Annotated in this window: 409 protein-coding genes, 8 tRNA genes and 12 pseudogenes (2 of these 429 running past the window's edge); 248 read left to right on the top strand and 181 right to left on the bottom strand. The window is 67.4% G+C overall.

The genetic code is table 11. The features are described 5' to 3' along the window. Nucleotides 1–420, bottom strand: partial view of a heme-binding protein gene (locus CSW60_RS04325; RefSeq protein ID WP_099536084.1) — the 5' portion only. It extends 75 nt beyond the left edge of the window; 420 of the gene's 495 nt are visible here — the first part of the coding sequence; its start codon is at nucleotides 418–420; its stop codon lies beyond the left edge, outside the window. After that, nucleotides 417–4327, bottom strand: a pseudogene (locus CSW60_RS04320) (LamG-like jellyroll fold domain-containing protein). The gene CSW60_RS04325 and the pseudogene CSW60_RS04320 overlap by 4 nt, the downstream one beginning before the upstream one ends. A gap of 23 nt (nucleotides 4328–4350) precedes the next feature. On the opposite strand from CSW60_RS04320, the gene CSW60_RS04315 reads away from it, so the two are divergent. The 3 genes from CSW60_RS04315 to CSW60_RS04305 are packed head-to-tail and all read left to right on the top strand — an operon-like array spanning nucleotide 4351 to nucleotide 7358. After that, nucleotides 4351–6345, top strand: a complete 1995-nt coding sequence (locus tag CSW60_RS04315) for an acetyl/propionyl/methylcrotonyl-CoA carboxylase subunit alpha (RefSeq protein ID WP_099536082.1) — start codon at nucleotides 4351–4353, stop codon at nucleotides 6343–6345. A gap of 45 nt (nucleotides 6346–6390) precedes the next feature. Further along, nucleotides 6391–6912, top strand: coding sequence for a DUF805 domain-containing protein (locus CSW60_RS04310; protein ID WP_099536081.1), 522 nt, complete (start codon nucleotides 6391–6393; stop codon nucleotides 6910–6912). Nucleotides 6913–6953: 41 nt separating this feature from the next. Continuing rightward, nucleotides 6954–7358 (top strand): DUF805 domain-containing protein, encoded by a 405-nt coding sequence (locus CSW60_RS04305; protein ID WP_099536080.1) that lies wholly within the window; start codon nucleotides 6954–6956, stop codon nucleotides 7356–7358. A 135-nt stretch (nucleotides 7359–7493) separates the two neighbouring features. Here the strand turns inward: CSW60_RS04305 and lipB are convergent, their stop codons facing one another. Then, nucleotides 7494–8219 (bottom strand): lipoyl(octanoyl) transferase LipB, encoded by a 726-nt coding sequence (lipB, locus tag CSW60_RS04300; RefSeq protein ID WP_099536079.1) that lies wholly within the window; start codon nucleotides 8217–8219, stop codon nucleotides 7494–7496. Between the two features lie 12 nt (nucleotides 8220–8231). Between lipB and CSW60_RS04295 the strand changes: the two genes are divergently transcribed. The 5 genes from CSW60_RS04295 to CSW60_RS04275 all read left to right on the top strand — a co-directional run bounded on the left by CSW60_RS04295 (nucleotide 8232) and on the right by CSW60_RS04275 (nucleotide 12881). Beyond that, nucleotides 8232–8543, top strand: a complete 312-nt coding sequence (locus CSW60_RS04295) for a FliM/FliN family flagellar motor switch protein (protein ID WP_099536078.1) — start codon at nucleotides 8232–8234, stop codon at nucleotides 8541–8543. 86 nt (nucleotides 8544–8629) lie between these two features. Next, nucleotides 8630–8714: transfer RNA gene (locus CSW60_RS04290), tRNA-Leu, on the top strand. Nucleotides 8715–8861: 147 nt separating this feature from the next. Then, nucleotides 8862–10304: a magnesium transporter gene (gene mgtE / locus CSW60_RS04285; RefSeq protein WP_099536077.1), complete on the top strand. Its 1443-nt coding sequence runs from the start codon at nucleotides 8862–8864 to the stop codon at nucleotides 10302–10304. Between the two features lie 95 nt (nucleotides 10305–10399). Continuing rightward, nucleotides 10400–11638 carry a lysozyme-family localization factor SpmX gene (gene spmX, locus CSW60_RS04280; RefSeq protein WP_099536076.1) on the top strand — a complete coding sequence of 413 codons (1239 nt, stop codon included), beginning with the start codon at nucleotides 10400–10402 and terminating at the stop codon, nucleotides 11636–11638. 82 nt (nucleotides 11639–11720) lie between these two features. Beyond that, nucleotides 11721–12881, top strand: a complete 1161-nt coding sequence (locus CSW60_RS04275) for an isovaleryl-CoA dehydrogenase (protein ID WP_201723035.1) — start codon at nucleotides 11721–11723, stop codon at nucleotides 12879–12881. 94 nt (nucleotides 12882–12975) lie between these two features. Here CSW60_RS04275 and CSW60_RS23010 read toward each other — a convergent pair whose 3' ends face one another. Together CSW60_RS23010 and CSW60_RS23410 are read right to left on the bottom strand one after the other, a co-directional pair. Beyond that, a complete protein-coding gene (locus tag CSW60_RS23010; protein WP_143324168.1) occupies nucleotides 12976–13062 on the bottom strand; it encodes a hypothetical protein in 87 nt (28 codons plus the stop codon). Between the two features lie 77 nt (nucleotides 13063–13139). Next, the gene (locus tag CSW60_RS23410; RefSeq protein WP_161495621.1) at nucleotides 13140–13289 is read right to left on the bottom strand and encodes a hypothetical protein; all 150 of its coding nucleotides are present in this window, start codon (nucleotides 13287–13289) and stop codon (nucleotides 13140–13142) included. Between the two features lie 138 nt (nucleotides 13290–13427). Between CSW60_RS23410 and CSW60_RS04265 the strand changes: the two genes are divergently transcribed. After that, on the top strand, nucleotides 13428–14207 hold the full coding sequence (locus CSW60_RS04265; RefSeq protein ID WP_099536073.1) for a methyltransferase domain-containing protein: 780 nt from the start codon (nucleotides 13428–13430) through the stop codon (nucleotides 14205–14207). Here CSW60_RS04265 and CSW60_RS04260 read toward each other — a convergent pair. Continuing rightward, nucleotides 14196–15959, bottom strand: coding sequence for a patatin-like phospholipase family protein (locus tag CSW60_RS04260; protein WP_099536072.1), 1764 nt, complete (start codon nucleotides 15957–15959; stop codon nucleotides 14196–14198). The genes CSW60_RS04265 and CSW60_RS04260 overlap by 12 nt on opposite strands. A 200-nt stretch (nucleotides 15960–16159) precedes the next feature. Here CSW60_RS04260 and CSW60_RS04255 point away from each other — a divergent pair, with 200 nt between their 5' ends. The 4 genes from CSW60_RS04255 to CSW60_RS04240 are packed head-to-tail and all read left to right on the top strand — an operon-like array spanning nucleotide 16160 to nucleotide 21915. Further along, nucleotides 16160–17752 carry a carboxyl transferase domain-containing protein gene (locus CSW60_RS04255; protein ID WP_099536071.1) on the top strand — a complete coding sequence of 531 codons (1593 nt, stop codon included), beginning with the start codon at nucleotides 16160–16162 and terminating at the stop codon, nucleotides 17750–17752. A 20-nt stretch (nucleotides 17753–17772) separates the two neighbouring features. Then, the gene (locus CSW60_RS04250; protein WP_099536070.1) at nucleotides 17773–18612 is read left to right on the top strand and encodes an enoyl-CoA hydratase-related protein; all 840 of its coding nucleotides are present in this window, start codon (nucleotides 17773–17775) and stop codon (nucleotides 18610–18612) included. A gap of 23 nt (nucleotides 18613–18635) precedes the next feature. Next, nucleotides 18636–19949 (top strand): DUF3667 domain-containing protein, encoded by a 1314-nt coding sequence (locus tag CSW60_RS04245; RefSeq protein WP_099536069.1) that lies wholly within the window; start codon nucleotides 18636–18638, stop codon nucleotides 19947–19949. 7 nt (nucleotides 19950–19956) lie between these two features. Continuing rightward, entirely contained in the window at nucleotides 19957–21915 is a 1959-nt protein-coding gene (locus CSW60_RS04240) for an acetyl/propionyl/methylcrotonyl-CoA carboxylase subunit alpha (RefSeq protein WP_099536068.1), read from the top strand. Nucleotides 21916–21960: 45 nt separating this feature from the next. Here the strand turns inward: CSW60_RS04240 and CSW60_RS04235 are convergent, their stop codons facing one another. After that, entirely contained in the window at nucleotides 21961–22638 is a 678-nt protein-coding gene (locus tag CSW60_RS04235; protein ID WP_099536067.1) for a type 1 glutamine amidotransferase domain-containing protein, read from the bottom strand. 339 nt (nucleotides 22639–22977) lie between these two features. Between CSW60_RS04235 and CSW60_RS04230 the strand changes: the two genes are divergently transcribed. Then, complete coding sequence (locus CSW60_RS04230; protein WP_099536066.1) at nucleotides 22978–23376, top strand: DUF1489 family protein; 399 nt, start codon at nucleotides 22978–22980, stop codon at nucleotides 23374–23376. Between the two features lie 174 nt (nucleotides 23377–23550). On the opposite strand, the gene panC is transcribed toward CSW60_RS04230, so the two are convergent. Further along, nucleotides 23551–24414: a pantoate--beta-alanine ligase gene (gene panC / locus CSW60_RS04225; protein WP_099536065.1), complete on the bottom strand. Its 864-nt coding sequence runs from the start codon at nucleotides 24412–24414 to the stop codon at nucleotides 23551–23553. A gap of 201 nt (nucleotides 24415–24615) precedes the next feature. On the opposite strand from panC, the gene CSW60_RS04220 reads away from it, so the two are divergent. The 4 genes from CSW60_RS04220 to CSW60_RS04210 all read left to right on the top strand — a co-directional run bounded on the left by CSW60_RS04220 (nucleotide 24616) and on the right by CSW60_RS04210 (nucleotide 27330). Further along, entirely contained in the window at nucleotides 24616–25452 is an 837-nt protein-coding gene (locus tag CSW60_RS04220) for a division plane positioning ATPase MipZ (RefSeq protein WP_099536064.1), read from the top strand. Between the two features lie 71 nt (nucleotides 25453–25523). Further along, the gene (locus CSW60_RS04215; RefSeq protein WP_099536063.1) at nucleotides 25524–25955 is read left to right on the top strand and encodes a DnaJ domain-containing protein; all 432 of its coding nucleotides are present in this window, start codon (nucleotides 25524–25526) and stop codon (nucleotides 25953–25955) included. Between the two features lie 14 nt (nucleotides 25956–25969). Further along, entirely contained in the window at nucleotides 25970–26029 is a 60-nt protein-coding gene (locus tag CSW60_RS23005; protein WP_106907314.1) for a hypothetical protein, read from the top strand. Nucleotides 26030–26109: 80 nt separating this feature from the next. Then, nucleotides 26110–27330, top strand: coding sequence for a PLP-dependent aminotransferase family protein (locus CSW60_RS04210; RefSeq protein ID WP_099536062.1), 1221 nt, complete (start codon nucleotides 26110–26112; stop codon nucleotides 27328–27330). A 58-nt stretch (nucleotides 27331–27388) separates the two neighbouring features. Here CSW60_RS04210 and CSW60_RS04205 read toward each other — a convergent pair whose 3' ends face one another. Further along, nucleotides 27389–28693: a D-alanyl-D-alanine carboxypeptidase gene (locus tag CSW60_RS04205; protein ID WP_099536061.1), complete on the bottom strand. Its 1305-nt coding sequence runs from the start codon at nucleotides 28691–28693 to the stop codon at nucleotides 27389–27391. A 312-nt stretch (nucleotides 28694–29005) separates the two neighbouring features. Here CSW60_RS04205 and CSW60_RS04200 point away from each other — a divergent pair, with 312 nt between their 5' ends. The 4 genes from CSW60_RS04200 to CSW60_RS04185 all read left to right on the top strand — a co-directional run bounded on the left by CSW60_RS04200 (nucleotide 29006) and on the right by CSW60_RS04185 (nucleotide 31971). Then, nucleotides 29006–29440, top strand: coding sequence for a phasin family protein (locus CSW60_RS04200; RefSeq protein ID WP_099536060.1), 435 nt, complete (start codon nucleotides 29006–29008; stop codon nucleotides 29438–29440). Nucleotides 29441–29561: 121 nt separating this feature from the next. After that, complete coding sequence (locus tag CSW60_RS04195; protein WP_201722963.1) at nucleotides 29562–30029, top strand: RidA family protein; 468 nt, start codon at nucleotides 29562–29564, stop codon at nucleotides 30027–30029. Then, nucleotides 30029–30802, top strand: a complete 774-nt coding sequence (locus CSW60_RS04190) for a glycerophosphodiester phosphodiesterase (RefSeq protein WP_099536058.1) — start codon at nucleotides 30029–30031, stop codon at nucleotides 30800–30802. The genes CSW60_RS04195 and CSW60_RS04190 overlap by 1 nt, the downstream gene beginning before the upstream one ends. Further along, nucleotides 30799–31971 (top strand): GNAT family N-acetyltransferase, encoded by a 1173-nt coding sequence (locus CSW60_RS04185; protein ID WP_099536057.1) that lies wholly within the window; start codon nucleotides 30799–30801, stop codon nucleotides 31969–31971. The genes CSW60_RS04190 and CSW60_RS04185 overlap by 4 nt, the downstream gene beginning before the upstream one ends. Nucleotides 31972–31992: 21 nt before the next feature. Here CSW60_RS04185 and CSW60_RS04180 read toward each other — a convergent pair whose 3' ends face one another. Then, nucleotides 31993–32481 (bottom strand): pyridoxamine 5'-phosphate oxidase family protein, encoded by a 489-nt coding sequence (locus tag CSW60_RS04180; protein WP_099536056.1) that lies wholly within the window; start codon nucleotides 32479–32481, stop codon nucleotides 31993–31995. A gap of 132 nt (nucleotides 32482–32613) precedes the next feature. On the opposite strand from CSW60_RS04180, the gene CSW60_RS04175 reads away from it, so the two are divergent. Both CSW60_RS04175 and CSW60_RS04170 read left to right on the top strand, forming a co-directional pair. Continuing rightward, the gene (locus CSW60_RS04175) at nucleotides 32614–33144 is read left to right on the top strand and encodes an RNA polymerase sigma factor (RefSeq protein WP_236634210.1); all 531 of its coding nucleotides are present in this window, start codon (nucleotides 32614–32616) and stop codon (nucleotides 33142–33144) included. Further along, on the top strand, nucleotides 33137–33724 hold the full coding sequence (locus tag CSW60_RS04170) for a hypothetical protein (protein WP_099536055.1): 588 nt from the start codon (nucleotides 33137–33139) through the stop codon (nucleotides 33722–33724). Before CSW60_RS04175 ends, CSW60_RS04170 begins: the two co-directional genes overlap by 8 nt. Here the strand turns inward: CSW60_RS04170 and CSW60_RS04165 are convergent. Beyond that, a complete protein-coding gene (locus CSW60_RS04165) occupies nucleotides 33687–34268 on the bottom strand; it encodes a DUF4287 domain-containing protein (protein WP_099536054.1) in 582 nt (193 codons plus the stop codon). The genes CSW60_RS04170 and CSW60_RS04165 overlap by 38 nt on opposite strands. Nucleotides 34269–34320: 52 nt before the next feature. Between CSW60_RS04165 and CSW60_RS04160 the strand changes: the two genes are divergently transcribed. Then, nucleotides 34321–34755, top strand: coding sequence for an HIT family protein (locus CSW60_RS04160; RefSeq protein ID WP_099536053.1), 435 nt, complete (start codon nucleotides 34321–34323; stop codon nucleotides 34753–34755). Nucleotides 34756–34771: 16 nt separating this feature from the next. On the opposite strand, the gene CSW60_RS04155 is transcribed toward CSW60_RS04160, so the two are convergent. From CSW60_RS04155 to CSW60_RS04130, 7 genes and pseudogenes are all read right to left on the bottom strand, one after another. After that, entirely contained in the window at nucleotides 34772–35095 is a 324-nt protein-coding gene (locus CSW60_RS04155; protein WP_099536052.1) for a hypothetical protein, read from the bottom strand. Between the two features lie 112 nt (nucleotides 35096–35207). Further along, on the bottom strand, nucleotides 35208–37538 hold the full coding sequence (gene clpA, locus CSW60_RS04150; protein WP_099536051.1) for an ATP-dependent Clp protease ATP-binding subunit ClpA: 2331 nt from the start codon (nucleotides 37536–37538) through the stop codon (nucleotides 35208–35210). A 12-nt stretch (nucleotides 37539–37550) separates the two neighbouring features. Further along, nucleotides 37551–37880: an ATP-dependent Clp protease adapter ClpS gene (gene clpS, locus CSW60_RS04145; RefSeq protein ID WP_013079900.1), complete on the bottom strand. Its 330-nt coding sequence runs from the start codon at nucleotides 37878–37880 to the stop codon at nucleotides 37551–37553. Between the two features lie 33 nt (nucleotides 37881–37913). Next, a pseudogene (locus CSW60_RS23855) lies at nucleotides 37914–38084 on the bottom strand (hypothetical protein); the annotation flags it as partial. Nucleotides 38085–38107: 23 nt separating this feature from the next. Continuing rightward, on the bottom strand, nucleotides 38108–39364 hold the full coding sequence (locus tag CSW60_RS04140) for a DNA polymerase IV (RefSeq protein ID WP_099536050.1): 1257 nt from the start codon (nucleotides 39362–39364) through the stop codon (nucleotides 38108–38110). A 10-nt stretch (nucleotides 39365–39374) separates the two neighbouring features. Beyond that, nucleotides 39375–40265 (bottom strand): ROK family protein, encoded by an 891-nt coding sequence (locus CSW60_RS04135; RefSeq protein ID WP_099536049.1) that lies wholly within the window; start codon nucleotides 40263–40265, stop codon nucleotides 39375–39377. After that, nucleotides 40262–40909, bottom strand: coding sequence for a hypothetical protein (locus tag CSW60_RS04130; protein ID WP_099536048.1), 648 nt, complete (start codon nucleotides 40907–40909; stop codon nucleotides 40262–40264). The genes CSW60_RS04135 and CSW60_RS04130 overlap by 4 nt, the downstream gene beginning before the upstream one ends. 121 nt (nucleotides 40910–41030) lie before the next feature. Here CSW60_RS04130 and divK point away from each other — a divergent pair, with 121 nt between their 5' ends. From divK to CSW60_RS04110, 4 genes are all read left to right on the top strand, one after another. Further along, entirely contained in the window at nucleotides 41031–41408 is a 378-nt protein-coding gene (gene divK, locus CSW60_RS04125; protein WP_013079896.1) for a cell-cycle response regulator DivK, read from the top strand. Beyond that, entirely contained in the window at nucleotides 41405–42769 is a 1365-nt protein-coding gene (locus CSW60_RS04120; RefSeq protein ID WP_099536047.1) for a PleD family two-component system response regulator, read from the top strand. Before divK ends, CSW60_RS04120 begins: the two co-directional genes overlap by 4 nt. Before the next feature lie 105 nt (nucleotides 42770–42874). Next, nucleotides 42875–44539 (top strand): alkaline phosphatase family protein, encoded by a 1665-nt coding sequence (locus CSW60_RS04115; RefSeq protein WP_201723034.1) that lies wholly within the window; start codon nucleotides 42875–42877, stop codon nucleotides 44537–44539. Between the two features lie 81 nt (nucleotides 44540–44620). Then, on the top strand, nucleotides 44621–44863 hold the full coding sequence (locus tag CSW60_RS04110) for a hypothetical protein (RefSeq protein WP_099536045.1): 243 nt from the start codon (nucleotides 44621–44623) through the stop codon (nucleotides 44861–44863). 92 nt (nucleotides 44864–44955) lie between these two features. Here the strand turns inward: CSW60_RS04110 and rpmG are convergent, their stop codons facing one another. The 3 genes from rpmG to CSW60_RS04095 form a co-directional block, all read right to left on the bottom strand. After that, on the bottom strand, nucleotides 44956–45123 hold the full coding sequence (gene rpmG / locus CSW60_RS04105; RefSeq protein WP_010920317.1) for a 50S ribosomal protein L33: 168 nt from the start codon (nucleotides 45121–45123) through the stop codon (nucleotides 44956–44958). Between the two features lie 81 nt (nucleotides 45124–45204). Beyond that, a complete protein-coding gene (locus CSW60_RS04100; RefSeq protein ID WP_099536044.1) occupies nucleotides 45205–45669 on the bottom strand; it encodes a DUF6265 family protein in 465 nt (154 codons plus the stop codon). Nucleotides 45670–45692: 23 nt separating this feature from the next. Further along, entirely contained in the window at nucleotides 45693–46421 is a 729-nt protein-coding gene (locus CSW60_RS04095; protein WP_099536043.1) for an NUDIX hydrolase, read from the bottom strand. A 301-nt stretch (nucleotides 46422–46722) separates the two neighbouring features. Here CSW60_RS04095 and CSW60_RS04090 point away from each other — a divergent pair, with 301 nt between their 5' ends. Both CSW60_RS04090 and CSW60_RS04085 read left to right on the top strand, forming a co-directional pair. Next, complete coding sequence (locus tag CSW60_RS04090) at nucleotides 46723–48021, top strand: amidohydrolase (protein ID WP_099536042.1); 1299 nt, start codon at nucleotides 46723–46725, stop codon at nucleotides 48019–48021. A gap of 100 nt (nucleotides 48022–48121) precedes the next feature. Continuing rightward, a complete protein-coding gene (locus tag CSW60_RS04085; RefSeq protein ID WP_099536041.1) occupies nucleotides 48122–48580 on the top strand; it encodes an ion channel in 459 nt (152 codons plus the stop codon). Here CSW60_RS04085 and CSW60_RS04080 read toward each other — a convergent pair. Beyond that, a complete protein-coding gene (locus CSW60_RS04080) occupies nucleotides 48513–49673 on the bottom strand; it encodes a pyridoxal phosphate-dependent aminotransferase (protein ID WP_099536040.1) in 1161 nt (386 codons plus the stop codon). The genes CSW60_RS04085 and CSW60_RS04080 overlap by 68 nt on opposite strands. 53 nt (nucleotides 49674–49726) lie before the next feature. Here CSW60_RS04080 and CSW60_RS04075 point away from each other — a divergent pair, with 53 nt between their 5' ends. Then, nucleotides 49727–50722: an SGNH/GDSL hydrolase family protein gene (locus CSW60_RS04075; protein WP_099536039.1), complete on the top strand. Its 996-nt coding sequence runs from the start codon at nucleotides 49727–49729 to the stop codon at nucleotides 50720–50722. A 129-nt stretch (nucleotides 50723–50851) separates the two neighbouring features. Here CSW60_RS04075 and rnr read toward each other — a convergent pair whose 3' ends face one another. From rnr to topA, 3 genes are all read right to left on the bottom strand, one after another. Then, nucleotides 50852–53134 (bottom strand): ribonuclease R, encoded by a 2283-nt coding sequence (gene rnr / locus CSW60_RS04065; protein WP_099536038.1) that lies wholly within the window; start codon nucleotides 53132–53134, stop codon nucleotides 50852–50854. A gap of 189 nt (nucleotides 53135–53323) precedes the next feature. Next, nucleotides 53324–53695 (bottom strand): hypothetical protein, encoded by a 372-nt coding sequence (locus CSW60_RS04060; protein ID WP_099536037.1) that lies wholly within the window; start codon nucleotides 53693–53695, stop codon nucleotides 53324–53326. A gap of 38 nt (nucleotides 53696–53733) precedes the next feature. Then, nucleotides 53734–56409: a type I DNA topoisomerase gene (gene topA / locus CSW60_RS04055; protein ID WP_099536036.1), complete on the bottom strand. Its 2676-nt coding sequence runs from the start codon at nucleotides 56407–56409 to the stop codon at nucleotides 53734–53736. 174 nt (nucleotides 56410–56583) lie between these two features. On the opposite strand from topA, the gene CSW60_RS23000 reads away from it, so the two are divergent. Then, entirely contained in the window at nucleotides 56584–56754 is a 171-nt protein-coding gene (locus CSW60_RS23000; RefSeq protein ID WP_062093605.1) for a hypothetical protein, read from the top strand. Here CSW60_RS23000 and CSW60_RS04050 read toward each other — a convergent pair. Then, nucleotides 56751–57341 carry a hypothetical protein gene (locus CSW60_RS04050; protein ID WP_143324116.1) on the bottom strand — a complete coding sequence of 197 codons (591 nt, stop codon included), beginning with the start codon at nucleotides 57339–57341 and terminating at the stop codon, nucleotides 56751–56753. The two genes, CSW60_RS23000 and CSW60_RS04050, sit on opposite strands and share 4 nt — an antisense overlap. A gap of 138 nt (nucleotides 57342–57479) precedes the next feature. On the opposite strand from CSW60_RS04050, the gene CSW60_RS04045 reads away from it, so the two are divergent. Beyond that, on the top strand, nucleotides 57480–58265 hold the full coding sequence (locus CSW60_RS04045; RefSeq protein WP_201723033.1) for a hypothetical protein: 786 nt from the start codon (nucleotides 57480–57482) through the stop codon (nucleotides 58263–58265). Here CSW60_RS04045 and CSW60_RS04040 read toward each other — a convergent pair. Genes CSW60_RS04040 through plsY form a run of 4 tightly spaced genes read right to left on the bottom strand, consistent with a single transcriptional unit; the run spans nucleotide 58262 to nucleotide 60660 of the window. Next, on the bottom strand, nucleotides 58262–58663 hold the full coding sequence (locus CSW60_RS04040; RefSeq protein WP_099536033.1) for a DUF2442 domain-containing protein: 402 nt from the start codon (nucleotides 58661–58663) through the stop codon (nucleotides 58262–58264). The genes CSW60_RS04045 and CSW60_RS04040 overlap by 4 nt on opposite strands. Continuing rightward, nucleotides 58656–58895, bottom strand: coding sequence for a DUF4160 domain-containing protein (locus CSW60_RS04035; protein ID WP_099536032.1), 240 nt, complete (start codon nucleotides 58893–58895; stop codon nucleotides 58656–58658). The genes CSW60_RS04040 and CSW60_RS04035 overlap by 8 nt, the downstream gene beginning before the upstream one ends. A gap of 26 nt (nucleotides 58896–58921) precedes the next feature. Continuing rightward, on the bottom strand, nucleotides 58922–60019 hold the full coding sequence (gene dprA / locus CSW60_RS04030; RefSeq protein ID WP_099536031.1) for a DNA-processing protein DprA: 1098 nt from the start codon (nucleotides 60017–60019) through the stop codon (nucleotides 58922–58924). Further along, entirely contained in the window at nucleotides 60016–60660 is a 645-nt protein-coding gene (plsY, locus tag CSW60_RS04025) for a glycerol-3-phosphate 1-O-acyltransferase PlsY (protein ID WP_099536030.1), read from the bottom strand. Before plsY ends, dprA begins: the two co-directional genes overlap by 4 nt. Nucleotides 60661–60772: 112 nt before the next feature. Here plsY and CSW60_RS04020 point away from each other — a divergent pair, with 112 nt between their 5' ends. Then, nucleotides 60773–61450 (top strand): hypothetical protein, encoded by a 678-nt coding sequence (locus tag CSW60_RS04020; protein WP_099536029.1) that lies wholly within the window; start codon nucleotides 60773–60775, stop codon nucleotides 61448–61450. Here the strand turns inward: CSW60_RS04020 and pyrC are convergent. Then, nucleotides 61447–62748 (bottom strand): dihydroorotase, encoded by a 1302-nt coding sequence (gene pyrC, locus CSW60_RS04015; RefSeq protein ID WP_099536028.1) that lies wholly within the window; start codon nucleotides 62746–62748, stop codon nucleotides 61447–61449. The genes CSW60_RS04020 and pyrC overlap by 4 nt on opposite strands. Beyond that, a complete protein-coding gene (locus CSW60_RS04010) occupies nucleotides 62745–63740 on the bottom strand; it encodes an aspartate carbamoyltransferase catalytic subunit (protein ID WP_099536027.1) in 996 nt (331 codons plus the stop codon). The genes pyrC and CSW60_RS04010 overlap by 4 nt, the downstream gene beginning before the upstream one ends. Before the next feature lie 497 nt (nucleotides 63741–64237). Between CSW60_RS04010 and CSW60_RS23845 the strand changes: the two are divergent. After that, nucleotides 64238–64318 (top strand): annotated as a pseudogene (locus CSW60_RS23845) (hypothetical protein); the annotation flags it as partial. Between the two features lie 279 nt (nucleotides 64319–64597). Here the strand turns inward: CSW60_RS23845 and ruvX are convergent. Then, nucleotides 64598–65068 carry a Holliday junction resolvase RuvX gene (gene ruvX, locus CSW60_RS03995; RefSeq protein ID WP_099536026.1) on the bottom strand — a complete coding sequence of 157 codons (471 nt, stop codon included), beginning with the start codon at nucleotides 65066–65068 and terminating at the stop codon, nucleotides 64598–64600. A gap of 82 nt (nucleotides 65069–65150) precedes the next feature. Between ruvX and gatC the strand changes: the two genes are divergently transcribed. Both gatC and gatA read left to right on the top strand, forming a co-directional pair. Continuing rightward, entirely contained in the window at nucleotides 65151–65438 is a 288-nt protein-coding gene (gatC, locus tag CSW60_RS03990; RefSeq protein ID WP_099536025.1) for an Asp-tRNA(Asn)/Glu-tRNA(Gln) amidotransferase subunit GatC, read from the top strand. Continuing rightward, nucleotides 65438–66910, top strand: coding sequence for an Asp-tRNA(Asn)/Glu-tRNA(Gln) amidotransferase subunit GatA (gatA, locus tag CSW60_RS03985; protein ID WP_099536024.1), 1473 nt, complete (start codon nucleotides 65438–65440; stop codon nucleotides 66908–66910). Before gatC ends, gatA begins: the two co-directional genes overlap by 1 nt. Before the next feature lie 60 nt (nucleotides 66911–66970). Here gatA and CSW60_RS03980 read toward each other — a convergent pair whose 3' ends face one another. Beyond that, nucleotides 66971–67579 (bottom strand): hypothetical protein, encoded by a 609-nt coding sequence (locus CSW60_RS03980; RefSeq protein ID WP_099536023.1) that lies wholly within the window; start codon nucleotides 67577–67579, stop codon nucleotides 66971–66973. Between the two features lie 240 nt (nucleotides 67580–67819). Here CSW60_RS03980 and gatB point away from each other — a divergent pair, with 240 nt between their 5' ends. After that, nucleotides 67820–69316, top strand: a complete 1497-nt coding sequence (gatB, locus tag CSW60_RS03975; RefSeq protein ID WP_099536022.1) for an Asp-tRNA(Asn)/Glu-tRNA(Gln) amidotransferase subunit GatB — start codon at nucleotides 67820–67822, stop codon at nucleotides 69314–69316. Nucleotides 69317–69394: 78 nt separating this feature from the next. Here the strand turns inward: gatB and CSW60_RS03970 are convergent, their stop codons facing one another. Both CSW60_RS03970 and CSW60_RS03965 read right to left on the bottom strand, forming a co-directional pair. Then, the gene (locus CSW60_RS03970; RefSeq protein WP_099536021.1) at nucleotides 69395–69769 is read right to left on the bottom strand and encodes a proteophosphoglycan 5; all 375 of its coding nucleotides are present in this window, start codon (nucleotides 69767–69769) and stop codon (nucleotides 69395–69397) included. A 191-nt stretch (nucleotides 69770–69960) separates the two neighbouring features. Further along, complete coding sequence (locus tag CSW60_RS03965; RefSeq protein WP_099536020.1) at nucleotides 69961–70428, bottom strand: RcnB family protein; 468 nt, start codon at nucleotides 70426–70428, stop codon at nucleotides 69961–69963. Between the two features lie 182 nt (nucleotides 70429–70610). On the opposite strand from CSW60_RS03965, the gene CSW60_RS03960 reads away from it, so the two are divergent. Beyond that, nucleotides 70611–71336: a glutathione S-transferase N-terminal domain-containing protein gene (locus tag CSW60_RS03960; RefSeq protein ID WP_099536019.1), complete on the top strand. Its 726-nt coding sequence runs from the start codon at nucleotides 70611–70613 to the stop codon at nucleotides 71334–71336. 172 nt (nucleotides 71337–71508) lie between these two features. Then, nucleotides 71509–71787: a sel1 repeat family protein gene (locus CSW60_RS03955; RefSeq protein ID WP_013079866.1), complete on the top strand. Its 279-nt coding sequence runs from the start codon at nucleotides 71509–71511 to the stop codon at nucleotides 71785–71787. Between the two features lie 173 nt (nucleotides 71788–71960). Here CSW60_RS03955 and CSW60_RS03950 read toward each other — a convergent pair whose 3' ends face one another. After that, nucleotides 71961–73316: an exopolysaccharide biosynthesis polyprenyl glycosylphosphotransferase gene (locus CSW60_RS03950; protein WP_304441752.1), complete on the bottom strand. Its 1356-nt coding sequence runs from the start codon at nucleotides 73314–73316 to the stop codon at nucleotides 71961–71963. Nucleotides 73317–73610: 294 nt separating this feature from the next. Between CSW60_RS03950 and CSW60_RS03945 the strand changes: the two genes are divergently transcribed. Together CSW60_RS03945 and CSW60_RS03940 are read left to right on the top strand one after the other, a co-directional pair. Continuing rightward, a tRNA-Ser gene (locus CSW60_RS03945) sits at nucleotides 73611–73701 on the top strand. A 588-nt stretch (nucleotides 73702–74289) separates the two neighbouring features. Continuing rightward, nucleotides 74290–77598, top strand: coding sequence for a TonB-dependent receptor domain-containing protein (locus tag CSW60_RS03940; RefSeq protein WP_236634208.1), 3309 nt, complete (start codon nucleotides 74290–74292; stop codon nucleotides 77596–77598). Nucleotides 77599–77679: 81 nt separating this feature from the next. Here the strand turns inward: CSW60_RS03940 and CSW60_RS03935 are convergent, their stop codons facing one another. From CSW60_RS03935 to CSW60_RS03910, 6 genes are all read right to left on the bottom strand, one after another. After that, nucleotides 77680–78150, bottom strand: a complete 471-nt coding sequence (locus CSW60_RS03935; RefSeq protein ID WP_143324114.1) for an Rrf2 family transcriptional regulator — start codon at nucleotides 78148–78150, stop codon at nucleotides 77680–77682. A 152-nt stretch (nucleotides 78151–78302) separates the two neighbouring features. Next, on the bottom strand, nucleotides 78303–80528 hold the full coding sequence (locus tag CSW60_RS03930) for a TonB-dependent receptor domain-containing protein (protein ID WP_099536015.1): 2226 nt from the start codon (nucleotides 80526–80528) through the stop codon (nucleotides 78303–78305). Between the two features lie 95 nt (nucleotides 80529–80623). Beyond that, a complete protein-coding gene (locus tag CSW60_RS03925) occupies nucleotides 80624–81142 on the bottom strand; it encodes a DUF6702 family protein (protein ID WP_099536014.1) in 519 nt (172 codons plus the stop codon). After that, nucleotides 81139–83565 carry a M1 family metallopeptidase gene (locus tag CSW60_RS03920; protein WP_099536013.1) on the bottom strand — a complete coding sequence of 809 codons (2427 nt, stop codon included), beginning with the start codon at nucleotides 83563–83565 and terminating at the stop codon, nucleotides 81139–81141. Before CSW60_RS03920 ends, CSW60_RS03925 begins: the two co-directional genes overlap by 4 nt. A gap of 85 nt (nucleotides 83566–83650) precedes the next feature. Next, a complete protein-coding gene (locus tag CSW60_RS03915; RefSeq protein WP_099536012.1) occupies nucleotides 83651–85648 on the bottom strand; it encodes a TonB-dependent receptor in 1998 nt (665 codons plus the stop codon). Between the two features lie 47 nt (nucleotides 85649–85695). Continuing rightward, entirely contained in the window at nucleotides 85696–86643 is a 948-nt protein-coding gene (locus CSW60_RS03910) for a UDP-glucuronic acid decarboxylase family protein (protein WP_099536011.1), read from the bottom strand. Nucleotides 86644–86833: 190 nt separating this feature from the next. On the opposite strand from CSW60_RS03910, the gene CSW60_RS03905 reads away from it, so the two are divergent. The 4 genes from CSW60_RS03905 to CSW60_RS03890 are packed head-to-tail and all read left to right on the top strand — an operon-like array spanning nucleotide 86834 to nucleotide 90270. Beyond that, nucleotides 86834–87763 carry an ABC transporter ATP-binding protein gene (locus tag CSW60_RS03905; protein WP_099536010.1) on the top strand — a complete coding sequence of 310 codons (930 nt, stop codon included), beginning with the start codon at nucleotides 86834–86836 and terminating at the stop codon, nucleotides 87761–87763. Between the two features lie 10 nt (nucleotides 87764–87773). After that, nucleotides 87774–88520: an ABC transporter permease gene (locus CSW60_RS03900; protein WP_099537542.1), complete on the top strand. Its 747-nt coding sequence runs from the start codon at nucleotides 87774–87776 to the stop codon at nucleotides 88518–88520. Nucleotides 88521–88552: 32 nt separating this feature from the next. Further along, nucleotides 88553–89668 (top strand): sensor histidine kinase, encoded by a 1116-nt coding sequence (locus CSW60_RS03895; protein ID WP_236634207.1) that lies wholly within the window; start codon nucleotides 88553–88555, stop codon nucleotides 89666–89668. Beyond that, the gene (locus CSW60_RS03890; protein WP_099536008.1) at nucleotides 89665–90270 is read left to right on the top strand and encodes a response regulator transcription factor; all 606 of its coding nucleotides are present in this window, start codon (nucleotides 89665–89667) and stop codon (nucleotides 90268–90270) included. Before CSW60_RS03895 ends, CSW60_RS03890 begins: the two co-directional genes overlap by 4 nt. Here CSW60_RS03890 and CSW60_RS03885 read toward each other — a convergent pair. The 8 genes from CSW60_RS03885 to rhmD form a co-directional block, all read right to left on the bottom strand. Further along, complete coding sequence (locus CSW60_RS03885; protein ID WP_099536007.1) at nucleotides 90267–91838, bottom strand: MFS transporter; 1572 nt, start codon at nucleotides 91836–91838, stop codon at nucleotides 90267–90269. The two genes, CSW60_RS03890 and CSW60_RS03885, sit on opposite strands and share 4 nt — an antisense overlap. 88 nt (nucleotides 91839–91926) lie before the next feature. Then, the gene (locus tag CSW60_RS03880) at nucleotides 91927–93036 is read right to left on the bottom strand and encodes a glycoside hydrolase family 105 protein (RefSeq protein WP_099536006.1); all 1110 of its coding nucleotides are present in this window, start codon (nucleotides 93034–93036) and stop codon (nucleotides 91927–91929) included. A 39-nt stretch (nucleotides 93037–93075) separates the two neighbouring features. Further along, nucleotides 93076–96840 (bottom strand): beta-galactosidase, encoded by a 3765-nt coding sequence (locus CSW60_RS03875; protein ID WP_099536005.1) that lies wholly within the window; start codon nucleotides 96838–96840, stop codon nucleotides 93076–93078. A gap of 3 nt (nucleotides 96841–96843) precedes the next feature. Further along, nucleotides 96844–97179 (bottom strand): L-rhamnose mutarotase, encoded by a 336-nt coding sequence (gene rhaM / locus CSW60_RS03870; RefSeq protein ID WP_099536004.1) that lies wholly within the window; start codon nucleotides 97177–97179, stop codon nucleotides 96844–96846. A 28-nt stretch (nucleotides 97180–97207) separates the two neighbouring features. Beyond that, nucleotides 97208–98116: an amidohydrolase gene (locus tag CSW60_RS03865; protein WP_099536003.1), complete on the bottom strand. Its 909-nt coding sequence runs from the start codon at nucleotides 98114–98116 to the stop codon at nucleotides 97208–97210. A 24-nt stretch (nucleotides 98117–98140) separates the two neighbouring features. Next, entirely contained in the window at nucleotides 98141–98893 is a 753-nt protein-coding gene (locus CSW60_RS03860) for an SDR family NAD(P)-dependent oxidoreductase (RefSeq protein ID WP_099536002.1), read from the bottom strand. Then, complete coding sequence (locus CSW60_RS03855; protein ID WP_099536001.1) at nucleotides 98890–99753, bottom strand: fumarylacetoacetate hydrolase family protein; 864 nt, start codon at nucleotides 99751–99753, stop codon at nucleotides 98890–98892. Before CSW60_RS03855 ends, CSW60_RS03860 begins: the two co-directional genes overlap by 4 nt. A gap of 24 nt (nucleotides 99754–99777) precedes the next feature. Beyond that, nucleotides 99778–100956 carry an L-rhamnonate dehydratase gene (rhmD, locus tag CSW60_RS03850; protein ID WP_099536000.1) on the bottom strand — a complete coding sequence of 393 codons (1179 nt, stop codon included), beginning with the start codon at nucleotides 100954–100956 and terminating at the stop codon, nucleotides 99778–99780. Between the two features lie 253 nt (nucleotides 100957–101209). Here rhmD and CSW60_RS03845 point away from each other — a divergent pair, with 253 nt between their 5' ends. Genes CSW60_RS03845 through CSW60_RS03825 form a run of 5 tightly spaced genes read left to right on the top strand, consistent with a single transcriptional unit; the run spans nucleotide 101210 to nucleotide 105978 of the window. Continuing rightward, nucleotides 101210–102010 carry an IclR family transcriptional regulator gene (locus CSW60_RS03845; protein WP_099535999.1) on the top strand — a complete coding sequence of 267 codons (801 nt, stop codon included), beginning with the start codon at nucleotides 101210–101212 and terminating at the stop codon, nucleotides 102008–102010. A 26-nt stretch (nucleotides 102011–102036) separates the two neighbouring features. After that, nucleotides 102037–102798: an SDR family NAD(P)-dependent oxidoreductase gene (locus CSW60_RS03840; protein ID WP_099535998.1), complete on the top strand. Its 762-nt coding sequence runs from the start codon at nucleotides 102037–102039 to the stop codon at nucleotides 102796–102798. 2 nt (nucleotides 102799–102800) lie between these two features. After that, nucleotides 102801–103943: an FMN-dependent L-lactate dehydrogenase LldD gene (gene lldD / locus CSW60_RS03835; protein WP_099535997.1), complete on the top strand. Its 1143-nt coding sequence runs from the start codon at nucleotides 102801–102803 to the stop codon at nucleotides 103941–103943. Beyond that, a complete protein-coding gene (locus tag CSW60_RS03830) occupies nucleotides 103940–104716 on the top strand; it encodes a rhamnogalacturonan acetylesterase (protein WP_099535996.1) in 777 nt (258 codons plus the stop codon). Before lldD ends, CSW60_RS03830 begins: the two co-directional genes overlap by 4 nt. Nucleotides 104717–104739: 23 nt before the next feature. After that, nucleotides 104740–105978: an SGNH/GDSL hydrolase family protein gene (locus CSW60_RS03825; protein ID WP_099535995.1), complete on the top strand. Its 1239-nt coding sequence runs from the start codon at nucleotides 104740–104742 to the stop codon at nucleotides 105976–105978. A gap of 22 nt (nucleotides 105979–106000) precedes the next feature. Here CSW60_RS03825 and CSW60_RS03820 read toward each other — a convergent pair whose 3' ends face one another. After that, nucleotides 106001–107329, bottom strand: coding sequence for an oligogalacturonate lyase family protein (locus CSW60_RS03820; protein WP_099535994.1), 1329 nt, complete (start codon nucleotides 107327–107329; stop codon nucleotides 106001–106003). After that, complete coding sequence (locus CSW60_RS03815; RefSeq protein WP_099535993.1) at nucleotides 107326–109287, bottom strand: rhamnogalacturonan lyase; 1962 nt, start codon at nucleotides 109285–109287, stop codon at nucleotides 107326–107328. Before CSW60_RS03815 ends, CSW60_RS03820 begins: the two co-directional genes overlap by 4 nt. 275 nt (nucleotides 109288–109562) lie before the next feature. Here CSW60_RS03815 and CSW60_RS03810 point away from each other — a divergent pair, with 275 nt between their 5' ends. Then, nucleotides 109563–112700: a TonB-dependent receptor gene (locus tag CSW60_RS03810; RefSeq protein WP_099535992.1), complete on the top strand. Its 3138-nt coding sequence runs from the start codon at nucleotides 109563–109565 to the stop codon at nucleotides 112698–112700. 117 nt (nucleotides 112701–112817) lie between these two features. On the opposite strand, the gene CSW60_RS03805 is transcribed toward CSW60_RS03810, so the two are convergent. The 6 genes from CSW60_RS03805 to CSW60_RS03780 all read right to left on the bottom strand — a co-directional run bounded on the left by CSW60_RS03805 (nucleotide 112818) and on the right by CSW60_RS03780 (nucleotide 119361). Beyond that, nucleotides 112818–113501, bottom strand: a complete 684-nt coding sequence (locus CSW60_RS03805) for a DUF6250 domain-containing protein (protein WP_099535991.1) — start codon at nucleotides 113499–113501, stop codon at nucleotides 112818–112820. Then, nucleotides 113501–114892: a glycoside hydrolase family 28 protein gene (locus CSW60_RS03800; RefSeq protein WP_099535990.1), complete on the bottom strand. Its 1392-nt coding sequence runs from the start codon at nucleotides 114890–114892 to the stop codon at nucleotides 113501–113503. Before CSW60_RS03800 ends, CSW60_RS03805 begins: the two co-directional genes overlap by 1 nt. Next, entirely contained in the window at nucleotides 114889–115809 is a 921-nt protein-coding gene (locus CSW60_RS03795) for an alpha/beta hydrolase (protein WP_099537541.1), read from the bottom strand. Before CSW60_RS03795 ends, CSW60_RS03800 begins: the two co-directional genes overlap by 4 nt. Nucleotides 115810–115840: 31 nt before the next feature. Continuing rightward, entirely contained in the window at nucleotides 115841–117064 is a 1224-nt protein-coding gene (locus CSW60_RS03790; protein WP_099535989.1) for a rhamnogalacturonan acetylesterase, read from the bottom strand. Between the two features lie 96 nt (nucleotides 117065–117160). Next, nucleotides 117161–118162, bottom strand: coding sequence for a flippase-like domain-containing protein (locus tag CSW60_RS03785; protein ID WP_099535988.1), 1002 nt, complete (start codon nucleotides 118160–118162; stop codon nucleotides 117161–117163). Further along, entirely contained in the window at nucleotides 118159–119361 is a 1203-nt protein-coding gene (locus tag CSW60_RS03780; RefSeq protein WP_099535987.1) for a glycosyltransferase family 1 protein, read from the bottom strand. The genes CSW60_RS03785 and CSW60_RS03780 overlap by 4 nt, the downstream gene beginning before the upstream one ends. 378 nt (nucleotides 119362–119739) lie before the next feature. Between CSW60_RS03780 and CSW60_RS03775 the strand changes: the two genes are divergently transcribed. Beyond that, nucleotides 119740–120501 (top strand): NTP transferase domain-containing protein, encoded by a 762-nt coding sequence (locus CSW60_RS03775; RefSeq protein WP_099535986.1) that lies wholly within the window; start codon nucleotides 119740–119742, stop codon nucleotides 120499–120501. Here CSW60_RS03775 and CSW60_RS03770 read toward each other — a convergent pair. The 5 genes from CSW60_RS03770 to CSW60_RS03750 are packed head-to-tail and all read right to left on the bottom strand — an operon-like array spanning nucleotide 120498 to nucleotide 125113. Beyond that, complete coding sequence (locus tag CSW60_RS03770; RefSeq protein WP_099535985.1) at nucleotides 120498–121346, bottom strand: nucleotidyltransferase family protein; 849 nt, start codon at nucleotides 121344–121346, stop codon at nucleotides 120498–120500. The two genes, CSW60_RS03775 and CSW60_RS03770, sit on opposite strands and share 4 nt — an antisense overlap. After that, entirely contained in the window at nucleotides 121250–122404 is a 1155-nt protein-coding gene (gene bcerS / locus CSW60_RS03765; protein ID WP_099535984.1) for a ceramide synthase, read from the bottom strand. The genes CSW60_RS03770 and bcerS overlap by 97 nt, the downstream gene beginning before the upstream one ends. After that, nucleotides 122404–123465, bottom strand: coding sequence for an LptF/LptG family permease (locus CSW60_RS03760; protein WP_099535983.1), 1062 nt, complete (start codon nucleotides 123463–123465; stop codon nucleotides 122404–122406). The genes bcerS and CSW60_RS03760 overlap by 1 nt, the downstream gene beginning before the upstream one ends. After that, complete coding sequence (locus CSW60_RS03755) at nucleotides 123462–124664, bottom strand: LptF/LptG family permease (protein WP_369801023.1); 1203 nt, start codon at nucleotides 124662–124664, stop codon at nucleotides 123462–123464. Before CSW60_RS03755 ends, CSW60_RS03760 begins: the two co-directional genes overlap by 4 nt. 11 nt (nucleotides 124665–124675) lie before the next feature. Continuing rightward, nucleotides 124676–125113 carry an HIT family protein gene (locus tag CSW60_RS03750; RefSeq protein WP_099535981.1) on the bottom strand — a complete coding sequence of 146 codons (438 nt, stop codon included), beginning with the start codon at nucleotides 125111–125113 and terminating at the stop codon, nucleotides 124676–124678. 63 nt (nucleotides 125114–125176) lie between these two features. Here CSW60_RS03750 and CSW60_RS03745 point away from each other — a divergent pair, with 63 nt between their 5' ends. Continuing rightward, a complete protein-coding gene (locus CSW60_RS03745; RefSeq protein WP_099535980.1) occupies nucleotides 125177–125668 on the top strand; it encodes a DUF2141 domain-containing protein in 492 nt (163 codons plus the stop codon). Here CSW60_RS03745 and CSW60_RS03740 read toward each other — a convergent pair. After that, on the bottom strand, nucleotides 125656–126564 hold the full coding sequence (locus CSW60_RS03740) for a metallophosphoesterase (RefSeq protein WP_099535979.1): 909 nt from the start codon (nucleotides 126562–126564) through the stop codon (nucleotides 125656–125658). The genes CSW60_RS03745 and CSW60_RS03740 overlap by 13 nt on opposite strands. 158 nt (nucleotides 126565–126722) lie before the next feature. Between CSW60_RS03740 and CSW60_RS03735 the strand changes: the two genes are divergently transcribed. Genes CSW60_RS03735 through CSW60_RS03725 form a run of 3 tightly spaced genes read left to right on the top strand, consistent with a single transcriptional unit; the run spans nucleotide 126723 to nucleotide 129573 of the window. Beyond that, nucleotides 126723–127781 (top strand): CDP-alcohol phosphatidyltransferase family protein, encoded by a 1059-nt coding sequence (locus CSW60_RS03735; RefSeq protein WP_369801022.1) that lies wholly within the window; start codon nucleotides 126723–126725, stop codon nucleotides 127779–127781. Beyond that, nucleotides 127778–128695: a diacylglycerol kinase family protein gene (locus CSW60_RS03730; protein ID WP_369801009.1), complete on the top strand. Its 918-nt coding sequence runs from the start codon at nucleotides 127778–127780 to the stop codon at nucleotides 128693–128695. The genes CSW60_RS03735 and CSW60_RS03730 overlap by 4 nt, the downstream gene beginning before the upstream one ends. Next, nucleotides 128692–129573 (top strand): hypothetical protein, encoded by an 882-nt coding sequence (locus CSW60_RS03725; RefSeq protein ID WP_099535976.1) that lies wholly within the window; start codon nucleotides 128692–128694, stop codon nucleotides 129571–129573. Before CSW60_RS03730 ends, CSW60_RS03725 begins: the two co-directional genes overlap by 4 nt. 63 nt (nucleotides 129574–129636) lie before the next feature. Here the strand turns inward: CSW60_RS03725 and spt are convergent, their stop codons facing one another. From spt to lptC, 7 genes are all read right to left on the bottom strand, one after another. Beyond that, entirely contained in the window at nucleotides 129637–130851 is a 1215-nt protein-coding gene (gene spt / locus CSW60_RS03720; protein ID WP_099535975.1) for a serine palmitoyltransferase, read from the bottom strand. Nucleotides 130852–130854: 3 nt separating this feature from the next. Next, nucleotides 130855–131106, bottom strand: a complete 252-nt coding sequence (locus CSW60_RS03715) for an acyl carrier protein (RefSeq protein ID WP_013079816.1) — start codon at nucleotides 131104–131106, stop codon at nucleotides 130855–130857. Nucleotides 131107–131197: 91 nt separating this feature from the next. Beyond that, complete coding sequence (gene cerR, locus CSW60_RS03710; RefSeq protein ID WP_099535974.1) at nucleotides 131198–132124, bottom strand: ceramide reductase; 927 nt, start codon at nucleotides 132122–132124, stop codon at nucleotides 131198–131200. Further along, the gene (locus CSW60_RS03705; RefSeq protein ID WP_201722962.1) at nucleotides 132124–133842 is read right to left on the bottom strand and encodes a fatty acyl-AMP ligase; all 1719 of its coding nucleotides are present in this window, start codon (nucleotides 133840–133842) and stop codon (nucleotides 132124–132126) included. Before CSW60_RS03705 ends, cerR begins: the two co-directional genes overlap by 1 nt. Continuing rightward, nucleotides 133805–135184 carry a lipopolysaccharide biosynthesis protein gene (locus CSW60_RS03700; RefSeq protein WP_099535972.1) on the bottom strand — a complete coding sequence of 460 codons (1380 nt, stop codon included), beginning with the start codon at nucleotides 135182–135184 and terminating at the stop codon, nucleotides 133805–133807. Before CSW60_RS03700 ends, CSW60_RS03705 begins: the two co-directional genes overlap by 38 nt. After that, nucleotides 135181–136305 (bottom strand): glycerophosphotransferase, encoded by a 1125-nt coding sequence (locus CSW60_RS03695; protein WP_099535971.1) that lies wholly within the window; start codon nucleotides 136303–136305, stop codon nucleotides 135181–135183. Before CSW60_RS03695 ends, CSW60_RS03700 begins: the two co-directional genes overlap by 4 nt. 1 nt (nucleotide 136306) lies before the next feature. Beyond that, the gene (gene lptC, locus CSW60_RS03690; protein ID WP_099535970.1) at nucleotides 136307–136939 is read right to left on the bottom strand and encodes an LPS export ABC transporter periplasmic protein LptC; all 633 of its coding nucleotides are present in this window, start codon (nucleotides 136937–136939) and stop codon (nucleotides 136307–136309) included. Between the two features lie 154 nt (nucleotides 136940–137093). On the opposite strand from lptC, the gene CSW60_RS03685 reads away from it, so the two are divergent. Both CSW60_RS03685 and CSW60_RS03680 read left to right on the top strand, forming a co-directional pair. Next, nucleotides 137094–138746 carry a sulfatase-like hydrolase/transferase gene (locus tag CSW60_RS03685; protein WP_099535969.1) on the top strand — a complete coding sequence of 551 codons (1653 nt, stop codon included), beginning with the start codon at nucleotides 137094–137096 and terminating at the stop codon, nucleotides 138744–138746. Beyond that, nucleotides 138734–139750: a formylglycine-generating enzyme family protein gene (locus CSW60_RS03680; protein ID WP_099535968.1), complete on the top strand. Its 1017-nt coding sequence runs from the start codon at nucleotides 138734–138736 to the stop codon at nucleotides 139748–139750. Before CSW60_RS03685 ends, CSW60_RS03680 begins: the two co-directional genes overlap by 13 nt. A 110-nt stretch (nucleotides 139751–139860) precedes the next feature. Here CSW60_RS03680 and CSW60_RS03675 read toward each other — a convergent pair whose 3' ends face one another. Next, nucleotides 139861–140277, bottom strand: coding sequence for a DUF1330 domain-containing protein (locus CSW60_RS03675; RefSeq protein ID WP_099535967.1), 417 nt, complete (start codon nucleotides 140275–140277; stop codon nucleotides 139861–139863). After that, complete coding sequence (locus tag CSW60_RS03670; RefSeq protein WP_099535966.1) at nucleotides 140274–141194, bottom strand: haloalkane dehalogenase; 921 nt, start codon at nucleotides 141192–141194, stop codon at nucleotides 140274–140276. The genes CSW60_RS03675 and CSW60_RS03670 overlap by 4 nt, the downstream gene beginning before the upstream one ends. 138 nt (nucleotides 141195–141332) lie before the next feature. Between CSW60_RS03670 and CSW60_RS03665 the strand changes: the two genes are divergently transcribed. Both CSW60_RS03665 and egtB read left to right on the top strand, forming a co-directional pair. Beyond that, entirely contained in the window at nucleotides 141333–141956 is a 624-nt protein-coding gene (locus CSW60_RS03665) for a TetR/AcrR family transcriptional regulator (RefSeq protein ID WP_099535965.1), read from the top strand. A 186-nt stretch (nucleotides 141957–142142) separates the two neighbouring features. Beyond that, nucleotides 142143–144320, top strand: a complete 2178-nt coding sequence (egtB, locus tag CSW60_RS03660) for an ergothioneine biosynthesis protein EgtB (protein ID WP_099535964.1) — start codon at nucleotides 142143–142145, stop codon at nucleotides 144318–144320. Between the two features lie 85 nt (nucleotides 144321–144405). On the opposite strand, the gene CSW60_RS03655 is transcribed toward egtB, so the two are convergent. Together CSW60_RS03655 and CSW60_RS22980 are read right to left on the bottom strand one after the other, a co-directional pair. Next, entirely contained in the window at nucleotides 144406–144612 is a 207-nt protein-coding gene (locus CSW60_RS03655) for a general stress protein (protein WP_099535963.1), read from the bottom strand. 9 nt (nucleotides 144613–144621) lie between these two features. Then, a complete protein-coding gene (locus CSW60_RS22980; protein WP_143324113.1) occupies nucleotides 144622–144789 on the bottom strand; it encodes a hypothetical protein in 168 nt (55 codons plus the stop codon). 118 nt (nucleotides 144790–144907) lie between these two features. On the opposite strand from CSW60_RS22980, the gene CSW60_RS03650 reads away from it, so the two are divergent. After that, nucleotides 144908–145573: a DUF1345 domain-containing protein gene (locus tag CSW60_RS03650; RefSeq protein ID WP_099535962.1), complete on the top strand. Its 666-nt coding sequence runs from the start codon at nucleotides 144908–144910 to the stop codon at nucleotides 145571–145573. 110 nt (nucleotides 145574–145683) lie between these two features. On the opposite strand, the gene CSW60_RS03645 is transcribed toward CSW60_RS03650, so the two are convergent. The 5 genes from CSW60_RS03645 to CSW60_RS03625 form a co-directional block, all read right to left on the bottom strand. Next, nucleotides 145684–146457 (bottom strand): hypothetical protein, encoded by a 774-nt coding sequence (locus CSW60_RS03645; RefSeq protein ID WP_099535961.1) that lies wholly within the window; start codon nucleotides 146455–146457, stop codon nucleotides 145684–145686. A 108-nt stretch (nucleotides 146458–146565) separates the two neighbouring features. Continuing rightward, entirely contained in the window at nucleotides 146566–147984 is a 1419-nt protein-coding gene (locus tag CSW60_RS03640) for an ATP-binding protein (RefSeq protein ID WP_099535960.1), read from the bottom strand. Next, nucleotides 147981–148745 (bottom strand): response regulator, encoded by a 765-nt coding sequence (locus CSW60_RS03635; RefSeq protein ID WP_099535959.1) that lies wholly within the window; start codon nucleotides 148743–148745, stop codon nucleotides 147981–147983. The genes CSW60_RS03640 and CSW60_RS03635 overlap by 4 nt, the downstream gene beginning before the upstream one ends. A gap of 169 nt (nucleotides 148746–148914) precedes the next feature. Next, on the bottom strand, nucleotides 148915–149631 hold the full coding sequence (locus CSW60_RS03630; RefSeq protein ID WP_099535958.1) for an MBL fold metallo-hydrolase: 717 nt from the start codon (nucleotides 149629–149631) through the stop codon (nucleotides 148915–148917). A gap of 101 nt (nucleotides 149632–149732) precedes the next feature. Further along, complete coding sequence (locus CSW60_RS03625; protein ID WP_099535957.1) at nucleotides 149733–151349, bottom strand: amino acid permease; 1617 nt, start codon at nucleotides 151347–151349, stop codon at nucleotides 149733–149735. Nucleotides 151350–151639: 290 nt separating this feature from the next. On the opposite strand from CSW60_RS03625, the gene hrpB reads away from it, so the two are divergent. After that, nucleotides 151640–154081, top strand: coding sequence for an ATP-dependent helicase HrpB (gene hrpB, locus CSW60_RS03620; RefSeq protein ID WP_099535956.1), 2442 nt, complete (start codon nucleotides 151640–151642; stop codon nucleotides 154079–154081). Between the two features lie 133 nt (nucleotides 154082–154214). On the opposite strand, the gene CSW60_RS03615 is transcribed toward hrpB, so the two are convergent. The 3 genes from CSW60_RS03615 to CSW60_RS03605 are packed head-to-tail and all read right to left on the bottom strand — an operon-like array spanning nucleotide 154215 to nucleotide 157396. Beyond that, nucleotides 154215–155006, bottom strand: a complete 792-nt coding sequence (locus CSW60_RS03615; protein ID WP_099535955.1) for an RNA methyltransferase — start codon at nucleotides 155004–155006, stop codon at nucleotides 154215–154217. A 3-nt stretch (nucleotides 155007–155009) separates the two neighbouring features. After that, nucleotides 155010–155921, bottom strand: coding sequence for a class I SAM-dependent methyltransferase (locus CSW60_RS03610; RefSeq protein ID WP_099535954.1), 912 nt, complete (start codon nucleotides 155919–155921; stop codon nucleotides 155010–155012). 17 nt (nucleotides 155922–155938) lie between these two features. Next, complete coding sequence (locus tag CSW60_RS03605) at nucleotides 155939–157396, bottom strand: glycosyltransferase (protein WP_099535953.1); 1458 nt, start codon at nucleotides 157394–157396, stop codon at nucleotides 155939–155941. Nucleotides 157397–157603: 207 nt separating this feature from the next. Between CSW60_RS03605 and CSW60_RS03600 the strand changes: the two genes are divergently transcribed. From CSW60_RS03600 to CSW60_RS03585, 4 genes are read left to right on the top strand one after another with little or no spacing between them, the layout of a single operon-like run. Then, nucleotides 157604–158239, top strand: a complete 636-nt coding sequence (locus tag CSW60_RS03600; RefSeq protein ID WP_099535952.1) for a TetR/AcrR family transcriptional regulator — start codon at nucleotides 157604–157606, stop codon at nucleotides 158237–158239. Between the two features lie 4 nt (nucleotides 158240–158243). Beyond that, nucleotides 158244–159050: an ABC transporter substrate-binding protein gene (locus tag CSW60_RS03595; protein WP_099535951.1), complete on the top strand. Its 807-nt coding sequence runs from the start codon at nucleotides 158244–158246 to the stop codon at nucleotides 159048–159050. Next, complete coding sequence (locus CSW60_RS03590) at nucleotides 159047–160033, top strand: FecCD family ABC transporter permease (RefSeq protein ID WP_369801008.1); 987 nt, start codon at nucleotides 159047–159049, stop codon at nucleotides 160031–160033. The genes CSW60_RS03595 and CSW60_RS03590 overlap by 4 nt, the downstream gene beginning before the upstream one ends. Further along, on the top strand, nucleotides 160030–160785 hold the full coding sequence (locus CSW60_RS03585; protein ID WP_099535949.1) for an ABC transporter ATP-binding protein: 756 nt from the start codon (nucleotides 160030–160032) through the stop codon (nucleotides 160783–160785). The genes CSW60_RS03590 and CSW60_RS03585 overlap by 4 nt, the downstream gene beginning before the upstream one ends. Here the strand turns inward: CSW60_RS03585 and CSW60_RS03580 are convergent. Beyond that, the gene (locus tag CSW60_RS03580) at nucleotides 160782–162833 is read right to left on the bottom strand and encodes a lytic transglycosylase domain-containing protein (RefSeq protein ID WP_369801021.1); all 2052 of its coding nucleotides are present in this window, start codon (nucleotides 162831–162833) and stop codon (nucleotides 160782–160784) included. The two genes, CSW60_RS03585 and CSW60_RS03580, sit on opposite strands and share 4 nt — an antisense overlap. Nucleotides 162834–163142: 309 nt before the next feature. On the opposite strand from CSW60_RS03580, the gene dapA reads away from it, so the two are divergent. Both dapA and smpB read left to right on the top strand, forming a co-directional pair. Next, a complete protein-coding gene (gene dapA / locus CSW60_RS03575; protein ID WP_099535948.1) occupies nucleotides 163143–164024 on the top strand; it encodes a 4-hydroxy-tetrahydrodipicolinate synthase in 882 nt (293 codons plus the stop codon). 2 nt (nucleotides 164025–164026) lie between these two features. Next, nucleotides 164027–164485: an SsrA-binding protein SmpB gene (smpB, locus tag CSW60_RS03570; protein WP_099535947.1), complete on the top strand. Its 459-nt coding sequence runs from the start codon at nucleotides 164027–164029 to the stop codon at nucleotides 164483–164485. A 386-nt stretch (nucleotides 164486–164871) separates the two neighbouring features. Here smpB and CSW60_RS03565 read toward each other — a convergent pair whose 3' ends face one another. The 3 genes from CSW60_RS03565 to CSW60_RS03555 are packed head-to-tail and all read right to left on the bottom strand — an operon-like array spanning nucleotide 164872 to nucleotide 167488. Beyond that, nucleotides 164872–165867: a DUF2891 domain-containing protein gene (locus CSW60_RS03565; RefSeq protein WP_099535946.1), complete on the bottom strand. Its 996-nt coding sequence runs from the start codon at nucleotides 165865–165867 to the stop codon at nucleotides 164872–164874. Continuing rightward, nucleotides 165864–166826: a DUF979 domain-containing protein gene (locus CSW60_RS03560; protein WP_099535945.1), complete on the bottom strand. Its 963-nt coding sequence runs from the start codon at nucleotides 166824–166826 to the stop codon at nucleotides 165864–165866. Before CSW60_RS03560 ends, CSW60_RS03565 begins: the two co-directional genes overlap by 4 nt. Then, nucleotides 166823–167488 (bottom strand): DUF969 domain-containing protein, encoded by a 666-nt coding sequence (locus tag CSW60_RS03555; RefSeq protein ID WP_099535944.1) that lies wholly within the window; start codon nucleotides 167486–167488, stop codon nucleotides 166823–166825. Before CSW60_RS03555 ends, CSW60_RS03560 begins: the two co-directional genes overlap by 4 nt. A gap of 149 nt (nucleotides 167489–167637) precedes the next feature. Between CSW60_RS03555 and CSW60_RS03550 the strand changes: the two genes are divergently transcribed. The 4 genes from CSW60_RS03550 (at nucleotide 167638) to CSW60_RS03535 (ending at nucleotide 173615) form a co-directional block, all read left to right on the top strand. Continuing rightward, nucleotides 167638–168411 carry a class II aldolase/adducin family protein gene (locus CSW60_RS03550; protein ID WP_099535943.1) on the top strand — a complete coding sequence of 258 codons (774 nt, stop codon included), beginning with the start codon at nucleotides 167638–167640 and terminating at the stop codon, nucleotides 168409–168411. A 50-nt stretch (nucleotides 168412–168461) separates the two neighbouring features. Further along, nucleotides 168462–169211, top strand: a complete 750-nt coding sequence (locus tag CSW60_RS03545) for a hypothetical protein (protein WP_099535942.1) — start codon at nucleotides 168462–168464, stop codon at nucleotides 169209–169211. A 115-nt stretch (nucleotides 169212–169326) separates the two neighbouring features. Next, on the top strand, nucleotides 169327–170472 hold the full coding sequence (locus CSW60_RS03540; RefSeq protein WP_143324112.1) for an efflux RND transporter periplasmic adaptor subunit: 1146 nt from the start codon (nucleotides 169327–169329) through the stop codon (nucleotides 170470–170472). Continuing rightward, a complete protein-coding gene (locus tag CSW60_RS03535) occupies nucleotides 170472–173615 on the top strand; it encodes an efflux RND transporter permease subunit (protein ID WP_099535941.1) in 3144 nt (1047 codons plus the stop codon). Before CSW60_RS03540 ends, CSW60_RS03535 begins: the two co-directional genes overlap by 1 nt. Before the next feature lie 42 nt (nucleotides 173616–173657). Here CSW60_RS03535 and CSW60_RS03530 read toward each other — a convergent pair whose 3' ends face one another. Next, nucleotides 173658–174035, bottom strand: a complete 378-nt coding sequence (locus CSW60_RS03530) for a nuclear transport factor 2 family protein (RefSeq protein ID WP_099535940.1) — start codon at nucleotides 174033–174035, stop codon at nucleotides 173658–173660. A gap of 1 nt (nucleotide 174036) precedes the next feature. Continuing rightward, nucleotides 174037–174555 carry a cytochrome c family protein gene (locus tag CSW60_RS03525; RefSeq protein ID WP_099535939.1) on the bottom strand — a complete coding sequence of 173 codons (519 nt, stop codon included), beginning with the start codon at nucleotides 174553–174555 and terminating at the stop codon, nucleotides 174037–174039. 270 nt (nucleotides 174556–174825) lie between these two features. Here CSW60_RS03525 and CSW60_RS03520 point away from each other — a divergent pair, with 270 nt between their 5' ends. The 3 genes from CSW60_RS03520 to CSW60_RS03510 all read left to right on the top strand — a co-directional run bounded on the left by CSW60_RS03520 (nucleotide 174826) and on the right by CSW60_RS03510 (nucleotide 176295). Beyond that, complete coding sequence (locus CSW60_RS03520) at nucleotides 174826–175332, top strand: GcrA family cell cycle regulator (RefSeq protein WP_099535938.1); 507 nt, start codon at nucleotides 174826–174828, stop codon at nucleotides 175330–175332. Nucleotides 175333–175389: 57 nt separating this feature from the next. Next, nucleotides 175390–175605, top strand: coding sequence for a hypothetical protein (locus CSW60_RS03515; RefSeq protein WP_099535937.1), 216 nt, complete (start codon nucleotides 175390–175392; stop codon nucleotides 175603–175605). Between the two features lie 162 nt (nucleotides 175606–175767). Then, nucleotides 175768–176295 (top strand): MarR family winged helix-turn-helix transcriptional regulator, encoded by a 528-nt coding sequence (locus tag CSW60_RS03510; protein ID WP_369801007.1) that lies wholly within the window; start codon nucleotides 175768–175770, stop codon nucleotides 176293–176295. 302 nt (nucleotides 176296–176597) lie between these two features. On the opposite strand, the gene arfB is transcribed toward CSW60_RS03510, so the two are convergent. The 3 genes from arfB to CSW60_RS03490 all read right to left on the bottom strand — a co-directional run bounded on the left by arfB (nucleotide 176598) and on the right by CSW60_RS03490 (nucleotide 177575). Continuing rightward, nucleotides 176598–177020, bottom strand: a complete 423-nt coding sequence (arfB, locus tag CSW60_RS03500) for an alternative ribosome rescue aminoacyl-tRNA hydrolase ArfB (RefSeq protein ID WP_099535934.1) — start codon at nucleotides 177018–177020, stop codon at nucleotides 176598–176600. After that, a complete protein-coding gene (locus CSW60_RS03495; protein ID WP_099535933.1) occupies nucleotides 177017–177478 on the bottom strand; it encodes a YaiI/YqxD family protein in 462 nt (153 codons plus the stop codon). The genes arfB and CSW60_RS03495 overlap by 4 nt, the downstream gene beginning before the upstream one ends. A gap of 22 nt (nucleotides 177479–177500) precedes the next feature. Then, a tRNA-Thr gene (locus CSW60_RS03490) sits at nucleotides 177501–177575 on the bottom strand. 498 nt (nucleotides 177576–178073) lie between these two features. On the opposite strand from CSW60_RS03490, the pseudogene CSW60_RS23835 reads away from it, so the two are divergent. Then, a pseudogene (locus tag CSW60_RS23835) lies at nucleotides 178074–178154 on the top strand (hypothetical protein); the annotation flags it as partial. Nucleotides 178155–178413: 259 nt separating this feature from the next. Here the strand turns inward: CSW60_RS23835 and CSW60_RS03480 are convergent. Continuing rightward, complete coding sequence (locus tag CSW60_RS03480) at nucleotides 178414–179937, bottom strand: aldehyde dehydrogenase family protein (RefSeq protein ID WP_099535932.1); 1524 nt, start codon at nucleotides 179935–179937, stop codon at nucleotides 178414–178416. A 102-nt stretch (nucleotides 179938–180039) separates the two neighbouring features. Here CSW60_RS03480 and folD point away from each other — a divergent pair, with 102 nt between their 5' ends. From folD to CSW60_RS03465, 3 genes are read left to right on the top strand one after another with little or no spacing between them, the layout of a single operon-like run. Further along, complete coding sequence (folD, locus tag CSW60_RS03475) at nucleotides 180040–180933, top strand: bifunctional methylenetetrahydrofolate dehydrogenase/methenyltetrahydrofolate cyclohydrolase FolD (RefSeq protein WP_099535931.1); 894 nt, start codon at nucleotides 180040–180042, stop codon at nucleotides 180931–180933. Further along, nucleotides 180933–181292 (top strand): cytochrome c5 family protein, encoded by a 360-nt coding sequence (locus tag CSW60_RS03470; RefSeq protein ID WP_099535930.1) that lies wholly within the window; start codon nucleotides 180933–180935, stop codon nucleotides 181290–181292. Before folD ends, CSW60_RS03470 begins: the two co-directional genes overlap by 1 nt. Before the next feature lie 22 nt (nucleotides 181293–181314). Further along, nucleotides 181315–182718, top strand: a complete 1404-nt coding sequence (locus tag CSW60_RS03465; RefSeq protein WP_099535929.1) for a D-arabinono-1,4-lactone oxidase — start codon at nucleotides 181315–181317, stop codon at nucleotides 182716–182718. Here the strand turns inward: CSW60_RS03465 and CSW60_RS03460 are convergent. The 3 genes from CSW60_RS03460 to CSW60_RS03450 all read right to left on the bottom strand — a co-directional run bounded on the left by CSW60_RS03460 (nucleotide 182715) and on the right by CSW60_RS03450 (nucleotide 185194). Beyond that, nucleotides 182715–183203, bottom strand: coding sequence for an Hpt domain-containing protein (locus CSW60_RS03460; protein WP_099535928.1), 489 nt, complete (start codon nucleotides 183201–183203; stop codon nucleotides 182715–182717). The genes CSW60_RS03465 and CSW60_RS03460 overlap by 4 nt on opposite strands. A gap of 91 nt (nucleotides 183204–183294) precedes the next feature. Beyond that, a complete protein-coding gene (locus tag CSW60_RS03455; protein ID WP_099535927.1) occupies nucleotides 183295–184077 on the bottom strand; it encodes an NAD kinase in 783 nt (260 codons plus the stop codon). Between the two features lie 31 nt (nucleotides 184078–184108). Next, nucleotides 184109–185194, bottom strand: a complete 1086-nt coding sequence (locus tag CSW60_RS03450) for a DUF2336 domain-containing protein (RefSeq protein WP_099535926.1) — start codon at nucleotides 185192–185194, stop codon at nucleotides 184109–184111. 157 nt (nucleotides 185195–185351) lie between these two features. Between CSW60_RS03450 and glpK the strand changes: the two genes are divergently transcribed. The 4 genes from glpK (at nucleotide 185352) to CSW60_RS03430 (ending at nucleotide 189897) form a co-directional block, all read left to right on the top strand. Next, entirely contained in the window at nucleotides 185352–186842 is a 1491-nt protein-coding gene (gene glpK, locus CSW60_RS03445) for a glycerol kinase GlpK (protein ID WP_099535925.1), read from the top strand. A 129-nt stretch (nucleotides 186843–186971) separates the two neighbouring features. After that, nucleotides 186972–187964 (top strand): SMP-30/gluconolactonase/LRE family protein, encoded by a 993-nt coding sequence (locus CSW60_RS03440; protein ID WP_236634206.1) that lies wholly within the window; start codon nucleotides 186972–186974, stop codon nucleotides 187962–187964. Then, nucleotides 187862–189061, top strand: a complete 1200-nt coding sequence (locus CSW60_RS03435) for a Gfo/Idh/MocA family protein (RefSeq protein ID WP_201723031.1) — start codon at nucleotides 187862–187864, stop codon at nucleotides 189059–189061. Before CSW60_RS03440 ends, CSW60_RS03435 begins: the two co-directional genes overlap by 103 nt. Further along, on the top strand, nucleotides 188947–189897 hold the full coding sequence (locus CSW60_RS03430) for an alpha/beta hydrolase (protein WP_201722960.1): 951 nt from the start codon (nucleotides 188947–188949) through the stop codon (nucleotides 189895–189897). The genes CSW60_RS03435 and CSW60_RS03430 overlap by 115 nt, the downstream gene beginning before the upstream one ends. Nucleotides 189898–189902: 5 nt before the next feature. On the opposite strand, the gene CSW60_RS03425 is transcribed toward CSW60_RS03430, so the two are convergent. Next, nucleotides 189903–190580 (bottom strand): uracil-DNA glycosylase, encoded by a 678-nt coding sequence (locus CSW60_RS03425; RefSeq protein WP_099535921.1) that lies wholly within the window; start codon nucleotides 190578–190580, stop codon nucleotides 189903–189905. A 1-nt stretch (nucleotide 190581) separates the two neighbouring features. Continuing rightward, entirely contained in the window at nucleotides 190582–191178 is a 597-nt protein-coding gene (locus CSW60_RS03420) for an NYN domain-containing protein (RefSeq protein ID WP_099535920.1), read from the bottom strand. Nucleotides 191179–191187: 9 nt separating this feature from the next. Between CSW60_RS03420 and folK the strand changes: the two genes are divergently transcribed. The 3 genes from folK to CSW60_RS03405 all read left to right on the top strand — a co-directional run bounded on the left by folK (nucleotide 191188) and on the right by CSW60_RS03405 (nucleotide 194532). After that, entirely contained in the window at nucleotides 191188–191739 is a 552-nt protein-coding gene (gene folK, locus CSW60_RS03415) for a 2-amino-4-hydroxy-6-hydroxymethyldihydropteridine diphosphokinase (RefSeq protein ID WP_099535919.1), read from the top strand. A 112-nt stretch (nucleotides 191740–191851) separates the two neighbouring features. Continuing rightward, nucleotides 191852–192211: a DNA-directed RNA polymerase subunit omega gene (gene rpoZ / locus CSW60_RS03410; RefSeq protein WP_004619634.1), complete on the top strand. Its 360-nt coding sequence runs from the start codon at nucleotides 191852–191854 to the stop codon at nucleotides 192209–192211. 242 nt (nucleotides 192212–192453) lie between these two features. Next, nucleotides 192454–194532, top strand: a complete 2079-nt coding sequence (locus CSW60_RS03405; RefSeq protein ID WP_236634205.1) for a bifunctional (p)ppGpp synthetase/guanosine-3',5'-bis(diphosphate) 3'-pyrophosphohydrolase — start codon at nucleotides 192454–192456, stop codon at nucleotides 194530–194532. Here CSW60_RS03405 and CSW60_RS03400 read toward each other — a convergent pair. Next, nucleotides 194529–194933 (bottom strand): NUDIX domain-containing protein, encoded by a 405-nt coding sequence (locus CSW60_RS03400; protein WP_099535917.1) that lies wholly within the window; start codon nucleotides 194931–194933, stop codon nucleotides 194529–194531. The genes CSW60_RS03405 and CSW60_RS03400 overlap by 4 nt on opposite strands. 80 nt (nucleotides 194934–195013) lie before the next feature. Here CSW60_RS03400 and pyrE point away from each other — a divergent pair, with 80 nt between their 5' ends. Continuing rightward, nucleotides 195014–195598: an orotate phosphoribosyltransferase gene (pyrE, locus tag CSW60_RS03395; RefSeq protein WP_099535916.1), complete on the top strand. Its 585-nt coding sequence runs from the start codon at nucleotides 195014–195016 to the stop codon at nucleotides 195596–195598. Between the two features lie 4 nt (nucleotides 195599–195602). Here the strand turns inward: pyrE and CSW60_RS03390 are convergent, their stop codons facing one another. Beyond that, nucleotides 195603–197228, bottom strand: a complete 1626-nt coding sequence (locus CSW60_RS03390) for a M20 family metallopeptidase (RefSeq protein WP_099535915.1) — start codon at nucleotides 197226–197228, stop codon at nucleotides 195603–195605. A 179-nt stretch (nucleotides 197229–197407) separates the two neighbouring features. On the opposite strand from CSW60_RS03390, the gene CSW60_RS03385 reads away from it, so the two are divergent. The 5 genes from CSW60_RS03385 (at nucleotide 197408) to rnc (ending at nucleotide 200538) form a co-directional block, all read left to right on the top strand. After that, entirely contained in the window at nucleotides 197408–198166 is a 759-nt protein-coding gene (locus CSW60_RS03385) for a pyridoxine 5'-phosphate synthase (protein WP_099535914.1), read from the top strand. After that, nucleotides 198163–198564: a holo-ACP synthase gene (gene acpS, locus CSW60_RS03380; RefSeq protein ID WP_099535913.1), complete on the top strand. Its 402-nt coding sequence runs from the start codon at nucleotides 198163–198165 to the stop codon at nucleotides 198562–198564. Before CSW60_RS03385 ends, acpS begins: the two co-directional genes overlap by 4 nt. An 11-nt stretch (nucleotides 198565–198575) precedes the next feature. Continuing rightward, nucleotides 198576–198869 (top strand): YciI family protein, encoded by a 294-nt coding sequence (locus tag CSW60_RS03375; RefSeq protein WP_099537538.1) that lies wholly within the window; start codon nucleotides 198576–198578, stop codon nucleotides 198867–198869. A 124-nt stretch (nucleotides 198870–198993) separates the two neighbouring features. Then, entirely contained in the window at nucleotides 198994–199833 is an 840-nt protein-coding gene (gene lepB / locus CSW60_RS03370) for a signal peptidase I (RefSeq protein WP_099535912.1), read from the top strand. 9 nt (nucleotides 199834–199842) lie between these two features. After that, nucleotides 199843–200538: a ribonuclease III gene (gene rnc, locus CSW60_RS03365; protein ID WP_099535911.1), complete on the top strand. Its 696-nt coding sequence runs from the start codon at nucleotides 199843–199845 to the stop codon at nucleotides 200536–200538. A 2-nt stretch (nucleotides 200539–200540) separates the two neighbouring features. Here rnc and CSW60_RS03360 read toward each other — a convergent pair whose 3' ends face one another. Continuing rightward, complete coding sequence (locus CSW60_RS03360; RefSeq protein ID WP_099535910.1) at nucleotides 200541–201806, bottom strand: Nramp family divalent metal transporter; 1266 nt, start codon at nucleotides 201804–201806, stop codon at nucleotides 200541–200543. Between the two features lie 116 nt (nucleotides 201807–201922). Between CSW60_RS03360 and era the strand changes: the two genes are divergently transcribed. The 6 genes from era (at nucleotide 201923) to CSW60_RS03330 (ending at nucleotide 209829) form a co-directional block, all read left to right on the top strand. Then, on the top strand, nucleotides 201923–202873 hold the full coding sequence (gene era / locus CSW60_RS03355; protein WP_099535909.1) for a GTPase Era: 951 nt from the start codon (nucleotides 201923–201925) through the stop codon (nucleotides 202871–202873). Continuing rightward, nucleotides 202866–203717, top strand: a complete 852-nt coding sequence (locus CSW60_RS03350; RefSeq protein ID WP_099535908.1) for an arylamine N-acetyltransferase — start codon at nucleotides 202866–202868, stop codon at nucleotides 203715–203717. Before era ends, CSW60_RS03350 begins: the two co-directional genes overlap by 8 nt. Then, on the top strand, nucleotides 203718–204449 hold the full coding sequence (gene recO, locus CSW60_RS03345; protein ID WP_066680959.1) for a DNA repair protein RecO: 732 nt from the start codon (nucleotides 203718–203720) through the stop codon (nucleotides 204447–204449). A 52-nt stretch (nucleotides 204450–204501) separates the two neighbouring features. After that, the gene (locus CSW60_RS03340) at nucleotides 204502–206088 is read left to right on the top strand and encodes an alkaline phosphatase (protein ID WP_099535907.1); all 1587 of its coding nucleotides are present in this window, start codon (nucleotides 204502–204504) and stop codon (nucleotides 206086–206088) included. A gap of 61 nt (nucleotides 206089–206149) precedes the next feature. Next, nucleotides 206150–208429, top strand: coding sequence for a DNA topoisomerase IV subunit A (parC, locus tag CSW60_RS03335; protein WP_099535906.1), 2280 nt, complete (start codon nucleotides 206150–206152; stop codon nucleotides 208427–208429). Further along, entirely contained in the window at nucleotides 208426–209829 is a 1404-nt protein-coding gene (locus tag CSW60_RS03330) for a serine hydrolase (RefSeq protein WP_099535905.1), read from the top strand. The genes parC and CSW60_RS03330 overlap by 4 nt, the downstream gene beginning before the upstream one ends. A 66-nt stretch (nucleotides 209830–209895) precedes the next feature. Here CSW60_RS03330 and CSW60_RS24205 read toward each other — a convergent pair whose 3' ends face one another. After that, a complete protein-coding gene (locus tag CSW60_RS24205) occupies nucleotides 209896–211335 on the bottom strand; it encodes a hypothetical protein (RefSeq protein WP_099535904.1) in 1440 nt (479 codons plus the stop codon). A 242-nt stretch (nucleotides 211336–211577) separates the two neighbouring features. Here CSW60_RS24205 and CSW60_RS03320 point away from each other — a divergent pair, with 242 nt between their 5' ends. The 4 genes from CSW60_RS03320 to CSW60_RS03305 are packed head-to-tail and all read left to right on the top strand — an operon-like array spanning nucleotide 211578 to nucleotide 215556. Further along, nucleotides 211578–212843, top strand: coding sequence for a serine hydrolase (locus CSW60_RS03320; RefSeq protein WP_236634255.1), 1266 nt, complete (start codon nucleotides 211578–211580; stop codon nucleotides 212841–212843). Between the two features lie 38 nt (nucleotides 212844–212881). Further along, nucleotides 212882–213844, top strand: coding sequence for a zinc-binding alcohol dehydrogenase family protein (locus CSW60_RS03315; RefSeq protein ID WP_099535902.1), 963 nt, complete (start codon nucleotides 212882–212884; stop codon nucleotides 213842–213844). Continuing rightward, a complete protein-coding gene (locus CSW60_RS03310; protein ID WP_099535901.1) occupies nucleotides 213841–214776 on the top strand; it encodes a nitronate monooxygenase family protein in 936 nt (311 codons plus the stop codon). Before CSW60_RS03315 ends, CSW60_RS03310 begins: the two co-directional genes overlap by 4 nt. Before the next feature lie 12 nt (nucleotides 214777–214788). Next, nucleotides 214789–215556, top strand: a complete 768-nt coding sequence (locus tag CSW60_RS03305) for an SDR family NAD(P)-dependent oxidoreductase (protein WP_099535900.1) — start codon at nucleotides 214789–214791, stop codon at nucleotides 215554–215556. Here the strand turns inward: CSW60_RS03305 and CSW60_RS03300 are convergent. Beyond that, entirely contained in the window at nucleotides 215553–216392 is an 840-nt protein-coding gene (locus CSW60_RS03300) for an arginyltransferase (protein WP_099535899.1), read from the bottom strand. The two genes, CSW60_RS03305 and CSW60_RS03300, sit on opposite strands and share 4 nt — an antisense overlap. Nucleotides 216393–216492: 100 nt before the next feature. After that, nucleotides 216493–217392, bottom strand: coding sequence for a flagellar motor protein MotB (locus tag CSW60_RS03295; protein WP_099535898.1), 900 nt, complete (start codon nucleotides 217390–217392; stop codon nucleotides 216493–216495). 113 nt (nucleotides 217393–217505) lie between these two features. Between CSW60_RS03295 and CSW60_RS03290 the strand changes: the two genes are divergently transcribed. Continuing rightward, nucleotides 217506–218360, top strand: a complete 855-nt coding sequence (locus CSW60_RS03290) for an NAD(P)-dependent oxidoreductase (RefSeq protein ID WP_099535897.1) — start codon at nucleotides 217506–217508, stop codon at nucleotides 218358–218360. A gap of 4 nt (nucleotides 218361–218364) precedes the next feature. Here CSW60_RS03290 and bioD read toward each other — a convergent pair whose 3' ends face one another. Together bioD and bioF are read right to left on the bottom strand one after the other, a co-directional pair. After that, nucleotides 218365–219021: a dethiobiotin synthase gene (bioD, locus tag CSW60_RS03285; RefSeq protein ID WP_099535896.1), complete on the bottom strand. Its 657-nt coding sequence runs from the start codon at nucleotides 219019–219021 to the stop codon at nucleotides 218365–218367. Further along, nucleotides 219018–220172, bottom strand: coding sequence for an 8-amino-7-oxononanoate synthase (bioF, locus tag CSW60_RS03280; protein WP_099535895.1), 1155 nt, complete (start codon nucleotides 220170–220172; stop codon nucleotides 219018–219020). The genes bioD and bioF overlap by 4 nt, the downstream gene beginning before the upstream one ends. A 72-nt stretch (nucleotides 220173–220244) precedes the next feature. Between bioF and CSW60_RS03275 the strand changes: the two genes are divergently transcribed. Then, nucleotides 220245–221507: an adenosylmethionine--8-amino-7-oxononanoate transaminase gene (locus CSW60_RS03275; protein ID WP_099535894.1), complete on the top strand. Its 1263-nt coding sequence runs from the start codon at nucleotides 220245–220247 to the stop codon at nucleotides 221505–221507. A 7-nt stretch (nucleotides 221508–221514) separates the two neighbouring features. Next, on the top strand, nucleotides 221515–222456 hold the full coding sequence (locus tag CSW60_RS03270) for a DMT family transporter (RefSeq protein WP_201722959.1): 942 nt from the start codon (nucleotides 221515–221517) through the stop codon (nucleotides 222454–222456). On the opposite strand, the gene CSW60_RS03265 is transcribed toward CSW60_RS03270, so the two are convergent. Next, entirely contained in the window at nucleotides 222453–222977 is a 525-nt protein-coding gene (locus CSW60_RS03265) for a hypothetical protein (RefSeq protein WP_099535892.1), read from the bottom strand. The two genes, CSW60_RS03270 and CSW60_RS03265, sit on opposite strands and share 4 nt — an antisense overlap. 43 nt (nucleotides 222978–223020) lie before the next feature. After that, complete coding sequence (locus tag CSW60_RS03260) at nucleotides 223021–223545, bottom strand: superoxide dismutase family protein (RefSeq protein WP_099535891.1); 525 nt, start codon at nucleotides 223543–223545, stop codon at nucleotides 223021–223023. Between the two features lie 125 nt (nucleotides 223546–223670). On the opposite strand from CSW60_RS03260, the gene gyrA reads away from it, so the two are divergent. From gyrA to CSW60_RS03235, 5 genes are all read left to right on the top strand, one after another. Continuing rightward, nucleotides 223671–226427, top strand: coding sequence for a DNA gyrase subunit A (gyrA, locus tag CSW60_RS03255; RefSeq protein ID WP_099535890.1), 2757 nt, complete (start codon nucleotides 223671–223673; stop codon nucleotides 226425–226427). Nucleotides 226428–226455: 28 nt separating this feature from the next. Continuing rightward, nucleotides 226456–226947: a pantetheine-phosphate adenylyltransferase gene (gene coaD, locus CSW60_RS03250; RefSeq protein WP_099535889.1), complete on the top strand. Its 492-nt coding sequence runs from the start codon at nucleotides 226456–226458 to the stop codon at nucleotides 226945–226947. A gap of 108 nt (nucleotides 226948–227055) precedes the next feature. Further along, a complete protein-coding gene (locus CSW60_RS03245) occupies nucleotides 227056–227889 on the top strand; it encodes a peptidylprolyl isomerase (RefSeq protein WP_099535888.1) in 834 nt (277 codons plus the stop codon). Nucleotide 227890: 1 nt separating this feature from the next. Next, complete coding sequence (locus CSW60_RS03240; protein WP_099535887.1) at nucleotides 227891–228733, top strand: peptidylprolyl isomerase; 843 nt, start codon at nucleotides 227891–227893, stop codon at nucleotides 228731–228733. Nucleotides 228734–228826: 93 nt separating this feature from the next. Next, nucleotides 228827–229294 carry a peptidylprolyl isomerase gene (locus CSW60_RS03235; RefSeq protein WP_099535886.1) on the top strand — a complete coding sequence of 156 codons (468 nt, stop codon included), beginning with the start codon at nucleotides 228827–228829 and terminating at the stop codon, nucleotides 229292–229294. A gap of 54 nt (nucleotides 229295–229348) precedes the next feature. Here CSW60_RS03235 and CSW60_RS03230 read toward each other — a convergent pair whose 3' ends face one another. Continuing rightward, nucleotides 229349–230320, bottom strand: a complete 972-nt coding sequence (locus tag CSW60_RS03230) for an endonuclease/exonuclease/phosphatase family protein (protein ID WP_099535885.1) — start codon at nucleotides 230318–230320, stop codon at nucleotides 229349–229351. Nucleotides 230321–230450: 130 nt separating this feature from the next. Between CSW60_RS03230 and queA the strand changes: the two genes are divergently transcribed. Next, nucleotides 230451–231557: a tRNA preQ1(34) S-adenosylmethionine ribosyltransferase-isomerase QueA gene (gene queA, locus CSW60_RS03225; protein ID WP_099535884.1), complete on the top strand. Its 1107-nt coding sequence runs from the start codon at nucleotides 230451–230453 to the stop codon at nucleotides 231555–231557. Next, nucleotides 231557–232672 (top strand): tRNA guanosine(34) transglycosylase Tgt, encoded by a 1116-nt coding sequence (tgt, locus tag CSW60_RS03220; protein ID WP_099535883.1) that lies wholly within the window; start codon nucleotides 231557–231559, stop codon nucleotides 232670–232672. The genes queA and tgt overlap by 1 nt, the downstream gene beginning before the upstream one ends. 7 nt (nucleotides 232673–232679) lie before the next feature. Here the strand turns inward: tgt and CSW60_RS03215 are convergent, their stop codons facing one another. Further along, entirely contained in the window at nucleotides 232680–233384 is a 705-nt protein-coding gene (locus CSW60_RS03215; protein ID WP_099535882.1) for a hypothetical protein, read from the bottom strand. 127 nt (nucleotides 233385–233511) lie between these two features. On the opposite strand from CSW60_RS03215, the gene CSW60_RS03210 reads away from it, so the two are divergent. The 5 genes from CSW60_RS03210 (at nucleotide 233512) to CSW60_RS03190 (ending at nucleotide 237086) form a co-directional block, all read left to right on the top strand. Further along, nucleotides 233512–233586 (top strand) — tRNA-Lys (locus tag CSW60_RS03210). Nucleotides 233587–233854: 268 nt separating this feature from the next. Then, complete coding sequence (gene cysT / locus CSW60_RS03205) at nucleotides 233855–234718, top strand: sulfate ABC transporter permease subunit CysT (RefSeq protein WP_099537537.1); 864 nt, start codon at nucleotides 233855–233857, stop codon at nucleotides 234716–234718. Next, complete coding sequence (gene cysW / locus CSW60_RS03200; RefSeq protein ID WP_099535881.1) at nucleotides 234718–235578, top strand: sulfate ABC transporter permease subunit CysW; 861 nt, start codon at nucleotides 234718–234720, stop codon at nucleotides 235576–235578. Before cysT ends, cysW begins: the two co-directional genes overlap by 1 nt. A gap of 16 nt (nucleotides 235579–235594) precedes the next feature. After that, nucleotides 235595–236614 carry a sulfate/molybdate ABC transporter ATP-binding protein gene (locus tag CSW60_RS03195; protein WP_099537536.1) on the top strand — a complete coding sequence of 340 codons (1020 nt, stop codon included), beginning with the start codon at nucleotides 235595–235597 and terminating at the stop codon, nucleotides 236612–236614. A gap of 133 nt (nucleotides 236615–236747) precedes the next feature. Then, on the top strand, nucleotides 236748–237086 hold the full coding sequence (locus tag CSW60_RS03190; RefSeq protein ID WP_099535880.1) for a PilZ domain-containing protein: 339 nt from the start codon (nucleotides 236748–236750) through the stop codon (nucleotides 237084–237086). Nucleotides 237087–237116: 30 nt separating this feature from the next. Here CSW60_RS03190 and CSW60_RS03185 read toward each other — a convergent pair whose 3' ends face one another. Genes CSW60_RS03185 through CSW60_RS03175 form a run of 3 tightly spaced genes read right to left on the bottom strand, consistent with a single transcriptional unit; the run spans nucleotide 237117 to nucleotide 240558 of the window. After that, a complete protein-coding gene (locus CSW60_RS03185) occupies nucleotides 237117–238091 on the bottom strand; it encodes a transglutaminase family protein (protein ID WP_099535879.1) in 975 nt (324 codons plus the stop codon). An 11-nt stretch (nucleotides 238092–238102) separates the two neighbouring features. Beyond that, the gene (locus tag CSW60_RS03180; RefSeq protein ID WP_099535878.1) at nucleotides 238103–239050 is read right to left on the bottom strand and encodes an alpha-E domain-containing protein; all 948 of its coding nucleotides are present in this window, start codon (nucleotides 239048–239050) and stop codon (nucleotides 238103–238105) included. Further along, nucleotides 239047–240558, bottom strand: coding sequence for a circularly permuted type 2 ATP-grasp protein (locus CSW60_RS03175; protein WP_099537535.1), 1512 nt, complete (start codon nucleotides 240556–240558; stop codon nucleotides 239047–239049). The genes CSW60_RS03180 and CSW60_RS03175 overlap by 4 nt, the downstream gene beginning before the upstream one ends. Before the next feature lie 274 nt (nucleotides 240559–240832). Here CSW60_RS03175 and CSW60_RS03170 point away from each other — a divergent pair, with 274 nt between their 5' ends. From CSW60_RS03170 to CSW60_RS03140, 7 genes are all read left to right on the top strand, one after another. Next, nucleotides 240833–242617 carry an autotransporter assembly complex family protein gene (locus CSW60_RS03170; protein WP_099537534.1) on the top strand — a complete coding sequence of 595 codons (1785 nt, stop codon included), beginning with the start codon at nucleotides 240833–240835 and terminating at the stop codon, nucleotides 242615–242617. A gap of 23 nt (nucleotides 242618–242640) precedes the next feature. Further along, the gene (locus CSW60_RS03165; protein ID WP_201723028.1) at nucleotides 242641–246810 is read left to right on the top strand and encodes a translocation/assembly module TamB domain-containing protein; all 4170 of its coding nucleotides are present in this window, start codon (nucleotides 242641–242643) and stop codon (nucleotides 246808–246810) included. A gap of 154 nt (nucleotides 246811–246964) precedes the next feature. Next, on the top strand, nucleotides 246965–248221 hold the full coding sequence (locus tag CSW60_RS03160; protein WP_099535876.1) for a hydrolase: 1257 nt from the start codon (nucleotides 246965–246967) through the stop codon (nucleotides 248219–248221). Next, the gene (locus CSW60_RS03155) at nucleotides 248222–249226 is read left to right on the top strand and encodes an arginine N-succinyltransferase (protein ID WP_099535875.1); all 1005 of its coding nucleotides are present in this window, start codon (nucleotides 248222–248224) and stop codon (nucleotides 249224–249226) included. It begins immediately after the preceding gene. Continuing rightward, nucleotides 249223–250674 (top strand): succinylglutamate-semialdehyde dehydrogenase, encoded by a 1452-nt coding sequence (gene astD, locus CSW60_RS03150; protein WP_099535874.1) that lies wholly within the window; start codon nucleotides 249223–249225, stop codon nucleotides 250672–250674. Before CSW60_RS03155 ends, astD begins: the two co-directional genes overlap by 4 nt. Beyond that, complete coding sequence (gene astB, locus CSW60_RS03145; protein WP_099535873.1) at nucleotides 250671–252011, top strand: N-succinylarginine dihydrolase; 1341 nt, start codon at nucleotides 250671–250673, stop codon at nucleotides 252009–252011. Before astD ends, astB begins: the two co-directional genes overlap by 4 nt. Beyond that, nucleotides 252008–252505, top strand: a complete 498-nt coding sequence (locus CSW60_RS03140; protein WP_099535872.1) for a GNAT family N-acetyltransferase — start codon at nucleotides 252008–252010, stop codon at nucleotides 252503–252505. Before astB ends, CSW60_RS03140 begins: the two co-directional genes overlap by 4 nt. A 129-nt stretch (nucleotides 252506–252634) precedes the next feature. Here the strand turns inward: CSW60_RS03140 and CSW60_RS23820 are convergent. Then, nucleotides 252635–252868 (bottom strand): annotated as a pseudogene (locus CSW60_RS23820) (LytTR family transcriptional regulator DNA-binding domain-containing protein); the annotation flags it as partial. Between the two features lie 566 nt (nucleotides 252869–253434). On the opposite strand from CSW60_RS23820, the gene CSW60_RS03130 reads away from it, so the two are divergent. Next, the gene (locus tag CSW60_RS03130; RefSeq protein ID WP_099535871.1) at nucleotides 253435–254646 is read left to right on the top strand and encodes an acyltransferase family protein; all 1212 of its coding nucleotides are present in this window, start codon (nucleotides 253435–253437) and stop codon (nucleotides 254644–254646) included. Here CSW60_RS03130 and phhA read toward each other — a convergent pair. Further along, on the bottom strand, nucleotides 254601–255485 hold the full coding sequence (phhA, locus tag CSW60_RS03125; protein WP_099535870.1) for a phenylalanine 4-monooxygenase: 885 nt from the start codon (nucleotides 255483–255485) through the stop codon (nucleotides 254601–254603). The genes CSW60_RS03130 and phhA overlap by 46 nt on opposite strands. Nucleotides 255486–255566: 81 nt before the next feature. After that, nucleotides 255567–255896: a heat shock protein HspQ gene (hspQ, locus tag CSW60_RS03120; protein WP_099535869.1), complete on the bottom strand. Its 330-nt coding sequence runs from the start codon at nucleotides 255894–255896 to the stop codon at nucleotides 255567–255569. Nucleotides 255897–256059: 163 nt separating this feature from the next. Here hspQ and CSW60_RS03115 point away from each other — a divergent pair, with 163 nt between their 5' ends. From CSW60_RS03115 to guaA, 8 genes are all read left to right on the top strand, one after another. Next, a complete protein-coding gene (locus tag CSW60_RS03115) occupies nucleotides 256060–257166 on the top strand; it encodes a Ppx/GppA phosphatase family protein (protein ID WP_099535868.1) in 1107 nt (368 codons plus the stop codon). Next, entirely contained in the window at nucleotides 257163–257870 is a 708-nt protein-coding gene (locus CSW60_RS03110; protein ID WP_201722958.1) for an RlmE family RNA methyltransferase, read from the top strand. Before CSW60_RS03115 ends, CSW60_RS03110 begins: the two co-directional genes overlap by 4 nt. Continuing rightward, the gene (locus CSW60_RS03105) at nucleotides 257867–258913 is read left to right on the top strand and encodes a TrkA family potassium uptake protein (protein WP_099535866.1); all 1047 of its coding nucleotides are present in this window, start codon (nucleotides 257867–257869) and stop codon (nucleotides 258911–258913) included. The genes CSW60_RS03110 and CSW60_RS03105 overlap by 4 nt, the downstream gene beginning before the upstream one ends. Nucleotides 258914–259049: 136 nt before the next feature. Beyond that, nucleotides 259050–259256 (top strand): hypothetical protein, encoded by a 207-nt coding sequence (locus CSW60_RS03100; RefSeq protein WP_099535865.1) that lies wholly within the window; start codon nucleotides 259050–259052, stop codon nucleotides 259254–259256. Between the two features lie 138 nt (nucleotides 259257–259394). Next, nucleotides 259395–260858 (top strand): IMP dehydrogenase, encoded by a 1464-nt coding sequence (gene guaB / locus CSW60_RS03095; RefSeq protein ID WP_099535864.1) that lies wholly within the window; start codon nucleotides 259395–259397, stop codon nucleotides 260856–260858. A 9-nt stretch (nucleotides 260859–260867) separates the two neighbouring features. Continuing rightward, nucleotides 260868–261257: an MAPEG family protein gene (locus tag CSW60_RS03090; RefSeq protein ID WP_369801004.1), complete on the top strand. Its 390-nt coding sequence runs from the start codon at nucleotides 260868–260870 to the stop codon at nucleotides 261255–261257. Next, a complete protein-coding gene (locus CSW60_RS03085; RefSeq protein ID WP_099535862.1) occupies nucleotides 261257–262537 on the top strand; it encodes an RsmB/NOP family class I SAM-dependent RNA methyltransferase in 1281 nt (426 codons plus the stop codon). The genes CSW60_RS03090 and CSW60_RS03085 overlap by 1 nt, the downstream gene beginning before the upstream one ends. 30 nt (nucleotides 262538–262567) lie before the next feature. Then, nucleotides 262568–264130 carry a glutamine-hydrolyzing GMP synthase gene (gene guaA, locus CSW60_RS03080; RefSeq protein WP_099535861.1) on the top strand — a complete coding sequence of 521 codons (1563 nt, stop codon included), beginning with the start codon at nucleotides 262568–262570 and terminating at the stop codon, nucleotides 264128–264130. Nucleotides 264131–264251: 121 nt separating this feature from the next. Here the strand turns inward: guaA and CSW60_RS03075 are convergent, their stop codons facing one another. Further along, nucleotides 264252–265031 (bottom strand): DUF4239 domain-containing protein, encoded by a 780-nt coding sequence (locus CSW60_RS03075; RefSeq protein ID WP_099535860.1) that lies wholly within the window; start codon nucleotides 265029–265031, stop codon nucleotides 264252–264254. Nucleotides 265032–265078: 47 nt separating this feature from the next. After that, nucleotides 265079–266110 carry an AraC family transcriptional regulator gene (locus tag CSW60_RS03070; RefSeq protein WP_099535859.1) on the bottom strand — a complete coding sequence of 344 codons (1032 nt, stop codon included), beginning with the start codon at nucleotides 266108–266110 and terminating at the stop codon, nucleotides 265079–265081. A 296-nt stretch (nucleotides 266111–266406) separates the two neighbouring features. Between CSW60_RS03070 and CSW60_RS03065 the strand changes: the two genes are divergently transcribed. From CSW60_RS03065 to CSW60_RS03055, 3 genes are all read left to right on the top strand, one after another. Beyond that, complete coding sequence (locus tag CSW60_RS03065) at nucleotides 266407–268182, top strand: amidohydrolase (RefSeq protein WP_201722957.1); 1776 nt, start codon at nucleotides 266407–266409, stop codon at nucleotides 268180–268182. After that, nucleotides 268179–268961 carry a hypothetical protein gene (locus CSW60_RS03060; protein WP_099535857.1) on the top strand — a complete coding sequence of 261 codons (783 nt, stop codon included), beginning with the start codon at nucleotides 268179–268181 and terminating at the stop codon, nucleotides 268959–268961. The genes CSW60_RS03065 and CSW60_RS03060 overlap by 4 nt, the downstream gene beginning before the upstream one ends. 181 nt (nucleotides 268962–269142) lie before the next feature. Beyond that, nucleotides 269143–270879 carry an amidohydrolase gene (locus CSW60_RS03055; protein WP_201722956.1) on the top strand — a complete coding sequence of 579 codons (1737 nt, stop codon included), beginning with the start codon at nucleotides 269143–269145 and terminating at the stop codon, nucleotides 270877–270879. A 51-nt stretch (nucleotides 270880–270930) separates the two neighbouring features. On the opposite strand, the gene CSW60_RS03050 is transcribed toward CSW60_RS03055, so the two are convergent. Then, a complete protein-coding gene (locus CSW60_RS03050) occupies nucleotides 270931–271800 on the bottom strand; it encodes a bile acid:sodium symporter family protein (RefSeq protein WP_161495620.1) in 870 nt (289 codons plus the stop codon). Nucleotides 271801–272158: 358 nt separating this feature from the next. Between CSW60_RS03050 and CSW60_RS03045 the strand changes: the two genes are divergently transcribed. Together CSW60_RS03045 and CSW60_RS03040 are read left to right on the top strand one after the other, a co-directional pair. After that, nucleotides 272159–272428, top strand: coding sequence for a hypothetical protein (locus tag CSW60_RS03045; RefSeq protein WP_201722955.1), 270 nt, complete (start codon nucleotides 272159–272161; stop codon nucleotides 272426–272428). Further along, nucleotides 272412–272720 carry a DUF4387 domain-containing protein gene (locus CSW60_RS03040; protein ID WP_099535854.1) on the top strand — a complete coding sequence of 103 codons (309 nt, stop codon included), beginning with the start codon at nucleotides 272412–272414 and terminating at the stop codon, nucleotides 272718–272720. Before CSW60_RS03045 ends, CSW60_RS03040 begins: the two co-directional genes overlap by 17 nt. Before the next feature lie 373 nt (nucleotides 272721–273093). Here the strand turns inward: CSW60_RS03040 and CSW60_RS03035 are convergent, their stop codons facing one another. The 4 genes from CSW60_RS03035 to CSW60_RS03020 form a co-directional block, all read right to left on the bottom strand. After that, on the bottom strand, nucleotides 273094–274986 hold the full coding sequence (locus CSW60_RS03035) for a PhoX family phosphatase (protein ID WP_099535853.1): 1893 nt from the start codon (nucleotides 274984–274986) through the stop codon (nucleotides 273094–273096). Continuing rightward, on the bottom strand, nucleotides 274986–278120 hold the full coding sequence (locus CSW60_RS03030) for a TonB-dependent receptor (RefSeq protein ID WP_099535852.1): 3135 nt from the start codon (nucleotides 278118–278120) through the stop codon (nucleotides 274986–274988). The genes CSW60_RS03035 and CSW60_RS03030 overlap by 1 nt, the downstream gene beginning before the upstream one ends. Before the next feature lie 93 nt (nucleotides 278121–278213). Next, on the bottom strand, nucleotides 278214–279173 hold the full coding sequence (locus tag CSW60_RS24285; protein WP_099535851.1) for a FecR family protein: 960 nt from the start codon (nucleotides 279171–279173) through the stop codon (nucleotides 278214–278216). Beyond that, the gene (locus CSW60_RS03020) at nucleotides 279137–279724 is read right to left on the bottom strand and encodes an RNA polymerase sigma factor (protein WP_161495619.1); all 588 of its coding nucleotides are present in this window, start codon (nucleotides 279722–279724) and stop codon (nucleotides 279137–279139) included. Before CSW60_RS03020 ends, CSW60_RS24285 begins: the two co-directional genes overlap by 37 nt. Before the next feature lie 614 nt (nucleotides 279725–280338). Here CSW60_RS03020 and CSW60_RS03015 point away from each other — a divergent pair. The 4 genes from CSW60_RS03015 to CSW60_RS03000 all read left to right on the top strand — a co-directional run bounded on the left by CSW60_RS03015 (nucleotide 280339) and on the right by CSW60_RS03000 (nucleotide 286037). Continuing rightward, complete coding sequence (locus CSW60_RS03015) at nucleotides 280339–280893, top strand: RNA polymerase sigma factor (RefSeq protein ID WP_099535849.1); 555 nt, start codon at nucleotides 280339–280341, stop codon at nucleotides 280891–280893. Further along, nucleotides 280893–281837, top strand: coding sequence for a FecR family protein (locus CSW60_RS03010; RefSeq protein WP_099535848.1), 945 nt, complete (start codon nucleotides 280893–280895; stop codon nucleotides 281835–281837). Before CSW60_RS03015 ends, CSW60_RS03010 begins: the two co-directional genes overlap by 1 nt. Before the next feature lie 124 nt (nucleotides 281838–281961). Then, nucleotides 281962–284460, top strand: coding sequence for a TonB-dependent receptor (locus CSW60_RS03005; protein ID WP_201722954.1), 2499 nt, complete (start codon nucleotides 281962–281964; stop codon nucleotides 284458–284460). A 65-nt stretch (nucleotides 284461–284525) separates the two neighbouring features. Continuing rightward, on the top strand, nucleotides 284526–286037 hold the full coding sequence (locus tag CSW60_RS03000; protein WP_099535847.1) for an alkaline phosphatase: 1512 nt from the start codon (nucleotides 284526–284528) through the stop codon (nucleotides 286035–286037). 123 nt (nucleotides 286038–286160) lie between these two features. Here the strand turns inward: CSW60_RS03000 and CSW60_RS22965 are convergent, their stop codons facing one another. Continuing rightward, nucleotides 286161–286463, bottom strand: coding sequence for a hypothetical protein (locus CSW60_RS22965; RefSeq protein WP_143324111.1), 303 nt, complete (start codon nucleotides 286461–286463; stop codon nucleotides 286161–286163). A gap of 174 nt (nucleotides 286464–286637) precedes the next feature. Between CSW60_RS22965 and CSW60_RS02995 the strand changes: the two genes are divergently transcribed. From CSW60_RS02995 to CSW60_RS02975, 5 genes and pseudogenes are all read left to right on the top strand, one after another. Further along, nucleotides 286638–287171 (top strand): RNA polymerase sigma factor, encoded by a 534-nt coding sequence (locus CSW60_RS02995; protein WP_099535846.1) that lies wholly within the window; start codon nucleotides 286638–286640, stop codon nucleotides 287169–287171. Beyond that, a complete protein-coding gene (locus CSW60_RS02990; protein WP_099535845.1) occupies nucleotides 287158–288204 on the top strand; it encodes a FecR domain-containing protein in 1047 nt (348 codons plus the stop codon). The genes CSW60_RS02995 and CSW60_RS02990 overlap by 14 nt, the downstream gene beginning before the upstream one ends. Before the next feature lie 69 nt (nucleotides 288205–288273). Then, nucleotides 288274–291087, top strand: a complete 2814-nt coding sequence (locus CSW60_RS02985; RefSeq protein WP_099535844.1) for a TonB-dependent receptor — start codon at nucleotides 288274–288276, stop codon at nucleotides 291085–291087. 9 nt (nucleotides 291088–291096) lie between these two features. After that, nucleotides 291097–293157 carry a phosphocholine-specific phospholipase C gene (locus CSW60_RS02980; protein WP_099535843.1) on the top strand — a complete coding sequence of 687 codons (2061 nt, stop codon included), beginning with the start codon at nucleotides 291097–291099 and terminating at the stop codon, nucleotides 293155–293157. 79 nt (nucleotides 293158–293236) lie between these two features. After that, nucleotides 293237–293323 (top strand): annotated as a pseudogene (locus CSW60_RS02975) (integrase); the annotation flags it as partial. A 237-nt stretch (nucleotides 293324–293560) separates the two neighbouring features. Here CSW60_RS02975 and CSW60_RS02970 read toward each other — a convergent pair. Continuing rightward, entirely contained in the window at nucleotides 293561–296605 is a 3045-nt protein-coding gene (locus CSW60_RS02970) for a TonB-dependent receptor domain-containing protein (RefSeq protein WP_099535842.1), read from the bottom strand. A 196-nt stretch (nucleotides 296606–296801) separates the two neighbouring features. Here CSW60_RS02970 and CSW60_RS02965 point away from each other — a divergent pair, with 196 nt between their 5' ends. Then, nucleotides 296802–297464 (top strand): TetR/AcrR family transcriptional regulator, encoded by a 663-nt coding sequence (locus tag CSW60_RS02965; RefSeq protein ID WP_013079642.1) that lies wholly within the window; start codon nucleotides 296802–296804, stop codon nucleotides 297462–297464. Nucleotides 297465–297468: 4 nt separating this feature from the next. Here CSW60_RS02965 and CSW60_RS02960 read toward each other — a convergent pair whose 3' ends face one another. Continuing rightward, nucleotides 297469–298788: an MFS transporter gene (locus tag CSW60_RS02960; protein ID WP_099535841.1), complete on the bottom strand. Its 1320-nt coding sequence runs from the start codon at nucleotides 298786–298788 to the stop codon at nucleotides 297469–297471. Between the two features lie 177 nt (nucleotides 298789–298965). Here CSW60_RS02960 and CSW60_RS02955 point away from each other — a divergent pair, with 177 nt between their 5' ends. From CSW60_RS02955 to CSW60_RS02935, 5 genes are all read left to right on the top strand, one after another. Beyond that, nucleotides 298966–301242 carry a TonB-dependent receptor gene (locus CSW60_RS02955; protein ID WP_099535840.1) on the top strand — a complete coding sequence of 759 codons (2277 nt, stop codon included), beginning with the start codon at nucleotides 298966–298968 and terminating at the stop codon, nucleotides 301240–301242. A 9-nt stretch (nucleotides 301243–301251) separates the two neighbouring features. Further along, nucleotides 301252–302898 carry a carboxylesterase/lipase family protein gene (locus tag CSW60_RS02950; protein WP_099535839.1) on the top strand — a complete coding sequence of 549 codons (1647 nt, stop codon included), beginning with the start codon at nucleotides 301252–301254 and terminating at the stop codon, nucleotides 302896–302898. Continuing rightward, on the top strand, nucleotides 302889–304451 hold the full coding sequence (locus CSW60_RS02945; protein WP_099535838.1) for an AMP-binding protein: 1563 nt from the start codon (nucleotides 302889–302891) through the stop codon (nucleotides 304449–304451). The genes CSW60_RS02950 and CSW60_RS02945 overlap by 10 nt, the downstream gene beginning before the upstream one ends. A 104-nt stretch (nucleotides 304452–304555) precedes the next feature. Further along, nucleotides 304556–305449, top strand: coding sequence for an SDR family NAD(P)-dependent oxidoreductase (locus CSW60_RS02940; RefSeq protein ID WP_099535837.1), 894 nt, complete (start codon nucleotides 304556–304558; stop codon nucleotides 305447–305449). Then, a complete protein-coding gene (locus tag CSW60_RS02935) occupies nucleotides 305449–306621 on the top strand; it encodes an acetyl-CoA C-acyltransferase (RefSeq protein WP_099535836.1) in 1173 nt (390 codons plus the stop codon). Before CSW60_RS02940 ends, CSW60_RS02935 begins: the two co-directional genes overlap by 1 nt. A 194-nt stretch (nucleotides 306622–306815) precedes the next feature. Here CSW60_RS02935 and CSW60_RS02930 read toward each other — a convergent pair whose 3' ends face one another. The 3 genes from CSW60_RS02930 to CSW60_RS02920 form a co-directional block, all read right to left on the bottom strand. After that, nucleotides 306816–309908 (bottom strand): efflux RND transporter permease subunit, encoded by a 3093-nt coding sequence (locus CSW60_RS02930; protein WP_099535835.1) that lies wholly within the window; start codon nucleotides 309906–309908, stop codon nucleotides 306816–306818. Then, nucleotides 309905–310993 carry an efflux RND transporter periplasmic adaptor subunit gene (locus tag CSW60_RS02925; RefSeq protein ID WP_099535834.1) on the bottom strand — a complete coding sequence of 363 codons (1089 nt, stop codon included), beginning with the start codon at nucleotides 310991–310993 and terminating at the stop codon, nucleotides 309905–309907. The genes CSW60_RS02930 and CSW60_RS02925 overlap by 4 nt, the downstream gene beginning before the upstream one ends. A gap of 102 nt (nucleotides 310994–311095) precedes the next feature. Further along, nucleotides 311096–311719, bottom strand: coding sequence for a TetR/AcrR family transcriptional regulator (locus CSW60_RS02920; RefSeq protein ID WP_099535833.1), 624 nt, complete (start codon nucleotides 311717–311719; stop codon nucleotides 311096–311098). A gap of 93 nt (nucleotides 311720–311812) precedes the next feature. Here CSW60_RS02920 and CSW60_RS02915 point away from each other — a divergent pair, with 93 nt between their 5' ends. After that, nucleotides 311813–313246: an efflux transporter outer membrane subunit gene (locus CSW60_RS02915; protein WP_099535832.1), complete on the top strand. Its 1434-nt coding sequence runs from the start codon at nucleotides 311813–311815 to the stop codon at nucleotides 313244–313246. A gap of 49 nt (nucleotides 313247–313295) precedes the next feature. Here the strand turns inward: CSW60_RS02915 and rutA are convergent, their stop codons facing one another. From rutA to rutB, 4 genes are read right to left on the bottom strand one after another with little or no spacing between them, the layout of a single operon-like run. Continuing rightward, on the bottom strand, nucleotides 313296–314360 hold the full coding sequence (gene rutA / locus CSW60_RS02910) for a pyrimidine utilization protein A (RefSeq protein ID WP_099535831.1): 1065 nt from the start codon (nucleotides 314358–314360) through the stop codon (nucleotides 313296–313298). A 44-nt stretch (nucleotides 314361–314404) separates the two neighbouring features. Further along, nucleotides 314405–315205 (bottom strand): pyrimidine utilization protein D, encoded by an 801-nt coding sequence (gene rutD, locus CSW60_RS02905; protein ID WP_099535830.1) that lies wholly within the window; start codon nucleotides 315203–315205, stop codon nucleotides 314405–314407. Next, on the bottom strand, nucleotides 315205–315594 hold the full coding sequence (gene rutC, locus CSW60_RS02900) for a pyrimidine utilization protein C (protein ID WP_099535829.1): 390 nt from the start codon (nucleotides 315592–315594) through the stop codon (nucleotides 315205–315207). Before rutC ends, rutD begins: the two co-directional genes overlap by 1 nt. A gap of 12 nt (nucleotides 315595–315606) precedes the next feature. Further along, the gene (gene rutB, locus CSW60_RS02895; protein WP_099535828.1) at nucleotides 315607–316326 is read right to left on the bottom strand and encodes a pyrimidine utilization protein B; all 720 of its coding nucleotides are present in this window, start codon (nucleotides 316324–316326) and stop codon (nucleotides 315607–315609) included. 109 nt (nucleotides 316327–316435) lie between these two features. On the opposite strand from rutB, the gene rutR reads away from it, so the two are divergent. The 7 genes from rutR (at nucleotide 316436) to CSW60_RS02860 (ending at nucleotide 326982) form a co-directional block, all read left to right on the top strand. Then, entirely contained in the window at nucleotides 316436–317191 is a 756-nt protein-coding gene (rutR, locus tag CSW60_RS02890) for an HTH-type transcriptional regulator RutR (protein WP_099535827.1), read from the top strand. A 165-nt stretch (nucleotides 317192–317356) separates the two neighbouring features. Continuing rightward, the gene (locus tag CSW60_RS02885; RefSeq protein WP_099535826.1) at nucleotides 317357–318403 is read left to right on the top strand and encodes a LacI family DNA-binding transcriptional regulator; all 1047 of its coding nucleotides are present in this window, start codon (nucleotides 317357–317359) and stop codon (nucleotides 318401–318403) included. Between the two features lie 355 nt (nucleotides 318404–318758). After that, the gene (locus CSW60_RS02880; protein WP_099535825.1) at nucleotides 318759–320948 is read left to right on the top strand and encodes a TonB-dependent receptor; all 2190 of its coding nucleotides are present in this window, start codon (nucleotides 318759–318761) and stop codon (nucleotides 320946–320948) included. Nucleotides 320949–321024: 76 nt separating this feature from the next. Then, complete coding sequence (locus tag CSW60_RS02875) at nucleotides 321025–322995, top strand: glycoside hydrolase family 3 protein (RefSeq protein WP_099537532.1); 1971 nt, start codon at nucleotides 321025–321027, stop codon at nucleotides 322993–322995. Nucleotides 322996–323006: 11 nt separating this feature from the next. Beyond that, entirely contained in the window at nucleotides 323007–325205 is a 2199-nt protein-coding gene (locus tag CSW60_RS02870; protein ID WP_099535824.1) for a beta-glucosidase, read from the top strand. A gap of 14 nt (nucleotides 325206–325219) precedes the next feature. Next, nucleotides 325220–326785 (top strand): carboxylesterase/lipase family protein, encoded by a 1566-nt coding sequence (locus CSW60_RS02865; protein WP_099535823.1) that lies wholly within the window; start codon nucleotides 325220–325222, stop codon nucleotides 326783–326785. Then, nucleotides 326782–326982, top strand: coding sequence for a hypothetical protein (locus CSW60_RS02860; RefSeq protein ID WP_099535822.1), 201 nt, complete (start codon nucleotides 326782–326784; stop codon nucleotides 326980–326982). Before CSW60_RS02865 ends, CSW60_RS02860 begins: the two co-directional genes overlap by 4 nt. A 209-nt stretch (nucleotides 326983–327191) precedes the next feature. On the opposite strand, the gene CSW60_RS02855 is transcribed toward CSW60_RS02860, so the two are convergent. Further along, nucleotides 327192–328514: a DUF1254 domain-containing protein gene (locus CSW60_RS02855; protein WP_236634204.1), complete on the bottom strand. Its 1323-nt coding sequence runs from the start codon at nucleotides 328512–328514 to the stop codon at nucleotides 327192–327194. Between the two features lie 130 nt (nucleotides 328515–328644). Between CSW60_RS02855 and CSW60_RS02850 the strand changes: the two genes are divergently transcribed. The 22 genes from CSW60_RS02850 (at nucleotide 328645) to der (ending at nucleotide 347557) form a co-directional block, all read left to right on the top strand. Next, complete coding sequence (locus CSW60_RS02850) at nucleotides 328645–329346, top strand: GntR family transcriptional regulator (RefSeq protein WP_099535821.1); 702 nt, start codon at nucleotides 328645–328647, stop codon at nucleotides 329344–329346. A 112-nt stretch (nucleotides 329347–329458) separates the two neighbouring features. Further along, nucleotides 329459–331873, top strand: a complete 2415-nt coding sequence (locus CSW60_RS02845) for a TonB-dependent receptor (RefSeq protein ID WP_161495618.1) — start codon at nucleotides 329459–329461, stop codon at nucleotides 331871–331873. Between the two features lie 2 nt (nucleotides 331874–331875). Further along, nucleotides 331876–332910 (top strand): hypothetical protein, encoded by a 1035-nt coding sequence (locus CSW60_RS02840; RefSeq protein ID WP_099535819.1) that lies wholly within the window; start codon nucleotides 331876–331878, stop codon nucleotides 332908–332910. Further along, complete coding sequence (locus tag CSW60_RS02835; protein WP_099535818.1) at nucleotides 332907–334382, top strand: sulfatase; 1476 nt, start codon at nucleotides 332907–332909, stop codon at nucleotides 334380–334382. The genes CSW60_RS02840 and CSW60_RS02835 overlap by 4 nt, the downstream gene beginning before the upstream one ends. Before the next feature lie 58 nt (nucleotides 334383–334440). Continuing rightward, nucleotides 334441–335718 (top strand): hypothetical protein, encoded by a 1278-nt coding sequence (locus tag CSW60_RS02830; protein ID WP_099535817.1) that lies wholly within the window; start codon nucleotides 334441–334443, stop codon nucleotides 335716–335718. A 133-nt stretch (nucleotides 335719–335851) separates the two neighbouring features. After that, nucleotides 335852–336340: a cytochrome c gene (locus CSW60_RS02825; RefSeq protein ID WP_099535816.1), complete on the top strand. Its 489-nt coding sequence runs from the start codon at nucleotides 335852–335854 to the stop codon at nucleotides 336338–336340. Nucleotides 336341–336344: 4 nt separating this feature from the next. After that, complete coding sequence (locus CSW60_RS02820; protein WP_099535815.1) at nucleotides 336345–337034, top strand: cytochrome b/b6 domain-containing protein; 690 nt, start codon at nucleotides 336345–336347, stop codon at nucleotides 337032–337034. A gap of 175 nt (nucleotides 337035–337209) precedes the next feature. Continuing rightward, a complete protein-coding gene (locus CSW60_RS02815) occupies nucleotides 337210–337656 on the top strand; it encodes a DUF2147 domain-containing protein (RefSeq protein WP_099535814.1) in 447 nt (148 codons plus the stop codon). Between the two features lie 6 nt (nucleotides 337657–337662). Beyond that, nucleotides 337663–338235, top strand: coding sequence for a 2'-5' RNA ligase family protein (locus CSW60_RS02810; protein ID WP_099535813.1), 573 nt, complete (start codon nucleotides 337663–337665; stop codon nucleotides 338233–338235). Between the two features lie 64 nt (nucleotides 338236–338299). Continuing rightward, nucleotides 338300–338647 carry an ArsC family reductase gene (locus CSW60_RS02805; protein WP_099535812.1) on the top strand — a complete coding sequence of 116 codons (348 nt, stop codon included), beginning with the start codon at nucleotides 338300–338302 and terminating at the stop codon, nucleotides 338645–338647. A gap of 55 nt (nucleotides 338648–338702) precedes the next feature. After that, nucleotides 338703–339434 carry an HAD family hydrolase gene (locus tag CSW60_RS02800; protein ID WP_099535811.1) on the top strand — a complete coding sequence of 244 codons (732 nt, stop codon included), beginning with the start codon at nucleotides 338703–338705 and terminating at the stop codon, nucleotides 339432–339434. A gap of 47 nt (nucleotides 339435–339481) precedes the next feature. Continuing rightward, the gene (locus tag CSW60_RS02795; protein ID WP_236634202.1) at nucleotides 339482–339664 is read left to right on the top strand and encodes a hypothetical protein; all 183 of its coding nucleotides are present in this window, start codon (nucleotides 339482–339484) and stop codon (nucleotides 339662–339664) included. Nucleotides 339665–339676: 12 nt separating this feature from the next. Then, nucleotides 339677–340102, top strand: coding sequence for a hypothetical protein (locus CSW60_RS02790; RefSeq protein ID WP_099535809.1), 426 nt, complete (start codon nucleotides 339677–339679; stop codon nucleotides 340100–340102). Then, nucleotides 340102–340617 carry an RNA polymerase sigma factor gene (locus CSW60_RS02785; protein ID WP_099535808.1) on the top strand — a complete coding sequence of 172 codons (516 nt, stop codon included), beginning with the start codon at nucleotides 340102–340104 and terminating at the stop codon, nucleotides 340615–340617. The genes CSW60_RS02790 and CSW60_RS02785 overlap by 1 nt, the downstream gene beginning before the upstream one ends. Further along, nucleotides 340614–340922 (top strand): hypothetical protein, encoded by a 309-nt coding sequence (locus CSW60_RS02780; protein ID WP_099535807.1) that lies wholly within the window; start codon nucleotides 340614–340616, stop codon nucleotides 340920–340922. Before CSW60_RS02785 ends, CSW60_RS02780 begins: the two co-directional genes overlap by 4 nt. A 115-nt stretch (nucleotides 340923–341037) precedes the next feature. Beyond that, entirely contained in the window at nucleotides 341038–341424 is a 387-nt protein-coding gene (locus CSW60_RS02775) for a DUF6249 domain-containing protein (RefSeq protein ID WP_099535806.1), read from the top strand. A 28-nt stretch (nucleotides 341425–341452) separates the two neighbouring features. Beyond that, a complete protein-coding gene (locus CSW60_RS02770; protein ID WP_099535805.1) occupies nucleotides 341453–342028 on the top strand; it encodes an RNA polymerase sigma factor in 576 nt (191 codons plus the stop codon). Continuing rightward, nucleotides 342021–342401 carry a hypothetical protein gene (locus CSW60_RS02765; RefSeq protein ID WP_099535804.1) on the top strand — a complete coding sequence of 127 codons (381 nt, stop codon included), beginning with the start codon at nucleotides 342021–342023 and terminating at the stop codon, nucleotides 342399–342401. Before CSW60_RS02770 ends, CSW60_RS02765 begins: the two co-directional genes overlap by 8 nt. 84 nt (nucleotides 342402–342485) lie before the next feature. Beyond that, nucleotides 342486–343313 carry a 3-methyl-2-oxobutanoate hydroxymethyltransferase gene (gene panB / locus CSW60_RS02760; protein WP_099537530.1) on the top strand — a complete coding sequence of 276 codons (828 nt, stop codon included), beginning with the start codon at nucleotides 342486–342488 and terminating at the stop codon, nucleotides 343311–343313. Between the two features lie 175 nt (nucleotides 343314–343488). Next, a complete protein-coding gene (locus CSW60_RS02755) occupies nucleotides 343489–344250 on the top strand; it encodes a tetratricopeptide repeat protein (protein ID WP_099535803.1) in 762 nt (253 codons plus the stop codon). Continuing rightward, on the top strand, nucleotides 344247–345677 hold the full coding sequence (locus tag CSW60_RS02750; protein ID WP_099535802.1) for a PQQ-like beta-propeller repeat protein: 1431 nt from the start codon (nucleotides 344247–344249) through the stop codon (nucleotides 345675–345677). Before CSW60_RS02755 ends, CSW60_RS02750 begins: the two co-directional genes overlap by 4 nt. A 119-nt stretch (nucleotides 345678–345796) precedes the next feature. Beyond that, nucleotides 345797–347557 carry a ribosome biogenesis GTPase Der gene (gene der / locus CSW60_RS02745; protein ID WP_099535801.1) on the top strand — a complete coding sequence of 587 codons (1761 nt, stop codon included), beginning with the start codon at nucleotides 345797–345799 and terminating at the stop codon, nucleotides 347555–347557. An 86-nt stretch (nucleotides 347558–347643) separates the two neighbouring features. On the opposite strand, the gene CSW60_RS02740 is transcribed toward der, so the two are convergent. The 12 genes from CSW60_RS02740 to rpsF all read right to left on the bottom strand — a co-directional run bounded on the left by CSW60_RS02740 (nucleotide 347644) and on the right by rpsF (nucleotide 360641). Then, nucleotides 347644–348399, bottom strand: coding sequence for an SDR family NAD(P)-dependent oxidoreductase (locus CSW60_RS02740; protein ID WP_099535800.1), 756 nt, complete (start codon nucleotides 348397–348399; stop codon nucleotides 347644–347646). Nucleotides 348400–348449: 50 nt separating this feature from the next. Next, on the bottom strand, nucleotides 348450–349427 hold the full coding sequence (locus CSW60_RS02735; protein WP_099535799.1) for a bile acid:sodium symporter family protein: 978 nt from the start codon (nucleotides 349425–349427) through the stop codon (nucleotides 348450–348452). A gap of 13 nt (nucleotides 349428–349440) precedes the next feature. Further along, nucleotides 349441–350943 (bottom strand): amidophosphoribosyltransferase, encoded by a 1503-nt coding sequence (gene purF, locus CSW60_RS02730; RefSeq protein WP_099535798.1) that lies wholly within the window; start codon nucleotides 350941–350943, stop codon nucleotides 349441–349443. Next, complete coding sequence (locus tag CSW60_RS02725) at nucleotides 350940–351572, bottom strand: CvpA family protein (protein WP_099535797.1); 633 nt, start codon at nucleotides 351570–351572, stop codon at nucleotides 350940–350942. The genes purF and CSW60_RS02725 overlap by 4 nt, the downstream gene beginning before the upstream one ends. Then, nucleotides 351569–352951 (bottom strand): DNA repair protein RadA, encoded by a 1383-nt coding sequence (gene radA, locus CSW60_RS02720; protein ID WP_099535796.1) that lies wholly within the window; start codon nucleotides 352949–352951, stop codon nucleotides 351569–351571. The genes CSW60_RS02725 and radA overlap by 4 nt, the downstream gene beginning before the upstream one ends. A 71-nt stretch (nucleotides 352952–353022) precedes the next feature. Then, nucleotides 353023–354105, bottom strand: a complete 1083-nt coding sequence (gene alr / locus CSW60_RS02715) for an alanine racemase (RefSeq protein WP_099535795.1) — start codon at nucleotides 354103–354105, stop codon at nucleotides 353023–353025. Between the two features lie 39 nt (nucleotides 354106–354144). Next, nucleotides 354145–354831 carry a MarC family protein gene (locus CSW60_RS02710; RefSeq protein WP_099535794.1) on the bottom strand — a complete coding sequence of 229 codons (687 nt, stop codon included), beginning with the start codon at nucleotides 354829–354831 and terminating at the stop codon, nucleotides 354145–354147. A gap of 211 nt (nucleotides 354832–355042) precedes the next feature. Beyond that, complete coding sequence (locus tag CSW60_RS02705) at nucleotides 355043–356563, bottom strand: replicative DNA helicase (protein WP_099535793.1); 1521 nt, start codon at nucleotides 356561–356563, stop codon at nucleotides 355043–355045. Nucleotides 356564–356772: 209 nt separating this feature from the next. Next, nucleotides 356773–359178, bottom strand: a complete 2406-nt coding sequence (locus CSW60_RS02700) for a TonB-dependent siderophore receptor (RefSeq protein WP_099535792.1) — start codon at nucleotides 359176–359178, stop codon at nucleotides 356773–356775. Between the two features lie 196 nt (nucleotides 359179–359374). Beyond that, nucleotides 359375–359959 (bottom strand): 50S ribosomal protein L9, encoded by a 585-nt coding sequence (gene rplI / locus CSW60_RS02695; RefSeq protein ID WP_099535791.1) that lies wholly within the window; start codon nucleotides 359957–359959, stop codon nucleotides 359375–359377. Nucleotides 359960–359972: 13 nt separating this feature from the next. Next, nucleotides 359973–360251, bottom strand: a complete 279-nt coding sequence (gene rpsR, locus CSW60_RS02690) for a 30S ribosomal protein S18 (RefSeq protein ID WP_004615089.1) — start codon at nucleotides 360249–360251, stop codon at nucleotides 359973–359975. Between the two features lie 15 nt (nucleotides 360252–360266). Then, entirely contained in the window at nucleotides 360267–360641 is a 375-nt protein-coding gene (rpsF, locus tag CSW60_RS02685) for a 30S ribosomal protein S6 (protein WP_099535790.1), read from the bottom strand. 268 nt (nucleotides 360642–360909) lie between these two features. Here rpsF and CSW60_RS02680 point away from each other — a divergent pair, with 268 nt between their 5' ends. Continuing rightward, entirely contained in the window at nucleotides 360910–361572 is a 663-nt protein-coding gene (locus CSW60_RS02680; RefSeq protein WP_099535789.1) for a hypothetical protein, read from the top strand. Here CSW60_RS02680 and CSW60_RS02675 read toward each other — a convergent pair. The 3 genes from CSW60_RS02675 to CSW60_RS02665 form a co-directional block, all read right to left on the bottom strand. Beyond that, complete coding sequence (locus CSW60_RS02675; RefSeq protein ID WP_099535788.1) at nucleotides 361547–362356, bottom strand: sterol desaturase family protein; 810 nt, start codon at nucleotides 362354–362356, stop codon at nucleotides 361547–361549. The genes CSW60_RS02680 and CSW60_RS02675 overlap by 26 nt on opposite strands. Nucleotides 362357–362427: 71 nt before the next feature. Next, entirely contained in the window at nucleotides 362428–363534 is a 1107-nt protein-coding gene (locus CSW60_RS02670) for an AraC family transcriptional regulator (RefSeq protein ID WP_099535787.1), read from the bottom strand. Nucleotides 363535–363602: 68 nt separating this feature from the next. After that, nucleotides 363603–364139, bottom strand: a complete 537-nt coding sequence (locus CSW60_RS02665) for a peroxiredoxin (protein ID WP_099535786.1) — start codon at nucleotides 364137–364139, stop codon at nucleotides 363603–363605. A gap of 163 nt (nucleotides 364140–364302) precedes the next feature. Here CSW60_RS02665 and fabD point away from each other — a divergent pair, with 163 nt between their 5' ends. From fabD to gmk, 7 genes are all read left to right on the top strand, one after another. Then, the gene (gene fabD, locus CSW60_RS02660; protein ID WP_099535785.1) at nucleotides 364303–365247 is read left to right on the top strand and encodes an ACP S-malonyltransferase; all 945 of its coding nucleotides are present in this window, start codon (nucleotides 364303–364305) and stop codon (nucleotides 365245–365247) included. A gap of 33 nt (nucleotides 365248–365280) precedes the next feature. Further along, complete coding sequence (gene fabG / locus CSW60_RS02655; protein WP_099535784.1) at nucleotides 365281–366021, top strand: 3-oxoacyl-[acyl-carrier-protein] reductase; 741 nt, start codon at nucleotides 365281–365283, stop codon at nucleotides 366019–366021. A 138-nt stretch (nucleotides 366022–366159) separates the two neighbouring features. Beyond that, a complete protein-coding gene (locus CSW60_RS02650; protein ID WP_004615098.1) occupies nucleotides 366160–366396 on the top strand; it encodes an acyl carrier protein in 237 nt (78 codons plus the stop codon). Nucleotides 366397–366560: 164 nt separating this feature from the next. Continuing rightward, nucleotides 366561–367841 (top strand): beta-ketoacyl-ACP synthase II, encoded by a 1281-nt coding sequence (gene fabF, locus CSW60_RS02645; protein WP_099535783.1) that lies wholly within the window; start codon nucleotides 366561–366563, stop codon nucleotides 367839–367841. After that, the gene (gene mltG / locus CSW60_RS02640; protein WP_099535782.1) at nucleotides 367838–368908 is read left to right on the top strand and encodes an endolytic transglycosylase MltG; all 1071 of its coding nucleotides are present in this window, start codon (nucleotides 367838–367840) and stop codon (nucleotides 368906–368908) included. Before fabF ends, mltG begins: the two co-directional genes overlap by 4 nt. Nucleotides 368909–368912: 4 nt before the next feature. Next, nucleotides 368913–369794, top strand: coding sequence for a YicC/YloC family endoribonuclease (locus CSW60_RS02635; RefSeq protein ID WP_099535781.1), 882 nt, complete (start codon nucleotides 368913–368915; stop codon nucleotides 369792–369794). Next, entirely contained in the window at nucleotides 369787–370428 is a 642-nt protein-coding gene (gmk, locus tag CSW60_RS02630; RefSeq protein WP_099535780.1) for a guanylate kinase, read from the top strand. The genes CSW60_RS02635 and gmk overlap by 8 nt, the downstream gene beginning before the upstream one ends. 47 nt (nucleotides 370429–370475) lie before the next feature. On the opposite strand, the gene CSW60_RS02625 is transcribed toward gmk, so the two are convergent. The 8 genes from CSW60_RS02625 to lptF all read right to left on the bottom strand — a co-directional run bounded on the left by CSW60_RS02625 (nucleotide 370476) and on the right by lptF (nucleotide 381005). Beyond that, nucleotides 370476–370733 carry a GlsB/YeaQ/YmgE family stress response membrane protein gene (locus tag CSW60_RS02625; protein WP_099535779.1) on the bottom strand — a complete coding sequence of 86 codons (258 nt, stop codon included), beginning with the start codon at nucleotides 370731–370733 and terminating at the stop codon, nucleotides 370476–370478. A gap of 390 nt (nucleotides 370734–371123) precedes the next feature. Beyond that, nucleotides 371124–372770 carry a sensor histidine kinase gene (locus CSW60_RS02620; RefSeq protein ID WP_201722953.1) on the bottom strand — a complete coding sequence of 549 codons (1647 nt, stop codon included), beginning with the start codon at nucleotides 372768–372770 and terminating at the stop codon, nucleotides 371124–371126. Between the two features lie 186 nt (nucleotides 372771–372956). Then, nucleotides 372957–373775, bottom strand: coding sequence for a 16S rRNA (adenine(1518)-N(6)/adenine(1519)-N(6))-dimethyltransferase RsmA (gene rsmA / locus CSW60_RS02615; protein WP_099535777.1), 819 nt, complete (start codon nucleotides 373773–373775; stop codon nucleotides 372957–372959). 11 nt (nucleotides 373776–373786) lie between these two features. Then, complete coding sequence (gene pdxA, locus CSW60_RS02610; protein WP_099535776.1) at nucleotides 373787–374785, bottom strand: 4-hydroxythreonine-4-phosphate dehydrogenase PdxA; 999 nt, start codon at nucleotides 374783–374785, stop codon at nucleotides 373787–373789. Between the two features lie 14 nt (nucleotides 374786–374799). Beyond that, nucleotides 374800–376170, bottom strand: a complete 1371-nt coding sequence (locus CSW60_RS02605; protein WP_099535775.1) for a peptidylprolyl isomerase — start codon at nucleotides 376168–376170, stop codon at nucleotides 374800–374802. A 164-nt stretch (nucleotides 376171–376334) separates the two neighbouring features. Then, nucleotides 376335–378770 (bottom strand): LPS-assembly protein LptD, encoded by a 2436-nt coding sequence (locus tag CSW60_RS02600; protein ID WP_099535774.1) that lies wholly within the window; start codon nucleotides 378768–378770, stop codon nucleotides 376335–376337. Then, a complete protein-coding gene (gene lptG / locus CSW60_RS02595) occupies nucleotides 378763–379866 on the bottom strand; it encodes an LPS export ABC transporter permease LptG (protein ID WP_099535773.1) in 1104 nt (367 codons plus the stop codon). The genes CSW60_RS02600 and lptG overlap by 8 nt, the downstream gene beginning before the upstream one ends. Continuing rightward, a complete protein-coding gene (lptF, locus tag CSW60_RS02590) occupies nucleotides 379863–381005 on the bottom strand; it encodes an LPS export ABC transporter permease LptF (protein WP_099535772.1) in 1143 nt (380 codons plus the stop codon). The genes lptG and lptF overlap by 4 nt, the downstream gene beginning before the upstream one ends. Nucleotides 381006–381228: 223 nt before the next feature. On the opposite strand from lptF, the gene CSW60_RS02585 reads away from it, so the two are divergent. The 4 genes from CSW60_RS02585 (at nucleotide 381229) to CSW60_RS02570 (ending at nucleotide 383991) form a co-directional block, all read left to right on the top strand. Continuing rightward, nucleotides 381229–382710: a leucyl aminopeptidase gene (locus CSW60_RS02585; protein ID WP_099535771.1), complete on the top strand. Its 1482-nt coding sequence runs from the start codon at nucleotides 381229–381231 to the stop codon at nucleotides 382708–382710. A gap of 2 nt (nucleotides 382711–382712) precedes the next feature. Continuing rightward, nucleotides 382713–383177 (top strand): DNA polymerase III subunit chi, encoded by a 465-nt coding sequence (locus CSW60_RS02580; protein WP_099535770.1) that lies wholly within the window; start codon nucleotides 382713–382715, stop codon nucleotides 383175–383177. Continuing rightward, nucleotides 383174–383530 (top strand): peptidase inhibitor I78, encoded by a 357-nt coding sequence (locus CSW60_RS02575; RefSeq protein ID WP_201722952.1) that lies wholly within the window; start codon nucleotides 383174–383176, stop codon nucleotides 383528–383530. Before CSW60_RS02580 ends, CSW60_RS02575 begins: the two co-directional genes overlap by 4 nt. An 86-nt stretch (nucleotides 383531–383616) precedes the next feature. Then, nucleotides 383617–383991, top strand: a complete 375-nt coding sequence (locus CSW60_RS02570) for a c-type cytochrome (protein WP_099535768.1) — start codon at nucleotides 383617–383619, stop codon at nucleotides 383989–383991. Nucleotides 383992–384013: 22 nt separating this feature from the next. Here CSW60_RS02570 and CSW60_RS02565 read toward each other — a convergent pair whose 3' ends face one another. The 3 genes from CSW60_RS02565 to CSW60_RS02555 form a co-directional block, all read right to left on the bottom strand. Next, nucleotides 384014–385405, bottom strand: a complete 1392-nt coding sequence (locus tag CSW60_RS02565) for an NAD-dependent succinate-semialdehyde dehydrogenase (protein ID WP_099535767.1) — start codon at nucleotides 385403–385405, stop codon at nucleotides 384014–384016. A gap of 229 nt (nucleotides 385406–385634) precedes the next feature. Beyond that, nucleotides 385635–386033 (bottom strand): hypothetical protein, encoded by a 399-nt coding sequence (locus CSW60_RS02560; protein ID WP_099537529.1) that lies wholly within the window; start codon nucleotides 386031–386033, stop codon nucleotides 385635–385637. A gap of 97 nt (nucleotides 386034–386130) precedes the next feature. Next, on the bottom strand, nucleotides 386131–388005 hold the full coding sequence (locus tag CSW60_RS02555) for an ABC-F family ATP-binding cassette domain-containing protein (RefSeq protein WP_099535766.1): 1875 nt from the start codon (nucleotides 388003–388005) through the stop codon (nucleotides 386131–386133). 96 nt (nucleotides 388006–388101) lie between these two features. Between CSW60_RS02555 and ndk the strand changes: the two genes are divergently transcribed. Then, complete coding sequence (ndk, locus tag CSW60_RS02550; protein ID WP_099535765.1) at nucleotides 388102–388521, top strand: nucleoside-diphosphate kinase; 420 nt, start codon at nucleotides 388102–388104, stop codon at nucleotides 388519–388521. Between the two features lie 9 nt (nucleotides 388522–388530). Here the strand turns inward: ndk and CSW60_RS23805 are convergent. Further along, nucleotides 388531–388761: pseudogene (locus CSW60_RS23805) on the bottom strand (hypothetical protein); the annotation flags it as partial. Here CSW60_RS23805 and CSW60_RS02545 point away from each other — a divergent pair. After that, entirely contained in the window at nucleotides 388654–389244 is a 591-nt protein-coding gene (locus tag CSW60_RS02545; protein WP_236634253.1) for a YoaK family protein, read from the top strand. The pseudogene CSW60_RS23805 and the gene CSW60_RS02545 sit on opposite strands and share 108 nt — an antisense overlap. 1 nt (nucleotide 389245) lies before the next feature. Here CSW60_RS02545 and CSW60_RS02540 read toward each other — a convergent pair whose 3' ends face one another. Continuing rightward, complete coding sequence (locus tag CSW60_RS02540) at nucleotides 389246–389866, bottom strand: DedA family protein (RefSeq protein WP_099535763.1); 621 nt, start codon at nucleotides 389864–389866, stop codon at nucleotides 389246–389248. 163 nt (nucleotides 389867–390029) lie between these two features. Between CSW60_RS02540 and CSW60_RS02535 the strand changes: the two genes are divergently transcribed. Further along, the gene (locus CSW60_RS02535; RefSeq protein ID WP_161495617.1) at nucleotides 390030–390371 is read left to right on the top strand and encodes a PRC-barrel domain-containing protein; all 342 of its coding nucleotides are present in this window, start codon (nucleotides 390030–390032) and stop codon (nucleotides 390369–390371) included. Here CSW60_RS02535 and purN read toward each other — a convergent pair. Together purN and purM are read right to left on the bottom strand one after the other, a co-directional pair. Further along, nucleotides 390368–390952 (bottom strand): phosphoribosylglycinamide formyltransferase, encoded by a 585-nt coding sequence (purN, locus tag CSW60_RS02530; RefSeq protein ID WP_099535761.1) that lies wholly within the window; start codon nucleotides 390950–390952, stop codon nucleotides 390368–390370. The genes CSW60_RS02535 and purN overlap by 4 nt on opposite strands. Beyond that, nucleotides 390952–391977, bottom strand: a complete 1026-nt coding sequence (gene purM, locus CSW60_RS02525; protein WP_099535760.1) for a phosphoribosylformylglycinamidine cyclo-ligase — start codon at nucleotides 391975–391977, stop codon at nucleotides 390952–390954. Before purM ends, purN begins: the two co-directional genes overlap by 1 nt. Nucleotides 391978–392114: 137 nt before the next feature. Here purM and rnd point away from each other — a divergent pair, with 137 nt between their 5' ends. Both rnd and CSW60_RS02515 read left to right on the top strand, forming a co-directional pair. Further along, nucleotides 392115–393284 carry a ribonuclease D gene (gene rnd, locus CSW60_RS02520; protein WP_099535759.1) on the top strand — a complete coding sequence of 390 codons (1170 nt, stop codon included), beginning with the start codon at nucleotides 392115–392117 and terminating at the stop codon, nucleotides 393282–393284. 150 nt (nucleotides 393285–393434) lie between these two features. Beyond that, nucleotides 393435–395162 carry a response regulator gene (locus CSW60_RS02515; RefSeq protein ID WP_099535758.1) on the top strand — a complete coding sequence of 576 codons (1728 nt, stop codon included), beginning with the start codon at nucleotides 393435–393437 and terminating at the stop codon, nucleotides 395160–395162. Nucleotides 395163–395191: 29 nt separating this feature from the next. Here CSW60_RS02515 and CSW60_RS02510 read toward each other — a convergent pair whose 3' ends face one another. After that, a complete protein-coding gene (locus CSW60_RS02510) occupies nucleotides 395192–395473 on the bottom strand; it encodes a hypothetical protein (protein ID WP_099535757.1) in 282 nt (93 codons plus the stop codon). Nucleotides 395474–395632: 159 nt separating this feature from the next. Further along, nucleotides 395633–397126 (bottom strand): Ppx/GppA phosphatase family protein, encoded by a 1494-nt coding sequence (locus CSW60_RS02505; protein WP_099535756.1) that lies wholly within the window; start codon nucleotides 397124–397126, stop codon nucleotides 395633–395635. A gap of 182 nt (nucleotides 397127–397308) precedes the next feature. Here CSW60_RS02505 and CSW60_RS02500 point away from each other — a divergent pair, with 182 nt between their 5' ends. Beyond that, complete coding sequence (locus CSW60_RS02500; RefSeq protein ID WP_099535755.1) at nucleotides 397309–398289, top strand: choline kinase family protein; 981 nt, start codon at nucleotides 397309–397311, stop codon at nucleotides 398287–398289. Here the strand turns inward: CSW60_RS02500 and CSW60_RS02495 are convergent. The 3 genes and pseudogenes from CSW60_RS02495 to CSW60_RS02485 form a co-directional block, all read right to left on the bottom strand. Next, a pseudogene (locus CSW60_RS02495) lies at nucleotides 398286–398679 on the bottom strand (hypothetical protein). The gene CSW60_RS02500 and the pseudogene CSW60_RS02495 overlap by 4 nt on opposite strands. Continuing rightward, nucleotides 398676–400886, bottom strand: coding sequence for an RNA degradosome polyphosphate kinase (locus tag CSW60_RS02490; RefSeq protein ID WP_369801020.1), 2211 nt, complete (start codon nucleotides 400884–400886; stop codon nucleotides 398676–398678). Before CSW60_RS02490 ends, CSW60_RS02495 begins: the two are co-directional and overlap by 4 nt. Before the next feature lie 117 nt (nucleotides 400887–401003). Beyond that, nucleotides 401004–401696: a chromosomal replication initiator DnaA gene (locus CSW60_RS02485; protein WP_099535753.1), complete on the bottom strand. Its 693-nt coding sequence runs from the start codon at nucleotides 401694–401696 to the stop codon at nucleotides 401004–401006. A 214-nt stretch (nucleotides 401697–401910) separates the two neighbouring features. On the opposite strand from CSW60_RS02485, the gene CSW60_RS22960 reads away from it, so the two are divergent. The 3 genes and pseudogenes from CSW60_RS22960 to CSW60_RS23800 form a co-directional block, all read left to right on the top strand. After that, a complete protein-coding gene (locus CSW60_RS22960) occupies nucleotides 401911–402297 on the top strand; it encodes a hypothetical protein (RefSeq protein WP_143324109.1) in 387 nt (128 codons plus the stop codon). Next, nucleotides 402294–403049: a hypothetical protein gene (locus CSW60_RS22955; RefSeq protein ID WP_143324108.1), complete on the top strand. Its 756-nt coding sequence runs from the start codon at nucleotides 402294–402296 to the stop codon at nucleotides 403047–403049. Before CSW60_RS22960 ends, CSW60_RS22955 begins: the two co-directional genes overlap by 4 nt. Before the next feature lie 289 nt (nucleotides 403050–403338). Beyond that, nucleotides 403339–403467 (top strand): annotated as a pseudogene (locus tag CSW60_RS23800) (hypothetical protein); the annotation flags it as partial. Between the two features lie 34 nt (nucleotides 403468–403501). Here CSW60_RS23800 and CSW60_RS02475 read toward each other — a convergent pair. After that, nucleotides 403502–403843 (bottom strand): hypothetical protein, encoded by a 342-nt coding sequence (locus CSW60_RS02475; protein ID WP_099535752.1) that lies wholly within the window; start codon nucleotides 403841–403843, stop codon nucleotides 403502–403504. Nucleotides 403844–404042: 199 nt separating this feature from the next. Here CSW60_RS02475 and CSW60_RS02470 point away from each other — a divergent pair, with 199 nt between their 5' ends. Together CSW60_RS02470 and CSW60_RS23790 are read left to right on the top strand one after the other, a co-directional pair. After that, nucleotides 404043–404750 carry an EcsC family protein gene (locus CSW60_RS02470; RefSeq protein ID WP_099535751.1) on the top strand — a complete coding sequence of 236 codons (708 nt, stop codon included), beginning with the start codon at nucleotides 404043–404045 and terminating at the stop codon, nucleotides 404748–404750. Nucleotides 404751–405168: 418 nt separating this feature from the next. Continuing rightward, nucleotides 405169–405249 (top strand): annotated as a pseudogene (locus CSW60_RS23790) (hypothetical protein); the annotation flags it as partial. A gap of 275 nt (nucleotides 405250–405524) precedes the next feature. Here the strand turns inward: CSW60_RS23790 and parE are convergent. The 3 genes from parE to CSW60_RS02440 form a co-directional block, all read right to left on the bottom strand. Then, a complete protein-coding gene (parE, locus tag CSW60_RS02450) occupies nucleotides 405525–407642 on the bottom strand; it encodes a DNA topoisomerase IV subunit B (RefSeq protein WP_099535750.1) in 2118 nt (705 codons plus the stop codon). Nucleotides 407643–407843: 201 nt separating this feature from the next. Then, a complete protein-coding gene (locus tag CSW60_RS02445; protein WP_099535749.1) occupies nucleotides 407844–409196 on the bottom strand; it encodes an amidohydrolase family protein in 1353 nt (450 codons plus the stop codon). Beyond that, a complete protein-coding gene (locus CSW60_RS02440; protein ID WP_099535748.1) occupies nucleotides 409196–410668 on the bottom strand; it encodes an amidohydrolase in 1473 nt (490 codons plus the stop codon). Before CSW60_RS02440 ends, CSW60_RS02445 begins: the two co-directional genes overlap by 1 nt. 200 nt (nucleotides 410669–410868) lie before the next feature. On the opposite strand from CSW60_RS02440, the gene CSW60_RS02435 reads away from it, so the two are divergent. After that, entirely contained in the window at nucleotides 410869–411258 is a 390-nt protein-coding gene (locus tag CSW60_RS02435; protein WP_099535747.1) for a putative quinol monooxygenase, read from the top strand. 59 nt (nucleotides 411259–411317) lie between these two features. On the opposite strand, the gene CSW60_RS02430 is transcribed toward CSW60_RS02435, so the two are convergent. The 3 genes from CSW60_RS02430 to CSW60_RS02420 all read right to left on the bottom strand — a co-directional run bounded on the left by CSW60_RS02430 (nucleotide 411318) and on the right by CSW60_RS02420 (nucleotide 415594). Continuing rightward, entirely contained in the window at nucleotides 411318–413498 is a 2181-nt protein-coding gene (locus CSW60_RS02430; protein WP_099535746.1) for a TonB-dependent receptor, read from the bottom strand. 302 nt (nucleotides 413499–413800) lie between these two features. Beyond that, complete coding sequence (gene glnA / locus CSW60_RS02425) at nucleotides 413801–415210, bottom strand: type I glutamate--ammonia ligase (RefSeq protein WP_099535745.1); 1410 nt, start codon at nucleotides 415208–415210, stop codon at nucleotides 413801–413803. A gap of 45 nt (nucleotides 415211–415255) precedes the next feature. Then, entirely contained in the window at nucleotides 415256–415594 is a 339-nt protein-coding gene (locus CSW60_RS02420; protein ID WP_099535744.1) for a P-II family nitrogen regulator, read from the bottom strand. Nucleotides 415595–415831: 237 nt separating this feature from the next. On the opposite strand from CSW60_RS02420, the gene CSW60_RS02415 reads away from it, so the two are divergent. From CSW60_RS02415 to CSW60_RS02390, 6 genes are all read left to right on the top strand, one after another. Further along, a complete protein-coding gene (locus CSW60_RS02415) occupies nucleotides 415832–417382 on the top strand; it encodes an acetyl-CoA acetyltransferase (RefSeq protein ID WP_099535743.1) in 1551 nt (516 codons plus the stop codon). Nucleotides 417383–417386: 4 nt separating this feature from the next. Then, a complete protein-coding gene (locus tag CSW60_RS02410; RefSeq protein WP_099535742.1) occupies nucleotides 417387–417956 on the top strand; it encodes a histidine phosphatase family protein in 570 nt (189 codons plus the stop codon). 10 nt (nucleotides 417957–417966) lie between these two features. Further along, a complete protein-coding gene (locus CSW60_RS02405; RefSeq protein WP_099535741.1) occupies nucleotides 417967–419418 on the top strand; it encodes an NAD(P)H-hydrate dehydratase in 1452 nt (483 codons plus the stop codon). A 44-nt stretch (nucleotides 419419–419462) separates the two neighbouring features. Beyond that, nucleotides 419463–419547 (top strand) — tRNA-Leu (locus CSW60_RS02400). Nucleotides 419548–419728: 181 nt separating this feature from the next. Further along, nucleotides 419729–421087: a trigger factor gene (gene tig, locus CSW60_RS02395; RefSeq protein ID WP_304441749.1), complete on the top strand. Its 1359-nt coding sequence runs from the start codon at nucleotides 419729–419731 to the stop codon at nucleotides 421085–421087. A gap of 179 nt (nucleotides 421088–421266) precedes the next feature. Then, on the top strand, nucleotides 421267–421899 hold the full coding sequence (locus tag CSW60_RS02390; protein WP_013079367.1) for an ATP-dependent Clp protease proteolytic subunit: 633 nt from the start codon (nucleotides 421267–421269) through the stop codon (nucleotides 421897–421899). A gap of 80 nt (nucleotides 421900–421979) precedes the next feature. Here CSW60_RS02390 and CSW60_RS02385 read toward each other — a convergent pair whose 3' ends face one another. Further along, nucleotides 421980–422654 carry an HAD-IB family hydrolase gene (locus CSW60_RS02385; RefSeq protein ID WP_099535739.1) on the bottom strand — a complete coding sequence of 225 codons (675 nt, stop codon included), beginning with the start codon at nucleotides 422652–422654 and terminating at the stop codon, nucleotides 421980–421982. Nucleotides 422655–422991: 337 nt separating this feature from the next. Between CSW60_RS02385 and clpX the strand changes: the two genes are divergently transcribed. From clpX to CSW60_RS02350, 6 genes are all read left to right on the top strand, one after another. Next, nucleotides 422992–424254 carry an ATP-dependent protease ATP-binding subunit ClpX gene (clpX, locus tag CSW60_RS02380; protein ID WP_004615159.1) on the top strand — a complete coding sequence of 421 codons (1263 nt, stop codon included), beginning with the start codon at nucleotides 422992–422994 and terminating at the stop codon, nucleotides 424252–424254. Between the two features lie 396 nt (nucleotides 424255–424650). Beyond that, nucleotides 424651–427050, top strand: coding sequence for an endopeptidase La (gene lon / locus CSW60_RS02375; RefSeq protein WP_099535738.1), 2400 nt, complete (start codon nucleotides 424651–424653; stop codon nucleotides 427048–427050). A gap of 143 nt (nucleotides 427051–427193) precedes the next feature. Beyond that, nucleotides 427194–427472 (top strand): HU family DNA-binding protein, encoded by a 279-nt coding sequence (locus CSW60_RS02370; protein WP_013079364.1) that lies wholly within the window; start codon nucleotides 427194–427196, stop codon nucleotides 427470–427472. Nucleotides 427473–427666: 194 nt separating this feature from the next. Next, nucleotides 427667–427741, top strand: a tRNA-Val gene (locus CSW60_RS02365). Nucleotides 427742–427846: 105 nt separating this feature from the next. Further along, nucleotides 427847–428740, top strand: a complete 894-nt coding sequence (locus tag CSW60_RS02360) for an SPFH domain-containing protein (RefSeq protein ID WP_099535737.1) — start codon at nucleotides 427847–427849, stop codon at nucleotides 428738–428740. A 268-nt stretch (nucleotides 428741–429008) separates the two neighbouring features. Next, nucleotides 429009–430217, top strand: coding sequence for a glycosyltransferase family 1 protein (locus tag CSW60_RS02350; RefSeq protein WP_099535735.1), 1209 nt, complete (start codon nucleotides 429009–429011; stop codon nucleotides 430215–430217). Here CSW60_RS02350 and CSW60_RS02345 read toward each other — a convergent pair. The 3 genes from CSW60_RS02345 to CSW60_RS02335 all read right to left on the bottom strand — a co-directional run bounded on the left by CSW60_RS02345 (nucleotide 430214) and on the right by CSW60_RS02335 (nucleotide 431506). Beyond that, nucleotides 430214–431206 carry an LLM class flavin-dependent oxidoreductase gene (locus tag CSW60_RS02345; protein WP_099535734.1) on the bottom strand — a complete coding sequence of 331 codons (993 nt, stop codon included), beginning with the start codon at nucleotides 431204–431206 and terminating at the stop codon, nucleotides 430214–430216. The two genes, CSW60_RS02350 and CSW60_RS02345, sit on opposite strands and share 4 nt — an antisense overlap. 79 nt (nucleotides 431207–431285) lie before the next feature. Continuing rightward, nucleotides 431286–431362 (bottom strand) — tRNA-Asp (locus CSW60_RS02340). Between the two features lie 67 nt (nucleotides 431363–431429). After that, nucleotides 431430–431506: transfer RNA gene (locus CSW60_RS02335), tRNA-Asp, on the bottom strand. A 314-nt stretch (nucleotides 431507–431820) separates the two neighbouring features. Between CSW60_RS02335 and CSW60_RS02330 the strand changes: the two genes are divergently transcribed. The 27 genes and pseudogenes from CSW60_RS02330 to proS all read left to right on the top strand — a co-directional run. Further along, nucleotides 431821–432198 carry an NADH-quinone oxidoreductase subunit A gene (locus CSW60_RS02330; protein ID WP_066683466.1) on the top strand — a complete coding sequence of 126 codons (378 nt, stop codon included), beginning with the start codon at nucleotides 431821–431823 and terminating at the stop codon, nucleotides 432196–432198. Beyond that, nucleotides 432168–432749, top strand: a complete 582-nt coding sequence (locus CSW60_RS02325) for an NADH-quinone oxidoreductase subunit B family protein (RefSeq protein ID WP_099535733.1) — start codon at nucleotides 432168–432170, stop codon at nucleotides 432747–432749. Before CSW60_RS02330 ends, CSW60_RS02325 begins: the two co-directional genes overlap by 31 nt. After that, entirely contained in the window at nucleotides 432746–433375 is a 630-nt protein-coding gene (locus CSW60_RS02320; RefSeq protein ID WP_099535732.1) for an NADH-quinone oxidoreductase subunit C, read from the top strand. Before CSW60_RS02325 ends, CSW60_RS02320 begins: the two co-directional genes overlap by 4 nt. Nucleotides 433376–433379: 4 nt before the next feature. Continuing rightward, nucleotides 433380–434630 carry an NADH-quinone oxidoreductase subunit D gene (locus CSW60_RS02315; protein WP_099535731.1) on the top strand — a complete coding sequence of 417 codons (1251 nt, stop codon included), beginning with the start codon at nucleotides 433380–433382 and terminating at the stop codon, nucleotides 434628–434630. Beyond that, nucleotides 434627–434959 carry a nuclear transport factor 2 family protein gene (locus CSW60_RS02310; protein ID WP_099535730.1) on the top strand — a complete coding sequence of 111 codons (333 nt, stop codon included), beginning with the start codon at nucleotides 434627–434629 and terminating at the stop codon, nucleotides 434957–434959. The genes CSW60_RS02315 and CSW60_RS02310 overlap by 4 nt, the downstream gene beginning before the upstream one ends. Beyond that, entirely contained in the window at nucleotides 434956–435645 is a 690-nt protein-coding gene (gene nuoE, locus CSW60_RS02305) for an NADH-quinone oxidoreductase subunit NuoE (protein ID WP_099535729.1), read from the top strand. The genes CSW60_RS02310 and nuoE overlap by 4 nt, the downstream gene beginning before the upstream one ends. A 1-nt stretch (nucleotide 435646) precedes the next feature. Further along, entirely contained in the window at nucleotides 435647–435871 is a 225-nt protein-coding gene (locus CSW60_RS02300) for a hypothetical protein (protein WP_099442831.1), read from the top strand. Beyond that, on the top strand, nucleotides 435868–436131 hold the full coding sequence (locus CSW60_RS02295) for a hypothetical protein (protein ID WP_099535728.1): 264 nt from the start codon (nucleotides 435868–435870) through the stop codon (nucleotides 436129–436131). Before CSW60_RS02300 ends, CSW60_RS02295 begins: the two co-directional genes overlap by 4 nt. Nucleotides 436132–436134: 3 nt before the next feature. Continuing rightward, nucleotides 436135–437454 carry an NADH-quinone oxidoreductase subunit NuoF gene (gene nuoF / locus CSW60_RS02290; RefSeq protein ID WP_099535727.1) on the top strand — a complete coding sequence of 440 codons (1320 nt, stop codon included), beginning with the start codon at nucleotides 436135–436137 and terminating at the stop codon, nucleotides 437452–437454. Between the two features lie 5 nt (nucleotides 437455–437459). Then, nucleotides 437460–439523, top strand: coding sequence for an NADH-quinone oxidoreductase subunit NuoG (gene nuoG / locus CSW60_RS02285; RefSeq protein ID WP_099535726.1), 2064 nt, complete (start codon nucleotides 437460–437462; stop codon nucleotides 439521–439523). A gap of 3 nt (nucleotides 439524–439526) precedes the next feature. Continuing rightward, nucleotides 439527–440591, top strand: coding sequence for an NADH-quinone oxidoreductase subunit NuoH (gene nuoH / locus CSW60_RS02280; RefSeq protein ID WP_099535725.1), 1065 nt, complete (start codon nucleotides 439527–439529; stop codon nucleotides 440589–440591). Continuing rightward, nucleotides 440591–440830 (top strand): hypothetical protein, encoded by a 240-nt coding sequence (locus CSW60_RS02275; RefSeq protein WP_099535724.1) that lies wholly within the window; start codon nucleotides 440591–440593, stop codon nucleotides 440828–440830. Before nuoH ends, CSW60_RS02275 begins: the two co-directional genes overlap by 1 nt. Beyond that, nucleotides 440827–441051, top strand: coding sequence for a hypothetical protein (locus tag CSW60_RS02270; RefSeq protein ID WP_099535723.1), 225 nt, complete (start codon nucleotides 440827–440829; stop codon nucleotides 441049–441051). The genes CSW60_RS02275 and CSW60_RS02270 overlap by 4 nt, the downstream gene beginning before the upstream one ends. A gap of 10 nt (nucleotides 441052–441061) precedes the next feature. Then, complete coding sequence (gene nuoI, locus CSW60_RS02265) at nucleotides 441062–441553, top strand: NADH-quinone oxidoreductase subunit NuoI (RefSeq protein WP_099535722.1); 492 nt, start codon at nucleotides 441062–441064, stop codon at nucleotides 441551–441553. 82 nt (nucleotides 441554–441635) lie between these two features. Beyond that, the gene (locus CSW60_RS02260) at nucleotides 441636–442253 is read left to right on the top strand and encodes an NADH-quinone oxidoreductase subunit J (RefSeq protein ID WP_099535721.1); all 618 of its coding nucleotides are present in this window, start codon (nucleotides 441636–441638) and stop codon (nucleotides 442251–442253) included. Beyond that, entirely contained in the window at nucleotides 442250–442555 is a 306-nt protein-coding gene (gene nuoK, locus CSW60_RS02255) for an NADH-quinone oxidoreductase subunit NuoK (protein ID WP_099535720.1), read from the top strand. The genes CSW60_RS02260 and nuoK overlap by 4 nt, the downstream gene beginning before the upstream one ends. An 8-nt stretch (nucleotides 442556–442563) precedes the next feature. Continuing rightward, nucleotides 442564–444627 (top strand): NADH-quinone oxidoreductase subunit L, encoded by a 2064-nt coding sequence (nuoL, locus tag CSW60_RS02250; RefSeq protein ID WP_099535719.1) that lies wholly within the window; start codon nucleotides 442564–442566, stop codon nucleotides 444625–444627. Further along, on the top strand, nucleotides 444624–446126 hold the full coding sequence (locus CSW60_RS02245; RefSeq protein ID WP_201722951.1) for an NADH-quinone oxidoreductase subunit M: 1503 nt from the start codon (nucleotides 444624–444626) through the stop codon (nucleotides 446124–446126). The genes nuoL and CSW60_RS02245 overlap by 4 nt, the downstream gene beginning before the upstream one ends. 7 nt (nucleotides 446127–446133) lie before the next feature. Next, on the top strand, nucleotides 446134–447579 hold the full coding sequence (gene nuoN, locus CSW60_RS02240) for an NADH-quinone oxidoreductase subunit NuoN (RefSeq protein WP_099535717.1): 1446 nt from the start codon (nucleotides 446134–446136) through the stop codon (nucleotides 447577–447579). Then, nucleotides 447566–448321, top strand: a complete 756-nt coding sequence (locus CSW60_RS02235) for a biotin--[acetyl-CoA-carboxylase] ligase (RefSeq protein ID WP_369801003.1) — start codon at nucleotides 447566–447568, stop codon at nucleotides 448319–448321. Before nuoN ends, CSW60_RS02235 begins: the two co-directional genes overlap by 14 nt. Further along, on the top strand, nucleotides 448318–449103 hold the full coding sequence (locus CSW60_RS02230) for a type III pantothenate kinase (RefSeq protein ID WP_099535716.1): 786 nt from the start codon (nucleotides 448318–448320) through the stop codon (nucleotides 449101–449103). Before CSW60_RS02235 ends, CSW60_RS02230 begins: the two co-directional genes overlap by 4 nt. Further along, nucleotides 449103–450782 (top strand): ribonuclease J, encoded by a 1680-nt coding sequence (locus CSW60_RS02225; RefSeq protein WP_099535715.1) that lies wholly within the window; start codon nucleotides 449103–449105, stop codon nucleotides 450780–450782. The genes CSW60_RS02230 and CSW60_RS02225 overlap by 1 nt, the downstream gene beginning before the upstream one ends. A 107-nt stretch (nucleotides 450783–450889) precedes the next feature. Beyond that, complete coding sequence (mce, locus tag CSW60_RS02220; RefSeq protein WP_099535714.1) at nucleotides 450890–451309, top strand: methylmalonyl-CoA epimerase; 420 nt, start codon at nucleotides 450890–450892, stop codon at nucleotides 451307–451309. Then, on the top strand, nucleotides 451309–451569 hold the full coding sequence (locus tag CSW60_RS02215) for a DUF1467 family protein (protein WP_099535713.1): 261 nt from the start codon (nucleotides 451309–451311) through the stop codon (nucleotides 451567–451569). The genes mce and CSW60_RS02215 overlap by 1 nt, the downstream gene beginning before the upstream one ends. A gap of 18 nt (nucleotides 451570–451587) precedes the next feature. After that, nucleotides 451588–451796: pseudogene (locus tag CSW60_RS02210) on the top strand (hypothetical protein); the annotation flags it as partial. A gap of 32 nt (nucleotides 451797–451828) precedes the next feature. Then, nucleotides 451829–451894, top strand: a pseudogene (locus CSW60_RS24340) (hypothetical protein); the annotation flags it as partial. After that, nucleotides 451894–452214, top strand: the 5' end (the start) of a protein-coding gene (gene proS, locus CSW60_RS02205) for a proline--tRNA ligase (protein WP_099535712.1). It continues 1011 nt past the right edge of the window; only the first 321 of its 1332 coding nucleotides appear in the window; its start codon is at nucleotides 451894–451896; its stop codon lies beyond the right edge, outside the window. The pseudogene CSW60_RS24340 and the gene proS, both read left to right, overlap by 1 nt.

The raw sequence follows: 452214 nt of genomic DNA, 5'->3' as shown, positions 1-452214 counted from the left end.
GCCGACGATCTTGCCGTCGACCAGCAGCAGCTCGCCGCCCTCGATCGCCATGGCGCCGGTGAAGATGGCGTTCAGCGTGCCGGCCTTCACCGCGTTCTGGAACTCGGAGGTCGGACGGCGGAAGTTGGCGGCGGTAAGGGCCTTCTTCAGCGCCACCTCGCCCGAGCCGTACTGAGCGCCGTCCATCTTTTCGGAGAGCACGACCGCGCCGTTGGACTCGACCACCGTGATGACCATGGACCAGCCTTTCTTGCGCGCCTCGGCCTCGGCGGCGGCGACCACCGACTTGGCCTCGGCCAGAGTGATCACCCGGCCGGAATAGGCTGGATGGGGCGCGGGCGGCGGCGCGGCCGTCTGGGCCAGGGCGGGCGCGCCGAACAGGCAGAGGCCGGCGGCGATCAGCGTCAGGGACTTTCTCATGGCAGCACGACCTCGTCGTTCAGGCGGGTGTTCTGGGCTTGGCTCGTGGCGATCCGGACCCGCAGCCCCTGGACCTTGGCGCCGGCGGGGATTTTCAGCTTCACCGAGGCGGTCTTGGGCAGCAGGTCCCGCGGCGCCTTCAGGGCGGGCGTCGGCGCGCTGGCCAGCACCTTGCCCGACGCATCGACCAGTTCGAGCTTGGCCGGCGCGGCGTCCTGGGCGCCCAGGCTGTGGACGACGGCGGTGATGGCCAAGCCCTTCACCGTCACGTCACCGCGACCGACGCCGAGATCGGCGCGCTTGGCCGGATCGTCCCCCGCCGAGGTCAGCTTCATGTCGATGACGGTCGCCTGGCGCGGCGCCAGCACGACCTGGGTTCCCAGGCTGCGTTCGAAGGCGACCGAGCGGGTCTGCGCCACGCCGTCGATGGCGTCGTCGCCGTTGGCGTCGAGGCCTTGCGACAGGCTCCACTGACCCGGCGCGACGTTCCAGCCGGTCATGGTCGCCGTCACCGGCTTGTCGGTCGTGTTGTAGGCCACGACCTTGAAGCTGGTCTTGGTCGCGTCCTTGACCAGCAGCGCCACGTCCGTGCCGTCGGCGTTGTCGAAGCGCCAGGAGACGACATGGCCGGGAGTCATCTGGGTGCGCTTGTTGGCGATGCCTCCCAGGCGGGTCCGCTGCAGGTAGTCGGACGGCAGCTCCACGCGGTCGGACCACCAGTGTCCTTCCGTGTGCATGTACATGTGCTGGGCGTTCCACTGGATCTCGTCGGCGTAGAGGTCCTCGAGGAACGCCTTGTCGCCGGTCAACGACCAGGCCGCGTAGCGCTCGAACGCCCCGCCCTTGGCCGCGGCCTTGATCAGCGCGTCCTTGTTGGCCTCGCCCAGCTTCATCTCCGTGAGGGCGTTCTCGTTGATCGACCCCAGCGACTTCAGGCCGCTCTTGCCGATCCGCCATTGGATCGGGACCAGGTACTTTGGATCGCCGGTCAGGCGGTAGGCGGACCAGAAGACCTGGAACGGGCCATCCGCGCCCGAGCCCTGCAGCACCGTGCCGCCGCGCTCGGCGTCGGTGCGCCAGTTGATCTCGTTGGGGTACGAGCCGTCCTTCTTGTTGACGTGCGCGAGGTAGCCGTCGGCCAGGCCGATGATCGTGTCGCGCGCGGTCGGGTCGCCGTTGAAGTCGCTGATCAGGATCGAGGGGTGGGTGACGCCGAACGAGTAGGGCTTCTGCCACTCCCAAGGCCCTTCGCGGTACGAGATCTTGCCGCTGTACCAGTTGGTGTTGAAGTGGACGTGGCCCGCCGGGTTCTTGTCAACGACGCGGGGCAGCGCCTTGACGGTCGTGAACAGCCGCTCGACCGCCAGCGGATCGCCGTAGTTGACGTACATGGCCTCGGAATTGCTGTTGATGCCTTCCTCGTAGGCGTGCAACTCGTCGGTCACGATGGTCGAGAGGCCATCGGTGAACATGCCGTTCTTGTAGACCGCGTCGGTCAGGCGGTTCAGCGAATGGGTGATCTTGTCCGGCTGGACGCCCATCAGGGCCAGTCCCGGCCATTGCTGCAGAAGGTCGGTGTCGTCCGACAGGCCGCCGCCGAAGTCGCCGAAATCAGCCTGGCGCTCGTCGATCCACCAGTTGACGTACTTGGAGACCAGCTTGAGGTCCTCGAGCTGCCGGAAGGCCCACAGGGGCGTGTTGTCCTTGGGCTTTGGCTGCTCGAACGCGGGCCAGCCCTGGCTGCCATAGGTGATGTCGCCCCAGTATTCGCGACCGATCTGGTTGTCGGGATCGACGCGCAGCAGGTCGGTGATGTCGGCGTAGAGGCGACGGTAGAGACCCTGGCGCTTGGAGGTCGTGTGCTCCTCGACCAGGAAGGCCCAGTTGTCCTTCACCTGGTTCAGGCGGTCGGCGATGTGCTCGACCTTGGCCTTGTCGCGGTCCTTCAGCACCAGGCGGATCTTGGCGCCGTCCAGCGCCTTCGGGCCAAAGTCGGCGCTGTCGGCGGCGAGGGTCAGGTACAGGCTGTCGGCGGTCAGGATGCGGTCGCGCAGGTCGAGCCAGACGGTGCGCGCTTCGCCGGCCTTCACCGAGACGCTGACGTCGATCATGTTTCGACCCGGCCAGATCGGGTCCTTCACCTGGATGTTCAGCGGGATGATCGTCCCGGCCACGCCGGGCAGGGCGGGGATGTCGATGGCGATCCCGTCCAGGCCGTCGCGAGCGTTCTCCCAGCCATAGGCCCAGTTGCGGGCCAGCGGCTTGGCGGCCGGGGCGTCGCCGAACCCCGACGGGATCAGGACGTGGACGATCGGCAGGCCCTTGGCCGTCAGGTCCGTCGCCGGGCGCGGACGGTTGGGCGCGCCCTCCGGGATCGCCACGACGGTGGCGCGCTCGCCAGCAGGATGGCGGCCGGCGATATAGGCGTTGAGGTCGGCCAGGTTCAGATAGTCCGGCGCCACGTCGGCGCGGACCGTGTAGTTCATCTTGAAGGCGTCCTTCGGCTCGGCGCCGGCCGAGACGTTATAGGCCCAGATCTCCTGGATCGGGGTTTCCTGCGCCACGTTGGTGAAGGTCAGGACGCCGCCTTTCAGCGGCTGGGCCAGGGTGTTGACGGTGCGTTCCTGGTCCTTGGCGCGGGTCCCGACATTGGTCGCCTTGTCCCCCGCCTTCGCCGCCCAGGTGAGGGCGCCATAGGCCGGGCCCTGGATCTCCAGGCGATTGATTGGCTCGTCAGGCAGGGTCAGGGTCAGGGCCTTGCCGCCGTCGACATAGACGTTCCAGTCCGGCAGTTGGAAATAGTCGTCGCGGCCGGGCAGGCGCGACCGGTTGTAGACGCCTGGCCAGGTGGTTTCGGCGATGCCGTCCGTGCCCTTCCACATCCATTCCTTGATGTCCTTCACGTCCGCGAACTCGACCTTGCGGATCGTGGTCTGGGCGTCGGTCAGCACTGGAGGGGAGGCGAGGTTCCAGCCGTAGCGTTGCTTCCAGGCGGCGTGGACGGCCGGGTCGTCGAGCGTCGCGACGGGGGCGGACACGGTCGGCGTCTCATTGCGGGCGAGGGCGGCGATGGCGGGTGCGTCCAGCGCCCGGTCATAGACCCTCAGCTCATCCAGATCGCCGCCGCGCGTGAAGTTGTAGCGGCTCTGCACCTGGTGCGGAGCGATCACGCGGCCGGCGACGCCGAACTGGTCGAGACCTGCGTCGTAGACCGCCTTGGCCTCCTTCTTGGCCGCCAGCTTGCCATCGACATAGAGCTGAACGCCGCTGGTCTCGTCCCAGGTGAAGGCCAGGTGCGTCCAGGCGTCGGGGGCAGGGTTCTTGTCGACCTTGAATGAGACGCGGGTTCGCGCCAGGCCGTTGTCGGTGACGAAGGCGTCGAAGCCGTGGCCGTTCCAGTCGATGCGCAGGAACGCCATGTCCCAGCTGGAGTGATCGGCATAGCCGACGCGGAAGATCACGAACGGCGCGACGCCGACCGGATAGCCCGAGCGCCAGAAGAAGGAGAGCGTGCCGCGCTGGGCCAGGATGTTGCTGGGCGCGTTCCACGAGACGACGCCGTCGTCGGCGGCGCGGAAGCCCTTGCCAGCCTTGCCGTCGATCGGCGCGACCTTGTCGGCGAAGTTGGGGACGGGGTCGCCGGCGGCGACGTCGGCGACGAGGCCCTTGTCACCCGAAAGCTTGAAAAGCAGCCGGGGCTCGGTCGGTGTCTGGGCGGCGGCGGCCGCGTTGGCCAAGATCAGCGCGCAGGCCGAACCCAGGAAAATCGCCTTCATGCAACCGTCTCCTCCGACTGGCGGACATCCCGTTTTTTGGTAACCGGTGTCATTCCGCCCCTTTTGTGTAGCGCCGTAAGGGCAGGCTTGCAAACCCGACGCGGCCTGATAGGCCATGCTGCAAAGCACAAAATACGACGGGCGGAAGTAGCCGATGTTCACCAAGATCCTGATCGCCAACCGCGGCGAGATCGCCGTTCGCGTCATCAAGACCTGCCGTCGCCTGGGGATCGCCACGGTCGTGGTCTATTCCGACGCCGACGCCGGCAGCCTGGCGGTCGAGATGGCGGACGAGACCGTGCACATCGGCCCGTCGCCCGCCGCCCAGTCCTATCTCGTCGCCGACAAGATCATCGCCGCCTGCAAGCAGACGGGCGCCCAGGCGATCCATCCGGGCTTCGGCTTCCTGTCGGAGAACGCGGGCTTCGCCCAGCGCTGCGCGGACGAGGGGATCGTGTTCATCGGCCCGAACCCCGGCGCCATCCAGGCGATGGGCGATAAGATCGAGAGCAAGAAGTTCGCGGCCCAGGCTGGCGTCTCCTGCGTGCCGGGCCACATCGGCGAGATCGCCGACACGGCCGAGGCGGTGAAGATCTCCGAGCAGATCGGCTATCCGGTGATGATCAAGGCCTCGGCCGGCGGCGGTGGCAAGGGCATCCGCGTCGCCTGGAACCGCCAGGACGTCGAGGAAGGCTTCCCGGCCGTGCGCGCCGAGGCCAAGGCCAGCTTCGGCGACGACCGGATCTTCATCGAGAAGTTCATCGAGAGCCCGCGCCACATCGAGATCCAGGTGCTGGGCGACAAGCACGGCAACGTCGTCCACCTGTTCGAGCGCGAGTGCTCGATCCAGCGCCGGAACCAGAAGGTCATCGAGGAGGCCCCCAGCCCGCTGCTGGACGAGGCGACCCGCGCGGCCATGGGCGCCCAGGCCGTCGCCCTGGCCAAGGCCGTGAACTACGACAGCGCCGGGACGGTCGAGTTCGTCGCCGGCCAGGACAAGAGCTTCTTCTTCCTGGAGATGAACACCCGCCTGCAGGTCGAGCACCCGGTCACCGAGCTGATCACGGGCCTGGACCTCGTCGAGCAGATGATCCGCTCGGCCTGGGGCGAAAAGCTGGCCTTCGAGCAGAAGGACCTGAAGATCAACGGCTGGGCCATCGAGAGCCGCATCTACGCCGAGGACCCGTACCGCAAGTTCCTGCCCAGCATCGGCCGCCTGGTCCGCTACGACCCGCCGGCGGAAGGCGAGCAGGACGGCTACAAGGTCCGCAACGACGCCGGCGTCCGCGAGGGCGACGAGATCTCGATGTATTACGACCCGATGATCTCCAAGCTGTGCGCCTGGGCGCCGACGCGGATCGCGGCGATCGACGGGATGGGCCGGGCGCTGGAGGATTTCCACATCGAGGGGCTGGGCCAGAACATCCCGTTCCTGGCCGCCGTGATGGACCAGGAGCGGTTCCGCTCGGGCAAGATCTCGACCAACTACATCAAGGACGAGTTCCCCGAAGGCTTCGCCGGCGCGGCCCCGACCCCGGCCCAGCTGGACATCCTGACCGCCGTCGGCGCGGCCATGCAGCGCGTCTACGCCGCCCGCGCGCGGTCCTACGCCACGGGCCTGATCTCGGCGGCTCGTGACGAGTGGGTCGTCTTCGTCGGCCATGAGAAGCGTCGCGTTAAGGTGGCCGGGGAGGGCGACATCACGGTCGAGCTGCTCGACGAAGGCCGCGTCCTGTCGTTGACCGGCATCGACTGGCGTCCGGGCAAGCCGGTGTTCAAGGCGGCGCTGGACGGCAAGGCCTTCACCGTGCAGGCCACGCCGGCGGCCGAGGGCTTCACGATCCGCCACCGCGCCGCCAAGGCTCGGGTGCTGGTTCTGACCCCGCGCTCGGCCGACTTGCATGGAAAGCTGCCCGAGAAGCAGGCGGCCGACACCTCCAAGCTGGTGCTGTCGCCGATGCCGGGCTTGGTCGTCTCGATGGACGTCACCGCCGGCCAGCAGGTCCGCGAGGGCGAGGTGGTCTGCGTGCTCGAGGCCATGAAGATGCAGAACATCATCCGGGCCGAGCGCGACGGCGTCGTGAAGGCCGTCAACGCCAAGGGCGGCGACCCGGTCGCGGCCGACGAGGTGCTGGTGGAGTTCGCCTGAACGACCACAGGTTGCGTTTCGAGCAAGCTTCCGCTTAGGTGAGGCATGGCGAAACGCGCGAACACGTTCCTCACGGGGCTGGTCAGCCTCTACATCAGCTTGGACGGCCGGATCAGGCGATCGGAATACTGGTTGGGCGGAATAGCGCTTAATTTCGTCCAGGTCGTTCTAGGTTTCCTTTTGATGGGTCTGGTCGGCTTCACATCGCCCGCCGCCCAAGGCGTGGCCCTCGCGTTGAAGTGGGTCTTCTTCTGGCCGGGCTTCGCGTTGATGGTGAAGCGGGGCCATGACCGAGGGCGCTCGGCGTGGGTCTCTGTCGCGTTCATAGGAGCGCTCTTCACGGGCGCATTGTTCGCCGCGCCGGCCAAGGTTCTCTACGGCCAGATCGTCGAATGGGTGCTCGGAATTCCCTTGCTCCTGATGGGGCTTTTTCTCTTCGTCGACTACGGCTTCCTGGACGGCGATCCGGGCCGCAATCGTTACGGCCCCTCGCCGAAGAATCCGGATGCGGGCCGACCACTGTCGTTTGACGACGACGCCCTTCCTGACGGCAGCGCTAGCGCCTAGATTGCCCGCGTCGGCGTAGCGCCGACTCGAAGAGGGCGAGCATGAGCGAACGTAGCGAGTGGGCGGAGCTGTTCCTGTCGTCGAACGGCCGGCTGGCGCGCACGCCGTTCCTGATCGCGGCGGCGGTCCTGCTGGGGGTGGCGGTCCTCTATGAGGCGATCGCCGGCTACACCCTTCACTGGCTGACGGGCTGGGTGGTCTATCCGGCCCTGCTGTTCTCGGGCGCCTGCGTGCTGTCGAAGCGCTTGCACGATCGCGGCCGGTCGGGCTGGTGGGCGCTGCTGATCCTGGTGGCCTTCATCGCCGTCTGGCCCCAGCCCGAGCACTTCCTCGACTTCATGTTCTGCCTGGTCATCGCCTGGGCGGTGGTCGAGCTGGGCGTGATGGGCGGCGAGCAGGGCGCGAACCGTTATGGGCCCAATCCCTTGAAGACGATTTCGATCTAGGAACCCCTCTCCCTTGGGAGAGGAGGGACCCGCCGCGAAGCGGCGGGAGGTGAGGGGGTTCGGCGGCTGACGGTGTACGCCCTCACCCTCCCATGCTTCGCATGGGCCCCGCCCTCTCCCCACGGGAGAGGGATTTTAAACTGGCGCTGCCGCGTCCTCGGTCGCTCCGAACACCTTCGTAAAGCTGTTCCTCAGCGCCGCATCGGCCTCGTCCATGGTGATGGGCAGGCCCAGATCCACCAGGCTGGTCACGCCGTGCTCGGTCTGGCCGCACGGCACGATGCCCGAGAAGTGCGAGAGATCCGGCTCCACGTTCAGGCTGATCCCGTGGAAGCTGACCCAGCGGCGCAACTTCACCCCGATGGCGGCGATCTTGTCCTCGCGGCTCCAGCCCGCGCCCTTGCGCTCGACCCAGACGCCGACGCGGCCATCGCGCAGTTCGCCCGTGACGTTGAAGGCGGCCAAGGCGTCGATGATCCAGGCCTCCAGCGCCGCGACGAAGGCGCGCACATCCCGACCGCGCTTGGTCAGGTCGAGCATCACATAGGCCACGCGCTGGCCGGGGCCGTGATAGGTGAATTGCCCGCCGCGCCCGCTCTCGAACACCGGAAAGCGGTCTGGCGCCAGCAGGTCGGTCGCCTTGGCCGAAACGCCGGCGGTGTAGAGGGGAGGGTGCTCCAGCAGCCAGACCAGCTCGCCCGCCGCGCCGTCGGCGATGGCGGCGGCGCGCGCCTCCATGGCGGCAACCGCTGCCGGGTAATCTACGTAGTCGGTCGAAACCGCCCACCCGACAGGAGCTGCGTCATCGCGCCTCATGGTCGGAAGTCCAGTGTTTTCAGCGTTTAACGGGAGCGCAAGCATACGGCCCTAATCTTGCAATCTTGGACGCGGCGACCCGGTCGGTCGCGTGTGTCAGTTCAGGGGCCTTACTTCGTGACCCAGGTCAACGCCGTCAATGTCGAGATCTCCGTCCTTTTGGGCCGCTCGATCCTGCCGATGCAGCAATTGCTGCGCATGGGTCGTGGCGCCGTGATCCCGCTGGACGCCAAGACCAATGACGAGGTCTGGATCCTGGCCAACAACCACCCGATCGCCCGCGGCGAAATCCAGATCAGCGACGACCGCATCGCCATCCAGGTGACCCGCGCGGCCGACGTCTACGACTACATGGCGGGCGGGGCGTAGCATCCGCCCCCATCGGTTTCGCTCGTCGCGAAACTTCCGACTTCCCAAAGCCGATTCAGTTTGCTACCTGCCGCCCCTCACCACGAGCGGTCGTGGCGGAATTGGTAGACGCGCAGCGTTGAGGTCGCTGTGGGGCAACCCGTGGAAGTTCGAGTCTTCTCGACCGCACCAGGTGAACCTGAATAGAGCGCTCCGGCGAAATCGGTTTCCGACTCGCAAGGGGCGCTCTAATCGTTTTGGGCCCTGATTTCGCCTCAGGGTCGCCGCATCGGACCAGCCAAACGAACCCAACGCGCTCTCAGAGCTCAGGAGGCCCCCATGACCCGGGACACCGCCGAACTGACCGACGACGTGCTGGACGACATCCCGCTGGCCAAGTCCGAGACCCCCGAGGAGCTGGAAGACCTGGCCCTTGGCGAGGACTACGCCCTCAATCCCGAATATGTCGAGATGGTGGTCGACGCCGCCGACAGCGGCGATGGCAAGCGCCTGCGCGAGCTGGTCGGCGCCCTGGACCCGGCCGACGTCGCCGACCTGATGGGCTTCCTGACCGCCGACTATCGCGAGCAGATCATCCCGCTGCTCGATCCCGAGGCGCTGGGCGAGATCATCTCCGAGCTCGAGGACAACATCCGCGAAGAGGTGCTGGAGGCCACCCCGTCGGTGACCCTGGCCCGCGCGCTGGAGGAGCTGGACACCGACGACGCCGCCGACGTCATCGACGACCTGGACGACACCAAGCGGTTCCAGGTGCTGGCCGCCATGGGCGAGACCGACCGCGCCGCGATCGAGACGACCCTGTCCTATGAGGACGAGACCGCCGGCCGCCTGATGCAGCGGGAATTTCTGGCCGCGCCGGAATTCTGGACCGTCGGCCAGACAATCGACCACGTCCGCGAGGCGGGCGAGTCGCTGCCCGAGCTCTTCTTCGACGTCTACGTCGTCGATCCGACCTACAAGCCCGTCGGCGCCATCCCGATCAGCATCCTGCTCCGCAGCCGCCGCGAGACGCCGCTGGCCGAGCTGATGGAGGCGGTCACCGAAATCCCAGTCGACATGGACCAGGAAGAGGTCGCCTATATCTTCGACAAGTACCACCTGATCAGCGCCCCGGTGATCGAGCCGGGCGGGCGCCTGGTCGGGCAGATCACCGTCGACGACATCGTCGAGGTCATTCGTGACGAAGCCCAGGAAGACATCCTGGCCCTGGCCGGTGTGTCCGACGCCGGCCGCGACGCCAGCGTCCAGGAGATCGTCCGCTCGCGCCTGCCGTGGCTGCTGCTGAACCTGGTCACCGAGACCATCGCGGTCAGCGCCATCGCCATCTTCCAGGATCAGATCGCCAAGCTGGTGGCGCTGGCGGTGCTGATGCCGATCGTCTCGTCGCTGGGCGGCAACGCCGGCACCCAGACCCTGGCCGTGGCCGTCCGCGCCCTGGCCAGCAAGGAGCTGACCGCGGCCAACGCCCGGCGCATCATCGTGCGCGAGGTCCTGGTCGGCCTGACCAACGGCATATGTCTTGCGTTGGTCATGGGCATGGCGACGTTCTTCTTCTACCACAACGCCAAGCTGGCCATCACGGTGGGCGCGGCGCTGATCGCCAACATCTTCACGGCCGCCCTGGGCGGCATCCTGGCGCCTCTGGCCCTGGAGAAGATGGGCCGCGACCCGGCGGTCTCGTCGTCGATCTTCGTCACCTTCCTGACCGACTTCATGGGCTTCTTCGCGGTGCTGCTGATCGCGGCGCTGCTGATGCAATGAGCCGTTGATCGCCTAGATAGGGAAAACTGGCGCGGTCCTTGCGCCGGGACAGGCGAGCGCACCCGCGTCTGTCTCAATTTGGGTCAAACTAGGCGATGAAACCGCGTCATCAGGTCTCCCGCGCCGCCGTCGATCTCATCAAGAGATTCGAAGGCTACCGTCAGACGTCCGCCCAGCTGCCCGATGGACGCTGGACGATCGGCTATGGCCACACGCTGACCGCGCGTCCGGGCGCGACTGTCTCGGAAAAGGACGCCGAGGCCCTGCTGCTGTACGACCTGATCTCGGTGGCCCACTCGGTCAACGAGCACACCTACACGCCCCTGACCCAGAACCAGTTCGACGCCCTGGTCTGCTTCGCCTTCAACATCGGCATCGAGAACTTCGTGCGCTCGGGCGTGCTGCGCCGGATCAACGAGGGCTCGTTGCTGCAAGCCGCCTGCGCCATGGAGATGTGGCGCAAGGCCGACTTCGAGGGCGAGCGCATTGTGATCGACGCCCTGGTCCGCCGCCGCTCGGCCGAGAAGACGCTGTTCCTGACCCCGGCCAACGGCCAGTGGGTGCCCGCGCCCAGCCCGATCCTGCGTCCCAAGATCGACTATGACGCAAGCAACGCGATCCCCAAGCAGACGCCCGCCACGGTCAGCACCCGCACGGACGGCGACCGGATCGTCGCCCACCGCGAGGGCGACCTGCCGTTCAGCATCGTTGTCCCGGAAGAGGACAGGCCCACCGCGACGGAGCAGTCGGCCGCCGCCGTCAGCGCGCGCCTGGAAGCGATCCTCGCCGAGGCGGAAGCGCCGCCCAGCAAGGCTCAGCCGGATCTTAGCCTGCCCGAGCCGCCCGCGCCGGAGAAGGCCGCCAGCGCCTCATCGGGGCCCGTCTTGTTCCAAGACGCGCCCGTTGAGCTGACGCCCTTCCGTCCCCCGCCTCAGTCTTCCGACAAGACGGCTTCGGTCGAAGCCTTTTCGCCCGGTCCGGTCGCTAACGAGCCTACGTTGTTTGGCGTGTCGACGGATGGCGGCTCGGCCTTCAATCTTGACGGCTTCTCGACCAGCGCGGCGGTTGAGCCTTCGCCCGTCGCCGGGGTCGCGGGCGGTCCGCGGAAGACGAAGCGCTCTTCCGGCAACGCCAGCCTATTGATCATCCTGGGCCTGCTCGGACTTTTTCTGTTCGGCGGCGGCGTCCTGTGGATCCTGACCGTGGCGGTCGGGGCGGCTGATCAGGTCAGGCTGTTCGGCTATGGCGCCAGTATGATTGGCGCCATCTGCTTCGTGGTTTCGGCTTATCTTCTGTTGCGCCGACTGGCCGGGCCGGATAAGGCGGGCGAATAAGAACTTCCCTTACTCTGGGGAAGTCGAGCAAGAACGCCCGCGGGTCTCGTTGATCCGCGGGCGTTCGTGCTATGGGAGGACTATCATGACGAATTTCGCACCCACGATGGACTTCGCGTTGGGCGAGACCGCCGACGCCATCCGCGAGACGACCGCCCGCTTCGCCGCCGACCGCATCGCGCCGCTGGCCGCCGAGATCGACGAAACCAACACCTTCCCCCGCTCGCTCTGGGTCCCGATGGGCGACCTTGGCCTGCACGGCGTCACGGTCGAGGAGGAGTTCGGCGGCCTGGGCCTCGGTTACCTCGAGCACGTGGTGGCGATGGAGGAGGTGTCCCGCGCCTCGGCCTCCGTGGGCCTGTCGTATGGCGCCCACTCGAACCTCTGCGTGAACCAAATCCGCCGCTGGGGCACGCCCGAACAGAAGCGGCGCTACCTGCCCAAGCTGATCAGCGGCGAGCATGTCGGCTCCCTGGCCATGAGCGAGGCGGGGGCGGGCTCGGACGTCGTGTCGATGAAGCTGCGCGCCGAGCAGCGCGGCGATCGCTATGTCCTGAACGGCACGAAGTTCTGGATCACCAACGCTCCGCACGCCGACACCTTGGTCGTCTACGCCAAGACGGGGGAGGGCAGCCGCGGCATCACCGCCTTCCTGGTCGAGAAGGGCATGAAGGGCTTCAGCGTCTCCAAGAAGCTGGACAAGATGGGCATGCGCGGGTCCGACACCGCCGAGTTGGTGTTCGAGGACTGCGAGATCCCGGAAGAGAACGTGATGGGCCCGGTCGGCGGCGGCGTCGGCGTGCTGATGAGCGGTCTCGACTACGAGCGCGCCGTGCTGGCGGCGGGGCCGCTGGGCATCATGCAGGCCTGCCTCGACATCGTCCTGCCCTATGTCCGCGACCGCAAGCAGTTCGGCCAGCCGATCGGCGGCTTCCAGCTGATGCAGGGCAAGATCGCCGACATGTACGTGGCTCTGAACTCGGCGCGGGCCTATGTCTACGCCGTGGCGCGGGCTTGCGACGCCGGCAAGACCACGCGCTTCGACGCGGCCGGCGCGATCCTGATGGCGTCCGAGAACGCCGTGAAGGTGTCGCTGGAGGCGATCCAGGCCCTGGGCGGCGCCGGCTACACCAAGGAATGGCCGGTCGAGCGCCTGCTGCGCGACGCCAAGCTCTACGACATCGGCGCCGGCACAAACGAAATTCGCCGCTTCCTGATCGGGCGCGAACTGATCGGCGCCTGAAGTCATGAAAAAGGGCCGTCCCGGCTGGAACGGCCCTTCCATCGTCGTAGCCGCTGTTCGCAGCGTGTGACTTGAAACCTAGGTGCTCAACACCCTAGGCGGAGACCTCGTTCTTCAGGCTCCAGGTCACGACTTGCGACCGCGGTTGGAGACAATGAGACACTGGATCACCTCCTTTCAGTAGTTGAACAACACAAGGAGGATATGGGCCTTTCCGCCGGGATGGGAAGAGGCGCCTAACGCGACCCGAGGTCGCGGTCAGAGCGTAAGCAGGCGAAGGCCGATCAGGATCAGAGCCCACATCGCCACGGCGGCGCCAACCGCCAGGGGGCGGCTAAGGTTCAGTCGACGGACGTTCGGGGCCGGGGCGGGCGCGCCGCCCGGAGCCAGATGAATCTGCGTGACCATTCCGCGTGAATTCCTTCCCTGTGGCCCCTCTGTCGGAGGTCTATTTCGAACAGTATGATGAATCTTCTTCGTTGAGAAGAATTCTTCACAGACGACGAAGTTGCACGGTGTCGGATTGTCGCACCGGGGAGGGATAGAATGGCGCGCTGGGATCCGGACATCTACGCCCTCTACCGCCGATACCGCGAGCGGCCGGCTCAAGACCTCATGGCGATGTTGCCCGCCGATATGGCGCCGCGCGAAATCTGGGACCTCGGCTGCGGCATGGGCGAGCAGGCGGCCTTGCTGGCCGAGCGCTTTCCGCTGGCGCGCGTGCGCGGCCTGGACTCCAGCCCGGAGATGCTGCGACGGGCCCGGGCGCTGTCCGATCAGGTGGAATGGATCGAGGGCGGCATCGAAGGCTTCGCCCCGGACGCGCCCGCCGATCTGATCTTCACCAACGCCGCTCTCCACTGGGTGAACGATCATAGGATGTTGATCCCGCGCCTCGCGGCCGCCTTGGCGCCGTCGGGCGTCCTGGCGGTTCAGGTCCCGGTGGTCGATAGCCTGGGCTGGCGCGGCAGCCTGGCCGAGGTCATCCAGGTGGGGACCTGGGCCGCCAAGCTGGCGAACATCGCCGGCGCTGGCCCGACAGCGTCGCCCGAGGACTATTATGGCTGGCTGGCGCCGCTGTGCGCCGAGATCGACATCTGGACCACCACCTATCTGCACGCGCTGCGCGGCGAGGATCCGATCGTCGAGTGGACGATGGGCGCCACCCTGCGCCCCTATCTCGACGCGCTGGATGATGGGGAGAAGTCGCTGTTCCTGGACGCTTGGCGCGCTCGACTGGCGCGACGGTTTCCGCGTCGGGAGGACGGCGTGACCCTGTTTCCCTTCAAGCGCCTATTTATTGTGGCTCGCCGGTCAGCGACCTGAGGCGGCTTGGCGTTCGCGCAGGCTCAGGCGGCGACGCAGCGTCGTCACGGGCTGGCGCAGGGTGTCCAGCGCGAAGCCGGCGGCGACGCGCCCGGCCTTCACGGAAGGCTCGAAAGCGCGCCAGTCGCGGATGTCGACCCCTTCCAGCTTCGGCGTGATCAGGACGTCGGTGGCCTCGCGCGCGGCGGTGATGTCGCGGCCGGAGGTGACCGTGGCCGCCCGCATCAGCAGGGCCACGATCGGCGGACCGCGTCGCCACTCGCCCGAGGTGATCCAGTTCCAGAGGGAAGGCGGGGTGACGATATCGTCCGGGGTGATGCTGCGGCCGCGCGTGACGTCGACGCCGACGATCGGACCAGGCTGGAGCGCGCGCATGACGTCGGCGGGGAAGTTCTTCATCACCGCCCCGTCGACCAGCACCGAGCCGTTGGCGGTGGCCGGCGGCATGACGCCGGGCAAAGCGATCGAGGCGCGCAGAGCCGCCTGCAGCTCGCCCGTGCGATGCAGTTGGTAGGCCCCCGAGGTTAGGTTCGACGAGACGCAGAAGAACGGCAGCCAGAGATCGCTGATCTCGACGCCGCTGAAATGCTCTTCCAGGCGCGCCCTGACCTTTTCGCCGCGTGTCATGGCGATCATGGGAAAGGCGATGTCGTCCAAGGGGCTGGAGTCGACAAAGGCCTTTTGGATGCGCGCCTCCATCTCACCGTCGTCCCAGCCCATGGCCAGGCCCGCGGCGATGATCGCGCCCATCGAGGCGCCGCCGACGAAGTCGATCGGAATGGCCCGCTCGCGCATCGCCTGGATCGCGCCGATGTGGGCGTACGCCCGCGCGCCGCCGCCGGAGAGGACTAGGCCGACGGACTGTCCGGTCATCACCCGCGCCAGCCGTTGAAGGTCGGCCACGCCGTTTTCGCGCAGATGGAAGAGGCGCGCGGGCTGGGTCGCGGCGACCCAGGCCTCCGAGCCGCTGGGGCGAACAAGGCTGGCCGACTGCAGCAGGATCAGGTCGACCAGGCGCTGGGCCTGCAGGGGTCCCGAAGCGTAGCTGGGGATCACGGTCGGCGGCGGGCGGTCGCCGCGCCCAACGCGGAACAGCCGGTCCACCTGCCGGCCGACCACGTGCTTCCAGGCGGTCTCGTCGGCCTCGGCGACATAGAGGACGAAGTCGTGAGCGTACTCGACATTGCCGAACCACTCGGTCGGGGCCAGCAGCGCCTCGCCGCCCTCGACCGTGACCGTGTAGCCCAGGTTCTCGATACAGCGGCCCAGGCGTTCGACGATCGGCCGGATGGGCGCGCCGGGCTCGACGGCGATGAAGCCGAACACCGACGGATCGCCCACGGCCGGCTGGCTTCGGGCCTGCCGCGCCCGATGGATCATCAGCCGCGAAAGCTCCAGCAGGACGCTGGGATCCTCCTCGGCCGCCTCGAAGAAGACATCGCGGGGCATGGCCAGCATCTCGCTGTCACGCAGAGCGACCATGCTGGCGGAGTGGGCGGTGTCGCCGATCATGGCCATCTCGCCGGCGGGTTCGCCTGGGCGGATCAGCCCCAGGAACTGCGGCTCCTGGCCGGGTTCGCGGCGGAAAGCGCCCAAGCGGCCGGTCTTCAGGAAATAGAGCTGGTCGGCCGCTTCGCCCGGCTCGAACAGCGTCGCGCCGCCTGGCAACGAGAACCACGCCGCCGTCCCGTTTCGCCGCTCGCGGGCGAACAGGCGCGCTAGGGCCGAGTCATCAGGCAGGGGCGTTTCCACGGCGCGGACCGTAGTGCCGCCAGGGCGAAGCTGTAAACGGCCTCGCGCGATCGGCAGGCTTGACCCCGAGCACGCGTTCAGGCGCAATCATTGCTCTGGAAGATAAAATGTCTAAGAACGGTTTTGGCTCTGAATCTTCGGCTTCGGGGTCCAAAAAACTCCGACTTCCGGGGATGGGTGGAAAAGGCTAAGCGTCGGTCATGCCGAAGTTGAACTCCGTTATCGACGCGTCCAACGACGCCTTCGCCCGCAACGCCGCGCACAATCGCGCCCTGGTCGCCGAACTTCGCGCCAAGGTGGCCGAGGCGGCCCTGGGCGGTCCGGAGAGCGCCCGCGAGCGCCACGCCTCGCGCGGCAAGCTGCTGCCCCGCGAGCGGGTCGAGCGCCTGCTGGATCCCGGTTCGCCCTTCCTGGAGATCGGCCAACTGGCCGCCTGCGACCTCTATGGCGGCGAGGCGCCGGGGGCGGGGATCATCTGCGGGGTCGGCCGGGTGTCGGGCCGCGAGGTGATGATCGTCGCCAACGACGCCACGGTGAAGGGCGGCGCCTACTTCCCGATGACGGTGAAGAAGCATCTGCGCGCTCAGGAGATCGCGGCTCAGAACCATCTGCCTTGCGTCTATCTGGTCGACAGCGGCGGCGCGAACCTGCCGCACCAGGCCGAGGTCTTCCCCGACCGCGACCACTTCGGCCGCATCTTCTTCAACCAGGCGCGGATGAGCGCGGCGGGCATTCCGCAGATCGCTTGCGTTATGGGCTCGTGCACCGCCGGCGGCGCCTATGTCCCGGCGATGAGCGACGAGACGGTGATCGTCCGCAACCAGGGCACCATCTTCCTGGCCGGCCCGCCGCTGGTGAAGGCCGCGACGGGCGAGGTGATCAGCGCCGAGGAACTGGGCGGGGCCGAGACCCATGGTCGCCGCTCGGGCGTGGTCGACCATGTCGCCGAGAACGACGAGCATGCGCTGGAGATTGTCCGCGCGATCGTCGCCAATCTGAACACGACCAAGCCGGAGCAGGTGGTCCTGGCCGACGCCGAACCGCCGCTTTACGACCCCCAGGAGCTCTACGGCATCGTCCCGACGGACGTCCGCGCGCCTTACGACGTGCGCGAGGTCATCGCCCGCATCGTCGACGGCTCAAGGTTCGACGAGTTCAAGGCCCTGTACGGAAAGACCCTGGTCTGCGGCTTCGCCCGCATCTGGGGACAGCCGGTGGCGATCCTGGCCAACAACGGCGTGCTGTTCAGCGAGAGCGCCGTGAAGGGCGCGCACTTCATCGAGCTGGCCTGCAAGCGCAAGGTCCCGCTGGTTTTCCTGCAGAACATCTCGGGCTTCATGGTCGGCGGCAAGTACGAGGCCGGCGGCATCGCCAAGGACGGCGCCAAGCTGGTCACCGCCGTCGCCTCGGCCGAGGTGCCGAAGTTCACCGTGCTGATCGGCGGCAGCTTCGGCGCGGGTAACTACGGGATGTGCGGCCGGGCCTACAGCCCGCGCTTCCTGTTCACCTGGCCGAACAGCCGCATCTCGGTGATGGGCGGCGAGCAGGCCGCCAGCGTGCTGGCCACCGTCCACCGCGACGCGGCCAAGTGGACGCCCGAGGAGGCCGAGGCCTTCAAGGCGCCGATCCGCCAGCGCTACGAAGATGAGGGCAACCCCTACCACGCCACGGCGCGGCTATGGGATGACGGGATCATTGACCCGGCTCAAACGCGGGACGTTCTGGGGCTTGCAATCTCGGCCAGTCTCAACGCCCCTATCCCGGAGACGACCTTCGGCGTTTTCCGGATGTAGCGTCCCAAAGGAGTAGCCCCATGACCAATCCCATCGCCGATCCCATCGTCGAGGTCCAAGACACCGACGCGATGAGCCCGCTGGTCCACATGGAGAGCACGCCCGAGGGCGCGGTCACCGTCTGGATCAACCGTCCCGACAAGAAGAACGCCTTCGACGCGGCGACCATCGCGGCCCTGCGCCAGACCTTCGAGACCCTGCACGGGGCCGAGGGCGTACGCGTGGTGTTCCTGCGCGGCGTGGCCGGAACGTTCAGCGCTGGCGCGGACCTTTCCTGGATGGCCGACGCTGTCGAGTGGGACGAGGACGACAACCGCGAGGATGCGCTCGAACTGGCCCATATGCTGAAGGCCCTGCACGACATCCCGGCCTTGACCGTGGCCCTGGTGGAAGGCGCGGCCTATGGCGGCGGCGCGGGCCTGGTGGCGGCCTGCGACCACGCCCTGGCGACGGCGGACGCCAAGTTCTCGTTCTCCGAGGTCAAGCTGGGCCTGACGCCCGCCACCATCAGCCCGTACGTCATCGCGGCCCTTGGGCCGCGTACGGCCAAGCTGCTGTTCGCGACCGCCCGCGTCTTCGACGCCGACGCGGCCTGGAGCTACGGCCTGGTCGACGAGGTGTTCGACGACGTCGCCGGCCTTGAGGCCGCCCGTGACGCTCTGATCGAGGAGATGGTTCCCTGCGCCCCCGGCGCGATCGGCGACGCCAAGGCCCTGGTCAACGACTTCGCTGGTCAGAAACTCGACAGAGGCCTGGTCGAAGAGACCGCGCGCCGCATCGCGCGTCGCCGTGTCTCCGAAGAAGGACAAGAAGGCGTGCGCGCCTTCCTCGCGCGTCGTAAACCCTCCTGGGCTGAATAGACTCAACCAGGGGGACGTGGGGCGTGGTCACAGGCGCGGAATTGGAAGCTGCGGCGGCGGACTCGGCGGGAGGTTTCGCCGGGGCCAAGAAAAAGCCGTTCACCCACAAGGGAGAGCCCTGCAAGAACTGCGGCACGCCGTTGGAGGGCTGGTACTGCTATAACTGCGGCCAGAACGCCGACACTCACCACCGGTCGATCCTGCATCTGATCTGGGAGGCCATCGAGGGGATGTTCCACCTCGATGGCCGCCTGGCCAACACCCTGCCGCTGCTGTTCTTCAAGCCTGGCAAGCTGGCCAAGGACTATATGGAAGGCCGCATCGCGCGGCACGTGCCGCCGTTCCGGACCTTCCTGGTCGCCCTGCTGTTGTTCATCTTCGCGGCCGAGCACGCGATTCATAAGATTCGCCACGAGGTCGAGCTGAAGGAGGAGCGGGAAGTCGCCGCCCTCGCCACGCCCGCCGGCCGGAAGGCCAAGGCGGACGAGATGCGTAAGGACGCGTCGGAAACGCGCGACAGCCGCCTGAAAGACGCGGCGGAAGAGCGCGATGAGGCGCTCAAGGAGCCCGGCGCTGACAAGGCCGCGATCATCGCCAAGCACGACGAGAAGGCCAAGAAGGCTCAAGACCGCTACGCCGCCAAGCTCGCCGAGGCGGACGCGCTGGAAAAGAACCCCAACGCCGCCGCGGAAGCCAAGGCGCAGATCGAGAAACGCGGCGAGGACGTCGCTCAAACCATCCGCGGGATCGACCTGCAAAGGTTGGACAAGATCGACGAAGACACTCAGAAGATCGGCGAGGCTGATATCGGCGGGCAACACTTCAACGTGGTGACGCCGGGCGCCGAGAACCACAAGGCGTTCAAGGCCGATGTCGATCTCGGCGGGCACTCCGGAAAGTCTGGCATGGGCCAGCGGTTCAAGGAGGGCCTGGCCAAGGCCGTGGCCAATCCTGAGTACTATATGGTCGTAATGTTCGGCTGGGCCCACCGCTTGGCGGTGCTGCTGCTGCCGATCATCGGGCTGAGCCTGGCCCTCGTCTATGTGAACCGCCGACAGTTCTACATCTACGACCACCTGCTGGTGGCGACCAACCTGCTGTCTTTCTCGTTCCTGACCAATGCGATCATGATGGTGTTGCCGATGCCCCTGGCGGGGATCTGGGGCGTCATCATCACCTTCTGGACGCCCATCAACCTGTTCCAGACCCTGCGTGGCGGCTACGGCTCGACCATCGTGGGCGCGATCTTCAAGACGCTGGTCGTCTGGTTCATGAGCGTCTTCTCGTTCGCGCTGCTGCTCTCGCTGCTGCTGATTTTCACCCTCACCCAGATGTAGGTCTCGCTTGATCGCTTCCGTCCTGATCGCCAATCGCGGCGAGATCGCTCGCCGCATCATCCGCACCGCCCGAGAGCTGGGCGTGCGGACGGTCGCCGTCTATTCGGAAGCCGACGCCGACGCGCCGTTCGTGATGGAGGCCGACGCGGCGATCCTGATCGGACCAGCGCCGGCCAAGGACAGCTATCTGGATCCGCGCAAGATCCTGGCGGCGGCCAAGCAGATGGGCGCGGACGCGATCCACCCCGGCTACGGCTTCCTGTCCGAGAACGCCGACTTCGCCCAGAGCGTGATCGACGCGGGCCTGACCTGGATTGGTCCGCCGCCCTCGGCGATCCGCGCCATGGGCCTGAAGGATGCGGCGAAGTCCGTGATGATCGAGGCCGGCGTGCCGACGACCCCCGGCTACCTCGGCGAAGACCAGTCCGTCGAGCGCCTCGCGGCCGAGGCGAGCAAGATCGGCTATCCCGTGCTGATCAAGGCCGTGGCCGGCGGCGGCGGCAAGGGCATGCGCAAGGTCGAGCGGGCGGAGGACTTCGAGGCCGCCCTGGGCTCGTGCCGCCGCGAGGCCGCGGCGGCGTTCGGCGACGACCGGGTGCTGCTTGAGAAGTACGTCACCCGCCCGCGCCATATCGAGGTGCAGGTGTTCGGCGACAGCCACGGCAATGTCGTCCACCTGTTCGAGCGGGACTGCTCGCTGCAGCGCCGCCACCAGAAGGTCATCGAGGAAGCGCCGGCCCCGGGCATGGACGAGGCCACGCGTGAAGCGGTCTGCGCCGCCGCCGTGAAGGCCGCCAAGGCCGTGGGCTATGTCGGCGCCGGCACGGTCGAGTTCATCGCCGACGCCAGCGAGGGCCTCCGCGCCGACCGCATCTGGTTCATGGAGATGAACACCCGCCTGCAGGTCGAGCACCCCGTCACCGAGATGGTCACGGGCCAGGACCTCGTCGAGTGGCAACTGCGCGTCGCCGCCGGCGAGCGCCTGCCGCTGGACCAGGACGAGATCACTCTGGACGGCTGGGCCATGGAGGCGCGCCTCTACGCCGAGAACCCGGCCACCGGCTTCCTGCCGTCGACGGGCAAGCTGAAGCATTTCCGCCTGCCCGAGGGCGACGTCCGCGTCGACAGCGCGGTGGAGGAGGGCGGCGAGGTCACCGCCTTCTACGACCCGATGATCGCCAAGTTGATCGCCCATGGCGCCGACCGCGAGGACGCCGCCCAGCGCCTGGCCGAGGCCTGCGCCCTGGTCGAGGTCTGGCCGGTCAAGACCAACGCCGCCTTCCTGGCCAAGTGCGCAAGCCATCCAGACTTCGTCGATGGCGCGGTCGATACCGGATTCATCGAAGCGCGCCTGGAGGAGCTGACCGAACGGACCTTCAGTGACGAGCCGGCCATGGCCGCGATCGGCTGGCGTCTCGACAGCTTCCTGGAGGCCGAGGCCCGCCGCGATCCGTGGGAGAGCGCGCCGTCCAAGCTGCTGGGTTTCCGCATGAACGCCGATCGCGCGGCCATGACCCTGCCCATGTCGGTGGACGGCAAGCCGACGCCGCTGCGAGTGGCCTTGCTGGGCGGAGGGACCGAGGACTGGTCCTGGGACATCCGCCACGCCGACGGCCGAACCTTCGACGAGGTCGCGCGCCTGCCCACGACCTATGGCAAGGGGCCGATCCACGTGTTCGAGGGGGGCGACGTCCAGACGTTCGACTTCGAGGCCCACGTGGGCGGCGCGGGGGAGGGGGCGGCCTCGGATGGCGCGATCCTTTCGCCAATGCCGGGCAAGATCGTCTCCGTCGCCGTCTCGGCCGGACAGAGCGTCAGCAAGGGTCAGACGCTGCTGACCCTGGAAGCCATGAAGATGGAGCACGCCCTGGTCGCGCCATTCGATGGCGTCGTGGCCGAGCTCTCGGCCTCGGCCGGCGGCCAGGTCAGCGAAGGCGTGGTGCTGGCGCGGCTGGAAGGCGCCTGACGCCAAAGAGAAAGGGCCAGGCCGCGACGGACCTGGCCCCTTTGCCTAGCGGATCTGGTCGAGCAGCGCCTTGGCGGCGTCCTCGGAGCTGGCGGGGTTCTGGCCGGTGACCAGCTTGCCGTCCACGACCACGAAGGAGCCCCAGTCGGCGCCCTTCTCATAGGTCGCGCCCAGCTTCTTGAACTCGTCCTCGACCAGGAAGGGCACGACGTCGGTCAGTTCGACGGCGGCTTCCTCGGAATTGGTGAAGCCGGTGACCTTGCGGCCCTGGACCAGCGGCGAGCCATCGGCCGCCTTGACGTGGCGCAGCACGCCCGGCGCGTGGCAGACGAAGCCGATGGGCTTGCCGGCGCGCTCGAAGCTTTCGATCAGCTGGATCGAGGTTTGCGATTCGGCGAGGTCCCAGAGAGGCCCGTGGCCGCCCGGATAGAAGACCGTATCGAAATCGACGGCGTTGACAGTCTCGAGCTTCACCGTGTTCGCCAGGGCCTTTTGGGCTTCGGGATCGGCCTTGAAGCGGTGGGTCAGCTGGGTCTGGAACTCGGGCAGGTCGCTCTTGGGGTCCAGCGGCGGCTGTCCGCCAGCCGGCGAGGCCAGCACGATCTCGGCGCCGGCGTCCTTGAACGCGTAGTAGGGGGCGGCGAACTCTTCCAGCCAGAAGCCGGTCTTCTTGCCGGTGTCGCCGAGTTGATCGTGCGAGGTGAGGACCATCAGGATCTTCACGGGCGTTCTCCTTTGGAGCATGGGCGGAGCGCCGCTCGGATCCGCCGAGCGGCTCGGGACGACGCCTCGGCGTCGTCGGGAGGCCTTATCTGGTGAGGGAACGCGCGCGAAACCAGAGCGGCTCGGGCCGAAAAGAGAACCGCCGCTTCGGACGCATGCGACAACGTCCTCAGCGGCGGCGCCAGGCGGACGAGTCCGCCGAGTCATCGCGCTCTGGTGAAGCGCGATGACCTCAGCATAACGACGTGCGGCGAGGGGGCGACGGCTTTCACCCTTGGGGCGAGCCTGGACGCGGACCAGGCGATTTGCCTTGCGCCTCTAGCGCGCTATCTACCCGCCATGGCGCTGCACATCATCAAACTGGTCGTTGGCTGCGATACGATCGACGATCTTCTGGCCTGGCACAAAGAAGGCCACCCTTGGGTCATGCACACGCGCATGACGCCCAAGCGGATCGACGAGGTGTTGGACGGCGGTTCGTTGTACCGCGTGTTCAAGGGCCAGATCCTGTGCCGCCAAAAGATCCTGGCGATCGACACGGTCGGTTCCGGCCCGGCGTCCCGCTGCGAGGTCACGGTCGATCCGACGATCGTCCGCGTGGCGCCCCAGCCGCGCCGGGCGTTCCAGGGCTGGCGGTATCTGACGCCCGAGGACGCGCCGCCGGACCTTACCGAAGGCGAGGCGGCGGACCTGCCGCCGGAGCTGGCCCGCCAGCTACGCGAACTGGGCGCCTGGTAACTTCGGCGATCGTTGTTAGCTTAATAGCAACTAGGGCGGGTGTTTCCTCTGCGCAGGGAAGCGGAGGAATAAAGATGAAAGCCGGTTACGCCGTCTTGGGGGCGGGCATGTTGTTCGTGGGCTTCGCCGTCGGCGTGTTCATCGCGCTGCAGCCGGCGATCTGACCGCCCGGCGTCAGACCCGCTTGACGGCCATATTGTCGATCAAGCGCGTGCCGCCCAGCCAGGCCGCCACGAGGATGCGGCCCTCCGCCTCGCCGATCGGGCCCGGACCCAACCGCGACAGATCGCTGGCCTCACGCACTTCCACATAGTCCACTTGGCGGAAACCGGCGGCCTTCAGCGCCTCGACCGCGATCGCCTCGGCCTCGTCGACCCGGCCGCCAGCCGCCACGGCTTGTGAAGCCGCTTTCATCGCGTCGGGCAGGGCCACGGCCGCCGCGCGTTCGTCCGCGGACAGGTAGGCGTTGCGCGAGGAGAGGGCCAGTCCGTCCTCGGCCCGGGCGGTGGGGGCGCCGATGATTTCGACCGGAATGTCGAGATCCCGCGCCATGCGCTTGACCACCTGCAGCTGCTGGTAGTCCTTTTCGCCGAACACGGCGACGTCGGCTTGCGACTGGATGAACAGCTTGGCGACCACGGTCGCGACGCCGCCGAAGAACTGCGGCCGCGCCGCGCCTTCCAAAGGCTCTGACACGCCGGACACGGTGATCAGGGTCGAGAAGCCGGGCGCGTACATCTCTGCGGCGTTCGGCGCGAACATCAGGTCGCAACCGACCGCGGCCAGCTTCTCGGCGTCGGCGGCTTCGCCGCGCGGATAGGCGTCAAAGTCCTCGTGCGGCGCGAACTGCTTGGGATTGACGAAGACGCTGGCGATCACGCGGTCGGCGTGCTGCTGCGCCAGACGGATCAGTGAGAGATGGCCTTCATGCAGAGCGCCCATGGTCGGGACCAGGGCCACGCGCTGGCCGACCGCCTTCCAGGCGCGGACATGCTCGCGCATTTCAGCGACGGTGCGGACGATGGTCGGTTGGGTCATGACGGCCTCCACGCGGACAGGTGGGGCTTATGGCCTTCGCGGGATCGAAGGTCCACCGCGACGCAGCGGAAACCCGCCGTGGAGCGCGCTGCGACAATTAGGTCTGTGGATGGAGGGCGTTGACCCCATGAGGCGCTGGTAACATCGTGTTAACCTCCGTCCAAGGTCGCGCGAGTCGCGACGCATGAAGGATCGAAACTCATGGCCGAAACGCGTGTCATCGTCGTCGGCAACGAGAAGGGCGGGGCGGGCAAGTCGACCATCGCCGTCCATCTCGTCACCGCGCTGCTGTACGGCGGCGCCAAGGTCGCGGTCATCGACCTGGACCTGCGCCAGAGCACCTCGGCGCGGTTCTTCGAGAACCGTCGCACCTGGCTGGAAAGCAAGAAGCTGGAACTGCCCGAGCCGCTGTCGCTGCGCCTGTCGGACAATGACATCGCCCTGGCCGAGAAGCCGGAAGAGGAGCAGATCGCCGGCTTCGAGGCCGCCTTCGCCAGGGGCCTCGCCGAATGCGACTTCGTGCTGATCGACACCCCCGGGGGCGACACCGCCGTCTCGCGCCTGGCCCACGGCCGCGCCGACCTGATCGTCACCCCGATGAACGACAGCTTCGTCGACTTCGACATGCTGGGCCACGTCGATCCGGTGAGCATGGAGCTGACCAAGCCCAGCCTCTATTCGCTGACGGTGTGGGAAGCCCGCAAGCAGAGGGCTCTGTCCGGCCAACGTCAGGCGCTTGATTGGGTCGTGCTGCGCAATCGTTTGGCGACGACGGAAGCCCGGAACCGCAAGCGTCTTGAAGACCGCCTGACGGCTCTGGCCAAGCGGGTCGGCTTCCGCATCGGGCCCGGTCTGCGCGACCGCGTCATCTATCGCGAGCTGTTCCCGTTCGGCCTGACCATCGCGGATCTGTCGCCGCAGGTTCGCCCGGTGCCGGTGTCGCTGCAGCACCTGGCCGCGCGCCAGGAGCTGCGCGCCTTGATGCACAGCCTGGGCCTGTCGGCCTATTCGGGCGAGACGCTGCTGGCGGCGCAGTAGTCCAAGGGCTACATGATCTGGAGCGGGCGGCTGGGGAGACCTCGCCGCCCGTCTTCGTATCCGGAGTGTCGATGCTTTACCTGCTGCTGGGCGTGGCCATCCTGGCCTTCCTGCTCTGGCCGCGCCGGGCCCTGCTGAAAGGCGACGGCTGGCGGGTGGGGGCGGGCGTGGCCGCCATTGTCGCCTTCGCCTTCGCCGGCTACGCCACGATCCGCGGCTCCTGGGGCACGGGGATCGTGCTGGGCGTCCTGGGCCTTTGGACCGTCACCGAGGCGCGTCGACGGCCGATCATCCGCCGCCAGGTCGTCCATCCGCCGCGTAGCGAACTCAGCCTGTCGGAGGCCCGCGCCATCCTGGGCGTCTCTCCCGACGCGACGCTGGAGGAGGTCAAGGCCGCCTATGCTCGCCTGATCCGCATGGCCCATCCCGACGTCGGCGGGACCGAGGGCCTCGCCGCCCAGCTGAACGCCGCGCGGGATCGTTTGATCAGGAAGCGCGGCTGAGCTAGGACAGGGGCATGATCAATCGCGAACGCTTCTGGCGCCGCCGCTCCTCGGGACCGACCTGCTCGGTATGACGCCCTGATCGCTTGTTCAGGCGAGACGCTTTCGCGCGTCTCTTCACCGTGTCTTTCCCGTTCGGACTTCTGATCATCCCATGACCGACCAATCCCACGACTGGGCTTCGCGCTTCAGCGATCGCATGGCCCGCGTCCGCGCCAGCGAGATCCGCGAGCTTCTCAAGCTGCTGGACCAGCCCGACATCCTGTCCTTCGCCGGCGGCATTCCCGATCCGGGTCTCTTCCCCGCCGAGGAGATCCAGAAGGGCTACCAGGCCGTGCTGGCCGACCCCGTGCTGTCGCGCCAGGCGCTGCAGTATTCGGTCAGCGAGGGCTACCTGCCGCTGCGCCAATGGATCGCCGAGCGGATGACCCGCGACGGCATGCCGTGCGAGCCGCACAACATCATGCTGACCGCCGGCTCGCAGCAGGCGCTGGATCTGATCGGCAAGCTATTCGTCAGTCCGGGCGATCCCGTCGTGGTGGCTCGGCCGACCTATCTGGGCGCCCTGCAAGCGTTCAACGGCTATGAGCCGGCCTATCGAGACCTGCCTGACGGCGCGCTGGCCGCGCCGGCGGACGTCGATCTGCCCCGCGGCGCGCTGGGCTATTTCGTGCCCGACTTCGCCAATCCGACGGGGGTCAGCCTGACCTTGGCCGAGCGCGAGGCGTTGCTGGCGCTCGCCGATCGCCTGGACTGGAGCCTGGTCGAGGACGCCGCCTATCGCGAGCTGCGTTTCGTCGGCGAGTCCACGCCCACCTTGCTGTCGCTGGATATCGCCCGCTCGGGCGGCATCGACAACGCCCGGACGATGTTCCTGGGCACACTGTCCAAGACCCTGTCGCCCGCGCTGCGCATCGGTTGGGTCTGCGGGCCCAAGGCGGTGATCGAGAAGCTTGTTCTGCTCAAGCAGGGCGCGGACCTGCATGTCTCGACGATCAACCAGATGGTCGCCCATCGCGCCGTCTCGGAAGGCTATGATCAGCACCTGCACCGCCTGCGCGGCGCCTATGGCCACAAGGCGCGGGTGATGCTGGCGGCGTTGGACAAGACCATGCCCCAGGGCGTGACCTGGTCGCATCCCGAAGGCGGCATGTTCGTCTGGATCGACCTGCCCGAGGGGTTCGACGGCGCCGCGCTGCTGGCGCGGGCGATCGAGGAGGAGCGCGTGGCCTTCGTGCCGGGCGCGCCGTTCTTCGCCGAGGTTCCGAGGGCGAACGCCATCCGCCTCAGCTATTCCCTGCCGACCGACGCCCAGATCGAGGAGGGCGTTCAGCGCCTGGCCCGGCTGATCGGACGGGTGATGGCGGAAGCCTAGACAGCAAAAACCCCGGAAGGTTTGCCTTCCGGGGTTTTTCTTTTGGGGGTGGCGGGCCTTAGCGCGGCGACAGCACCATGCAGGGCACGCGCTTGGCCTTCAGAGCCGAGCAGGCGTTGCGGGCGGCGTCGGCCGTCAGGCCCTGGAACTGGGCGCGGAACGTGCCGCCCGCGCCTTCGACGGCGGCCTCGGCGTCGGCGACGACCTTGGCGAAGCGACCACGCACCAGCTTCAGCTGGTCGTTGGCCAGCGACTTGGACTTGAAAGCGCCGACCTGCACGCTCCACTCGCCTTGCGGCTTCTTGGCCGGCTTGGCGGTGGCCTGGGCGGCGCGCAGGGTGGGGGACACCTTCATCGGGCCCGGATTATGCGGGTTCTCGGTCAACACGATTTTCAGGCCGGCCTGGTCGCCATCGCCCTGTTCGACCGACGGACGCTGGATCGGACCCGAGGGATCATCCTCGTAGATGTTGGCGGCGATGGTGGTCCGCTCGCCCTTGGCGCGGCGCTTCATCACGTCGAAGCCCGTCAGCAGAAGGTCTTCCATGTTGTTGTCGCGCCAGGCGGTCGACGGGCCGCCCAGGACCACGGCGATCAGGCGGCGGCCGTCGCGGACGGCCGAACCGGCCAGGTTGAAGCCCGAGGCGTTGGTGTAGCCGGTCTTCAGGCCGTCAAAGCCCTCCATGCTGTCCAGCAGGCGGTTGTGGCCCTTGATGTAGTTGCCGCGGAAGGTGAAGCCTCGGACCGAGAAGTAGCTGTAGTACTGGGGGAAGTCCCGCATGATGGCGCGCGACAGGATGGCCAGGTCGCGGGCGGTCGAGATCTGGCGGCTGTCGGGCAGGCCCGAGGCGTTCACGAAGCGGCTGTTGCGCATGCCCAGTTCCTGACCACGCAGGGTCATCAGGGCGGCGAATCGCGACTCGCTGCTAGCCAGACGTTCGGCCATGGCGACGGCGACGTCGTTGGCCGACTTCACGGTCATGGCCTTGATGGCTTCGTCGACACTCATGCTGTCGCCCGGACGAAGGCCGATCTTGGTCGGGGCCTGGGCGGCCGCGCGCGGGGACATGACCACCCGATCGGTCAGTTTCAGGCGGCCTTCGCTGAGGGCCTCGAAGGTGAGGTACAGCGTCATCAGCTTGGTCACCGACGCCGGGTAGCGGGGGCTGTCAGCCCTTTTGTCGTAAAGGACTTCGCCCGAATTGGCGTCGATCACGATCGCCGCGTACTTCGGTTCGGAAGCGTTCAGCTGCAGATAGGGTATGGCGGCCGAGGCGGTCGGCGCCAAGGCGCTGAACAGCGTCGCCAGCGCCAGGCCGGCGGCGGCCAAAACGGTACGAGCGGAGGTAAGCTTGGCGAACATGATGGACGTCCGTCATCTGAACTGAGCGGTTCCGCACCGCCACACGCGTGTCCTTAACATGATGGCCGGCCCCTTTCGCTAAAGTAAACAAGTGGTGAGCGAACATGCCGCAGGGGCGAAAAAAATGGGCGCGTGGTTCCAATGCTGCAGCTTGGATGGGCGGCGTGGCGGGTAACCTTAGGTTATGGTGCGCTGCACAAAATCCTTGACTGCTGCACTGCAACATGGCAAACCGACGTTGTCCCAAGCGCAGATGGGCGAGTTGCAGCTCGATCCGTCCGCCCCGCCGCCTTCCTCCCCAGGAGAGACCCCATGGCCGCCGCCGAAACCGTCAAGAACACCGTCGAACAGTTCACCGCCGCGTCCAATCAAGCCTTCAAGGACGGCGTCGAGAAGTCGCTCGCCGCTCTGGCCGAAGCCAACACGCACTCGAAGAAAAACCTCGAAGCCGTCGTCGCCTCGGTGACGGCCGCCACCAAGGGCGCCGAAGCCCTGGGCGCCGAGACCTTCGCCTACGGCAAGAAGCTGGCCGAAGACCAGGTCGCCGCCGCCAAGTCGCTGGCCGCCGCCAAGAGCGTGCAGGAAGCCGTCGAACTGCAGACCGCCTGGGCCAAGTCGGCTCTCGAAGCCTACATCGCCCAGGTCAGCAAGGCCTCGGAGATCGTCTCGGCCTCGATCAAGGACTCGGTCAAGCCGCTGAACGAACGCGTCAGCGCCGCGGTCGAGAAGTTCCAAGCCGCTCGCTAAGAGCCGGCTTTCGCGTCCCGCCGACGCGATCCAAGACGAGAAGCCCGGGCCGAAAGGTCCGGGCTTTTTTCTTTTGCGCCCGCGCCGCTCGCGTTAAGGATGCCGTGAAACTCGTGGGAGCGTGCGGATGTCGAAGGTGGAAGAGCGTCTGAAGGCGATGGGCGTGGAGTTGCCGCAGCCGGTGGCGCCGGTGGCCAACTACGTCCCCTTCGTCCGCTCGGGTAATCTCGTCCACATCTCCGGCCAGATCTCGTTGGACGCCGGTGGCGGCATCAAGGGCACGGTTGGCGTCGACGTCGACCTGGAGACCGCACAGAAGGCCGCCCGCATCTGCGGGATCAACCTGCTGGCCCAGATGAAGGCCGCCTGCGACGGCGACCTCGACCGCGTCGTGCGGGTGGTGAAGCTGGGCGGCTTCGTCCAGGCTGGCCCGGACTTCATCGACATCCCCAAGGTCGTCAACGGCTGCTCGGACCTGATGGTCGAGGCCCTGGGCGACGCCGGCCGGCACGCTCGCTCGGCGGTGGGCGTCTACAAGCTGCCCCTCGGCTTCGCGGTCGAGGTGGACGCGGTGGTGGAGATCGCCTGATGCGCTCGCGCGAACGCCCCTCGACCGAAACCTTCGGCGAGGCGTGGGAGCGCCTGTTCGATCCGCCGGCGGCCCATCGCGGCCTCTGGAGTCCCGAAGGCGCGCCGGAGAATTCCCTGGCCGCCTTCCAGGCCGCCTGCGCCCACGGCTACGCCATCGAGCTGGATGTCCAACTGACCGCGGACGGCGAGGCGGTGGTGTTCCACGACGACCGCCTGGAGCGGATGACGGGCCGGGAAGGGCGCCTGCGCGACCACACCGCCGCTGACCTCGCGACGATGACCCTGAAGGGCGCGGACGAGACCATCCCAACCCTGGCCGACGCCCTGACCCTGATCGGCCACCGCGCCATGGTGTTCATCGAGCTGAAGACGCCGTTTGGCGAGGTCGGTCCGCTGGAGAAGCGCGTCTCCGACGTGCTGCTCGATCACAACGGCCCGACCGCAGTGATCGGCTTCAACCCTTACTCCCACGCCTGGTTCGCCGATCATCATCCGCAGATCCTGCGCGGCCTGAACTCCTACAGCTGGAACGACGACAACGCCCGCAAGCTGGCGCCGGAGATGCGCAAGTCGCTGGCCGCGCTGGAGCAGGTCGAGCTGGCGCGACCCGACTTCCTGTCGCTAGGCCTCGACATGTTGCCCAGCCCGCGCGCCGACCTATATCGCGCCAAGGGCATGCCCGTGATCGCCTGGACGGTCCGCAGCCCCGACCAGTGGGAAGGCGTGCAGGACCATTGCGACAACCTGATCTTCGAGGGCTTCCACGCGTGAAGTCGGGTCCCACTGGGGTCCGTCCGCAGGTTCGCGTCCATCGCGCGATCGCCGAGATCGGCAAGGACGCCTGGGACGCTTGCGCCGGGCCGACGGGCGACCCGTTCGTCTCCTACGACTTCCTGTCGATCCTGGAGGAAAGCGGCTGTGTCTCGGCCCGCACCGGCTGGGCTCCGCAGCATCTGTCGATCGAGGACGAAGACGGCGCCGTCGCCGGCGTCATGCCCCTCTATCTGAAGTCCCACAGCCAGGGCGAATATGTCTTCGATCACGCCTGGGCCGACGCCTACGAGCGGGCTGGCGGGCGTTACTATCCCAAGCTCCAATGCTCCTCGCCGTTCTCGCCGGTGACGGGGGCGCGGCTGATCGTCCGGCCGGATGTCGATGCGGACGAGGGGCGTTCAGCGCTCTTGGGCGGCGCCTTGACGCTCTGCGAACGGATGGGGGCCTCTTCCGTCCACGTGACCTTCCCGGTCGAGGACGAGTGGCGCTGGATGGGCGAGCGCGGAATGCTCCTCCGCCAGGACCAGCAGTACCACTGGGAGAACCGCGACTACGCGACCTTCGACGACTTCCTGGCCGCCTTGTCGGCCAATCGCCGCAAGACGATCCGGCGCGAGCGGCGCGACGCCCAGGACGGCCTGGAGATTGTCGCCCTGACCGGCGGCGACCTGACCGAGGATCACTGGGACGCCTTCTTCGCCTTCTACATGGACACAGGCAGCCGCAAGTGGGGCCGGCCCTATCTGAACCGCCGGTTCTTCTCGTTGCTGAACGCACGGATGGCCGACAGGGTGCTGCTGATCATGGCCCGGCGTCCGGGCGGCCCGTTCATCGCCGGAGCTCTAAACCTGCTCGGCCGCGATTGCCTCTACGGCCGCCACTGGGGTTGTGTCGAGGATGTGCCGTTCCTGCACTTCGAGCTCTGCTACTACCAGGCCATCGAGCACGCGATCCGGCTTGGGCTGCCGCGCGTCGAGGCGGGGGCGCAGGGCCAGCACAAGATCGCCCGCGGCTATCTGCCGAGCCCGGTCTATTCGGCGCACTGGATCGCAGATCCGGCCTTGCGGGAGCCAGTCGCGCGTTATCTGGAGCGCGAACGCGAGGCGGTGGCGGCCGACATCGAGATGCTGACCGAGGAATTGTCGCCGTTCCGGGAGGAGCGCTAGGCTCCTCCTCACGGCGAACCCCTACTGCAGGCGGACTTCGCCGACCTTGTCCTTGTAGTCCTTCTTCGGGTCGGCCCCGAGCATCATCTTCACGCCAGCGAACAGGCTGTTCTCGTTCAGCCAGATCTGGGCGTCGCCCGGCTCGAAGCGCAGCAGGCGCAGCTTGGGATCGTCCTTGCCCTCGTACCAGGCGGCGATGAAGGGGTTCCACAGACGCTCGATCGTCTCGCGGTCGTTGTCGATCCGCATGCGGCCTTCAATCGTCGCGAAGAGGTCGTGACCCTTGGACACGAAGTGCATCAGCGCGTCGTGCTCGCCGTCCGCGACGGCCTGAACGAGATCCACGTCGACGGCGCTGAAGATCCACATCGGCCCGGAATGATCCCCCTCGAATACGGCGGTCATCGGCTGGGCGCGACCGTTCTCGTGATCGGCGAGGCCCAGCATCACGGTGCGGTCGGACTTCAGGGCCTTCCAGAACTTCTCGGCCAGATCGGCTTCCTTGGACATCGTCGTCTCCTTTGCTTGGGAGACGAACGACGGCGGGGCGGGCGCGTTCCGACGGCGAAGCTTCGGTATGTGAGCCGTCGAAGAAAGTGGTGAGAAACCCTGCGCCGAACGGACTACCTCTGTATCTGGGGGATGTCGGACCACATGGACGCCAAGCAGCAAGAGCAATACCGCCTAGCCGCCAAAGCTTTCGGTCCGGGACTGGATCGCCTGTCCAGGGCCTATGAGGCCGATCCCGATCTGCGTCGCGATCTCCTTCAGGACATCCATGTCGCCCTGTGGCGGAGCCTGGCGAAGTTCGATGATCGGTGCAGCCTGCGCACCTGGGTCTATCGCGTGGCGCATAATATCGGCGCGTCGCACATCGTCAGGCAGCGCGCGCAGCTGTCGAACTTGATCTCGCTGGACGATCTCGACTGGCCCAGCGAAGCCCCGACGCCGGAGGAGGCCGTCGGCGCATCCCAAGCGCACCGCCTTCTGATGGACATCTTGCAGCGTCTGAAGCCGCTCGATCGGCAGGTCATGCTGCTTTACCTCGAAGACTTCGACGCTAAGGCCATCGCCGAGGTCACCGGCCTTTCAACCGGGGCGGTGGCGACGCGCATCTATCGGGTGAAGGCGCTGCTGAGCGCCGCCTTCGTGAAAGGAGATCGCCGTGACTGACGATGTAAAGGCCCTGTGGCGGCGGCAGCCGCTGGACGCGACCGACATGAACCTCGCCGCGCTGCGGGCGCGCGCAGATGCTCAACTGGCCAGCATTCGCCGGGCGCGCCTCCTGCTTGTCGGATGCGTAGGGGTGGGTGTCGCGATGGCCATCAAGCTGGCGGTGTCGGCTCCCACGACATTGCTCCGTCTGGGGGAGGGACTTCTGGCCGTCGGCTTCGTGTTCGTCCTGATTTTGGGTTGGCGGCGGTTGTCGCTGTCCTCACCAGAAACGGGGGAGGCCTGCCTGAGCTTTCTGCGACAGATGTTGGAGCGGCGAAGACGGGCGGTGCAGGGCGGGTGGATCGCGCTGGTCGCCCCGCTGCTGCCGGGCATGGCCGTTATGCTCGTTGGTCTGGCGGTCGCCAGCGGAGGGGCGTGGTTGCGGCTGGCCCCGATCGCCGCGCTGCTGGCGCTGTGGTTGATCATCATGCTTGTGATCCAGGCCAGGGAGGCCGCCAAGGTGAGCGCCGAGCTTGCTTGGCTGGATCAGGTCGGCGCCCCTAAGACCGCTCCCATGCCGCCTGGAGCAGCGCCCTGACCTCATCGTCCACCTCGGCCGGGGAGGCGAGGAGCAGCTTGGCTTTGAGCCGCTCCGACCAGCCCTCGTTCTTCGGCTCGGCGAGGCGCGGTGAGGCGTCCGGGGTGACCGCCAGGCCGAGCACGGCTTGACCGCCTCTCGCCGGCTTCAGCGCCGCGAACTGGGCCTTGCGGGACCAGGCGGTGTAGCCCTTGCGCTGGCCGGTCACCAGGTCCGGGAGGTCGGCGATCGCCGCCTCGACCGCAGCCAGGATCGCGGTCGCGGCCGTGTCGGTCCACAGGCCCGCGCGCAGCCCCGCCGCGTCATCCCAGCCGCCGGCTTGGGGATAGGCGACGGCGAAGATGCTGGCGGCGCGATTTTGGCCAAGGCCATAGGTCGCCTTCAGCCATTCGGCGCGGGCCCTGGGCTTGGTCTCCGGGCACTCGCGGCGGACGATCTCGACCCACTGCTCCAGCGTCTTGCCGGTCTCGCGCTCGAGATTGGCCCGCAGCGAGGCGAACCACTTCTGCTGCTGCTCGGTCAGGCCCTGAGGTTTGGTGTCCATGGTTGCGCCCGTCCCCTGGTTTGCTACCACCGTCCCACACAGGGAGACGGTCATGAGCCTCGACGGACGCTACGACGCGGACAACATCTTCGCCAAGATCATCCGGGGCGAGATCCCCAGCGTGAAGGTGTTCGAGGACGACCGGGTCCTGGCCTTCATGGACGTCTTTCCCCAGTCACGCGGCCACGCCCTGGTCATCTCCAAGGTTAGCCAAGCCCGCAACCTGCTGGAGGCCGAGCCCGAGGTGCTGGCGGAGCTGGCCGCCGCGACCCAGAAGCTGACCAAGGCGGTGGTGTCGGCGCTGAAGCCCGACGGCGTCGTCGTCACCCAGTTCAACGGCGCCCCCGCCGGCCAGACGATCTTTCACCTGCACTTCCACGTGATCCCTCGCTACGAGGGCGAAGCCTTGGGCCGGCACGGGGAGGGCGGCATGGCCAATACCGACGAGCTCAAGGTCCTGGCGGCAAAAATCGCGGCGGCGCTCTAGGGCGACGCCTTCACTCTTAGGGGATCAGCTTCGGCAGCGCCGTGTAGAGCGCGAGCAGCACAGCCATGCCGCCGAGCAGGGACCAGCCCTGCATGCGAATTTTCTCGCTCAGCCGCGCTTCTAGCTGTGCAAGCTCCATGCGCAGCGTCAGCTTCGTCTCCATCAGGTCATCCTTCGTCGCGAAGGCCTTCAGGTCTTCCTTGGTCGCGAGGTGGCTGATGTCGGGCATGCCGGCGGTCTGTTGGAAGATCTCGACCACGGTGTCGGCCATGCGCTCGTCCATCCCGGCTTCACGAAGCCGTTTGGAGGCGCTGAGCGTGTCGAACCCAATCGAGGTCATGCCTACACGCTAGCCGTTTGTTCTTGTTTCGTCCACAATTTTGGGTGGGCTTGAAACGAAAAAAAGGCCCGGATCGCTCCGGGCCTTTCCGTTTTAAGTCTGACGCCTAAACCTACTCGGCCAGGGCCGGTTCGGCTTCGTCGGACTTGCTGGCCTTAGGATCGGCCGCGCTGTCGATCTCGAAGTCGATCTTGCTGTCCTTGAGCACGACCTTGACGTGGCCGCCGCGGACCAGGCGTCCGAACAGGATGTCGTCGGCCAGCGGCTTCTTGATGTGCTCCTGGATGACCCGGGCCAGGGGCCGCGCGCCATAGAGCTCGTCGAAGCCGTTCTTGGCCAGCCAGTCGGCCGCGTCGTCCGACAGTTCGATCGTGATGTTGCGGTCGGCCAGTTGGGCCTCCAGCTGCATGACGAACTTCTGCACGACCTGGCGGATGATCTCCGGCGTCAGCGGCTTGAAGGCCACGACGGCGTCCAGGCGGTTGCGGAACTCCGGCGTGAACAGGCGCTTCAGGGCCGCTTCCTCTTCGCCCTCGACCTTCGAGCGGCCGAAGCCGATCGAGTTGCGCTGGGCGTCCGAGGCTCCCGCGTTGGTGGTCATGATCAGGACCACGTTGCGGAAGTCGACCTTCTTGCCGTTGCTGTCGGTCAGGGTGCCGTTGTCCATCACCTGCAGCAGGATGTTGTAGACATCCCCGTGCGCCTTCTCGATCTCGTCGAGCAGGACGACGGCGTGCGGGTGCTGGTCGACCGCGTCGGTCAGCTGACCGCCCTGGTCGAAGCCGACATAGCCGGGAGGGGCGCCGATCAGGCGGCTCACGGTATGGCGCTCCATGTACTCCGACATGTCGAAGCGCAGCATCTCGATGCCCAGGGTCTGGGCCAGTTGCTTGGCGGCTTCGGTCTTGCCGACGCCGGTCGGACCGCTGAACAGATACGAGCCGATCGGCTTGTTCGGTTCGCGCAGGCCGGCGCGAGCCAGCTTCATGGCGGCCGCCAGCTGGGTCAGGGCCTCGTCCTGGCCGAACACGGCGCGCTTCAGGTCGGTCTCGAGTTCCTTGAGGGCCTCGGTGTCCGACTTGCTGACCGACTTCGGCGGGATGCGGGCGATCTTGGCGACGACGCTTTCGATCTCCTTCACGCCGATCGTCTTCTTGCGGCGGCTTTCCGGCAGCAGCATCTGCGACGCGCCGGCTTCGTCGATCACGTCGATCGCCTTGTCCGGCAACTTGCGGTCGGTGATGTACTTGGCCGACAGCTCGACGGCGACCTTAAGGGCGTCGTTCGTGTACTTCAGCTTGTGGAAATCCTCGTAGTAGGTCTTCAAGCCCTTGAGGATCTTGATGGTGTCTTCCACCGTCGGCTCGTTCACGTCGATCTTCTGGAAGCGACGGACCAGGGCCCGATCCTTCTCGAAGTGCTGGCGGAACTCCTTGTAGGTGGTCGAGCCCATGCAGCGCAGGCTGCCCGAGGCCAGGGCCGGCTTCAGCAGGTTCGAGGCGTCCATCGCCCCGCCGCTGGTCGCGCCGGCGCCGATCACGGTGTGGATCTCGTCGATGAACAGCACCGCGTTCGGGTGGCTTTCCAGCTCCTTGACCACCTGCTTGACGCGTTCCTCGAAGTCGCCGCGATAGCGGGTGCCGGCCAGCAGCGCGCCCATGTCGAGCGAGTAGATGGTGGCGCCCTCCAGGACCTCGGGGACCTGGTGCGTGACGATCTTGCGGGCCAGGCCCTCGGCGATGGCGGTCTTGCCGACGCCGGGGTCGCCGACGAGCAGCGGGTTGTTCTTGGTGCGACGGCACAGGATCTGGATCGCGCGCTCGACTTCGTTCGCGCGGCCGATCAGCGGGTCGACCTTGCCTTGGCGGGCCTTTTCGTTGAGGTCGACGCAGTAGGCTTCCAGAGCCTCGCCGCCCGTCTTGGCGTTGGGCTTTTCGCCGTCTTCCTCGGTCTGGTTCGAGCCGGCGCTGGCGCCCTTGACGCTCTTGGCTTCCGAGGCGCCGGCCTTCTTGGCGATGCCGTGGGCGATGAAATTCACCGCGTCGTACCGCGTCATGTCCTGCTCCTGCAGGAAATAGGCGGCGTGGCTCTCGCGTTCGGAGAAGATGGCGACCAGCACGTTGGCGCCGGTCACTTCCTCGCGACCCGACGACTGGACGTGGATCACCGCGCGTTGGATCACGCGCTGGAAGCCGGCGGTCGGCTTGGCGTCTTCCTCGTCATCGACGACCAGCGAGGCCAGTTCGACGTCGAGATAGTTCGACAGGCTCTTCTTCAGCGCGGCGAGATCGACGTCGCACGCGCGCATAACTCCGGCGGCGTCGTCGTCGTCGGTCAGGGAAAGCAGAAGATGCTCCAGCGTCGCGTACTCGTGCTTACGCTGGTTGGCGTAGGCCACGGCGCGATGCAGGGACTCTTCCAGGGGGCGCGAAAAAGAGGGCAACGGGTAAGCTCCTCAGTCCTTTTCCATCGTGCACTGCAGGGGGTGCTGATGGCGTCGCGCCGAGTCTATGACTTGGGCGACCTTGGTTTCTGCGACTTCGTATGTATAGACGCCACACACGCCCACGCCGTTTTGGTGGACATGCAACATGATGCGCGTCGCATCTTCGCGCGACTTGTTGAAGAACCGCTCGAGCACATAGACGACGAACTCCATGGGAGTGTAATCGTCGTTGAGAATCAGAACTCGATACAGCGAAGGCTTCTGTGTCTTCGGCTTCACTTCCGTGACGACCGACGACCCAGCGCCGTTGCTTTGTCCGCCTTGCTTCCGCTCGGCCATCGACTTGTTCTCTCCTGGCGGGCAAATCACCCGTCCATCTTGGATTAGATATTTAAACGCGGCGGCTTTGGAAGAGGCCGAAGCGCCGCTGCGCCGCTTTAGCACAGGGGCGCCGCGGAAATCGGCTTCACGATTGGGAGAGCGACGACCGCGGGCGAACGGTTCCGGTGGTGAGACGCCCAAATGGTGAACGAAATGTCGCATCGCAAGAGGGGCGATGCAGCGACTCAGCGGCTCTTCAGCGCGCGGCCCGTGACGACAGCGGCTGCGCCGAACTTTCCGCGTAGCGCGTCGATGGCGGTCTCACTTTTTAGCGAGCGGCGCTCTTCGTCGGCGAACATGTCCGAGCCGGCGGTCTCGGCGTCGACAAACTCGGTCAGGCCCGCGCCGATCAAACGGTAGGACAGGCCCTTGGGCTCGGCCGCCAGCAGCTCGCGCGCCACCTGGAACAGGGTGCGAGCGGTCTGGGTCGGAACAGCCAGGGTGCGGCGGCGGGTGTGGATCTTGAAGTCGGGCGTCCGCAGCTTCAGCGTCGCGACGCGCCCAGCCACACCTTCCTTGCGCGCCTGCTTGGCGACCTTTTCGCATAGGGGCCAGAGCTCGTCCTCAAGGTCCTCGCGCTTGTGCAGGTCGTCGTTGAAGGTGGTTTCGGCGCTGATCGTCTTGCGCGCCTGGTCGGGATCGACGAGGCGGCTGTCCTGACCGTGGGCCAGGCGGTGCAAGCGAAGGCCGCCCGAGCCCAGGCGGTTGGCGAGCAGCTTCAGATCCGCCGCGGCGATGTCGCCGACCGTGCGCAGGCCGAGCTCGGCCAGGGACGAAACCGTGGCGGGGCCCACGCCAGGCAGGATGCCGACAGGTTTGTCCGCCAAGAAGCTCTGGGCCTCCGCCGCGCCGATCGCCGAGAAGCCGCGTGGCTTGTCCAGTTCCGAGGCGATCTTGGCCAGGAACTTGTTGGGCGCCAGGCCGATCGAGACGGTCAGGCCGATGTCGCGCTCGATCTCGGCCTGGAGTCTGGCCAGCATCGCCGCCGGCGGCGCGCCGTGCAGCCGCTCGGTGCCGGTGAGGTCGATCCAGGCCTCGTCGAGCGACAGCGGCTGAATGAGGGGCGTCAGCTTGTCGAGCTTCTCGTGGATCCGCCGGCTCTCTTCCTTGTATTTGGCGAAGTTCGGCTTGATGACCACGGCGTCGGGGCACAGCTTCAGGGCCTTGAACATCGGCATGGCCGACTTCGCCCCGCTCATGCGCGCGATGTAGCAGGCGGTGGTCACCACGCCGCGCTTGCCCCCGCCGACGATCACCGGCTTGTCACGCAGGGACGGATCGTCCCGCTTCTCGACGGACGCATAGAAGGCGTCGCAATCGAGGTGCGCGATCGACAGCGTCCCCAGCTCCTCATGAAACACCGTGCGTGGCGAGCCGCAGGACGGACAGCGCGCGGCCTTGGCCTCGCCCGTCCACCCGCAGTCGCGGCACAGGGATTTCATGGGGCGTTCCTCAGGCCTCCCGAGGCCACAGCCAGGCCGCGCCGCGCACGCCCGAGCTGTCGCCATGGATGGCCTTGCGGACCGGCGTCTCGAATACATCGGAGAAGACGTGCGGCGCGATGGCCCCCTGAACACGTTCATAGAGGGCGTCGACATTCGACATGCCGCCGCCCAGGACGATGACGTCCGGATCGATCAGGTCGCAGACGACGGCCAGGGCTCGGCCCAGGCGGTCGACATAGCGATCCAACGCCGCGGCGGCCGAGGCGTCGCCGGCGGCGATCGCCTCCATCGTCGCCTGACCGTTCGGGAAGCCGGCGTCGCGGGCGAAGCTGGGACCGGCGATCCAGGTCTCAAGGCACCCCTTGCGGCCGCACCAGCAGTCGCGGCCCGGATACTCCTCGGGCTTTGGCCAGGGCAGGGGCGAGTGGCCCCACTCGCCGGCGAAGCCGTTGCGGCCGTCGATGATCTTGCCGTCGACGACCACGCCGCCGCCGCAGCCGGTGCCCAGGATCGCGGCGAAGACCACGCCTTCGCCGGCGCCCGCGCCGTCGGCGGCCTCGGACAGGGCCAGGCAGTTGGCGTCGTTGGTCAGGCGGACGGGACGAGCCAGGCGCTGTTCCAGGTCCTCGCCGAAGCGCTGGCCGTTCAGATAGACGCTGTTGGCGTTGCGGATCAGGCCGCTGCGCGGCGAGATCGAGCCGGGGATGCCGAGGCCAAGGCGCGCGCACGACGCGCCGGCCATGGCTTCGGCGTCGGCGACCAGTTCGGCCACGACCTCCAGGGCGGCTTTATACTCGCCGGGATTGGGCTTGCGCACGCGCGCGACAAAGGCCCCGGCCTCGTCGATGGCGGCGGCTTCGATCTTGGTGCCGCCGAAATCGATGCCAAAACGGATCATGCGAACAGACGCTCCTCGATGGCCTTCTTCAGAAGCGGCCATTCGTCGATACGGACATGGCGGTCGGGCGCGGACGGGGCGAGCGGGCGCAGGCGCTCGTCGCTGACCATCTGGAAGCGTCCAACCGTGGGCGCCCTTTCCGCCACCGATTCCAGCTGCGGTAAAAGATCGTCGATGAAGACTGCGGAGCCTGACGTTCGGGCCGCCAACTCGGCCGCGGCCGGACCCTTGGGGCCGCTGTTGATGATCAGCGGGTAGTCGAAGCCGTGAGTCTTCAGCCACTGGGCGCGGGCCAGGCGTCCGTGCTCAGGCGCGTTGGTCAGGATCACCACCTCGGCGCGGGTCGAAAGGTCGGCCAGGGCGTCGGCCGCGCCGGTCGCTGGCGGCAGATCCTCGGCCCCGTCGCGGAAGAAATCGTCGAACAGGGCCTTGCCCGCGATCAGATCGAGGTGTTCGGTCTCTCCGGGGCGATAGATGTTCTGGAACAGGGCGAACCGATCCACCCGCAGCTCGAAGCCGTATCGGGCGATGAAGGCGCCGAAGCCGAGCATGAACTGGGCCAGAACCTCGTCGACATCGACGATCACCAATGGCGCCGCGGAGCTCACGGAGCAGGCCTGAAGATCGGTAAGTCGAGGTTCCATGGGCTCTTGGCGGTCGTTCTGAAAGCGATTAGCGGGCGCTTAAGGATATTTGTGCGAACAACTTCTGGAAGGTGGCGCGAATCCGCAGGCGTCGCCACATGACCGTACGGTCGGGGTAAGGATGACGAAGAAGGTCCTCATCGTGGAGGATAACGAGCTGAACATGAAGCTCTTTCATGATCTGCTCGAGGCCCAGGGTTACGAGACCCTGCAGACCCGTGAGGGTCTGTCGGCGCTGTCCATCGCCCGCGACAACAAGCCAGACCTGATCCTGATGGACATCCAGCTGCCCGAGATTTCGGGCCTGGAGGTCACCAAGTGGCTGAAGGAAGACGAAGAACTGGCCCACATCCCGGTGGTCGCCGTGACCGCCTTCGCCATGAAGGGCGACGAGGAGCGCATCCGCGAAGGCGGTTGCGAAGCCTATATTTCCAAGCCAATCTCGGTCGTCCACTTCCTCGAAACCATCAAGCGCCTCCTCGAAAGGCAGCCTGCATGAGCGCTCGGATCCTCGTCGTCGATGACATCGAGGCCAATGTCCGCCTGCTGGAAGCCAAGCTGGCGGCCGAGTACTATGAAGTTTCCACCGCCATGGACGGCCAGACGGCCCTCGACATGGCGCGGCGCGATCCCCCCGACATCATCCTGCTGGATGTGATGATGCCCGGCCTCGACGGTTTCACCGTCTGCCGCAAGCTCAAGGAAGATCCCGCCACCCGCCATATCCCGGTGGTGATGATCACCGCCCTGGATGGTCGGGCCGACCGGATCCAAGGGCTGGAGGCGGGGGCCTCCGACTTTCTGACCAAGCCGATCGACGACGTCATGCTGTTCGCCCGCGTGCGCAGCCTGACGCGCTTCAAGCTGGTGATCGACGAACTGCGCCAGCGCGAGGCCTCGGGCCGCCGCATCGGCGTCATCGCCGGCGCCGCCGCCCGCCTGGACGGCCTGGGCGGCCGGGTGCTGGTCGTCGACGACAATGAGCGCCAGGCCGAGCGCCTGGCCGGTGAGCTGGCCGCCGATCACCGTCCGGTGGTCGAGACCGATCCCGAGACCGCCCGGGTCAGCGCCAGCGGCCCCGTGGATCTCGTCATCGTCAACGCCGCCGCCAAGGGCTTCGACGGCCTGCGCTTCACCGCCGCCCTTCGCTCCGACGAGCGCACGCGCCACCTGCCGGTGCTGGCCCTGGTCGATCCCGACGATCGCGCACGCATGGTCAAGGCGCTGGAGATCGGGGTGAACGACATCCTGACCCGCCCCGTCGACCCGCAGGAGCTGTCCGCGCGCGCCAAGACCCAGATCCAGCGCAAGCGCTACACCGACTATCTGCGCAACAACCTCGACCATTCGCTGGAGCTGGCGGTCACCGACCAGCTGACCGGCCTGCACAATCGTCGCTACATGGTCGGGCAGCTGGAGACGCTGGTGCGTCGCGCGGCGATGGGCGGGGACGAGGTCTCGGCCCTGCTGATCGACATCGACCACTTCAAGAAGATCAACGACACCTTCGGTCACGACATCGGCGACGAGGTGCTGCGCGAGTTCGCCCTGCGCCTGGCCTCGAACGTGCGGGCCATCGACCTGCCGTGCCGCTACGGCGGCGAGGAGTTCACGGTGATCATGCCCGAGACCCGCATGGCCGACGCCCTGCGCATCGCCGAGCGGATCCGCAAGCACGTCTCGGCCTCGCCGTTCAAGGTCGCCAACGGCGAGGAAATGCTGACCGTCACCGTCTCGGTCGGCGTTTCGGCCACGGGCGGTCCCGAAGACACGCCCGAAGCCCTGCTCAAGCGCGCCGACGAAGGCGTCTACGAGGCCAAGGCGTCGGGCCGCAACACGGTGGTCGGCAAGGCGGCTTGAGGCCCCCGGCGCCCGCGCTTCGGGCGGCTAGCGACATTTCAGCTCTGAAACCCTTCCGTCCTTGCACGGATGAACCATTCGGGCGAAATCGCTCGGATGAAGACGATGCTTACCCGCGGCGCGCTCGCCGCCGTGCTGGCGACCAGTTTCGCCGCGACCGCCGCCTTGGCCGCCGAGACCAAGCCCGATCCCAAGCTGGTGGTCGTGATCTCGGTCGACCAGTTCAGCGCCAATCTCTACGCCCAGCACCGGCCCGAGTTCGTCGGGGGGCTGGCGACGCTGAGCCAAGGGATCGTCTATCCGAACGGCTACCAGTCGCACGCCTTCACCGAGACCTGCCCCGGCCACTCGACCTTGCTGACGGGCAAGCATCCCAACAAGACCGGCATCAGCGCCAACGACTGGTACGACCGCGCCACGGGCAAGACGGTCTACTGCCTGGCCGACCCGACCGTGACCCTGGCCGACGATCCGAAGGGCAGGGCGGTCTCGCCGGCCAACATGATCGCCACCACCTATGGCGACTGGCTGAAGGCGGTGTCGCCGACCAGCCGGGTGTTCGGCGTCTCTGGCAAGGATCGCGGCGCCATCACCATGTCGGGCCACAAGGCCGACGGCCAGTTCTGGTACCAGCCGGGCTTTGGCTTCACGACCTGGGTCGCGCCCGGCCAGACCGCCCAGGACCGCCTGAAGCCGGTGGCGGCGTTCAACGCCAAGCTCTCGGCGGACCTCAAGGCTCACCCATTCACCTGGGACTACGCCAAGCCCTCGGCCAAGCGCTGCAAGGCGCTGGAGGCGGACTATCAGACCGGCGGCCGCCAGTGGCGCGCGGCCCTGCCGATCCCGGCGGCGACCAGCGACGCCGACAAGCAGCGCGACCTCTACGCCAGTCCCTATACCGACCAAGTCACGTTGGAGTTGGCTCAACGTCTGCGGGAGACCTACGGCCTTGGCGACGGTCCGCAGGTCGATCTGCTGACCATCAGCCTGTCGGCGACCGATTTCATCGGCCACCGCTACGGCACGCGCGGCCCGGAGATGTGCGACCAGATCGCGCGTCTGGACGAGCGTCTCGGCGTCTTCCTGAAGAGCCTGGACAAGGTGAAGGGCGGCGTTCTGGTCGTCCTGGCCGCCGACCACGGCGGCGCCGATTTCGCCGAGCGCCTGCACGGCGAGGGCTACGGTTTCGACCGCGTGATCGGCAAGCCGTGGATCGCCAAGCTGAACGCCCAGCTCCGTTCGGACCTTGCTCTGACCTGGGACCCGCTGATCGCCGACGGCGGCATCGACCAGATCTACGTCGTCGGTCCGGATCGCAAGACGCCCTCGCTGGCCGACCGCGCTCGTATCACGGCGGCGGCCCTGGCGCTCATCAACCGCGACCCTGTCGTGGCGCAAGCCTTTGACTCCAATGCCATCTTCACGATGGAGGCCGCGCCGGCCGACGCCTCGCCCGAGGAGCTTTCGGTCGCCGAGCGGGTGCGTCGCAGCGCCTATCCGGGGCGCGTGGGCGACATCCTGATCGCTTTCAAGCCGGATCGCGTCCCGTCCACGCCGGGCGCGACCTATGTCTCGACGCACGGCAGTCCCTGGGACTATGATCGTCGCGTGCCGATCCTGTTCTGGTGGAAGGGCGCGGCCCCGCACGAACGCGTCCTGCCGCTCGACACCGTCGACATCGCCCCCACCTTGGCGGCGGCGACGGGGCTCAAGCCGCCGGGCGATATCGACGGCGTCTGCCGTCCGCTGGTTTTCGGCCAGAGCTGCTAAGCATTGATTAGGGCGCTTTCTTAGCTTTTCGCACACCTTCGTCGTGCATCGTCCCCGATACATCCTATGGGGGAGATCGGGATGACCAAGTCGAAGATCAGTTTCAGAAAGCGTACGCCGACCGGCCGCTGGTTGCTGCTGGGTCTGGCGATCTGTCTAGCTCTCTTCTTGATCGGCGGGGCCAGTTTCGATCAGCCGACGAGTGGTTTGTCGAATCTGGCGATGATCGGCGCGTTCGTCGCCGTCTGCGTCGGCCCGGTGCTGTTGGCGCTGACGCTGCTGTGGGGCAGCTTCACGCTCCTGCGCTGGGTGTGGACGGGCTGAGGGGCCCACTACTCCAGTGAGATAACCGACCATAAAAAACGCCCGGCTAGCGATAGCCGGGCGTTTTCGTGTCTCAGCGCTGAAAGGCGATCTTACTTGATCTTGCCTTCGCGGAATTCCACGTGCTTGCGGATGACCGGATCGTACTTCTTCAGCACCATCTTCTCGGTCTTGGTGCGAGCGTTCTTCTTGGTGACGTAGAAGAAGCCGGTGTCCGCCGTCGAGTTCAGGCGGATCTTGATGGAAGCCGGTTTGGCCATGGTCGAATCCCTGCGGTGGTCGCGCAGGTTCCCGCGCGCTGGAAATAAGAGGCGCGGAACATACTCATCGGAGACTCAAAGTCAATTGCCGCGCGCGCAACGCTTGTAAGGAAAGTCCGCCGAACGGGCCTCTCCGCCGACGGAGCCCTCGATCCGGGCCACCAGGGTGTCCTTGTCGACCAGACGATAGAGGATCCGCTGGGGAAAGTCGTGCTGGGGGTTCTCGAAGGTGACGATGTTGTCGCCGATCTCCTTCACCGGAAAAGCGCTTTCAGCCTGGCCGGAGGGAATCGCCACGAACTGCAGCTTGCCGTCGGCGGCGGGCAGGATGCGCACGAACTCGTATTCGCGCAGCTTGCCGTCGCGCACGCTGCGGCTTACGCCCAGCATCGCCCCGCCGGCGGGCGCCAGCCATTGTTCCTCGATCTTGGTTCCGTTGGGTCTGGTCAATGTCCAGCAGCCGGCGATGAAGGCGAGCCGGTCTATCTCGGCGGCGGGAGGCGGCGGCGTCGCGGCCAGGGCCAGGGCGAGAGCCGTGGCGATCATGCGATCCTCCTTCGCGGAAGGCGCTATAGGTGGGTCAGATGGCGCTTGCCGTTCAGGAAACGCATGAACGGCGCGGGCCGTCCAGCCTCGGCCAGCCTTTGCCCCACCTCGTGGACGACGAAGCGGGTGATGTTGGGCAGGTCCAGCGCCATGGCCTCTTCGAAATCGACCCAGGCGATCTCGTCCAGTTCGCCGCAGTCGGGGCGGCGGTCCAGCGACAGCAACGCCTCGGCAGGCGCCATGAAGAATCGGGCGTCGAACCGGCGCGGCCGATAGGGCGGGGTGATGGCTCGGGCCACGAAGCTCAGCGACGCCAGGTCGGGCAGGGCGCCTTGGGCCAGGAACGGCCGCCAGGGGCCCGCGCCGGGCCGCTCGGGCGCTTCCTTGGCGATCAGAAGCCCGGTCTCCTCGAAAGTCTCCCGCACCGCCGCCAAGGCCAGGGCGCGGGCCAGGCGAGCGGGTTTAGGGTGGCGAGGGTCCTGCTCCAGTCGAATGGCGACCTCCGGAGCCAGTTCACTGGCGCTAGGGGCGTCGTAGTCGGTCCGGTCGACCCGGCCGCCGGGGAACACCCACTTGTCCGGCATGAAGGCGTGGCCGCCGTTGCGTCGGCCCATCAGCAGGCGCGGCTTGGGCCCGTCGGTTCGCACGATGATCAGGGTGGCCGCGTGCTTGGGCTTCAGCGCCGCGCCGGTCTCGCGCACGGCGCCGTCGTTGATCGTGTCGAATTTCGCGTCGATCGGCGGCAGGCTCATGGGTGAAGGTTAGACGGTTTGCGTCAGCGGGAAAGGCGGACGTTGGGGAATGTCCGAATCCTTCGCTTCGCCCCCAAGCGCCTTCCTGGGCCTTGCGCCCAGGACCCATGGTTCGGTCGCCTCCGCGCGATGAAGCGCGCATCCACGTCGGCGGCGCTCATGACTTCGCTGCGCCCGGTCCCTGCACGGCTCCTCGCCATAAGGCCGAGGAAGGCGGCGTTTGGGAGGGGGGAAGAGTTGGTGGCTTGACCCTTCGCGACCACCCGCCCCAAGTTCGCGTTGTAATCAGAGGGGCTATAGGATGATCGGACGGATTTCGACCCTGGCGCTAGCCGCCGGACTGGCTCTTGGCGCGCCGGCTATCGCCGCGCCCACGACCGCGCAGGTGGCCGCGGCGGCCAAGGCGGTCCAGCCCAAGGTCGTGGCCTGGCGTCGCGACATCCACGAGCATCCGGAACTGGGCAACCAGGAGGTCCGCACCTCGGCCCTGATCGCCAAGGAACTTAAGGCGCTGGGGCTGGAAGTCCGCGAGAACGTCGGCAAGACTGGCGTGGTCGGCGTCCTGCGGGGCGGCAAGCCGGGCAAGGTCGTGGCCCTCCGCGCCGACATGGACGCCCTGCCGGTGGCCGAGAAGACCGGCCTGCCGTTCGCCTCCAAGGCCACCGCGACGTGGGAAGGCAAGACCGTGCCGGTCATGCACGCCTGCGGCCACGACACCCACGTCGCCATGCTGCTGGGGACAGCCACGGTGCTGGCCGGCATGAAGAAGGACATCCAGGGCACGGTGGTCTTCATCTTCCAGCCGGCCGAGGAGGGCCCTCAGGCGGGCGAGGAAGGCGGCGCCAAGCTGATGATCCAGGATGGGGCGCTGGACAATCCCAAGGTCGACGCGATCTTCGGCGTCCACATCGGTCCCGGCGACGCCCACCAGCTGAACTACCGGCCGGAAGGCTTCTACGCCTCGTCGGACCGCATCACGATCACGGTTAAGGGTAAGCAGACCCACGGGGCGCGGCCCTGGGCCGGCGTCGACATGGCCAGCGTCGCCGCCGACATCATCCAGGCCACCAACCAGATCGCCGCGCGTCAGGTGGACGTGGGCGCCTCGCCCTCGGTGCTGACCATCGCGGTGATCAACATGGGCATGCGCCAGAACATCATCCCCGAGGACCTGAAGATGGAGGGGACCATGCGCACCTTCTCCAAGGCTCGTCGCGAGGATCTGATCGCTCGCATGCAGAAGTCGGTGGCCGCGATCGGCGATCGCTACGGCGCCAAGGCCGAGGCCGTGTTCACCCAGCCCTATCCGGTCACTTACAACGACCCGGCGCTGAGCAAGTGGGTCAAGGCCAGCCTGGATAAGGCCTCGCCCGGCAAGATCGACGACAACGCCGCCCTGGTCACCGGCGCGGAGGACTTCTCGATGTACGCCGAGAAGGTCCCGGCCGTGTTCGTCCAGCTGGGCGGCCGTAAGGCCGACGTCCCAGCCGCCACGGCGCCCGCCAACCACTCGCCCTATTTCGACGTGGACGAGGCGGTGTTCGAGACCGGCGTGAAGGCCGAGGTCTTCATGGCGCTGGATTATCTGGCGCGGAAATAGTCCGAAACACCTCGCCCAATGTCCGCCCAAGCGGGATCAAACTTGAGCCCATCGACGCGGCTACACGCGTCGCCGCCGCGGGGCCTTCGAGGGGAAGATCATGGCCGAACTCTACGCCTTCGCTCTGTCCCTCGCCCTGATCTTCGCGGCGGTGATGATCCACTACCAGTCCTTGCGGCTGCTATCCGCCGGTCAGGCCTCGCCCAAACTGTCGGATCAGCTGAAGATCTTGCTGGTGATCTTCGGCCTGATCATCGCGCACGTCCTCGAGGCGGCGTTGTTCGCGTTCGGCTATTGGGTCGGCGAGCGCGCCCTGGGCTTGGGCGCCTTCGTGGGCGTGGCGTCGATGAGCGCCAGCCAGCTCTTCTTCTTCTCGATCGAGACCTTCACCACCCAGGGCGTCGGCGACGTCTACCCGGTCGGCGCGCTGCGCCTGATCGCCAGCCTGGAGCCCCTGGCCGGTCTGATCCTGATCGGGTGGTCGGGCTCGTTCACCTTCCTGGCGATGGGCCTGGATTGGCGGCTCGGGCAGCGAACCACGGAGTCATCCGGCCGATAGCCTCCTCGACCTCGGCCGTCGACACCGCGAAGCTGAAGCGGATGAAGCGGTGTCCTTCGACCGGGTCGAAGTCGACGCCCGGCGCGGTGCAGACCCCGGTGTCGCGCAGCAGGTCCTTGCAGAAGTTCAGCGAGTCGTCGGTCAGGTGGCCGATGTCGGCCCAGATGTAGAACGCGCCGTCGGGCGGGGCGATCTTTCGCAGGCCGAGCGCCGGCAGGGCCTCCAGCATCAGCTCGCGATTGCGGCGATAGACGGCGATGTGGCCTTCCAGCTCGTCCAGGCAGTCCATGGCCGCCAAGCCCGCGTGCTGGGCCAGGGAGGGCGCGGTCAGGAACAGGTTGCCGACATAGGCGCGGGCCCGCTCAAGATCCTCGCCCGCCGGCGTCAGCAGCCAGCCCAGCCGCCAACCGGCCATGCTGAAGTACTTGCTGAAGCTGTTGACGATCAGGGCGTCGGGGGCGAACTCCAGCATCGACGGGGTGCGGCCGGCGTAGGTCAGGCCGTGATAAATCTCGTCGCTGATGACGCGGATGCCGCGTTCCCGGCAGACTTGGGCGATCGCGGCGAGCTCGTCAGGCGCGATGATCGTGCCGGTCGGGTTGGCGGGGCTGGCGACGATGACGCCGGCGGGAGCGGGCTCCAACGCGGCCAGGTGCTTGGCCGTCAGCTGGAAGCGGTCTTCCGGCCCGCAGGCGATCTCGACGGGCTCAAGGTGCAGCGCCTTGATGGTGTTGCGATAGGCGACGTAGCCGGGGCGGGCGATGGCGATGCGGTCGCCGGGCTGGAACACGCTGGACAGGGCCAGCACCAGGGCCGGAGACGCGCCGCAGGTCAGGACGATCCGCTCCGGCTCGACCGTGACGCCGTAGAGCGCCTGGTAGCGCTGGGCGATCTTCTCGCGCAGATGCGGGCTCTCCCAGTAGCCCATGGCCTCGGCGTCGAGGATTTCGTGGGCCTTGGCGATCGCCTTGCTCGGCGCGCCGGTCGACGGCTGGCCGAACTCCATGTGGATGATCGAGCGGCCCTCCATCTTCAGCTGGTGGGCCAGGCGGCTGATGGCGATGGCGTGGAAGGGTTCGATCTCGGCGCGCATGGTGGCGGTTTAGCGGGGTTTGACGCGGCGCGCATCCCACATGAGAAAGGGGCATGCTCTCCCTGCTTCTCGCCGCCGCCATCGCCCAGACGCCCTTGCCGCTGAACATCGGCGGCCGGGTCGCCCCCGCGCCTTCTGGGGCCTACGATTTCGGCTGGCCCGGCGTCTATTTCGAGGGGCGCTTCACAGGGCCGTCGGTCGAGGTGGCCGTGGACACCGGCGTCGAGCACCTGGCGGTCAGCGTCGACGGCGTCCGCAAGGCCGAACTGACCAAGTCCGGCGAAACGCGGCTGACGCTCGACCGTCTCGGTCCCGGCGAGCACGTCGTGCGGCTGGACAAGCTGACCGAGAGCCAGACGGGCTTGGCGCGGTTCGAGGGGTTCTTCGTCGAAAAGGGTAGGGCGTTGCCGGCGCCGGCGCGGCCGCGCCGGATCGAGTTCATCGGCGACTCCCACACCGTCGCCTATGGCGTCCGCTCGGCCAGCCGCGACTGCACCGAGCAACAGGTCCACGACCTGACCGACACCAGCCTGTCCTTCGCTCCGATCCTGGCCGCGCGGCTCGACGCCGACTACCGGATCGAGGCCTTCTCGGGCCGTGGCGTGGTGCGCAACTACAATGGCCTGGCGCCTGGCGAGCCTTTGCCGGCGCTGTTTCCGCGCTTGATCCCTGGTCAGGCCGAGCCCCGCATCGGGGCGAACGATCCTTGGAAGCCGGAGGTCGTAGTTATTGGCCTGGGCACCAACGACTTCTCGACCGCTCTGCATCCCGGCGAAGCCTGGGCCGACGAGGCGGCGCTGCGCAGGGACTATCGGGACAGCTACGCCGCCTTCGTCGAGGGCCTGAAGGCCAGCCGACCGGGCGCGCGTTTCTTCCTGATCCAGGGCGACACCTTCGTCGACGACGTCGCCGAGGTCGCCAGCCGCGTTGGCGCGACGGCGGTGCGGATCACCGGAATGGAGCGCACGGCATGCCACTCGCATCCTTCGGCGGGGGATCAGCGGATGATGGCCGACAAGCTCGAGGCGGCGATCCGGGCTGCGCCGTAGATCCTCCCCCGCGATGCGGGGGAGGTGGCCCAGAGGGCCGGAGGGGGCTAACGCGGTGTTCGCCCAGCTTGCCCCCTCAGTCGCTGCGCGACAGCTCCCCCGCATCGCGGGGGAGCATCTGATCAATCGCTACCGCCGCTTCCCGCGCCGCACGCCCTTGGGCAACCCGCCGCGCGGCTTCACCGCCGCCTGCCGCCGAGCCCCGAGCCGGGGACGCGGCGCCTTCGGATCGGGCGGCAGCGGGTCGCTGAGCATTTCGAACAGCAGGCCGCCGGTGACGGGCGTGGCCTCGACCAGCTTGACCTCGACGGAGAGGCCCAGCGGCCAACGCTTGCCGGTCCGTTCCCCGACCAGGGCGTGCATCTTGTCGTCGTGGACGAAGAACTCCTGGCCCAGGCTGGAGACTGGCACCAGGCCATCGGCGCCGGTGTCGGCCAGCTTGATGAACAGGCCAAAGCGGGTGACGCCGGTGATCCGGCCCTCGAACGTCGCGCCGACGCGATCGGCCAGGAAGGCGGCGATGTAGCGGTCGGTGGCGTCGCGCTCGGCGGCCATGGCCCGTCGCTCGGCGTGGGTGATGACTTCGGCCGTGTCCTTGATCTGGGCGATGTCCTGGTCCGTCAGACCATCGGTCCCCAGGCCTAGGGCGCGGATCAGGCCCCGGTGCACGATCAGGTCGGCGTAGCGGCGGATCGGGCTGGTGAAGTGGGCGTACTTGGCCAGGTTCAGGCCGAAGTGGCCAATGTTCTCGCTGCTATAGTGGGCCTGCATCTGGGTGCGCAGGACCACCTCGTTGATGATCGCCGCGTTCGGGCTCTCGCGCGTCTCGTCCAGCAGCTTGTTGAACCGCGAGGTCTGCGGCGCCTCGCCCTTGTTCCAGCGGATCTCCAGGGTCTGCAGGAAGTCGGCGAGGTTCTGCACCTTCTCCAGGCTGGGCGTGTCGTGCACCCGGTAGATCAGGGGCGAGCGCTTGGCTTCCAGGCTCTCGGCGGCGCAGACATTGGCCTGCACCATCATCTCCTCGATCAGCTTGTGGGCCTCAAGGCTCGCGCGTTTGGTGATCGAGGCGATCTCGCCCTCGCGGATGATGATCCGCCGCTCGTCGCTCTCGATGGCCAGGGGCGAGCGGGCCTCGCGGCCGATCTTCATCGTGTGATAAGCTGCCCACAGGGGCTTAAGGATCGGGTCCAGCAGCGGGCCGGTCTTGTCGTCGGGCTGGCCGTCGATCGCGGCCTGGGCCTGCTCGTAGGAGAGCTTGGCGGCCGAGCGCATCAGGCCGCGCACGAACTTGTGGCCCTTCTTGCGGCCGGACTTGTCGAACACCATCCGCACCGCCAGGGTGGCGCGGTTCTCGCCCTCGCGGAGCGAGCATAGGCCGTTGGACAGGGTCTCGGGCAGCATCGGCTCGACCCGGTCGGGGAAGTAGACGCTGTTGCCCTTCTCGCGGGCGTCGCGGTCCAGGGCCGAGCCCGGGCGGACATAGGCCGCGACGTCGGCGATGGCGACCCAGACCACCCAGCCGCCAACGTTCGTCGCGTCCGGATCGGGATGGGCGTAGACGGCGTCGTCGTGGTCGCGGGCGTCCACCGGGTCGATGGTCACGAACGGCAGGTCGCGCAGGTCGTCACGCCCCGACAGCGTCGGCTCGACGGCGGCCTTGGCTTCGCGCTCGGCCTCTTCGGAGAAGCCGGTCGGGATGCCGTGGCTGTGGATGGCGATCAGCGAGGCGGCGCGGGGATCGTTCTCGGTCCCGACCACCTCCAGCACCTTGCCAGGCTTGGGGCCGTAGCGGCCGCTATGCGTGCCGACCTGGGCGACGACGAGGTCGCCGTCCTTGTACTCGTGGGCGACGCTGGGATCGAGGACCAGGCTTTCCTTGGACTTGCGGTCGACCGGCTCGACGCGGACCTCGCGGCGGTGCTTGCGGATCACCCCCAGGATCTTGTGGGCGCTCTGGCCCAGCTTCTTGATCAGGCGAGCCTCGAACTCGCCGGTCTCCAGCCGCTCGAAGCGGACCAAGAGGCGATCACCCAGCCCCGGCGCGCCGCCGGCGGCCTCACCCTTGCCGGGCGCGAGGCGCACGTTGGGGACGTCGTCGTCGGACTTGGTCAGTTTGACGTAGAGCTCGCCGTCGCCGTCACGCTCGACCACGTCGGCCACGCCGACGGGGGGCAGGGAGCCGGCTTCCGCGAAGCCTTTACGGCCGCGCTTGGCCAGCGCGCCTTGCGCTTCCAGCTCGCGGATCATCTCGCGCAGGGCCCGGCGATCGGCGCCCTTCAGCCCGAAGTGCCGGGCGATGTCGGCCTTTCCGGTCTCGCCGGCGTCGCGCAGAAACGCCAGCAGCGTCTCACGATCGGGCAGGCCGGCGGCGGGCTTGGGCTTGAAAGTCTTGGGCGGGCGAAGTTTGGCCATGCCCTGCCTTAACGCGTTCGGCGGACTTAGGGAAACGCGAGGTTGGGGATGTTGCGCCCCCTCCGTCACTACGCGTAGCCGTATCGCGACACCTCTCCCGCTTCGCGAGGGAGGAGGGATGTCATCCTCACCCGTGTAACGGGGGAGGTGGATCGGCGCGCAGCGACGAGACGGAGGGGGCGCTCGCGCCTAGTACAGATCCTCGATCGACTTCGGCACCTGAGGCTCGGCCGGCTTGGTGGTCGCCGCGGTCGGCTGGGTCGGCGCCGGCGTCGCGGGCGGGGCCTCGATCACCGGCGCGGGGGCTTCCTGCTCGGTGGTTTCGACCTCGACGGCCTTGGGCTTGGGCGCCTCGACGGGCGGCGGCTCGTAGGCGAGGGCGGGCGCGGCGTCCTTGACCGGAACGCCCGAAACCTCGGCCAGAGGCTGGGTCGAGGTGGTCGCGCCGCCGCGATCGATCTTCATCGCGTTGGTCAGGCCGAAGGCGAAGCCGCCGACGCAGCACAGGACCAGCGCCGTCAGCACGACGTTCAGCGGCAGGGGACGTTCCAGCGTCGTCATGCGCGCAATCTACTCTCGTCCGACCCGGCTGAACAGGCTCAGGCCTCGTCGTCCCACGGCGCGGCGCCGTCGTCGGCGGCGGCCGCCGCCTTGGCCTTCGGCGCGGCCTTCTTGGCGGCGGGTTTCTTCGCGGCGGTCTTCTTCGCCGGCTTGTCGCCTTCCGCCTTGGTCGCCGCCTTCTTCGGCGCGGCGGCCTTCTTGGCCGGCTTTTTGCCGCCGCCCTTGGCCGCGCGTTCGGCGATCAAGGCCAGCGCCTCTTCCAGGGTGATCGCCGCCGGATCCTTGCCCTTGGGCACGTTGGCGTTGGTGTCGCCGTGCTTGATGTAGGGGCCAAAGCGGCCCGACAGCACGCGGATCGGTTTGCCATCCTCGGGGTGATTGCCGAGCTCGGCCAGAGCCGCCGCGGCCGCGCGCTGCGGACGTCCGCCGCCGGCGCGCTTGTCGGCCAGGATGGCGACGGCGCGGTTTAGGCCCACGTCGAACACCTCGTCGGCGTTCTCCAGATTGGCGTAGGTGCCGTCGTGCAACACGAACGGTCCAAAGCGTCCCAGGCCCGCGGTGATGACCTTGCCGTCATCAGGGTGCTTGCCGACTTCGCGCGGCAGGGACAGCAGGCGCAGGGCCTTCTCGAGATCCATGGCCGAGGCGATCCAGCCCTTGGGCAGGGACGAGCGCTTGGGCTTGTCGCCCTCGGCGGCCAGCTCCTCGACATAGGGACCGAAGCGGCCGTTCTTCAGCCACACAGCGCGGCCGGTGGCAGGATTGACGCCCAGCTCCTTGTCGGCGCTCTCGGCCTCGCCGTCGCCTTCGGAGACGCCCAGCTGGCGCGTGTAGCGGCATTCCGGATAGTTCGAGCAGCCGATGAAGGCGCCGAACTTGCCTGTCTTCAAAGAGAGCTGCCCCGTGCCGCAGGTCGGGCACAGGCGCGGGTTGGAGCCGTCGCCCTTGTCGGGGAAGATGTGCGGGCCCAGGGCCTCGTTCAGGGCGTCTAGGACATTGGTCGTGCGCAGCTCGGCGATTTCGCCGACGGCGGCGTGGAAGTCCTTCCAGAAGTCGCGGAGGAACTGCTTCCAATCGAGCTTGCCGTCCGAGACGAGGTCGAGCTGCTCTTCCAGAGCGGCCGTGAAGTCGTACTCGACATAGCGCTTGAAGAACTGCTCCAGGAACGCCGTGACCAGGCGGCCCTTGTCCTCGGGGATGAAGCGCTGCTTCTCCATGCGGACATATTCGCGGTCGCGCAGCACGCCCAGCACCGAGGCGTAGGTCGACGGGCGGCCGATGCCCAGCTCTTCCATCTTCTTGACGAGGCTGGCTTCCGAATAGCGCGGCGGCGGTTCGGTGAAGTGCTGGTCGGCGCGGGCTTCGCGCACCTGGGCGGCCGAGCCCTCGGTGATGGCGGGCAGGCGGGCGCTGTCCTCGTCGCCCTCGTCGTCGCGGCCTTCCTCGTAGACGGCGAGGTAGCCGGGGAACTGCACGACCTGGCCGGTGGCGCGCAGGCCGGTCTTGCCGTCGGCGCTCTCCAGGTCGACCGTCGTGCGCTCGATGCGGGCGCTCTCCATCTGCGAGGCGATGGTGCGCTTCCAGATCAGCTCGTACAGGCGGCCCAGTTCCGGCTCCAGGCGCAGGGAGCCGGGATTGCGGTTCAGGCTGGTCGGACGGATGGCCTCGTGGGCCTCCTGGGCGTTCTTGGCCTTGGACTTGTAGAGGCGCGGCGCGTCGGGGACGTAGTCGGCGCCATAGACCTTGCCGATCACGTCGCGGGCTTCGGTGATGGCTTCGGGCGCCATCGAGACGCCGTCGGTCCGCATGTAGGTGATGAGACCCACGGTCTCGCCGCCAATGTCGACGCCTTCGTACAGCTTCTGGGCGGCCTGCATGGTGCGCTGGGCGCTGAAGCCCAGCTTGCGGGCGGCTTCCTGCTGCAGGGTCGAGGTGGTGAACGGCGGGGCGGGCGAGCGCTTGCCGGGCTTCTTCTCGACGGCCTCGACCTTGAACGTGGCGGCCTGCACGGCGGCCTTGGCGGCCAGGGCCGAGGTCTCGTTGCCGAGGTCGAACTTGGTGAGCTTCTTGCCGTCGTGCTTGACCAGACGGGCCAGGAACGGGTCCGAGCCGGCCGAGACGTCGGCCTCGACGGTCCAGTATTCCTGGGTCTTGAAGCGCTCGATCTCGATCTCGCGGTCGACGACCAGGCGCAGGGCCACCGACTGTACGCGGCCGGCCGAGCGGCTGCCCGGCAGCTTGCGCCACAGCACCGGCGAAAGGGTGAAGCCGACGAGGTAGTCCAGGGCGCGGCGGGCGAGGTACGCCTCGACCAGCTCCATGTCGAGGTCGCGCGGGGCCTTCATGGCCTCCGTGACGGCGGTCTTGGTGATGGCGTTGAAGGTGACGCGCTGGACCGACTTGTCCTTCAGCGCCTTCTTCTTGTTCAGCACTTCCAGCACGTGCCAGCTGATCGCTTCGCCTTCGCGATCCGGGTCGGTGGCCAGAATCAGGCGGTCGGCCTTCTTCATGGCCTCGACGATGTCGCTGACGCGCTTGGAGGCCTTGGCGTCGACTTCCCAGCTCATGGCGAAGTCGTTGTCGGGCTCCACCGAACCGTCCTTGGACGGCAGGTCGCGGATGTGACCGTAGGAAGCGAGAACCGTGTAGTCGGACCCGAGGTACTTGTTGATGGTCTTGGCCTTGGCCGGGCTCTCGACGACGACGACGTTCATTATGACTCTGGGCTGTAAGGCGGATCGCCTGGGAGGCGAGCGCCGGGGAAAGTGGGGCCCGCTTAGGGGTCTGTCAACGCGGGCTCTGCCGAACGGCCCTGCTTTGGGGCGCTGGTAGCCGCTTGTTAAGACGCTTGTGCGAGTTTTATGGCCTGGTTTTGTGACTGCTCGCCGATGGACCTGACCGTCAACAGGATCGCCACCGAGGCCTATGTCTCGCCGATCCGCCCGATCAAGCCCGTGACCTCGAACGCCGAACGCGCGGAGATCGCCGATCGGCTGAAGGAAGCCGTGCGCGCCGCGCCGGCCGCCGGGACGGGGCTGCTGGTCGACCTCAGCGTCTAGAGCGTCATTCCGCGCAAGGCCTCGCAGTCTCGCGGGCCATAATATTCGTTCTTCGCCGCGATCACTTTCACCTGGCGATGCAGCGCGGGCGCGAGCGGCCATTCACGATGGATGTGCAGTTCGTAGCCGCCGCTGGGACCGTCGCCTTCGATCCGTATGCAGACGAGGTTGTTTGCCAGACGCGTTTCCTTAGACGGCGCCGCGTAAGCGCCGATGGCGAACATGATGCCCAACAGTCCCACCGTGCCCAGGAAATAGCCGAAGGCGATGGGCAGGACGCCGATGGTCACGGCGGTGTTCCTCAGCATGACGCCCAGGGGCAGGCGGCCTATCCCGAAGACAAGCAGGCAATAGGCGAAATAGGCCGCGCCTAGCGCCCAGAGATTGGCGGTCAGCGACACGAACCGGACGCCGGCGAAGCTCGCCAGGATCACGACGCCCAGGACGGCGCCGGCCGACAGGGAGAGCGGCTTGGCGAGGGCCCGCTCAAGCCGCGCTGGTCCCCAATCGATCGCCGCCTGCAGCGCCAAGGCCGCTGGGGGCGCCGCCAGCAGCAGCAGCCAGGCCAACTTTGTCGGAAAATCCACGATCGCGTCTCCACTCGGAACTCGATCTTCGGTTGTGCGCGGGCTTGTGACAAGCTGAACCATTCGCCCACTTCCTGACGCGTAGCCATGGTCCACAGACGCTCGGGCCGGCGCTTCGGCCCGTGGCGTGGCGAGCAGATGGCGCGGTGGAAAAGACGGGGCGGGAAGGGCGCGGCGCTGGTCGTGAGCCTGGCCGCGCACGCGGCGGCGGTGGCGGTGCTGCTGGCGGCCCATGTCACGCCCGCTCCGCCCGAGCCGCCGTCGGTGCTGGTCTCCCTGGTCGACCCGCCGCCGCCCCCGCCTCCGCCGCCTCCGCCGCCCGCGCCGCACGAGGCGCCCAAGTCGCCGGTAAAGGCGCCGAAGAAGCCGCCTTCGCCTGAGAAACCCAAAGACACCGCCCGGGCCGCGCCGCGCTCGCCCCTGCGCGCGACAAAGGCCCCGATCCCGAAGGACGTGACGCCCCTGCCTGCGAGCTCGAAACCCGCCCCCAGCCGGGTGATGGGTCTGGGAGAGGCCGAGCTGATGGGCGCGGCGACGGCCGGATCAGGCGCGGGCGGCGGTGGCGGCGGCGCCGGCTGCGACATGGTCCGGCTGCTGCAGGAAGGTCTGCGCAAGAACCCCCGCGCCCGGGCCTCCCTGATGCGCGCCCACGCCGCCACCGTGAGCGCGGGCCGCGCGCCGCTGGTCTGGAGCGGCGACTGGGTCCGCACCGACGGCGAGGAGGGCGACGGCCTCTCGGGACTGCGCGAGATGATCATGATGGAGGTCGCTTTCGCCCCCGCCGCCTGCCGCGCCGAGCCGATGCGCGGGCTGGTGCTCATCTCGCTGAACGACGGCCCCGGCGGGGCCCGTTTCGCCCTGGGCGGCGGCCATTGGCGGTGGTCGGACCTGCTGTTCGCCAAGGGCGCGCGGCGCGGGGGCTAGGCCGTTTTCCTTGGGCGACCGCCGCGGGCGCCATTGGCGCGAGCGGCCGCCGCTTTGGCGGGTGACGTGGAGCGACCAGCCGTCTGAGCGAGATGGGAACGGGTCGCGAAGATGTCGGCCAGAAGTCCGGGTACGGTCAGATCCAGATCAAGGGCTTCCCAATGCAGTCCGTAGCCCGAGCCCAAGACCGTGATCTCGCCGATTTGGGCGGGATCAGCGTTCGCGAGGCTTTCCACGAGAGCGGTGGGGAAGGTGAAGGCGGCGCCGCTCGTAAGCTCGACGGCTATGGTGCGGGTCGCGGGATCGTAGCGCGCGGCGCGGGCGCGCGGCTCCCTGTCCTGGGCTTGGCGGCCGCGTTCCAGAGCGGCGTCGATCGCGCTGTCCGTGAGTTCAGCCATGGATTTCCCTCCAGCGCGTGAGCAGAGTCTCGCGGTTGGCTTCGACAACGGCGACCGCTCGCCGGATGTCGGCGCGGCTTAGGCCCACGGCCCAGACTAAATCGACATGTTCGTCCGATCCCAACAGATTGATCTTGGCCTCGCCGTCGCCAAACACGTGGACGTGGGCAGGCTCATGGTCGTTGGCGAAGATCATGATCCGGAAGCCTTCCGCGCGGAGAACGGTCACCATCCAGGATAACCTATCACGATGGGTTTCTAAAGCCCCGCCACCAGCCCGCCGTCCAGGAACTCCGCCCGACCCGCCAGGCTGAGCTCGACGAGCGCCGCCATGACCGCCGAGGTGGGCGCGGCGACGGCGCGGATCAGGTCGTTGCGCGGGACCGGTGTCGGCGACAGCAGGGCGGCGACGCGCTCGCGCAGCGCGTCGGGATCGAGATCGGAGGGCGGCTCGGCCTCGTAGGGGCGGTCGCGCTCCCGCAGCCGGGCTTCGCCCGCCAGCGAGCGCAGAACATCCTCGGCGCCTTCGCACAGGATCGCGCCCTGGCGGATCAGGTCGTTGGTCCCCTTCGAGCGCGGGTCCAGCGGCGAGCCTGGCACGGCGAAGACGTCGCGGCCCTGCTCGGCGGCTAGGCGCGCGGTGATCAGCGAGCCCGACTTCAGTTCGGCCTCGACCACGACGACACCCAACGCCAGGCCGGCGATGATCCGGTTGCGGCGGGGGAAGTCCTTGGCCTGGGCGCGGCGGTCGGGCGCGCTTTCGGAGACCACGCAGCCTTCGGCGGCGAGGCGCGCGTGCAGCCGATCATGCTCCGGCGGATAGATGTCGCCCACGCCGCCGCCCAGGACGGCGACGGCTCCGGTGGTCAGCGAGCCCTCGTGCGCCGCGCCGTCGATGCCGCGCGCCATGCCGGAAACGACAACGTAGCCGGCCGTTCCGAGATCCGTCGCCAACTGGCGGGCGAAGCGCTGGCCAGCGGCCGAGGCGATGCGCGCGCCGACGATGGCGATGGAGGGCTCGGACAAGAGCTCGGCGCGACCCAGGGCCCAGAGTACGGGCGGCGGCGGATCGAGGGCCGCCAGGCGCGGCGGAAAATCAGGCTCGCACCCGCAGATCAGGCGGGCGCCGAGTCTCTCGCCGGCTTCGAGTTCGCGCTCGATCGCCTCGCGCGGCGGCAGGGTCAGGGGAACGGCGCGTCCGCCCTTGCGGGAGAGGTCGGGCAGGGCCGACAGGGCCCGCTCGGGCGTGCCATAGCGGGCCAGCAGATGGTCGAAGGCGACGGGGCCGACCGTCTCGGTGCGCGCCAGGCGAAGCCAGGCCAGACGCTGGATGTCCGAGAGCCGGCCGGGGATCACGGCGCCTCGGCGGCTTCGGCCGGCTTCTTCTTGCCGATCTTCGGCTCCTCGCCCTTGAGCAGGCGCGCGATGTTCTCGCGGTGGCGGATGAAGATCAGGATGGCCATGAAGATCGCCAGGCCGATCAGCGGACGCGGCTGGTCGGTGGCGATGGCGAAGGGGGCGGCCAGGACGGCGGCGGTCAGGGCGGCCAGCGAACTGATGCGGAAGAGGGCGGCCATGGCCAGCCAGGTGACGGCCGCCAGCACGCCGACCGGCCAGCAGGCGCTGAGCAGCACGCCGTAGAAGGTCGCCACGCCCTTGCCGCCCTTGAACTTCAGCCACACCGGGAACAGGTGGCCCAGGAAGGCCGCGCCGCCGGCCAGGGCGATCACGGTGGGGTTTCCGTGAGTCAGGTAGCGAGCCAGCAGCACCGCGACCACGCCCTTGCCGCCGTCGCCCAAGAGGGTGATCAGGGCCAGGTCCTTGCGCCCCGAGCGCAGCACGTTGGTCGCGCCGATATTGCCTGAGCCGATCTTGCGGATGTCGCCCGCGCCGCCGAGGCGGGTGGCGATCAGGCCGAACGGAATCGAACCCAGCAGGTAACCGCCGACCACGGCGATCGCGAGAGTCAGATAAACGGCAGAGGCGAGACTTTCCACGTTTTCTACCTTAGAGAGAGTTTTGTGCGAGCTCAAGCGCGCCGTGTCGAGTAAGGGTGTAAATCGCTTCGATCCGCTGGCAAAGTCGCGCGGAATTTCGTGGGGAAGCGTAATGGCGGGGACGATGGGCGCGGTTCATGGCGTTGAGGCGCGAGGCGCGGGGCGAGGCGGCTGGATCGCGTGGATACTGCTGACCGCTCTGGCCGAGCTGATCGGGATCCTGCTGGGCGCGTCCTGGTGGGTGTGGGCCGACGGCCTGCTGCCCGAGCCGGACGGGCTGTTCTGGCAGATCTCCATGCTTCTGATGAAGGCGCTGTCGGGTATTCCCGAGGGCATGGTGCTGGGCCTGGTCCAGGCCAACATGATGAGCCGCCGGTTGCCCGACATCTCGATCGTGCGCTGGACGATGGCGACCTGCGTCGTCGCCACGATCGGCTGGGCGGCGGGCTCGTCGTTCTCGATCTTCTCGCCCAATGCGGGCGGCGCCGACGGCTTCGACCCGACCATTTCACAAACGGTCGTGATGGCGGCGGGCTTTGGCCTGCTGGTGGGCGCCCTGTTCGGCGGCGTGCAGACGCTGGCGCTGGGCGGCCTGGGCGTGAAGCGCTGGCCCTGGATCGTCGGCAACGCGGTCGGCTGGGCGCTGGGCCTGCCGGCGATCTATCTGGCCGCCTCGGGCTTCGCGCTCGGACCGGTCTGGGCGTTGGGCGCGATCGGCGGCCTGGCGGCGGGCGCCCTGGTCGGGGCGGCGACCGCCATGGCCTTCGCCTTCATGACGCGGAGGGCCTAGCCCTCCGCGCGGTGGACGACGCGGCCGTCGACCACCGTCATCAGCACCTGGCCCTGCAGGCGGCGGCCGTCGAACGGCGAGTTCTTGGACTTCGACAGCAGGCGGGCGGCGTCGACGATGATCGGCGCGTCGATGTCGCACAACACCAGATCCGCCGGCGCGCCCGGCGCGATGCGGCCGCCGCGAAGGCCCAAGAGTTCGGCCGGGGCCAGGGTGACGGCGCGGATCAGATCGACGAGGGCGATGCGCTCCTCGTGATACAGCGACAGCAGGGCCGGCAGCAGGGTCTCAAGACCCACCGCGCCCGGCGCGGCTTCGTCGAACGGCAGGCGCTTGTCCTCGGCGGGGGCCGGGCTGTGCGAGGAAACGACGACGTCGATCAGGCCCGAAGCCAGCGCCTCGATCAGCGCCTGGCGGTCGTCCTCGCCGCGCAAGGGCGGGTTCAGCTTGGCGAAGGTGCGGTAGTCGCCGATGTCCAGCTCATTGAACGACAGGTGGTTGATCGACACCGAGGCGCTGATCCGCAGGCCCTTGGCCTTGGCGCGCGACAAGGTCTCGAGGGCCTGGGCCGAGCTGATCTGGTCGACCAGCAGCTTGCCGCCGGTGGCTTCCAGCAGGGCGACGTCGCGCTCAAGCATGATCCGCTCGGCCATCGGCGAGATCGAGGGCAAGCCCATGCGGCCGGCGAACTCGCCGCCGATCGCCGCGCCGCCCTTGCCCAGCCACGGATCCATCGGCCGGTGGGCCAGAAGGGCGTCGAAGCCCTTGGCGTAGGTCAGGACGCGCTGCATGACCTTGCTGTCGACGATCGGCTTGCCGGCGTCGGTGACATAGACGCAGCCGGCCTCGCGCATCAGGCCGATCTCGGCCATCTGCTCGCCCTTCAGGCCACGCGTCGCCGCGCCGGCCACCAGGATGCGGGCGCTGTCGATGTCGCGGGCGCGGCGCAGGATGAAGTCGACGACGCTGGGATCGTCGATCGCCGGCGCGGTGTCGGGCTGGACCACGAACGAGGTGACGCCGCCCGCCGCGGCGGCCTTGGCGGCCGAGGCCAGGGTTTCCTTGGTCTCGGCGCCGGGCTCGCCGGTGCGGACGCGCAGATCGATCAGGCCGGGCGCCAGCAGAGCGCCGCCGCAGTCGATGACCCGCACGGCCTTGCTGAGCTTGCCGAACTCGCGGCCCTTGGCGACGTCGGTGATGACGCCTTCCGAGACGATGACGCCGCCGGGACCGTCGTAGCCGCTTTCCGGATCGACCAGGCGGGCGTTGACGAAGGCGAGGGGCTGGGGGGCGTTCATGCTTGTGCCTCCAGACGGGCCGCGAGGCTGGTCAGCACCGCCATCCGGGCGGCGACGCCCATCTCGACCTGGTCCTGGATCAGGCTGATGGTCGGATCGTCGGCGACGTCGGAGTCGATCTCGACGCCCCGGTTCATCGGGCCCGGGTGCATGACCTTGGCGCCCGGCGCGGCGCGGGACAGCTTTTCGCGATCAAGGCCGTAGAAGCGGAAATACTCGCGGGTCGAGGGCACGAAGGCGCCCTGCATCCGCTCCAGCTGCAGCCGCAGCATCATGACGACGTCGGCGCCGGCCAGGCCCGACTTCATGTCGTGGTGCACGGTGACGCCCCAGCGCTCGGCCTGGGCGGGCATCAGGGTGGGCGGACCGACCAGGCGCACGCTGGCGCCGAGCGTATGGAGCAGGGCGACGTTCGAGCGGGCGACTCGGCTGTGCAGCACGTCGCCGCAGATCGCCACGGTCAGGCCCGAGACCCGGCCGAAGGCGCGGCGGATCGACAGGGCGTCCAGCAAGGCCTGGGTCGGGTGCTCGTGCTGGCCGTCGCCGGCGTTGACGACGTGGCCGCTGACCTTCTGGGACAGCAGAGAGGCGGCCCCAGACGAGGCGTGGCGCACGACCAGCAGGTCCGGCCGCATGGCGTTCAGGGTGACCGCCGTGTCGATCAGGGTCTCGCCCTTGGCCACCGACGAGGTCTTGGGGTTCATGTTGACGACGTCGGCGCCCAGGCGCTTGCCGGCCAGCTCGAACGAGCTCTGCGTCCGCGTGCTGTTCTCGAAGAACAGGTTCATCAGCGTCCGGCCCTTGAGGATGTCGAGGGTCTTGGACGTCTGGCGGTTCAGGGCCACGAACGCTTCGGCCAGATCCAGCAGTTCGATGGCCTGGAGCGCGTTCAGATCGCCGGCGGAGAGGAAATGGCGCTTGGGAAAGGCGAAGACGCGCGCGCGGATCGTCTCGATGGCCGCGTGGGCGGGGTCATGGGCTGAAGCCGTCATGAGCCCGCGTCATAGGCGGCTTTGGGCGGGAAGGGAAGGTTAGGGGCGCAAACGCTCTGTGGAGGATGGGAATAGAACACCGTCTCCCGGAGGGAGAGGGCGGGGCCCGCGCCGAAGGCGTAGGAGGGCGAGGGGATGGCGGAGCCGGTGGTGAGTCCGCGCAAGCTTATGTGTTACCTGCGTTTTTAACGGCGAGGGCTTAGCCCCTCACCCTCCCAAGCTTCGCTTGGGCCCCGCCCTCTCCCCAAGGGAGAGGGTGATGGAAGGAACGAGTGTTCGCGCGATCTTATCCTCCCCCTCGAAACCTGCCGTATTCTCTACCCACCTCGTCGCGAGGAAAGGGCGCATGGCCAGCGACCATTTGCGGCGGCGGGGGGCGATCGAGCGGGGACAGGTTCGAGGGGGATACTCGGACGGTCCGGGGCTGAGCTTGCTGGGCTCACCCGCCCGCCGTTGGCGTGGTTGAAGGCAAAAGGGCGTGTCTGGCTGGAAGCCCGTCCTCTTCGACCGCTGGGTCTTCTGGAAACGGAAGCGCCCAGGTCCCGGTAAGGCCTGAACAGGGCCACCCGACGGGACGCTGGCGAATAACGGTCGCGCGGAGCGTCGGGCTTCGTCGAAACGGTATTTATCAAAGTTCACCGGACGGATGTCCGGCGCTCCGCGTCCCTTTCCGAACCTTCAGCGGGAGACCGCGTGAAGCGGCGGGGGTGTGTCTGAAGCTTGCGGACCAAGATCCTCCCCCGCGACGCGGGGGAGGTGGCCCGGAGGGCCGGAGGGGGCCATCTCGGCCGACCTCCAGTTCGCCCCCTCCGTCGCTCCGCGACACCTCCCCCGTGTCACGGGGGAGGAACTAGCGCCTACAACCCCCGCAGCCGCTCCAGCGCGCCCTGCAGGATCCAGCCGGCCGCCATCTTGTCCACGACCTCGGCTCGTCTTTTCCGGTTCACGTCATGCTCGTCGATCAGCACCCGCGTCACCGCCGCCGTCGAGAGGCGCTCGTCCCAGAAGGTGATGGGCAGGTCCGGCTTGAGCCGCAACAGGTTGCGGCCCAGCGCCCGGTTGCTCTGGCAGCGGACGCCCTCTGTCCCATCCATGTTCATGGGCAGGCCGATGACGATGCCGATCGCGCCGCGGCTGTCCATCAGCTTGAACAGCGCCTCGGCGTCCTTGCTGAACTTGGTCTTCTCGATCAGGGCCAAGGGGCTGGCGACCGTGCGGGTGACGTCCGAGACGGCGACCCCAATGGTCCTTTCGCCAGGGTCCAGGCCCACCACCGGGGCGTACTGGGGCAGGGCGGCGGCGAAGTCTTCGATGTCGAGAACGGGCATGGCTCTCTTTATCAGGAGCCGCGCCGCTTGAAACCTTGTCTCCGGCCTAGTAACCGACGCGTTCGAATTTCAGGAGATCCCCATGGCCATTGACGCCGCCACGGTGCGGAAGGTCGCCCGGCTCGCCCGCATCGCCGAACCCGAAGAGCGCATCGAGGCTTTGGCTCAAGAGCTCAACGGCATCATGACCTGGATCGAGCAGCTGGCCGAGGTGGACACCGACGGCTGCGAGCCGCTGACCAGCGTCGTGGCCTCCGGCCTGCCGATGCGCGAGGACGTGGTGACCATGGGCGGCGATCCGGCCCTGGTGACCGCCAATGCGCCCAAGTCGGTCGGCAACTTCTTCGTTGTGCCGAAGGTGGTCGAATAATGAGCGCGCTCACCAATCTGACCCTGAAGGCCGCCGTCGACGGCCTGGCCAAGGGCGACTTCACCTCGGTCGAGCTGACCAAGGCCCACATCGAAGCGATCGAAGCCGCCCGTGGCCTCAACGCCTACATCCTGGAGACGCCGGAGAAGGCGCTGGACATGGCCGCCAAGTCCGACGCTCGCCGGGCTCAAGGCCAAGCCGGCCCGCTGGAAGGCGCGCCGCTGGGCGTGAAGGACCTCTTCTGCACCGAGGGCGTGCGCACCACGGCCTGCTCGAAGATCCTGGAAAACTTCGTCCCGACCTACGAGTCGACGGTGACCAGCCAGCTGTGGCGCGACGGCGCGGTCATGCTGGGCAAGCTGAACCTCGACCAGTTCGCCATGGGCTCGTCGAACGAGACCAGCTATTTCGGCCCGGTGACCAACCCCTGGCGCGCCCAGGGCTCGACCAAGGCCCTGACCCCGGGCGGCTCGTCCGGTGGTTCGGCCGCGGCCGTCGCGGCGGACCTGTGCCTGGGCGCCACGGCCACCGACACCGGCGGCTCGATCCGCCAGCCGGCCGCCTTCACCGGCACCGTTGGGATCAAGCCGACCTACGGCCGCTGCTCGCGCTGGGGCGTTGTCGCCTTCGCCAGCTCGCTGGACCAGGCCGGCCCGATCGCCAAGACCGTCGAGGACGCGGCCCTGCTGCTGACCTCGATGTCGGGCCACGACCCCAAGGACTCGACCAGCCTCGACATCCCGGTTCCGGACTTCACTCAGTTCGTGGGCAAGTCTGTGAAGGGCCTGAAGATCGGCATTCCGAAGGAATACCGGGTCGACAACATGCCGGCCGAGATCGAGAAGCTCTGGCAGGACGGCATCGCCTGGCTGAAAGAAGCCGGCTGCGAAATCGTCGACATCAGCCTGCCGCACACCAAGTACGCCCTGCCGGCCTACTACATCGTGGCCCCGGCCGAGGCCTCCTCGAACCTCGCCCGCTACGACGGCATGCGCTACGGCCTGCGGGAAGAGGGCGCGAACCTCACCGAGATCTACGAGAACACGCGGGCCTCGGGTTTCGGCGACGAGGTCAAGCGCCGCATCCTGATCGGCACCTATGTTCTGTCGGCCGGCTATTACGACGCCTATTACCTGAAGGCCCTGAAGGTGCGCCGCCGCATCGCCGAGGACTTCGACAACGCCTGGCAAAAGGTCGACGCGATCCTCACCCCGACCGCGCCCTCGGCGGCGTTCGGCCTGGGCGAGAACAGCAACGACCCGATCGCCATGTACCTGAATGACGTCTTCACGGTGACGACCAACCTGGCGGGCCTGCCGGGCCTGAGCTTGCCCGCCGGCCTCGACGCCAACGGCCTGCCGCTGGGCCTGCAGATCATCGGCAAGCCTCTGGACGAGGCGACGGTGTTCTCGGTCGCCGGGGCGGTCGAGAAGGCCGCTGGCTTCAAGGCCAAGGCCGAGAAGTGGTGGTGATGTAAAAAGGGCGGCTCCTCGCGGAGCCGCCCTTCTTCGTTCGGGGTGTGGGACCCGAGGTTACATCGGGTTGCTAGGCTCGGTCGTCGGAGTCGCCTGAGGAGCGGCCGGCGACGGAACGACCAGCGGGGCCGGTTCGGCGATCGCCGGGGCGGCGCTCACGGTCGGCGGCGCGGCCGGGACGGTGGCGCTGACGTTGGTCGAAGCGCTGGCGGCGTCCGGAGCGCTAGTCTCCACCGGCGCGGCGCGACGAGCGGCCGGGCGAGCCGGAGCGGCGGCGCGCGGCGTCGTGGCGCGGGCGACTGGAGCCGGGGCGGGGGTTTCGTTGGCCGCCACCTCGGTCGGCTGCGGGATCGGCGACGGGGTCGCTTCGGGGGGCAGCGGCGCGGTCAGTGGCGCGGGGCTTTGCGCGGCGGCGACCTGCAACGACTGCTGGTCGGTCGGCGCTTCGGCGCGATTGGCCGTCATGCCCCAGATCAGGGCCCCGGCGGCGACCGCCACGATGGGCGCGCCAATCAGAAGCGGCAGGTTGTTCGAAGCCTTTTTCCTCGGCGTGCGGGCATAGACGGGCTGCGAGGGGAAAAGAGCCGAAGCATTGGAGTCAGTCGTGATGGCCGGCTCCGGCGCATCGAAGTTCAAAGCGGGGCGGGTAGTGTAAGCGGCGGGCATTTCTACCTCCGTAAGTGAGCTGTTCGAGAAAATGAACGACGCGAAAACTCAGCGGTTCCCTTGCCCAGCAATGGCGCCGGATTTGACGGATTCTCGCCTTATTCTGGAAGCGCGAAAAACGAACGCCTCAGCTACCGACAAAGAACTTCAAGGCCTTGCTCGAGATCGCCTTGGCGAATACGCCCACGGGGGCGTCCCAGAGCTTTTCCGGCCTAGGGCGCTTGATGTAGAGAGACGGCCATGACGCAAGAATCCAAACAGATCCAAGGCCGCACCGGCCCCTGGGAAATGGTCCTCGGTCTCGAGGTGCACGCTCAGGTCGCCAGCAAGTCCAAGCTCTTCTCCGGCGCCGCCGTCGGCTTCGGCGCGGGTCCGAACGAGCAGGTCAGCCTCGTGGACGCCGCCATGCCGGGCATGCTGCCGGTGCTGAACAAGTTCTGCGTCGAGCAAGCCGTGAAGACCGGCCTGGGCCTGAAGGCCCAGATCAACCTGAAGAGCCGCTTCGACCGGAAAAACTACTTCTATCCGGACCTGCCGCAGGGCTATCAGATCAGCCAATTCGACCAGCCGATCGTCGGCGAGGGCGTGGTCACGGTCGAGCGCGACGATGGCACGACCTTCGACGTGCGCATCGAGCGCCTGCACCTGGAGCAGGACGCCGGCAAGTCGCTGCACGACCAGGATCCGAACGCGACCTATGTCGACCTGAACCGCGCGGGCACGGCGCTGATGGAGATCGTCTCCAAGCCCGACATGCGCACCTCGGAAGAGGCGGCCGCCTACGTCAAGAAGCTGCGGACGATCCTCGTCTATCTCGGCACCTGCGACGGCGACATGGAGAAGGGCAACCTGCGCGCCGACGTGAACGTCTCGGTCTGCCGTCCGGGCGACTACGAGAAGTTCCGCGCCACCGGCGACTTCAAGCACCTGGGCACGCGCTGCGAGATCAAGAACGTCAACTCGTATCGCTACATCCAGCAGGCCATCGAGTACGAGGCCCGTCGCCAGATCGAGATTCTGGAAGACGGCGGCAAGATCGACCAGGAGACCCGCCTGTTCGACCCGAACAAGGGCGAGACCCGCTCGATGCGCAGCAAGGAAGAGGCGCACGACTATCGCTACTTCCCCGATCCGGACCTGCTGCCGCTGGTGCTGGACCCGGCCTGGGTGAAGTCGATCGAGGAGACCCTGCCGGAGCTGCCGGACGCCAAGAAGGCGCGTCTGCAGAGCCAGTATGGCCTCTCGGCCTACGACGCCGGCGTGCTGATCATCGACGCCGACCGCGCCGACTACTTCGAGGCCGCCGCAAAGGGCCGCGACGCCAAGCTGGTGGCCAACTGGGTCACGAACGAACTGCTGGCCAAGCTGTCGGCGGCCGGGACCTCGTTCACGGACTCGCCGCTGCCGTCCTCGGACATCGCCCAGCTGGTCGAGCTGATCGAGAACGGCACGATCTCGTCGAAGATCGCCAAGGAGGTCTTCGAGCACATGTGGAACGGCGAGGGCCGTCCCGCCGAGATCGTCGAGAAGCGCGGCCTGGTGCAGATCAACGACACCGGCGCCATCGAAAAGGCTATCGACGACCTGATCGCCGGCAATCCGGACAAGGCCGAGGCCGTGAAGGACAAGCCGCAGGCCCTGGGCTGGTTCGTCGGCCAGGTCATGAAGGCCACCGGCGGCAAGGCCAATCCGGCCACGGTCAACGAGCTGCTGCGCAAGAAGCTCGGCGTCGAATAGGCGCTAAGCCGCTTCGAAAATGACGAGGGCCCGCGGCGAGAACCGCGGGCCCTTCTTCGTTGATGCGAACGGGTTTTCTTATTGGGGCGTCGTTGTTCCGGCCGACGAGGTCGGATCGCTCGAGGACGGTGTCGCCGCGCCATCGCCGTGGCCTTTGTGCTTCTTGGCCTTCTTGGCGGGCTTCTCGCCCGTCATCGAGGATCCGTCGGTGCTGGATGGCGCCGTGGCGGACGTCGGCGCGCCGGCGCTGTCGGCCGGGGTGGCGGTCTCGGGCGAGGTCTGGGTCATGGTTCCCGTCTGAGCGGCGGGGTCGTTGGTCGGCGCGGGCGTCGACGTCATCGGCGAAGGGTTGGCGGGCGAGGTCTGGGGCAGGGTGGCCTGCGCCATGGCCGAGCCGGCGAAGGCGGCGGCGGCCAGGGCGACGGCGGCGGTGGTGATGCGCGGGGTCTTCATGGTCTCGGACCTGTTTCAGCGGCGTCGGGTTGTGACGCACCGTTCACGCTGGGCCGCCAATGCGGTCGAAATGACTTCGCAATCGGGCCATTGCGCCGCATGCGCGGCAAGGTTGCGACGCGCGTGGCCGTAAAGCGGCGTCCCGAGGCATAGCTCAGGACGCCGCGTAGAGAGACCAAGACGCCGCAGGTCTAGCGATTGGCGATCACGTCGAAGATCAGGCCCGTGGCGATGGCGGCGAGCACGTAGTCATTGCCCGTGCGGTACCAGTAGTACCCGCGCGGCGGCGGGCGTAGGTGATAGCGATAGTAGTCGTTCACGACATAGCCTCCGCCGCGATAGTAGGATGGCAAGTAAGCGCCGCGTCGCCAGGCTTCGTAGCCCGGTCGATAGCCGGGACGGCCGTAGTAGGCGACCGGCGGCGGGCCATAGTGCCAGCGGCTGTTGTAGTAGTAGCCATTGTGGCGGCCGTGATCCCAACGGTCTCCGCGATCCCAGCCATTGTGGCGACCGTTGTCCCAGTGGCCGCGATCACGATCCCAATCGCGGTCGCGATGGTCCCAGCGACCGCGATCCTGGGCGCTGGCGTCCGTCGCCGACAGGGCCATCGGGCCGGCTGCCGAAGCGAGGGCGGCGATCGTGAGCAGCAGACGTTTCATGTCGTCTTCTCCTATGGACGGCGGCCGAAGCCGCCGAGAGGTTCCCTCGACCTTTGAACGCATGATCGCGGCCCGCGACTGAACCGGGCCTGAATGGCGGAGACAGAAAGGGCGCGAGGGGCCTTGGCGGAGGATCGCGTGACAGCCATGTTGCTGGGGCTGAAAAGAGGGAGAGAACGCCGATGACCCAACCGATCGCGCTCTACTATTGGCCGACGCCCAATGGCTGGAAGGTCTCGATCGCCCTGGAGGAGATGGGCCTGCCGTACGAGATGATCCCGGTAAACATCGGCGTGGGCGAGCAGTTCAAGCCCGATTTCCTGGCGATCAGCCCTAACAACCGCATGCCGGCCATTGTCGATCCTGAGGGTCCCGATGGGCAACCGATCTCGATCTTCGAATCCGGCGCGATCCTGCAGTACCTGGCGCGCAAGACCGGCAGCTTCTATGGCGCGACCGAGCGGGACCGGGTCGCGATCGACCAGTGGGTGATGTGGCAGATGGCGGGGCTTGGCCCCATGGCCGGCCAGACCCACCACTTCCGCCAGTACGCGCCGGCGATCATCGCCGACCAGCGCCAGATCGCTTACGGCGTCGTCCGCTACACCAATGAGACCCACCGTCTCTACGGCGTGTTGAACAAGCAGCTGGAGGGGCGCGATTTCATCTGCGGCGATCTGTCCATCGCCGACTTCATGATCTGGCCCTGGATCGTTCCCTGGAAGAACCAGGGCATTATTCTCGATGAGTTCCCCAATTTGGGGAGCTGGTTCGAGCGGGTTGGCGCGCGCGAAGCCGTCCAAAAGGGCTTCAAGCTGGGCGCGGAGCTACGGTCGCAAGGCCTTCAGGCGTCGGGAAAAGCGGCCGAAGAGGCGCGAAAGGTGCTGTTCGGGCAGAGGGCGCGTTAAGGTCGCATATACTAACGTTTACAGCCAGTAATCGGGATAAACGTCCAGTATACATTTGGTCGCATTCATCATGTCGGCGCGATTAACTATATGTTCAGTCGCGCTGGACTTTCCTCCATTCGTGCTCTGATCCGGCAGAACGCCGTGGTGAGCCTAAGAAAGGAGATGAGCCATGATGTTGATGAATGAACCGCCGGCCGTCGTCGCCACCCTGCCGCTGCCGACCGCCGAGTCCACCGGCGACGAGCTGTTCCGCATGGGCCTGCTGTATTCGACCGGTCAGGGCGGCGCGCCGCTGGACTATGTCTCGGCCCACATGCTGTTCAACCTGGCCGCCATGCGCGGTTCGGTCGAAGCCAAGCTCTATCGCAAGGAACTGGCGCAAGAGATGGCCAGCGAAGACGTCGCCGAGGCCCAGCGCCAGGCGCGCGAATGGCTCGCCCACGGCTGAGCCCGGTTCTCCGGGCTCACTATTCCTTGTCCCTCGTCGCCTGAGCCGGGCGCCGCGTTCCGCGGCCGCCTGCCGTGTAGGCTCTTGATCGCCCTTCGCAAGGCCGGCGCGCCCAAGCGCGGCCTGCGATCAGGGGCGTCTCTCGTCATCCTCGCGCGTCCGGGTCCGCCCGCCTAGCGCACCGCCGAGCGGTCGCCCAGCAGGCACGGCACGGTCATCAGGATGATGTAGAGATCCAGCCAGAACGACTGGCGCTCGATATATTCGACGTCCAACGCCACCCGGCGTCGCACGCATTCAGGCGTGTCGACCGGTCCGCGCGAGCCTTTGATCGCCGCCCAGCCAGTGAGGCCGGGCTTCATCCGATGGCGGTGCGCATATTCTGCGACAAGCTTGGACGACTCCACGCCGGCGGTCCTCATCCCGACCGCATGGGGGCGGGGGCCGACGATCGACATCTCGCCGCGCAGAACGTTGAAGAGCTGAGGCAGCTCATCCAGGCTGGTCTTGCGGATGAAACGACCCACGCGAGTCACCCGATCGTCGCCCGCGCGGATCTGGCGGGCGGCTTGCGCGTCCGCCGCATCGTGGCGCATCGAGCGGAACTTCCAGACCAGGAATTCCTCGTTGTTGAAGCCGTGGCGGCGCTGGCGGAAGAAGACCGGACCCGGACTGTCCAGCTTTACGGCGAGCGCGGTCGCCAGCATCACTGGGCCCGCCGCGATCAGGCCGAGTGTGGCCAGGGTCAGGTCCATGGCCCTTTTGGCGACGATGCGACGACGGCGAAGGTCGCGCCAGCCCGATAGCGAATGCTCCGCGCCGACCGCGATCCGCGCCAGGGTCGCGTCGTCCTCGTCGGGCGTTCCACCGTCCACGAACAGATTCAGAGGGTGGGGCAGGACGCCCAGCTTCTCGGACAGTTCGCGAACGCGCGTCTCGGCGCTGGCGGTGATGGCGATGACGACCCGGTCGATGTAGGGCGCGAGCCGATGATTGAGCAGGGCGTCGGTGTCGCCCAGCAGCGGCACGCCCAGGATGTTCACAGGGGCGCGGCGCAAGCGATCGTCGAACAGGCCCAGCACATTGACCTCGCCGGTTCGCATGGCCGCCTCAATGAAGCGCTGAGCGTTGGCCGTGGCGCCGACGATGAAGACGTTTGGCGTCAGCAGGCCTTGGCGCCGGGCGTGCTCGATGATCTTCCACCAGCTCGCGTGCAGCGTGACCAGAAAGCCGCTGGCGAACAGCAAGGGCAGAGCCGAGCGCGCGTCCATGGGATTGAAGATCAGAGAGGCGAGGACGGCGGAAATCGCCGCCGCCACAAGAGCCTTGCCCACGTGGCCCAGATGGCGCGCCAGGCTCTGCTTGCGCGGAAAGGCGTAGGCGCCGAACACGCGCATCGCGATCGGAATCGCGAGCGTCCAGGCGACGCCCGTCAGGAGATCTCGACCCAGGGTGACGGGCGCGGCCATGAGCATGGCGCCGATGACGTCCACGAGGCGAAACACCCGCACGAGCCAGCGGGCGTCCATCCGCGAGCGTGACGGCAGCAGTTTCCCCGGGCGCAAGGACGGCTGCCGCCGCCTTTCGCCGCGAGCGGCGTTCTCTTGGCCAACTCGCGCCAAAACGTCCCCCGAGGCGTTGAACGCCAAGGTCGAGGCGCGCGTGGAATTAGGCTCTGGAATAGGCTGCATGGCGACCGATGTTCGGAAAACGCCGTTCAATCTAAGCGAGGCTTCTAAGTGCGACGTTAACACGCATATTTTTGGCATTGACGCCGTTGTCATGTCGCACCGAACAGGCTATCGAACCGCTCCCTCTCAGGAGGAGACGTGGCCGAGAGGCTGAAGGCACCGCTTTGCTAAAGCGGCATACCTCAAAAGGGTATCGAGGGTTCGAATCCCTCCGTCTCCGCCATCACACTTTCATCCAGCTTGATCGATGCGCGTCATACGCGGTTGATTTGTTGCGGCTCTCCGTGAACCGCCGGGCGCGTTGGGCGCCCCAGGGGAAGGCGCTGCTCCCGACCCAAGCTCGCGAATTAGCCACATGCTCAAGCTTGGCGTTCCGAGTCTGGCCCACGCCTTCCAGGCGTCGAGGCGAGGGACTCAATTTGTGACGTGGGTCGATCTTTCGATTCACGTGTTGAAGGACCCAATCGACTCGCCCGGCGGTGACGTCGGGCGCCTTTTCGGAGGGTGTCGTCCGTCGGCGGCCGCCTCCGAATCTGAACCCGGACAACGCCAAGGCTTCGCGGGAAGTAAGGCGTTTCTTCATAGCGCCTAAAGGTCGAGCGCCTCGCTACGCGGGCCGATCAAATCCAGTGCAAGGTTCGGTCATTGGTCGCGGCGTTGCGGTCGATGGCCGATGTTGTCGTTCGGCTGTTGCAGAAACAGGGCAATTATTTCGACCGGGTTGCGCGGTGAAAGCTGCGACGAGGGGAAAAATCTTATGTCGATGAAGCGATTGGCGGCGGGGGCCGCTCTTGGCGTTATGGCTGTGGCTATGTCGGGCGCTGTGTACGCCCAGGAGACCACGGCCGCCCTGCACGGACAGGTGACCAACAACGGCGCGGCTGTCGCCAACGCCAGCGTCACCGTGGTGCACAAGCCTTCGGGGACGCGAAGCACGACCGTGACCGGCGCCAGCGGCGCTTTTGACGCGCGCGGCCTGCGGGTTGGCGGTCCGTACACGGTGACGGTCACGGCGCCAGGCGGCGGATCCAAGACCTTCAACGATCTCTTCCTCAGCCTGGGCAAGACCACCGACCTGGGCGTGGAGCTTGGGGACAGCGCCGAGGTCGAGTCCATCGTGGTGTCGGCGGCGAGCCGCCGCAACAACGACCAGGGGCCCAAGACCGTTCTGAACCGGGATGATCTGAACTCCGTGGTCGCCGTGACCCGCGACCCGCGCGACTTCGCGCGTCGCGACATCCTGGTCGCCCAGGACCTGTCCGGCGGTCGCGCCGGCACCAACGCCGGCGGCATCTCGATCGCCGGCTCGAACCCGCGCCTGAACCGCCTGACGGTCGACGGCGTGTCGGCTCAGGACAATTTCGGCCTGGCCCAAGGCGGGATGAGCACCGCGCGCGGTCCGGTCACCCTGGACGCCGTGGAGCAGTTCGCCGTCGCCGCCGTGCCGACCGATGTCGAGAACGGCGACTTCGTGGGCGGCGCCCTGAACCTGGTGCTGCGCTCGGGCGGCAACAGCTTCCACGGCGTGCTGTTCGACAACTATCTGAACGAGGGCATGGTCGGGCGGCACTACAGCGACACCCGCGTGCCCCAGACCGTCAGCCAGAAGAACTACGGCGGGTTCCTGTCGGGTCCGATCATCAAGGACAAGCTGTTCTTCGCCGTCAGCTACGAGAACTACAAGACGCTGGACACCACCCAGTTCGGCGCGCCGGGCTCGGGCGCGGTCAACATCTTCTCGAACAACCTGACGCAGGCGACGATCGACTCGATCGTCAACACCTACAACACCGGCTACGCCAGCAAGTACAGCCTGGGCGGCATCCCGCTGACCGCGCCGGTCACCGACAAGAAGTACTCGGCCAAGATCGACTGGAACATCAGCGACAAGCACCGCGCCAGCCTGACCTATCGCTACGCCGAAAGCAGCTCGCTACAGCGGACGGACTTGGCCGCCGGCGTCGCGGCGCTGTACTCGCACTGGTACAAGCAGGAAAACAGCGACGAAGCCACGACGCTGGAAATCCACTCCAACTGGACCGACAAGCTCGCCACCACCCTGAAGGCGACCTATCGCGACTACCGTAACGGCCAGAACCCGCCGGGCGGCCAGAACTTCTCGGATGTGCGCGTGTGCGCCGCGCCGAGCTCCGACGCCACCCTGACCAGCTGCGCCGCCGGCTTCTCGCAGGTCTATTTCGGTCCTGACCAGTTCCGTCACGCCAACGCCCTGGACGAGCAGGAGACCCGCTACCAGGCCGTCGCCGAATACAGCTGGCGCGAGAACCGCTTCAAGATCGGCGCCCAGGCCCGCAAGGCCGACGTGTTCGACGTCTTCGTTCCGAACTCGCGCGGCCAGTACTACTTCGACTCGATCGCCGACTATCAGGCTGGCAAGGCCAGCCAGCTGATCTACGCCAACTCCGTCACCGGCAAGGCGAATGACGCGGCGTTCAACAGCACCTACTGGACCTATTCCGGCTTCGCCCAGGACACCCTGGACGTCACCGACAACCTGCAGGTCACGGCCGGGGTCCGCTTCGACTGGTACGACCAGCCGGACCGCCCGATCCTGAACCCGAACTTCACGGCCCGTAACGGCTTCAACAACCAGAAGACCATCGACGGCCTGTACGTCTTCATGCCCCGCCTGTCGGTGGACTGGAAGGCGACCGACAGCCTGCGCTTCACGGGCGGGTTTGGCCTGTTCGCCGGCGGCTCGCCGGACGTCCTGACGGGGATTTCGTTCTACAATACGGGCTATGCGACCAGCCAGGTCACCATCCAGCGCACCGCCGCCGGGACCTACACCGAGACCGGCGGCACGCCCGGCTTCACCCAGGCGATCGGCGCTACCGCGCTGAACAACCTGAACACCGACTCCAACTTCGGCCTGGTCGTCCCGCAGGTGGTGCAGCAGCTGCAGCAGGGCACGCTGACGGGTTCGGTGACCATCCCGCCGCTCAGCGAAGCGATCGCCCTGTCGCCCAGCTTCGAGATGCCGGGCCAATGGAAGCTGTACCTGTCGGGCGAATGGCGCGGTTCGGGCAAGTGGACCGAGGGCGTGACCGCCACGGCCAACTTTATCGCCACCCAGTCCAAGAACGAGCTGACCTACTACGACAGCCGCGCCCAGCCGCTGGTCATCAACGGCGTGCAGCAGTTCCTGCCCGACGGCCGCATCCGCTATGACGGCCTGGCCGCCACGACCCCGGGCAAGGCTTCGACCAACCTGGGCTCCAACCGCGACGTGATCGTCTCGAACACGGACAAGGGCGAAAGCTGGACCGCCAGCTTCCAGGTCGGCAAGCGCTTCGACTGGGGCGGCGATTTCTCGCTGGGTTACGCCCGCCAGCACATGACCGACGTCAACGCCGGTCTCTTCTTCGGCACGACAGCCGGTTCGCTGTACGGCGGCGTCGCCGCCGGCATGGACCCGAACCGCGACTACCTCGGCCGCTCGGTCTACGAGATCAAGAACCGCTTCAAGGCCGAGTTCAGCTATCGCAAGAAGTTCTTCGGCGACAACGAGACCCGCGTGACGCTCTTCGCCGAGCGCCAGGACGGTCGTCCGTTCGGCTTCTACATGCAGGACCGCCAGTCGGGCCGCAGCCAGGTGTTCGGCGTCAACCGCACGGCTCAGATGCTCTACGTGCCTGACATGAGCGGCAACGGCGGCGCCACGGGCCTGGACTACGGCCTGGTCACCTTCGCCACCGCCAACGACGTGACCTTGTTCAAGAAGTACGTGAACCAGTTCAACCTGCCGACCGGCCTGGTGAAGAAGAACTCGAACACCAACGCGCCGGTGAACCGCCTGGACGCCCAGTTCAGCCAGGAGCTGCCGACCCTGATCAACGGCCACAAGCTGAAGGTCCAGGTCGATATCCGCAACCTGCTGAACCTGATCAACCGCGACTGGGGTCTGGTGTCGGAATATGGCGACATCAATACCCTGGCCCGGGTCGACTGCTTGACCTCGGCCGGCGCCCTGGCGGCCACCAATGACGCTAGCTGCGCCCGCTACCGTTACTCCAGCGTCCCGACCTCGGTGACCAAGACCCGCAACACGGGCCTGTCGCTTTGGTACATGCAGGTTTCGCTGCGGTATGAGTTCTAGGTCGCTAGCAAGCTGATCTGAGGCCAGCCCTGGCTTCGATCCCACGACGCCGCCGCGGTCTTGGCCGCGGCGGTTTTCGTTTCACGCTGAGCGCCGCTCGAAGGCCTGAAGCGTCTTCATCATGCGTTGGACCTTGGCGTGGGTGCGCCGCACGGCGTCCCGGCGTTCTGGCGCATTGTCGGCCGCTTGTGGGATGATGAAGCCGTTGCGGCCGCGCCGGACGATCTGTCCGGCGGTCTCCAAGGCGGCGAAGCGCCGGCGCACGGTCTCGTAAGGCTGGCCCAGCGATTGGGCGACCTGGCGGATCGTGAGGGGGCGACGCTCCCGGTCCGGCGGAGCCCTGTCCAGCGTCGCGAACTGCTCGGCCGGCAGATGGGCGCAGTTGCCCGAGCTTAGCGCGGCCAGCACCAGCACCGAAAGCAGGTCGCCGTCATGAGCCTTAAGTCCCGCGATCAGGTGATCGAGCAGGAAGTCCGTGGCCACCCGCGTCGCGGCGGCTCCTGGCAAATGGCCCTCGGCCGCTCGGGGGGCGGGAGAGGTCGCGTGGGTCACGGCTAAGCTTTTCATGCGCTAATGCAGAAAGCCGACCGCGTGACAAAGGCTATAGGGCAGGTTGCCGCAGCGTACGCACTTTCGGGAGCTGGCCCGCCGCCGCGGCGCGGGGGCTTGGCGGCCGGCGAGGTTCGCCAGCCGCCGCCTTGCGCCTACATCGGGCCGACGCCGCCCGGGGTGGTCTGGAAGTCGAAAGCCGGCTCGCGCGGACGACGGGGATTGGCCGCGCCCTGGCCGCCGAAGCCGTAGGTGATGCCGATAAAGACCGCTCGCAGGTCGAGGTCCATGGCCCGGCGCTCCTTCAGGGCGGCCGTCTGGATGACCAGCTTGTCGCCGAAGGTCTTTAGCGCGTCCTGCACCGTCACCACGCCCGACAGGCGGTCGTTGAACTTGTGGCGGTAGCCCAGCAGCAGCATCCCCGTCGGCTCCTTGTAGCCCTGGGGCGTCAAGCGCTTGCCGGTGGCGAAGCCGCTGATCTGCAGGAAGTCCTTGGGCGTGGCCTGAACGTTCAGGGCCGCATAGCCCGAGACGGTCCAGGTCGAGCGGCTGTTGGGGAAGCCCAGGTCCGTGGCGCCGATCTCGTTCCAGGCGGCGTTACCGCTGATCGTGTAAGAGATCTTGGGCGTCAGGCGCGCGTTGGCGACCAGTTCCAGGCCGCCGCTGCGGCTCTTGGCGAGGTTGGCCTTGGTGGTCAGCAGGGCGCCGCCCGGCAGCTCGCGCACCACGTCGGTGACGCCGTCGCGCGCCTCGCGCCAGTACAGTGTGCCCAGATAGTAGTTGAAGCCCTTGCGCAGCTGGTAGGCGACCTCGAACGAGTCCGTCACCTGCGGCTTCAGGCGCGGGTCACCTTGGCGGTAGTTATAGGGGTCCTGATAAATCCGGTACGGGTTCAGGTCCTGGGCGCTCGGACGCTGGATGCGACGGCTGTAGCTGGCGTTGATTTGGCGCGTGTCATCGACCTTGTACTGCGCGTGCAGCGACGGATAGGCGCGCAGGTAGTCGTTGGAGTCCTTCAGATTGGAGGTCACCTGGTTGGTGTCGATCTGGACCTCTTCCAGGCGCAGGCCCGGCATCACCGTCCAGTCGCCCATCGAGCGACTGTAGGTGGCGTAGAGGGCGTTGACCGCCTGCTTGTACTTGAACTGGTTGGTCAGCGCCGGATCGGTCGTCAGCGAGCCGCCTAGCGGGCCGCGGGCGCCGTAGTTGTCATAGTCGTTGTCGTCGACCTGCAGCTCGTAGCCGGCCACCAGCTTGGCGCCGCCGGGCAGGGGGCGCTTGTACTCGGCCTTCAGCCGGCCCTGGACCAGTTCGTCGCCGACGCGGACGCGCTCGGCGTAGCTTGAGACGATCGGCAGCTGGTTGAAACCGTCCGACACGGTGATCTGACGGTCGCGGGTGCGCTCCAGGCTGGCGTGGACGGTAAACTCGTGATCGTCGCCAGATAGCTTGCGGCGCAGGTCGCCGGAGAGGCCCGCCACCGAGCGCTTCATCTCGCCGTCGCCGCGCCGCTGGTAGCGGACGCTGGGCGCGCCGCTCGGGGTGCGGCCGTCGTAGTCCGAGCCGGACTTCGACTTGTAGCTCATGTCGTTGTAGCGGGCTTCGGCGCTGAGGCGGGTCTTTTTGTCGAGGTCGTAGTCGACCCCGGCGCGGGCGTTGTGCGATTGGCCGCGGCTGACGAAGCCGACCTCCTGGTGGCTGGGGGAGTACTTGCCCGTCGCCGTGTCGAGACGTTCGCGGTCGTCCACGATCTGGCCCTTGGCCTTGTCGCGGCGCCAACCGGCGTCGGCCGACAGCGTCAGCGCCTTGGTGTTGCGGGCCAGGCTGATGCTGGCGTTCTTGCGGCCTTCGGTGCCGACGTTGGCGCGCACCGAGCCCGTCGCGCCGACGCCGCGCTGCTGCTTTGTGATCAGGTTGATGATGCCGGCCGAGCCTTCGGGGCTGAAGGCGGCGGAGGGATTGGTCATCACCTCGACCCGCTCGAACTGGCTTGCGGGAATCTGCTGCAGGACCTGGCCGCGGTTGTCGCCCTTGAACATGCCGGACGGCTTGCCGTCGATCATGATGGTGACGTTGGAGTCGCCGCGCAGGCTGACATTGCCCTGAACGTCCACCTGCACCGACGGCACGTTGCGCAGCACGTCGGCGACCGAACCGGTGGTGGCCTGGATGTCCTTGCCCAGGCTGTAGCTGCGGCGGTCGATCGAGGTCTTGATGTCCTGGCTGGACGGGGCGGTGATGGTCACGCCCTGCACCTGGGTCGACGGCTCCTTTTTCGCGGGAGGCGGGGAGGCGGTCGTCGTCTGGGCGTAGGCGTTGGCGCTGAACGCGACCAGGCCCGTGGCGGCCAGAAGCGCGGCGCGGCGGGTCGTGAAGGTCATGGTGGGTCTCCTCTGTTGCGAGGAACCTGCCAGGACGACTCAAAGCGTTGCAGTGCCTGGGGTCACGCGCTCGAGGTGACGTTTGTCATGTCCGCCTAAGGGACGATCGCGTCCACCGTCTGAGGATCGGCCGCGTCTGACGCGTTGAAGATCAGCGTCCGGGTGACGCCCAGCCGGCGGATGTTCACCTGGTTGACCTGGTCGCCATAGATGTCCGCGAACAGAGGCGCTCGGACCGTGACCGCCCCGGCGATGTCGGCCGGTGACGTCATGCCAGCATATTCGAAGCGGACCTCGTCGGCGCCCAGGGTCATGTCCTTGAGCGTCAGCGCCACGGGCTGGCCGGAGATCGACACGCTGAAGCGGCTGGCCATGTAGCGTTTCAAGGCTTCGACCGCTTCGGGATCGTCCAGGCTGGTCTGGGCGTCCGGGGCGATGGCGGCCAGGGCCGGCTCTGCGTCGTGCGCCGGAACGCGGTGGCTGACCGTCACCGCGCCGGTCTTGGCGTCGAGCTCCACGACGCTCAGCGCGCCATGGCCGCGGTGCGCGGCCGCCGGAAGCGGGGCGAGGAGCAAGCCCGCCGCCGCCATCAGAACGACCGCGCGCCGGATCACTTGGAGCCTTCGTCCTTCTTGGGCTCGGCGCTGGGCTTGGTCGCCAGGCTGTCGGGACCGACTTCCAGGTTGGCGTCCTTCATGCGGTTGCCGCCGCCTTCCGGCGGCCTGGCGACCTTGAACGTCGTCGGGATGATCGCGCCTTCGTAGACGTTGTTGCCGCGATCGGCGTCGGCGGTCTCCCAAAGCGGATCGAGCTCGGCGCCCTTCAGCTGCTTGGCCGAGACGTATTGCCAGGTGACCTGCTTGGAATTCCGACGCCAGATTTCCGCCGGGATGCGGACCGTTTCGGTGGAGCCGTCGGTGAAGTCCATCTTCAGGATCACCGGCATCACCAGGCCGCCGACATTGCGGAAGGTGAAGCGGTAGAGGTTGTCCTTGAAGTCCTGAGCGGCCTTTTCCTCGGGGGTCAGTTCCTCACGCGACGACTTGGCCTTCTTGCGGGCGCTATCGAACACCGTGAACTCGTCGGTCTGGTCGTAGAAGTCGCGGACCTTGGGATCCAGCTCGACGACGGTCTTGCCGGTGTTGCGGCTGGCGGTCACCGACTCCGGCTCCTTGGCGCGCTCGGCCTTGCGGACGGCCGCTTCGGCGTCGGGATCGCCGCTGTCGATGCGGCCCTGCACGATCTTGTCCAGCGCGATGTCGACGTGGTCGGTCGAGTAGAACCAGCCGCGCCAGAACCAGTCGAGGTCGACGCCCGAAGACTCCTCCATCGTGCGGAAGAAGTCGTAAGGCGTCGGGTGCTTGAAGCGCCAGCGGTTCGCATATTCCTTGAAGGCGCGGTCGAACAGCTCGCGGCCCATGACCGTCTCGCGCAGGACAACCAGCGCGGTCGCCGGCTTGCCGTAGCCGTTGGGACCGAACTGGATCACCGAGTCCGACTGGGTCATCAGCGGCACCTGGTCCTGGCTGACCATGTACTCGACGATGTTCTTGGGCTCGCCGCGACGCGACGGGAACTTCTTGTCCCACTGCTTCTCGGCCTGGAACTGCAGGAAGCTGTTCAGGCCCTCGTCCATCCACGTCCACTGACGCTCGTCGGAGTTGACGATCATCGGGAAGTAGTTGTGGCCGACCTCGTGGATCACCACGCCGATCAGGCCGTACTTGGCGCGGTCGGTATAGGTCAGCTTGCCGGTCTTCTTGTCCTTCACCGGCCGGGGGCCGTTGAAGCTGATCATCGGATATTCCATGCCGCCGACCGGACCGTTGACCGACTGGGCCACCGGGTAGGGATAGGCGAAGGTGAAGTCCGAATAGACTTTCAGCGTATGGGCGATCGACTTGGTCGAATAGGCGTCCCACAGCGGCCGGGCTTCCTTGGGGAAGAACGACATCGCCATCACGACGGGATGCTCAGCCTTGGGGTCTTCCTGCTTCACGCCCAGGGCGTCCCAGACGAACTTGCGCGAGCTGGCCCAGCCGAAGTCGCGGACGTTGCTGGCTTGGAAGATCCAGGTCTTCTCGGTCTTGGCCTTGCCCTTCTCGGCGGCCGCGGCCTCCTCGGGGGTGACGACATAGACCGGCTCGGCGGCCGTGCGCGCCTTCGCCAGGCGGTCGCGTTGGGCGGGCGACAGCACGGCGGCGGGGTTCTGCAGGACGCCGGTGGCCGACACCACGTGGTCCGACGGCACGGTCAGGGCGACGCGGTAGTCGCCAAACTCCAGGGTGAACTCGCCCGAGCCGAGGAAGGCCTTGTTGTGCCAGCCCTCATAGTCCGAATAGACGGCCAGGCGCGGGAACCACTGGGCGGCCTCGTAGATGCAGTTGCCGTCCTCGTCCTTGCCGGTGAAGCATTCGTAGCCGCTGCGGCCGCCGACGATCTTGTTCTCGATCAGCGGCAGGGTCCATTCGATGACGATCTTGGTCTCGCCGCCATTGGCCTTCACAGCCTGGGGAAGATCGACGCGCAGCAGGGTGTCGACCACGGTGAACTTCAGCGGACGGCCCGAGACGTCCCTCACCGACTTGATCGTGAAGCCGCCTTCCCACTCCTTGAAGCGCTGGATGCGGCGGATCTCGTTCAGGCTGACGCTGTCGCCCGAGACCGTGTCGGTCATCTCGGCGATCGAGTTGCGTTTGGCGTCCTGATCCAGCAGCAGCCACAGATAGGGCAGGCTGTCGGGCGAATTGTTGCGGTAGTTGATCGTCTCGCGACCGGTCAGGGTCTTGGTGTCTTCGTTCAGACGCACCGAGACGTCGTAGTCGACCTTCTGCTGCCAGTAGCGATAGCCCGGCGCGCCCGAGGCGTTGCGGTAGTCGGTCGGGGTCGGCCAGTCCTCGCCCTCCAGCTGGCGGAACTTGTCCTCGAACGGCGCCTTGGTCTGCTTGATGGCGTCGGCGTGAGCGACAGAAGCGGCGAGCGCGGCCGCGATGACGCCGGCCACGGCGTAGCGAATGGAACGCTTGGACAAATTCAGCCCCTCAATTCAGAACCCTGATGAACCCCGCCGACACCTTGGTCATGAGTGAAGGGGAAATCATCCCTTTTTCCTTCCGGAGGCGTCAGAAATTCATCTTGATACCGGCGCGCACAGTGCGTGGCTCCACCGGATGGAAATGCACGTCCTCGACACCCTCGGCCGGCTCGCCAGGCAGCCTCGAGGCATAGACATAGGCGATGTCGTCGCGCTGGCTGTCGGTCAGGTTCAGCACCTCGATCATCAGGATGGCGCGGCCCAGCTCCTGGACGAACAGGGCGTTGACCAGGCTGGTCGGGCGCGAGCGCACCGAGTTGTCCTCGATCAGCGGCGCGCCGCCCAGGCGGCGATAGGTCAGCGAGAGGGTCGATCCCTTGACCGGCGTCCAGTTGGCGCCCGCGCTGAGCACCGAGCCGACCGCGTTAGGGATGCGATCGCCTTCCGGCGGATGGTCGGCGAAGCGCGCGTGGGTGGCGGCATACGAGCCCGTCAGGCTGAGTCGCGAGGTCGGTCGCCAGTCCGCCAGCAGCTCCAGACCCCGCCGTCGCGTGGCGCCGCTGGCCTCGGTGAATCCGGCGTCGCCGACATAGACGAGCTCTGAATCCACCCGCAGCGCCCAGGCGGCGGCGGTCAGGGTCAGGTCATCGCGCTTCCAGCGCAGGCCGAGCTCCGCCCCATCGGTGGGCGACAGAAGCGGGGCCCGCTCGGCGGCGCTGCCGGTCACCGGATCGACCGTGATCACAGCGCCGCGGGCGTCGTTGGAATGGAAGCCGCGTCCGGCGTCGGCATAGAGCTCGAAGGTCTTCGAGACCCGCCAGGCCAGGGCGAGCTTCGGGCTGACCTGCAGATCGCTGACGGTCCCAGCGTTGCGCCGATCGCCGGCGTCGACGTCCGCGCCCATGGCGTCGGCGCGCAGGCCGAAGGTGGCGTCCAGCTTGCCAAAGCGCCGAGAGGCCTCGCCCCACAGCGCCGTCGACCACTCGGTCAGAGCATCCTGCCGGACCGTCGCGCGCCGGGCGCGGGCGGTGGTGCGGTAGAGGCCGACCTTGCCGATGTCGTCGACGCGCGCCGAGGCGCCCGTGCGGGCGCTCCAGCCGTCGCCGAGGCTCCAGCGCTTGACCAGCGAGCCGCCATAGACCCAGCGGCGGTCGACCTGTTCGAACTGATCGCCATTGACCGGATCGTCCAGGAAGTAGGTGAAGTTCGAATAGAGATCGAGCGTGTAGCGCTGGACATAGACGACCGCGTCCAGGCCGCGCAGCAGGTCGCGGCGGCGGGCCGACAGCATGTAGCGCGAGGTGTTTCCGCCATCGGTCGCATCGACGGCGCCGAGACGATCCAGGGCGCCGGCCTCGACCGCGCGGCGCGGGATCTGGTCGGTGGCGTTCCACTTGGCGTCGTAGGCCAAAGCGGTGATCGACCACCCGCCCGCCAGCGCGCGTCCCAGCAGGTTGATCTTCCGCAGGTCCTCGGGGTTGGTCCAGGCTCCGCGCGCGGTCGAGAGGTCGGCGGCGACCAGCACGTTGTCTGTCAGCGCCTTGGAGCCGACCGCGCGGTAATAATCGTTCTCGCCCGCCCAAGCCTGCAAACCGTCGCCATGCAGGTGGTCGGCGGTCTCGAAGGCGACCGCGCCGGCGGTGGCGAAGTCGCCGTTCTCGGCGGAATAGGGGCCCTTCTTGAAGCCGATGTCGTGGACGAACTCGGGCGTGAGCAGGTTCAGGTCCAGATAGCCTTGGCCGTGGCCGTGGGACGGCAGGTTGAGCGGCACGCCATCCAGCGAGGCGGCCAGGTCCGTGCCATGATCAAGGTTGAAGCCGCGTAGGAAGTACTGATTGGCCTTGCCCGCGCCGGAGTGCTGGGTCGCGGCGAGGCCAGGGACCGCCTCGATCAACTCGCCCGGACGCAGCAACGGGCGCACGGCGAAGTCGGCATAGGAGACGCGCCCTTCGCTGGCCGAGGTCGCGCGGCCCAAGTCGTTGGCGCGCCGGCCCCAGACCGAGATCGCCTCGACCTCCTGGGCTTGAGCAAAGGCTGGAAGTGAAATGGCTAGCAGCAGGGCCAGCGAGGAAACAGAACGCGCCATAATTGGCTGTTACTGGCGCGCGCCGATCCCGGCAAGGCTTGGCCGTGTCAAGCCGCCTTCAGCAGGCCCTCGAAATACTCGATCGTCCTCATCAGTCCCACCTTGAGCGGCGCCGTGGGCGTCCAGTCCAGGTGTTGCTTGGCGAGCGTGATGTCCGGCTGCCGCTGGCGCGGATCGTCGGAGGGCAGGGGGCGGTGAACGATCTGCGAGGGGCTGCCCGTCAGTTCGAGAATCATCTCGGCCAGCTGCTTCATCGTGAACTCGACCGGATTGCCCAGGTTGATAGGGCCCGTCACGTCGTCGCCCGTGTTCATCAGCCGGATCAGGCCGTCGACCAGGTCGTCCACATAGCAGAACGACCGCGTCTGGGTTCCATCGCCGTACAGGGTGATGTCCTCGCCCTTCAGCGCCTGGACGATGAAGTTCGACACCACGCGCCCGTCGTTCGGATGCATCCGCGGGCCATAGGTGTTGAAGATCCGCGCCACCTTGATGCGCAGCTTGTGTTGGCGCCAGTAGTCGAAGAACAGGGTCTCGGCGCAGCGCTTGCCCTCGTCGTAGCAAGAGCGGATCCCGATCGGATTGACGTTGCCCCAATAGCTCTCGACCTGGGGGTGGATGGTCGGGTCGCCGTACACCTCGGACGTCGAGGCCTGCAGGATCTTGGCCTTCACCCGCTTGGCCAAGCCCAGCATGTTGATCGCGCCATGGACGCTGGTCTTGGTCGTCTGCACCGGGTCGAACTGGTAGTGCACCGGGCTGGCCGGGCAGGCCAGATTGTAGATCTGATCGACCTCGACATAGAGCGGCATGGTCACGTCGTGACGCAGCAGTTCGAAGCGCGGATTGGACAGGTTCTGCGCCACGTTGAGGCGCGAGCCGGTGTAGTAGTTGTCGACGCAGAGCACCTCGGCGCCGCTCTCCAGCAGCCGATCGCACAGATGCGATCCGACGAAGCCCGCGCCGCCCGTCACCAGAATTCTCTGCGTATGCATTTCGCGGTCGGCCTCCCCAAGGGACTCACGTCGACTCTGGTTGTAACGCGCCGAAAGTCGCGCCTCCAAGGGCGGGTTTCGCGCCGCGACGCGACAAGGTGACGTTTGTCATGTCGCCCCGGTGACGGGCGGCACTGATGCGTCGCGCCGGACACAAGCATGTTGGCCTCGACAACGAGGGAAACCAACCATGTCAGCGACCCCATCCCAAACGCCCGTCGGCCTCTTGAGCCAAGTCACCAAGCGGCGGGGCTCGACCCAGGCGCTGGACGGTCTGGACCTGATCATCCGTCCCGGCCAATGCGTGGCCTTGCTGGGTCCCAACGGCGCCGGCAAGAGCACCAGCGTGGCGCTGCTCACCGGCCGCCTGAGCCCCGACGCCGGCCAGGTCCGCCTGTTCGGCGGCGACCCGCGAGACCTCGCGACTCGGGGCCGCATGGGCGTGATGCTGCAGGAGACCGGCTTGCCGCGCACCCTGACTGTCCGCGAGCAGGTGGACCTGTTCAGCAGCTACTATCGCCAACCCCGTCCCCTGGAAGAGACCTTGCAGTTGGCCGGGCTCGACGGCCTGGAGCGCCGGCGGTGCGGCGCCCTGTCTGGCGGCCAGCAGCGTCGGGTCCAGTTCGCGCTGGCGATCTGCGGTCGTCCGGACTTCCTGGTCCTGGACGAGCCGACCACCGGCATGGATATCGACGCGCGCCGGGCGCTGTGGACCGCTGTCCGGGCCGAGATCGCTCGGGGCGCGTCGGTGCTGCTGACGACGCATCACCTGGACGAGGCCGAGGCGCTGGCCGATCGCATCGTGGTGATCGACCACGGCCGGGTCATCGCCGACGGCACGCCCGAGGCGATCAAGAGCCAGGTGTCCGCCGTCGCCATCCGCTGCCGCACGCGCCTCGCCGACGCGGACCTGGCCAGCTTGGCCCGCGTGACCGGCGTCAGCCGCGACGGCGGACGGGTCACCCTGCTGACCACCTCCGCCCCCGCCACCCTGCGCGAGCTGCTGGCCCGCGACGAAACCATCGATGACCTGACCGTCGCCGGCGCTTCGCTGGAGGACGCCGTCACCCGTCTCGTCCAAGCCGGCGCGCCGGCCCAACGCCAAACCGAGGTCGCCTAACATGTCCGCCCTGCACACCCTGGCCATCTACGGCCGTGAAGCGCGCGCCCAGATCCTGTCGACCGTGCGCACGCCTCAGTTCGTCATTCCCAGCGTCGTCTTGCCGCTACTGTTCTACGGCGTGATGGGGCTGGGCCTCAGCAAGGGCCGCGAGGAGGTCGCGCACTTCATGCTGGCCAACTATGTGATCTTCGCCGCCATCGCGCCGGCCATGTTCGGCTTCGGCGCGGCTGTCGCGGCCGAGCGGGAGGCCAAGCTGATCGAGCTCAAGCAGATCGCGCCGCTGCCCGCCGGCGGCTACCTGGCTGGACGGCTGGCCGCGGCTTTGGCGCTGATCGCGCTTTCCGTATTGCTGCTGGGCGGCTTGGCCTGGTTCGGCGGCGTGCGGATGGATGGCTGGCGCTGGGCCGCGACCCTGGGTCTTGGCCTGGCCTCGACCATTCCGTTCGCCATGATCGGCTTGAACATCGGCCTGCGCATGGGCTCGCAAGGCGCGACCGCCGTCGCCAACCTGGTCTTCCTGGCCTTCTCCCTGTTCGGCGGCCTGTGGATCCCGCTCAGCGCGATGCCGGGCTGGTTCGGCGATATCGCCAAGCTGACGCCGTCCTACTACCTGGGGCAGCTGTCCCAGATGCTGTCGGGGACGCAGCCTATGGCGAACGTCGAGCACCACGTGTCGATCCTGGTCGCGATCACGGTGGCCGCCATCATCGGCGCCTGGACCGCCTGGACCGCCTGGCGTCGTCGGGCCGCTTGACCATGGGCTCCTGGGCGCGCGACACCGGTCCGATGAGCAAGGATCAAACCCGTCCGTTGAAGGGCGCCGAAGAGCGCCCGGCCCGGAGCGCTCTCGAGCGACGCTGGCACCTGGTCTGGCTGATCTACGTCCCGTTCTATTTCATCAGCTGGCTCTACCGGAAGCCGGGCCAGATCGAGATCGCGGCGTCTCTCGCCGGAGCGGCCGCCTTCCTGGTCCTCTTCGTGATGATCTGGCGGCGGCGCGGGCAACCGGTGCTTTGGCAGGTCGCCGTCATGTTCTGCCTGGGCCTAGCCCTATCGCCGTTCAACACCGGCTGGAGCGTCTACACGATCTACGCGATGTCGTTCGCGGCGCGCATGACGTCTCGGCGAATGGCGATCCGCACCATGGTCGTCCTGGAGGCCCTCCTGATCGCCCTGGGGCCGCTGCTGCACAACCACGGCTGGTCGGCTTGGCTCTCTGGCGTGATCTTCGGCGCCATCGTCGGCTTCGCCGGGCTGATGCAGGCCGACATGGAGCGCAAGAACCAGGAGCTGGCCGTCGCCCACGAAGAGGTCCGGGCCTTGGCGACCACCGCCGAGCGCGAGCGGATTTCCCGTGACCTGCACGACCTGCTGGGCCACACCCTGACCCTGGTCGCGGTCAAGGCCGAGCTGGCCGCGCGCCTGGTCAGCCGCGACGCCGAAGCCGCCGAGCGCGAGATGCAGGCCGTCGCCGCCGCCGCACGCGAGGCGCTCGGCGAGGTTCGGACGGCCGTGGTCGGCATGCGCGGCGCGTCCCTCGCGTTCGAGTTGGACAAGGCGCGTCAGGCGTTGGCCGCCGCCAATGTTCAGGCCGACATCTCGGCCCTGACCACCGACGGTCATCCGGCGCAGGAGGCCGTGCTGGCCATGGCTCTGCGCGAGGCGGTGACCAATGTCATCCGGCATTCGAACGCCACCCGGTGCGAGATCCGCCTGGAGCCCAGCGAGACCTCCTTGGTGCTCACCGTCGCCGACGATGGCGTGGGCGGCAAGATCGCGGAGGGCTCCGGCCTGAAGGGCATGCGCGCGCGTCTGGCGGCCATTGGCGGCAGTCTCAAGATCAAATCCGACAAGCGGGGCGCCCGCCTTGTCGCCACAGCCCCCTTGGAGGCCGCGTCATGATCCGCGTCGTGATCGCCGAAGATCAGAAGATGGTTCTGGGCGCGCTGAGCGCCTTGCTGGAGATGGAGGGCGACATCCAGGTCGTCGGCCGCGCCGCCGATGGCGAACAGGCCGTCGCCCTCGTTCAGGCCGAGAAGCCCGACGTCCTGATCTCGGACATCGAGATGCCGGGCTTGACCGGGATCGATGTCGCGACCCGCCTCAAGGCCGAAGGCGCGGCCACTCGGGTGCTGATCGTCACGACCTTCGGCCGGCCGGGCTATCTGCGCCGGGCGCTGGACGCCGGGGTGAAGGGCTATCTGCTGAAGGATGGTCCCAGCAGCGTGCTGGCGGCCGCCGTCCGCACGGTCGCCGCCGGTGGCCGCGCCGTCGCGCCTGAGCTCTCCGAGGCCGTCTGGGACGCAGAGCCCGATCCGCTGACCGACCGCGAGCGCGAGATCCTACGCCTGGCGGAGGAGGGGCGCTCGAACAAGGACATCGCCGAGGTGCTGGACCTCTCGCCAGGCACCGTCCGCAACTACCTGTCGGAAGCGGCCCAGAAGCTGGGCGCGGCCAACCGGGTCGAGGCGGGGCGGATCGCCCGCTCGAACGGCTGGCTCTAGCCGCGGCCCCAGAGGCGCTCCCACTTCCAGCCGGTCAGGTCTTCGACGATCTGCTTCGACTCCGGCGTCTCGGCTTCGGTCGCGCCGGCGCGCAGGCGCTCGACCTCGTGGACCAGCACCTCGTGGGTGCGGGCGTTGAGGCGGAAGCGCCAGGAGATGATCATGCCGGCGATCATCACCAGCAGCGGGCCGCCGACCATGACCATGACCAGGGCCTGGATGGCCTGCGGCGTCTGCTGCGCCAGCGGCTGGCCTTTGGGCGCGGAGACGAAGCCGCCCAGGCCGATCAGGCTGGTGGTCAAGAGGATCGCGCCGGACTGGGCGACCTTTCGGGTCAGGGTCATGACGCCGGCGAAGATGCCCTCGCGCCGCTGGCCCGTGACCGCCTCGTCGACGTCGGGCAGGTAGTTGTAGACGCCCCAGGGCACGAAGTTCAGCGTCCCGCGGCCCAGGCCCGCCAGGATGATCGGGACGAACAGCCAGAACAGAACCGCCGGGCTCGAAGCCAGGTTGAAGATGTTTCCGTTCAGCGCCGCGACGCCCTCGGCGAAGCCCGCCGGACGGATCAGGTAGAAGGCCAGGAACAGCAAAAGCGCCGCGCCGACGCTGGCGATCGCCATGCGATAGGCGACCACGGGGCCGGTGCGGATGATGACGCGGATGGCGATCATCACCGAGATCAGCTGGGCGACGTACATGGTCGTCATCAGCTGCGAAATGATCAGGGTCGAGCCGACCATCACTGTCGCCACGAACAGCGGGAAGGCGGTGTTGAAGATGTCCTGGCTGATGTAGCCGCCCAGGTACAGCGACAGGTGCTGACGGAACGCCTTGATCTTCAGGGTCGAGAACAGGTCGCGGAACATGTTGACCGGGATCATCGCCGCCTTGCCCCAGTCCATCGGCTCGGGCTGGATCCGCTTCTCGTTCTCGGTGTAGGGGCGCTCCCACGAGAGCAGGATCACCAGGGTCACGACCAGGCTGAACAGCACGCCGAAGATGGCGGCCATGATCAGGAAGGTGTTGGGCGAGTCCTTGCCGCCGAAGTGGTTGATGATCAGGGTCGGCAGGTAAGAGGCCAGGATCGCCGAGCTTTGGGCGACCAGCATGCGCGCGCCGGCGAACTTGGCCTTCTCCTTGTAGTCCTTGGTCATCTCCGCCGCGAGGGTTTCCCACGGGATCAGGAACATCGTGTAGACGAACTCGAAGAAGATGAAGGTCGTCAGGTAGTAGGCGAAGGTCTGGCCCGTCACGAAGATCAGGGCGAAGGCCGGCAGCAGCGGGATGGTGACGATCAGGAAGATTTTCCGTCGCCCGATCTTCCGACCGATCCAGGTGTGGCGCAGATTGTCGGAGACGTAGCCGATCAGCGGGCAGGTGATGGCTTCCAGAAGCCGCGGCAGGCCCAGGATCAGGCCGGTCTCAACCGGCGAGAGCCCGCAGAAGGTGATGAAGAAATAGGCCAGCCAGCCGGTGATCACCGCCTGGGCGCCGGCCCCGAGCATGTCGCCCGATCCCCAGCCCCAGTAGTTGATCCAGGTAGGCTTGCGCGCGTCCGAGCTGGCCATGTGCGTTTCATTCCCGTTCAGGGGGTCTTGCCGCCCCATCGGTCCAGCCGCGGGGGCTGGACCGTAATCGATACAAAGGCTTGGGGGCCTAGATGAAGGCGCGCTGGAACTCGCCCAGCGCCAGCATGGCCAGCGACTGGCCGTAGGGCATCGAGGTCAGGGGGATGTCCTTGTAGCCCTGGATCGTGTCGAACACCGGCGTGCCGAACGAGACCTGCTGCAGTTCGCCCTTGTCGTCGATATTGGCCAGAACGCCCTTGATGGCGCGGATGGCGACGGCCTCGTATTCCTTGCCGATGTAGCGCTTACGCACGGCCTTCAGGATGCCGTAGGCGAAGCCGGCCGTGGCCGAGGCTTCCAGGTACGAGGTCTTGTCGTTGATGATCGTGTGCCAAAGACCGGTCTCCTGGTCCTGATACTCGGTCAGCGCCTTGATCTGGGCTTCCAGCGCGTCGATCAGGAAGGCGCGCAGGCCATCGCCGGGCTTGAGGTCCAGGAGCTCGATGAATTCCGGGATGGCGATCGTCACCCAGCAGTTCCCGCGCGCCCACAGGGCGTCGGCGAAGTTGTGACGACCCAGGAACGTCCAGCCGTGGAACCACAGGCCGGTCTTGCGATCGGCCAGGTACTTGATGTGGACCATGAACTGGCGCTTGGCCTCCTCGACGAAGTCGGGGCGGTCGAGCAGCAGGCCGATCTTGGCCAGCGGCAGCACGCTCATCATCAGCGTGTCGTCCCACAGCTGCTGCGGGTTCTCGCTGTTGAAGACGATGTGCTGGAAGCCGCCTTCCTCGGTGCGCGGGCCCTCGTACATGACGTAGTCGGCCCAGGTCTCGAGATAGGGGATGTAGGTGTGGTCGCCAGTGGCCTCGTAAAGATAGGCGAGGGTCAGGAAGGGCGAGACGGTGTTGATGTTCTTGGTCGGGGTGCCGGCCTCGAAGCGGTCGGCGAACCACTTGACCATGATGTCGAAGGCGCGCTCGTCGCCGTGCATCTCATACTGCTTCCACAGGCCGTAGAGACCGACGCCGTGGGTCCATTCCCAGTCGTTCCAGCCCTTGGTGTCGATCACTCGGCCGTCGTCCAGGCGCAGCAGGAACTCGCCGGTCTCGTCGGTGATGTCGACCAGGTTGCTGATCAGCGAGGCGATCTTGGCCTTGATGTCCTTGGCGTCCAGGCCATGGGCGAGATTGGGCACGGGTGTCTCCAGTAGCAGTCGGCGGGGGAGCGCCGGTCTTTAGGGTTTGAAATCGGGCGCGACGACGCGGGCGACGGGGAGGCCGCCGCGCACCGTACGCAGGTTGACGAGCTTGACGGGCTCCAGCGCGTCGCCGGGAGCGCCGTCGCTGGTCACGGCCAGGGCGATGGTGTTCTTGCCGCGCGGATCGACGATCCCTGTCGGCAGGACGAAGGTCCGCTGCGGACCGACATTGGCGATGAACTGGCCCATGTTCCAGCCGTTGACGAAGATCAGGACCCGATAGCGCTTGTTCGGCGACCGCGGCTTGTCCGGATCGCCGATCGTCAGGCCCAGGCTGACGTCGTGGTCCTTCGGGAGGGCGAGGTCAAAGCTGGTGCGGTACCAGGTGGTGCCGGCATAGGGCTTGGTCGCGGCCATGTCGGCCTTGGCCCAGGCGGCGTCCGGGAAGCCCGGCAGGTGCCAGCCCTCACGCTCGCCGTACTGGCCGCCGTTGTTCAGCGATCCGCGCACCGGATCGGCGATGTCCTCGCCGCCCTTGTTCCCCTGGATCTTCCAGGCGATCGGGACGGCGAAGCTGTAGGTCCCCGGACCCGACAGCGAGGCCGAGACCAGGCCGCGCGCCTCTTTGTGGAAATCGTCGGCGTCGAGGTCCCAGTTGTGGCCGTTGTTGCGGACCATGACCGACAGGACGTGCTCGCCGTTCCCGCGCAGCTCGGCGGGGATCTGGAAGGTCGCCACGCCGGTGGTGATCGGTCGCGGCAAGCCGCCGTCCAGCTCGTGCTGACCCAGGAACTTGCCGTCCAGCCAGACCTGCAGCATCCCAGCGCCGCCGGCGCCGTAGTGCAGGGTCAGGGTGTCGATGTCGGCGCGGCCTTGATAGCGGCCCCGGTACCAGACGTCTCCGTTGTGGAAGCCATAGGTGCTCATGTCGAGCGCCGGCTGGCCGGTCGGGCCGCGTACGGTCGAGGCGCTGCGACGGCCCTCGGTCTTCATCCAGGCGCTGTCGTCGAATTTGGGATCGGCCTCGGGCGAGCCGGGCGCGGTCTTCCAGTCCAGCTTGGCGAGATCGGGCAGGGGGATCGTCGCCGGGCCGGCCAGCGGCTTGGTCGCCAGCAGGCTGTCGGACGCGGTGGATTTCGCCGCGACCTTGGCGCCGTTCCAGCGGATAGCGGTCACCGCCTTGGGCGCGAAGACTTCCAGCGGGCTGTCGGTCTCGGTGTCGCCGGTCAGGCTGAGCACGCCGCCCTTGATCGCCGAGCTCCGGACCAGACCCGGGCCTCGAACCAGCAAGCCCTCACGACGCCAGAAGGTCTGGCCGGTCTCGGCGTCGGCCAGCAGCAGGGTCAGGGCAGGACGGCCACCGCCCGTAATGCGAACGCGCGCCAAGCCCTTGTGGGCGTAGGTCAGCTTCAGGTCGCCCTTGGCCGCGTCGAAGGTCGAGGCCACGTCGCCCTCGATCACCTCGACCTTCGGCGCGCTGGCGTAGCGCAGCACCGTTTCGCCCGTCTCGCCGGCGCGGCCGTAGAGCAGGGCCAAGTCGCCGTCGTTCCATTTCAGGTGGGTCTGGATCTCGGACGTCGAATAGACCAATCGCTGGCCGCCCAGGTCGTAGCTGGCCATCAGCATCTTGCTGTCCTGGCCCTTGATCCGGCTGGGGACGACATACTCGCCGTCGCGGGTCTTCACCTTGAAGGTGAAGGCCTCGTCGCCTGTGCCGCTGCTGGGGTTGTGGACCACCACATAGAGGTGGCTGCCGGTCTCGGCGTTGACGTTGTGATAGACACGGACCTTGTCGTTCGACGGGACGACGGCCTCGCCCTTGTCCATGCGGGTAAGGTCGGGGACCGCGCCGATGAACTCGCCCATCTGCTTCATGACCCGCGCCTTGTCGCGCAGGCCCCGGGCCTCGTCGATCGCCGAGCCGTAGTCGTAGGACGTGAACACGACCGGGGCCGGAAGCCAGCCCCAGCTGGTCCCGCCATAGGTCATGTAGAAGCTCTGCAGCGTCAGGCCGTTGGCGATGTTCGTGCCGTAGAACACCCGCTGGTAGCCAACGCCCCGATGGAGGGCGGTGCAGTCGTAGTCGCCGTTGCTGCCCCAATAGTCGAACCAGCCGCCGCCGAACTCGGCCAGGAAGCCGGGCGTGTTCGGGCTGGCCGAGGCGCCGCCCTTGGCGCCGCCTGTTCCGTAGATTCCCCAATCGGGCGCGACGCCGGGGCTGGAGGGGGTGGAGTCGACCTTGCAGTTGCCGCCCGGATAGCCGTCGAAGGCGTAGAGGTCGTTCGGCCCCTCGACCGTGCCCGGCACGTTGGAGCCTTTGGGCGTCCAGTAGCCGTTGCGGCCCTTGTCGTTATGGAAGATCGGCACGGTGATGCCGTCCGCCTTGGCCTTGTCGGCCAGCCACTTCATGTAGCGCTGCTGCGGCGCGCCGACGACGTCGAGCTCGTTCTCGATCTGGTGGGCGATGACCGTGCCCTGGCCCGTGGTCAGCTGGTGGCGAGCGATCACGGCGTTGATCTGGGTGAGCCATTCGTCGGCGGCCGTGACGTACTCCGGCGCGTCGGTGCGGGCGCGGGCCTGCTGGTTGACCAGCCAGCCCGGGAAGCCGCCGCGCGTCAGCTCGGCGTTCACGTAGGGACCCGCGCGGGTGATGACGTAGAGGCCTTCTTCCTTGGCCATGGTCAACACGCGGTCCATGTCGCGCACGCCGCTGAAGTCGTAGACCCCCTGTTTAGGCGAGTGGTAGCCCCAGTCGAAATAGATCGCGACCGTGTTGTAGCCGCTGGCCTTCATCTTCTGGAGGATGTCGCGCCAGAGGTCCGGACTAGGCACGCGGAAGGGATGGAACTCGCCGCCCCAAGAGAACATCCGCTGGCCGTCGACCATCAGCGAATACTTGTCCCAGGTGATCTTGTGGGCCTCAGCCGGCTTGGCCGCGACCGCCTGGTCGCCGCCTTCCTTCAGCACGGTGAAGTGACGGACCGCGCCCGAAAGCTCGGGCAGTTCCGCCTTCGGCGTCCAGGTCCGGAAGCCGTCCTTGCTGTCGGAGTACCAGTAGCGCTTGTCCTGATAGGCGTCGAAATAGATGCGCCAACCGCCGTCGGGCGTACGGGCGAGGGCGGGGCCTTCCAGGAAGCGGCCCCAACCGGCCCAGTCGCCGGTCCCTTTCGGCTGCCAAGGGCCGTCCAACGAGGGCGCGCTCCAAAGCTCGATGAACTTGCTGGTCTCGTTCTTGGCGAAGGCTTGATAGAGGCTGCCCTCTCGAACGACGAAAGTGTCGATGAAGTTCGGACCCAGGCCCGCTAGCGGTTTCGGGGCGCTCCAGGTCGCCAGCGAGGCGTCGTTCGCGGTGAGGCGATAGGGCTGGAACTGACCCTGCTGCCCCGTGGTCGAAACCGACAGGATCAGGCTGACGGAGCCATCCCCGTCGACGAACCATTCCGGCGCCCAGCTGTTCGTCGCGCCGGGGACCTCGATCTTGACGTCGCGCAGGAACGTCCAGTCTGAGAGGTCCTTGCTGCGGGCCAGGCCGATGGTGTCGCCGTTCCAGCCGGTCGTGTAGGCGATGTAGTACCAGCCGTCGATGTGCTTCATCACGCTGGGATCGCGAATGAGGCCCTTCGGCGGCGTGTAGGCCAGCGGCTTCTTGAGCGTGAAGCGGGTCCCGTCGGCCGAGTCGTAGACGCTCATGTTCGACTGGCTGGCGTTGGTGAACGCCGTCATCGTGTAGCGCACGGGCTCGGCCAGGGCGGTGGTCGCCAGCAACGCCGCCGTCAGACCCAGAAGGAGGGGCGAACGCATCCGTCAGCCCTCGAAGTAGAAGACAGGCTTCAGCGGCCACTCGACGGGCTTGTTGTCCGGATGCACGGCCATCAAGTCGGCCATGTAGTCCCACCAGCGCTTCATCACCGGCTGCAGCGGCAGGGCGTCCTTCTTGTTGTCGGGGCGCAGGCGCAGCACGGCGAAGAGGCTCATGGTCTCCTCGTCTAGGAAGATCGAGTAGTCGTATATCCCAGCCTCGCGCAGGGCTTGGGCCAGATCCGGCCAAAGCTCGTCATGGCGGCGCTCGTACTCCGCCGCGACGCCGGGCTTCAGCTGCATGCGGAAGGCGAGGGGGCGGCTTTCCGTGGTCGTGCTCATGTCGTCCTCCCGGTCGGTCTTTTTCTTGTCAGTTCGGCAGTCGGTAGACGCGTCGAGCATTACCGGCGAACAGCGCCTCTCGCTCGTCATCGCCGAAGGTGGCGGTGATCGCGTCATAGGCGGCGTAGAAGGCGCCGAAGCTTCCATGCACCTTCTCGACCGGAAAGTTGCTGGCGAACAGGCAGCGCTCGACGCCGAAGGTCTCGATGACCTGGAGCACGAAGGGCCTCAGGCTCTCGACCGTCCAGGCGCGGTCGATCATGGCGAGGCCTGAGATCTTGCAGCTCACGTTGGGGCGCTCGGCCAGCGCGGCCATGCCCCCTCGCCACGCGGCGAGGCCAGCGTCGTCTCGATCCGTGGGCATGCCCGCGTGATTGACGATGATCGGGATGTCCGGGTGCGCGCCGGCCAGTTCGGCCGCGACCTTCATCTGCGAAGGATAGAGCTGCAGGTCGAACGAGAGGCCGTACTTGGCCAGCAGGGCGAAGCCCTCCCGCCATCGCGCGTCCAGCAGCTTGTCCGTTGGGCCATAGGTCTTGGCCGGGTCCTGGTGCCAGTTCACGATCTGGCGGATGCCCCGGACGTTCCGCCGCGCGGCATGAGCCGCCAGCATCGCCTCGACGCCAGGATCGTCGAGATTGGCCCCGGCGACGATGCCGCCGATCACGCCGCGCTGGTCGGCGATCGACTGCAACCAGTCGGTTTCCGACAGTTGGTCCTTCGGCGGCAGGCCGCATTCGACATGAACGACCTCGACGACGTTCCAGCCCTTGGCGTCGGCCAGATAGTCGTCGAGGCCATAAGATCTGTAGGCGATCGGCGTCATGTCGCCGGCCGGGTTGTTCGGCAGCGGCGTGTCCTGAAGCCAGGCGTAGTAGTGCCGATCGAGGTCCCACAGGTGCATGTGGGGATCGACGATGGGGCCCGTGTACGCCATGGCGCCAGTCTTCCTCTAGAGCCTCTAGAACGTGGTCCGGCCGCCGGAGGTGTCGAACGTCGCGGCGGTGGTGAAGCTGCACTCCTCCGACGCCATGAAACAGACCATGGCGGCGCTCTCGTGGACCTCGCCCAGGCGACCCATCGGGATCTTGCCCTTCATGTACTCGACTTGGCTGGGCGGCAGCTGTTCCAGGATCGGGCTCTCGAAGGTGGCGGGGGTCAGGCTGTTGGCGATCACGCCCTTGGTGGCCAGCTCCTTGCCCAGCGACTTGGTCAGGCCGATCACCGCCGCCTTCGACGCCGAATAGGCGCCGGCGTTGGGATTGCCTTCCTTGCCAGCCACCGAGGCGACGTTGACGATCCGGCCATAGCCGCCCGCCAGCATGAACGGGACCACGGCCTTGCAGCAGTAGAAGACGCCGTTGACGTTGATGTCGAAGACGCGCTTCCAGCTGTCGGTCGGATACTCGTACACGGTGGCCGTCGCGCCGGTGATGCCGGCCGAGGCGACCAGGATATCGATCCGGCCGAGCGCCGCGTGCGCGGCCTTGGCGGCGGCGAGCACAGCGGCTTCATCGGAGACGTCCAGGGCCGCGGTGTGGCTCGCGCCGACCTCGGCCGCGGCGGCCTTCAGGCCTTCGGCGTCCAGGTCCCACAGCGAGACCTTGCCGCCCTCGGCGACGATGCGAGCGGCGGCCGCCTTGCCCAGGCCCGAGGCGCCGCCGGTGATGACGGCCGTGCGCCCGGAAAAACGATTGGCGTAGACGTTACTCACGCGACGCCTTCCTTGGTCCAGGAGACGACGATCTGGCGCTGTTCGCCCAGCTTCTCGATGCCCAGGCGCATTTCGTCGCCGGCCTTCAGATAGACCGGCTCGGGCTTCTGGCCCATGCCGACGCCCGGGGGGGTGCCGGTGGTGATCAGATCACCGGGCTCCAGCGTCATGAACTCGCTGATGTACGAGACCAGCTTGCTGATCGGGAAGATCATGGTCTTGGACGAGCCGTCCTGCTTGCGCTGGCCATTGACCTCCAGCCACATGCCCAGGTTCTGCGGATCGCCGACCTCGTCCGAGGTCACCAGCCAAGGGCCGATCGGGCCGAAGGTGTCGCAGCCCTTGCCCTTGTCCCAGGTGCCGCCGCGTTCGATCTGGAAGGCGCGTTCGGAGACGTCGTTGATCAGCACGTAGCCGGCGACATAGCCCAGGGCCTCGGCTTCCGAGACGTAGCGGGCGCGCGAACCGATCACGACGCCCAGTTCGACTTCCCAGTCGGTCTTCAGCGAACCCTTGGGCAGCATCACGGGATCGTTCGGACCCTGGATGCAGCTGACCGCCTTGGTGAAGATCACCGGCTCTTCCGGGATCGGCAGGTTCGACTCGGCGGCGTGGTCGGCGAAGTTCAGGCCGACGGCGATGAACTTGCTGACGCCCGCGACCGGGCAGCCGTAGCGGGGCGCGCCCTCGACGAGGGGCAGGGTGGTCGGGTCGATCGACGCCAACGCGTTCAGGCTGGCCGGCGAGAGCTGGGCGCCGGTGATGTCTGGCACGTGACCCGACAGGTCGCGGATCTTGCCGTCGGCGTCGAGCAGGCCGGGCTTCTCGGAGCCTTTGGGGCCGTAACGGAGCAGTTTCATTCGAGGTCTTGCCTTCAGAGAGGACTAGCGGGCGTAAGGCCGGTGGAGACCGACCTCGCGATTGAGTTCGACGCCGAAGCCGGGCGCGTCGGAGAGCTTGAGCTTGCCGTTCACCGGCACGGGCTCGCCGATCAGCTGCGGGTGGAACATCGGCACCACCTCGTCGGCCTTCGGGGCCATCATCAGGAACTCGGCGAACGGGCTGTTATGGCGGGTGATGACGAAGTGGTAGCTGTAGACGCTTGAGCCGTGCGGGATCATCAGCACGCCCTTGCTGTCGGCCAGGTTGGCGATCTTGATCAGCTCGGTGACGCCGCCGCACCAGCCCACGTCCGGCTGGATGATGTCACAGCACTCCATCTCCAGCAGCATGCGGAAGCCCCAGCGGGTGGCTTCGTGTTCGCCGGTGGTGACCAGCATGCCGGTGGGCGCGTTCTTCTTAAGGTCGCGATAGCCCCAATAGTCGTCAGGGCTCAGGGCCTCTTCGATCCACTTGAGGCCGTACTCATGGGCCTTGTGGGCCAGCTTGGTCGCGTAGTTGAGGTCCAGCGACATCCAGCAGTCGAACATCAGCCAGAAGTCCTCGCCCACGCGCTCGCGCATGGTCGCCAGTTCCTCGATGTTCTTGCGCAGGCCTTCCTCGCCCTCGGCGGGGCCATGATGCAGGGGCATCTTGCCGCCGATGAAGCCCATCTGCTTGGCCAGGTCCGGGCGCGCGCCCGTGGCGTAGAAGGTCAGCTCGTCGCGGACCTTGCCGCCCAGTAGGGCGTAGACCGGTTCCTGGCGCAGCTTGCCGAGCAGGTCATAGAGCGCCAGGTCGACGCCCGAGATGGCGTTCACCACCAGGCCCTTGCGGCCATAGTACTGGGTCGAGAAGTACATCTGGTCCCAGATCTTCTCGACCTCGGTCGGATCGCGGCCTTCCAGGAAGCGCGAGAGATGCTTTTCGACAATGTAGGCGGCGGGCTCGCCCCCGGTGGTCACCGCAAAGCCGATCGTGCCGTCGGCGGCCTCGATCTCGACGACCAGCGTGCCCAGCACGTTGATGCCGAAGCTCTGGCGGCTCTGGCGATATTCGGGATAGCGCGACATCGGCGTGGCGATGTGGTCGTCGATCCAGTGGCCGGCGCCTTGGTCATGATAGTCTGCGCCGCCCCCGCGGACGACAAAGGCGCGGACGTGTTTGATGACGGGGAACGCCATGGACGACGAGGCTCCAACCTGGCGGGCGATCGCCCTCGACGACGCCCAGGACAAGGAAGGCTCGCCCGCCGAAAGATTTCGGCAAGACTGGGCGCGGTTTGGCCGCGCCTACCTCCCCAACACAACCTATGACACGCTATCGGTTCACTTGGCTCTTCGGCGAGAAGAGTCGCCGTGCGCCCGCTTGCCTTGCGTTCCACAATATGAGAGGTAGTGCTATAAAATGAAACGAGCGTCAAGGGGAGCGGAGGCGATGACGGGGGACGACAAATCGGCGCCCAAGTCTCCGAGCGGCAGTCAGACCCTGTTCCGGGGTCTCGATCTGCTGGACGTGGTCGCCGAGTCCGGAACCATCGCCTTGCCGGCGCTGGCCAAGCAGCTGGGCCTGACCCGCAGCACGACGCATCGCTTGGCCACGGCCCTGGTCGAGCGTCGGTTACTCTCCCAGGCGCCGCGCGAAGGCTACAGCCTCGGCTCGAAGCTGTTGGAGCTGGGCTACCTGGCCAGCCAGCAGATGGACCTGCCGCGCATCGCCCGGCCGCATCTCGAAAAGCTCTGGGAAGACACCGAGGACACCGTCCACTTGGGCGTGCTTGAAGACGACCGGGCGCTCTATCTCGACAAGCTGACCGGCCGGCGCCGGATCAACATCAGTTCCCGCGTGGGGGATCGCCAGCCGATCCGCTCGACAGGCCTGGGAAAGGCGCTGGTGCTGGACGATGTCGAAGACCGCTGGCGCGCGCTCTATCGATCCGAAGGCCCGCCGGCGCCGGGCGCGCCCGACGAGGCGCAGTGGATCGACTGGATGCGCGACTACGCCCAGCGTGGCGTGGCCTTCGACTTGGAAGAAAACGAGGACCGCATTCGCTGTGTCGCCGCCCCGATTCGCGGAGCCTCGGGCCAGATCGTCGGGGCGATCAGCGTCTCGGGCGCGGCCCAATACATGGACGACGATCGCATGAAGGCGCTGGTGGACGATGTGCGCGACACCGCCAACGCCATCGGCCGCGATCTCGGCTGGAACGGCAAGAGGACGACCGTCGGCAAGCGCTAGCGGTGAGTAACGGAGTGGAAGAAACGATGCTTCTGAAGGACAAGGTGGTGCTGGTGACCGGCGCCTCGCAGGGGATCGGCAAGGCCGCCGCGATCGGCTGCGCCCAGCATGGCGCGGACGTGGCGATCAACTACCACTCCGACGAAGCCGGCGCGGCCGACGCGGTCGCCCAGATCGAGGCGCTGGGTCGCCGCGCCATCGCCGTGAAGGGCGACGTCGCCCAGGTCGAGACCGCCAGTTCTTTCGTCCAGGCGGCCGTCGACGCCTTCGGCAAGGTCGACGTCTTCGTCAACAACGCGGGCATCTGCCCGTTCCACGCCTTCCTCGACATGCCGCCCGAGGTCATGGAGCGGACGATGAAGGTCAACCTGTTCGGCGCCTACTACATGGTGCAGGCGGCCGCCAACCAGATGGTCAAGCAAGGCCACGGCGGGGCGATCATCGCGGTCAGCTCGATCAGCGCCCTGGTCGGCGGCGGCATGCAGACCCACTACACGCCGACCAAGGCCGGCGTGCACAGCCTGATGCAGTCGACGGCCATCGCGCTAGGCAAGTACGGAATCCGCTGCAATTCGGTGCTGCCGGGAACCATCGAGACGGCGATCAACAAGGACGACCTCGCCGACGTCGCCAAGCGTGAATACATGAGCGGCCGCATCCCCCTGGGCCGCCTGGGCGAGCCCGACGATCTGGCGGGGCCGATCGTGTTCCTGGCCTCGGATCTGGCCAAGTACGTCACCGGCGCGGCCCTGCTGGTCGACGGCGGCGCCTTCGTGAACCTGCAGTAGCCATGATCGTCTCGTCCACGACGGACTTCCGCGAGGCGGCGCGGCGCAAGCTGCCGCGCTTCCTGTTCGACTATATCGACGGCGGCGCCTACGCCGAGCGGACGCTCGGTCGGAACGTCTCGGATCTGGCCGACATCGCCCTGCGCCAGCGCGTGCTTAAGGACGTCTCGGCCGGCGATCCGTCGACCACGCTGTTCGGCGTCAAGCAGGCCCTGCCGGTCGCCCTGGCGCCGGTGGGACTGACGGGCATGTACGCGCGCCGCGGCGAGTGCCAGGCCGCCCGCGCCGCGGCCAAGAAGGGCGTGCCGTTCTGCCTGTCCACCGTCTCGGTCTGCGACGTCGACGAGGTCAGCAAGGCCTCGCCGTCGCCGATCTGGTTCCAGCTCTATGTGCTGCGCGACCGCGCGTTCATGCGCGACCTGCTGATCCGGGCCCGCGAGGCCGGGGCCACGGCCCTGGTCTTCACGGTCGACATGCCGGTGCCCGGAGCTCGCTATCGCGACGCCCACTCGGGAATGAGCGGTCCCAACGCGGCCGCCCGCCGGATCGCGCAGGCGATGTTCAAGCCGGCCTGGGCCTGGGACGTCGGCGTGATGGGACGACCGCACACCCTGGGCAATGTCGCGCCGGTGCTGGGCGAGAACTCGGGCCTCGAGGACTTCATGGGCTGGCTGGGCGCGAACTTCGACCCGTCCATCCAGTGGAAGGATCTGGAGTGGATCCGCGACCTCTGGAAGGGCCCGCTGATCATCAAGGGCGTGCTCGATCCCGAGGACGCCAAGGCCGCCGCCGACATCGGCGCGGACGGCGTCGTGGTTTCCAACCATGGCGGTCGACAGCTGGACGGCGTGCTGTCCAGCGCCCGCGCCTTGCCGGCGATCGCCGACGCGGTGGGCGACCGGCTGACGGTCCTGGCTGACAGCGGGGTCCGCTCGGGCCTCGACGTCGTGCGGATGCTGGCCCTCGGCGCCAAGGGCGTCCTGCTGGGCCGCGCCGCGGTCTATGCGCTGGCCGCGCGCGGCGAGGCGGGGGTCGCCCAGTTACTGGACCTGATCGAGAAGGAGATGCGCGTGGCGATGGCCCTGACCGGCGTGCGCGACGTCGCCAGCATCGATCGCTCGATCCTCGCGGAGCTGAAATCGTGATCGCCGCTCTCGCCATCGCGGCCGCCGTCGCGGCCACGCCACCGACCCCAGGGCCGCGCATCGTCATCGCCAGCGACTCCACCGCCGCCAACTACGGCGCGGACCGCTATCCGCAGATGGGCTGGGGCATGGTGCTGAAGTGCTCCCTGGACCCCAATGTCGAGGTCGTGAACCTGGCGCGCGGCGGCCGCTCGACCAAGACCTTCATCGAGGAAGGCCTCTGGGACCAGCTCGTGGCCCAGCTCCAGCCTGGCGATACGGTGCTGATCCAGTTTGGTCACAACGACGCCGACACCAAGAAGATGGAGCGCCACACCGATCCGGACGGCGCCTATGACGTCAATCTGCGCCGCTTCGTGAGCGACGTCCGCAAGGCCAAGGCGACGCCGGTGCTCGTGACGCCGATCGCGCGCTGGATGTGGGAGGACGGCCGGCCCAAGGACGCGCATGGTCCCTACGCGGCGACGATCCATCGTGTGGCTGCGGACCTGAAGGTCCCGCTGGTCGACCTGGATGGCGACATGATGGCGGCGCTGAAGGCGAGGGGGGAGCTCGCTTCGCAGAGGCTCTACCTGCAATACAAGCCCTACGACCACGTTGCGCGCTATCCCGACGGGATCGCTGACGACACCCACATCAACGAACAGGGCGCCCGCCTGGGCGCGGCGCTGGTCGCGACGCGACTGGCGCGCTTGAAGCTGCCGATCTCGCGACACGTGCATCCGGCCTCCGTCGCCGGCCAGCCAAGACTGGGCGGGCCAAGCTGCCCCTGACGATCATCCTGGGAGGGAACACCATGAAGCTCTTGCGCGCCGGCCTGCCGTTGGCGGCGATCGCCGCTGTCCTGACCGCGGGACCCGTGGTCGCGGCGCCCAAGCCGAAGCCGGCCGTCGCCGCCGCGCCTTTGTCGACGTGGTCGGCCGCCTGGGGGATCGCCCCGCTGCAGTCGGTGGCGGTCGCGAGGCCCAATGAGCTTCGCGCGTTCTCGGACGTCACCGTGCGCCAAGTCGTGCGCATCAATTTGGGCGGCGACGCCGTCCGGCTGCGCCTGACCAACGAACTCAGCGAGCGTTCGCTGAAGGTCGGCGCGATGACGGTGGCGCTGGCCAGCGCGGACGGGAAGATCCAGGGCGCGCCGATCGCTGTCACCTTCGGCGGCAAGCCGGAGGCCTCCATTCCGCCGGGCGCGCCGCTGCTCAGCGATCCGATCGCCCTGCCGGTCAAGGCGATGGACCACCTTTCGGTCTCGACCTTCTATGTCGAGCCGACCGTTCCGGCCGGCCACCGGGTGCGCCTGTTTGTTTCGCCGCAAGGCAACCACACGGGCAAGAGCGAGATCCCCGGCGAGCAGGCGCTGCGCGGTCCCGGCCTGGTCTCGGGCGTCGAGGTGCGCGGCGCCGTCCAGCGGCCGGTGATCGCCGCCATCGGCGACTCCATCACCGAGGGCGCGCGCTCAACGCCCGACGCCGACATGGGCTGGCCCGAGCAGCTGGCCGCTCGGATCGCCGCGCGGGGCGGGGACATCGGCGTGGTCAATGTGGGGATCAGCGGCGGCCGCCTGCTGCGCGAGGGATCCGGTCCCAGCGCCCTGACCCGCTTCGACCGCGACGTGCTCTCGATTCCGGGGATTTCCACCGTCGTGGTTCTGGAAGGCATCAACGACATCGGCCGCGCGGCTCAGCCGGGCTACGCCAACGAAGCCGTCACCGCCGACGAGCTGATCGCCGGCTATCGCCAGCTGATCGCCCGGGCGCACGCGCGCGGCGTCAAGGTCTATGGCGGCACGTTGCTGCCGTTCGAGGGCGCGATGTATTTCCACGCCGCCGGCGAGACCACGCGCCAAGCCGTCAACGCCTGGATCCGTACGGGCGGCGAGTTCGATGGCGTCATTGACTTCGAGGCGGCGATGAAGGATCCCGCCAAGCCGTCGCGGATGCTGGAAGGCCTGCACAGCGGCGACTTCCTGCACCCGGGCGACGCTGGCTATGCGCGCATGGCCGAGACGGCCGACAAGGCGCTGTTCGGCGCTCGATAGGGCGAGCGCCAGGACGCCGCCTTCATGGCTGCGTCTTGGCGATCTCCACCGCGTAGACCTGGTTGGCGCCGTGCATGTTCGAGCGGAACACCAGCCACTTGGCGTCTGGCGTGAAGTTGACGTTCGGCTCCAGCCGATAGTCGTGGCCGCGCATGTCGACCAGACGCTCGGCGTCCAGAACGCCGGGGCTGATCAGGTGCTCGGCCCCGGGGGCGTGGATTCCCGCGACATCCGGGATGGCGCGCGGCTTCAGCAGCACGATCCATTTGCCGTCGGGCGCATGGGCGACCATCTCGCTGTCGCCGCCGTCGCCGGCGAACAGCCTGCCGTCCGGCGATGAGTTGAAGTGCACCGACCACGAATTGCGCTCCAGGTGCAGCCAGGTGCGCTTGCCAGTGGCGATCTCGTAGCCGGCGACCCAGAAGTCCTCGCCGCGCGGGGTCTGCAGGTCGTACCAGACGGTCTTGCCGTCGGCGCTGAACCACTCGTGCCCGGCGATCTCCATGTTCATGGTCCGGGTGTGGATCTTGATCGGCGTGTCATTGGGCTTGTCGGTCCGCACCAGCCATAGCCGGTCGACCTTGTGCCAGGGACCCTCGTGGCAGAACATCAGCAGGCCCGGGTCGGTCGGCGAGAACTGCAGGTGGTTCAACCAGTCCGTCGCCTGGTGCACGACCTTGCGCTCGCCGGTGACGGTGTTGATCGTGAAGATCTCCATCGGGATGCGGCTGTCGAGGCGCGCGTTCAGCTGAACCTCGCGGCCCTCGGCATAGGAGAGCTCCTTGCCGTCGGCGCTTTTGACGTCGTCGGGGTTCTTGGGCAGGGCGTCGGCCAGGTTCGGCGGGATCGGGACGTCGGTGCGGATCGCGACGCCGGCTAGCAGCGTCTCGTCGGCGTTCAGGGTCTGGAAGCCGCCGCGATCCACCTTGGCGACCTCGCGGGTGGCCTTGGTGTAGGGATCGGTGGCCATCACGACCTTCGGACCCATCGGATCGGCGGTCAGGGCCTTCTCGTAATAGACCGAGCCGGTCTTGCGGCCGACGAACAGCAGCTTGACCTTGCCCTCGACGATCTTGGTCAAGGCCCTGGTCTTCAGGTCCATGGCCGTAATGCCGGTCGGCGTCGCGAAGACCAGCCGGTCGCCCTTGGGCGTGTAGGCGTTGTAGTTGAAGTAGAGGCTGGAGCTGCCAGGCTCGCGCGACAGGCGCACAATCCGGTGGCCAGTGGCCTTGTCGATCCATTCCACGGGAGGCTCTGGCGCGCCCGGCTTGGCGGTGGTCTGCAGGTCCTGGCCGTGGGCCAGGCCCGCCAGCAGGAAAGCGGCCGCGCCGCCGATCAGGAAGGACTTCATTGCGAGGCCTTGCGGGTCACGATGGCGGCGGGCTTGGGCGTCTTCATGCCCGCGCCGAGATGGAAGCTGGTGTGCGGCGGCTGGTTGTAGGCGGTGTTCTGCCAGGCGATCGAGACCCGATACTGCGGATCGTGCATCAGCGTCACCAGGCGTCGGTCGGTGGGGTAGGGCGTGGCGTAGATCCGCAGAGACTTGTTGTCCTCGGCCCGGAGGATCAGCTCTTCGCGCCAGTCGCCCAGGATGTCCGCCGACAGCGCCGGCGTGGCCTTGGTGCCGTTGTTCGAGGTCATGCCCTCGGCGGTCAGCAGGGGGACCGACTGGCCGGTCTTCCAGTCCCATTTGCTGATCTGGTTCTTGTCGAGCAGCTCGCGCAGCTCGTCGCCGTCCCACCAGATGGCGAAGTTGGTCTGGCGCGGATGCTTGACGCCCTCGATGACCTTGCCCTGGGCGGTGTAGAGCGCGTCCTGGTTCGAGCCCCAGGCCTCGTCGCCGGGGGAGCGCGGATCGATGTCGGCGGCCAGGCCGCGCCCGGTGTCGTGGTCGGTCGGCGTGCTCCACAGAACCTTGCCGGTCCTGGCGTCGAGCATGGCCGCTCCGATTCCGCCATTGGCCTTGGGGCTCTCATGAACGCCGAACTTCTCGAGGCCCGGATGGATCGGGTCGAGGTCGCCCACGTGCATGGCGTCGCCGTGGAACAGGCGAGCGCTCCACAGGCCCTTGCCAGTGTCGTCGATCGCCATCGAGCCGTAGAGGATCTCGTCGCGGCCATCGCCGTCCAGATCGGCGACGCTGAGCTGATGGTTGCCCTGGCCGCCATAGGCCTCGTTGCCGGGCGCCGAACTGTCGAATAGCCAGCGTTGGGTCAGCTTGCCGTCGCGATAATCCCAGGCGGCGATGGTCGAGCGCGCATAGTAGCCGCGTCCCATGATGATGCTGGGCCGCTGACCGTCGAGATAGGCCGTGCCCGCCAGGAAGCGGTCCGAGCGGTTGCCGTAGCCGTCGCCCCACGTCTCGGTCATCTGCTCGACGGAAGGCGCGTCCGTGCGCGGATCGCGCGGGGGCGAGTAGGGCGCGCTGGCCAGGGCCTTGCCGGTCGCGCCCTCGAAGATGGTCAGGAACTCGGGACCCTTGAGGATGCGGCCCTGGATCTTGGCGACCTTGGTCCCGTCCGGCTGGACGAAGGCGCCGGTGCGGTCGGCCTGGGGACGCTCGCCGCCGGTCTCGCGCCAGTCGGCGTTGGGATCGCCCAGCACCTTGCCGGCACCGTCAATCGTCCCGTCGCTTGTGCGCACCGCGATCTCGGCCTTGCCGTCGCCGTCGTAGTCATAGACCTGGAATTGGGTGTAGTGCGCGCCGGCCCGGATGTTGCGGCCAAGATCGATGCGCCACAGCCGCTTACCCTCCAGCGTGTAGGCGTCGAGATAGACGTCGCCGGTGTAGCCGCCGAAGGCGTTGTCTTTCGAGTTGCTCGGGTCCCACTTCAGGACGATCTCATAGCGGCCATCGCCGTCCAGATCGCCGACGCTGGCGTCGTTCGCCGTGTAGCCATAGGCCTCGCCGGTGGGCGTGACGCCCGCGGGCGGCGGTTCGATCGGGATCGAGAGAAAGCCCTCGGCCCAGACCTTGGCGGGCGCGCTGGCGGGGCCTTCCTTGCTCTTGTCGACCAGGCGCACCGTGTAGATCCCGGCGCCAGGCGTCTTGTCGACGAAGTTCGTGGCGCCGGTCAGCGGCTCGCTGTTCAGCTTGCGGCCGTCGCGATAGACGTTGAAGGTCGCGCCGCCTGGATCATCGCCCAACAGTCGCCAGCTGATCAGCACGCCGCCGTTCATGGCGGGGACGGCGACGACGCCCCTATCAAGCGCCTCCATCCAGCGCGGCGCGGCTTGCGCGGCGGCGGCCTGCAGCAAGGCCAGGGCGCAAGCGCCGGCGGCGAGTCGGGTTTGGAAGAGCTTGTGCATGGCGGCCTCCCTCAAGCCTACGCGATCCCGCTGGCGCTTGGAGGCAACTTCTGAAGGTCGCGGGCGCGCCTGACGGGAGCGAGGCGGTTACACCACGAAACCCTCGTTGTGTCTTCCCACAAATTGCATTGACATCTCAACATATGGCACTTAGGAATTTGTCCTAACAATGGCCGTTGTGCGTCGAGCGCCCCCCGAAGTTGGGGGCGCTCCCGCGCCGCAGGCGCCCGGTCGTCCTCAGTCGGACGGCAAGGTCAATGTAAGGGAGGGACAACATGAAGTTCTCGACGGCTCGTCGCCGGAAAATCGCCGCCACGGCTTCTGTTCTGGCGCTGAGCACCGGAATCGCCATCGCCGATCACGCCGCGGCCCAGACCGCCCCCGCAAGCAACTCGGAAGCGACCGTCGTCGAAGAGATCGTCGTCGGCACCCGCGCCAGCCTGCAATCGGCGATGAACCGCAAGAAGCGGGCGGGCACCATCTCCGACTCGATCGTCGCCGAGGACATCAGCCAATTCCCCGACAAGAACGTCGGCGAAGCCCTGGGCCGCATCACCGGCGTCCAGCTGGCGCGCGACTTCGGCGAGGGCAGCTCGGTGTCGATCCGCGGCGTCGAGCCCGACCTCAACCGGGTCGAGATCAACGGCATGAGCACGCTCTCGACGGCCGGCAACCTGCAGGTCTATGGCGGCGGCGGTCGTTCCAACGACTTCCGCGAACTGGCCTCGGAACTGGTCCAGTCGATCGACGTGTTCAAGGGCTTCACCGCCGACATGACCGAAGGCGGCGTGGGCGGCACGGTGTCGGTCAAGACCCGCAAGCCCCTGGACTTCAAGAAGCCGACCCTGTCGCTGACGGCCTCGGCCCAGAACCTCGACACCGCCGACAAATGGCGGCCGCGCGGCAACCTGTTCGCCGCGACCCGTCTGCTGGACGGCCGCCTGGGCCTGATGGCCAACGTCACCTACGACAACGTCGACACGCGCGGCGACTATGTGCGCAACACCTCTTGGGGCCGTTTCGCCGACTTCGACAACTCGGCCAACAAGACCGTCGACTACTACAGCACCGCCTACAACGCCCAGATCAACGCGCTGGCCAAGGGCGTGACCACGGCGGCGGGCTGCTCCACGCTGACCACGCCCGACGCGACCCAGATCTCGACCACCAACCTGCGCACCGCCTGTCTGTCGCAGTGGTACGACTACGCCCCGCGCACGGCGCGCTATGGCGTCTGGACCCGCAACGACGAGCGCATCTCGGCCGAGTTCACGGCCCAGTACCGCTTCACCGACAAGATCGACGCCTGGGTCAGCTATAACCGCAACGAGCGTAAGCAGCGCCTGAACGACATCAACTACGGCACCGACTTCACGTCGACCACGCGCCTGCGCAACGCGGCCTCGGCCACGGCCTGCTCGAGCACCGACACGACCGCTTCGTCGGTCAAGGTGGACGCCAACCACAACGTCACCGCCTACACGCTCGGCAACTGTCTGACGACGTCGGGCGCTGGCGGCTACGGCGGCTTCGGCATCAGCGCGCGCGACTTCTCGTACGACACCACCAGCAACTACTACAGCTTCGGCGCCAACTATCGCGGCGACCGACTGCAGGTGGAGTTCCAGGGCTCGAAGGCCGACACCAGCAACGTCGCCCAGACGAACAATGTCAGCGTCACCTTCGACACGCCTGGGATGACGGTGACTCTGGACCCGTCGACCGGCAACCCGTCGTTCGCCTTCGCCAGCGGCTACAGCCCGTCGGACGCCTCGGCCATCCGCCAGTGGCAGATCCAATACCGTCCGTCGAACTCGGCTTCGAAGGAAGAGCAGTACAAGCTCGACTTCGACTATGACACGCGCCTGCCGTTCATCCCGAAGATCGAATTCGGCGGCCGCGCCACCGACTTCTCGACCAAGGGCTACGGCTATGGCGGCTTCATCCTGAACGCCGGCTCGAACCCGTATTCGACCGCCGACGACACCGTCATCTACTCGAACGCGGTCAACTCGACGGCGACGATCCTGTCGTCGCAGACGCTGGATCAGACCAGTCCGGTCAACGCCTCCGCCGCCTCGACGACGGGCTACTGGTCGACGACCGAGACCTGGTCGCGCGCCTTCTCGAACTCGGTCTTCGCCCAGGCGATGACGGGCCTGCCCAGTGACTTCTATTTCGGCGGCGGCTCGATCCCGTCGACCTGGAACTATCCGAACTTCAGCTCGGTGGCGCAGTACCTCGACACCTCGCACTTCAACCTGAACAACCTCGAGCAGACGACGGGCAGCGACGGCAAGACCTACAGCCAGTTCCCGTACTACATCGCCGAGAAGACCGATGCTCAGTACCTGAAGTTCGACTACGAGTTCCCGCTGGGCAATTATGACGTCGAGGGCAACTTCGGCTGGCGCCGGGTGCACACCGAGACCACGGGGCAGGGCGTTTCGACGCGCCAACAGACCTACGCGGCCACCAACGGCGGGTCGTCGACGACCTACACGATCGGCAACTCGCTCGCGAGCATGAAGAAGAGCTACACGGTCTGGCTCCCCAGCTTCAACGCGGGTCTCTGGGTCATCCCGAACCAGTTGGCGGCTCGCGCGGGCTTCGCCCAGCTGATGGCCCGTCCGCGGATGGACTTCCTGATGCCGACGGTGACCTGCACCACCGACAACTCGCCGGACGCCAATGGCGAATTCGACGAGCCGAGCTGCACCGCAGGTAACCCGGAACTGAAGCCGTACCGCGCCAACCAGTACGATCTCTCGTTCGAATACTATCCGAACCAGGACACCCAGATTTCGGTGGGCCTGTTCAAGAAGGACATCAAGTCGTTCTACGTCTCGAGCCGCACCCTGATCGGCAAGCGCGACGTCTATGGCGACGGCACGTTGTACAACTACAACACCTACATCAACGGCGACGGCGCCAAGATCTCGGGCGTGGAAATCACGGCCAAGACCGCCTTCACGTTCCTGCCGGGCTTCCTGTCGGGTTTCGGCGTCGACGCCAACTACACCTACCAGAAGGCCAAGAACGTCAAGCTGTACTCGCAGCTGGACGGATCGCCCCTGCCGTTCCCGGGCCTGTCCTCGGACAGCGCCAACCTGACGCTGTGGTACGACAAGGGCCCGATCAACGCCCGCTTGGCCTATAACTACCGCACCAAGTACCTGGTCTCGGCCGCCGACAACTCGGGTCAGCCGGTCTATCGCGACGCGACCGGCTATCTGGACGGCAAGGTCACCTGGAAGCCCCAGCAGCTGTTCGGCGTGAAGAACATCTCGTTCTTCGTCGAAGGCAAGAACCTGACCAAGGAAGAAGAACGCTCGACCGCTGGCGACATCCGCCTGACCGAGCTTGGCTACTTCGGTCGCCGCTTCTTCGTCGGCATGGGTCTGAAGTTCTAGGGCGCGACTGGAGCGAGGCGCGGCGGGCGTCTCGCTCCATTGTTTTGCTTTTTCGCGACCGGAAAGAAGTCGGCCGAGGACCTTCCGCCTCGCGCCGGCTTTTTCTGTTTTGGAGTGTCAGCGCCCGAGGCGGAAAACGGCGAAGTTTCGCAGACGCAGATGGCTCTGCGTGGTCCTGAAACCGAACCAGCCGCGCCGATAGGGCGCGGCGTCATCCAGGTCGAACAGCCGTCGGCCATCGCTCCAGTATTCGATACGTGAACCGTCGGCGACCAAGCGCACAGTGGTCCAGCGGTTCGGCGTCAGCATCTCATCGGCCGCGGCGTGGTCGTGGCGAGGCAGCAGCGGGCGATCGCCCGGCCGCCCGACATAGCGTCGGAAGCGGGTGCTCGTGTTGCCGTTGCCGCCTTGTCCCACATAGTAGGTCTCCAGCGTGTCGTAGTCGGCGAACGCCCCGCTGCGCGGATGGTCCAGCGGCGAGCCGCCCCCGACCTCGCGCGCCATCCAGAAGGCGTTCAGGTCGCTGACCCGGTCGTAGGGACCGCCTTCGGACACCGCCATGGCCTGGTAGGCGATCGCGATCGGGCCGACCAGTTCGGGCTTGAACCAGGCCGTCAGGCCCGCCGGCGTGACGATGTCCAGCACCCCGTCGCGCGCCGTGACGACAGCCGGCTTCTCGGCCTCCACGACCCATTGATCGAGGCTTTGGCGGAAGTCGTCGGCGAACAGGCGCCTCGGCGCCGCCTCGGGCGCGAATGGGGTGGCGGCGAGGCTCGCCAGCAGGCTGCGACGGTCGAGCATCAGGCGGTCTCCGTCTCGCGGACATTCTCGAACAGGCGCTCCGGACGCGGGTCCGGCGCGACGGTATAGATGGCCAGGTCTTCGATCTTCAGGCCGTCCACGTACCGCGCCCACAGGCCGTGGACCGGAGAGGGGCCGAACATGCTGGGTTCGGGATAGGCCTGCGGCAGATCTTCCGGACGCCGCTCGGTCCATTCCGGCAATCCGCCGCCGCGATAGGACAGGCGGATATTCGACAGGGTCACATCCGTGATCGGCGAGTCCGGCAGCCCCGCGATCGTGGCGGCGTAGTCCGGCAGGATGTCGGTCGCCTCGATATCGCGCAGCACGATATTCCGCATCGCGCCGAGCGGCGTGCCCTCAGGGCCCCGGCGACGGTCGCCGACGCGCAGGAAGATCGGCGCGGTGGTGACTTCCCGCATGACTAGGCGCTCGGCCAGCACGTTCTCCATCATCCCGCCGTCGACCACCTCCAGCGCGAGGCCGCGCGATCGGATGAGGCGACAGTCGCGGACGACAATGTCGCGAAAGCCGCCATTCGACTCCGTGCCCAGCTTGATGCGGCCGGTCACCCGGTCCTGGTCGGGCGCGCGCTGCTGGTCCCGGCCGAAGGTTCCGTCCAGCATCGTGCCGAGGTCGAAGCCGCTGACCTCGCAGCGCTCGATCGTCACCCGCTCGGTGGCGATGGCCTCGCCCAGGGCCAGGGAGCTCTTCAGCACGATGGCGTCGTCGTTGGGCGTGTTGACCCTGCAACCGGAGACCAGGACGTCGCGGCAGGCGTCGATGTCGAGGCCATCGCGATTGGTGTCGATCACGAGGTCGCGCAGGCTCAGGTCCTCGCAGCCCGTAGCCAACACCGCGAAGTGACCGCCCCGGAAGATCGTCAGACCCTCGATCCGGACGCGTTTGGCTCGCTTGAGGGCGATGGCCTTGTTGCCCAGCCCCGCCATCGCCTCGATCGCCGGCGACAGCTCGGCCATCGCCTCGGCGGACAGGCCCAACATGCTCAGCGGGAACTCGCCGGCCTGGCGCGACCAGCGCGATCCTGGGCCTTCGCGCGTCAGGCCCGCGCCGTCGATGCGGCCGGGGCCCAGGATCGCCACGTCCTCGAGGTCCTCGCCCCAGATCAGGCTGTTGCGCCAGTGGCTATGTCCGAAGTCCTGCCAGAGATCATGCGGATTGGGCTCGGCCGGGTCATAGGTCCCGCCATGACGGGTCGGATCGGCGGCCTCCAGCACGCAGCCTTCTTCCAGGCGCAGCGTGACCCCGCTGAGCAGGCGGATCGAGAAGGACAGATGACGGCCCGCCGGCAGCACGACCTCGCCGCCGCCGCGCCCGTGGGCATGGGCGATCGCGGCGTTGATCGCGTCCGTCGCCAGGGCTGGGGTCACGCGTAGAGGCCGTGTCGCCGGAAGAAGGCGTCCAGCGCCAGCATCGGAGGCGCGATCTGGCCGTCGGGCCCTTTCAGGCCAAAGCCGTGACCGCCCACCTCCTGCAGGTGCATCTCGACCGGGATCCTCTTGGCGCGCAGGGCCTGCCACATCAGGACGCTGTTCTCGACCGGCACGACCCTGTCGTCAGCCGCGGCGGCGATGAAGGTCGGCGGGGCGTCGGCGGGCACGTGTTGCTCGGCCGACACCGCCAGGCGCTGGGCGTCGGTCGGGTTCGCGCCGACCAGTTGCTTCAGCGACTGTCCGTGGGCGTAGGGCGCCATGCCGGTGATGACAGGATAGAACAGGCCCGCCGCGAACGGCCGCGTCGGCAGCTTGTCGGCCTCGTCGACCGGCGCATAGGTCTCGCGGCCGTACTGGGTCGTCAGGCGCGCGGCGACATGGCCGCCGGCCGAGAAGCCGATCACCGCCACCTTGGCGGGATCGACGCCCAGCGACGGGGCGCGGGCCCGGATCAGGCGAATGGCGCGCTGGGCGTCCTGCAAAGCCACGTCCGGACCGGCGGCCCAGCCGTCGGCGGGCAGGCGGTAGTCCATGACGAAGGCGGTGATCCCGAGGCTCGCCAGCCAGGCGTCGATCGGTCCGCCGTTCCTGCCGACCGCCACCCGCACATAGCCGCCGCCCGGGATCATCAGCACGGCCGCGCCGTTCGGCTTGGCCGGGCGGCGCATGGTCAGCCAGGGCCTGGTCACGTTCAGGAAGGCGGTGTCGTTCGGATCGCCGCCCGGCGTGCGCAGGATCACCTGCTCGGTGACGGTGACCTTCTCGCCGCCCGGCGCGCCCTTGGGCCAGAGGTCGACGGTCTCGACGGGCGAGACGGGGGCCTGAGCGCGGGCGAGGGCGGGCAGGGCCGCCATGCCGCCGGCGAGGCCCAGCAGGGCGCGGCGATCAGTTTCCACGGAGCTGTTCCTGGCTGGCGGCCGCGCTGGGCGGCAAGGCGAAGATATCGGGCGAAGGCGGTCGCGCCGGATCGAACGGCGCCAGGTCGGCGGCCAGATGAGCGGCGAGCGCGGGAACGCTGGCGCGAAGACCTTCGACCACGCAGCGCGCCAGTTGATAGGCGCCGTAATTGTCGTGGTGCGTCAGGTCCTTGCCGCCGTCATTGAACGCCTTCCAGGCTTCCTTGGGCCCGAGGGCCTCGTAGAACACGGCGCTCATGGCGTGCAGGTCGATCAGAGGGACATTCAGCTCGCGCGCGGTCTCGCGCATGGCCGCGGGATAATCGCCCAGCGTGTCGACGACCTTGCCGGCCGCGTCGAAGCGGTGGCGATGCATGGAGGTGACGAACACTGGCGTCGCGCCGCGCCGCCGCGCCTCGCCGGCATAGGCGCGCAGATAGTCGCGATAGGTGGTCGCGGCCTCGGCGTAGGTCTGCGGCCATTGAGCCTTCTGGTCGTTGTGGCCGAACTGGATCAGCAGCCAGTCGCCAGGCTTGATGCGGCTGAGGATCTTGTCGAGGCGGCGCTCGATCAGGAACGACTTCAGCGTCTCGCCGGACTCGGCGTGGTTGGCGACCGAGATTTCGGGCTTGAAGAAGCGCGGCAGCATCTGGCCCCAGCCGGCGGCGGGCTCGAAGCGCTGGTCGGTGACGGTGGAGTCGCCGGCCAGGAACACGGTCGGAACGGCGACGGGCTCGATCCGTAGTCGGCGGACGGCGGCGGTCGGGCCGCAGAACTCCAGGGTCAGCTTGTCGTCCCAGTCGTAACTGCCTTCCTCGCGCGGATTGAGCAGCACCCGGGTCCCGCCCGGGGCGTTCGGCGGCGGCGGGGCGAGGTCGGGACGGCGCACATTGACGATGATCGTCCGCGTCTCGGTCTTGCCCGCCGCGACGCGGACGCCTTCCAGCATCAGCCGGCGAGCTTCGGCCTTGACCGTGGTGTCCGACGGTCCGGCGCCGCCCAGGTCCAAGGTGATCCGATAGTCGCCCTCTGGAACGCGAACCGAGAACAGGCGGCCAGGGCCTGACTCCCAGCCGTGGCCCGTGGCGGGGGCGTACGGCGTCTGGGGCGTTGTCTCGAAATCAAAAGCCCACACGGGCGCGACCTCCCTGGCGAGCGCGATGCTAGGCGCGAGCGCGAGGCCCGTCAGCAGGGTACGCCGATCCAGGATCATGCCGCCTCCCTCGCGCGCAGAGTCCGCCATCTTGGTAGCGGCGCGACGCAAGGGATTCAATGTCAAAATACAGGATAATATCCTGAAATGTGGGAGTTATGGGGTGGCTGGCTGCGGCGTTTCGTTTGCGGCCGCGGGGGCTTCCGGACGCGTTGCGCGCCAAAGGATCAGGCCCAGGGCGCCCAGCGTCAGCTCGCGCAGTCGGCGCAGCAGCGACAGGGCCATCGCCTGATCCGGCGTAAGGCCCAGCGCGCCGCCCAGCAGCAGATAGCCGCCTTCCTGGACGCCTAGGGCGCCGGGGATGGCGAAGCCGACGACCTTGGCCGTCTGGGCCAAACCTTCGACGATCAGAGCCTGGACCAGGGTGGGATGCAGGCCCAGCGCCCACATCGACACATAGGTCTCGAAGGCTCCAGCCAGCCAGGCCGCCATGTGCCAGGCCCAAGAGGCGCCGATCTCCTTCCGACGGGCGCCGATGTCGCGGAAGGCGTCGCCCAGCGCGCCGACGCGGCTCGCGATCGCGGTCCAGCGCTGCGAGAACTGACCGATGCGCCGGCCCACCCCGGCCTTGTGGGCGATGAACAGGCTGGCGGCGATCAGCGCCACGACGCCAACCAGGGTCAGGCCGGCCTGCGCCAGGCGTGGATCGCGCAGCGTAACCAGCGCCACGGCCAGGCTGGCCAGGACGAAGAGGACTAGGCCCACCGTGCCGGCCAGGACGTCGACGACGCAGCTGGCCGTGCTCTCGGCCAGGCTCAGGCCCTTGCGGACCGCGAGCTTGGCGCGGACCACCTCGCCGCCGACCTGGGCCACGGGCAGCAGGGCGTTGACCGCCTCCTTGATCAGCCGAAGGCGGAACAGGAAGGGTAGGGAGGGGCGGCGGTCCGGCGGCAGCAGGACTTGCCAACCGATGGTGGCGAAGAACGTCACCGGCAGGTGAGCCGCCACGACCAGGACCGCCTGCCAGCCCACCTGGGCCAGGATCTCGCGTACGGCGCCCGCGCCGTGCGTGGCCAAGAGGATCGCCAACAGCGCGACGCCGGCGGTCAGCAGCCAGCCTCGCGCCGAAGCCCCGCGCTTACTCGCTTTTTCGGTCATGCCGCCGAGCGCGCGCGAGCGGCCGGAGCGGCTCCGAGTTCACGATAGACGTCCAGAACGTCCGCGCAGATCGCATGCCAGTCATAGGCGGCGCTGGAGGCGCGCGCTGTTCTTCCGATTCTCAAGCGACGCAGCGGCTCGGCGATCAGGGTGCGGAGGGCGGCCGCGTAGCTCGCCGCGTCGGCGCTCGGCGCCAGGACGCCGTCGTGGCCGTCGGTGATCAGGGCGCTGGTGCTGGGCGCGCGGGGACACAGAACCGCCAGGCCCGCGGCCATGCCTTCCAGGCTGGCGTTGCCGAAAGCCTCGGTCAGGCTGGGATTGAACAGTATGTCGGCGCTGGAGACGGCGCGGCCCAGGGCGTCGCCGTCCAGGTGGCCGGTGAAGATGGCGCCCGGCGCGCGAGCCTCGAGGAAGGCGCGGGCGGGGCCGTCCCCGATGATCAGTGGCCGGATCGGCTGGTCGGCGAGGAGGGCGAGGGTCTCGGCCAGGACGTCCAGACCCTTTTCCATGACCAGACGCCCCAGGAACGCGACCACGATCTCGTTGTCGGCGATTCCCTGCGACCGCCGCCAGGCCATGTCCTTGCGCTCGGGCGAGAACCGGCCGCGATCGACGCCGCGGCCCCACACCCGCACCCGTTCGCCGAGGCCTTGTTGGCGCAGCAACTCCGCGATCGGCGCGTTCGGGGCCAGCACGCGGTCGCAGCCGCGATAGAAGCGGTCCAGATAGCGCTCGACGGTGGGCCGCAGCCAGTCGAGGCCGTAGTAGGACAGATAGGTCTCGAAGCGCGTGTGAAGGCTGGCGACGACCGGCAGTCCGGCGGCGCGCGCCCAACGGCCTGCTTGCGAACCCAGAAGATCCGGGGCCGAAAGATGGACCATGTTCGGCTGGAAGGCGGCCAGGTCGGCCTTCAGGCTGGGGGTCAGGCCCAGCGCCAGGCGATATTCGCTACGCCCCGGGATGGCGACGGACGGCGCCGAGACGAGATCGCCGGCGGGCTCGAAGGCCGGGGTGTCCGTGGTGGGCGAATAGACGCGGACCGTCGCGCCGGCCTCGATCAGATAGGCCGCCAGGCGGTTGAGGGCCTGGTTCGAACCGTCCCGCGTATAGTTGTAGTTGCCGGAAAACAGGGCGAGGCGAAGGCCCTCGGCGGGCTTTTCCTCAGCGGGCTGACGAATGTTTCTTTCCGCGCGCTGCACGACGCCTCCTGGTCTGACTCCGAGGCCCCCACCCGAATATGACAATGGGCATATGGTGGAATGGTTCAGGTTCCGGAAGGGGAAGGCCGTCGATCATCCCCACAATCTTTGGGGCAAGCTGAACCGAAGCTGAACCATGGGGTGTGGCGAGGAAAGTCGTCGATCGGGCGCGGTCGACCGTTGCCGATTGATCCTCCTCGCCAAAAAAGAATCCGCCGAGGCTTGCGCAACGGAAGGCGGGCGGCTTTTGAGAGGGCGCGCGGACTTGCCCCGAGGCCGGTTCGTGCTCAGTTATGCGCTCGCGGCCGCCTGGTTCGCGGTCCGACGATTCCTTGGGGGCTAAATCAAGCCCCGATCCAGCGAGATTTTTAGAACGACATGCAGCCGGTCAAGACCCTTATCCTCGCCGCCGGTCAGGGCAAGCGGCTGTCGCCGCTGACTGACGATCGGCCCAAGTGCCTGGTGGAGCTGGCCGGCAAGACGGTGCTGGAATGGCAGCTGCGCCACCTGCATCAGGCGGGCGTGCCGGAGGCGGTGGTGGTCACCGGCTTCCGCAGCGACTTGGTCGAGGCCGAGATCGCGCGCCTCTCCCTGCCGGGCATGACCGTCCGCACGCTCTACAACCCGTTCTACAGCGTGACCGACAACCTCGCGACCTGCTGGCTGGCGCGCGACGAGATGCGCGGCGGGCCGTTCATGATCCTGAACGGCGACACCCTGTTCGAGCCGGCCATCGCCGAGCGTCTGATCAGCGCGCCCGACGCGCCGATCACGGTGACGGTCGACCGCAAGGCGGGCGGCTATGACGCCGATGACATGAAGGTGCTGACGCAGGGCGACGCTCTGCGCGCCATCGGTAAGACCATCACCGAGTACGACGCCGAGTCGATCGGCTTCCTGCGCTTCAACGAAGAAGGCTCGGCCCTGTTCGTGAAGACGCTGGAGGCGATCATGCGCACGCCCGAGGGGCTCAAGCGCTGGTACCTCAGCGTGATCAACGAGATCGCCCAGAACCACGACGCCGTGCGCGTGCGCTCGATCGAGGGGCTCGAGTGGGCCGAGATGGACTTCCCGGAAGACCTGGTCCGCAACCGGGCCCTGACCGCGCAGTGGGCCGCCAAGGAGGCCGAGGCCGTTTAGGCCTCGCCTACCAGTTCTCGCACCAGGTCCAGGTCGGACGGCTTGTCGACATCGACGGCCGCCAGGCCGTCGTGCGCGCGAACGGCGGCGGCGTTGACGTCGGCCAGCCTCCCTAGCCGCGCCACGGCCTCGTCCAGCGTCAGCAGGCCCAGGGCGTAGCGGAGCAGGAAGCTTGGCCCCAGCATGGCGGCGATCTTCCAGGGCTGCTTGCGCAGCGCCTCGACCTTGCGCCAGACGGCGATGACGTTCAGCGCGGTCTCGTTGCGCAGCAGGAAGAGGTTGCAGCCCGAATAGCGGCCGTCGCGGAACTTCAGATAGGTCCGCTTGGTCTGCGGGGCCGCGGCCCGCACGCGCTCTTCCGAGGCCAGCAGCACGGCGACGTCGGCGTCGGTCGGCGTGTCCGCCACGAACTGGGTGATCCACTCGGGCTTGAGCAGAGCGTGATCCACCGTCGTGACCACGAGCGGAAAGCCCAAAGCCGTCGCGCCGTCGGCGACGCTCTGGCTGGGACCAGCGGAAGGGGGGAGCACCTTCACGTTCGCGCCGGCCAGGGCGGCGCGGATCGTCTCGTCATTGGCCGAGACGCCGATCGCCTGCGCGCCGGCTGCTTGAACGGCGCCCAGCACTCGATCCAGCAGCGTCCGACCCTGCAGAACGATCAGGCCCTTGTGGGCCACCCCCGCATAGGCGGCGGCTGGGTCGACCTCGCCGCCGCGCGATCCAGCCAGGATCAGCGCCTTGAAGCCGCTCACAGAGCCTTCTCGTAAATTCGATAGGTCTTGTAGTGCGTGCCGCCGACGTTCTCGGCGATGTGGTTCATGGCCTTGTTGGCCTCCAGAACCCACGAGATCTCGTAGCGATTATAGCCCAGGCTCATCGCCATATCGCGGCTGGCCTTCATCATCCAGAACGGCAACATGCGGCCGCGCTGGGTGGTCTGGAACTTCTTCTTCACGCCCATCAGCGGGATGCGGGCCGACTTCACGCCCTTGACCTTCAGCCGCCACAGCAGCTTGGCCCAGCCGAACGGCAGGAGCTTGCCGTTCAGGTCGGCGATGGCCTCGTTGACGTTGGGCAGGAACACCACCACGCCGGCCGCCTCGCCGTCGATCTCGGCGAACCAGAGCAGGCGCTTGTCGATCACCTGCTTCAGGGCCTTGCCCAGCTGGGCGGTCTCGGCCTCGGTGGTGGGGGTGAAGCCCCAGTTGTCCGACCACGCGTCGTTGAGGATGTCCGTCAGCGTCTGGACCTCCTGGTCGTAGCGCTTCATGTCCAGCTGGCGCAGCACGACGCCGGCGGGCAGGCCGCGCTTGACCCGGCGCTGGGCGATCTCGGGGATGTCGCCCGTCTCGTCGGCGCGATAGGCGAAGACGTCCTGGGCCTTGACGTAACCCTGCTCCTCGACGCGCTTGCCGGCATAGGCCGGATCGTGGCCCATCAGGATCATCGGCGGGGTGTCGAAGCCCCAGACCAGCAGGCCGACCTCTTCGTTGATCGACAGGTTGAACGGGCCGACGATGTGGGTGCGGCCGCGAGCCCTCAGCCAGTCCTCGGCCGTGCGGAACAGGATCTGGAAGACGGCCGCGTCGTCCTCGGCGGCGATCATGCCGAAGTGGCCGTCCAGGCGGCCCGGCGTCGGTTGCGGGGTCAGCTGGTCGATCTGGGCGCTGATCCGGCCGACGTCGCGGCCGCCGCGCGTGGCGAGGAACAGCTGGACCTCGGCGTGGGCGAAGAACGGGTTGGTCTTCGGCGTCAGGGCCTCGGTCCGCTCCATCATCAGGGGCGTGATCCAGTTCGGATCCTTGGCGTTCAGCCGCGCGGGCAGGGCGATGAAGCGCTTCAGCTCGGCGGGCGTCTTGACCGGGATGACCTGCAGGTCGGCGTTCGTGGAGTCGAAAGGCATCAACCCTCCAGGGCCAAGAAGGTGCGCGCCGCCAGCGCGCCGAAGATGGCGGGAGCCGCCCAGACGGCCAGGAATGGCGACAGGGCGCCGGATTCGCCAAGGGCGGTGAGCATGCCGTTGGCCACGAGGAACAGAAGGCCCGCGCCGAGACCCGCCGTCAGCAGGACCGCGCCCTGACCGCTGCGGAAGTTGGCCAGCGCCACCGGCGCGCTCAGCAGCAGCATGACCAGCGAGACGAAGGGGCTGGCGAACGCCGACTGGAAGTGGGTGGCGTAGAAGCTTTCGGGCCGGTCCGATCCGCCGTTCTCAAGCGCGCGCCGCGCCGAAGCCGCGGTGGGGGCGCTGTCATCGCCGAACAGGCCCTGGACATCCTGCGGACGCAGGGACGTCGGCCAGCGGGTCGAGGCGGCGGTCGAGGCTTGGGCCAGGTCTCCAACGAAGCGGGTGGTCTTGGGGCTTTCCAGGGTCCAGGCGCCGCCGGCATAGAGCGCCTTCGGCGCTTCGACCTTTTCGACCAGGATGCCCTTGGCGTTGCGGCGGAAGATGGTGACGTTGCTGATCTCACGGCCGTCCGCCGAGGCGTCCGCCCCGATGACCAGGTCGGCGCCGGCGCGGAAGGTGCGGGGCGTGGGCGCCTTGCGCTCGGCGACCGGAGTCGTGTTCCTCCACCAATCGGCCAGGGTCGGGTCGGCGCGCGGCGCCAGGACTTGGCCGCACAGGGCGTCCAGCAGCATGACGACGATGACGGCCGGCATGGCCATGGCGACGATGCGATAGCCGGAGATACCGCTGGCGCGCATGGCCACCACGGCGCTCTCGCGGGCCAGTTGCGAGAAGGCGAACAGCCCGCCGGCCAGCACGGCGATCGGCGCCACCTGCTCGAACAGGCGCGGCAGGCGCAGAGCGGCGTAATAGGCCACGCCCGCGACGCCCAGGCCGCGGTCGAGGATGTCGGTGGTGACGTCCAGCAGGTCCAGGATCTGCAGGATGGACATCAGGATCAGCGCCGCGCCGAGGATGCGGGTGGCGACGGTCCGCAGGACGTAGAGCTGCAGCTTCATGCGGGTTGTCGTTTCGGCAGGGGCAGGGCGTGGACCACGCGCTTGACCAGATTGTTGATGCGGCGGACCAGGCGCGAGACTGGCGTGTCGCCCGGCCGCGTCCGGCTGCCTAGGAACAGCCAGAGGGCGAAGCCGGAGAACAGAGCGAACGGGATCCAGATCGCCGGCGCCGCCGCGACCTTGTCCGCCTTGGCCAGGCTTTGACCCAGCAACAGGGCGTGCTGGAAGGCCAGCAGCAACACGCCGGCCATGATCAGGCCGGGCGCGCGGTTGCCGCGCTTGGAGGCCAGGCCCAGCGGGAAGGCCAGCAGCGGCAGGAAAGGCAGGAACGCCGCGCGGGCGAGGCGCCCGTACAGCTCGCTGAGCAATGTGCCCTTGGACACCACCGGATTCGGCGACTTGGCCTGCTTGGCCAGTTCGCCCAGGGTCAGCTCGCGCTCGTCGCCGCCGCGATCGCGCAGCAGGACGGCGGCCGCCGCCAGGGGCGTCTGGGTCGTCAGGCTGCTGAAGGCCAGATTGCGATAGTCGCCCCTGGCGTCTCGGCCAATGCGGCGGCCGTCGTGCAAATCCATGGTCACGGTCTTGCCGTCGGGATCCAGTTTCAGATCCGCCGCGGCGGCGGTGATGATCTCTTCCTGCCCTTTGCTGTCCTGGCGGCGGATGAACACCCGGGTCAGGCGTTGACCCGCGATGTCGGCGCTGTCGGCCGTCAACAGCGAGCCCTTGTCGTCGATGAAGGCGCCGCCCGCCAGGCGTCCGTTCCAGCCGGCGTTGACCGCCGCGTGCATCACCGCCCGATAGGCGTAGCGGCTGTAGGGCTGCATGTAGCCGAAGACGATCAGGCTGAAGACGCTGAGGAACAGGCCGACGGCCAGGAAGGGCGCGGCGATCCGCTCCAGCGACTGACCGCTGGCCAGCAGCGCGTCGACCTCGGAGCCGTCCGACAGCTTCACGATGACGATGAACAGCGCCACGAAGAAGGCCACCGGCAGGGCCAGGCCCAGATAGTGCGGCACCAGATTGGCGGCGAGTTGAGCGACATAGCCGAACCGCGCGCTGCTTTGCGACAGGGCGTCCAGCAGGCGCAGGATGCGCTCCAGCAGCAGGGCCACGACCGTGACGCCCAGGCAGCCGACCAGCGGCCAGAACAGCAGGCGCAGCAGGTAGCGGTCGATCAGGCGCACGGGACCGGCGGACATCGTCTTGGCGCTCACGCTTTGACCCAGGCCTTGGCGAAACGGGCGGCCAGGCGCTCGACCGCGTCGGATGACAGCTCCACGGCCGAGCCCAAGGCCGGCGCGGCCGGCCAGCCGGCGTCCGTGAAGGTCAGGCCCTCGTGCTCGCGAACGCCCGCATAGCGCGGCAACACGTGGAAATGGACGTCTTTGTCGACCATCATCAGCATCAGGTAATTGATCTTCTCATAGTCGACCTGCGCCTTCAGCAGACGCTCGATGCCGGCCACGGCGACCTGCAAGTCCGCGAAGGCGGCGGGACTCACCTCGGAGAACGCCTGGACAGCTTCCTTGCACACCAGCACCAAAGACCCAAATGTCGGCTGCTTCGGTCGGAGCAGAATCAGCCAGTGATCGGTCTCCGCGATCTTCGAACCGGGATAGCCGAACGCCAGGGCGGTGGGATTGGTCATGAGAAAGCCGGGAACTTCAGGCTGATGTCGCCTGGGCGTAACAATAGGGATGCGGCGTTTTAGATGAAAGCACGATCCGTTCTCATCGGCGCGATCTTCGCGACTTTGGCGGCGGGCTCGGCGAGCGCCGAGGGGCTGGCCGCGCCCCTGACCGACAAGGACTGCGTCGGTCGCAAGGGGGATGTGCGGCTGATCGTGCAGGTCGGCGCGCTGCGTTCGAACGCCGGCGAGGTGTCGATCACCGTCTATCCTGCCGATCCGGATCGTTTCCTGGTCCCGCGCGGCAAGCTGCTGCGCCAGAGGGTCAAGGCCTCGGCCCCCATGACCCAGGCTTGCTTCAACCTGCCCGTCGCCGACGCCTATGCGGTCGAGGCCTATCATGACGTCGACACCGATCGGGAGCTGGATCGCAATCCGCAGGGCCTGCCCACGGAAGGCTACGGCTTCTCGAACGACGCGCCGACCCGATACGCCAAGCCGTCCTACGACGCCGTCCGTTTCATGGTGAAGCCCGGCGACAACACGATCCGGATCAAGATCCGCTATCCGCGCTGAGCGGCGTCCGAAAGACTGAAGCGGCCCAGTTCGGCCAGGCCCTCGCGGCCCGCCTCGATCCCGCGCGCCACGATCCGGACGTCGAAGCCGCCGCTGGTCCGGGGCTCGATCTCGATGGCGTTCCAGCGGGCTGGGCCGTGTCGGTTGGGGCGGGCGGAGGCGGATGGGACGCCCAGCACCGGGATGGTGACGCCGTCCGGCCCGCGCAGGGCGCCCAGCAGCGCCTCGTGGGCGTGACCGTGCAGCACGAGATCCGCGCCGCGCCGCTGGAGGACGTCGCGCAGGGCGTGGCGATCGTCGAGCGACTTGCGCTTTGAGACCGCGCCCTCGTGCGGCGGGTGGTGCAGCACGACCAGGCGGAAGAGGCCCGCATAGGCGGGATCGGCCAGGGCGGCGTCCAGCTTCGCCAGCTGCTCCTGGCCGAGGCGGCCGGTGGCCAGGTGCGGGGCGGTGGGCGCGGCCGAGCAGAGATTGAAGATCGCCACGGGGCCGCGCACCCGGACCTGGGGAAAGCGACTCTCGCCCGTATCGCCCAGCCAGGGCGCCCATATCGCGAACCGCTCGTGGCCGCCCGCGCCGGCCAGCGCGTCATGGTTGCCGGGACTGACGGTGAAGTCCGCCGGTTCGCCCAAGGATTCCAGCCATTTGCGCGCCGCCGAAATCTCAGTGGGCGAAGCAAAGTTGGTGAGATCGCCGCTAATCACCACATGATCGGGCGCGGAGGCCTTCAGATCGGCCACCAGGGCTTCAAGCACTTCGGGGCGGTGAACCTTGCGCTTCTTGCGCCAGGCGATGCGGCTGAGGAGGCGCTTGGTGAAGACGTCCTTCCACCCGAACGCGCCGGGCGGCGGCGGCAGGTGGGGGTCGGACATGTGGGCGATGCGGTAAATGGACAGGATCTTTCGGGTCGTTCTGGTCGAAGCAGCCGAAGCTGCTTATCAATCGGCGCGGGTTTCAAGGGGTATATCGGTTCTTGAGCGTTGAAATTCAAAACACCGCGGGTGAAGCGCCCCGGGCTCTGACCGTCGGCGAGGCCGGCGGCCGCATTTGGGGCATGACCTCGCGCGAGCGCTTGTCGCGCATCTATCGGCGTCTTGGCCTGGTCGAGACGCCGGCCGTCGATCTGTCGCATGCGGCGGTCGTGGTCGACGCCGGCTGGGTGTTCGACGAGTCGCTGATCAAGGCCTTGGCGGGCCGCGAGGGCGCTGTGCTGGTCGACGAGACGGGCAGGGCTGTCGCGGCGCATGCCCCGGCCAACCTGGCCTACGCCGTCTCCGAGGCGCTGGCCGGGGGGCAGGATCCCTCGGGACTGGACCCGCGTCTGACGCGACTGACCGCGTTGGAGCTAGGTTCGGCCTACAACAGCGCCCTGCGCAAGCGCGAGCCGCCGGTGCTGGAGCGCCTGACGCCCGAGACGGTGCGAGCGGTCGAAAAGCGCCTGTTCCAGGGCTCGTACAAGGGCGTCACGGACCTCGTCACCAAGTACGTCTGGCCCGCGCCGGCGCGCGTCGTGACCCGCTGGTGCGCCCTGGCGAAGATGACGCCAAACCAGGTGACCTTCATCGGCTTCCTGCTGACCCTGGCCGCCACCTGGCTGTTCTGGCATGGGCAGTTCGGCTGGGGCCTGGTCTGCGCCTGGATCATGACCTTCCTCGACACCGTCGACGGCAAGCTGGCCCGCGTGACCCTGACCTCGTCGAAGTGGGGCAATGTCTTCGACCACGGCATCGACCTGTTGCACCCGCCGTTCTGGTGGTGGGCCTGGTTTGTCGGCGTCTACGCCGTCGGCCAGTCGATCCCCTATCCGGCGCTCAGCCTCGCCATCGTCATCGGCGGCTATGTCGCCCAGCGGGTGGAGGAGGGGATCTTCCTGGCCCTGTTCAAGCTGGAGATGCACGCTTGGCGGCCGTTCGACAGCTTTTTCCGCCTGATCACCGCGCGCCGGAACCCGAACCTGATCCTGATGACCGGCTGCGCGTTGATCGGTCGCCCGGATGTTGGCTTCACCCTGGTGGCGATCTGGACCGCCGTGTGTTTCCTCGTGCACGCCGTCCAGATCCTGCAAGGCTTGGCCGCCCCCAAGGGCTCGATCCAATCGTGGTTGGCGAAATGACGCGCGTCGCGGTCATCCGTAATCCAGAAAGCCACGGCAATCGGATGAACCCGCCCGGGCCGACGCCCGAAGGCGTGCGGCTGGCCGAGCCCTTCGGGCGCGACGCCCTGCGGACGGTGCTCGAGGACTTCGCGCGGGATGGTCTTGACCTGCTGGTCATCGACGGCGGCGACGGCACGGTGCGCGACGTCATCAGCTTGCTGCCGCACACCTTCGGCGAGGACCTGCCGCTGCTGGCGGTGCTGCCGTCGGGCAAGACCAACGTGCTGGCGATCGACCTTGGCGCCCAGCGTGGCTGGCGGCTGGAGGAGGCTCTGAACGCCGTCCGCCAGAGCGAGCCGCGGATCAAGGAGCGCCCGCCGTTGCGGATCAGTTGGGTCGACGGTCATCGCCCTTGCCTGCAGGGCTTCTTCTTCGGCGTCGGCGCCCTGGTGAAGGCCACGAACCTGTCCCAGAAGGTCCACAAGGTCGGCTTCTTCCATAATCTGGCGGTGGGCGTGACGATCGCCACGGCCACCTTCGGCGCGCTGTTCGGCGGCGCGCGGGACGAGTGGCGCGAGGGCGTGCCGGCCAAGCTCAGCCTCGACGGCGAGGCCCAGCCCGGCGACGAACGCTTCGCCGTGGTCGCCACCGCCTTGAAGCGCCTGCCGTTCGGTCTGAAGCCCTTCGGCGAGCCGCGCGAGGGGCTGAAGATCCTCGACGTCGACGCGCCGCCCCGGAAGCTCCTGAAGGCCCTGCCGATGGTGCTCAGCGGCAAGGCCGAGCCCAAGCTGGAGAGCATGGGCTATCGCCGCCGCGACGCGCAGGAGGTCGCCTTGGCCGGCTGCGCGCCGTTCGTGCTGGACGGCGAGGTGTTCGAGGGCGGCGAGTTGGTGATCGCCCTGGGGCCCGCCTTGAGGTTCCTGGTCGGATGAGTCGCCTTCGCGACCTGGTCGCGGCCGAGCTCGCCACGGCGCTTCCGGCGCAGATCACCGCCTTCGCCGAGCATTTGGCGAGCGTGTTTCCGGACGCGCGGGCGGTCCTGTTCTATGGCTCGATCCTGCGCACGGGCGATCTTTCCGGCGTGCTCGACTATTACGTCCTGACCGAGCGACCTCCGGCTGGCTGGCGAGGTTTCTTCACGCGCATCCTCTGGCCGGACGTCAGCTATCACGAGCTCAAGCTGGGCGGTGAGACGCTGCGGGCCAAGGTCGCTTCGATGACGCTGGCTCAGTTTCAGCGGGCCGTGAGCGGCGCGGGGCCTGACACCACGATCTGGGCGCGCTTCGTCCAGCCTTGCGCCCTGGTCTGGGCGGCCGAAGGCAGCCGTGAGGCCGTCGTGGACGCCGTAAGCGAAGCCTGCCGAACCGCCGCCCGCTTCGCCCAGGCGCTGGGGCCCGAGAGCGCCGCGCCGCGCGCCTTGTGGACCGCGCTGTTCCAGGAGACCTACAAGGCCGAGCTGCGGGTCGAGAAGGCCGGCCGCGAGGCCTCGATCCTGGCCTATGATCCCGAGCGCTACGACCACGTCATGACGGCCGTCCAGGACGATCAGGGCGGGCCGCTGGAGCCGACAGAGCGCGCGCGCCTGCGCAAGGCCTGGGTGCCCCGCAAGCTGCTGGGCAAGCCGCTGAACGTCGCCCGCCTGATGAAGGCGGCCTTCACCTTCCAGGGCGCGGCGCGCTACGCCGCCTGGAAGATCCAGCGTCATACCGGCGTCGAGATCGAGATCACGCCCTGGCGCGAGCGGCATCCGATCCTGGCGGCGCCCAGGGTGCTGCTGAAGGTCTGGAAGGGTCGGCGTCGGGCGGCCTGAGCTCAAAAACAAAAACGCCCGGGCCTGGACCCGGGCGTTCTCGTTTCAACGATGAGAGCGCTATCAGGCTCGGGCGCGCTTGAGAGGCTCGATCACGCCCAAAGCCGCGCCGATTTCGGCGAAGGTCTTGAGGACCGCGTCGATCTGCTCGTCGGTGTGAGCGGCGCTGACGCTGGCGCGCAGCAGCGGACGGCTGTCCGGCGTGGCGGGCGGCAGGGCCAGGTTCAGGTAGACGCCGGCCTGCAGCAGGCCGTTCCACATGGCGATGGCGCGTTCCTGGTCCGGCATGGTCGTGGCGACCACCGGGCTGGCCGTCGGGCCGGTGTGGAAGCCCAGGGCGGTCAGGCCGTCGTACAGGCGCTTGGCGTTATGGTTGAGGCGGTCGCGCAGCTGCGGCTGCTCGATCATGCGGCGCAGGGCGGTGATGGTCGAGGCGACCACGGCCGGCGGCAGCGAGGCGGTGAACATGTAGGGGCGGCAGACGACGCGCATGACGTCGAAGTCGTCCATGTTCGAGACGCAGAAGCCGCCGATGGCGCCCAGGCTCTTGGAGAAGGTGCCGACGATGAAGTCGACGTCGTCTTCAACGCCCGCGGCCTCGGCCAGGCCGCGGCCGGTGGCGCCGAGCACGCCCATCGAGTGCGCTTCGTCGACCAGCAGGTAGCCGCCCAGCTCGCGCTTCACGGCGGCGATTTCCTTCAGCGGCGCGACGTCGCCGATCATCGAATAGACGCCTTCGACCACGATCAGGCGCTCGCCCGGCGCGTCGCCCAGGCGACGCAGGCGCTTGGCCAGGTCTTCGGGGTCGTTGTGGCGGAAGCGGATGACCTCGGCCTGGCCCAGACGCGAGGCGTCATAGATCGAGGCGTGGCTGTCGGCGTCGAGGATCAGGTGGTCGCCGCGGCCGACCAGAGTCGACAGCACGCCCAGATTGGCCTGGTAGCCGGTCGTGAAGACCATGGCGTGCTTGCGGCCGTAGAACTTGGCCAGCGCCTGCTCGAGCTCGACGTGAGCTTCGAAGCTGCCGTTGGCGATGCGGGAACCCGTGGTGCCCGTGCCGCGTTCCTGTACGGCTTTGACCGAAGCGGCGATCGCTTCTTCGTCAAAGGTCAGGCCCAGGTAATTGTTGGTGCCGAGCAGGATGGTCGGACGACCTTCCACCACGCCCTCGGTCGGCGAATGCACCGCGTCGAAACGGACCTTGAACGGGTCGGCCCCGGCGTCTTGGATGGCCTTGTACGCATCGCGATAGGCCAGGTGCTTATCGAATAGCCCCATTAGTTAAGCCCTAGTCCGGAGATCGTTGATCAGTTTGGAAAGGTCGCCGGCGGTCTCGACTGAGGCCAGACGGTCAAGCGGAATGGAGATGTCGAAGGTGTCTTCGAGCTCCATGATGATGTTCATGAGGGCCAGGGAGTCCACGGCGAGGTCACGGCCAATATGCGACTCTGCGCGCACCTCGACCGGCCGCCCCAGAACCTTGCTCGCCGCTACCCCGATCTCGCGTAAGCTGAGATCCGTCACCGTTTCCATACTATATCAAACCTCCGGGAGCCCCACCCGTGACACTAATGTAACGGCGAGTCTGTCAGATTCCCGCCCCTTTTGCGTGGGGCGACTTAATTTAGGGCAGCCAGCCCTGTTTTCGATACCAATCGACCGTGTGAGCGAACCCGTCGAGAAGACCGAATACGCTGGGTACTCCCTCGGCCATCGGAGCGCTAGATGGTGTCCAATCGGCGTGAAGCAACTCCCTAGCCTTACCTAAACCGAACACCGTGGGGGTTCGACTGGCGAAAGACCAAGCATCCGCAAGGGCTCCGGCGGCCAGGACGCCCGCCCTTGGAAGCCTTACCAGGCTTGGTTTTCGGCCCATGACGCTGGCCGCGGTACTCATGATTTCCGCCCAGGTGTAACCGTCGCGCCGCACATCCGATAGCTCTACCAGGCCTGAAACTGGGTTTTTGCAATAGGCTGCAAGCTGTGACGCGGCGTCGTGAACGTGGATCATCGCCACCCGTGAGCCTGGCGACAGCACCGGCAGGACAGGGCTGGAGGCGGCCAACTTGAAGACTTCGAGGGTCTCGGTGTCGCCCGGTCCATAGATCGCCGGCGGCCGGACGATCATCGCGTTCGGGGAGTCCGTGAGCACGGCGTCTTCGCCCGCGCGCTTGCTGGCGGCGTAGTTCGACAGCGTCGGTTCGCGGGCCGCCAGGCTCGACACAAGCAGGAAGCGCGCCCCGGCCGCACGGGCGGCCTGGGCGGCGGCGAGGGCGCCGTCGCGGTTGACCGCGTTGAAGTCCTCCAGCGAGCGGGCCTTGATCAGGCCGGCCACGTGCACGACCACCTCGGCCCCTTGGCTCAGGCGGGCCAGGGCGCCGGGCGTGCGCAGGTCTCCGGCGACGACCTCGACATCGAAGTCGCGCCAAAGCGGGTGGATTGGGTCGCGCCGGACCAGGACGCGCGGCGTCCAGCCGTCTTCAGCCAGGGCGCGGACCAGATGGCGGCCCAGGAAGCCCGTGGCTCCGGTGACGGCGACGACGCCTGGCATCAGTCGCCGTAGGTCCCGGCCAGATAGGCGGCCTTGGCCTTGGAGCGGCTGAGCTTGCCCGACGAGGTCTGGGGCAGGGCGTGGGCGCCGACCAATTTCACCTTGGCCTCGACGCCGTGGCGAGTGCGCAGCAGGGTCGTGACCTGCTCGACCAGGGCCGCGCGGCTGTCGGCGTCGCCGCCGCGCGCCTGCACCAGCACCACGATCTGGTCTTCCGGCTCGGCGGGGATCGCGAAGGCGCAGACGTCGCCGCTGCGCAGGCCGTCGATCTCGTGGTCGGCGGTCCACTCCAGGTCCTGCGGCCAGATATTGCGGCCGTTCAGGATGATCAGGTCCTTGGCGCGACCGGTGATGACGATCTCGCCCTCGATCTTGAAGCCGAGGTCGCCGGTGTCCAGCCAGCCGTCGGCCGACAGCACGCGGGCGGTCTCTTCGGGATTGGCGAAATAGCCGCTCATCACCGAGGGGCCCTTGGCGAAGATGCGGCCGACGCCGCGCTCGGGCAGGACCTGGCCGTCCTCGCCGCGCACTTCCAGGAAGTGGTGGGGCAGGGCGGGGCCGCAGCGGGCGAAGTCGCGGGCGCGCTCGGAGCCTTCCGGCGCGTCGACGGCCAGGGCGTCGCGCTCAAGGCGCTCGACGTCCAGGGTCTCGGCGCGCAGGCCCTTGCCCAGCGGCGCCATCGACAGGGCCAGGGTCGCCTCGGCCATGCCGTAGCTGGCGACGAACGCCTTGTCCGAGAAGCCGGCGGGGCCGAACGCCTCGACGAAGGCCTTCAGCGGCGGCATGCGGATCATGTCGCCGCCGAGGCCCGCCTGGCGCCAGTGGCTGAGATCGTAGCTTTCGAGCGACTGGCCCTGGACGCGGCGCGCGCAGAGCTCGTAGCCGAAGGTGGGGCTGTAGGCGGTGGTGGCCTTGTTGCGCGAGATCAGGTCGATCCACAGCAGCGGACGACGGACGAAGGCGCCGGTGGGCAAGAGGTCGACCGACATCTGGCAGGACAACGGGGCCAGCAGGAAGCCGATCAGGCCCATGTCGTGATAGAGCGGCAACCACGAGATGGCGCGATCGCTGGGCACGACCTGCAGGCCGTCGCGGGTGATCGCCACGCAGTTGGCCATCAGGGCCTTGTGCAGCACGAGAACGCCCGTCGGCGTGCGGGTGCTGCCCGACGAGAACTGCAGGTAGCAGGGGTCTTCCGGCGTGATGGTCGGCAGGGCCGCGCCGCCGTCTTCCGGCAGGTCGGCCAGGACGCCGGCGAAGTCGAGGCCCGCGCGCCGCCCGATCTCGGCGACCCAGTCCTTGAGGCCGACCGGACCTAGCAGGATCTTGGCCTTGGCTGACCGGGCCAGGTTGGTGATCTGCTCGATATAGGCCTCGCGCCCGCCGAGCGGGGTCGGCAGGGCCATCGGCGCGGGCAGCAGGCCGGCGTACTGACAGGCGAAGAAGGCGCGCACGAAGTCGCCGTCGGTCTCGGCCAGCAGGGCGACGCTGTCGCCGACCTTGGCGCCGGTCGCCAGCAGGCGACGGGCCAGGACCTGGGCGTCCTCACGCAGCTTGGCGTAGGGCAGGGCCTCGACCAGCTCGCCGCGCAGCGAATAGAGGTTGATCCCGGTCTCGCCGGTCGCGGCGAAATCGAGGGCCTGGGTCAGGGTCGGGAAGTCGGCGAACCGGACGGTGCGGTCAGACGCCGTGGGCGTGATCATACTTGGGGCCTTCATCGTCTTTCGTCGTGCGCGCGGAGTCGTCCTCCGCCGCGAGTCGGGCGAGCCTGCGGCGCGCCATCAAATACATGCCGATGGCCATCGCCAAGGCGGATGCGACCAAAGCCGCGCCCGCGCCCGTCAGGCCGAAACGCTGGATAAGCGGAACAAGCGCCGCGAAATAGCAGATCACAACGATAAGCCGAACCATCAAGGCCGCGCCGGCGGCGCGCATCGAGACCAGCATGGGCTCGAGCGGCAGGGTCATGACCCCGATCGCGGCGGCGGCGACCTGCCAGTTCATGACGCCGGCGGCGGCGCCATAGGCCTCGCCCATGACCGTTTCGAGGATCCAGCGGCCCGCCAGCAGGCTCACCGCCAGCAAGACGCCGGCCGCCGCGCCGCCGATCAGGGCGATCTGGACCGCCAGCTTGGTCATGGCCTGTTGCCCGCCGGAGGCGCGCATCTTGGCCAGTTCCGGATAGAGCGCCGGCACCATCAGGCGCGCGGGCTTGGCCATGCCGTCGGCCACCTGCTTGCCGATCCTCCAGAACGCCGCCTGGGCGGGGCCCAGAAGCGCGCCGACGGCCATGGTCAGCACGTGGGTGAAGCCGACCTCCAGCGTGCCGGAGAAGTTGGTCGACAGGGCGAAGCGCCAGACGCCGGGCAGCCCCTGGCTGGTCGGGCCGAACAGCGAGAAGCCCTCCAGCAGGCCGCGCTTCTTGAGGTCCCAGATGGCGATGCCGGCGATGTAGAAGAACGAGGCGAAGGTGCCCGCCGCCCAGGCCAGCAGGAAGTACTGGATCGGCGCGTGGGTGACGGCGCAGATCGCGCAGCCGATCATTCGCACGAACGAGCTGACCGCCTGCTCGGCGGCCAGGAAGCGGAAACGGTCGAACAGCCGCAACAGGCCCACCCCCGTCGCCGAGGTCATCACCCCGATCGACAGGGCGTAGAGCGCGCCATAGCCGCTCATGCCGTCGGGCCAGCGCAGCTCTTTCCAGAACAGCCAAGCGCCCAGAACGCCCAGGCTGACGCCGATGATGCTGCTGATCAGATCCAGCATCAGCGACAGGCGCAGCACCTGCTGGAACTTGGTCCGCTCCTGCTTGAGCAGCGGATCGGTCCCATAGGTCAGGACCGTCTGCCAGGACTCGAAGTGCGCGACCTCGCCCAGGAACTGGGCGAAGGCGTTGATGATCACCAGGACGCCCATCGTCTCCTTGCCGAGACTGCGGGCGGTGAGGGCGATGTAGGCCAGGCCCACCACGGCGTTGACGACCCGACCGCTGAGCAGGTGGCCGGCGTTCGCCAGGACGCGCTTGATCGGCGAAGGCGCGTTTTCGGGAGCGGTGGTCACGCGCGCGACTCCAGCCGCCGCGCGATCGCCCGGGCGGCGCGCAGCGAGGACGGTTCGTCGGTGATGTCGAAGGTCTGGGCGATGCCTTCGGCCTGGACCGCGTGGAAGTCGGCATGATTGGCGAGGGCGAGATCGACGGCGTCGCCGAGGTCATCGACCCGATCGAGCACCGGTCCGAACAGCCAATGATGGAAGCTGGGGTCGCCCCGCCAATCGGCGCCGCTGGCGTTGAGGAACAGGCACGGCTTGGGCGTGCGCAGGAACTCGTAAATCTGGCTGGAGACGTCGCCCAGATAGAGGTCGGCCGCGCGGGTGTAGGTCATGTCCGCCGCCGCGGGGCCGCCGAGATCGACATGAATCCGAGGGTGCTCGGCGAACCGCTTGAACGCCGCGCGCTCTTCGCTGGAAGCGGTCTCGAACAGGCGGATATGCGGGGCGAAGATCAGGTTGTGCCGATCGCCGGTCGCAAACGCTTCCAGCACTTGCCAGCCCCATTTCGGCCAGGAGCTGAGTTCGGGATGGAAATGCGGGTTGTATAGCGCCACGGGGCCCGGCCGCTCGAAGCGCGGCGCCGGGCGCTGGGGCAGGGCGTCGACTAGATCGAATTTGGGATAGCCGACCATGGCGCAGTTCTCGGGCTTCACCCAGCCTTCGCCGATCATCCGGTCGCGTTGCTTGGGGCCGGCCGCCATGACCAGATCGAAGACCCTAAGGCGCGGTTCGAACGGGCCTTCGCGGTCGCCGGCGCCGTGCTGGGTGTAGACCAGGATCGGATGGCGCACGCCCAGTTTCCGCAGAAGGGCGGTGGTCCGCTCGGGCGTGATGACGGCGTCGTAGCGCCCCAGCCGCAAGGCGTTGGCGATCAGCATCGGCGCCTTGGGCGGCGCGCCGCCGCCGCTGAGCCGGCGCATCCAGGCGGGAGGCAGCAGAACGAACGCGATCGGCGCGCCGCCGAGCTCCTTCAGCAGGCCCGCGACATAGTCCAGCAGCTCCTGGGTCGTCGCGGCGATCTCGACCTTCAGGTTCGGCCAGCCGCGCGCCATGGCGACGGCCACCGACAGGCTGTGCCAGACCTGATGGTGCTGCGCGATATAGAGGAAGCAGACCCGCTTTTTGGCCACGTCAGCGACGCGGCTCCAGGCGCGTGCGAACTCGGCCGTTCAAGATCACCCGATCGCCCTTGTCCTTGACGTTGTAGGCGTTGGCTTGCGTGCTGCCCTCAGGACCGGAGCCGGCGATGCCCGCATCGCCGCTGACTTCGCCGGTCCGCATGTCGATCAGGGCCTGGGGCGCGTCGAACTCATAGCCTTCGCCGTTGGTGATTTTTACGTCCTGGGTCAGCAGCAAGGTGTGCGCCGCCTCGCGATAGACGCCGCTCTTGGCCGTCGCCTGGCTGGCGTCGGGCTGGCCATAGCCGCGAACAAGGGTCGGCGAGGTCAGCCGGACCAGATCTTCGTCCTCCGAGTCGCGCTGCGCGCGGTCGGCGGTGATCAGGAAGGCGCGGCCATCCTTCAGCACGCCCGTGAACCGCGGCTTGTCCAGCAGCAGCGGGGTTGAAGAGGCCTGGGTCTGCAGCTTGCTCGACGCCAGGCTGCGCCACGAAGCTTGGCCCACGACCGCCGCGCCGACGATGATGGCGAACACCGCCAGGCCCAGGCGCAGGCGACGGACCGGCGCCCGGCGTCGGTTGCGGGCCCGTTCTGCGGCGCTGAGCGTGGGTGTGGCGGCGGCGGCGCCGTCGGTCTGGGTGAGCATTTGCGGCCATGGATAGTCCTACGCCGCCATTCGCCCAAGACCTTTGTTTCTCGCCAGGCCGGTTGTTTCGGGCGAAAAGCGGCGCATCGCCATCTATCGACACTTGTTGTGTCAATATATATGCTGCCGCCTCGGCGAGCGAGGGAGGACGAGTATGCGGCTCTTGAAGGCGCTTGGCGCGGCGGCGCTGGTTCTAGGGGTCACTGGCGCGGTCCTTTGGCTGTTCCGGTTCGACCTGATCATCCTCTTCGCCCGCGCCAAGCAGCCGAAGATCGAGGCCTATCGCCCCATCGCCTGGAGCCCGGGGCCCATGGCGCCGGCGTCTGGCGAGCGTCCGCCCAACGTCGTGTTCATCCTGGCCGACGACCTTGGCTACAACGACATCACCCTGAACGGCGGCGGGGTCGCGGACGGTGCGGTCCCGACGCCCGCGATCGATTCCATCGCCCTCCAGGGCGTAACCTTCGCCAATGGCTATGCCGGCAACGCCACCTGCGCCCCGTCGCGCGCGGCGATCATGACCGGCCGCTACGCCACCCGGTTCGGCTTCGAGTTCACGCCGACGCCGGTCGCCTTCTCGCGCGTCGTGGGCGGTCACGCGGGCGATCCGCTACATCCCTCGCGATTCAACGCCGCCGAGGTGAAGAACGTCCCCAAGGACGACAACACCGAGGCCGTGCCCTCGACCGAGGTGACCATCGCCGAGGCGCTGAAGACGCGCGGCTATCACACCGTCCACCTGGGCAAGTGGCATCTGGGCGGAATCAAGGGGGCGCGGCCCGAGGACCAGGGCTTCGACGAGAGCCTGGGCTTCATGGCCGGCGCCTCGCTGTTCGCGCCGGTCGGCGATCCGTCGGTCGAGGAGTCGCGCCAGGACTTCGACCCGATCGACAAGTTCCTGTGGGGCGCGCTGCCCTATGCGGTGCAGTACAACGGCGGGCCGCTGTTCCATCCCAACCGCTACATGACCGACTACCTGACCGACCAGGCGGTCGCCGCGATCGACGCCAATCGCAACCGGCCGTTCTTCCTCTATCTGGCCTACAACGCCGTCCACACGCCGCTGCAGGCCCCCAAGGCCGACTACGACGCCCTATCCGGGATCAAGGATCACCGCCTGCGGGTCTACGGCGCCATGGTTCGCAACCTCGACCGCAACGTCGGCCGGGTGCTGCAGGCGTTGAAGGATCGCGGGCTGGATGACAACACTCTGGTGATCTTCACCTCCGACAACGGCGGGGCGAACTATATCGGCCTGCCCGACATCAACCGGCCCTATCGCGGCTGGAAGGCGACCTTCTTCGAGGGCGGGATCAAGGTTCCGTTCCTGCTGCGCTGGCCCGCCCAGCTGCCGGCCGGCGCCGTCTATCGCAGTCCGGTCGCCCACGTGGACATCTTCGCCACCGCCGCCGGGGCGGCCGGCGCCAATGCCCCGAAAGACCGGGTCATGGACGGCGTCGATCTTGTCCCGTTCGTGAAGGGACAGGCTTCGGGCGATCCGCACAAGGCGATCTACTGGCGCTCGGGCCGCTACAAGGTGGTCATGGCGGGCGGCTGGAAGCTGCAGGTCGCCCAGGAGCCGAACAAGGTCTGGTTGTTCGACCTGGCCAATGACCCGACTGAACGGCGCGACCTCGCCAAGGCCCGACCGGACAAGGTCCGCGAGTTGACGGCGATCCTGGCTCAATTGGACAACCAGATGGTCAAGCCCGCCTGGCCTTCTCTGCTGTCGGGCGCCATCTATATCGACCATCCCGGCGGCCGGCCGTCCAAAGCCAGTGACGAGTACATCTATTGGGACAACTGAGGTTTCTGATCCTGTCGGTCGCGGCGCTTTGCCTGGCGGCCTGCGGACCGAAGACGCCCAAGGCTTGCCTGGCCGACTTGCCCGTTCCGGATCCGGCGCATCGCACGGCGGGCATGGTCAGGCTCTCCGGGGGCGCTTTCCTGATGGGCGGCGCGCCGGTCCGGCCGGAGGAGGGGCCGCCGGAGAACGTCCGCGTCGCGCCCTTCTGGATTGATCGCACAGAGGTCACGAACGCCGCCTTCGCGCGGTTCGTCGCGGCCACGGGCTATCGCACCGTGGCCGAACGGCCGCTCGACCCCGCGCGCTACGCCCACCTGTCGGCGGCGCAGCGGCGTCCGGCCTCGCTCGTTTTCGTGGGGGAAAAGGGAGCGAGGTCGGACGATCCTTCGCAATGGTGGCGGGTGATCCCCGGCGCCGATTGGCGTCATCCCGAGGGGCCCGGCTCCAGCATCCGGGGCAGGGAGGCCTGGCCGGTCGTCCACATCGCCTGGGAGGACGCCATGGCCTACGCCCGCTGGCTGGGCCGCGACCTGCCGACCGAGGCCGAGTGGGAGTACGCCGCGCGGGGCGGCCTGATCGCCAAGAAGTACGCCTGGGGCGACCAGCCTCAGGATCCGAAGCGCCCCCGGGCCAACACCTGGCAGGGCGTCTTTCCCGCCCAGGACCTGGGCGATGACGGCTTCAAGGCGCGCGCCGCGCCGGTCGGCTGCTTTCCGCCCAACGGCTATGGCCTGGTCGATATGGCGGGCAATGTCTGGGAGTGGACCAAGGACTGGTTCAAGCCTGGCCTCGAGCCCGCCAGCGTGATCGAGACGGGCGGCCCGCCCGAGATCCGCGCCCTCGACCCCGAAGAGCCGAACATCGCCAAGCACGTGATCAAGGGTGGCTCGTTCCTATGCGCGGACGACTACTGCTTCCGCTATCGGCCGGCCGCGCGCACGCCCGGGCCGCCAGATAGCGGCGCCTCGCACATCGGCTTCCGGACCGTGCTCAGAGAGCGCTAGAGCCCTTTCCGATCTGATTGCTTCAATCAGATCGGATAAAAAGGGCTCTAATTCAAAAGTTTAGAGCATTTTTCGATCCGATAACCGTTTCACACTTATCGGAAAATGCTCTAGAAGCCCGGTCCCGGCCGCGTGCGGATATTCAACTGTCCGGCCAGGCCCGCCTTGCGATGGTGCTCGATGGCGTGCATCTCGGGCGACAAGGCCATGGCCTTGAAGGCGGCGAGGGACGGGTATTCGGCCAGGGCGACGGCGTCCCACAGCTCCTCGACCTCGCCGAGCAGCAGTCCGGTGACCGCGCCGTTGTAGCGTATCTTGCCGCCCAGCCCCTCGACCAGCTTGCGGACCGCCTCGCCATAGCGAGCATAGGCTTCCCGGCCTGAAAGGTGGCTGTCCGACCCGTCGGGATACTCCGCCTTGTCGCGGAACTTCAGCAGGTTGACCATCACGAACGGCCCATCTTCGGGCGCGCCGAAGAACTCGACCATTTGCGACGGTTCGGGGAAGACGGCGTTGACGACCTTCATGCGACCGCCTCCGGCTGGGGCAGGCTGGCGACGAGCTCGTCCAGCAGGGCGGCGATCTCGGCCGGGGCGTCCTCCTGGATGAAGTGTCCGCCCTTCAGCGTCACGTGCTTGGACTTTCCCGTCGCCGGCACGCGGGCCTTGAAGATGGCGTCGCCGCCGCGCGTGATCGGGTCGGCGTCCGAGAAGGCGGTCAGGAAAGGCTTGTCGAAGCGCTCCAGCACCTTCCACGCGGCCTCGTTCTCGGCGATCGAGGCGTGTTCCGGCGTGATAGGCACCAGGGCGGGGAACTGCCGCGCCCCCTCCTTGTAGCTTTCGTCCGGGAAGGGCGCGTCATAGGCGGCGCGCTCGGCGTCGGAGAGATCCCGCGCTGTCCCGCCGTTCAGGATGAAGCCGATCGGCAGTTCGGGCGCGTTCTGGCTGAAGTTCAGCCAGGCCTCGAAGCCCTCGGTCTTGCCCTGGCCGATCGGCAGGCCGGTGTTGGAGACGACCACCGCCGCGAAACGCTCCGGGAAGGCCGCGACCAGCCGCAGGCCGATCAGGCCGCCCCAGTCCTGGCAGAACAGGACGATGTCCTTGAGGTCGTTACGGACAAGCCAGTCGCTCATCCAGGCCACGTGCCGCTCGTAGGTGTAGTCGCCGCGCTTGGCCGGCTTGTCCGAGCGGCCGAAGCCGATCAGGTCCGGCGCCACGGCGCGGCGGCCCCTGGCGACCAGGTCGGCGATGACCTTGCGGTAGAGATAGGCCCAGGACGGCTCGCCGTGCATCAGCAGGACGGGGCGCTGATCCCGCGGGCCTTCATCGACATGATGGACGCGCAGGCGCGTTCCGTCGGCGTCGGCGATCTCGGTGTAGCGAGGGGCGTAGGGCCAGTCGGCCAAGCCCTCGAACCGTTCGTCTGGCGTCCGCAACACGTCCATGGTCGATCCCTCCGCACTCGCTGTTGTATTGACATAATGAGTGTCACTATATCGCCGGCTGTCAAGAACGACCTCGGCGCTTGGCGGGTAGCGGTCATGGCGCATGGGCGCTAAGCAAGGCGAAGGAGGACCTCGGACTTGGACCGCGCGCACTATCTTTTGCCTCAGTCGAACGACGATGGGCCGTCCGTCGATGGCCGACGCCGCCGAGGGCAGGACAGTCGCGCCCGCATCGTGCACGCGATGCTCGACCTGGTCCGAGAAGGCGATGTCTCGCCCTCGGCCGAACTGGTGGCTGGGCGGGCGGAGGTCGGCCTGCGAACCGTCTTCCGGCACTTCAAGGACCTCGAAAGCCTGTATGGCGAGATGTCGGCGGTGATCGAGGCCGAGCTGATGTCCTTGGCGGACACGCCGTTCAAGGCGACTGATTGGCGCGGCAGGGTCCTTGAATTGGTCGAACGCAGAGGCTGGGCCTACGAGCGGATCGCGCCCTTCAAGCGCGCCTTCGAGGTCCACCGCCATCAATCGACCGCGCTGGATGTGCATAACGCCAAGCTGGTCGCGGGGGCTCGGGAGATTCTGAGGCGGGTTCTTCCGGCCGACCTGGCCGCTGACCGCGATCTTTTCGAAGCGATCGACCTATTGCTGAGCTTCGACGCTTGGCGACGCCTGCGCCAGGACCAGGCTCTTGAGCTCGACGCGACGACGAAGATCATCCAGGCGATGATCTCGGCTTTGCTGGATCGCACCGCCGCGGCCTGACGGTTCCGCTCCTCGGGAAGAGGGCGCGGCCGGATCAATTTGTTCAAGCCTTGCCGTGAGCGTCCTGACACGCTGTGTCAGCAGGCGAACCTGCGTCTGCTTGCCAGCGGAGGTTGGAACGCCGAAGTTTCGCGGGCGTTGTCGTCGCCTGGGCCGGCGAGCGCCACTACGTCCCGAGGAGCCTTCATGACCCCCGACGATCTGCCCGCCATTGATCTTGCCTCCATGGATCTGGCGGACGTCGAGACTGGAGACGCGGCCGAGCGTTATCGGCGGGTCCGTCGGCGCACCGAGGCTCTGGCCGCGCCGCTGTCGCCGGAAGACCAGGCCGCCCAGTCCATGCCGGACGCCAGCCCGACCAAGTGGCACCGCGCGCACACGACCTGGTTCTTCGAGACCTTCCTGCTCACGCCGTTTCTGCCGGGCTACAGGGCCTACGATCCGGCGTTCGGCTACCTGTTCAACTCCTATTACGAGGCGGTCGGGCCGAGGCAGCCCAGGCCTCAGCGCGGCCTGCTGACAAGGCCGTCGGTCCAGGCGATCAGCGCCTATCGCGCCCATGTCGATGCAGCCATGGAGCGCTTGCTCGACGGTCCGCTGACGTCCGAAATCCGCGAACGCCTCGACCTGGGCCTCGCCCACGAAGAGCAGCATCAGGAGCTGATCCTGATGGACATCCTGCATCTGTTCGCCCAATCGCCGCTCAGCCCCGCCTACCAGCCCAGCGCGCCTTCCAGCCGTTCTGAGCCTGGACCCCAACGCTTCCATCGGTTCGCGGGCGGCCTTGTCGACATAGGCGCGGATGACGCGGGCTTTGCTTTCGACAACGAGCGGCCCCGGCACCGTGTCTATGTCGCGCCGTTCCGCCTGTCCGATCGCCTTGTGACCAACGGCGAGTGGATCGCCTTCATCGACGCCGGCGGCTATCAGCGGGTCGACCTGTGGCTTTCCGAAGGTTGGGCGACCGCGCAGCGGGAGGGGTGGATCGCGCCCGGTTATTGGCGGCTCGAAGCCGATGGGGTCTGGAGCACCATGACCCTGCGCGGTCGCCATCCGGTGGACCCGAACGCGCCGGTGGTCCACGTCAGCTATTACGAGGCCGCCGCCTACGCCGCCTGGCTTGGGCGCCGGCTGCCGACCGAAGCCGAATGGGAAGCCGCCGCCACCGCGTCGGGCAAGGCGGCCCTGCGCCAGCTGTTCGGGGCGACCTGGCAGTGGACCTCCAGCGCCTACGCCGCCTATCCGGGGTTCAAGCCGGGGGCGGGCGCGCTCGGCGAGTACAACGGCAAGTTCATGGTCAATCAGATGGTGTTGCGCGGCGGCTGCGAGGCGACGCCCCCCGGCCATTCGCGCGCGACCTATCGCAACTTCTTCCATCCCGACCGACGCTGGATGTTCGCCGGCGTAAGGCTGGCCGATGACGATCGTCTGGCCGAGGTGACGCCGGGAAATCCGTTCCTCGAGGAGGTGATCGCCGGCCTGTCGGCGACGCCGAAGACCCTTCCGGCCAAGTACTTCTATGACGCCGAGGGCTCGCGGCTGTTCGAGCAGATTTGCGGCCTGCCGGAATACTACCTGACCCGGACCGAGACCGCCTTGCTGCGCGAGATCGCGCCCGAGATCGCCGCGCGCATTCCCGATGGCGCGGCCTTGATCGAATTCGGCAGCGGGGCCAGCACCAAGACCCGCATCGTATTGGACGCCGCGCCGCATGTGGCGGTCTATGCGCCGATCGATATCAGCCCAGCCGCCCTTGAAGAGGCCGCCGCCAGTCTTCGGATCGACTATCCCAGCCTGATCGTCGCCCCCCTGGTCGAAGACTTCACCCGAGCGCTCACGCCACCTGACGGCGCGCGCGGACGCCCCATGGTGGGTTTCTTCCCGGGCTCGACGATTGGCAATTTCGCGCCGGACGAGGCCGAGGCGGTGCTGCGCGGGGCGCGGGAGCTGCTAGGCGAGGGGGCGCTTTTCGTGGTCGGCGCGGACGTCGCCAAGGACCCGGCGGTGCTGATCCCGGCCTATGACGACGCCCAGGGCGTCACGGCCGCGTTCAATCGCAACGTTCTGGTCCACATCAATCGCGAACTTGACGGGACGTTCGATCCCGCCGCCTTCGCCCATCGCGCGGTGTGGAACGCCGACGAAAGCCGGATCGAGATGCATCTGGAAAGCACCCGCGGCCAGATCGTCATGGTCGGCGATCACGGCTTCAGCTTCGTGGCGGGCGAAACCATCCACACCGAGAACTCCTACAAGTATCGGCCCGAGGCCTTCGACGCGATCGCCCGCCGCGCGGGCTGGACCGTGGCGCGGCGCTGGATCAGCGAAGAGCCGACCTTCGGCGTCTATCTGCTGACGGCCTGATCGACATCCAACCGACATACGGACGCGAAAAAGCGCCGGTTCCGAGGCTATCGGAACCGGCGCGTTCGAACTTCGGTTCGATCGCTTAGACGCCGCGTTCGCCGGGGCGAGCGCCGCGCGAGGAGGATCCGCCCTTACGACCGGCGTTGGCCGCCAGGTCTCGATCCTTGGCGAAGCTGCGCTTCTCGCTGGGCACGCTCGCGCCGCCCTTCCTGGCGATCTCGCGCCGGCGTTCCGGGTCCATGGCGGCGAAACCGCGACGACCGCGGGGACGTTCGCTATCGGTGTCCATCTGGGGCTCCTAGTCGGGACTGGTCACAGGCGGTACGAGCGAGGGCGCGACGCCATAGGGACGATCGTCCCCGGGATCGACCGGCGGCGAGGTGGGGGGCTCCTCGACGGGGATGACGCCAGGCTCGTACTCGGGCGGCTTGGGCTCGGTAGGAGGCGGGGCGTCGGGGTCGGTCATTGGTATCGTTTCCTGCGCGTTCCGGTGAAGTAACCAGCGAGGACGCTTTCGGTTCACCACGAAGCCGCACTAATTACACCGGACAGGGATTGTTCCGGTTCCAAGGAGTCGCCCAAGAATGCCGCGCAACACCAAGCAAATGCCGCGACGCGCCCTGTCGCATTGGCGTCTGGCGGCGGCTTTCGCGGTCGGGATAGTCGTCTGGATAACGGGGAATTATTTCAGCGCGCCGCGCGGGGCGCGCCTGTTGCTGGCTTGGGACAGCGCGGCCCTGGCGTATCTGGCGCTGATGTGGGCGCTATTCATTCGATCAGGAGAGGCGCAGATGCGCTCGCGCGCGGCCAGCTATGACGAAGGCGTGCCGGTGCTGATGTTGATCGTCCTGGCCGCCATCGCCGTCAGCCTCGGCGCGGTGGTCGACGCGATGATCGTGGCCAAGGACGCGCCGAGCAGCGCCCGGGCGTTGATCATCGGCTGCGCGGGGGCGACGCTGGCGCTGTCCTGGCTGGTGCTGCAGACGGTGTTCGTCCTGCACTACGCGCACCGCTATTTCGCCGCCGGAAAAGACAAAGGCGGCATCGAGTTCCCGGGCGAGCAGCCGACCAGCTATCTCGACTTCGCCTATCTGGCCTTCAGCGTCGGCGCGACCTTCCAGGTGTCGGACAACAACATCCTGACCTCGAAGCTGCGCCGCCTCGTCACCGCCCACGCGGCCGCCGCCTACTTCTACAACACAACGGTCCTGGCGCTGGGCATCAACATCATCGCCAGCCTGGTGGGCTAGAGCCCTTTCCGATCTGATTGCATCAAGCAGATCGGCTAAAAAGGGCTCTAATTCAAAAGTTTAGAGCATTTTTTGATCCGATAACCGTTTCACACTTATCGGAAAATGCTCTAGCGGCGGGGCGGACGGCCGGCCCGCTTGCCGCGGTCCTTGCCGCCTTCAGCCATTCGCTGGGCGGGAGTCTGGGGCAGCTCCTCCAGCTTCAGCACGCCGTCCTTGTCGCGATCCAGCAACGCGAAGCGGGTCTTGGCGGCCTTGGCCGCCTCGTCCTTCGTGATCCGGCGGTTGAAGTCCGCGTCCGCGCCCATGACCGGCTCAGGCTCGGCGATCAGGCCGTACAGCGAGGCCCCTTGCAGCATGTTGGCGCCCGCGCCGCGCCGGCTCCGGGGCGCGTCATCGCCGCCGCCGCCGGGAGGACCGCCGCCTCCGCCTGGGCCGCCGCCGCCGGGGCCCTGACCCATCGGGCCGCGCCGCATCGAGGGCGACGCCCCCCCGACGATCTCGGGCGCGATCCGGGTTTCGTAGGCCGAGACCTCGAAGCCATCGATCACGCCGTCATGATCGGCGTCGACCACGGCGAAGAACCGCAGCGAATCCGCCACGAACTCGTCTCGGCTCAGCGCGCCGTCGTGATTGGCGTCGGCGCCGGAGAACCAAGCGGCGACGGGATAGGCTTGGCCGGGAGGGGCGCGGAAGGGCTCGCCCGCCGGACTGATGAACACCTGCGGGCCGCCCATCATGCCGGGGCCGCCAGGACCGCCGCGTCCTGGCGGTCCGAAGTCCTCGCCGTCGGGACCGCCTGGGCCCTTGTCGGGCGGACCGCTGGCGCAGGCCGAAAGGGTGGCGGCAAGAAGCCCGGTCAGGGCGAGGGCGCGAAGCGTCATCGTGGGGTCTCCATCGCCAAGCTTTGAAGACCGCTGGGATTACCGGGCAATGTCAGGGGCGGCGGCGCGGTTTGCCGTCGCGCAACAATCAGTCGCCTTTCGCAAGCTTCAGGCCGGCAGACGCACGCTGGCGCGAAGGCCGCCGCCGGCGAGGTTGGCTAGGGAGACGTCGCCGCCGTGAGCGCGGGCCAGGGACCGGACGACCGCCAGGCCGAGGCCAATGCCCCCGGTCTCGCGATTGCGCGAGGGCTCGCCGCGATAGAAGGGCTCGAACACCCGCTCCAGTTCGGCCGGCGGCACGCCGGGGCCGTTGTCGTCGATCTCGATGATCGCCATGCCGTCCTCGGCATAGACCCGCCCGCGGGCCGCGCCGCCGTATTTCAGGGCGTTCTCGACCAGGTTCTGGACGAGGCGCTTCAGGGCCACGGGGTCGCCTTCGATCACGGTCTTCTCGGCGCGCTCGACGGTGGTGTCGCCGCCGGTCTCGGCGGCTTCGTCCATTACGCTCTCCAGCAAGGAGGCCAGCTCCAGCTTGGTGCGCTCGGCCGGACGGTTGGTGTCCCGCACGAAGCCCAGGGTCGCGGCGATCATCGTCTCCATCTGATCGATGTCGGCGGCCAGTTTCGGACGGATGTCGTCGGGCGCGGCCTCGATGCGGAATTTCAGGCGGGTGAGGGGCGTGCGCAGATCGTGGGCGATCGCGCCGACCATGGCGGTGCGGTCCTCGACGTAGCGCCGAAGGCGCTCCTGCATCATGTTGAAGGCCGAGGCGGCGGCGACCACCTCGGTCGAGCCGGAGAGGCTCAAGGGCGGCGTGCGCGGGTCCTTGCCCAGGCGTTCGGCGGCGTCGGCGAAGGCGGTGATCGGCTGCGCGAGGCGACGCGCGAACAGCCAGGCCAAGGGCGTTACGGCGATCACCGACAGCAGCAGGATCAGCAGGATCCGTTGCTGCCAACTGTCGAGGCGGAAGGTGGGCTTGGGCTCGACCACCAGCCAGCGACCATCGCTCTGGCGCACGCCGAACTTGAAGTCGCCGAAGATCAGCGGTTCGTCTCGGGGCTGGCCGCGGGCCCCGGGAGGGCCGCCGGGGCCGGGCTCCCGGGCGAAGGGCTCGCGGGCCTGCCGGCCATTGGGAGGGGGCGGCGCGTCCGAGGGTTTTGGCGGGTTGACCGGCGTGCGACGGACGAAGAACCGCGGGCCGTTGTCGATCTGCAGTTCGACGCGATTGACCGGAACGCCGATCGCGCGCGCGATCCCGGCCTTGAAGTCAGCGCGCCGGATGCTGTCCTGGCCATTGGAGCGCAGCGAGCCTTGCTCCTTGACCACCAGCAGTCGGCCGTCGCGAGGCTGCACGGACTGGCCCGTCTTGAGCGCGCGGACGATCTCGGCCGAGCGATAGAATTCCGGCGGCGGCGGCGGCAGGTTGAAAATGACCGCGATCGCGATCAGCTGGGCCGCCACCAGGGTGACGATCACCAGGCCCAGAGCCTGAGCGAACAGCGGCGCGCCGCGCCGAAACATCGTCATGGGGTGCGCACGACCTTGGCGGTGAACATATAGCCTTCGCTGCGGATCGTGCGGATCAGCTCGCCGCCGCCGCCGTCGTCCAGCTTGCGCCGCAGGCGGCTGATCTGCACGTCGATGGCGCGGTCATAGGCGTCGCTGTCGCGGCCGCGCGCCAGATCCAGCAGTTGGTCGCGGGTCAGCACGCGTTGGGGCCGCTCCACGAACGCGCGCAGCAGCGAGAACTCGCCGCTGGAGAGGTTGACGACCACGGACTGGGGCGAGCGCAGCTCACGGCGGACCAGGTCCAGCCGCCAGCCGGCGAACTCGCAGGCCGCGCCCATGGCGTCGTCGGCCACGCGGGGTTCCTGGCGCCGGCGCAGCACGGCCCGGACCCGGGCCAGCAATTCGCGCGGGTTGCAGGGCTTGGGCAGATAGTCGTCGGCGCCGAGCTCCAGGCCGACGATCCGGTCGGTCTCCTCGCCCATGGCCGAGAGCATGATGATGGCGGGGCCGTCGGCGGCGGACGACAGGCGGCGGCAGATCGCCAGGCCGTCCTCGCCCGGCAGCATGACGTCCAGGACGATCAGGTCGATCGGCCCGCGCGCGAGGACCTGCTCCATCGTGCGGGCGTCCTGCGCCGTCTCCACGGCGTAACCGTGGCGGCTGAGGAAGTCCGACACCACGTCGCGGATGCCGGGGTCGTCGTCGACGATCAGGATGCGCGGCGCCGCGCCCCGGGGAGCGTCTGGGTCGCCTTGGACAATATTCTGGGCGTTTTCCATGTGCGCTTTCCTGTCACGGCCCCGTCACGCTCAGATTTCATCTCTGAAACAGCCGCGCAACCCTCCGGTGGCATCGAAATCGGGTCAGGGGGCCGTCCCTCTATCACGTGGCCCTCTGGCGTACGGGCCCGGTCTGCTTCCCCCCTTAGCGGATCGGGTCCGGTTGACCTTAGCCTGGCGAGTGGTTTTCGGGCGCGTGATAGGCCGCGCCCTGCGCCTTCATCGCGGCCACCGCGCGATCGCTGACGAACGGATTGTTCCGGCGCTCGGCTCCGAAGCTGGACATCGGTCCGTGTCCGGGCACGAAGCGCACGTCGTCGCCCAGCGGCCAAAGCTTCTGGGTGATGGCGTCGATCAGGTCCTGGTGATTGCCCATCGGGAAGTCCGTGCGGCCGATCGAGCCTTGGAACAACACGTCGCCGACCTGGGCGAACTTGGTCTGCCGGTGGAAGAACACCACGTGACCCGGCGTGTGCCCAGGGCAATGCAGCACCTCGAACTCGGTCTCGCCCAGGGTGACCTTATCGCCGTCGTGCAGCCAGCGGTCGGTGACGAAGATGCGCGCCTCGGGCATGCCGTACATTTCGCCGCTCTGCTGGATGCGATCGATCCAGAACTGGTCGGCCTCGTGCGGCCCTTCGATCGGAACGCCGGTGCGCGCCTTCAGCTCGGCCGCGCCGCCGGCGTGGTCCATGTGCCCGTGGGTGATCCAGATCTTCTCCAGCGTCAGGCCCTTGTCGGCGAGAGCCTTGAGAAGGCGGTCGACCTCGCCGCCCGGATCGATGATCGCGGCCTTCATCGTCTTCGCGCACCAGACGATCGTGCAGTTCTGCTGCAGCGGCGTGACCGGGGCGATCACGGCGGCGATGGGCATGGCGTCACTCATCGGGCGACCTCCGCAGAAAGGGGCGGCAAAGAAAAAGGGCGGGAGCCGAAGCGCCCGCCCTTCTGACCTAAAGCCTAACGGCTGGAGATCAAGCTTGCCCTTTAGTCGCGCTCTTCCTTCGAGCCCGGCGCCGGGGCGCCCGGCATCGGCGGAACGGGGCCGGCCGGCGCATCGGCGGCCAGTTCCGGAACCTCGGTGAGGCCGCGGCCGACGTGGCTCTTGCGGTAGCCATAGGCGAAGTAGATCACCAGACCGACCGCGCCCCACACCGGCAGCACGGCCATCGCCTCGAGCGGCAGGTTGAAGTACAGCACCGCGCAGCCGACCAGCGCGATCGGGGCGACGACCCAGATCATCGGCGTCTTGAACGGACGCGGACGGTTCGGGTCCTTCACGCGCAGCACCATCACGGCGATCGACACCATGAAGAAGGCGAACAGCGTGCCCGAGTTCGAGATGTCAGCCAGCTGACCGACCGGGAAGAAGGCGGCGGCCAGCGCCACGAACAGGCCGGTCACGATCGTGACGATGTGCGGCGTCTTGAACTTGGGATGGATGCTGGCCAGCTTTTCCGGCAGCAGACCGTCGCGCGCCATCACGAAGAAGATGCGGGTCTGGCCGTAGATCATCATCAGGATGACCGAGGGCAGGGCGAGGTTCGCCGCCAGGCCCAGCAGGTTGCCGACGAGCGGGAAGTTGATCTGGCGCAGGACGTGGGCCAGGGCCTCGTTCGAGCAGACCAGAGCGTCCTTGTTGGCCGCCAGGTTGCAGGCGGCGGTGAAGGCGGCCGAACCCGGCTGGACGGGCGAACCGTCAAGGCCGAGCACCGGTTGGGCGCCCATCGCGCCGATCGCGCCAGCCGCGACCAGCAGGTAGAAGATGGTGCAGATGGCCAGCGAGCCAATCAGGCCGATCGGGACGTTGCGCTGCGGATTCTTGGTCTCCTCGGCGGCGGTCGACACCGCGTCGAAGCCGACATAGGCGAAGAAGATCGAGGCCGCGGCGCCGACGACGCCCATGCCGGTGGTCCCCGCGGGGCCGAACCAGCCATTGGGGGTGAAGGGCGAGAAGTTGCCGGTCTTCAGCACGGGCAGGGCCAGGGCGATGAACACCGTCAGGGCGGTCACCTTGATCGCCACCAGGGCGGCGTTGACCGTGGCGCTTTCGGTGGTCCCGATGACCAGCAGGGCGGTCACGGCCAGGGCCACGATGATCGCGGGGACATTCACGATGCCGGCGCTGAAGTCGGCGACCGGCATCCAGCCGTTCATCGACCAGGCGGGACCATGGCGGATGGCGTCAGGCCAATGGAAGCCTAGCGCGTTCTCGATCAGCCCCAGGAAGTAGCCGGACCAGCCGACCGACACGGCGCTGGCGGCGACGGCGTATTCCAGGATCAGCGCCCAGCCGACCATCCAGGCCAGCAGTTCGCCCATGACGGCGTAGGAATAGGTGTAGGCCGAGCCCGAGACGGGTACCATCGAGGCCAGTTCAGAGTAGCAGAGCGCGGCGAAGGCGCAGACGGCGCCGGCGATCACGAAGCTCCACATCATGCCGGGGCCGGCCTTCTGCGCCGCCGCGGCGGTCAGAACGAAAATGCCGGTGCCGATGATCGCGCCCACACCCAGCAGCGTCAGCTGCACGGGACCCAGCGAGCGGTGCAGCGATTTCTTCTCGGCCGTCGCTAGGATCGCATCAAGCGATTTTACGCGCCACATAGTTCCTCCTGGATAGGCAAGACTCCCCCTGGGGTCGCCTTTGGAAAATTTTGCGGACCGTGACCCTTTTATGAGCATGGGGTCAAGGTCGGGCGGTTAAAGCGCGTAAATGTTCTCCGCGCTCCTGACTAGGGCCTGTCGAGTTTGGATGGCCATCCAAACTCGAAAAAACAGGCCCGCTCTAAAAGCATGCAGAGCGTGATCGCCGCCGAAACCGCTAACACTTTCGGCTATCACGCTCTGTCCAGAGATGCTTGGCGTTAAGCGGCCAGGCCGTTAAAGCCGGCGCGATGTTGCCCATTTTCGAGGCCCTTCCAGCGCTGAAAGGCGCCCTTGGCGCGCGGGAGACCGCCGTTCTCGTCGCCCCGCCGGGCGCGGGCAAGACCACGGCCGTTCCCTTGGCGCTTTTGGAAGAGCCGTGGGTTCAGGGCCGCAAGCTGATCGTGCTGGAGCCCCGGCGCCTGGCCGCGCGCGCCGCCGCCGCGCGCATGGCCGCCAATCTGGGCGAGTCCGTCGGCGAGACGGTCGGTTTCCGCGTGCGCCTGCAGTCCAAGGTGTCGGCCAGGACGCGGATCGAAGTGGTCACCGAGGGCGTCTTTACACGGATGATTCTCGACGACCCGGGCCTGGACGGCGTCGCGGCCGTGCTGTTCGACGAGTTCCACGAGCGCAGCCTGGACGCCGATCTGGGCCTGGCTTTCGCCCGCGACGTCCAGAGCGTCCTGCGCGACGACCTGCGCCTGCTGGTCATGTCGGCCACCCTGGACGGCGCGCGCATCTCGGCGCTGCTGAACGATGCGCCGGTCGTCGAAAGCCAGGGACGGATGTTTCCGGTCGACACGCGCTACCTCGGCCGCGACGAGCGCCAGCGTTTGGAGGAACGCGTCGGTCGCGCGGTCGAGCGGGCGCTGGCCGAGGAGACGGGTTCGATCCTGGTCTTCCTGCCGGGGCAGGGCGAGATCCGGCGCGCCGAGAGCTGGCTGAACGAGCGGCTTCGGCGTCCCGACGTCGACGTGGCGCCGCTGTATGGCGCGCTGGAGCCGGCCGCCCAGGACCGTGCGATCTCGCCGGCGCCCGCCGGCCGTCGCAAGGTTGTGCTGGCGACCTCGATCGCCGAGACCAGCCTGACCATCGAGGGCGTACGGGTGGTCATCGACGCGGGTCTGGCCCGCGTGCCCCGCTACGATCCGGCCTCGGGCATCACGCGCCTGGAGACGGTGCGCGTCAGCCGCGCCGCCGCCGACCAGCGCCGGGGCCGCGCCGGGCGGACCGAGCCTGGCGTCTGCTACCGCCTCTGGGACGAGCCGGAAACGCGGTCGCTGCCAGCCTTTGCTCGGCCCGAGATCCTGGAGGCCGACCTGTCGCGCCTGGCGCTGGACCTCGCCCGCTGGGGCGCAAGGGACGCTGGCGGCCTGACCTTCCTCGATCCGCCACCCGCGGCCGCCTTCGCCGAGGCGCGAGGCCTGCTCACCCGCATCCAGGCGCTGGACGCGCAGGGCGACCTGACCGCCCACGGCAAGGCCCTGGCCGAGATGCCGCTGCCGCCGCGCCTGGCGCATATGGTCGTGCGCGGCGCGGCCTCCGGTCAGGGGCGCGAGGCGGCCGAGGTCGCCGCCGTGCTGACCGAGCAGGGCCTGGGCGGCAAGGATGTCGACCTGCGCCGGCGGCTGGAGAACCTGCACCGCGATCGCTCGCCCAGGGCGCGCGACGCCATGGCCCTGATCGAGCGCTGGGCGCGCGCGGCCGGCAAGCCGTCCGGCGCGAAGGAACTCGAGGTCGGCCTGATGCTCGCCGAGGCCTATCCCGAGCGCGTGGCCAAGGCGCGCGGCAAGCCGGGCGAGTTCCAGCTGGCCGGCGGGCGCGGCGTCTATCTGGAGCCGACCGATCCGTTGGCTCGCGAGAGCTGGTTGGCGGTGGGCGAACTGGGCGGCGGAGACAGCCGCGACCGCATCCTGCTGGCCGCCGCGGTCGAGGAGACGGAGCTGCGCGAGGCCTTCGCCGATCGTCTGGTCGCCGAGGACCGCCTGGAGACCGCCGGCGGCAAGGTGCGCGCCAAGCGGCTGCTGCGCCTGGGCAAGCTGGTGCTCGAAGAGCGACTGATCGAGAACCCGGACCCGGCGATGATCGCCGGGGCTTTGATGGACCAGGTCCGGGTCGAGGGGCTTTCGGCGCTGCGCCTGGGCGAGCGGGGCAGGGCGCTGCTGGACCGCGTGGCCTTCCTGCGGGAGGTCGATGGCGAGGACTGGCCGGACCTGTCCGAGTCTGCCCTGATCGAACGCCTCGACGAATGGCTGGAGCCGCTGCTGGCCGGTCGCTCGTCGCTGTCCAGCCTGGACGAGGGGTCGCTGCACGACGCGCTGAAGACCCTGGTGCCGTGGGACCTGCAGCGGAAGATGGACGCGCTGCTGCCGGCGCGCTTCGAGGCGCCGACCGGCAACACCTTCGCGATCGACTACGCCGCAGAGGGCGGGCCGCGCGTCGAGGTGCGGGTCGGGGAGCTCTATGGCCTAGCCGAGCATCCCAGCGTCGCGGGCGGCAAGGTCCCGCTGACCCTGGCGTTGCTGTCACCCGCCCACCGCCCGATCCAGATTACCAAGGACCTGCCAGGGTTTTGGAAGGGCTCCTGGCGCGAGGTGAAGGTCGAGATGAAGGGGCGTTATCCCCGGCACGTGTGGCCGGACGATCCGGCCAGCGCCGCGCCGGTGACGCGGGCGAAGCCGAGAGGGACGTGAGGTCGGTAGAGCAAATCCTCCCCCTAGCGGGGGAGGTGGCGCGAAGCGCCGGAGGGGGAAGTCCGCAGGCCTTGCCTCTTCCCCCTCCGTCGTCGCTACGCGCCGACACCTCCCCCGCTGGGGGGAGGATTTCTCAGCCCGTCACCGTATAAATCATGATCCCGGTCGCCACCGACAGGTTCAGGCTGTCCGCCCGGCCGCGCATCGGGATCTTGACGTTGACGTCGCACGCCGCGGCCAGTTCCGGCGGCAGGCCCTGCTGCTCGTTGCCCATCAGGATCAGGGTGGGATTCACGTAGTTGGCGGACTTGTGGTCGACTGTGGCGGTCAGCAGGGTGCCCACCACGCTGCCGGGCCAGGTCTCGCGCCAGGCCAGGAACTCGGGGATCGTGGCCTTGGCGATCTTCACCGCGAAGATCGAGCCCATGGTCGCCCGCACGCCCTCGACCGAATAGGGATCGACGCAGTCGCCGACCAGGATCACCCCGCCGCAGCCGGCCGCGTCGGCGGTGCGGATGACGGTGCCCAGGTTGCCGGGATCCCGGACCGCCTGCATGGCCACCCAGCAGGGGGCGCTCTCGGGAACGATGGCCGCCAACGGCGTGAAGACCTGCCTGAACACCGCCACGACCGCCTGCGGGTTGTCGCGGCGCGAGACCTTCTCGAGGATTTCGCGATTGACCTCAATGACTTCGCCGCCGGCCTTCAGGCACGCGGCGACGGCCTTCTTGAGCATCGGATGGTCGGCGGCGTCGGGGCCGTACATGACGATCTTGGGCGCGTGGCCGCAGTCGATCGCCTCGATGACGATCTTCAGGCCCTCGGCCAGGAACAGGCCGCTCTCCTCGCGCTCCTTGCGCATGTGCAGGGCGCGGACGGCCTTGACGGTGTTGTTGGTCAGGGAGGTGACGGTCTTGGTGCTCATGACTTACGCCTCAGAAGACCAGCGGGCGAAGAACGACAGGCCGATCTGGCGGTCGCCCTTGTCCTCGACCAAAGAGAGCTCGCCCCAGTCGATGACGCCGCTGCGGCCTTCCAGCTCCTGGGCCAGCAGGCCCGACAGCGCCGCGCCCGAGACGCGGGCGGCGTAGGCGTTCATCAGCAGGAACGAGGCGTCGTCGCTGAGCAAGGCGGCGACGTCCCGTGTCAGGGCCGCCAGGTCCTCGAACAGCCGCCAGACCTCGCCGTCGGCGCCGCGGCCGAACTTCGGCGGGTCCAGGATGATGCCGTCATAGACATTGCCGCGTCGGACCTCGCGGGCCACGAACTTGCGGGCGTCCTCGACGATCCAGCGGATCGGCTTTTCCGCCAAGCCCGCGAGGGCGGCGTTCTCGCGCGCGAAGCCGACCGACTTCTTGGACGCGTCGACATGGGTGACGGCCGCGCCGGCGGCCGCGCAGACCAGCGAGGCCACGCCCGTATAGCCGAACAGATTCAGGACCTTGGGCTGGCGATCTGAGGTCTTGGAAAAGGCCCGCACGCGCTCGTCCTGCCAGGCCCAGTTGGCGGCCTGCTCGGGGAAGAAGGCCAGGTGGCGGAACGGCGTGAACTGGCCGTGGAACTTGGCGCCGCCCCAGGCCAGCGGGAACTTCTCGATCGGCTTGCCCTTGAAGCGCCAGCGGCCGGCCTCGTCCTCGTCGGTGGGATCGAAGACGGCGTCAGCGTTGTCCCAGACCTTCTGGTCCAGGCGCGGGGCCCAGAAGCACTGCGGCTCGGGGCGCACGACCGTGTAGCGGCCATAGCGTTCCAGCTTCTTGCCGTTTCCGCTGTCCAGCAGGGCGTAGTCCGCCCAGCCGGTGGTGCGCATGACGATGGGGGCGGGAGCGATCTTCGGGGCCATCGCCCGCCCATACCTTCTTACAGCCGGACCCGTCCAGAGCGCGGGGCGTGCAGCGTCTTGTCCCAACGGTGCGGATCGGTGACGAACTGGGCCAGAGCCTTGGCCGCCGCCACGCTCTGCGCCAGCCAGTAAAGCGGCATGCCCAGCAGGTGCAGGGCCTTGGGCTGGCCGCCGGCGCGCATGACGCCGCGCGCCCCCGCGAGCGCCGCCGAGCTCCAGCCCAGCGCGTAGAGCACGAGGTCGGCGGCCGGGATGTCGAACCGCGAGTCCGGCCAGTAGTCGATCGCCGCCGCGAGGATCGCGACGCTCATCACCGGACCATGCAGGTGCGAGGACGCCACCGACTGGGCCAGGGTCAGGACCAGCGCCGCCGCGTTGCGGGCCTGGCGGACGATGCGGCCGCGCGAGTGGACGGCCAGGGTCTGCATGTGCCCCTTGATCCACCGCGCTCGTTGCGGAAGCCATTGGCCCCAGGTGGTCGGCGCGGTCTCCCAGGTCGGCCTGGAGATCACGCCCAGCCGGTAGCCGGCGGCGGCGAGGCGGAAGCCGACGTCCGCGTCCTCGGTGACGTTATAGGCGTCCCAGGCTCCGATCTGGCGCAAGGGGCCGACCTTGAAGTGATTGCTGGTGCCGCCCAGCGGAAAGGTCAGGCCCCACCTCGCCAGGGCCGGCAGGAGCACCTCGAAGTGGGCGGCGTATTCCAGGCGAAACTGCGAGGGCAGGAACAGCGAGAAGCCTGGGTCTTCGATGCGCAGGGGCGCCTGCAGGCACGCCAGGCGCTCATCGGAGGCCGCGAAACGGGCGGCGGCTTCGCGCAGCTGGCCGGGGTCGGGCATGTCCTCGGCGTCGTAGATCACCACCAAGTCGCCGCGGGCGCGTTCAAGCGCGTGGTTGCAGGCGCGGGGCTTGGTCTTGGGCGTTCCCGGCGGGACGATCAGCACCTGCGCGAAGGCCGGCAGGTCCAAAGCGCGGACGGCCGCCAGGGTCTGGGCGTCGTCGGCCTCCAGCACGATCAGCGCCTGCAGCCGATCCCGAGGATAGTCGATCGCCGCCAGGTTCTCGATCAGCTCGCCGATCACCTCGGCCTCGCGATAGAGCGGGGCGATGATCGTGTAGGCGGGCAGGTCCTCATCGGCCAAGGGCGGCGACGACCTGGTCGCCAGCGGCGTGCAGGCGGCCGCCAGCCGAGTCAGTCCGCCCAGCAGAAACACCGCGAAGAACAGGTGGTGCACGCCGACCAATCCGGCCGTCGGCGCCAGCGCCATGGCGACCGCGATCGCAAAACCCGCCGCGCCTATGGTCGCGGCCTGGGCTCGGGACAACGACAGATGGGCGCCGTCCCTTGCAAGGGATGCGCGCGGATCGGCGGTCGTCGAGACCTTCGCCGCCGCCTCCAGTTCAAAGCCCTGAACTCCGGGCGCAAGTCCGCCCGCCGGCGCGAGCGCCGGTTCCAACCGTCTATCTTCACGCGCCATCGTCGCCCCAAGACGCCAGATCGCCCCAACGGCGTGGATAACGATGTCTCAACCAAAAGGTGTCAAATGGAAAAACACTCGTTTTAAGACGCTTTCTCGCGCGCGCGAGATCTACCGGCCGCCAAATTGGCTACAACGCACGTTCTTGCGACGGCTGGGTGATTCCCGTTTAGTGTGAGGTGGGGAAATGCAGGGGAAGCCAGTTCCGTGACGGTCGTTCTGAAAAAGCCTCAAAAGTCCGCGCGTAAGCCCAAGGGGGATGGGCACCTGCGACGTGGCGAAATCCTGGAGGCCGCCGAGAGGATTTTCATCGCCGAAGGCTATTCGGGCGCGACGATCCGCAAGATCGCCGACGCGGTCGGCGTGTCGTCGACGGCGCTCTACATGCACTTCCGCGACAAGGACCAGATCCTGATGGAGATCAGCAACGACGCCATCGAGCGTCTGCTGAACCTCAATACCGAGATCGCGTCCCAGCCCATCGATCCCGTGGCGCGCGTGCGGCTGATGCTCGAGGCGTACATGAAGTTCGCCCTCGAGAACCCTAACAGCTACCAGCTGGTGTTCTGCAGCACCGGCGAGCACATCTCGCAGGACAAGATCTCCGACCTCTTGGCGCTGGGCGACCGCTGCTTCGAGAAGTTCAGCGAGCCGGTCCACCATATCGCCGCGCAAGGGCGCCTGCGCTCGGGCTCGGCGGTCGAGGCCGCCGAGGTGCTGTGGGCCGGCTGCCACGGCCTGGTGTCGCTGCTGATCACCAAGCCCTCGCGCGGCTGGTCCTCGTCCGAGGGTCTGATGAAGGTGATGCTGGACGGTCTGCTGCACGGCCTGGTCACGGACTGATTTCATGAGCGCCGCCAAGGCCCTGTGCGCCCTTGTGGCGGCGCTGGCGCTCGCGCCCGGTTTCGCGTGCGCGGCTCCGCGCGTGATGTCGCTGGACTCCTGCGCCGACCAGTACGTGCTGGCCCTGGCGCCGCGCGACAGCATCGTCGGCCTCTCGCACCGCGCCGTGTCCCGCGACAGCTACATGCGGGACGCCGCCATGGGTCTTCCTTTGCGCCGAGCGACGTTCGAGAGCCTCGTCGCCGCGCGGCCCCAGGTCGTGGTGCGGCTGTGGGGCGGCGACGCGCGGCTCTCCAAGGCGCTGGAGAAGAAGGGCATGACCACCGTGACCCTGGACGACGCCGCCGACTTCGAAGGCGTCCGCGTCAATGTCCGCAAGGTCGCCGCCGCCTTGGACCGTCGCGCCGAGGGGGAGGCGATCGTCTCCCGCATGGACGCTCAACTGGCCCGCGCGGCTGGAGCGGGGAAGGGCAGGTCCGCCCTCTATCTGACGCCCGGCGGCTTCACGGCGGGGGCGGGCACGCTGATCGACGCCATGTTGAAGGCGGCCGGCTACGCCAACGCCTCCAAGGCGCCGTACTTCGCGCCCGTCTCGCTGGAGGGCTTGGTGATGTCGCCGCCGGCGGCGGTAGTGCTGGGTCTGTTCGACATGGCGCGGGCCGGAGCCGACCGTTGGGGACCTGGACGCCATGCCGCCCTCCAGCGCGTGGTCGCCACCCGCACGGCCGCCTCCTTGCCGGCCTCGGTGGTGGGGTGCCCCGGCTGGTTCGCGGCCGACGGCGCGCGGATGCTGGCCGAGGCGGCGCGATGAGACTCCTCCGGCTTTGCCTGCTGATGCTGCTGGTCCTGGCCCTGGCCGCCGTCGCCGCCGTGGCGCTGGGCGAGACGCCTCTGACCTGGAGCCAGTACGTCCAGGCCCTGGCTCACCCCGGCTCGCCGCCGGGCGAGGTGCTGTGGACGATCCGGGCGCCGCGCGTCGCGGTCGCCGCCCTGGTCGGCGCGGCCCTCGGCCTGGCGGGCGCGACCATGCAAGGCCTGCTGCGCAATCCGCTGGCCGACCCCGGCGTGCTGGGCGTTTCGGCGGTCTCGGGTCTGGGCGCGGCGGTCGCCATCTCGGCGGGCCTGGCCGTCATCCCGGGCGCGATCGAACTCTCGGCCCTGGTCGGCGCCCTCGCGGCGGGCGCGATGGTCGTGGCGCTGGCCGCGCGGTTCCGCGAGCCCGAGGCGCTGATCCTGTTCGGGGTGGCGCTGTCTGCGTTCGGCGGCGCTCTGACGGCCCTGGTCTTCAACCTTTCACCCTCGCCGGTGGCGATGGCCGAGATCCTGGCCTGGCTGATGGGCTCGGTGCAGAACCGCGACGCCATGGACGCCCTGCGCGCCCTGGTCCCGATGGCCATCGGCGGGGCCCTGTGCCTGAAGGCCGGCGAGGGCCTGCGCATGCTGACCCTGGGCGAGGAGGCCGCGCGGATGTCGGCCCTGCCGATGGCGCGGCTGCGGGTCTACGCCGTGGCCGGCGCGGCCCTGCTGACCGGCGCGGCCGTGGCGGCGGCGGGGGTGATCGGCTTCGTGGGCCTGGCCGCGCCGCACATGGTGCGGGCGCTGGTGCGCGATGACCCCAAGCGGATCCTGTGGCCCTCGGCATTGGCCGGCGCGTTGCTGCTCGTGCTGGCGGATCTGGCCGCGCGACTGATCCCCACCGAGCAGGAGCTGAAGCTGGGCGTCGTCACAGCCTTGTTCGGCGCGCCCGCCTTCGCTCTCCTGGCCTGGCGCGCCGCCCGGAGCTGGCGCTCATGAGCGCGCTCTGGACGCTGGAGGCGCTCTCCGCCCGCCAAGGCCGCAAGACGGTTTTGGAGGCGGCGAGCCTGGTCGTCACGGCGGGCGAGGTCGTCGGGATTGTCGGTCCCAACGGCGCGGGCAAGACCAGCCTGCTGCGCGCGGGGCTTGGCCTGCTGCCCGTGGCGGCCGGCCAGGCGCGATTGTCGGGCCGGTTGGTCGGCGCCCTCAAACCTGACGAGCGCGCGCGCCTTGTCGGCTACCTCCCGCAGGAGCGCCGCGCCGCCTGGAACCTGCCGGCGCGGATGGTCGCCGCGCTGGGCGCCAGCGATCTTTCGGAAACCGAGGCCGACGCCTTGGCGCGCGCCTGCCTGACCCGTGTCGGCGCGGGCGATCTGGCGGACCGAGGCGTGCTGGACATGTCGGGCGGCGAGCGGGCGAGGGTGCTGCTGGCGCGCTTGCTGGCGACCCGCGCGCCGCTGTTGGTGGCCGATGAGCCGGTGGCGGGCCTCGATCCCGACGCCCAACTGCTGACGCTTGACCTGCTGCGGGCCGAGGCCGCGGGCGGCGCGGCCGTGGTGGTTACGCTGCACGACCTGGGGCTGGCGGCGCGGACCTGCGATCGGGTGGTCGTGATCTCGCGCGGCCGCCTCGTCGCCGACGGCGCGCCCCGCCAAGCGCTGTCGAGCGAGGTCTTGGCGGAAGTCTTTGGCCTGGATGGCGAGCTCGTCGAAACACCCGCCGGCTTGGTGCTGGCGGCGCGGCGACTCTAGGGCTGCGTCGCCACGGTCTCGGCCGAGGCGACCGAGGCGCTGTAGCTGTAGCCGCCGCGCTTGAGGTCGCTGGACAGGGTCAGGGGCGCGACGCCCCCGTTGAGCCGGGCGCGGTAGACCATCGTCGTCTCCAGGGTCCGCATCACGTAGTTGCGGGTTTCGGAGAAGGGGATGCACTCGATGAAGTCGAGCGGGTCGGTGGTCGCGCCGCGCGGGTCGCCGCACTGGCTGACCCAGCGGGCCGGACGGCCGGGGCCGGCGTTGTAGGCGGCGGCCGCCATGATGTATGAGCCGCTGAAGTTGTTGACCATCTGGCCCAGGTAAACCGAGCCCAGGCGCATGTTGTAGGACGCGTCGGACAGGCGATCGACCGAGTGATCCTCACCCAGCTTGCGGGCCACCAGAGAGGCCGTGGCCGGCATCAGCTGCATCATGCCGCGCGCGCCGACGCCCGAGCGGGCGCCAGGGTCGAAATTGCTCTCTTGCCGCGAGATCGAATAGACGAAAGCCGTCTCGGCCGCGCCCGGCACGGGCGTGAAGTGGTGGTCCAGCAGCGGATAGCCGCGCTCGGGCAGGATGATGCCGCGCTGGGCGGCGGCGCGGACGGCGCGCATCGCCAGGTCCTGGTCGCCATAGCCCCGCGCCATGTCGACCAGCAGGGCCGTCTCCTGGGCGTTGGGCAGGACGTCGTCGATGTAGAGCACCAGGCTGCGGAACTGGTCGCGGGCGCCGATGTCGGCCAGGATCCGCGCGGCGCGGACCTGCTCGCGGCTGTAGAACCGCGCCCGATCGGCGGGCGTGATGACCGGGTCGCCCTCGAGCCGGATCTCTCTCAGCCCCGCCTTTTCGGCGGCCAGCTGGCCGTAGAAGGTGGTGATGTAGCGCGAGCCTTCGAAATAGAAGGCCTGGGCCGCGATCGGGTCGCCTTGCGCCTCGGCGGCGCGGCCTTGCCAGTAGAGGGCGCGGCCCTTGGTGATCGGCGAGGCGCCGACGGCGGCGATCTGGGCGAAGTGGGCGGCGGCGGCGTCGGGGTTCTTCAGCCGGCTCAGCGCGATCCAGCCGGCGAAGAATTCGGACTCGGCGATCTCGGTCGGCGTCAGGGCGCGGGTGTTGCTGGCGGCGGCGTAGGCGCCGGCGTTGTCGCCGGCCTGCAGGGCCGCGACGACCAGCTGCTTGCGCTCTTTCCAGATCGCGGCCGAGGCCTCTTCCGTCGGGGGCGCCGGGAAGTTCGCGACCATTGGCAGGGCCAGGGTGGTCATGCCCTGGCGGCGCAGATAGGCGGCCCGTTCAAACACGACGCCCGGCGACTCTTGCAGGTCGGGCGTCAGGTCATTGTAGAGGTCGTTGGCGTTGGCCGCGCTCTGGCGATAGGCCATGCGCGTGCGGGCGGCGGCCTGCTGGGTTTCCGACAGCATGGCGACGATGTCGCGCGCCGCTGGGCCCTGTTGGCCGTACAGCAGGATGTCGGCGCGGCGGACATAGTCGTCCGGCGTCAGCATGGCGCCGAAACGGGCGATCATGGCGCGCTGGGCGTCGGCCTCGAACACCTTGTCGCGGAAGGTGCGGCGGATCAGGTCCGTCGCCTCCTGCTGGCGGCCGATCGCCTGCAGGCCGCTGGCCAGGGTCATGACGCCCTCGGCGGTCGCCGGCGGGGCGCCGCCGAACCAGGCGACGATGCGGGCAGGATCCAGGCCCGAGGTCGCCAGCGCGCGCTCGGCGGCGGCGTCGCGCCGCGCGCCGCGCGGCCAGCCGGCCAGCTCGCGACGGGCGGAATCGAGATCGTAGAAGCTCAGCGCCTCGGCGTTGCTGTCGACCAGGGCCCACAGCGCGATCTTGCGGGCGATCGGATCGCTCAAGCTGGCCATGGCGGCGCGCGCGCCGGAAACGTCGCCCCGCTTGGCGGCCGAAAGCGCGGTGCGCAGCGTGGCGGCGTCGGTGTCGGAAACTGAGGAGGCGCCGGCGCTGATCGAAGAACTGACGAGGTCGGGCGCGGCCGTCTGGGCGTCGGCGACGCCGCACACGGCGACGATGCAGGCTCCCCCGAGCATGATACGGCGCAGAACTGAAGCCAAAACGCACTCCTCAAACAGGCTCCGGACGAGAGCCTCGACTACGCCGCAGCCGAATACGCGCTGGCGACAGGGGTCTCTTCGAATCGCAAATCCGGGTCCGAAACAACATCAGGCCGGATTATGTTTAAAGGAGGGTTGGCGGGACTTGACCCGAGGGCCTCGTCCGATCAAACCGCTCCAGCCTCGACGCGCCCGGTTGCGGGACGGCGGGGCAGGGACATATTGTCCGCCTCCTTCGTCCTGCCGCAACCGACGCGGCGCCATCCTCACGGCAATTTGCAAGTCATGGTCCATTCCCCGTTCAAGGGCGTCATTCCGGCCCTCGTCACGCCGTTCAAGGACGGGGAGGTCGATGAGAAAGCCTTCGTGGCGCTGGTCGAGCGCCAGATCGCGGGCGGCGTCCATGGCCTGGTGCCGGTCGGCACCACCGGCGAGACCTCGACCCTGTCGCACGAGGAGCACCGCCGCGTCGTCGAGCTGTGCGTGAAGACCGCCGCCGGCCGCGCGCCGGTGATCGCCGGCGCCGGCAGCAACTCGACCGACGAGGCCATCGAGCTGGCCCAGCACGCCAAGGCCATCGGCGCCGACGCGGCCCTGGTCGTCACGCCCTACTACAATCGTCCGAGCCAGGAAGGCCTCTATCGCCACTACGAGGCGATCAACAACGCCGTCCAGCTGCCGATCTTCGTCTACAACGTGCCCGGCCGCACGGGCGTCGACATCTCCAACGAGACGCTGGCGCGCCTGTCCAAGCTGCCCAACATCGTCGGGATCAAGGACGCCACCGGCGACCTGACCCGGATCAGCATGCAGCGCCTGATGTGCGGCGAGGACTGGGTCATGCTGTCGGGCGATGATCCGACCGCGCTCGGCTACATGGCCCACGGCGGCCACGGCGTGATCTCGGTCACGGCCAATGTCGCGCCGGACGCCTGCGCCGCCTTCATGAACGCCTGCCTGCAAGGCCAGTGGGAGACGGGCCTCTACTGGCAGGATCGCCTGGTGCGTCTGCACAAGGCCCTGTTCCTGGATTCCTCGCCGGCCCCGACCAAGTTCGCCCTGTCGCATCTGGGCCTGTGCGCGGAAGACGTCCGTCTGCCGATCACGCCCTGCGCCGAGGCGGTGCGTCCGACGATCCTGGACGCCATGCGCGAGGCTGGTCTCTGACCATGGTCAAGCCGATCGCGGAAAATCGGCGCGCGCGCTTCGACTACTTCATCGAAGAGACGTTCGAGGCGGGCATCATGCTGACCGGCACCGAGGTGAAGAGCCTGCGGACCGGGCGGGCGAACATCGCCGAGTCCTACGCTTCGGTCGAAGGGCGCGAGATCGTGCTGATCAACGCCGACATCCCGCCCTACGGCCACGCCAACCGCTTCAACCACGAGCCGCGCCGGCATCGGAAGCTGCTGCTGCATCGCAAGCAGATCGACAAGCTGATCGGCGCGGTGCAGCGGGAAGGCCGCACGCTGATCCCGATCAAGCTCTATTGGAACGACAAGGGTCTGGCGAAGCTGGAAGTGGGGCTCGCCAAGGGCAAGAAGCTGCACGACAAGCGCGAGACCGAGGCCAATCGCGACTGGCAGCGCGACAAGGCGCGCTTGATGAAGGGCGATCGCGGCGACTGAGGCGTCGCGAGCGCTTTTCTTGGGTTGGTCTTGCTCAGCCCAGGCCGAAGATCATCAGGAAGCCCAGCGTCAGGCCCAGGCAAAAGCCGGCGACGCTGGCGATGAGATATCGGCGGACGTCCGCTCGGACGTCGATACGCGGCTGGGCCATCTGAAATCCCGCTCCCCCTCACGCCTCTCGGCGTGACGAATCAGTCCATGATTCAGTCTTAACGTGTGTTGCACTCGAGCAATGATGGCGAATACGCAGGCGCGACAATTGTTCGCAGCGCGAATTTGAATAACATTGTTATTCAAAGTTGTTGTGGGTTCTCTATGCTTGGAAGAAGTTCGGGCGGGAAGATTCTGTCCGGCGGTCATCTGAAGGCCATTACTTCGCCGATCGACTAGCCGTTCTCCAGCGCCAGTAGCGCGAAAGTGGCCAGCCAGTGCTCGCCCATATAGTCGCCGGAGACATGCGGTATCGCCGCCGCCAGATGGTTCAAGGCGGCGCTGATCGCGTGGGTCTTCGCGGGATCGGACTCGGACATGGCGCTGGCCAGGGTGCGCCAACACCAGGCGCGCGACAGGTTCAGGCCGTCGAGGTGGGCGATCTTGCCGTCGGTGCGGTCGCTGACCCGGGCGGGCGTGAACAGCGTGGCTGGCTGCTTGTTGGCGAGGTCCGGCAGGAAGCGAGGAAACCACAGATCAAAGCTCTCGCGCGGCAGCAGCCGGCGCATGGCCTCGGCCTCGATCAGGGCGGGCGAGAGGAAGTCGTCGCCGGACGGCTCCCAGGCCTGGCAGGCGGCGTCCTGGCCGTACCAGACCAGGGCGCGGGTCTGCAGCAGCTGGCGCAGGGCCGGCTGGCCCGCCATGTCGGCGTACTCGCTGGCCAGCACCAGGGCGAAGGCGGTGTTGTGATGGGCGCCCGACCGGATCGGATAGTCCGCGCGCGGCAGGAAATCCTCCAGGCGGCGGGCGAAGGCGCTGGCCAACGGCGCGTGGGTCTGGGCCCACGGCCTTTCATGGCGCAGCAGCTCGGCCTGCAGCATCAGGCTCCAGGCCCAGCCATAAGGGCGCTCGAAACCGCGGCTTTCCGGGCGGTCCAGATAGGCCAGTTCGCCGGCGACCTTCTCGGCGGTGAAGGCGTCGTCGAACAGCGCGACGATCGTCTCGGCCTCGGGCATCTCGGGGCGCAGGCGCAGCAGGGTGGCCAGCAGCCAGTATCCGTGCACGCACGAATGCCAGTCGAAGCTGCCGAAGAAGATTGGATGCAAGTCGCGCGGCGAGCGGACGTCGTCCGGCCCGCCCATCACGTGGTCCAGCTTGTTCGGATATTCGCGGGTCAGGTGCCCCAGCGCGATCTTGGCGAAGCGCGAGGCCGTGGAGCGGGCCAGACTCATGGACGGGCGTGGAAGGCGAGGGCGTTCATCAGGATCACATTGACGATCAGCATCAGGACGGCCGTGGGCGCCTGGGCGCGGATCACGGCGTAGCGGTCCTTCAACTGCAGCAGGGCGGCCGGCACAAGATTGAAATTGGCCGCCAGCGGCGTCAGCAGCGTGCCGCAGAAGCCCGACAGCATGCCGATGGCGCAGACCACGGCTGGATCGCCGCCGAAGCGGCCGATCACCAGGGGCAGGGCGGTGCCGGCGGTCATCACGGGGAAGGCGGCGAAGGCGTTGCCCATCATGACGGTGAAGGCGGCCATCCCTAAGCAGTAGGCGGCGACGGCGGCGAAGCGGCTGTCGCCGGGCGTGATCATCACCGCGATCTCGCCGATGGTCTTGCCGACTCCGGCCAGGGCGAAGACCGCGCCCAGCGCCGCCAGCATCTGCGGCAGCAGGGCGGCCCAGCCGACCAGGTCCATCAGCCGCCGGCCCTCCTGCATGGCCGCGCCGGCGGGCTGGCGGAACAGGACCTGGGCCAGCACGGCCGCGACCAGCGCGGCCAGGGCCAGGGAGATCAGCGTCGCCTGCTTGGGATCGACCAACGGCGCGCCGTGCAGGGGCAGGCGTTTGAAAGCCAGGGAGCCCGCCAGCACCAGGACGGGAATGACCAGGGCCGGGATGAACAGCCGCGCGCCATAGCGAGCGGCCAGGCCCTCGCGCGCGTCCGGCGAGGTGGTCGACGGAGCGCCGACGCCCAGCTGCCCGGCTCCCGCGATCAGGGCCACGGCCAGCACCAGGACCCCGTTGCCCAGGTCGCCCAGATGGTCGCCGGCCAGGAAGCTCAGGGCGAACAGCCCCCAGAAGGCGGCGTTGCCCAGGCGCTTGGAATTCTCGCGATCCGTGAAGCTCAAGGCCGCGAAAGCCGCGAACATCAGTCCCGCCAGCAGATAGACGAGCGGCAGGCCGATCATGGAGCGTCCCCCTCCGCCCGAGCCTTCAGCGTGCGATCGAACAGCAGAAGGCGCGCCCCGTGGACCAGGAAGGCGGCGATGGCCGTCGGAATCGCCCAGACCGACAGGGCCAGCGGCTCGACCGTGATGCCGCTTTGATCCAGGAAGCCGACGATCAGCAGGATCGAGCCGATCGCCAGGAAGATGTCCTCGCCGAAAAAGAGGCCGACATTGTCGGTCGCCGCACTCATGGCCCGGACGCGCTGGCGGTCGTCCTCGGACAGCGGCTCGGCCGCCGCTTCGGCCATCGGGGCCAGCAGCGGTCGCACCGTCTGGGCCTGGCCGGCCACCTGGGTCAGGCCCAACGCCGCCGCGACTTGGCGTAAGGCCAGATAGGCCAGCAGGATCCGGCCCGCCGTCGCCGCGCGCAGGCTCTGGATCGTTCGGCGCGCCTGTTCGCGCAGGCCGGCCCGCTCCAGCACCCCGATCGCGGGCAAGACCAGCCAGGCGACGCTGACATAGCGGTTGGTGTTGAAGGCCTTGCCGAACGCGGCCAGCACCTCGACGGGCGTCAGGCCGGCGGCCAGTCCCGAGGCCATGGCGGCGGCGACCACGACCAGCAGCGGATTGAAGCGCAGGGCGAAGCCCAGCACGATCACCGCCACGCCCAGAAGGGTCAGCATCCCCCGCGACTCCCCCAAATCCGCGGCGACCGTCCGACGCCGTGGCTGTGTTGGCAAGCCCGCAAAGCGGAACGGGCAAGGTAGTGCTTGACGCCTCGGCGCCCTGGCGCGACGCTCAACTCAACAATGATAACCTACGGGAGGCACCCATGGCCGATGGCTCACTGCCGATTACATCCCTCAAGGGCAAGGTCAGCGACGCCGAATGGCAGGCGCGCGTGGATCTGGCGGCGCTTTATCGCCTCGTCGCCCTGCACGGGTGGGACGACATGATCTTCACCCACATCTCGGCCCGCATCCCGGGACCCGAGCATCATTTCCTGATCAATCCCTACGGCATGTTTTTCGGCGAGATGACCGCCTCGGCCCTCGTGAAGGTCGACCTGGACGGGAACATCGTCGACAAGACGCCGTACTTCATCAATCCGGCGGGTTTCACGATCCACTCGGCGGTCCACGCCGCGCGGGAAGACGCCCACTACGTGATGCACCTGCATTCTGACCAGGGCGTGGCGGTCTCCGCCCACCGCGAAGGTCTGCTGCCTCTGACGCAGCATGCATTGATCGTCTTGCCTCAACTCGCCTATCACGACTATGAAGGCATTGCTCTCAACTTGAACGAGCGGGAACGGCTGGTGGCCGACCTGGGCGACAAGAAGCTGATGATGCTGCGAAACCACGGCACCCTGTCCGTGGGCGGCACGGCGGCCGAGTGCTGGTTGGGGATGTTCTTCCTGGAGCGAGCGTGCGCGCAGCAGGTGATGGCTCTGTCGATCGGACGCGACAACGTCCTTCTGGCGCCCGACGCGGCCCAGGAGGAAGTGCGTCGCCAGACCGGCATGGGCATGGGCATGATCGGCGGTCTGGCCTGGCCGGGCTGCCTGAGAAAGCTGGACCGCGCGCTGCCGGGCTACGCGGAGTAGGCGCGTCTTCCCAGACCGATTTCAAGGCTTCGAAGGCCGTCGCGATCCTGTTGGGCGCGGCGGCTTTTTCGTGTCTGGAGGGCGGGATTGCGCTGGCCGGCGCGTGGCCGATCGAGCCCGGCCGGGCTCAGGTGATCGCCAAGTATGAGCGCACGACGGCGGATCGGGGCTATGACCCGGACGCGAACCTCGTGGCGATCGATCGTCGCCGCGACGAAACGCTGTCGGTGTTTGTCGAGCGCGGCCTGACACCGCGTCTGACGCTGCAAGCTAAGGTTGGCGCGACTCGCGGCCACGACCGTTGGGCGGCCTATTCGGGGCGAGGGCCGGTCGAGGCCGGCCTTCGCTGGACCGCGCGGCGCGATGATCGATCGTCGCTTGCCGTTTATCTGGGCGCCGCGGAGGCGGGGGCGGGGCGCAACGCCGGCTACGCCGCGCCGGGAAAGGGAAGCTTGGATCTGGAGGCGCGAGTGCTCTACGGCCGCTCGGGGACCTGGCGGGGGCGGCAAGTGTTCGTCGATCTGGAGGCCGCCCGCCTCAAGCGACAGGGTCTGGCGGACGAGACTCGGATCGATGCGACGCTGGGCTTCAGGCCCGCGAAATCCTGGCTGCTCTTGGCCCAGACCTATGCGGGCCAAGCCGATCGCGACGATGTCGACGCGCGCTGGGTGAAGAGCGAAGTGTCCGTCGTGCGGGCGTTCGGCGACTGGAGCGTCCAGGCCGGATGGCGCGATACGGTCGCCGGACGCGAGGTCGCCCGCGATCGCGGCGTCGTGGTGGCGCTCTGGCGTCGCTTATAGCTTGTTTCAGGACTGCAACACTCAGTCATCCGCCTGTCACTGGACGCCGGTTTAGGCTGCGGTCATATCTCGCCGCACCTATAACTTCGCCGTTCGCGGCGCCCGGAGCCGTTCGTTGATCCGCAGGCACTTCTTCCTTGTCGTGGCCCTGGTCGCCGTTGTTCTGATGCTGGTCGTCGGTGGGGCCAAGCTCGCCTTCGGCGCCAAGGACAAGCAGGGCGCGGGCGGCGGCGGTCGCGCGACCAGCGTGACCCAGCTGGTCGTCGGCCAGCGTCCGTTCACGGATCGCATCGAAGTGCTGGGCGTGGCCAAGGGCCGCCAGTCGGTCACGATCACGTCAAACACCGCCGAACTGATCACCGCCGTGCACTTCACGGACGGTCAGGCCGTGTCGCGCGGTCAGGTTCTGGTCGAGCTGAAGGCCGACCAGGAAGACGCGGGCATCGCCGAGGCGCGGGCCAACCTGGCCCAGGCCGAGCGCAACTATCAGCGCTGGAAGACCCTGGCGGACAAGGGCATCGCCCCGCGCGCCACGGCCGAGCAATATCTGGCGTCGCTCGAGACCGCGCGCGCCGCCGTCAACTCCGCCCAGGCCCAGAAGCTGGACCGCGTGATCCGCGCGCCGTTTTCCGGTCGCGTCGGCATTTCGGACATCGCCCCGGGCGCCCTGATCAGCCCGGGGACGGCGATCGTCAGCCTGGACGACGTCTCGGTCATCCGCGTCGATTTCTCGGTTCCGGATCGCTACCTGCCCACCTTGCGCGTCGGCCTGCCGATCACCGCGCGTCCGGACGCGCTGCCGGGCGAGGTCTTCCAGGGGCGCATCGCCCAGATCGACACCCGCATCGACGCGGCTACCCGCGCCATCAAGGCCCGCGCCGAGTTCCCCAACGCCAACGGACGCCTGCTGCCGGGCATGCTGGTCAAGGTCGCCATCGACCAGGGCGTGCGCACGGCCGTCGCCGCGCCCGAAGCCGCCGTCCAGTTCGAAGGGACGCAGGCCTCGGTCTATCGGATCGCCAAGGGGCCCAAGGGCATGATCGCCCGCCGGACCGACGTCGACACCGGCATCATCCAGGATGGCTTCGTGGAGATCCGCTCGGGCCTGAAGCCCGGCGACAAGATCGTCGGCGACGGCCTCAACCGCATCCAGGACGGCGCGGCCATCGGCGGCGGCAAGAAGCCGGGCCAGAACGGCGGCGACAAGAAGGCTGGCCAAAAGGGCGGAGAGCAGGGCGGCGCTGACCGCAAGGCCGGCTGATGCTTTCCGATCTTTCCGTCCGTCGTCCCGTCTTCGCCGCCGTCGCGGCGATCATCCTCTGCGTCATCGGCTTGGCGGCCTACAGCTCGCTGCCGATCCGTGAGCTGCCCAGCGTCGATCCGCCCGTCGTGTCGGTCTCGACCACCTATCGCGGGGCCTCGGCCGAGGTCATCGAAGAGCGCATCACCCAGGTGATCGAGCGCCAGGTCGCTGGCATCCAGGGCATCGACCGCGTCAACAGCTCGTCGCGCGACGGCCGCTCGCAGATCACCATCACCTTCAACCTCGACCGCGACCTCGACGCGGCCGCCAACGACGTGCGCGACGCCGTCAGCCGGGTGACCAGCAATCTGCCCGACCAGGCCGATCCGCCGCAGATCGCCAAGGCCAACGCCGATTCCTCGCCGATCATCATCCTGAACCTGACCTCGACCACGCTGAACCCGTTGCAGTTGGCCGACTACGCCGACCGCTATCTGGTCGAGCGGATGTCGACGATCGACGGCGTCGCCCAGGCCAACCTGTTCGGGGCCAAGATCTACGCCATGCGGATCTGGCTGGACGCCAACGAGATGGCCGCGCGCGGCGTCACGGTGGATGACGTCGAGACCGCCTTGAACGCCCAGAACCTGGAGCTGCCGGCGGGCTCGCTGGAAAGCGCCGCCAAGGACTTCACGATCCGGGTGGCGCGCGCCTACGCCAAGCCCGAGGACTTCGCGCGCCTGCCGCTGCGGGCCGCCAATTCCAGCGGCTACGTGCTGCGCCTCGGCGACGTGGCGCGGATTGAGGAGGGGGCCGACGAACGCCGCAAGATGTTCCGCGGCAACGGGATCGACCAGGTCGGCATCGGCCTGACCCGCCAGTCCCAGGCCAACGACGTGGCCATCTCCAAGGCCGTCCGCAAGGAGGTCGAGGCGATCAACCAGACCCTGCCGCCGGGCACCAAGATGGTGGTCGCCGTGGACAACTCGGTCTTCACCGCCGAGGCCATCCACGAGGTCTGGATCACCATGGGCCTGTCGATCGGCCTGGTGGTGCTGGTCAACCTGGTCTTCCTGGGCAGCTGGCGCTCGGCGCTGATCCCGTCGATCGTCGCGCCGATCTGCATCCTGTCGACCTTCATCATCCTGGCCCCGCTGGGCTTCTCGCTAAACCTCTTGACCCTGCTGGCCCTGGTGCTGGCCGTCGGCCTCGTCGTCGACGACGCGATCGTGGTGGTCGAGAACATCCAGCGCCGGGTGGACGAGGGCGAACCGGCCCTGGTCGCCGCCGAGCGCGGCACCCGCCAGGTGTTCTTCGCGGTCGTCGCCACCACCATCGTCCTGGTCTCGGTGTTCGCGCCGCTGATGTTCCTGCCCGGCTATATCGGCCGGCTGTTCGTCGAACTGGCGGTGGCGATCGCCGCGGCCGTGGCCTTCTCGGCGCTGCTGGCGCTGTCGCTGTCGCCGATGATGGCCTCCAAGCTGCTGCGGCCCGCCCACGGCGAAGGCTGGCTGGCGCGCCGCGTCGACCGGGCGATGGACGCGCTGAAGAACTCGTACCGCGCCTCGCTCGAGGGCATCCTGGGCGGCTGGTCGGCGGCGCTGGCGGGCGTGCTGGTCGTGGTGCTGGCGGGCTTCGCGGCGCTGCTGTTCACGGCCCTGCCCAAGGAGCTGGTCCCCCCCGAGGACCGCGGCCGCGTCGACGTCTCGATCTCGGGTCCGGAAGGGGCGGGATACGACTACACCGCCGCGATCGGACTGAAGGTCGAGAAGATCATCGACAAGTATCGGGCCGAGGGCGTCTCGGAACGGACGATCCTGACCATCCCGCGCTTTGGCGGCAATTCGTTCAACAGCGGCAACGGCGTCGTCGTGATGCGGCCGTGGGGCGAGCGCAAGAAGACCGCCGACGAGGTGGCGGCCGAACTGAACAAGGACCTCAGCAAGATCACCAGCGTGCGGGCCGTGGCCAGCGTGCGCGGGCCGTTTCAGCGGGGCGGCGGCGGTGGCGGCGGTGGCGGCACTAACGTCGACCTGATCGCCGTCGGCAACGACTACGTCCAACTGGCCGAGTGGCTGAAGCCGATCCTGGCCGCGGCGCAGGACAATCCGGGCATGGCCCGTCCGCGTCTCGACTACGAGCCGACCGCGCCGCGTCTGTCGGTGCAGATCGACCTCGACAAGGCCGCCAGTCTCGGCGTCTCGGCCCAGGCGATCGGCCGCTCTCTGGAGACGATGTTCGGCTCGCGCAAGGCGACGACCTACATCAAGAACGGCCAGGAATACGACGTCATCCTGCAGACCAACCTCGACCAGCGTCGCAGCATCGAGGACCTGAATCGCCTGAACGTGCGGGCCAATTCGGGCGCGTTGGTGCCGCTGTCGACGGTCGTCTCGACGGAGCTGCGCGGCGACACGCCCGATCGTCCGCGCGTCGACCGCCTGCGCTCGGTGACCCTGACCACCCAGCTCAATCCTGGCTACACGGTCGAGGACGCGGTCAGCTTCTTCAAGGCCCAGGCCAATGAGCGTCCGGTGCCCGGCGTCAGCATCAAGTGGGGCGGCCAGGCCAAGGACTATCTGGAAGGCTCTGGCGGCATCGCCGTCGCCTTCGGCCTGGCGCTGCTGCTGGTGTTCCTGGTTCTGGCGGCCCAGTTCGAAAGCTGGATCCACCCGGCCGTGATCATGCTGACGGTGCCGCTGGCCGCCCTGGGCGGACTGTTTGGCCTGCTGATCATGGGCTCGACCATCAACACCTACAGCCAGATCGGCCTGATCATCCTGATCGGCATCGCCACCAAGAACGGCATCCTGATCGTCGAGTTCGCCAACCAGTTGCGCGACGAGGGCCTGACCGTGCGCGAGGCGGTGATCGAGGCGGCGGCCTTGCGCCTGCGCCCGATTATCATGACCTCGATCGCCGCGGCCATGGGCGCTCTGCCGCTGATGCTTTGGGCCGGCGCGGGCGCGGGCAGCCGCAAGACGATCGGGGCGGTGATCTTCACCGGCGCGATCTTCGCCACCCTGCTGACGCTGTTCATCGTCCCGATCTTCTACGACCTGCTGGCGCGCTTCACGAAGTCGCCGGAATGGACCGCGCGCCAGATCGAGGAATACGAGGCTCGGGAGAAGGGCGCGGAGAGCGACGCCACGCCGGCTTAAGGCCGCCGAGCGCGCCGGGTAGACCGGCGCGCTCGACCGGTGTCAGGGTTTCGGCCGATCGATCTCGAGAACTTCCAGGCGCCAGAACAGGTCGTCACGCAAGGTGTAGCGATGGCGAACCATCAGGTCCGACCAGAGCTTGCCCGCCAGGTTCCAGACGACCTGATTGGCCAGCACGACGATGCGGTCCGCGTCGTCCAGCTCCACCTTGACCGGCGTCATCTCGATCCGCAGCGCGCGATCGTTATAGGCCCAGTAGTCACGGACAGCTTCGGGGCTGTCCAGCGCTCCGCCGCGCGTCAGGTCCGGCCACTCCAGATGCGGGTGCACCAGGGCGCGAAACGCTCCGAAATCGCGCCGCTGGTTGGCGTCATAGAGGCGCTCGACCCGCGCCTGGATGTCGGGCGGAGCCGGTTTCACGTCACGGCGCCGGTTTGTAGCCCGTTTCGACCTTCAGGTAGGCGATCAGGTCCACCCTGTCCTGCGGGTTCTTCAGCCCCGCGAAGGTCATCTTGGTGCCCGGCATGAAGCCGCGCGGGTCGGCGAGCCACTTGTCCAATTGCTCGGCGTCCCAGGTGAAGCCGGCGGCCTTCACGGCGTCGGAATAGCTGTAGCCGGCCTTGGAGCCCGCCTTGCGGCCGAAGATCCCGTAGAGGTTCGGGCCGGTCATGTCCGGGCCGCCTTGCGTGATCGTGTGGCACGAGCGGCAGAGGGCGAACTTGCTCTGGCCGTTGGCGAGGTTTCCGGTGTTGTAGGGCGCGGGCAGGGCGGCCAGGGCCGCGGCCTTCTCGGCGTCGGTTGGGGCGGCGACCGCCGGAGCCGAGGCGGGCGCGGCGGTCGGGGCGTCGGCGGGCGCCTCGGAAGAGCTTCCGCCGTCCTTCGAACAGGCGACGAGCGAGGCGGCGAGGGCGGCGAGGGCGGCCAGTTTCAGCGTGCGCATGATTGTTCCCGACTGACGTTTGGTCGCGGGCTCTGCGACGCCGCGACGCATTCCAAATACCTATAAAATCTGGGCCCCCGCCTTGTCACGCCGCAAGGACCCCGCACGGCCAAGCCTGCGACAATTGGCGATATCTATGTGATTCTCTGAGTGAAAAGTGAAATCGCAAACCGTGGGTTCGCACATAACCATTTGACGCTCGTTAACCATAAATCTTACCCCTTTTCCCACGGAGCGGGCTGGCTCCGGGCAGGGCTGGGAAACAAGATCATGGACTGGAGCGAAGAACGCACAGCGACCCTCAAGAAGCTTTGGCTGGAGGGCCTCAGCGCGAGCCAGGTCGCGCGGCAACTGGGCGGCGTCAGCCGAAGCGCGGTGATCGGCAAGGTGCACCGCCTGGGCATCACCGTCCGCGAAACCCCGGTCCGCCAGCGCGCCTCGTCCATCCGCGTTCCGTCGCGCATGGCCTCGCGCCAACGCCCCGCTCGCGAGGCGACCTCGGCCGCTCGTCCGGCCGTCACCTTCGAGCGGGTCGAGGAAGATCTGCTGCCGACCTCCGGCATCCTGGGCCTGGGCGCTCACTCGTGCCGCTGGCCGATCGGCCACCCCGACAGCGAGGACTTCGGCTTCTGCGGTCGCCCCAAGGTCAGCGCTCGCGGCTCGTACTGCGAGCAGCATAGCCAGGGCGCCTTCCGTCGGGTCGGCTCGAACGAAGCTCTCGAAGCCTGGGCCCTGAAGGGCGTCAACGACAAGCGCGTCCAGCCCGCCCTGGGCTGAACCCGATCCTCGCCGCCTTCTCCTATTCCTCTTACGCACGATCGCCGAGACACCCCCATGAACATGGTCCTGATCGAGAACGTCGCCGGCAGCAGCCAAGTGATCACCATCATCGAGGAGTTCGCCGGTCATTCGGTGTCGCGCGATCTCCATCCCGGTGACCACGCCGAGATCCCGGTCACCCAGTTCAAGTCTATCACCGTGCGCGAGACCTATCCCGACGACTGGTTGACCCGCGGCCGCAACCGCAATCGCGCCGCGGTCGACGCCTGAGCCAAGAGCCCGTGTCCAGGGGTCTAATTCCCGCTTAAATTGAACGAAATGACCCCGCGAAGCCATTCGCGGGGTTTTTCGTTTCCGTTTCGGCCGCGCTGATTGCGTGAGCGTTAACCTTATGACAGACAGAGCGCCGCTTTGCGGGGGAGCGAAATAGGTATGCGTGAGGGGGAAGAGCGCGCGGGGATGGTAGAAGACCATGCTCTGCCGCTGCCGAGTTATCTAAGTTATCTGCTTTATCAGACCGAGCAGCACCGCCGGGCCATGGCCGCGGATCTGCTTGGGCGTCATGGGCTGAGCTTTCCCAAGTGGGTGGCGATGATTTCGCTGCGCCGGTTCGGCGACCTGTCGATGACGCGCCTGGCCAAGCTGGCGGCCACCGACCGCACGACCCTGACCCGATCGATCGACAGCCTGATCGCCGACGGCCTGGTCCGCCGCGAGGCCTCGCCCGCCGACCGCCGCATCGTGGTCATCGGATTGACCGAGACCGGCCGGGCCTTGCTCGAAAAGATCCGCGCCGAGATCCGTCCGCTGAACCACGACGTCTGCGCCAACCTGACGCCTGAGGAGCAGGCCGCCATGACGCGCGCCTTGCAGAAGATGCTGGGCGGCCTGATCGCCGAGTCGGACTGGAAGGACGACGTCCTGGCGTTCAGCGCCCCGGCGCCGGTGGGGACGGTCTAGGCTGCTTGACTGTATTCTCTATTTGTTCCATTTTCGTGGCGTGCACCGTCGGGATGACGGCGCGGCCATGATATGGAGAGTATGATGAATACAAAGACCTACAGCACCTTTGTACCGGTTATCAGCACCGCTGACCATTGCTTCGTCGTGACGCCGGCTATGGTCGGCGAGTTGAACTTGGCGTTCCCATTTCGCCAGATCGCGTGTGCAGAGCGTCTTTTGAAGAAGTTCCTTGAGACCTCCAACGTTGAGGTGCTCCAAGCATCAATAGGCCATGTCCGTAACGTGCGTATCGTTCAGGCCTAATCCTCGAACTTCACCCGGCCGCGCCCGGACTTCACCGTGCCGCGCTTGGCCTTGCCTTCCAGCCGCTTGAGCTTGCTGGAATAGGTCGGCTTGGTCGCCTTGCGCGGCTTGGGTTTCTCGGTCGCGCGGCGGATCAGGTCGACGAGACGCGCCTGGGCGTCCTGGCGGTTCATCTCCTGCGAGCGCGAGCCTTGGGCGAACAGGATCAGCACGCCGTCCTGGGTCAGGCGGCTGCCCGCCAGCTTTTCCAGCCGCGCCTTCACATCCTCGGGCAGGGACGGGGAGTTCCTGACATCGAACCGCAGCTCAAGCGCGGTCGAGGTCTTGTTGACGTGCTGGCCGCCGGGGCCCGAGGCGCGTGTCGCCTTCCAGACCAGCTCGTCCTCGTCGATCCGTAGCCAGGAGGTGATCTCGATCATCTCGGAGCCACGCGCTTGGCCTTGACCACCAGTTGGTCCAACGCCTGCAGGAAGCGCGAGCGGTCGGCGTTGGCGAAGGCGGCCGGGCCCTTGGTGACCTCGCCCATCGAGCGCAGGTGCTCGCCGATCGAGCGCGAGGCCAAGGCCGAGCCGATCATGTCGGCCGTAAACACCCGTCCGTTCGGCGCCACGGCCGCGCCGCCCGCCTTCAGGACGCGGTCGGCCAGGGGGATGTCGTTGGTGACGACCACGTCGCCCGGTCCGCAGCGCTCGGCGATCCAGTCGTCGGCGACGTCGGGGCCGGCGTCGACCACGATCTGCTCGATCACGGGCGTCTGGGGCACGCGGATCCAGCTGTTGGACACCACGAAGGTCTTGAAGCCATGCCGGGCGGCGACCTTGTAGGCCTCGTCCTTCACGGGGCAGGCGTCGGCGTCGATGAAGAGCGTGGCGGTCATCGCGCGACCCGAGGAAAGAGAGTGGTGCCGGCTGAGGGGATCGAACCCCCGACCTTCGGTTTACAAAACCGCTGCACTACCGCTGTGCTAAGCCGGCGTGGGTCTGTGACCCGAGGTCAGGGCTTATGCCGTTTGCCGGCGCGGACGGCAATACCCATGCGGGTACGGGCATAGAACACCGTCTCCCATGGGGAGAGGGCGGGGCCCGCGCCGAAGGCGTGGGAGGGTGAGGGGATGGCGAAGCCAGTGATGAGTCCGCGCAAGCCTCTGTGTTACCTGCATTTTTAACGGCGAGGGCTTAGGCCCTCACCCTCCCAAGCTTCGCTTGGGCCCCGCCCTCTCCCCAAGGGAGAGGGTGATGGAAGGAACGGGCCTTCGCGGCGACTTATCCTCCCCTCCAAAACCTGCCGTATTCTCTACCCACCTCGTCGCGAGGAAAGGGCGCATGGCCAGCGACCATCGTGGCGGCGGGGGGCGATCGAGCGGGGACAGGTTCGAGGGGGATACTCGGACGGTCCGGGGCTGAGCTTGCTGGGCTCACCCGCCCGCCGTCGGCGTGGTTGAAGGCAAAAGGGCGTGTCTGGCTGGAAGCCCGTCCTCTTCGACCGCTGGGTCTTCTGGAAACGGAAGCGCCCAGGTCCCGGTAAGGCCTGAACAGGGCCACCCGACGGGACGCTGGCGGATAACGGTCGCGCGGAGCGTCGGGCTTCGTCGAAACGGTATTTATCAAAGTTCACCGGACGTCGTCCGGCGCTCCGCGTCCCTTTCCATCCCTTCAGCGGCCGGCCGCGTGAAGCGGCGGTCGCACGCCCAAATCCTCCCCCTAGCGGGGGAGGTGTCGGCGCGTAGCGACGACGGAGGGGGAAGAGGCCGGGTCAGCAGAACTTCCCCCACCGTCCGCTTCGCGGACACCTCCCCCGTCAGGGGGAGGATTTCTACAGATCGAACCGAACCCCCTGCGCCAGCGGCAGGGCTCCCGAATAGTTCACCGTCGCGGTCTGGCGGCGCATGTACTGCTTCCAGCTGTCGGAGCCGCTCTCGCGACCGCCGCCGGTCTCCTTCTCGCCGCCGAACGCGCCGCCGATCTCGGCGCCCGAGGGGCCGATATTGACGTTGGCGATGCCGCAGTCGCTGCCCGCCGCCGACAGGAAGGCCTCGGCCTCGCGGACGTCGTTAGTCATCACACAGGAGGAGAGACCCTGAGGAACGTCATTCTGGATCTCCACCGCCTGGTCGAAGTCCGCGTACGGCACGACGTGCAGCAACGGCGCGAAGGTCTCGCGCTGCATGCAGGGCGCCGGGGCGGGCAGGCGGGCCAGGGCCGGGCGGACATAGAAAGCCTCGGGCCATTGATCGGCCAACAGGCGCTCGCCGCCGCTGACCGTCCCACCCTCGGCCCGGACGGCGTCCATCGCGGCGACGAAAGCCTCATAGGCCTGGCGATCGATCAGCGGGCCGAGCAGCGTCTTGGCCTCGCGCGGATCGCCGACCGGCAGGCGCTGGAAGGCGGTCTCGACGGCGTCGGAGAGCTTGTCGACCAGGCTCTCGTGGACGATCAGGCGACGCAAGGATGTGCAGCGCTGGCCCGCCGTGCCGGCGGCCGAGAAGACGATGGCGCGCAGGGCCAGCGAAAGGTCCGCCGAGGGCGTGACGATCATGGCGTTGTTGCCGCCCAGCTCCAGGATCGAGCGGCCGAAGCGCTCGGCCACGACCGGGGCCAGGGCCTTGCCCATGCGGGTCGAGCCGGTGGCGCTGACCAGCGGGATGCGCGGATCGCGGGCCAGGCGCTCGCCGGCGTCGCGGCCGCCCTGGACCACGGACGCCAAGCCTTCCGGCGCGTCGCCGAAGCGGGCGAGGGCGCGTTGCAGGATGGCGTGGGTCGCCAGCGCCGTCAGCGGCGTCTTCTCCGACGGCTTCCAGATCACCGGATCGCCGCAGACCAAGGCCAGGCACGCGTTCCAGGCCCAGACGGCGACCGGGAAGTTGAAGGCGCTGATCACCGCCACCGGGCCCAGCGGGTGCCAGGTCTCGCGCATGGCGTGGCCGGGGCGTTCCGAGGCGATGGTCAGGCCGTGCAGTTGGCGCGACAGGCCGACGGCGAAGTCGCAGATGTCGATCATCTCCTGGACCTCGCCAGCCGCCTCGGAGGCGATCTTGCCGGCCTCCAGGGTGACCAGTTCGGCGAGATCCGACTTGGCGGCGCGCAGCTCTTCGCCAAACAGGCGGACCAGCTCGCCTCGGCGCGGGGCGGGGACCACGCGCCAAGCGTCGAAGGCGCGGCGGGCGGCGGCGACCTTGGCCTCGATCTGGCGGGCGTCGTCGAAGGCGACGTGGGTCAGGATCGAACCGTCGACCGGGCTGCGCACGGGCTGGCCGGCGTCGGCGGGGCGGGCCGGGACGCCCAGCTTGTCCAGCAGGTCGCGGGCGTGGGCGGCGGGAGTCGGGAAGGACTGTGTCATACGCCTGGAAAACGCCGACCCAGGTCCCGGGTCAAGTCCTTGGCGCCGGCGTTGCGCGGCGCGCGTCGAGCGGCTAGGGACGGGTCAAGCAGGAGAACCCCCATGGCGCAGGCGAAACTCATCGACGGCAAGGCTTTCGCGGCCGATCTGCGGGGCAAGATCGCCGAGGAGGTGGCCGAGCTGAAGGCCAAACATGGCGTGACGCCAGGGCTGGCCGTCGTGCTGGTCGGCGAGGATCCGGCCAGCCAGGTCTATGTCCGCAACAAGGGCGAACAGACCGAAGCGGCGGGCATGTACTCCGAAACCCATCGCCTGCCGGCCGAGACGACCCAGGACGAGCTGCTGGCCGTGGTCGCCAAGCTGAACGCCGATCCCAAGATCCACGGCGTGCTGGTCCAGTTCCCGGTGCCGCCGCACATCAGCCAGATGGACGTCGTCGCGGCCCTCTCGCCCGACAAGGATGTCGACGGCCTGACCGTGACCAACGCCGGGCGCCTGGCCAGCGGCCTGCCGGCCCTGACGCCCTGCACGCCGCTGGGCTGCATGATGCTGCTGAAGGACACCTTGGGCGACCTGTCGGGCAAGAACGCCGTGGTGATCGGCCGCTCGAACCTGATGGGCAAGCCGATGGCCCAGATGCTGCTGGCCGCCGACTGCACCGTGACCATCGCTCACTCGCGCTCCAAGGACCTGCCGGGCATCGTGCGTCAGGCCGACATCGTCGTGGCCGCCGTGGGCCGGGCCGAGATGGTCAAGGCCGACTGGGTCAAGCCGGGCGCGACCGTGATCGACGTCGGCATCACCCGCTATCCGGCCCGCGACCCGGCGGCCGCGGCGGCTGGCAAGACCCGCCTTGTCGGCGACGTGGCCTTCGATGAAGTTTCCGAGGTCGCCGGCGCGATCACGCCGGTTCCGGGGGGAGTCGGACCGATGACCATCGCCTGCCTGCTGGCCAACACGCTGACGGCCGCCAAGCGCCTGTCGGGGATCGCTTGATGCGGCGGCTGGCCCTTCTCGCCGCCGCCGCCCTGATCCTCGCGGCCTGCGGGGCCAAGCCTCCGCCGCCGCCCACGCCCGAGCAGGCCCTGGCGCTGCGGCCCGCTGATGCGCGGCTAGCGAGCCTCTACGAGACCTCATGCCACGCCTGTCACGCCATCCCCGGCGCGGGCGCGCCGCTGGTCCACGACCGCGCCGCCTGGGACCCGCGCTGGAAGCAGGGCGAGGCCGTGCTGCTGGACCACGCCATCCAGGGCTTCAACGCCATGCCGGCGACCGGTCAATGCGCGACTTGCACGCCGGACGATTTCAAGGCCCTGATACGCTTCATGGCGGGGCGCGAAGACTCCGCGGCGTAACAAACAACGAGCGGGCGGAAACATGATCTCGAGGCGAGGGGCCCTGATCGCCGGTGGAACGGGCGTGGCGGTGGTCGCCGGCGGCGCGGCCGCCTACAAGGTCGCCACCGGAGACAAGCCTGAACCGCCGTCCCCGCCCTCGGTCAACGCCGACGGCAAGCTGCTCTGGCGCAATTGGTCCGGCATCCAGAACGCCTATCCCGCCGCCCGCCTGGCGCCCAAGGACGAGGGCGAGCTGGCTCTGGCCCTGAAGACCGCGCAGGGACCGATCCGCCCAGTGGGCGCGGGCCACTCCTTCACCGCCCTGGCGCCGACGACCGGGACCCTGGTCTCGCTGGACTCGATGTCAGGCGTCGTCGGCTGGGAGGGCGACGCGGCGATCGTCCGGACCGGTACGCGGCTGGGCGCGCTCGGGCCCATGCTGGCCGAGAAGGGCCGGGCGCTGCCGAACCTGCCCGACATCAACAAGCAATCGCTGGGCGGCGCGCTGGGCACGGCCACGCACGGGACCGGGGCCAAGATCCCCGCGCTGCACGGCGACGTCACCGGCCTGAGGCTGGTCACGCCGTCCGGCCAGGTCATCGACGCCGACGCGACCAACCATCCCGAGATCTTCCAGGCCGCCCGCGTCTCGCTCGGATCGCTCGGCGTGATCAGCCAGGTGCGCATTCGGACCAGCGCCAACCGCCGTCTGCGTCGCCGCGTCTGGCTGGAGCCCTTCGAGGAAGCCCTGGCCAACGCCGAGGCGCGCTGGGCCCAGCATCGCAACTTCGAATTCTACGCCGTGCCGTTCACGGGTCTCGCGGCGAACATCAGCCACGACGAGACCGACGATCCGGCCCTGCCGCGCGGTCCCGACCAGGACACGGAGTTCCTTGAGGCGCTCAAAGGCCTGCGCAATCTGCTGGGCTTCGCCACGCCGGTGCGCAAGGCCGCCGCCAAGGCGCTGCTGTCGACCGCAAAGCCCGAGACGGCCGTCGACGAGGGCTGGAAGCTGCTGTCGACCGAGCGTCCGGTGCGCTTCAACGAGATGGAATTCCACCTGCCGGTCGAGAACCAGCTGAAGGCCCTGGAAGAGGTCGTCCGCACTCTCGAGAAGGAGCGGCCCGACGTCTTCTTCCCGATCGAGGCGCGGCGGATCGCGCCCGACGACGCCTGGCTGTCGCCGTTCCAAGGCGGGCCGCGCGGCTCAGTGGCGGTGCACGCCTACTACCGCGACGACTTCAGCTTCCTCTACAGCGTGGTCGAGCCGATCTTCCGCCGCTACGAGGGGCGGCCGCACTGGGGCAAGCTGCATACGCTGCGGGGGCAGCAATTGCAGGCGCTCTATCCGCGCTGGAACGATTTCCTGGCCGTGCGCCAGGAGCTGGATCCCGAGGGGCGGATGCTCAATCCGTACCTGAGGGGGCTGTTCGGCCTGACCTAGCCGGCCGAGCCGAGGTACTCGGCCACGCGGGCTTCCAGCTCGGTGACCAGAGGGCGGCCGACTGGATGGGTGTCGACGCGGATGTCGTCGCGGACGCAGGCCTTGATCGCGTCGATGTGGGCGTCGACCAGGAACATCGGCGCGGAGAGCCGCGTCGCCGGGTCGTCGATCAGCTTGCACAGCGAGGCGGCCAGGCGCGTGATCAGGGGGAACTCGTAGGTCGCGCCCAGGCCCTTCAGGTCATGGGCCCGCAGGTAGAGGGTTTCGACCGTCTCGGCGGTGAGGCCTTCGGTGCGGACGCCTTGGCGGGCGGCTTCCAGCTTGACGATCTCGTCGTCCAGCCATTGGGCGAAGTTGCCGGACAGGCTCTTTAGCGCCGCTTCGGCCTTGGCGATCGCGGCCATGTCGATGCCGCCGCGCCCGCCCACCTTGAGCTTGAGCATGTTCGGCACCTGGATCACCTCGGCGGTGGTCTTGTTCGTCACGATCGCCTCCCCAGCGGCGGATACTTGGGTGACGCTAACATAGCAGGCGTTAACATTGAGTGAGACCGCACCTACCGTGCGACCCAACGTCTCAGGCGGAGAACTGCTCGGCCAGGACGCGCTCCTCAAGGCTGCGGCCAGCGTCGAAGAGCATCGCAAGCGAGGTGCCGCGGTCTTCGGAGATGTGGACCTCCATCACGTCGCGGACCTCGAAGTTGTCGGCGACGGCGCTGACGGGGCGCTTGTCGGCTTCCAGAATCTCGAACGTCACGCGGGCCGATTGCGGCAGCAGGGCGCCGCGCCAGCGGCGGGGACGGAAGGCGCTGATCGGCGTCAGGGCCAGGACATGGCCGTCGATCGGGATGATCGGGCCGTGCGCCGAAAGATTGTAGGCGGTCGATCCGGCCGGGGTGGCCAGCAGGGCGCCGTCGCAGACCAGCTCGCCCATCCGCACCTTGCCGTCGATCGAGATGCGCAGCTTGGCCGTCTGGCGGGTCTGGCGCAGCAGCGAGACCTCGTTGATCGCCAGGGCGCGATGCTGGGTGCGGCGCGAATCGATCGCCACCATGGCCAGCGGATGGATGACCGCCCGCTCGGCGGCGTTGATCCGCTCCAGGAGGCCGTCCTCGCTGTACTCGTTCATCAGGAAGCCGACCGAGCCCCGGTTCATGCCGTAGATCGGGGTCTGCGAGGCGATGGCCTCGTGCAGCGTCTCCAGCATGAAGCCGTCGCCGCCGAGCGCGACGATCACCTGGGCGTTGTCCTCGCCGACGTCGCCATAGCGCGCGACCAGCCGTTCACGGGCCTCTTGCGCCTCGGGCCGGTCGCTGGACTTGAACGCCAGGCGAGTCACGAAAGGTTGCGGCTGGTACATGGCGCCAAGAGGCGGCAAGCCTGGGCGGTTGTCAAACCGCGCCGACGGCCTGGCGGAAGGCCATGCCGGCGATGTCCGGCGTAAACGGGCCAAAGGCGCTGCCGGCGCGGCGCAGGCCCTCGTCGCCGCCGCCCGGACGGCCGCCGTTCAGCTGGCGGACGTGCTCGAGGATCGTCGGGAACACGCTGCGGTCGATGCCGACGGCCGAGCAGGCGAGGGCCAGTAGCTCGGGTTTGGCGCTGTCGATGGCGCGGCGGATCTGCGCCGGCTCGAAGTCTCCCAGGCGCGCCAGGGCCATGATGAACAACTGCAGCCGTCCCTCGCGCAGCACCCGCAGCAGGTAGCCGGGACGAAGCTGGCCCGCCGAGTCGAGTTTCTCGATCAGCGAGCGCTCCATGTCCTCGCGGTCCTCGTCCTGCTCGACGGGGCCGATCTCGATCGCGGCCTCGCCGCGATGGGCGGCGCGCAGCGCTTCGTCCAGCGCCCCCTGCATGCGGGCTGTGTCGAGGTTGAAACGGGAGGCGAGGGCCTCGCGCAGGGCGTGGCCGACCAGCACATAGAGCTGCTCGGCCAGGTCGCTGGACATCCGCGGGTGACGGGCCAGCGGCGAGCGCAGGGCGACGACGTCGCGCGAACGATCGACGAGGCGCCGCATGGCCTGGTCGGAAATCTCCGCGGTCTCGTTAGCGGCCAGAGCCGTCAGGACGGCGGGCTCGTCGCGCTCGATGATCGCGTCGATCACCGGCGGCGACAGGCGCGGGCGGCGGGCGATCTCGATCTGGTGCTCCAGCGTCGCCTGAACCAGCAGGCGGACCAGGTCGTGGTCGTTGAGGACGGGGCTGCGGGCGATGATCGGACGGGCGATCTCGATCTCGTCCAGCGCCATGATGTTGATCAGGGCCGACGGCGCCCAGTCGGCGTCGGCCAGACGCTCCGACAGGCGATGCCGGATATCGCGTTCGGCTTCGACGACCAGCGTCATGAAGATCGAGTTCAGCAGGGCCTGGACGTCGGGATGGGTCGGCTCGCCCTTGGCGCGGCCGGCCTCGCAGAGGTCGATGATCCCGGTAAGCAGGCGCTCACGGTCTCCCGGCTCGCGACTGCGGGCCAGCTTCATGAGCGCGGAGATCTCGACGGCAGGAATGGCCCGACTCCTCGAATCCGTAGGCGCTTCAAGGATGACCTTGCGGAGGCCAAATGAAAACATGCTTAAAGGCGGTGTTTGGCGTCGGCGTGAATCGAGACCGGCGGCCGCTTACGAGGGAGGACGCCGAATGGCGCAAGACCTGATCCTGGCTCTGGACCAGGGCACCACGAGCACGCGCGCCATTTTGTTCGACCACGAGGGACGAGCTTTGGCCGAGGCCTCGCGGCCGCTCCGTCAGGACTATCCGCACGACGGCTGGGTCGAGCACGACGCCGAGGAGATCTACGCCGCCTGCGTGGCCGTAATGCGCGAAGCTGTCGAGGCGTCGGGCCGCGCGGATGACATCGCCGCCATCGGCGTCACCAATCAACGCGAGACGGTCGTCGTCTGGGACCGGCACACGGGCCGTCCCATCCATCCGGCGATCGTCTGGCAGGACCGGCGCACCGCCGACGTCTGCGCCAAGCTCAAGGCCGAAGGCCGCGAGCCGCGTGTGGCCGAGGTCACGGGTCTGCTGCTCGATCCCTATTTCTCGGCCACCAAGATCGCCTGGCTGCTGGATCACGTCCCGGGAGCGCGCGCCCGGGCCGAGGCGGGCGAGCTGCTGTGCGGCACCATGGACTGCTGGGTGATCTGGCGGCTGACCGGCGGCAAGATGCACGCCACCGACGCGACCAACGCTTCTCGCACGCTGCTGTTCGACATCGGCGCCCAGGCTTGGTCCGAAGAGATGCTGACGCTGTTCAACGTACCCGCGACCCTGCTGCCCACGGTGCTGGATTGCGTGGACGACTACGGCGTTCTCGAGCACGAGGTCCTGGAGCGCCCCATCCCGATCCGCGGCGTGGCCGGCGACCAGCAGGCCGCGCTGATGGGGCAGGGGTGCGTCTCGCCGGGCCAGATGAAGGCGACCTACGGCACCGGCTGCTTCATGCTGATCAATACAGGCGAGGAGAAGTGCGTCTCTCGTTCTCGGCTGCTGACCACCGTGGCGGCGCGGGTGAACGGCAAGACGACCTACGCCCTGGAAGGCTCGATCTTTGTGGCCGGGGCGGCGATCCAATGGCTGGGCGAAGGCCTGGGCGTCACCGGTGGGCCGCGCGGAGCCGAGGCTTTGGCGCGCGCCGCCAAGAACGACCACGGCGTCGTCGTGGTGCCGGCCTTCACCGGCCTCGGCGCGCCCTGGTGGGACGCCGGCGCTCGGGGCGCGATCTTCGGCCTGACGCGAGATGCGGGCTTGCCCGAGATCGCGGCGGCGACCTACGACGCCTGCGCCCTGCAGAGCCGCGACCTGATCGAGGCGATGCGCGCCGACGCGCCCAGCGCCTTCGGCGAGTCGGCGCAGCTACGCATCGATGGCGGCATGTCCCGCAGCGCCTGGTTCTCGCAGCGGCTGGCGGACCTGACGGGGGTTTCGGTGCGCCGGTCCAGCTACCAGGAAACGACGGCGCTGGGCGCCGCCCTGTTCGCCGCGGTCGGCGCGGGCCTCTACGCCAGCGTCGAGGAAGCGGCCGAGGTGAGCCCGGCCGCGGAGACGCTCAAACCGTCGCTGAAGGAGCACGAACGCGAGGCCGCCTATGCGCGTTGGCTGGACGCCGTGCCGCGCGTCAGGTCCTGACGTTTCGTCGTTGCCGTGACATCGCTGTCATGGTCTCTAGATGGGAAACAAGAAGCGGAGACCGCCACCATGACGACCCGACGCGCCTTGCTCGCAGCCGGAGCCGCCCTCATCGCCGGAGGACGATCAATGACCGCAGAAGCCGCGGCGCCGGCCTTCCCTGAGATCGGCCGGATACGTCGACTTTCGCCAGAGCTGGATGCGGTTATCCCGCCGGGCGCGGTGATCGAGCAGTTGGCCGACGGGATCACCTGGGCGGAGGGGCCGGTCTGGATTCCGGACGGGCGCTATCTGCTGTTCTCGGACGTCCCAGGCAACGTCATGTACCGGTGGAGCGAGAAGGGCGGGAAGGCCATCTTCCTTCAGCCGTCGGGCTATGCCGGTCCGCCAACCAAGGTCTTCCGCGAGCCCGGGACCAACGGGATGACGCTGTCGCCGGCTGGCGAACTGCTGGTCTGCGATCACGGCAACCGCGCGGTGTCGAAGGTCGATTTGAAGACCAAGGCCAAGACCGTCCTGGCCGACCGCTTCCAGGGCAAGCGGTTCAACAGCCCCAACGACCTGATCGTCGCGCGTCTGGGCGAGCTGAAAGGCTCGATCTACTTCACCGATCCGCCTTACGGCCTGGAAGGCCTGGACGCTTCGCCGGTCAAGGAGCTGCCTTTCAACGGCGTCTATCTGCGCCGGCCGAACGGCGAGGTGGCGCTGGTCGACGACAAGCTGACCTTTCCGAACGGCGTGGCCCTCTCGCCGAACGAGAAGCGCCTCTACGTCGCCGTGTCGGATCCCAAGGGGCCGGTGATCATGGCCTACGACCTTGGTCGCGATGGACTGCCGGTGTCGCGGAAGGTCTTCTTCGACGCCAGTGAACTGCAGAAGGCGGGCGGCCCAGGCCTGCCCGACGGAATGCGCGTGGACGCCCAGGGGCGGCTTTTCGCCACCGGTCCGGGCGGGGTCCTGGTCCTGACGCCGGAAGCCAAGCTTCTGGGCGTGATCGAGACCGGCTTCCCGACCGCCAACTGCACGTTCGGCGAGGACGGCCGCACGCTGTTCCTGACCTCCAACCACGTCCTGGCGCGGGTCCGCACCCTGACGTCGGGCCTTACGGGAGCGAAGCAATGAGCACGATCAGCAAGCGAACCTTTGTCGCCTCGGGCCTGGCGTTGGCCGCCGCGTCTAGTCCTCTTGGCGCCCTGGCCCGCCAGTCCGACCGCAAGCTGGGCTACGCGGTCCTGGGCCTTGGCTATTACGCCACCAAGATCATCATGCCGCGCTTCGCCGAGTGCGAGCATTCCAAGCTTGTCGCCCTGGTTAGCGGCACGCCGGAGAAGCTCAAGACCTTCGGCGAGCAGTACGGCATCCCCGAGAGCCACCGCTACAGCTACGAAACCTTCGACAAGATCGTCGACAACCCAGACGTCGACATCGTCTACGTCATCACGCCCAACAGCCTGCACCGCGCCTTCACCGAGCGCGCGGCCAAGGCCGGCAAGCACGTGATGTGCGAAAAGCCGATGGCGACCTCCTCGGCCGATTGCGAGGCGATGATCGCCGCGTGCAAGAAGGCCGGTCGCAAGCTGATGATCGGCTATCGCAGCCGCTTCCAGGCCCACAACATCGAGGCGATCAAGCTGATCCGCGACGGGGCGGTGGGTCCGGTGCGGCACATCTCGACGGACCATGGCTTCACGATCGGCGATCCCACGCAGTGGCGGTTGAAGAAGGCGCTGTCGGGCGGCGGCAGCCTGATGGACATCGGCATCTACAGCCTAAACGCCGCGCGCTACCTGACCGGCGAGGAGCCGGTGGCCGTCAACGCCATCGAGTCCACCGACCGGTCCAACCCCCGCTTCAAGGAGGTGGAGGACATCATCAACTTCCAGCTTCTGTTTCCGTCGGGCGCCACGGCCCAGTGCGGCTCGGCCTACACCGCCAACTTCAACCGGTATCGGGTCTCGGGGCCCAAGGGCTTTATCGAGCTCGATCCCGCCACCCCGTACCAGGGTCAGACGATGCGGACCGCGCTGGGCGGCCCCCCCACGCTGCGCGAACCGGCTCCGCAGCCGAAGAACCAGTTCTCGGCCCAACTGGACCACCTGTCCGAATGCATCCTGACCAACCGCGAGCCGATCGTCGGCGGCGAAGAGGGGCTGAAGGACGTCCGCCTGATCGAGGCCATCTACCGCGCCGCCCGCGAGGGCCGCACGGTGAAGCTGTGAGGGGGGTGCTCCTGGCCGCGACGCTGCTGGCGCCGAGCGCGGCCCTGGCCCAGCAGCAGTTCCCGCTCTGGCCCAATGGCGCGCCGGGGTTCGAGAGCCGCAAGGATATGCCAGAGGTCCCGGGCGACTACTGGCTGAGAAGCATCAACAACCCGTCCGTCACCGTCTATCTGCCGCCCAAGGAGATCGCCACCGGCGCGGCCCTGGTCGTGCTGCCGGGCGGCGGTCACAAGATCCTGGTGATCCGTTCGGAAGGTACGGACGTCGCCAAGGTGATGAACCCCGCTGGCGTGGCGGTCTTCATCATCAAGTACCGTCTGTTCCGTGAGGAGGGCTCGCCTTACTCGATCGAGAACGCGCGACAGGACGCGGTGCGCGGCGTTCGGTGGGTGCGCGCCCACGCCGCCGAGTACGGGATCGATCCCAAGCGGATCGGCCTGATGGGTTTCTCGGCTGGCGGTGAGACGGCGAACCTCGAAATCTATCAGGGCGCCAAGGCCAGTGACCCTAAGGTCGACGCGATCGACGCCGTCAGCGCCCGGCCCGACTTCCAGGTGCTGGTCTATCCGGGGCCGCTGGGCGTGCCGGACAAGGTTCCGGCCGACGCCCCGCCGGCGTTCATGGTCGCGGCCAATGACGACGAGTGCTGCTCGGCGCCGCTGGTCGACCTGCTGCCCAGGTTCCGGGCCGCCAAGGTCCCGGTCGAGCTGCACCTGTTCCAAGCCGGCGGTCACGCCTTCAACATGGGCCTGCGCAAGGAGCAGGCCTCGTTCAAGCATTGGCCGAACCTGCTGGTCGACTGGCTCAACGACAATGGCTGGATGAAGCCGCGCTAAGCGGCTTACGGAGTTTCGTCCAGGTAGGCCTTCACCCGAGCGAATAGCTCCTCGAACATCGGCGTCGTCAGGCGGCCGGTGTTCGTGTTCAGGCGCGAGCAGTGATAACTGTTGAAGATCCGATAGGGGCCGGCCTGAAACTCAGAGCCGTGGCCCGGGACGCCCACCGACGCCTTCAGGCCAAGGGCTTTCAGGACGTTGCGGCGGGAGACGTCCCCCAGAGTGACGATGGCCTTCAGGTTCGGGAACATCTCCAGCCGCGTCGTCAGGAACGGGCGGCAATTATTCTCTTCCGAGGTCTCGGGCTTGTTGCCGGGCGGGGCGCAGCGGACCGCGTTGGTGACGGCGCTGCCGACCAGCTTTAGGGAGTCATCGGGGCGCGCCTCGAACTTGCCGGTGGCGAAGCCGAACTTGATCAGCGTGTCGTAGAGCAGGGTCCCGGCATAGTCGCCGGTGAACGGCCGACCCGTGCGGTTGGCGCCCTTGCGGCCGGGGGCCAGGCCCACGACCAGCAGCCGCGCGTCCTTGTCCCCGAACGACGGAGCGGGGCCGTTGAACCAGTCCGGATAGAGATCCTGGTTCTCGCGACGATAGGCCACGAGGCGCGGGCACAGCGGGCAATCACGCGGCGGCTCGGCCGGGTTTGGGACGACCTCGCCGGCGATGTTGGAGACCTGCGACATCTCAGTATTCGTCCTCGGCTTCGCGCTCGGCCGGGGTGCGGTTGTCCGATGTCTGGCGCGGTTGGACGCGCTGAGGACGGCCGATGATGCCGCCCAGATCGGCGAGGTCGACGAAATTGTCAGCCTGGCGGCGCAGGTCGTCGCTGGTCATCGGCGGCTGGCTCTTCATCGTCGAGACGACCGTGACGCGGCGACCCTTGCGCTGGACGGCCTCGACCAGGGCGCGGAAGTCGCCGTCGCCGGAGAACAGCACCAGGTGGTCGGCGGTCTCGGCCATCTGCAGCATGTCGACGGCGATCTCGATGTCCATGTCGCCGCGCCAGCGCTTGCGGCCCTGGCTATCGGTGAACTCGCGCGCCGGCTTCGTCACCAGGGTGAAACCGTTGTAGTCCAGCCAGTCCACCAGCGGGCGGATCGGCGAATAGTCGTCGTTCTCGGCGATGGCGGTGTAGTAATAGGCCCGGATCAGGACGCCGCGCTTTTTGAACTCGTCGAGCAGCTTGCGGTAGTCGATGTCGAAGCCCAGCGCCTTGGCGGCGGAATAGAGATTGGCCCCGTCGATAAAGAGGGCGATGCGGTCGGTCGGATAGAAGGTCACGATAATTCCTTGAAAAATCAGGTCGCTGAAAATGACTTGGACGAGGCCGTGATCGTGGCGCTCGGCTGCAATCTGCCGGGAGCCTATACGAGTCGCGAGGCCTTGTTGGAAGCCGCCTTGATGGCCTTGTCCGACGAAGGACTTGAGCTCGCGGCGCGCTCCAGTTGGTGGCGCTCCGCCGCCTGGCCGGATCCGGCGGGGCCGGAGTATCTGAACGGCGTCGCGATCGTGCGGACCGCCTTGTCGCCTGCCGAGACCCTGGCGGCCCTGCATCGGATCGAGGCGCGGTTCGGGCGGGCGAGGGGAGAGGCTAACGCCGCTCGCACCCTGGATCTCGATCTTGTCGCATATGGACGGATGGTTCTGAGCGGCGATCTCGTCGTACCGCATCCCAGGGCGCACGAGCGTCTGTTCGTGATGGGGCCCTTGGCGGAGGCGGCTCCGGCCTGGATTCACCCGCGCCTCGAAGAGACGGCTTTAGCCTTGGCGGACAAGGCGGCGGTCGGTCGCGACGCGAGGCCAGCGCGCGCTTCGGACGAGCAGACTAAGTCTGGACATTGACCGGCGAAGCGGGCATAAGCGCCCGCTCGCGAAAGCTGATGATCGTGCGCGGCGTTGCGTGTCGCCGCACGGAAGCCTATTTTGCGATAGATAACCGCAGCCCGAGGAACTCATGGCCCGCGTCACCGTCGAAGATTGCGTCGAGAAGGTTCCGAACCGCTTCGCGCTCGTCCTGCTGTCGGCGCACCGCGCCCGCGGCATCTCGGCCGGCGCGGCCCTGATGGTCGATCGCGACAACGACAAGAACCCGGTCGTGGCCTTGCGTGAAATCGCTGACGACGTGATCGATCACGAGGGGCTCAAGGAGCACCTGATCACGACGCTGCAGCGCGTCGATGAACACACCGAGGCCGAGGAAGAAGCCGAGACCCTGGCTCTGCTGGCCGATCCCAGCCACATGCAGATGAGCGAGCTGGAGCTGGTTCGCGCTCTGCAGAGCGACCGCGACGGCGGCCAGGAGGAGCGGTACTGAGCCCCGAAGGCGCAGACCCTCTGACCCTGGAAGCGGTCTCCGACACCGCTTCATCCCAACGCGCGCCCGATACCGAATCGGGCGCGTCGTCGTCTCCGGCCCCCGCCGAGCCGACCCCGGCCCCGGCTGTTCCGGCCAAGCCGCGCCCCAAGTTCCTTCGTCAGTATGAGCTGATCGAGCGGGTTCACGCCTACGACCCGACAGCCGACGAGGCGCTGCTGAACCGCGCCTATGTCTACGCCATGCGCATGCACGGCTCGCAGACCCGGGCCAGCGGCGACCCCTATTATGCCCACCCGATCGAGGTGGCGGGCATCCTCACCGAATACCGGCTCGACACCGCGACCATCGTCACGGCGCTGCTGCACGACGTGATCGAGGACACCCCGGTCACCAAGGAGGAGATCGCCCAGCTGTTCGGCGAGGAGATCGCCGAACTGGTCGAGGGCGTCACCAAGCTGTCTAAGCTGGAGCTCCAGGCCGAGCACACGCGCCAGGCCGAGAACCTGCGCAAGTTCATCCTGGCGATCTCCAAGGACGTCCGCGTCCTGCTGGTCAAGCTGGCCGACCGTCTGCACAACATGCGGACGCTGCACTTCATCAAGAACCAGGCCAAGCGCGAGCGCATCGCCCGCGAGACACGCGACATCTACGCGCCGCTGGCCCGCAACATCGGCTGCCACCGCATCTGCGTGGAGCTGGAGGAGTTGTCCTTCCAGCACACCAATCCCGTCGCCCGCGACGCGATCCTGCGCCGCCTGGACGCCTTGCGCGAAGAGCAGGGCGGGGCGGTGGCCCTGGTCAGCCAGGAAATCGCGGCCCGCCTGGAATCGGCCAACCTGCCCTCGCGCGTTTTCGGTCGCGAGAAGTCGCCGTACTCGATCTGGCGGAAGCTGCAGCGCAAGTCGATCGGCTTCTCGCAGATGTCGGACATCTACGCCTTCCGCGTGATCGTCGACAGCGAGGAAGACTGCTACCGGGCCCTCGGCGTCGTGCACCGCGCCTGGTCCAGCGTGCCCGACCGGTTCAAGGACTACATCTCGACGCCGAAGCGGAACAACTACCGCTCGCTGCACACCACGGTCGTGGGCCCGCGCGGCATGCGCATCGAGATGCAGATCCGCACCGAGGCCATGGACCGCGTCAACGAGGAGGGCGTCGCCGCCCACTTCCGCTACAAGGACGCCTCGTACGGCCTCGATCTGGAAGGTATGGAGGCCGCCGGTGGTCGCGACCCCCTGGCCAACCTGCGCCAGCTGGTCCAGGTGCTGGAGCACGGCGGCGACAGCGAAGAGCTGGTCGAGCACGCCAAGCTCGAGATGTTCCTCGACCAAGTGTTCGTGTTCACGCCCAAGGGCAAGCTGGTCAGCCTGCCGCGAGGCGCCATGCCGCTCGATTTCGCCTACGCGGTCCACACCAGCGTCGGCGACACCTGCATCGGCGTGAAGATCAATGGCGAGCTGAAGCCTCTGCGCACGCCTCTGGTCAACGGCGACGTGGTCGAAGTGGTGCGGGGCTCCAAGCCCGTGGTGCCGCCGGACTGGCGTTCGCTGACGGTGACGGGCCGCGCGCGCTCGGCCATTCGACGTCATATCCGCCAGACCGAGAAGGAAGAGTTCCTGCGCCTAGGCCGGGCGTCGCTGGAGCAGGTCTTCGAACGCGCCGGCAAGAAGCTGAAGGACGTGTCGCTGCGGCCGATCCTGGAGCGCTTCGCTCTGGAGGGCGACGAGGCTCTGTTCGATGCGGTTGGACGCGGCCGGGTCTCGCCCAGCCAAGTGCTGGAAACCGCCTATCCGGGCATGAAGGACTCCGAGCGCGAGGCCGCCACGGCCCGTCGCAAGATCGAGGGCGGCAAGGGCGCCACGCTCTATGTCGGCGGCGGCGGCCTGACGCCGGGCGTGTCGCTGCACTTCGCCCATTGCTGCAGCCCTGTGCCCGGCGACCGCATCGTCGGCATCCTGCGCGAGGATGGCGAGGGCCTCGACGTTCACACGATCGACTGTCCGCGTTTGGCCGAGTTCGAGGACCACGAGGAACTCTGGCGCGATCTGAACTGGACGCCGGAGGCCGAGCGCTCGACGATCTCGATGACGCGCCTGCACGCGACGATCCAGAATGCGCCGGGTGTGCTGGGTCAGGTCTGCACGATCATCGGCGAGGCGGGCGGCAACATCGTCAACCTGCGCATGCACCATCGGCAGAGCGACTTTTTCGACACCGACATCGACGTCGAGGTTCGCGACGCCAAGCACCTGACCAACATCCAGGCCGCTCTGCGGGCCTGTCCGTCGGTCGAGACGGTGGATCGGACGCGCGGCTAGGCCTTCAGCGCCGCCACGGCGTCGAGGCTGGCCGCCGTCATCGGCGAGGGCAGGGCGTCGAGCGCGAACCAGCCCCATTCGTGGATGGCGTGGGCCTCCTGGATAGCCGGCTCGCCTTCCCAGCTTTCGACCGCATAGGTGATGGCCACCCAGTGGTAGTCCGGCGCGACCATGTCGGTGACCGCCAGCACGCGGCCGGCCTTGATGGTGATCCCGAGCTCCTCGTGGATCTCGCGTTCGGCGCAGGCGTGGGCGGCCTCGCCCCAGTCGAGCTTGCCGCCGGGAACGCCCCAGTGGTCGGCCTCCGGATTCTTGACCCGCTTGACCAGCAGCAGGCGGCCCTGGTCGTCGAGGATGGCGGCGCCGCAGCCGACGCGGGGGCGTTGGATCTCTTCGGTCATGCAGGCGGTAGAGCCTTAAACCGCGTCACTCCGCAAGCCGGCGTTTGTAGACTCGGCCGGCTGGGCTATATCGACGGCCCATGACCAACGACGACGTCCTCGACGAATTCCGCGCCGCCGGCGCCCTGCGCGAAGGCCACTTCGTGCTGTCCAGCGGCCTGCACAGCCCCGTCTTCCTGCAGAAGAACCTGGTGTTCATGCGGCCCGAGCGCTGCGAGCGCCTCTGCAAGGCCCTGGCGCAGAAGATCATCGCCACGGTGGGGCAGGTCGATGTCGCCGTCTCGCCGGCCGTCGGCGGAATCATCCCCGGCTACGAAACCGCGCGGCACCTGAACGTGCCGTCGATCTATGTCGAGCGCGAAGGCGGCAGCTTCAAGTTCCGCCGCGGCTTCCACCTGGAGCCCGGCCAAAAGGTCGTGATGGTCGAGGACATCGTCACGACGGGCCTGTCGTCGCGCGAATGTATCCAGGCGATCAAGGACGCCGGCGGCGACGTCGTGGCCGCCGCCTGCATCGTCGACCGCTCGGGCGGCAAGGCCGATGTCGGCGTGCCGCTGGTCGCCTTGGCCAGCCTCGAGGTCCCGGCCTATCCGGCCGACGCCCTCCCGCCGGAGCTGGCCGCGATCCCGATCGAGGATCCCGGCAGCCGCCGACTGAAGGGCTGAACGCTTACGGTTTCGCCTGGGCCGGCGGCGTCAGCTGCTTGACCGGCCAGGCGATCCCCAGCTGCTCCAGATAGGTCCCGTACTTGTCGGGGTCGTAGTAGTACTTCTTCATCTCGGGCCTGAAGCGCGCCATGGTCTCGGCGTTCATCTGGACCTGCGGCTTGTCCGTCGCCGAGAGCATCGGCACGTACTTCTGCGTCTTGGTCTGCACGTCGGTGAAGTAGGTTTTGGCGTCGGCCAGCAGCTTCGGCTGGGTCAAGAGATCCAGGGTTGTCATCGCCACCACCTTCGAGCCAGCGACCACGCCCTTGTGCGCGATCGGCGTCGCCATCGAGATGGCGTTGGCCCAGTGGTGGCCGGGCAGGTCTGGGATATTGGACGGATAGTTGATGGTGATCGTGGGCATGATCCACGAGATGTCGCCGATGTCGTCCGACCCGCCGCTTTCCGGCTTTTCCTCCGGCGCCTTAAGCCCCTTCAGCTTGACGTCGAGACCCTCCCTCTTGGTCGAGCCGACATTGGTCTGCACCGCCTTGGCGAAGGCTTGCTCGTCATCGCTCCACTTGGGCAGGCCCACGACCTCGATGTTCTTCTGCGCGGCCTCGGCCATCGGGCGATTGAAGTAGCGTGGCGCGGCCGTGCCGACGACGGCGTAGTCGACCTTGGTGTCGGTCATGTCGGCCGCCGCCTTGGCGATCTTGTTGCCGATCTCCCAATTCTTCTTGATCGCGTCGAAGCTCTGCTCGCGGAAATAGTACCAGACGGTCGCCTCGGACGGCACGACGTTGGGCTGGTCGCCGCCGTCGGTGATCACATAGTGCGAGCGTTGTTCGGGCTTGAGGTGCTCGCGGCGCATGTTCCAGCCCATGTCCATCAGCTCGACGGCGTCCAGCGCGCTGCGGCCGCGCCAGGGCGCGCCAGCCGAGTGGGCGGACTCGCCGTGGAAGCTGTACTTGACCGAGACGAGGCCCGTTCCGGTCGACGGCCCCCAGCTGGTCTGCAGGTTCGAACCCACATGGGTGAAGATCGTGGCGTCCACGCCTTTGAAAGCGCCGTCGCGGACCATGTAGGCCTTGCCGGCGACCAGTTCCTCGGCGACGCCGGGCCAAAGCACCAGGGTTCCGGCGATGTCGTGCTTGATCATCGCATCCTTGACCGCGAGGGCGGCGACGACGTTCAGGGCCTGGCCGGAGTTGTGGCCCTCGCCGTGTCCGGGCGCGCCCGGGATGATTGGCTCGTGCCAGGGAACGCCGGGCTTTTGCGAGGCCTTGGGGATGCAGTCGAGGTCGCTGCCCAGGGCGATGGTCGGTCCGCCCTGGCCGTGAGTCCAGGTGGCTAGCCAGGCGGTCGGGATGCCCGAAACGCCGCGCTGGATGGTGAAGCCGTTCTCCTCCAGCACCTTGGTGATGTAGGCCGAGGTCTCGAGCTCCTGGAAGCCGAGCTCGCCGAACGAGAAGATCTTGTCGTTCATGACTTGCGCCAGCTTGGCGCGACTTTCGACACCCGCGACCGCCTCGGCCTTCAGGGTCTTCAGCTTGCCGGCCGAGATGTCGGCGGCCGTCGCGCCGCCGGCCAAGGCGAGCGTCAGGGCGCCCGCCGTCGCGGCGAGCCAAGTCTTCCGGAGCGTCATGATCGTATCACCCCAAGGTCAAGCCGGTGGACGATCAGGCGCCTTGGAAGGTTTGTCTATTCGCGCCTCTGGCGTCGGCGTGGGAAATTCCCACCTGCACAGCCAGACGGCTGGGCTTATAGGTTCAAGGCGGACTGACTTGAGTCCGCTCGCGGCGCGGCCGAAGGACGGGAAGACGGATGAGCTTGCGACTGGGCGTTAACATCGATCACGTGGCCACGATCCGCAATGCGCGCGGGTCCTGGTATCCCGAGCCCGTGCGCGCGGCCGAGCTGGCGCTCACCGCCGGCGCCGACGGCATCACCGCCCATCTCCGCGAAGACCGCCGCCATATCAGCGACGCCGACATCGCCGTGCTGACCGACCTCTGCCACAAGCGCGGCAAGCCGCTGAACTTCGAGATGGCGGTCACCGACGAGATGGTCGGCATCGCGTTGGGGGCCAAGCCGCATGCGGCCTGTCTGGTGCCGGAGCGCCGCGAGGAGGTCACCACCGAGGGTGGTCTCGATGTGATCAAGGGGCAGGCCCGGATCGCCGCCGCCACGGCGCGGCTTCGCACCGCGGGCGCGCGCGTGTCGCTGTTCATCGAGCCCGATCCCGAGCAGATCCGGGCTTCGGTCGCCGCTGGCGCCCAAGTCGTCGAACTGCACACCGGCGCGTACTGCGATGCGGCCCGGGCGGGTGAAGTCCAGAGGGCCGAGACGATCCTTGAGCGTCTCAAGGCGGGCGCCGCGCTGGCCGCCGAACTTGGCCTCGAAGTCCACGCCGGTCACGGCATCGACTACGCCACCGTCAAGCCGATCGCCGCCATTCCCGAGATCGCCGAGTTGAACATAGGCCACTTCCTGATCGGCGAGGCGATCTTCGTCGGCTTGCCCCAGGCGATCCAGCGGATGCGAGCCCTGATGGACGCCGCCCGCGTGGAGTTGGCGGCGTGATCATCGGGATCGGCTCGGATCTCTGCGACATCCGCCGGATCGAGAAGTCCCTCGAACGCTTCGGCGATCGCTTCACGAACAAGGTCTTCACGGAGATCGAGCGCAAGCGGTCCGAGCGCAAGCCCGACCGCGCCTCCAGCTACGCCAAGCGCTTCGCGGCGAAGGAGGCTTGCTCCAAGGCCCTTGGCACGGGCCTGAAGCGCGGGGTGCATCTGGCCGGCATGGGCGTCGTCAACCTGCCCTCGGGCAAGCCGACCCTGGCCCTGACCGGCGGCGCTCTGGAACGCTTGCGGGAAATGACGCCTGAGGGCATGGAGGCCGTGATCCATCTGTCGCTCACCGACGATCACCCTTACGCCCAGGCCTTCGTGATCATCGAGGCGCTGCCGAAAACGTGACGGAGGCTACCGTGGCGGACTACATCCTCCTGATGCATGGCGACGGCGCTGGCGAACGCGCCACCGACTGGCCCGCCTATATCGACAGGCTCGTTGCGATGGGCCGCCTGCGTGGCGGCAGCGCCATCGGCGAGGGGGCCTGCTATCGCCGCGCCGGGCCGGTGGGGCCCATATCGGATCAGCTGACTGGATTTCTCAGGATCAGCGCCGAGAGCCTTGAGGATGCGGCAAGCTGCCTCGCTGGCAATCCGGTCTACGAGGCGGGCGGAACCGTCGAGATCCGCCTTCTCCCCGAGACCGATTAGAAACCCGCCGCATCCCTGCCTCAAAGCCAAGCTAACGCGCCACTCTTGCCCCTCGCGGCAAGCCCGTCTAGCAAAGCCCTATCCGGTTTCCCGGACCGTCCTTTTCGAAGAGCTCAGCGACCGCATGACCGACGTCGACACGCCACCGCCCGCCGAGAAGGGCGCCGTCGCCGAGCTGATCGAGATCATCAAGACCGTCGCCTATGCGCTGGGCATCGCCCTGGTGCTGCGGGTCCTGCTGTTCCAGCCCTTCACGATCCCGTCGGCCTCGATGGAGCCCAACCTCTATCAGGGCGACTACATCATCGTGTCGAAGTTCAGCTACGGCTGGAGCCGCCACTCGATTCCGTTCAGCCCGCCAATCATCCAGGGCCGGATCTTCAATCACGCGCCCAAGCGCGGCGACATTATCGTCTTCAAGCTGCCGCGCGATAATCGCACCGATTACATCAAGCGTCTGATCGGCCTGCCAGGCGACAAGATCCAGATCCGCGGCGGCGCTGTCTTCATCAACGGCAAGGAGCTGCCGCGCAAACCGCTGCCGCCGGCCCTGGTCGACACCGGCTATGGCTTCACCCAGCAGGTGCAGCGCTTCGAGGAAACCAACCCCGAAGGCCGCCAGTACAAGACCCAGGACTTCGGTCCGGACAGCCGCGGCGACAACACCGGCGTCTATACGGTGCCGGCCGGCTGCTACTTCTTTATGGGCGACAACCGCGACAACTCGGCCGACAGCCGCTTCGATCCGGGCGTCTCGCCGTTCAAGACCAGCGCCTGCAAGTGGGACTACGAGCTCGACCAGTACATCGGCGACGAGGTCGGCGTCGGCTTCGTGCCGGAAGAGAACCTGGTCGGCCGCGCCCAGATCATCCTGCTGTCGTGGAACGCCGAAGCTAGCCTGTTCAAGCCCTGGACCTGGTTCCTCGACGCGCGTCCCAGCCGCTTCTTCCACGTGCTGAAGTGATCTTTCGTCATGGATAGACGGGCCGCCGCCGTCGGCGACCTGGAGCGCCGGATCGGCCATCAGTTCGAAGACCGGGAACTGCTCGAGCGCGCCCTGACCCACGCCAGCGTTGGCGATGGGGCCAAGAAGGTTCGCGACAACGAGGTGCTCGAGTTCATCGGCGACCGTGTCCTGGGCCTGCTGGCCGCCGAGGCCCTGGCCCAACGGTTCCCGAAGGCCAAGGAGGGCGAGCTCGCGCCGCGCCTGAACGCCCTGGTCAGCCGCGAGACCTGCGCCCGCGTAGCCCGCGCGGCCGAGCTTGGCCCGGCGCTTCGGCTGTCGGCCTCGTCCAGCAAGATCGGCGGGCGCGAGACCGAGTCCATCCTGGCTGGCGCCACTGAAGCCTTGATGGCGGCGCTGTATCAGGACGGCGGCCTCGATGCTGCGCGTCGGGTGTTCCTAAGCCTGTGGGCCGACGAGTTCGATCGGGCGGGCGAGGGGCGTCCGCGCGATCCCAAGACCGCCCTGCAGGAATGGGCCCAAGGCAAGGGGCGGCCGCTGCCGACCTATCGCGTGCTGGACCGCACCGGTCCCGACCATGCCCCGGTCTTCACGGTCGAGGTGGTGGTGGCGGGCGTCGATCCGGCCATCGCGAAGGGCAAGTCGCGCCAGGAGGCTGAAAAGGCCGCCGCCAAGGCGCTCTTGGAGCGCGAGCGCGCGCTCTAGGCCTAGAACGTCAAGAACATGCCGATGACGGCGGCCGCCATCACGGCGGTCGCCAGCCAGCCGAAGACCTTCTGCCCGGGCGTGGCCACGAAGACGCCCATCTGAGTCTTGCGGCTGGCGACGATCATCATCGCGGCCATGATCGGCACCGAGATGACGCCGTTGATCACGGCGCTCCAGAACAGCGCCTTGATGGGATCGAAGCCCGAATAGTCGACCAGCAGGCCCACCACGATCGCTGCGGCGATCACGATATAGAAGGCCTTAGCCTCGGTCGGCTTGTGTTCGAGCCCGCATTTCCAGCCTCGCAGTTCGCCGAGAGCGTAGCCTACGGAGCCGGCTAGCACCGGCACCGCCAGCAGGCCGGTGCCAACAACGCCCAAGGCGAACAGGAAGAATGCCAACTCCCCGGCGACCGGGCGCAACGCTTCGGCCGCCTGTTCTGAAGTCTGGATGTCGGTGACACCGTGCGCGTGCAAGGTCACCGCGGTGGTCAGGATGATGAAGAAGGCGATCAGGTTCGACACGCCCATGCCCACCAGGGTGTCCCAGCGGATGCGCTCCAACTCTTCCGGAGCGTCCGCCGGATCCTCGATCAGCGGCGCCTCGCCCTTGGCCTCTTCGTCCTCGACCTCCTCCGAGCTCTGCCAGAAGAAAAGGTAGGGGCTGATCGTGGTGCCGAACACGGCGACAACCACGACGATCCAGCCGCTCTTGGGCAGTTGCGGCGCGATCGTGTGCAGCGCGACCTGAGCCCAGTCGATCTTCACCGTGAAGACGACGGCGACATAGGCGAACAGCGCCATGGTCAGCCACTTCAGCAGCTTCACATAGCGGTGGTAGGGCACGAACACCTGCAGGCCCAGGCTGACGATCGCGAAGCCGATGGTCAGGGCGTGCTCGTTCCAGCCTGTCACGAGGCGCGCCGCCGCGCCCATCGCCGCCAGGTCCGCGCCGATGTTGATCGCGTTGCCGATGAACAGCAGGACCACCAGGCCCATCACCGCCCAATTCGGGAAGACCCGGGCGAGGTTGGTCGAGAGACCATGCCCGGTGACCCGGCCGATCCGGGCGCTGATCGACTGGATGGCGACCATCAGCGGATAGGTCAGCACCACCGTCCACAGCATGTTCAGGCCAAACTGGGCCCCAGCCTGGGAATAGGTCGCGATACCGCTGGGATCGTCGTCGGCCGCGCCGGTGATCAAGCCTGGGCCTAGCGTCTTTAGGACCTTCGGCGTGGGCAGGGCTGAGTCTGTCGAGCTCATGCGGTCTCCCGAATCCGTCGCGCCGAGTTGATGGGAAGACCAATGCCTAGCTTAGCGGCGATCACAAGGCAGGCTGGACGGGATTTTCCGATCTAACGGTGCTACACGCACGCTCAATGACTGAAACCACCTCCCAAACTCGCGCCGGCTTCGCGGCCATCATCGGCGCGCCGAACGCCGGCAAGTCCACCCTGGTCAACCGCATGGTCGGGGCCAAGGTCTCGATCGTGACCCAGAAGGTCCAGACCACGCGCTTCCCCGTGCGCGGCGTCGCCATCGCCGGCGACACCCAGATCGTCCTCGTCGACACCCCCGGCATCTTCAGCCCGCGCCGCCGGTTGGACCGCGCCATGGTCCGCGCCGCCTGGGCCGGCTCGGAAGAAGCCGAAGCGACCGTCCACCTGGTCGACGTGCAGGCCGAACTGGCCGCCCGCGCCGACAAGGCCACGCCCGGCGAATACCGCTCGGCCCAGGACGTCCAGACCATCATCGAGGGTCTGAAGGCCGCTGATCGCAAGGTGATCCTGGCGCTGAACAAGATCGACGGCGTCAAGCGCGACACCCTGCTGGCCGTTGCCAAGGACTTCTTCGACACCGGCGTCTACACCGATGTCTTCATGATCAGCGCCGCGACCGGCGCGGGCGTCGATGACCTGACCGCCAAGCTGGTCACCATGATGCCGGAGGGGCCCTGGCTCTATCCGGAGGACCAGACCGCCGACCTGCCGGCCCGCCTGCTGGCCGCCGAGATCACCCGCGAGAAGGTCTACCTTCGCGTCCACGAGGAGCTGCCCTACGCCGCCACTGTCGAGACGACCGCCTTCGAGGAGCGCAAGGACGGCAGTGTCCGCATCGAGCAGACCATCCTGGTCGAGCGCGACGGCCAGCGGGTGATCGTGATAGGCAAGGGCGGTCAGACCTTGAAGTGGATCGGTCAAGCCGCGCGCGAGGAGCTCTGCGAAATCCTGGACCGCAAGGTGCACCTGTTCCTGCACGTGAAGGTCAAGGAGAACTGGGCCGAGGAGCGGGGCCTGTTCAGCGATATCGGGCTCGACTTCGATGTTTGACGCGCCCGCGCCGGTCGTCGATCTCGACGCGTACTTCAAGCGCATCGGCTATGACGGTCCGCGCGAAGCGACCTTGCCGGTGCTGCGCGCTCTGACGCTCAAGCACCCGGACGCGATCCCGTTCGAGAACCTCGACGTGCTGCTGGGGCGCGGGATCAGCATCGTCCCGGCCGATATCGACGCCAAGCTGATCGCGGCTGGGCGGGGCGGCTACTGCTACGAGCAGAACGGCCTGCTGAAGCGTGTCCTGACGGCGCTGGGCTTCCGGGTCGAAGGCCTGATGGCCCGTGTCCAGTGGCTGGTTCCCGAGGGCGCGCCGCCGCGTCCGCGCTCGCACATGGTGCTGGGCGTGCAGCTGGATGGCGACACCTGGCTGGTCGACAACGGCTTTGGCGGCTGCGTGCTGACCGGGCCGCTGAAGCTGTTCTCGGACGATGTCCAGGACACCCCGCACGGCCAGTTCCGGATCGTCGATGTCGAACTTGGCGGCGTGGCGGAGCGGCAGGTCCAGGCCAATCTCTCGGGCAAGTGGGCGCCGCTCTACCAAGTGGCCAAAGGCGCCTGGGCCGACATCGACTACGAGCAGGCCAACTACTTCACCTACACTCACCCCAGCTCGCATTTCACCTGGAGCATGACGGTCGGCCGCACCACGCCGACCGCGCGCTACGCCCTGAAGAACAACCGCTTCACCCATCGCGACGTCACCGGCGCGGTGGTCGAGCAGCGGGACCTTTCGGTCGACGAGCTGGAAGCGACCCTGCGCGACGTGATCGGCCTTCCTGTCGCGCCCGACTGGCGTCCGGCGCTGGAGAAGGTCGTGGCCTGGGGGACGCCGTCCTAGATGGAGTGGGAGGACGAAGCCTACGTCCTGTCCGCCCGCGCGCACGGCGAGACCGGCGCGATCGTCGAACTCCTGACCCAGGATCGCGGCAAGTTCGCCGCCCATGTGGCCGGCGCCGCTTCGCGCAGGATGAAGCCGTTCCTGCAGCCTGGCGCGCGGGTCATCGCCCGCTATCGGGCTCGCGTCTCCGACCAGCTGGGCTCGGCGAGCCTGGAGCCGATGGGCGAGGGGCCCTCTTCGCTGTTCGATGACCGCCTGGCGCTGGCCGGTCTGTCGGCCGCCGCCGCGGTGGCCGCGGCGGCTCTGCCGGAACGAGAGGCCCATCCCGGCGCCTTTCATGCGCTTGAGGCTCTGATCCGCGTGCTGGAAGTCCCCGAGATCTGGCCCGCCGTCTATGTGCGCTACGAAGCCGGGCTGCTGCAGGAGCTGGGCTTTGGCCTGGACCTCTCCAGGTGCGCGGCGACCGGAGTCTTCGACGACCTAGTTTATGTCAGCCCGCGCACCGGCCGCGCGGTCAGCCGCGAGGCGGGGCGGCCCTATCACGACAAGCTCTTGCCGCTGCCGCCGTTCATGCTGTCCTCGCAAGGCGGTCTGGCCGAGGGCGACGTGAAGGCCGGCCTCGACATCACCGGCCATTTCCTGGAGCAGTTCGTGTTCGGCCCGCTGAACCGACCGCTGCCCCCCGCCCGACTATGGCTGCTGGATCGCCTGGCCGAAGCCGGCAGGCTTTAAGAACCGTCACACAGCGACGCTATCGCGAAACTCTCGTTTCTGGAGTTTCGCCATGTCCGTTCTCGACCGCTACGCCCTCAGCCGCCGTCGTCTGCTGACCGCGTTCGGCGGCGCAGCGGTCACCGCCCTGTCGATCCCGCTGGAGAGCGGCAAGGCATTGGCTCAGCCGATGTTCCGGACCTATCCGTTCCAGCTGGGCGTCGCCTCGGGCGACCCGTCGCCGGACGGATTCGTGATCTGGACGCGCCTGGCGCCCGAGCCGTTCGAGATCGGCTACGGCATGCCGATGGCGCCGGTGGCCGTCGATTGGGAAGTCGCCGACGCCGCCAATATGCGCAACGTCGTCGCCAAAGGAACGACGATCGCGCCGCCTGAGCTGGGCCATTCGGTGCACGTCGAGGTCGCTGGCCTGCAGCCGAACCGCGACTACTGGTACCGCTTCACGGCCGGCAAGGAGCGCAGCCTGGTCGGTCGCGCCCGTACGACGCCAGCGCTTGGCGCGACGCTGGATCGCGTCCGCTTCGCTGTCGCGGGCTGCCAGCACTATGAGAGCGGCTACTACACCGCCTATCGCCGCCTCGCCGAGGAGAATCCCGACTTCGTCTTCTGCTACGGCGACTACATCTACGAGGGACGGGGCAACCGCGTCTCGAACGGCTGGAACGGACCGACCGAGAACGTCCGCCAGCACTTCGGCTCGGAAATCTACAGCCTGGACGACTACCGACGCCGCTACGCCCAGTACAAGATGGACGCCGACCTGCAGGCCGCCCACGCCGCCGCGCCCTGGTTCACCGTCTGGGACGACCACGAGACCGACAACAACTGGGTCGGCGAGCTGGACCAGGACGGCACGGATCCGAAGCTGTTCAACCTGCGCCGGCAGGCGGCGGTCCAGGCCTATTACGAGAACATGCCGCTGCGCGCGTCGAGCTTCCCGGTCGGGACGTCGCTGCAGATCTACCGCCGCGCCGCGTACGGCCAGCTCCTCAACCTGAACCTCCTCGACACCCGCCAGTTCCGCACCGACCAGCCCTGCAACGACAGGCAATCCTGGTGCGATGCGATCACATCCCCGAAGGCCGAAGTCGTGGGCGCGGGTCAGGAGAAATGGCTGATGGACGGCCTGACCGGCGGCAAGACGACCTGGAACGTCATCGCTCAGCAGGTGATGATGATGGACCTCGACCGCGATCCAGGGCCCGGCGTGATCGTCAACCCGGACTCCTGGGCCGGCTATCGCATCCCGCGCGGCCGCCTGCTGGGCAAGATCCGCGACGCCAAGGTCGGCAATGTCGTCGTCTTGACCGGCGACGAGCACCAGAACTTCGCCGGCGACCTCTATGTCGATGGGACCAAGCGCGAGGCCGCCCCGATCGCCTCGGAATTCGTGGTCACCTCGATCACGTCGGGCGGCGACGGCAACGACCAGCGCGACGAGTTCGCCAAGATTCAGGCCGCCAACCCGATGCTGAAGTTCAACAACAACCAGCGCGGCTATGCGATCTGCGAGGCGACGCCCAAGGCCTTCGTCACCGAGTTCAAGGTGCTGGATGCGGTCACCCGGCGGGATGGAAAGCTCTCCACCCGGGCGAAATGGGCTCTGGAGGACGGAAAGCCGGGGATCGTTCAGGCGTAACGCCTCGAATCGTCGAGGGGATTTCTGCTAGACTCCTTCCCCGGAGTAACGAATCCCCTCGATGAACAAGCCTGTCCTTCCTCCCCCCGGCGGCCCCGGCGACGGCGACCGCATCCTCGACGAGCCGCTGACCGAGGCCCTGTCGCGCCGCTATCTGGCCTATGCGCTGTCGACCATCGGCTCGCGGGCGCTGCCCGACGTGCGCGATGGCCTCAAGCCTGTGCACCGTCGCGTGCTGTACGCGATGAGCAACATGCGCCTGAACCCGGACGCCGCGGCCCGCAAGTGCGCCAAGGTGGTCGGCGAGGTGATGGGTAACTTCCACCCGCACGGCGACCAGTCGATCTACGACGCCCTGGTGCGCCTGGCCCAGGACTTCGCCCAGCGCATCCCGCTGGTCGAAGGGCAGGGCAACTTCGGCAATATCGACGGCGATAACGCCGCGGCCATGCGCTACACCGAATGCAAGATGACGGAGGCGGCGACGCTTCTGCTGGACGGCATCGACGAAGACGCGGTCGACTTCCGCCCGACCTATGACGGCCAGGACGAGGAGCCGGTGGTCCTGCCGTCGGGCTTCCCGAACCTCTTGGCCAACGGCTCGTCGGGCATCGCGGTCGGCATGGCCACCTCGATTCCGCCACACAACGCCGCCGAGCTGATCGACGCCTGCCAGCTCTTGCTGGCCAATCCCGACGCGACGACCGAGGAGCTACTGGAGAAGGTTCCGGGTCCCGACTTCCCGACCGGCGGCGTCATCGTCGAGCCGCGCGCCAGCCTGCTGGAGACCTACGAGACCGGTCGCGGTGGTGTGCGCATCCGCGCCAAGTGGGAAAAGGAGGACACCGGTCGCGGCACGTACCAGATCGTCGTCACCGAGATCCCATACCAAGTGAAGAAGTCGGATCTGGTCGAGCAGCTCGCCGACCTGATCGACAGCAAGAAGGCGGCCCTGCTGGGCGACGTCCGCGACGAGAGCGCCGAGGACATCCGCCTGGTCCTTGAGCCCAAGTCCAAGAACGTCGAGCCCGAAGTGCTGATGGAGAGCCTGTTCAAGCTCTCGGCGCTGGAAAGCCGTTTCCCGGTCAACATCAACGTCCTGGACGCGCGCGGCACCCCGGGCGTGATGGGCCTCAAGCAGGCCCTGATGGCCTTCCTGGCTCACCGCCGCGAGGTGCTGACCCGTCGCGCGCGCCATCGCCTGGCCAAGATCGAAGCCCGCCTGCACATCCTGGACGGCCTGCTGATCGCCTATCTGAACCTCGACGAGGTCATTCGGATCGTCCGCTACGAGGACAAGCCGAAGGAAAAGCTGATCGAGACCTTCGCGCTGTCGGACATCCAGGCCGACGCCATCCTCAACACCCGCCTGCGCCAACTGGCCAAGCTGGAGGAGATGGAGATCCGTCGCGAGCACGCCGAGCTGGTCGAAGAGCGCGACGGCATCCTGGCCATGCTGGCCAGCGAGGCCAAGCAATGGAAGCTGGTGGGCGTGGGCCTTTCAGAGGTCCGCGCCACGCTGCTGAAGATCCAGCATCCGCTGGACAAGGCGCGTCCGACCGGCGTCACGGGCCGTTCAATCTTCGCGGATGCTCCCGTCGTCGACGCCGACGCCGCCATCGAGGCCATGATCGTCCGCGAGCCGATCACGATCATCCTGTCCGAACGCGGCTGGATCCGCGCGGCCAAGGGCAAGGTCGACGATCCGTCCGAGCTGAAGTTCAAGGAAGGCGACAAGCTGGGCTTCCTGGTCCCGGCGGAAACCACCGACAAGCTGCTGATCTTCTCCAGCGATGGCCGTTTCTTCACCTTGGGCTGCGATAAGCTTCCCAGCGCCCGAGGTCATGGCGAGCCGGTGCGGATGATGATCGAGCTGGACGACAAGGTGAAGATCGTCGACGTCTTCCCGTTCAAGGCTGGGCGCAAGCGCATTCTGGCCTCGAAGCTGGGTTACGGCTTCCTGATGCCCGAGGAAGAAGCCCTGGCCAACCGCAAGGCCGGCAAGCAGGTCCTGACCGTCGACGCCGCCGGCGCGGCCTTCTGCATGGAAGCGGTCGGCGACCAACTGGCCGTGATCGGCGACAACGGCAAGATCCTGATCTTCCCGATCGAGGAACTGCCGGAGATGCCGCGCGGCAAGGGCGTCAAGCTTCAGTCCTACCGTGAGGGCGGCCTGCGCGACGGCCTGTCGTTCAACGCAGAGACCGGGGCCTACTGGATCGACACCGCCGGCCGCCGCCGCGACTGGGCGGAATGGAAAGAATGGGTCGGTCGCCGGGCGGGCGCGGGCAAGTTGGCGCCCAAGGGCTTCGCCACCAACAAGCGGTTCAAGCCGAAATGATCGGAAGGGGGCTGCGTCGCCTTGCGCTGGGCTTCGTGGCCGGCGTCTTCGGCTGCGCGGCCCTCGCCGCGACTCCGGCGCTCGCCCTGCAGCGGGCCAAGCCGGAGGAGGCCGGCTTCAACGCCGAGCGGCTGAAGCGACTCGATGAGCACATGCAGGCGATGGTCGACCACGGCCAGATCGCCGGCGGCGTCACCCTGTTGGCGCGCCATGGCCGCGTGGTCCACGCCAAGGCTTTCGGCGCGCGCGAGCTGGGCGGCGAGCCCATGCCGATGGACGCCATCTTTCGCATCCGCTCGGAGACCAAGCCGGTCACGGGCGTGGCCATGATGATCCTGTACGAACAGGGTCTCTGGAAGCTGGACGACCCGATCAGCAAGTACGTGCCGGAATTCGCCAACCTCCGCATAGCCAGCGGCGTCGACGCGGATGGGCAGCCGATCCTGACCCCCATCTCGCGCCCGCCCACCATGCGCGAGCTGATGACCCATACGGCGGGCTTCGCCTACGGCATCGCCGACGATCCCAACAGTCCTCCGGACCAGGCCTATTATCAGGCTGGCGTCCTGCAGTCGGGATCTCTGGAGGAACTGGTGCGCAAGGTCTCCGGCCTGCCGATGTTCTCCGAGCCTGGTCAGCTGTGGCGCTACAGCGTCGCCGCCGACATCCAGGGCTACATCGTTGAAAAACTGTCCGGCGAGACCCTGCCGGTGTTCATGGAGGAGCACATCTTCGCGCCGCTGGGCATGAAGGACACGGCCTTCTATGTGCCAGCCGAGAAGATAGGGCGGCTTGCCGCGCTCTATGACGGGGATCCGGCGACCGGAAAGCTCGTTCCCGCCGTCGAAGGCGCCTGGCGTGACGTCAGCCGGTTGCCGGCCGCGCCGCTAGGCGGCGGCGGTTTGCTATCGACCGCCGAGGACTTCGCGCGCTTCGCCCAGATGATCCTGAACAAGGGCGAGTTCGCGGGCGTGCGAATCCTGAAGCCCGAGTCCGTGGCCCTGATGACCCAGAACCACCTGCCGCCCGGCTTCGTGGTGACGACCAACGGCACGACGGGCGTCTTGAAGCCAGGGCCGCGTCCTTTCCCGTTCGCCGCCGGCATGGGCTATGGCCTGGACGTGGCCGTGGCCGTCGATCCAGCCGCGTCGGGCGCGCCGGTGGGGCCAGGCACGATCAGCTGGGGCGGCAGCGCCGGCACCTGGTTCTGGATCGATCCGGCCAACGACCTCTTCTTCATCGGCATGATCCAGCGCCTCGGCGGCGTGGGGCCTGGTCTGGACGCCCAGTCGCGCAGCCTGGTCTATCAAGCGATCGAGCGTCCGCCTCAGGTCGCCATGGCGCCGCCGCAGGGGCAGCGACCGACCAAGCCGGCCAACAAGCCGACCTTCGCGCGCTAGCGCGCTCAAGAAAAAGCTCCCCCCGCGAGGCGAGGGGAGCTTCTCCGCGAGCGCTCGGGGCTGATCCTAGGCCGCGAAGAGGATGTCACCCCCGTCGGTCACCTTGCCGACCGTGAGGCCGGTGACGCCCGCCAGCCTGATCAGGCCATCGCCAGAGTCCAGCCCGGCCACGCCGTTCTGGTGGAAGACGTAGGTGTCGCCGTTCCACTCGAAGACGGTGTTGCTGTTGGCCGCCGTGGCGCTGGCGTAGGCGGCCAGGGCGTCGTCGAAGGTGGCGGTGGCGACGAAGGCGATCTGCTTCTTCTGACCGGGGCCGACCACGCCGGCGAAGCTTAGGTTGTCAAAGCCCTTCTGGAAGTCGTCGATCACGGCGATGTCGGTGACCTTGCCATTGGTCATGTGCAGCCCGGCGAAGGCGCCGATGTCGACGCTGTCGTAGCCGGAGCCGGTGGTGATGCGGCCGTCGAGGCCTTCGATCATGACGATGTCGTTGCCCGCGCCGGTGTCTATGTGTCCGCGCATCACGCCGTTGTCGACGATGACGGTGTCGTTGCCGCCGGCCGTGCGGATGTGCTTGCCGGCGTCCAGGCCGCCGGGGCCATCGGTGATGATTGGCTTGATCAGGTCATTGCCGTCGCTGGCCAGGACATGAGTGTTGTCGTCCGGCGCTTGGTTGTAGGCGTCGACGTTCCAATCGTGGGCGAAGCGGGCGCTTTCGCCCGGCAGGCCAGGATCCGAAATCCCGCCCAGTTCGTAGTCGCCGCCCGGGCCGTAGATCGAGTAGAAGTGGTCGAAGGGGACGCCCTTGCCGGTCACCGCGACGCCATTCAGATAGGCGCGCACGGCGTCCGCGTAGGGGCCGTAGCCGCCTTTCATGGCTTCGGCCATCAGGGCGCCGACCATGGCCGCGCGGCTGCCGATCCCGTTGCCGCCGTCGCCTCCCAACTCGACGAAATATTCTCCGCGCGTATAGGTCCCCCCACGGCCGTTGGGCACGTCCGCGTCCAGATAGGCGAGGGTGGCGTCATGCGACAGCGGCGCGCCGAAGAGCTTGAGATAAGCCTTCTGCAGCGTCGCATACATCGTCCCGTTCTCGCCGTACGTCTCGATGAAGTTCGCGCGGCCATCGCCGTTTTTCGCCAGGTTCACCGCGAAGTTGATGTAGCGGTTCGTGGTGTCGAACTTCGCATAGTAGGCGCTGTTCAGGTTGTTCGGGTTTCCGCCCGTGGGGGACACCATGTAGTCCAGCCCGGCCGTGGTGAGCGGCAAGTCGACGATAAACCCGTAGGCCATCACCGCCACGGCGGTCGTGGCCTTGGCGCCGTCCATGATCCACTGGACGGCGGAAGCGTAGGTCCAGCCATCGCCCATCATGCCGTTGCGCGCGGCGTCGATGCCGCCGGCCATCATGTTCAGTTGAGCGGCCGCGTCGGCGGTAAGCTCCGCATTGGCGGGAATGCGATGAACGTTGCGATAGATGCTGATCAGATTGGCGAGCGTGGCCATCGGTTGCCTAACATGTCTATTTCGTAATCCCTCGTGCAGTAAGAAATATACATGAACGCCGTTCGGTCAATCGGGCTCGACATTAAATAACCGTCACCGTTTGGTGCGACGGGAGGCTGAGCGCCGCCCGTTCAAAAAGCGGTTTCAACGTGGCGACACGCGCTCTAAGGTCGTGTCAAACATATGTTCGGGAGGATGTTTTGGCGTTTCGGAAACTGATCGGGACGGTCCTGGCCGCGACCATGATCGCGGGCGCTCCAGCGATCGCGGCGGCCCCCAAGACCACGACTTTTGTCGCCGCGTCTCCCGAGAGTGTTGGCTTTACGCGCGAGGGTCTCGCCAAGCTCGACGCCCATATGCAGGGCCTGGTCGATACGGGCCATCTCCCCGGCGTGACCACCATGCTGGTCCGGCACGGCAAGGTCGTGAACTACCAAGTCCACGGCAAGAAGGGCTTCGACGGCCCGCCGATGACCAAGGACACGATCTTTCGGATCTATTCCCAGACCAAGCCGGTCACGGGGGTGGCCATGATGATCCTCTACGAAGAGGGCAAGTGGCAGCTGGACGATCCGGTCAGCAAATACATCCCCGAGTTCGCGTCTCTGCGCGTGTTCAAGGCGGTCAATCCCGACGGCTCGTTCGACACCGTCCCCGCCGACCGTCCGCCGACTATGCGCGAGATCATGAGCCACTCGGGCGGCTTCGCCTATGGCCTCGTTCCCGATAACCCCATCGACAAGGCCTATGCGCGGAACGTGCTGGCCGCCCGGACGCAGCAGGAGTTCGTCGACAACATCGCCAAGCTGCCTCTGGTCGCCCAACCCGGGACCCGTTGGAAGTACAGCGTCTCGGTCGATATCCAGGGTCTGATCGTCGAGAAGCTGTCGGGCATGTCGCTGGGCGACTTCATGAAGACGCGGATTTTCGAGCCGCTGAAGATGACGGATACCGGCTTCTGGCTGCCGGCCGAGAAGATGGATCGCTTGGCCTCGCTCTACTTGTGGAGTCCGAAGGAGCAGAAGCTGGTCCCGGCCAGCGGCTTCATGGTGCTGGACATCACCAAGCCGCCGGTCATGGCCTCGGGCGGCGGCGGTCTGGTCTCGACCAACGCCGACTATGCGCGCTTCGCCCAGATGCTGCTGAATGGCGGGACCTTGGACGGCAAGCGGATCCTGAAACCCGAGACCGTCAAGCTAATGCGCACCAACGCGCTGAGCGACACGATCATGAATTCCGACGTCCCGCCGTTCAACACGGCCAAGGGGCGGGGCTTCGGTCTCGACTTCGCCGTCGTGCTGGATAGCGCCAAGGCCGGTCCGCAAGGCGAGGGGACCTTCAGCTGGGGCGGCGCCGCCGGCACCTGGTTCTGGATCGACCCCAAGAACGATCTCTTTTTCCTGGGAATGATCCACATCCTGAACAAGGACGGCGATCCGGCGATCAAGGACATCGACGACGACAGCGCCAAGCTCGTCTACGACGCGCTCAAGGACCCCAAGAAATAGGCCTTAAGGCCAACAAAAACGGTAGGGAGTAACGCCGCATGAAGGCCGCCGTCTATTACGAGACCGGGGCGCCGGACGTCTTTCGCTACGAGGACGTCCCGGACCCAGTCTGTCATCCGCAGGGCGTGGTGATCCGCGTCGAGGCGGTCAGCATCGAGGGCGGCGACACGCTGAACCGCGGCGGCGGCCAGATGGCGGGCAGCCCCCACATCGTCGGCTACCAGGCCGCGGGGGAAATCGTCGAGGTCGGCGCCGAGGTCTCCCACCTCAAGGTCGGCCAGAAGGTCGTGACCGTGAACGCCTTCGGCTCCCACGCCGCGCTTCGCGCCGTGCCGGCGCGCAACGCCTGGCCGATCCCGGATGGCTTCGACATCCAGAAGGCCTCGGCGATCCCCGTGCCCTTCGGTACGGCGCACGAATGCCTCTTCGGCGCCGGCCGTCTCAAGGCGGGCGAGACGGTGCTGGTCCAGGCCGGCGCGGGCGCCGTCGGCCTCGCCGCCATCCAACTGGCCAAGAAATCCGGCGCCACCGTGCTGGCCTCGGCCTCCAGCGACGAGCGCCTGGAGCGGTTGAAGGCCTTCGGCATGGACCACGGGATCAACTACAGCCGCGACGACCTGGTCGAGCAGGTGATGAAGCTGACCGGCGGCAAGGGCGTCGATCTTGTCGTCGACCCGGTCGGCGGCGCCACGCTTGCCAGCAGCCTCGGCGCGCTTGGGTATCGCGGACGTGTCTCGCTGGTCGGCAATGCCGGCCGTGAGCCCATGAAGGTCGATGTCTCGTCCCTGATGGCCGGCAATCGCTCGCTCACCGGTGTGTTCCTCGGGGCGGAAATCATGACCGACCGCGTGCACGACATGATCCAGGACCTGATCGATCAGGCCGCGCGCGGAGAGCTCCAGGTGGTGATCGACCGGACCTTCCCGTTGTCGGAGGCCGCCGCCGCCCACGCCTATATCGAGAGCCGTCAGGCCGTCGGCCGGGTGCTGCTGATCCCATGAGCAACCGTGTCCTGGCCCATACGGGCGCCAAGTATCCGATCATCCAGGCCCCGATGGGCTGGATCGCCCGCTATCCGCTGGCGAGCGCGGTCTCGCGCGCTGGCGGCCTGGGGATCATCGAGACCTCGTCCGGCGAGACGGAAAACTGCAAGGCGGAGATCACCAAGATGGCGGCCAGCGGCCTGCCGTTTGGCGTGAACCTGCCGATCATGTTCTTGCGCGACGACGCCATGCTGCGTTTCGTCTGCGACAGCGGGGTCAGGTTCGTGACCACCTCGGCCGGCAGCCCGGCCAAGTTCATCGGCCCGCTGAAGGACGCCGGCATCGTCGTCTACCACGCCGTGCCCACCGTCGACGCGGCGGTGAAATGCGTCGAGGCGGGCGTCGATGGCCTCGTGGTCGAAGGCGCCGAAGGCGGCGGCTTCAAGAATCCCGAGGAGGTCTCGACCCTCGTGCTTCTGCAGGCGATCCGCGCCAAGGTCGATGTGCCGTTGGTCGCCGCCGGCGGCATCTGCGATGGGCGCGGCATGGCCGCGGCCTTCGCCTTGGGCGCCGAGGCGGTGCAGATGGGCACGCGCTTCGTCAGCTCGGCCGAGAGCCCGGTGCACGCCAACTACAAGGCCGCCATTACGGGCGCCAAGGAGACGGGGACCTGGGTGCTGAACAAGAAGGCCAGCCCCTGTATTCGCGCGATCAAGTCCGATTTGACCAAAGAGATCCACGACGCCGGCGTCATGCCGCCCGACGTGCTGCGGAACATTCTGGACGTCTATTTCGGCGGCGACATGGAGGCCGCGCCCGCGCTGGCCGGCCAGACCGTCGGCCTGATCGATGAGGTCAAGGCGGTCCAACAGATCATCGACGAGACCGTCGCGCAGTTCCACGACATTTGCGGGCGCCTCGGCGCCCTGGCCGCCACGCGCGGCTTCTAGAGGATTTTCGACATGCAGAACCTGTTCTCACTCGAAGGCCGCGTCGCGGTGGTGACCGGCGGCTCGCGCGGCATCGGCGCGATGATCGTCAAGGGCTTCCTGACCTACGGCGCCAAGCGCGTCTACATCACCGCCCGCAAGGCCGCGGCCTGCGACGCGGCGGCCGAGGCGCTCAGCGAATATGGCGAGTGCGTCTCGCTGCCGGGCGACATCTCGACCATGGAAGGCATCCAGGGCCTGGCCGACCGTATCAAGGAACGCGAGGACAAGCTCGATATCCTGGTCAACAACGCCGGCGCGGCCTGGGGCGCGGCGTTCGACGAGTTCCCCGAGGCCGGCTGGGACAAGACCGTCGACCTCAACATGAAGACGCCGTTCTTCCTGACTCAGGCGCTGATCGCTCCGCTGCGGGCGGCGGCAAAGGACCACGTGGCCAAGGTGATCAACATCGCCTCTATCGACGGCCAGTCGGTGACCAAGGACGAGACCTATCCTTACGGCGCCTCTAAGGCGGGCCTGCTGCACATGACCAAGCGGATGGCTCTGCGTCTGGCCTCCGACAACATCGCGGTCAGCTGCATCGCGCCCGGCGCCTTCGCGTCCGACATGAACAAGGTCGCGCGCGACCATGCCGACGCCGTGTCCAAGGCCATTCCCGCCGGCCGCATCGGCTCGGAGGAGGACATGGCCGGCGCGGCCATCTACCTGGCTTCGCGGGCGGGGGACTATGTGATGGGCGGCGCCGTCACCGTGGACGGCGGGGTCAGCTTCGCGCGCTAACCCAGGTCCTCGATCTCCGCCGGCTCGGCGTCGCTAAGCGGCAGGTCGCAGGCGTCCTTGGGCTCGCCGCGCAGAGCTGGGGGGCGAGCGCCGCGCTCGCGGGCCGACATCAGCGACCAGCCGCCAGGCTTGAGGATCTCCAGCGGCGAGAAGCGGGCCTTGTAGGCCATCTTCTCGCTGCCCGGCACCCAATAGCCAAGATAGACGTAGGGCATGCCGGCTTCTTGGGCCTGGACGATGTGGTCCAGGATGATGAAGGAGCCGAGGCTGCGGCGCGTCTCGTCGGGCTGATAGAAGCTGTAGACCAGCGACAGGCCGTCCGCGAGAACGTCAACCAGCACGCAGGCGACAAGGTCGCCGGGCCCTCTGTCCACCGACTTGCGCCGGTACTCGATCAGGTGGGTGCGGACCGCGGTGTCCTCGACCATGGCCACATAGTCTGGCCAGGTCATCTCGGCCATGCCGCCATCGGCGTGCCGCGCCAGCAGATATCGGCGCAGCAGCTCGAACTGCTCCAGCGTCGCCTCGGCCTCGACCAGGTGGCGCTCAAGGTCGTCGTTACGGTTCAGGACTTTCCGCTCGGAGCGCGAAAGCACGTACTCGCTGGCGGGCGCGCGGGCGGATTGGCAGGCGCGGCAGGTCTCGCAGGCTGGGCGATAGGCGATGTTTTGCGAGCGGCGGAAGCCGACCTGGGTCAGGCTGTCGTTGACGGTCGGGCCATCGGACAACGGCAGGTGCGCGAACACCTTCCGCTCCTCGCGACCGGGCAGGTACGGGCAAGGCGTGGGCGCGGTCAGGAAGAACCGAAGCTGTCGCGTCGGAAAGTGCTGCGTCACGGAAGCCCGGTCCCCTCTAGCCTGGATGCGCCCCTAAGCTCGATTAGGGAGCATTGCGTCCAGTTGCGCAAGCTTCGCTGAGGCGTTGCGCGGCTAACGGTCACAGACCGTCGGGCAGAACAGGCTTTTCGCGCAGCAGAACGATCGAAATGCGTCGGTTTCCGGCCAGGGTCGGGTCGTCGGCGTACAGCGGCTCGGAGTTGGCCTTGCCCGAGACCTGATAGATGCGGTCGTCATCGACGCCCGCCGCGCGCAGGATCTGGCGCGAGGCGTCGGCGCGGGCGGCCGACAGCGACCAGTCGCCGTCCTGCTTCTTGCCATAGGCGCTCGCGCTGGTGTGGCCCGAGATGGTCACGCGGTTGGGCAACTGATTGATCACCTTGGCGACGGCGCGCAGCAGGATGCGGGCGCGGTCGTTGGGGACCTTCGAGTTCTCCTGGAACATCGAGCGGCCTTCTTGGTCGACCAGCTGGATGCGCAGGCCTTCAGGGGTCTGGTCGATCAGGATCTGCTTCGACAACTCGGCCAGTTCCGGCATGTCCTGCAGCGACTGGCGCAGCGACTGAGCGGCCGAGGCGAAGCTGTCCTGCTCCTTCTTGGCCAGGGCGTCGCGCAGCGCCTGCTCGCTGGCGGAGGAAAGGCTGGCGGTGTCGGTCGACTGACCTTCCTTATCGACGTTGTCTGGAACCTCGGGCGCCATTTGCTGGATCGCCGACATCTTGCCGTCGGATTTCGCGCCGTCATCGCCCAACGAGGTGCCGCCCAGGATGCCGCCGGAGCCGCTGGTGGTCGAGGAAATCGAGGCCGGGGCGAAGTAGTCGGCGATGCCTTGCTTCTGCTCGGGGCTGGTCGTGTTCAACAGCCACATCAGCAGGAAGAAGGCCATCATCGCGGTCACGAAGTCGGCATAGGCCACCTTCCAGGCGCCGCCGTGGTGGCCGTGGCCCGAGACCTTCTTCACCTTCTTGATGAGGATCGGTTGCTCGCTGCTGACCGCCATCGTGCTTAAGCCTGTTTAACCTTGGATCCGCAACCTGCCGAAAGGACGTTAAGATGGGGTTGCCGCAGTGGGGGAAGGCCGCGTAATCCCAGGCTTCACTCTAGGAGTTCGCGATGAAGACGGCGTTTATCGGCCTGGGCGTCATGGGTTTTCCGATGGCGGGTCATCTGAAGGCCGCCGGCCACGAGGTCGCCGTCTACAACCGCAGCCCCGAGAAAGCACGTCGCTGGGCCGAAAAGCACGGCGGCTTCGCCTTCGCCACGATCGCCGAGGCGGTCTCGGACGCCGAGGTCGTGCTGCTCTGCGTTGGCAATGACGACGACGTCCGCGACGTCGTGGCGCAGGCCTTGCCGGCGATGGGCGAACGCGGCGTGATCGTCGATCACACCACGACTTCGGCCAAGGTCGCGCGGGAGATGGCCGCCCTGGCCGCGAATAGCGGTCGAAGCTTCGTCGACGCCCCTGTCTCGGGCGGTCAGGCGGGCGCCGAGAACGGCCAGCTGACCATCATGGCCGGCGGTGATCAGGCGGCTTATGACCGCGTGCTGCCGGTGATCGAGGTCTACGCCAAGGCCGTTCGCCGCATGGGCGAGGTCGGCGCTGGCCAACTGACCAAGATGTGCAACCAGATCGCCATCGCCGGCGTCGTCCAGGGCGTCGCCGAGGCGCTGCACTTCGCCAAGCGCGCGGGTCTGCCGACCGACGATGTGCTGGCGGCGATCTCCAAGGGCTCGGCCCAGTCGTGGCAGATGGAAAATCGCTGGGCGACCATGGCGCGCGGCGAGTTCGAGTTCGGCTTCGCCGTCGACTGGATGCGCAAGGACTTGTGCATCGCGCTGGACGAGGCCCGCGCCAATGGCGCGACCCTGCCGGGCACGGCGCTGATCGATCAGTTCTACGCCGAGGTCCAGGCGATGGGCGGCGCCCGCTGGGACACCTCCAGCCTTGTGGCGCGACTGGAGAAGTAGGCGCTTAGCCCAGCAGGACGTCGGCGAGTTCGCCGGCGTCCAAGCCGGCGCGGGGCGCGACGAGGATCGGCGCCCGGCGCTCGAAGGCGCGCAGCATTTCGACCGTCTGGTCGAGGTCGGGCGCGTCGAGGCTTTCACTGACCACGATCGCCGCCACGGTCAGGCTCCGGGCCCGAACGACCTCCAGCGCGGTCAGCAGATGGCTGGCCGTCCCGAGATAGCTGCCGGCGACCAGCAGGATGGGCAGGCCAAGCGCCGCCATCAGGTCGAGGTTTGTCGCCTCGTCGGTCATCGGCGACATCACGCCGCCCGCGCCTTCCACGAGGGCGAGATCGACGTCGCGTCCGCTGAGCCAGGCTCGGCAATCGGCGATGAGGTCGTCCATCCGCAGGATATCGCCCTCTAGCCGCGCGGCGAGGTTGGGCGCCAGCGGCGCGCGGTAGCGACGGGGCGAAACCTCCGCCCAAGCGTCAGGTCGGCCCAAAGCGACCGCAAGACGTGCCGGATCACTGGTCTCCGGCGCTTCGGGATCGAACCCGCTCACGACGGGCTTGAAGGCGTCGACCTTCAGGTCGCGATTCCGGACGGCTTCCAGCAGCTTGCAGCCGATATGGGTCTTGCCCAGATCGGTGCCGGTCCCGGCGACGAAGAAGGCCTTCATGCGGAGGCTCCTCGCAGCGCGGCGATGGCGTCGGCGAGGCGGACCACGTCGGCGTCGTCGTGAGCGGCGTTGAAGGCGACGCGCAGCCGCGCCGTGCCTTCTGGCACGGTCGGCGGACGAATGGCCACGACCAGAAAGCCTTGCGCCTCCAGGGCGGTCGAGGCGGCCAGGGCCGCGTCGGCGGTTCCGAGCACGACGGGAACGATCGGGCTCCGCGCGTCTGGCAAGCCTAGCCGCTGGGTGAACAGCCGCGCCTTGGCCAGTGGCTGCGCGGTGAGCTTTGGCTGGGTCTCGATGATGTCGAGCGCGGTCAGGGCGGCGGCGGCCGAGGCGGGCGGCAGGCTCGTGGCGTAGACCAGGGTGCGGGCGCGGGTCTTCAGGAGGTCGACGACGCCCTGCGAACCGCAGAGATAGCCGCCGTAAGAGCCCAGGGCCTTGGACAGCGTGCCCATCTGCAGCGGGATCTTGGCCTCGGGAAACAGAGCGGCCGAGCCGCGGCCTTCGGCCAGGACGCCGACCCCGTGCGCGTCGTCGCTGAACAGCCAGGCGTCGTGGCGCGCGCAGAGCTCGGCAAGCTGGTCCAGCGGCGCGATGTCGCCATCCATCGAGAACACGCCATCGGTCGCCACCAGAGCATGGCGGGCGAGGGGGCGTTCGACCTGCAGCAGGCGCTCCAGGTCGGCGACGTCGTTGTGGGCGAACTTGACGATCTTGGCGCCGGACAGCTGCGCGCCGGCCCAGATGCAGGCGTGGGCCAGGGCGTCGATCAGCACGACGTCGCCAGGCCCGACCAGCGTCGGGATCACGCCGGTGTTGGCCAGATAGCCCGAACCGAACACGCAGGCCGCTTCGGTCCCCTTAAGGCGCGCCAAGCGCTTTTCGAGGTCTCCCAGCAGCGGATGGTCGCCGGTCACCAGGCGCGAGGCCGCCGCGCCCGCGCCGTAGTTCAGCGCCGCCTCGGCCGCCGCCGCGCGCACCTGGGGGTGTTGCGACAGGCCCAGATAGTCGTTGCAGGAGAACGAGATCAGTCGCCGTCCGTCGCGCTCGACCACGGCGCCGTCGTGGCGGCGGGTGGGTTTCAGCCAGCGCCGCAGGCTCTTGGCTTCCAGGGCCGCCAGCTTGCCGCCGGCGAAGGCGTCGAGGCTTTGCATGTCGTTTCCCGTTTGCCGTGGCTGGTGGGCGGGAATAGGCAAGGCGCCCCGAGTCCGCAAACGGAAACCGTCATGACCGATCCCGACTGGCTGACCGCTGGCGCCCCTCATGTCTGGCGGCCCTATTGCCAGATGAAGACCGCGCGACCGCCGCTGCCGGTTGTGGCGACGCATAGGTCCCGGTTGGTCCTGGCGGATGGTCGCGAGCTGGTCGACGGCCTGGCCTCGTGGTGGACGGCCTGCCACGGCTACAACCATCCCCACATCGCCGAGGCTCTACGCGTCCAGATCGAGCGGATGCCGCACGTGATGTTCGGCGGACTGGCGCAGGAGCCCGCGTATCGATTGGCCGAGCGCTTGGCGCGGATGCTGCCCGGCGACCTGAACCACGTCTTCTTCGCCGAGAGCGGTTCGGTCTCGGTCGAGATCGCCATGAAGATGGCGCTGCAGTTTCACATCAATCGCGGCGTGAAGGGGCGGACCAAGTTTCTGGCCTTCCGGGGCGGCTATCACGGCGACACCCTGGCGACGATGACGGTCTGCGATCCGGAGGAGGGGATGCACAGCCTGTTCGCAGGCGTCATGCCCGCCCAGGTGATCGCCGACCTGCCACGCGACGCCGACAGCGAGACGGCGCTGGACGCGCTGCTCGCGGCGCGCGGGGGCGAGATCGCGGCGATCCTGATCGAGCCGCTGGTGCAGGGGGCGGGCGGCATGCTTCTGCACTCGCCGGATGTCCTGCGGACCTTACGCCGGCTGGCCGACAAGCACGGTGTCCTGCTGATCTTTGACGAGATCTTCACAGGCTTCGGCCGCACCGGGACCCTGTTCGCCATGCAGGCCGCGGGCGTCGAGCCCGATATCATCACCCTGTCCAAGGCCCTGACAGGCGGGACGCTGCCGCTGTCGGCCGCCGTGGCCTCGCGCAAGGTCTTCGAAGCTTTCTGGTCGGACGATCCTGGCGCGGCGCTGATGCACGGTCCGACCTATATGGCCAATCCGCTGGCCTGCGCGGCCGCCAACGCCTCGCTGGACCTGTTCGAGGATGGGAGGTGGGTGAAGAACGTCGCGCGGGTCGGCGCGGCGCTCGCCGAAGGCCTCCAGCCGTGCCGAGAGGGCAGAGGCGTCGTCGATGTCCGGACCCTGGGCGCGATCGGCGTCGTCGAGTTCGAGGCGCCCGTGGCGGTCGGCGACCTCTGCGCGCGCTTCGCCGAGCTCGGCGTCTGGATCCGGCCGATGGGCAAGGTGATCTACCTGACGCCCGCCTTTACGACGCCCGACGAGGACCTCGCCCTGCTGACATTCGCCATCCGTAAGGTCGTCGGCGTCGCCTGAGCCGCGATTGACCCGGGGCGGCGGGTCTGGTCCAAGCGGGGCCATGTCCGCCAAGTCCTCCCCCCTGACCGGCCTGGAATATCTCGCCATCCTGGCGATCATCCTGACCTGGGGGATCAACAACGCCGCCGCCAAGGTGGCGACGCTGTACCTGCCGCCGATGCTGATGGGCGGCCTGCGGTTCCTGGTTGCGCTGGCCTTCCTGTTTCCGTTCATCCGGCCGCCGTTTCCCGAGCCGCGCAAGGTGCTGGCGATCGTCCTACTGACCGGGCCGATCCATTTCGGGATCATCTATGTCGCCTTCAGCATGGCTAAGGCGCTGAGCCCGCTGGTGGTGGCCAGCCAACTTTGGATTCCGTTCACGGCCATCTTTGCCTGGCGGATGCTGGGCGAGAGCATGCGTCCGCCGGCGGTGATTGGTCTTGTGATCGCCTTCGTCGGCGTGGCGTGGATGAGCTTGGATCCTCATGGGGCGGGCGATCTGCCGGCCCTTGCGCTGATCGTCTTCGCCGGGGCCTGCTGGGCCGTAGCCACCGTGCTGGTGCGCAAGACGCCCGGCATCAAGCCGCTGAAGATGCAGGGGATGACCGCTCTCGTGGCCGCGCCGGTGCTGCTGACGATGTCGTTCGTCTTCGAGACCGGTCAGGTCGAACGGATCCAAGCCGCGCCGCCGATCGCCTGGGCGGCGGTGCTGTTCGCAGCCGTGGTCTCGACGGTGGGGGCTAGCGCGTTGCTGTTCTGGCTGGTCCAGCGTCGGGAGGCCGGCCGGGTGACGCCCTATTTCCTGCTGACGCCGCTGGTCTCGTGCACGATCGGCATTCTGTTTCTCGGCGACCAACTGACGCCGCAACTGCTGATCGGCGGCGGCGCGACCATGGTTGGCGTCGCCTTGGTCGCGATGACCGAAAAGCGGATTAAGGCCGAAGAGGCTCTGGCCGAGGCGGCCTAGTCCTTCGGCGGCGGGCAGCGATCGGCGGCTTCGCGGCGGAGCAGGGCGGTCGAGGCCGGGATCTCGGTCTGATCGCCGCCATAGGTCCCCATGGTGATACCGCCCCGGACCGCGAAGGTTTCGCTCGGGCGGGCGCGCACGAGGAACAGGCCCGCGATGTCCTGCATGTCGTCGAGGCTGACATAGGCCGCGCCGACCGTGGCTTGGCCTTTTAGCTCGGTCACGCCCTCTCCCGCGCCGGTGGCGTTGATCGTCCAGCCAGGCGGCACGTGGCAGACGGCCAGCACGTCTAGGCCGGAAACCTCGAGATCGAAGGCCTGAAGGTTCTGGTTGGCGTTGGCCGGCCGCCAGGCCAGCGAGACCAGCTCGGTGGGCTGGGCGGCGGGTTGCGGCGGAGTGGCGGGCGCCGTCTGGGCCGGCGGAAGGGGCGGGGCCTCGGCCTTGCGATCATGCTTGGAGCCGTCGCAGGCCGCGGTCGCGGCGAGCAGCAGAGCTAGGATCGACAGTCGCCAGATACGCATGGGGTTTCCCGCCGAGGGGTGAGTCTCGGCGGGAGCTAATCGACTACTTGATCACGCCGCAAGCCGCGCGCGCGCCGGCGCCGCCGATCGGCTGGGTCTTGTGGTCGTCGGGACTGGCGTGGACGACGATGGCCGAGCCGTCGGCGTCCAGCAGGGCGGGGCGCCCGCCAGCGCCCTTCAGCGAGACGAGCGTCGAGTAGACCTCCGCCGTAGCCGAGCCATCGGCGTTCGCGAAGATGTTCGGCAGGTCGCCGTTGTCGTTGGCGTCTGGGTTCAGCAGGCCGTGAACCGTCGTGGCGGCCGTGTGGACGTGGGCGCCGGCCGACTTGAAGTCGGGCGTTCCGCAGTCGCCCTTCTCGTGGAAGTGCACCGCATGCCAGCCAGGCGTCAGGCCCTTCAGTTCCAGCTTCAGCAGCACGCCATGCGGGGCCTCCGTCAGGGCGACGACGCCCAGATCCTTGCCGTCGCCGCCCTTAACCTGGGCGGTCGCGGCGGTCTGGGCCAGGGCCGGAGCGGCGGTGATCAGGGCGGCGAGGCCCAGGGTCGTCGCGAGGGTGAGGCAGCGCATGACGGGGTTTCCTTCTGAACACGCGGGGACTGGGGACGAAGCGCCCGGAAAGGTGGCGTCGGCCCCATTGGAATGCTAACAGTTTCCGACAGTTCCGTGTCCGATTCTGACGGCGAAAAATTCCCTTGAGCGACGAACACACCACGATCCCCGCCGACGGTTCCCGCGGGGATATCGCCCCGATCAACATCGAGGACGAACTCCGCCGCTCATACCTCGACTACGCCATGAGCGTGATCGTCAGCCGCGCCCTGCCGGACGCGCGCGACGGTCTTAAGCCCGTGCACCGTCGGGTGCTGTTCTCGATGCACGAGCAGGGACAGACGCCGGATCGTCCTTACGTCAAGTCGGCCCGCGTGGTCGGTGACGTCATGGGTAAATATCACCCGCACGGCGACGCCTCGATCTACTTCACCCTGGTCCGCATGACCCAGCCGTTCTCGATGGGCCTGGTGCTGATCGACGGCCAGGGCAACTTCGGTTCGGTCGACGGCGATATGCCCGCGGCGATGCGCTACACCGAGTGCCGCATGGCCCCGCCGGCCATGGCGCTGCTGGCCGATCTCGACAAGGACACGGTCGATTTCGCCGACAACTATGACGGCAAGGAGCAGGAACCGACCGTTCTGCCATCGCGGATTCCCAATCTGCTGGTCAACGGCGCGGGCGGCATCGCCGTCGGCATGGCGACCAACATCCCGCCGCATAACCTGGGCGAAATCATCGACGCCTGCCTGCTGCTGATCGATGAGCCGAACTGCACGACCGACCAACTGCTGGATCTGGTGCCGGGCCCCGACTTCCCGACGGGCGGCGAGATCATCGGCCGCGCGCCGCCGCGTCAGGCGCTGCTGACTGGCCGCGGCTCGGTGGTCATGCGCGGCGTGGCCAGCGTGGAAGAGCTGCGCGCCGGTCGCGAAGCCATCATCATCACCGAGATCCCGTATCAGGTGAACAAGGCCAACCTAGTCGAGCACATCGCCGAGCTGGTCCGCGAAAAGAAGATCGAAGGCGTCGCCGATATCCGCGACGAGTCCAACCGCGACGGCATGCGCATCGTGGTCGAGCTGAAGCGCGACGCCTCGGGCGAGGTGATCCTGAACCAGCTGTACCGCTTCACCGCGCTGCAGACCTCGTTCGGCGTCAACATGCTGGCCCTGAACCGTGGCCGCCCCGAGCAGATGGGCCTGCATCAGCTGCTGCAACTGTTCGTCGAGTTCCGCGAGGAAGTCGTCGTCCGCCGCACCAAGTTCGAACTGGGCAAGGCCCGCGATCGCGGCCACGTGCTGGTCGGCCTGACCATCGCCGTCGCCAATATCGACGAGTTCATCCACATCATCCGCTCGTCCAAGGACCCGACCGAGGCGCGCGAGCGCCTGGTGGCCAAGTCCTGGCCGGCCGGCGACATGCTGCCGCTGGTCGAGCTGATCGCCGATCCGCGCACCATCCAGGAAGCCGGCGGCCTGATCCGCCTGACCGACGAGCAGGCCCGCGCCATCCTGGCCCTGACCCTGTCGCGCCTGACGGGCCTTGGCCGCGAAGAAATCGGCAACGAAGCCGAGGCCCTGGCCGACGCCATCCGCGGCTATCTGGAGCTGCTGTCCGACCGCGCCAACATCATGCGCGTGGTTCGCGAGGAGCTGGTCGAGGTCCGCGAGAAGTTCGCCGTTCCGCGGCGCAGCCAGATCGTCGACGGCGACGCCGACGTGGAGGACGAGGACCTGATCGTCCGCGAGGACATGGTCATCACCGTCACCATGGGCGGCTACGTCAAGCGCACGCCGCTGGCCAACTACCGCACCCAGCACCGGGGCGGAAAGGGCAAGTCGGGCATGGCGACCAAGAACGAGGACGCCGTCACCCGCGTGTTCTCGGCCTCGACCCACGCGCCGCTGCTGTTCTTCACCTCGGGCGGTAAAGTCTACAAGATGAAGGTGTGGCGCCTGCCGCTGGGCGTCGCCAACTCGCGCGGCAAGGCGTTCGTCAACCTGCTGCCGATCGAATCCGGCGAGACGATCACCTCGATCCTGGCCCTGCCGGAGGACGAAGCGACCTGGAGCGGCCTGGACGTGATGTTCGCCACCCGCTCGGGCAGCGTCCGCCGCAACAAGCTCAGCGACTTCGTGGACGTCCGCCGCAACGGCAAGATCGCCATGAAGCTGGACGAGGGCGACGGTATTGTCGGCGTCGCGGTCTGCAACGCCGACCAGGACGTGCTGCTGACCACGGCCGCCGGCCGCTGCATCCGCTTCTCGGTCGACGAGGTCCGCGTGTTCGCCAGCCGCGACTCCACCGGCGTGCGTGGCGTGCGCCTGGCCGAGGGCGACGAAGTCATCTCGATGGCCGTGTTGCGCAGCGTCGACGCCACCCCGGCTGAACGCGCGGCCTACCTCAAGCACCAGCGCGCCATGCTGCGCGCCGCTGGCGAGGAGGGCGACGACGCCCCGGCGGCGGTCGAGGACGGCGAAGAGGACGGCGACGAAACCACGCTGACGCCGGAACGCATCGCCGAACTGGGCGCGGCCGAGGAAATCCTGCTGACGGTCTCGTCGGAAGGCTTCGGCAAGCGCACCAGCGCCTATGATTTCCGCCGCACCGGCCGTGGCGGCCAGGGCCTCGCGGCCCAGGATCTGAGCAAGCGCGGCGGTCGTCTGGTGGGCTCGTTCCCGGTCGATGAAAGCGACCAGATCCTGCTCGTCACCGACGCCGGCCAGCTGATCCGCGTGCCTGTTTCGCAAATTCGTGTTGCAGCGCGGAATACTCAGGGCGTAACCATCTTCCGCACCGCGCAAGACGAGCACGTCGTCAGCGTGGAACGTCTCGCCGATTCCGGCGGCGACGATAACCAGGGCGAGGACAGCGGGGCGGACGAGACCCTGTAACCCCTTGTCCCGTAGCGTAGGGGGTTGCATGCGGGTCGGGCTTTATCCCGGAACTTTCGATCCGGTCACCAACGGTCATCTCGACATCATCGGTCGGGCCGTGAAGCTGGTCGACAAGCTGGTCATCGGCGTCGCCGTGAATATCGGCAAGGGACCGCTGTTCTCGCTGGAAGAGCGGGTCGCCATTCTGGAGCGCGAGACGGCGCACCTGACCAAGATCGCCGAGATCGAGGTCCGGCCGTTCGAAAGCCTGCTGATGCACTTCGCCCGGGATGTGAACGCCCAGATGATCGTGCGCGGCCTGCGGGCCGTGGCCGACTTCGAGTACGAATTCCAGATGACGGCGATGAACCAGCAGCTGGATCGCGAGATCGAGACCGTCTTCCTGATGGCCGACCCGCGCCACCAGGCGATCGCATCGCGGCTGGTCAAGGAGATCGCCACCCTGGGCGGCGACATCTCCAAGTTCGTCCCCGGCGGCGTCGCTCAGCAATTGCTGACCAAGGTCGGACGGGGCTGATCCTTCGCCCCGAAGCAGCCGGAATCCTGCGGTTCAAGGTCTCTCGCACTTGTCGGGGAGGCCGTGTCGTTCTACGCCGGCCATGACCTAGTCTGTTCGGGGTAATCGATGAAGCTCGCCATGACCGCCGCCGCCTTGGCGCTCGCCGCAGTGACGGCCTCCGCTACGACGGCTTCGGCCCAAAGCGCTTCGGACTGGCGTACGCCCGATCCGAACAACGTGATCGTGGTGGAGACGAACAAGGGCCGGATCATCGCCGAGCTCTATCCGCAGGCCGCGCCCAACCATGTGGAGCGCGTCCGGAGCCTGGTGAAGAGCGGCTTCTACGACGGCCTGACCTTCTTCCGCGTGATCAGCGACTTCATGGCCCAGACGGGCGACCCGCAGAACACGGGCATGGGCGGCTCTGACCAGCCGAACCTGACGGCCGAGTTCACCTTCCGCCGTGGCGCGGACTTGCCGCTGGGCGCCAGCTTCAAGGTCGGCAGCAACGAACAGGGCTGGGTCGACGCCTTGCCCGTGACCAGCCAGAACTCGGCCCTGGCCGTGATGACCGCTGACCGCAAGGTCGCCACCTGGGGCAACTTCTGCCCCGGCGTCCTGGGCATGGCGCGCGCCGGCGATCCGGACAGCGCCAACAGTCAGTTCTTCTTCATGCGTCAGGCCAACGCCTCGCTGGACAAGACCTATACCGCCTTCGGGCGCGTGCTGCAGGGCCTGGATGTCGTCCGGGCCATCAAGACCGGCGAGCCGGTGCCCGATCCGCAGGACAAGATGCTGAGCGTCAAGCTGCTGGCCGACCTGCCCGCCGACAAGCGTCCGACGGTCCGGGTGATGGACACCCGTTCGGACGCCTTCAAGGCGCTGGCGACCAAACGCCAGGCCGAACTGGGCGCTAGCTTCACCAATTGTGATCTCGACGTCCCCGCGCAGGTGAAATGACATGACGCTCTCGCGCGCGCTGCTGCCTTGCCTTGTTCTCACGATCACCTCGAGCGCCGCCATGGCGGCGACGCCGAGCAAGCCGTCGGAAAAGGATTGGCGCACGCCGGCGCCCGAGACGGTCCTGGTGATCGACACCAACAAGGGCCGGGTGCTGGTCGAGCTGATCCCGGAAGTCGCGCCGAACCATGTCGCGCGGCTACAGGAGCTGACCCGAGCCGGCGTCTATGATGGCCGGACCTTCTTCCGGGTCATCGATCGTTTCATGGCCCAGACGGGCGATCCGACCAATACGGGCGAGGGCGGGACCGACAAGCCAAACCTCAAGGCCGAGTTCACCTTCCGCCGCACCGCCGAGACGCCGTTCGTGGCCATGGCGGCGCCGGCCGGCCTTGAGGTCGGCTACCTGAAGGCCCTGCCGGTCGTCAGTCAGGCCTGGAGCTGGAGCGACGTGACCAGCGACCACAAGGTCGCGGCCTGGGGGACCTATTGCCCTGGTGTAGTCGGCATGGCGCGGGACGAAGACAACAACTCGGCCAACAGCCAGTTCTTCCTGATGCGCCAGCCCTATCCGTCGTTGGACAAGCGCTACACGGCTTTCGGGCGCGTGGTCAGCGGACTAAGCGTGGTGCGCGCCATCAAGACCGGCGAACCCGTGCCCGCGCCGCAAGATCAAATGCTCAAGGTCCGATTGCTGTCGGATATTCCCGAGGCAGAACGGCCCAAGGTGCGGCTTATTGACCCAAAGGGCCCGTGGTTCGCCGCGGAAACTCAGCGTCTGAGGGCTTTGAAAGGTGCGGACTTTTCTGTCTGCGACCTCGATCTGCCGGCGGAAGTTCGCTGAGCTCCAATCGTTTTCGCGCGAAGACTTGGTTCACAGGGCGCCCTGAACCGCGCTAGAAGCGCGGTCGCATCACTCGCCACATAAGGGAAGACCATGTCGGCCGACCTCGAAAACACCCTGATCCTGACGCTGGAGACCGGTCCGGTCACCATCAAGCTGCGCCCGGACCTGGCGCCTGGCCACGTCGAGCGGATCAAGGAACTGGTTCGCGAGGGCTTCTATGACGGCGTCGTCTTCCACCGCGTGATCCCGGGCTTCATGGCCCAGGGCGGCGATCCGTCGGGCACGGGCCGCGGCGGTTCGGACAAGCCGGACCTGAAGGCCGAGTTCAACAAGGAGCCGCACGTGCGCGGCGTTTGCTCGATGGCCCGGACGCCCGATCCGAACTCGGCCAACAGCCAGTTCTTCATCGTGTTCGACGACGCCACCTTCCTGGACGGTCAGTACACGGTCTGGGGTCAGGTGGTCGAAGGCATGGAGCATGTCGACGCTCTGCCCAAGGGCGAGCCGCCGAAGGAGCCGGGCAAGATCGTCAGCGCCAAGATCGCGGCCGACGCCTAACCCTTAGCGCATCGCGCATTCGAACGGCTCCGGGCTTCGCGTCCGGAGCCGTTTCTATTTCGGCGATCTCCGCAGGGTCACGATGATCGGGCGGTGGTCGGATCCGATGGCCGGGCCTCGCTCCACCTTCACCGCGCGCCAGTCGGAACCGGCGTAGACGTGATCGATCGGCAGGAACGGCGCCGGCGCGGCGGCGACGCGCGAGAACTGACCGGACGGCCAGGAGGGCAGGGCTCGGGTCCATCGCTGAAGGCTCAGTGCTTTGTCCTGCCGCTTCAGGGTGAACGACCAGGGCGTCGAGTTGAAGTCGCCGGTGATGATCAGGCTGTGGTGGTCGAAGGCGGAGGCCGCCTTGGCCAACATGACTGACTGCTCTTGCTGATGGCCCGCCGGCACGGGCCAGACATAGTGAGCGCCCATCACCGTGAAAGGCCCGGCCGGATCTTCTATCCGGGCCCAGGCGGCCGGCAATCCCTTTGAAAGGGCGCCGGAGTCGAGGATTTTCCGCCGCGAGAAGATCCAGGGCTCACAGGCGCCAGCCTTGCAGGCCGTGAAGGGATAGGCCTTTCTCAAGCTCTTCGCGATCGGCCACGCCGAACCGCCTACTTCCTCCATCACGATGACGTCGGCGTTCTGCGCCAGCAGCCACTCAGAGCTCTTCTCGGGCGCGTAGTTCTCGTGCCAGGCGTTGAACTGGATGATCTTGAGGTCGCCGGGCGCCGCGGCCGCCGGCTTGAAGCGCCAGGCCATGCGCAGCTCGGGAAGCATCATCACGCCGCAGGCGCTAATCGTGACGACGCCAAGGGCGACAATGACCCACCGCTCCGCCTGGCGCGCGAACAGGCCTCCCAGGACGACCGCCCCCACGCCCATGGCCAGCCATAGCGGCGCTGCATGGGTCAGCGCGTCGAGACGGGGGCTGATCGCGCCGCCCAGGCTCATCAGGGCAAGGATCGCACCGGATAGGCCCAGCATCAGGCCCGTGCCGCGGACGAGGAGACTCAGGAGCTGTGCAATGAGGCGCATGGGGCGCTGTTAGCATGCGTCAATGACTATTGGCGCGCTCGCGTTTGACGGTTTATCGCTTCGCCGCGTCTCTCCCGCCGATCGCCTGACTCTTGACCTTCGGCGCCCATCGTGCGCTTGAAGCGCGCCCATGCGCCTATCCGATTTCGACTTCGACCTCCCCGAGGATCGCATCGCTCTGCGGCCGGCCGAGCCGCGCGACGCCGCGCGTCTGCTGGTCGTGCGTCCTGGCCAGGATCTGGCTGATCATGTGGTTCGTGAACTGCCCGATTTCCTGCGTCCCGGCGACGCTATGGTCTTCAACGACACGCGCGTGATCCCCGCGCGTCTTGCTGGCCTGCGCGACGGGCGGACGACGGGCGGCGCGGACGGTACGCCGGTCGCCGTCGAGGCGACCTTGCACCGTCGCGTCGCGCCCGATCGCTGGAGCGCCTTCATGCGTCCCGGCAAGCGCCTGAAAGCCGGCGACCGCGTCTCGTTCGGCGCGCGCGACGATCGCGCCTGCGAGGCTGACCGGCTGGACGCCACAGTGATCGAGAAGCATGACGGCGGCGAGGTGGTGCTGGCCTTCGACCTTTCGGGACCGGACCTCGACATCGGTATCGCCCGCCACGGCGACATGCCTTTGCCGCCCTACATCGCCGCCAAACGCGGCGAGGATGAGCGCGATCGCGCCGACTACCAGACGGTCTATGCGCGCGAAGACGGCTCCGTCGCCGCGCCGACCGCCGGACTGCATTTCACTCCGGCGTTGCTCGAGGCTCTGAAGGCTAAGGGCGTTTCGACCCATTTCGTCACCTTGCACGTCGGAGCGGGGACCTTCCTGCCGGTCAAGACCGACGACGTCTCCGAGCACAAGATGCACGCCGAATACGGCCAGGTGACGCGCGAAGTCGCCGACGCCCTGAACGCCGTTCGCGCCGCCGGCGGCCGGATCGTCTGCGTCGGCACTACCAGCCTGCGCCTGCTGGAGAGCGCCACGGGCGAGGACGGCGTCGTGCGGCCCTTCGCCGACGAGACGGCGATCTTCATCACGCCGGGCTACCGCTTCCGCGCCGCCGACGTGCTGATGACGAACTTTCACCTGCCCAAGTCGACCCTGTTCATGCTGGTCAGCGCCTTCGCCGGACGCGAGACGATGCGCGCGGCCTATGAGCACGCCATATCGACGGGCTATCGCTTCTATTCCTATGGCGACGGCAGCCTGCTGTTCCGCGCCGAGCCCGAGACCCGCTGATGGCCGCGTTCCCTTTCGAAATCAAAGCCACGGACGGCAAGGCGCGCACGGGCGTGCTCAAGACGCCGCGCGGCGACATCCGCACCCCGGCCTTCATGCCGGTCGGCACGGCCGCCACGGTCAAGGCCATGACCGTCGACCAGGTCAAGGACACCGGCGCCGACATCATCCTGGGCAACACCTACCACCTGATGCTGCGGCCCTCGGCCGAGCGCGTGGCGCGCTTGGGCGGCCTGCATAAATTCATGCGCTGGGACAAGCCGATCCTGACCGACAGCGGCGGCTTCCAGGTCATGAGCCTGTCGGGCATCAGCAAGCTGACCGAGGAGGCCGTGACCTTCTCCAGCCACGTCGACGGCTCCAAGCACGTGCTCACCCCTGAGCGCTCGATCGAGATCCAGGCCGACCTGCTGGGCAGCGACATCGTCATGCAGCTGGACGAGTGTGTCGCCTGGCCGGCAGAGGAGGCGAGGGCGCGCAAGGGCATGGAGCTCTCCGCCCGCTGGGCCAAGCGCTCGAAGGACGCCTTCGGAACGCGGGACCGCCAGGCCCTGTTCGGCATCCAGCAGGGCTCGACCTTCGAAAACCTCCGCCGCGAGTCTTCCGAGAAGCTGCAGGAGATTGACTTCGACGGCTACGCCATCGGCGGCCTGGCCGTCGGCGAGGGGCACGAGGCGATGTGCGAGGTCCTCGACTACGCGCCGGGCCTGCTGCCTCATGACCGTCCGCGCTACCTGATGGGCGTGGGCAAGCCGATCGATCTGGTCGAGGCTGTCGCCCGGGGCGTCGACATGTTCGACTGCGTCCTGCCGACCCGCTCGGGCCGCCACGGCCAGGCCTGGACCTGGGACGGGCCGATCAATCTGAAGAACGCCAAGTACGCCGAGGATGACACGCCGCTGGACCCGACCAGCGACTGCCCGGCCAGCCGCGACTACTCCAAGGCCTATCTGCGACACCTGTTCAAGGCCGAGGAGATCCTGGGCCAGGTTCTGCTGTCCTGGCACAACATCGCCTTCTTCCAGGCCCTGACCGCCGCCATGCGCGCGGCGATCGCCGAGGGGCGCTTCGAGCAGTTCCGTCGCGACTTCGCCGCCCGGCACCTGTCTCAGTAGCGAGTCTTCAGGACGACGGCCCCTTGGGCTGGGGCGGAAGCTCATCCTTATGGATGGGGAAGCGCGGCTTGCGCGGGCCGTAAGGATCCGGAGGCGGCGGCATGCCGGGATCGACCACGGGCGGGGGCGCCGGCGGCTTGTGCTGCGGCGTGGCCGGCGGGTTGCAGCCGCGGGACTCGCCCAAGCCCTTCAAGTAGGCGCGGCGAACGGCGCCCGAGGCGATGGCGCTCTGCACCAGGCGGTCGTGTCGCTCGGCGCCCGATAGCTTCCGCACCCAGCCCCGCATGGGGATCATGTCCTGCGCGGCGCTGGCGACGGCGCCGAGGGCCGCTTCGCCGGCGGCCTTGCGCCCGCGGTCCATCAGATCCTCGTCCTCGGTCGCGGGCATGCTGTCGAGGTCTTCGCCCAGCGCCGCGTCCAACGGTTTGATCAACGAGATCAGGCTGGCGCAGCTCGCGGGGGTCGGACGCCTATACGGATCATCCATGGACTCAAGCAGGACCCGCGGGATCTTGGTCCGGATGACGTTCACATCTCTCAGCGGCGCGGTCATGGCGCCGGTGATTCCATCCTTGTTGGCCTCCGAGGTCGACTTGATGCGCTCGTCTGACTCTTGAGCGGGAGGTTGCGACGGCGCGGTCTGTTGGCGCGCGGAGGCGCATCCGGCGGCCACGGCCGCCAGAAAGCCCGCTAAAAGCAAGGTTCTACGCATGACTCACCCTAACCTGCTCACAGCTTTACCACTCTGGGCGGGAAAAACGGCGAAAGCGTGCTTGCGACCGCGCCGACCCCCGACTATGGTCCGCGCCGCTTCCACCGGCCCCCGCCGGATCGTGAGCGGGCCGGTAGCTCAGTGGTAGAGCATTCGACTTTTAATCGAATGGTCCTGGGTTCGAGTCCCAGCCGGCCTACCAAACTTCAAGTCTCTGATCCGAAAAGCTTCTACGCCGCGCGGTTTCATCGCGCGGACGTTGTTTGAAGACTACGCCTTCACAGGCCGTTTAGCTGCTCTCGCCAGTTTTTCTCTACGCCCCATCCGGCTTTTCTCGTTTGCCCCACGATCGTGGTAGAGATTTAAGCAGCTCAGTTTTCACGACGCCGCCGGGACCGACACGGCCCTGGAGGCGTTCAGCTTCTGCTAGAGCCATGTGGCGAGCCCGGACCCTGGACGACGATCAGACGATGACCGCCGACACCGCCGAGCGCCGGCCGCCGGCCAAGAGACCCTTGTTCCGCCGCCGCTCGGCCATTCCGGGCTTCGGCCTGACAATGGGCGTCACCCTGAGCGTGCTGTCGTTGATCGTCCTGATCCCGTTGTCGGCCGTGGTGCTGAAGGCGGCCCAGCAGTCGCCGGCCGAGTTCTGGACCGTCGCCACCTCTCAGCGCGCGATGGCGGCCTACCGCCTGACCTTCGGCGCGGCCTTTGTCGCGGCCCTGGTCAACGGCGTATTCGGCGTCCTGACGGCTTGGGCGCTGGTCCGCTACGACTTTCCGGGCAAGACGATCGTCAACGCCCTGGTCGACCTGCCATTCGCCCTTCCGACCGCCGTCGCCGGCATTGCTCTGGCGACGCTCTATTCTCCTAATGGCTGGGTTGGGCAGTTTCTGACGCCCCTGGGGATCAAGGCCGCCTACAATCCGATCGGCGTCACGATCGCCTTGATCTTCATCGGTCTGCCGTTCGTGGTTCGCACCATCGAGCCGGTGCTGCGCGACGCCGCCGAGGATGTCGAGGAGGCGGCCGCCAGCCTGGGCGCTAGCCGTTTTGACACTATCTTGCGCATCGTCCTGCCGGCCTTGGCGCCGGCGTGGCTGACCGGCTTCGCCCTGGCCTTCGCGCGCGGGGTGGGCGAGTACGGCTCGGTGATCTTCATCGCCGGCAACATGCCCTACAAGTCCGAGATCGCGCCGCTGCTGATCATCATCCAGCTGGAGCAGTTCGAATACGCCCGCGCCGCCACGATCGCCGTGGTGATGCTGGCCGTCTCGTTCACGATGCTGCTGGTCATCAACGCCATCCAAGCCTGGTCGCGGAGGTTCGCCTGATGAGCGCCGTCGCTACGCGCCACCGCCGGGCCACCGACGATCCGACCTGGGCCAAGGTCCTGGTCGTCGGGACGGTCATGGCCTTCCTGGCGCTGGTCCTGATCCTGCCGTTGGTCGCCGTATTCGCGGAGGCTCTGCGCAAGGGCCTGGACGCCGCTCTGGCCGCCGTCAGCAATCCCGACGCCTTGGCGGCCGTGAAGCTGACCCTGATCACAGCCGCCATCGCCGTGCCGTTCAACGCGGTGTTCGGGCTCTGCGCCTCGTGGGCGATCGCCAAGCACGACTTCTGGGGCAAGTCGTTCCTAATCACCCTGATTGACCTGCCGTTCTCGGTTTCGCCCGTCGTGGCGGGCCTGATCTATGTGCTGGTCTTCGGCCTGCAGGGCTGGATGGGCGAGTGGCTGCTGGACAATGACATGAAGATCATCTTCGCCGTGCCGGGCATCGTCCTGGCCACCATCTTCGTGACCTTCCCGTTCGTCGCCCGCGAACTGATCCCGCTGATGCAGGAGCAGGGGACCAGCGAGGAGGAGGCGGCCGTGTCGATGGGCGCTGGCGGGCTCTACACGTTCTGGCGGGTGACCGCGCCGAACGTCCGGTGGGGCCTGCTGTACGGCGTCCTGCTGTGCAACGCCCGCGCCATGGGCGAGTTCGGCGCGGTGTCGGTGGTCAGCGGCCATATCCGCGGCCTGACCAACACCATGCCGCTGCACGTCGAGATCCTTTACAACGAATACGACTTCGTCGGCGCCTTTGCCGTCGCGGCCCTGCTGTGCCTGCTGGCGGTTGTCACCCTCGTCCTGAAGACGGCGCTTGAAGTCGCCCAGCCCGACGTTCGCGCCGGGCGTGGCGGACACTGAACGGACTGAACGGCCCATGACCATCTCCATCCGCTCCGTCGAGAAAAAGTTCGGCCGCTATCCCGCGCTGAACAAGGTGGACCTCGAGATCGCAGACGGCGAATTGCTGGCGCTGCTAGGGCCGTCAGGCTCGGGCAAGACGACGCTCTTGCGCACCATCGCGGGCCTGGAGTTCCCCGACGAAGGGCAGGTGCTGTTCCATGGCCAGGACGTCACCTACGCCTCGGCCGCGGCCCGGCGCGTGGGCTTCGTCTTCCAGCAGTACGCGCTTTTCAAGCACATGACCGTGGCCAAGAACATCGCGTTCGGCCTCGATGTCCGGAAGGGTAAGGACAAGCCCTCCAAGGCCGAGATCGCCCAGCGGGTCGAGGATCTGCTGAAGCTGGTCGAATTGGACGGGCTGGGTCAGCGCTACCCGTCGCAACTGTCCGGCGGCCAACGCCAGCGCGTGGCCCTGTCGCGCGCTCTGGCGGTTCAGCCCAGCGTCCTGCTGCTGGACGAGCCGTTCGGCGCGCTGGACGCCACGGTCCGCAAGTCGCTGCGTCGCGAGTTGCGCCGCGTGCACGACGCCACCGGCGTCACCACGATCTTCGTGACCCACGACCAGGAGGAGGCGCTGGAGCTGGCCGACCGGGTCGCGATCCTGAACCAGGGGCGGATCGAGCAGATCGGCACGCCTGACCAGGTGCACGACCAGCCCGCCTCGGCGTTCGTCTGCGGCTTCGTCGGGGAAGCCAACAGCTTCCAGGGCGAGGTCAGCGGCGGCCGGTTCAATGCAGGCGCCTTGGCCCTGCCGGCGTCGGACGTTCGGGACGGCGCGGCGACGGCGTATGTGCGCCCGCACGATTTTGTTCTGGACGACGCCGGTTTCGAGGTGCGCGTTGATCGGGCGCACGTGCAAGGCGCCTTGACGACCGTCAATGCGACGACGCTCGACGGTCGGCGAATCGAGATCAGCGCCTCGCGGGCCGAGGCGGCCCGTTTCCAGGGCGCGGTCCGCGTGGCGGCGCGCAAGGCGCACGTCTACGCCGCCTAGGGCCTGCTTGGCGCCTTGAAGCGAAATCTCGAAAACCCGGTTTGGTGAATGCGCCGCTGGGCGCAGACGAAATATCAAGGCTTACGGTAAACTCTCTCGCCGACTCGGCAGAAGTTTTGAAGGTCTTAGGTCTATGGTCGAGCCCTCGGGCGCGGAGCGTCGCGCGCATCCTCGGATGCCGGCGACGCGCAAAATCTACATCGTCGACGATCCGCGTTCGTGGAAGTGCTCACTGCTGGACATCGCAGAGCGCGGGGCGCGCCTGTCGACGGCCGGCATCACGCCGCCGCCGGATCGGTTTATCTTCGTCGATGCGGGCGGGCGCCGCGTGCACCTAGCCGAGGTGGTCTGGCGCTCGTCGGTCGAGGCGGGCGTGCAGTTCCTGGAGACCAGCCGCATCGGGCCGCGCGCCGGCGGCGCCGCGGGCGCCCTGGACATCGCCCGACGTTTCGCCGCGACGCTTCCGGCCTAGTCTTCGGCGGCGGGTGACCGCCCGCCGCGCCTACTGCTGCTGCTGTTGCTGCTGGTGCATGTCCTCGCGGACGGCGGTCGGACGGCGACGGCCGCCGGCGAAGTTTGGCCGCGCCATGCGCAGGAACTCGGGCTCGGCCATGGCCGCGCGTGCTCTGCGGACGCTGACGCCGACCGCCAACTGGCTCTCGGAATCGCCCTTGTAGACCCCGCGTGACGGCGTCACGTCCGCATAGTCCCGGCCCACGGCGACGGCCACATGGCGCTCGCCGGCCATCATGTTGTTCGTCGGGTCGAAACCGACCCAGCGCAGGCTGGGCAGGAACACCTCGACCCAGGCGTGGGTGGCGTCCGGATCGGAACGGTCGCCGGCCTCGCGGTCGGTGAACAGATAGCCCGAGACGTAGCGCGCCGGCACGCCCCAGCCGCGACAGACGGCCAGCATGATGTGAGCGAAGTCCTGGCAGACGCCCCGGCCGGCGCTCAGCGCCAGGTCGATGGGGCTGTCGGCGTCCGTGACGCCCGGCTGGTACTCAAAGGCGCTGTAGATCGTTTCCGACAGGGTTCGCACGGCCGTCAGGGGGTCCTTGCGCCGAAGAGCCTCGAGATCGTGCTCGTTGATGAAGGTCTGCAGCGCTTCGGTCGTCTGGACGAAGCCGTGGGGCCGCAGGAAGTCGAAGCACTCGCCGCGCACGAACTCGCTGCGCATCCTGTCCCACTCGCCCATGTCCAGATGGTCCGGCCGTTCGAGCGGCGGCTCGGTCTCGACGGCGGAGCGGGCCACGATGGTCAGCTTGTCGTGCGGCTGGGGCACGTCGAAGTGGTAGACGGCGTTGCCGAAGCTGTCGGCGTAGGAGAACACCTGGGCGGCGGGCTCCAGGTCCAGCTCGAAGCTGACCAGCCGCTGGCGCGCGGACTTCTGGGGCTGCATCCACAGCTCCATCAGGCTTTCCCGCACCGGGCGCTCGTAGTGGTACTGGGTGACGTGGCGGATTTCGAGCAGCACAGCAGTAACCTCTACGCCGGCAGGCGCATTTCGAGCGGATAGGCCACGAACGTCTCGTAGATCGCTTCGTGGATGCGGGCGCACTCGTTGACGACGGTCGTCAGCAGCGGTCCGGCGCCGAGAGCCTTCAGTTCGTCGACATCGGCATACTGGAGGCGCGCCTTCAGACGGCCCGCCAGACGTTCCGGCCCGGCGCGCTCGCCAGCGGAGACGCTGCGGGTGAGGGCGGTCAGGTGCTGCTCGATCTGGGCCGTGGCGAAGCGGATCGAGCGCGGGAAGTCTTCGTCGAAGACCAGGAACTCCAAGATATGCCGGGGCTCGATCTCGGCGGTGTAGACCCGCAGATACGGCTCCAGCGCGCAGGCCATGCGCAGCACGCTGACCAGGGCCACGTGGTCGTCAAGCCGCCCATGGCGCGGGGAGTCGGCGAAGCAGACCTCCAGCAGGCGCGAGACCAGCTGGGCGCGCTCCATGTAGATGCCCAGCATCATGAACCGCCAGCTCTCGCCGTGGCTCATGGTGGTGTCAGCCGCGCCCTTGAACAGATGCAGGTCGGCGATCACGTCGTGCAGGAAGGTCGACGAGCTGTCCGAGAACTCCTTGGCCGCGCGCGGGTCGGTGACCTTCAGATAGAGCAGGTTCAGCCGCTCCCAGGTCTCGGTCGTGATCTGGTCGCGCACCTGACGGGCGTTCTCGCGGGCGCGGGCCAGGGACGAGACGACGGAGTTCTGGTCCTGGCGATCCAAGACCAGCTTCTGGGCCGCTTCGAACGAGGCGACGCCCGCGCCGTCGCCCGGCTCTCCGACCGCAGCCATGGCGATCCAGACCGCGTGGGCGCCGGCGTCGGTCTGGTCCAGCGTGGCGTTGAGCATGACGCTGGACAGACGCGAAAGGTGTTCGGCGCGTTCGATGTATCGGCCCAGCCAGTAGAGGCTGTCGGCGACCCGTGCCAGCATCATGGGCGGACGCTCCCATTGCCTGGGCCATGTTCCTCGGCGAGGACCCAGGTGTCCTTGGAGCCGCCGCCCTGGCTGGAATTGACGACCAGCGAGCCGCGCTTCAGCGCGACGCGGGTGAGGGCGCCGGGCGTGACGATCGTCTTCTCGCCCGAGAGGATGAAGGGACGCAGGTCGACGTGCCGCGGCTCGATCCGGCCGTCGACCAGGCAGGGCGCGGTCGAGAGCTGGATCGTCGGCTGTGCGATGTAGTTCTCCGGATCGGCCTTGATCGCCTCGGCGAAGGCCTCGCGCTCGGACTGCGAAGCGTGCGGTCCCACCAGCATTCCATAGCCGCCGGACGCGCCGACCGCCTTGACCACCAGCTTGTCCAGATTGGCCAGCACGTGGTTCAGCTGGCGCTGCTCGCGGCAGAGATAGGTCTCGATATTGGGCAGGATGGCGTCCTCGCCCAGATAGTAGCGGATGATGTCAGGGACGTAGGCGTACACGGCCTTGTCGTCGGCGACGCCGGTGCCCGGCGCGTTGCAGATCACGACGTTGCCGGCTCGGTAGGCGTTGAACAATCCGGCGGCGCCCAGCGAGGAGTCCCGCCGGAAGGTCAGGGGATCAATGAAGTCGTCGTCGACCCGGCGATAGATCACGTCCACGCGGCGGAGGCCCGTCGTGGTGCGCATGTAGACCATGTTCTCATGCACCACGAGGTCTCGGCCCTCGACCAGCGGCACGCCCATCAGGCGCGCGAGATAGGCGTGCTCGTAGTAGGCGCTGTTGTAGACGCCGGGGGTTAGCACCACGACCTGCGGGTTCGAACGCCAGTCGGCGGTCATGCTCTTCAGCGTGGCGAGCAGCAGGTCGGGATAGCGCTCGACCGGACGGACGCCGGCGGCGCGATAGGTGCCGGGGAAGGTCCGCTTGGCCGCGTCGCGATTGGCCAACATGTAGGAGACGCCGGACGGGACGCGCAGATTGTCCTCCAGCACCGCGAACTGCCCGTCCTGGCAGCGGATCAGGTCGCTCCCGCAGACGTTGGCGTAGGCCTTATGCGGCACATAGAGGTGCTGCATCTCGCGGCGGTACGAGGGCGCGCCCAGCACCAGCTCGCGCGGCACCACCCCGTCCATCAGGATCTGCTGGTCGCCGTAGATGTCGTCGAGGAACAGGTTCAGCGCGCGAAGACGCTGGGTCAGGCCCGCCTCGATGCGAGCCCATTCGGCGGCCGGTATGATGCGCGGGAAGAGGTCGGTCGGGATGATCCGCTCGGTGGTGTTCTCGGCGCCATAAACGGTGAAGGTGATGCCCTGCAGCAGGAAGGATCGCTCAAGCGTGCGCTGGCGACCCGCCAGTTCCTCGGCCCCGAGCGTCGACATGCGGGCATGCAGCGGATCGTAGTGCGGCCGCACGTCGCCTTCGGGCGTGAACATCTCGTCGTAGGCGACGCCTGGGAGATAGGCGGCCTCCGTCATTGGCAGGGGTGGGGCTTCCGCCAAGGTCTGGGTCATCCCCGCCATGCTCTTTTCCAGGCCCATCTTCCGCCTTGAGACCGTCTTCGTCTTGGACGCGGCGTCGAGACGCCTCGCCAATCGACTCTAAAGCGTGGCGGCGACGAAGGTCGAGGGATTCGACCCGCGCCGCGCCTTTGCACACGACTGCCTAGCATTTGGGCGCCGGTTGGCCGCTTTGAGAAGCGGCGATCGCGGACAATCCGGTGCATTTCGGATCGTGACATGGGCGCTACCCGAGACTACAGCAGGGGGCGGGGGCGCATCGCGCGGGGAACGAGAACTGGTGCTTGGGCGAACTTCCCTGGCTTTGACGACAATGGCCTGGCTCTTGGCCTCGTCGGCCTGGGCCGACGAACCGATGGCTCAGATCCAGGGCGTCGAAGACAAGGCTCTCCGCGAGGCGATTCAGCGCGCCCTCACGCAATCCAAGCATCCCGCCCAGAGCCGCGCCGAGGCGCGTCGCCGCGCCCGCCAGGCCGGCGAGGACGTGATCGCCGTTCTCCGCGCCGAAGGCTATTACGCCTATACCGTCGAGCCCGACGTTCTTGAGGGCGAGCCGCCCCGAGCCGTGGTCAAGGTCACGCCCGGGCCAGTCTTCGTGATCGCCGAGCCCAAGATCGACTGGTCGGGCGACCCGCCGGACGAAGGCACGCGGCAACGCGCCGCCGCCGCCATGCGCCTGACCGAGGGCGATCCGGGACGCTCGGCCGATGTCGTCGGCGCCGAGGGCCGCGTCGTCGCGCAGGTGGCCAAGCTCGGCTATGCCGACGCCGAGGCCCAGCCGCGTGAGGTGATTGTCGACCACGCCGACCATACCGTCAGACCGTCGTTCAAGATCGCCGCCGGCGAACTCGTCCACCTCGACGGCGTCGAGGTGATCACCAAGGGACGCACCAACCCAGCCTGGGTGGGGCGGCTCGCCCCGTGGGCGGCGGGCGACGTCTACGATCCCGAGGATGTGGCCGAGCTTGAGCGCCGTTTGCGCGACACCAGCGTCTACGACTCGATCTCGGTCTCGCTGGCCGGCGCGGACAAGGCCACCGCTGAAGGTTTCCGGCCCGTGGTTGTCACGCTCTCCGATCGCCGCGCGCGGACGGTGGAACTGGGCGCGGGCTACTCGACCAGCGAAGGCGCCGGCGTCGACGCCAAGCTGATCCGTTACAATCGGCTGAAGCGCGCCGATACGACCACCTATGCCCTTCGCTTCGCCAAGCTGGAGCAGAGCGTCGGGGCGGAGATCTCGTTGCCTCACTGGCGGCGGCCGCAACAGACCCTGAAGCTGAGCAGCTCTCTCTTCCGCAATGACACTGACGCCTACAACGAAACCGGCGGGCGCGTTGGCGTGGATTTGACCAAGCGGCGGCAGACGACGGCTTACCGGACGTTTGGCGTTTCGTTGGACCTCTCGCAGACCAAGGAGCAGGTCAGCAAGAACGGCTCGGTGGCCGGCCGCAAGCTGAACCTGGCGACGGTGGCGGGGCTTGCCGCCTACGCCTGGGACTTCTCAGACAATATCCTGGATCCCAAGCGCGGCTGGCGGCTCGAGGCGCGGGGCGAGCCGACCTACGTGTTGGGCGACACCTCCTTGCCGTACCTCAAACTGACCACCCAGGGCACGGCCTACCTGCCGTTCGGCAAGGGGGCGAGCACGGTCCTGGCTGGTCGCTTGAAGCTCGGGGCGATCGTCGGCGGCGGCATTCCTGAGGTTCCAGCCGCGAGGCGCTTCTACGCAGGCGGCGGCGGCTCGGTGCGCGGCTACGCCTATCAGGCGATCGGGCCGCGCCTGACCGACAATACGCCTCAGGGCGGCGTGTCGTTGGTCGAGACCTCGTTCGAGCTTCGGCAGAAGATCACGGGGCACTGGAGTGGCGTCGCCTTTGTCGACGCCGGCGCCATCGGCACGCACGAGACGCCCCAGCGCGAGGACTTCCGGGCCGGCGCGGGCTTTGGCGTGCGCTATGATCTCGGCTTTGGCCCCATTCGCGCCGATGTCGCGGTTCCGCTCGGCCGGCGCGCGGGCGACCCTGCGTTCCAGGTCTATCTCAGCATCGGGCAAAGCTTTTGAGCGGCGAACAGGACAAGCCTGATCTGGCGGAGACGGTCGCCCAGGCCGCGGAGGTCGCGAGCGAGACCGCCGTCAAGGCCGCCAAGAAGATCGGCTGGGGCGGCGCGGTCCTGATCGCCGCGGCGATCCTGGCCGCCATATTGGTCGTCATGGCTGGCGGCCTGCGGCTGGCGCCGATCACGCCGCAGGGCCGAATGTTCCTGGAGGCGCGCGCCTCAGGCCTGAAGCTGGGGCGGATCGGCAAGCTTCATATCGAGGGCCTGTCCGGCGACATCTGGAAGGACTTCGGCGTCCGTCGCCTGACCATTTCGGATGAGCAGGGCGTCTGGCTGGAGGCCCACGATCTGCGCGTCGCCTGGCGCGCCACCGAACTGTTCGGTCGCCGCTTCCACGCCGAGCGTATCGACGCCCGTGACGTGATCGTCCTGCGTCGCCCGACCATGGGCCCTAAGGGCAAGTCCAGCGCCGCGCCGGTGTCGGTGGATCTGGACGCCTTCGCCTTCCGTCTCGTGACGAGACCGGCCTTCAGCGGCCGCGACGGAGACTTTGACGTCACGGGCGAATACGAGATGGCCCGACGCGGCGGCCAGAAAGGCAAGCTGGGGGTGGCCTCCCGGCTGCATGCCGGCGATCACCTGACCTTCGATTTCGATCTCGGACGCTCCAAGAGTCTGCACCTTTCGGCCGACGCCCTTGAGGCCAACGGCGGCGCCATCGCTGGCGCGTTGGGGTTGCCCGCTGATCGCTCGTTCGACCTGAAGGCCAAGGCCGACGGGACCGTCAGCCAGGCGGCCTTCAATATCCTGGCCAAGTCGGGCGCTGACACGCCTCTGGAAGCCAGCGGAGCCTGGACCCCTCAGGGCGGCTCGGCGCGTGGTCGGCTGGACCTCGGCGCCTCCCGCTGGACCCAGCGGCTAGAGCGGATGTTCGGTGCGCAGGCCAACTTCACGATCGACGGGAAAAAGGCGACCGCCGACGGGTTGTCGGCCCTGACGCTGGACGTCCGCGCTGAAAACCTGACGCTGCAGGCGCGCGGCCTCGCGGACCTCGCCAAGCGCCGCACGGGCCCGGACGGTCTCGCCTTCACCGCCCGTATCGGTTCTCTCAAACGCATCGTGTCGATCCCCCAGATGGGACAGGGACTGGCTGATGGGGTGTTCCGACTGGAAAAGGGCGGCTTCTCGGTCGAGGGGACCGCCGACGTCGCCGACCTGGAGCTGCTGGGCTACCATTTGAAACGCGCCAAGGGGCCGGCGCTGGTGCGATGGGCCAAGGGCGAACTGGAGATCAAGGCCCAGGCCACGTCTTCGGGCGGTGGGGGAACGGGACTTCTCGCCGTACTGGGCGCGAGCCCCAAGGCGACGTTCGAAGGCGCGCGGATCAAGGGCGGCCGCTTCCTGATCCGTTCGGCCCGCATCGATGCGCCGAACCTGATCGTGACGGGAACCGGCGAGCGCGGCGTGCTGGGCGGCCTGTCGTTCGACGGCGAGATGAAGGTCGCTAGCCTGAGCCCGGTGCGGCCTGGGGCCAAGGGCTCGGTCACCGCCAAGTGGTCCGCCTCCAGCTTCGCCGGTCGGCCGTGGGCCTTCACGGTCGACAGCCGCGCGGCCAACTTCGCGACCGGTTACGCTGAGATCGACCGCCTGCTGGGCGCAACGCCGCGCCTGGACGGCAAGGCCAGTTGGAATGAGGGCGTGCTGACGGTCGCCGAGGCGCGGCTTGAGGGCGCGGCCGCCAACGCCAAGACCTCCGGCAAGCTCGGGAAGGGGCTGTCGCTCGACTTCGGCCTGGACTGGACCGCCACGGGACCGTTCCGCGCCGGCCCCGTCGAGATCGCCGGCAAGGCCAGCGGCGACGGCAAGATCGGTGGCGTTCTGTCCGCGCCGCGCGCCGAGCTGAACGCCGACTTCGACTCCATCGATCTGCCCAGCCTGCCCCTGACCAAGGCGCGCCTGACCGTCGTCTTCGCGCGCGGCGCGAACGCCACCGACGGAACGGCGGCGCTGCAAGCCCAGAGCGCCTATGGACCAGCGCGCGGCCGGACCGGTTTCCGCTTCTCGCCTGGCGGGATTGAGCTCAGCGATCTCGACGTTGATGCGGGCGGGGCGAAGGCGAAGGGCGCGATGTCTTTGCGCGACGGCTTGCCGGCGACGGCGGACCTGACCGTCGCCATTGGTCCCGGGGCTTTCATCCCTCAGGGGCAGGTCAAGGGTTCCGCGCGTCTCATCGACGCGCCCGGCGGCGGAACGGCCAGCGCCAGCCTCAACCTCACCGCCCAGGAGATCAGCTTCGGCGGCTGGAAGGTGCGGAGCGCCGCGATCAAGGCCGACGGCCCGCTCTCGCGCCTGCCGCTCTCGATCGACGCGCGGGGCGACGCGCCCAACGGCCGTTGGCGGCTGGGCGGATCGGGTGAGCTGGCCCAGAGCGGCCGCGCTTACGACCTTACGCTGAACGCGGCCGGCCGTCTGGGCCGCACGGAGATCAAGACCAACGAGCCGGCCAGGCTGAGGTTCGGTGACGGCCCTACCCAGGCGCGCCTACGGTTGGCCATCGACAAGGGACGGGCCGATATCGACGCCGATCTCGGCGGAGCCACCGCCTTGCTGAAGGCGGAACTGGCGGGTGTGACCCTGACGGCCTTCAACCCGGATCTGGACGGCGACATCGATGGGGCATTCAACCTGCGCGGTCAGGGCGAGACGCTGGGCGGCGACTTCACCATGCGCCTCTCCAACGCCCGCGAGCGCGGGGCCAAGGTCGAGCAGTCGCTGGACGCCAAGATCCACGGCGATCTGACCGACAGCCAACTGACCATCGTCGCCGACGGCGACAACCGCCAAGGGCTGAAAGCCGAGGCCAATCTGGTCCTGCCAGTCGAGGCTTCGGCCCAGCCGTTGCGGCTGATGATCAACAAGAAGCGCGGCGTGCAGGGGCGCTTCTCCGCCCAGGGCGAGATCAAGCCGCTGTGGAACCTGTTGATGGGCGCGGATCGCTCTCTCTCGGGGCGAATCAATCTGCAGGCCAGTCTGGGCGGCACCCTGGCCGACCCGCGCCTGCTCGGCACGGCCACCTTGGACAACGGCGGCTTCGAGGACGGGCAGACTGGTCTTCGCCTGCGCAACGTGACGCTGCGCTCGTCGATGGCCGACAACGCCATCGACGTGCTGCAGGCGATCGGCGAGGACGGACAGGGCGGTTCGATCTCCGGCGCGGGGCGGATCAGTCTCGCGCGCGATGGCGTGGGCAGCTTCAAGCTGGACATGAAGAACTTCCGGCTGATCGACAACGATCTGGCCTCCGCCGTGGCGACGGGCTCGGCGACCGTGAACCGCTCGGCCGACGGCAAAATCAAGCTGTCCGGGGCGGTGACCCTGGATCGCGCCGACGTCTCGGCGCAGACCAAGACGCCGGCCGGCGTCGTCGCGATGGATGTCGTCGAGCGCAATCGGCCGTTGGACCTGGATCAGGGCCTGCAGCGACGCCCGACAACGGGGGGCATGATCCTGGACCTCGACCTCAAGGCGCCACGCCGGGTCTTCGTCCGCGGGCGTGGGTTGGATGTCGAGCTGTCGCTGAACGCCCATGTCGGCGGCACCTCGCTGGCCCCGGCGCTGAGCGGCGTCGCGCGCGTCGTGCGGGGCGAATACGACTTCGCCGGCAAGCGCTTCGAGTTCGACGAGAACGGAGCGGTCTACCTGTCCAGCCAGCTCGACCGCATTCGTCTCGACCTTTCGGCGACGCGGGAAGACACGTCGCTGACCGCCGTGGTCAAAATCCAGGGCACCGCCGCCAAGCCCGAGATCACCCTGACCTCGAAGCCCGAGCTCCCCAGCGACGAGGTGCTCAGCCAGGTGTTGTTCGGCTCGTCCGCCGCCCAGCTATCGCCCATCGAGGCCGCTCAGTTGGCCTCGGCCCTGGCGTCGCTGGCGGGCGGGGGCGGCTTCGACGTGATCGGCAACCTGCGCAGTTTCGCGCGGCTCGATCGCCTGGCCTTCGCCGAGAGCGCGACGGGCATGACCGTGGCCGGTGGAAAGTACCTGACCGACGACGTCTATCTCGAGATCATCGGCGGTGGTCGCGAAGGCCCCGCCGCCCAGGTCGAGTGGCGTATTCGGCGCACGCTCTCGCTGGTTTCCCGCATCGGCAGCCAGAACGACGCCAAGCTCTCGGTGCGTTGGCGAAAGGACTACTGAAGCCGTCGTGGGGGTTGCGCGATGCCGCGAACTCGGTTCGAAATAGGTGAGCTCTGGCAAGGCTGTTGCGCGGGCCCTCGGTTACCTCGCTTGAGGTAAGCACGATTTGCCCGCGGCCCTTGGTTATCGTGACTGAGGGAGGAACAGGCTATTGATGCGTCTCAAGTCAGAAGACCGTGCGGTCCTGGACCATATCGCGCAGGCTGGCGGCCAGATCGTCGATCGCGCCGTGGACTGGTGTGCGATCAACTCTGGAAGTCGCCACCTAGCGGGGCTGGAGCGTCAGAGGCAGGTCTTGCTCGACGCCGCCGCCGGCCTGCCCGCGGCGCCGGTCGACATTCCGCTGACGCCGTCGCGCGAGGTCGCCGCCGACGGCCGCGAGACCGAGCTATCCCATCCGCCATCGTTGGCTGTGATCGTGCGTCCCGAGGCGCCGGTTCAGGTCGTCCTGACCGGTCACTACGACACGGTCTACCCGGAAACGAGCGCCTTCCAGCGTGTTCGTACGCGCCCGGATGGCGCGCTGCATGGCCCCGGCATCGCGGACATGAAGGGCGGGATTTCCGTGATGCTGGCGGCCTTGGAGGCGTTCGAGCGTCACCCTGCGGCCGCCCACCTCGGCTATCGCGTGCTGCTGTCGCCGGACGAGGAGATCGGCTCGATCGCCTCTGCCCCCGTGCTCGCCGATTTCGCCCGAAGCGGTCATGTCGGCTTGACCTACGAGCCGGCCTTGGCGGACGGGGCTCTGGCTTCGGCGCGCAAGGGCTCGGGCAATTTCCACATCGTGGTTCACGGTCGCGCGGCCCACGCTGGGCGCGACTTCGCCGCCGGACGCAACGCGGTGATCGGCGCGGCGCGGATCGCCGAGGCCCTCCATGGCCTGAACGGCCAGCGCGACGGCGTCACCGTCAACGTCGCCCGCATCGATGGCGGCGCGCCGCTGAACATGGTGCCGGACGTGGCGGTCGTTCGCTTCAATGTCCGTTTTCCCGAGGCCGCCGCCGCCGCTTGGTTCGAAGGCGAGGTCGCGCGGATCGTGGCGACGGTCGGGGATGACTTGCACGCCCATCTGCACGGCGGGATCACGCGCGGCGCCAAACCCTTCAACGCCGCTCAGCAGCGGCTGTTCGGAGCGGTTAAGGATGTCGGCGCGCTGCTCGGCCAGGAGATCGCCTGGAAGCCTTCTGGCGGCGTCTGTGAGGGCAACAATCTGTTCGCCTCGGGCCTTCCGAACGTCGACACCTTGGGCGTGCGCGGCGGCGATATCCACAGCGAGGCCGAACACGCTTGGCCCGAGAGTTTCGTCGAGCGCGCCCAGCTCTCGGCCCTGATCCTGATGAAACTGGCGACCGGCGCGATCGACGCCCGCGCGATCCGGGCGGCCATGGACACCCTGGGGGAGACCCACTGAATGCTCGTTGTTCGCCCCGCAGTGTCCGCCGACTTCGACGCCCTCATGGAATTGGCCGAGCTGTCCGGTCGCGGCTTCACTAGCCTGCCCGAGGACGAGCCGACCCTTCGCGCGCGCTTGGCGCTATCCGAGGCCAGCTTCCAGGCTGGCGTCGCGCCGCCCGAGGCCTGGTACACGCTCATGCTGGAAGACCTCGACACGGGCTCCGTCGAAGGCGTCGCGGGGGTGAAGGCCGGCGTCGGCGTGAAGCGGCCGTTCTTTTCGTTCCGCGTCGTGACCCTGGCCCAGTCGTCGCCGACGCTGGAGATGCGGTTCGACCACAAGGCCTTGGTGCTTGTGAATGAATGCGCGGGCTGGTCCGAGGTCGGCTCGCTGTTCCTGCGGCCCGAGAAACGCAAGGGCGGGGCGGGGCGGCTGCTCGCTCAATCGCGCTACATGCTGATCGGCATCGAACCGCAGCGCTTCGCCGAGATGGTTCTGGCCGAGCTGCGGGGATGGTTCGACGAGGATGGCCGTTGTCCATTCTGGGAGCACGTCTCACACAAGTTCTTCCGGCTGGACTTCGACCAGGCCGACCTGATGAGCGCCTCGACCGACGGCCAATTCATCCTGGACCTAGCGCCGCGTCACCCGATCTACACGGAACTCCTGCCCGAGGAGGCGCGGGACGTCATCGGCCGCGTCCACCGCGATGGCGAGGCGGCCCGGGCCATGCTGGAGCGCGAAGGCTTCCGCTATCAGGGTCTGGTCGATCTGTTCGACGCCGGCCCCACCGTGGCTTGCCCACGCGACGACATCCGGACGGTGCGCGACTCCAAGCGGCTGCGGGTCAAGTTGGGCGAGGACGCTTTCGGCGAAGAGGCGCTGATTTCGACCGGCGAGGTCTCGCGGTTCCGCGCGATCCGCGCGCCGGTGCTGATCGATGGCGAGACGGCCATTCTAGGGCGCGAGGCGCTGGATGCGCTTGGCGTCTGCGAAGGCGAAGTGGTGCGGGTGAAGGCATGAGCGGACTGTTCATCGACGGCAAGTGGCGCTCCGGTGAAGGTCCGGAGTTGGTCTCGACCGACCCCGCCACGGGGGAGGCTGTTTGGCGGGGCGCGACCGCGAGCCAGGCGGACGTCGCGCTGGCCGTGCAGGCGGCCCGACGAGCGTTCCGTGGCTGGGCTGATCGCCCGCGCGACGAACGGATCGCGATCCTGCGCCGGTACAAAGACATCCTCGTCGAGCGCACGGCCGCCTATGCCGAGGCCCTGAGCCGCGAGACGGGCAAGGCGCTTTGGGAGACCAAGGCCGAGCTGGGTTCGATGGCCGGCAAGGTCGATCTGTCGATCAAGGCCTATGACGAGCGGACGGGCGTCACGGAAAACGCCATGCCGTTCGGCCGCGCTGTTCTGCGCCATCGGGCGCATGGCGTGATGGCGGTGCTGGGTCCGTTCAACTTCCCGGGTCACCTGCCCAACGGCCACATCGTGCCGGCGCTGCTGGCTGGCGACACGGTGGTGTTCAAGCCGTCCGAGGAAACGCCGCTGGCTGGCCAGCTGATGGTCGAGGCGCTGGAGGCGGCCGGGGTTCCGGCGGGCGTCGTCAACCTGGTGCAAGGCGGTCGCGAGGCCGGCCAGGCGCTGATCGACCAGGAGATCGACGGTCTGTTGTTCACGGGCTCGGCCGCGGCCGGAGCCTTCTTCCGTCGCCACTTCGCCGATCGTCCGGACGTAATCCTGGCGCTGGAGCTGGGCGGAAACAATCCGCTGGTGGTCTGGGACGTCGACGACGCCGAGGCGGTCGCGGCCCTGGTCGTGCAGTCGGCCTACATCACCACGGGTCAGCGCTGTTCGTGCGCGCGGCGGCTGATCGTGCCGGACGACGCCTTCGGCAAGGCCGTGATCGAGGCGACGACGGCGCTAGCCGACCGCCTAACGGTCGGGCCGTGGAACGGCGAGGGCGAGCCCTTCATGGGGCCTCTGATTTCGGCCCGCGCGGCCAAGGCCGCCCGCGCGACGGCTGAGGCCATGCCCGGCGACAAGATCCGTGCTCTAGGTTCGGTGTCGGGTCTCGGCGAAGCCTTCGTCACGCCGGGTTTGGTGGACGTGACTGGCGCCGACATCCCCGATGAGGAACTGTTCGCGCCCTGGCTGCAGGTGCGCCGCGTGGCCAGTTTCGATGACGCGCTTAAAGCCGCCAACGCCACGCGCTACGGCCTATCAGCGGGGCTTATCTCAAATGAGTCAACGCGCTGGGAGGCTTTCCTAAGCCACATCCGGGCCGGCGTCGTGAACTGGAACCGCCCGACGACCGGCGCCGCCGGCTCCATGCCGTTCGGCGGGCTCGGCGCGTCCGGAAACCATCGCCCCAGCGCCTACTACGCCGCCGACTACTGCGCCTATCCGGTCGCCAGTTTCGAGGCCGAGGCGGTTACCGATACGCTCAAGGACATCAAAGGCTTGCGGCCATGATCTCCGCCGTCGAGGCGAATTGCGACGGCTTGGTCGGACCGACCCATTCCTATGTCGGTCTCTCGCCGGGTAATCTGGCCAGCACCCGCAACGCCGGCGAGGTCTCGAACCCGCGCGCGGCGGCGCTAGAGGGGCTGGCCAAGATGCGGCGGCTCTACGACCTTGGCCTGCCTCAGTTCGTTTTCGCGCCGCATGAGCGCCCGGCGACAAGATTTTTGAAATCCATCGGCTTTTCGGGCGCGGACGAGATCGTGCTCGAAGCCGCCTGGAAGGTCGCGCCGGCCTTGGCCGCGGCGGCCTGCTCGGCCTCGTCGATGTGGGCCGCCAACGCCGCGACGGTGACGCCCAGCGCCGACGCCGCCGATGGCCGGGTCCACTTCACGCCGGCCAATCTGCTGACCAACCTGCATCGCAGCCTCGAAGGGAAGCAGACCGCGCGCGCCCTGCGTCGGCTGTTTCCGGATGGGCGGCGCTTCGCCGTCCACGACCCTCTGCCGGCCCAGCCGCACTTCGCTGACGAGGGCGCGGCCAACCATGTGCGGCTTTGCGCCGAGCAGGGTGCGCCGGGCGTCAATCTGTTCGTCTGGGGGCGCGAGGCCTGGGAGCACTGGGAGGGGCGTTTCCCGGCCCGCCAGACCCGCGAGGCGTTCGAGGCGATCCAGCGTCGCCATGGCGCCGCGCGCGCGGTCTTTCCACGCCAGGCCAAGGCGGCGATAGCGGGCGGGGCCTTCCACAACGACGTGGTCTGTGTCGGCACGCGCGAGTGCCTGTTCTTCCACGAACGGGCCTTCGAGGATCGCGCGGTGATGGAGCGCGAGGTGCGCGCCGCCGCTGATGGACTGTTCGAACCGGCCTTTGTCGAGATCTCCGAGACCGACCTGCCGATGGCCGACCTCGTCGCCAGCTATCTGTTCAATTCGCAGCTGCTGGTCGTCCCGGGCGAGGATCGCCTGCTGCTGCTCGCCCCGGCCGAGACCCGTGACAACCCGCGCGCCTACGCGGTCGCGGAGGGATTGGCCTCGTCAAACGGTCCGATCGGGCGCGTGGAGTATGTCGACGTCCGCCAGAGCATGCGAAACGGGGGCGGGCCCGCCTGCCTGCGCCTGCGAGTGGTGCTGACCGATGAGGAGCTTGAGGCCGCCAATCCGGCGCAGCGGTTCACGCCTGGCCTGCACACGACCTTGGCCGACTGGGTGGAGCGCCGTTATCGCGACAGCTTGGCGCCGGCCGATCTCGCCGATCCGCTGCTGTTGACCGAGAGCCGAGAGGCGCTGGACGAATTGACCCAGATCCTGGAACTGGGCGGCGACTTCTATCCGTTCCAGAGGACCGCTTGAGCATCACCATTCGCGCCGCGACGTTCGCGGACAGAGACGCCATTGTCGCCCTGCACAAGGCCGCGGCCGTGACGCCTGGCGCGCTTGCGCGGGCGCCGGAGGAGGTGACGCCCGCCTACGCGGACGGCGCGATCAAGAGCGACATCTGTCTTGTGGCGGTCGACGTTGACGGCCTCGTCTGCGGAGAGATCCACGCCAAGCGCGAGACGGTGGCGCTGTTCGCGCACGTTCTGGGAAGCCTGACGGTGGCGGTTCATCCACGGCGTCAAGGGCAGGGGATCGGCTCGAAGCTGTTCGAAGCCTTGATTGTCTGGGCCAGGGAGCAGGCGCCGCCGATCCTGCGCATCGAGCTCGCGGCGGGCGCCGGCAATCCGGGCGCGATCCGGCTCTATGAGCGGCTGGGCTTCCAGCACGAGGGGCGGCAGGTCGCGCGCGGGCGGTTGCCGGACGGCCGCTTCGAGGACGACATCCTGATGGGGATGCTGCTGGTCTAGCCGCGCAAGGCCGCTAGGGCCTCTGGGAACCGACGGGAAAGCGGCGCTTCCAGATCGCCCAGTTCGACGGCGTAGTCTCCCAGAGCCTTCGGGCTTCAGACCGGTGACGCGAGCCTTGTTGACCAGCCAGGATTTGTGGGTGCGCACGAAGCCGTGGCGAGAGAGACTCTCCAGCGCGGCGCCCAGGGATGAGCGCGTCAGCGGCCGGCGTCCGTCTTCCAGGATGAACTCGACATAGTTGCCGGCGGAGCGAACCGCGACGATCTCGGCGACCGGAACACGGATCAGGCGCGCGCCGTCCTGGATGTCGTAGACCGCCTGCGTCGCTACAGCGTGTTCGGAGGACTTCTGCGCGCCGCGCATCAACGCCAGCCAGCAGATGATCGTGGCCGCCGCGTAGGAGAGCATGTCCTTGCGGAATTCGTAGAGAAACTCGCTGGGCAGCGGGCCAAAGCGATAGGCCTCGTGCAGCAGGACAGCGTGCGCGATTTTTCGCAGGGCGACGAAGGCGGCGACGTGGATCGCCGAATAGACGAGAACGGCGACAATGTGGACGGGCGCGGCGATCCGCCATGGCGGCTTGGCTAGCGTCATCCAGACCGCCATGGCTGCGGGAATGGCGGTGATCACCAGATGGACGAGGGCGCTGCTGAGCTCCCAGATCGCTGGCCTGATGGGCCCCAGACTTGGCGCGTCGTGCTGCACCGTCAGGATGTTCACCAGGCAGATGGCGATAAACAGGCTGGCGCAGAGAGCGTAAGCACGAGTCAGCCAGAGACGTTCGTCGCCGCTCATCCCGAAAAGACCGCTGCTTGTCCCGGAAGCTTCGCCGGTCATCCCCGCTGACGGCCGCTGATCCCGAGGCGCTTGGCCCTTCGAGGCGGGGCGCTGCAGGTCATGGGCATCGCTGTTCAAGCCGGACCTCGCTCATGACCACGACCGTCTCTTCGATCGACCGACGCTACGACCTGGACTGGATTCGGGTCGGCGCTTTCTTCCTGCTGATCCTCTACCACACCGGCATGTTCTATGTGCCCTGGGAATGGCACGTGAAGACGCCGCACGTTGTCGAGGAGCTGACGCCCTTCATGCTGCTGACAAATCCCTGGCGGCTGACCCTACTGTTTCTGGTTTCCGGCGCGGCGACGCGGTTCATGGCCGACAAGACCACCGTTGGAAAGTTGACCGGCGCGCGGGTCGCCCGCCTGCTGCCGCCGCTGCTGTTTGCGATGGTCGTGATCGTGCCGCCGCAGTCGTACTATCAGGTCGTCGAGTACATGGCCTCGCATCCGGGCAGCGGGCTGTCGGTCGACAACTTCTGGATCCGCTATGTCACCGCGTCCGGCCACTGGTGCGGCGCGGACGGTGAGTGCCTGACCACCCCAACCTGGAACCACATGTGGTTCGTGGCCTATCTGCTGTTCTACACGCTGGTGCTGGCCGCGATGCTGTTGATCTGGAAAAGGGCGGGCGAGCGGCTGCAGGCCGGCGCGGAGCGGGTGCTGAAGGGCTGGGGGCTCCTAGTCTGGCCAATACTGTTCCTGGGCTCTGCGCGCATGTTCCTGATCCGCTTCGGCGAGACCCATGCCCTGGTCGGCGACCACTATGTCCACGCCGTATCGTTCAGCGCGTTCCTGCTCGGCTTCGCCCTGGCCAAGTCCGAGTTGCTGCGCGAGCGCCTGATCGCGGCCCGGTGGCCGGCGCTTGGCCTCGCGGTCGCGGCCTGGGCCGGCTGGGCGAGCTATGTCTGGATCTATCGGAATGACACGCCGATCCCGCCGCGCCGTCTGGTGGAGTTCATGCGTTTCGTGTTCGCCACGGATACCTGGTGCGCGATCGTCGCCATCCTGGGCTTCGGGGCCAAGCACCTGACGCGCGGCGGACCAGTGCTGCGGTACCTGACGCTCGGCGTCTTTCCGTTCTACCTGGTCCATCAGACCCTGATCGTGGTCATGGCGCATTACCTCGCGAAGCTGGGCCTGCCGCAGGGGCTGGAGGGGGCGATCCTGGTTGTCGCCACCTTCGCCGGATGCTTCGCGACCTACGAGATCGTGCGGCGCATCCCCGGCGTGCGGATCCTGTTCGGTCTGAAAGGTCAGCCGGCCGAGGCGCTGGCCAGCCGGCCGCCGGCCCTGGCGTAGGCTTGGGTGCCACGGGTGATCACGGCGTCGCCGGGAATGATCTCGGCGACGCCGATGTGGCTCGCGCCGGCCAGGCGCTCATAGAGCGCGCCGAAGTCTCGCAGGGTCACCTCCTGCAGGGTCTGGATCGAGTCGATCACGAAATAGACCTGCTGGAAGTCGTCGATCCGATAGAGCGTACGCATCACCCGCTCGAGCTCGAAGCTGATGCGGTTGGGGGAGGGGTCATCGAGGGCGAAGATCGATTCCGACCGCGAGGACACGATGCCGGCGCCGTAGATCCGAAGGCCCGCTGGCGTGTTCATCAGGCCGAACTCCACCGTGTACCAGTAAAGCCGCGCGAGATTGGACAGGCGTCCCAGGCCAAGGGCCCGTCGGCCGCCCTCGCCATAGGCCTGCATGTAGTCGGCGAAGGTGGGGTCGGTCAGCATCGGCACGTGGCCGAAGACGTCGTGGAAGATGTCCGGCTCTTGCAGATAGTCCAACTCGTGCGGCTTGCGGATGAACTGGCCGGCCGGGAAGCGGCGGTTGGCGAGGTGGTCGAAGAACACGTCGTCCGGCACCAAACCCGGCACCGCCACCACGCTCCAGCCCGTCAGGCGCTGGAGCTCCTCGTTGATGCGGTGAAAGTCCGGGATGCCGGCGCGATGCAGGTCCAGCGCGTCCAGGCCGCGCAGGAATTCGTCGCAGACCCGGCCGTGCAGCATCTGGGCCTGGCGCTCGTAAAGGGTGATCCAGACGTCGTGCTCGGCCTGGGAATAGGCCTCCCAGCCCTGATCGATCGTCCAATCCTGGTTCGCTCCCGGCGGGGGCGCGCTGTTGAAGCCTTCTCCGCTCATGCGAGAACGCTACGCCCCGATTTTCGCAAAAGCTGTTCGGAGTTTGCGCCGATCGCGCGGTTGCGCGGACAGGTTTGCCGCCTAGTGCGAGATTCGAGGCCGAAGCTTGTACTGGCCGTGGTCGAACGACTCGAAGATCACCGCGGTCTGCGGATGGCCGACCGGCTCGCCGCTGTCGTCGGGCAGCAGGTTCTGCTCGGAGACATAGGCGACGTAGCTGTTGTCCTCGTTCTCGGCCAGCAGGTGGTAGAACGGTTGGTCCTTGGTGGGCCGGATCTCTTCGGGGATCGACTGCCACCACTCCTCCGTATTGGCGAACACCGGGTCGACGTCGAACACCACACCCCGGAACGGAAAGATGCGGTGACGGACGACTTGGCCGATCGCGAACTTGGCGAGTCTCGAATTCATGGTTTGGAGAATAGCATCTCTAGCTGACTGAAAGCTGAACGTAGAGACTTCCGAACCCGGAAGACAAGCCGGCGGCTTCCGGAGCGCGAGTCGCGTGCTATGGTCGACTCGAAGTGAGGCGTCGCAACCGTTCGCGACGTCTGCGAGACAGGTGGCTTGAACCATGTCGGAGGCGCCGCGCGCGCCCGGCGCCCCATCAGGTCGGCGCCGGCGGTCGCCGGAGGAGTCGCCGTGTTATGCGGCGCTCGATCTCGGGACCAACAACTGCCGCCTTCTGGTGGCGACGCCTTCGCCGCGCGGTTTCCGCGTCGTCGAGGCCTATTCCCGTATTGTCAGGCTGGGCGAGGGGCTGTCGCAGAGCGGTCGGCTGTCCGAGGCGGCCATGGATCGCTCTCTAGCGGCCCTGAAGGTCTGCGCCGAGAAGATCCGCCGGCGAAAGGCCGTGCGGGTGAAGGCCGTGGCCACCCAGGCTTGCCGGGGTGCGACCAATGGTCCCGACTTCGTGCGTCGCGTCCATGAAGAGACCGGTCTCAGGCTCCAGATCATCAGCCCTCGCGAGGAAGCCCAGCTTTCGGTCGCGGGCTGCATGAGCCTGTTCGACCGCGAGCAGGATGCGGCTCTGGTCGTCGATGTCGGCGGCGGCTCCACCGAGCTGTCTTGGGTTGACCTGAAGGGCGGGGGACTGGACGCCCGTCCTCGCCAGTTCGCCGCCTGGAAGCTGCCGATCAAGGCGTGGCTGTCGATCCCTGTCGGTGTCGTGACCTTGGCTGAGCGTTTCCCCGAAGGCGAGATCGCCACGGAGGCCTGGTTCCGGGCCATGGTCGACGATGTGAAGGCGCGGATCGAGGGCTTCCCGCACGCCGAGCCGATGCGGCGGATTTTCGCGGAGGGGCGGGCGCATCTGGTCGGAACCTCCGGCGCGATCACCAGCTTGGCGGGTCTGTACCTGGGTCTGCCGCGCTACGATCGCAACGTGGTCGACGGGCTGTGGATGCGGCGCGATGATTGCGATGCGGCGGCCGAACGCTTGTTGTCGCTGACGTCCGCCGAGCGCGCCCAGGAACCTTGCATCGGCGCCGATCGGGCCGATCTGGTGCTGGCTGGCGCGGCGATCCTCCAGGCCGTGCAGGAGCTATGGCCATGTTCGCGCGTGCGTGTCGCTGACCGAGGGCTTAGAGAGGGGCTTCTGATGTCCCTGATGTCCGACCAGCAGAAGCGCCCGCGGCGGCGCCGTCGCGGTGGGGCGTCCAAGAAACCGGTGTCCGCATGAGCGAAGATCCTCCCCGCCGCCGCATGGTCAAGCCGCCCTCGGGCGGCTCCGAAGGCGGGCGCGGCAAGCCGGCGCGCCTGAAGACGGCTTATGGCCGCACGCCCAGCCAACAGGCCTGGCTGGAGCGCCAGATCAACGACCCCTTCTCGGCCAAGGCTCGGGCCCTGGGCTATCGCAGCCGGGCGGCGTTCAAGATCAGCGAGATCGACGACAAGTTCCATTTCTTCCGCAAGGGCGCGAAGGTCATCGATCTGGGCTGCGCGCCGGGCGGCTGGCTGCAGATCGCCGTCGAACGGGGCGTGACGAACCTGGCGGGCATTGACCTCCTGCCCGTCGATCCCGTGGCGCCGGCCCATATCCTGGAGATGGACTTCACGGCCGACGGCGCGCCCGAGAAGCTGATGGAGTTGCTGGGCGGCGAGCCGGACCTCGTGATGTCGGACATGGCGCCCAACACCGTAGGCCATCGTGAAACCGACCACCTGCGGATCGTCGGCCTGATCGAGATCGCCGCCGAATTCGCCGTGGACGTGCTCAAGCCCGGCGGCGCCTTCGTCGCCAAGGCTTTCCAGGGGGGCGAGACCGCCGAGATCATCGGCAAGCTCAAGCGGCACTTCACCAAGGTGCAGCACTTCAAGCCGAAGGCCAGCCGACAGGACAGTTCGGAGGTCTTCCTCGTCGCGACGGGGTTCAAGGGGCGGTGAGCGACCGGGGGGGCGTCATCGGAGGACTGGTCGCCAAGCCGTTCAGGAACTTGGGGATCGCGGTCGGCTTCGTCCTGCTAGTCGCCGCCTGCGCCATGGTTGGCTACATGCAAGCCGGCTGGTCGTTCGGCGACGCGCTCTACATGGTCACCCTGACCATCTTCACGGTCGGCTATGGCGAAGTCCGGCCGATCGATACCGACTACTTGCACGCTGTCACCATGGCCACGATGGTGTTCGGGTGCACGGGCGTCATCATCGTCACCGGTTCGCTGGTGCAGGCGCTGACCCAGTCTCAACTCGAACAGTTTTTTGGAAAGCGCGTGGAACGCGACATCGACCGGCTGGACGGCCACATCATCATCTGCGGCTTTGGCCGCATCGGGCTCATGCTGGCCGGCGAGCTGGCCTCCGTAGGCGAGACCTTCGTCATCGTCGAACGGGACGAGGGGCGCTGCCAGGAAGCGAGGGAGCTTGGCTATCTGTGCCGCCACGCCGACGCCACCGACGAGGACGTCCTGCGAACCCTGCATGTCGAACGCGCCAAGGTGCTGGCGACCGTTCTGCCGGACGACGCCGCCAACGTCTTCATCACGCTGTCAGCCCGCAGCCTTAATCCCAAGATCGAGATCATCGCCCGCGGCGAGCGCCCGACGACCGAGCGCAAGCTGATGCAGGCCGGCGCCGACCGCGTGGTCATGCCGGCCCACATCGGGGCCGAGCGCATCGCCGAAATGATCCTCTACCCGCGTCTGGCCCATTTCCTGCGCGGCTCCGAGCCAAAGGGCGACGGCACCGATGAAGGGTTGGCCAAGCTGGGCCTCGACCTGCGGGTCATCACCGCGCCCCCGAACCTTGGCGCCCGGAAGGCTACCGTACGGGAACTTGAGCGGCGCAGCGGCGCCGTGCTGGTCGTGCGGATTGAGCGGGCCGATGGGACCGTGATCGAGAGCCCGTCTCCCAACGAGCTCATCAGGACCGGCGACGCCCTCGCGGTGGTTTCCAAGTCCGGCAGCTTGAGCCTGGATGGCCTCGCGGACTGACGCAGGGGTTGTCAGTGCGGATGTTATCATCTTCAAGTCGCTGAATTTTATTGGAAACTTATGTTTTTGATCTCTCGTTCCGCGCCGTTCGCGCGGGGCTCTAGCGGAGTTCGTCCGCGCTTACGAGAGACCTGTCATGTCCAAGAGCCTCAGCCTCGCCTTCGCGCTCGCCGTCGCCCTGTCGAGCGTCAGCGCCGCCAACGCCGCCGCGCCTTGTCGCGACGCCAAGGGCAAGTTCATCAAGTGCCCGCCGCCTGCCGCCGCGCCGGCCAAGCCCACCAAGTGCAAGGACGCCAAGGGCAAGTTCGCCAAGTGCGGGACGCCGGGCGCCAAGCCGGTCTAGGCGGAGAGGGCGGCGCCGGCCGTGTTGGTCGCCGCCGCCTTTCGCTCGGCCAGAAAAATTCATCTCCATTTCACGCCGACTCCGGGTCGACAACGGTCGGCCTCGCGGCTATATCCGCGCCGCAAAATGGAGACTCCGATGGAGATTCGCGAAGGGCTCACCTTCGACGACGTTTTGCTCGAACCCGGCCCGTCCGACGTCATGCCTACCCAGGTGACGACCGAGACCCGGTTCACGCGTGAAATCAGTCTGAACATTCCGCTTGTGTCCGCCGCCATGGACACGGTGACCGAAAGTCGCCTCGCCATCGCCATGGCGCAAGCCGGCGGCCTGGGCATCCTGCACCGCAACCTCACCAACGAGGAGCAGGCCGACCAGGTTCGCGAGGTGAAGCGCTACGAAAGCGGCATGGTCATCAACCCGCTGACCATCCACCCCGATACGACCCTGGCCGAGATCCGCGAGATCAAGGCCCGCCGCAAGATCTCGGGCTTCCCGGTGGTCGAGCGCGGCTCGGGCAAGCTGGTCGGCATCCTGACCAACCGCGACATGCGCTTCGAGGGCGACGACAAGGTCCCGGCCTCGGCGCTGATGACCCGCGAGAACCTGATCACGGTTGCCGAAGGCATCGATCACCGCGAGGCGCGCGAGCTGCTTCGCAAGCACAAGATCGAACGCCTGATCGTCGTCGACGACGCCTATCGCGCCGTCGGCCTGATCACGGTGAAAGACATTGAGAAGGCCCAGGCTCACCCGCTGGCCGCCAAGGACGACAAGGGCCGCCTGCTGGTCGGCGCGGCCTCGACCGTCGGCGACGCCGGCTTCGAGCGCTCGATGGGCCTGGTGGACGCCGGCGTCGACGTCGTCGTCATCGACACCGCCCACGGCCATTCCAGCCAGGTCGCCCAGGCCGTCTCGCGCTTGAAGCGCGAGGCCAACCGCGTCCAGATCGTGGCCGGCAACATCGCCACCTACGACGCCGCCCGCGCCCTGATCGACGCCGGCGCCGACGCGGTGAAGGTGGGCATTGGCCCGGGCTCGATTTGCACCACCCGCATCGTCGCGGGCGTGGGCGTGCCGCAGCTGACCGCGATCATGGAGGCCGTGCGCGCGGGCAAGGAAGCTGGCGTGCCGATCATCGCCGACGGCGGCATCAAGTACTCGGGCGACCTGGCCAAGGCCATCGCGGCCGGGGCCTCGACCGCCATGATGGGCTCGATGTTCGCCGGCACCGAAGAGGCGCCGGGCGAGGTGTTCCTGTACCAGGGGCGCTCGTACAAGAGCTATCGCGGCATGGGCTCGGTGGGCGCCATGGCCCGCGGCTCGGCCGACCGCTACTTCCAGAAGGAAGTGACGGACAGCTTCAAGCTTGTGCCGGAAGGCATCGAGGGCCAGACCCCGTTCAAGGGGCCGATCTCGCCGGTGCTGCACCAGCTGGTCGGCGGCCTGCGCGCGGCCATGGGCTATGTCGGCGCGCCGACCATTCCCGAGCTGCAGAAGCGCGCCAAGTTCGTCCGGATCACGGGCGCTGGCCTGCGTGAGAGCCACGTCCACGACGTGATGATCACGCGCGAGGCCCCGAACTATCCGAGCGCGGTCTAGCCGATGCGGATGGCGTTCGAACTTCAGATGCTGGGCGTGGCGGTCCTGATCGGCCTCGTCCACCTGCTGGCCGCGGCCCTCGCGGGCGCCGGCCAGCGGGGCCTGAAGTGGAGCGCCGGTCCGCGCGACGAACGCCTTGAGGTCGACGGCGTCGCCGCGCGGCTGGAGCGGGCGTTCGCCAATTTCCGTGAAAGCTTCCCGCTGTTCGCGGTCGCCGTGCTGGTCGCCTATCTGGGCGGCCGGTTCGGAACGCTGACCTTAGTCGGTTCCGGCCTCTATGTCGGCGGCCGCATCGCCTTCCTGCCGCTCTATGCGCTGGGCGTGCCCTGGGTGCGCAGCATCGCTTGGTGTGTCTCCTTCACCGGGATCATCCTCACCCTTCTGGCCCTGGTCGTCTGATGCGGGACGGAGGACGGGTTTCAGCGGCGATCGAGGTTCTCACCGAGATCGAGGCGCGGCATTTTCCGGTGAAGATGGCGCTGAAGCGTTGGGGTGAAGCCGCGCGTTACGCCGGTTCCAAGGACCGCGCCTTCGTCTCGGGCCTGGTGCTGGACGCGCTGCGTCGCAAGCGCTCGCTGGGTTGGATGATGGGCGACGCCAGCCCGCGCGGCGTCGTGCTGGGCGTTCTGGCCTTCACCTGGGCCTGGACGCCCGAGCGGATCGCCGAGGCGGCGGCCGAGGAGCATGGCTTTGGCCCGCTGACCGAGGCCGAGCGCGAGCGCCTTTCCAATCCTGTTTCGCTAGACGGCGCTCCGGCCCCGGTGGTCGGTGACTATCCTGATTGGCTGGAAGAGCGGCTGATCCGCACCCTGGGCGCCGATCAGACCGTCGAGATGCGGGCGCTGTCCGAGCGCGCGCCGGTCGACCTGCGGGTCAACACGCTGAAGACCGACGCCGAGCGCGCCGCCAAGGCCCTGGCGCCGATCCACGCCGCGCCGGCGGGAATCCTGCCCAACGCCTTCCGAATCCCGGCGCCCGCCGCCGCCGACCGCACGCCGTCGGTCGAGGCCGTGCCGGCCTTCTCCAAGGGCTGGTTCGAGGTTCAGGATCTGGGCTCGCAGATCGCCGCCGCCGTGGCGGGCGAGGTCAAGGGCAAGCAGGTGCTGGACTTCTGCGCGGGCGGGGGCGGCAAGACCCTTGCGCTGGCCGCCGCCATGGGCAACAGCGGCCAGATCTTCGCGCACGACGCCGACGCCCGCCGCCTGGCCGACACGATCCGCCGCGGCCAGAGGGCAGGGGTCCGCAACCTGCAGATCCGCTCGCCGATCGAGGCCACGCCGCTGAAGGGCCTGGAAGGCAAGATCGACGTCGTGTTTGTCGACGCGCCCTGCACCGGCGCCGGCACCTGGCGCCGCCACCCTGACGCGAAGTGGCGTTTGTCGCCCGACCAGCTGGCCAAGCGCCAGATCGAGCAGGACAGCGTGCTTGAGGACGCCGCGACCTTCGTGAAGGCCGGCGGCCGGATGGTCTATGTCACCTGCTCGCTGCTGACCGACGAGAACGAGGACCGCGTCGCCGGTTTCCTCGAGCGCCACCCCGAATTTACCGTGAAGCCGATCGCCCTGCCGGGCGTCGAGCAGCACGTGACCCCTGAAGGCTATCTGCGCCTGTCCCCTTACCGCGCCGGGACGGACGGCTTCTTCGCCGCCGTGCTGGAGCGATCCACCTACACGCCCTGACCTGAACGCTAGACCGCTGGAGACCCGCCGATGACCCCCGAACCGAACCACCAGCGCGTCCTGATCGTCGACTTCGGCAGCCAGGTGACCCAGCTGATCGCCCGGCGCGTGCGCGAGGCCGGCGTCTATTGCGAGATCCATCCGTTCGACAAGGCCGAAGCCATCGTCGACGAGTACAAGCCCAGCGCCATCATCCTGTCGGGCGGTCCGGCCAGCGTGCTGGAGTCCGACAGTCCGCGCATCGGCCGCAAACTGTTCGACCTTGGCTTGCCGATGCTGGCGATCTGCTATGGCCAGCAACTGCTGTGCGACGTGCTGGGCGGCAAGGTCGAGGGCGGCCACGCCGGCGAGTTCGGCCGCGCCGAGCTGACGGTCGGCAAGGTCAGCCCGCTGTTCCAAGGCTTGGCCGGCGTCGGCGAGCTGGAAACCGTCTGGATGAGCCATGGCGACCGCGTCACTGCGATCCCCGACGGCTTCGAGGTCATCGCCACCTCGACCGGCGCGCCGTTCGCGGCCATCGCCAACGACAAGAAGAAGATCTACGCCCTGCAGTTCCACCCCGAGGTGTACCACACCGTCAACGGGGCCAAGATGTACCGGAACTTCCTGTTCAACATAGCCGGCCTGAAGGGCGACTGGACCATGGCGGCCTTCCGTCAGGAGATGGTCCAGAAGATCCGCGATCAGGTCGGGACCGGCAAGGTGATCTGCGGCCTGTCGGGCGGCGTCGACAGCTCCGTGGCCGCCGTCCTGATCCACGAGGCGATCGGCGACCAGCTGACCTGCGTGTTCGTCGACACCGGCCTGCTGCGCAAGAACGAGGCCGACCAGGTCGTCACCCTGTTCCGCGACCACTACAACATCCCGTTGGTCCACGTGGACGCCGGCGATCTGTTCCTGGGCGAGCTGGCCGGCGTCAGCGATCCGGAGACCAAGCGCAAGACGATCGGCAAGCTCTTCATCGACGTCTTCGACAAGGAAGCCGCCAAGATCGACGGCGCCGAGTTCTTGGCGCAGGGCACGCTCTATCCCGACGTCGTCGAGAGCGTCTCGGCGCGCGGCGGTCCCTCGGCGGTGATCAAGAGCCACCACAATGTCGGCGGCCTGCCGGACTACATGAAGCTCAAGCTGGTCGAGCCGCTGCGCGAACTGTTCAAGGACGAAGTCCGCGCTCTGGGCGTCGAGCTGGGCCTGGCGCCGGCCTTCGTCGGCCGTCACCCGTTCCCGGGGCCGGGCCTGGCCATCCGCATCCCCGGCGAGATCACGCCCGAAAAGGTCAAGGTCCTGCAGGACGCCGACGCCATCTATCTGGAGGAGATCCGCAACGCCGGCCTCTACGACAAGATCTGGCAGGCCTTCGCCGTGCTGCTCCCGGTCAAGACCGTCGGCGTGATGGGCGACGCCCGCACCTACGAGAACGTGTTGGCTCTGCGCGCGGTGACCTCGACCGACGGCATGACCGCCGACTTCTTCGAGTTCCCCTGGCCGGTGCTCGGCAAGACCGCGACGCGGATCATCAACGAGGTTCGCGGCGTCAACCGCGTGGTCTACGACGTGACGTCCAAGCCGCCGGGCACGATCGAGTGGGAGTGAGGGTAATATAATACGGGAAGCCTGACTCTTCCCGGACCTTGGCAGGCCAGCTTCCAAAGGCGCGCGATCCCGACAGCCTAGCTCATGACGAGCTTGGGTTGGGCGCCTTTCGCCAAGGTTTCTACCTCGCGCCTTCGGCGGCGGCGATCGAGATGGCGACGCGCTCTAGGGGCGATTGCGAGACACGAATGACGCCCGACCGCGGATGGTCCAGGTCCAGCACGAGCGTGATCAGGGCGGCGACCATGAGAAATAACAGGGTCGAGGCGATGGCGTGTCTCACGCCGTGGTTCGCCAAGCCGTAGCCGGAGAGGATCGCGGTGACGATCGCGTAAGCCACGAGACTGAGGAGGATCGAGGGCGGCACCCTTGTCTCGACCGAGGCCTGACGCGTCGCGGCGATATCGAACATCTCGTTGGTGGCCTGAAGCACGGAGGTCGTCATCTGGGCGTTATCAGGCTCGCGGAGCGCCGCCAGGGTCGCCGCCCAGATCCGATCGCGCTGGCGATCATTGGCGCGCTCGACGCTTTCGATCTTCGACGGATCTTCGCCCGCCAGATAAGCCAGGCGTCGTGCGTTGGCATAGTCGAGTATCGCGGCCCGCACGGCGGCGCCGGTCTCGCCCTCGAATGCGCGGGCGCGCAGGTAGGTCGTCGAGATCGCGTTCGCCTCGTTGATCACCAGATGTCGCCGGGCTTCGAAGCGATCGGTCGCCATCGACACCGTGAAGGCCAGCAAGAGGCCGAGCAGGGTGACCGCGCCCGCGACGAGGGGCGCCCAGCCGTCGTCTTTGATGGTTCCCGAGGAGCGTGTGGTCCAGTGATGCAGGCGATAGCCGCCCTCGACAGCCATGGGCAGGGCCACCGCGAGCCCTACCGCTTGCAGCCAGATCAGCGCCATCTCGCCCCCTCACAATTCAGCGCGTGACTCCCTCACGTCGCTTGCCGTTAAGACGCCGGTCGGTCTGGCGACCGCCCCCCGCGCCGCCACTCGCCTGGATTGACGCCAAACCATCTGTGGAAGCTGCGACGGAAACTCGACGCGTCCGAGTATCCCAGCCGTTCCGCCGCCGCCTCGACCGAAGCGCCTAAGGACTCGAGCATTTCGGAGGCCCGCCTCATCTGGATGGAGTCCACGAGATCCTGGAAGTTCGTCCCCGCGACGCTGAGGCGGCGCATGACGGTGCGTTGCGAGCAGCCCTGCTGCAGCGCCAACTCCTTGAGCTTGGGCGGCCGCCCAGTCGCGGCGATGAACTCAGCGACTCGCATTCGCATCAAACCGTAGCTGTCCATTCTCTGGGCGACGGCGATATCTCGCTCACAGCGGCTTTTCGCGAGCTGGAAGAGGTCGAGCTCGCCGACCGGATTATTGATCCGCTCCCAAGAAGTCGGAAAGCTCAATGCGTTGATCTCTTGGCGGAAGTTCACGTGACAGCCAAAGCGATTGTCGTATCTCGCGGGGTCGCCTATCGGCGCGTGCCGAAAATCAAAGGACACGGCTTGGGATGAGCTCGGGCGCATTTGGCGGAGCCTCTCGGCGATCCACCCCAGACCGACCTCCGCCTCGAGCATCCCGAGCCGCCGGAGGTCGCCGTGCTGACTGAGAACCAAGAAGGTCAGGCCGTCGCCGCGATGAAGCTGTATCCTATCAAGCCCGGTCTCGCGGCTGGCGTACCGCGCGATGTGATCTATGGCGTGGCCGATGGTCGGCGCGTAGGTCGCGCCGATCGCGATCCCCGGCGTAAGGCCGAGGGGAAAAGCCCTCGCATACGCGTCCATGACGTCACGAGGATCGTGCTGCTCGAGTATGTCCTCGACCAGCTGGACCGCGTCCTCGACCGAGATAAGCGGTGGCAACGGCCAACTGTCTGTGGCGAGCGACGCGCCCTCTAGAAGTCTTCGCGGGCGCCGGAACGCATCGCGAAGATGCCGCATTGGCGCGGACGGCGACATGATTGCTTTGGCAGTCCGGTCCAGCATGACATGAGCCCGCGTTGCTTGTTAGCGGAGACGACCACGCGACGAGTATGCATATCAGCTTATCCGTTCTTGTGAATTGAGCGATCGCAACCCACCCGGCTTTGAGAGAAATTTTCTTTCTCAGGTTGTCACCAAAAGACGGTTCCCCTGTCTCTTTGTGTCCTGTCCCGGGTGAGGGCCTCGGCGTAGCAGCGGTATGCGCCGGAGGGCCGTAGGGCGGTGTCGACATGAGCGATCTGGGTCAGCAGGCCTCGTCCGCACGGTCGCTCCAGGGCGGGCGTCAAAGGGAGCGATGCATGAGGTTGTCCGTGAAGCCGATGAAGAGCGCGGCTCTCGTCGCTCTGCTGGCCATGGCTCTGGCAGCTCCGGCCGCCGCGCGACAGCAGCCCGACGCGATCACGGTGTTTGTCGCTAAGAAGATCGTGACAATGAACCCCAGCCAGCCGACGGCGACCGCCGTGGCGATCCGGGGGCGCGAGATCGTAAGCGTCGGCTCGCTGGAAGACCTGAAACCGTGGCTGGCCCTTTACCCGCATCGGATCGACGCGACATTCAAGGACAAGGTGCTGATGCCGGGACTGATAGACCCGCACATGCACCCGATGCTTGGAGCCATCGCCTTCCAGACGACCTGGATCACCCCGGAGCCCTGGAACATCATGGGCCGCAAGACGCTGGCCACGAATGGTCAGGCGGCCTATCGGGCCGCGCTCAAGGCCGCGTTCGCCGCTCGGGACACCTCATCGCCGGTGTTCATGACCTGGGGTTTCAGCGCCGACACCCACGGAGAGCTGTCGCGCGACGTGCTGGATAGTGTCTCGAAGGATGTGCCTATCCTCGTGCTGCAGCGCTCGTTGCATGAGGCCTACGTCAACACGGCGATGATGACCCTGTTGAAGTCTAGAGGCCTGGACGACAGCAAGGAACATCCTCAGGTCGACTGGAAGACGAGCCACTTCTGGGAAGACGGCCTGTTCGCGGTCGTCTTGCCTTACCTCGCCAGCACCTTGCTAGACCCAGCGTCCGCCGATCCCGGCTACCTCAAGACGCGCGATTATCTGAACTATAATGGCGTCACCACCGTGGCGGACATGAACACCGGGGGGACGAACTACGAGCTCGAGATGGCGTCGCTGAAGCGCAACTTCGACACGCCGGACTCGCCGGTGCGGGTGCGCCTCACGCCAGACGTCTACAAGCTCAGCCTGACCCTGAAGAGTCCCGATGCGGCGATGCGGCTGGTCGAAGGCCTGAAGGCGCAGAACACCCGCCATTTGATCTTCAACAATGGCGTCAAGCTGTTCGCCGACGGGGCCATGTTCTCACAGGCCATGCAGCTCAACGCGCCGGGCTATATCGACGGCCACAAGGGCGAATGGATCACACAGCCTGGCCCCTTCGAGGACTTCGCCCGCCGATACTGGAACGCCGGTTACCAGATCCATGTCCACACCAACGGCGACGGCGGCGCCCGGCTTGTGCTGGACACTCTGCAGAAGCTGCAGGACGAGAAGCCGCGCGCCGACGCGCGCTTCACCATCGAGCACTATGGCTATGCCGATGACGGCACGTCGCGCCGCATCGCCAGGCTGGGCGCGCAGGTGTCGGCCAATCCCTTCTACCTCTATGACCTCGGCGACCGGTACGCGGAAAAAGGCCTTGGCTCTGATCGCGCCGCGCGCATAGCGCCGCTGGGCGGGCTCGCCAACCGCGGTGTCCCGGTGGCGTTGCACTCGGACTTCCCGATGGCGCCGGCCGAGCCCTTTTTCCTGGCCTGGACCGCCGCCTCGCGGCAGACCATGTCCGGCAAGGTGTTCGCGCCGGCCGAGCGACTGACGCTGGACCAAGCCATACGCGCCGTCACGATCGACGCCGCCTACATGATCGGCATGGAAACCGAGCTGGGCAGCATCGAGGCCGGCAAGCTGGCCGACTTCGCCGTGCTCGACAAGGACCCCTATGAAGCCGGCGTGGGCGGTCTGCGCGACATCAAGGTCTGGGGCACGGTCTTCGAAGGCAGGCCTTTCCAGGCCAAACCCGCGATGGGCGCGGGAGCGTCGGCGAAACCATGACGCTCAAGGCTTTCCGCCGCCTGCTCGCTGCCTTGGCGACATCCGCGCTGGTCGCGATCGGCCTATGTTCGCCGAGCGCGGCCCAAACAGAGGACAAGCCCAACGACGGCACCGACCCCACGCGTCCGGTCCGGACGCTGCAGGGGGATTTCGAGTACCTCGACCTGGCGCACAGCCGCGCCAAGTCCAAGGTGTTCACCGCCAGTTTCGCCCAGCCGTTCGGGCACACGTCCATCCAGGTCAAGGCGCCACTGGCGTCCTTGGATGTGAACGGCGACCATGGCTACGCGCTGGGCGACGTCTCGGTGAAGTACACCAGGGTCTTCGGGGTCACCCCTCGAGAGGGCTACGTCTTCACGACGGAAGTCTTCTTCGACACGGCCGGACGTCCTGAACTCGGAAGTGGCAAATACGTCGTCAAGCCAACGCTCATCTACGCAAGGTTCCTAAAGGACGGCGCCATTTTCGCGCCGGCGCTGGTCCAAAGCGTCAGTGTCGCGGGTCGTTCTAGCAGGGCCGATGTCAACACCACCACAATTGATTTCTACTATGTGCCCAAGCTGTCCAATCCACGACTTTACATGACCTATGATCCCGCCGTGAATTACGATTGGGAACAAGATCAGTTCTATGCCGCCCTGGCCGTGACGCTGGGCTTGAAGCTGGGTCCGGTATTGGGAGGAAGCGGCCAGGTCTTCATTCGACCGAGCACGACCTTCGGCGATCAGCGTCCGGTCGATTGGGGCATAAAGGCTGGGTTTCAGCTCCTGAATTTCTAGTCTCGTCGGAGCGCGCGCCTGGGGCGCGAGCACAGTCTGTCATGAGATGTCAGGGGCGCGGCCTCACCGGCTCTTTCGGGGGGAGGGGGGAGGCGGCCCGATCCTGCTTGCGGCGTCCCATGTCGGCGCCGAGTCACCAGCCAGGGTTATCGCTGGCGAAGGTTTGATAGGAGGCGTCGTCTTGAACTCTTTCACAACAGTCAGCCGCGCCGCGACCGTTCTCGCGGTCGCCTCATTCTCACTGGCCTCGGCAGCCTGGGCCAGCAACGCTGATGCGATCTATTTTGGCGGCCCGATCATCACCATCAACGACGCCGCGCCCATGGCCGAGGCCGTCGCGATCAAGGACGGGAAGATCGTGGCGGTCGGCGCGCGGGCCGCGGTGCTCGCGGCCGAGAAGGGCGCAGCCACCAAGCTCTACGACCTGAAGGGCCGGACGCTGATCCCCGGCTTCGTGGACGCCCACAGCCATTTCACCCAGGTGTCGCTTCTGGCCGTCTCCGCCAATCTGCTGGCGCCGCCCGATGGTCCCGTGAAAACCATACCCGACATGCAGGAGGCGCTGCGCGGTTTCATCGCCACGTCTCCGGTGGTCAAGGCCCATGGCGTCGTGATCGGGATGAACCTTGACGACTCCCAGCTGCGGGAACGTCGGTTCCCGACCCGGCAAGACCTCGACGCGGTCTCCGCCGAGCTGCCGATCTTTGTCATCCATCAGTCGGGCCATCTGGCGATGCTCAATAGCCGGGCCCTGGCCCTGGTGGGCATAACCCCCGACAGCCCGTCCCCCGCGGGCGGAGCGATCGAGCGAGAAGCCGACGGCAAAACCCCCAATGGGGTGCTCAAGGAAACCGCCTTCTTTTCCATCATGCCGAAAATGATGCCGGCCTTCACGCCCGCCGAATACCGCCAGAATCTGGAGGCGTCGCAGAAGATCTACATCGAGAACGGCTTCACCACCGTCCAGGACGGCAAGACCTCGGTGGCCGACATGGCGGCCCTGCCGGCGCTCAACGCCGCCGGCGCGTTTAAGGTCGACATTGTCGCCTATCCCGATCTCGTCGCCATGGGCGACGCCCCTGTGCTGCATGGTCCCCTGATGTCGCGCAACTATACGGGACATCTCCGCATCGGCGGGGTGAAGCTGACGCTGGATGGCTCGCCCCAGGGCAAGACGGCTTGGTTCACCAAGCCCTATTTCCAGCCCCCGGAAGGGGAGAAGGCCGACTATGCCGGCTTGCCCGCCTTCGCCGATGACAAGCTGCAGCCCTTGGCGGACCTGGCCTATAAGAACCACTGGCAGCTTCTGGCCCACACCAACGGCGATGCGGCCATCGACCAGTTGATCCGCGTGGTTGGCCAGGCCCAGTCACGCTACGGCTATCCCGACAGCCGCACGGTGATGATCCATGGCCAGTTCCTGCGCGCGGACCAGATCCCCGCCTTGAAGGCGGAAGGCATATTTCCGGCGCTGTTTCCAATGCACACGTTCTATTGGGGCGATTGGCATCGCCAATCGGTGGCCGGGCCCGAGCGCGCCGAGAACATCTCTCCGACGGCATGGGTGCTCAAGGCGGGGCTGACACCATCGATCCACTCCGATGCGCCCGTGGTCTTTCCCAATTCGATGACCCTGATCAGCACGGCGGTGAATCGCACGACGCGCAGCGGCTATGTCCTTGGCCCCGAACAGCGTCTGACCCCGTTGCAGGCCCTGCACGCGATGACGCTCTGGCCCGCCTACCAGCACTTCGAGGAGGCCTCCAAAGGCTCGATCGAGGTCGGCAAGCGCGCGGACCTGGTGATCCTTTCGGCCAACCCCCTGACCGTCCCCGCGGCCTCCTTGAACCAGATCAAGGTTGACGAGACGATCAAGGATGGCGCGTCGATCTACCGCCGGGAAGCTTCCGCGCCATGAGTTTGGGCGCCGGACGTGGACGTCCGCGCGCCTCTTGGTCATCGCGGCGCCTTACAGATGGTTTGCCACGGAGGTAGCGCCCGTTCGCTTGAGCCACTGCTTGTAGGGAAGACCGACGACCAATCCGACCAGCATGAAGAGAAGCACGGCGGCTCTGACCCGCGCATCGGTGAAGTTCGCGCCCGCCAGCATCATGGCTATCCCCGGGTGACGGACCGCGCTGGCGATAGCGAGCGTGCCGCGGTCGACGCGATCCGGCCCACCTAGAAAATGGCCTCCAACCAGCGCGATGAGCACGACAAGAGCCATCGCCAGCAGAGCGCCGTCGCCCACCAGGCTTATGATCGTCGGCCACAAGGACACGATCATCGGCAAGAACGCCAGGGAGACCAGAGGCGTGCTGAGGCGGTAGAGCCAAGGCGCGATCCGCGCGGCGATCCCCGGCGCGACCGCGCGAACCGCCACGCCGGTGGCGAGCGGAATGAACACGCCCACCAGCAGGGACTTGGCCAGGGTCGCGACGGAGACCGTGTCCTGTCGACCGAACGCACGAGTGGCGATCGCCAGGACCATCGGGACCGTGACGATGGTCAGAAGAGCGAGGGCGACGTAGAGGCCATAGGCATATTCTCGGCGGGCGCCCACCTTGAGTTCCTGGCCAGGCGATAGCGGCGGGACGGGAGAGATGGCCATCAGGACGACGCCCGCCTTAACGGCGGAGTCCAGCGGCAAAAGGCGCATCAGAAGCACCGCCGCGAGCGGCGGGATGACGTCCACCGCCACGACGGCTCTCAACAGCAGTCCTGGCCTACGAACGGCATAGAGAAAGTCACCGCGCGTGGAGCTGAGCCCGACGCTGACAACCACGCCCGCGAGGCTGAGCGTCAGCACGAATGGACTAATCTGTTTCAACAGTTCCATGGCGGCCGGCTCCGGAAGAATCCGATGCGTCATGGCGAACCTGGATACGACCCCCAGTACGCTGCCCGGACACCCTTCGATTTGATCACAACCGCGCCATGACGTTAATGGCCCAGGCGCGTGGCCGTCGTTCGCGACGGCGCGTTGACGCCTCGGTTCAGCGGCGTCTTTTGCTCGGTAGCGTCTAGTTCTTGGAACTAGGCCAAGTTCCGCTCTTGGCGCTGAGCGTCAATCCGATCCCTTAGGTCATGCCGGTTCGGAACGCGCCGGCAGCGGTCCACAGTAGCTCGCGCGTGGGAAGGCCGTCTCTGGCCAGACGCGGCCACCAGGGACGCCGGCGCCGCTGGAGGTGGGGCTGATGTTCGTGGCCACCGCCGAGACCCAAGCTCTGGCGACCCAGATCGCCAAAGTCTGCAACCCCTACTTTTTTCACTTCCCGGTGCGCCGGGACATCGAGCTGCCAAGCTACGCCTTCCCGTTCTCGCCGGCCGAGATCGAGCGCGGCCAGGTGTTCGAGTTCAAGCTCAATCACGTCGTCGATACGGCTGATCCCTTCGAGCTGGTGCGCATCCGCTGGGTCGGCGCCGGCGTCCAGGACAAGGAGGTCCGCGATGGTCAAGCTGCATGAGGTGTGCCGCCAGGTGCGTTCGAAGAACGCCGGCCCGTTCTGGGTGACGGTGGATCTGTTCTTTGACGGCCCGGAGAACTACGCGCGCTACAGGGACGCCTTCGGCCTTTCGGCTGACGTCGTGGCGAAGGCCTTCGGCGCCGATCCCGCGCTCGTGAAGCGGTTCGCGGTCGACTACCTGAGCGTCGTGAAGATCTCCTATCCTCGCAAGGCCCCGCAGGGCGGAGCCGTGGAGCGCGACATGCACAGCGGTCAGCAGTACGTCAGGCTCCTGGACACTGAGCTGAGCTAAGCCAGTAGTTGGGGGCCGTCTCTAGGCTTGGGAGGGCGCGCAGATTGTTCCGTGGGGATTGCCTTGCGATACAAGGCGGGTGAAAGGCGCCAAGCGCCTAGCTTGAACGTCGCGTTCCTGGAGCCGCGCCAATGGCGGCAATTGGCGCAAGTTTGCCAGCCGACTCAAGCCCTGGGTGAGCGAGCGTCTGGTTCCTGGCGCTGCGCCAACTTCCGCTTCCGGCGCTAAGTAATGTCTCACAGCTGGGAATGCTTGGGCCTCGGTCATTGGCCTCTCGTGGAAATGGGCTCGATTCAGGCGTCTTTTTTGAGGCTACCTTATTAAAGCGTTCGTGGCAGGTCAGCTCGCCGGCGTCTAGGCCGCGAGCCCTCGGCTAGGCTAGACCGCCTCCATTCTCGCGTTCGATCACGATCACCGACGGACGGGGAGGATGGCCGGCGGTGAAGTCAGGCCAGCGGGTCGCGGCTTGATCCAGGGACGGTGAGCGCTCGGCAGGGTGCTGCACCGACAGGAACATCGCCTTGCCGTCCCGCGTGAAGGCGGGGCTGCAGCATTCCGAGCCTGGCGGGGGCGAGTAGAATAGCCGCGGCCAGGCCCGCTCGGGTCCGGAAGTGTGCATCATCCAGACGCCGTCATGCTGCCGGACGCCGGGACCGTCGGTGCAGATCCACATTCGGCCGGCGGCGTCGAAACTCAGATTGTCGGGCGCCTCGAACCAGTCCTCGGGCCCGGCGTCGGGATGGAAACGCGCCCTGGATCCGGGCGCGGCCGGATCGCCGCACAGCGCGAAGACGTTCCAGGCGAAGCGATCCGCGGCATGGTCGGGGCCCTGGCCGCGATCGGGCGGGACCAGCTCCAGGATGTGGCCACCGGGGTTGGCCCGACGCGGGTTGGCCGGGTTCGGAGCCCGGGTGCGCGCGTCGACGCCGGTCAGGGCGATATAGACCCTGCCGGTCATCGGATTTGGCTCGTAACCCTCGGGCGAGTCCATCGGCGTGGCGCCCAGGAGATCGGCGGCGCGGCGGGTCTCCAAGAGCACGTCGCCCTGGCCGGCGAAGCCGTTCGCCGGCGTCAGCGGGCCGATGCCGAACACCAGCGGCGCCCAGTCTAGCGTCCCGTCCTCGGCGAAGCGGGCGACGCTCAGAGTCCCGTGGTCGAGCAGGTCGCGATTGGCGGCCCGGTCATGCGGATTGAAGACATCGCGGCTGACGAAGCGGTAGCAATACTCGTATTCCCAGTCGTCGCCGAGATAGACGACCACCCTCCCGTCCGGCGCCACGACGCTGTGCGCGCCTTCATGAGCAAAACGCCCCAGGGCCGTGCGCTTGACTGGCGGCGCCGTCGGGTCCAGCGGGTCGATCTCGACGACCCACTCGAAGCGATTGGACTCGTGCGGTTCGTGACCGACGTCGAAACGCTTGTCGACGCGATTCCAGCCGTAGCGCCCGTGCGGACCAAGGTTGGTGAAATAGCCGCGCTTGAGGCGCTCGAGATCAGGCGCATCGCGCCAGTCGCCGCCGAAGAACTCGGCCGAGCCCTCCTCGCCCGACAGCACCGTGCCCCAGGGCGTGACGCCGCCGTTGCAGTTGTCATGCGTGCCCAGCACCCACCGGCCGGTGGGGTCCGCGCCCGTGCGCAGTTTCGGGTGACCGGCGGCGGGGCCGGAGATCCGGATCGGGGTCGTGGCGGTGATCCGCCGGTTGTAGGGACTGTCGACGACCACGCCCCAGGTCCCGTTCGTGCGGCGCACCTCGGCGACGCTCATGCCGCATGCGGCCATGCAGACTCGCAGCTGCTCGTCGTCCAGCGTCGTGGTCCCGTCCGTCGCGGAGACGCCAGGGAACATCAGGTAGGGGGTGGGATATTCGTGATTGACCACCAGCAGTCCGCCGCTGGGATCGCCCGAGGGCAGGGGCAGGATGGCGGTGAAGTCGTTGTTGTAGCCGAACTGGCGCGCCTGCGCCGCCGCGGTCAGGGCGCCGGGGGCGAAGGCCGGGGCGTCCGACCACAACGGATCGCCCCAGCGCAAGACGATCGTCCGCTTGAACCCCTCCGGTAGGGCCTCGACAGGTCCGATGAGCGGCGACAAGGGCTTGAAGCCGATCGGCGGCGCGGCGGCGCGCGCGGCTGGCGGCGCAAGGCTGGCGGCGAGGCCGGCCGCCAGCAGGCCGCGCCGATCGATCAGGGTCGAGATCGGCGCGGCGCCTCGCGGCCGGGCCGGCGCCGCGCGGCCCTTGTCGTTGTGAACGCGCGAAGGCCAGGTCATCAGAAGCTAAGGTTCAGGCCGAAGGTGAAGGTGCGGCCGCTGTAGGTCGCGCCCTCAAGGTAGCGCGAGCCTTCGCCATAGCGCTCGTCGACGATCGGCTTGTCGCCTCCATTCAGCATGTCCACGGCGTTGAAGAAAACCTTGGCGCGCGGGGTGATGGCGTAGCGCAGCTGGCCGTCAAGGGAGCCGTAGGCCTCCTCGACGATGCGCGTGCCGTAGCTGGAGAACCGCACGGCCTGTCGATCGCGCCAGCCATAGGCCAGGGTGCCTTCCAGGCCGTATTTCTGGTAGGTCGCCGCCACCGTGAAGATCTTCTCCGGCGCGTTGAAGAAGTCGCCCTTGGCGATATCGTCGACGCCCGGATCTGCCTTGCTGCGTTGGAGGGTGGCGTTGGCGTAGACGCCCAGACCGCCCCATGGACCGGGCAGGTTGCTGAACTGGCGCACCAAGTTCAGCTCCAGGCCGTAGACCGTCGCGCGCTTGCCGTTGGTGTAGGTGGTGACGTCGTCGATGACCTTGCCCACCAGGCGCGGATCATTCTCGAACCGGGCGCGGTCGGCCTCGGTCTCGCCGGCCACGCCGCTGAAGATGAAGCGGTCGATCCGCTTGTAGTAGACGCCGGCCGAGATCATGCCGATCGAGCCGAAATAGCGCTCGATCCCGAGATCGAAATTGTAGGCGTAGGCGGGCTTCAAACCAGGATTACCGACCGTGACATCGACCTCGCCGTCCTCCTCCTCGATCGTGGTCGCGCCGGAGATGAACAGCGGTTCGGGGCGGGCGATCGAGGTGAACATCGCGCCGCGAACCACCAGGTTGTCGTTGGCGCGATAGTTGACCTGCAGGCGGGGCAGCCAACTCGTGTAGCTGGCCTTGCCCGTCACCGGCGTGAACACCGGGGCCTGGCCCTCCAGCTCGACGGCTTCCCAGTTGTCGGACGCGATGCGCGTGTGATCCACACGCAGGCCGCCGATCGCTTCCCAACGCCCCCAAACGCCCTTGGCCATCAGGTAGCCGGCGAAGATGTCCTCGCGGCTCTCGTAGCTGTCCTCGTCACGAGGGATGACGCCGTCCTCGACATAGTCGTTTTCGAAAGCGGTGTCAGTGTCGACCAGGTGCTGGGAATAGGTCTTCCAGGCCTTCACCTGGGCGATGTCCAGCGACAGAAACGCAGGGTAGGGCGCGCCGGTCTGGGCGACGCTGACCAGGGGCCCGACGCCGAACGCCTTCAGGGTCAGCGGCCCCTCCAGGTCCATGACATTGCCCTCGACCAGCTTGCGCTTGGAGCGCTCGGCCTTGGCCCCGAACTTCACGGACCGAAGCCAGCCCGAACCCGGGTCGTAGCTGATGTCGAAATGCGCCGCGGCGCGGGTGTTCTTCTGATCGTCGATGTCGATGTCGTTGTAGCCCAGCGCGTATTGCGACGGATCGGCGATGCGCGCCCGGTCGGCCGCCGTCAGGTTGGGCTGGGGGAAGCGGCCCGTGAAGTCGTAGGCGAAGAGGTTGCTGTCCAGATCGACCTTGAAAGCGACCTCGTTGTCGAACGGCTCGTTGCGGACGCCGGCCGAGTAGCCGAGCCCGTAGTCGAAGGTGAAGGCGCCGGCGCGCGTCTTGCCGGTCAGGACATAGGACTGCTGTGTCAGCTCGGTTTCTTCATACTGGTCGAAGATCTGGGCGTTGCCGTGCTCGGTGAGGACCAGCTTGCCGTCCTCGTAGTCCTCGGTGCCGCCCTCGAAATAGATTTCGCGGCTCAGTTCTTGATCATAGAGCCGGTTGTAGCTGCCCTTGAAGGTCAGCTCTGTATTGTCCGTGACCGCCCAGTTCAGGGCGACATTGGCCGAGATGTTCTCGCGCTTGTCCTCGTACTGGGCGATGTGGAACTGCAGCGGCGTTACGCCGCCGGTCGGATCATCCTCGATGAAGCTGAGATAGTCTTCGTCCTGGTAGAAGACGTAGCCCTTGGTCTTGCGCTTTGAATAGCCGCCCGAGATCAGGACGCCGAACTGGTCGTGGTCGCCGAACCGCCGGGCGGCGGTGCCCTGGAACATCGGGCTGGTCTTGCCGGCCAGATCGTGGTGGAAGCCGCTGACCGTCAGGTCCAAGACGGGCTTGGCGAAGTCGAAGGCCGTGGCGGTTTCCAGCACGACCGCGCCGCCGATGCCGTCGGCCTCCTGGTCGGGGAGCAGGGTCTTGTGCACGGTGATCGAGGACAGGGCGGCGGTCTGGATCATGTCCAGCGGCACCCGACGGTTTTCTTTCTCCGGCTGGGCGGCGTTCATGCCGTTGATCTGGGTGTTGTTCAGACCGCTGTCCAAGCCGCGGATGGAGACATAGCGACCTTCGCCGGCCACGACCTCGCGCTGCACCGAGACGCCCGGCATGCGGCGCAGGGCCTCGGCTGCGTTCAGGTCGGGAAAGCGGCCGGCCTGGTCCGCGGCGACGACATTGCTAAGGTTGTCGGCGTTGCGCTGGCGGCTGAGCGCCCGCGCCTGAGCGGCGCGCTGGCCGGTTACGATCAGTTCGGAAACCTGAGCCGCGCCCATGATCGAGACGCGCTGGGGGTTCTCACCGGGGACGACCTCGACGGTCTCCTTCAGGTCTGGCAGGCCCAGATACTGAAAGGTCAGGGTGTGGGGACCGGAGGGGAGAGCGCCGAAGCGGTAGCGGCCCTCGGAGTCGGTCACGGCCGTCTGTGCGGTCGCATCGACACGGACCAGCACGCCTGACAGCGGGGCCTTGCCGTCGATCTGGTTCACCAGTCCCGAGACCTGGCCGACGCCCTGGCGTTTGGCGACCACCAGGCCGATCGTACGGCCGTCATCGCTGTCGACGATCAGGGGCGAACCCGCGAGCAGCAGGTTCAGGGCGCCGCGTATCGGGTAGCGGCCCTGCAGCGGCTTGCTGCTCCGGCCCTCGATCGCGTCGTAGGGAAACAGGATCTGCACGCCGGCTTGGCGCGAGAAAGTGTTCAGGGCCGAAGCCAGGCTCTGCGCCGGTATGTCGAACGCGATCTCGGCCACGGCGGTCTTGCCGGCTTGAGGGGCCTGGGCCCAGGCAGCTGGCGCGGAAAAGGCGCAGGTGGTCGCCAGCAGCGCCGCCATCAGGCGGGCGCGCGATGAACGCTTGGAAGGCATTGGGTCGCTCCGGTCAGCCGCTCAACCCCCGAGTGGGCAGGCTGCGCCATAGAGACGCTTGGGATTTGGACCGGCTCTATGCGATCGCGGAAATTATTCGGAGCGGGTCAGCACAATGGTGTCGGCGCCGGCGTCGATCACGCGCACGTTGAAGCTGGAGCGCAGGGTTTCGAGAAAATCGCTGGGGTCGGAATTCGTGAAGCGCCCCCCCAGGCGCAATCGGCTCAGCTCCGGATCGGCGATGACCAGCTTGCGCGTCAGATAGCGATTATATTCCTCGACGACCGCGCCCAATGGCGCCCCCTGGAACACGATCTCGCCGCGCCGCCAGGCCGAGACCTCGTCAAGCGCCTCGGTCGATGCCTTCTGGACCAGGGTGGCGGACGCCGTGGCGACCACGCTCTGACCCTGTTCCAGATGGGCGGCGGGCGCCTGGCTGGTCTTCGACCGATAAAGAGCGCCGGTTCCCCGCAGCACAAGCAGATCCAGCGAGCCGCCCCGCAAGCGGGCGTTGAATTCTCCGCTTTTCAGGTCAACGGTCACATCGCCCGCCTTCAATACGCAGGCCTTGCGGGCGGAGGCGGCTACGGTCACGGCGGCTTCGCCGCGATCCAGCCAGACGTGCGGCGCGCCGTCCTGCAGCCGCCAGGAGATCTTGCTGTCGGTGTTCAGGTCGATCGCCACGCCCGGCCCCACGGTCACGCGCCGCCGCTCGCCCGGCCGGGTGCTGGCGGTGGACTTGGCGAAGGTCCTGGTGGCGAAGGCGCCGGCCCCCACCGCGCAGGCGCCGCCGATCACGCCGGCGGCGCGCAACAAACCACGCCGCGATGGCGCGGGCTCGGCGACAGGCTCGGGCGGCTCCAGGATCGTCCCGGACTGGCCAAGCCTGTACCAGAGCCGGCTCATCTTGGCGTAGGCCGCCGCATGAGCCGGATCGGCGTCGCGCCAACGCTCGAAGGCCTCGACGTCAGCCGACCCGGAGTCGAGGCGCGCCACCCATAGGCTGGCCTCGTCCCTTATCGCCTTGTGGTCGATCTGGCCTTGCGGCTCCATCCGCTCTCACGTTCCTGGGGGAGGGGCTTGTCAGCCCCTTCCGCCGCATCCAGCACGTCCGCCAACAGGCTGAGGCCCTTGGCGAGATGCTTCTCCATAGTAGAGACGCTTATGCCGAGGCGCGCCGCTACGTCCTTGGGCGACATGTCGTCGAAACGCCGCATTATCACAACCCGGCGCGCCTGTGTCGGAAGCTTCTGGATCGCCGCGATGAGCCGGCGCAGTTCCTCGCGATCGGAAAGCTGGCTGAAGGCGTCGATCGCGAGGTCGACATGCTGCAGGTTCTCGACCGCGGCGACGGTCTCGATCGAGACGATGCGGGCGCGGCGGATCTTCTGGATGCCCAGGTTACGGACGATCTGCAGGACATAGGCGCGAGGATTGGCGACCTGCCGCGCGCCGTCGTGCGCGAACACGCGAGCATAGGCGTCATGCACCAGGTCGGCGGCCTCGTCGAAGTCGCCGGTCAGTCGTCGCGCCAACTTCAGATACTGCCGCTCGTACGGCAGGATATGGTCGACGAACCAATGGTCGAAATCGCGAAGCCGCATCATTGCGGTCTGAACCCGCCCAACGATGATGAATGAGCGCTTCTAGAGGGCTCGGAATACAGTTTCACGACATCGGCCCTTCAGCCGGCGGCGCATCCCCTATGGAGCGCCGCGGGCTCTACCGTTAGCCGAGACGGCCAGGCGGTCGTCCGCGTCGCCGCCGGGGCCGGCTACTGGGTCTACCTGCTCGAATGGCGCGCGCTCGCGGGGCGGAGAGCATGTCGCCGATTGAGATTCTATCGATGTGTTGGGTCATGGAGTGGGGCCATACGAGTTGCCGCCCGGAGTCGGGTGGCTGATTGGACATCCCGGCGGCGTCGTACTGGCGTGGAAGGGCAGACGATCGGCGGGTTTGACGGCTGCGTCGACGTTAGAAGACCGAGATCGGTCTGCCATGTGCGGCCGTACTTGGCCCGCCGTCGCGGGCGGCGGGCGCGCGATTTTCGTTGTCGGCGGGCGAGCACGGGTCATCCCGCGGTGGCGCCACGCATGTTTGCGCGTGCCGGTTCCCGTTCTCTCGCGCAATGATTAGGGCTGACGGCGGGCATGGCCGAAGCGGGGCGGGGGCCTGGGTTTCACACGATTGTCGTCGGCCGCTGGCATGCGGCCTTCTCATGTCCCTGCCTGCTCTTGATCCTGCGGCGGCGCGTGAGTCGGACGGCTCCACGGGCGCCGAGCGTTTTGAAGCTCTCACCCGCCGCCTGCGAACCCCGCTGTTGCGCTATTTTACGCGCCGCACGGGCTCCCAGCCGGACAGCGAGGAACTGGTCCAGGACCTGTTCCTGCGCCTGTTGCGCCGCCCAGGCCTGATGAGCCTGAAGAGTATCGATGGCTATGTCTTCGAAGCGGCTGCCAATCTTCTTCGCGACAAGGTCAAACGGGAGCGGGCGCGTCAGATGCTGAGCGCGGTGGATCTGGACCGAATCGATCTCGCCGATGATCTTCCGGGCGCCGAGGATGTCGTCGGCGGGCGGCAAAGTCTTCAGCGCATCAACGTCGCCCTCAAGTCGCTGTCGCCTCGCGCGCGCACCATCGTCATCCTTCGCCGCTTCGAGGATATGAGCCACGCCCAGATCGCCGCCCGGCTGAACATCTCGGTCAGCGCCGTGGAAAAACACTTGGTGCGAGCGATGGCCGTGCTGCGAGACGCACTGAGGGAGCAGGGCTAATGGCGCGCGGTCTGTCCCGCGAGGATGAAGCCGTCCGCTGGTTCGCGAAGACCGACCGCGGACCGTTGACGGGCGAGGATCGCAGGGCGTTCCTCGAATGGCTGGAAACGCCCGGTAACGCCGACGCCTACCACGAGACCGCCGACGCCTGGTCGGTGCTGGGCGCGGCCAAGGGCGCCGAGAGCCTGATGGCGATGCGCGCGGCCGCTCTGCGCGAAGCCTCGGGCGTCAGCCGCCGGCGGGCGATCCTGGGCGTGGGCGGCGCGCTGGCGGCGGCCGGGGCAGGGGGCGCGGCGTTCCTGATGGCCGGTGCGGCCGGGGCGAAGATCCGAACCGGGGCCGGCGAGCGCTTGACCGCGCCCCTGCCCGATGGGTCAAGCGTGACCCTGGCGCCGCTGTCGACCGTGCGTGTCCAGTACGACAAGGTCCGTCGACGCGTGCGACTGGTCGAGGGGCAGGCCTATTTCGACGCGCGCTCGGCGCCCGGGCGTCCGTTCGAGGTGATCGTCGGCGACCAGCGCGCGCAAGGCAGCGGCGGCCGATTCCAGGTGACCAAGCAGGGCCAGACGGCGCAGATCCTGATCGAGGACGGCGTTCTCGAGGTGGCGGCGGCGAGCGGCGCGCCCCGACGGCTGACGGCGGGTCAGATGACCGCAGGTCCGGCCGACGCGCGACGCGTGGCGCTCGCCGATCTCGACCGGCTAACCGCTTGGCGCGAAGGGCGGCTGGTGTTCAACGACGCGCCGCTGCCGCAGGTCGTGGCCGCCTTCAACCGCTATTCCAGCGATCGCCTAGCCCTCGCCGCCGACACGCGACTGGACGCCATCCGTATCTCGGGCTCGTTCCGCTATGACGGGACGCGCGAGTTCGCCCAGGCCCTGGCGGCGGGCTTTGGCGTGCGCATACGCCAGCTGGACGAGACGACTTGGGAGATCGACGGCTGAAGGTTTGTCCGCCTCCAAGGCGCTGCGTCGATGAAATTTTCACGACAAGATGAGGCTTTCGCTCGCGGCGAAGTTCCTGGGAGTGATCGGTCGACGGGGGCCGGCGAACGCTTAGGACAGCACGATGACGAACCGAGTTTTCCACGCCGCCGGTCTTCGGCGTGGCCTGATGGCCTGCTGCGCCATCGCCGTTCTGGGCGCGACCGCGCCGGCCTTGGCCCAGGAGGGCGGCGCGCCGCCAGCAGCCTTCTCGCTGCAGGCCCAGCCCTTGGAGCTGGCCTTGCCAGCCTTCGCCCGGCAGGCTGACGTGCAGGTTCTCTACGCGGCGAACCTGGTCAAGGGAAAGCGGGCCAACGCGGTGGTCGGGACCCATTCGCCGGCCGAGGCGCTGCGCGACCTCCTGGCGGCGTCGGGCCTGAAGGCGACGGTCACCGGGCCGCGCACCTTCCTGATTTCGGTGCAGGAAAATCCGGTCGTCGCCGAACTCGAAGAAGTCGTCGTCACCGCGCAAAAGCGTTCCGCGCGGATCGAGGATGTCCCGATCGCGGTGACCGTGCTCGACGGCGGCGACGCTCAGCGGCGCGGGGTCTCCAACGTCGTCGACCTTGTCGACCAGATCGCGGGCGTGTCGGTCAACTACGCCTTCGGCGGCACCAACTACGGCCTGATCAGCATCCGCGGCATCGGCGGGGCCGACGACTACAAGCCCAACGGCAACCCCTCGGTCGCTCTGCATGTCGACGGCGTCTACCAGACCTCGAACGCCTATCTGGGCATGCCGCTGTTTGATCTGGATCGGGTCGAGGTCCTCAAGGGGCCGCAAGGCACGCTCTATGGCCGCAACACGACCGCCGGCGTCATCAACGCCATCACGCGTGGGCCCGGCCCGGTGACGGAGGGCTCGGCTCGGCTGGAGCGCGGCAGCTATGGCTACACCGAGGCCGAAGCCTCGGTCGGCGGGCCGGTCAGCGACACCCTCGGCGTCCGTCTGGCCGTCCTCGCGCAGAACGGCGGCGGCTTCATGACCGGCGCCGGCGCGGGCTTGCTGGCCGGTTATCGCCCGTCGGTGAAGGGCGTCGTGCAGACCCAGGTTCCAGCCCTGGTCGATCCAGGCCGCCGGGAGGGCTTCGGCGACAAGGACCTCGTGGCGGGCCGCGCGACCTTCGACGTCAAGCTTGCGCCCGACAGTGACCTCGTTCTCAAGCTGTTCGGCAGCCGCGACCGAGGCGACACCCGCCAGTACGATCGGATCGCGCGCGCCCAGGACGCCACCATCGCCAACGCCGGCGAGAATAGCGATCCCTACGAGTTCTACTCGGCGGGCTATCCGACGCAACGCATCGACATCTATGGCGGCTCGGCCACGCTGAGCCACAAGGTCCGGGAGAACCTGAACTTCACCGCCGTCGGCGGCTGGCAGGGCAGCAAGCGCTCGGTGCAGGGCAATGGCGACGGCTCGCCCTATCCGGCCTCGTATTTCGACGCCGACGAAAAGCTCAGCCAGTCCTCATTGGAGCTGCGCCTAGCCGACGACACCGGCGGCAAGCTCGACTGGATCGCCGGCGCCTTCTACGTCGCCGACGACGTCAAGTTCAACACCGCCTGGACCAGCTATTCGGCGCTCACCCAGTACGACAACCTGCATCATCAGGATCGCAAGAGCTTCGCCCTGTTCGGCCAGGTCGATTACCGCCTGGTCGAGCGTCTGCAGGTGTCGGCCGGCCTGCGCTACACCCGTGACAACGCCCACTATGTCGGCCGTAACGTCGACCGTAACCCGTGGGGCATCAGCACCTTCACGACCACCTTCGCCACGACGAACCCGTTTTCGTGGGATGAGAAGTTCAAGGACGACAACGTCTCGGGCCGTCTGACGGTGAAGTACGACGTCACCTCTAACCTGAACGTCTTCGTTTCGGGCGGCACCGGCTATCGCGGCGGCGGCTTTGACGGCACCTCGATCTTCACCGTCGCCGAAACCAAGCCGTTCGCCTCCGAGACGGTGCGCGCCTACGAGGCTGGTCTGCGTTGGAGCGCGCCGCGCCTGCGCCTGTCGCTGGACGCCTTCGACTACCGCTTCAGCGAACTGCAGGCCACCACGCGCCTGGCCAATGACACGAACGGCCGGGCCAATGTCGGCAAGGCCAGCAGCAAGGGAATCGAGGTCGCGCTGAGCGCTCAGCTTCTGCGCACCCCGCGCCAGAGCCTGGCCTTCGACGTCAGCTCCGCCTGGCTGGACACTGAGGTGCTATCCTTCAGCTCCAACCGCGTGGCCGACGTGCTGCAGACGGTGGGCGACCCCTTGCCGGGCGCGCCGGACGTGTCAGCGACGGCGAGCTTGAACCACAGCATCACCTTGAAGGACGGCTGGACGCTGCGCAGCCGCCTGGGCGTCACCCACCACGGCGAAGAGTCCAATCGCCTGAACGCCACGGCAGGGAACACAGCCAAGGCCTACACCCTGGTCAACGCCCGCGTGGACTTGGCGACACCGAGAAACTGGACCCTCTACGCCTACGGGCGCAACATCACCGATGAGGTCTATTTCCCCGAGCTGAACGGGGCCGCCCGTCTCGTTGGCGCGCCCGCCACCTACGGCTTCGGCGCGCGGTTCGACTTCTGACCCCGCGGAGGCGACCTGGGCCTCTGGCCGGGTCGCCTCCGTTTCGCTTCCTGGAGCGGCCTCCGATGACCCTGCTTTCGCGCCGCGCCGTGATGGCCGCCTCGACGGGCCTGTTCTTCGCCCGCGCGACAGCGACACAGGGGCTGGAGATGCGTCGCGCCGCGCCCGCGTATCCCTTCGCCTTAGGTGTGGCCAGCGGCGATCCCGCGACCGACGGCTTTGTGCTCTGGACCCGCCTCAGCGCTGGCGGCGCTTCGCTGGACGCCCCGGCCGTTCCCGTGACCTACGAGGTCGCGGAGGACGAGGTCTTCCGTCGGATCGTGCGGCGCGGACGGCGCGCGGCGAGCCCGGCTCTTGGCCACGCCGTGCATGTCGAGATCGAGGGGCTGCGCCCCGGACGGACCTACTGGTATCGCTTCCACGCGCTGGGCGCCGTCAGCCCGGTCGGTCGCACCGCCACCGCGCCCGAACGCGCGACACGGGCGCGGATCGCGGTCAGCAGCTGCCAGCACTTCGAGCTGGGATGGTTTTGCGCCTACCGCGACATGGTCGCCGCTGAACCCGACCTGATCGTTCAGCTAGGCGACTATATCTACGAGAACAGCTACGCCCAGTTTCCAAAGGTTCGCCAATTCGACGGGCCAGAACCGGTCGATCTGGAGGGTTATCGACGTCGGCACGCCATCTATAAGTCCGACCCCGACTTGCGAGAGGCTCATCGCCAGGCGCCCTGGGTGGTCACCTGGGACGACCATGAGGTCGAGAACGACTATGCCGATCTGGCTAATCTAAAGGGACTGGATCCGGCGGTCTTCGCGCGCCGCCGCGCGGCCGCTTACCAAGCCTATTTCGAGCACCTGCCGGTCCGACCCAGCCTTTGGGCCCAGCCGGGCGGCCCGCGACTCTATCGGCGGTTGGCCTGGGGCGATCTGGTGAGCCTGCCCGTGCTGGACGGGCGGCAATATCGCTCCGCCCAGGCCTGCAACCCCGAGGGGCGGAGCGGCAACCGTCCGCGCCATGACTGCCCCGCGCTAGCCGACCCAGAGCGCACCATGCTGGGCGCGGCTCAGGAAGCCTGGCTGGACGAGACCTTGAAGCGCGAGCGTGGCCGCTGGACCTTGCTTGCCCAGCAGACAGTGGTCGCGCCGATCGACACGCCCGAGGGCGTCATGTCGGATCAGTGGGACGGCTACGTGGCGGCGCGGGATCGTCTGCTTGCGGGGCTGACCCAGCCGTCGGTGCGCAACGCCGTCGTCCTCAGCGGCGACATCCACGCCTTCATGGTCAACGACCTGCGGACAGGCGCGGGGGAGGGGGTAGTGGCGACCGAGCTGGTGACGACCTGCCTGGCCGCCAGTCACGCGCCGTCCTCCCGCTACGGACAGGTTCGGGCCCGCAATCCCGACGTCCGCTTCGCCGATATCGAGCGATCCGGATACACCCTGATCGAAGCGACCCCAGATGCTCTCAGCGTCGATCTCCGCGCGGTCTCCGACCAAAGCGATCCGCAAGGCATAGCGCAGAGCCTAGCGAGGTTCACGATTGAGGATCAACGCAAGGGCGCGCAAGCCGGCTGAAAGCCGGCGGCGTTGGAGTGACCGAGATCAGCGGGAGCTGTGACCAGAGTGAAACGTCTCATTCTTGACGGGGACAATGTCTGCGGATGGCGCGGCGCTGCCGTAGGGAGTGGCCGGGACCTGCTACTGAGATGTTGAGGCTTTGGTGCGGCCATCGCCCGGGCGGCGAGCCAGCGCGATGCCTTCTCCCGAGAGCAAAAATGTCGAGGTCGCCACGCCACGCACCGCGACTCGCCGAAGTAGACCTTTGTTGGTCAGGCTCTGGGCGTGCGCAAAACTGCGAGCTTCGGGCTCTAGGACGAGGCTTCCGGAGGCGCGGACCTCGTGAAGGACTTCAACTTCGTCGGAGGTGAGCGGCGTAAAGCGCATGCGGGCATCTCCTCTGTGCTCGGCTGAAAGAAGCTCCATTTTGTTGGTCGTCGTCAACCGGGGATGGAACCAGCCTCACCCGGCCCCGCCTCTCACCCTATGAAGCGCTCGCGGGAAATTTTCAGCCCTGAAGCGGGGGTACTTTCATCACAATGCGTCTTCATACTTCGGCGGCCATGCGCCGGACGGCCTAGGGCGGAGCGTCGATTTGGACGGGGAAGCGGTTCGACCATGAAGCGCGCGGAGCGCATGGGCGCTGTCGACCCGGCTTCGCTGACAAGCCTGGCGCGATCCTACCGGCAGCCGCTGCTGCGTTTTTTCGCTCGCCGGACCCTGTCGCCAGAGGCGGCTGAGGACTGCGTGCAAGAGGTCTTCATGCGACTGGCGCGCGCTTCGGAGCCGGGTGTCGAAAACTCCGAAGCCTATCTCTTCAAGACCGCCCGCCACGTGTTGATCGACCGCGCGCGCCGCGCGACCGTTCGGCGCGAGATCCTGCACGACCCGATCGCCGACCTGCAACTGGTCAGCCCCGAAGGATCGCCATCGCGAATTCTTGAGGGACGAGAGGCGCTGGAACAGGCCGCTAGAGCGTTGCGGGAACTGCCCGAGCGGACTCGCAACATCTTCCTTCTCAACCGGTTGGACGGTTTGACCTATACCCAGCTTGCCGCCCGGTACGCCGTCAACGTGAAGGTCATTGAACGCGAGATGAGCAAGGCCCTCAGCCACCTTCGACGCCGGTTGCCAGACCATGACCGACGCTGAGAAAATCGAAGGAGAGGCCGCCAACTGGGTCGTGCGCCTGCACTCGGATCAGCGCACGGAGGCCGACCGCGACGCTTTCCGCGACTGGCTGGACGCCGATCCGGCCCATGTGGAGGCGTTCTCGGCCCACGCGGCCATTTGGGATTCTGTGGCCGCTTGGGGCGACAATCGTGAAGCGCGCGAGGTGCTTCGGTTTCAGCCGATGTGGTCGGGCTTTGGCCGACGCGTGATCCAGTGGAGCATCGCGGGTGCTGGTCTAGCGGTGGCCGCCGCCCTGGTCGTCTTCGTGTTCGGCGGACTGCGCCTGACCCAACGTTACGAAACCGTGCCAGGCGAGTTGCGCACCATCTCATTGAGCGATGGGTCGATATTGCTGATGAACACCGACTCCCGGATCAGCACCCGGTTCACGGCGGGCGAGCGCCGCGTGGTCGTCGAGCAAGGACAGGCGTATTTCCGTGTAGCCAAGGACAAGAGCCGCCCGTTCAGAGTGTTCGTCGGTCGCGACGAGGTGCGCGCCGTAGGCACGGCCTTCGACGTCAGGCGTCTTGGAGACCATGCCGAGGTGGTGCTGGAAGAGGGACGGCTGGCCATCTATCGCGACGTTTCCTCGGCAGAGCCGCTTCTAGCGAGACGCAAGGCGGGGCCGGCGCCTCGCCCCGCGCTCTATATGAACGCCGGCCAGGCCCTGGACCTGCCAAACAAGGCCCCGCCGATCGTCCAGGTCGCCAATGTCCCTCAATCGAGCGCATGGCGCTATGGAAGGGTGGTTCTGGACGATACGCGGCTCGAAGACGCCGCGGCGGATCTGAACCGCTACGGCGGCCCGCAGATCGTTTTGTCCGATCCGCGACTGGCCGATATTCGCATCAGCGGCGTCTTCCACACCGGCCGTCCTTACGACGTCGTCAGCGATGTCGTCGGCGCCTTCCCGATCAAGGTCGTGAAGGATGATGGCAAGCAAATCGTCCTGGGCATGGCCTCGCCGGACCCGCGGGCTGATACGCCGGCTGTCGTCAAAAATTCACGGTGAGTTTTCAGGGGTAAGCTCGCCAGGCTGCGTCTTCCGACCTGCCGGCAAGGGCCGGCGACGGGGACGATCATGCAGTACAAATTCTTGTCCGCCGCGTTCGCGGGCGGCTCGGCCTTTGCTCTAGCGCTGGCGGCCCAGCCTGGTTGCGCACAAGCCCAGGCGCGGGCTTTCGATATCGCCCAGCAGCCCTTGAGCCAGGCCCTGCGCGCTTTCGCGTTGCAGAGCGGCAAGGATATCGTGTTCGATCCGAAGCTGGCCCGTGGCAAGAACGCTCCAACTTTGAAGGGCCAATATCTGAACGACGAGGCGCTGCGTCGTCTGCTGTCCGGGTCGGGCCTGACCTACGAAGACTCGCCCACCGGCGGCTACATCATTCGCGTCCAGGGGACTCCGACGGCCCAGTCCGGCTCGGACGATGACATCGCCAATATCGGCGGCGTCGTGATTATCGGCCGTCGCTCGGTCGAGACGCCGCGCGACCAGATCAAGCGCCTGTCGTCGGGCGTATCGGATTCGATCACCGTCGCCGACATCGAACACACCCCGGACGCCACCCTGCCCGAGGCCCTGGACCGTGTCGTCGGGGTCAGCGCCGACAAGTTTTACGGCACCAGCGATGGCGGCTATGTCTCGGTGCGCGCCTTCGACTCCCGCTACAACAGCATCGACATCGACGGCAATCCGATCTGGTTCAGCAGCCAGAACAACCGCGGCGCCCAGATCGGCGTCTTTCCCTCGTCCATCGTCAAGGAAACCAGCGTCTACAAGACGGTGACCCCCGATCAGGACGGCAATTCGGTCGGCGGACACATCTCGCTGAGGACCCTGCGCGCCTTCGACGGGGGCGGCCGGCCCTATCTGTCGCTGGGCGGCCGCGCCGGTCGCTTCGACCAGGACAGCGTGGTCAGGTCAGGGCCCTCGATGCGGCTCTATGGGGCGGGTAAGGCCACCTTCGGCCCCGATCGTCAGTACGGCGTGGTTCTGGGCTTCAACGCCCAGCGCATGCGCAACACCGACAAGTACGGCGGTGTGGACGCCTATACCCAGGTGAATGGCGAGGACCTCGTCAACAACAGCAACATCTATACCGACAGCGCCTACGACAAGGACGTGAAGAATCTGGTCGGCTACGCCAAGGTCGAACTACGCCGGAACGAGGGGCTCTACGCCTTTCTGTCTGGCACGGTGATCGACGACAAGCGCCGTCAGTTCCTTCAGCGCGAAGGCACCTACATCTACCAGACCAACGGCCGGACGACGAACTTCAGCAACGGCGGCGCCGACTTCAACAAGGCGATCGGCCAGACCAAGGCCTACGACTACGACATCCGCCGCAAGGCCAAGATGCTGGGCGGCGGGATCGACTACCAGGTCGGCGCTGGCGGGGTGCTGGCCTTGCGGGCGAACTACACCGACTTCAACAACACCATCGTCACCCGCTATCCCGAGACGTTCCAGTTCAGCAATCTGTCTGGCCACTACGACCTGAACGGCGACCTGCCGACGATCCGGTATGACAACCCGGCCGCCTATGCCGATCCCACCAACTGGATCAATCGCAACACCACCGCGTCCTATGTTCGCGACCAGGACCTCAGCGACAAGGTCAGCGCGGTGAAGGTCGACTATAGTCAGAACACCTTCGCCGACGCCCGCGGCCTTGGTTTCGCCGCAGGCGCCAGTTGGACGCGGCTGGACCGAAGCTACGACGAGGGGCGCGACAACTATCTTTTGCCAAAGGGGACAACCCTACGCCTGTCCGACGTGATCGATCCGGGCGCGACCATGGCTGGTAACGCCGCGATCAGGATGAACTGGGACAAATTCTGGGCCTACACCTTCGCAAACGGGATCAAGACCACCGATCTTGCTCCGGCGTCGGACTATGCCTTGGTAGAGGACGTCGCCGCTGGGCACGCGGAAGTCTATTTCAGTGGTGAGCGCTATCGGCTGATCGCCGGGCTCCGCTACGAGACGACCCACGATGTCGGCGACACGGGCGACACGGTCAGCGGCGTTTCGACCCCATCGCATCGCACCAATCGCTACAGCAACTGGATGCCCAACATCCAGGGCAGCTACGACCTGACCGCGACGCTGAAGCTCAAGCTGGCCTACACCAAGACGATCGGTCGTCCGGACTTCGCCGACATCGCGCCGGGGCGCACCGTTGGCGTCGACGCCAATGGCAATCCGGTAATCAGCGGCTCCAACCCGAAGCTGGGCCCGCGCGTCTCGACCAACTACGACGCCAGCCTCGAGTATTATCTGAAGGATGGCTTCGCCTCATTGGCGATTTTCCACAAGGATCTCGATCACGAGACGTTCAACGAAAAGACAGTGACGCTGGACGCCAGCGGGGCGGTGATCCTGACCCAGACCATGCCATTGAACAGCGGCAGCGCCCGGGTGACGGGGATCGAGGCCTCGTTCGCCAAGCGGCGACTGGACTTCCTGCCCGGGCCGCTGAAAAGGCTGGGCGTGACCGCCAACTACACCTGGCTGGACAGCCGCTGGACGGTGACCCTGACCGACGGGACTGTGCGCAGCATCAGCTCCTTGCGCAACCAACCCAGGTACATGGGCAATGTTGGCCTCAGCTACGACCTGGGCCCCTTGGACCTGCATCTGGACTACCGGGTCAGGGGAAGAGCGTTTACCACGACCTTCGGCGCGACGCCTGCCGGCGACCAATGGATCCGGCCCAGCGATCAGCTTGATCTGCAGGCCAACTGGCGGGTGCGGCGCGGCCTGCAGCTGACGTTCGAAGCCCGAAACCTGACGGACAGCTACACGGTGATCACCACCGGCGTGACCAATGCCATCTACAACAGCGTCGGCGGCGGCAGGAGCTACTTCGCCGGCTTCAAGTACCGCTACTGAGGCAGCGCCATGAGCGAGCATCGAGACGACGCCTCGCGTCGCGCGTTCCTGCGCGCGGCCCTGGGCTTGACCGCCACCGCCGAGCTGTGGCCAGGCGCTCTCGCGCGGGCCATGGAGACGCCGGCGTCCTACCGAACGGGCACGATCAAGGATGTCGAGCACGTGGTGATCTTCATGCAGGAGAACCGCTCGTTCGACCACTATTTCGGGACCCTGTCCGGCGTCCGCGGCTTCGCCGACTCTCGTCCGTGGACCCTGCCGAACGGTGATCCTGTGTGGCGTCAGCCCGACGGCAAGGGCGGAACGGTCGCGCCGTTCCGCTTCGACGCCGAAGGCACCAACTTCCCGATCATGAAGAGCCTTCATCACGACTGGGCGACCGGTCACGCCGCTTGGAACGAGGGCCGCTACGACAACTGGATTCCGTCCAAGGGTCCCCTGACCATGGGCTATCTGGCGCGCGAGGACATTCCGTACCATTTCGCCCTAGCTGACGCCTTTACCGTCTGCGACGCCTATTTTTCCTCGGTGCAGGGACCGACCTGTCCCAACCGCCTCTATCTGATGACCGGCTGCGTCGATCACCATGCGAAGGGCGGCGGCCCGGTGATCGCGAACATCGACATCACTCAGAAGCCCGACGGCGTCGTGTTCGGCCGCCACTGGAAGACCTATGCCGAGCGCTTGCAGGCGGCCGGCGTATCCTGGCGCCTCTATCGGCAGGGGACGGACCTAGCCAGCGATGACGACAGCGACGGCGGCATGAACACCTTGATGGCGTTCGAAAGCTTCCACACGGCCAAGCCCGGCGATCCGCTCTACCATGCCGGGGTCGAACCTCGGCGTCTCGAACAGCTAAAGGCCGACGTGCTGGCCAACCAGCTGCCTCAGGTCTCGTGGATCACCCCGCCACGGATTTTCTGCGAGCACCCGAACTGGCCGCCCGCCTATGGGGTGGAATACCTGGCGCGGATCCTTGACGCCCTGACCGCCAACCCCGAGGTGTGGAGCAAGACCGTATTCCTCGTCATGTACGATGAGAACGACGGCTTCTTCGACCACGTCGTTCCGCCGGTGCCGCCTCTAAGTCGGGAGGACGGGCTAAGCACCGTGCCGACCGCCGACGAGCGACATCCCGCAACGGGCCAACCGTACGGCCTAGGCATGCGAGTGCCGATGCTGGTCATCTCGCCCTGGAGCCGCGGCGGCTGGGTTTGTTCGGAGGTGTTCGATCATACGTCGGTGATCCGCTTCCTCGAGACGCGGTTTGGCGTGCGCGAGCCAAACATCACCGCCTGGCGGCGCATGATTTGCGGCGACCTGACCTCCGCCTTCGACTTCAAGACGCCCAACCGCGAGCCGCCGCGCCAGCTCGCCAGCCTCAGCGCCGACCAACCTTTGCCAAACCAAGCGGCCTTCAACGCCTACAAAGCAGTCGTGGCTAGGCGTCCCAAGCCCGTCGCGCCGACGAGTCCGCCGCTTCCGAAGAGTGAGCCAGGGCAGCGCCCCTGGCGGCCGCTACCCTACGATCTGGCGGTCGATCTGCGCCGCCAGGGCGATCAGGTGGAACTGGTGTTCCGCAACGCGGGCGCGGCGGGAGCCAGCTTCCTGGTGTCGGATCGTCTGGACGCCGACGTCAGGCCTCGCCGTTACGCTGTGGGCGCTCGCCGAGCGCTATCGGATGTCTGGCCGACCGACCAAGGCCGCTACGCCTTGATCGTCGATGGCCCGGCGGGATTGCACCGGGCGTTCGAGGGCGAAGCGTCATCCGACCTCGAAACCCGGCTACGTACGACGAAGGACCACGGTTTACGGCTGCGGCTCAAGAATAGAGGCCCGCATCGGTTGGAGCTTATGGTTGAGGATCGTAGGGACGGCGCGCATCAAGCGGTGCGATTGTCACCAGGGCAGGCTCAAACCTTGGACTTCGATGTGGCCAAGAGCGCGCACTGGTTCGACTTGGAGATCCGCGGCGATGGACTGCGGCATCGTCTGGCGGGCCATATCGAGACCGGCCAGGCCAGTCTCAGCGAGCCGGGCGACCCTGCAATTGTATCATCACGATCGTGACGAGTGTCGTTGATGTCTTCTAAAAAGGCCGACAGCGAAAGACATCAAGAGCTGCGGATCGGCGGGGGATAGAGACTGCATAGCGCCCAAGCGCCCCTGGAACACTGGCCGCATCATTGGCCCAAAGCCGCCGTTCAAGCCCAGGCACATCTGGGGGATCCGACAGTAGCTCAAGGCGAACGGGCGAGTCCACCACCTCGCTATGTGCAATTGCGCCATAGACGCGGCGCCAGAGTAAGGCGCATCTCCACCGAACGTCGCGCGCCTGGCGCCGTGCCAACGGCAGCTACTGGCGCTTCTCTGGCTTTGCGAAGGTCCGCTCCTGGGCCGCGCTCGGGGGCCTCGCTAGATGCAAAAGAGCGGCGGATGGCTAGAGCCATCCGCCAGGCGCGAGGTAGGGAGGTTAGAACGACTTCTTGACGCCGATCTCGAAGGTGCGGCCCAACGGATTGCCGGTCCAAGGATCGTAGCCGAACTCCTCCTGAGCGGGTGGCGGGTCCTTATCGAAGATGTTGGCGGCGGTCAGGGTCAGCGCCATATCGTCGCCTAGCGTCAGGCGATAGGTGAAGTCGGTCGTCACCCAATCCTTGCCGTTCTCGCCATACTGGACGCCCGCCCGCTCGTCCTGGACCGCCGAGACGAAGTTGACGCCGAGCCGGAAGTTCTGGCGACCGAGGCCATAGTTGACCCCCAGGTTGGCGCGCCACTTCGGCGCGGCCTGGGCGAAGGTGGCGAAGTTCAAGGTCCCCAGGCGATCATCACCCGTCGAGATCGTGACCCCGTCGAGGGTGGTCGGCCCCGTCCGCAGCGCCGTGACCCGGGTGGCGGTGATATCGATGTCGAGATCGCCATCGCCGAGGGGAAGGCCATATTTAGCCTGGATGTCGAAGCCCTTGGTGGTCTGCCCTGGCCCGTTGCCATAGCGGGTGGAGACGGCCGAGAAGCTGCCGACGCCGCTCATGCCGACGGCGCACCCGTTGTTGAAGCTGATGCGGGCCAGCAGCGGCTGTTTGGCGACATCGCACGTGGTGATGGTTCCGCCCGCGCCGTTGAAGACCAGGCTGGCGATCTGGTTGGGATCGGCGACCTGGCCGATCTGGTCCTTGGTGCGGATGTCGAAATAGTCGACGATCAGTCGGAAGTCATGACCGTCGGCCAGGCCGCGGCTCTGCCAGATCGCGCCGATGTTGCCGCTCTTGGCGGTCTCCGGCTTGAGATTGGCGTCGGTGATGAACTGCGCCGCCAGCCAGTTGCTGGCCGCCACCGTGTAGGTGCGCGCGGCCACCGTGATGGCGCCCGGCGTCACGCCCAGGGGCGGCGTCTGGTAGTTGGTGCCGTACGAGGCGCGCACGGTCAGCGGACCCCAGACGTTCCACTTGCCCGAGACCTTGTAGACCGTCGCGCCCAGGTCGTTGGAGAAGCGCTCGCGCCGGGCCGCCAACTGGATGTCGACGTTCGAGAACAGCGGAACCTGCAGCTCGCCGAACAGCGAATACTGGCTCTGCTCGGCCTGGCTGGGCAGGGTCGGGGCGAAAAGCACGAACGGCCCCGGCGCGTCCGGCGTGCAGCCGCGGAAGTTCGGGTCCGTCGTTGGCAGCGGGGTGGGGCTCAGGTTGCCGGAGCCCGCGCCGTTGGCGCTGGTGGTGTTGCTGGGCCACTCGCATTGGATCGAGCCGTTGTTGAACGGACTCGGCACGTTCACGCGGCTGGCCAGGGAGCGATACTGAGCCCCGAGCGCCCAGCCGATGTCGCCGCCGGGAAGCTGGATTCCGGACCGGCCGTTGAACACGAGATCGGCCGTGAAGTTGTGGCTGAGGGTCTCGACCGCGCGCGGGTCGAACATCCACAGCGCCAGATCCTCGGGGTTCTCCTTGCCGGCGACGTAGTTGGGATTGGCCAGGCCTCGGACCGGTTGGCCCTTGAAGGAACTTGAGAAGGGGTTCCAGTACTGGCAGCCGTTCTTGCCGGCGGCCGCCGCGTTTTGCGTGCCGAAGCGGCTGGGATCCAGGTCCGTGGCGTGGCAATTGGGGCCGCCGAAGCCGTTCAGCGCTTCCTGCAGGCGATAGCCGATGGTGTCGGCGTGGGTATTGTAGTTGTAGGCGTCGTTGTAGGTCAGGGCGAAGTCGTATCCGACCTGCTTGGCGAATGGCGCCAGGTCCCCGAGTTCGCCGGTCAGGCCCGCCGAGACGCGCCAGACCTTGTTGTCGATCCGGTCGGCCACGCCAAAGCCGTCGCCGCCCGAGTAGTACGGATTGCCGCCGTGGCCGAATAGCCGGTAGGTCACCGGCGTGAAGCCCTGAGCGCCGACGATGCCGTTCTTGGCGGCGAACTCGGCGGCGAAGGGATTGGTGATCGGCACATAAAACTGATTGACCGCGCCGGTGGCCAGAGCCGGGCCGCGGGACACGGGCTGGGCGGGCGAGCCCATCACCTGCGGCAGGGTCACCCGACCGTACGAGGCGTCCATGTGGAACTTCATCGTGTCGGTGATCTGCGCCTTCAGCTGGGCGTAGAGCCGATAGGTGTCCTGGTTTTCCACCAGCCGGTAGTAGGGGATGTAGTTGTAGGCGCAGGTGTAGGCGTTGTCGTAGCGGCCGCCCACGGCGGCGCAGCTGGCCGGCGTGAAGTCCGAGACGATGCCGCCGATGGCCGGCCCCCATTCGCCGACGTCCGTGACGCTGGGCGTGGCGGGCAGGGCGCCGCGCGGAATCCAGCCAGTCAGGTTGGTCAGGGTCGACCATGGCGCGGGATTGTAGCCGGTCACCGGGTTGAGCGAGGCCTTGGTGAAGTCGCGCTCCATCGTGTTGAGACGCGAGCGGTGCTCGTACTCGGCCGAGACCAGAAGGTTGACCCGGTCCTCGCCGATCCCGCCCATCACGCCGACCGAATAATCGCCCTTCGATCCCTTGATGTGCTTATACTGACCTTGGGCCTCCAGGCCGACGAATTTGTCGCGGGTGATGAAGTTGACGACGCCGCCCGTCGCGTCCGCGCCATAGATCACCGCCGCGCCGTCCTTCAGCACTTCGGTGCGCGCCAGGGCGATGGACGGGACGTTGGCGGTGTTCTGGTTCATGCGCCGCCCGTTCAGCAGGACTAGCGTCTTGTCGGCCCCGAGGCCGCGCAGATTGTAGTTCACCGAACCGACCAGGGCCGGGCCGCCGAAATAGTAGGACTCGCCGGTCGTCGGGCCCGAAATGGTCAGGCTCTTGGCGAATTCCAGAGCGCTGGGCGAGCCCTGCTTCTCAAGGTCCGCCTGCGAATAGACCTCGACGGGAAGAGCGGCGTCCAGCGCCGAGCCGCGGATGTTCGACCCGGTGACGACGATTTCCTCGACCTGTGTGGACGGTTCAGGCGCGGTCGGCGTCTGGCTCCAGGCCGACGATCCCAGGCCGGCGACTCCCATCAGCAGCGCGACGCCCGACGCGCTCATAAGCCCGATCTTCATGATGCGATCCCTCCCGTGGAATGAGTCTCTAACGCTCATTCTCACAAGAGTGAGTGTTGTGGTATCGACGTCGCTACGTCAATGACCATTGTTCGGTCATGAGGTCGTAGCCGCTCCATGGCGGCTGTGACGCGGACGATTGACAGGCGCGCGCCGGGCCCTACTACCCAGCGTACGGAGCGACGAGGAGGATGGCTTGGCGGGAGAGAGCAAGGCGAGGCGGACCAAGGCCGAGCAGCGCGCCCAGAGCCTGGAGCAGATCCTGGACGCGGCCGAATACCTATTCTCGCAGAATGGCCTTTACGGCGTGACCCTGCGCGATGTCGCCCAGAGGGTCGGCATCCACACGACGCTGCTAAACTACTACTTCAAGGACAAGACCAACCTGTTCGAGGCGGTGTTCGCCCGCCGCGCCGGGGTGACCTCCGGCCGCCGGATGATCGCCTTGGAGCAGTACGAGCAGGCGGCCGGCGACAAGCCGACGGTCGAGGGCGCGCTGCATGCCTTCCTCGATACCGACCTTGATCTCTATTACGAGGGCGGCGAGCATTGGATGAACTACGCTGCGTTCTGCGCCCGGGTCAGCAATACGCCCGAGGGTGCGGCGCTGATGGACGAGCACTTCGACCCGGTGGTCCTGAAGCTAGTCGGCATTCTCAAGCGCGCCCTGCCGGACTACGCCGACGAGGAAATCTTCTGGGGCTATCACTTCGTGTCGGGCGCGCTGATGAACACCCTGGCGCGGACCGGCCGGATCGATCGCCTGTCGGGCGGCCTCTGCCACTCCGACGACTTCCCGGCGGTCAAGAAGCGGATCGCCCGCTTCATGGCGGCGGGCTTCATCGCGCTGAAGGGGTGAGGCGTCAGGCGCTCTGGAGCGCCTCCGCCCTGCGGAAGATCCTCGCCAGCCAGAGGAAAAGGCCGATCGCCACGACGTAGATCGGGACCAGCGTGAAGAGCGCCATCTGCAGCGAGTTGTGCGGGTGGCTGGCCCGGAAGAAGTCGCTGGCCGCGCCGACATAGGTTGGCCCGAGGCCCAGGCCGATGAAGTTCATCACCAGCAGCAGCAGCGCTCCGGACATTACGCGCTGCTCGGGACGCACCTCTTCCTGAACCAGCGCCACCGCTGACGACAGGTAGAAGTAGTTGAGGAAGGTGGGGCCGATCAGGAAGGCCAGCGCCAACGGCCAGGTCGGCGCCCAGACGAAGCCGATATAGAACGGGATCGCCAGCGTCAGGGAGATCACCGGCGCCATGGCGTAGACCAGCTTGGACTTGCGCGTGAAGTGGTCGATCACCCGGCCCGAGACGTAGATGCCCGCGCTCATGCCGACACCGACGACCAACGCGTACCAGACGGCCACCTCGCTGAGCGTCATGCCCTTCTCGCGCATCAGGAACAGCGTCGTGAAGTTCCCCAGGCCATAGGTCACGAACTGGGTCGCGCCGCTGCCCAGGGCCGCCAACATCAGGGTTGGGCGCGAGAAGAACATCCGCAAGGTCGGCCAGAAGGCGGCCTTTTCCGGCTTGGCTTCGACGCCGTCCAGCGCGCCGCGACGGGGTTCCTTGACGATCAAGGGCAGGACGGCCGCGGCGATCAGGCCGATAAGGCCGAGGACGATGAAGGCATAGCGCCAGTTGAACGCCGCCGCGATTGCGCCGCCAAAGGCGATGCCCAGCGCCGCGCCCACGGGCGGCCCCAGATTGTAGATTCCCAGCGCCGTGCCGCGGCGGCCCGGCGGGAAGTAATCGGTGATGATCGCGTAGGACGGCGGCACGCCGCCCGCCTCGCCGAAGCCGACCGTCATGCGGGCGAAGGCGAACTCTCCATAGCTGCGCGAGAGTCCGCAGGCCACGGTCGCCGCGCTCCAGATCCCGCAGGCCAAGCTGAGCACCGCGACGCGGTTGGTGCGATCGGCCAGCCAGCCGACCGGGATGGCGATGAAGCAGTAAAACATCGCGAAGTAGAGGCCCCCGATCAGGCCAAGCTGCCCGTCGGTGATGTGGAGGGTGTCCTGAATCGGCTTGGCCAGGATCGACATCAGCTGACGGTCCAGGAAGTTCAGAACGTAGACAAACCACAGCATGGCCAGAACCATCCAGGCTCCGCGGTCCGGCGCGGGGAGGGGACGGTCTGAGCGCGCGGCCGCGGCCGCGTCGCTGGTGCGCGCGAGATCGTTCAAGGTTTCCTCCCGGACGCCCGTTCCCGGGCTTGGCTTGCCTTGAGGATGACGTCAATCCTGCTCGCTCGTCAATATTCACACTCGTGAGAGTGAGTGTTGACAGCTGGGCGGTTCGTCGCCACCGTGCTGCCGCGACGTCGACGGCGGAACGATCGACGCGCCTGGGGAGTGAACGTCATGAAGGCAGGGCTGTTGGCGTCGGCTTGCGCCGCCGCGCTCGTCGCGTTTTCGACAACGCCGGCGCTGGCTCAGTCAGCCGGCGCGGGAGAGCAGGGGAGGGGCGACCGCAAGGACGCCGAACTGGTGGGAGAAGTCGTCGTCACCGCCACCCGTCGTCCGGAGAAGCTCCAGGACGTGCCGCTCAGCGTCACCGCCTTCGACCAGAAGGAGCTGACCGCCAAAGGCATCGTCGGCTACGAGGGCTTGGCCAGGCAGACGCCGGGCGTGGTGTTGAACCGCGCCACCGCGAATTTCAACAACTTCACCGCCCGCGGCGTCGCCACCAACGGCTATGGCGCCAATCTGCAGAGCACGGTCGCGGTCTATATCGACGAGCTGCCGATCTCGACCATCGGCAACACCACCGTGCTGGACCCCAACCTGTTCGATGTCGAACGGGTCGAGTTCCTTCGGGGCCCCCAAGGCACGCTGTTCGGTTCTGGTTCGCTGTCGGGCGCGCTGCGCATCCTGACCAAGGCGCCGAACCTCTCCAGCCGCGAGGGCGCTGCCCTGGTCGACTATGGTCTGACCGGCTCCGACTCCCTGCGCCAGCGCTACAACGGCATGCTCAACATGCCCCTCATCGAGGACAAGCTGGCCCTGCGCGTCGTCGGCTTTTACCGGCACGAGGAAGGCTATCTCGATAACGTCGGCACCAAGGTCCACAACTCAAACACCCTGGTGGATTGGGGCGGCCGCGCGAACCTACTGTGGAAGCCGAACGAGCGCCTGTCGGTGAAGGCGCTGTTCTCGTACGAGGACAGCAATCCCAAAGACTCGTCGATGATTAGCCCAGCCCTGGGCCGCGAGAAGCGGATCTCCGACCGTCCCGACCAATTCGTCGGCAAGCTGCGGACCCACAACGTCACGATCGATTATCAATTCGATGGCGCGCGGCTGACCAGCTCGTCAACCTATTCCAAGTTCGACCAGAAATTTTTCGTCGACCTGGCCGGCACGTTCGGCGGCGCGATCGCCTTCGCCCTGGACGCGGGCGGCTTCCAGAAGACCTTCGTCGAAGAGGCGCGCCTGGCGTCCGACCCGGGCGGCAAGATCGACTGGGTGGTCGGCGGCTTCTATCTCGATCGCCGCCTGGACGTGGACTACTTCTACCGCTCCAACCCGGCCTTCCTGGCCGCGCGGGGCATCACCGGCCTGCCGGACGAATATTACCAGCGGCAGTACACCCACTTCCTGTCGCACGAGAAGGCGGCGTTCGGGCAGCTGACCTACCGCTTCACCGACAAGGTCTGGGCCACGGGCGGCATCCGCTACGGCAAGGTCGACTCCCAGGGCTTCACCGAGGCGGGCGGCTACAACAGCAGCTATCTGACCAACGCCCTGCTGGGTATCCGCGGGCCGCTGACGCTGGTCCCCTATCCGGCCGCGACCGGGGTCAAGGCCACGGGCAGCAAGCCCTCTTTCAAGGTCAGCCTGTCGTATAAGCCGTCATCGACCCTGACGACCTACGCCACGGTCTCGACCGGCTTCCGGACGCCGGTGGTCAACGCCTTCGCGGGTCGACCTAGCCTGGTCAATCCCAGCGATCTGATCATCCCGACCGGGGCCTCGTCGGATGACCTCGTCAACTACGAGGCCGGGGCCAAGGGGCGCTTCCTGAACGGTCGGCTGGCGGCGAACCTGGCCGTCTATCTGATCGACTGGAGCAACATCCAGGTCCAGGCCAACCGCGTCTCCGACAGCGTCCAGTTCGCCACCAACATCGGCGCGGCGCGCAGCAAGGGGATCGAGTTCGAGCTCCTCGCCTATCCGAGCAAGGGCCTGACCGTTGGCCTGAACGGTTCTCTGAACGACGCCAAGGTCACCGAACTAACCCCGGCCGAGGCGGCGATCTCGGGCGCGGTGGTCGGCGCGAGACTGGCCTCGCCGAAGGTCCAGGGGGCGCTGTTCGTAAACTATGGTTGGGACCTGACGCCCAGCGCCAAGGCCAATCTGTCAGTCGTGCTGCAGCATGTGGGCTCATACCCGGGGTCGTTCCCACACGTGCCCGGCCAACCGTCCGTCACCAGCCCGACCTACGGGTTCACGGACTCGTACCAGAACGTCAACGCCACCTTCGCCGTCGCCATGGGCCAAACCACCGTCGGGGCCTATGTCGAGAACCTCTTCGACGATCACTCGATCACCTACGTCCATCCCGAGGCGTTCCTCGCCAGCCGCTTCGCCACCATGCGACCGCGTACGGCCGGCGTACGCCTTGGCTATGCGTTCTAGGAGGCGGCGATGAGCAAGCGCGCCTTGGGCTCCGTCTTCGCCCTGGCCCTCTCGGCCCTGGCGGGGGCGCCGGCCGTCGTTCGGGCCGACCAGCCCGTCGTCCGCGCGCCGGCCGGCGCTGTTCGCGGCGTCGAGACGGACGGTCTGCGGGTGTTCAAGGGCGTTCCCTATGCGGCGGCGCCCGTGGGGCCCATGCGGTGGAGGCCGCCGGCCGAAGCTCCGGCCTGGAATGGCGTGCGCGACGCCGTCGATTTCGGTCCCGCCTGCTGGCAGCCCAAGCCGCGCGCCGGCAGCATCTACGCCTCGCCGCTAAAGGTGTTCAGCGAGGACTGCCTGTCGCTGAACATCTGGGCGCCGGACAACGCCAAGACCGCGCCGGTGCTGGTCTGGATCCACGGGGGCTCGCTGATCGGCGGCTCCAGCAGCGAAAGCCTTTACGATGGCGCGGTCCTGGCCAGGCGGGGCGTTCTGGTCGTGTCGATCAACTATCGCCTAGGCGTGCTGGGCTATCTGGCCCACCCCGAACTCAGCGCGGAATCTCCCGACCACGTTTCCGGCAACTACGGTCTTCTCGACCAGATCGCGGCGCTCAAATGGGTCCAGCGCAACATCGCCGCCTTCGGGGGCGATCCGGCCAATGTCACGATCGTGGGAGAGTCCGCCGGCGGGCTCAGCGTCATGTACCTGATGGCCTCGCCGCTGGCGCGCGGGCTGTTCCACAAGGCGATCGCCCAGAGCGCCTACATGATCTCGACGCCGCCGTTGCGCGAGCCCAAGCACGGCCACGTCCCGGCGGAGGCCGTGGGCGCGGCGACCGCGGCGAAGCTTGGCGCCAGGAGCCTCGCGGATCTGCGCGCCATGGACGCCGAGACGATCACCACCTCGGCCCTGGTGGCCGGCTTCCAGACGTTCGGCGCGGTCGACGGCAAGGTCCTGCCCAAGCAACTCGTCGACACATTCGACGCCGGAGAGCAGGCGCGCGTGCCGATCCTGGCGGGCTTCAACAGCGGCGAGATCCGCTCGTTGCGGATCCTGGCCCCGCCGCCGCCGGCCGACGCCGCGACATACGAAAAGGAAATCCGAGCCCGCTACGGCGACCTGGCCGACGATTTCCTCAAGCTCTATCCGTCCGACAACGTGCCCGAAAGCGTGCTGCTGGCGCCGCGTGACGCCCTCTACGGCTGGACGGCCGAGCGACTGGTCGCCAAGCAGACGGCCGCCGGCGCGCCCGGGTACCTTTACTATTTCGACCACGGCTATCCGGCCGCCGACGCCGCCGGCTTGCATGGCTTTCACGCCTCCGAGCTCCCCTATGTCTTCGGCACGGCGGCGAGCACGCCGCCGGCTTGGCCGAAGATCCCGGATACGCCCGGCGAAGCCAGGCTCTCGACGGCGATGATCGGCTACTGGACCGCCTTCGCCAGAAGCGGCGTCCCGGCCGCCGCCGGCGCGCCGACATGGAGACCCTATGGCGCCGAACGCGCCTACATGGCCTTCGCCGACGAGCCTCGCGCCGGGGAGCGCCTTCGACCGGGGATGTACGCCCTGAACGAAGCCGTGGTCTGCCGCCGTCGGGCCCAGGGCGACATCCCGTGGTTCGTGAATGTCGGCGTCATCTCGCCCCCGCTGCCCCCTGGAGTTCCTCAGTGCCGATAATCGACGGCGAGATGCAGGCCTTTTCCCTGACGCTCGACAAGTTCCTGGACCACGCCGCCAAGTGGACGCCGACCGCGCAGGTGGCCACCGCGCACGAGGACGGACGGATCGATCGCGCGGGCTATGCCGATCTTCAGGATCGCGCGCGGCGGGTCTCGGCGGTGCTCGAGGCGCTTGGCGTGCGCGCCGGCGACCGGGTCGCGACCTTGGCCTGGAACAGCCAAGCCCATGTGGAAGTCTGGTTTGCGATCATGGGCATGGGCGCGGTCTGCCACACCCTGAACCCGCGCCTGACCGCCGAGCAGTTGGCGGCGATGGTCGTCCAATCAGAGGCGAGAATTCTGATCGCCTCGGCTGACCTCGCCGGCCTGGCTCGGGAGATCAAGGGCTTCGCACCGCACCTGAAGCGCTTGCTGATCATCGACGGCGAGGCGGAGGGCGATGAAGCGCTGGCGCCGATGATCGAGGCCGAACCCCGTCGCGCGGTCTGGGGTGGGTTCGAGGAGACCGCGCCCTGCGGCCTCTGCTTCACGTCGGGAACGACCGGGGCGCCGAAGGGCGTGACCTACACCCATCGCTCCAGCTACCTGCACACCCTGAGGATCCTTCAGGTCGACGGCATGGCGATCTCGGGTGCGGACGCGGTGCTGGCGGTGGTGCCGATGTTCCACGCCAATGCCTGGGGCCTGCCCTTCGCCGCCCCGGCCGTCGGCGCCAAGCTCGTTTTGCCCGGTCGCAACACCGATGGCGCGAGCCTGGCGCGGCTTATCGCGGCCGAGGGCGTCACGATCGCCGTGGGCGTCCCCACGGTCTGGTCCGGCTTGATGGATCATCTGGACGCCACCGGCCAGGCCCTGCCGTCGCTGAAACGGATCATCGTCGGCGGCGCGCCGATGCCGCCCGCGCTGATGGCGCGGCTCGAGCAACGGCTGGGCGTGCGCGTGCAGACCAGCTGGGGCATGACCGAGCTTTCGCCTTGCGGCGTCCTGGCTCCGTTATCGGCGCCGGGCGACGCCGCGGTGGCGGGGCGTCCCGCGGTTGGGGTGGACCTGCTGCTCACCGACGCCGACGGCGTGGCCCTGCCCAAGCAGCGTGGCGTCGAGGGCCATCTTCGGGTGCGCGGCGCCTCGGTCGTCGCGCGCTATTTCGGGCAGCAGGCGCCCGCGACCGACGCGCAGGGGTGGTTCGCCACGGGCGATCTGGCGCGCATCGACGTCGACGGCGCTCTGATGATCACGGGCCGATCCAAGGACCTGATCAAGTCCGGCGGCGAGTGGATCAATCCGGCCGAGATCGAAGCCCTGATCTGCGCTCTGCCGGAGGTCTCCCAAGCGGCGGTGATCGGCAGGCCCCATCCCAAATGGGGCGAGCGGCCGATCCTGCTGGTCGAGGCGCCGAGCGAGATCAGCGACGAGAGGCTGTTGGACGCCTTGCGAGGGCGGGTGGCCAGCTGGTGGCTTCCCGACGCCGTCTACCGGCTGCCGCGCATGCCTCTGGCCGCGACCGGCAAGATCGACAAGCTCCGGCTCAGATCCGAGTACGGCGCCGGCTGAGGGCGAGCTGGAGCAGGCGCGCGGGAAGCTCTCCGACGGAACGCTCCCTGACGAGCCCGTGAACAAAGGGGCGAGCCTCGGCTCGCGAACCAAAGGAGTTATCGATGTTGCTTGACGGACGGATCGCGATCGTCACGGGAGCGGGCGGCGGCCTTGGTCGCGCCCACGCGCTGTATCTGGCCAGACAGGGCGCCAAGGTGGTTGTCAACGATCTCGCGCCAGAGGCCGCCGAACGGGTCGCGGCCGAGATCACGGCGCGGGGAGGCGCGGCGATCGGCGTCGCCGCCTCGGTCACCGACGAGGCGGCGGTTGCGGCCATGGTCGAGCGGGTCGTCGCGCTCTGGGGACGCATCGACATCCTCGTCAGCAACGCCGGCATCCTGCGGGACAAGAGCTTCGCCAAGATGAGCCTCGATGACTTTCGACTCGTGGTGGACGTTCACCTGATGGGCGCGGCCATCTGCGCCAAGGCGGTCTGGGAGATCATGCGCCAGCAGGGCTATGGGCGCATCGTGATGACCACGTCGTCCTCGGGTCTCTACGGCAATTTCGGACAGGCCAACTACGGCGCGGCGAAGATGGCGCTGGTCGGGCTGATGCAGACGCTGGCGATCGAGGGCGAGAAATACGGCGTACGGGTCAACTGCCTGGCGCCGACGGCCGCGACGGGCATGACCGAGGGGGTTCTGTCGCCCGAGACCCTGAAGCGCCTGGACCCCGCCTTCGTCAGCCCGGGGCTGCTGGCGCTCGTCGCCGACGATGCGCCGACCCGCACGATCCTGTGCGCGGGCGCCGGGCACTTCGCGACCGCCAACATCACCCTGACCGAGGGAAACTATATCGGCGGCGGCCATGACGCCGGCGAGCAGCTGATCCGACATTGGGAAGAGGTGGCGGACCGCGCCGGCGAGATCGTGCCAGCCTACGGCTTCTTCCAGTCCGAGCGCGAGATCGCCAGCGCCGAACAGCACGCGGATCGCGCCACGGAGCGCGCGTGATGCGTGGGGCCGTGATCGTCTCCACCGCGCGCACGCCGATCGGTCGGGCTTATCGCGGGAGCTTCAATGACACGCCGCCGACCGTCTTGGCCGCCCACGCCATCAGCCACGCCGTCGCCCGCGCCGGGATCGCGGTCGACGAAATCGACGACTGTGTTCTTGGGTGCTCGCTGCCGCAGGGCTATCAGGCGACCATCGGCCGGATGGCGGCCTTGCGCGCGGGCCTTCCGGTCGAAGTCCCCGGCATGACCCTGGACCGTCAATGCTCCTCGGGCCTGATGACCATCGCCACGGCCGCCAAGCAGATCATCGTCGACCGCATGGACGTGATCGTCGCGGGCGGGGTGGAGTCGATCTCGCTGGTCCAGACACCGGAGATGCGCGTCGATCAGGATCCGGGCCTCGTGGCGATGCACGCGGACGCCTACATGCCGATGCTGGAGACAGCCGAGACCGTCGCCGCGCGCTACGGCGTGACCCGCGAGGCTTGCGACCTCTATGCCTTGTCCTCGCAGTTCCGCGCGACGGCGGCGCAGAGCGCGGGGCGCTTCGACGCCGAGCTCGTCCCGATGACAGCGATCATGAAGGTTACGGACAAGGCGACCGGCGAGGTCAGCGCGCGGGAAGTCACGCTCGACCGCGATGAAGGCGTCCGTCCCGACACCACGTTCGAAGGCCTGTCCGCCCTGAAGGCGGTGCGCCCCGGGGGGGGCGTCACCGCCGGCAACGCCAGCCAGCTCTCGGACGGCGCGTCCGCTTGCGTCGTCATGGAGGCGGGCCTCGCCGAGAAGCGCGGCCTCGAGCCGCTTGGCCGGTATGTCGGCATGGCCGTCGCCGGAACCAAGCCTGATGAGATGGGGATCGGCCCGGTCTTCGCGATCCCCAAGCTGCTGGAGCGCTTCGAGCTCTCGATCGACGACATCGGCCTCTGGGAGTTGAACGAGGCCTTCGCCTGTCAGGTTCTCTACTGTCGTGACAGGCTTGGCCTTCCGGACGAACTGCTGAACGTCAATGGCGGCGCCATTGCCATGGGCCACCCTTATGGCATGTCCGGTTCCCGCATGGTGGGGCACGCCTTGATCGAGGGAAAGCGTCGCGGCGCCAAGCACGTCTTGGTCACGATGTGTGCCGGCGGGGGCATGGGGGCGGCCGGTCTCTTTGAGGTGCTGTGAAGTCGGCGACGGCCTCGCGCGGCAAGTCCGTCGCGCTGGCTCGTGATCTTTGGGGAAATCCGCTTTCAGCAACCTGTAGCGACCTTCGGGCGGCTCACCCGGTGCTAGCCGAAGGTGATGGGTTTGGCCGCCGACCCGGCGCTCCGGGTTTAATAAAGCGCAACCTCAGGGTCGGCGGCTCGGTAGCTAGGGAGTCAAGCTGACGCCTCGGAGGCGGCCTGGCTTTGAGCGCCGCGATCGGGCGCGTTCTTGATCCTGAACCACATCGCATAGAGCGCTGGCAGGAAGACCAGGGTGAGGATCGTGCCGCCGATCGTGCCCCCGATCAGGGTGTAGGCCATCGAGGACCAGAACACCGACAAGGTCAGCGGAATGAAGGCGAACACGGCGGCCAGGGCGGTGAGGATCACTGGCCGGGCGCGCTGGACGGTGGCCTCGACGACGGCGTGGAATGGGTCCAGTCCTTCGGCCTGATTGATCTGGATCTGACCAATCAGGATCAGGCTGTTGCGCATGATGATGCCGGCGAGCGCAATGAGGCCCAGGATGGCGTTAAACCCGAACGGCTGATGGAAGATCAGCAAGGTCGGGGCGACCCCCACCAGGGCCAGCGGCGCGGTTAGCAGCACCATCCACATCGCCGACAGGGATCTGACCTGGAAGATGATCACGACCATCATCAGGATGAACATCAACGGGAAGACCACGGCCAGGGCCTTGTTGGCCTTCCCGGCCTCCTCGATCGAACCGCCCATCTCGATCCGGTAGCCGGCCGGCAGAGCCTTGATGATCGGCTGCAGCGACTTCTGGACCTTGATCGACACGTCCGGCGGCTGCAGGCGCTCGTCGATGTCCCCGCGCACGGTAATGGTCGTCATCCGATCGCGGCGACGCAGGATCGGTTCCTCCATGCGGATCTCGGCCTTGCCGATCTGGTCGAGCGGAATGCGTTCGCCCGCCGCGCCGACCAGGGTGAAAGCGCCCAGCCTGGACGGGTCAAGCCGATCCTGGTCGCGCGTGCGCGCCACCACCTCCACCGACCGTATATCCTCGCGCACCTGGGTCACGGGAACGCCGGTCAGCAGGAACTGCAGCTGCTGCGAGGCGTCGGCGGAGCTCAGGCCAAGGGCGCGCAGCCGGTCCTGATCGAGCACGAAGTGGACGGTCGGCGTGCGCTCGCCCCAGTCGGTGTTGACCTGCCGCATGGCCGGGTCGCGCAGCATCACGCCCTTCACCTGTTCGGCGATGTCGCGCACGCGGCCGGCGTCCGGCCCCATGACTCGGAAGGCGACGGGGAAAGGCGAGGGCGGGCCAAACACGATCTGGGTCGCTCGAATCTTGGCGCCCGGAACCGAGCCCTCCGCCGCGAACTGGCGCAGGCGCTTCTTGAGGGCGTCGCGGGCCTTCTCGTTGGGCGTCAGCACCACGATCTTGGCGAAGGACGGGTCGGGCAGCTCGGGCGAGATGGCCAAGAAGAAGCGCGGCGCGCCCTGGCCGATATAGCTGGTGTAGATCTTGGCTTCCGGCTGCTTGGCAAGCCACGCCTCGACCTTGGCCACGGCCTGGCTGGTCGAGCCGATGCTCTGACCCTCCGGCATCTGCACCTCGATCAGAACCTCGGGGCGATCCGACAGCGGGAAGAACTGCTGCTTGACCCCGCCCATCATCAGCACGGCCACGATCATGGCCACGCCGACGCCGGCGGCGACCTTGAAGCGGTTCTCGACCGTCCAGGTGACCATGGCGCGGAGCTTGCGATAGCGCGGGGTGTCATAGATCGCCGCGTGTCCGCCCTCGATCGGCTTGATCTTGGGAATCATCAGGACGCCGAGATACGGCGTGAAGATCACCGCCACGAACCAGGATGTGATCAGGGCGAAGGCGACCACCCAGAAGATGTTGCCGGCGTACTCGCCCGCCGTGGACTTGGCGAAGCCCACCGGCATCAGGCCGATGATCGTCACCAGGGTGCCCGCGAGCATGGGCGCGGCGGTATGACCCCAGGCATAGGTGGCGGCCGAGATCCGGTCCTTGCCTTCCTCCATCTTCACCACGATCGTCTCGATGATGATGATGGCGTCGTCGACCAGTAGGCCCAGCGACAGGATCAGCGCGCCCAGGGTGATGCGGTCGAAGTCGCGGCCGGTGACCAGCATGATCACGAACACGCCCGCCAGGGTCAGCGGCACGGCCATGGCCACGACCACGCCCACGCGGAAACCCAGGCTGATCAGGCTGACCACGATGACCACGGCCAGGGCCACGAAGAACTTCAGCATGAACTCGCCGTAGGCTTCGTGGATGTTCACCGCCTGGTCGGTGATCTTGGTAAAGCTCATGCCAAGCGGCATCTCGCCCTGGATGGCCTTGGCTTCCTTCTCGAGGTTCTTGCCCAGGTCCAGGCCGTTGTACCGGTCCTTCATCACCACGCCGAGCACGATGGCCGGTTCGCCGCCGTTGCGGATCAGGAAGGTCGCTGGGTCCTCGTAGCCGCGCTTGACGTCGGCGATATCACCGAGCTTGAGCGTGCGGCCGCCGACCACGATCGGCGTCTCCTTGATGGCCTCCAGGCTGTCGATCGCGCCATCGAGGCGGATCTGCACCTGCGGGCCCTGCGTCTCGATCGCGCCCGCGGGGGTGACCAGGTTGCGATCGTTCAGGGCGGCGAAGAGGTCGCGAGGGCTGACGCCCAAGGTCGCCAGCCGCGCCTGGCTAAACTCGACGAAGATCTTTTGCGGCTGTTCGCCGACGATCTGGACCTTCTTGACGCCGGGCACATGCAGAAGGCGCTGGCGCAGGGTCTCGGCTTGACGGACCAGCAGGCGCTGAGGTTCGCCCTTGGCCTTCAGCGCATAGAGCGCGAACGTTACGTCGCCGTACTCATCGTTGACGAACGGCCCCAGCACCCCGCGCGGCAGGTTGGGCGCTTCGTCGGCCATCTTCTTGCGGGTCTGGTAGAACTGCTCCTGCAGTTCCTTGGCCGGGATCTGGTCCTTCAGCGTCAGGGTGGTGAAGGCCAGGCCCGGGCGCGTGAAGGTCTCGGAGCGATCGTACCACTTCAGCTCCTGCATGCGCTTTTCCAGCGGCTCGGCGACCTGATCCTGCATCTCCTGAGCCGTGGCGCCGGGCCAGGCGGTGACGATGGTCATCACCTTGATCGAGAAACTGGGATCCTCGGCCCGACCGAGCTTCATAAAAGCGAAGGCGCCCGCGAAGGTCATGGCGATGATCAAGAAGAGTGTGATCGACCGCTCGCGGACCGCCAGGGCGGAGAGATTGAAGGTCATTGCGCCGCTCCGGTCTGGATGCGCACGCGCTGGCCCTGGTGCAGCAGATGGGCGCCGAGCGCCACGAATTGCTCGCCGCCGCGTAGGCCCTCGGTGATGGTCACGGTCTCGGCGCTGACGCCGGTCACGCGCACGGGTCGCCACTCGACGGTCGAAGCGCCAGGTTTGATCACCCACACGCCAGCGCCTTTGCCGGTGTCGTAGAGCGCGCCGATCGGAGCCTCGACGCCGCTGGTCGCGGCCCCGGGCTGGGTGGTCAGCGCCACGATCATGGTCGAGCCCAGCGGCGCCTGAGCCGCCGCGCCGCTCAGGACGTACTTGGCCTCGAACGTGCGCGTGCGCGGGTCAGCCGCATCGGAGAGTTGGCGAAGCCGCGCCTGGCCGACAGCGTCCCCATCAAAGCCAAAGGCCCGCGCCTGCGAGCCGACCGCGGGGCGGACCGTCTCGGGGAGGCTGATGGTGGCCTCTCGGGGGCCGGCGTGGGCCAGGCGAACGACGGTCTGGCCGGCGGCCACGACTTGGCCGGGCTCGGCCAGAGTCTCGACCACCACGCCGTCGGCGTCGGCGGTCAGGACGGCGTAGCCGGCGGCATTGCGGGTCACGCGCGCCTGAGCTTCGGCGGCGTCGAGCTGAGCCTTGGCGGCGTCGGCCGCGGCCTTGGCCTGGTCATAGGCGATAGCGGAGACCGCCCCCGCCGCGACGAGGCCTCGCAGACGGCGCTCATCGGACGCCGTCTGCAGGGCGCGCGCCCGGGCGGCTTCGACCTGCTGGTTCTGGGCCGATACGGCCAAGGCATAGTCGGTGGCGTCGATCCGCATCAGCGGCTGGCCGCGCCGAACCGTCTGGCCGGCGTCGACCAGACGCTCCACCACCTTGCCGCCGACCCGAAAGCCCAGGTCGCTTTGCACGCGAGCCGTGACGACCCCGCTGAACCGCCGCTCGCCGCTCGCCGCCAGCCCTGCCGTGGCAACGCGGACAATGGGGGGCGTGGTGCGCGGGTCGTCCGCGCCGGCTTTACCGCCACAGGCGGCCAGGGGCGCCAGACCGCCCACGAGCAGGGCTATGGCGAGGGTTCGAGACGACATGGCTTAAGGGTCCTGCCTGAACGGAAGGCGCTTAAGCTGATGCCTTGTGACCAATATGTCAACTGGTCACAACCTCGAGGTCGTTAGGTCGCGGCGGCGAGACTACGGCGCGAGGCTGCGCAGCACGAGGTTGATCACCTTGGCCGGATCCTCGGGCAGACCCTCTAGGTTATGCTTGAGCATCAAGGGGTTCATGAAGCTCTGCATGGCCAGCAGGATCGCCTCGCAGGTCTCGTCGATCGGCGTCTTGCGCTCGAACTCGCCGGCTTCCCGCCCAGAAAGGATGATCGCCTTCAGCGTCTCCTCGGCGCCTTCCACATAGGCGATCACCGAGGGCCAGTGCTCTTCGGCCGCGTGGGCGGCGATGTCGTAGAGCATCTTGTCCTCGAAGAAAAGCTCAGCGCTCGCGGCAATCACCCCGTTGAAAAATCTACGTAACTTGTCCGAGGCCGATTTTCCTTCGGCGACGCCGGCCTGACCGCGCGCGAGGACCTGCTCCAGGGTTTGAGCGCAGATCGCCTGGCCGATCGCCTGCTTGGAATCGAAGAACTTGTAAATGTAGGCCTTGGAGAAGCCGATCGCCTTGGCCAGGTCCGCGACCGTGGTCTTGCCGTAGCCAAAGCGACTGAAATGCGCCCACGCGGCGTCGACGATCTGATCGCGCACGCCATGTTCGGTCGGGCCGCGCTGCCCAGCCATCGGAGAAGAAGAGTCGATCGTGCTCATGCGGGGGACGCTAGCACCAGTCATCGAGATTGACAAACGAGTGACGATATTGGCATATGGTCACTCGTCCTATTTGAGCTTAGCGGGAGTCCCATGCGCTCTGTCCGTCTTCCCGCCTTGCTGGCCGCTGGCGTCACGGCCCTGTCGGGCTGCGCCATCGGTCCCGACTATGTCGCGCCGCCCGCGCCCAAGGCGAGCGCCTTCATGGGGCAGCCGGCGGTCGCCGCGCGGGTGGCCGCTCCAGCGCCGGCGGACGCCTGGTGGCGGGGCTTTAATGATCCGGTTCTCGACCGGTTGGTTGACCGAGCCCTGGCCCAGAACCTGGACCTGGCCCAGGCGACCGCTCGCGTGACGCAGGCGCGGGCCGGACTTGGCGCGGCCACGGCGGCGCTCTTGCCGTCGGCGTCGATCCAGGGGCAGGCCGCCACGGCTCACGCCTCCACCCAGACGCCCACGGGTCGCCTGCTGGCCGCCACGCCCGGCTTTGACCGTGATGGATCCTCGTATGAGGGCAATCTGGTCGCGGGATGGGAGCTGGACGTCTTTGGCGGGACCCGCCGGGATCGCGAGGCGGCGCTCGCGCGGTACGACGCGGCCAAGGCCGGCGTGGCGGCCGCCCGGCTGGCCGTGGCCGCCCAGACGGCCGACACCTATATGCTGGTGCGAGGCCTCCAGGAGCGGCTGGCGATCGCGCGCCGCCAGGTCGAGACTCAGTCCAGGCTCGTCGATACGGTGCGCCTGCAGTATCAGAGCGGCGCCGCCGCGGACCTGCAGATGCAACAGGCGCAAGGCGCCTTGGCGCAGACACTCGCCAGCATTCCGGTGCTGGAGGCCGGTCTCGAGACGGCGCTGAACGCCATGGACGTGATCCAGGGCGCTCAGCCAGGAACCTATCGCGGGGAGCTGGCCGCCGCGTCCGCGATCCCCTCGGCGCCGGCTCTCGCGGACGCTGGCGGGCCCGCAGAGCTTCTGCGTCGCCGCCCTGATCTGGTCGTCGCCGAGCAGCGTCTGCGCGCGAGCAACGCCGAGGTCGGATCGGCGCTCTCCCAATACTTCCCCAAGCTCTCGCTGAGCGGACTTGTCGGGACCGCGACGACCTCCCGCGACACCCTGTTCGAGGGGGGCGCTGCCCAAGCCCAGGGCGTGTTGGGCTTGCGCTGGCGACTATTCGACTTCGGTCGGGTCGGCGCCGAGGTCAAGGCCGCGAAGGGGCGCAAGGCCGAAGCGTTGGCGAGCTATCAACAAGCCGTCCTGCGGGCCAGCGAGGACGTCGAGAACGCCTTCGTCAGCCTGGTCAAGCGCGAGGACCAGACGCGCGTCCTGTCCGATGGCGAGACGTCATTGGCGAAAGCTCGCGCCGCCTCGCAAGCCGCCTACGAGGCTGGCGCGGTCAGTCTGGTCGAGGTGCTCGACGCCGATGCGCGGCTGTTGGCCGTGCGCGACGCCCGCGCGCAAGCCAAAACCGAAGCCGCCCGCGCGGCGATCCGGTCGTTCCAGGCGCTCGGCGGAGGCTGGAGCGCGTCCTGACGGTCCGACACATGCATCTCCGCGATGCCGCCGAAGCCGGCGCCCGATGCTACCCCTGCGTTCGGCTCTTCATCAGCGGCTGGATCCTCGTCCCGAAATCCTCGACCCCTTTCACGAAATCGTCGAACACCAGCAGCACCCCGGCCGTGCCCGGAACCGCGGCGATCTCGTCCAGCATCTTGGCGACGCTCTCATACGAGCCCACCAGAGTGCCCATGTTGAGGTTCACGGCCGACTCCGGCGCGGCCAACTGTTGCGTGTTGGTCGTGGCGCCGGCCTTGGCGTTGGGGGCGGCCTGCTGGGTGAGCCACGCCAGCGCTTCTTGATCTGCGCCATCGCGGTAGGACTGCCACTTGGCCAGCGCCTTTTCGTCGGTCTCGTCAGCGATGATCATGAACAGGATGAAGGACTGAACGTCGCGTCCGGTCTTCTCGGCCGCGGCCTCCAGCCGCTTGTTCACCGAGGCGAAGGCGGTCGGGGTGTTGGTCCCCTTGCCCAGGGCGAAGCTGTAGTCGGCGTACTGGGCGGTGAAGGCCAGACCCTCGTCCGAAGAGCCCGCGCAGATCAGCTTGGTCTCCTTGGGGTGCGGACTGACCCGACAGTCGTCCATGGTGAAGTACTTGCCCTTGAAGTTCGAGACGCCGGTCTCGAGCAGGTCCTTCAGCACGGTGGCGTACTCAGCCAGGTAGTTGTAGCGATCGGTATAGTGCTGCTCGCCGGGCCATAGGCCCATCTGGCTGTACTCGGCCTTCTGCCAGCCGGTCACCAGGTTCACGCCGAAGCGCCCCGGAGCGATCGAGTCGATGGTCGAGGCCATCCGCGCCACGATGGCCGGCGGTATGGTTAGGGTCGCGACGGTGGCGAAGATCTTGATCTTGCTGGTCACGGCCGCCAGGCCGGCCATCAGGGTGAAGCTCTCCAGGTTGTGCTCCCAGAACTGCGTCTTGCCGCCGAACCCGCGCAGCTTGATCATCGAGAGCGCGAAGTCGAACCCGTGCTGCTCGGCCTTCTGGGTGATCTCCTTGTTGAGCTCGAAGCTCGGCATGTACTGCGGAGAGGTCTCCGAGATCAGCCAGCCGTTGTTGCCGATGGGGATGAAGACGCCGACCTGCATTGGATTATTCCCCCTTGAGTTTTACGGAAAGAACGAGGGCGCGTTCACGCGCCCTCTAGGAATTGGACGAGCGCCTCGTTGAAGGTCTCGGGATCGGTGACGGTGAAGCCGTGGCCGCCCCAGGCAACCTGCTGGAAATCCGCGTTGGGCAGGCGGGCGGCCAAGCGTTGGGAGCAGCTCATCGGCACCAGCATGTCGTCGGCGCTGGCGCTAATCAGCACCCGGTGGGTGATCTCCTGCAGCCGCGCGTCGATGTTGAACGCCAGCAGGGCGTTGATCCGGGCCAGCATCACCTCGCGCGGCGGGAAGCCCGCCAGGTGGTGGGCCTCCTCGGCCATTAGCCGGTCGTGGTTTCGCGAGATCCAGTCGGCCGGATAGAGGAAGATCGGCTGGGCGTGGACGTAAGGCCCGGGTCCGCTGTCGTTCAGCAGATGGATGCGGGTGTCGAAGCACCGCCGGATGTGCGGATCGGGCCGTGACCAGCCGTTGACGACCACCAGCTTGCCCAGGCGGTCCGGGTGGTCGAGCGCCAGCTGCAGGCCGGCGTTGCCCCCCGCCGCATGGCCGACGACATGCGCCTTGGCCAGGCCCAGGGCGTCCATGACCTTGACTATGTCCTGCGCCATGTGGGCTACGGTGTAGGCGGCCGGCAGCTCGCGCGTGCTGCGCCCCGTGCCGCGGTGGTCGTAGGTCACCACAGGCCAGCGCTCGGTCAGGGTCGCCATCTGCGGAGACCAGAACGCGCCCGAACCGCCAAGGCCCGACGACAGCAGCACGACCTCGCGTCCAGCCACCGGGCGGCCGTGAAGCTCGTAATAGAGGCCGTCGACGGTTCCGGAGATCATCAGCGCTTGCCGATGTGCGCCACCGAGGCGATCTCGACCACGAAGCCAGGCTTCACCAGACCGCACTGGATACAGTAGCGCGCCGGCTTTTCGCCGGGGAAGTACTCGGCATAGACCTTGTTCATCGGGGCGTAGTGCGACCAGTCTGTCAGGAAGATGTGGTTCATGGTCACGTCCTCCATCGTCCCGCCGGCGGTCTCGATCACTGACTTGATGGTCTCCAGCACCTGGCGGGTCTGGGCCTCGGCGTCATCGGGGAAGGCGACGTTATTGTCCTTGTCGAAGGCAAGGGTGCCGGAGACGTAGACGATCCCGTCGGCCAGCGTGCCGGGGGAGAACGGCGCGATCGGCACGCCCGTGCCGGGCGGGGTAATGACGGTCTTGGGCATCTGATTTCCTCTCTAGATTTGCGGCGCTAGCTGCCCGAACGCTCCCTTGAAGTCGGCGGTGGTCGAGACCCAGCCGAAGAAGCTCTCGATGTTGAACAAGGCGGCCTTCTGGACGAAATCGGGTCCTGCCTGATGAGTGGCGTCTTCGAGCACGGTCCCGAAGTATTCGAGGAAGAAGCCGTCGCGCAGGGTCGACTCCACGCAGACGTTCGTGGCGATGCCGACGAACACCAGATGCCGGATGCCGCGGGCCCGCAGCACGCTGTCCAGCTGGCTGTTGAAGAAGCCGCTGTAACGGGTCTTGTGCAGCTGGATGTCGCCCGGCTGGGGCTTGAGCTCATCGACGAGCTCGTAATCCCACTGGCCGCGCGCCAGCAGCTTGCCCCGCAACTCGGGCTTGGCGCGCATCGTCTTGAGGGCGTTGGACTTCCACCAGTTGGGCGAACCGGGGCCGCCGGCTTCGACATAGTGATCGTCCCAGCCGTTCTGGAAATAGATCACCTGCATGCCGGCCGACCGGGCGACCTCCAGCACACCCTTGATCTCGTGGATGACCTTGGCCGCGCCGGAGATATCGAAGCCCGCGAGGTCCAGGTATCCGCCCGGCGAGGCGTAGGCGTTCTGCATATCGATCACGATCACCGCCGTGGTCTTCGGATCGACCGGCAAAGGCTCTGGCCGGGCGGGCAGCATGACGCAGCCGGCGGAGAGCGGGGTGATCGGAGAGCTCATCGCCTATGCTCCTTGTGAAGTCCGGATGGCATGGAATACCATCCGGAAGAACGCCGCAATCCGAACCATTCGGTCCAAGTTTGACCAAATGGTCCAAGTTCGAGGATCGATGACCGGCAAGACCGCCAAGACCGTCAAGCCGCCGCGTAAGACGGGCGGGCGGCCCGTCGCAAAGGCGACCTTGGGCGCCCGCGTACTGCTCAAAGCCGCCCAAAGCCTGGGCGAACCCGAGGCGGCGGGCGAGGGCGCGCGGGGCAACCGAGAGAAGGCTGGCGAGGCGCGCAAAGCCGCCATTTTGAAGAGCGCCCTGACTCTATTCGCTCGTCTTGGACTGGAGGGGGCCAGCGTCGAGGCCATCGCGCGCGCCGCGGGCGTCTCGAAGGCCAACCTGCTCTACTACTACCCGTCCAAGGAGGCGCTTTACGTGGCGGTGCTTGAGCAGGGCCTGTCGCAATGGTTGGCCCCGCTGGCTCGCTTCACCGAGGCCGACAACCCGGCCGACGCCATAGCCGCCCTGATCGCCGCCAAGCTGGCCATGAGCCGCGATCACCCGGAGGTCTCGCGGCTGTTCGCTCTTGAGATGCTGCGCGGCGCGCCGCTGCTGAAGCCGGTTCTGGCCGGCCCGCTGAAAGCCGTGTTCGACGCCAAGGTCGCCGTGATCCGGAGCTGGGTCGCGACGGGTAGGCTGGCGCCTGTCGATCCGCCGCACCTGATCTTCGCGGTCTGGGCCTTGACCCAGCACTATGCCGACTTCTCGGTCCAGGTGCGGGTGCTGTCGGGAAAGTCCTTGTCCGACGACGACTTCATGAACGAGACGCTGGCGGCGGTGACGGCTCTGGTGCTGGACGGGATCCGGCCGCGCTAACTGGCGAGGCGCTCCCCTGGGGCGACCCGGCGAACGCCGTGCGCCTTCTGCTAGCCCCTTGAACCAAGCTCCCAAAGAGGCGCGCCGGCGTGACCTTCCCGGCGGCGTTGCCGTGCGGTCCTCAAAGCCTCGCGCGCGCCCCTGATTTTCGATACGTATCGTGACATGCAGCAGGACGAGCGGGGCGGTAAGGTCACCATTGTCGACATCGCCCGCGAGGCCGGCGTGTCGATCAAGACGGTTTCACGCGTGATCAATCGCGAGGAGGGCGTCGGCGAGGAGACGCGCGCGCGGGTCCAGGCGCTGGTGGACCGGCTGGGTTATCGGCCGAACGTGTCCGCCCGCTCGCTGTCCAGCCGTCGCAGCTACCTGATCGGCGCCATTTTCATGCGGGTGGGCGCCTATCACTATGTCGGCGAAGTGCAGGTGGGGGCGATGCGGGCTTGTCGCCGCGCTGGCTACCACCTGGTTGTCGAGCAGGTGCGGCCGCCAGAGACCGTGGGCGGCGTCCAGCGCTTCGCCGAGGGGCTGCGTGACGCCCGGTTCGACGGCGTCGTGCTGACGCCGCCGACCTGCGACGACCCCGAGGTCCTCGCCGCGGTCGAGGCTGCGGGCCTGCCCTATGTCCGCATCGCGCCGCACCGGGAGTTCGAGCGTTCGCCATACGTCTTCATGGACGATCAGAAGGCGGCGCGGGAACAGACCCTTCGTCTATGGAATATGGGCCACCGGCGGATCGCCTTCATCGACGGCCCCGCCGATCATGGTTCGGCGACGCGCCGGCGCCTTGGCTATCTGGAGGCCATGCGTGATCGCGGCGTAGAGCCTCGGCCCGAGTGGATCGCCAAGGGCGAGTTTCTCAGCCTGTCGGGCTTCAATGCGACCGAAGCCCTCCTGCGCTTGCCCGAGCGGCCGACGGCGATCTTCGCGGCCAACGACGAGATGGCCGTGGGCGCCCTGGCGGCGGCCGCCAAGAACGGACTGTCGGTCCCCCGCGATCTCTCCGTCGTCGGCTTTGATGACACGCCGTCCGCCGAGGCGGCCTGGCCGCGTCTGACGACCATCCATCAGCCGACGGCCGAAATGGCCGAGGCCGCCGTCGAAATGCTCATCGACGGATTCGGCGATGAGCGGTTCCGGGGCAGGGTGGCCGCGCGCCAGCTGGACTATCGCCTGGTCCAAAGGGACTCCGCCGCCCCACCGTCCGCCTAGAGGCCGGTTTCGTCCTGGATATCGCCCGGCGTGGCCGATTTTTGACGCCGATTTCTGAGCGGCGGTCAAAGCTTCGCCAGAGCCCGCCCTAGCAAGCGAATTTCGTCCGGTAGCCGACGGTTCCCGACAGCGGTGTCAAAAACATGAGGCATAGACAACGTTGTCGTAGTTGTGTTGTCTGGCTTGAGACAACGTTGTCGTAACCATTATTGGCAGCGACGGCGGCGTCGGGAAAAGGCCTCGGAACAAGGGGCCCAAGGAAACGCAAACAGGCGCCTTAGGCGCCGCTGGGGATCGTGGCGTCACGGCGTTCGCGTCGGCGCGCTCCGAGTCCAGGCAGGACAAAGGGAAAGAGATGCGTAGTCTCCTGTTCGCATCGGCCGCCATGGCGGTCGTGAGCCTTCACGCGCCTGACGCGGCGGCTCAGGAAGCCGGCGCCGTGAAGCTCGACGAAGTGGTCGTGACCGCTCAACGCCGCAGTGAAAACTTGCAGAAGACCCCGCTCACCGTGTCGGCGGTGACGGGCGACAAGCTGGAAGCCCAGGGCATCAAGACGGTGGTCGACCTGTCGGCCCAGGTGCCGGCGCTGCAGATCAGCTCCAGCGGCTCGGGCGCGGCGGTGGTCTTTCTGCGCGGCATCGGCAGCACCAACACCACCGAGGTCGGCGATCCGGCGGTGGCCTATCACATGGACGGCATCTACATCGCCCGATCCACCTCGGTCGGCGCGCTGTTCTACGACATCGATCGGGTCGAGGTCCTGCGCGGGCCGCAGGGCACGCTGTACGGCCGCAACGCCACGGCCGGCGCGATCAACGTGATCACCAAGCAACCCAAGTTCGACTACGAGGGCAATGGTTCGGTCGATATCGGCAACTATGGCGCCATCACCACCGCAGGCATGGTCAATGTGCCGGTCAGCGACACCGTCGCCGTCCGCGCCGCCTTCCAGACCGCGCGTCACGACGGTTATGTCAAGGCGCTGAACAAGGGCCCTGGCACTGGCGGCAACGACCGCTACGATCAGGACGACAAGTCGGCCCGCGTGCAGGTGCTATGGAAGCCCAGCGACACCTTCTCGCTGAAAGCCGGCGCGGACTATCTGCACCAGGGCGGCGCCGGCGGCGGCGACAAGACCTATGGCACGGCTCTGGCCACCAGCGATCCGTGGACCTGCAACTGCGCCACCAACCTCTATCGCAACAACAAGTTCTTCGGCGCCCACGCCCAGGCCGACCTGGACCTGAACTTCGCCACCCTGACCTACTTGGCGGGCTACAACTTCTCTCGGCTGGACCGGAACGGTGAGAACGCCAGCACCGGCGCGCCCAACTATTTCAAGGGCAAGGACCATACCTGGTCGCACGAACTGCGCTTGGGCGGCGACACCGGCAAGCTGAAGTGGGTCGTCGGCCTCTATCGCTTCACCGAGGATAACAACGTCGACTTCCGCGTCTTCCTGGCGACGAACTCGTATCTGTCGTTCATCCAGCCGGAAGTCACCGCCAAGTCGATCGCCGTGTTCGGCCAAGGCACATACGAGGTCACCGACCGATTCCGCGTGACGGGCGGCCTGCGTTACACCGAGGATCGCAAGGCCCGCGACGGCGGCACCTTCCTGACCAACTCGGCCGGCGCGATCACCGGCACGGTCATCAAGAACCTGGCCGACGCCAAGTGGGACGCCACCAACTGGAAGCTGGGCGCCGACTTCGACCTGACCAGCACCTCTATGCTCTACGCCAACGTGGCCACGGGCTATAAGGCCGGCGGCTACTACGACGGCGTCGCCAACAACGTCTACGCGCCCGAGAAGATCACCTCGTACGAGGCGGGCGTGAAGAACCGCTTCTTCGACAACCGCCTGCAGTTCAACGCCACCGGCTTCCTCTACGACTACCGCGACTTCCAGGTCACGGCCGTCGGCATCATCGCCGGCCAGCAGGCCGCTGTGACGCTGAACGCCGACAAGGCCAGGGTCTACGGCGTCGAGTTCGAGAGCAATCTGGTCTTGACCGAGAACGACCGGATCGACGCCACGCTCGGCTGGCTGCACGCGCGCTACACCGACTTCGTGCTGCCGCTGGGCGACGCCTTCGCCAACAACAGCGCCAATGCGACGGTCGCGTCGTGCTTCAAGACCAACTGGAGCGCCGCCGCGCCGCGGTCCACCGACTTCTCGGGTTGCCGCATGGCTCGCACGCCCGACTGGACGCTGAACGTCGGCTACCAGCATACCTGGGAGATCGCCTCGGGCGCCAAGCTCGTCGGCCGCGTCCAGACGCACTACGAGAGCAGCAAGAACCTCGAGTACCACGGCTTCGCCCAGAACAAGCAGGGCAGCTTCACCAAGACCGACCTGAGCCTGACCTACACCAGCGCCGACGATCGCTGGAATCTGCAGGGTTATGTCCGCAACCTCGAGGACGACGACGTGCGCACCGCCTCGTCGCCGAACTCGACCACCGGCCTCGCCACCAACGGCAATGGCGAATTCTACGCCCCGCCGCGCACCTACGGTCTGCGGCTGGGGGTCAATTTCTAGGCCCCTAAGACCGCCTGAGCCCTCGGCGTCTCCTGCGCGCCGAGGGCGCTTCTTTGTCTCGTGTTTGGAGTTTGATGTGCTGGCTCTTCGACGTCTTCTGATCTCGACCGCCATCCTGGCCGCGACTGGTTCGGCGGCCCTCGCCGCCAGCCAACCGCAACTCGGCGTCCGCGACGGCAAGATTATCACCGTCGACGGCCTGCGGTTCCGAGACCTCGACCGTGACGGCAAGCTCTCGCCGTTCGAGGACTGGCGGCGGTCTGCCGACCAGCGCGCCGCCGACCTCGTCACCCGCATGACGCTGGAGGAGAAGGCCGGCGAAATGATGCACGGCACCCTGCCGGCCTTGGGGGGCATGGTCCCGGGGCGCGGCAAGGGCTACGACCTCGACAAGCTGAAGCCGCTGGTCCTTGATCGCCACGTCACAACCTTCATCACCCGGCTCGCGGGCGATCCGGCCTGGCTGGCCGAGCAGAACAACGCCGTCCAGGCCATCGCCGAGCAGGGGCGGCTAGGCGTCCCGGTCACGATCAGCACCGATCCCCGCCATCACTTCCAGTTCGTGGACGGCGCCAGCGTCGCCGCCGGCGGCTTCTCGCAATGGCCGGAGGCCACGGGGCTGGCGGCGATCGGAGACGAGGCGCTGGTTCGCCGCTTCGGCGACATCGCCCGCCAGGAATATCGCGCCGTCGGCATCCACCAGGCGCTATCGCCGATGGCCGACCTCGCCACCGAGCCCCGCTGGTCTCGGATCAGCGGCACGTTCGGCGAGGATCCCGATCTCGTGGGTCGGATGGTCAAGGCCTACATCCAGGGCTTCCAGGGCGGCGAGACGAACCTCTCGCCCAACGGCGTCTCGGCGGTGGTCAAGCATTGGGTCGGCTACGGCGCCTCGGCCAAGGGCTTCGACGGCCACAACAGCTATGGCCGCTACGCCGTCTTCCCGGCGGGCCAGTTCGACCTGCACGTCAAGCCGTTCGATCAGGCCTTCGCGGCTGGCGTCGTCGGTGTGATGCCGACCTATGCGATCCTCAAGGACCTTTCATTGGACGGCCAGCCGGTCGAGCAGGTCGGCGCTGGATTCTCCAAGCAGCTCCTGACGGACCAACTGCGGACCAAGCACGGTTTCAAGGGAATCGTGATCTCCGACTGGGCGATCACCAACGATTGTCCCGAGACCTGCCGCAACGGCTTCCCGGATGGACAGAAGCCCAGCTTCATCGGCTTCTCGACCGCCTGGGGCGTCGAGGACTTGGCCAAGGTCGACCGCTACGCCAAGGGCGTGAACGCGGGCCTCGACCAATTCGGCGGCGTCGAGGACACGGCCGAGCTGGTGGCGGCCGTCAAGGCGGGCAAGATCCCCCAGGCGCGCATCGACGACGCCGCGCGCCGCATCCTGGCGATCAAGTTCGAGCAGGGTCTGTTCGAGAACCCCTATGTCGACCCCAGGGCCGCGACGGCCGTCGTCGGCTCGAAAGCCTTCCTCGCCGAGGGGCGCGCGGCGCAGAGCGCGGCCCTGACCCTGCTGGAGAACAAGAACGGTCTGCTGCCGCTCAAGGCGGCGGGCAGGAAGGTCTGGCTGAAGGGCGTCTCGGCCGAGGCGGCGAGGGCCCATGGCCTGGTTCCGGTCGATGATCTCGCCCAGGCCGAGCTGGCGATCATCCGCACGGCGACGCCGTTCGAGACCCTGCATCCGAATTTCACCTTCGGCAGCTTCCAGCACGAGGGCGACCTGTCGTTCAAGGACGGCGCGGCCGACTATGAGACGATCAAGGCCGCCTCGGCCAAGGTTCCGACCATCGTCGCCGTCTATCTCGACCGGCCGGCGATCCTGACCAACGTGCGGGACAAGGCCGCCGCGCTGATCGGCGACTTCGGGGCCGGCGACGACGCCTTCCTCGACGCCCTGACGGGCAAAGCGCCGCCGCGCGGCAAGCTGCCGTTCGAGCTGCCGTCCTCCATGGCCGCCGTCGAGACCCAGGCCGAGGACGCGCCGCATGACTCCAAGGCCCCGCTTTATCCGATCCACTTCGGCCTGACCTATTAAGGACGACCGCCATGAACCGCTCCCTGATCGCCGCCGCCAGCCTCGCGGTGCTCGCCGTCGCCTCCGCAGCCCAGGCCCAGGCGTCCGCGCGGCCCTGGATGAACGCCAAGCTGTCGCCGGATGAGCGCGCGACGCTGCTGGAAAAGGAAATGACCCTCGACGAGCGCATCGGTCTGCTGCACGGGCCGATGTCGATGCCGATCTTCGGCATCAAGAAGCCCGAGGGCGCGATCGGCTCGGCCGGCTACATCCCCGGCATCCCGCGTCTGGGCGTGCCCGCGATGAACGAGAGCGACGCCAGCCTGGGCGTCACCAACCCGCTGGGCGTTCGTCCAGGCGACGGCGCCACGGCGCTGCCGTCGGGCCTGTCGCTGGCGGCGACCTTCAACACCAAGCTGGCCTATGACGGCGGGGCGGTGGTCGGCCGCGAGGCGCGGGCCAAGGGCTTCAACGTCCAGCTGGCCGGCGGCGTCAACCTGGCCCGCGATCCGCGCAACGGCCGCAACTTCGAATATCTCGGCGAGGATCCGTGGCTGGCCGGCAACCTGGCTGGCGCGGCGATCAAGGGTATCCAGGACCAGGGCGTCGTCTCGACGGTCAAGCACTTCTCGCTGAACGGCCAGGAGACCAAGCGTCACTTCGCCAATTCGGTGATCGACGAGGCGGCTCACCGTGAAAGCGATCTGCTGGCCTTCCAGATCGCCATCGAGAGGGGCCAGCCCGGTTCGGTGATGTGCGCCTACAACCTGGTCAACGGCGACTACAGCTGCGGCAACCCGCATCTGCTGAACGACGTGCTCAAGCGCGACTGGGGCTACAAGGGCTGGGTGATGTCGGACTGGGGCGCGGTCCACGCCACCGACTATATCCTCAAGGGCCTGGATCAGCAGTCGGGCGAGCAACTCGATGGGACCACCTGGTTCGGCGAGCCGCTGAAGGCGGCCGTCCAGAAGGGCGAGGTCCCGGCCGCGCGGGTCTCCGAGGCCGCCCGCCGCATCCTGCGCTCGATGTTCGCCGCCGGCCTGTTCGACAAGCCGGTCGAGCCGGGCGGCGCGATCGACTACGACGCCGGCGCCGCCGTCGCCCAGGCCGCCGCGGCCGAGGGGATCGTGCTGCTGAAGAACCGCGACGGCCTTCTGCCGCTCGCCAAGAGCGCCAAGACGATCGCCGTGATCGGCGGCCACGCCGACGCCGGCGTGCTGTCGGGGGGCGGCTCCTCGCAGGTCGTGCCGCCGGGCGGCGCCAAGCGCGTCGTGCCCCTGGGCGGGGAGGGCATGATGGGCCCGTTCCGCAGCGAGTACTTCAACGGCTCTTCGCCGCTGGCGGCGCTGCGCAAGGCGCTGCCCGAGGCCAAGGTGACCTTCGACGACGGCCGCTATGTCGCCTCGGCGGTGGCCGCCGCCAAGGCCGCCGACGTGGTCGTGGTCTTCGGCAACCAGTGGATGGGCGAGGGCGAGGACGCCGCCGACCTGTCGCTGCCCGACGGCCAGGACGCCCTGATCGCGGCGGTGACCGCCGCAAATCCGAACGCCGTCGTCGTGCTGCAGACCGGAGGTCCCGTGTCGATGCCCTGGCTGGACCAGGCCGGCGCGGTTGTCGAGGCCTGGTACGCGGGCGCCAAGGGCGGCGAGGCGATCGCGGACGTGCTGCTGGGGACGATCAATCCGTCGGGCCGCTTACCGGTGACCTTCCCGGCGTCGATTGACCAGTACCCGCGCGCGCAGCTGCCGGGCCTGACCGTGCCTGAGAAGACCAGGTTCGACGTGGTCTATTCCGAGGGCGCGGATGTCGGCTACCGCCGCTTCGCCGTGACGGGCCAAAGGCCGCTGTTCCCGTTCGGCTACGGCCTCTCCTACACGAAGTTCGCCTATACGAACCTGAAGGTGACGGGCGGCGAGACCCTGACCGTCAGCTTCGACGTGGCCAATGTCGGCCAACGGCCGGGCAAGGATGCGCCTCAAGTCTATCTGACCGGCGCCTCGGGCAAGCCGCTGCAACGTCTGATCGGCTTCGACAAGGTGGCCCTGGCCCCCGGCGAGACGCGTCGCGTGTCGATCACCGCCGACCCGCGCGTGCTGGCCGGCTTCGACGCCAAGGCAAACCGCTGGAGCTTGACGGGCGGCGACTATCAGGTCGCCGTGGGCGCCTCCTCGGCCGATCTCGCCCTGAAGGGCGCGGCCAAGGTCAAGGCGCGGACGCTGAAGCCGTAACCGGGAGGATACAGATGACCATCCGCACCATCATCGCCGCAGGTCTGTTCGGAGCGCTCTGCGCCGGCCAGGCGCTGGCGGCCGATCCGACCGCGATCACCACCTTCGGCCCTATCGTAGGCGAAGTCTCGTCAGGCGTCGCCGCCTTCAAGGGCGTGCCGTTCGCGGCGCCGCCCGTCGGCCCTCTGCGCTGGCGCGCGCCCCAGCCACCCCAAGCCTGGACCGCGCCGCGCGACGCCAAGGCCTATGGTCCCGACTGCATGCAGAACCCGTTCCCGGGCGACGCGGCGCCATTGGGGGTCAAGCCGGCCGAGGACTGCCTCTACGCCAATGTCTGGACGCCCGAGGCGGCGCTGAAGGACAAGGTCAAGCGGCCAGTGATGGTCTGGATCTATGGCGGCGGCTTCGTCAATGGCGGCAGCTCGCCGGCCGTCTATAGCGGTGATCGCTTCGCTCGCGACGGGGTGGTGCTGGTCAGCTTCAATTATCGCGTCGGCCGGTTCGGCTTCTTCGCCCATCCCGCCCTGACGGCGGCCGGCGCAGATGGCGGGATGCTGGGCAACTACGGCCTGATGGACCAGATCGCAGCCCTGACTTGGGTGCGCGACAACATCGCGGCCTTCGGGGGCGATCCGAACAACGTCACGGTTTTCGGCGAGTCCGCCGGAGGCATGTCAGTCCACGCCCTGTTGACCGCGCCACAGGCCAAGGGGCTGTTCCACAAAGCCATCATCCAGTCGGGTGGCGGGCGGCCGCGCCTGCTGCCGACCTTGCCGCTGACCGCCCCCGCGGGTCAGCGTTCGGCGGAGGCCGCGGGCTTGGCCTTCGCGGCCAAGGCCGGAGTCTCGGGAACCGACGCGACGGCGCTCGAGGCGCTACGCGCGCTGCCGGCCGAGACCGTGGTCGACGGCCTCAACATGGCGACGTCCAGCACCCCGACCTGGGGCGGCGGGCCGATGCTGGACGGCAAGATCATGACTCGCGAGCCGCTGCAGGCCTACAAGGCCGGCGCCTGGTCGAAGATGCCGGTGATGGTCGGGGCCACCAGCGCCGACGGCTTCTTCTTCGGGGGAAGCCGCGACCAGGTCTTCGCGCCGTTCGGCGCGCGCCGGGCCGAGGCCGAGGCGCTGTACGATCCCAAGGGCGACGGCGACATCAAGGTCTATGGTTGGGCCGCGGCGGGCGACCGCATGTTCATCGAGCCCGCGCGCGCCGTGGCGCGGGTGATGTCGGGGCAGGGCGCTCCCGCCTACCAGTTTCGTTTCTCCTACGTGGCCGAAAGCATGAGGGGCCAGTGGTGGGGCGCGCCCCACGCGACCGAAATTCCGTTCGTGTTCGACACCGTCGACGCCCGCTATGGCGCGGCGCTGACGTCCGCCGACGCGGCGGCGGCCAAGGCGACGCACGCCTACTGGATTGGCTTCGCCAAGGGCGGCGTTCCAACCGCGCCGGGCCTTCCCGCCTGGCCGCGCTATGAGGTCGCCTCCGACCGGATCCTCGACTTCACGGCGCAAGGACCCAAGGCCGAGGCCGATCCGCGAAAGGCGCGCCTCGATCTGGTGGAGGCGACCGTTCCATGACGATGATCATCGTCGATCCAGAGCAGGTTCGTCGCCTGCGCGACCTGCTGCCGGCGCTGACCAAGGCGCATCTGCAGGACACCCTGGGCATCAGCGAGACGACATGGGTTCGCCTGCGCGACCGTCGCCCCATTCGCCTGTCCACCTACGAGCGCCTGCTCAAGCGCTCAACCGTAGCCGTTGTGGGACGGCGTTGAAGTGTCTCCAACGGCTCGGAACGAGTCTCCGGAGTTCTTCTCGCCTGACGCAGTGAAACGGCTTGCGGCCGCCGTCTCGCATGATCGGGGCCAGGGGCTGGGCCATGGCGGCGAATTGACATGACTCCAAGGCGATCCGAGGCAGCCGATGGCTGCGCTCGCGGGTGCGAGAGACTAGCGCGGAGGCGCCCTTCGGCGTTCAAGCGGCCCTAGAAGCCCGCGATCAGCGGCGGCGCGCGATAGACGCCGTTGAGCAGGTCAGGCTTGGGCAGATAGGCCCGCAGGCTCACCATGTAGGGCCCCTCGGCGGGCGCGGGCAGCCAGTTGGTCTCGCGTCCAGAACCGGGCGGGCGGCGAGAGATCCAGATGTCCAGACTCCCATCGGCGCCGTACTTCAGTCCCGGCGTGCGGTCGCCGATCGCGTAGCGGTCGATGGGATTTGGCGTCAGGAAGAACTGACCATCCGGCGTCGCCGCGTACATCGTCAGGGACCAGAAGCCGTCGACGGGCAGCATCCGGCCCGGCGGGAAGGTCAGGCGATAGCGCTCGCCGTTCAGAAGCCCTGAATTGTTGTCGCCGACAGGACGCGTGTAGACCGCTTCGACCAGTGGCAGGCCAAAGAGGCCGGTCAGCGCGATCTGCCCTCTAAAGACATAGTCCTGGCCAAAGTCGCCCAGGTTCGCTTGCGGATAGACCCAGCCCTGCGCCGCATAGAGCCCGCCGCGTGGTTCGGCGGCGACACGCACGGCCTGTGCCACGCCCTCGGCGATCTCGCGCTCCTGGTCCGCCGTAAATGCGGGGGGATTAAAGCCTTGAGCGGTGAGGCCCAGCGTCCTTACGGCGTGGAAGAACCCCGCGTCGGTCGCCGGCGGCGGGTTTTCGACCAGAAGCGCGCCAAGGCTGGCGAAATAGTCTCGCCAGGGGGCGGTGCGCGTAACGGGCGTGACGAAGTCGGCCGGCGCGCGTTCTGGGCCCGATGCAATGATGCCGGCCTGCACGGTGCGGGCCGCAGCCAGGTCGCCGGGGCCGTCGACCAGGGTGCGCCCTAGCGCGAAGACGAAATCGCTCGGCGCGCGGATCGCGCCCGAGGGCGCCGGGCCGCTCGGGCCCGCGACGACGAACCGACCACCATCCGGACCCGTGGTCCGCGTGCCAAGGATGGCGAAATTGTTGGTCCACATGTCCATCAGCGCCAGCGAAAGGTAACGCTCGCCGCTAGCGGGCAGAGTCAGGGTCACCGGGCCTTGGCGAAGATCCAGAAAGCCGCGGCTGTAGAGCGTGTCATTGTTGGGGGAGGTGACCTTCTGGTTGGCCGGGGTGACCAGATCCGTCTGGTGATAGAGCCGGTTGAAGGTTCCAAGCCTGGCGGTGCGGGCGCGGATGCCCGCCGTCTCGATCATGGGCAGGCCATAGAGCCAAGCCAGCTTCGCCGCCTGCGCCAGGGACAGGGGGGCATGGCTGGCGGCCCTGGCGCGCGCGGCCAGAGACAGCGTTAGGGCGCCGGCCAGAAAATCGCGTCGCGGGATCATCATCCTCTCCTCCCAAAGGCGCTCTTCGACGCCGTTGGGAGGACCCTAATTCATCCCGATCAAGATTGGCAATTGTCTGACGTTCCGTTTTGCGAGCTTCTGGCTTACTGTAACGTCAACTGAGGGAGGTCGGATGGACGAGGTCAGGTCGGGCGCGCCGCGGGTGCGGCGCAAGAGTGATCAGACGCTGGACGCGCGCCTGTCTGAAACCCTCATTCGTGAGATTATCGACAATCACTATCCGCCGGGCGCCTGGCTGCGCGAACAGGAGGTCTCGGCGCGCCATGGCGTGAGCCGCGCCTCGGTCCGCGAGGCTCTGCGCAGCGTGGCGCGCGCGGGGTTCGTCGAGATGCAGCCCTGGCGCGGCGCGCAGGTGGTCTCGGTGGGCTCCGAAGAGCTGCTGGATATCTTCAGCCTGCTTGAGGAAATGTACGCCCAGTGCGCGCGCCTTTCGGCCCAGCGCTTTCCAGATCGCTTGATCCCGCGGCTGGATGGCATGCTTGAAGCCATAGAGGCGGCGGTGACGCGCGACGCCGATCGCACCGAGCTCTACACGCTTTCGTTCGGCCTGGGGCAACTGGTGGGGCGATACTCGGGCAGCGTCCTGGCCTACCGCATGCTGACCCAGGTCGGCAATCTGGCGCTCTGGCAGCAACGTCTTCTCAAGCCCGGGACCTCGCAGTCTGAGCAGCAGTCTCTCTCGGCGCACCGGATCCTGGTCTCGGCGGTCAAGGATCGCCATCCCGAGATCGCCGCCGCCGCGGCCCGGATGATCGTGATGATCACCCGTCGGTCCTTGGCGTCGGCGTTACATCTTGAGTCGATCGGCGATTAATCGGCCGTTTCAAAAAATTGTTTGACAATTGGCGCTGGCGGCTGGAGCTTTCCCGCAACGATAAAATCGCGGGGAGGCGCTCATGCGGCGTGGAATGGGACGGCGCGGTCTGATGACCGCCGTGGGTTTGGCGCTGGCGACAACGCCGGCGGTGTCATGGGCCCAGCAGTCGGACGCCCAGGCGCTCGATGAGATCGTCGTGACCGCGCGCAAGCGCAGCGAGACCCTTGTGGAGGTGCCGGCGGCCATTTCGGCGATCACCGCCGAGGAGCGCCGCAATCTCGTGCTCGACGGCATGAAGGACTATTTGCGCCAGGCGCCCAGCGCCACCTTGGTCACCTCTGGGCCGGAATATCTCCAGGACATCTCGATCCGTGGGCAAGGCAGCGGCCGTCTGGGCTTTTCCGAGGCCGCCACGGGCCTTTACAAGGATGGGCTCTATAACGCCGGCGGCGGCTTTGGCGGTCGATCCCTGAGCCGTATCGACCTGCTGGACATCGAGCGGATCGAGGTGTTGCGGGGGCCGCAAGGGGCGCTCTATGGCCGCAACTCCGTGGGCGGCGCGGTCAATGTCGTGGCCCACGCGCCGGACCAGACCCTCGGCGGTTCGCTCACCGCTCGCTATAGCCAGCCCGAGCGCGCCTCGATCGAAGGGGTCGTGAACCTGCCGCTGGCCGCCGACAAGCTGGCCCTTCGCGTGGCGGGGCTCTACGACGACCAGAACGGCGGCTTCATCACCAACGAAACGACCGGTCATGAGGTGGACTGGCAGACCTATAAGGGTCTGCGCGCGGGGCTGCGGTGGACGCCGGACTCGGCGACCACGGTCGACCTGACCTACGAGCGCTACGAGAGCGACACGCCGGCCTTTTCGAGTCTGGCTCGCCGCGCCGCGCGTGTCGACGGCTCGGTGCTGGACGCCTCGCGCTGGACCCGGGCGGATCTCGATCGCGAGGGACGCGCCAAGATCACCGAGGACTCGGTCTATCTGACGGCCAAGCGCGACTTCGGCTTCGCGGACTTCACGACCAAGGTCGGCTGGAAGACGCGCGACGCGGGGCGGACCAACGAGGACAATGATCACTATGCGGGCCAGTCGGGCATAGATGTCGCCCCCGGCGCGGCGGTGCTCACCCCGGACTACACCGTGGGCCAGTTCGAGGACTACAGCCGCTTTGTCGCCCAGGCCTATCTGAGCTCCAAGGGCGAGGGCCGTCTCACCTGGCTGGCGGGCGTCGAGTTTTTGTCCACCAGCGACGATGTCGTCATCGACCCCTATCTCTGCCCCGCCTATTCGGGCGCTCTCCAGTCGGTCGCCGCCGGTTGCGTGGTCGGCCAGGCCGGGGCCCTAACAGGAAATTCCGCAAGCGTGCGTTCGTCCGCTCGTCTTTCGGTCAATCACGACGCTTTCTCCGAAGAGCTGAAGTCGCCGTCGCTGTTTGGCAGCCTCGAATACAAGCTTACGGACGCCACGACCCTGGGCGTTGAAGCGCGCCTGCAGCGCGACAAGAAGTCGTTCTGGTTCGAACGCTACGCCAAGGATCCTTTGGCCTTCTTTGGGAGCGGCGCGACGCCGGCGGGCCTGATGGCCGTGGTCACGGTCGATCCGGATGGCGCGACGGGTCCGCTGCCGGCCAGCTCGGTCGAATTCTGTCCGCCCAACGTGACAGGGACGGCTTGCGCGGCCGGCAATGAGACCGCCCGTGTCGAGGCCGAACGCCGCTGGACCTTCGTGACCCCGACGGTCACCCTGCGTCACCGCTTCGACAACGGCGCCAATGTCTATGGCCGCTTCGCCACGGGCTATCGCCCGGGCGGCTTCAACAGCAATCTGCCGCCGACGACCGTCCGCGCCCAGATCGCCCAGCAACTGCTCTATGATCCCGAATACGCCTACTCCTACGAGGCGGGCGCCAAGGGACGCTGGAAGGGCGTCCAGCTGTCGGCGGCCGTGTATTACACCTGGACCAACAATGTTCAGGTGGTCAGTGCGCCAAGTTCGCTTTCGCGCGGCTTCATTCTGCAGAACGCCGGCGACGCCCACGTGGCCGGCTACGAGATCGAGGCCCGTCGCCGGTTCCTGCTCGGCGCGACGGACCTGACCCTCAGCGCCAGCCTCAGCGGGCAGAAAGGCAAGTTCGAAGACGGCGCCAAGGCCAAGCTCGACTTGAACGGCGATGGGCTTCCCGATGACGCCGACCTGAGCGGCAAGGCCGTGCCGCGCCTGCGCGACTATCAGTTCGCGCTGAACGCCACCTATACCTTCCCCGTGGGCGGCGCCTGGCGCGGCTTCGCCTCGGCGGGCCTGCAGATGGCCGACGGCGGCTATGAGAACCCCGACAACAGCCGCTCGTACCAAGGCTATGGCCTGATCGACGCGCGGATCGGCGTGCGCTCCGAACGCCTGAGGTTCTCGGTCTTTGGCCGCAACCTCGGCGACAAGACCTATCTGGCCAACATCGTCAGCGCGAACGAGTTCTACACCGACCCGCGGGTGATCGGGGTCGAGCTGGGATGGGAGTTCTAGCCATGGCCTGGAGTCGCTCGGCTCGCGCGGCCATGGCGGCCCTGGCGCTGGGGACGGCCGCGCCGAGCCTTGCGGCGGCGCGGGACGTGGCGAGCGCGGCGGCGGCCAAGCCCAGCATTTCTTACGGCGAGTGGACTGACCCGGCGCGCGGCGGGCGTGAAGTGCCTTACAAGCTCTACGTGCCCGCCGGCCCGGGGCCTTTTCCGTTGATCGTCCACTCCCATGGATTGGGCGGATCGCGAGAGGGCTCCACCTATATCCTCCAGGCGCTTGCCGAGGCGGGCTTCGCGGTGGCGGCCCTGCAGCATCCCGGCTCGGACACCGCCATCCTGGCGGGATTTCGTCCCGGCGAGGAAGCCGGACTGCTGGGCAAGCTGGCGCCCGACGCGGCCGCCAACCGGTTTGGGGACATCCCCTTCGCGCTGGACCAGCTCACGCGCATGAACGCGCCTGGCGGCGTTCTGGCCGGCAAGCTGGATCTTTCGCGCATCGGCATGAGCGGTCATTCCTTCGGCGCGCTCGCCACGCTGGTCGCCGTCGGGCAGGTCCTGCCGGGCGCGCCGGACGGCGCCTTCCGCGAGCCTCGGATCAAGGCGGCCATTGTCTACAGCCCCAACAAGCCTCGGCAGGGCGGGGCCAACACCGCGTTCGCTCAGATCCATACGCCGATGTTGCACTTCACCGGCACGCTCGACCGCACCGCGATTGATCTGGAAAAGACGCCCTGGGAGCGGACCATTCCGTTTCAGGAGATCACGGGCGCCGATCAGTTCCTGATCGTGCTGCGCGACGGCGACCATGGCGTCTACACCGGACGACGCCAGTCCATGGGTGCGCCAAAACCTACTGACGCAGGCCAAATGCGGGTGATCGTCGAGGAGACGCTGGCCTTCTGGCGCGCCTACCTTCGGGGTGACACCGCGGCGGCCAAAAGCCTGTGCGACCTGCCCAAGATCCTCGCGCCGATGGGGGAGGCCTATGTGAAGGCCAAGGCCTGCGGCGCTGCCACCCCCATCCGACCCGCGGAGAGCCCATGAAGCGCTGGATCCTTGCCTTCGCGGCCTGCTTGGTCGGCCTCGCCACGACGGGCTTTTCCTCACCCGCGAAGCCGCGCGCGCCCAATGTCATCGTCATCCTGACCGACGATCTTGGCTATGGCGATCTGGGCGCCTATGGCGGCAAGGTGATCGACACGCCCAACATCGACGCGCTGGCCGCCTCGGGCGTGCGCTTTACCGCCGGCTATGCGACCGCGGCGGTCTGCGCGCCCTCGCGCGCGGGCCTGATCAGCGGACGCCATCAGGCCCGCTTCGGCTTTGAATTCAATCCCGTCGGGCGTGACGAGCAGACGGGTGTGCCCGTCAGTGAGACCAGCATCGCCCAGGTGATGAAGTCCGCCGGCTATGCGACCGCGATGGTGGGCAAGTGGCACATCGGCCAGGCGCCGGGCTTCCACCCGCTCGACCGGGGTTTCGATAGCTTCTTCGGCTTCCTGGGCGGAGCCGCCAGCTACTTCAAGGATCCGTCGGAAAGCGGTCTGCAGGCCGACACCGGGGCCGACGGCGCCATGACCCGCGCGCGCTTTCCGATCGTGCGCGGACGAACGGTCGTCGAGCAGGGCGGTTACCTGACCGACGTGTTCACCGACGAAGCCATAGGCTTCATCAAGTCCCATCGCCGCCAGCCCTTCTTCCTCTACCTGGCCTATAACGCCCCTCACACCCCGCTGCAGGCGCCCAAGGCCTATACCGACCGCTACGCCCACATCGCCTCGCCCCACCAGCGGCTCTACGCGGCGATGGTCGCGTCGCTGGACGACAATATCGGCCGGTTGCGCAAGGCTCTGGCGGACGAGGATCTGGAACGCGACACGGTGGTCTTCTTCCTCAGCGACAATGGCTGCCCCAACTACATCCGCGGCGCCTGCTCCAACGCACCGTTGTCGGGCTACAAGGCCTTCCCCTGGGAGGGCGGGGTGCGCGTGCCCTTCATCATCTCGGCGCCCGGCCGTATCTCGCCGGGGATGGTCTCCAGCCGGCCCGTCTCGACCCTCGACATCCTGCCCACGGTCGCGCACCTGGCGGGTGTGAAGGCGCCCACGGGCGTCGAAGGACGCGACATCGCCTCGGCGCTCGCGCCGACCGCCAAGCCGGTGGAGCGGGCGTTCTACTGGCGCATGGGACCCAATCACGCCGTGCGCGAAGGAAACTGGAAGCTGCTGGTGGTCAACAAGTCCGACACGGTCGATGACATGACCAACGTGCTGGGCTCGCCGACGCCCGATGGCGTCAAGGCGCAGGTCTCGCCGCTGGGCCAGTGGACGCTGCTGTTCGACGTCTCGAAGGATCCGGGCGAGAAGCACGATCTGGCCAGCGCCCATCCTGAAGTGGTGGCGCGCCTTTCGAAAGACTTCGCCGCCTGGGACAAGGCCAATATCGAGCCGATGTTCACCAGCCGACGGCAGTTCCGCTCCGAGGTCGACGGACGCAAGGTGCAGCTGTTCAACTGAGGTCAAGCCGTCGAGAGCCGGCCCCCTTTGGCCGGCCGCGACCAGGAGAGGGGGACCGATGACGCCCACGCGCAGATCTCTGCTGGCGACGCCGCTGGCCGCCGGCGTGGCGACCAGTACGGCCTGGGCGGCGCAGAGCGCGCCATCCGCCGCCGAGCTGCTCGAGCGCTATGTGGCCTTCGGCGGAAAGGCGAGCGGCGGGCCCGGGGACATAGCCTGCGGCGAGTGGATGGCCGCTTGGCTTGAGGCTCGCGGGCTTGTGGTCGAACGCCAGGCGTTCGACGCACCCTTCTTCGAGGTCGACGAGGCTTGGCTCCAGGTCGGAGACGCGCGCGCCGCGGTCGTACCCCAGGCGATCGTCACGCCCACGGGCTCCGACGGCATAGGGGGACGGGTCGTTGTCCGCGCGCCGGAAGACGCGGCGGCGGCGGCCGACGGCGCGATCGTCCTCATCGCACTGCCCTACGCGCGCTGGAGCAGCGCGGTGTCGCCCGCCGTGCGAGGGCCCGTCCAAGCGGCCTTGAGCGCCGGCGCGCAGGCGGTCGTCCTGATCACCACCGGTCCCAGCGGCGAGGCCTTGGCGCTCAACGCCGATGGTCGAACGCCGCTGTTCAACTCGCCGGTGGCGACGCTGGCGCCGAAGGATGCGCCGGCGCTGATCGCGGCGGCCAAGTCGGGCGCCGCCGGCGTTCTGAAGATCACCGGGCGGGGCGGGCGGCGCCCCAGCTTCAACCTGATCGGGCGGCGAGACCGCGGTCATGGTCAATGGCTCGTGGTCTCCACCCCGCGTTCCGGCTGGTTCACCTGCGCTGGGGAGCGCGGGCCTGGCGTCGCGGCCTGGATGATGCTGGCCGATTGGGCCAGCCGGTCCAACCTGCCGGTTGATCTGGCCTTCGTCAGCAACAGCGGCCACGAGTACGAAAACCTTGGCGCGCAGCACCTGCTCGAGGCGGCCGCGCCACCGCCGGACCAGACTCGTCTCTGGTTTCACCTGGGCGCCAATGTCGCCGCGCGCGATTGGCACGAACTGGGCGGGCGTCTGGCGCCCTTGCCCAGCGCCGATCCGCAGCGCTTCCTGATGGCCAGCAGCGAGCTTGTCCCGGCCTGTCGCGTCGCCTTCTCGGGCCTTCCCGGGCTGGAGGCCCCCTATGCGCTTGGCGCTGGGACCACCGGAGAGCTCGCCCATATCGCGGCCGCCGGCTATCGGCGCGTCGCCGGGATCTTCGGCGCCCATCGTCTTCATCACGCGGCGATCGACGACGCGCGCTGTGTGGAGGCCAAGCCCGTAGAGGCCGTGTTCCAAGCCGTGCGGCGCCTGTTGGAAGAGAGCTGCTAGCGACAGCGTCGGCGCGGCGTCTGTGTTCTGAAGCGGCGGGAGGCGCGGAATTTGGCGTCATGAGCCACGAACAGGCAGTCGCGGCCGCCGGACGGCGCCATACTCGCCCAGGAATCACTGGGAGGCAGAGAGCATGACGCTGATGAGCAAAGCCGCGACCTTCGGCATCGTCGCGGGGATCATGATGGCGACGGGCGCGGTGGCCCATGAGCCCGGAAACCTGCCCAACACCCCGGCGGGCAAGGCCATCAAGGCCAGGCATGACAACTTCAAGCAGATCGGAGCCGCCAACAAGGCCATCTCGGACGAGCTGAAGAAAGACGCGCCCGACCGCAAGCTGATCGCCGACAACGCCGCCAAGCTGAAGACGCTCACCACGCAGATCCCCTCGTGGTTCCCCAAGGGCAGCGGACCGGAGTCCAAGCTGCCGACCGACGCCAAGCCCGAGGTGTGGACGGATCCGGCCAAGTTCTCGGCCGCGATCAACCGCGCCCAGCTTGAGGTGTCCCGCCTGCAGCAACTGGCGGCCGCCGGCGATCTGGACGGCGTGCGCGGCCAGTCCCGCGCGGTCGGCGCCTCGTGCAAGAGCTGCCACGAGTCCTTCCGCGTGCCGCGGAACTAACCCTATGTCCTCGGACGCTCCCTCGATCGCGCCCAGACAGCGTGGCTTCAAGCTCTGGGACGCGCCTACGCGCCTGACCCATTGGGCGCTGGTCGGGCTGATCGGCTTTTCCTGGTGGTCGGCCAGCACGGGACACATGGATTGGCACCGCTGGTCCGGCTATTCTGTTCTGGCCCTGATCACCTTCCGGCTGATCTGGGGCGTGGTGGGCAGCCAGAGCGCGCGGTTCTCGCAGTTCGTGAAGGGGCCGAGGACGGTGCTGGCCTACGCCCGCACGCTGGGTGATCGGACGCCGTCGTCGACGCCGGGGCACAATCCGGTCGGGGCTCTCAGTGTCCTGGCCTTGCTGGCGGCCATCGTCACCCAGGTGGTGACGGGGCTGTTCTCGGTCGACATCGACGGCCTGGAGTCCGGTCCGCTGGCCGATCGGGTCAGCTTCGAGACAGGCCGCCAGTTCGCCCAGTGGCATGACTGGAGCTTTACGGCCATCCAGGCGCTGGTGCTCGCGCATGTGGCGGCCGTCGTCTTCTACCTTGTCTACAAGCGCTCGAACCTGATCCGCCCGATGGTCACCGGGCGGCGACGATTGGATGCCGATCCGCAGTTGGCCTTCGCGCCGCCATGGTTGGCGCTTTTGATCGCCCTTGTCGCGGCGGCTTTGACCTACTGGGTGATGAAGGGCCTGCGGTTCTAGCCCGGGAGGGCGCTGGACCCGGCCCCCGATCCGAATAGCCGCTGAGGCGTTATGGCGGGACGTTCAATTCGACTCTGGAAAAAACGAAGGGGCGATATAGGCGTTGAGCGCGAGCCGCTCCATGTTGTCGGCATGTTTCTCTTTGTCGCCCAGACGGGTGGAAGGATAGGTCAGGATGAACCGAGTGGCGTTGGGATTTGCGATCCTGGGATTGGCCTTCGCGAGCGCGCAGGGGGCCTGGGCCGCCGATCCTTCGCCGCCGCGGGCGGGCGACATCTACGGCGTCTGGAGCAACCCGAAGGGCAGCGTCCACATCGAGATCAAGCCTTGCGGCGAGGGCACCTGCGGCAACGTGGTCTGGGCCAACGCCGAAGCCCAGGCCGACGTCCGCAAGGGCAGCAATCGCGAACTGGTCGGCATGCAGCTGCTTCGCGATTTCTCGCCGAGCGGTCCGGTGGACTGGAAGGGGCGGGTGTTCGTGCCTGACCTGAACATGACCTTCTCGGGCCAGGTGCGCCTGCTGAGCCGCGCGTCCCTGCGCGCCAAAGGCTGTCTGCTGCCGAACTTCCTCTGCAAGTCGCAGGTCTGGACCCGCGTCGAAACCGCCGCGCGGGCGTCCTAGGCCTTCATGACACAACTGGGTTTGCCGGGTTTCGACCCGCCGACGCCGACCGATCGGCTGATGTTCCTGCTATATCCGGACGCGGCCACGGCCGAGCGGATCGGAGAAGAGGCCCGGCGGTTGCGCGAGGCGCTCGGTCTGCGCGGTCAGCCGCTGCAGACGGACCGCTTCCACGTCACCCTGCATCACCTGGGCGACTATGTGGGTCTTCCCGCCGAGATCGTGCGGAAGGGCGAGGCGGCGGGCCTGGGCGTCAGCGCCGCGCCGTTCGAGGTCGTCCTCGATCGCGCGATGAGCTTCGCCAATCGTCCAGGGAACAATCCCTTCACGCTGCAGGCCGGCGCGGGTCTCGACGCCCTGGTCGGCTTCCAGCAACGGCTGGGACTGGAGATGGCCAAGGTCGGCCTGAAGCCGGACAAGGCCTTCGTTCCGCATGTGACGCTGCAGTATGACGGCCAGGTCGTTCCAGCCCAGGCCATCGCGCCGATCCGATGGACGATCGATCGCTTTGTCCTTGTCCAGAGCAAGCTGGGCCAGACCCGTCACATCGTGCTCAAGAGCTGGGTTCTCACCGGCTGAGGTTGGCGTCACGGCTCGGCTCATCTAGGCCATGGGCGACGCGGATTCGCCGAGGATAACGGCCATGACCCTGACGATGTATGGCATCAAGAACTGCGACACGGTCGCCAAGGCCCGCAAGTGGCTGGAGGACCGAGGGCAGGCCTACGTCTTCCACGACTACAAGGCCTCCGGGATCGACCGTCCTCGCCTGGAGGCCTGGGTCGACGAGTTGGGCTGGGAGCCGCTGCTCAATCGCGCGGGGACGACGTTTCGCAAGCTCGACGACGCCGACAAGCAAGGGATCGACCGGGAAAAGGCGATCGGCCTGATGCTGGCCAATCCTTCGATGATCAAGCGTCCGGTCCTGGATCTGGGACGCCGGCGTTTGGTCGGCTTCAAGCCGGATCTCTATGAGTCCGCGCTGGGCTAGATTGATCGGGCTTCGACGCGCGTCGGAGCAAGTTTAAGACGACAAGCTTTCGGAGATCGGTCTATCACTTGGGGAGAACGGTCGCGACGTCGCGGCGCTCAAGGGGGACTTTGAACGAGTGGGGGAGAACGGCGTCTCGCGGTACGAACTGGTCATCTTTGACTTCGACGGAACGCTGGCCGACAGCGCCGCGTGGATGATGCGCGCCGTCAATCCGATGGCGCGCCGTTATGGCTTCAAGACCGTCACCGACGAAGAGATCGAGATGCTGCGCGGGCGCAGCACGCGCGAGGTGATCCGCTATCTGGGCGTCTCGCCCTGGAAGCTTCCGCTAATCGCGCGCGCCGGCAAGAAATTGATGGCCGCCGACGCCCATACGATCCCACTGTTCCCCGAAACCGCCAAGATGCTGCGCGCCCTGCACGAAGCCGGCGTCAAGATCGCGGTGGTCAGCTCCAACAGCGAAGACGTCATTCGCCGGGTGCTGGGACCTGAACTGGCGGACCTCATCAGCCTCTACGCCTGCGGCGCGTCGCTGTTTGGCAAGGCTCGCAAGTTCAAGCAGGTCACGGCGCGCGGCGTCTCGCGCGACAAGGTGATCTGCATCGGCGACGAGACGCGCGATATCGAAGCCGCCCGGGCCGTGGGCCTCGACTGCGGCGCCGTCGGCTGGGGCTACGCCAAGCCCTCGATCCTGGCCGAGCACCGTCCGACGGTGTCGTTCAACTCGATGTCCGAAATTATTTCGTTCGTGGCCGCATCCGAAGCGCGAGGCGGCGGCGACTAACCTTCGAGAGCGCGGATGAACGCGCTGCTATCGAAGGGATGAAGGCCATGGCCTACGACCTGTTCCGCGACTTCTGGTGGCTCATGTTCCCCATGAGCTTCATGGCCTTGGGCGCTTTTCGCGCCTGGCTCAACTACCGCGCCCGCCGCGAGGTGATCGACGTGCTCCGTGATCTGGCCGCCAAGGGCCAGGAGCCTTCGGCCGCGCTGCTGGCGCAGTTGCACCGCTAGACGGAGGCGACGATGTTCGTGGAGCTTTTCCAACAGTTCTGGTGGCTGCTGTTCCCGCTGGCCGGATTCGCGTTCGGCGCCTGGAGGAACTGGCTCGACTATCGGGCCAACCAGGAGATGCTGGACCTCATCAAGACCTACGCCGCCGCTGGCCGTGAGCCGCCGCCGGAGCTGCTCGCCAAGCTGAATGCGCCATGGCGTCGCTGCGAGGACGATGGTGATGGCGACCGTGTTGGCTTCCGCTATCGCCGGCGCCGCGAGCGCGGCTGGTATCGCGTGGTGTTGTTCGGTCTGCTTAGCAGCGGCTTCGCCTTCGCCGCCGCAAACAACATCTACGGAGCCGGCGAGGCCTTCACGATCGTGGCGTTCGTCCTCGGCTCGATCTGCGCGGCCACCCTGGTCCAGGTCCTGCTGGATCGGAACGGTCCGACCGTCTGATGGACGCCGCGCTCGTCAAGCAGGCGCGCGCGGGGTCCCAGGCCGCCTTCGCTCGTCTGGTGGCGATCCATGAACGGCCTCTGCGCGGCTTTCTGCGCAAGAGTGGCTGGATCGACGCCGACGACATCGCCCAGGAAGCCTTCGTGGCGGCGTGGGCGGGGCTCCACAAGTTGCGCGCCGACGACGGCTTTCGGGCCTGGCTCTACGGCGTCGCGTGGAAAAAAGCCTTGTCCCAAAGGCGCGGCGCCCAGCGCGCGGCGGCGCGGGACGAGGCCTGGCGGGGCGAACAGGAACTCGAGGCCGCCACCGACGTCGCGGCCGAGGATCGCCTGGCGCTCGAGGCGGCGCTGGCGACCTTGCCCGAGGACCAGCGGGCTTGTGTAACCCTCTGCCTGGGGCAAGGCTGGTCGCACGCCGAGGCGGCCGAAGCGCTGGGGCTTCCCCTCGGCACGGTCAAATCGCATGTTACCCGTGGCCGCGAGCGGCTGCTGTCGGTTCTGGGAGGCGCGTCATGAGCCTGGATGATCAACTGTCGGCCTTCCTGGGTGAGACGCCCAAGCAGAGTCGCGCGGATCTCTTCACGCTCGAAGTAATGAAGCGGGCCCAGCGGCGGGCTTTCCTGGCGCGGTTGGCGACGGGGGCGGTTGGGGCTGTGGTCTTGGCGCTGGTCCTATGGGCTTGCGCTCCCGCCCTGAACCAAGCGGTTTCGACCTTTGCGACGAGCCTTGCTTCCACCGCGGCGGTGCTGACCTTCGTCGCGGCGATTCTGATGCTGGGCGCGCCCGGGGTCTGGGCCCGCGAGGACTTCTCCGCGGACTGAAATTCGCCTTACGAAAGTTTCATCCCGTCGGGCGCCTCCAAACGAGACCGTGAGCGCCTCTTACCAGTGAAGGCGGCGCGGGGGCGTCGCTCCACGAAAGTCTGGAGGATAAGTCATGGGTCCTGAAATCATCGTCCCGATCGGCGCCTTCGCCATGGTCGTCGCGATCGTCGTGTTGCCCTTCTACTTCAAGAGCAAGGAGCGCCAGGAGATGCAGGCGACGATCCGCGCCGCCATCGACAAAGGCCAGCCTCTGCCGCCCGAGGTCATCGAAACCCTGACCAAGAGCGTGAAGCTGCCGCCGAGCCGTCTGCGCGACCTGCGCACCGGCGTCATCTGGCTGGCGGTGGGCGTTGGCGTAGGCTTGGCCACCTATTTCGGCGACTTTATCCACGGGGGCGACGATTTCGACGGGTTCGGCATCGCCAGCATCCCCGCCGTGATCGGCGTCGCCTATATCGTCCTCAGCTTCTTCAATCCGAACAAGGAGCCGCGGGTCTAGCCCGCAGCCTTGGGAGGGGCTTGAAACCATGGGCGCGCAAAGCCCGCCAACCGGTCACGACGTCGAGCTCGCCGCCAAGGCGGCGGGAGGCGATCGCCAGGCCTACGGAGAGCTGGTTCGGCGTCACGGCTCGGCCGTGCGCGGCCTGCTGCGGCGGCTGGGCGCCGACTCCGCGACGGCCGACGATCTGGCTCAGGACGCCTTCATCACGGGCTTCGAGCAGGTGGCCGAGTTCCGGGGCGAGGGGACCTTCGCCGGCTGGATCAAGAAGATCGCCGCCCGACTCTATCTGAAGAAGGTCAAGCGCGAGGCGCGGCTGATCTTCTCGGATGCGGTCGAGCCGGTCGAGGAGCTGGGAAGTCGGGACGCTTCGGGCGACGCCGCCAGCCGCATCGATCTGGACGATGCGCTGAAGGCGCTCTCGCGCGGCGAGCGGCTGTGCGTGTCGCTTTGCTACGGGGCCGACTGGTCCCACGGCGAGGCGGCCGAGGCCTTGAACATTCCCATTGGCACGGTCAAATCCCATGTCAAACGTGGTCTGGATAAACTCCGGGCGAAGCTCGCCCGGCCCGATGAGGGGGCGAGGAGGGAAGCTCATGGCTGAACCCGATTTCGAAGCCCAACTGACTCGACTGTTCGCCGAACCGCCGGCGTTCCAAGACGCGGCGCTGTTCAACGCAGAGGTGGCGGCCAAGCTGGATCGCGGCTGGGCGATGCGTCGCCTGTTCATCGGCGGGGCGGGAACCGTGGCGGGCCTGTTTGGCGCGTTCCAGATCCTGTCGACGCGTTTTTCCGCGGAGATCGCTCAGCTGTCGCGCAACAGCGGCCACAGCCTGGAGACCGAGTACAGCGCCGGTGTCGCCAAGATCAATTCGGTGCTGACCACGCCAGCTAGCGCCGAAGCCGTCTGGCTCGCGGCGGCTCTGGCGGTGGTGGCCTTGGCCTTCGCGGTGACGCGTATCGTCGAGGAGCTTTAAGCGGCTTATCACTGTTCATGTTGCGGCGCGGCGCGATCCGGCCCACAAACGGCGCCCAATCGCGTTGCTTGAGGAGCGTTGGTCCTGTCCGCTCACCGTGAAGAGACGGTTCGCCGTCTGGCCGCCCCCGACATCGCCGCTCGCAAGGGCGGCAAGCCGATCGTCTGCCTGACCGCCTATACGGCCCCCGTGGCCGCCGCTCTGGACGACGCCTGCGACGTGCTCCTGGTCGGCGATTCCGTCGGCATGGTCGTCCATGGCCTGCCCAATACGGTCGGCGTGACTCTGGACATGATGATCCTGCACGGCCAGGCCGTTATGCGCGGCTCGCGCAAGGCCATGGTGGTGATCGACATGCCGTTCGGCTCGTACGAGGGCTCGCACGAGGAGGCCTACGCCAACGCCGTGCGGATCATGAAGGAGACCGGCGCCCAGGCGGTGAAGGTCGAGAGCGGCCCGACCGTGGCCGAGACGATCGCCTATCTCACCCAACGCGGCGTGCCGGTCATGGGTCACGTCGGCCTTCGTCCTCAGGCCGTGCTGCTGGAAGGCGGCTTCAAGGCCAAGGGCAAGGACGAGGCGGGCCGCGCCAAGGTGCTTGAGGAAGCGCGCCTGACCGCCGAGGCCGGCGCTTTCGCGATCGTGGTCGAGGGCGTGGCCGAAGGGTTGGCCCGCGAGGTGACCGAGGCCGTCAGCGTCCCGACCATCGGCATCGGCGCCTCGGCCGCCTGCGACGGCCAGGTGCTGGTCGTCGACGACATGCTGGGCCTGTTCGACTGGACCCCCAAGTTCGTCCGCCGCTACGCCGACCTGAAGGGCGAAATCCAGCGCGCCGCCGCCCAATACGCCCGCGATGTTCAGGATCGCAGCTTCCCGGGCGAGGCCGAGACCTACTACGCGAAGAAGGCCTGAGCCTTACGGATCGATCGCCGTCCGGCGGGCGTTGCGGCAGGGCGCGGCACGCTATAGGTTCGCCGCCTCGGCTGGCGGCCCTTCGCCCGCCACAATCTGTCTTAAACCAGCGATGTCGGCCGGGTTCGTGCGCGACGTCCTTTGGTCCTAGCGCCTGTTTTCGGAGCCTCGTTTCGTGGTCGATGTTTTTGACGAAGTCGAAGAACAGCTTCGGGCGGAGCGTTATCAGTCGCTCGCCGTCAAGTCGCTGCCGTGGGTCGCGACGGCGGTCGTAGCGGCGGTGATCGGCGTCGGCGGCTACTGGGGCTGGAAGTCCTATCAGACCAGTCAGGCCGACAAGGCCTCGGAAGCTTATCAAGCCGCGCTCGAGACCGCCCAGAAGGCCGGCCCGGACAAGGCGTTCGGCCAGTTCAAGGCCGTCGCCGACGGCGGCGCGCGCGGCTACAAGGCCCTGGCGCTGCTGCAGATGGGCGACATCCGCATCGAAGAAAACAAGACCAAGGAGGCCGTCGCCTATTTCGACGAGGCCGCCAAGGCCGCGCCCGACCCCATCCTCGGTGATCTGGCCCGCCTCAAATCCGCCTTCGCCCTGATGGACACCGCGTCCTACAAGGACATCGAAGCGAGGTTGACGCCTTTGGCGGGGGAAAAGAGCCCGTACCGCGTGTACGCCAAGGAGGCGCTGGCCTTCGCCAAGCTGCAAGCCGGCGACGTCGCCGGCGCGCGCGGCGACTTCGTCGTGCTCGCCAATTCGCTCGACAATACGTCTGAAGAAGTGCGCCAGCGCGCCCAGGCGGCGATGCAGCTGATCGACTCGGGCACGGCCAAGGATCTGGCCGCCGCGGTGAAAGCCGCCGCCAGCCTGCCCGCCATGCCGCCCATGGGCCAGATTCCGCCCGCCGCGGCTCCGAACGCCGCCCCCAACGCCGCCCAATGAGCCGCCTGATGATGTCCAAGCGTTCCGTCGCCCTGGTGGCGCTGATGTCGGCCTCGGTGGCCGTCAGCGGCTGCTCGACGGTCTCCAAGCTCAATCCGTTCGATAAGAGCGAGAAGAACAAGAGCACCGCCAGCCAAGGCCAGCGGATCTCGATCATCGCTTTCGACCAGAAGGTCGAGGCCAATGAGTCGCTGAAGGGCGCGGACTTTTTCCTGCCCGACCCGGTCGTCCAGACCGAATGGCGCCTGCCGGGCGGCAACGCCGAGCAGTCGATCGAGCACGTCGACGCGGGCAAGGCCTTCGAGGTCGCCTGGAAGCGCGGCTTCGGCAAGAAGGGCGGCCGCACGTTCCACGTCACCGCCCCGCCGGTCTCGGCCGGCGACCGCATCTATGTGATGGACGGCGCGGCCACGGTTTCGGCGCTGGACGCCAAGACCGGCTCGACCGTCTGGCATAAGGATCTGCGCCCGGCCGCCGGTCCGACCAAGAAGGGCGGCTTCCTGGGCCTGATTCCCAAGAAGAACGATCGCCTGGGCTTCGGCGGCGGCTTGGCCTTGGGGACGGACAACAAGCTGTACGTCGCCTCGGGCTTCCGCTTTGTGGCCCAGATCGACGCCGCCAGCGGAAACCTCGGCTGGACCCAGCAGGCGTCGACTCCGATCCACGCCGCCCCGACTGTCGTCGACGGCCGCGTCTTCGTGGTTTCGACCGACAACGAACTCCTGACCTTCGACGCCGCCACCGGCGCGCCGGGCTGGACCTATCAGGCCCTTAGCGAGCCCGCGCGCATCCTGGCCGCCTCGACCCCCGCCGTCAGCGGCGACACCGTGGTGGCCGGCTTCGCCTCGGGCGAACTGGTGGCCCTGCGCGCCGCCAACGGCAACGACCTGTGGAGCGAGGCCCTGAGCCGCGCCAGCCGCACCAACGCCCTGTCGGAGATCCGGGACATCCCGGGCCGTCCGGTCATCTACAAGGGCGACGTCTTCGCGGTCAGCCACTCGGGCGTCTTCGCGGCCACCGACCTGCGCACCGGCCAGGCCCGCTGGAGCCTGCCCGTCACCGGCATCACCACCCCGTGGGTCGCCGGCGACGTCGTCTATGTCGTCGACAAGGCCGGCCAGGTGATCTGCGTCTCGCGCGAAAGCGGCTCGGTCTACTGGATCCAGGATCTCAACAACACCGAGGCCCTGACCAAGAAGCAGAAGAAGAAGCGCGCCAAGCACCCGATCCTGTGGTCGACGCCGATCCTGGCCAACGGCCGCCTGATCACGGTGTCCAGCCAAGGCGAGGCCGTGGCGCTGAACGCCAAGACCGGCGCCAAGGAAAAGACCCTGAAGATCGGCTCGCCCGTCCTGATCAACCCGATCGCGGTGGGCGACATGATCTACGTGGTCACGGACGACGCCGAACTGGTCGCCATCCGCTGATCCTTCGGCCCAATTCGACGGGCCGGAAAGACAATCAAACGCCTTCGGGCCCGGGACGGTGAGAGCCGGCCCGGGCCTTCGCTTTTGCGAAGAGGGCCAAAATCGACTACTGGACGCCTATGCCTTTGAAACTCGCCATCGTCGGCCGCCCGAATGTGGGCAAGTCCACGCTGTTCAATCGTCTGGCCGGCAAGAAGCTGGCCATCGTCGACGACCAGCCGGGCGTCACGCGCGACCGCCGCTACGCCTCGGGCAGCCTGGGCGACCTCGAACTGGAACTGATCGACACCGCCGGCTTCGAGGACGTGGACGACAGCAGCCTCGAGGCGCGGATGCGCGCCCAGACCGAGGCCGCGATCGAGGAAGCCGACGTCTCGCTGTTCGTGTTCGACAGCCGCGAGGGCGTCACGGCGCTGGACGAGGTGTTCGCCGCGATCCTGCGCAGGCGCGACAAGCCGGTGATCGTCGCGGCCAACAAGGCCGAGGGCAAGGCGGGCGAGGCCGGCATTGGCGAAGCCTTCCGCCTGGGCCTGGGCGAGCCGATCCCGATCTCGGGCGAGCACGGCGAAGGCATGGCCGAGCTCTACGCCGCCCTGACCGCCTACGAGCCCCAGGACGAGGTCGAAGAGGACGACGAGGACGACGACACCAAGCCGATCCGCATCGCCATCATCGGCCGCCCGAACGCCGGCAAATCGACCCTGGTCAACCGCCTGCTGGGCGAGGATCGCCTGCTGACCGGCCCGGAGGCCGGCATCACCCGCGACTCCATCTCGGTCGACTGGGAGTGGGACGGCCGCAAGATTCGCCTCGTGGACACCGCGGGCCTGCGCCGCAAGGCCAAGGTCCAGGACAAGCTTGAGAAGCTGTCGACCGCCGACACCATCCGCGCCATCACCTTCGCCGAGGTGGTGCTGCTGGTGATGGACGCCACGCACCCGTTCGAGATCCAGGACCTGCAGATCGCCGACCTGGCCGAGCGGGAAGGGCGGGCGCTGGTGTTCGTGCTGGCCAAGTGGGACCTGATCGAGGATCCGCAGGCCCAACTGGTCGCCTTCCGCGAACACGCCGAACGCATGCTGCCGCAGCTGCGCGGCGCGCCGGTCGTGGCGCTGTCGGGCGAGACCGGCAAGGGCATCAACCAGCTGATGCCGGCGGTGATCAAGACGCACCGCGACTGGTCGACCAAGGTCAAGACCCGCGACCTGAACGACTGGCTGCAGATGGCCATGCAACGTCACCCGCCGCCCGCCGTGAACGGAAAGCGCGTGAAGCCTAAATACATGGCCCAGACCAAGGCGCGTCCGCCGACGTTCGTGCTGTTCTCCAGCCGCGCCGACCAGATGCCGGACCACTATCGCCGCTATCTGGTCAACAGCTTGCGCGAAAGCTTCGACCTGCCGGGCGTGCCGCTGCGCATCACCGTCAAGTCGGGCGCCAACCCCTATGCCGAGGGCGAGGCCAAGGGCCACAGCGGTCGCGGCAAGCGCGAGTTCGAGCGTCGCGAGCGCGAGGAGGAGCGCATCCGCGCCTCGCGCAACACGGTCAAGAAGTCCAAGCGCCTGGCGGCTGAAGCCGCGGCCAAGGCCGCCGAGGCTGCCGGTTTGCCCGATCCGGGCAAGGCGGCGGTGAAGCCCGTGAAGAAGAAGGGGCCGACGGTCGCGGCCAAGCCCGCGGACGCGGCGTCCGAACCCGGCAAGGCCGCCGTCAAGTCGGTCAAGGCCAAGGGCCCGCGCGTCCAGAAGAAGGTCTCGACGACGCCCAGCTACAAGGTCGGCGTCAAGACGGCGGGCGGCAAGGCGGGCGCGCCGCGTCGTCCCGCGGCCGGTTCGCGGACCGTGCGCGGCAACACCGGGCCTGGCCGTCCGAAAGGGCGGTAGGGCTTTGAGCGCCTAGAGCCTGTCTGGTTTAGATGGAACCATCTAAACCAGCTAAATAGGCTCCATCTTCATGCACTTGGAGCGCGTCAGGCGTCGACGCTGGGTGACTCCTGACCGCGCTCCTTGAAGCGCACGACGCCCTTCGGCGCCTCGCGATCAGGGCGGACCAGATCCACGATGAACGGGACGATCGTCTCCGGCGCGGGCACCGTCTGGGGATCCTCGCCCGGGAAGGCGCCGGCGCGCATCCTGGTGCGCATGGCGCCGGGATCGACGCAGAAGGCGCGGATCGGCGTGTTCTCGGTCTCGTCGGCATAGACATCGACCAGAGCCTCCAGCGCCGCCTTGGTGGCCGCATAGACGCCCCAGAAGGCCGGGCGGGTGCGGGCGACGCTGCTGGAGAAGAACAGGGCGCGGCCGGCGTCCGAGGCGCGCAGCAGCGGGTCCATCGAACGGATCAGCCGCCAGTTGGCCGTCAGGTTGGTGCTCAGCACCATGTCCCAGCCCTTGGGCTCCAGATGGCTGACGGGGGTGAGCGGGCCGAGCAGGGCGGCCGCGCCGACCAGGATGTCGAGCTTGCCCCAACGCTGGTGGATCGCCGCGCCCAGGTGATCGAGGCCATCGGGCTCGCGCAGGTCCAGCGGGACCAGGGTCGCGCGTTCGCCGGTGGCGGCCAGGATGGCGTCGTCCAGGGCTTCCAGGGCGCCTTGGGTGCGCCCGACAGCGATCACGTGGGCGCCGGCCTTGGCCAGGCCCAGGGCGACCGCCTCGCCAATGCCGCGCGTGGCGCCGGTGACGAGGGCGATGCGGCCGGCCAGCGGCTTTTGGGAGTCGATAGTCATGGCGCGGGTTCTAGAGCAGAGGGCGGAAAACGTAAAACCGCGATCAGCCCTTAAGCTTCCTTGGATTGCTTGGCGTAGTGCTGAGCGATGACCGAACAGGCCATCAGCTGGATCTGATGGAAGATCATCAGTGGCAGGACGATGATCCCGGCGGTCGGGCCCGGGAAAAGGATGCCGGCCATCGGCACGCCGGTGGCGAGACTCTTCTTCGAGCCGCAGAAGGTGATCGCGCGCTCATCCTCGGGTGAGAAGCCCAGAGCGCGCGCGCCAAACGTCGTGGCCGCCAGCACGATCGCCAGCAGCACGCCGTTGACGACCAGCAGGATCACCAGCTGAGCGGGCGAGATCTTGTGCCAGATGCCGCCGACCACGGCCTCGCTGAAGGCCGAATAGACGACCAACAGGATCGAGCCGCGATCGACATAGCCGATCAGGCCCTTGTGCTTGGTGATCCAGGCGCTGACCAGCGGCCTCGCCAACTGGCCGGCGATGAACGGCAGCAGCAGCTGGACGACGATGTCCCGCACCGAATGCCAGCCGCCCGCCGCGCCGCCTTGGGTATGCATCAGGATCCCGACCAGCACGGGCGTGATGAAGATGCCGAACAGGTTCGAGGCGCTGGCCGCCACGACGGCGGCGGCGACATTGCCGCGCGCGATCGAGGTGAAGGCGATCGACGACTGTACGGTCGAGGGCAGGCAGCACAGGAAGAGAATCCCCGCCGCCAGCGTCGGCGGCAGCACGCCGATCTTGCTGATGACCAGGCCCAGAACCGGGAACATCACGAAGGTGAAAGCCAGGATCAGCAGGTGCAGGCGCCAGTGCGTGACGCCCGCCACGACCGACTCCCGCGACAGCTTGGCGCCATGCAGGAAGAACAGCAGAGCGATCGCCAGCTTGACGACGATCGACAGCCCATGCGCGGCCTCGCCCCGCACCGGCAGGATCGAGGCCAGCACGACCATGCCGAACAGGGCGATCACATAGGGCTCGAGCTTCAGCTTCTCGAGCAGACCCTTCAGACCCATGCGGGCGGAGTTTCTAAGCGCTGACCAGCAGCGACAGCTGCTTGTCGTTGGCTTCGTTGCGGCCTTCGGCGATCTCGCGGTCCGTCAGGCGGGTCGGATAGTCGCCGGTGAAGTAGTGATCGGTGAATTGGGGCGCGGCCGGGTCGCGGGGACCGGCCTCCAGGGCGTCATACAGGCCCTCGACCGACAGGAAGCCCAGGCTGTCGACTTCCAGGAACTTGGCCATCTCTTCCAGCGACTTGTTGGCCGCCAGCAGTTGCTCGCGCTCGGGCATGTCGATGCCGTAGAAGTCGGGCCACTTGATCGGCGGGCTGGCCGAGCGGAGGTGGACCTCCGTCGCGCCGGCCTCGCGGACCATGCGCACGATCTTGAGCGAGGTCGTGCCGCGCACGATCGAGTCGTCGATCAGCACCACGCGCTTGCCGGCCAGGACGGCGCGGTTGGGGCTGTGCTTCATGCGCACGCCCAGCTCGCGCACGCCTTGGGTCGGCTGGATGAAGGTGCGGCCCACATAGTGGTTGCGGATGATGCCCATCTCGAACGGGATGCCGCTCTCCTGGGCGAAGCCGAGGGCGGCCGGGACGCCGCTGTCGGGCACCGGCACCACGACGTCAGCCGCGACGCCGGTCTCCTTGGCCAGGTTGCGGCCCATGCGCTTGCGCACGCCATAGACCGAGCGACCGTTCACGACGCTGTCGGGACGGGCGAAGTAGACGTATTCGAAGACGCAGGGCCGTGCGGCCTTAGTCTGGAAGGGCTTGGTCGAGGTGACGCCGGTCTCCTCGATCACCACCATCTCGCCATGCTCGACGTCGCGCACGAAGCGGGCGCCGATCATGTCGAGGGCGCAGGTTTCCGAAGCCAGGACCGGCTTGCCGTCCAGGTCGCCCAGGACCAGCGGGCGGATGCCCAGCGGGTCGCGCATGCCAATCATCTTCTTGTTGGTGATGGCCACCAGGGCGTAGCCGCCCTCGATCTGGCTGACGGCGTCGACGAAGCGGTCGACGATCTTGGCCTTCCGCGAGCGGGCGATCAGGTGAAGGATCACCTCGCTGTCCGAGGTGGACTGGAAGATCGCGCCTTCCTGAACCAGGCGCTCGCGCAGGGTCAGGAAGTTGGTCAGGTTGCCGTTGTGGGCGATGGCGACGCCGCCGGTCTCGAGATCGGCGAACATCGGCTGAACATTGCGGATGCCCGCGCCGCCGGCCGTCGAATAGCGAGTGTGGCCGATAGCCAGGGCGCCCGGCAGGCGCTGGACGAGGTCGGCGCCGGTGAAGGCGTCGCCGACATGGCCCATGTGGCGTTCGGTATGGAAGCGGTTGCCGTCGAAGGCGGCGATGCCGCAGGCTTCCTGGCCGCGGTGCTGCAGGGCGTGCAGGCCCAGGGCCGCGATGGCCGCCGCGTCACGGACGCCGAAGACGCCGAACACGCCGCATTCGAGGCGCAGCGTGTCGTCCTCGGGATCCCGCCAGGGTGCGGACGAATAGCGGTCGGTCGACTGGCCCAGGAAGGTCATCGCGATTTCTCCACCAGATCGTCGAGATCCCGACGCTGGTTCCTATCATAGCCTTTTCCCGACGATTCCTCGCCGGACGTATTGTCGCCGCCGTCCTCGGCGCCCTCGTGGACGGCGTCCTTGATCGCGGGGGCCAGCTTGCCGGCCAGGGCCTTGCCCTTGGGGGCGAAGACCTTGAGCGCTTTGCCGCTGACTTCGGACAGCGGGTAGAACATCGAGTCCTCGACCCAGTGCGGCATCCGATCCGGCGGCGTCGCCAGGTGCAGCAAGAGGTTGAAGACGCCCAGCATCACGCAGGCGCGAACCAGGCCAAACGTCGCGCCGATGGCGTTGTCCGCGGTCCCGCCGGCCGAGCTCTCCTGCAGCTTGGCGGTGACCTGGGCGCCGATCAGGCGGAAGATCAGGAAAAACACGACGAAGACCACCAGGACGGCCGCGCCGGTGGCGGCCCAATCGGGGTCCATGAGCTTGCGGAACAGCGGTCCGGTGATCCGCAGGCCAAACAGCGCGATGGCGGCGGCGAACAGGAACGACAGGGCCGAGGTCAGCTCGCGCGAGGCGCCGCGCAGCCAGCCGGTGACGCCCGAGATCAGCAGCAGCAGGCCGGCGATGATGTCGAAAGGCGTCACGTCAGGCTCGTCCAGATCTCGTCGCCGATCCGGCGCACGGCGTCGGTCAGGCGGGCCACGCCCGCGACCGGCAACGATCCGCCGCCCTCAGGCAGGCCGGCGAGCGGTCCCAGCGCCCGGCCAAATCCCAATTTCGCGGCTTCCTTCAAACGAGTCTCCATCCGGCTGACAGGCCTGACTTCGCCCGACAGACTGACCTCGCCGAACACGACGCAGTCCTGGGGCAGGGCGACGTCCAGGGCGGAGGAGGCCAGGGCCGCCGCCGCCGCGAGATCCGCCGCCGGTTCGGTAATGCGCAGGCCGCCGGCGACGTTCAGATAGACGTCCTTGTCGCCAAAACCAAGGCCGCATCGGGCCTCGAGCACGGCCAGCACCATGGCGAGACGCCCGGAATCCCATCCGACCACCGCCCGGCGCGGCGTTCCGTACGCGGAAGGCGCGACCAGGGCCTGGAATTCCACCAGGACGGGCCGGCTGCCCTCGATGCCGGCGAACACCGCCGCGCCCGCCGCGCGTTCGCCGCCTTCATTGAGGAACAGGGCCGAGGGGTTCTTCACCTCGCGCAGGCCAACGTCGCCCATCTCGAAGACGCCGATCTCGTCGGTGGCGCCGAAGCGGTTCTTGGCGCCGCGCAGGATGCGGAACGGATAGCCGCGCTCGCCCTCGAAGCTGAGCACCGCGTCGACCAGATGTTCGACGACGCGGGGGCCGGCGATCTGGCCGTCCTTGGTGACGTGGCCGACCAGGAGGATCGCCACGCCCTTCTTTTTTGCCAGGCGCACCAGCTCGGTGGCGCAGGCGCGCACCTGGGTCACGGTGCCGGGGCCGGCCTCGTGGGCGTCGCTCCACATCGTCTGGATCGAGTCGATGACGACGAGATCGAAGCTGTCGCGCTTGAGGCCGTCCAGGATGTCGCGCAGGGCGGTCTCGGCGGCCAGGCTGACATTGGCCTTGGCGAGGCCCATGCGGTCGGCGCGGCCGCGGATCTGCTCCACGGCCTCTTCGCCGGAGATGTAAGCGCACGAGACCCCGCGGGCGGCGGCGCTGGCGCAGACCTGCAGCAGCAGGGTGGACTTGCCGACGCCGGGATCGCCGCCGATCAGGATGGCCGAGCCCGGGACCACGCCCCCGCCGCAGACGCGGTCGAACTCGTCGACGCCGGTCAGGATGCGCGGCGGAGGGGCGGTCTCGCTTTCCAGGCCCGTGAACTGCAGGCCGCGCACGCGGGTGGCCTTGGTCGTCGACAGGGCGCCGGGTGGCTTGGCGCCGACCTCCTCGACCAGGGTGTTCCAGCTTTGGCAGGCGGGACATTGTCCGGACCACTTGGTCTGGACCGCGCCACAGGACTGGCAGGCGTAGACGGCGCCGTCGCGGGCCATGAGGTCTCCTGATTCTCGGATGCGTGGAGACTACAGGCTGGAGAGCGGCTGCGCCAAAGCCGGACGCAGGCTCAGCGGTAAATGCGCCGGGCGCGCGGAGCGATGTTGGTCAGCAGCTCGTAGGCCGTGGTGCCGGCCGCCGTCGCGGCGTCGTCGATTGGCATGTTCGGGCCCAGCAACTCGACCATGGCCCCCGGGCGCGCCGCGTCGCAGTCGGTGATGTCGATCGCCATCAGGTCCATCGAGACGCGGCCCAGCATCGGCCGGCGGGCGCCGTCGAACCAGACCTGGCCCTTGGGATGGCTCGAGCGCGGCACGCCGTCGGCATAGCCCGCGCCGACGATGGCGATGCGGGTGGTGTCGGGCGCGGTCCAGGTCGCGCCGTAGCCGACCGTCTCGCCGCGCGGCACGACCCGAACCTGCAGGATGGGGGCCTCGACGGTGGCGACGGCGCGGATCTCTGGATGCGGCCGGCCTTCCGGTCCGCCGCCGTAGAGGCTGATCCCCGGCCGGGCCTGGTCGAAGCGATAGGCCTCGCCCAGGAAAAGCCCGGCCGAATTGGCGAAGCTCTTGCGGGCGTTGGGCAGCAGGGTGACGGCGTCGGTGAAGCGCTCCAGCTGGCGGACGTTCATCGGGTGATCCGGAACGTCGGCGCAGGCCAGGTGGCTGATGACCAGCTCCAGGTCCAGGCGCTTGAGGCGATCGGTGGCGCCCAGCAGCACCTTCAGCTCCTCCGGGCGCAGGCCCAGGCGGTTCATGCCGGTGTCGAGGTGCAGGGCGGCCTTCAGGCGGCCCGAGCGCGCCTGGGCGTTCCAGGCCTCGATCTGCGGCAGGCTGTTGAGCACGGGGGTCAGGCGGGCGCCTTCCAGAGCGTCGCCCGCGCCGGGCGTCGCGCCGTCCAGCACATAGATCGAAGCCTCACGGTCGCCCAGGGCGGCGCGCAACGCCACGCCCTCGGCCAGCCGGGCCACGTAGAAGGATCGCGCGCCCTCGACCCACAGTCGGTCGGCCACGGTCGCCGCGCCGAGTCCGTAGGCGCCGGCTTTTACCGCCGGCGCGACCTCCGCGTCGCCCGCGCGCGCCTTCAGAGCGGCGTAGTTCGCGGCCAGGGCGTCGAGGTCGATGGTCAGGCGGGCGTCGTGTTGGTCGGTCACGGGGTGGGCGTAGCCGACACAGGCCAGCGGTTCAACGGTTTAGCCGTGATGGGCGGCCATGAACTTGGCCACCAGGCTCTCGGCGCCGGACGCGATGATCTGCACGCCGATGCACAGCAGCAGGAAGGCGACCAGTCGCGAGAGGACGCGGGCGCCGGCCGGACCCAGCATCCGCATCACCCGCTCGGAGGCGCTGTAGAGCAGCCAGACCATGATCGCGACCAGGGCGGCGGCGAGTCCCGCGCCGATGAAGAACGGCGCGACCGCGTCGCCCTCGGTCGGACGCTGGGAGGAGAGGGCGATCGCGACCGAGATCGAACCCGGCCCCGTCGTGAACGGCATGGTCAGCGGGAAGAAGGCCACGTCTTCGTGGCTCTGGGCCGGCTCGGTCTGGCTGGTCTTGCGCTCCTCGTTCTCCTGGGGATCCATCAGGAGCCCCCAGGCGCGGATCGCCACGACGAGGCCGCCAGCCACCCGCAGGGCGCCCAGGCTGACGCCGAAGAAGTTCAGGATGTAGCCGCCCAGCAGCAGCGAGCCCAGCAGCACCAGGAAGGCGTAAAAGCCGATCTGCCGCGCCAGCTTCAGCCGCTCCGCGCGCGCGCGGCCCGACATCGCCTGGTGGAAGATCAGCGACGCCCCGACCGGATTGACGATCGAGAACAGCGCCGGGAACGCCAGCAGGAAGGCGCCGACGAGGCTCGAGGTGGGCAGGGGGCTGAAGTCCATGCGACTCGTCTAAGGCTCGGAGAGACCTCAACCGTGGCCCGAGGCGGTCGGGCTCGTCAAACCTTTCGGGCTGATGTTTCTGCGGCCGGTTTTCGCTGGCGGGAAGCTGTCGCTGGTTAAGAGGGCTCCCGCCCTGAGCGGACGCCAACCGGAATCCCTCTCTCATGGAGAGAGGGATTCCTTATGGCCACTCCCCACCCAAAGCCGCCGTCTATTCGTCCGACGGAATATTCCGCGCCTGGGCGAAGTAGTGGTCCTTGGCCAGGTTGCCGAAGCGCGTGGTGTCGCTGTTGAACGACAGGCGCACGGTGCCGATCGGGCCGTGACGCTGCTTGGCGATGATCACCTCGGCCAGGCCGTGCAGGCGATCCATCTCTTCCTGCCAGGTCAGGTGCTCGGGCGTGCCTTCGCGCGGTTCGGCGCGGCCCACATAATAGGCCTCGCGGTACACGAACCAGACCATGTCGGCGTCCTGCTCGATCGAGCCCGATTCCCGAAGGTCGGAGAGCTGGGGCCGCTTGTCGTCGCGGGCTTCCACCTGACGCGACAGCTGGGAGAGGGCGATGACCGGGCAGGCCAGCTCTTTCGCCAGGGCCTTGAGGCCCATGGTGATCTGCGAGACTTCCTGCACCCGGTTGGCGTTAGCCCCGAGGTCCGAGCCGGTGACCAGCTGCAGGTAGTCGACCACGATCAGGTCGAGGCCCACCTGGCGCTTCAGGCGACGGGCGCGGGCGGTCAGCTTGGCGATCGAGATGCCGCCGGTGGCGTCGATGTAGAGCGGCGCTTCCTGCAGCTCCATGGCCGCGTCGCGCACCCGGCCGAATTCGCTGGCGTCGATCTCGCCCTTGCGGAGGCGGTCGCCCGACACGCCCGAAGCGTCGGCCAGCATACGCAGGGCCAGCTGTTCGGCGCTCATTTCCAGCGAGTAGAAGGCCACCACGCCGCCCTGGACGGTCTTCTTGGTGCCGTCGGGCTGGATCTCGTAGGCGTACTTCTTGGCGATGTTGAAGGCGATGTTGGTCGCCAGCGCCGTCTTGCCCATCGAGGGACGGCCCGCCAGCACAATCAAGTCGGAGGGGTGCAGGCCGCCGATCTTCTGGTCGAGATCGATCAGGTCGGTGGCGATGCCCGACATGCCGCCGTCGCGGCTGTAGGCTTCGGCCGTCATCTCGACCGCGCCGCGCAGGGCGTCGCCGAACGAGACGAAGCCCGAGGAGGCCGCGCCGCTTTCGGCCAGGCTGTAGAGCTGCTGTTCGGCCGCCTCGATCTGGTCGCGCGCCGAGCGCTTCTCGTCGACGCCGCCGCCTTGGGCGGCCGTGGCGATGTCTCCGCCGATGCGGATCAGTTCGCGGCGCAGCGAGAGGTCGAAGATCACCCGGGCGTAGTCGCCGGCGTTGGCGGCGGGCGGGGCGCGGTCGACGAGGTCGGCCAGGTAGCGCAGGCCGCCCAGCTCCTGGAAGGCCGGGTCGTTCTTGAACTCGTCGGCCAGCAGGATCGGTTCGGCCAGCTGGCCCTTGCGGACGTGGGTCTCGATGGCCTGGAACAGGCGCTGGTGGAACGGCTCGTAGAAGCAGCGCGCCTGCAGGTTGTCGCTCAGCCGCTCGTAGGCGGCGTTGTCGTAAAGCAGGATGCCGAGCAGCGCCTGCTCGGCTTCCATGTTGTGCGGCGCCACGTTGATCGTGGGCTCATCGATCGGCGGACGCAGGTCGAGCGCGGGTACGAGGGACATCATCGGAAGTTAACGCGACGCGGCTTTCGACGCGCGGGCGAGTTGGCCCGGCGACTCAGATGAACGGGGATATTCTGTGTATGTTCTGAGGCGCTGAAAGTGCAAGCGCACGGGCTTGGACGGGCGACCGCTCCTGACGTAAGGGGCCGAAAGAAAGGGCGCGAAGATCGCTCTCCGCGCCCCAACCGTCTGCGTGGCGGTCTAGCCCTGGATCACCAGTTGTAGGCCAGGCGCGTGTAGAGGAACCGGCCGTTGAAGCCGAAGGGCGAGAAGCCGGAGAAAGCGGTCACGCCGGTGGTGTTGACCGCCGCCGGGGCCTTGTTCGGATAGGTGTCGAACAGGTTGTTCACGCCCACGGCCCAAGTGACGTTCTGGGCGAAGGCGTAGCGGCCCTCGAGGTCCCAGACCGACTTGGCGCCCGTGCGATAGTCCAGCGCCTGGTTCGAGTTGGGGACCAGCACCGAGCCGTAATAGGCGCCCTTCAGGGTCGCGCTGAACGGACCCTTGGACCAGTCGCTGGTCGCCACGAACTTCTTGTCGGGCGTGCCTTCCTCGAAGATCGCGACATTGACCCGCGAGAACAGCACCGGCGGGACGGGCAGGGACGAGAGCGTGCTGGTGGTCGGCACGCGCTTGACCTTGGTGTCGTTGAAGTTGGCCGCCAGGGTGAAGTCGAAACGGCCCGCCTCTTCGGTTTCCAGGCGATAGCGACCGACGACGTCCACGCCCTTGGTGCGCGTGTCGACGCCGTTGATGAAGAAGCGCGCCGTGGTCACGCCGAACGGCTGCAGGAGGCGGTAGATCGCCTGTTGCGTCGCCGTGCCGGTGGCCGAGCCCTGGATGTTCTCCGAAAGCACGATGCGGTTGTCGATATCGATCTGATAGGCGTCCACAGTCAGCTCGAACGGGCCTTTGTGGAAGACCGCGCCGACCGAGTAGTTCTTGGACTTCTCCGGCTCCAGCGGCTTCGAGCCCAGGACCTTGGCGGTGTCGCTGGTGGCCGGGAAGGTGCCGACGTCCACCGCCGCGCCGCCGATGATGTTGATAGAGGTGGTGGTGAAGTACTGCTGCTGCAGGGCCGGGGCGCGGAAACCAGACGAATAGGCCCCGCGGATGGCGAAGCTGTCCGTCAGGTCGTAGCGCGCGGCGATCTTGCCGGTCGTCGTGGAGCCGAAGTCGGAATAGTCCTCGTAGCGCACGGCCAGATCAACATCGAACTTGTCGGTGATCTGGTTATCGAGGTCGGCATAGAGGCTGGTGGCGTTGCGGTTGACGTCGACTTCGTTGCTGGGGCGGAAGCCTGGGAAGCCTTGCGCGCCGGCGCCCTTGCCATTGCCGCCATTGGCCCACGACGCGGTTTCGCCGGCCCTGATCTTGTAGTTCTCGTCGCGATATTCGACGCCGAAAGCCAGGGTGCTGGGCTTGGCGAAGTTAAACAGCTCCAGCGGGCGGGTGAAGTCGAGGTTCGCCACCCACTGGCCGTATTGCATCGACCCGTCCTTGAACCGCGTCGGCGAACTCGGGCCGAGCGAGGCGTTCAGCGAGTTGATGGTGCCGTAGGCGACCTTGTTGTTCCCGTAGTTGACGCCGGCGTCGACCGTGAAGCCGGCCACCTCGCCCTTGGCGCCGAAGGCCAGGTTGTAGTCGTCGATGTCGGTCGTGATTTTCGGGACGTAGCCGTTCGGATAGACCGAGACGTAGTTGTTGCTGTTGTCCGCGAGGCGCGGGAAGGCGGCGCTTTGCCCCTTGCGGTTCTGGTAGCCGGCCAGGCCATAGAGCTTCCAGGCGTCGTTCAGCGGCAGGCCGAAGTTGGCGTAGATCGTCTTGGTCTCGACCTGGGGATCGCCGAAGATCCCGGTGACCTTGTTGGGCGTAACGCGTGGATCGAGGTCGGCGCGGTTGGTCGGGTTGCGGTACGAATACTCGCCGGTCAGGGTCAGGAAGCCGTCATTGGGCAGCGAGAAGCCCTGCCAGACCGAGGCGCTGTAGACGGGGCCGTCGTGGGCCTTGCGTCCATCCGGGTCGCGGGTCGTCTTCACCTTGGTGTTGTAGACGCCGTAGCTGGCGGCAGCGCCGCCGCCGCTGCTGGCCTCGCGCAGGCGCAGGTTGATGACGCCGGCGATGGCGTCCGACCCGTACTGGGCCGCCGCGCCTTCGCGCAGGATTTCGACGCTCGACAGCGCCGCCGTCGGGATCGTGTTCAGGTCGAACGGGGCCGAGCCCCGGCCGATCGAGCCGTTGATGTTGACCAGGGCCGAGGTGTGGGCGCGGCGGCCGTTCAGCAGGACCAGGGTCTGGTCGGGCGCGAGGCCGCGCAGGGTGGCCGGACGCACCGAGTCGGTGCCGTCGGTCACGGCCGGGCGCGGAAAGTCGATCGACGGCGCGAGGTTGGCCAGGGCCTGGGCCAGTTCCGGCGTGCCCTGGCGGGTCAGCGCCTTGCTGTCGACGACATCGACCGGCGAGATGGTGTCGAGGCGCGATCGCGCGACGCGGGAGCCGGTAACAACGATCTGCTCGACCGTCGACTCATCGGCCGGCGGCGTCGTCGTCTGAGCGTGGGCGGTGGCGGAAAAGGCCGTCAGCGAGGCGGCGGCCAGCAGCAAAGCTCTGTAACGCATGAGAATTCCCCTCTCGTGGCCGGGGCGCGGACATGTGTCCTTACGCCCCGAGGCGGGGGTCTTGATTGCCCCCACGGCGAACATGGGATTGCGACCTCATGCACACAAGCTGAGCATTTCTATGCTGCGACGCAGAAAAAAACGGCGCGGATTGCTCCGCGCCGTTCTCTTGAAACGTTCAGAACCCAGAGGGATCTTAGGCTTCGGCGTAGTCGCCTTCGTGCGAGCCGGCGCCGCCTTCCAGGAGGTCCTGGGCGGCTTCGGCTTCGGCGGCGCGTTCTTCTTCGAACTGCGAGGCGATGACGTTCTCGCCGCGCGCTTGGCGCTCGGCTTCGTCGGCGCTGCGCGCGATGTTCAGGGTGACCGTGATGGTCACTTCGGCGTGCAGCTTCACCTTCACTTCGTGGACGCCCAGCGTCTTGATCGGCTTGTCCAGGACGACCATCGAGCGGTCGACCTTGCCGCCTTCGGCGCGGATGGCGTCAGCCACGTCGCGACCGGCGACCGAACCGTACAACTGGCCGCTTTCGCCGGCTTGACGGATCAGGACGTATTGCGTGCCGTCCAGCGCTTCGCCGTTCTTGGCGGCCGCTTCGCGGTTCTTGACGTTGCGGGCTTCGATCTCAGCGCGCTGAGCTTCGAAGTGGGCCAGGTTCGCCTTGGTGGCGCGCAGGGCCTTGCCGCGGGGCAGCAGGTAGTTACGGGCGAAGCCGTCCTTGACGGTGACTTCGTCGCCGAGGACGCCGGTGCCTTCAACGCGTTCGAGCAGAATGACTTTCATCGTGGCGTCTCCCTTACTTCACGACGTAGGGGAGCAGAGCCAGGAAGCGGGCGCGCTTGATGGCCTTGGCCAGTTCGCGTTGCTTCTTGGCCGACACCGCGGTGATGCGCGACGGCACGATCTTGCCGCGTTCGGAGACGTAGCGCTGCAGCAGCTTCACGTCCTTGTAGTCGATCTTCGGCGCGTTGGCGCCCGAGAACGGGCAAACCTTGCGGCGACGGAAGAACGGACGGCGGGCGCCGCCAGCGGCGGCGGCCGGAGCGCCGGCTTCGGGAGCGGTCGTATCGGTCATGATCTCTCTTCTCCCTTACGCCTGAGCGCCGAATTCTTCGCGCGGACGCTCCGGGCGATCGCCGCGATCGCGACGGGCCAGCACGGGCGACAGCTCGAGGTCCAGCTCTTCCACGCGGATGGTCATGAAGCGCAGCACATCTTCGTTGATGAGCAGCTGGCGCTCCATTTCCTTCACGGCCGCCGCCGGGGCGTCGATCGCGAGCAGGGAATAGTGACCCTTGCGGTTCTTCTTGATGCGGTAGGTGAGGTTACGCAGGCCCCAGTACTCGATCTTGGCGATGTGACCGCCATTCTCTTCGATGAGGGCTTTGAGTTGCTCGTTCAGAGCTTCGGCCTGTTGCGGCGAGATGTCCTGCCGCGCGATGACCACGTGTTCGTAGAACGCCATGTTTTCCTTCTTCCGTTGTGGAAGGCGGCGCGGGCGACGACGGAAGTCCGTCGACCACGATGGATCCGGCACGCCGAGCGGGGAAACCCCGGTCCCGGATGGGTGCGTGCAAGACCGCCTTCCGTGAGAACGCGCGCTATTACAGAAGATGGGGCCGAAAGGCAAGCCGCATCGGGCTTTGCCGCCGATATCGGCGCCGGGCTTCCAGGTCATACAAATCGCCCGGCCAGGGGTTCAACCTCTGGGATGTGTATGCTAGCAGACAGATATGGGGATGAGGTCACGCTTCACGATCGCGCTCGCGACGGCGTTCGCCGTCGGCGGCCCGGCGTGCGCCGAGCTCATCCAGAAGCCCAATATGTCGGTCTCGGCCAAGGATGGCCGTTTCGCCGGCTATTCGGCGGCCTTGCCGCTCGACCTGTCCACCGACACCCAGAAAGTCGCCCTGACGGTCAAGAGCGCGGGCACGATCGAGAATCCGACCTACGGCCTGGATCTCAACCTGACGCAGAAGCCCGACGACGATCGCATCGGCCAGCGCTCGCTGGCGCTCGGAGCCACGTGGAATGACCGCGAGGCCAAGGTCCGCTCGTCGATGTCCAAGGCGTTTGGCTTCGGCCTCGTGCCGCGCGCCAACTATGTCCGCGTCTCCATGGACATGGACGCCAGCCAAGCCGTGGCCGTGCCGAACAAGATCCCGGTCGCCCGCGCCAATATCCGCTCGTCCTTGATCTTGGAAGGCAAGCCGGTGGGCTCCATCGCGTTCGGTGGCGGTTCGACCGGCGAGGAGGGCGTCGACCTGTCGCTCACGCGTCCCTTCGACATCCCAGCGGAGTTCACGGTCAGCCTGCGCGGCGTCAACACCGACCGTGAGCAATGGCGGCTGCAGGACGCCCGCGCCATGGTCAAGCTGGTGAAGGCGAACTGGTAGCCTCCAGCTTGCGGTTCTTGCGGGCCGTGACCTCGGAAAAGCGCTTCAGATAGTCCGGGTGCTCGGTGCCCATCAGCTTGTCCCACCAGGTGAAATAGAGACCGTAGTTCCACCCCGCTTGGGCGTGGTGCAGGTCGTGGTGGGTGACCGTCGTCAGCCACGGGATCAGGGGACGGCCGTCCTTGCGGGCGGGGAACAACTCGTAACCCGAGTGGCCGATCGTGTTGCGGACGATCTGGTGCAGCATGAACAGGCCCACCACCGGCCACTGGGTCGGGACCAGGATCATCCACAGCGGTACGAAGATCCCGTTGATGAAGGCTTCGCCCAGGTCGAAGCTGTAGGCGGTGAAGGGCGAAGGATTGTTCGACCGGTGATGCCGCCGGTGGAAGCTCCGGAACAGGCGCCGGTCGTGGATCAGCCGATGCGTCCAGTAGAACCAGGCGTCATGGGCGACGATCATCAGAGCGAGGCTGGTCCAAAACCAGACCGGCCCCCAGCTCCGGGCGATGTAGGGACCCGGCAGCAGGCCCGCCCGGAACAGGCCGAAGGTCAGCAGGCCCACCGTCGAGAAGATCATGATCGAGCGGATCGACACGGCGAACTCGGTCAGTAGCTGTCGCGCGGGCGGGCGGCTGTCGCGGATCTTTCGACCGGCCAGCGGCGCGGCCAGCACGACCCACAAGGCCAGCCAGACGCCGACCGAGAAAATCACATAGCGGGTGACGTCGACTTGCACGCCGCTCAGCCAGTTGCGGGCGAAGGCGAGGATGGTTTCGAGCATCGAGGGGCTCCTTGGCGATGAACCGCTCCAAGGAAGCGTCGGGCTTGAAGCGGGTCTCGCCGCCCGCGAAATCAGGCGCTCTTGTCGGTTTTCGGCGCGGCTTGCCCAGTTTCGACCAGCCGCAGATGAGCGATCGGCGGGGTGGCCTGCTGGCGCCAGGCGGTCGGGGTGACGCCGACGACGGCGCGGAAGGCGCGGTTGAACGGGCCCAGCGAGCCGAAGCCGTGCTCATAGGCGATGGTCGAGACCGACTTCAGCGCCTGTTCCGGATCGGCCAGGGCGGCCTTCGCCGCCTCGATGCGTCGGCCGTTGACGTAGTCGGCGAAGTTGCGATGGCCCAACGTGCCGTTGATCAGCTTGCGCAGGCGATGCTCGGGCGCGCCGACCAGGGCGGCCAGGCCGCCGATCGACAGGTCCTCGCCCCGCCAGACCTCGTTCTCGCTCATGGCCTTGTCCAGGCGCGCCAGGATCAGGCGGTCGGCGGGAGTCAGATCAAGCGTTTCGACGCTCTTGGGCTTTATCGGATCGAGACTCGCGGCCGAAACCAGCACGGGTTCGGCGCGCAGCAGGGCCAGGGCGGAACCGACGCCCAGGCCCGCCAGCGCCACGGCTTGCGCCAGGCTGGGCAGGATGGGGCCGTGACCGAAGCCGAAGTCGCACAGGGTCTGCACGAACATGTAGCCCGTGGCCGCCGCCGCGATGGGCGCGCGCAGATGGCGGCGGCGTTCGACCAAATCGATCCGCCAGCCGCGCCACGCCATCAGCAGGATGTGCCCGTGCAGGGCGACCGAGAAGGCCGAGAAGGTCCACCAGACCGCCGCTCGCGCGGGAGAGGGCGGCAGGATCGCGCCGGCCGCCCACAGAGCGACGACGACGGCCGGAATGGCGAGGCGCCAGAGAGGGATCTTAGGCTCGTCCTCGAACAGGACCGAGCAGAACAGCCAGAAGACGCCGCCCGCCCAAGCGGACAAGGCCCAGGCGAAGATGCTGAAATGGCGGCGGTGGGCATAGAAGGAATGGCTGTCGATCACGTGGGCGATCGCACAGGCCATCAGAAGGACCCCCAGCCAGCGCATGGGAGTCATCTTGCGGCTGGCGGCCAGCGACACGCCCGTGGCGGCGAAAGCCCCGACGGCGAGGCCGCGAACAGCCAGTTCGAGTTGGACGGGATCGGTCATGGCCGATCATGGGCGCCGGCGCGCGCGGGCCTCAACCCGCGCGGCTGGCTGAAACCGCAAAAGGCTCGTTATTTCTTGGCCGCGTTGTAGGCCTTCACCGCGCCCATGGTCTGGGTCACGTGGCCCATGAAGTTGCCGTCGGTGTAGGACAGCAGGATCTTGCCGTCCGGCGCGATCACGTAGGAGGTGCGGTTCGACCAGTCCGGCTTCACCGCCAGGGCCACGTCGTAGCTCTTGACCAGGGCCTTGTCGGCGGCGGCGACGGCGAACTTGTCGCGGCAGTGCTCCTTGGAGAAGTCCTTGATGCGGTCGACATTGCCGGCCGTCACGCCAATGACCGTCGCGCCCAGCTTCTCGAACTCGGGCGTGGCCTCGGCGAACTCGTGCGCCTCGGCGGTGCAGCCCGAGGTGTAGGCGGCCGGGAAGAAGTACAGCACCACCGGCCCCTTCTTCAGGGCCTTGGCCAGGTTGAAGTCGAAATCCTTGCCGGCCAGGGCGGCCTTGGCGCTGAAGTCCGGGGCCTTGTCGCCGACCTTCAGGGCGGCAAGGGCGGGGGACGCGAAGGCGAGGGCGGCTGCGGCGACACCGGCGAGAACGGTCTTCATGGCGCGACTCCGAAGGAATGATGGTCCAGCTACGTGGGCGTGCGCACTTTGGACGTGGCCGCGCTGATTGCAAGCCTTGGCCTATGCGCGCCGCACTTGCCCCTCCGGCGGCTTTCCCCTAACCCTCCCGGCCTTGAATCTACAAAGAACGGAGCGGGCTTAGATGAGCATCGCCTTCATTTTTCCGGGGCAGGGCAGCCAGTCGGTCGGCATGGGCGCCGATCTCGCCGACGCCTTCGCCAGCGCCCGCGAGGTGTTCCAGGAGGTCGACGACGCCCTGGGCCAGAAGCTTTTCGCCCTGATGAAGGAAGGCCCCGAGGGCGACCTGACGCTGACCGAGAACGCCCAGCCGGCCCTGATGGCCGTCAGCCTGGCCGTGACCCGCACGCTGGAAAAGGAATTCGGCGTGGGCGTCGACAAGGCCGCCTTCGTGGCTGGCCATAGCCTGGGTGAATACTCGGCCCTGGCCGCCGCCGGCGCCATCACCCTGGCCGACACCGCGCGCCTGCTGAAGCTGCGCGGCCAGGCCATGCAGCGCGCCGTGCCGGTGGGCGAGGGCGCCATGGCCTCGCTGATCGGCCCCAAGACGGATCTGGCTCTGGCCGAAGAGGCCGCCAAGGCCGGCTCGGAAGTCGGCGTCTGTGTCGTCGCCAACGACAACAACAACGGCAACGTCGTGATCTCGGGCGCCAAGGCGGCCGTCGACAAGGCCATCGAGAAGGCCAAGGAGCTGGGCGCGCGGGCCATTCCGCTGAACGTCTCGGCCCCGTTCCACTGCCCGTTGATGCAGCCGGCGGCCGACGAGATGGCCGAAGCGCTCTCGAAGACCACGATCCTGGCGCCGCGCGCGCCGCTGGTCGCCAACGTCACGGCCGCCCCGGTCCATGATCCGGACGTCATCCGCAAGCTGCTGGTCGAGCAGGTCACTGGCCGCGTCCGCTGGCGCGAGAGCATGACCTGGCTGGCCACCCAAGGCGGCGTCACCCGCTTCGCCGAGGCCGGCGCCGGCAAGGTGCTGTCGGGCATGGCCAAGCGCATCGCCCCGGACGCCGAGGCGACGCCGCTGAACACGCCCGCCGATCTCGAAGCCTTCGCCCAATCGCTCTGAAATAGAGCCGCTCTAAGCCAAGGAACACGCCAAATGTTCGACCTCACCGGCAAGACCGCCCTCGTCACCGGCGCCACCGGCGGCATCGGCGGGGCCATCGCCCGCGCCCTGCACGCCCAGGGCGCGCATGTCGTGCTCTCCGGCACCCGCGAATCGGCCCTGGCCGATCTGAAGGCGGAACTGGGCGATCGCGCCTCGACCGTCGTCGCCAACCTGTCCGACGCCGAACAGGTCGATGGCCTGGTCGCCAAGGCCGAGGAAGCCGCTGGCGCCCCGCTCGACATCGTGATCGCCAACGCCGGCGTCACCCGCGACGGCCTGATCGTCCGCATGAAGGACGAGGATTGGGACACCGTCATCAAGGTGAACCTGGAAGGCTATTTCCGCCTGGCCCGCGCAGCCGCCAAGGGCATGATGAAACGCCGCGCCGGCCGCATCATCGGCATCACCTCGGTGGTGGGCGTCACCGGCAACCCCGGCCAGACCAACTACGCGGCCTCCAAGGCCGGAATGATCGGGTTTTCCAAGGCCTTGGCCCAGGAACTGGCCAGCCGCGGCGTGACCGTCAACTGCGTCGCGCCGGGCTTCATCGCCAGCCCGATGACCGACGCCCTGAACGAGCAGCAGAAGGCCGGCATCCTGTCGACGATTCCCGCCGGCAAGCTGGGCGAGGGCCGCGACATCGCCGCGGCCTGCGTTTTCCTGGCCAGCGACGACGCCGGCTACGTCACCGGCCAGACCCTGCACGTGAACGGCGGCATGGCGATGATCTAGGTCGTTCCTGTTCCTTTGTCGGCGACCCGCTAGTAAGCCGAAAAGGAACGTGATAGGCGGAGCGCCGAACGTTTGTTGAGGCGAAGCGGAGCTTCGTGCGAAACAGGCGGAAAATTTCTAAACGAGGGACTGAACAGAATGTCCGACATTCTCGAGCGCGTGCGTAAGATCGTCATCGAGCACCTGGATGCCGATCCCGAGAAGGTCACCGAGAAGGCTTCCTTCATCGACGACCTGGGCGCCGACAGCCTCGACAACGTCGAGCTGGTGATGGCGTTCGAAGAAGAATTCGACATCGAAATCCCGGACGACGCCGCCGAGCACATCCAGACGGTTGGCGACGCCGTGAAGTTCATCACGGAAAAGACCGCCTAAAAGGCGTCGGGTTCGCCAAGCGAACTAGACCATTTCCGCCGCGTCGCACGGGCTCTTGCCATCGTGCGCGCGGCGGTTTTCGTTTGAGGCCAAGATTCGCGGGTGGCGTTGTGTCGAGGGAACCCCCAGATACCACGCTCCGCGCCGAAGGTTGGGAGTGATCCATGCGTAGAGTCGTCGTCACCGGGCTGGGCCTGCTGACCCCTCTGGGCCAGGGCGTTGATGTCACCTGGAAGAACATTCTGGCCGGCAAGTCCGGCGCGAACCGCATCACGGCCTTCGATCCGACCGACTATGCCTGTCAGGTCGCTTGCGAAGTGCCGCGGGTCGACGGTCGCGGCGGCGGCGGTCCGGACGTCGAGGGCAGCTTCGATCCCGACCAGACCATGAGCCCGCGCGACCAGAAGCGCGTGGACGACTTCATCCTGTACGGCATCGCCGCCGCTGACGAGGCCATCAAGGATTCGGGCTGGGTTCCTGAAACCGACGAACAGCGCTGGCGCACGGGCGTCATCCTGGGCTCGGGCATCGGCGGCCTGTCGACGATCGCCGACACCGCTATCGAGCTGGAGGCCAAGGGCCCCCGGCGGGTCAGCCCGTTCTTCATCTCTTCGGCCCTGATCAATCTGATCTCCGGCCAGGTCTCGATCAAGTACGGCTTCAAGGGGCCCAACCACGCGGTCGTGACGGCCTGCGCCACCGGCGCCCACGCCATCGGCGACGCCATGCGGCTGATCAAGTACGGCGACGCCGACGTGATGATCGCCGGCGGCGCCGAGGCGGCGGTCTGCAAGGTCGGCGTCGCGGGCTTCATCGCCTGCCGCGCCATGGCCACCGCGTTCAACGACACGCCTGAAAAGGCCTCGCGCCCCTACGACAAGGACCGCGACGGCTTCGTCATGGGCGAGGGCGCGGGCGTCCTGGTGCTGGAAGAGTACGAACACGCCAAGGCGCGCGGCGCCAAGATCTACGCCGAGGTGGTCGGCTACGGCCTGTCGGGCGACGCCCACCACATCACCGCGCCCTCGGAAGACGGCGAAGGCGGCGGCCGGGCCCTGGCGGCGGCGGTCAAGGACGCGGGCCTGAAGCCTTCGGACATCGACTACGTCAACGCCCACGGCACCTCGACCATGGCCGACGGCCTGGAAGCCGGCGCCGTCGAACGCTTCCTGGGCGACCACGCCAAGAACGTCGTCATGTCGTCGACCAAGTCGATGACCGGCCACCTGCTGGGCGCGGCCGGCGCGATCGAGGGCATCTTCTCGATCCTGGCGATCCGCGACCAGATCGCGCCGCCGACCATCAACCTCGACAACCCCGACGTCCACGTCGCCATGAATCTGGCGCCGAACAAGGCCGTTCCGATGAAGATCGACGTGGCCGTGTCCAACAGCTTCGGGTTCGGCGGAACCAACGCCACCGTGGTGTTCAAGAAAATCTCGTGAGCAAGAAGCCGTCTCCCCGCAAGAAGACCACGCGGGGCAAGTCCTCCCGCCGGGAGACCGCGTCGGCCGCCAGCCGGCTGACGCGCGGCCTGCTGGGCGCCGTCGCCACCTTCGTGGCGGTTGGCGTGCTGGCTCTGCTGGCGGCGCTCTGGGTCTATCAGGGCCCGGGCCCCGCCGCGCCATCGGGCGAGACCACGACCGTGGTCCTGCGCAAGGGCTCCAGCCTGCCGGAAATCGCCTCCAGTCTCCAGAAGGGCGGCGTCATCGGCTCGTCCTCGATCTTCATGACCGCCGCCAAGCTGACGGGCGCGGCGCGCTCGCTGAAGGCGGGCGAGTACGAGTTCAAGTCGCGCGCCTCGATGGCCTCGATCCTGGACGCCATTCGTCGCGGCCGCATCGTGCGCCACTGGATCACCGTTCCCGAGGGCCTGACCTCGGACATGGTGATGGACATCCTCAACAAGTCCGACGTCCTGACCGGCGAGGCCGCGACGCCGCCGGAAGGCGCGATCCTGCCGGAAACCTACGAAGTCCAGCGCGGCGAGGACCGCGCCGCCGTTCTGCAGCGGATGATGGACGATCGCGACAAGGTGCTGAACGCCCTTTGGGCCAGCCGCCAGCCGGGCCTGCCGTTCGCCTCGAAGGAGGAGGCCGTGACACTGGCCTCGATCGTCGAGAAAGAGACCGGCCTGCCGGAAGAACGTCCGCGCGTGGCCGCCGTCTTCGTCAATCGCCTGCGCACCGGCATGCGGCTGGGGTCGGACCCGACCATCATCTACGGCATCTCGCGCGGCCGTCCGTTGGGCCGCGGCATCCTGCTGTCCGAGCTGCGCCGCCCGACGCCGTACAACACCTATCTGATCGCCGGCCTGCCGCCGACGCCGATCGCCAATCCGGGCCGCGCGGCCCTGGCGGCGGTGCTCAATCCGGCCAAGACGGGCGATCTCTACTTCGTCGCCGACGGCACGGGCGGCCACGTCTTCGCCTCGACGCTTGAGCAGCACAACGCCAACGTCGCCAAGTGGCGCGAGATCGAGCGCCAGCGCGCCGCCAAGACGGGGGGCTGAGCCTATGGCCTTGTCCGGAATGACGGGCTTCGCCCGCATCGAGGGCGCGCACGGCGCCTGGTCCTGGTCGGTCGAGGCGCGCAGCGTCAACGGCCGTAACCTGGAGACCCGTTTTCGCGGACCTCCGGGCTTCGAAGGTCTCGAACGCGCCGCCCGCGACGGCGCCCAGGCCCGCTTCCAACGCGGCCAGCTGACCGTAGGCGTCCAGGCCAAGCGGAGCGAGAGCAGCGGCGAGACCAAGGTCAACATCCAGGTTCTGGAGCGCTACCTGACCGCCGGCGGGCCGTATGTCGCCACCGGCATGGTCGCCAAGCCGTCGCTGGACGGCCTGCTGGCGCTTAAGGGCGTCATCGAGGCGCGTGAGGACGAGGACGACGCCGAGACCCGCGCCGCCGTCGAGGCCGCCATGGCCGCCTCGATCGCTCAGGCGCTGGACGGCCTGAAGACCGCGCGCCTTGAGGAGGGCGCGGCCCTGTCGCCGGTGCTGCATGGTCTGGTCGACCGGATCGAGGACCTGAACCGTCAGGCCGAGACCGAAGCCGCCGCCCAGCCCTCGGTGCTGAAGGAGCGCTTCGCCCGCCGCATGGCCGAGCTGATCGGCGAGGGCGCGGCCGAGGAGCGCATCGTCCAGGAAGCCGCCGCCCAGGCCGTGAAGGCCGATGTGCGCGAGGAACTCGACCGCCTGGCCAGCCACGTCGCCGCCGCGCGCGGGCTGCTGGCGGGCGAGGGCGCGTCGGGCCGCCGGCTCGACTTCCTCTCCCAGGAATTCATGCGAGAATCCAATACCCTCTGCTCTAAGTCGGCCCTGACCGCCCTGACCGCGATCGGTCTGGAGCTCAAGGCCGTGATCGAGCAGTTCCGCGAGCAGGTCCAGAACGTTGAATAAGCCCCACCATCCCCATCGCGGCCTGCTTTTGATGGTCGTCGCGCCGTCCGGCGTCGGCAAGACCTCGCTGACCCGCCGCCTGGTCTCGGACCACAACGACCTGCACCTGTCGATCAGCGCCACGACCCGCGACCCGCGTCCGGGCGAGCATGACGGTCGTGACTATCACTTCGTCACGCGCGACAAGTTCCAGGAGATGATCGACCAGGACGCCTTCTTGGAGTGGGCCGAGGTCTACGGGAACTTCTACGGCAGCCCCAAGCCGCCGATCATGGACGCCCTGGAGCGGGGCGAGAGCGCCCTGTTCGACATCGACTTCCAGGGCGCGATGAAGGTCCACGCCCAGGCCAAGGAAGACAGCGTGCTGGTCTACATCCTGCCGCCGTCCCTGGCCGAGATGAGCCGTCGCCTGCACACGCGCAGCCAGGACAGCGAAGAGGTCATCCATCGGCGCCTGTCGCGCGCCAAGGACGAGGTCGCCGCCTGGGAGCAGTTCGACTACGTCATTCTGAATGATGATTTCGACCGCGCCTACGCGGATCTCGCCCACATCTACCACGCCGAGCGGTTGAAGCGCTCTCGCAACCCGTGGATTGGAAACCTGGTGGGCGATCTTCTGAAGGAAGAGATCTAGAGGATCAGCGGCGGACCTCGGGAGGCCCGCCGCCGCGGGCGCGCCGCTTACAGCGCGCGACGGCCGAAGATCAGGTGGTAGATCGCCAGCACCACGATGGCGCCGATGGTGGCGACCAGCAGGCTGTAGAGGTTGAAGCCCGACACGCCGCTGTTGCCGAACTGGTTGAACAGCCAGCCGCCGACGAACGCGCCGACGATGCCCAGCACGATATCCAGCAGCACGCCGCTGCCCGAGCGGTTGACGAGCTTGCTGGCGATGAAGCCGGCGATCAGGCCGAGAAGAAGCCAGGCGAGAATGGACATCTTGGGGACTCCTTGAACGGCCGCCCTGCGCGACCTTGTCCAAAAAAGACCCAACGGCGCCGTTAGTTCCCGCGGATGCGTTCCTGCACGAAGGCGATCAGCTTCTCGGCGGGCGCGCGCCCCAGGGCGATGAACAGGCCCGAGCCCAGGATGGCTCCGATCAGAAACGACAGGCTCACGCGAAAACTCCCCTACGACGAGGAGTCTCTTTTGCGGGCCGTCGATGGCTAAGCCAAGGCGACAACGGGGCGCTGCGACGATCGGTCGTCGGCTTGCCAGGAGCCCTTTCCAATCTGACCGGATCAATCAGATCGGATAAAAAGATCTCTAATTCAGAAGGTTATGGAATTCTTCGATCCGATAACCGTTTCACACTTGTCGGAAAATGCTCTAGGCCCTGAGCGGAGCCAGGATCGTCAGGACACAGGTCAGCCCTTCGGGCGCGTAATCGAAGTTGGCCGAACCGGCCAGCTCGCCCTTCAGGCTGGCGGCGACCAGGCGCGAGCCGAAGCCCCGGCGTTCGGGCGGGCTGACGGATGGGCCGCCGCGCTCCTCCCAGCGAACCACGGTCCTGGTTCGGCTTTCGGTACGCCAGTCGATCATCACGCGGCCGGTCTCTCGCGACAGCGCGCCGTACTTCGAGGCGTTGGTCGCCAGCTCGTGGAAGATCATCGCCATCGCCACCGCGCCGTTGGGCGACAGCGGCAGGGGCGGGCCGTCCAGGCTCACCTGGGCGGCGTACGGCTGAAGCGTCTCGGCCAGGATTTCGCCGAGGTCCGCGCCCTCCCAGCTACGACGGGTCAGGAGGTCGTGGGCGCTGGCCAGGGCGTGGATGCGGTCGTTGAACTGCCGCAGGCCCAGCGCGCCGCCGTCCCGCAGGCTGTGTCGGGCCAGGGACTGCACCACCACCAGGGTGTTCTTCACCCGATGGTTCAGCTCGTTGATCATCAATTGCTGGCGCTCGGCCGCCTGGTTCGCCTCGGCCTCGCGCTGGCGCAGCACGGCCGCGGCGGCGCGGAGCGAGCGACGCACCTCGGCGATTTCCAGAAGGTGGGACGGCGCTGGATCGAGGGGCGCGCCCGCGGCCAGGGTCTCGGCCTCGCCGACCAGGGTGCGAACATCGCGTGATATGGGGCGCGCGAAGCCGAAGGCGGCCGCCACAGCCAGGGCGATCATCAGGGCGGCGCCGGCCAGCGCCGGTCCCAGCGAGCCGAGCACCGCGCGATCGACCTCGCCGCGCGGCACCCCCACGATGAAGGTCCAGCCATAGGTCGACGAGCGGCTGAAAGCGGAAAGCGTCGGCACGCCCTCCAGGGTGTGGGTGTGCACGACCCCGTCATTGGCGACGGCCATCGCCTTGCGCATGTCGGGGCTGGCGAGCCGGCCTAGCATCGTGTCCTGATCGCGCGAGCGGGCCACCAATGCGGCGTTGCGATCGACGATGCTGGCCGTCCAACTGTTGGGGAAACCCTGGGCGGTCATCAGGGCGTGAAACGCGGCCGGATGCTGCATATAGGCCAGCACAAGCAGCTGTCCGTTCACCAGCACGGGCATGTTGACCCCGATGATCGGCGCCTTCCCGGGGCGGGGGATCAGGTTGCTGACGTTCGACTTGCCCGTGGTCATCTCCCGCCAGGAGTGGGGCGCGACGGGCGCGATCGGAGTCGGTTGGCCGGGCGGAATCCGGGTGTTGATCAGCTGAACGTCGGGGGTCATCAGCACGATCCAGCCGTCGCGCCCCTCGGTCGCCGCGCGCGCCTGCTTTTCGAAGGTCTTGAGATCGCCTTCCGCCAGCGCGGTCGAGACCGCCAGCCCCTGCAACACGCTCTGGCCCTGGCCTATCTGGCGGTCGGTCGCCAGCGACAGAGCGCGCGTCATGGCGGTCAGCTGCGTGGCGAAGCGGCGCTGGCCCTCCGCGTACTGCGTGGCGACAAGCAGGCCCATCAGCAGGATGGCCGGCGCGGCCAGCGTCAGCGCCATCAGAAGCAGGCGCCGCGCGACCGTTGAAGGCGCTTTCGCCGCGCGTTTGGTCGTCACGTTCGCCCCGCTCATCCCCGGCGACAAGCTGGAGACCCGAGGCTCTACCGTCAATAGGCTTTGATGGCGCTTACCCGTGATGCGCGGGCGGTCATGCGCAGGCGCGTTCGCGGATGCCGTTGGCTCTCATTCAAAAGTCTAGAGCATTTTTCGATCCGATAACCGTTTCACACTATCGGAAATGCCCTAGGCCAAGGTCGCCCTGGCGAGAGCCAGGAAGCCCGCCAAGTCGATTACCTCGGCGCGGGAGTCGGGGCTGATCCCGGCCTTTTCGCAGAGCTCGCCGCCGCCCAGCGCCTTGAGGCTGGAACGCAGCATCTTGCGGCGCTGGCCGAAGGCGGCGGCGGTGACGCGCTCCAGCGCCGCCACCACGTCGGAGGGCGGAGGATTCTGGCGCGGAACCAGGCGGACGACGGCCGAGGCGACCTTGGGCGGCGGGGTGAAGGCCTTGGCCGGCAGGTCCATGACCGTCCGCGCCTCGCATAGGGTCTGGGCGATCACGGCCAGGCGTCCATAGGCGTCGTCGTCCGGCTGGGCGACGATGCGGTCGGCGACTTCCTTCTGGAACATCAGGGTCATCGACAGCGGGCGGAACGGGCCGGTCAGCCAGTTGATCAAGAGTTGGGTGCCGACGTTGTAGGGCAGGTTCGAGACCACGTGCGCGGGACCGCCGGCGGCTTTGGCGCCATCGACCTTCAAAGCGTCCCCCTCGACCAGCGACAGCCGGCCGTCGGCCACCTCGGCGACCTCGGTCAGCAGCGGCAGGAAGCGGCTGTCTTTCTCGATCGCCACGACCCGTGCGCCGGTTTCCAAGAGGGCGCGGGTTAGGCCGCCGGGGCCGGGTCCGACCTCGACCACCGTGTCGCCTTCGCCGACCTGGGCCAGGCGGGCGATCTTGCGCGTGACGTTCAGGTCCAGCAGGAAGTGCTGGCCGAAGCTCTTGCGCGCCATCAGGTCGTGGCGCTCCAGGGCCTCGCGCAGGGGCGGCAGGTCGGCCAGGCTCATCTTTGGTTCTCTCAGGCGCCGCGGCGGGCGGCGATCTCGTCCGCCAGCTTGATGGCGGCGATCAGGCTATCGGGACGGGCGATCCCGCGTCCAGCGATGTCGAAGCCTGTGCCGTGGTCGGGCGAGGTGCGCACGATCGGCAGGCCCAGGGTGATGTTCACGCCGCCCCAGAAGTCCAGCATCTTCACCGGGATCAGGGCCTGGTCGTGGTACATGCAGAGGACGCCGTCGTAGCGGGCGCGCGCCTCGGCGTGGAACAGGGTGTCGGCGGGCGAGGGGCCCTGGGCGTCGACGCCGGCGGCGCGAAGCTTCTCGACGGCGGGGCCGATGATCTCGAGCTCCTCGCGGCCGATCGCGCCGCCTTCGCCCGCGTGAGGGTTCAGGCCGGCGATGGCGAGGCGCGGCGCGGCGATCCCGAAATCGCGGCGCAGGGCGTCGGCGGTCACCAGGCCGGTGTTGACGATGCCCTCGATCGTCAGGGCGCCGGGAACCTTGGCGATCGGCGTATGAATGGTGGCGAGGGTCGCGCGCAGGTCGCCGGCCGCCAGCATCATCACCGGGCCGCGCGGGCCTTCGAAGCGCTCGGCGGCGGTCAGTTCAGCCAGGAACTCGGTGTGACCGGGAAACTTGAAGCCGGCGTCGTAGAGCGGCGCCTTGGCGATCGGGGCGGTGACCAGGCCCGCGACCTCGCCCGACAAGGCCAGGCCGACGCCCGTCTCGATCCAGCGGATCACCTGCGGCGCATAGGCCGGCGAAGGCTGGCCCGCGATCACGGGCGAGAGCAGGGGAATGTCGATGACCGGTAGGGCGTCTACGAAGACGTCCAGCGCCTCGCGCGGGCGGGTGACCTTGCGGACCTTCATCTCGCCGCCGGCCGAGGCCAGCAACTGGGCGTCGCCGATCACGACGAAGGGCGGTCCGTCCTCGCGCAGGGCGCGCCAGGCCTTGGCGATGATCTCGCCGCCGACGCCGGCCGGATCGCCGGCGCTGAGGGCGAGCGGCCGCGCCAAGGGAGAGGGGGTCGTCACCGGGTCTCGATGGTCGCCTGGTTGCGCAGGTCGCGCAGATAGCGCTTGGAGATCAGCGCCAGCTGCTGGCCGCGCAGGCGGTTCTCGATCTGGTCATGGGTCGGGGCGTTGGCGCCGCCTTGGCGCTTGCCGCAGACCGCGATCAGGTGGAGGCCGGCGTCGGTGCGGATCGGATCGGAGATCTGGCCGACATCCAGCTTGTTGGCCGCCTCCTGGAAGGCCGGGGCCAGGTCGGTGATCTCGGCTTCGCCCAGATCGCCGGCCACGAGGCCGTCGACCTTGCCGGCGACGGTTTCCAGGGTCTGGCAGCTGGTGATCTTGGGCTTCAGGTCGGTCAGCAGCTTGGTGGCCGCGGCGACTTGGGCTTCGGTCGCGTTGGCGGGCAGGGGCGCGGCCACCTGCTTCAGGTCGACGATGGCGGTCTTGGAGCCCGCGCGCTTGTCGCGCAGATAGATGATGTAGACGCCGTCCTTGACCTGGATCGGACGCGACAGCTGGCCAGGGCGCAGCTGTTCCAGGGCTTCGTCGACCTCGGCGGGCATCTCGCCCGGGCTGATCCAGCCCACGTCGCCGCCATTGGCCGCGGTGGCCGAACCGGAGAACTGACGGGCCACGGCCGCGAAGGGCGCGCCTTGCTGCATCTGAGTGATCAGCTGGGCGGCCCCGTTGACGGCGACCTCCATGCCGCCGACGCGGCTGGCGTCCAGGAAGACTTCGCTGATCTGGTACTGAGGCTTGGCGGCCGACTCGGCCAGACGGCGCTGATAGGCCTTGATCTGGTCCTCGCCGATCCGCAGGCGCGACCCATAACGACCCTGGATCCAGGACTGCCAGCTGGAGTCGGCTCGCAGCTGGGCGCGCCACGTCTCGATCCCGATGCCCTGCTGGACCAGCGACTGCTTCAACTGGTCGGGGGTCATCTTGTTGGACTGGGCGATGTCGGCGACCTGCTCGTCGACTTCCTTGTCGGTCGAGATGATCGTGATCTTCTGCTGCTTCTCGACGCGACGCAGCTCCTGCATCTGCAGACGCTCGTCGATCAGGGAGCGCAGGGCTTCCTGCTGGATCTGCGGCAGGTTTTCCTGCGTGGGCTGCATGCCCGACGTCGCCATCAGCAGGCGCATGCGCTGCATCAGGTCGTAGCTGGAGATGATGTCGTCATTGACGACGGCGGCGACGCTTTCCGATAGCGGCGCGGGCGCGGCGGGCTGAGCCGGCGCTTGCGGCGCGGCCGGAGGAGCCTCCACCTGCGGCGGCGCGCCGGCTTGCTCCTGGGCCAGGGCGGCCGGGGCGAAGCTCGCCGCCGTCAGGGCCAGAATGGACGCGGCGCCGGCCGCGAAAGTCGTCACGCTACGCGCAGACCGCATGGATAGTGTCGTTCCTCTAGGCCCAGGCCGCCCCTTGGGGAGCGCGGTCGGTTATCATGGTTTCGAAGGCGGCGCCCGCCGATGTCGGCGTTTTTTCCTTTCGGCCGTCGCCCCGAGGCGCGCAAGCAGGCATGCGGGCCACACCCGCACGCCCCCAAGCGCGGTTACTTGCTTGAGCTGTACCCTGTATCACCCAATGTGGCGAGCGTTAGGCGGAAGCTGATCGTTCGATCCGGCTGCAGCCGAATGCCGGTCGCCGTCGAGGCGTAACGGTCTTCCTGTTGGTAGATCACATCGATGCGGATGCAGTCGTCGGTATAGGCCACGCCCAGGTCCCGTCGGCGCCAAACATCGGCGACCATGTCGCGTTGGCCGAAGGCCGTCAGGGCCCACTTCTTGGTCAGCTTCAGTTCGCCGCGGGCTTCGAAGTTTTCCTGCTGGTTGCCGTTGGCGTCCAGCTCGTCCTTCAGATAGCGAATCGTGGCCCAGCCGCGCTGCGTATAGGCGTCGATCCCGGTTTCGATGCGCTGGATTTCCTGGGTGTCGGAATCGAGACGCGTGCGGGCGAACGCCGTGACGCCCCGGATCGGCGTGACGGTGGCCGACACGATCCAGTCCGACGACTTGCTTTGCAGGCCGGTGCGGACCGGAAGCAGCGGGTCGAACTTGGTGCGGAAACTGCGGCCAACCAGGATGCTGCCGCCGCGGCCGTCCGGCAGGGCATAGGTGGCGCGTCCGCCGACGTTCAGCCGCTGCCCGCCCTCGTAAAGGTCGAAGCCCGGCGACTTGTTGGCCTGGAACAGGTTGGTTTCGTCGAATTCCAGCGTCGCGCTGTCTTCGTTGTAGAGATAGGTCTTGGTTCCATCGCGCGCGACCACCACCGGCACGCGCGAGCTTTCGGACCCGGCGGCGACCTGGGCCAGGGGCTCCAGCACGACGCTGCCGCCGTTGGACAGCGCCTTGTACAGCGGCAGGCTGAAATCGACCCCCGCGACGCCCAGCGAGCGGGTGTAGGTCTGCTTGTCATCGTCGCCCAGGGCGGCGGCCGCGGCGGTCAGATAGGTCTTGATCGAATAGGCGTCGGCGCGGGCCTGGGCGAAGGGCGAGACCTTCAGGCCGTTGCCGACGATCGTGCTGGTCCGCCAGTCGGCCTTCACGCTGGCGCGGCTGGAGTCGACGCCGTCCTGGCCCTTGTAGGCGCCCAGATAATAGGGGGCCTCGCCATACTGCGACTCCGAACGGTTCAGCATCACCCCCGTGCCCTGCAGGCGCAGGCGGCCGCCGAGGACGGGCGAGTCAGGCTCCCAGCGCGTCTCGATCAGCGGGCCGATCAGCGGGAAGGCCCCGCTGTTCTCGAAGGCGTTGGCGGTGCCGCTCTCGCTGGTGCCCACGACGCGCAGGCCCTGGACCGAGACGGCCGAGACCGAGAACCACGACCGCTGGGCTTGGCGGGTGGCGTACAGTTGCGAGACCAGCCGATGGTCGTCGCTCGTGAACAGGCCGCGCTGCTGGTAGACGTCCGTGATCTTGTAACGGTCGAAGATCAGGGCGTCGGAGGCGCGCTCGGCCGAGAAGCCCCACTTCCACTTTTCATCGATGTCGAACTTGCCGTTCGCCAGGATGTAGCTACGCGACGTCGCCTTGCCGAAGCGGTCGCCGTGGATGTCGAAGTCCTTGTCGTAGGTGACGCCGCCGCGCGCCTCAAGCATCCCCGAATAGAAGCGCTTGCGGTAGTTCACGTTCAGGAACGGGTTCACCTTGGTGTTGATCTGGGGCGTGATCACCACGTCGGACGACGGCGAGATCAGATAGAGATAGGGCTGCTCGTACGAGAGGCCCCGGCTCTTGGAATAGGGCGTGATCTTGGGGGCCAGGAAGCCGGAGCTGCGCTTGGCTTGCGGATCGGGGTGCCAGAACAGCGGCATGTACAGGAGCGGAGCGCCCCAGACCCGGATGACCGCGTTCTTGTAGTAGATCAGCTGCCGCTTCTTGTCCTGGACGATGCGGTCGGCCTGCACCGACCAAGTCGGCGTCGGCTTTTCGGCGCACACCTCGCAGGGGGTGTAGATGGCGCTGTTCAGCTCTTGGATATTGGCGTTGCGGCGCACGGCCGTCGCGGCGGCGACCTTCACGTTCTGGCCCAGGCGCGCCGAGAAGTTGCGCGCGAAGCCGGCCTTCATGTCCTCGTCGACCTCGAGATGGTCGGCGAATTCGGCGGTGCCGTCGGTGTTGATCAGCTGGACGTGGCCGTTGGCGACCACGGTGCCGGTCTTGGTGTCGTAGACGACCTCGTCGGCGCGCAAGGTGCGGCCCTGATAGCGCGCCTCGACCGAGCCGCGCGCGGTCATCTTCTGCGCCTGGTCGTCGCGGATCAGCAGATCCGATTCCAGATAATAGCCGTCATCGCCCAGGCCGTCGGATGGCGGCGCTGGGACAGCCGGGACCTGCGGAATCGACGCCAGGCTGGTCTGGGCGTGAGCCGCGCCCGCGCAGGCGAGCGCCAGCCAGGCGCCGCCGCCCAGAAGCAGGGCGCGGCCGGCCGACGACGTGCTGGGACGCTGTTCAGTCATGAATGACCCTGGAAGCAATGACTCACCCATCTTCCGTATAGCAAAGCAAAGTGAAGCCCGCCAAAAGCGCCACGATCGGCGGCGTCCAGGCGGCGATGGACGGGGCCAGAACGTCGGCCTTGCCCAAGGTGCTGCACAGCTCGTTGAAGAAAAAGAACCCGAAGCCTAGCGCGACGCCGGAGCCGGCCAGCGCGGCCAGGCCGCCAAGGCGCATCAGGCGCAGCGAAAACGCCGCCGCCAGCACCGACATGGCCGAGAAGAGCAGGGGCGTGGCCAGGTCCTGCTGCAGGCGCAGCTTGAACGGCGCGGCCGAGAAGCCGGCGTCCTCGGCGCGCTTGATCGTCGCCGGCAGCCGCCATAGCGCCACCGCCTGGGGCGTGTTGAAGCGCTCGGACGCCGTGCGGTCGTCGAGGTTTGACGGGATCGACAGGCTGTCCGAGCGGATCGCGCCGGCGCCGGGCGTGGCCTCGCGCACGCCGGTCAGCCGCCAGAAACCTGGCTCCAGCCGCGCCTCGTTGGCCTCGATCCGGCGCGTGAAGTCCATCACGCCCTTCTTGTTCAGCGTATAGACGAACAGCGAGACGCTGCGCAGGCGCACGGAGCCGTCGACGATGTCGCGCCCCCGGGCCCGGATGACGATCTGGGTCTTGTCGTCGCCCTGGCGCAGCCAGGTGCCCTTCGGCGTGTCCTTCAGGTAGCCGTTCATCAGGTGATCGCGCTCGGTCTCGAAATGCGCGGTCATCGCCGTGGTGAGCGGGTTCAGCAGGATGATGGTCAGAAGGCCGATCACGAAGGACGCGGCGGCGGCCGGCATGATGAAGCGCCAGGCCGAAACGCCGGCCGCGCGCATGGCGATCAGCTCGCTACGCCGGTTGAGCTCGACGAACGCCCACATGGTGCCAAAGAGGAAGACGAACGGCGCCAGCACCAGGATGGTCGCCGGGGCCTGCAGCACCGTCAGGTACAGGAGCTGGAAGAAGCTGGCGTCGGCGCGCGTGCCGACATTGCGCGCGATGTCGACGAAGGCGATCAGCATCACCATCGCCCCCAGCACGGCCAGGGCGCCGACCAGGGCGCTCATGGTGCGCTTGAGCACGTAGCGTTCGAGCATGCCCATGGTGATCATCCGGCCGCTCCCGTATAGGCCGGCGCTTGCTTGGCCAGCTTGGCCGCGCGACGGCGCGAGACCTTCTGGCGGAAGATCTGCGAGAAGCCCCAGCCCATCGCCGCCAGCGGCACGACGTACTGCAGGACGTTCAGTTCGGGCGCGTCGGCGCAGGCCGCTTGCACGCCGAAGCCGATGATGCGGACGACGCCCGCGGCCGCGCCGACGGCGGCGATCCGCTTGCCATAGCCCATGCGGCTGAACGGACCGCCGATCACCGCCGCCAGGGCCATGGCCATCAGGGCCAGGTTGTAGAGCGGGCCGGCGAAGCGCGAATGCCCCTCGGCCAGCATCTTGTCCTTGTTCTGGCGCTCCCAGTCCTGGGTCAGGTCGGGGAAGAACAGCTCGTGCGGATAGCGGTCGGCGATCTTGTAGTGCAGCAGCTCGTCGCTGCGGAACAGGCTGGACAGGTCGAAGGTGTACTCGTCGAACGAGGTGTACTGCAGCACGCCCTGGCGGGAGAACTGCTGGTTGGATCCATGCCGCATGATCAGCACCGGCTGGCCCTTGCGCGTGGCGATCTCGGCCTCGCGGGAGGAATAGGTCGAGGCCCCGCCGTTGGGCATTTCCTGGTGGATGAACAGGTTCTGGATCTTGTTATCGCGGTCGATCGACTGGGCGTAGACGGTCAGGCCCGGACCCGGCTCGGTGAACTGACCCGGCTGGACCAGCGTCGAGGCCACGTCCGTCTTGATGTCGAAGGCCGTTTCCCGGATCTGACGCGCGCTCCAGGGCTGCAGCCATAGGCTCGAGATCAGCGCGATCAGCGCCGCCAGCACGGCCAGGCGCATGGCGGGCGAGATCACCGCCCAGCGGCTCATGCCGCCGGCGAAGCAGACGACGATCTCCTGCTCTGTGTGCAGACGATTCAGCGCCACCAGCGCCGCCACGAACAGGGCCAGCGGCATCATGATCGCCAAGAGCTGGGGCAGGGCCAGCAGGATGATCTTCAGGAACACCACCGCGCTCTGACGCTGCTCCACGAGCACGTCGAACTCCGACAGGCTGCGCGCCAGCAAGGCGAGCGCCACCAGGGCCGCGGTCGCCAGAAGCGTCGGACCCAGCAACTGGCGGAAGAGATAGCGTTCGATGAGGCGCATGAAGACGGGTTCGGGGGAATGGATTCGTGGGACGAACCCCGAAGATGCGCCGTTCTACACGGGGGCTTTGCATCGGCGCAATCCAGGGACCTGACTTGGCTGTCCCGACTGGGGCCGAACGGAGCCTTTTCTAAGGCGCGGCATTGGACTATGCCCGCTTGTTGAAGCAGGGCGCGCGGCGATCGCGACGCCCGTCAAAGTCGCCCAGATGCAGGAGCGCGGAATGCGTATCGAGTTCGTTCCCGTCGACACCCAGGCCGGCGCCACGGCCGCCCTCGCGGTTCTGGCTCACGAAGGCGCGGCGCTGTCGCCCGAGGCCAAGGCGGCGAACGAGGCCACGGGCGGCGCCCTGGCGCGCGCCATCGCCGGCGGGCGCTTCACCGGCGCCAAGGGGCAGACCCTGGACCTCGTCGCGCCGCATGGTCTGGAAGCCGCGCGCGTCGTGCTGGTCGGCGTCGATGGCTCAGGCGCTGTCGAGCCCGAGGCGGTCGAGACCGCCGCCGCCGCCGCCTATCAGGCCGTGAAGACCTCGGGCGTGGCCGAGCTGGTCCTGAAGATGGGCGCCGACGCCGAGAGCGCCGCTCGCGCCGCCTTCGGCGCGCGCCTGGCGGCCTACCGCTTCGACAAGTACCGCACGACCGAGAAGGCCGAGAAGAAGCCCTCGGTCCAGGTGGTCAAGGTCGCCGCCGCCGATCCGGTCAAGGCGCAAAAGGCCTATGAGCCGCTCTCGGCGCTCGCGGACGCCATCGTGTTCAGCCGCGACCTCGTCTCCGAGCCGGCCAATATCCTGCATCCCGAAGAATTCGCCGCCCGCGCCAAGAGCCTGGAAAGCCTGGGCCTGGAAGTCGAGATCCTGGGCGAGGCCGAGATGGCCAAGCTCGGCATGGGCAGCCTGCTGGGCGTTGGCCAGGGCAGCGTCCGCGAAAGCCAGCTGGTGATCATGAAATGGATGGGCGCGGCCGATAAGAACGCCCAGCCGATCGCCTTCGTCGGCAAGGGCGTCTGCTTCGACACCGGCGGCATCTCGATCAAGCCGGCCGACGGCATGGAGGACATGAAGTGGGACATGGGCGGCGCGGCCGCCGTGGCCGGCGTCATGCACGCCCTGGCCGGCCGCAAGGCCAAGGTCAACGCCATCGGCGTGCTGGGCCTCGTCGAGAACATGCCCGACGGGAACGCCCAGCGTCCGGGCGACGTGGTCACCTCGATGTCGGGCCAGACGATCGAGGTCATCAACACCGACGCCGAGGGCCGCCTCGTGCTGGCCGACGCGCTCTGGTACACGCAGGAGCGCTTCAAGCCCCAGTTCATGATCGACCTGGCGACCCTGACCGGCGCGATCATCATCTCGCTGGGTCACGACTACGCCGGTTTGTTCAGCAATAACGACGGCTTGTCCGAAAAGCTTCTCGCCGCTGGCAAGGCCGAGCGCGAGAGCCTGTGGCGCCTGCCGCTGCCGGCCGCCTACGAGAAGCAGATCGAAAGCCCGATCGCCGACATGAAGAACATCGGCGGCCGCCCGGCCGGCTCGATCACGGCGGGCCTGTTCCTGCAGAAGTTCGTCAACGGCGTGCCGTGGGCTCACCTCGACATCGCCTCGGTGGCTTGGAAGAAGCCCTCGACCGACCCGACCGTGCCGGACGGCGCCGCCGGCTTCGGCGTGCGCCTGCTGAACCGCCTGGTCGCCGACGCCTACGAAGGCTGAGCGTGACCGACGCCGCGCCCTGCGAGGTCTGGTTCTATCACCTCGAGCGCAGCCCGCTCGAGGCGGTGCTGCCCGAGCTTCTGGAAAAGACGCTGGGGCGCGGCTGGAAGGCGTTGGTGCGCGGCGGCGATCCCCGGCGGATCGAGGCGCTGGATCAGCACCTCTGGACCTTTCGCGAGGACAGCTTCCTGCCGCACGGCCTGGCGAGCGAGCCGATGGCCGAACGCCAGCCGGTGTTGCTGACGGCCGAGGAGGGCAACCCCAACCACGGCGACGCGGTTTTCCTGATCGACGGGGCGGATCCTGGAGACCTTTCAGGGGTTTCTCGCTGCATCCTGCTGTTCGACGGCCGGGACGATCAGGCGCTCGCGGAGGCGCGCGCGCGCTGGTCGGTGTTCAAGAAGGCGGGGCATCCGGTGTCGTATTGGCGCCAGGGGGCCGAACGCGGTTGGGAGAAGCAGGCATGAAGCGCGTCACGGCGGGACTGGGTCTTGGATTGGCCCTGCTGCTGGCCTCGTGCTCCAGCGCTCCGGAGCCCAAGCCCGCGCCGCCTCCGCCGCCGACCACGCCCACCGCGCCCCCGGCCATCGCCTTGCCGGCGACGCCGACGGCCTCGGAGCCTGAAAAGGACCAGTGCGGCCTCAAGGACGCCCAGGCCTTCATCGGCAAGCCGCGCACCAGCCTCCCGGCGCCGGTCGATCCCTCGCGCTGGCGGGTGGCCTGCACGACCTGTCCGGTGACCATGGACTATCGCCCCGATCGCCTGAACATCCTGTTCAACGCCGACACCGGCGTCGTTCAGCAGGTGAAGTGCGGGTAGGGCCGTCGCGCCCTAAGCAAACCCCCTGACTTGGCGCGCGCGTCTCCCGCGCGCAAGATCCGCCCAGAGAGGGAGGCTGGTTGGTCATGCGACATGCGACGCTAATGGGGGCCCTGGTGCTGGCGACCGCCGCTCTGTCGGGCGGAGCTTGGGCTCAGTCATCGCCTTCTGATCACCATAAGGTCGAAGCGGACACCGTCGCCGGATCGCCGGGCCGCGGCGGCGACTTCGCGCGGCGGGAGTGCGCGGGTTGCCATACGGTGCGGGGCGACTCCGTCAGTCCCAAGGCCGGCGCCCCGACCTTCCAGGACATCGCCAAGCGTTACGCCGACAGTCGCCTCGACTGGGAGCTGGAAGCCATCACCCAGGTCGGCCACTACTCGATGCCGGCCAAGGCGATGAGCAAGGCCGATATCGCCGACGTCACCGCCTATATCCGGTCGTTGAAGCCGGGGCGGTGAGGTCGAACGATAGCGCGTCCGGCTAAAATTCGGCGTCGATGTCGACGACGTTAATCAGCTTGTGATTGACGAACTCCTTGATCCCGAGACCCAGAAGCTCGCGCCCGTAGCCTGACCGTCGGACGCCGCCGAAAGGCAGGTCGGCCTTGACCATGGTCGGATGGTTGACGAACACCATGCCCGTCGAGATCCGTCTGGCCACCCGCGCGCCACGCTCGAGGTCGGCGGTGAAGACAGAGCCGCCCAACCCAAAGGGCGAGTCGTTGGCGATCCGCACCGCGTCGTCCTCGTCCTTGGCCCGGAACAGCATCGAGACGGGTCCAAAGAACTCCCAGTAGCGCGCCGGATTATCCTCGGCGATGTCGGTCAGGATGGTCGGCTGGACAAAGGCGCCCGTGTTGGGCGTCTGGGGCCCTACCTCCGTCGCCGTCGCCCCGAAGTCGACGGCCTGCTTGATCTTGTCCTTCAGGTCGTCCGCCGCGTGTTGGGAGGACAGCGGCGCCAGGGTGGTTTCGGGATCGAACGGGTCGCCCGCGCGCAGCTTCGCCACGCCGGCGGCGTAGCCTTCCAGGAACCGATCATAGACCTCGTCGACGATGATCATGCGCTTGGACGAGACGCACACCTGGCCGCCGTTCCAGTGTCGGCCGAAGACGGCCCAGCGAATGGTCTTTTCCAGGTCGGCGTCGGCCAGGACCACGAAGGCGTCGGCTCCGCCAAGCTCCATCGTCGACTTCTTCAGCGCCTTGCCGGCCTGGGCCGCCACGATCGCGCCGGCGTCTTCCGAGCCGGTCAGGGCCACGCCATGAACGCGCGGGTCATTGAGGATCATCTCGACCTGGCCGCGCGTCGCGTAGAGGTTCTGGAACGCCCCTTCGGGAAGGCCCGCCTCCCGCATGAGAACCTCGAAGGCCGCCGCGCTCTGGGGCACGTTCGAGGCGTGCTTGAGCAGAACCGTGTTCCCCGCCGACAGCTGCGGCGCGATGATCCGGGCGATCTGATAGTAGGGAAAGTTCCAAGGCTCGATCGCCAGCAGCACGCCGAGCGGCTCATGGACCAAGACGGCTTCGCCCTCGGCCGGCGTCTTGACGGGCAGCTTTTGCGGCGCGAGCAGCTGTTCGGCGTTGTCGGCGTAGTATTCGAAGATCTCGGCCGAGAGCTCGACCTCCGCCTTAGCCTCGGCCAGCAGCTTGCCCATTTCGAGCGTGACGATCCGGGCGTAGGCGTCGCTGTCGCGGCGCAGGATGGCGGCCGCCGCGCGCATCACGCTCGCGCGCTTGGCGAAGCTTGTGTCTTTCCAGGTCTGGAAGGTGGAATCCGCGGCCTCGATCGCCCGCGCCACTTCGGCGTCGGTCGCGTCTGGAAAGGTCTTCAGGATTTCACCGGTATAGGGGTTGGTGGTCGCGTAGGTCATCAGGACCTTCCCTGTGCTTGGCGCGGGCCGCGGACTTGGTCCCGGCTCAGGGTAAGGTTCTCGCGGTGCAGCAAATCCGACTTTGACTGGTGTCAAAGTCGAGCCGCGTTATCTGACCTGGAAGGCTGTTGTGGAGATTCCGCGTCGCGGCGCCGGGCGCGCTTCCTCGCGGGATGACATCGCCGCGGCGCTCGAAATCGATCGTTTTCGGCTTTGAAGGCCGATCCGCTTAGCGCTTGCCGACGCCCGGGAACATCGCCACGCCGTCTTCGAACACGCCAAGATAACCCAGCTCGCCCAGCAGCGGCGTCAGATCCTCGACCAGGTCGCCCGAGCGCGGCAGGTGGGCCGGACGGCCTTCCTGGTCGTGCAGGCGGTAGACGGTCCACATCTTGCCCTTCGGCGCGGGCGAACCCGGCGGAATGAACTTGTGCTCCCAGCCGACGAGGGCCGGCGAGCGGCCGATCTCGATGTCGAACGGACGGTCCCGGAAGGCCAGGTCCATCTCGATCCGCATGGCTTCGCCGATCCGGTCGTTGACCCATTGGCCGAACGATTCCAGCACCACCTGGGCCGAAAGACCCTCGGGGTTGGCGACGATGTTGTTGCGGGCGGGGTGCGATGTCATGTCGCACACCATGAACGCGAGATGTCTCTTAACCACTAAACTTCATGGTTTAGGGCCGTTTACCCTCTCGAAAAACGAGAGACTGATTTGCCTGATGTCAAGCCTCGGCTTCGGCCAGCTCTTCGGCCAGCGCCATCCAGGCTTCCTCGGCCTCGTCCAGCTTGGATTTGGCGTTCTCGCGGCGCTTGGTCAGCTCGGCCACCTTGCCCGGGCTCTTCACATAGAGATCCGGATCGGCCAGCTGAGCGTCCAGCTCGGCCAGGTTGCGCGTGCAGCGGTTCATGACCTGCTCGGCGGCGTCGACCTTGCGACGCAAGGGCTCGATCGCGGCCTTCTTGGGTTGCGGCGCTGACGGAGCAGCCGCCTTGGCGGCCTCGCGCGCCACCTGGGTAGGCTTAACGGCCTGCTTGGCGCGCTCCAGGACGAACTTGGCGTAGTCGTCCATGTCGCCGTCGAACGGCTTGATCGCGCCATCGGCGGCCAGCCACAGCCGGTCGGCGACCAGCTCCATCAGCGAGCGGTCGTGGGTGATCAGGATCACCGCGCCCATATAGTCGTTCAGCGCGTCCAGCAGCGCCCGGCGGCTGTCGATGTCGAGGTGGTTGGTGGGCTCGTCCAGGATCAAGAGGTGCGGGGCGTCCATCGCCACCAGGTTCAGCAGCAGGCGGGCGCGCTCGCCGCCGGACAGCGACTCGACCTTGGTCTCCTGCTTCTCGAACGGCAGGCCGAATTGCGCCAGGCGCGAGCGGCGCGAGGCTTCAGAGGCTTCGGGCATGGCGCGGCGGATGATCTCCAGCGCGGTGTCGTTGGGATCCATCGCCTCGATCTGGTGCTGGTGGAACCAGCCGACCTTCATCTTCTTGTCGCGGTGGAATTCGCCGCTCTGCACGCCCAGCGCGCCGGCCACCAGCTTGGCGAAGGTCGACTTGCCAGCGCCGTTGACGCCCAGCAGGCCGATGCGGTCGTCCAGGTCCATCCGCAGGCCGAGGTTCTTCAGGATCGGCCGGCCCGGCTCGTAGCCGACGAACGCCTTCTCCAGCCGGATCAGCGGCGGGGGCAGGGGTTTCTCGGGCGAGGGCAGGGTGAACGGGGCCACGCGCTCCTCGATCGTCACCGAGACCGGCTCCATCTTGGCCAGGCGCTTCATCCGCGACTGAGCCTGGGCGGCCTTGGAGGCCTTGGCCTTGAAGCGATCGACGAAGGCCTGCAGGTGGGCGCGCTCGGCGTCCTGCTTGGCCTTGGCCGACAGCTGCAGCCGGGCCTTCTCGGCGCGGCGCTTCTCGAACTCGTCGTAGCCGCCGGTGTAGAGCTCCAGCTTGGCGTTCGCGAGATGCAGGATGTGGGTGCAGCTGTTGTTCAGCAGCTCGCGGTCGTGGCTGATGATCAGGGCGGTGTGCGGATACTTCTGCAGCCGCGCCTCCAGCCACAGCGCGCCTTCCAGGTCGAGATAGTTGGTCGGTTCGTCCAGCAGCAGCATGTCCGGCTCGGCGAACAGGGCCGCGGCCAGGGCCACGCGCATGCGCCAGCCGCCGGAGAACTCGCTCATCGGCCGGGCGAGGTCCTCCTGGGAGAAGCCCAGACCCGCCAGGATTTCCGAGGCGCGGGCCGGGGCGGAGTCGGAGTCGATCTCGATCAGCCGGGCCCAGATCTCGCCCATGTGCTCGGGATCGGCCGTCTCCAGCTGGGTCATCAGGCTGTGACGCTCGACGTCGGCCTCGAGCACCGTGTCCAGCAGGGAGACGGGCGTGGCCGGGTGCTCCTGGTCGACCGAGCCGACGCGGGCGGTCTTGGGCAGGCTGATCTCGTCGTCGCCGGCGTGCAGATGGCCCAGGATCAGCTTGAACAGGGTGGACTTGCCCACGCCGTTGCGGCCCACCAGGCCAACCTTGGCGCCGGGCGGCAGACTGACGGTGGCCTTGTCGAAGAAACGCCGCCCCCAGGCGTCGAAGGTCAGGTCGTTGATCTGCAGCATTTTTGTGAAGGTTACGCGGTGGGGTTGGCGAGGGCGGGGCGCACGGCTATAAGCCCGCAACCTCCCAATTCACAACTTTTCTGTGAGATCACTGTCGTGACCGAACGCACCTTCTCGATCATCAAGCCGGACGCCACGCGTCGTAACCTGACCGGCGCCATCAACGCGGTGATCGAGGCCGCCGGCCTGCGCATCGTCGCTCAGCGTCGCGTGAAGCTGACCGAAGCCCAAGCCAAGAAGTTCTACGAAGTCCACGCCGAGCGTCCGTTCTACGGCGAACTCGTCGCCCAGATGACCGCCGAGCCGGTCGTCGTCCAAGTCCTGCAAGGCGACAACGCCGTGGCCAAGTACCGCGAAGTCATGGGCGCCACGAACCCGGAAAACGCCGCCGAAGGCACGATCCGCAAGCAGTTCGCCCTGTCGATCGGCGAAAACTCGGTCCACGGCTCGGACAGCCTGGACAACGCCAAGATCGAGATCGAGCAGTTCTTCACCGAAGACGAAATCGTCGGCTGATTTCAGCCAGACTTTTCTCGTGACTGAGAGCGGCCGGATCGGTGACGATCCGGCCGTTTTCTTTTGTCTCGAGGTTTGGCGATGAAGTCCTATGGACGCGGCGAGGTCATGCTGGCGGTCACCCTGTCGGGCGTGGCCGGCTATGTCGACGCGATCGGCTTCCTGAAGCTGGGCGGCTTCTTCGTCTCGTTCATGAGCGGCAATTCCACGCGACTGGGCGTGGGCCTGGCGACTGGCCATTGGGCCGCGGTGGCGACGGTGTTGACCCTGGTGGCCTCGTTCGTGGCGGGCGTCGTGCTGGGCGCGCTGACGGCCCGGGGCTTTGGCGAGAACCGCCGCTCGCCGGTGCTGATCCTCGAAGGGCTGCTGCTGGCGGCCGGCGCGACCTTGCTGGGCCTCGGTTACGACACGGCCGGGATCACCGCCGTGGCCATGGCCATGGGGGCCGAGAACGCGGTGTTCCAGAAGAACGGCGATGTCGCCGTGGGCCTCACCTACATGACCGGCGCCCTGGTGAAGGCGGGCCAGCGGATCGCGGGCGCCCTGGTGGGCGGCGAGCCGTCGGACTGGTTGCGCTATGTGCTGCTGTGGACAGGTCTCGCGGCGGGCGGCGCTCTGGGCGCCCTGACATACGTTACGATCGGCGCGGCGGCTCTGTGGGTCGCGGTGACCGTGGTGACCGCCGCCGCCTTGTGGGCCGAGCGACGCTGGCGGTCGGTCTAGCCTAGACCGCCTGGACGCGGTTCATCCGGCGCGCCACGAGCCAGGCGCCGGCGATCAAGGCGACGACTCCCAGCGCCAAGGCGAGGCCCACGGCCGGGTCGGTGCGCAGCATCTCCAGATTGCGAGCCGCCAGATAGCCGGGCGCCAGCAGCGAGATCACCCAGATCGGCGCGGAGAGCACGTTGGCGATCTGAAAGCTCCAGCCGCGCGTGCGCGACATGCCCGCCAGGATCGGGATGAACGGACGGGCGGGGCCCAGATAGCGGGCGGCGGCGATGGCCAGCACGCCATGGCGGCGGGCCAGAAGTTTGGCGCGAGCCAGCAGGCGGCGCTTGCCCGCGAACAGCAAGCGTGTGGCGCGACGGCCGCCCAGGCCTCGGCCCATCAGGTACGAGATCGCGTCGCCCATGGCCGCGCCGGCGCTGCACCATAGGATCGCCTCGACCGGATGCAGCACGCCCTGGGCGATCAGCGCCCCGGCGGCCAGCATGACGCCCAGGATCGGGATCAAGAGACCGACGACCAGCAGGGCTTCGAGCAGCGTGAAGATAAACAGGACCGCGCCGGCGAAACCGGCGTTGTCGGCGGCGACTCGAAAGAGGTCGGCGATCCAGGCGTCCATGCGACTGACGATGCCGCAACAAAGTGACGAAGTTCTGACCCGATAACCTTTACCGGATGCGACATCTCGCTTCAGGGCGGCGAGGCAAAGGAAACTTGTCGCGCGTGTAGGCGCTATCTCCAGGTGAAAGGGCTCGCCCATGAGCCGTAGCCGCGAGGGACCCATGCCGCTGACCAGAAGCAAGGACATCCTGGACCAGGATCTGATCGGAGAGGGCGGCGCGAAGCTCGGCCACATTCGCGAGACATTCATCGATCTCGACACCGGGCGGATCGAGTTCCTGGTCGTCGAGGCGGCCAGCCTGCTGGGCGGGTCCGGCAAGTATCATCCGGTGCCCTGGTCGATCGTACGCTACGATCCGATGGAGAAGACGTTCAACGCCGACGTCTCGAAGGATCGGTTCAAGGGCTCGCCCAGCTATGACCGCGACCAGATCCGCAGCGCGGGCTACGCCTGGGACAACCAATCCAGCCGCTACTTCGAAGTCCCCGTGGACGTCGTCTAGCTGCGCTTGCTGACGAAAGCGGCCAGGGTCTCGGCGTAGAGCTTGTGCTCCTGCTCAAGGACGCGCTCGGCCAGGCTGTGGTCGTCGTCGTCGGGCAGGATCGGCACGCGGGCCTGGCCCAGGATCGGGCCTTCGTCGACGCCGGCCGTGACCAGGTGCACCGTGCAGCCGGCCTCGACCTCACCCGCCGCGATGGCGCGGGCGTGGGTGTCGAGCCCCGGATACTTTGGCAGCAGGGACGGGTGAATGTTCAGCATCCGGCCTTCCCAGGCGTCGACCAGGAAGGGCGTGAGGATGCGCATGTAGCCGGCGAGGGCGATGACCTCGATCCCGCGTTCGCGCAGGGCCGCGTCGATCGCCCGCTCGTGCGCCTCGCGGTCCTTGCCGAACGGCTTCTGGTCGACGCACAGGGCTTCGACGCCGGCCTCGGCCGCGATTTCGAGGCCCTTGGCGTCGGGCTTGTTGGCGAGGACCAGCGCGATCTCGAACGGGCAGCCCGGCGCCTGGGCGGCGCGGACCAGGGCCTCCATGTTGGAGCCCCGGCCCGAGATCAGCACGGCGACCTTGGTCTTTTCGCGCATCAAGCCTTGACCAGCTGGCCGCAGATGAAAGCGTCCTCGCCGGCGTTCAGCAGGGCCGCCAGCACCGGCTCGGCGTCGGCCTGGGCGACGATGATGATGAAGCCCACGCCGCAGTTGAACGTGCGGCGCATCTCGTGTTCGGAGATTCCGCCGACCTCAGCGAGCCAGTCGAACACCGGCGGCATGGCCCAGGCGTTCCAGTCGAACTCGGCGGCCAGGCCCTCGGCGATGGCGCGCGGCGGGTTCTCGATCAGGCCGCCGCCGGTGATGTGGGCGCCGCCCTTGATCCGACCCGACTGCAGCAGCGGCAGCAGCGACTTCACATAGATGCGGGTCGGGGCCATCAGGGCCTCGGCCAGGGTCTTGCCGTCCTCGAAGGGGCAGGGGGCGTCCCAGGCCAGGCCCGAGCGCTCGACCACGCGGCGCACCAGCGAATAGCCGTTCGAGTGCGGACCCGACGAGCCCAGGCCGATGATGATGTCGCCGGCCCGCTGCTTGTCCAGCTTGGGCAGGACGCCGTCGCGCTCGACCGCGCCGACCGAGAAGCCGGCCAGATCATATTCGCCGTCGCTGTACATGCCCGGCATTTCGGCGGTCTCGCCGCCCACCAGGGCCGAGCCGGAAAGCTTGCAGCCCTCGGCGATGCCGGCGACCACGCTCTTGGCGACCTCGATGTCCAGCTTGCCGGTGGCGAAGTAGTCCAGGAACATCAGCGGTTCGGCGCCCTGGGCCAGCAGATCGTTGACGCACATGGCCACCAGGTCGATGCCGACCGTGGCGTGCATCCCTGAGTCGATGGCGATGCGCAGCTTGGTGCCGACGCCGTCGGTGGTGGTGACCAGCAGCGGATCGCTGTAGCCGGCGGCCTTCAGGTCGAACAGCGCGCCGAAACCGCCCAGGCTGGCTTCCGCGCCAGGGCGGCGGGTGGCCTTCGCCAGAGGCTTGATCGCGTCGACGAGCGCATTGCCCGCGTCGATGTCGACGCCCGCCTGGGCATAGGTAAGGCCGTTGGGCTGATCGCTCATGGTCGCTCTGGCGCTCGCTCTTTAGTCTCTCGGAGGACGGGAACATCCTCCGAACTCGCGGAAATTTTGCGTCCCGGCCCAGCTTCATGCGTCTTGACGCTTGCAGACTCGGGGGTGCGCGAGGCTATTAGCAGCGGATGAAGCCGATCACCACCACCGCCGAGCTGGCGGCGTTTTGTAATGCGCTTTCGGGCGAGCCTTTCATCGCGGTGGACACCGAGTTCATGCGCGAGACGACCTACTGGCCCAAGTTGTGCCTGATCCAGGTCGCGTCGCCCACGCACGAAGCCGTCATCGACCCGCTGGCCGACGATATCGACCTGGAGCCGCTGCTCGCGGTCATGCGCGACGAGCGCATCCTCAAGGTCTTCCACGCCGCCCGTCAGGACGTCGAGATCTTCAATAACCTGAAGGCCATGCCCAAGCCTTTGTTCGACACCCAGGTGGCGGGCATGGCGGCGGGCTTTGGCGAGCAGATCGCCTATGACGCCCTGGTCCGCCAGATGCTGCGGATCGAGCTGGACAAGTCCAGCCGCTTCACCGACTGGGCGCGCCGGCCGCTGACCGAGGCGCAGCTGACCTACGCCCTGGCCGACGTGACGCACCTGGCCAAGCTGTTCCCGATCCTGCGCGAGCGCCTGGAGACCTCGGGTCGACTGGCCTGGGTCGAGGAGGAGATGACGGCCATCTCGGACCCGGCCGCCTATGACGTCGATCCGGAAAAGGCATGGCGGCGCCTGCGTCCGCGCAAGACGCAAGCCAAGTACCTGGCCGTGTTCAAGGCCGTCGCCGCCTGGCGCGAGCGCACCGCCCAGAACCGCGATCAGCCGCGTGGCCGCATCCTGAAGGATGAGGCCATCGACGAGCTCGCCACCCAGGCCCCGACCAGCCTGGAGGCGCTGAACAACCTGCGCGGCGTGCCCAAGGGCTTCGGCGGCAGCAAGTTTGGTCCGGACCTCCTGGCCGCGATCAAGGCCGCCCTGGCCGATCCGGAGGGCTACGCCCCAGTCGTCGACAAGCCCGGTCCGCCGCCGCCCCAGAACGCCGGCGCCGTCGTCGAACTGCTCAAGGTCCTGCTGAAGGCGCGGGCGGAAGAGGCGGGCGTCGCCTCCAAGCTGATCGCCACGGTTTCGGATCTGGAGAAGATCGCCGCCGACGACAACGCCGCCACCCCGGCCCTGGCCGGCTGGCGTCGCGACGCCTTCGGCACCGACGCCCTGAAGATCAAGCGTGGCGAGCTGGCGCTGGTTCTCGACGGCGCCAAGGTGCGTGTGGTCGAGGTTCGGCGCGCGCCCAAGGCGAGCTAGGCGTCGCGTTTCTGGCGAGTCGTGCGCTCTTTGCCAGCATAGGGCTGCGCAGGTTTACTTAACGTACCCGAATCGAGCCCCTGCGCTAATCGCCACCGGACTTGTGGCTAGGTTTGACGGTATGAAGGGCGCCGGAGGCGAGGCGCGCCTGTGGGGGTTCAGTTGCGTGAGTTTTGGGGGCGTCTAGCGGTCGACTATCGCGCCGCCGCGATTTCGCGCCGCCGACAAATCCCGCTCCGCATCTTCGTCGCCATTTGCCTGTGCCTGATCGGCTTCGCTCTGCATGGCATGCCCTTCCTGGCGCCGTGGATCCTGGTCTACGGGCCCGTGCAACTGATCGAGCTCCACGCGATCCGCGGCTTTCTGAACGCGCGCCAGCCAGAGCGGCGGGTTGGGTTCAATCTGTTCGTCGACTTCGTGATGGGCGTTGTCTTCGGGGCGTTGGCCATCCCGTTCTGGCAGGCCGGGACGCCCGTGACCTCCGCCGGCGCGATCCTGCTGCTTTCAGGATCGGTCTTTACAGCCTTGATGGGCGCCGAGGGCTGTCTGATCGCCTTCCTTTGCGCCGTCGCGCCGCATCTGGCCTATCTGATCATCACGCCGCTCGTCGTCGGCGCGGGCCATGATCCCTATCTGCCGCATTTCGTGCTGGGCGTCGGGCTCTTCTACCTGACGGTTTCGCTGACGTTCCTGTGGTCGCGCCGCACGCTGCTGGCCGAGCGCGCCGCCCGCCAGGCCGCCGAAGCCCAGATGGCCGCCAAGTCGGCCTTCATCGCCATGGTCAGTCACGAGCTGCGCACGCCGATCAACGCCATCGTCAACGGCGCGGCGTCGCTGGAGGGGGCCGGCGAGGCCGATCGGGCGGCGGCCGCGCTGATCGCGGATGCGGGCCTGATGATGCGCGCCCAGCTGAACGACCTGCTGGACCTTTCCAAGATCGAGGCGGGCCGCATGGGGGTCGAGGTCGTCGACCACGATCTGCGCGCCCTGATCTCCAACACCGTCCGGTTCTGGCGCAACACGGCGCGAGCCAAGGGCTTGCGACTGACCCTGCGGGGCGTCCAGGCCGCGCCCCAATGGGTGCGGGGCGATCCAATGCGGGTGCGTCAGGTGCTCAACAACCTGATCAGCAACGCGATCAAGTTCACCGCCGAGGGCGAGGTGACCGTGACGGTGACCACCCTCATGCGAGACGACCGACGCTTCGTGTCGATCGAGGTGTGCGACACGGGTCCCGGGCTGACCGAGGACCAGATCGCGCGTCTGTTCAGTCCCTACGAGCAGCTCGGCCTGAAGACGGCGCGCGCCTTTGGCGGCACCGGGCTGGGCCTGGCGATCAGTCGAGACCTCGCCCGCCTGATGGGCGGCGACCTGAAGGCTGTCGATGGCGGAGAATGCGGGGCCTGCTTTACACTCACCCTTCCGGCGCCGGAGGGCGCCCGCCCGCCGGCTGTCGACACCGCCGCGGCCGCGGCCCTGGGTGCGCCCAAGCGGGCGCTTTCAGTGCTGGTGGTTGACGACCATGACATCAACCGACGGACCCTAACGCGGATGCTGGAGGCTTTCGGCGCCGAGGTGGAGACCGCCGAGGATGCGCTCTCGGCGCTCTCGGCGGCCGAGGAGCTGACCTTCGACGCCATCCTGATGGATGTTCGCATGCCCGGCATGGACGGGCTGGAGGCGTCTCGCCGTCTGCGCGATGGCGGCGCCAATCGCCAGACGCCGATCATCGCGGTGACCGGCGCGGCCTCGCCCGAGGAGATCGCCGCGTGCCGCGAGGCGGGCATGACGAGCTGGGTCGAGAAGCCCGTCAAACCGCACGACCTCTATGTCGCCCTGTTCGGGGACGGCGTGGGCGGAGACCGCCCAGCCTCCTAGAGCCCTTTCACGCCTATCGGGAAATTGCTCTAGCCGCGGGCCAATTGCGCCAGGGCCGCGCCCGCCGCCAGGCCCAGAGCGCAGAAGACGCCCAGGTGGAAGATCACCCCGGCGGCCACGGTCTGGCTCACCGACCAGCCGTTCTTGGCCGCGAAGGCGCGGGCGAGGTCGGCCTGCAGGACGCGGGCGGCGCTGGCCACGGGCGTGTCCTGGTCGTTGGCCGGACGCGGGAGGGCGCGGGGCTCGAAGCGCGGCGTCGCGCTGGGCTGCGGGGCGATGGCGTCCAGGTAGTGGGTGCGATGCTTCAGCATCCGGGGAACCTCCCTTTGTCTTTGAGGAAGGCTAGGACGGGCATGCCTAACAAAGCATGCTGGAAACATCCATCAGAGGTGCGACAAGTTGTCTTGTTCCTCGTATTGAGGAAATAAAGACCAAATTAAACATGATGTTCAGTTGATCTCTACCTGAGATCAACCTGCGACGATCTTGGGTTTCAAGCCCAGGTGCTGCGCGGCGGTGTTGGCGCGCTTATTGGTCTGCTCGCCCAGCAGCAGGTCGGCGAAGCCGGGGTCGGCGGCCAGCATCAGGTTGGTCTTGTCGAGGCTCAGGCGGGCGTGCGCCAGCAGGCTGGGGCTGCGGCCCGACAGGTCGCAGGCCAGACGGATCGTGGCGCCCAGGGCCCGGGCGCGTTTCAACTGGGCGGGGCTGAGCAGCCGCTCCAGCGTCGCCAGCTCGGGCGGATGGAAGTTGGTCGCGTGGCGCGCGTGGGCGGCGGCGGCCAGGAAGCAGCGCTCGGCGTGGGTCTGGCCGGCGATCGGCGCGCGCAGCACCTGCTCGAAGACGAGGTCGGCGCGATGGTCCGGGTGCAGCCGCACGCCGACATCGGCCAGGCGGCAGGCGGCCGAGACCAGCACGCCGTCGCGCTCGCCGAACAAGGCGGGCAACTCGCGGAAGGCCGGGGCGATCCAGGCGTCCAGCGCCGCGCCCAGGTCGTCGGCCACGCCTTGGCGGGCGCCCAGGGCGGTGCAGCCCTCGATCAGCGGGTCCAGGCTGCGCACGCGCGGCGGCATGGCCTCGAACAGCAGGCCTTCGCGCACGCCATAGGCCGAGATCTCGATACGCTTCAGGCCCAGTTGCTCGATCAGCGTCTCCAGCACCACGGCCGCGTAGGGCAGGGTCTCCGAGCGCTTCTTGCTCATGCCCTCGATGCGCTCCAGCGAGTTCTTGGACTGGTGGGCGACAAGGCGCGCGGCCTCCAGGGCCTCGGCGGCGCCGATCTCGTACTGGTGGACGACGTGCAGCGGGTAGCCCGACAGCCGCATGTGCAGCAAAGCCAGGTTGCGCCAGGCGCCGCCCACGGCGTGGAAGGTGTCGGTGCGGAAGTCGCCGGCGACGGCGGCGATGCGTTCGCGCGAAAGGCGTCGCACCCGCTCGGCGTCGAAGCCGGCGCCATTGGGGCCGGCCAGACTGAAGGGGCCCAGGGGCAGGGTGACGCCATGGCCGGCGCCGGTGGCCGACAGGCGCACCAGCTCCAGGCTGGCCCCGCCCAGGTCGCCGACCACGCCTTCGGCGTCCGGCGCGCCGGCCAGCACGCCGACGGCGGCGTAGTGGGCCTCCTCTTCACCCGAGAGGACGCGGACGGTGAAGCCGGTCTCCTCGCGCACGCGCCGGATAAAGTCGGGGCCGTCGGCGGCGTCGCGGGCGGCGGCGGTCGCCACGGCGAACACCTCGGCCGGGTTCACGGCCTCCAGCACGGCGCGGAAGCGCTTCAGGGCTTGCAGGGTCTGGGCCACGCCGTCGGGCGCCAGGCGGCCGGTCTTGGCCAGGTCCCGGCCCAGGCCCGCCAGGACCTTCTCGTTGAAGACCGTCCAGATGGCGCGGCCTTCCAGGCGGTACACCACGAGGCGCACCGAGTTGGAGCCGATATCGATGACGGCCGCGTCGCGCGGCGCCGGGAAGGGCATGGGCGTCCTTTAGCGCATTCCGGGCACGGGGAAAGCGCTGGCGGCGATTTCCGTGGGGATTTTCGTCTGGCGCCCATTCCCTTGAAGGGCTTGCCGGGTAATGCCTGATAATTTTACCCGGATTATATTGACTCCTATTTTACCCGGGTGAATAAGGCGATCCCTATCAGGAGGTCGCGTCCATGTCCGTCTCGCCCGCTCAACGTCCCGCCGTCGCCAAGGCCCTGCTTTCCGCGTTCGGCACGCAGGCGCTGGACGGGTGGACGCCGCTGTCCGGCGGTCTGTCAGGGGCGGAGGTCTGGCGAGTCCGCGTGGGCGGCGTCGCCTATCTGTTGCGGGTGGAGACGGGACGCGACGGCTTGCGCGACGCGCATCGCGGCTATGCCTGCCTGCGCCTGGCGGCCGAGGCCTGCCTGGCGCCGCGCGTGCGCTACGCCGAGCCGGTCGATGGCGTGGCGATCACCGACTATGTCGAGCACCGGTCGCTGGCCCTGAACTACGTCGCGACGCGGGCGAGCCTCGTGGTCGAGCTGGCCCAGACCGTGCGGGCGCTGCATGGGATCGACGGCTTTCCGCCGCATGTGGACTATCTGGAGGGGCTGGCGGCGATCGTCGAGGAGGCCGGACGCTGCGGCGCCGTCCCGATCGGGAGCTTCGACAACTGGGCGCGCCTCTTTGCGGCATGCCGGCGGCTCGCGCCCGATCCGGTGTCCAGCCACAACGATCTCAATCCGGGCAACATCCTTTACGATGGTCGCCGCCTTTGGCTGATCGACTGGGAGGCGGCGTTCCGAGCCGACCGCTATGTCGACCTGGCGGCCATCGCCAACACCTTCGCCGTCGATCCCGAGGCCGAGGCCCTGCTGCTGCGCACCTATTTCGGGCGCGAGGCGACGGCGGCCGAGCGGGCGCGACTGTGGCTGTTCCGGCAGGTCAGCCACGTCTTCCACGCCGCCGTCTTCGTCGTCGGCGTGGCCGGGCAGGCGAGGGCGCGGACGCTGGATGGTCCCTCGCTCGACTCCATCCACCAGGGGCTGGCGCTGGGGGAGCCGCTGCTGGCGACGCCGGAAGGGCGGCTGGCCTACGGCTTGGCGCGGCTGCGGGCCGTGGCGGCGAACCTCGACTCGCCGACCTTCCGGCAGGCGGCGGCGATGGCGGTTTAGCGGTTGATCCGGCAGGCCACGGTGCGCCAGCCGTCGTCCTCGCGCCTGTGGTAGCAGGTGCCGTAGCCGACCTGGCGGCCGTGGGCGCGGGGACCGCCCTTGGTCAGCGCCCACGGGCCCGGTCCCAGCAGCAGCATGTCGGTGGTCGCGGCGCTGGGGCCGCAGCGGCCCCACCAGCGGACGTGATCCGCCCCGATGACGCCAGGGCCATAGACCGCGCCCTCGGCCTGGGCCTTGCGCTCAAGGCCGGGCGGCGGCAGGCCGAAGCGGTCGAAGCCGGGGGCGGGCGGGCAAGGCCTGGACGGCGCAAATCTCGGCCCGCCGCTCGCCCGAGGGCCCGCAGGCGCTCAGCGACAGCAGGCCCAGCAGGGCGAGCGCTGCGCGCCTCACCCCTTCCGCTTGGGTCCCACGTGGTCGAACGCGCGGGGCAGGTCGCGGGCGCCGTGACCGCGGCCCGACAGGCTGGGATTGGTCATGAAGTAGTCGTGGGCCGAGAAGGCGCCCTTGCTGCTCCAGGCCGGATCGCGGGCGTAGTCGCCCTCGCTGTCCAGCTTCCAGCTCTGGGCCTCGTCATTGAGGTTGGCGACCATGATCTGGTCCAGCACCTGCTGGTGGACGGTCGGGTTCTCGACCGGCACCAGGCTCTCGACCCGTCGGTCCAGGTTGCGCGGCATCCAGTCGGCCGAGCTGATGAAGACCCGCGTCTGGGCGCTGGGCATGGCGCCGCCATTGGCGAAGGCCACGATCCGGGCGTGCTCCAGGAAGCGGCCGACGATGCTCTTGACCCGGATGTTCTCCGACAGGCCCTTGATGCCCGGCCGCAGGCAGCAGATGCCGCGCACCACGAGATCGATCTGCACGCCCGCCTGGCTGGCGGCGTAGAGCGCGTCGATGATCTGCGGGTCGACGACCGCGTTCATCTTGGCCCAGATGCCCGCCGGCTTGCCCGCCCGCGCCGCGTCGGCCTCGGCCTCGATCATCCGCAGGAGGTCCGGCTTCAGCGTCATCGGCGAGAACGACAGCTTCTCCAGCCGCCCAGGCTGGGCGTAGCCGGTGATGAAGTTGAACAGCTTGCCCCCGTCGCGCCCCAGGGCCGGGTCGCAGGTGAACAAGGAGAGGTCGGTGTACACCCGCGCCGTCTGCGGGTGGTAGTTGCCCGTGCCGAAGTGGCAGTAGGTGCGCAGGGCCCCGTCGGCCTCGCGGCGCACCACCACCGACAGCTTGGCGTGGGTCTTCCAGTCGACGAAGCCGAACACCACGTGCACGCCCGCCCGCTCCAGGTCGCGCGCCCACTTGAGGTTATTCTCCTCGTCGAAGCGGGCCTTGATCTCCACGAGGGCCGTGACGTTCTTGCCGTTATCGGCCGCCTCGATCAGGGCCGCCACGATCGGGCTGTCCTTGGAGGTGCGGTAGAGCGTCTGCTTGATCGCCAGTACGTTCGGATCGCGCGCGGCCTGGCGCAGGAACTGCACCACCACGTCGAAGCTCTCGAACGGGTGGTGAACGAGAATGTCCTTCTCGCGGATCGCCGCGAAGCAGTCGCCGCCGTGGTCGCGGATGCGCTCGGGGAAGCGGGCGTTGAAGGGCGGGAACTTCAGGTCCGGCCGGTCCGGCGGGATCAGCTCGCTCATCTGGGCCAAGCCCAGCTTGCCGTCGACCAGGATCACGTCCTCGGGCTCGGCGCGCAGGCCCTCGATGATGAAGTCGCGCAGGTCCGGCGGCATGGTGGTCTGCATCTTGACGCGCACCACGCGGCCCAGGCGGCGCTTCTTCAGCCGCGCCTCGAACTCGCGCACCAGATCCTCGGCCTCTTCCTCGATCTCCAGATCGCTGTCTCGGATCAGGCGGAACAGACCTCGGCCCTCGACCTCGTAGCCGGGGAACAGATGGTCGAGGAACAGGATGATGAAGCTTTCCAGCGCCATGATCTTGCGCTGGCGCTTCTTGCCGCGCGAGACCACCGAGCTCAGCTCCCAGAACCGCCGCACCTGCTGGGGGATCGGCGCCAGGGCGTAGAGATGCTTGTCGTCGGCGATGCGACGCAGCTTCAAGGCCAGGCAGAAGCCCAGGTTCGGGATGAACGGGAACGGGTGGGCCGGGTCGATCGCCAGCGGCGTCAGCACCGGGAAGATCTGGTTGGTGAAGATCTCTTCGGCGCGAGCCCTGTCCTCGCCCTCGATGTCCTTGGCGTCGAGGAGCTTGAGCCCCTCGTCCCACAGCTCGGTGCGGACCTGGCGCCAGATCTTCTGCTGCTCGGCCATCAGCTCGGCGGCCGAGGCGTTGATGCGGGTCAGTTGCTCGCCCGGCGTCAGCCCGTCCTGGCTGATCACCCGCACGCCCTCGCGCACCTGGCCCTTCAGGCCGGCCACGCGGACCATGTAGAATTCGTCGAGGTTGTTGGCCGAGATCGACAGGAAGCGCAGCCGCTCCAGCAACGGGTGGCGCGGATTGCCGCTCTCCTCCAGGACCCGCTGGTTGAAGGCCAGCCACGACAGCTCGCGATTGAAGAACCGTTCGGGCGAGGCCATCAGCTCGCCGTCCAGCGTCAGCCCGAGGGCTTCGTCCGTCTGCGGAGCATTGGCGGCGGCGAGGGTCATCGTCGAGGCGTCGGTCATGAGATCACTATAGGCAGACTTTGTTCCGCCATGGTGAACGACGCAAGTGACGGGAAGAAGACAGGGGGAAATTGAACCCTCTCTCTTCGAGAGAGGGATTTAATCCGCCCCCTCATCCCCCTCGAAATCCCCCAGCACTTCGCGCGCCAGGGCCTTGTTCAGCTCCCGCCGCATCTGGGCCGCGGCCTCGTCCAGCAGGTCCGCCGCCGCCAGGGCCTCGGCGGCCGAGCGGGGCAGGCGTAGCAAAAGGTAGGGATAGAGGTCCGGATCGGGCTTCAGGAGGCGTTGTTCGAAGGCCCGCCGCAGCACCGCCTCCAGCACCACGTCGTCGGGCTCGTCGATCGTGGCGACGGACAGGGCGTTGAGCCGCGAGCGCAGGTCCGGCACCGCCGCGGCCCACCCCACCGGCGGCGTTCGCCCGGTCAGCAGCACGGTCCCGCCGTCGACCCCGGCCATGTTGAGGATGTGGAACAGCGCCTCGTCCGACAGGGCGGAGCCTTCAGCCCGCCGGTCGGCGTCCTCGACCAGCACCGCCTTGCCGCGCAGGGCGGGCAGGTCGGGCGCGTCATCGCCGGTCGCCTCGACGACCACGGCGTCATGCGCCGCCGCCCAGGCCCGCGCCAGGTGCGTCTTGCCTGCGCCCGCCGGCCCGACCAGCGCCAGCCGCCCCTCCGGCCAGGCCGGCCAAGCCTCGACCCGCGCCACGGCGTCGGCGTTGCTCGGCGAGACGGCGAAGTCTTCGCGAGCATAGGTCGGCGCGGCGGTCAGCGGCAGTCGGAACTGGGTGGACAACCTTGAGGTCCCAGCGTGGTGAACGTCAGGACCAGGATATAGGGCGGTTTGGCGGGGCGGGGGAGGTGGCGGGGCGGCGGAGGTTGGGGATTAGGCGGCGGGAGGTGTGGATGGGGGCTTATTCGAGCGCAGACCCACCCGCAGTAAATAGCAGCTTGAGTGCGGCCACTTTACAGCCCTAAGGTACACTAGAGATGCGCGCCCGAATCGTAACGTGATCGAATATTTCCTTCCATTCATGGTGGCCGTTATGAAGCTTAGCTTCAGGAACGCGGTTGGCCGCCCATTCGAATGGGTCGTGTTTTGGAAGTCCCTGCTAACATTTCCTGTTGATCTCTCGTTTCTGGGGCTCTCGTTCGCTGCCATTTCCATGACGCGTGTTCAAGAAGTCAGTAAGAATGCACTTAGCGCTAAGGTTGCGTTAAGTATTTTTGTTGCGTGCGTGGTCGGTATTGTTATTCAGCACATTTTGAGCCGCGCTGCCGAAAAGAAATTTGATGACGCTCAGTATGTATTTATGGGAATTTTGGGATTTTTGGGCTACGTTTTAGCAATTTTTGTCCTTGTTGGGACTCTTAATATTCGTGGGGTGGTGTCATGAGTAAAATGATATCCCCGGAAATGTTTATTACTATTGCATCGGCCTTGTCTAGCGCGGCGGCGATGATGGCTGTTCTGGTGGCTATACTTAACAGTCGACGTGATCGTGTTAACAGTTCGAGGTACGACGAGGAGCGCAAGGTAGCGGAGCTGTCTTTGTTGCGAGCATCGTATGAGGACCGCATCTCCGATTTGACTCAGCGATTGACTTCGACCCAGCAGCGCTGGAGCGAAATGAATCATCTCGTTCTGGATGCACAAAGAAGCCAGCCGGCTAATTTCGCTAACTCGTATTCTGGTGGCGTTATTCAGTCTAAAGCTTTCCTGGATTCTATCGGAATTGAAGTTGATGAGATCGAGGTTGATCCAAAGTTTGTATTTATCTTAACGCCTTTCTCGCCTCGCGAGAGTGCCTTTTATGAAGAGGCCGTTCGAGCGGCTCATGATCTTGGGCTTGATGCAAGTCGTGGGGATCGAGAGTTTATTGAGGGCGCTATTCTTCCTCACATTGTTCGTCAAATATTACGTGCACGCTTGGTTATCGCTAATATTAGCGGTCGAAATCCCAATGTTTTTTATGAACTTGGTATAGCTCAAGCACTCGGGAAAGCGACCATTGTCGTTTCGAAGGGGCGCAATAGGGTCGTTCCGTTTGATCTTCGGTCGCGGCGGCTCGTGTTCTTCGAGAGCGAAGAGGAAGATTTGCGCGCGAACCTGCAGAAGGAACTCGCACGGTGGGTTCTTGATCAATAATATTTATTTGGCATGCTCATGCAGTTGAGGCTCTTATAGGCTCGGCCTCTGAGCCGTTCTCTGCGAAATCCCAAGGATAGCCCCCGCGCGGTCCCGTCCTTAAATCTCTTGGAGGCTGCAGCGTGCAGGACTGACCAAGTCAGTCAAGGACGACGCTCCGCGTCGCCGCGCGGCGGCCGCCCGGGTCTCTTGAGTGACTTGGACAGCCCTGCGATCGTCTCGCCGTGAGATGTAAGGAGGGCTCCTTCTCGCGGGCGAGAAGGGACTCCACTAGACCTCCAATAACCTCCGTCATTCCCGCCCTTGTGGCGGGAACCCCTCTATCCGCCGCAAGGGCGGGTGGGGCGGACCGCTGGCGGTCGGCTGGCGTCTCACGTGCCGGCTGAACCAGGGGTTCCCGCCACAAGGGCGGGAATGACGGGGTCTGTTGGGTTTGGGCGGGGAGCCAGGCCTCATCCCGCCGCCCACCGCGCCGCCAGCAGCGCGAACCCCACCAGGATGATCGGCCCGAACACCCGGAAGGTGTGGCGGGTGCAGGCTTCGGGGAAGAAGGTGTCCCAGGCGCCGTCCTTGGTGGCGCCGTACTTCACGGCCATCGCGGTCATCGGGCACTTGAAGCCGCAGGCGGCGAACACGACGCTCTCGGCCGCGACCAGGCCGGCGGCGATCCACAGCCAGGGCCCGGTCGCGCCGGTGATCCCGGCCGCCAGCACGACCAGCGACGCGCCGGCCATCACCACATAGATCACCGTGTGCGCGGCGCGCACCAGGGTCAGGCGCTGGGCGTTGGTCATGCGGCCAGAGTAGCGGCCGGCGACGCGACGGCCAGCGCGGGAGTCTGCGTAGCGCTTCTTCCCCTTCCGTCATTCCCGCCACATGGCTTGCCCTCGGGCCGGCAAAGCCGGTCCCGTGGGGCGGGAATGACGGAGTTTGTTGGTTTGGGGCCGGGACAGAAACCTTCTCCCGCAAGGGGAGAAGGGCTACTTCATAGCCATGCCCCTTTCCCCCGACATCCTGGCCTGGCGCGACGAGATCCTCCGCCCGCCGGGGCCGCTGAACGGCCTGGCGCGGGCCACGCAGCGGCGGATCAACCGGATGATCCCCGAGAAGGTCCACGCCGCGATCACCACGGCCATCGAGGGCATGACGCGCGGCATGCTGACCGGGTCGGACTTTCTGACCGGGGCGCCTCGGCTTGGCCTGTCGCTGGACGAACGGCGGGCCCTGGCGGCCAAGGCGATCGACGGCTGGAAGAAGACGGCCGCCGTCGAGGGCGGGGTGACCGGGGCCGGGGGCTTCCTGGCGGCGGCGGCCGACTTCCCGCTGCTGATGAGCTTCAAGATCAAGCTGCTGTTCGAGATCGCCGCCGTCTTCGGCCACGACGGACGGGCGCTGAGCGAGCGCCTCTTCATCCTGCACATCTTCGAGCTGGCGTTTTCGGACGCCGAGCACCGGGCGGCCGTGATGGCGGCGATGCAGGACTGGGACGCCAAGGCCCATCCGGCCCACCTCGACGACTTCGACTGGCGGGCCTTCCAGCAACAGTACCGCGACCACATTGATCTCGCGAAACTGGCCCAGTTCCTGCCGGTGGTCGGCGCGCCGCTGGGGGCGATCGTCAATTGGCGGCTGGTGGAGCGCCTGGGGCATACGGCGGTGATGGCCTACCGGATGCGGGCCGAGCAGGGGGCGGTGTCCTAAAGTTCCTCCCCCGCGTTGCGGGGGAGGTGGCCCAGAGGGCCGGAGGGGGCCAGCTCGGCCCCCGTCCAGCTCGCCCCCTCCGTCGCTCCGCGACACCTCCCCCGTATCACGGGGGAGGAACTTTACGAGCGTTCGCGGGGCTCTGTTATCCGCGTATCCGGAATCGAACCGAACGATTTCAATCACTTCCCACTTTTACACCCCGCTGCATCATCCGCGTTGAAACCGCCCTTATCCTTGAGCCACCTCGTCGCGAGGAAAGGGCGCGTGGCCAGCGACCATTTGCGGCGGCGGGGGGCGATCGAGCGGGGACAGGTTCGAGGGGGATACTCGGACGGTCCGGGGCTGGGCTTGCTGGGCTCACCCGCCCGCCGTCGGCGTGGTTGAAGGCAAAAGGGCGTGTCTGGCTGGAAGCCCGTCCTCTTCGACCGCTGGGCGCTTGGGAAACCGAGCCGCCCAGGTCCCGGTAAGGCCTGAACAGGGCCACCTGACGGGACGCTGGCGAATAACGGTCGCGCGGAGCGTCGGGCTTCGTCGAAACGGTATTTATCAACTTCTTCCGGACGGATGTCCGGCGCTCCGCGTCCCTTTCCAGACCTTCAGCGGCCGGCCGCGTGAAGCGGCGAGGGCGTGGGTGGAGCGTAGACCAAGATCCTCCCCCGCGACGCGGGGGAGGTGTCGCGGAGCGACGGAGGGGGCAAGCTGGACGGGCGCCGCGATGGCCCCCTCCGGCCCTTTGGGCCACCTCCCCCGCGACGCGGGGGAGGAACTGCGTCAGAGATCCAGGTCCGCCGCCGCGAACTCGGCGTTTTCCTGGATGAAGCGGAAGCGCAGTTCCGGTTTCCGCCCCATCAGGGTCTCGACCAGCTCTTCCACGCTCTCCTCGTGGCGGGGCAGGGTGACGCGGGCCAGGGTGCGTTTGGCCGGGTCCATGGTGGTCTCCTTCAGCTGGGAGGCCATCATCTCGCCCAGGCCCTTGAAGCGGCCGATCTCGGGCTTCTTGCCCTTGAAGACCGTGGCCAGCAGCTCGTCCTTGTGGGCGTCGTCGCGGGCGTACTCGGACTTGCCGCCGTGGCTGATGCGGTACAGCGGCGGCAGGGCCAGGAACAGGTGACCCTGGCGGATCACGTCCGGCATGGTCCGGTAGAAGAAGGTGATCAAGAGGGAGGCGATGTGGGCGCCGTCGACGTCGGCGTCGGTCATGATGATGATCCGCTCGTAGCGCAGATCCTCTTCACGGTACTTGGAACCGCCCTGGGCCCCCAGGGCCAGCATCAGGTCCGACAGCTCCTTGTTGGCGGTGAACTTCTCGCCCGAGGCTGACGCGACGTTCAGGATCTTGCCGCGCAGGGGCAGGATCGCCTGGTACTTGCGGTCGCGGGCCTGCTTGGCGGAACCGCCGGCCGAGTCGCCTTCGACGATGAAGAGCTCGGCGCCGTCGACCGCCCCGCCGGCGCAGTCGGCCAGCTTGCCGGGCAGGCGCAGCTTGCGGGTCGCGCTGGCGCGGGAGACTTCCTTGTCCTTGCGGCGCTTCAGGCGTTCTTCGGCCCGCTCGATGACGAATTCCAGCAGGGCCTGGGCGTTCTTCGGGCTGGAGGACAGCCACAGGTCGAACGGGTCGCGCAGGGCCTGCTCGACGAAGCGCTGGGCCTCGCTGGTGGAGAGCTTCTCCTTGGTCTGGCCCTGGAACTCGGGGTTCTTGATGAACACCGAGATCAGCGCCCCGGCCTGGGCGACGACGTCGTCGGCGGTGATGATCGCGCCGCGCTTCTCGCCCTTGAGCTCGGCATAGGCCTTGAGGCCGCGGGTCAGGGCGGCGCGGAAGCCGCTCTCGTGGGTGCCGCCCTCGGGCGTGGGGACGGTGTTGCAGTACGACTGCATGAAGCCGTCGTGCTCGCCAAAGCCCTGGGGCGTCCAGGTGACGGCCCACTCGACCGCGCCGGCCTCGCCCTGGCGCTCGATGCGGCCCGAGAAGCTCTCGGGCGTGATCGTGGTCAGGCCCTTGGTCCGCTCGGCCAGGAAGTCGGCCAGGCCGTTGGGGAAGTGGAACGTGGCCTCGGGCGGGGTCTGGTCGTGGATGCGGGACGGGTCGCAGGACCATTTGATCTGCACGCCGCGGAACAGATAGGCCTTCGACCGCGCCATGCGGTAGAGGCGCGCGGGCTTGAAGTTCGTGCCGTCGCCGAAGATCTCGTCGTCGGGCTTGAAGCGCACCATGGTGCCCTTCTTCTTCGACGGACCGACCTGCTGGATTGGCCCCAGCGGCTTGCCGCGGGCGAAGACCTGGAGGTGCTCGAAGCCGTCGCGCCAGACGGTGACCTCGACGCGCTCGGACAGGGCGTTGACGACGCTGGCGCCGACGCCGTGCAGGCCGCCGGACGTCTCGTAGGCCTTGCCCGTGAACTTACCGCCGGCGTGCAGGACAGTCATGATGACCTCCAGCGCCGACTTGCCGGGGTACTTGGGGTGCGGGTCCACGGGCATGCCGCGGCCGTCGTCCTTGACCGACAGGAAGCCGTCGGCGTCGAGCTTGACCTCGATGGTCTTGGCGAAGCCGGCCACGGCCTCGTCCATCGAGTTGTCGAGGACTTCGGCGAACAGGTGGTGCAGGGCCCGCTCGTCGGTGCCGCCGATGTACATGCCCGGCCGCTTGCGGACCGGCTCCAGGCCCTCCAGCACCTCGATGTCGGCGGCCGAGTACTCGCCGGGCGCCCCAGAAGACGAGGGGGCCTTGGCGGCGGGGGCGGGCTTCGACGACGGGGGCGGCGGCGGGATCGGACGCGGTGTCGGCTCGACGCGCGGCTCGACGCCGCTCAGCAGCGGCGCGGCCGGAACCGGGGCGAGGGCGTCGTCGTCGCCAAACAGGGAGGGGGTGTTATCGGAGGAGGACATCAGCGGAAGTCTAGGCGATTCGAACGCGGGGGCCTCGTATGGCGGGCCCGGCTTCCCCTGAAAAGAGAAAGTTGGGGACGCCCCCTCCGTCACGAGGCTTCGCCTCGCGCCACCTCCCCCGCTTCGCGAGGGAGGAAGAGAGCATCCTCCCCCGTGGAACGGGGGAGGTGGCCCGGAGGGCCGGAGGGGGCGCTATCCCGCCTACCGGTAAGCCGGCGGATAGCCGCTCTGGTCGCCGGCGACGTAGCGGGCCTTAAGCTGCTCGTGGCGGCTGTCCTTGGGCTGCTCGACGCCGCCGACCAGGACCGTGGTCGGCCAGCTGGTGGTCTCCAGCGGGTCGCCGTTCCAGACCACGACATCGGCCAGCTTGCCGACCTCCAGCGAGCCGATCTTGCCGTCCTGGCCCCACATCTTGGCCGGGACCAGGGTCACGGCGGCCAGGGCGGCCGAGTAGGGCAGGCCGTTGGCGACCGCGAGGCCGGCGTTGAGGCGCTCCTGGCGCAGGTTGTTGAAGTCTCGCGAGCCGTTGATCGCCACCGGCACGCCGGCGGCGTGCAGCCGGGCGGCGTTGTCGAGGCGCGAGCCCAGGGTCTCGAAGCTGCCGGGCAGGTCGTCCTGCGGATCGACGATGACGGGCACGCCGGCCTTGGCGATCTCGGGGGCGACGATCCAGCCTTCCTCGACGCCTTCGAGGATGACCTTGATCTTCTCCTCGGCCGCCAGCTTCAGCGCCTGGCGGATGTCGGCGGCGCGGGAGACGCGGATCAACAGCGGCGTCTTGCCTTGCACGACGGGGATCAGGGCCTGGAGGTCCAGGCGCGAGAGCCCGAAGTCGCGGGTGGCGCCTTGCTCGAACGCGGCGCGGCGAGCGGCGAAGGCGCGGGCGTCCTCGAGGGCCGAGCGGATCAGGACAAGGTCCGCGCCGCGCGAGCCGCCGGCCGCCCGGGCCCCGCTCTCGCCGAGCGAGACGGTGACGGCCAGCTTGGAGGCCTCGACGATGTCGGGCGCGCCGGCCTTCAGGCGGATGAAGGCCGCCTGGCCGCCGAACAGCGGCGGATCGCCGTCGCCGGTCTTGCCGGCGGTCATCTCCTCGACCACGCCGTCATCGGCGTGCTCGTGAGCGCCGCCGCCGGTCCCGGTCAGCACCGGCGTCACCGCCGAGCTGGTGATCCCGCCGTCGCGGGCCAGGCCGATGAAGGTCGAGGCCGGGTTGATCCCGTAGCTGATGTCGAAGGCGGCCGAGAGGGCGCTGCCGGTGCCGTCGTCGCGGGTCTCGCGCACGCCGTTGACCTCGGCGGCGCCGAGGTTCGAGGACGGGGCGATGAAGCCCGGGGTGACCACGCCGCCCTTGGCGTCGATCACCTTGGCGCCGGCGGGAACCGTGACCTTGGCGCCGAGCGCGGCGATCTTGCCGTCCTTGATCACCAAGGTCCCGTTCGGGATCGCGGCGCTGGAGACCGGCTCGATGCGAGCGTTGACGATGGCGACCGTCTGGGCCGCCGCGGGGAGGGCCAGGGCGCAGGCGGCGCTGGCGAGAAGCAGAGACCGGATCATCAGTTGAACGCTCCTTGGCCGGGTTGGCCGAGCTCGAAATCGGACTTGGGCTGGAAGCGCGCGTCCTTGCGATCGTAGATCAGCGCGCCGTCGATGAAGACCTTCTCCGCCTGGGCGTAGACGCTGAACGGGTCGCGGCTCCAGACCACGATGTCAGCGGCCTTGCCGGGCTCCAGGCTGCCGGTCTTGTCGCCGATGCCCATGGCCTTGGCCGGGTTGGCCGTGATCCACTTGATCGCCTCGGCGCGCGGGATGTCGATGCCGAGCTTGGCGCCGGCGGCCATGGCGACCGCGGCCTCCTGGTTCAGGCGCTGGGTCATGATCGGATCATCCGAGTGGATCACGACGCAGGCGCCGTTCTTCCACAGGATCGCGGCGTTGGCGTCGATGCCGTCCAGACTTTCCATCTTGAAGCCGGTCCACGACGCCCAGGTGGCCGAGCAGATGCCTTCCTTGGCCAGCAGGGGCGCGATCTTGTAGCTCTCGATCGCGTGGTGGAACATCGTGATCTTGTAGCCAAACTCCTTGGCGATATCGATCATCGTGGCTTCTTCGTCGGCCCGGTAGCAGTGGTTCTGGACCAGGATCTCGCCCTTCAGCACGCCGGCCAGGGTCTCAAGCTGCAGGTCACGCTTGGGCGGATCGGCCTTCTCGCCTTTCTGCTGCTTGGCGCGGAAGTCGTCCCATTTGCGGGCGTAGTCGGCCGCGTCGATCCAGGCCTTGCGATAGCCGAAGACGTTGCCCATCGCCGTCGAGGGCGAGCGACCCCGGCCGCCATAGACGCGCTTGGGGTTCTCGCCGCAGGCCATCTTCAGGCCGTAGGGCGCGTCCGGGAACTTCATGCCCTGCGTCGTCAGCGACGGCACGTTCTTCAGCGTCACCGAGCGACCGCCGAACAGGTTGGCCGACCCCGGGAGGATCAGCAGGGTCGTGACGCCGCCGGCGCGGGCGCGGTTGAAGCCCGGATCCTGCGGCCAGACCGAATGCTCGGCCCAGACCTGGGCGGTGTTCGGGTCGGTGGCCTCGTTGCCGTCCGAGCGCGCCGAGACGCCTGGCGAGGGATAGACGCCAAGGTGGCTATGGGCGTCGATGACGCCAGGCGTGATCCACTTGCCGGTGGCGTCAACCTTGACCACATCGGCCGGGATCGGAGTGTCGGGGCCGCCGACGGCCACGATCTTGCCGCCCGAGGCGATCACCACGCCATTCTCGATCTGCTGACCGGTCGCGGTCAGCACGGTCGCGCCGACAAAGGCGGTGGGGCGCGACGGGAACGGCTTGTAGGTCGACGGGAAGCCGCTGGAGGCCTGACCGTCCAGGCCCTTGGGCAGCGGCTTGATCTCGGCCTTTTCAGCGGGCTTGGCGGCCGCTTGGCTGGGTTTGGCGGGAGCGTTCGTCCCGGTGGTCGCGCAGGCCGAAAGCCCCAGCGCGAGGAGGCTCGCGGCGGTCGCCGCGTAACGCCATCTGATCATGAAAAACCCCGACTCTCCAAGAGGGCGAAAGGACAAACGAAAAGTCGCGGCTTATCAAGTCGGACAATGTTCGATGAAGCCGTTCGCCCGCGAAAAACTTGCGCTTGCCGTAGGGAGCCGCGCCTGTCGCCCGCTATGCTGGCTGCTGACATGATCCGGCGCGCCACGGTTCATACCGACCTGGCGAATGGAAGAGACTGATGGGGATCGCAATGAACAGGCGAGGGGCGCTGGCGGGCGGCTTGGCGGCCATGGCCCTTTCTGGAGCGGCGCAATCTCAGGAGAGGAAACCCATGTACGGATTGATTGGTCAGATGCTCGCCGCGCCCGGTAAGCGAGACGAGCTCCTGGCGATCCTTGGCGAAAGCACCGCCGGAATGCCGGGTTGCCTGAGCTATGTGATCGCCAAGGATCCGGCGAACGCCGACGCGCTCTGGATCACCGAGGTCTGGACCGACAAGGACGCTCACGCCGCGTCGCTGAAGCTGCCCGCCGTGCAGGCGGCGATCGCCAGGGCCCGACCGATCATCGCGGGCTTTCCGCAGCATTTCGAGACCGAGCCGGTGGCGGGGCAGGGGCTGAAGGGCTGAAGGCAAGAAAAAGGCCGCGGATCGCTCCGCGGCCTTCGTGTTTCCGGGGTCTTTCGACCTTAGAAGTGGGTGTCGATCGAAACGCCGATCACGCGCGGCTCGTTGACGAACGCGGTCAGGTTGTTGAAGTCGATCGCGCCCTTGATGTTGCTCTCGTTGGTGATGTTGCGGGCGAAGGCCGCCACTTCCCAACCGTCTTGCTTGTTGGCGTAGCCCAGCTTCAGGCCGCCCTCGAAGTCGCCCTTCGTGTAGAACTCCTTCGACTGGTACAGGAAGATGTTGGTGTAGCCCTGAACCTTCCAGTCGGTGTAGGCGAACAGCTCGCCTGAGGCGATCGGGTAGCTGTAGCGAGCCGTGAAGTCGAAGGTGTACTTCGGCGCGTTCGGGAACGGGTTGCCGTTCACGAGGGCCTGGCCGGCGGCGTTCAGCGGGTCGGTCACGGTGCAGGCGGCGCAGGGGGCCACGGCCAGCGTGCTGTCCTTGATCTTCGTGTGGGCGTAGCTGTAGCCAGCCGTGACGACGAAGTTCGGGGTGACCACGAACTCGCTGTCCAGTTCCAGGCCGTAAGCTTCGCCCTTCTTGGCGTTGATCAGGCGGTTGGAGTTCGAACCGCCGCCGACGGCGCTGAATTGCGGGTCGTCGATCGTGTAGGTGAAGACCGCGCCGTTCAGGCGGATGCGACGGTCGAACAGCTCGCTCTTCAAGCCCACTTCATAGGACATGATCGTTTCGGACTTGGCGGTCGAGGCCGGCGAGCCAAAGGCGATGTCGCGTCCCTGGATCGACGGACCACGGAAGCCCGAGGCGACCTTGGCGTAGACGCTGACCGTCTCCTGCAGCTTGTAGAACGCTGACAGATCCCAGCTGACTTGCGAGTCCGAAACCGAAACGGACGGCGCCGCCGTCGGGCTCGACACGACGTTCATGTCCTTGTCGTCGTCGGTGTAGCGCAGGCCGCCGGTCAGGGTCAGCTGGTCGTTGACCGCGTAGGAGGCTTGGCCGAACACCGCCCAGGCCTTGTTCTTTTGGCGCAAGGTGGTCGCCGGCATGTAGAATGGGTCGGTGCGGATGTCGTACTTGGTGTCGAAGTAGAAGCCGCCGACCTGCCAGGACAGCGGGCCGTCGGTATCGCTGGCCAGGCGAACTTCCTGGGTCCATTGGAACAGGTTCTTGATGCCGTCACGGGTGTTCGATTGGAACGGGATCACGCCCGGACCGGTCGGGTTGCCGCCGTCGATGTCGCCCAGGCTGGAGCCGTGGGTGTTCTCGTAGGCGGTGATCGAGGTCAGCTTGGCGCCGTCGAAGTCGTACTGAATGTTCGCCGACGCGCCGTAGCCCTTGTACTTCTGCGGGTTGTTGGCGGTGTTGTCGTAGGCGACCTTTTCACGGTCATAGTTGCTGTTGAGCTTGTTCGAGCCCTTGGTCAGCACGTTGGCGCGGAACACGGCGGCGGTGCCGTCCAGGTCGCGGGCGTGGACGTTGAACAGGGCCGACAGCTTGTCGTTGGGCGTGAACAGCACCTGCAGGCGGCCGGCCTTCTCGTCGAAGCCGCCCAGAGCGTCGTTTTTCTTGGTGTAGGTGTTGTCGATCCAGTTATCGCGGTGCTGGATCAGGACGGAGGCGCGAGCCGCGACCTTGCCCTCGACCAGGGCGCCGCCGACGCCGCCGTCGAAGGTGATGGTGTTGTAGCTGCCGTAGGTGGCCGTCGCGCGGCCCTTCATCTCTTCGGTCGGCTTGATGGTGTCGAACTTGACGATGCCGGCGGTCGTGTTGCGGCCGAACAGCGTGCCTTGCGGGCCGCGCAGGACTTCGACGTGGTCGAGGTCGTAGATCGGCGAGCTCTTCAGCACGACGTTCTCGAGGACGACTTCATCCTGAATGATGGAGACGGGTTGCGAGGCGGCCAGGTCGAAGTCGGCGTTGCCCAGGCCGCGGATGTAGAAGCGCGGCGCGGCGCGGCCGTTGGAGGACTCGGCGTAGAGGCCCGGAGCCTTGGCCGAGAGCGCCAGGATGTCTTCGCCGGCGGCGAAGGTCGATTGCAGCTTTTCGCCGCCGAGGGCGGCCACCGAGACCGGGACGTCCTGCAGGTTTTCACTGCGCTTCTGGGCGGTGATGATGATCTCGCCGACCTTGGTGTCTTGGGCGAACGCCGCGGGCGCGATGGCCATCGCCGAGGCGAGGGCGGTCAGGCCGCACGACACCGTCAGGGCGTGACGAAGGGAGCTGTTGAGCTTGGGCATGGAGAGATCCTGTTGTGAATCTTGGGCGCCGGGTCGCTCGTTCTGACTGGAGCGTTGGCGGCGATTCCGATGGCGCTGCGATAGGCCAAGTTTTGGCCCCGCGGATATCTCTCGCCACGCGATTTAGATCGAAACAGGCCGATTACGTCGGTTCTGTTGCGAAGTTGCGACATTTTTGTTCAGGCGCTGCCTGTAAGTAATAAATCATTCTCATTTTTTGGCCGCGTCTTCTTGCGGCGCGAAACGAAAAAGGGCCGGAGATCTCTCTCCGGCCCTCGTCAGCGGTCTAAACGCCTAGGCGATTAGCACTTGTAGTACATGTCGAATTCGACGGGGTGCGGGTGCAGTTGCAGACGCATCACCTCTTCCATCTTCAGCTCGATGTAGCTGTCGATGAAATCATCATCCATGACGCCGCCGGCCTTCAGGAAGGCGCGGTCCTTGTCCAGGTTCTCCAGGGCTTCGCGCAGCGAGCCGCAGACTTCCGGGATCTTCTTCTGCTCGCGGGGCGGCAGGTCGTAGAGGTTCTTGTCGGCCGGAGCGCCCGGATCGATCTTGTTGATGATGCCGTCCAGGCCGGCCATCAGCAGGGCGACGAAGGTCAGATAGGGGTTGCCCATCGGGTCGGGGAAGCGGGCTTCCAGGCGCTTGGCCTTCGGCGAGTCAACGTGCGGGATGCGGATCGAGGCCGAGCGGTTGCGCGAGCTGTAGGCCAGCTTCACCGGGGCTTCGTAGCCCGGCACCAGGCGCTTGTACGAGTTCGTCGTCGAGTTCGAGAACGCGTTGATGGCCTTGGCGTGCTTGATGATGCCGCCGATGTACCACAGGCATTCCTGCGACAGGCCAGCATACTTGTCGCCGGCGAACAGCGGCTTGCCGTCCTGCCAGATCGACTGGTGCACGTGCATGCCCGAGCCGTTGTCGGCGAACATCGGCTTGGCCATGAAGGTGGCCGTCTTGCCGTAAGCCGCGGCGACGTTGTGGATGACGTACTTATAGAGCTGCATCCGGTCGGCCATGGTGACCATGGTGTCGAACTTCAGGCCGAGTTCGTGCTGGGCCGGGGCCACCTCGTGGTGGTGCTTTTCCGGCTTCATGCCCAGCTCGCCCATGACGGCCAGCATTTCGCCGCGCAGGTCCTGGCAGCTGTCGACCGGGTTGACCGGGAAGTAGCCGCCCTTCGGGCCCGGGCGATGACCCATGTTGCCTTCCGGATATTCCTTGCCCGAGTTCACCGGCAGTTCGGTCGAGTCATACGAGTAGCCGGTGTTGTGCGGGGCGGTCGACCAGCGCACGTCGTCGAAGATGAAGAACTCGGCTTCCGGGCCGAAATAGACGGTGTCGCCCACGCCGGCCGACTTCAGGTAGTTCAGCGCGGCCTTGGCGATCGAGCGCGGGTCACGGTTGTAGGGGGTGCCGGTGTCGGGGTTCACGACGTCGCAGAACAGCGCCAGCGTGGTCTGCTGATAGAAGGGGTCGATGATCGCGCTCGACAGGTCCGGACGCAGCTTCATGTCCGACTCGTTGATGGCCTTCCAGCCGGCGATCGACGAGCCGTCGAACATGGTGCCGTCGTTCAGGAAGTCATCGTCGACCAGGTCGATGTCGAACGTGACGTGTTGCATCTTGCCGCGCACGTCGGTGAAGCGGACGTCGACGTACTTGACGTCCTTTTCCTTGATCAGGTTCAGGATATCCTTGGCGGTGGTCATTCCGTATCCCCTTTGTAGAACTCTCGTAAGTGTTGACGGTCTGGCCTAGACGGCGGCCGGACCGTTTTCTCCGGTTCGGATGCGGATCACTTCCGCGATCTCCGAGACGAAAATCTTGCCGTCGCCAATGCGGCCGGTGCGGGCGGCGCGGGTGATGGCTTCCAGCGCGGGCTCGAGCTGGCTGTCCTCGACAACCACCTCCACCTTTATCTTGGGGAGGAAATCCACAACGTACTCGGCGCCGCGATACAGTTCGGTATGGCCCTTCTGGCGGCCATAGCCCTTGGCTTCGAGCACGGTCATGCCCTGGACGCCCATGTCCTGCAGGGCCTCCTTCACCTCATCCAGCTTGAACGGCTTGATGATGGCTTCGATCTTCTTCATCGGTTCCACTTTCGGGCCCGTCGGCGGCAAAGCGCCTTCTCTGAGCGGGCAACCATCACGGCGCCCTCGGGGCCGCAAGCGAGTGCTGTCGACAAAACTGACCGAACGGTTGACTTGCGAGCGCCTGTTCAAAAATTACGCTGAAGGCGCCGCTTTTTGGTGCATTCGCGGAATGCCGTCCAAATGAGCTTGCGACGAGCGGTTTCGCGCCTAGGATCGCCTCCAACGATCGTTTGAATGGGGGCGGAAATGCGCGACGACACGCCGGTTTTGATCGGCGCGGGCCAATTCACGTATCGCGGAGATGCGGGAAATTCGCCGCCGCCTCTCGAACTGCTGAAAGTTGCGGCGGAACGCGCCGCGCTCGATGCCGGGCTGAAGGGGTCTGTTCTTGCCGATCTGGACGCATTGGCGGTCGTGGCGTTCAGCATCGACGCTCCTGGAGGGTTGTCTAAGCTACCGTTGCCCAGGTTGAGCGACCCGCCGGGCTCGCTCGCCCGCGCCGTTTCCGCCTCGCCAGCCTGGAGCGTTTATACCGAGACAGGGGGGAACAGCCCTCAGCAAGCGGTCAACATCGTCTGCGAACGGATCGCCCGCGGGGAGTCGCAACTGGCGCTCGTCAGCGGCGCGGAGTTTCTGGGCTCGCTGATGAAGCGGATGAAGGCCGGCCTTGGTTTTGACGGCTGGGCCGACGACATCGACAGCAAGCCCCAGCGGATCGGCGACCCTCGCCCGGGCGTGACGCCACAGGAGGCGGCTCACGGGCTGGGCTATCCGGTCAACACCTACCCGCTGTTCGAGAACGCGCTGCGGGCCCGGGACGGCCGCTCGATCGAAGACCACCAGAAGGCGTTGGGCGCCTTTTTCGCGCCCTTCACCAAGGTGGCCGCCGCAAATCCCTATGCTTGGTTCCCGGTGGAGCGCTCGGCCGAGGAACTGGTCACGGTCACGGACCGCAACCGCATGGTCGGGTTCCCTTATCCGAAGTACCTCAACGCCATCATGGAGGTGGACCAGTCCGCCGCTGTCCTGATCGCCAGCGTCCGCAAGGCCAGGGAGCTGGGCGTCCCTCAGGATAAGTGGGTCTTCCTGCACGGCTGCGCCGACGCATCGGATCTCTGGTATCCGCTGGAGCGGCAGAATTACCATTCCAGCCCCGCCATGCGCCTGACCGGAGAGCGGGCCTTCGAAATGGCCGGGATCACGGCGGCGGAGCTGTCGTTGATCGATCTCTATTCCTGTTTCCCGTCGGCCGTGCGGATCGGGGCCGAGGAACTGGGCCTGGCGCTGGACGATCCGAGAGGGCTCACCGTGACCGGCGGCCTGCCGTATTTCGGCGGTCCTGGAAACAACTACGCCCTTCACGCGATCGCCGAGATGGTGACCCGGCTGCGAGAGCGGCCGGGCGCCTATGGCCTGTCGACCGCCAATGGCTGGTTCCTGACCAAGCAGTCCGTCGGGATCTATTCGACCAAACCCGTCGAAGGTCGCTGGGAGCGGCAGGCGCCGTCCGTGATCCAGGCCCAGATCGACGCCTTGCCCCATCCCGAGATCGTGGAGAAGCCGGAGGGGCGGGCGCGGATCGAGACCTACACGGTCGTGCATGGCCGCGAAGGCGTTCGCATGGGCATCGTGATCGGCCGAGACGCCCAGGATCGCCGCTTTGTCGCCCAGACGCCGGACGACCCAGCCGTGTTGAAGGACCTGGAGATGCGGGAAGGCGTCGGCCGAACGGGACAGGTCGGGCCGCATCCGGACGGCGTTCGCAACCTCTTCACGCCGGACTGAGCGCATGGGCCTCATTCACGTCATCCGTCATGGCAAGCCCGCGTCGACCTGGGGCGGATCCGATGACGATCCGGGTCTGGACGCGGTAGGCCTGGAGCAGGCGAGGGCGGTCGCCCGCGAGATCATGGCGCTGCCGATAGGGGAAAGGCCGGACCGCGTGGTGTCATCGCCTCTGCGGCGGTGCCGCGAAACCGCAGCGCCCTTGGCCGAGGCCCTGGGCGTGGAGGTCGAGATCGATCCGCGGGTGGGCGAAATCCCGACCCCCGCAGCCCTGTCCGCCGCCGAACGACCCGAATGGCTTCGACAGGCCTTCGGGGGGCTTTGGACCGAGGTCGTCGGCGATCTAGACTACGCGGCCTGGGCGCAAAGCGTGGCGAGAGCGCTAACGGATCACCAAGGAAAGGCGGTGTTCAGCCATTTCGTCGCCTTGAACGCTGCGGTCGCGACCGCGATGGAAGACCCGCGCGTCGTGGCCTTTCGCCCGGATCACTGCTCCCGGTCGGTTTTCCGCGTGAAGGAGGGCCGCTTGATCCTGGCGGAGAAAGGGCGCGAAGCTCAGAGCCAAGTGCTTTGAAGGAGTCGCCGTGGCGCGAGAGATTCTGACCGTCGCCCAGATGGCCGCGGCCGACCGCGCCGCCGTCTCGAATGGTACGCCGACCCAGGTGCTGATGGAGCGCGCGGGCGAAGCGGTCGCTACCGCGATCCGAGATCGGTATGCGCGGCGCCCGATCGTTGTGTGGTGCGGACCGGGCGACAACGGCGGCGATGGCTATGTCGCGGCCCGTCACCTGAAGCGTCGAGGATGGCCCGTCGTGGTGGAAGCGGCCTATCCTCCGGCGACCGAGGCCGCGCGATGGGCCGCTTCGCGCTGGAAGGGCGAGGTTCGACCGCTGTCGGTGCGGCTCGAGCCCGGACATCTTTACATAGACGCGCTGTTTGGCGCGGGGCTCTCGCGGCCGCTTGAGGGGCAGGTCGCCGAGCTCGCGCGGGCCGCGCAAGAGGTCAGGATCCACGTCGTGGCGGTCGATACGCCCTCTGGCGTCCATGGTGACACGGGGCGAGCGCTGGGCGGCGTCGCCTTCCGCGCCGAGACCACGGTGACCTTCCATCGTCGAAAGCCCGCTCACGTCCTGGCCGAGGGGCGGGCGGCCTGCGGCGAGATCGTGCTGGCGGATATCGGGCTGGAGACGGTCGACTCTATTGATCTGTTCGAGAACGACCCTGAACTCTGGCTCCCGCGCTTTCCCTGGCCGGCCTTCGACGCCCACAAGCATAGCCGGGGACGGCTGAAGGTCGTCAGCGGCGAAGCCTGGAGCACAGGCGCGGCCCGACTTTCGGCGCGCGGCGGACTGCGGATCGGCGCGGGCGCTGTAACGGTGCTGTCGCCGCCAGGCGCGCTGGCTGTGAATGCGGCGCACCTGGAGGCGATCATGCTGGCGCCGTTCGAGTCCGACGCCGAGCTCGCCATGGCGGCCGAGGAGGCGGACACGGTGATCATCGGACCGGCCGCCGGTGTCGGCGAGGCGACGGCGCGCAATCTGCAGGCCTTGGCCCGCACCGGCGCGGCGATGGTCGTGGACGCCGACGCGCTGACCAGCTTCCGTTATGATCCGGAAGATCTGTTCGCCTGCCTGGATCGCGACGATGTTCTGACGCCGCATCCGGGAGAGTTCGAGCGGGTGTTCCCGGGGCTGTTGGCCAAGTCGCCGGAGCGGATCACGGCGGCGCGCGAAGCGTCTCGACGGGCTGGCGCGGTGGTGCTCCTGAAGGGGCCGGATACGGTGGTGGCGGCGCCGGACGGCCGGGCGTCCGTCCTGCTGAACGGAGCGCCTTGGCTGGCGACCGCGGGCTCGGGCGACGTGCTGGCCGGTTTCATCGGCGGCCTGATCACCCAGGGCATGGAGAGCTTCGAGGCCGCCTGCGCCGGCGCCTGGATCCACGCCGCATGCGGCGCGCGCCACGGGCCGGGCCTAATCGCGGAGGATCTCCCTGGACTGGCGCCCGCCGTTCTGGCCGAGCTTTACGCGAAACGCTGAGCGGACTTGCGCCGCGCGCTCCAAGTCCGTAATCCCCACCGAACGCGGATGTGGCGAAACTGGTAGACGCACTGGATTTAGGTTCCAGCGCCGCGAGGCGTGGAGGTTCGAGTCCTCTCATCCGCACCACTCTTCTCACCGGGCTTTCGGGCCCGTGTGAGTTTTATCGCCGCCGCTCTTGGATGCTCGCGCACGTCGTGACATAAGGGCGCTCTTTCGCCGCCCCGGTCCTCGCGGGCGGCGTCGATCTTTTGGACCCCAGGGCGGAGCTCGGGCGCCCGGCGCCCCGACCCGAAAATTAAGAATGTCGATGCAGATCGTTGAAAAGTCGGGCGAAGGCCTCAGCCGCGTTTTTGGCGTCACGGTGCCCGCGAGTGAACTGGCCACGCGTCTGGATGCGCGGATCGCCGAAGTCGCCCCGCAGATGAACGTGAAGGGCTTCCGTCCCGGCAAGGTGCCGACGGCCCACGTCCGCCGCATGTATGGCAAGGCCCTGATGGGTGAAGTCATCGAGCAGGCGCTGAACGAGACGACCCAGAAGGTCCTCGAGGAGAACAAGCTGCGTCCCGCTGGTCAGCCCGAGCTGAACCCGTCGTCGGACATGGAAAAGGTCATCGCCGGCGGCGAAGACCTCGCCTTCGAACTGGCCGTTGAAGTGATGCCGGAGTTCGAGCCGATCGACCCGGCCTCGATCGAGCTGGTGAAGCCGGTCTACAAGGTCACGGACACCGAAGTCGACGAGGCCCTGGACGAGCTGGCCAAGCAGGCCCGCACCTACGAGCCGCGCACGGGCAAGACCGTGAAGGCCAAGGATGGCGATCAGCTGCTGATCGACTTCGTCGGCACGATCGACGGCGTCGAGTTCGCCGGCGGCAAGGCCGAGGGCGCCGAGTTGGTCCTGGGTTCGGGCCAGTTCATCCCGGGCTTCGAAGACCAGCTGGTCGGCGCCAAGCCGGGCGACGAAATCGTCGTGAAGGTGAAGTTCCCGGAAGAATACCAAGCCAAGGACCTGGCCGGTAAGGACGCCGAGTTCGCCACCAAGGTTCAGGAAGTCCGCGCTCCGGTCGACGGCAAGGCCGACGACGAGCTGGCCAAGCGCCTGGGTCTGTCGGACCTGGCCGCCCTGAAGGAACTGCTGCGCTCGAACCTGTCGGGCCGCTACGACAACTCCTCGCGCTTCAAGCTGAAGCGCGCCCTGCTGGACGTTCTGGACACCAAGCACGACTTCCCGCTGCCGCCGCGCATGGTCGAAGCCGAGTTCGCCGGCATCTGGCAACAGGTCGAGGCGGACAAGGCCCGCGGCGGTCTGCCGCCGGAAGACGCCGAGAAGTCGGACGACCAGCTGCAGTCGGAATACCGCAAGATCGCCGAGCGCCGCGTGCGCCTGGGTCTGGTGCTGGCCGAGATCGGCCGCAAGAACGACGTGGTCGTCACCGACCAGGAACTGACCGACGCCATCATGCGCGAAGCTCGCCAGTACGGCGCGCAAGCCCAGCAGGTGTTCGACATGTACCGCCAGCGCGCCGACCTGCAGGCCGCCCTGCGCGCCCCGATCTACGAGGACAAGGTCGTCGACCTGATCTTCGGCAAGGCCAAGGTCGAGGAAAAGGAAGTCTCCAAGGACGAGCTCCTGGAAGAAGACGACCTGCCGGAAGGCTACGGCGGCTAATCGCCGGCGAAGGCTTGTGAAACGAGGCGCGGTTCGAAAGGGCCGCGCCTTTTTTCATGTCCGGAGGTTTTCGCCCGCGCCTTGCAACCTGTTAAGCGCCACGCGATATGCGTTGTCGACGGCGCGCTGAGGCTGATTCGTTCTTGCGCGACCAAGACACACGAAAAGGGTGATGCCCCATGATGTACGATCCGGTTTCGACGGCCATGAACCTCGTGCCGATGGTGGTCGAGCAGACCAGCCGCGGCGAGCGCGCGTTCGACATCTTCTCGCGGCTGCTGAAGGAGCGGATCATCTTCCTGACCGGTCCGGTCGAAGACGGCATGGCCAGCCTGATCTGCGCGCAGCTTCTCTTCCTGGAGTCCGAGAACCCCAAGAAGGAAATCGCCATGTACATCAACTCGCCGGGCGGCGTGGTGACGGCGGGCCTCGCAATCTACGACACCATGCAATACATCAAGAGTCCGGTCTCGACGGTGTGCATGGGCATGGCCGCCTCGATGGGCAGCCTGCTGCTCGCCGCCGGCGCCGCCGGCCAGCGCATCAGCTTGCCCAACGCCCGCATCATGGTGCACCAGCCGTCGGGCGGTTTCCGCGGCCAGGCCTCGGACATCGAGCGTCACGCCGAGGACATCATCAAGACCAAGCGTCGCCTGAACGAAATCTACGTCAAGCACTGCGGCCGGACCTATGAAGAGGTCGAGCGCACGCTGGACCGCGACCACTTCATGAGCGCCGACGAAGCCAAGGCCTGGGGCCTGGTCGACCACGTCTACGACAGCCGTGAAGCGGCCGAGGCCGGCGCCGAATAGGGCGCTGCTCAGCTAAAGAAAGAGCCGCCGGTCATCCGATCGGCGGCTTTTTTCTTGTCCGGAGGGTGCGGCTAATCCGCTCAGGTGACCGGCTTGCCCCGGAAGATCCGGTAGCCCTTCTCCTCGGCGATCGCGAGCATTTCGGTGTCGCCCGAGGTGTCGCCATAGGCCGCCGTCAGATGCACGTCGGGGCCGAAGACCTCTCGCAAGCGGACGACCTTTTCCTTGGCGCGGCAGTTGGCGCCGTCGAGCCCGCCCAGGATCCGGCCATCCTCCGAACAGGTCAGCCGCGTGCCGATCAGGACGTCGGCGCCGAGGCCTCGGGCGAACGGGGCCACGGTGATTTCCGGCGAGGCGGTGACGATCGCGATCCGCGCGCCCTTGGCTCGCCAGGCGCGCCAGACAGCCACGGCGTCAGGGCGCAGCATGGACGGCGCGAAGGCCTGGGCGAAGGCGCGGGCGTCGGCTTCGATCTCGGCGACCGTCGCGCCCTTCAGGAACTCGCGAACCGCCGCAGCCTTGAGTTTTCCGCGGTTGCGGTCGAACACATAGGTCAGCAGGGCGGGGGTCAGGCGCAGCACGCCGCGCGTCCATCGCCGGGGCCCGGCGCGCCACTTCAGGAACGCGTTGAAGCTGTCCTTGACCGTCAGGGTGCCGTCGAAGTCAAAGGCGACCAGCGCGCGCTCATGACCCATTTCGCCGGTCATCGGGCGCGAGGCGCTCAGCCCCTTCGACATCAACGAACGCTTGGCCATCGACCTTCCATGCCGTCGCGAGACGCGCGCCGGTTCCACACGATTCCAGTCCTCGTAATAAGGGCTTCGAGGGATGGCGGTAAGGGCCAAGTCGCGCAGCGCTTGCACCCGAGCGCCAATCGCCCAATTTAGATGGCGAGGTCATGACACGATCCGGCGCGTTGACGCGTTTGAGGCGGGAAAGGCGCTGGCAAGGCTTGTGAAGCGCGCCCGGATCGGGGAATGTCAAGGATTAGACAACTCCCGGCGTATATCCTGGCTGCTTCGGTGGCGGCTTATGCGCTCGGAGGGGCGTCTCGGCGTTAAGCCGTATGTCGCCATAGTGTGAGAAGCGATCATGACGAAAGCCGCGAGCGGCGACACGAAAAGCACTCTCTACTGTTCTTTCTGCGGAAAGAGCCAACATGAGGTGCGCAAGCTCATCGCGGGACCGACGGTGTTCATTTGTGATGAATGCGTCGAGCTCTGCATGGACATCATCCGCGAAGAGCACAAGATCGCCTTCGTGAAGTCCAAGGACGGCGTGCCGACGCCGCGCGAGATCTGCGAAGTCCTGGACGATTACGTGATCGGGCAAGGCCACGCGAAGAAGGTCCTCGCGGTCGCCGTCCACAATCACTACAAGCGCCTCAACCACGCGTCGAAGAACAACGACGTCGAACTGGCCAAGTCGAACATCCTGCTGGTCGGTCCGACCGGCACGGGTAAGACCCTGCTGGCCCAGACCCTGGCTCGAATCATCGACGTGCCGTTCACGATGGCCGACGCCACGACTCTGACCGAGGCCGGTTACGTCGGCGAGGATGTCGAGAACATCGTGCTGAAGCTGCTGCAAGCCGCCGACTACAACGTCGAGCGCGCCCAGCGCGGCATCGTCTACATCGACGAAATCGACAAGATCAGCCGCAAGTCCGACAACCCCTCGATCACTCGCGACGTGTCGGGCGAAGGCGTGCAGCAGGCCCTGCTGAAGATCATGGAAGGCACCGTCGCCTCCGTACCGCCGCAAGGCGGGCGCAAGCATCCGCAGCAGGAGTTCCTGCAGGTCGACACGACGAACATCCTGTTCATCTGCGGCGGCGCCTTCGCCGGGCTCGAGAAGATCATCTCGGCGCGCGGCGCGGCCAAGTCGATCGGCTTCGGCGCCAAGGTGACCGATCCGGAAGAGCGTCGCACGGGCGAGATCCTGCGCAACGTCGAGCCGGACGACCTGCAGCGCTTCGGCCTGATCCCGGAATTCATCGGTCGTCTGCCGGTGGTCGCGACCCTGGAGGACCTCGATGAGGCCGCCCTGGTCAAGATCCTGACCGAGCCGAAGAACGCCTTCGTCAAGCAGTACCAGCGCCTGTTCGAGATGGAGAACATCGGCCTGACCTTCACCGACGACGCCCTGCACCAGGTCGCCAAGAAGGCCATCGCCCGCAAGACCGGCGCGCGGGGCCTGCGTTCGATCATGGAAGGCATCCTGCTGGAGACCATGTTCGAGCTGCCCAACTACGAGGGCGTCGAGGAAGTGGTGGTCAACGCCGAGGTCGTCGAAGGCCGGGCTCAGCCGCTGCTGATCTACGCGGAGAAGAAGGGCGGCGCGGCCTCGGCCTGATCGCCCGTTTCCTGAGATCGAGGGCGCGTCTTCCCTGTGGAGGCGCGCCCTTTTTCGTGGATAACCCGCTTTGGGGCATAGCGTTGTCCCGACGCTGAGGCGTGGGCGCCACAGCCTCGTGAGGCGAGAGAAAGCGCTTTAAAGTCCAGATCTTGGATGAACTCGCCCCGCGGCCGTTCACAAGGGGCATGCCCGTTTCAACTTGACCGGACATGCGCGACCTCTCGCCGCTGTGAGGCGAGTGCGCTTGAACCCTGTTGTAAAACGTCCACATAAATAACGACATTCCGCCCAGTCCAGGGCGGACGGGCCGATCGACTCAGGCGCATCGTCTGACGTGACGGCGGCCCGCATGGCCAAGGCGCTTCCCCCGCCGCGGCCGGGAGTATTGAGCACATGTCCGAACTACGTACGCTTCCTGTCTTGCCGCTGCGGGACATCGTTGTTTTCCCGCACATGGTGGTGCCGCTCTTCGTGGGCCGCGACAAATCCGTGCGCGCCCTCGAGGAAGTGATGCGCGGCGACAAGCAGATCCTGCTCGTGACGCAGAAGAACTCGGCGGATGATGATCCGGCGCCGGGCGACATCTTCGACGTCGGCGTGCTGGCCACCGTCCTGCAACTGCTGAAACTGCCCGACGGCACTGTGAAGGTGCTGGTCGAGGGCAAGGCCCGCGCGGCCGTCGTGAAGTTCACCGACCAGGAGGCCTATTACGAAGCCCAGATCGGTGAAGTCAGCGAGGACGAAGGCGCGGGCCCCGAGGCCGAGGCCCTGTCGCGCGCGGTCGTCGAGCAGTTCGAAAACTACGTCAAGCTGAACAAGAAGGTGCCGCCGGAAGCGCTCGCGTCGATCCCGCAGATCGCCGAGCCGGGCAAGCTGGCCGACAGCATCGCCGCGCACCTCTCCGTCAAGATCGGCGACAAGCAGAACCTGCTGGAGATCTTCGACGTCGTGAAGCGCCTGGAAAAGGTCTTCGCCCTCATGGAAGGCGAGATCTCGGTGCTGCAGGTCGAGAAGAAGATCCGCTCGCGCGTGAAGCGCCAGATGGAGAAGACCCAGCGCGAGTACTATCTGAACGAGCAGATGAAGGCGATCCAGCGCGAGCTGGGCGATCCGGATGACGCTCGCGACGAGCTGATCGACCTCGAAAAGCGCATCAAGAAGACCAAGCTTTCGAAGGAAGCCCGGACCAAGGCCGAGGGCGAGCTGAAGAAGCTGCGCAACATGAGCCCGATGTCGGCCGAGAGCACGGTGGTCCGGAACTATCTGGACTGGCTGCTGTCGATCCCATGGGGCAAGGCCAAGACCAAGAAGATCGACCTGAATGAGGCCGAGGAAATCCTCGACGCCGATCACTACGGTCTGGAGAAGGTCAAGGAACGGATCCTTGAGTACTTGGCCGTCCAGGCGCGGACCAATTCGCTGAAGGGGCCGATCCTGTGCCTCGTTGGTCCTCCCGGCGTCGGCAAGACCTCGCTGGGCAAGTCGCTGGCCAAGGCGACCGGCCGTGAGTTCGTGCGCATGAGCCTCGGCGGCGTGCGCGACGAGGCCGAGATCCGCGGTCACCGCCGCACCTACATCGGCTCGATGCCCGGCAAGGTCATCCAGTCGATGAAGAAGGCCAAGACCACGAACGCCTTCGTCCTGCTGGACGAGATCGACAAGATGGGCAGCGACTATCGCGGGGATCCCGCCTCGGCGCTGCTGGAAGTGCTCGATCCGTCGCAGAACTCGACGTTCGGCGACCACTACCTGGAGGTCGACTACGACCTGTCGCAGGTGATGTTCGTCACGACGGCCAACAGCCTGAACATGCCCCAGCCGCTGCTGGACCGCATGGAGATCATTCGCATCCCTGGCTACACCGAGGATGAGAAGCTGGAGATCGCCAAGCGGCACATCCTGCCGAAGCTGGCCAAGGATCACGGCTTGAAGCCGGCCGAGTTCATCGTGCCGGACAAGGCGATCCGCGACCTGATCCGCTACTACACCCGGGAAGCCGGCGTGCGGTCGTTGGAGCGGGAGCTGGGCGCCCTGGCGCGCAAGACGGTCCGTGACCTGGCCCGCGAAAAGCTGGCCTCGATCACGATCGACGACGAGCGTCTGGCCAAGTACGCGGGCGTCAAGAAGTACCGCTATGGCGAGACCGACGAGGTCGACCAGGTCGGCATCGTCACCGGTCTGGCGTGGACGGAATTCGGCGGCGACATCCTGACCATCGAAGCCGTGAAGATGCCGGGCAAGGGTCGCATGCAGATCACCGGCAATCTCAAGGACGTGATGAAGGAGTCGATCGCGGCGGCCAACAGCTACGTCCGCTCGCGGGCGCTGCAGTTCGGCGTCAAGCCGCCGGTCTTCGAGAAAACCGACGTGCACATCCACGTGCCGGACGGCGCCACGCCCAAGGACGGTCCGTCGGCCGGTATCGCCATGGCCCTGGCCATGGTCTCGGTGCTGACCGGCATCCCGATCCGCAAGGATATCGCCATGACCGGCGAGATCACTCTGCGCGGCCGGGTCACCGCCATCGGCGGCCTGAAGGAGAAGCTGCTGGCGGCTCTGCGCTCCGGCGTGAAGACCGTGCTGATCCCTCAGGAGAACGAGAAGGACCTCGTGGACGTGCCTCAGAGCGTCAAGGACGGCCTGGAGATCATCCCGGTCTCGACGGTCGACGAAGTGCTCAAGCACGCCCTGACCGGTCCGCTCACGCCTGTCGAATGGAACGAGGCCGAGGAGCCGATTGCTGCGTCTGCGAAGAAGGATGAGGGCGACAGCGACGCCATCCTGACGCACTAAGCGTAACTTATTGATGATAACTTATGCGGCGCGGGAGTTTCCCGCGCCGCTCTCGTTTGACGAGGCATTTTCTACCGCCATAATCCCTGGCGAGCGCAGCGCCGTAAGCGAAAACACGTCGCCGCTCAGGCTGGGAGAAAAACATGACCACAAAAGCCGAACTCGTCACGGCGATCGCCGAGAAGGCGGGCATCAACAAGAACCAAGCCAAAGACGCGCTGGAAGCCTTCATCGACGCCGTCACCGACTCTCTCAAGTCGGGCCAGGACGTGCGCCTGGTCGGTTTCGGCACGTTCAAGGCCGTGACCCGCGCCGCGGGCACCGCGCGAAATCCGCGGACGGGCGAGACGGTGAACCGTCCCGCGTCGAAGACCGCGCGTTTCCAGGTCGGCGAAGGCCTGAAGTCGTCTCTGAACGGTTGATCCAGTTTCCGCTTAAGGGAGGCGGGGCGTCGCGGGGGCTGACGTTCCGCCTTTCGTATTTCGGGCTTTGCCCGAAGGCGCGCGCCCGCTAGAAGCGGCGGCCTTAGGGCGCGTCAAGTTTAGGTGTGAGCGGGCAAACCGCTCGAACGCGCTCTTAAGCGTCAGAAGATTGAGCCTGCCAGCCAGGTTCCAGAGGGCAGTTAGCTCAGCGGTAGAGCGTCTCGTTTACACCGAGAGGGTCGGGGGTTCGATCCCCTCACTGCCCACCATTCCCTTCAGAGCCAAAGCATCGGGCGTTTGATCCAAGGTCACGCTTTCGCTTGGACTCCGCGATCAAAGTGATATCATTTTGATCGCAACGCTGGAGGTGCGTCATGTCTGAGACCCGGACCATCAACCCGACCAACGAACGGCCGTACGCCGGCGTGAACGGAGGCGTCGCGCTGCTGGCCGCGCCCTTGCTTTTGGGGCTCGGAACCTGGCTGCTGCTTCAGGCGCGCGACGGTGGCGGCGCGCTCTTCACCCTATCTGGCGCGGCGCTGGTGACCCTCGCGATCCTGGTGTCGTGCGGCTTCTATTCGCTGCAGCCGAACGAAGCCTACGCCATCACGCTGTTTGGCTCGTATGTGGGCACGGACCGTGCGACCGGCCTGCGCTGGATCCTGCCCTGGTATGGCCGCAAGAAGATCAGCCTCCGGGTGCGCAACGTGACCAGCGAGACGCTGAAGGTGAACGACAAGCGCGGCAACCCGATCGAGATCGCGGCCAACATCGTCTGGCGGGTCAATGACTCGGGCCAGGCGCTGTTCGACGTCGATGACTACGCCGCTTTCGTGAACATCCAGATCGAGACGGGCTTGCGCGAGGTCGCCTCGCATTACGCCTACGATCACGCCGAGGAGGGCGAACCTACCCTGCGGGCGGACGCTGAAGAGGTGGGTGATCGCCTGCGCAAGGATCTGCAGCAAAGAACGGCCGTCGCCGGCGTCGCGATCGATGAAGCGCACCTGATGCATTTGGCCTATGCGCCGGAGATCGCCGGCTCGATGCTGAAGCGTCAGCAGGCCGAGGCGGTGCTGGCCGCTCGTCGGACCATCGTCGCCGGCGCGGTCGACATGGTCGAAAGCGCGCTGGGTCAGTTGAGCGAGCGGGGCGTCGTCTCCCTGGATGACGAGCGCCGCGCCTCGATGGTTTCCAACCTGCTGGTGGTGCTCTGCGCCGACCGCGAGGCCCAGCCCGTGGTCAACACCGGCACGCTCTACGGCTGACGTGGCGAGCGGCCAAAATGACGCCAAGGGGGGGCGGCGCGCGTTTCTGATGCGCGTCAGCCCCGAGATCCTGTCGGCGATCGAGCGACTGGCGGCGTCCGAGTTGCGTAGCGTGAACGCGCAAGTCGAGGTATTGCTACGCGAAGCGCTAGGACGTCGCGGCGTTACTCGGAAATCGTCCGGGGACGGCGAGGAACCCTAGCTGTCGCAAAAGCTTTATCGATCCGGGGCCGAATGGGGAGGCCTGGCGTAACGATGAGGATTCGGCGTGACGGATACGAGAACGGATCGGCCGCTCGGCCTGGGTAGCTTTTCCGCCGAGATCGATCCGCCGCTCGACACTGTCCGTCTGGTCGACACGACCATGCTCTACGCGCCGCGCAGCGGTGGGGTTCGGCGGTATCTCTCGTCCAAGCGCGCATGGCTGGCGGCCAACAGGCCCGCCGTTCGCCATACGCTGGTCGTCCCTGGGGCGCGGGACTCTTACGACGGCAATGGACGGGTCTCGATCTACGCGGCGCCGCTGCCGTTCGGGGCCGGCTATCGCTGGCCGGTGGTGAAGGCCGCCTGGATGGAGCGGTTGATCCGCCAGCGGCCGGATATCATCGAGGCGGGCGATCCCTATACGCCGGGTCTGGCGGCCTTGAGGGCCGGCGACGCGCTGGGCGTGCCCGTGGTCGGCTTCTGTCACACCGATCTTGGCAAACTGGCGGCGTTGCACATCGGAGAATGGGCCGAGAAGCCGGTCCAGAAGCGCTGGGCCGCCGTCTATCGTCAGTTCGATCAGGCCGTGGCGCCCAGCCGGTTCATCGCGGGACGTTTGATCGAGGCTGGCGTGCACAACGCCATCGGTCTGCCGTTGGGCGTCGATACCGAACTGTTCCACCCCAGCCGCGCGGATCGCGACGCGCTGCGTCGGCGGCTGGGCCTCGCCCCGGACGAGAAGCTGCTGGTCTTCGCCGGACGACCGGCGCGGGAGAAGCGCCTGGATGTCCTGGTCGGCGCGGTCGAGCGGCTGGGCGTCCCCTACAAGCTGCTGTTCGTCGGCGCCGGCGGCGGCGCGCCGATCAGCGATCGGGCCTTGAGCCTGGACTATGTGCGCGACCCAGCCGAGTTGGCGGGCATCTTGGCCAGTTGCGACGCCTTCGTGCATGCCAACGACAATGAGCCTTTTGGGCTGATCGTCCTGGAAGCCATGGCTTGTGGGCTTCCCGTTGTCGGCGTCGCCGCGGGCGGCGTGGCGGAATCGGTCGATGGGGCCGTCGGGGAGCTGGCTGTCCGTTCAGAGCCGGGCGCCTTCGCCGAAGCTATCGAGGCGCTGTTCGCTCGCGACCTCGCCGCCGTGGGCGCCGCCGCGCGCCGGCGCGCCATGGAGCGGCACGGATGGGACGCGGTCTTCCGCCAGCTGTGCTTCATCTATGGCGGACTGACGGGCCGCAGCGCCTTTGGCGGCCTATCGCACCTGCGCAACCACTAGGCGGATCGCAGCCCCGCCAGGATCTCGTAGCTGTGCTTGCGCGCGCCGTGGTCGTAGATCTGCGACGCCGCCATCAGTTCATCCGCGCCGGTCATGTCCAGGACCTGGTCGATCTTGCGTCTCACCGTCTCGGGCGAGCCGATGGCGGAATACTGGAAGGTGTGGTCGAGGCCCGCCAGTTCCGCCGGCGAGGCGTGCTCGCGGATGTCGTCCACGGGCGGCGGCAGCAGACCCGGACGACCGCGGCGCAGCGCCAGGAACTGCTGCTGGGTCGAGGTCGCCAGACGGGCGGCCTCCTTGTCGGTGTCGGCGGCGCAGACGCCGATGCAGACCATGGCGTAGGGCTTGTCCAAGGTTTCCGACGGCTTGAAGTGGCGGCGATAGAGGAGGAGGGCGTCCAAGAGGGCGTCCGGCGCGAAGTGGGCGGCGAAGGCGTAGGGCAGGCCCAGGGCGGCGGCGAGCTGCGCGCCCCAGGTCGATGACCCGAGAATCCAGATCGGCACATCCTGGCCTTCCCCGGGAACGGCGCGAACGCCCTGGTCCGCCGTCGCCGGCTTGAACCAGTGCTGCAGCTCGACGACGTCCTGGGCGAAGGAATCGACCGCGCCGGCGTAGCGGCGCAGCGCGCGCATGGTCGCCTGATCCGTGCCGGGAGCCCGGCCCAATCCTAGATCGATGCGCCCCGGATAGAGCGCGTTCAGGGTGCCGAACTGCTCGGCGACCATCAACGGGGCGTGGTTGGGCAGCATGACGCCGCCGGAGCCGACGCGAATCGTCGAGGTGCCGCCAGCCACGTGACCGATGACGACGGCCGTCGCCGCGCTGGCGATGCCTGGCATGTTGTGGTGTTCGGCCAGCCAGTAGCGATGGAATCCGAGGCGCTCTGCGTGTTGGGCCAGGTCCAGGCTATTGTGGAGGGCTTCCCCGACATTGGTCCCTTGCGGAACGGGAGCCAGGTCGAGGACGGAGAAGCGGGGATAAGCGGCCATTACCGCTAGATGGCGCGTAAAGTCCGCAACTCAAGGCGTTGCGGAAATGGTTCTCTATGTCGTGGGAGCCACTGGACGGTGGCGCGAATGACGGGGCTCGAACCCGCGACCTCCGGCGTGACAGGCCGGCGCTCTAACCAACTGAGCTACATCCGCGTCGTGCGCCAAAGCGCGACGGTCGTCCGTAGACCGAAAGGAGGGAGGCATACCACCTATGAAGGGGTGGCGCGAATGACGGGGCTCGAACCCGCGACCTCCGGCGTGACAGGCCGGCGCTCTAACCAACTGAGCTACATCCGCATATCCCTTCGCCGGAGCGAAAGTGCGACCCGCCGATCGGCGAGGCGCGTCTGATATGTCGCTCGAAGACTCGTGTCAACGGCCATATCGAAGAAGCGACAAATGGCGTGTGGAGAGCTTTGTGTTTCGCTGGTTTAAATAGAGGGCAGGGCGCGCGCGCCGGCCTTTGCGGGCAAGGAATGGGCGTCCAGACATTGGTGAACCACCGTTAGGTAAACGAGCTCTAGTTGCGATCGTTTCTCAATGTGTTCCGGGGTGTTTGAAGCCGTTGCGACACTGGGCTACAACCCGCTCGATTCAAGCCAAGGCCCGTCATGACCGCCTTCCTTCTTCAGTACCTGCCGATCGTGATCTTCCTAGGGATCGCGGCGGCCATCGGGATCGTCTTCATCCTGGCCGCGGCCGTGCTCGCGCCCAAGGCGCCGGACCCGGAAAAGCTCTCCGCGTACGAATGCGGCTTCAACGCCTTCGACGACGCGCGCATGAAGTTCGACGTTCGGTTCTACCTGGTGTCGATCCTGTTCATCATCTTTGACCTGGAAGTCGCGTTCCTGTTCCCGTGGGCGGTCACGCTGATGAAGCTGCCGCATGACGTGGCCCAGTTCGCCTTCTGGTCGATGATGGCCTTCCTCGGCGTCCTGACCGTTGGCTTTATCTACGAATGGAAGAAGGGCGCCCTCGAATGGGAGTGATCGTTCCCGCCAACGCGGCTGGCCGTGCGACGGTCGAGGGCTATGACCCCAAGCTGCATGACCCGTTCTTCGACGGCGTGTCGCAGCAACTGGCCGACAAGGGCTTCATCACGGCCGCCGCCGACGACCTGATCACCTGGGCTCGCACGGGCTCGCTGATGTGGATGACGTTCGGCCTGGCCTGCTGCGCCGTCGAGATGATGCACTCGGCCATGCCGCGCTACGACCTGGAGCGTTACGGCTTCGCGCCGCGCGCCAGCCCGCGTCAGTCGGACGTGATGATCGTCGCCGGCACCCTGACCAACAAGATGGCTCCGGCCCTGCGCAAGGTCTACGACCAGATGCCAGAGCCCCGTTACGTCATCTCGATGGGCAGCTGCGCCAATGGCGGCGGCTACTACTATTATAGCTACAGCGTCGTGCGCGGCTGCGACCGCGTCGTGCCGATCGACATCTACGTGCCGGGCTGCCCGCCGACGGCCGAGGCGCTGGTCTACGGCGTGCTGCAGCTGCAAAAGAAGATTCGTCGTACGGGGACGATCGAGCGATGAGCGACGAGGTTTCGACCGAAACGGCGGTCTCGCCGCTGGAAGCGCTGGGTCAGGCGATCGTCGCCAACAGCGCCGGCGCTGTCACCGCCTATCACGTGGCGTTTGGCGAGCTGACCGTGCTGGGCCCGGCCCATCGCGTCGTCCAGGCGCTGGAGTTCCTGCGTGATCATCCGGACTGCCGCTTCCACCAGCTGGTGGACCTGACGGCGGTTGACTATCCGGAGCGCGAGCGCCGTTTCGACGTGGTCTATCACCTGCTGTCGATGGTGAAGAACGTTCGCATCCGCCTGAAGGTCCAGACCGACGAGGATACGGCCGTCCCGAGCGCCACGCCGGTTTTCCCGGTCGCGGACTGGTTCGAGCGCGAAGCGTTCGACATGTACGGCGTGTTCTTCGAAGGGCACCCCGACCTGCGCCGGATCCTGACCGACTACGGCTTCCACGGCCATCCGCTGCGGAAGGACTTCCCCATGACCGGTTATGTGGAGGTCCGCTACGACGACGAGCTCAAGCGCGTCGTCTACGAACCCGTGAAGATCACCGAGTTCCGCGCTTTCGATTTCCTGTCTCCGTGGGAAGGCGCCAAGTACGCCCTGCCGGGCGACGAGAAGGCGGAGAAGGCATAGGGCCATGACTGGTACGAACGCTCCGGCGGCATCCACCGACTTCTTCCGCGACGAACCGACCGCTCCGGCCATCCCGGAGACGCCCGTCCGCAAGTTCAACATCAACTTCGGCCCGCAGCACCCGGCCGCGCACGGCGTGCTGCGCCTGGTGCTGGAGCTGGACGGCGAAATCGTCGAACGCGTCGATCCGCACATCGGCCTGCTGCACCGCGGCACCGAGAAGCTGATGGAAGCGCGCACCTATCTGCAGAACATCCCGTACTTCGACCGCCTCGACTATGTGGCGCCGATGAACCAGGAGCATGCGTTCTGCCTGGCCATCGAGAAGCTGCTGGGCGTCGAGGTTCCGCGTCGCGGCCAGATCGTGCGCGTGCTGTTCTGCGAGATCGGCCGCATCCTCAATCACCTGCTGAACGTGACGACCCAGGCCATGGACGTCGGCGCCCTGACGCCGCCGCTCTGGGGCTTCGAGGAGCGCGAGAAGCTGATGATCTTCTACGAGCGCGCCTGCGGCGCTCGTCTGCACGCCAACTATTTCCGTCCGGGCGGCGTCCACCAAGATCTGACGCCCGAGCTGATCGACGACATCGAGACCTGGGCGAAGGCTTTCCCCAAGATCTGCGACGACATCGAGGGCCTGATCACCGACAACCGCATCTTCAAGCAGCGCAACGTCGATATCGGCGTGGTCAGCAAGGAAGACGCCTGGGCCTGGGGCTTCTCCGGCGTGATGGTGCGTGGCTCGGGCATCGCCTGGGACCTGCGCCGCAACCAGCCTTACGAGAACTACAACGAGTTCGAGTTCGACATCCCGCTGGGCAAGAACGGCGACTGCTATGATCGCTATCTCTGCCGCATGCAGGAAATGCGTGAGTCCACCAAGATCATCCTGCAGGCGGTCGCCATGCTGCGCGGCACGCCGGGTCCGGTCCTGAGCGAGGACAACAAGGTCAGCCCGCCCCGTCGCGCCGAGATGAAGCGCTCGATGGAAGCTCTGATCCACCATTTCAAGCTCTACACCGAGGGCTTCAAGACGCCCGAGGGCGAGGTCTACGCGGCCGTCGAAGCGCCCAAGGGCGAGTTCGGCGTCTACGTCGTCAGCAACGGCACCAACAAGCCGTACCGCTGCAAGATCAAGGCCCCGGGCTTCTCGCACCTGGCGGCGATGGACTGGATGAATCGCGGCCACCAGCTGGCCGACGTCTCGGCCATTCTAGGCTCGCTCGACATCGTGTTCGGCGAGGTCGACCGGTGAGCCTGGAAGCCATCGCCCAGGCGCAGCTCGACGCCTACAACGCCCAGGACCTGGACGCGCATTGCGCCCACTTCGCCGACGACGTCGTCGTGGCGGGTCTGAACGGCGATGTCGCGCGGACGGGCATAGACGCCTATCGCGCCTTCTACGCCAAGACCTTCGCCGAGTTTCCCAAGAACAAGGCGACGCTGCTGAACCGCATCGTGGTCGGATCCAACGTGATCGACCACGAGCATGTCGACCGCGGCAACGGCGATGCGCCGTTCCAGGTCGCCGCCATCTACACCTTCAAGGGCGACAAGATCGCCCGCGTGGATTTCGCCCGATGAGCGTCCGTCGTCTCGCTAAAGAACAGCCCGCCAGCTTCGCCTTCTCGAAGGAAAGCCAGGCCAAGGCCGACTGGTGGAAAGCCAAGTATCCCGCCGCCCGCAAGCAGTCGGCGGTGATCCCAATGCTGTGGCTGGCCCAGAAGCAGGAAGGCTGGGTGTCCGAGCCCGCGATCCAGGAGATCGCCAAGCAGCTCGAGATGCCGGTCATCCGCGTGCTGGAAGTCGCCACCTTCTACGTGATGTTCCAGCTGCAACCGGTCGGCAAGGTCGCCTTCGTCCAGCTGTGCGGCACCACGCCGTGCCAGCTGCGCGGCGCGCTGGACCTCAAGGCCGTGCTGAAGGACAAGATCGGCGAGGCCAACCACGTCTCTGCCGACGGCAAGTTTAGCTGGGAAGAGGTCGAGTGCCTGGGCGCGTGCTGCAACGCCCCGATGGCCGCGATCAACGACTACTACTACGAGGACCTGACGCCGGAGAGCCTGGCCCAGATCCTCGACGACTTCGCCGCTGGCAAGTCGCCCAAGCCCGGCAGCTATGACGGCCGCGTGGCGTCGGAGCCGAAGGGCAAGATCCAGACCCTGACGGATCCGAAGCTGTACGACGGCTCGGCCGCCAAGAAGATCAAGATCCCGAACCTGCCCGAGAAGCCGAAGGCTTCGAAGGCCAAGTCGGAGCCGGCCGCCTGACATGACCGCTGACGCCGCCCTCCAGAAGAAGCGCCTGACCGCGATGCTCGTCATCAACGCGGTGTGCTTCGTGCTGGCCGGCGTCTCGATCTATGGCGCGGTGTCGCTCCGGATCGACTGGCTGCGGCTGGTCTTCCTGGGCGCGATCGTCGCCGGTCTGGGCTCGCACGTCTGGTTCATCCTGGGCTGGATGCGCGCGACCAAGGGCGAGGAGGGCGCGTCGTGACCGACAACGCTCTCGACGCTCGCCGGACGGCCTATTTCAACACGGTCAAGAGCGTGGGCCGCCGCGAGCGCGGCCTGGGCCTCCTGGCTTGCCTTCTCGGCGCGCTGCTCCTGATCTGGGGCCGATCCGTCGAGAACGCTCCGTTTTGGGCGGCTTGGGCCGGCCTCGTCACGATTGGCGTGGGTTGGTCGCTTTTCGCCTATGTCATCCTCCGTCGGACGCGCTATGTGCGCGCCCATCCATTCGATCCGCAAAGCTGAGTCATGGTCGGTATCCTCGAAGACAAGGACCGCATCTTCACGAACCTCTACGGTCTCCAGGATTGGGGCCTCGAGGGCGCGAAGAAGCGCGGCTGCTGGAATGGCACCAAGGACATCCTGGACGCCGGGCGCGACTGGATCATCGACAACATGAAGAACTCCGGCCTGCGCGGCCGGGGCGGCGCCGGTTTCTCGACCGGCCTGAAGTGGTCGTTCATGCCCAAGGAAGTGAAGGAAGGTCGTCCTCACTACCTGGTGGTCAACGCCGACGAATCGGAACCGGGCACCTGCAAGGACCGGGAGATCATGCGGCATGACCCGCATCTCCTGATCGAGGGCTGCCTGATCGCCTCGCGCGCGATGCTGGCCCACGCCTGCTACATCTACATCCGCGGCGAGTACGTCTTCGAGCGCGAGCGCCTGGAAGCGGCGATCAAGCAGGCCTACGAGGCCAAGCTGATCGGCAAGAACAACGTCCACGGCTGGGACTTCGACCTCTACGTCCACCACGGCGCCGGCGCCTATATCTGCGGCGAAGAGACGGCCCTGCTGGAAAGCCTGGAAGGCAAGAAGGGCCAGCCGCGCCTGAAGCCGCCGTTCCCGGCGGGCGCTGGCCTCTACGGCATGCCGACCACGGTCAACAACGTCGAGTCGATCGCCGTCGCGGGCACGATCCTGCGTCGCGGCGCGGCCTGGTTCGCCGGTTTCGGCCGTCCGAACAACGCCGGCACCAAGCTCTTCTGCGTCTCGGGCCACGTGAACCTGCCCTGCAACGTCGAAGAGGCGATGAGCATCCCGTTCCGCCAGCTGATCGAGGATCATTGCGGCGGCATCCGGGGCGGCTGGGGTAACCTGAAGGCCGTCATCCCGGGCGGCTCGTCCGTGCCGATGATCCCGGCCGAGCAGTGCGAAGACCTGCCGATGGACTTTGACGCCCTGCGCAACCTGCGCTCGGGTCTCGGCACCGCGGCCGTCATCGTCCTGGACAAGTCGACCGATCTCGTCCGCGCCATCGCTCGCCTGTCGTACTTCTACAAGCACGAGAGCTGCGGCCAGTGCACGCCGTGCCGCGAAGGCACCGGCTGGATGTGGCGCGTCATGGAGCGCATGGCGACCGGCGAGGCCGATCCGAAGGAGATCGACACCCTGCTGGACGTCACGACCCAGGTCGAGGGTCACACCATCTGCGCCCTGGGCGACGCGGCCGCCTGGCCGATCCAGGGTCTGTTCCGCCACTTCCGCCACGAGGTGGAGGAGCGGATCGCTTCCTATCGTAGCGGTCGCCTGCACGTGCAGGGCGCCAAGCTGATCGCGGCGGAGTAACAAGAATGGCTATCGCCAAGGTCAACGGCGTCGAAGTCGAGTTCGAACCCGGCATGACGGTTCTGCAGGTCGCGGAACTGGCCGGCGAGGAAATCCCGCGCTTCTGCTACCACGAACGCCTGTCCATCGCCGGCAACTGCCGGATGTGCCTCGTCGAGGTGAAGCCCGGCCCGCCGAAGCCGCAGGCCTCGTGCGCCCTGCCGGCCGCCGAGGGCCAGGAGATCTTCACCAAGACTCCGATGGTCAAGAAGGCCCGCGAAGGGGTGATGGAGTTCCTGCTCATCAACCACCCGCTGGATTGCCCGATCTGCGACCAGGGCGGCGAGTGCGACCTGCAAGACCAGGCCATGGGCTATGGCCGCGACGACAGCCGCTATGAAGAGAACAAGCGCGCCGTCGAAGAAAAGTCGATGGGCCCGCTGATCAAGACCGTGATGACGCGCTGCATCCAGTGCACGCGCTGCGTCCGCTTCATCACCGAAGTCGCCGGCTCGCCGGAAATCGGTCTGATCTCGCGCGGCGAAGACGTTGAAATCACGACCTATCTGGGCGCGGCGGTGACGTCGGAGCTCAGCGCCAACGTGATCGACCTTTGTCCGGTCGGCGCCCTGACCAGCAAGCCCTACGCCTTCGAAGCCCGTCCGTGGGAACTGAAGAAGACCGAGAGCATCGACGTCATGGACGCCCTGGGCTCGTCGATCCGCGTCGACGCCCGCGGCGCCGCTGTCCTGCGCGTGCTGCCGCGCGTCAACGATGACGTCAACGAAGAGTGGATCTCGGACAAGACCCGCTACGCGGTCGACGGCCTGCAGCGTCAACGCTTGGACCGTCCGTATGTCCGCGACGCCGCCGGCAAGCTGAAGCCGGCGACCTGGGCCGAGGCCTTCGCGGCCGTGGCCAGCAAGATCAAGGCGGCCAAGCCGGAGCGCATCGGCGTGATCGCCGGCGACCTGCAGGACGCCGAAAGCCTGAAGGCGACCAAGGACCTCTTCACCGCGCTGGGCGTGAAGAACCTGGACAGCCGCCAGGACGGTTCGGCGCTGGGCGTCGGCCCGCGCGAAGGCTGGCTGTTCAACTCGACCATCGCCGGCATCGAGAACGCCGACGTGGTGCTGTTCGTCGGCGCCAATCCGCGCCTCGAGGCCCCGGTCCTGAACGCCCGCTTCCGCAAGCAGTGGCTGGCCGGTAAGACCCGCTTCGGCGTGATCGGCGAGCAGGCCGACCTGACCTTCGGCTACGACTACCTGGGCGCTGGCGCTCAGACGCTGTCGGGCCTGGCCAAGAGCAAGAATGACTTCGTCGCCGCCCTGAAGGCCGCTGAGCGTCCCGCGATCATCATCGGCCAGGGCGCCCTGGCCCGCGCCGACGGCGCGGCGATCCTGAAGGCCGCCGCCGGCCTCGCCAAGACGATGAAGGTCGTCCGCGACGGTTGGAACGGCTGGAACGTCCTGCACACCGCCGCCGCGCGCGTCGCCGGCCTCGACATGGGCTTCGTCCCGGCCGAGGGCGGCCTGTCGACCGCCGACATGCTGAAGCCTGGCGCTCTGGACGTCCTGTTCCTGCTGGGCGCTGACGAGTGCGAAACCTCGGCCACGGGCGCCTTCAAGATCTATCTCGGCACGCACGGCGACGCCGGCGCGCACAAGGCCGACGTGATCCTGCCGGGCGCGGCCTACACCGAGAAGAACGGCCTGTACGTGAACCTCGAAGGTCGCGTTCAGATGGGCAAGCGCGCCGTGTTCCCGAAGGGCGAGGCCAAGGAAGACTGGTCGATCCTGCGGGCGCTGTCCGAGGTGCTCGGCCACAAGCTGCCCTATGACAGCCTGGACCAGCTGCGCGCCAAGCTGTTCGCCGACCACCCGACCTTCGGCCAGATCGATTACGCGCCGGGCTCGGTCGCCACGTCGTTCGACGTCGGGGCCCTGGGCGGCGCGGGCGAGGTCTCGGACGCGCCGTTCGAGAGCCCGATCAAGGCCTTCCACCTGACCAACCCCATCGCGCGCGCCAGCGTGACCATGGCCGAATGCGCGGCCGTGGCTTCCGGCGCCGCCAAGATCGCTGCGGAGTAGACCGTGGGCTCGAATTCTCCGCTTCTCTGGTTTGGCCTGACGACCGGCGGCATCCTGCTGGTCGTGATCTGGGTTCTGCTGAGCCTGGCCTTCCTGCTGCTGGCCGACCGCAAGATCTGGGCCGGCGTCCAGATGCGCAAAGGCCCCAACGTCGTGGGTCCCTTCGGCCTGCTGCAGTCCTTCGCCGACTTCTTCAAGTTCGTGCTGAAAGAGATCGTGATCCCGGCCGGCGCCGACAAGGTGGTGTTCATCCTGGCGCCGCTGATCAGCCTGATCCTGGGCTTCGTCGGCTGGGCCGTGGTGCCCTTCGCGCCGGGCTGGGTCGTCTCGAACCTCAACGTCGGCATCCTTTACCTGCTGGCGATGAGCTCGCTGGGCGTCTACGGCATCATCATGGGCGGCTGGGCTTCGAACTCGAAGTATCCGTTCCTGGGCGCGCTGCGTTCAGCGGCGCAGATGGTGTCGTACGAAGTCTCGATCGGCCTGATCATCATCACGGTGATCCTGCTGGCCGGTTCGATGAACCTGTCGACCATCGTCGAGAAGCAGTCGGGCTGGATCTGGAACTGGAACGTGTTCGGCGGCGCGGGCCTCAAGAACATCATCCTGCTGCCGGTCATGGTCGTGGCCATGGGCATGTTTTACATCTCGGGCCTCGCCGAGACGAACCGTCCGCCGTTCGACCTTCCCGAAGCTGAATCCGAACTCGTGGCCGGCTATCAGGTCGAGTACAGTTCGACGCCGTACCTGCTGTTCATGGTGGCCGAGTATTCGAACATCGTCCTGATGTGCGCCATGATCAGCGTGCTGTTCTTCGGCGGCTGGAACCCGGGCTTCCCGATCGGCTTCACCGCCGGCTGGCCGCCGTTCCTGGTCAACCTGCTGCTGGCCCTGGTGTTCTACGCCAAGATCGTCTTCTGGTTCTTCATGTTCGCCATGGCGAAGGCGATCGTGCCTCGCTACCGCTATGACCAGCTGATGCGCCTGGGTTGGAAGGTGTTCCTGCCGACCTCGCTGGTGCTGGTCGCCGCGGTCGCCGCCTGGCGCGTGTTCGGTCCGGGGGCTTGATGCGCCGCGGCGCGCTGATCGCCCTGGGCCTGAGCGGCCTGACCTTGGCGGCCTGTCAGGCCGTCTCGGCGCCGGACCGCTCGTATTCCCTGGGCGACGGGGTCGTCAGTTACGACGACCTGCGGCGCGCGGGCGAGAAGTGCAAGGCTGACGGCGGGGTCATACAGTCCAAGCAGGACGGCGGTGATCCGGCCCAGCTGTCGAACTACACCTGCGTCATTCCCCGGGCGGGGAAATGAGGCAGGGTCTGCTCGGGATCGCGATGGTCGGCCTTCTGGCCGGCTGTGCGACCTGGGGACCGAATATTCCGCGACCGCCGCAGCGGACGCTGGAGGACAAGGTCGAGGCGCGCCGCAAGGAAGACGCCAAGACCAAGAAATGCGTCCTCGAGCAGCAGATGCGTCGGCAGCAGAAAGAGCAGGGGAGGTCTGTGAAGCCCTTTCCCAAGGAAAAGTGTTAGGAGAGCTCTGGTGTTCCAGCGCATCACTCAAGCGGCCAAGGGCGCGGCCCTTCTGGACTTCGCGGGCGCCTTCGGCCTGGCCATGAAGTATCTGGTCGCGCCGAAGAAGACCGTGATCTATCCGAACGAGCGCGGCCCGCAGTCGCCCCGCTTCCGCGGCGAGCACGCTCTGCGTCGCTATCCGTCGGGCGAAGAGCGCTGCATCGCTTGCAAGCTCTGTGAAGCTGTTTGCCCAGCCCAGGCCATCACGATCGAGGCCGAGCCGCGCGAGGACGGCAGCCGTCGCACGACCCGCTACGACATCGACATGGTCAAGTGCATCTACTGCGGCCTGTGCCAGGAGGCCTGCCCGGTGGACGCCATCGTGGAAGGTCCGAACATCGAGTTCGCGACCGAGACCCGCGAAGAGCTCTACTACGACAAGGAACGTCTTCTCGATAACGGCGACCGCTGGGAGCGCCTGATCGCGAAGAATCTGGAGTTGGACGCGCCCTACCGCTAAAGACGGGGCGAATCCTGGGAGGCGGCCCGTCGTCACGGCGAGCCGCCATTGGACTTTAGTTTTCAGGGGAGCACCTGGGCCAATGGCCTTGCAGGCGATCGCTTTCTATCTGCTGGCTTTCGTGACCATCGCGGCGGGTCTTCTCGTCGTGTCGGCCCGAAACCCGGTGCACTCGGTGCTCTTCCTGATCACCGCCTTCTTCTCGGCCGCCGGCCTCTTCGTCCTGCTGGGCGCGGAGTTCCTCGCGATGCTGCTGATCGTCGTCTATGTGGGCGCGGTCGCGGTGCTGTTCCTGTTCGTCGTCATGATGCTGGACGTGGACTTCGCCGAGCTTCGTCAAGGCTTCGCCCAGTATCTGCCGATCGGCGGCCTGGTCGGGGGCGTCCTGACGCTGGAGATGATCTTCGTCGCCGCGACGGTGGCGAGCAACGGCGCGGCCGCCAAGAACGGCCTGCCGAACGCTTCGCCGGGCGGCGTTCCGAACACCGAAGCGATCGGTCGCGTGCTCTACACCGACTACATTTTCTTCTTCCAACTGGCGGGCCTGGTGCTGCTGGTCGCCATGATCGGCGCCATCGTCCTGACCCTGCGCCACAAGCCGGGCGTCAAGCGCCAGGACATCGGCAAGCAGGTCGCCCGCACGCCCAAGACCGGCATGACGCTGGTCCAGATCAAGCCGGGTGAGGGGATCTCCGAATGATCGGCCTTCCGCACTATCTCGTCGTCGCCGCGATCCTGTTCACGATCGGCGTCTTCGGCATCTTCGTGAACCGCAAGAACATCATCGTCATCCTGATGTCGATCGAGCTGATCCTTCTGGCGGTGAACGTGAACCTCGTGGCGTTCTCGGCCTTCCTGCACGACGTGGCGGGACAGATCTTCGCGATGTTCGTTCTGACCGTGGCCGCCGCCGAGGCGGCCGTGGGTCTGGCCATCCTCGTCACCTTCTTCCGCAACCGCGGCGATATCGCGGTTGACGACGCCAGCATGATGAAGGGCTAAGCGACGTCATGCAGACGCTTGTCACCATTCTCGTTTTCGCGCCGATCATCGCCGCGGCGATCGCCGGCCTGTTCGGCCGCCGCATCGGCGACGTGGCCTCGCAATCGGTCACCACCGGCGCGCTGATCCTGTCCTGCGCGCTGTCCTGGTACACGTTCAGCCAGTGGACCTGGGGGCACATGGAGGCCTTCACGGTCAACCTGCTGCCGTTCATCCACATCGGCGACTTCCAGGCCAACTGGTCGATCCGCATCGACGCCCTATCGGCGACCATGCTGATCGTGGTCACGACGGTCTCGGCCCTCGTGCACATCTATTCCTGGGGCTACATGGCCGAGGACGACAGCAAGCCGCGCTTCTTCGCGTACCTGTCGCTGTTCACCTTCGCCATGCTGTCGCTGGTCACCGCCGCCGACTTCATGCAGCTGTTCTTCGGCTGGGAAGGCGTGGGCCTGGCCTCGTACCTGCTGATCGGGTTCTGGTTCAAGAAGCCCTCGGCCAGCGCCGCCGCCATCAAGGCCTTCGTGGTCAACCGGGTCGGCGACTTCGGCTTCGCCCTGGGCATCATGACGACCTACTGGGCGTTCGGCACGATCCAGTTCGCCGAGATCTTCCCGCAGGTCGCCGCGCACGCGGGCAAGACCTGGGAATTCGCGGGTCACACCTTCCCGCTGATGGATATCGCCTGCTTCCTGCTGTTCATCGGCGCGATGGGCAAGTCGGCGCAGTTCTTCCTGCACACCTGGCTTCCGGACGCCATGGAAGGCCCGACCCCGGTGTCGGCCCTGATCCACGCGGCCACCATGGTGACCGCCGGCGTCTACATGCTGTGCCTGCTGTCGCCGATGTTCGAATACGCGCCCGTCGCCAAGAACATCGTCACGGTCATTGGCGCGGTGACGGCCCTGTTCGCCGCCACGGTCGGCCTGACCCAGAACGACATCAAGCGCGTGATCGCCTACTCGACCTGTTCGCAGCTGGGCTACATGTTCTTCGCGGCCGGCGTCGGCGCCTATCAGGCGGCCATGTTCCACCTGTTCACCCACGCCTTCTTCAAGGCCCTGCTGTTCCTGGGCGCCGGTTCGGTGATCCACGGCATGCACCACGAGCAGGACATGCGGAAGTATGGCGCTCTCGCCAAGCTGCTGCCGGTGACCTTCCTCGCCATGACGATCGGCACGATCGCCATCACGGGCCTCGGCTTCCCGCCGCTGCACCTGGGCTTCGCCGGCTTCTACTCGAAGGACACCATCATCGAGGCGGCCTTCGCCGCCGGTGGCCACAATTCGATCGCCATGTTCGCGTGGGTGATCGGCGTGCTGGTGGCGGGCCTGACCTCGTTCTACTCGTGGCGCCTGGCGTTCTTCACCTTCAACGGCAAGGCGCGCTGGGGTCATGACGACCATCACGCTCAGGATGCGCACGGTCATGACGCCCATAGCCATGATGCTCACGGTCATGACGACCACGCGCACGACGATCACGGCCATGGTCACGACCACAAGCCGCATGAGAGCCCGATGGTCATGCTGTTCCCGCTGATCGTGCTGTCGATCGGCGCGATCGCCGCCGGCTTCGTGTTCAACGGCTACTTCGTCGGCCACCACCAGGAGGAGTTCTGGCGCGGCGCGATCTTCACGGCTCCGAGCAACCAAGTGCTGCACCACGCGCACGAGGTGGCCGAGTGGGTGAAGTGGAGCCCGCTGATCGCTTCGCTGATCGGCCTGCTGATCGCCGTCTATGTCTACCTGATCAAGGGCGACGAGCGCCTGGGCCTGAAACTGGCCGAGCGCAAGGGCCCACTGTACGTCTTCTTCTACAACAAGTGGTTCTTCGACGAACTTTACGACGCCACCTTCGTGCGCTTCGCCAAGTTCCTCGGCGACCTGTTCTGGAAGGGCGGCGACCAGAAGATCATCGACGGCCTCGGCCCGGATGGCGTCAGCCACGTCTCGTATGAGGTCGGCAAGCGCACCGGCAAGCTGCAGACCGGCTATCTCTACCACTACGCGTTTGTCATGCTGCTCGGCGTCGCCGGCCTGCTGACCTTCGCCTTGTACGCCTTCCGTTGAGGGGGACGGAGTTCATGAGCGGCCTTCTCAGCCTTACGACCTTCGCGCCCATCGTCGGCGTCGCGGTGATCCTCGCCGCGCGCGCCTTGAACGGCGCGGGTGAAAAGACCGACACCCTGGCCAAGTGGATCGCGCTCGTGACCACCCTGGTCACGTTCGGCCTGTCGATCGTCCTGACCGTCCAGTTCGACCCGAAGAACCCGGGCTTCCAGTTCGTGGAAGACTTCGCCTGGTTCGCCGGTCTGCACTACCGCATGGGCGTGGACGGCATTTCGGTGCTGTTCGTCCTGCTGACCGCGTTCCTGCTGCCGATCTGCATCATCGCCAGTTGGAAGTCGGTCGAGAAGCGCGTCGTCGAATACCTGATCGCCTTCCTGGTCCTTGAGACCCTGGTGATCGGCGTGTTCGCCGCGCTGGACCTGGTGCTGTTCTACCTGTTCTTCGAGTTCGGCCTGGTCCCGATGTTCCTGATCATCGGCATCTGGGGCGGCAAGCGTCGCGTCTACGCGGCCTACAAGTTCTTCCTCTACACGCTGCTCGGCTCGGTGCTGATGCTGGCGGCGATCCTGGCGATGATCTCGATCTCGGGCACCTCGTCGATCCCCGACCTGATGCACTACAAGTTCGCGCCGTGGCTGCAGACGTGGCTGTGGCTGGCCTTCTTCGCCTCGTTCGCGGTGAAGATGCCGATGTGGCCGGTCCACACCTGGCTGCCCGACGCGCACGTCGAGGCGCCGACGGCCGGTTCGGTCATACTGGCGGGCATTCTGCTGAAGATGGGCGGCTACGGCTTCATGCGCTTCAGCCTGCCGATGTTCCCGAACGCCTCGGAGATGTTCCAGCCGCTGGTGTTCGCGATGTCGGCGATCGCCATCGTCTACACCTCGCTGGTCGCCTTCCGTCAGACCGACATCAAGAAGCTGATCGCCTATTCGTCCGTCGCCCACATGGGCTTCGTGACCATGGGCATCTTCTCGGGCAACGCCGCCGGCGAACAGGGCGCTCTCTTCCAGATGCTGAGCCACGGGGTGATCTCCGGCGCGCTCTTCCTCTGCGTCGGCGTCGTCTACGACCGCATGCACACCCGCGAGATCGCCTTCTACGGCGGCCTGACCAACCGGATGCCGCACTACGCCTTCGTGTTCCTGCTGTTCACGATGGGCAATGTCGGCCTGCCGGGCACCTCGGGCTTCGTCGGTGAAATCCTGACCATGACCGGCGCCTACAAGGCTTCGACCTGGACGGCGCTGGTGGCGGCGACGGGCGTGATCCTGTCGGCCATGTACGCCCTGACGCTGTACCGTCGGGTCATGTACGGCGAGATCACCAATCCCGAGCTGAAGACCATCACGGATCTGGACGCTCGCGAGATCCTGCTGTTCGTCCCGCTCATCATCATGACCCTGGTGCTGGGCATCTATCCCAATCTTGTGTTCAACCTGACCGCGTCTTCCGTCGACGCGTTGGTCGGCGCCTGGCGCGCCGCCCTGGGCGGGTGAGGGGCCTATGACGTTTTTCGCCAACTTCTCGCTCGTGCTGCCTGAGATCGTTCTCGCGATCGCGGCGCTCGTCCTGCTGGTCGCCGGCGCCTTCCGAGGCAAGGTCGGCGCCATCTTCACGCTCGCGGCCGTAGCCGCGCTGGTCGCGGCGGCCGCCACGGCGGTTCTCGGCCCGCACGGCCGCGCCTTCGGCGGCGTCTACGCGGCCGACGCCGCGGCGACCTACGCCAAGGTCGCCATCTATCTCTCCAGCGCCGTGGCCGTCATGCTCGGCGACCGCTGGCTGGCCCAGCGCGGCGACCAGAAGTTCGAGTTCGCCGTCCTGGTGATCCTGGCCGCCGTCGGCATGGGCGTGACCGCCTCGGCCGGCGACCTGATCAGCCTCTATGTCGGCGTCGAGCTGCAGTCCCTGGCCCTGTACGTGCTGGCCGCCATGCGCCGCGACGACGCCAAGTCGTCGGAAGCGGGCCTGAAGTACTTCGTGCTGGGCGCGCTGTCGTCGGGCCTGCTGCTGTACGGCAGCTCGCTGATCTACGGCTTCACCGGTTCGACCCACTTCAGCCAGATCGCCCTGGCGGCCGCCCATGGCGGCACGCACGGCGTCGGCCTGCTGTTCGGCCTGGTGTTCCTGATCTGCGGCCTGGCGTTCAAGGTTTCGGCGGCGCCGTTCCACATGTGGACCCCGGACGTCTACGAAGGCGCCCCGACCCCGGTTGTCGGCTTCTTCGCCGCCGCGCCGAAGTTGGCCGCCATGATGATGTTCGCCCGCGTGCTGGGCGACGCCTTCCCGGGCTCGGTCGACAAGTGGCGCCAGATCCTGGTGATCGCGGCCCTGCTGTCGGTCTTCGTCGGCGCCTTCGCGGGCCTGGCCCAGACCAACCTGAAGCGCCTGTGGGCCTATTCCTCGATCGCCAACGTCGGCTACGCCCTGCTGGGCGTCGCGACCGGCGGCGAGGTCGGCCTGCAGTCGATGCTGCTGTTCATGACCCTCTACATGGTCGACGTCACCGGCTTCTTCGCCTGCCTGCAGGCCCTGAACCGCGACGGCAAGCCCATGGAGACGATCGAGGACATGGCGGGCCTGATCAAGGAACGTCCAGGCGTCGCCATCGCCATGACCGCGTTCTCGCTGTCGGCCCTGGGTCTGCCGCCGTTCTCGGGCTTCTGGTCGAAGTACTATGTCTTCAAGGCCGCCCTGGGCACGGGCGATGTGATGATGCAGTGGGCCGCCGTGCTTGGCCTGGTCGGCTCGGTCGTCGCGGCCTTCTATTACCTGCGCCTGATCAAATCGATGTGGTTCGACGCTCCTGCGGGCGCTGTCGACGCCTCGTCGCCTTCGGCGCGCGCCGTGGGTTACGCCGCCGCGATCTTCTCGTTCCCGATCGTGCTCGTGGCCCTGGTGTGGCTGGATCCGGCTGCCAAGGCCGCAGCGGCCGCCTTTGGTCACGCGTGACGTGACGGGCGCCGCGCCCGTCATCGTTCTCGACGAGATCGACTCCACCAACGCCGAGGCTCGTCGTCGGGCCGAGGCGGGCGAGGCCGGCCCCCTGTGGCTGGTCGGTCTGCGCCAGACCGCCGGACGTGGTCGTCGCGGTCGTCCCTGGGAGACCGGGGAGGGCAATCTGGCCGCCACGCTGCTTTTCCGCACCGACAAGCCGCCCGGCGAGGCCGCCCAGGTCTCGTTCGTGGCGGCCTTGGCCGTCGCGGACATGTTGGCCCAGTATGCGCCGGCTCCTCTCGTCAGCCTGAAGTGGCCCAATGATCCCTTGTTGGGCGGGCTGAAGGTCAGCGGCATCCTCATCGAGTCCGGCGCCTCCCCTCTGGGAGGCCTTTGGCTCGCCGTGGGGATCGGCGTGAACCTGAGGCGCAAGCCGATCGACTCCGAGCGCCCCGCGACCTCGATCGCGACCTACAGCGAGACCCTGCCGCCAACCCCGACCGAAGCCATCGCGGTGCTCGCCGAGACGTTCGATCGCTGGTTCGGCGTCTGGAACACCCTGGGCTTTCCCGCCATCGCCGACGCCTGGACGGCCCGCGCCCACGGTCTGGGCGAGCCTTGCGTCGCCCGACTTGGGACCGAAACGGTCGAAGGCGTTGCTGAAGGACTGGACGGCGACGGCGCGCTGAGGCTCCGTCTGCCCGACGGCAAGGTGCGGCGGATCACCGCCGGCGACGTGTTTTTCGGAGGCGCTTGATGCTGCTCGCGATCGAACAGGGCAACACCAACACCATGTTCGCGATCCACGACGGCCAGTCGTGGGTGGCCCAGTGGCGCTCGGCCACCGAGAGCACGCGCACCGCGGACGAATATGTGGTGTGGCTGTCGCAGTTGCTGTCGATGCAGGGTCTCGGTTTCCGGGCCATCGACGCGGTGATCATCTCCAGCGTCGTGCCGCAGTCGATCTTCAACCTGCGCAACCTGTCCCGCCGCTATTTCAACGTCGAGCCGCTGGTGATCGGCGAGAACGCCAATCTCGGCATCGATGTCCGCATTGAAAAGCCCTCCGAGGCCGGCGCCGACCGCCTGGTGAACGCCATCGGCGCCGCCATGATGTATCCGGGCCCGCTGATCGTGATCGACAGCGGCACGGCCACGACCTTCGACATCGTCGCGGCCGACGGCGCCTTCGAAGGCGGCATCATCTCGCCCGGCATCAACCTCTCGATGCAGGCTTTGCACGAGGCGGCGGCGAAGCTGCCCCGGATCGCCATCCAGCGGCCGGCCGGTAACAGGATCGTGGGCACCGACACCGTCTCCGCCATGCAATCGGGCGTGTTCTGGGGCTATATCTCTCTGATCGAAGGTCTCGTCGCGCGCATCAAGGCCGAACGCGGCGAGCCCATGACCGTTATCGCCACCGGCGGCGTCGCCTCCCTGTTCGAGGGCGCCACCGACAGCATCGACCACTTCGACCCCGATCTGACGATCAGGGGCCTCCTAGAAATCTACCGCCGAAACACCATTTCCGAGACCTGATGAAAAAATCCAAAGACGACGAACTCGTCTTCCTGCCGCTTGGCGGGTCGAACGAGATCGGCATGAACTTCAACCTGTACGGCTTCGGGCCGGCGCATGATCGCAAGTGGATCGTGGTCGACCTGGGCGTGACGTTCGGCGATCAGACGACGCCGGGCGTCGAGATCATCCTGCCGGATCCCGAGTTCATCGAGCCCTATGCCGACGATATCCTCGGCATCGTCCTGACCCATGCGCACGAAGACCACCTGGGCGCCGTGCACTGGCTGTGGCCACGCCTGAAGGCGCCGGTGTTCGCCACGCCGTTCACCGCCTTCCTGCTGCGTGAGAAGCTGCGCGACGCCGGCCTCCTTGATGAGGTGCCGATCACCGAGATCCCGCTGGGCGGAACCTTCGAGCTCGGCCCGTTCGCGCTGGAACTGATCACCCTGACCCACTCGATCCCCGAGCCGAACGGCCTGGCGATCAAGACGCCATTGGGCACGATCCTGCACACCGGCGACTGGAAGATCGATCCCGAACCCCAGCTAGGCGCGCCGACCGACGACGCCGCGCTCCGCCGCCTGGGCGACGAGGGCGTGCTCGCGATGGTTTGCGACAGCACCAACGTCTTCGTCGAAGGAACCGCCGGGTCCGAGGCCGATGTCCGCGAAGCCTTGGGCAATCTGATCAAGAGCCTGAAGGGCAAGATCGCCGTCGCCTGCTTCGCCTCGAACGTGGCGCGCATGGACACGGTGATCCGCGCGGCCCAGGCCTGCGGCCGCAAGGTATGCCTGGCCGGCCGCTCGATGCACCGCATGGCCGCCGCCGCGCGGTCGGTCGGGCTGCTGGAAGGCATCGAGCCCTTCATCAACGACGACCAAGCCAAGCACCTGCCGGAAGATCAGGTGCTGTTCCTGTGCACCGGCAGCCAGGGTGAGGCCCGCGCGGCGCTGTCGCGCATCGCCGACGGCAGCCATCCGCACGTGAAGCTGGGCGCGGGCGACCACGTGATCTTCAGCTCGCGGGTCATCCCGGGCAACGAGATCCCGATCCGCAACCTGCAGAACAAGCTGGCCGATCGGGGCGTTCGCCTGCACACCGAGCGCGACACGCCCGGCATCCACGTCTCGGGCCACCCGTGCCGCGAGGAGCTGCGCCAGATGTACCAGTGGGTGCGTCCGCAGATCGCGGTGCCGACTCACGGCGAGCGCCGCCACCTGATCGAGCACGCCGCCTTCGCCAAGGACCTGCAGATCCCGCAGGCGGTTAGCCCACGCAACGGCGACATGGTGCGCCTGGCGCCGGGCAAGCCGGAGATCATCGACGAGGTGCCGGCCGGGCGTCTTTATGTCGATGGCGGGGTCGTCACGCCCGAGAATGGCGAGGCGCTGCGCGAGCGCCGCCACGCCGCCTTCAACGGCATGCTGGCCGTGTCGATCGTTCTGGATGGCCGTAACAAGATTGTTTCGGGCCCCCAGGTGCGCGGCATCGGGCTGACCGGGGACGACGAGTACACGCTGGACGACGCCTTGGACGATCTCTGCGAGGAAGCCGAGACCGCCTACAAGAAGCTGGACGGCGATGCTCGCGAGATCGACGAGACGATCGAAAGCGCCATCTCGCGGGCGGTCAAGAAGGCCGCGTTCCGCATCTGGGAGCGCAAGCCGGTCGTCGAGACGACCGTCCTGCGGATCTGAAGAAGAGCGCCGCCGCGAAAACGCCGCGGCGGCGCGCTCTTTTCGCGCTGCAGCACTGGTGCTAGGCCATTCGCCAACAACCAGAAAAGCAGCGGGAGTTCTCCAAGATGATCGGCAAGCTCAACCACGTGGGCGTCGCGACCCCTTCAATCGACGAGTCGTTGAAGATGTATCGCGATCTGCTCGGCGCCACCTCGTTCACCGAGAAGTGGGCGATGCCGGAGCAGGGGGTCTGGGTTTGCTTCGTCAACCTGCCCAACAGCCAGATCGAACTGATCGAGCCCTATGGCGAGAAGTCGCCGATCCATGGGTTTCTCGCCAAGAACCCCAAGGGCGGCCAGCACCACATCTGCTTCGAGGTCGAGAACATCTACGAAGCCCGTGACGCCCTGGTCGCCAAGGGCGCGACCGTGCTGGGCGAGCCCCGCATCGGCGCCCACGGCACTCTGATCATCTTCGTTCACCCCAAGGACATGGGCGGCCTGCTGGTCGAGCTCATGGAGACTCCCAAGGAAGCGCATCACTGATGAGCCCGATCACCTGGTTCGCGATCTATCTGACCATCTGGTGGACGGTGCTGTTCGCCGTCCTGCCGCTGGGTTCGCGCAGCTTCCACGAGGCGGGCGTCGCGCCGCCGCCGGGCGTCGATCCGGGCGCGCCGATCAATCCGAATCTGAAGCGTAAGTTCATCACCACCACCTGGGTGTCGGCGGTCGTTTTCACGCTGTTCTTCCTCACCGTGCACTTTCACCTGGTGAAGCTTCCGGATCTGCCGGCCGCCGCGTGACGTGCGATTGCACAAGCCTTGGGCGAGCGGCGAGCAATTTGCCGTCAAACGCTCAAGCCTTGGGCGAATGGGCTCATTGTTAGCGCTTCCCATGGATGGCTGTGCCCCAACAGATGTTCGAGCGGTAAGGTGACTTCAGGAGATCGGCCTCGCCGGTCTCGCTCTGTGGCGTCTTCCCCGACGATGACTTCGACAGGCCGCGCGGCGATCCGCGCGGCCTCTCTTTTTTCCACATCGGAGCCATAGTTTAGCCTCGTGCGTTGCCAAGCTGTCGGGCGAGGGGCTATCTCAAGCCCCTCTCGAATTCCCGGAGTTTCCAAGCTGATGCGCCTGTCGCGCTATTTCCTGCCGGTGCTGAAGGAAGCACCGTCCGACGCCCAGATCGTTTCGCACCAGCTGATGCTCCGCGCCGGCATGATCCGCCAGGAGGCGGCGGGCATCTACGCCTGGCTGCCGCTGGGCCTGCGCGTGCTGAACAAGATCGAGCAGATCGTCCGCGAGGAAATGGATCGCGCCGGCGCCATCGAGCTCTTGATGCCGACCATCCAGCTGGCCGACCTGTGGCGCGAAAGCGGCCGCTACGACGACTACGGCGACGAGATGCTGCGCATCACCGACCGCCATAAGCGCGAGCTGCTGTTTGGT

This window comes from Caulobacter sp. X (genome assembly GCF_002742635.1).
GTDB lineage: Bacteria > Pseudomonadota > Alphaproteobacteria > Caulobacterales > Caulobacteraceae > Caulobacter.
The sequence above is the reverse complement of the archived record's forward strand: the minus strand, read 5'-3'. Positions and strand labels throughout refer to the sequence as shown.

Coding starts and splice junctions, on each gene's coding strand:
- CSW60_RS03595 (WP_099535951.1), top strand. CDS start 158,244: ATGAGCGCCGCCAAGGCCCTGTGCGCCCTTGTGGCGGCGCTGGCGCTC.
- CSW60_RS03190 (WP_099535880.1), top strand. CDS start 236,748: ATGGTCGAGCCCTCGGGCGCGGAGCGTCGCGCGCATCCTCGGATGCCG.
- CSW60_RS02385 (WP_099535739.1), bottom strand. CDS start 422,654: ATGGCCAAGCGTTCGTTGATGTCGAAGGGGCTGAGCGCCTCGCGCCCG.
- parE (WP_099535750.1), bottom strand. CDS start 407,642: ATGTCCTCCTCCGATAACACCCCCTCCCTGTTTGGCGACGACGACGCC.
- CSW60_RS22955 (WP_143324108.1), top strand. CDS start 402,294: ATGAGTAAAATGATATCCCCGGAAATGTTTATTACTATTGCATCGGCC.
- CSW60_RS03670 (WP_099535966.1), bottom strand. CDS start 141,194: ATGGACGTGTTGCGGACGCCAGACGAACGGTTCGAGGGCTTGGCCGAC.
- CSW60_RS03815 (WP_099535993.1), bottom strand. CDS start 109,287: ATGCACAAGCTCTTCCAAACCCGACTCGCCGCCGGCGCTTGCGCCCTG.
- CSW60_RS02360 (WP_099535737.1), top strand. CDS start 427,847: ATGTCTGAGACCCGGACCATCAACCCGACCAACGAACGGCCGTACGCC.
- fabD (WP_099535785.1), top strand. CDS start 364,303: ATGAGCATCGCCTTCATTTTTCCGGGGCAGGGCAGCCAGTCGGTCGGC.
- CSW60_RS02600 (WP_099535774.1), bottom strand. CDS start 378,770: ATGGGTGAGTCATTGCTTCCAGGGTCATTCATGACTGAACAGCGTCCC.
- CSW60_RS02500 (WP_099535755.1), top strand. CDS start 397,309: ATGTCCGTCTCGCCCGCTCAACGTCCCGCCGTCGCCAAGGCCCTGCTT.
- CSW60_RS03635 (WP_099535959.1), bottom strand. CDS start 148,745: ATGGAAAACGCCCAGAATATTGTCCAAGGCGACCCAGACGCTCCCCGG.
- pyrE (WP_099535916.1), top strand. CDS start 195,014: ATGACCAACGACGACGTCCTCGACGAATTCCGCGCCGCCGGCGCCCTG.
- CSW60_RS03470 (WP_099535930.1), top strand. CDS start 180,933: ATGCGGCGGCTGGCCCTTCTCGCCGCCGCCGCCCTGATCCTCGCGGCC.
- CSW60_RS03550 (WP_099535943.1), top strand. CDS start 167,638: ATGGCCGATGGCTCACTGCCGATTACATCCCTCAAGGGCAAGGTCAGC.
- dapA (WP_099535948.1), top strand. CDS start 163,143: ATGGTCCATTCCCCGTTCAAGGGCGTCATTCCGGCCCTCGTCACGCCG.
- CSW60_RS02665 (WP_099535786.1), bottom strand. CDS start 364,139: ATGAAGACCGTTCTCGCCGGTGTCGCCGCAGCCGCCCTCGCCTTCGCG.
- CSW60_RS03805 (WP_099535991.1), bottom strand. CDS start 113,501: ATGCTCGACCGTCGCAGCCTGCTGGCGAGCCTCGCCGCCACCCCATTC.
- CSW60_RS23000 (WP_062093605.1), top strand. CDS start 56,584: ATGGACCTGACCGTCAACAGGATCGCCACCGAGGCCTATGTCTCGCCG.
- clpS (WP_013079900.1), bottom strand. CDS start 37,880: ATGGCCGAGCGGAAGCAAGGCGGACAAAGCAACGGCGCTGGGTCGTCG.
- divK (WP_013079896.1), top strand. CDS start 41,031: ATGACGAAGAAGGTCCTCATCGTGGAGGATAACGAGCTGAACATGAAG.
- CSW60_RS03160 (WP_099535876.1), top strand. CDS start 246,965: ATGCGTCTCAAGTCAGAAGACCGTGCGGTCCTGGACCATATCGCGCAG.
- CSW60_RS03910 (WP_099536011.1), bottom strand. CDS start 86,643: ATGCATACGCAGAGAATTCTGGTGACGGGCGGCGCGGGCTTCGTCGGA.
- CSW60_RS03005 (WP_201722954.1), top strand. CDS start 281,962: ATGACGAACCGAGTTTTCCACGCCGCCGGTCTTCGGCGTGGCCTGATG.
- CSW60_RS02775 (WP_099535806.1), top strand. CDS start 341,038: ATGGGTCCTGAAATCATCGTCCCGATCGGCGCCTTCGCCATGGTCGTC.
- CSW60_RS03605 (WP_099535953.1), bottom strand. CDS start 157,396: ATGGCGCGTGAAGATAGACGGTTGGAACCGGCGCTCGCGCCGGCGGGC.
- CSW60_RS02805 (WP_099535812.1), top strand. CDS start 338,300: ATGACCCTGACGATGTATGGCATCAAGAACTGCGACACGGTCGCCAAG.
- CSW60_RS02985 (WP_099535844.1), top strand. CDS start 288,274: ATGCAGTACAAATTCTTGTCCGCCGCGTTCGCGGGCGGCTCGGCCTTT.
- CSW60_RS03390 (WP_099535915.1), bottom strand. CDS start 197,228: ATGACGCTCCGGAAGACTTGGCTCGCCGCGACGGCGGGCGCCCTGACG.
- CSW60_RS02540 (WP_099535763.1), bottom strand. CDS start 389,866: ATGGACGCCTGGATCGCCGACCTCTTTCGAGTCGCCGCCGACAACGCC.
- CSW60_RS02940 (WP_099535837.1), top strand. CDS start 304,556: ATGTTGCTTGACGGACGGATCGCGATCGTCACGGGAGCGGGCGGCGGC.
- CSW60_RS02790 (WP_099535809.1), top strand. CDS start 339,677: ATGTTCGTGGAGCTTTTCCAACAGTTCTGGTGGCTGCTGTTCCCGCTG.
- rhaM (WP_099536004.1), bottom strand. CDS start 97,179: ATGAGCACGACCACGGAAAGCCGCCCCCTCGCCTTCCGCATGCAGCTG.
- CSW60_RS03400 (WP_099535917.1), bottom strand. CDS start 194,933: ATGACCGAAGAGATCCAACGCCCCCGCGTCGGCTGCGGCGCCGCCATC.
- CSW60_RS02440 (WP_099535748.1), bottom strand. CDS start 410,668: ATGATCAGATGGCGTTACGCGGCGACCGCCGCGAGCCTCCTCGCGCTG.
- CSW60_RS02855 (WP_236634204.1), bottom strand. CDS start 328,514: ATGATGATCCCGCGACGCGATTTTCTGGCCGGCGCCCTAACGCTGTCT.
- CSW60_RS03650 (WP_099535962.1), top strand. CDS start 144,908: ATGCCGCGCAACACCAAGCAAATGCCGCGACGCGCCCTGTCGCATTGG.
- glpK (WP_099535925.1), top strand. CDS start 185,352: ATGGCGCAAGACCTGATCCTGGCTCTGGACCAGGGCACCACGAGCACG.
- bioF (WP_099535895.1), bottom strand. CDS start 220,172: ATGCAAAGCCTCGACGCCTTCGCCGGCGGCAAGCTGGCGGCCCTGGAA.
- CSW60_RS03675 (WP_099535967.1), bottom strand. CDS start 140,277: ATGAAGGTCGTCAACGCCGTCTTCCCCGAACCGTCGCAAATGGTCGAG.
- lepB (WP_099535912.1), top strand. CDS start 198,994: ATGACCGACGTCGACACGCCACCGCCCGCCGAGAAGGGCGCCGTCGCC.
- CSW60_RS03130 (WP_099535871.1), top strand. CDS start 253,435: ATGACCACGACCGTCTCTTCGATCGACCGACGCTACGACCTGGACTGG.
- CSW60_RS04220 (WP_099536064.1), top strand. CDS start 24,616: ATGGCCGAAACGCGTGTCATCGTCGTCGGCAACGAGAAGGGCGGGGCG.
- CSW60_RS03180 (WP_099535878.1), bottom strand. CDS start 239,050: ATGATGCTGGCACGGGTCGCCGACAGCCTCTACTGGCTGGGCCGATAC.
- rutB (WP_099535828.1), bottom strand. CDS start 316,326: ATGAGCTCTCCGATCACCCCGCTCTCCGCCGGCTGCGTCATGCTGCCC.
- CSW60_RS03065 (WP_201722957.1), top strand. CDS start 266,407: ATGAGGTTGTCCGTGAAGCCGATGAAGAGCGCGGCTCTCGTCGCTCTG.
- gatB (WP_099536022.1), top strand. CDS start 67,820: ATGACGCAAGAATCCAAACAGATCCAAGGCCGCACCGGCCCCTGGGAA.
- CSW60_RS04130 (WP_099536048.1), bottom strand. CDS start 40,909: ATGGAACCTCGACTTACCGATCTTCAGGCCTGCTCCGTGAGCTCCGCG.
- CSW60_RS03260 (WP_099535891.1), bottom strand. CDS start 223,545: ATGCGCTGCCTCACCCTCGCGACGACCCTGGGCCTCGCCGCCCTGATC.
- gatA (WP_099536024.1), top strand. CDS start 65,438: ATGAGCGCGCTCACCAATCTGACCCTGAAGGCCGCCGTCGACGGCCTG.
- CSW60_RS04045 (WP_201723033.1), top strand. CDS start 57,480: ATGGCGCGGTGGAAAAGACGGGGCGGGAAGGGCGCGGCGCTGGTCGTG.
- CSW60_RS03155 (WP_099535875.1), top strand. CDS start 248,222: ATGCTCGTTGTTCGCCCCGCAGTGTCCGCCGACTTCGACGCCCTCATG.
- cysW (WP_099535881.1), top strand. CDS start 234,718: ATGAGCGCCGTCGCTACGCGCCACCGCCGGGCCACCGACGATCCGACC.
- CSW60_RS04090 (WP_099536042.1), top strand. CDS start 46,723: ATGATCGGACGGATTTCGACCCTGGCGCTAGCCGCCGGACTGGCTCTT.
- rutD (WP_099535830.1), bottom strand. CDS start 315,205: ATGATCTCCGGAACCGTCGACGGCCTCTATTACGAGCTTCACGGCCGC.
- pyrC (WP_099536028.1), bottom strand. CDS start 62,748: ATGAACGCCCCCCAGCCCCTCGCCTTCGTCAACGCCCGCCTGGTCGAT.
- rnc (WP_099535911.1), top strand. CDS start 199,843: ATGGATAGACGGGCCGCCGCCGTCGGCGACCTGGAGCGCCGGATCGGC.
- CSW60_RS03030 (WP_099535852.1), bottom strand. CDS start 278,120: ATGCCTTCCAAGCGTTCATCGCGCGCCCGCCTGATGGCGGCGCTGCTG.
- CSW60_RS04250 (WP_099536070.1), top strand. CDS start 17,773: ATGACCAATCCCATCGCCGATCCCATCGTCGAGGTCCAAGACACCGAC.
- smpB (WP_099535947.1), top strand. CDS start 164,027: ATGGTCAAGCCGATCGCGGAAAATCGGCGCGCGCGCTTCGACTACTTC.
- CSW60_RS02980 (WP_099535843.1), top strand. CDS start 291,097: ATGAGCGAGCATCGAGACGACGCCTCGCGTCGCGCGTTCCTGCGCGCG.
- CSW60_RS03310 (WP_099535901.1), top strand. CDS start 213,841: ATGAGCAACCGTGTCCTGGCCCATACGGGCGCCAAGTATCCGATCATC.
- CSW60_RS03175 (WP_099537535.1), bottom strand. CDS start 240,558: ATGGCGGGGATGACCCAGACCTTGGCGGAAGCCCCACCCCTGCCAATG.
- CSW60_RS02880 (WP_099535825.1), top strand. CDS start 318,759: ATGCGTAGTCTCCTGTTCGCATCGGCCGCCATGGCGGTCGTGAGCCTT.
- CSW60_RS03455 (WP_099535927.1), bottom strand. CDS start 184,077: ATGTACCAGCCGCAACCTTTCGTGACTCGCCTGGCGTTCAAGTCCAGC.
- egtB (WP_099535964.1), top strand. CDS start 142,143: ATGACCCCCGACGATCTGCCCGCCATTGATCTTGCCTCCATGGATCTG.
- bioD (WP_099535896.1), bottom strand. CDS start 219,021: ATGAAGGCCTTCTTCGTCGCCGGGACCGGCACCGATCTGGGCAAGACC.
- CSW60_RS03845 (WP_099535999.1), top strand. CDS start 101,210: ATGACGGGGGACGACAAATCGGCGCCCAAGTCTCCGAGCGGCAGTCAG.
- CSW60_RS03425 (WP_099535921.1), bottom strand. CDS start 190,580: ATGTCGCAGGTCTCCAACATCGCCGGCGAGGTCGTCCCAAACCCGGCC.
- CSW60_RS02270 (WP_099535723.1), top strand. CDS start 440,827: ATGAGGCAGGGTCTGCTCGGGATCGCGATGGTCGGCCTTCTGGCCGGC.
- CSW60_RS03875 (WP_099536005.1), bottom strand. CDS start 96,840: ATGCGTTCGCCCCTCCTTCTGGGTCTGACGGCGGCGTTGCTGGCGACC.
- CSW60_RS03940 (WP_236634208.1), top strand. CDS start 74,290: ATGTCGGGCGCTGTGTACGCCCAGGAGACCACGGCCGCCCTGCACGGA.
- CSW60_RS02490 (WP_369801020.1), bottom strand. CDS start 400,886: ATGACCCTCGCCGCCGCCAATGCTCCGCAGACGGACGAAGCCCTCGGG.
- CSW60_RS02780 (WP_099535807.1), top strand. CDS start 340,614: ATGAGCCTGGATGATCAACTGTCGGCCTTCCTGGGTGAGACGCCCAAG.
- mce (WP_099535714.1), top strand. CDS start 450,890: ATGATCGGCAAGCTCAACCACGTGGGCGTCGCGACCCCTTCAATCGAC.
- CSW60_RS03725 (WP_099535976.1), top strand. CDS start 128,692: ATGAGTCGCCTTCGCGACCTGGTCGCGGCCGAGCTCGCCACGGCGCTT.
- CSW60_RS02390 (WP_013079367.1), top strand. CDS start 421,267: ATGATGTACGATCCGGTTTCGACGGCCATGAACCTCGTGCCGATGGTG.
- rutA (WP_099535831.1), bottom strand. CDS start 314,360: ATGCAGGTCGGCGTCTTCATCCCCATCGGCAACAACGGCTGGCTGATC.
- CSW60_RS02650 (WP_004615098.1), top strand. CDS start 366,160: ATGTCCGACATTCTCGAGCGCGTGCGTAAGATCGTCATCGAGCACCTG.
- CSW60_RS02410 (WP_099535742.1), top strand. CDS start 417,387: ATGGGCCTCATTCACGTCATCCGTCATGGCAAGCCCGCGTCGACCTGG.
- CSW60_RS02330 (WP_066683466.1), top strand. CDS start 431,821: ATGACCGCCTTCCTTCTTCAGTACCTGCCGATCGTGATCTTCCTAGGG.
- CSW60_RS03590 (WP_369801008.1), top strand. CDS start 159,047: ATGAGACTCCTCCGGCTTTGCCTGCTGATGCTGCTGGTCCTGGCCCTG.
- CSW60_RS02345 (WP_099535734.1), bottom strand. CDS start 431,206: ATGGCCGCTTATCCCCGCTTCTCCGTCCTCGACCTGGCTCCCGTTCCG.
- CSW60_RS03440 (WP_236634206.1), top strand. CDS start 186,972: ATGACCGCAGAAGCCGCGGCGCCGGCCTTCCCTGAGATCGGCCGGATA.
- CSW60_RS04110 (WP_099536045.1), top strand. CDS start 44,621: ATGACCAAGTCGAAGATCAGTTTCAGAAAGCGTACGCCGACCGGCCGC.
- CSW60_RS03865 (WP_099536003.1), bottom strand. CDS start 98,116: ATGGCGTACACGGGCCCCATCGTCGATCCCCACATGCACCTGTGGGAC.
- CSW60_RS02995 (WP_099535846.1), top strand. CDS start 286,638: ATGAAGCGCGCGGAGCGCATGGGCGCTGTCGACCCGGCTTCGCTGACA.
- CSW60_RS03950 (WP_304441752.1), bottom strand. CDS start 73,316: ATGGACGCCCGCTGGCTCGTGCGGGTGTTTCGCCTCGTGGACGTCATC.
- CSW60_RS03215 (WP_099535882.1), bottom strand. CDS start 233,384: ATGCGTAGAACCTTGCTTTTAGCGGGCTTTCTGGCGGCCGTGGCCGCC.
- CSW60_RS03350 (WP_099535908.1), top strand. CDS start 202,866: ATGTTTGACGCGCCCGCGCCGGTCGTCGATCTCGACGCGTACTTCAAG.
- CSW60_RS03580 (WP_369801021.1), bottom strand. CDS start 162,833: ATGCTCGGGGGAGCCTGCATCGTCGCCGTGTGCGGCGTCGCCGACGCC.
- CSW60_RS02950 (WP_099535839.1), top strand. CDS start 301,252: ATGAGCAAGCGCGCCTTGGGCTCCGTCTTCGCCCTGGCCCTCTCGGCC.
- CSW60_RS03745 (WP_099535980.1), top strand. CDS start 125,177: ATGAAAGCACGATCCGTTCTCATCGGCGCGATCTTCGCGACTTTGGCG.
- CSW60_RS02565 (WP_099535767.1), bottom strand. CDS start 385,405: ATGACCTACGCGACCACCAACCCCTATACCGGTGAAATCCTGAAGACC.
- CSW60_RS03100 (WP_099535865.1), top strand. CDS start 259,050: ATGTCCAAGAGCCTCAGCCTCGCCTTCGCGCTCGCCGTCGCCCTGTCG.
- CSW60_RS03230 (WP_099535885.1), bottom strand. CDS start 230,320: ATGCGCCTCATTGCACAGCTCCTGAGTCTCCTCGTCCGCGGCACGGGC.
- CSW60_RS02260 (WP_099535721.1), top strand. CDS start 441,636: ATGGCCTTGCAGGCGATCGCTTTCTATCTGCTGGCTTTCGTGACCATC.
- CSW60_RS02435 (WP_099535747.1), top strand. CDS start 410,869: ATGGGGATCGCAATGAACAGGCGAGGGGCGCTGGCGGGCGGCTTGGCG.
- CSW60_RS03245 (WP_099535888.1), top strand. CDS start 227,056: ATGAAGCTCGCCATGACCGCCGCCGCCTTGGCGCTCGCCGCAGTGACG.
- CSW60_RS03640 (WP_099535960.1), bottom strand. CDS start 147,984: ATGACGATGTTTCGGCGCGGCGCGCCGCTGTTCGCTCAGGCTCTGGGC.
- nuoN (WP_099535717.1), top strand. CDS start 446,134: ATGACGTTTTTCGCCAACTTCTCGCTCGTGCTGCCTGAGATCGTTCTC.
- CSW60_RS03775 (WP_099535986.1), top strand. CDS start 119,740: ATGCAGCCGGTCAAGACCCTTATCCTCGCCGCCGGTCAGGGCAAGCGG.
- CSW60_RS02820 (WP_099535815.1), top strand. CDS start 336,345: ATGTCCTCGGACGCTCCCTCGATCGCGCCCAGACAGCGTGGCTTCAAG.
- CSW60_RS03040 (WP_099535854.1), top strand. CDS start 272,412: ATGGTCAAGCTGCATGAGGTGTGCCGCCAGGTGCGTTCGAAGAACGCC.
- CSW60_RS02850 (WP_099535821.1), top strand. CDS start 328,645: ATGGACGAGGTCAGGTCGGGCGCGCCGCGGGTGCGGCGCAAGAGTGAT.
- CSW60_RS02750 (WP_099535802.1), top strand. CDS start 344,247: ATGAGCCGCCTGATGATGTCCAAGCGTTCCGTCGCCCTGGTGGCGCTG.
- CSW60_RS02845 (WP_161495618.1), top strand. CDS start 329,459: ATGACCGCCGTGGGTTTGGCGCTGGCGACAACGCCGGCGGTGTCATGG.
- CSW60_RS04310 (WP_099536081.1), top strand. CDS start 6,391: ATGGCGAAACGCGCGAACACGTTCCTCACGGGGCTGGTCAGCCTCTAC.
- CSW60_RS03535 (WP_099535941.1), top strand. CDS start 170,472: ATGCTTTCCGATCTTTCCGTCCGTCGTCCCGTCTTCGCCGCCGTCGCG.
- CSW60_RS02570 (WP_099535768.1), top strand. CDS start 383,617: ATGCGACATGCGACGCTAATGGGGGCCCTGGTGCTGGCGACCGCCGCT.
- clpX (WP_004615159.1), top strand. CDS start 422,992: ATGACGAAAGCCGCGAGCGGCGACACGAAAAGCACTCTCTACTGTTCT.
- CSW60_RS03050 (WP_161495620.1), bottom strand. CDS start 271,800: ATGGAACTGTTGAAACAGATTAGTCCATTCGTGCTGACGCTCAGCCTC.
- CSW60_RS02625 (WP_099535779.1), bottom strand. CDS start 370,733: ATGTCCATTCTCGCCTGGCTTCTTCTCGGCCTGATCGCCGGCTTCATC.
- CSW60_RS03385 (WP_099535914.1), top strand. CDS start 197,408: ATGAGCTTGCGACTGGGCGTTAACATCGATCACGTGGCCACGATCCGC.
- guaB (WP_099535864.1), top strand. CDS start 259,395: ATGGAGATTCGCGAAGGGCTCACCTTCGACGACGTTTTGCTCGAACCC.
- CSW60_RS03015 (WP_099535849.1), top strand. CDS start 280,339: ATGTCCCTGCCTGCTCTTGATCCTGCGGCGGCGCGTGAGTCGGACGGC.
- CSW60_RS04120 (WP_099536047.1), top strand. CDS start 41,405: ATGAGCGCTCGGATCCTCGTCGTCGATGACATCGAGGCCAATGTCCGC.
- CSW60_RS04095 (WP_099536043.1), bottom strand. CDS start 46,421: ATGAGCCTGCCGCCGATCGACGCGAAATTCGACACGATCAACGACGGC.
- CSW60_RS03980 (WP_099536023.1), bottom strand. CDS start 67,579: ATGCCCGCCGCTTACACTACCCGCCCCGCTTTGAACTTCGATGCGCCG.
- ruvX (WP_099536026.1), bottom strand. CDS start 65,068: ATGCCCGTTCTCGACATCGAAGACTTCGCCGCCGCCCTGCCCCAGTAC.
- CSW60_RS03955 (WP_013079866.1), top strand. CDS start 71,509: ATGATGTTGATGAATGAACCGCCGGCCGTCGTCGCCACCCTGCCGCTG.
- coaD (WP_099535889.1), top strand. CDS start 226,456: ATGCGGGTCGGGCTTTATCCCGGAACTTTCGATCCGGTCACCAACGGT.
- CSW60_RS02795 (WP_236634202.1), top strand. CDS start 339,482: ATGGCCTACGACCTGTTCCGCGACTTCTGGTGGCTCATGTTCCCCATG.
- CSW60_RS04075 (WP_099536039.1), top strand. CDS start 49,727: ATGCTCTCCCTGCTTCTCGCCGCCGCCATCGCCCAGACGCCCTTGCCG.
- CSW60_RS03625 (WP_099535957.1), bottom strand. CDS start 151,349: ATGTGGCGCGTAAAATCGCTTGATGCGATCCTAGCGACGGCCGAGAAG.
- CSW60_RS03515 (WP_099535937.1), top strand. CDS start 175,390: ATGAACATGGTCCTGATCGAGAACGTCGCCGGCAGCAGCCAAGTGATC.
- CSW60_RS02915 (WP_099535832.1), top strand. CDS start 311,813: ATGCGCTCTGTCCGTCTTCCCGCCTTGCTGGCCGCTGGCGTCACGGCC.
- CSW60_RS03785 (WP_099535988.1), bottom strand. CDS start 118,162: ATGACCGAAAAAGCGAGTAAGCGCGGGGCTTCGGCGCGAGGCTGGCTG.
- rpmG (WP_010920317.1), bottom strand. CDS start 45,123: ATGGCCAAACCGGCTTCCATCAAGATCCGCCTGAACTCGACGGCGGAC.
- CSW60_RS02445 (WP_099535749.1), bottom strand. CDS start 409,196: ATGATCCGGTCTCTGCTTCTCGCCAGCGCCGCCTGCGCCCTGGCCCTC.
- CSW60_RS02825 (WP_099535816.1), top strand. CDS start 335,852: ATGACGCTGATGAGCAAAGCCGCGACCTTCGGCATCGTCGCGGGGATC.
- CSW60_RS03000 (WP_099535847.1), top strand. CDS start 284,526: ATGACCCTGCTTTCGCGCCGCGCCGTGATGGCCGCCTCGACGGGCCTG.
- CSW60_RS03705 (WP_201722962.1), bottom strand. CDS start 133,842: ATGAAGGCCCCAAGTATGATCACGCCCACGGCGTCTGACCGCACCGTC.
- nuoK (WP_099535720.1), top strand. CDS start 442,250: ATGATCGGCCTTCCGCACTATCTCGTCGTCGCCGCGATCCTGTTCACG.
- CSW60_RS03305 (WP_099535900.1), top strand. CDS start 214,789: ATGCAGAACCTGTTCTCACTCGAAGGCCGCGTCGCGGTGGTGACCGGC.
- CSW60_RS02870 (WP_099535824.1), top strand. CDS start 323,007: ATGAACCGCTCCCTGATCGCCGCCGCCAGCCTCGCGGTGCTCGCCGTC.
- lptF (WP_099535772.1), bottom strand. CDS start 381,005: ATGCGCCTCATCGAACGCTATCTCTTCCGCCAGTTGCTGGGTCCGACG.
- CSW60_RS03890 (WP_099536008.1), top strand. CDS start 89,665: ATGATCCGCGTCGTGATCGCCGAAGATCAGAAGATGGTTCTGGGCGCG.
- radA (WP_099535796.1), bottom strand. CDS start 352,951: ATGGCCCGCGACGGCGCCGTCTACGCCTGCCAGTCCTGTGGCGCGGTC.
- CSW60_RS03020 (WP_161495619.1), bottom strand. CDS start 279,724: ATGCGGCTTCGCGATTTCGACCATTGGTTCGTCGACCATATCCTGCCG.
- CSW60_RS03110 (WP_201722958.1), top strand. CDS start 257,163: ATGAGCGAAGATCCTCCCCGCCGCCGCATGGTCAAGCCGCCCTCGGGC.
- CSW60_RS02930 (WP_099535835.1), bottom strand. CDS start 309,908: ATGACCTTCAATCTCTCCGCCCTGGCGGTCCGCGAGCGGTCGATCACA.
- CSW60_RS03795 (WP_099537541.1), bottom strand. CDS start 115,809: ATGGCGGCCCTGCCCGCCCTCGCCCGCGCTCAGGCCCCCGTCTCGCCC.
- CSW60_RS02555 (WP_099535766.1), bottom strand. CDS start 388,005: ATGCTGCAGATCAACGACCTGACCTTCGACGCCTGGGGGCGGCGTTTC.
- CSW60_RS03070 (WP_099535859.1), bottom strand. CDS start 266,110: ATGCTGGACCGGACTGCCAAAGCAATCATGTCGCCGTCCGCGCCAATG.
- bcerS (WP_099535984.1), bottom strand. CDS start 122,404: ATGCCTTTCGACTCCACGAACGCCGACCTGCAGGTCATCCCGGTCAAG.
- fabF (WP_099535783.1), top strand. CDS start 366,561: ATGCGTAGAGTCGTCGTCACCGGGCTGGGCCTGCTGACCCCTCTGGGC.
- CSW60_RS02740 (WP_099535800.1), bottom strand. CDS start 348,399: ATGACTATCGACTCCCAAAAGCCGCTGGCCGGCCGCATCGCCCTCGTC.
- CSW60_RS03760 (WP_099535983.1), bottom strand. CDS start 123,465: ATGAAGCTGCAGCTCTACGTCCTGCGGACCGTCGCCACCCGCATCCTC.
- gatC (WP_099536025.1), top strand. CDS start 65,151: ATGGCCATTGACGCCGCCACGGTGCGGAAGGTCGCCCGGCTCGCCCGC.
- CSW60_RS02370 (WP_013079364.1), top strand. CDS start 427,194: ATGACCACAAAAGCCGAACTCGTCACGGCGATCGCCGAGAAGGCGGGC.
- queA (WP_099535884.1), top strand. CDS start 230,451: ATGCGCCTATCCGATTTCGACTTCGACCTCCCCGAGGATCGCATCGCT.
- CSW60_RS02275 (WP_099535724.1), top strand. CDS start 440,591: ATGCGCCGCGGCGCGCTGATCGCCCTGGGCCTGAGCGGCCTGACCTTG.
- CSW60_RS03735 (WP_369801022.1), top strand. CDS start 126,723: ATGACCTCGCGCGAGCGCTTGTCGCGCATCTATCGGCGTCTTGGCCTG.
- CSW60_RS02885 (WP_099535826.1), top strand. CDS start 317,357: ATGCAGCAGGACGAGCGGGGCGGTAAGGTCACCATTGTCGACATCGCC.
- CSW60_RS02810 (WP_099535813.1), top strand. CDS start 337,663: ATGACACAACTGGGTTTGCCGGGTTTCGACCCGCCGACGCCGACCGAT.
- CSW60_RS02830 (WP_099535817.1), top strand. CDS start 334,441: ATGACGCCCACGCGCAGATCTCTGCTGGCGACGCCGCTGGCCGCCGGC.
- CSW60_RS02605 (WP_099535775.1), bottom strand. CDS start 376,170: ATGCGGTCTGCGCGTAGCGTGACGACTTTCGCGGCCGGCGCCGCGTCC.
- CSW60_RS02225 (WP_099535715.1), top strand. CDS start 449,103: ATGAAAAAATCCAAAGACGACGAACTCGTCTTCCTGCCGCTTGGCGGG.
- CSW60_RS03685 (WP_099535969.1), top strand. CDS start 137,094: ATGCGGCTCTTGAAGGCGCTTGGCGCGGCGGCGCTGGTTCTAGGGGTC.
- CSW60_RS03630 (WP_099535958.1), bottom strand. CDS start 149,631: ATGAGTGACGCCATGCCCATCGCCGCCGTGATCGCCCCGGTCACGCCG.
- CSW60_RS02765 (WP_099535804.1), top strand. CDS start 342,021: ATGGCTGAACCCGATTTCGAAGCCCAACTGACTCGACTGTTCGCCGAA.
- mgtE (WP_099536077.1), top strand. CDS start 8,862: ATGACCCGGGACACCGCCGAACTGACCGACGACGTGCTGGACGACATC.
- CSW60_RS02670 (WP_099535787.1), bottom strand. CDS start 363,534: ATGACCGATCCCGTCCAACTCGAACTGGCTGTTCGCGGCCTCGCCGTC.
- purF (WP_099535798.1), bottom strand. CDS start 350,943: ATGACCTTCCTGGGCCAGTCGACCGACCGCTATTCGTCCGCACCCTGG.
- CSW60_RS04175 (WP_236634210.1), top strand. CDS start 32,614: ATGTCGGACCACATGGACGCCAAGCAGCAAGAGCAATACCGCCTAGCC.
- CSW60_RS02675 (WP_099535788.1), bottom strand. CDS start 362,356: ATGCTCGAAACCATCCTCGCCTTCGCCCGCAACTGGCTGAGCGGCGTG.
- CSW60_RS02785 (WP_099535808.1), top strand. CDS start 340,102: ATGGACGCCGCGCTCGTCAAGCAGGCGCGCGCGGGGTCCCAGGCCGCC.
- CSW60_RS03240 (WP_099535887.1), top strand. CDS start 227,891: ATGACGCTCTCGCGCGCGCTGCTGCCTTGCCTTGTTCTCACGATCACC.
- CSW60_RS03330 (WP_099535905.1), top strand. CDS start 208,426: ATGATCGGAAGGGGGCTGCGTCGCCTTGCGCTGGGCTTCGTGGCCGGC.
- CSW60_RS02300 (WP_099442831.1), top strand. CDS start 435,647: ATGACCGCTGACGCCGCCCTCCAGAAGAAGCGCCTGACCGCGATGCTC.
- CSW60_RS03930 (WP_099536015.1), bottom strand. CDS start 80,528: ATGACCTTCACGACCCGCCGCGCCGCGCTTCTGGCCGCCACGGGCCTG.
- CSW60_RS04230 (WP_099536066.1), top strand. CDS start 22,978: ATGGCGCTGCACATCATCAAACTGGTCGTTGGCTGCGATACGATCGAC.
- CSW60_RS23410 (WP_161495621.1), bottom strand. CDS start 13,289: ATGGTCACGCAGATTCATCTGGCTCCGGGCGGCGCGCCCGCCCCGGCC.
- CSW60_RS02705 (WP_099535793.1), bottom strand. CDS start 356,563: ATGATGTCCCTCGTACCCGCGCTCGACCTGCGTCCGCCGATCGATGAG.
- CSW60_RS03750 (WP_099535981.1), bottom strand. CDS start 125,113: ATGACCAATCCCACCGCCCTGGCGTTCGGCTATCCCGGTTCGAAGATC.
- CSW60_RS04035 (WP_099536032.1), bottom strand. CDS start 58,895: ATGGTGACCGTTCTCCGCGCGGAAGGCTTCCGGATCATGATCTTCGCC.
- CSW60_RS04040 (WP_099536033.1), bottom strand. CDS start 58,663: ATGGCTGAACTCACGGACAGCGCGATCGACGCCGCTCTGGAACGCGGC.
- CSW60_RS24205 (WP_099535904.1), bottom strand. CDS start 211,335: ATGGCCACGCTCGCCAATCTGATCAGCATCTATCGCAACGTTCATCGC.
- CSW60_RS03290 (WP_099535897.1), top strand. CDS start 217,506: ATGAAGACGGCGTTTATCGGCCTGGGCGTCATGGGTTTTCCGATGGCG.
- CSW60_RS03855 (WP_099536001.1), bottom strand. CDS start 99,753: ATGAAACTGCTCCGTTACGGCCCCAAAGGCTCCGAGAAGCCCGGCCTG.
- CSW60_RS03510 (WP_369801007.1), top strand. CDS start 175,768: ATGCGTGAGGGGGAAGAGCGCGCGGGGATGGTAGAAGACCATGCTCTG.
- CSW60_RS02575 (WP_201722952.1), top strand. CDS start 383,174: ATGAAGCGCGTCACGGCGGGACTGGGTCTTGGATTGGCCCTGCTGCTG.
- CSW60_RS03465 (WP_099535929.1), top strand. CDS start 181,315: ATGATCTCGAGGCGAGGGGCCCTGATCGCCGGTGGAACGGGCGTGGCG.
- CSW60_RS02560 (WP_099537529.1), bottom strand. CDS start 386,033: ATGACATCGCACCCCGCCCGCAACAACATCGTCGCCAACCCCGAGGGT.
- CSW60_RS03430 (WP_201722960.1), top strand. CDS start 188,947: ATGCATCCTGACCAACCGCGAGCCGATCGTCGGCGGCGAAGAGGGGCT.
- nuoG (WP_099535726.1), top strand. CDS start 437,460: ATGGCTATCGCCAAGGTCAACGGCGTCGAAGTCGAGTTCGAACCCGGC.
- CSW60_RS02860 (WP_099535822.1), top strand. CDS start 326,782: ATGACGATGATCATCGTCGATCCAGAGCAGGTTCGTCGCCTGCGCGAC.
- fabG (WP_099535784.1), top strand. CDS start 365,281: ATGTTCGACCTCACCGGCAAGACCGCCCTCGTCACCGGCGCCACCGGC.
- CSW60_RS03195 (WP_099537536.1), top strand. CDS start 235,595: ATGACCATCTCCATCCGCTCCGTCGAGAAAAAGTTCGGCCGCTATCCC.
- CSW60_RS03615 (WP_099535955.1), bottom strand. CDS start 155,006: ATGAGCACCAAGACCGTCACCTCCCTGACCAACAACACCGTCAAGGCC.
- CSW60_RS02320 (WP_099535732.1), top strand. CDS start 432,746: ATGAGCGACGAGGTTTCGACCGAAACGGCGGTCTCGCCGCTGGAAGCG.
- CSW60_RS03295 (WP_099535898.1), bottom strand. CDS start 217,392: ATGGCGGTCAGCAGCGAGCAACCGATCCTCATCAAGAAGGTGAAGAAG.
- CSW60_RS02920 (WP_099535833.1), bottom strand. CDS start 311,719: ATGAGCACGATCGACTCTTCTTCTCCGATGGCTGGGCAGCGCGGCCCG.
- CSW60_RS03585 (WP_099535949.1), top strand. CDS start 160,030: ATGAGCGCGCTCTGGACGCTGGAGGCGCTCTCCGCCCGCCAAGGCCGC.
- CSW60_RS24285 (WP_099535851.1), bottom strand. CDS start 279,173: ATGGAGCCGCAAGGCCAGATCGACCACAAGGCGATAAGGGACGAGGCC.
- CSW60_RS02835 (WP_099535818.1), top strand. CDS start 332,907: ATGAAGCGCTGGATCCTTGCCTTCGCGGCCTGCTTGGTCGGCCTCGCC.
- CSW60_RS03035 (WP_099535853.1), bottom strand. CDS start 274,986: ATGACCTGGCCTTCGCGCGTTCACAACGACAAGGGCCGCGCGGCGCCG.
- CSW60_RS03790 (WP_099535989.1), bottom strand. CDS start 117,064: ATGATCCTGGATCGGCGTACCCTGCTGACGGGCCTCGCGCTCGCGCCT.
- rplI (WP_099535791.1), bottom strand. CDS start 359,959: ATGAAAGTCATTCTGCTCGAACGCGTTGAAGGCACCGGCGTCCTCGGC.
- CSW60_RS02315 (WP_099535731.1), top strand. CDS start 433,380: ATGACTGGTACGAACGCTCCGGCGGCATCCACCGACTTCTTCCGCGAC.
- CSW60_RS03495 (WP_099535933.1), bottom strand. CDS start 177,478: ATGACCGCCACGCTCTTCATCGACGCCGACGCCTGCCCCGTGAAGGAC.
- CSW60_RS03360 (WP_099535910.1), bottom strand. CDS start 201,806: ATGAGCTCGACAGACTCAGCCCTGCCCACGCCGAAGGTCCTAAAGACG.
- CSW60_RS02735 (WP_099535799.1), bottom strand. CDS start 349,427: ATGGGTCTGAAGGGTCTGCTCGAGAAGCTGAAGCTCGAGCCCTATGTG.
- panC (WP_099536065.1), bottom strand. CDS start 24,414: ATGACCCAACCGACCATCGTCCGCACCGTCGCTGAAATGCGCGAGCAT.
- CSW60_RS04080 (WP_099536040.1), bottom strand. CDS start 49,673: ATGCGCGCCGAGATCGAACCCTTCCACGCCATCGCCATCAGCCGCCTG.
- CSW60_RS04060 (WP_099536037.1), bottom strand. CDS start 53,695: ATGACGACGCTGGAACGTCCCCTGCCGCTGAACGTCGTGCTGACGGCG.
- CSW60_RS04305 (WP_099536080.1), top strand. CDS start 6,954: ATGAGCGAACGTAGCGAGTGGGCGGAGCTGTTCCTGTCGTCGAACGGC.
- rpsF (WP_099535790.1), bottom strand. CDS start 360,641: ATGGCGTTCTACGAACACGTGGTCATCGCGCGGCAGGACATCTCGCCG.
- tig (WP_304441749.1), top strand. CDS start 419,729: ATGCAGATCGTTGAAAAGTCGGGCGAAGGCCTCAGCCGCGTTTTTGGC.
- arfB (WP_099535934.1), bottom strand. CDS start 177,020: ATGATCGAGATCACCTCCTGGCTACGGATCGACGAGGACGAGCTGGTC.
- spt (WP_099535975.1), bottom strand. CDS start 130,851: ATGGGGCTATTCGATAAGCACCTGGCCTATCGCGATGCGTACAAGGCC.
- era (WP_099535909.1), top strand. CDS start 201,923: ATGACTGAAACCACCTCCCAAACTCGCGCCGGCTTCGCGGCCATCATC.
- CSW60_RS04010 (WP_099536027.1), bottom strand. CDS start 63,740: ATGACGGCTTCAGCCCATGACCCCGCCCACGCGGCCATCGAGACGATC.
- guaA (WP_099535861.1), top strand. CDS start 262,568: ATGACCCCCGAACCGAACCACCAGCGCGTCCTGATCGTCGACTTCGGC.
- rpoZ (WP_004619634.1), top strand. CDS start 191,852: ATGGCCCGCGTCACCGTCGAAGATTGCGTCGAGAAGGTTCCGAACCGC.
- CSW60_RS03965 (WP_099536020.1), bottom strand. CDS start 70,428: ATGAAACGTCTGCTGCTCACGATCGCCGCCCTCGCTTCGGCAGCCGGC.
- spmX (WP_099536076.1), top strand. CDS start 10,400: ATGAAACCGCGTCATCAGGTCTCCCGCGCCGCCGTCGATCTCATCAAG.
- recO (WP_066680959.1), top strand. CDS start 203,718: ATGGAGTGGGAGGACGAAGCCTACGTCCTGTCCGCCCGCGCGCACGGC.
- CSW60_RS03045 (WP_201722955.1), top strand. CDS start 272,159: ATGTTCGTGGCCACCGCCGAGACCCAAGCTCTGGCGACCCAGATCGCC.
- CSW60_RS04315 (WP_099536082.1), top strand. CDS start 4,351: ATGTTCACCAAGATCCTGATCGCCAACCGCGGCGAGATCGCCGTTCGC.
- CSW60_RS03810 (WP_099535992.1), top strand. CDS start 109,563: ATGAAGTTCTCGACGGCTCGTCGCCGGAAAATCGCCGCCACGGCTTCT.
- CSW60_RS03610 (WP_099535954.1), bottom strand. CDS start 155,921: ATGGCCCCGAAGATCGCTCCCGCCCCCATCGTCATGCGCACCACCGGC.
- CSW60_RS04205 (WP_099536061.1), bottom strand. CDS start 28,693: ATGTTCGCCAAGCTTACCTCCGCTCGTACCGTTTTGGCCGCCGCCGGC.
- CSW60_RS02215 (WP_099535713.1), top strand. CDS start 451,309: ATGAGCCCGATCACCTGGTTCGCGATCTATCTGACCATCTGGTGGACG.
- CSW60_RS02955 (WP_099535840.1), top strand. CDS start 298,966: ATGAAGGCAGGGCTGTTGGCGTCGGCTTGCGCCGCCGCGCTCGTCGCG.
- CSW60_RS03315 (WP_099535902.1), top strand. CDS start 212,882: ATGAAGGCCGCCGTCTATTACGAGACCGGGGCGCCGGACGTCTTTCGC.
- CSW60_RS22980 (WP_143324113.1), bottom strand. CDS start 144,789: ATGACCGACCCCGACGCCCCGCCTCCTACCGAGCCCAAGCCGCCCGAG.
- CSW60_RS03655 (WP_099535963.1), bottom strand. CDS start 144,612: ATGGACACCGATAGCGAACGTCCCCGCGGTCGTCGCGGTTTCGCCGCC.
- CSW60_RS02970 (WP_099535842.1), bottom strand. CDS start 296,605: ATGAAGATCGGGCTTATGAGCGCGTCGGGCGTCGCGCTGCTGATGGGA.
- rpsR (WP_004615089.1), bottom strand. CDS start 360,251: ATGACCGATACGACCGCTCCCGAAGCCGGCGCTCCGGCCGCCGCCGCT.
- hspQ (WP_099535869.1), bottom strand. CDS start 255,896: ATGAATTCGAGACTCGCCAAGTTCGCGATCGGCCAAGTCGTCCGTCAC.
- CSW60_RS03825 (WP_099535995.1), top strand. CDS start 104,740: ATGAAGCTCTTGCGCGCCGGCCTGCCGTTGGCGGCGATCGCCGCTGTC.
- rnd (WP_099535759.1), top strand. CDS start 392,115: ATGAAGCCGATCACCACCACCGCCGAGCTGGCGGCGTTTTGTAATGCG.
- lptG (WP_099535773.1), bottom strand. CDS start 379,866: ATGATCACCATGGGCATGCTCGAACGCTACGTGCTCAAGCGCACCATG.
- CSW60_RS03275 (WP_099535894.1), top strand. CDS start 220,245: ATGACCGATCCCGACTGGCTGACCGCTGGCGCCCCTCATGTCTGGCGG.
- CSW60_RS04160 (WP_099536053.1), top strand. CDS start 34,321: ATGAGCCTCGACGGACGCTACGACGCGGACAACATCTTCGCCAAGATC.
- nuoE (WP_099535729.1), top strand. CDS start 434,956: ATGAGCGTCCGTCGTCTCGCTAAAGAACAGCCCGCCAGCTTCGCCTTC.
- CSW60_RS03450 (WP_099535926.1), bottom strand. CDS start 185,194: ATGAAGCTGGCCCGCAGTCGCGAGCCGGGAGACCGTGAGCGCCTGCTT.
- CSW60_RS04135 (WP_099536049.1), bottom strand. CDS start 40,265: ATGATCCGTTTTGGCATCGATTTCGGCGGCACCAAGATCGAAGCCGCC.
- CSW60_RS02840 (WP_099535819.1), top strand. CDS start 331,876: ATGGCCTGGAGTCGCTCGGCTCGCGCGGCCATGGCGGCCCTGGCGCTG.
- CSW60_RS03895 (WP_236634207.1), top strand. CDS start 88,553: ATGAGCAAGGATCAAACCCGTCCGTTGAAGGGCGCCGAAGAGCGCCCG.
- CSW60_RS02710 (WP_099535794.1), bottom strand. CDS start 354,831: ATGGACTTCAGCCCCCTGCCCACCTCGAGCCTCGTCGGCGCCTTCCTG.
- CSW60_RS04215 (WP_099536063.1), top strand. CDS start 25,524: ATGCTTTACCTGCTGCTGGGCGTGGCCATCCTGGCCTTCCTGCTCTGG.
- CSW60_RS02635 (WP_099535781.1), top strand. CDS start 368,913: ATGGCCTTGTCCGGAATGACGGGCTTCGCCCGCATCGAGGGCGCGCAC.
- CSW60_RS03090 (WP_369801004.1), top strand. CDS start 260,868: ATGGCGTTCGAACTTCAGATGCTGGGCGTGGCGGTCCTGATCGGCCTC.
- CSW60_RS03645 (WP_099535961.1), bottom strand. CDS start 146,457: ATGACGCTTCGCGCCCTCGCCCTGACCGGGCTTCTTGCCGCCACCCTT.
- folD (WP_099535931.1), top strand. CDS start 180,040: ATGGCGCAGGCGAAACTCATCGACGGCAAGGCTTTCGCGGCCGATCTG.
- CSW60_RS02470 (WP_099535751.1), top strand. CDS start 404,043: ATGCCCCTTTCCCCCGACATCCTGGCCTGGCGCGACGAGATCCTCCGC.
- der (WP_099535801.1), top strand. CDS start 345,797: ATGCCTTTGAAACTCGCCATCGTCGGCCGCCCGAATGTGGGCAAGTCC.
- CSW60_RS03840 (WP_099535998.1), top strand. CDS start 102,037: ATGCTTCTGAAGGACAAGGTGGTGCTGGTGACCGGCGCCTCGCAGGGG.
- lipB (WP_099536079.1), bottom strand. CDS start 8,219: ATGCTTGCGCTCCCGTTAAACGCTGAAAACACTGGACTTCCGACCATG.
- CSW60_RS03885 (WP_099536007.1), bottom strand. CDS start 91,838: ATGGCCAGCTCGGACGCGCGCAAGCCTACCTGGATCAACTACTGGGGC.
- CSW60_RS03970 (WP_099536021.1), bottom strand. CDS start 69,769: ATGAAGACCCCGCGCATCACCACCGCCGCCGTCGCCCTGGCCGCCGCC.
- CSW60_RS04165 (WP_099536054.1), bottom strand. CDS start 34,268: ATGGACACCAAACCTCAGGGCCTGACCGAGCAGCAGCAGAAGTGGTTC.
- CSW60_RS02585 (WP_099535771.1), top strand. CDS start 381,229: ATGCGTATCGAGTTCGTTCCCGTCGACACCCAGGCCGGCGCCACGGCC.
- CSW60_RS04140 (WP_099536050.1), bottom strand. CDS start 39,364: ATGAAATCCCTGTGCCGCGACTGCGGGTGGACGGGCGAGGCCAAGGCC.
- CSW60_RS02700 (WP_099535792.1), bottom strand. CDS start 359,178: ATGCGTTACAGAGCTTTGCTGCTGGCCGCCGCCTCGCTGACGGCCTTT.
- parC (WP_099535906.1), top strand. CDS start 206,150: ATGAACAAGCCTGTCCTTCCTCCCCCCGGCGGCCCCGGCGACGGCGAC.
- purN (WP_099535761.1), bottom strand. CDS start 390,952: ATGCGCGAAAAGACCAAGGTCGCCGTGCTGATCTCGGGCCGGGGCTCC.
- lptC (WP_099535970.1), bottom strand. CDS start 136,939: ATGCTCACCCAGACCGACGGCGCCGCCGCCGCCACACCCACGCTCAGC.
- CSW60_RS03520 (WP_099535938.1), top strand. CDS start 174,826: ATGGACTGGAGCGAAGAACGCACAGCGACCCTCAAGAAGCTTTGGCTG.
- hrpB (WP_099535956.1), top strand. CDS start 151,640: ATGTTGCCCATTTTCGAGGCCCTTCCAGCGCTGAAAGGCGCCCTTGGC.
- rhmD (WP_099536000.1), bottom strand. CDS start 100,956: ATGGCGTTCCCCGTCATCAAACACGTCCGCGCCTTTGTCGTCCGCGGG.
- CSW60_RS03820 (WP_099535994.1), bottom strand. CDS start 107,329: ATGAAGTCCTTCCTGATCGGCGGCGCGGCCGCTTTCCTGCTGGCGGGC.
- CSW60_RS04180 (WP_099536056.1), bottom strand. CDS start 32,481: ATGTCCAAGGAAGCCGATCTGGCCGAGAAGTTCTGGAAGGCCCTGAAG.
- rnr (WP_099536038.1), bottom strand. CDS start 53,134: ATGGCCAAACTTCGCCCGCCCAAGACTTTCAAGCCCAAGCCCGCCGCC.
- CSW60_RS04200 (WP_099536060.1), top strand. CDS start 29,006: ATGGCCGCCGCCGAAACCGTCAAGAACACCGTCGAACAGTTCACCGCC.
- rsmA (WP_099535777.1), bottom strand. CDS start 373,775: ATGAGCCTGGCCGACCTGCCGCCCCTGCGCGAGGCCCTGGAGCGCCAC.
- CSW60_RS02865 (WP_099535823.1), top strand. CDS start 325,220: ATGACCATCCGCACCATCATCGCCGCAGGTCTGTTCGGAGCGCTCTGC.
- CSW60_RS02925 (WP_099535834.1), bottom strand. CDS start 310,993: ATGTCGTCTCGAACCCTCGCCATAGCCCTGCTCGTGGGCGGTCTGGCG.
- CSW60_RS03340 (WP_099535907.1), top strand. CDS start 204,502: ATGTCCGTTCTCGACCGCTACGCCCTCAGCCGCCGTCGTCTGCTGACC.
- astD (WP_099535874.1), top strand. CDS start 249,223: ATGAGCGGACTGTTCATCGACGGCAAGTGGCGCTCCGGTGAAGGTCCG.
- cerR (WP_099535974.1), bottom strand. CDS start 132,124: ATGCCAGGCGTCGTCGCCGTCACCGGAGCCACGGGCTTCCTGGGCCGC.
- lldD (WP_099535997.1), top strand. CDS start 102,801: ATGATCGTCTCGTCCACGACGGACTTCCGCGAGGCGGCGCGGCGCAAG.
- CSW60_RS02510 (WP_099535757.1), bottom strand. CDS start 395,473: ATGCTGAAGCATCGCACCCACTACCTGGACGCCATCGCCCCGCAGCCC.
- CSW60_RS03525 (WP_099535939.1), bottom strand. CDS start 174,555: ATGCGCACGCTGAAACTGGCCGCCCTCGCCGCCCTCGCCGCCTCGCTC.
- CSW60_RS04100 (WP_099536044.1), bottom strand. CDS start 45,669: ATGATCGCCACGGCTCTCGCCCTGGCCCTGGCCGCGACGCCGCCGCCT.
- nuoF (WP_099535727.1), top strand. CDS start 436,135: ATGGTCGGTATCCTCGAAGACAAGGACCGCATCTTCACGAACCTCTAC.
- CSW60_RS03085 (WP_099535862.1), top strand. CDS start 261,257: ATGCGGGACGGAGGACGGGTTTCAGCGGCGATCGAGGTTCTCACCGAG.
- purM (WP_099535760.1), bottom strand. CDS start 391,977: ATGAGCGATCAGCCCAACGGCCTTACCTATGCCCAGGCGGGCGTCGAC.
- CSW60_RS04210 (WP_099536062.1), top strand. CDS start 26,110: ATGACCGACCAATCCCACGACTGGGCTTCGCGCTTCAGCGATCGCATG.
- CSW60_RS03480 (WP_099535932.1), bottom strand. CDS start 179,937: ATGACACAGTCCTTCCCGACTCCCGCCGCCCACGCCCGCGACCTGCTG.
- CSW60_RS03915 (WP_099536012.1), bottom strand. CDS start 85,648: ATGGCGCGTTCTGTTTCCTCGCTGGCCCTGCTGCTAGCCATTTCACTT.
- phhA (WP_099535870.1), bottom strand. CDS start 255,485: ATGAGCGGAGAAGGCTTCAACAGCGCGCCCCCGCCGGGAGCGAACCAG.
- CSW60_RS02535 (WP_161495617.1), top strand. CDS start 390,030: ATGCCGCTGACCAGAAGCAAGGACATCCTGGACCAGGATCTGATCGGA.
- CSW60_RS03730 (WP_369801009.1), top strand. CDS start 127,778: ATGACGCGCGTCGCGGTCATCCGTAATCCAGAAAGCCACGGCAATCGG.
- CSW60_RS03320 (WP_236634255.1), top strand. CDS start 211,578: ATGATCGCGGGCGCTCCAGCGATCGCGGCGGCCCCCAAGACCACGACT.
- CSW60_RS04155 (WP_099536052.1), bottom strand. CDS start 35,095: ATGACCTCGATTGGGTTCGACACGCTCAGCGCCTCCAAACGGCTTCGT.
- CSW60_RS03960 (WP_099536019.1), top strand. CDS start 70,611: ATGACCCAACCGATCGCGCTCTACTATTGGCCGACGCCCAATGGCTGG.
- cysT (WP_099537537.1), top strand. CDS start 233,855: ATGACCGCCGACACCGCCGAGCGCCGGCCGCCGGCCAAGAGACCCTTG.
- CSW60_RS03010 (WP_099535848.1), top strand. CDS start 280,893: ATGGCGCGCGGTCTGTCCCGCGAGGATGAAGCCGTCCGCTGGTTCGCG.
- rutC (WP_099535829.1), bottom strand. CDS start 315,594: ATGCCCAAGACCGTCATTACCCCGCCCGGCACGGGCGTGCCGATCGCG.
- glnA (WP_099535745.1), bottom strand. CDS start 415,210: ATGACCACCGCCAAGGATATCCTGAACCTGATCAAGGAAAAGGACGTC.
- CSW60_RS04190 (WP_099536058.1), top strand. CDS start 30,029: ATGCGCTCGCGCGAACGCCCCTCGACCGAAACCTTCGGCGAGGCGTGG.
- CSW60_RS03715 (WP_013079816.1), bottom strand. CDS start 131,106: ATGGAAACGGTGACGGATCTCAGCTTACGCGAGATCGGGGTAGCGGCG.
- CSW60_RS04265 (WP_099536073.1), top strand. CDS start 13,428: ATGGCGCGCTGGGATCCGGACATCTACGCCCTCTACCGCCGATACCGC.
- CSW60_RS04085 (WP_099536041.1), top strand. CDS start 48,122: ATGGCCGAACTCTACGCCTTCGCTCTGTCCCTCGCCCTGATCTTCGCG.
- CSW60_RS03755 (WP_369801023.1), bottom strand. CDS start 124,664: ATGTCCGCCGGTCCCGTGCGCCTGATCGACCGCTACCTGCTGCGCCTG.
- CSW60_RS04255 (WP_099536071.1), top strand. CDS start 16,160: ATGCCGAAGTTGAACTCCGTTATCGACGCGTCCAACGACGCCTTCGCC.
- lon (WP_099535738.1), top strand. CDS start 424,651: ATGTCCGAACTACGTACGCTTCCTGTCTTGCCGCTGCGGGACATCGTT.
- CSW60_RS02420 (WP_099535744.1), bottom strand. CDS start 415,594: ATGAAGAAGATCGAAGCCATCATCAAGCCGTTCAAGCTGGATGAGGTG.
- CSW60_RS02680 (WP_099535789.1), top strand. CDS start 360,910: ATGGGGATGAGGTCACGCTTCACGATCGCGCTCGCGACGGCGTTCGCC.
- CSW60_RS02815 (WP_099535814.1), top strand. CDS start 337,210: ATGAACCGAGTGGCGTTGGGATTTGCGATCCTGGGATTGGCCTTCGCG.
- CSW60_RS03905 (WP_099536010.1), top strand. CDS start 86,834: ATGTCAGCGACCCCATCCCAAACGCCCGTCGGCCTCTTGAGCCAAGTC.
- CSW60_RS03115 (WP_099535868.1), top strand. CDS start 256,060: ATGTCGGAGGCGCCGCGCGCGCCCGGCGCCCCATCAGGTCGGCGCCGG.
- CSW60_RS03405 (WP_236634205.1), top strand. CDS start 192,454: ATGCGCATGCACGGCTCGCAGACCCGGGCCAGCGGCGACCCCTATTAT.
- CSW60_RS02990 (WP_099535845.1), top strand. CDS start 287,158: ATGACCGACGCTGAGAAAATCGAAGGAGAGGCCGCCAACTGGGTCGTG.
- CSW60_RS03060 (WP_099535857.1), top strand. CDS start 268,179: ATGACGCTCAAGGCTTTCCGCCGCCTGCTCGCTGCCTTGGCGACATCC.
- CSW60_RS02415 (WP_099535743.1), top strand. CDS start 415,832: ATGGGGGCGGAAATGCGCGACGACACGCCGGTTTTGATCGGCGCGGGC.
- nuoL (WP_099535719.1), top strand. CDS start 442,564: ATGCAGACGCTTGTCACCATTCTCGTTTTCGCGCCGATCATCGCCGCG.
- CSW60_RS02505 (WP_099535756.1), bottom strand. CDS start 397,126: ATGCCCTTCCCGGCGCCGCGCGACGCGGCCGTCATCGATATCGGCTCC.
- rutR (WP_099535827.1), top strand. CDS start 316,436: ATGACCGGCAAGACCGCCAAGACCGTCAAGCCGCCGCGTAAGACGGGC.
- CSW60_RS03265 (WP_099535892.1), bottom strand. CDS start 222,977: ATGCGTATCTGGCGACTGTCGATCCTAGCTCTGCTGCTCGCCGCGACC.
- CSW60_RS02935 (WP_099535836.1), top strand. CDS start 305,449: ATGCGTGGGGCCGTGATCGTCTCCACCGCGCGCACGCCGATCGGTCGG.
- CSW60_RS03555 (WP_099535944.1), bottom strand. CDS start 167,488: ATGCTGACCCTTCTGGGCGTGGCGGTGATCGTGCTGGGCTTCGCCCTG.
- CSW60_RS03565 (WP_099535946.1), bottom strand. CDS start 165,867: ATGAGTCTGGCCCGCTCCACGGCCTCGCGCTTCGCCAAGATCGCGCTG.
- CSW60_RS02430 (WP_099535746.1), bottom strand. CDS start 413,498: ATGCCCAAGCTCAACAGCTCCCTTCGTCACGCCCTGACGGTGTCGTGC.
- CSW60_RS03075 (WP_099535860.1), bottom strand. CDS start 265,031: ATGGCGCTGATCTGGCTGCAAGCGGTAGGGCTCGCGGTGGCCCTGCCC.
- CSW60_RS02770 (WP_099535805.1), top strand. CDS start 341,453: ATGGGCGCGCAAAGCCCGCCAACCGGTCACGACGTCGAGCTCGCCGCC.
- CSW60_RS04115 (WP_201723034.1), top strand. CDS start 42,875: ATGCTTACCCGCGGCGCGCTCGCCGCCGTGCTGGCGACCAGTTTCGCC.
- tgt (WP_099535883.1), top strand. CDS start 231,557: ATGGCCGCGTTCCCTTTCGAAATCAAAGCCACGGACGGCAAGGCGCGC.
- CSW60_RS04020 (WP_099536029.1), top strand. CDS start 60,773: ATGGCGGGGACGATGGGCGCGGTTCATGGCGTTGAGGCGCGAGGCGCG.
- topA (WP_099536036.1), bottom strand. CDS start 56,409: ATGAACGTCGTCGTCGTCGAGAGCCCGGCCAAGGCCAAGACCATCAAC.
- CSW60_RS03235 (WP_099535886.1), top strand. CDS start 228,827: ATGTCGGCCGACCTCGAAAACACCCTGATCCTGACGCTGGAGACCGGT.
- astB (WP_099535873.1), top strand. CDS start 250,671: ATGATCTCCGCCGTCGAGGCGAATTGCGACGGCTTGGTCGGACCGACC.
- CSW60_RS02475 (WP_099535752.1), bottom strand. CDS start 403,843: ATGACCAACGCCCAGCGCCTGACCCTGGTGCGCGCCGCGCACACGGTG.
- CSW60_RS03560 (WP_099535945.1), bottom strand. CDS start 166,826: ATGATCGGCCTGCCGCTCGTCTATCTGCTGGCGGGACTGATGTTCGCG.
- CSW60_RS02325 (WP_099535733.1), top strand. CDS start 432,168: ATGGAAGAAGGGCGCCCTCGAATGGGAGTGATCGTTCCCGCCAACGCG.